Annotated in this window: 437 protein-coding genes, 6 tRNA genes, 1 other RNA gene, 3 pseudogenes and 1 riboswitch (2 of these 448 running past the window's edge); of the genes and pseudogenes, 242 read left to right on the top strand and 205 right to left on the bottom strand. The window is 67.1% G+C overall.

Annotated elements, in window-relative coordinates; all coding sequences use genetic code 11:
• Positions 1–462: the 3' portion of a hypothetical protein gene (locus K1T73_RS07220; RefSeq protein WP_220603254.1), read on the top strand. The gene continues 15 nt to the left of window position 1, outside the view; the window shows 462 of its 477 coding nt (coding positions 16–477); its start codon lies beyond the left edge, outside the window; it ends in the stop codon at positions 460–462.
• Between the two features lie 186 nt (positions 463–648).
• On the opposite strand, the gene K1T73_RS07225 is transcribed toward K1T73_RS07220, so the two are convergent.
• From K1T73_RS07225 to K1T73_RS07235, 3 genes are read right to left on the bottom strand one after another with little or no spacing between them, the layout of a single operon-like run.
• Positions 649–1,212: a TadE/TadG family type IV pilus assembly protein gene (locus tag K1T73_RS07225; protein WP_220603255.1), complete on the bottom strand. Its 564-nt coding sequence runs from the start codon at positions 1,210–1,212 to the stop codon at positions 649–651.
• Entirely contained in the window at positions 1,212–1,748 is a 537-nt protein-coding gene (locus K1T73_RS07230) for a TadE/TadG family type IV pilus assembly protein (protein WP_220603256.1), read from the bottom strand. Before K1T73_RS07230 ends, K1T73_RS07225 begins: the two co-directional genes overlap by 1 nt.
• Entirely contained in the window at positions 1,745–3,484 is a 1,740-nt protein-coding gene (locus K1T73_RS07235; protein WP_259400488.1) for a pilus assembly protein TadG-related protein, read from the bottom strand. The genes K1T73_RS07230 and K1T73_RS07235 overlap by 4 nt, the downstream gene beginning before the upstream one ends.
• A 306-nt stretch (positions 3,485–3,790) precedes the next feature.
• Here K1T73_RS07235 and K1T73_RS07240 point away from each other — a divergent pair, with 306 nt between their 5' ends.
• The 3 genes from K1T73_RS07240 to rpoD all read left to right on the top strand — a co-directional run bounded on the left by K1T73_RS07240 (position 3,791) and on the right by rpoD (position 9,473).
• Positions 3,791–5,221 (top strand): Glu/Leu/Phe/Val dehydrogenase, encoded by a 1,431-nt coding sequence (locus K1T73_RS07240; protein WP_220603257.1) that lies wholly within the window; start codon positions 3,791–3,793, stop codon positions 5,219–5,221.
• A 197-nt stretch (positions 5,222–5,418) separates the two neighbouring features.
• The gene (gene dnaG, locus K1T73_RS07245; protein WP_220603258.1) at positions 5,419–7,356 is read left to right on the top strand and encodes a DNA primase; all 1,938 of its coding nucleotides are present in this window, start codon (positions 5,419–5,421) and stop codon (positions 7,354–7,356) included.
• Between the two features lie 128 nt (positions 7,357–7,484).
• Positions 7,485–9,473 carry an RNA polymerase sigma factor RpoD gene (gene rpoD, locus K1T73_RS07250; RefSeq protein ID WP_220603259.1) on the top strand — a complete coding sequence of 663 codons (1,989 nt, stop codon included), beginning with the start codon at positions 7,485–7,487 and terminating at the stop codon, positions 9,471–9,473.
• 72 nt (positions 9,474–9,545) lie between these two features.
• On the opposite strand, the gene K1T73_RS07255 is transcribed toward rpoD, so the two are convergent.
• Together K1T73_RS07255 and K1T73_RS07260 are read right to left on the bottom strand one after the other, a co-directional pair.
• Complete coding sequence (locus tag K1T73_RS07255) at positions 9,546–9,749, bottom strand: dodecin family protein (RefSeq protein WP_220603260.1); 204 nt, start codon at positions 9,747–9,749, stop codon at positions 9,546–9,548.
• Between the two features lie 62 nt (positions 9,750–9,811).
• On the bottom strand, positions 9,812–10,723 hold the full coding sequence (locus K1T73_RS07260; protein ID WP_220603261.1) for an AEC family transporter: 912 nt from the start codon (positions 10,721–10,723) through the stop codon (positions 9,812–9,814).
• A 193-nt stretch (positions 10,724–10,916) separates the two neighbouring features.
• On the opposite strand from K1T73_RS07260, the gene K1T73_RS07265 reads away from it, so the two are divergent.
• On the top strand, positions 10,917–11,171 hold the full coding sequence (locus K1T73_RS07265; protein WP_259400489.1) for a hypothetical protein: 255 nt from the start codon (positions 10,917–10,919) through the stop codon (positions 11,169–11,171).
• A gap of 148 nt (positions 11,172–11,319) precedes the next feature.
• Here the strand turns inward: K1T73_RS07265 and K1T73_RS07270 are convergent, their stop codons facing one another.
• From K1T73_RS07270 to cobS (K1T73_RS07280), 3 genes are all read right to left on the bottom strand, one after another.
• Positions 11,320–11,982: a L,D-transpeptidase gene (locus K1T73_RS07270; protein WP_220603263.1), complete on the bottom strand. Its 663-nt coding sequence runs from the start codon at positions 11,980–11,982 to the stop codon at positions 11,320–11,322.
• A 200-nt stretch (positions 11,983–12,182) separates the two neighbouring features.
• The gene (cobT, locus tag K1T73_RS07275; RefSeq protein WP_220603264.1) at positions 12,183–14,057 is read right to left on the bottom strand and encodes a cobaltochelatase subunit CobT; all 1,875 of its coding nucleotides are present in this window, start codon (positions 14,055–14,057) and stop codon (positions 12,183–12,185) included.
• Between the two features lie 267 nt (positions 14,058–14,324).
• Positions 14,325–15,311, bottom strand: coding sequence for a cobaltochelatase subunit CobS (gene cobS, locus K1T73_RS07280; RefSeq protein WP_220603265.1), 987 nt, complete (start codon positions 15,309–15,311; stop codon positions 14,325–14,327).
• 134 nt (positions 15,312–15,445) lie between these two features.
• Here cobS (K1T73_RS07280) and K1T73_RS07285 point away from each other — a divergent pair, with 134 nt between their 5' ends.
• From K1T73_RS07285 to K1T73_RS07305, 5 genes are all read left to right on the top strand, one after another.
• Positions 15,446–15,994, top strand: a complete 549-nt coding sequence (locus tag K1T73_RS07285) for a sigma-70 family RNA polymerase sigma factor (protein ID WP_220603266.1) — start codon at positions 15,446–15,448, stop codon at positions 15,992–15,994.
• On the top strand, positions 15,991–16,677 hold the full coding sequence (locus K1T73_RS07290; RefSeq protein ID WP_220603267.1) for an anti-sigma factor domain-containing protein: 687 nt from the start codon (positions 15,991–15,993) through the stop codon (positions 16,675–16,677). The genes K1T73_RS07285 and K1T73_RS07290 overlap by 4 nt, the downstream gene beginning before the upstream one ends.
• A 198-nt stretch (positions 16,678–16,875) precedes the next feature.
• Complete coding sequence (locus K1T73_RS07295; RefSeq protein ID WP_220603268.1) at positions 16,876–17,421, top strand: fasciclin domain-containing protein; 546 nt, start codon at positions 16,876–16,878, stop codon at positions 17,419–17,421.
• 97 nt (positions 17,422–17,518) lie between these two features.
• A complete protein-coding gene (gene msrB, locus K1T73_RS07300) occupies positions 17,519–18,004 on the top strand; it encodes a peptide-methionine (R)-S-oxide reductase MsrB (RefSeq protein ID WP_220603269.1) in 486 nt (161 codons plus the stop codon).
• A 101-nt stretch (positions 18,005–18,105) separates the two neighbouring features.
• Positions 18,106–18,534, top strand: a complete 429-nt coding sequence (locus K1T73_RS07305; RefSeq protein ID WP_220603270.1) for an OsmC family protein — start codon at positions 18,106–18,108, stop codon at positions 18,532–18,534.
• Between the two features lie 69 nt (positions 18,535–18,603).
• Here the strand turns inward: K1T73_RS07305 and K1T73_RS07310 are convergent, their stop codons facing one another.
• Positions 18,604–19,227: a DnaJ domain-containing protein gene (locus K1T73_RS07310; RefSeq protein WP_220603271.1), complete on the bottom strand. Its 624-nt coding sequence runs from the start codon at positions 19,225–19,227 to the stop codon at positions 18,604–18,606.
• Positions 19,228–19,302: 75 nt separating this feature from the next.
• Here K1T73_RS07310 and K1T73_RS07315 point away from each other — a divergent pair, with 75 nt between their 5' ends.
• The gene (locus K1T73_RS07315) at positions 19,303–19,569 is read left to right on the top strand and encodes a BolA family transcriptional regulator (protein WP_220603272.1); all 267 of its coding nucleotides are present in this window, start codon (positions 19,303–19,305) and stop codon (positions 19,567–19,569) included.
• On the opposite strand, the gene K1T73_RS07320 is transcribed toward K1T73_RS07315, so the two are convergent.
• Positions 19,566–19,955: a DUF4177 domain-containing protein gene (locus K1T73_RS07320; RefSeq protein ID WP_220603273.1), complete on the bottom strand. Its 390-nt coding sequence runs from the start codon at positions 19,953–19,955 to the stop codon at positions 19,566–19,568. The genes K1T73_RS07315 and K1T73_RS07320 overlap by 4 nt on opposite strands.
• A gap of 18 nt (positions 19,956–19,973) precedes the next feature.
• A complete protein-coding gene (locus K1T73_RS07325; protein WP_220603274.1) occupies positions 19,974–20,459 on the bottom strand; it encodes a thioesterase family protein in 486 nt (161 codons plus the stop codon).
• A 333-nt stretch (positions 20,460–20,792) separates the two neighbouring features.
• Between K1T73_RS07325 and K1T73_RS07330 the strand changes: the two genes are divergently transcribed.
• The 10 genes from K1T73_RS07330 to K1T73_RS07375 all read left to right on the top strand — a co-directional run bounded on the left by K1T73_RS07330 (position 20,793) and on the right by K1T73_RS07375 (position 29,732).
• Positions 20,793–21,809, top strand: a complete 1,017-nt coding sequence (locus K1T73_RS07330; protein ID WP_220603275.1) for a GlxA family transcriptional regulator — start codon at positions 20,793–20,795, stop codon at positions 21,807–21,809.
• A 90-nt stretch (positions 21,810–21,899) separates the two neighbouring features.
• On the top strand, positions 21,900–23,048 hold the full coding sequence (locus tag K1T73_RS07335; protein ID WP_220603276.1) for an SRPBCC family protein: 1,149 nt from the start codon (positions 21,900–21,902) through the stop codon (positions 23,046–23,048).
• Positions 23,045–23,824 carry an SDR family NAD(P)-dependent oxidoreductase gene (locus K1T73_RS07340; protein WP_220603277.1) on the top strand — a complete coding sequence of 260 codons (780 nt, stop codon included), beginning with the start codon at positions 23,045–23,047 and terminating at the stop codon, positions 23,822–23,824. Before K1T73_RS07335 ends, K1T73_RS07340 begins: the two co-directional genes overlap by 4 nt.
• Positions 23,825–23,887: 63 nt before the next feature.
• Positions 23,888–24,820: a 3-keto-5-aminohexanoate cleavage protein gene (locus K1T73_RS07345; RefSeq protein ID WP_220603278.1), complete on the top strand. Its 933-nt coding sequence runs from the start codon at positions 23,888–23,890 to the stop codon at positions 24,818–24,820.
• Positions 24,821–24,838: 18 nt separating this feature from the next.
• Positions 24,839–26,257 (top strand): aminobutyraldehyde dehydrogenase, encoded by a 1,419-nt coding sequence (locus tag K1T73_RS07350; RefSeq protein WP_220603279.1) that lies wholly within the window; start codon positions 24,839–24,841, stop codon positions 26,255–26,257.
• A complete protein-coding gene (locus tag K1T73_RS07355) occupies positions 26,257–26,997 on the top strand; it encodes an SDR family NAD(P)-dependent oxidoreductase (protein ID WP_220603280.1) in 741 nt (246 codons plus the stop codon). Before K1T73_RS07350 ends, K1T73_RS07355 begins: the two co-directional genes overlap by 1 nt.
• Entirely contained in the window at positions 26,997–27,929 is a 933-nt protein-coding gene (locus K1T73_RS07360; RefSeq protein ID WP_220603281.1) for a 3-hydroxyacyl-CoA dehydrogenase NAD-binding domain-containing protein, read from the top strand. Before K1T73_RS07355 ends, K1T73_RS07360 begins: the two co-directional genes overlap by 1 nt.
• Entirely contained in the window at positions 27,926–29,101 is a 1,176-nt protein-coding gene (locus K1T73_RS07365; protein WP_220603282.1) for an iron-containing alcohol dehydrogenase, read from the top strand. Before K1T73_RS07360 ends, K1T73_RS07365 begins: the two co-directional genes overlap by 4 nt.
• A 74-nt stretch (positions 29,102–29,175) precedes the next feature.
• Positions 29,176–29,436, top strand: a complete 261-nt coding sequence (locus tag K1T73_RS07370) for a hypothetical protein (protein WP_220603283.1) — start codon at positions 29,176–29,178, stop codon at positions 29,434–29,436.
• Positions 29,436–29,732 carry a CcdB family protein gene (locus tag K1T73_RS07375; RefSeq protein ID WP_220603284.1) on the top strand — a complete coding sequence of 99 codons (297 nt, stop codon included), beginning with the start codon at positions 29,436–29,438 and terminating at the stop codon, positions 29,730–29,732. Before K1T73_RS07370 ends, K1T73_RS07375 begins: the two co-directional genes overlap by 1 nt.
• Positions 29,733–29,768: 36 nt before the next feature.
• On the opposite strand, the gene gatB is transcribed toward K1T73_RS07375, so the two are convergent.
• Positions 29,769–31,277, bottom strand: coding sequence for an Asp-tRNA(Asn)/Glu-tRNA(Gln) amidotransferase subunit GatB (gene gatB, locus K1T73_RS07380; protein WP_220603285.1), 1,509 nt, complete (start codon positions 31,275–31,277; stop codon positions 29,769–29,771).
• A gap of 318 nt (positions 31,278–31,595) precedes the next feature.
• On the opposite strand from gatB, the gene K1T73_RS07385 reads away from it, so the two are divergent.
• Entirely contained in the window at positions 31,596–32,309 is a 714-nt protein-coding gene (locus tag K1T73_RS07385; protein WP_220603286.1) for a transglycosylase SLT domain-containing protein, read from the top strand.
• Between the two features lie 16 nt (positions 32,310–32,325).
• On the opposite strand, the gene pepN is transcribed toward K1T73_RS07385, so the two are convergent.
• Positions 32,326–34,920, bottom strand: a complete 2,595-nt coding sequence (gene pepN, locus K1T73_RS07390) for an aminopeptidase N (protein WP_220603287.1) — start codon at positions 34,918–34,920, stop codon at positions 32,326–32,328.
• A gap of 117 nt (positions 34,921–35,037) precedes the next feature.
• Here pepN and K1T73_RS07395 point away from each other — a divergent pair, with 117 nt between their 5' ends.
• From K1T73_RS07395 to K1T73_RS07405, 3 genes are all read left to right on the top strand, one after another.
• Positions 35,038–35,247, top strand: coding sequence for a hypothetical protein (locus tag K1T73_RS07395; RefSeq protein WP_220603288.1), 210 nt, complete (start codon positions 35,038–35,040; stop codon positions 35,245–35,247).
• 115 nt (positions 35,248–35,362) lie between these two features.
• Positions 35,363–35,515, top strand: a complete 153-nt coding sequence (locus K1T73_RS07400; protein ID WP_310794413.1) for a DUF2256 domain-containing protein — start codon at positions 35,363–35,365, stop codon at positions 35,513–35,515.
• 94 nt (positions 35,516–35,609) lie between these two features.
• The gene (locus K1T73_RS07405) at positions 35,610–36,395 is read left to right on the top strand and encodes a gamma-glutamyl-gamma-aminobutyrate hydrolase family protein (protein ID WP_220603290.1); all 786 of its coding nucleotides are present in this window, start codon (positions 35,610–35,612) and stop codon (positions 36,393–36,395) included.
• 3 nt (positions 36,396–36,398) lie between these two features.
• Here the strand turns inward: K1T73_RS07405 and K1T73_RS17990 are convergent, their stop codons facing one another.
• On the bottom strand, positions 36,399–38,513 hold the full coding sequence (locus K1T73_RS17990; protein ID WP_220603291.1) for a Hint domain-containing protein: 2,115 nt from the start codon (positions 38,511–38,513) through the stop codon (positions 36,399–36,401).
• A gap of 188 nt (positions 38,514–38,701) precedes the next feature.
• Here K1T73_RS17990 and K1T73_RS07415 point away from each other — a divergent pair, with 188 nt between their 5' ends.
• From K1T73_RS07415 to K1T73_RS07425, 3 genes are all read left to right on the top strand, one after another.
• The gene (locus K1T73_RS07415; protein WP_220603292.1) at positions 38,702–39,154 is read left to right on the top strand and encodes an isoprenylcysteine carboxylmethyltransferase family protein; all 453 of its coding nucleotides are present in this window, start codon (positions 38,702–38,704) and stop codon (positions 39,152–39,154) included.
• A 109-nt stretch (positions 39,155–39,263) separates the two neighbouring features.
• Positions 39,264–40,841 (top strand): Re/Si-specific NAD(P)(+) transhydrogenase subunit alpha, encoded by a 1,578-nt coding sequence (locus K1T73_RS07420; RefSeq protein WP_220603293.1) that lies wholly within the window; start codon positions 39,264–39,266, stop codon positions 40,839–40,841.
• 13 nt (positions 40,842–40,854) lie between these two features.
• Complete coding sequence (locus K1T73_RS07425) at positions 40,855–42,297, top strand: NAD(P)(+) transhydrogenase (Re/Si-specific) subunit beta (protein ID WP_220603294.1); 1,443 nt, start codon at positions 40,855–40,857, stop codon at positions 42,295–42,297.
• Positions 42,298–42,322: 25 nt separating this feature from the next.
• On the opposite strand, the gene K1T73_RS07430 is transcribed toward K1T73_RS07425, so the two are convergent.
• From K1T73_RS07430 to K1T73_RS07440, 3 genes are read right to left on the bottom strand one after another with little or no spacing between them, the layout of a single operon-like run.
• Complete coding sequence (locus K1T73_RS07430) at positions 42,323–43,162, bottom strand: ABC transporter permease (RefSeq protein WP_220603295.1); 840 nt, start codon at positions 43,160–43,162, stop codon at positions 42,323–42,325.
• Entirely contained in the window at positions 43,159–44,163 is a 1,005-nt protein-coding gene (locus K1T73_RS07435; RefSeq protein ID WP_220603296.1) for an ABC transporter permease, read from the bottom strand. Before K1T73_RS07435 ends, K1T73_RS07430 begins: the two co-directional genes overlap by 4 nt.
• Complete coding sequence (locus K1T73_RS07440) at positions 44,160–45,893, bottom strand: peptide ABC transporter substrate-binding protein (protein WP_409077734.1); 1,734 nt, start codon at positions 45,891–45,893, stop codon at positions 44,160–44,162. The genes K1T73_RS07435 and K1T73_RS07440 overlap by 4 nt, the downstream gene beginning before the upstream one ends.
• 170 nt (positions 45,894–46,063) lie before the next feature.
• Between K1T73_RS07440 and K1T73_RS07445 the strand changes: the two genes are divergently transcribed.
• Entirely contained in the window at positions 46,064–47,662 is a 1,599-nt protein-coding gene (locus K1T73_RS07445) for an ABC transporter ATP-binding protein (protein ID WP_220603297.1), read from the top strand.
• 38 nt (positions 47,663–47,700) lie between these two features.
• Positions 47,701–48,861 (top strand): M20 aminoacylase family protein, encoded by a 1,161-nt coding sequence (locus K1T73_RS07450; protein ID WP_220603298.1) that lies wholly within the window; start codon positions 47,701–47,703, stop codon positions 48,859–48,861.
• Between the two features lie 8 nt (positions 48,862–48,869).
• On the opposite strand, the gene K1T73_RS07455 is transcribed toward K1T73_RS07450, so the two are convergent.
• Entirely contained in the window at positions 48,870–49,775 is a 906-nt protein-coding gene (locus K1T73_RS07455; RefSeq protein WP_220603299.1) for a GGDEF domain-containing protein, read from the bottom strand.
• 148 nt (positions 49,776–49,923) lie between these two features.
• Here K1T73_RS07455 and K1T73_RS07460 point away from each other — a divergent pair, with 148 nt between their 5' ends.
• The 3 genes from K1T73_RS07460 (at position 49,924) to K1T73_RS07470 (ending at position 52,228) form a co-directional block, all read left to right on the top strand.
• Positions 49,924–51,219 (top strand): adenylosuccinate synthase, encoded by a 1,296-nt coding sequence (locus K1T73_RS07460; protein ID WP_220603300.1) that lies wholly within the window; start codon positions 49,924–49,926, stop codon positions 51,217–51,219.
• Between the two features lie 25 nt (positions 51,220–51,244).
• Positions 51,245–51,478: a DUF2842 domain-containing protein gene (locus K1T73_RS07465; RefSeq protein ID WP_220603301.1), complete on the top strand. Its 234-nt coding sequence runs from the start codon at positions 51,245–51,247 to the stop codon at positions 51,476–51,478.
• Positions 51,479–51,556: 78 nt separating this feature from the next.
• Entirely contained in the window at positions 51,557–52,228 is a 672-nt protein-coding gene (locus K1T73_RS07470) for a 5-formyltetrahydrofolate cyclo-ligase (protein ID WP_310794414.1), read from the top strand.
• Between the two features lie 12 nt (positions 52,229–52,240).
• Here K1T73_RS07470 and K1T73_RS07475 read toward each other — a convergent pair whose 3' ends face one another.
• Positions 52,241–52,957 (bottom strand): FadR/GntR family transcriptional regulator, encoded by a 717-nt coding sequence (locus K1T73_RS07475; protein ID WP_259400490.1) that lies wholly within the window; start codon positions 52,955–52,957, stop codon positions 52,241–52,243.
• A 73-nt stretch (positions 52,958–53,030) separates the two neighbouring features.
• Here K1T73_RS07475 and K1T73_RS07480 point away from each other — a divergent pair, with 73 nt between their 5' ends.
• The 20 genes from K1T73_RS07480 to K1T73_RS07575 all read left to right on the top strand — a co-directional run bounded on the left by K1T73_RS07480 (position 53,031) and on the right by K1T73_RS07575 (position 71,868).
• Positions 53,031–53,834 carry a DUF2182 domain-containing protein gene (locus K1T73_RS07480; RefSeq protein ID WP_409077735.1) on the top strand — a complete coding sequence of 268 codons (804 nt, stop codon included), beginning with the start codon at positions 53,031–53,033 and terminating at the stop codon, positions 53,832–53,834.
• A 3-nt stretch (positions 53,835–53,837) separates the two neighbouring features.
• The gene (locus K1T73_RS07485; protein WP_220603304.1) at positions 53,838–54,464 is read left to right on the top strand and encodes a DUF1326 domain-containing protein; all 627 of its coding nucleotides are present in this window, start codon (positions 53,838–53,840) and stop codon (positions 54,462–54,464) included.
• Positions 54,461–54,970 carry a DinB family protein gene (locus tag K1T73_RS07490; RefSeq protein ID WP_310794415.1) on the top strand — a complete coding sequence of 170 codons (510 nt, stop codon included), beginning with the start codon at positions 54,461–54,463 and terminating at the stop codon, positions 54,968–54,970. Before K1T73_RS07485 ends, K1T73_RS07490 begins: the two co-directional genes overlap by 4 nt.
• 2 nt (positions 54,971–54,972) lie before the next feature.
• Entirely contained in the window at positions 54,973–56,082 is a 1,110-nt protein-coding gene (locus K1T73_RS07495) for a dimethylsulfoniopropionate demethylase (protein WP_220603305.1), read from the top strand.
• A gap of 78 nt (positions 56,083–56,160) precedes the next feature.
• A complete protein-coding gene (gene acuI / locus K1T73_RS07500; RefSeq protein ID WP_220603306.1) occupies positions 56,161–57,153 on the top strand; it encodes an acryloyl-CoA reductase in 993 nt (330 codons plus the stop codon).
• Between the two features lie 50 nt (positions 57,154–57,203).
• Positions 57,204–57,716, top strand: a complete 513-nt coding sequence (locus K1T73_RS07505) for a GNAT family N-acetyltransferase (protein ID WP_220603307.1) — start codon at positions 57,204–57,206, stop codon at positions 57,714–57,716.
• A 600-nt stretch (positions 57,717–58,316) separates the two neighbouring features.
• Positions 58,317–58,820, top strand: coding sequence for a division/cell wall cluster transcriptional repressor MraZ (mraZ, locus tag K1T73_RS07510; protein ID WP_220603308.1), 504 nt, complete (start codon positions 58,317–58,319; stop codon positions 58,818–58,820).
• 3 nt (positions 58,821–58,823) lie between these two features.
• Positions 58,824–59,819 (top strand): 16S rRNA (cytosine(1402)-N(4))-methyltransferase RsmH, encoded by a 996-nt coding sequence (rsmH, locus tag K1T73_RS07515; RefSeq protein WP_220603309.1) that lies wholly within the window; start codon positions 58,824–58,826, stop codon positions 59,817–59,819.
• Positions 59,819–60,175 (top strand): cell division protein FtsL, encoded by a 357-nt coding sequence (locus K1T73_RS07520; RefSeq protein WP_220603310.1) that lies wholly within the window; start codon positions 59,819–59,821, stop codon positions 60,173–60,175. Before rsmH ends, K1T73_RS07520 begins: the two co-directional genes overlap by 1 nt.
• Positions 60,172–61,953: a penicillin-binding protein 2 gene (locus K1T73_RS07525; RefSeq protein WP_220603311.1), complete on the top strand. Its 1,782-nt coding sequence runs from the start codon at positions 60,172–60,174 to the stop codon at positions 61,951–61,953. The genes K1T73_RS07520 and K1T73_RS07525 overlap by 4 nt, the downstream gene beginning before the upstream one ends.
• Positions 61,954–61,974: 21 nt before the next feature.
• Complete coding sequence (locus K1T73_RS07530; RefSeq protein WP_259400491.1) at positions 61,975–63,480, top strand: UDP-N-acetylmuramoyl-L-alanyl-D-glutamate--2,6-diaminopimelate ligase; 1,506 nt, start codon at positions 61,975–61,977, stop codon at positions 63,478–63,480.
• Positions 63,477–64,997, top strand: coding sequence for a UDP-N-acetylmuramoyl-tripeptide--D-alanyl-D-alanine ligase (gene murF / locus K1T73_RS07535; RefSeq protein ID WP_220603312.1), 1,521 nt, complete (start codon positions 63,477–63,479; stop codon positions 64,995–64,997). Before K1T73_RS07530 ends, murF begins: the two co-directional genes overlap by 4 nt.
• 4 nt (positions 64,998–65,001) lie before the next feature.
• Positions 65,002–66,084, top strand: coding sequence for a phospho-N-acetylmuramoyl-pentapeptide-transferase (gene mraY / locus K1T73_RS07540; protein ID WP_220603313.1), 1,083 nt, complete (start codon positions 65,002–65,004; stop codon positions 66,082–66,084).
• A 281-nt stretch (positions 66,085–66,365) separates the two neighbouring features.
• A complete protein-coding gene (gene rnk / locus K1T73_RS07545; protein WP_220603314.1) occupies positions 66,366–66,770 on the top strand; it encodes a nucleoside diphosphate kinase regulator in 405 nt (134 codons plus the stop codon).
• Between the two features lie 15 nt (positions 66,771–66,785).
• A complete protein-coding gene (locus K1T73_RS07550) occupies positions 66,786–67,745 on the top strand; it encodes a mechanosensitive ion channel family protein (protein WP_220603315.1) in 960 nt (319 codons plus the stop codon).
• A gap of 21 nt (positions 67,746–67,766) precedes the next feature.
• Positions 67,767–69,170 (top strand): UDP-N-acetylmuramoyl-L-alanine--D-glutamate ligase, encoded by a 1,404-nt coding sequence (gene murD, locus K1T73_RS07555; protein ID WP_220603316.1) that lies wholly within the window; start codon positions 67,767–67,769, stop codon positions 69,168–69,170.
• Between the two features lie 84 nt (positions 69,171–69,254).
• Positions 69,255–70,406: a 3,4-dihydroxy-2-butanone-4-phosphate synthase gene (gene ribB, locus K1T73_RS07560; RefSeq protein WP_220603317.1), complete on the top strand. Its 1,152-nt coding sequence runs from the start codon at positions 69,255–69,257 to the stop codon at positions 70,404–70,406.
• 3 nt (positions 70,407–70,409) lie between these two features.
• Complete coding sequence (locus K1T73_RS07565; protein WP_220603318.1) at positions 70,410–70,955, top strand: 6,7-dimethyl-8-ribityllumazine synthase; 546 nt, start codon at positions 70,410–70,412, stop codon at positions 70,953–70,955.
• Positions 70,952–71,434 carry a transcription antitermination factor NusB gene (gene nusB, locus K1T73_RS07570; RefSeq protein ID WP_220603319.1) on the top strand — a complete coding sequence of 161 codons (483 nt, stop codon included), beginning with the start codon at positions 70,952–70,954 and terminating at the stop codon, positions 71,432–71,434. Before K1T73_RS07565 ends, nusB begins: the two co-directional genes overlap by 4 nt.
• Before the next feature lie 98 nt (positions 71,435–71,532).
• Positions 71,533–71,868 (top strand): hypothetical protein, encoded by a 336-nt coding sequence (locus tag K1T73_RS07575; protein WP_220603320.1) that lies wholly within the window; start codon positions 71,533–71,535, stop codon positions 71,866–71,868.
• Positions 71,869–71,898: 30 nt separating this feature from the next.
• On the opposite strand, the gene ssrS is transcribed toward K1T73_RS07575, so the two are convergent.
• The 3 genes from ssrS to K1T73_RS07590 form a co-directional block, all read right to left on the bottom strand.
• A non-coding RNA gene (gene ssrS / locus K1T73_RS07580) (6S RNA) lies at positions 71,899–72,054 on the bottom strand.
• Positions 72,055–72,100: 46 nt separating this feature from the next.
• Positions 72,101–72,871: a hypothetical protein gene (locus tag K1T73_RS07585; RefSeq protein WP_220603321.1), complete on the bottom strand. Its 771-nt coding sequence runs from the start codon at positions 72,869–72,871 to the stop codon at positions 72,101–72,103.
• Complete coding sequence (locus K1T73_RS07590) at positions 72,868–74,199, bottom strand: hypothetical protein (protein WP_220603322.1); 1,332 nt, start codon at positions 74,197–74,199, stop codon at positions 72,868–72,870. Before K1T73_RS07590 ends, K1T73_RS07585 begins: the two co-directional genes overlap by 4 nt.
• Positions 74,200–74,334: 135 nt before the next feature.
• Between K1T73_RS07590 and K1T73_RS07595 the strand changes: the two genes are divergently transcribed.
• On the top strand, positions 74,335–74,784 hold the full coding sequence (locus K1T73_RS07595) for an MmcB family DNA repair protein (protein WP_220603323.1): 450 nt from the start codon (positions 74,335–74,337) through the stop codon (positions 74,782–74,784).
• 8 nt (positions 74,785–74,792) lie between these two features.
• Here K1T73_RS07595 and K1T73_RS07600 read toward each other — a convergent pair whose 3' ends face one another.
• Positions 74,793–74,978 (bottom strand): DUF6324 family protein, encoded by a 186-nt coding sequence (locus K1T73_RS07600; protein WP_220603324.1) that lies wholly within the window; start codon positions 74,976–74,978, stop codon positions 74,793–74,795.
• Between the two features lie 250 nt (positions 74,979–75,228).
• On the opposite strand from K1T73_RS07600, the gene K1T73_RS07605 reads away from it, so the two are divergent.
• The 4 genes from K1T73_RS07605 to K1T73_RS07620 all read left to right on the top strand — a co-directional run bounded on the left by K1T73_RS07605 (position 75,229) and on the right by K1T73_RS07620 (position 78,397).
• The gene (locus K1T73_RS07605) at positions 75,229–75,747 is read left to right on the top strand and encodes a TRAP transporter small permease subunit (RefSeq protein WP_220603325.1); all 519 of its coding nucleotides are present in this window, start codon (positions 75,229–75,231) and stop codon (positions 75,745–75,747) included.
• A gap of 29 nt (positions 75,748–75,776) precedes the next feature.
• Positions 75,777–77,075 (top strand): TRAP transporter large permease subunit, encoded by a 1,299-nt coding sequence (locus K1T73_RS07610; RefSeq protein ID WP_220603662.1) that lies wholly within the window; start codon positions 75,777–75,779, stop codon positions 77,073–77,075.
• A 27-nt stretch (positions 77,076–77,102) separates the two neighbouring features.
• Positions 77,103–78,185, top strand: a complete 1,083-nt coding sequence (gene dctP / locus K1T73_RS07615; RefSeq protein WP_220603326.1) for a TRAP transporter substrate-binding protein DctP — start codon at positions 77,103–77,105, stop codon at positions 78,183–78,185.
• Between the two features lie 135 nt (positions 78,186–78,320).
• Positions 78,321–78,397, top strand: a tRNA-His gene (locus K1T73_RS07620).
• A gap of 14 nt (positions 78,398–78,411) precedes the next feature.
• Here the strand turns inward: K1T73_RS07620 and K1T73_RS07625 are convergent.
• Positions 78,412–78,714: a DUF6476 family protein gene (locus tag K1T73_RS07625; protein WP_220603327.1), complete on the bottom strand. Its 303-nt coding sequence runs from the start codon at positions 78,712–78,714 to the stop codon at positions 78,412–78,414.
• Between K1T73_RS07625 and K1T73_RS07630 the strand changes: the two genes are divergently transcribed.
• From K1T73_RS07630 to K1T73_RS07645, 4 genes are all read left to right on the top strand, one after another.
• Entirely contained in the window at positions 78,713–79,738 is a 1,026-nt protein-coding gene (locus K1T73_RS07630) for an RluA family pseudouridine synthase (RefSeq protein ID WP_220603328.1), read from the top strand. The two genes, K1T73_RS07625 and K1T73_RS07630, sit on opposite strands and share 2 nt — an antisense overlap.
• A gap of 166 nt (positions 79,739–79,904) precedes the next feature.
• Positions 79,905–80,801 carry an RNA polymerase sigma factor RpoH gene (rpoH, locus tag K1T73_RS07635; RefSeq protein WP_220603329.1) on the top strand — a complete coding sequence of 299 codons (897 nt, stop codon included), beginning with the start codon at positions 79,905–79,907 and terminating at the stop codon, positions 80,799–80,801.
• A 90-nt stretch (positions 80,802–80,891) separates the two neighbouring features.
• Positions 80,892–81,899 carry an alpha/beta hydrolase gene (locus K1T73_RS07640; protein WP_220603330.1) on the top strand — a complete coding sequence of 336 codons (1,008 nt, stop codon included), beginning with the start codon at positions 80,892–80,894 and terminating at the stop codon, positions 81,897–81,899.
• 9 nt (positions 81,900–81,908) lie between these two features.
• Entirely contained in the window at positions 81,909–82,178 is a 270-nt protein-coding gene (locus K1T73_RS07645; protein WP_220603331.1) for a DksA/TraR family C4-type zinc finger protein, read from the top strand.
• Between the two features lie 12 nt (positions 82,179–82,190).
• Here K1T73_RS07645 and K1T73_RS07650 read toward each other — a convergent pair whose 3' ends face one another.
• The 5 genes from K1T73_RS07650 to K1T73_RS07670 form a co-directional block, all read right to left on the bottom strand.
• The gene (locus K1T73_RS07650; RefSeq protein WP_259400492.1) at positions 82,191–82,364 is read right to left on the bottom strand and encodes a hypothetical protein; all 174 of its coding nucleotides are present in this window, start codon (positions 82,362–82,364) and stop codon (positions 82,191–82,193) included.
• A gap of 134 nt (positions 82,365–82,498) precedes the next feature.
• Positions 82,499–84,322: a M3 family oligoendopeptidase gene (locus K1T73_RS07655; RefSeq protein ID WP_220603333.1), complete on the bottom strand. Its 1,824-nt coding sequence runs from the start codon at positions 84,320–84,322 to the stop codon at positions 82,499–82,501.
• 77 nt (positions 84,323–84,399) lie between these two features.
• Complete coding sequence (locus K1T73_RS07660; protein WP_220603334.1) at positions 84,400–85,119, bottom strand: phosphatase PAP2 family protein; 720 nt, start codon at positions 85,117–85,119, stop codon at positions 84,400–84,402.
• A gap of 33 nt (positions 85,120–85,152) precedes the next feature.
• The gene (locus K1T73_RS07665; RefSeq protein WP_220603335.1) at positions 85,153–86,748 is read right to left on the bottom strand and encodes an ATP-dependent DNA ligase; all 1,596 of its coding nucleotides are present in this window, start codon (positions 86,746–86,748) and stop codon (positions 85,153–85,155) included.
• A complete protein-coding gene (locus tag K1T73_RS07670; RefSeq protein WP_220603336.1) occupies positions 86,745–87,746 on the bottom strand; it encodes a ligase-associated DNA damage response exonuclease in 1,002 nt (333 codons plus the stop codon). Before K1T73_RS07670 ends, K1T73_RS07665 begins: the two co-directional genes overlap by 4 nt.
• An 85-nt stretch (positions 87,747–87,831) precedes the next feature.
• Here K1T73_RS07670 and K1T73_RS07675 point away from each other — a divergent pair, with 85 nt between their 5' ends.
• Positions 87,832–88,662 carry a fumarylacetoacetate hydrolase family protein gene (locus K1T73_RS07675; protein ID WP_220603337.1) on the top strand — a complete coding sequence of 277 codons (831 nt, stop codon included), beginning with the start codon at positions 87,832–87,834 and terminating at the stop codon, positions 88,660–88,662.
• Here the strand turns inward: K1T73_RS07675 and K1T73_RS07680 are convergent.
• Complete coding sequence (locus K1T73_RS07680) at positions 88,632–89,612, bottom strand: alpha/beta hydrolase (RefSeq protein ID WP_220603338.1); 981 nt, start codon at positions 89,610–89,612, stop codon at positions 88,632–88,634. The genes K1T73_RS07675 and K1T73_RS07680 overlap by 31 nt on opposite strands.
• Before the next feature lie 2 nt (positions 89,613–89,614).
• Positions 89,615–89,905: an SCP2 sterol-binding domain-containing protein gene (locus K1T73_RS07685; protein ID WP_220603339.1), complete on the bottom strand. Its 291-nt coding sequence runs from the start codon at positions 89,903–89,905 to the stop codon at positions 89,615–89,617.
• A gap of 127 nt (positions 89,906–90,032) precedes the next feature.
• Here K1T73_RS07685 and K1T73_RS07690 point away from each other — a divergent pair, with 127 nt between their 5' ends.
• The 5 genes from K1T73_RS07690 to K1T73_RS07710 all read left to right on the top strand — a co-directional run bounded on the left by K1T73_RS07690 (position 90,033) and on the right by K1T73_RS07710 (position 94,964).
• On the top strand, positions 90,033–90,539 hold the full coding sequence (locus tag K1T73_RS07690; RefSeq protein WP_220603340.1) for a tetratricopeptide repeat protein: 507 nt from the start codon (positions 90,033–90,035) through the stop codon (positions 90,537–90,539).
• Between the two features lie 29 nt (positions 90,540–90,568).
• Positions 90,569–93,412 (top strand): helicase-related protein, encoded by a 2,844-nt coding sequence (locus tag K1T73_RS07695; RefSeq protein ID WP_220603341.1) that lies wholly within the window; start codon positions 90,569–90,571, stop codon positions 93,410–93,412.
• 10 nt (positions 93,413–93,422) lie between these two features.
• Positions 93,423–93,698, top strand: coding sequence for an RNA-binding S4 domain-containing protein (locus tag K1T73_RS07700; RefSeq protein WP_220603342.1), 276 nt, complete (start codon positions 93,423–93,425; stop codon positions 93,696–93,698).
• Positions 93,699–93,821: 123 nt separating this feature from the next.
• Positions 93,822–94,160, top strand: coding sequence for a ferredoxin FdxA (gene fdxA / locus K1T73_RS07705; protein WP_220603343.1), 339 nt, complete (start codon positions 93,822–93,824; stop codon positions 94,158–94,160).
• Between the two features lie 294 nt (positions 94,161–94,454).
• A complete protein-coding gene (locus K1T73_RS07710; protein ID WP_220603344.1) occupies positions 94,455–94,964 on the top strand; it encodes a CarD family transcriptional regulator in 510 nt (169 codons plus the stop codon).
• A 53-nt stretch (positions 94,965–95,017) separates the two neighbouring features.
• Here K1T73_RS07710 and cobS (K1T73_RS07715) read toward each other — a convergent pair whose 3' ends face one another.
• On the bottom strand, positions 95,018–95,764 hold the full coding sequence (cobS, locus tag K1T73_RS07715; protein WP_220603345.1) for an adenosylcobinamide-GDP ribazoletransferase: 747 nt from the start codon (positions 95,762–95,764) through the stop codon (positions 95,018–95,020).
• A gap of 96 nt (positions 95,765–95,860) precedes the next feature.
• Between cobS (K1T73_RS07715) and cobT (K1T73_RS07720) the strand changes: the two genes are divergently transcribed.
• Complete coding sequence (gene cobT / locus K1T73_RS07720; RefSeq protein WP_220603346.1) at positions 95,861–96,889, top strand: nicotinate-nucleotide--dimethylbenzimidazole phosphoribosyltransferase; 1,029 nt, start codon at positions 95,861–95,863, stop codon at positions 96,887–96,889.
• Positions 96,890–97,087: 198 nt separating this feature from the next.
• Here the strand turns inward: cobT (K1T73_RS07720) and K1T73_RS07725 are convergent, their stop codons facing one another.
• The 8 genes from K1T73_RS07725 to K1T73_RS07760 form a co-directional block, all read right to left on the bottom strand.
• Positions 97,088–98,995, bottom strand: a complete 1,908-nt coding sequence (locus K1T73_RS07725; protein WP_220603347.1) for a monovalent cation:proton antiporter-2 (CPA2) family protein — start codon at positions 98,993–98,995, stop codon at positions 97,088–97,090.
• A 130-nt stretch (positions 98,996–99,125) separates the two neighbouring features.
• On the bottom strand, positions 99,126–101,804 hold the full coding sequence (locus K1T73_RS07730) for a hypothetical protein (protein ID WP_220603348.1): 2,679 nt from the start codon (positions 101,802–101,804) through the stop codon (positions 99,126–99,128).
• Positions 101,805–101,939: 135 nt separating this feature from the next.
• Entirely contained in the window at positions 101,940–103,232 is a 1,293-nt protein-coding gene (locus K1T73_RS07735; RefSeq protein WP_220603349.1) for an O-acetylhomoserine aminocarboxypropyltransferase/cysteine synthase family protein, read from the bottom strand.
• A gap of 96 nt (positions 103,233–103,328) precedes the next feature.
• The gene (locus K1T73_RS07740; RefSeq protein ID WP_220603350.1) at positions 103,329–103,868 is read right to left on the bottom strand and encodes a DUF421 domain-containing protein; all 540 of its coding nucleotides are present in this window, start codon (positions 103,866–103,868) and stop codon (positions 103,329–103,331) included.
• Between the two features lie 39 nt (positions 103,869–103,907).
• Positions 103,908–104,066 (bottom strand): hypothetical protein, encoded by a 159-nt coding sequence (locus tag K1T73_RS07745; protein ID WP_220603351.1) that lies wholly within the window; start codon positions 104,064–104,066, stop codon positions 103,908–103,910.
• A 49-nt stretch (positions 104,067–104,115) separates the two neighbouring features.
• Positions 104,116–105,120 carry a hypothetical protein gene (locus K1T73_RS07750; RefSeq protein ID WP_220603352.1) on the bottom strand — a complete coding sequence of 335 codons (1,005 nt, stop codon included), beginning with the start codon at positions 105,118–105,120 and terminating at the stop codon, positions 104,116–104,118.
• A gap of 97 nt (positions 105,121–105,217) precedes the next feature.
• Positions 105,218–105,799, bottom strand: a complete 582-nt coding sequence (locus K1T73_RS07755; RefSeq protein WP_220603353.1) for a dimethylsulfonioproprionate lyase family protein — start codon at positions 105,797–105,799, stop codon at positions 105,218–105,220.
• On the bottom strand, positions 105,796–106,881 hold the full coding sequence (locus K1T73_RS07760) for an alcohol dehydrogenase family protein (protein WP_259400493.1): 1,086 nt from the start codon (positions 106,879–106,881) through the stop codon (positions 105,796–105,798). Before K1T73_RS07760 ends, K1T73_RS07755 begins: the two co-directional genes overlap by 4 nt.
• Before the next feature lie 239 nt (positions 106,882–107,120).
• On the opposite strand from K1T73_RS07760, the gene lepB reads away from it, so the two are divergent.
• The 4 genes from lepB (at position 107,121) to K1T73_RS07780 (ending at position 110,158) form a co-directional block, all read left to right on the top strand.
• Positions 107,121–107,954, top strand: coding sequence for a signal peptidase I (gene lepB, locus K1T73_RS07765; protein WP_220603354.1), 834 nt, complete (start codon positions 107,121–107,123; stop codon positions 107,952–107,954).
• The gene (gene rnc, locus K1T73_RS07770; protein ID WP_220603355.1) at positions 107,951–108,640 is read left to right on the top strand and encodes a ribonuclease III; all 690 of its coding nucleotides are present in this window, start codon (positions 107,951–107,953) and stop codon (positions 108,638–108,640) included. The genes lepB and rnc overlap by 4 nt, the downstream gene beginning before the upstream one ends.
• A gap of 251 nt (positions 108,641–108,891) precedes the next feature.
• Positions 108,892–109,797, top strand: coding sequence for a GTPase Era (gene era / locus K1T73_RS07775; protein ID WP_220603356.1), 906 nt, complete (start codon positions 108,892–108,894; stop codon positions 109,795–109,797).
• Between the two features lie 31 nt (positions 109,798–109,828).
• A complete protein-coding gene (locus K1T73_RS07780; RefSeq protein ID WP_220603357.1) occupies positions 109,829–110,158 on the top strand; it encodes a DUF1491 family protein in 330 nt (109 codons plus the stop codon).
• A gap of 89 nt (positions 110,159–110,247) precedes the next feature.
• Here K1T73_RS07780 and K1T73_RS07785 read toward each other — a convergent pair whose 3' ends face one another.
• The gene (locus K1T73_RS07785) at positions 110,248–113,316 is read right to left on the bottom strand and encodes a VWA domain-containing protein (protein ID WP_220603358.1); all 3,069 of its coding nucleotides are present in this window, start codon (positions 113,314–113,316) and stop codon (positions 110,248–110,250) included.
• Positions 113,317–113,452: 136 nt separating this feature from the next.
• Here K1T73_RS07785 and recO point away from each other — a divergent pair, with 136 nt between their 5' ends.
• A complete protein-coding gene (gene recO, locus K1T73_RS07790) occupies positions 113,453–114,199 on the top strand; it encodes a DNA repair protein RecO (RefSeq protein ID WP_220603359.1) in 747 nt (248 codons plus the stop codon).
• A gap of 16 nt (positions 114,200–114,215) precedes the next feature.
• Here recO and K1T73_RS07795 read toward each other — a convergent pair whose 3' ends face one another.
• From K1T73_RS07795 to def (K1T73_RS07810), 4 genes are all read right to left on the bottom strand, one after another.
• Complete coding sequence (locus tag K1T73_RS07795) at positions 114,216–114,458, bottom strand: hypothetical protein (protein ID WP_220603360.1); 243 nt, start codon at positions 114,456–114,458, stop codon at positions 114,216–114,218.
• Positions 114,458–115,381 carry a methionyl-tRNA formyltransferase gene (gene fmt / locus K1T73_RS07800; protein WP_220603361.1) on the bottom strand — a complete coding sequence of 308 codons (924 nt, stop codon included), beginning with the start codon at positions 115,379–115,381 and terminating at the stop codon, positions 114,458–114,460. The genes K1T73_RS07795 and fmt overlap by 1 nt, the downstream gene beginning before the upstream one ends.
• Before the next feature lie 126 nt (positions 115,382–115,507).
• Entirely contained in the window at positions 115,508–116,002 is a 495-nt protein-coding gene (gene def / locus K1T73_RS07805; protein ID WP_220603362.1) for a peptide deformylase, read from the bottom strand.
• Positions 115,999–116,517, bottom strand: a complete 519-nt coding sequence (gene def / locus K1T73_RS07810) for a peptide deformylase (protein WP_220603363.1) — start codon at positions 116,515–116,517, stop codon at positions 115,999–116,001. Before def (K1T73_RS07810) ends, def (K1T73_RS07805) begins: the two co-directional genes overlap by 4 nt.
• A gap of 98 nt (positions 116,518–116,615) precedes the next feature.
• Here def (K1T73_RS07810) and K1T73_RS07815 point away from each other — a divergent pair, with 98 nt between their 5' ends.
• Together K1T73_RS07815 and K1T73_RS07820 are read left to right on the top strand one after the other, a co-directional pair.
• The gene (locus K1T73_RS07815; RefSeq protein ID WP_220603364.1) at positions 116,616–117,788 is read left to right on the top strand and encodes a MalY/PatB family protein; all 1,173 of its coding nucleotides are present in this window, start codon (positions 116,616–116,618) and stop codon (positions 117,786–117,788) included.
• Between the two features lie 119 nt (positions 117,789–117,907).
• Positions 117,908–118,450 carry a murein L,D-transpeptidase family protein gene (locus K1T73_RS07820; protein ID WP_259400494.1) on the top strand — a complete coding sequence of 181 codons (543 nt, stop codon included), beginning with the start codon at positions 117,908–117,910 and terminating at the stop codon, positions 118,448–118,450.
• Between the two features lie 48 nt (positions 118,451–118,498).
• Here K1T73_RS07820 and K1T73_RS07825 read toward each other — a convergent pair whose 3' ends face one another.
• Together K1T73_RS07825 and K1T73_RS07830 are read right to left on the bottom strand one after the other, a co-directional pair.
• Positions 118,499–119,173 carry a hypothetical protein gene (locus K1T73_RS07825; RefSeq protein WP_220603365.1) on the bottom strand — a complete coding sequence of 225 codons (675 nt, stop codon included), beginning with the start codon at positions 119,171–119,173 and terminating at the stop codon, positions 118,499–118,501.
• Positions 119,174–119,361: 188 nt separating this feature from the next.
• The gene (locus tag K1T73_RS07830) at positions 119,362–120,060 is read right to left on the bottom strand and encodes a fumarylacetoacetate hydrolase family protein (RefSeq protein WP_220603366.1); all 699 of its coding nucleotides are present in this window, start codon (positions 120,058–120,060) and stop codon (positions 119,362–119,364) included.
• An 80-nt stretch (positions 120,061–120,140) separates the two neighbouring features.
• Between K1T73_RS07830 and K1T73_RS07835 the strand changes: the two genes are divergently transcribed.
• Positions 120,141–120,842 (top strand): DUF1045 domain-containing protein, encoded by a 702-nt coding sequence (locus K1T73_RS07835; RefSeq protein WP_259400495.1) that lies wholly within the window; start codon positions 120,141–120,143, stop codon positions 120,840–120,842.
• 129 nt (positions 120,843–120,971) lie between these two features.
• Entirely contained in the window at positions 120,972–121,496 is a 525-nt protein-coding gene (locus K1T73_RS07840) for a TetR/AcrR family transcriptional regulator (protein WP_220603367.1), read from the top strand.
• A gap of 8 nt (positions 121,497–121,504) precedes the next feature.
• Here the strand turns inward: K1T73_RS07840 and K1T73_RS07845 are convergent, their stop codons facing one another.
• The 4 genes from K1T73_RS07845 to K1T73_RS07860 form a co-directional block, all read right to left on the bottom strand.
• Positions 121,505–122,125, bottom strand: coding sequence for a trimeric intracellular cation channel family protein (locus K1T73_RS07845; protein WP_220603368.1), 621 nt, complete (start codon positions 122,123–122,125; stop codon positions 121,505–121,507).
• Positions 122,122–122,586 carry a ribonuclease HI gene (gene rnhA / locus K1T73_RS07850; RefSeq protein WP_220603369.1) on the bottom strand — a complete coding sequence of 155 codons (465 nt, stop codon included), beginning with the start codon at positions 122,584–122,586 and terminating at the stop codon, positions 122,122–122,124. Before rnhA ends, K1T73_RS07845 begins: the two co-directional genes overlap by 4 nt.
• 63 nt (positions 122,587–122,649) lie before the next feature.
• Positions 122,650–123,243, bottom strand: coding sequence for a class I SAM-dependent methyltransferase (locus tag K1T73_RS07855; protein ID WP_220603370.1), 594 nt, complete (start codon positions 123,241–123,243; stop codon positions 122,650–122,652).
• Positions 123,240–123,716 carry a DUF3429 domain-containing protein gene (locus tag K1T73_RS07860; protein WP_220603371.1) on the bottom strand — a complete coding sequence of 159 codons (477 nt, stop codon included), beginning with the start codon at positions 123,714–123,716 and terminating at the stop codon, positions 123,240–123,242. Before K1T73_RS07860 ends, K1T73_RS07855 begins: the two co-directional genes overlap by 4 nt.
• Before the next feature lie 21 nt (positions 123,717–123,737).
• Between K1T73_RS07860 and K1T73_RS07865 the strand changes: the two genes are divergently transcribed.
• Together K1T73_RS07865 and K1T73_RS07870 are read left to right on the top strand one after the other, a co-directional pair.
• Complete coding sequence (locus tag K1T73_RS07865; protein WP_220603372.1) at positions 123,738–123,890, top strand: hypothetical protein; 153 nt, start codon at positions 123,738–123,740, stop codon at positions 123,888–123,890.
• Positions 123,887–124,246: a hypothetical protein gene (locus tag K1T73_RS07870; RefSeq protein WP_220603373.1), complete on the top strand. Its 360-nt coding sequence runs from the start codon at positions 123,887–123,889 to the stop codon at positions 124,244–124,246. The genes K1T73_RS07865 and K1T73_RS07870 overlap by 4 nt, the downstream gene beginning before the upstream one ends.
• A 22-nt stretch (positions 124,247–124,268) precedes the next feature.
• On the opposite strand, the gene ispH is transcribed toward K1T73_RS07870, so the two are convergent.
• Entirely contained in the window at positions 124,269–125,222 is a 954-nt protein-coding gene (gene ispH, locus K1T73_RS07875; protein ID WP_220603374.1) for a 4-hydroxy-3-methylbut-2-enyl diphosphate reductase, read from the bottom strand.
• A gap of 107 nt (positions 125,223–125,329) precedes the next feature.
• Between ispH and K1T73_RS07880 the strand changes: the two genes are divergently transcribed.
• Positions 125,330–126,454 carry a TIGR03364 family FAD-dependent oxidoreductase gene (locus K1T73_RS07880; protein ID WP_220603375.1) on the top strand — a complete coding sequence of 375 codons (1,125 nt, stop codon included), beginning with the start codon at positions 125,330–125,332 and terminating at the stop codon, positions 126,452–126,454.
• A 21-nt stretch (positions 126,455–126,475) separates the two neighbouring features.
• Here the strand turns inward: K1T73_RS07880 and K1T73_RS07885 are convergent, their stop codons facing one another.
• Positions 126,476–127,048 (bottom strand): NYN domain-containing protein, encoded by a 573-nt coding sequence (locus K1T73_RS07885; protein ID WP_220603376.1) that lies wholly within the window; start codon positions 127,046–127,048, stop codon positions 126,476–126,478.
• A 134-nt stretch (positions 127,049–127,182) separates the two neighbouring features.
• Here K1T73_RS07885 and folK point away from each other — a divergent pair, with 134 nt between their 5' ends.
• The 10 genes from folK (at position 127,183) to K1T73_RS07935 (ending at position 135,404) form a co-directional block, all read left to right on the top strand.
• Positions 127,183–127,755, top strand: coding sequence for a 2-amino-4-hydroxy-6-hydroxymethyldihydropteridine diphosphokinase (gene folK, locus K1T73_RS07890; protein WP_220603377.1), 573 nt, complete (start codon positions 127,183–127,185; stop codon positions 127,753–127,755).
• A gap of 72 nt (positions 127,756–127,827) precedes the next feature.
• A complete protein-coding gene (gene rpoZ, locus K1T73_RS07895) occupies positions 127,828–128,181 on the top strand; it encodes a DNA-directed RNA polymerase subunit omega (RefSeq protein ID WP_220603378.1) in 354 nt (117 codons plus the stop codon).
• A 30-nt stretch (positions 128,182–128,211) separates the two neighbouring features.
• Positions 128,212–130,395 carry a bifunctional (p)ppGpp synthetase/guanosine-3',5'-bis(diphosphate) 3'-pyrophosphohydrolase gene (locus K1T73_RS07900; protein ID WP_220603379.1) on the top strand — a complete coding sequence of 728 codons (2,184 nt, stop codon included), beginning with the start codon at positions 128,212–128,214 and terminating at the stop codon, positions 130,393–130,395.
• Entirely contained in the window at positions 130,373–131,026 is a 654-nt protein-coding gene (locus K1T73_RS07905) for a DUF2062 domain-containing protein (RefSeq protein ID WP_220603380.1), read from the top strand. Before K1T73_RS07900 ends, K1T73_RS07905 begins: the two co-directional genes overlap by 23 nt.
• Before the next feature lie 91 nt (positions 131,027–131,117).
• Positions 131,118–131,867: a pyridoxine 5'-phosphate synthase gene (locus K1T73_RS07910; RefSeq protein WP_220603381.1), complete on the top strand. Its 750-nt coding sequence runs from the start codon at positions 131,118–131,120 to the stop codon at positions 131,865–131,867.
• Positions 131,867–132,292, top strand: coding sequence for an ABZJ_00895 family protein (locus tag K1T73_RS07915; RefSeq protein ID WP_220603382.1), 426 nt, complete (start codon positions 131,867–131,869; stop codon positions 132,290–132,292). The genes K1T73_RS07910 and K1T73_RS07915 overlap by 1 nt, the downstream gene beginning before the upstream one ends.
• Positions 132,289–132,729 carry a hypothetical protein gene (locus K1T73_RS07920; RefSeq protein WP_220603383.1) on the top strand — a complete coding sequence of 147 codons (441 nt, stop codon included), beginning with the start codon at positions 132,289–132,291 and terminating at the stop codon, positions 132,727–132,729. Before K1T73_RS07915 ends, K1T73_RS07920 begins: the two co-directional genes overlap by 4 nt.
• A gap of 7 nt (positions 132,730–132,736) precedes the next feature.
• Entirely contained in the window at positions 132,737–133,162 is a 426-nt protein-coding gene (acpS, locus tag K1T73_RS07925; protein WP_220603384.1) for a holo-ACP synthase, read from the top strand.
• Between the two features lie 128 nt (positions 133,163–133,290).
• The gene (locus K1T73_RS07930; RefSeq protein ID WP_220603385.1) at positions 133,291–134,592 is read left to right on the top strand and encodes an aminotransferase class III-fold pyridoxal phosphate-dependent enzyme; all 1,302 of its coding nucleotides are present in this window, start codon (positions 133,291–133,293) and stop codon (positions 134,590–134,592) included.
• A gap of 50 nt (positions 134,593–134,642) precedes the next feature.
• The gene (locus tag K1T73_RS07935; protein WP_220603386.1) at positions 134,643–135,404 is read left to right on the top strand and encodes a class II aldolase and adducin N-terminal domain-containing protein; all 762 of its coding nucleotides are present in this window, start codon (positions 134,643–134,645) and stop codon (positions 135,402–135,404) included.
• A 12-nt stretch (positions 135,405–135,416) separates the two neighbouring features.
• Here the strand turns inward: K1T73_RS07935 and K1T73_RS07940 are convergent, their stop codons facing one another.
• The 3 genes from K1T73_RS07940 to K1T73_RS07950 all read right to left on the bottom strand — a co-directional run bounded on the left by K1T73_RS07940 (position 135,417) and on the right by K1T73_RS07950 (position 137,964).
• On the bottom strand, positions 135,417–136,328 hold the full coding sequence (locus tag K1T73_RS07940; protein ID WP_220603387.1) for an aminotransferase class IV: 912 nt from the start codon (positions 136,326–136,328) through the stop codon (positions 135,417–135,419).
• Between the two features lie 60 nt (positions 136,329–136,388).
• A complete protein-coding gene (locus K1T73_RS07945; RefSeq protein ID WP_220603388.1) occupies positions 136,389–137,600 on the bottom strand; it encodes a DegT/DnrJ/EryC1/StrS aminotransferase family protein in 1,212 nt (403 codons plus the stop codon).
• A 79-nt stretch (positions 137,601–137,679) separates the two neighbouring features.
• A complete protein-coding gene (locus K1T73_RS07950) occupies positions 137,680–137,964 on the bottom strand; it encodes a cupin domain-containing protein (RefSeq protein WP_220603389.1) in 285 nt (94 codons plus the stop codon).
• Between the two features lie 119 nt (positions 137,965–138,083).
• Between K1T73_RS07950 and dnaE the strand changes: the two genes are divergently transcribed.
• The gene (gene dnaE / locus K1T73_RS07955; RefSeq protein ID WP_220603390.1) at positions 138,084–141,587 is read left to right on the top strand and encodes a DNA polymerase III subunit alpha; all 3,504 of its coding nucleotides are present in this window, start codon (positions 138,084–138,086) and stop codon (positions 141,585–141,587) included.
• Between the two features lie 15 nt (positions 141,588–141,602).
• On the opposite strand, the gene K1T73_RS07960 is transcribed toward dnaE, so the two are convergent.
• The 8 genes from K1T73_RS07960 to hisS form a co-directional block, all read right to left on the bottom strand.
• Positions 141,603–142,547 carry a YihY/virulence factor BrkB family protein gene (locus tag K1T73_RS07960; RefSeq protein ID WP_220603391.1) on the bottom strand — a complete coding sequence of 315 codons (945 nt, stop codon included), beginning with the start codon at positions 142,545–142,547 and terminating at the stop codon, positions 141,603–141,605.
• Positions 142,548–142,620: 73 nt separating this feature from the next.
• Positions 142,621–143,883, bottom strand: a complete 1,263-nt coding sequence (locus K1T73_RS07965) for a DUF3618 domain-containing protein (protein ID WP_220603392.1) — start codon at positions 143,881–143,883, stop codon at positions 142,621–142,623.
• Entirely contained in the window at positions 143,873–144,274 is a 402-nt protein-coding gene (locus K1T73_RS07970) for a phage holin family protein (RefSeq protein WP_220603393.1), read from the bottom strand. Before K1T73_RS07970 ends, K1T73_RS07965 begins: the two co-directional genes overlap by 11 nt.
• Entirely contained in the window at positions 144,271–144,795 is a 525-nt protein-coding gene (locus K1T73_RS07975) for a hypothetical protein (RefSeq protein WP_220603394.1), read from the bottom strand. The genes K1T73_RS07970 and K1T73_RS07975 overlap by 4 nt, the downstream gene beginning before the upstream one ends.
• Positions 144,796–144,993: 198 nt before the next feature.
• Positions 144,994–145,890 carry an MBL fold metallo-hydrolase gene (locus K1T73_RS07980; RefSeq protein WP_220603395.1) on the bottom strand — a complete coding sequence of 299 codons (897 nt, stop codon included), beginning with the start codon at positions 145,888–145,890 and terminating at the stop codon, positions 144,994–144,996.
• 63 nt (positions 145,891–145,953) lie between these two features.
• Complete coding sequence (gene hisG / locus K1T73_RS07985) at positions 145,954–146,643, bottom strand: ATP phosphoribosyltransferase (RefSeq protein WP_220603396.1); 690 nt, start codon at positions 146,641–146,643, stop codon at positions 145,954–145,956.
• Positions 146,640–147,725, bottom strand: coding sequence for an ATP phosphoribosyltransferase regulatory subunit (locus K1T73_RS07990; RefSeq protein WP_220603397.1), 1,086 nt, complete (start codon positions 147,723–147,725; stop codon positions 146,640–146,642). Before K1T73_RS07990 ends, hisG begins: the two co-directional genes overlap by 4 nt.
• Entirely contained in the window at positions 147,725–149,209 is a 1,485-nt protein-coding gene (gene hisS / locus K1T73_RS07995) for a histidine--tRNA ligase (RefSeq protein WP_220603398.1), read from the bottom strand. The genes K1T73_RS07990 and hisS overlap by 1 nt, the downstream gene beginning before the upstream one ends.
• Positions 149,210–149,314: 105 nt before the next feature.
• On the opposite strand from hisS, the gene K1T73_RS08000 reads away from it, so the two are divergent.
• The gene (locus K1T73_RS08000) at positions 149,315–149,509 is read left to right on the top strand and encodes a SlyX family protein (RefSeq protein ID WP_220603399.1); all 195 of its coding nucleotides are present in this window, start codon (positions 149,315–149,317) and stop codon (positions 149,507–149,509) included.
• A gap of 194 nt (positions 149,510–149,703) precedes the next feature.
• On the opposite strand, the gene K1T73_RS08005 is transcribed toward K1T73_RS08000, so the two are convergent.
• Together K1T73_RS08005 and K1T73_RS08010 are read right to left on the bottom strand one after the other, a co-directional pair.
• A complete protein-coding gene (locus tag K1T73_RS08005) occupies positions 149,704–150,312 on the bottom strand; it encodes an outer membrane protein (RefSeq protein WP_220603400.1) in 609 nt (202 codons plus the stop codon).
• A gap of 229 nt (positions 150,313–150,541) precedes the next feature.
• The gene (locus K1T73_RS08010; protein ID WP_220603401.1) at positions 150,542–151,045 is read right to left on the bottom strand and encodes a DUF1489 family protein; all 504 of its coding nucleotides are present in this window, start codon (positions 151,043–151,045) and stop codon (positions 150,542–150,544) included.
• Positions 151,046–151,126: 81 nt separating this feature from the next.
• Between K1T73_RS08010 and K1T73_RS08015 the strand changes: the two genes are divergently transcribed.
• Positions 151,127–151,723 (top strand): dimethylsulfonioproprionate lyase family protein, encoded by a 597-nt coding sequence (locus K1T73_RS08015; RefSeq protein WP_220603402.1) that lies wholly within the window; start codon positions 151,127–151,129, stop codon positions 151,721–151,723.
• A gap of 93 nt (positions 151,724–151,816) precedes the next feature.
• On the opposite strand, the gene tkt is transcribed toward K1T73_RS08015, so the two are convergent.
• Positions 151,817–153,835 (bottom strand): transketolase, encoded by a 2,019-nt coding sequence (gene tkt, locus K1T73_RS08020; RefSeq protein ID WP_220603403.1) that lies wholly within the window; start codon positions 153,833–153,835, stop codon positions 151,817–151,819.
• A 213-nt stretch (positions 153,836–154,048) separates the two neighbouring features.
• Between tkt and K1T73_RS08025 the strand changes: the two genes are divergently transcribed.
• The 5 genes from K1T73_RS08025 (at position 154,049) to K1T73_RS08045 (ending at position 158,652) form a co-directional block, all read left to right on the top strand.
• Complete coding sequence (locus K1T73_RS08025) at positions 154,049–154,582, top strand: hypothetical protein (RefSeq protein WP_220603404.1); 534 nt, start codon at positions 154,049–154,051, stop codon at positions 154,580–154,582.
• Positions 154,582–154,977: a cell division protein ZapA gene (locus tag K1T73_RS08030; RefSeq protein WP_220603405.1), complete on the top strand. Its 396-nt coding sequence runs from the start codon at positions 154,582–154,584 to the stop codon at positions 154,975–154,977. The genes K1T73_RS08025 and K1T73_RS08030 overlap by 1 nt, the downstream gene beginning before the upstream one ends.
• Positions 154,978–155,195: 218 nt before the next feature.
• Positions 155,196–157,538: an ATP-dependent helicase gene (locus tag K1T73_RS08035; protein WP_220603406.1), complete on the top strand. Its 2,343-nt coding sequence runs from the start codon at positions 155,196–155,198 to the stop codon at positions 157,536–157,538.
• Positions 157,539–157,617: 79 nt separating this feature from the next.
• Positions 157,618–157,965 carry a hypothetical protein gene (locus K1T73_RS08040; protein WP_220603407.1) on the top strand — a complete coding sequence of 116 codons (348 nt, stop codon included), beginning with the start codon at positions 157,618–157,620 and terminating at the stop codon, positions 157,963–157,965.
• A gap of 109 nt (positions 157,966–158,074) precedes the next feature.
• A riboswitch (cobalamin riboswitch) is annotated at positions 158,075–158,278 on the top strand.
• 104 nt (positions 158,279–158,382) lie between these two features.
• The gene (locus tag K1T73_RS08045; RefSeq protein ID WP_220603408.1) at positions 158,383–158,652 is read left to right on the top strand and encodes a hypothetical protein; all 270 of its coding nucleotides are present in this window, start codon (positions 158,383–158,385) and stop codon (positions 158,650–158,652) included.
• A 107-nt stretch (positions 158,653–158,759) separates the two neighbouring features.
• On the opposite strand, the gene K1T73_RS08050 is transcribed toward K1T73_RS08045, so the two are convergent.
• Complete coding sequence (locus K1T73_RS08050) at positions 158,760–160,298, bottom strand: trimethylamine methyltransferase family protein (RefSeq protein ID WP_220603409.1); 1,539 nt, start codon at positions 160,296–160,298, stop codon at positions 158,760–158,762.
• Between the two features lie 116 nt (positions 160,299–160,414).
• On the opposite strand from K1T73_RS08050, the gene K1T73_RS08055 reads away from it, so the two are divergent.
• On the top strand, positions 160,415–160,834 hold the full coding sequence (locus tag K1T73_RS08055; RefSeq protein WP_259400496.1) for a cupin domain-containing protein: 420 nt from the start codon (positions 160,415–160,417) through the stop codon (positions 160,832–160,834).
• A gap of 160 nt (positions 160,835–160,994) precedes the next feature.
• Positions 160,995–161,891 carry a LysR family transcriptional regulator gene (locus K1T73_RS08060; RefSeq protein ID WP_220603410.1) on the top strand — a complete coding sequence of 299 codons (897 nt, stop codon included), beginning with the start codon at positions 160,995–160,997 and terminating at the stop codon, positions 161,889–161,891.
• On the opposite strand, the gene K1T73_RS08065 is transcribed toward K1T73_RS08060, so the two are convergent.
• The 13 genes from K1T73_RS08065 to K1T73_RS08125 all read right to left on the bottom strand — a co-directional run bounded on the left by K1T73_RS08065 (position 161,876) and on the right by K1T73_RS08125 (position 174,157).
• Positions 161,876–163,321 carry an amidohydrolase family protein gene (locus K1T73_RS08065; protein WP_220603411.1) on the bottom strand — a complete coding sequence of 482 codons (1,446 nt, stop codon included), beginning with the start codon at positions 163,319–163,321 and terminating at the stop codon, positions 161,876–161,878. The genes K1T73_RS08060 and K1T73_RS08065 overlap by 16 nt on opposite strands.
• Entirely contained in the window at positions 163,314–164,705 is a 1,392-nt protein-coding gene (locus K1T73_RS08070; protein ID WP_259400527.1) for an amidase, read from the bottom strand. Before K1T73_RS08070 ends, K1T73_RS08065 begins: the two co-directional genes overlap by 8 nt.
• Before the next feature lie 74 nt (positions 164,706–164,779).
• The gene (locus K1T73_RS08075) at positions 164,780–166,012 is read right to left on the bottom strand and encodes an amino acid ABC transporter substrate-binding protein (RefSeq protein ID WP_220603413.1); all 1,233 of its coding nucleotides are present in this window, start codon (positions 166,010–166,012) and stop codon (positions 164,780–164,782) included.
• A gap of 31 nt (positions 166,013–166,043) precedes the next feature.
• Positions 166,044–166,766 carry an ABC transporter ATP-binding protein gene (locus tag K1T73_RS08080; RefSeq protein ID WP_220603414.1) on the bottom strand — a complete coding sequence of 241 codons (723 nt, stop codon included), beginning with the start codon at positions 166,764–166,766 and terminating at the stop codon, positions 166,044–166,046.
• 24 nt (positions 166,767–166,790) lie between these two features.
• Positions 166,791–167,498 carry an ABC transporter ATP-binding protein gene (locus tag K1T73_RS08085; RefSeq protein ID WP_220603415.1) on the bottom strand — a complete coding sequence of 236 codons (708 nt, stop codon included), beginning with the start codon at positions 167,496–167,498 and terminating at the stop codon, positions 166,791–166,793.
• Between the two features lie 2 nt (positions 167,499–167,500).
• The gene (locus K1T73_RS08090) at positions 167,501–168,382 is read right to left on the bottom strand and encodes a branched-chain amino acid ABC transporter permease (RefSeq protein ID WP_220603416.1); all 882 of its coding nucleotides are present in this window, start codon (positions 168,380–168,382) and stop codon (positions 167,501–167,503) included.
• Between the two features lie 21 nt (positions 168,383–168,403).
• A complete protein-coding gene (locus tag K1T73_RS08095) occupies positions 168,404–169,351 on the bottom strand; it encodes a branched-chain amino acid ABC transporter permease (protein WP_220603417.1) in 948 nt (315 codons plus the stop codon).
• 681 nt (positions 169,352–170,032) lie between these two features.
• Complete coding sequence (locus tag K1T73_RS08100; RefSeq protein WP_220603418.1) at positions 170,033–171,379, bottom strand: NAD(P)/FAD-dependent oxidoreductase; 1,347 nt, start codon at positions 171,377–171,379, stop codon at positions 170,033–170,035.
• Between the two features lie 51 nt (positions 171,380–171,430).
• On the bottom strand, positions 171,431–171,793 hold the full coding sequence (locus K1T73_RS08105; protein ID WP_220603419.1) for a hypothetical protein: 363 nt from the start codon (positions 171,791–171,793) through the stop codon (positions 171,431–171,433).
• A gap of 3 nt (positions 171,794–171,796) precedes the next feature.
• Complete coding sequence (gene merA / locus K1T73_RS08110) at positions 171,797–173,212, bottom strand: mercury(II) reductase (RefSeq protein ID WP_220603420.1); 1,416 nt, start codon at positions 173,210–173,212, stop codon at positions 171,797–171,799.
• A 12-nt stretch (positions 173,213–173,224) separates the two neighbouring features.
• Complete coding sequence (merF, locus tag K1T73_RS08115; RefSeq protein WP_149755565.1) at positions 173,225–173,455, bottom strand: mercury resistance system transport protein MerF; 231 nt, start codon at positions 173,453–173,455, stop codon at positions 173,225–173,227.
• Positions 173,452–173,748, bottom strand: coding sequence for a heavy-metal-associated domain-containing protein (locus K1T73_RS08120; protein ID WP_220603421.1), 297 nt, complete (start codon positions 173,746–173,748; stop codon positions 173,452–173,454). Before K1T73_RS08120 ends, merF begins: the two co-directional genes overlap by 4 nt.
• 13 nt (positions 173,749–173,761) lie before the next feature.
• Complete coding sequence (locus K1T73_RS08125) at positions 173,762–174,157, bottom strand: mercuric transporter MerT family protein (RefSeq protein ID WP_149755567.1); 396 nt, start codon at positions 174,155–174,157, stop codon at positions 173,762–173,764.
• 74 nt (positions 174,158–174,231) lie between these two features.
• Between K1T73_RS08125 and K1T73_RS08130 the strand changes: the two genes are divergently transcribed.
• A complete protein-coding gene (locus K1T73_RS08130; protein WP_149755568.1) occupies positions 174,232–174,687 on the top strand; it encodes a helix-turn-helix domain-containing protein in 456 nt (151 codons plus the stop codon).
• Between the two features lie 153 nt (positions 174,688–174,840).
• On the opposite strand, the gene K1T73_RS08135 is transcribed toward K1T73_RS08130, so the two are convergent.
• From K1T73_RS08135 to K1T73_RS08150, 4 genes are read right to left on the bottom strand one after another with little or no spacing between them, the layout of a single operon-like run.
• Positions 174,841–175,086 (bottom strand): MoaD/ThiS family protein, encoded by a 246-nt coding sequence (locus K1T73_RS08135; RefSeq protein WP_220603422.1) that lies wholly within the window; start codon positions 175,084–175,086, stop codon positions 174,841–174,843.
• An 11-nt stretch (positions 175,087–175,097) separates the two neighbouring features.
• A complete protein-coding gene (locus K1T73_RS08140; RefSeq protein ID WP_220603423.1) occupies positions 175,098–177,341 on the bottom strand; it encodes a xanthine dehydrogenase family protein molybdopterin-binding subunit in 2,244 nt (747 codons plus the stop codon).
• Positions 177,313–177,819: a (2Fe-2S)-binding protein gene (locus K1T73_RS08145; protein WP_220603424.1), complete on the bottom strand. Its 507-nt coding sequence runs from the start codon at positions 177,817–177,819 to the stop codon at positions 177,313–177,315. The genes K1T73_RS08140 and K1T73_RS08145 overlap by 29 nt, the downstream gene beginning before the upstream one ends.
• Positions 177,816–178,691, bottom strand: coding sequence for a xanthine dehydrogenase family protein subunit M (locus K1T73_RS08150; RefSeq protein ID WP_220603425.1), 876 nt, complete (start codon positions 178,689–178,691; stop codon positions 177,816–177,818). The genes K1T73_RS08145 and K1T73_RS08150 overlap by 4 nt, the downstream gene beginning before the upstream one ends.
• Positions 178,692–178,852: 161 nt before the next feature.
• On the opposite strand from K1T73_RS08150, the gene mgtE reads away from it, so the two are divergent.
• The 6 genes and pseudogenes from mgtE (at position 178,853) to K1T73_RS08180 (ending at position 185,031) form a co-directional block, all read left to right on the top strand.
• Positions 178,853–180,022, top strand: coding sequence for a magnesium transporter (gene mgtE, locus K1T73_RS08155; protein WP_220603426.1), 1,170 nt, complete (start codon positions 178,853–178,855; stop codon positions 180,020–180,022).
• Positions 180,023–180,024: 2 nt separating this feature from the next.
• Entirely contained in the window at positions 180,025–180,195 is a 171-nt protein-coding gene (locus K1T73_RS08160; protein WP_259400528.1) for a magnesium transporter, read from the top strand.
• Between the two features lie 153 nt (positions 180,196–180,348).
• Positions 180,349–181,299, top strand: coding sequence for an ABC transporter substrate-binding protein (locus tag K1T73_RS08165; RefSeq protein ID WP_409077736.1), 951 nt, complete (start codon positions 180,349–180,351; stop codon positions 181,297–181,299).
• A gap of 114 nt (positions 181,300–181,413) precedes the next feature.
• Positions 181,414–182,481, top strand: coding sequence for a glycine betaine/L-proline ABC transporter ATP-binding protein (locus tag K1T73_RS08170; protein ID WP_220603429.1), 1,068 nt, complete (start codon positions 181,414–181,416; stop codon positions 182,479–182,481).
• Positions 182,482–182,531: 50 nt separating this feature from the next.
• Positions 182,532–184,554, top strand: a pseudogene (locus tag K1T73_RS18050) (ABC transporter permease).
• Positions 184,555–184,776: 222 nt separating this feature from the next.
• Entirely contained in the window at positions 184,777–185,031 is a 255-nt protein-coding gene (locus tag K1T73_RS08180) for an EF-hand domain-containing protein (RefSeq protein ID WP_220603430.1), read from the top strand.
• A 107-nt stretch (positions 185,032–185,138) separates the two neighbouring features.
• Here the strand turns inward: K1T73_RS08180 and K1T73_RS08185 are convergent.
• Both K1T73_RS08185 and rocF read right to left on the bottom strand, forming a co-directional pair.
• Positions 185,139–186,189 (bottom strand): annotated as a pseudogene (locus K1T73_RS08185) (ornithine cyclodeaminase).
• A gap of 11 nt (positions 186,190–186,200) precedes the next feature.
• Positions 186,201–187,124 carry an arginase gene (gene rocF, locus K1T73_RS08190; protein WP_220603431.1) on the bottom strand — a complete coding sequence of 308 codons (924 nt, stop codon included), beginning with the start codon at positions 187,122–187,124 and terminating at the stop codon, positions 186,201–186,203.
• 122 nt (positions 187,125–187,246) lie between these two features.
• Between rocF and K1T73_RS08195 the strand changes: the two genes are divergently transcribed.
• Positions 187,247–187,675 carry an Lrp/AsnC family transcriptional regulator gene (locus K1T73_RS08195; protein WP_220603432.1) on the top strand — a complete coding sequence of 143 codons (429 nt, stop codon included), beginning with the start codon at positions 187,247–187,249 and terminating at the stop codon, positions 187,673–187,675.
• 34 nt (positions 187,676–187,709) lie between these two features.
• Here the strand turns inward: K1T73_RS08195 and K1T73_RS08200 are convergent, their stop codons facing one another.
• The 3 genes from K1T73_RS08200 to K1T73_RS08210 are packed head-to-tail and all read right to left on the bottom strand — an operon-like array spanning position 187,710 to position 189,801.
• Positions 187,710–188,708 carry an aromatic ring-hydroxylating dioxygenase subunit alpha gene (locus tag K1T73_RS08200; protein WP_220603433.1) on the bottom strand — a complete coding sequence of 333 codons (999 nt, stop codon included), beginning with the start codon at positions 188,706–188,708 and terminating at the stop codon, positions 187,710–187,712.
• A 56-nt stretch (positions 188,709–188,764) separates the two neighbouring features.
• A complete protein-coding gene (locus tag K1T73_RS08205) occupies positions 188,765–189,223 on the bottom strand; it encodes a disulfide bond formation protein B (protein ID WP_220603434.1) in 459 nt (152 codons plus the stop codon).
• Positions 189,223–189,801 (bottom strand): YqaA family protein, encoded by a 579-nt coding sequence (locus tag K1T73_RS08210; RefSeq protein ID WP_220603435.1) that lies wholly within the window; start codon positions 189,799–189,801, stop codon positions 189,223–189,225. Before K1T73_RS08210 ends, K1T73_RS08205 begins: the two co-directional genes overlap by 1 nt.
• A gap of 100 nt (positions 189,802–189,901) precedes the next feature.
• Between K1T73_RS08210 and K1T73_RS08215 the strand changes: the two genes are divergently transcribed.
• From K1T73_RS08215 to K1T73_RS08235, 3 genes are all read left to right on the top strand, one after another.
• A tRNA-Leu gene (locus tag K1T73_RS08215) sits at positions 189,902–189,987 on the top strand.
• A gap of 740 nt (positions 189,988–190,727) precedes the next feature.
• Positions 190,728–193,859: a Hint domain-containing protein gene (locus tag K1T73_RS08230; RefSeq protein ID WP_259400497.1), complete on the top strand. Its 3,132-nt coding sequence runs from the start codon at positions 190,728–190,730 to the stop codon at positions 193,857–193,859.
• Positions 193,860–194,129: 270 nt separating this feature from the next.
• The gene (locus tag K1T73_RS08235) at positions 194,130–196,001 is read left to right on the top strand and encodes a Hint domain-containing protein (protein ID WP_220603436.1); all 1,872 of its coding nucleotides are present in this window, start codon (positions 194,130–194,132) and stop codon (positions 195,999–196,001) included.
• Here K1T73_RS08235 and K1T73_RS08240 read toward each other — a convergent pair.
• From K1T73_RS08240 to K1T73_RS08250, 3 genes are read right to left on the bottom strand one after another with little or no spacing between them, the layout of a single operon-like run.
• The gene (locus K1T73_RS08240; protein WP_220603437.1) at positions 195,989–196,579 is read right to left on the bottom strand and encodes an NTP transferase domain-containing protein; all 591 of its coding nucleotides are present in this window, start codon (positions 196,577–196,579) and stop codon (positions 195,989–195,991) included. The genes K1T73_RS08235 and K1T73_RS08240 overlap by 13 nt on opposite strands.
• 37 nt (positions 196,580–196,616) lie before the next feature.
• Positions 196,617–198,464, bottom strand: a complete 1,848-nt coding sequence (locus K1T73_RS08245) for an ABC-F family ATP-binding cassette domain-containing protein (RefSeq protein ID WP_220603438.1) — start codon at positions 198,462–198,464, stop codon at positions 196,617–196,619.
• A 44-nt stretch (positions 198,465–198,508) separates the two neighbouring features.
• Positions 198,509–198,796 carry a hypothetical protein gene (locus tag K1T73_RS08250; protein WP_220603439.1) on the bottom strand — a complete coding sequence of 96 codons (288 nt, stop codon included), beginning with the start codon at positions 198,794–198,796 and terminating at the stop codon, positions 198,509–198,511.
• A gap of 170 nt (positions 198,797–198,966) precedes the next feature.
• Between K1T73_RS08250 and ndk the strand changes: the two genes are divergently transcribed.
• Positions 198,967–199,389 (top strand): nucleoside-diphosphate kinase, encoded by a 423-nt coding sequence (gene ndk / locus K1T73_RS08255; RefSeq protein ID WP_220603440.1) that lies wholly within the window; start codon positions 198,967–198,969, stop codon positions 199,387–199,389.
• On the opposite strand, the gene K1T73_RS08260 is transcribed toward ndk, so the two are convergent.
• The 6 genes from K1T73_RS08260 to K1T73_RS08280 form a co-directional block, all read right to left on the bottom strand.
• Positions 199,386–199,775, bottom strand: a complete 390-nt coding sequence (locus K1T73_RS08260; protein ID WP_220603441.1) for a DUF4112 domain-containing protein — start codon at positions 199,773–199,775, stop codon at positions 199,386–199,388. The two genes, ndk and K1T73_RS08260, sit on opposite strands and share 4 nt — an antisense overlap.
• Positions 199,772–199,945: a YqaE/Pmp3 family membrane protein gene (locus tag K1T73_RS08265; RefSeq protein ID WP_220603442.1), complete on the bottom strand. Its 174-nt coding sequence runs from the start codon at positions 199,943–199,945 to the stop codon at positions 199,772–199,774. The genes K1T73_RS08260 and K1T73_RS08265 overlap by 4 nt, the downstream gene beginning before the upstream one ends.
• Positions 199,946–200,033: 88 nt before the next feature.
• Positions 200,034–200,159, bottom strand: coding sequence for a hypothetical protein (locus K1T73_RS17895; RefSeq protein WP_259400498.1), 126 nt, complete (start codon positions 200,157–200,159; stop codon positions 200,034–200,036).
• Positions 200,160–200,437: 278 nt separating this feature from the next.
• Entirely contained in the window at positions 200,438–201,322 is an 885-nt protein-coding gene (gene sucD, locus K1T73_RS08270) for a succinate--CoA ligase subunit alpha (protein ID WP_220603443.1), read from the bottom strand.
• On the bottom strand, positions 201,322–202,512 hold the full coding sequence (locus K1T73_RS08275; protein WP_220603444.1) for a malate--CoA ligase subunit beta: 1,191 nt from the start codon (positions 202,510–202,512) through the stop codon (positions 201,322–201,324). Before K1T73_RS08275 ends, sucD begins: the two co-directional genes overlap by 1 nt.
• A 14-nt stretch (positions 202,513–202,526) precedes the next feature.
• Positions 202,527–203,468, bottom strand: coding sequence for a CoA ester lyase (locus tag K1T73_RS08280; RefSeq protein WP_220603445.1), 942 nt, complete (start codon positions 203,466–203,468; stop codon positions 202,527–202,529).
• 34 nt (positions 203,469–203,502) lie between these two features.
• Here K1T73_RS08280 and K1T73_RS18005 point away from each other — a divergent pair, with 34 nt between their 5' ends.
• On the top strand, positions 203,503–203,874 hold the full coding sequence (locus K1T73_RS18005) for a hypothetical protein (protein WP_220603446.1): 372 nt from the start codon (positions 203,503–203,505) through the stop codon (positions 203,872–203,874).
• 92 nt (positions 203,875–203,966) lie between these two features.
• Here K1T73_RS18005 and K1T73_RS08290 read toward each other — a convergent pair whose 3' ends face one another.
• Together K1T73_RS08290 and K1T73_RS08295 are read right to left on the bottom strand one after the other, a co-directional pair.
• The gene (locus K1T73_RS08290; RefSeq protein ID WP_259400500.1) at positions 203,967–204,932 is read right to left on the bottom strand and encodes a D-glycerate dehydrogenase; all 966 of its coding nucleotides are present in this window, start codon (positions 204,930–204,932) and stop codon (positions 203,967–203,969) included.
• A 1-nt stretch (position 204,933) separates the two neighbouring features.
• The gene (locus K1T73_RS08295; protein WP_220603447.1) at positions 204,934–206,112 is read right to left on the bottom strand and encodes an alanine--glyoxylate aminotransferase family protein; all 1,179 of its coding nucleotides are present in this window, start codon (positions 206,110–206,112) and stop codon (positions 204,934–204,936) included.
• 238 nt (positions 206,113–206,350) lie between these two features.
• Here K1T73_RS08295 and K1T73_RS08300 point away from each other — a divergent pair, with 238 nt between their 5' ends.
• Positions 206,351–206,989 carry a response regulator transcription factor gene (locus tag K1T73_RS08300; protein WP_259400501.1) on the top strand — a complete coding sequence of 213 codons (639 nt, stop codon included), beginning with the start codon at positions 206,351–206,353 and terminating at the stop codon, positions 206,987–206,989.
• Here the strand turns inward: K1T73_RS08300 and mazG are convergent.
• Positions 206,986–207,789, bottom strand: coding sequence for a nucleoside triphosphate pyrophosphohydrolase (mazG, locus tag K1T73_RS08305; protein WP_220603448.1), 804 nt, complete (start codon positions 207,787–207,789; stop codon positions 206,986–206,988). The two genes, K1T73_RS08300 and mazG, sit on opposite strands and share 4 nt — an antisense overlap.
• Positions 207,790–207,853: 64 nt before the next feature.
• On the opposite strand from mazG, the gene K1T73_RS08310 reads away from it, so the two are divergent.
• The 3 genes from K1T73_RS08310 to K1T73_RS08320 are packed head-to-tail and all read left to right on the top strand — an operon-like array spanning position 207,854 to position 210,526.
• Positions 207,854–209,029, top strand: coding sequence for a M20 aminoacylase family protein (locus tag K1T73_RS08310; protein ID WP_220603449.1), 1,176 nt, complete (start codon positions 207,854–207,856; stop codon positions 209,027–209,029).
• 30 nt (positions 209,030–209,059) lie between these two features.
• Positions 209,060–210,043, top strand: a complete 984-nt coding sequence (speB, locus tag K1T73_RS08315) for an agmatinase (RefSeq protein ID WP_220603450.1) — start codon at positions 209,060–209,062, stop codon at positions 210,041–210,043.
• Between the two features lie 33 nt (positions 210,044–210,076).
• Complete coding sequence (locus K1T73_RS08320; protein ID WP_220603451.1) at positions 210,077–210,526, top strand: DUF1499 domain-containing protein; 450 nt, start codon at positions 210,077–210,079, stop codon at positions 210,524–210,526.
• Here the strand turns inward: K1T73_RS08320 and K1T73_RS08325 are convergent.
• Positions 210,467–210,706 (bottom strand): hypothetical protein, encoded by a 240-nt coding sequence (locus tag K1T73_RS08325; protein ID WP_310794418.1) that lies wholly within the window; start codon positions 210,704–210,706, stop codon positions 210,467–210,469. The genes K1T73_RS08320 and K1T73_RS08325 overlap by 60 nt on opposite strands.
• A gap of 111 nt (positions 210,707–210,817) precedes the next feature.
• Between K1T73_RS08325 and prfA the strand changes: the two genes are divergently transcribed.
• From prfA to K1T73_RS08340, 3 genes are all read left to right on the top strand, one after another.
• The gene (prfA, locus tag K1T73_RS08330; protein WP_220603453.1) at positions 210,818–211,867 is read left to right on the top strand and encodes a peptide chain release factor 1; all 1,050 of its coding nucleotides are present in this window, start codon (positions 210,818–210,820) and stop codon (positions 211,865–211,867) included.
• Entirely contained in the window at positions 211,867–212,700 is an 834-nt protein-coding gene (gene prmC / locus K1T73_RS08335) for a peptide chain release factor N(5)-glutamine methyltransferase (protein WP_220603670.1), read from the top strand. Before prfA ends, prmC begins: the two co-directional genes overlap by 1 nt.
• 220 nt (positions 212,701–212,920) lie before the next feature.
• Positions 212,921–213,487, top strand: a complete 567-nt coding sequence (locus K1T73_RS08340; protein WP_220603454.1) for a DUF4167 domain-containing protein — start codon at positions 212,921–212,923, stop codon at positions 213,485–213,487.
• Positions 213,488–213,743: 256 nt separating this feature from the next.
• Here K1T73_RS08340 and K1T73_RS08345 read toward each other — a convergent pair whose 3' ends face one another.
• Positions 213,744–214,658, bottom strand: a complete 915-nt coding sequence (locus K1T73_RS08345; RefSeq protein WP_220603455.1) for a LysR family transcriptional regulator — start codon at positions 214,656–214,658, stop codon at positions 213,744–213,746.
• Positions 214,659–214,827: 169 nt separating this feature from the next.
• Between K1T73_RS08345 and K1T73_RS08350 the strand changes: the two genes are divergently transcribed.
• The 9 genes from K1T73_RS08350 to K1T73_RS08390 all read left to right on the top strand — a co-directional run bounded on the left by K1T73_RS08350 (position 214,828) and on the right by K1T73_RS08390 (position 225,343).
• Positions 214,828–218,247 (top strand): indolepyruvate ferredoxin oxidoreductase family protein, encoded by a 3,420-nt coding sequence (locus tag K1T73_RS08350; RefSeq protein ID WP_220603456.1) that lies wholly within the window; start codon positions 214,828–214,830, stop codon positions 218,245–218,247.
• A gap of 120 nt (positions 218,248–218,367) precedes the next feature.
• A complete protein-coding gene (locus tag K1T73_RS08355; RefSeq protein ID WP_220603457.1) occupies positions 218,368–219,180 on the top strand; it encodes a glutamate racemase in 813 nt (270 codons plus the stop codon).
• A gap of 66 nt (positions 219,181–219,246) precedes the next feature.
• A complete protein-coding gene (gene argC, locus K1T73_RS08360) occupies positions 219,247–220,275 on the top strand; it encodes an N-acetyl-gamma-glutamyl-phosphate reductase (protein ID WP_220603458.1) in 1,029 nt (342 codons plus the stop codon).
• A gap of 18 nt (positions 220,276–220,293) precedes the next feature.
• Complete coding sequence (gene ccmE, locus K1T73_RS08365; RefSeq protein ID WP_220603459.1) at positions 220,294–220,743, top strand: cytochrome c maturation protein CcmE; 450 nt, start codon at positions 220,294–220,296, stop codon at positions 220,741–220,743.
• A gap of 63 nt (positions 220,744–220,806) precedes the next feature.
• Positions 220,807–221,418 (top strand): holin-associated N-acetylmuramidase, encoded by a 612-nt coding sequence (locus K1T73_RS08370; protein ID WP_220603460.1) that lies wholly within the window; start codon positions 220,807–220,809, stop codon positions 221,416–221,418.
• Positions 221,409–221,996, top strand: a complete 588-nt coding sequence (locus K1T73_RS08375; protein WP_220603461.1) for a holin family protein — start codon at positions 221,409–221,411, stop codon at positions 221,994–221,996. Before K1T73_RS08370 ends, K1T73_RS08375 begins: the two co-directional genes overlap by 10 nt.
• A gap of 76 nt (positions 221,997–222,072) precedes the next feature.
• Positions 222,073–224,046 (top strand): heme lyase CcmF/NrfE family subunit, encoded by a 1,974-nt coding sequence (locus K1T73_RS08380; protein ID WP_220603462.1) that lies wholly within the window; start codon positions 222,073–222,075, stop codon positions 224,044–224,046.
• Complete coding sequence (locus tag K1T73_RS08385; protein WP_220603463.1) at positions 224,043–224,495, top strand: cytochrome c-type biogenesis protein; 453 nt, start codon at positions 224,043–224,045, stop codon at positions 224,493–224,495. Before K1T73_RS08380 ends, K1T73_RS08385 begins: the two co-directional genes overlap by 4 nt.
• Positions 224,496–224,563: 68 nt before the next feature.
• Positions 224,564–225,343, top strand: coding sequence for an enoyl-CoA hydratase-related protein (locus K1T73_RS08390; protein WP_220603464.1), 780 nt, complete (start codon positions 224,564–224,566; stop codon positions 225,341–225,343).
• A gap of 88 nt (positions 225,344–225,431) precedes the next feature.
• Here K1T73_RS08390 and gltA read toward each other — a convergent pair whose 3' ends face one another.
• Together gltA and gltX are read right to left on the bottom strand one after the other, a co-directional pair.
• Positions 225,432–226,727, bottom strand: a complete 1,296-nt coding sequence (gltA, locus tag K1T73_RS08395; protein WP_220603465.1) for a citrate synthase — start codon at positions 226,725–226,727, stop codon at positions 225,432–225,434.
• Between the two features lie 82 nt (positions 226,728–226,809).
• Positions 226,810–228,219 carry a glutamate--tRNA ligase gene (gltX, locus tag K1T73_RS08400; RefSeq protein WP_220603466.1) on the bottom strand — a complete coding sequence of 470 codons (1,410 nt, stop codon included), beginning with the start codon at positions 228,217–228,219 and terminating at the stop codon, positions 226,810–226,812.
• Between the two features lie 99 nt (positions 228,220–228,318).
• On the opposite strand from gltX, the gene K1T73_RS08405 reads away from it, so the two are divergent.
• Positions 228,319–230,334: a ComEC/Rec2 family competence protein gene (locus K1T73_RS08405; RefSeq protein ID WP_409077737.1), complete on the top strand. Its 2,016-nt coding sequence runs from the start codon at positions 228,319–228,321 to the stop codon at positions 230,332–230,334.
• Here K1T73_RS08405 and lexA read toward each other — a convergent pair.
• From lexA to K1T73_RS08435, 6 genes are all read right to left on the bottom strand, one after another.
• Positions 230,328–231,026, bottom strand: coding sequence for a transcriptional repressor LexA (gene lexA, locus K1T73_RS08410; protein ID WP_220603467.1), 699 nt, complete (start codon positions 231,024–231,026; stop codon positions 230,328–230,330). The genes K1T73_RS08405 and lexA overlap by 7 nt on opposite strands.
• An 82-nt stretch (positions 231,027–231,108) precedes the next feature.
• Positions 231,109–232,281 (bottom strand): gephyrin-like molybdotransferase Glp, encoded by a 1,173-nt coding sequence (glp, locus tag K1T73_RS08415; RefSeq protein ID WP_220603468.1) that lies wholly within the window; start codon positions 232,279–232,281, stop codon positions 231,109–231,111.
• The gene (moaC, locus tag K1T73_RS08420; protein WP_220603469.1) at positions 232,278–232,754 is read right to left on the bottom strand and encodes a cyclic pyranopterin monophosphate synthase MoaC; all 477 of its coding nucleotides are present in this window, start codon (positions 232,752–232,754) and stop codon (positions 232,278–232,280) included. Before moaC ends, glp begins: the two co-directional genes overlap by 4 nt.
• Positions 232,754–233,569, bottom strand: a complete 816-nt coding sequence (gene trpC / locus K1T73_RS08425; RefSeq protein WP_220603470.1) for an indole-3-glycerol phosphate synthase TrpC — start codon at positions 233,567–233,569, stop codon at positions 232,754–232,756. Before trpC ends, moaC begins: the two co-directional genes overlap by 1 nt.
• Positions 233,566–234,588, bottom strand: coding sequence for an anthranilate phosphoribosyltransferase (gene trpD / locus K1T73_RS08430; protein ID WP_220603471.1), 1,023 nt, complete (start codon positions 234,586–234,588; stop codon positions 233,566–233,568). The genes trpC and trpD overlap by 4 nt, the downstream gene beginning before the upstream one ends.
• Complete coding sequence (locus K1T73_RS08435; RefSeq protein ID WP_220603472.1) at positions 234,585–235,166, bottom strand: aminodeoxychorismate/anthranilate synthase component II; 582 nt, start codon at positions 235,164–235,166, stop codon at positions 234,585–234,587. Before K1T73_RS08435 ends, trpD begins: the two co-directional genes overlap by 4 nt.
• A 125-nt stretch (positions 235,167–235,291) precedes the next feature.
• On the opposite strand from K1T73_RS08435, the gene K1T73_RS08440 reads away from it, so the two are divergent.
• The gene (locus K1T73_RS08440) at positions 235,292–236,743 is read left to right on the top strand and encodes a divergent polysaccharide deacetylase family protein (protein ID WP_259400502.1); all 1,452 of its coding nucleotides are present in this window, start codon (positions 235,292–235,294) and stop codon (positions 236,741–236,743) included.
• Positions 236,744–237,004: 261 nt separating this feature from the next.
• Here K1T73_RS08440 and K1T73_RS08445 read toward each other — a convergent pair whose 3' ends face one another.
• The 3 genes from K1T73_RS08445 to K1T73_RS08455 all read right to left on the bottom strand — a co-directional run bounded on the left by K1T73_RS08445 (position 237,005) and on the right by K1T73_RS08455 (position 239,205).
• Positions 237,005–237,541: a pseudouridine synthase gene (locus K1T73_RS08445; RefSeq protein ID WP_220603473.1), complete on the bottom strand. Its 537-nt coding sequence runs from the start codon at positions 237,539–237,541 to the stop codon at positions 237,005–237,007.
• A gap of 96 nt (positions 237,542–237,637) precedes the next feature.
• Complete coding sequence (locus tag K1T73_RS08450; protein WP_220603474.1) at positions 237,638–238,258, bottom strand: rhodanese-like domain-containing protein; 621 nt, start codon at positions 238,256–238,258, stop codon at positions 237,638–237,640.
• A gap of 137 nt (positions 238,259–238,395) precedes the next feature.
• Positions 238,396–239,205 carry a phytanoyl-CoA dioxygenase family protein gene (locus K1T73_RS08455; RefSeq protein ID WP_259400503.1) on the bottom strand — a complete coding sequence of 270 codons (810 nt, stop codon included), beginning with the start codon at positions 239,203–239,205 and terminating at the stop codon, positions 238,396–238,398.
• A 74-nt stretch (positions 239,206–239,279) separates the two neighbouring features.
• Here K1T73_RS08455 and K1T73_RS08460 point away from each other — a divergent pair, with 74 nt between their 5' ends.
• The gene (locus K1T73_RS08460; protein ID WP_220603475.1) at positions 239,280–240,209 is read left to right on the top strand and encodes a LysR family transcriptional regulator; all 930 of its coding nucleotides are present in this window, start codon (positions 239,280–239,282) and stop codon (positions 240,207–240,209) included.
• Positions 240,210–240,246: 37 nt separating this feature from the next.
• Here K1T73_RS08460 and trpE read toward each other — a convergent pair whose 3' ends face one another.
• From trpE to fabI, 7 genes are read right to left on the bottom strand one after another with little or no spacing between them, the layout of a single operon-like run.
• Positions 240,247–241,758: an anthranilate synthase component I gene (trpE, locus tag K1T73_RS08465; RefSeq protein ID WP_220603476.1), complete on the bottom strand. Its 1,512-nt coding sequence runs from the start codon at positions 241,756–241,758 to the stop codon at positions 240,247–240,249.
• Positions 241,759–241,768: 10 nt separating this feature from the next.
• Positions 241,769–243,616: a peptidylprolyl isomerase gene (locus K1T73_RS08470; RefSeq protein WP_220603477.1), complete on the bottom strand. Its 1,848-nt coding sequence runs from the start codon at positions 243,614–243,616 to the stop codon at positions 241,769–241,771.
• Between the two features lie 50 nt (positions 243,617–243,666).
• A complete protein-coding gene (locus K1T73_RS08475; RefSeq protein WP_220603478.1) occupies positions 243,667–244,869 on the bottom strand; it encodes an aminotransferase in 1,203 nt (400 codons plus the stop codon).
• A 23-nt stretch (positions 244,870–244,892) separates the two neighbouring features.
• Positions 244,893–245,873: a hypothetical protein gene (locus K1T73_RS08480; protein WP_220603479.1), complete on the bottom strand. Its 981-nt coding sequence runs from the start codon at positions 245,871–245,873 to the stop codon at positions 244,893–244,895.
• A 3-nt stretch (positions 245,874–245,876) separates the two neighbouring features.
• Positions 245,877–246,380, bottom strand: coding sequence for a xanthine phosphoribosyltransferase (gene gpt / locus K1T73_RS08485; protein ID WP_220603480.1), 504 nt, complete (start codon positions 246,378–246,380; stop codon positions 245,877–245,879).
• A gap of 9 nt (positions 246,381–246,389) precedes the next feature.
• Positions 246,390–247,001 carry a LysE family translocator gene (locus tag K1T73_RS08490; protein WP_220603481.1) on the bottom strand — a complete coding sequence of 204 codons (612 nt, stop codon included), beginning with the start codon at positions 246,999–247,001 and terminating at the stop codon, positions 246,390–246,392.
• A 7-nt stretch (positions 247,002–247,008) separates the two neighbouring features.
• Complete coding sequence (gene fabI, locus K1T73_RS08495) at positions 247,009–247,821, bottom strand: enoyl-ACP reductase FabI (protein WP_220603482.1); 813 nt, start codon at positions 247,819–247,821, stop codon at positions 247,009–247,011.
• A 160-nt stretch (positions 247,822–247,981) separates the two neighbouring features.
• Here fabI and pdxH point away from each other — a divergent pair, with 160 nt between their 5' ends.
• The 5 genes from pdxH (at position 247,982) to K1T73_RS08520 (ending at position 254,228) form a co-directional block, all read left to right on the top strand.
• Positions 247,982–248,587, top strand: coding sequence for a pyridoxamine 5'-phosphate oxidase (gene pdxH / locus K1T73_RS08500; protein WP_220603483.1), 606 nt, complete (start codon positions 247,982–247,984; stop codon positions 248,585–248,587).
• A gap of 133 nt (positions 248,588–248,720) precedes the next feature.
• Complete coding sequence (locus tag K1T73_RS08505) at positions 248,721–249,245, top strand: cold-shock protein (protein ID WP_220603484.1); 525 nt, start codon at positions 248,721–248,723, stop codon at positions 249,243–249,245.
• A 5-nt stretch (positions 249,246–249,250) separates the two neighbouring features.
• Positions 249,251–249,703, top strand: coding sequence for a DUF192 domain-containing protein (locus tag K1T73_RS08510; protein ID WP_259400504.1), 453 nt, complete (start codon positions 249,251–249,253; stop codon positions 249,701–249,703).
• 144 nt (positions 249,704–249,847) lie between these two features.
• Positions 249,848–249,924, top strand: a tRNA-Pro gene (locus tag K1T73_RS08515).
• 611 nt (positions 249,925–250,535) lie between these two features.
• A complete protein-coding gene (locus K1T73_RS08520) occupies positions 250,536–254,228 on the top strand; it encodes a vitamin B12-dependent ribonucleotide reductase (RefSeq protein WP_220603486.1) in 3,693 nt (1,230 codons plus the stop codon).
• A gap of 319 nt (positions 254,229–254,547) precedes the next feature.
• On the opposite strand, the gene K1T73_RS08525 is transcribed toward K1T73_RS08520, so the two are convergent.
• Both K1T73_RS08525 and K1T73_RS08530 read right to left on the bottom strand, forming a co-directional pair.
• Positions 254,548–255,204, bottom strand: coding sequence for an FkbM family methyltransferase (locus tag K1T73_RS08525; RefSeq protein ID WP_220603487.1), 657 nt, complete (start codon positions 255,202–255,204; stop codon positions 254,548–254,550).
• Positions 255,205–255,295: 91 nt separating this feature from the next.
• Complete coding sequence (locus K1T73_RS08530; protein WP_220603488.1) at positions 255,296–255,754, bottom strand: hypothetical protein; 459 nt, start codon at positions 255,752–255,754, stop codon at positions 255,296–255,298.
• A 222-nt stretch (positions 255,755–255,976) separates the two neighbouring features.
• Here K1T73_RS08530 and guaB point away from each other — a divergent pair, with 222 nt between their 5' ends.
• The 4 genes from guaB to K1T73_RS08550 all read left to right on the top strand — a co-directional run bounded on the left by guaB (position 255,977) and on the right by K1T73_RS08550 (position 261,162).
• On the top strand, positions 255,977–257,425 hold the full coding sequence (gene guaB / locus K1T73_RS08535) for an IMP dehydrogenase (RefSeq protein ID WP_220603489.1): 1,449 nt from the start codon (positions 255,977–255,979) through the stop codon (positions 257,423–257,425).
• On the top strand, positions 257,425–258,567 hold the full coding sequence (locus K1T73_RS08540; protein ID WP_220603490.1) for an RsmB/NOP family class I SAM-dependent RNA methyltransferase: 1,143 nt from the start codon (positions 257,425–257,427) through the stop codon (positions 258,565–258,567). The genes guaB and K1T73_RS08540 overlap by 1 nt, the downstream gene beginning before the upstream one ends.
• Positions 258,568–258,802: 235 nt before the next feature.
• Positions 258,803–260,995, top strand: a complete 2,193-nt coding sequence (locus tag K1T73_RS08545; protein WP_220603674.1) for a PAS domain-containing sensor histidine kinase — start codon at positions 258,803–258,805, stop codon at positions 260,993–260,995.
• Entirely contained in the window at positions 260,992–261,162 is a 171-nt protein-coding gene (locus K1T73_RS08550) for a hypothetical protein (RefSeq protein WP_220603491.1), read from the top strand. The genes K1T73_RS08545 and K1T73_RS08550 overlap by 4 nt, the downstream gene beginning before the upstream one ends.
• Here K1T73_RS08550 and K1T73_RS08555 read toward each other — a convergent pair.
• Positions 261,129–261,764, bottom strand: coding sequence for a gamma-glutamyl kinase (locus tag K1T73_RS08555; protein ID WP_220603492.1), 636 nt, complete (start codon positions 261,762–261,764; stop codon positions 261,129–261,131). The genes K1T73_RS08550 and K1T73_RS08555 overlap by 34 nt on opposite strands.
• Positions 261,765–261,958: 194 nt before the next feature.
• On the opposite strand from K1T73_RS08555, the gene recA reads away from it, so the two are divergent.
• The 5 genes from recA to K1T73_RS08580 all read left to right on the top strand — a co-directional run bounded on the left by recA (position 261,959) and on the right by K1T73_RS08580 (position 267,233).
• Positions 261,959–263,053, top strand: coding sequence for a recombinase RecA (gene recA / locus K1T73_RS08560; protein ID WP_220603493.1), 1,095 nt, complete (start codon positions 261,959–261,961; stop codon positions 263,051–263,053).
• 145 nt (positions 263,054–263,198) lie between these two features.
• A complete protein-coding gene (gene alaS / locus K1T73_RS08565; protein ID WP_220603494.1) occupies positions 263,199–265,865 on the top strand; it encodes an alanine--tRNA ligase in 2,667 nt (888 codons plus the stop codon).
• Position 265,866: 1 nt separating this feature from the next.
• Positions 265,867–266,154: a DUF1330 domain-containing protein gene (locus K1T73_RS08570; protein WP_220603495.1), complete on the top strand. Its 288-nt coding sequence runs from the start codon at positions 265,867–265,869 to the stop codon at positions 266,152–266,154.
• Positions 266,155–266,173: 19 nt separating this feature from the next.
• Entirely contained in the window at positions 266,174–266,668 is a 495-nt protein-coding gene (locus K1T73_RS08575; protein WP_220603496.1) for an MOSC domain-containing protein, read from the top strand.
• Between the two features lie 19 nt (positions 266,669–266,687).
• A complete protein-coding gene (locus K1T73_RS08580; RefSeq protein WP_220603497.1) occupies positions 266,688–267,233 on the top strand; it encodes a histidine phosphatase family protein in 546 nt (181 codons plus the stop codon).
• Between the two features lie 58 nt (positions 267,234–267,291).
• Here the strand turns inward: K1T73_RS08580 and typA are convergent, their stop codons facing one another.
• The 3 genes from typA to ssb form a co-directional block, all read right to left on the bottom strand.
• The gene (typA, locus tag K1T73_RS08585) at positions 267,292–269,112 is read right to left on the bottom strand and encodes a translational GTPase TypA (RefSeq protein WP_220603498.1); all 1,821 of its coding nucleotides are present in this window, start codon (positions 269,110–269,112) and stop codon (positions 267,292–267,294) included.
• Positions 269,113–269,191: 79 nt separating this feature from the next.
• Positions 269,192–270,055, bottom strand: coding sequence for a GNAT family N-acetyltransferase (locus tag K1T73_RS08590; RefSeq protein WP_220603499.1), 864 nt, complete (start codon positions 270,053–270,055; stop codon positions 269,192–269,194).
• 49 nt (positions 270,056–270,104) lie between these two features.
• Positions 270,105–270,626: a single-stranded DNA-binding protein gene (gene ssb, locus K1T73_RS08595; protein ID WP_220603500.1), complete on the bottom strand. Its 522-nt coding sequence runs from the start codon at positions 270,624–270,626 to the stop codon at positions 270,105–270,107.
• Between the two features lie 200 nt (positions 270,627–270,826).
• Between ssb and K1T73_RS08600 the strand changes: the two genes are divergently transcribed.
• Positions 270,827–271,426: a lytic transglycosylase domain-containing protein gene (locus tag K1T73_RS08600; RefSeq protein ID WP_220603501.1), complete on the top strand. Its 600-nt coding sequence runs from the start codon at positions 270,827–270,829 to the stop codon at positions 271,424–271,426.
• A gap of 8 nt (positions 271,427–271,434) precedes the next feature.
• Here K1T73_RS08600 and K1T73_RS08605 read toward each other — a convergent pair whose 3' ends face one another.
• Both K1T73_RS08605 and miaA read right to left on the bottom strand, forming a co-directional pair.
• Positions 271,435–272,235 (bottom strand): AraC family transcriptional regulator, encoded by an 801-nt coding sequence (locus K1T73_RS08605; protein ID WP_259400505.1) that lies wholly within the window; start codon positions 272,233–272,235, stop codon positions 271,435–271,437.
• Between the two features lie 88 nt (positions 272,236–272,323).
• Entirely contained in the window at positions 272,324–273,205 is an 882-nt protein-coding gene (gene miaA, locus K1T73_RS08610) for a tRNA (adenosine(37)-N6)-dimethylallyltransferase MiaA (RefSeq protein ID WP_220603502.1), read from the bottom strand.
• A 136-nt stretch (positions 273,206–273,341) separates the two neighbouring features.
• Between miaA and pyrH the strand changes: the two genes are divergently transcribed.
• Positions 273,342–274,073: a UMP kinase gene (gene pyrH / locus K1T73_RS08615; protein ID WP_220603503.1), complete on the top strand. Its 732-nt coding sequence runs from the start codon at positions 273,342–273,344 to the stop codon at positions 274,071–274,073.
• A 20-nt stretch (positions 274,074–274,093) separates the two neighbouring features.
• Here pyrH and K1T73_RS08620 read toward each other — a convergent pair whose 3' ends face one another.
• Positions 274,094–275,131: a sensor histidine kinase gene (locus K1T73_RS08620; RefSeq protein WP_220603504.1), complete on the bottom strand. Its 1,038-nt coding sequence runs from the start codon at positions 275,129–275,131 to the stop codon at positions 274,094–274,096.
• Between the two features lie 172 nt (positions 275,132–275,303).
• Here K1T73_RS08620 and frr point away from each other — a divergent pair, with 172 nt between their 5' ends.
• From frr to lpxB, 12 genes and pseudogenes are all read left to right on the top strand, one after another.
• Positions 275,304–275,867, top strand: a complete 564-nt coding sequence (gene frr, locus K1T73_RS08625; protein WP_220603505.1) for a ribosome recycling factor — start codon at positions 275,304–275,306, stop codon at positions 275,865–275,867.
• Positions 275,867–276,601, top strand: coding sequence for a polyprenyl diphosphate synthase (uppS, locus tag K1T73_RS08630; protein WP_220603506.1), 735 nt, complete (start codon positions 275,867–275,869; stop codon positions 276,599–276,601). Before frr ends, uppS begins: the two co-directional genes overlap by 1 nt.
• Entirely contained in the window at positions 276,598–277,383 is a 786-nt protein-coding gene (locus K1T73_RS08635; protein WP_220603507.1) for a phosphatidate cytidylyltransferase, read from the top strand. Before uppS ends, K1T73_RS08635 begins: the two co-directional genes overlap by 4 nt.
• The gene (gene dxr, locus K1T73_RS08640; RefSeq protein ID WP_220603508.1) at positions 277,383–278,555 is read left to right on the top strand and encodes a 1-deoxy-D-xylulose-5-phosphate reductoisomerase; all 1,173 of its coding nucleotides are present in this window, start codon (positions 277,383–277,385) and stop codon (positions 278,553–278,555) included. The genes K1T73_RS08635 and dxr overlap by 1 nt, the downstream gene beginning before the upstream one ends.
• Positions 278,556–278,564: 9 nt before the next feature.
• Positions 278,565–279,908 carry an RIP metalloprotease RseP gene (gene rseP, locus K1T73_RS08645; protein ID WP_409077738.1) on the top strand — a complete coding sequence of 448 codons (1,344 nt, stop codon included), beginning with the start codon at positions 278,565–278,567 and terminating at the stop codon, positions 279,906–279,908.
• A 97-nt stretch (positions 279,909–280,005) separates the two neighbouring features.
• Complete coding sequence (locus tag K1T73_RS17905) at positions 280,006–280,128, top strand: hypothetical protein (protein ID WP_259400506.1); 123 nt, start codon at positions 280,006–280,008, stop codon at positions 280,126–280,128.
• A gap of 158 nt (positions 280,129–280,286) precedes the next feature.
• Positions 280,287–282,610, top strand: a pseudogene (gene bamA / locus K1T73_RS18055) (outer membrane protein assembly factor BamA).
• Positions 282,611–282,612: 2 nt separating this feature from the next.
• Positions 282,613–283,224, top strand: coding sequence for an OmpH family outer membrane protein (locus tag K1T73_RS08655; protein ID WP_220603509.1), 612 nt, complete (start codon positions 282,613–282,615; stop codon positions 283,222–283,224).
• 112 nt (positions 283,225–283,336) lie between these two features.
• Positions 283,337–283,807 carry a 3-hydroxyacyl-ACP dehydratase FabZ gene (fabZ, locus tag K1T73_RS08660; protein WP_220603510.1) on the top strand — a complete coding sequence of 157 codons (471 nt, stop codon included), beginning with the start codon at positions 283,337–283,339 and terminating at the stop codon, positions 283,805–283,807.
• Positions 283,808–283,809: 2 nt separating this feature from the next.
• On the top strand, positions 283,810–284,604 hold the full coding sequence (gene lpxA, locus K1T73_RS08665) for an acyl-ACP--UDP-N-acetylglucosamine O-acyltransferase (RefSeq protein ID WP_220603511.1): 795 nt from the start codon (positions 283,810–283,812) through the stop codon (positions 284,602–284,604).
• 1 nt (position 284,605) lies between these two features.
• Positions 284,606–285,412, top strand: a complete 807-nt coding sequence (locus tag K1T73_RS08670; protein ID WP_220603512.1) for an LpxI family protein — start codon at positions 284,606–284,608, stop codon at positions 285,410–285,412.
• Positions 285,412–286,572 carry a lipid-A-disaccharide synthase gene (gene lpxB, locus K1T73_RS08675; protein ID WP_220603513.1) on the top strand — a complete coding sequence of 387 codons (1,161 nt, stop codon included), beginning with the start codon at positions 285,412–285,414 and terminating at the stop codon, positions 286,570–286,572. The genes K1T73_RS08670 and lpxB overlap by 1 nt, the downstream gene beginning before the upstream one ends.
• Positions 286,573–286,597: 25 nt before the next feature.
• Here the strand turns inward: lpxB and mnmA are convergent, their stop codons facing one another.
• Positions 286,598–287,734, bottom strand: coding sequence for a tRNA 2-thiouridine(34) synthase MnmA (gene mnmA, locus K1T73_RS08680; RefSeq protein WP_220603514.1), 1,137 nt, complete (start codon positions 287,732–287,734; stop codon positions 286,598–286,600).
• 178 nt (positions 287,735–287,912) lie between these two features.
• On the opposite strand from mnmA, the gene K1T73_RS08685 reads away from it, so the two are divergent.
• The 5 genes from K1T73_RS08685 (at position 287,913) to K1T73_RS08705 (ending at position 295,124) form a co-directional block, all read left to right on the top strand.
• A complete protein-coding gene (locus K1T73_RS08685; RefSeq protein ID WP_220603677.1) occupies positions 287,913–288,221 on the top strand; it encodes a DUF1153 domain-containing protein in 309 nt (102 codons plus the stop codon).
• A 92-nt stretch (positions 288,222–288,313) separates the two neighbouring features.
• Complete coding sequence (gene ctrA / locus K1T73_RS08690; protein WP_220603515.1) at positions 288,314–289,030, top strand: response regulator transcription factor CtrA; 717 nt, start codon at positions 288,314–288,316, stop codon at positions 289,028–289,030.
• 347 nt (positions 289,031–289,377) lie between these two features.
• Complete coding sequence (gene ligA / locus K1T73_RS08695) at positions 289,378–291,627, top strand: NAD-dependent DNA ligase LigA (RefSeq protein ID WP_220603516.1); 2,250 nt, start codon at positions 289,378–289,380, stop codon at positions 291,625–291,627.
• Positions 291,624–293,714, top strand: coding sequence for an ATP-dependent DNA helicase RecG (gene recG / locus K1T73_RS08700; protein ID WP_220603517.1), 2,091 nt, complete (start codon positions 291,624–291,626; stop codon positions 293,712–293,714). Before ligA ends, recG begins: the two co-directional genes overlap by 4 nt.
• 534 nt (positions 293,715–294,248) lie before the next feature.
• A complete protein-coding gene (locus K1T73_RS08705) occupies positions 294,249–295,124 on the top strand; it encodes a cation diffusion facilitator family transporter (RefSeq protein WP_220603518.1) in 876 nt (291 codons plus the stop codon).
• A gap of 16 nt (positions 295,125–295,140) precedes the next feature.
• Here K1T73_RS08705 and K1T73_RS08710 read toward each other — a convergent pair whose 3' ends face one another.
• Entirely contained in the window at positions 295,141–295,587 is a 447-nt protein-coding gene (locus K1T73_RS08710; protein WP_220603519.1) for an iron-sulfur cluster assembly scaffold protein, read from the bottom strand.
• A gap of 64 nt (positions 295,588–295,651) precedes the next feature.
• Between K1T73_RS08710 and hisI the strand changes: the two genes are divergently transcribed.
• Entirely contained in the window at positions 295,652–296,011 is a 360-nt protein-coding gene (gene hisI / locus K1T73_RS08715; RefSeq protein WP_220603520.1) for a phosphoribosyl-AMP cyclohydrolase, read from the top strand.
• Positions 296,012–296,055: 44 nt separating this feature from the next.
• Here hisI and K1T73_RS08720 read toward each other — a convergent pair whose 3' ends face one another.
• Genes K1T73_RS08720 through K1T73_RS08735 form a run of 4 tightly spaced genes read right to left on the bottom strand, consistent with a single transcriptional unit; the run spans position 296,056 to position 299,823 of the window.
• A complete protein-coding gene (locus K1T73_RS08720) occupies positions 296,056–296,964 on the bottom strand; it encodes an alpha/beta fold hydrolase (RefSeq protein WP_220603521.1) in 909 nt (302 codons plus the stop codon).
• Positions 296,964–297,980: a TRAP transporter substrate-binding protein gene (locus K1T73_RS08725; protein ID WP_220603522.1), complete on the bottom strand. Its 1,017-nt coding sequence runs from the start codon at positions 297,978–297,980 to the stop codon at positions 296,964–296,966. The genes K1T73_RS08720 and K1T73_RS08725 overlap by 1 nt, the downstream gene beginning before the upstream one ends.
• A 20-nt stretch (positions 297,981–298,000) precedes the next feature.
• Positions 298,001–299,308, bottom strand: coding sequence for a TRAP transporter large permease subunit (locus K1T73_RS08730; RefSeq protein ID WP_259400507.1), 1,308 nt, complete (start codon positions 299,306–299,308; stop codon positions 298,001–298,003).
• Positions 299,305–299,823 carry a TRAP transporter small permease subunit gene (locus tag K1T73_RS08735; RefSeq protein WP_220603523.1) on the bottom strand — a complete coding sequence of 173 codons (519 nt, stop codon included), beginning with the start codon at positions 299,821–299,823 and terminating at the stop codon, positions 299,305–299,307. The genes K1T73_RS08730 and K1T73_RS08735 overlap by 4 nt, the downstream gene beginning before the upstream one ends.
• A 139-nt stretch (positions 299,824–299,962) precedes the next feature.
• Between K1T73_RS08735 and K1T73_RS08740 the strand changes: the two genes are divergently transcribed.
• Positions 299,963–301,129 (top strand): aminotransferase class V-fold PLP-dependent enzyme, encoded by a 1,167-nt coding sequence (locus K1T73_RS08740; RefSeq protein WP_220603524.1) that lies wholly within the window; start codon positions 299,963–299,965, stop codon positions 301,127–301,129.
• 178 nt (positions 301,130–301,307) lie between these two features.
• Here the strand turns inward: K1T73_RS08740 and K1T73_RS08745 are convergent, their stop codons facing one another.
• The 3 genes from K1T73_RS08745 to K1T73_RS08755 all read right to left on the bottom strand — a co-directional run bounded on the left by K1T73_RS08745 (position 301,308) and on the right by K1T73_RS08755 (position 303,192).
• Positions 301,308–302,138, bottom strand: a complete 831-nt coding sequence (locus K1T73_RS08745) for an arginyltransferase (RefSeq protein ID WP_220603525.1) — start codon at positions 302,136–302,138, stop codon at positions 301,308–301,310.
• A 113-nt stretch (positions 302,139–302,251) separates the two neighbouring features.
• Complete coding sequence (locus K1T73_RS08750) at positions 302,252–302,719, bottom strand: RDD family protein (RefSeq protein WP_220603526.1); 468 nt, start codon at positions 302,717–302,719, stop codon at positions 302,252–302,254.
• A 44-nt stretch (positions 302,720–302,763) separates the two neighbouring features.
• Entirely contained in the window at positions 302,764–303,192 is a 429-nt protein-coding gene (locus K1T73_RS08755) for a DUF2852 domain-containing protein (RefSeq protein WP_220603527.1), read from the bottom strand.
• A 191-nt stretch (positions 303,193–303,383) separates the two neighbouring features.
• Here K1T73_RS08755 and K1T73_RS08760 point away from each other — a divergent pair, with 191 nt between their 5' ends.
• Together K1T73_RS08760 and K1T73_RS08765 are read left to right on the top strand one after the other, a co-directional pair.
• Complete coding sequence (locus K1T73_RS08760) at positions 303,384–306,176, top strand: glutamine-synthetase adenylyltransferase (protein WP_220603528.1); 2,793 nt, start codon at positions 303,384–303,386, stop codon at positions 306,174–306,176.
• Positions 306,173–306,445, top strand: coding sequence for a hypothetical protein (locus K1T73_RS08765; protein WP_220603529.1), 273 nt, complete (start codon positions 306,173–306,175; stop codon positions 306,443–306,445). Before K1T73_RS08760 ends, K1T73_RS08765 begins: the two co-directional genes overlap by 4 nt.
• Before the next feature lie 4 nt (positions 306,446–306,449).
• Here K1T73_RS08765 and K1T73_RS08770 read toward each other — a convergent pair whose 3' ends face one another.
• From K1T73_RS08770 to K1T73_RS08815, 10 genes are all read right to left on the bottom strand, one after another.
• Positions 306,450–306,710: an amidophosphoribosyltransferase gene (locus tag K1T73_RS08770; protein ID WP_259400508.1), complete on the bottom strand. Its 261-nt coding sequence runs from the start codon at positions 306,708–306,710 to the stop codon at positions 306,450–306,452.
• 201 nt (positions 306,711–306,911) lie between these two features.
• Positions 306,912–308,363 carry an amidophosphoribosyltransferase gene (gene purF, locus K1T73_RS08775; RefSeq protein WP_220603680.1) on the bottom strand — a complete coding sequence of 484 codons (1,452 nt, stop codon included), beginning with the start codon at positions 308,361–308,363 and terminating at the stop codon, positions 306,912–306,914.
• A gap of 140 nt (positions 308,364–308,503) precedes the next feature.
• Complete coding sequence (locus K1T73_RS08780) at positions 308,504–308,953, bottom strand: DMT family transporter (RefSeq protein WP_220603530.1); 450 nt, start codon at positions 308,951–308,953, stop codon at positions 308,504–308,506.
• Positions 308,950–309,570: a CvpA family protein gene (locus tag K1T73_RS08785; protein ID WP_220603531.1), complete on the bottom strand. Its 621-nt coding sequence runs from the start codon at positions 309,568–309,570 to the stop codon at positions 308,950–308,952. The genes K1T73_RS08780 and K1T73_RS08785 overlap by 4 nt, the downstream gene beginning before the upstream one ends.
• Positions 309,571–309,593: 23 nt before the next feature.
• Positions 309,594–310,955: a DNA repair protein RadA gene (gene radA, locus K1T73_RS08790; protein ID WP_220603532.1), complete on the bottom strand. Its 1,362-nt coding sequence runs from the start codon at positions 310,953–310,955 to the stop codon at positions 309,594–309,596.
• Between the two features lie 13 nt (positions 310,956–310,968).
• A complete protein-coding gene (locus tag K1T73_RS08795) occupies positions 310,969–311,418 on the bottom strand; it encodes a paraquat-inducible protein A (protein WP_220603533.1) in 450 nt (149 codons plus the stop codon).
• A gap of 188 nt (positions 311,419–311,606) precedes the next feature.
• Positions 311,607–312,791, bottom strand: coding sequence for a VWA domain-containing protein (locus tag K1T73_RS08800; protein WP_220603534.1), 1,185 nt, complete (start codon positions 312,789–312,791; stop codon positions 311,607–311,609).
• A gap of 6 nt (positions 312,792–312,797) precedes the next feature.
• A complete protein-coding gene (locus K1T73_RS08805) occupies positions 312,798–312,965 on the bottom strand; it encodes a hypothetical protein (RefSeq protein WP_220603535.1) in 168 nt (55 codons plus the stop codon).
• A 16-nt stretch (positions 312,966–312,981) separates the two neighbouring features.
• Positions 312,982–314,343, bottom strand: a complete 1,362-nt coding sequence (locus K1T73_RS08810) for a DUF2927 domain-containing protein (RefSeq protein ID WP_220603536.1) — start codon at positions 314,341–314,343, stop codon at positions 312,982–312,984.
• Positions 314,344–314,561: 218 nt separating this feature from the next.
• Complete coding sequence (locus tag K1T73_RS08815; RefSeq protein ID WP_220603537.1) at positions 314,562–315,401, bottom strand: MoxR family ATPase; 840 nt, start codon at positions 315,399–315,401, stop codon at positions 314,562–314,564.
• 199 nt (positions 315,402–315,600) lie between these two features.
• Here K1T73_RS08815 and dksA point away from each other — a divergent pair, with 199 nt between their 5' ends.
• Complete coding sequence (dksA, locus tag K1T73_RS08820) at positions 315,601–316,023, top strand: RNA polymerase-binding protein DksA (protein ID WP_220603681.1); 423 nt, start codon at positions 315,601–315,603, stop codon at positions 316,021–316,023.
• A gap of 65 nt (positions 316,024–316,088) precedes the next feature.
• Positions 316,089–317,264 carry an FAD-dependent monooxygenase gene (locus K1T73_RS08825; RefSeq protein WP_220603538.1) on the top strand — a complete coding sequence of 392 codons (1,176 nt, stop codon included), beginning with the start codon at positions 316,089–316,091 and terminating at the stop codon, positions 317,262–317,264.
• A gap of 63 nt (positions 317,265–317,327) precedes the next feature.
• Here K1T73_RS08825 and K1T73_RS08830 read toward each other — a convergent pair whose 3' ends face one another.
• From K1T73_RS08830 to K1T73_RS08845, 4 genes are all read right to left on the bottom strand, one after another.
• Entirely contained in the window at positions 317,328–318,503 is a 1,176-nt protein-coding gene (locus tag K1T73_RS08830) for a LysM peptidoglycan-binding domain-containing M23 family metallopeptidase (RefSeq protein ID WP_220603539.1), read from the bottom strand.
• 70 nt (positions 318,504–318,573) lie between these two features.
• Positions 318,574–319,230, bottom strand: a complete 657-nt coding sequence (locus K1T73_RS08835; protein ID WP_220603540.1) for a protein-L-isoaspartate(D-aspartate) O-methyltransferase — start codon at positions 319,228–319,230, stop codon at positions 318,574–318,576.
• Entirely contained in the window at positions 319,227–320,009 is a 783-nt protein-coding gene (gene surE, locus K1T73_RS08840; RefSeq protein WP_220603541.1) for a 5'/3'-nucleotidase SurE, read from the bottom strand. The genes K1T73_RS08835 and surE overlap by 4 nt, the downstream gene beginning before the upstream one ends.
• A 78-nt stretch (positions 320,010–320,087) precedes the next feature.
• Positions 320,088–320,738, bottom strand: coding sequence for an SDR family oxidoreductase (locus tag K1T73_RS08845; RefSeq protein WP_220603542.1), 651 nt, complete (start codon positions 320,736–320,738; stop codon positions 320,088–320,090).
• Between the two features lie 110 nt (positions 320,739–320,848).
• On the opposite strand from K1T73_RS08845, the gene K1T73_RS08850 reads away from it, so the two are divergent.
• The 5 genes from K1T73_RS08850 (at position 320,849) to K1T73_RS08870 (ending at position 324,604) form a co-directional block, all read left to right on the top strand.
• Complete coding sequence (locus K1T73_RS08850) at positions 320,849–321,415, top strand: biotin transporter BioY (protein WP_220603543.1); 567 nt, start codon at positions 320,849–320,851, stop codon at positions 321,413–321,415.
• A 164-nt stretch (positions 321,416–321,579) separates the two neighbouring features.
• Positions 321,580–322,206, top strand: a complete 627-nt coding sequence (locus tag K1T73_RS08855) for a DUF6778 family protein (RefSeq protein WP_220603544.1) — start codon at positions 321,580–321,582, stop codon at positions 322,204–322,206.
• A gap of 39 nt (positions 322,207–322,245) precedes the next feature.
• Positions 322,246–323,442, top strand: coding sequence for an RSP_2647 family RNA methyltransferase (locus tag K1T73_RS08860; protein ID WP_220603545.1), 1,197 nt, complete (start codon positions 322,246–322,248; stop codon positions 323,440–323,442).
• Positions 323,439–323,978: an RSP_2648 family PIN domain-containing protein gene (locus K1T73_RS08865; protein WP_220603546.1), complete on the top strand. Its 540-nt coding sequence runs from the start codon at positions 323,439–323,441 to the stop codon at positions 323,976–323,978. Before K1T73_RS08860 ends, K1T73_RS08865 begins: the two co-directional genes overlap by 4 nt.
• Positions 323,979–324,184: 206 nt before the next feature.
• Positions 324,185–324,604, top strand: coding sequence for a hypothetical protein (locus K1T73_RS08870; protein ID WP_220603547.1), 420 nt, complete (start codon positions 324,185–324,187; stop codon positions 324,602–324,604).
• A gap of 18 nt (positions 324,605–324,622) precedes the next feature.
• Here K1T73_RS08870 and K1T73_RS08875 read toward each other — a convergent pair whose 3' ends face one another.
• The 3 genes from K1T73_RS08875 to K1T73_RS08885 all read right to left on the bottom strand — a co-directional run bounded on the left by K1T73_RS08875 (position 324,623) and on the right by K1T73_RS08885 (position 327,667).
• A complete protein-coding gene (locus tag K1T73_RS08875; RefSeq protein ID WP_220603682.1) occupies positions 324,623–325,315 on the bottom strand; it encodes a M48 family metalloprotease in 693 nt (230 codons plus the stop codon).
• Positions 325,316–325,402: 87 nt separating this feature from the next.
• On the bottom strand, positions 325,403–326,590 hold the full coding sequence (locus K1T73_RS08880; protein WP_220600367.1) for a Hint domain-containing protein: 1,188 nt from the start codon (positions 326,588–326,590) through the stop codon (positions 325,403–325,405).
• 123 nt (positions 326,591–326,713) lie between these two features.
• Positions 326,714–327,667, bottom strand: a complete 954-nt coding sequence (locus tag K1T73_RS08885) for a radical SAM protein (protein WP_220600368.1) — start codon at positions 327,665–327,667, stop codon at positions 326,714–326,716.
• Positions 327,668–327,841: 174 nt separating this feature from the next.
• On the opposite strand from K1T73_RS08885, the gene zwf reads away from it, so the two are divergent.
• From zwf to K1T73_RS08905, 4 genes are all read left to right on the top strand, one after another.
• Positions 327,842–329,296, top strand: coding sequence for a glucose-6-phosphate dehydrogenase (gene zwf, locus K1T73_RS08890; protein WP_220600369.1), 1,455 nt, complete (start codon positions 327,842–327,844; stop codon positions 329,294–329,296).
• Entirely contained in the window at positions 329,293–329,967 is a 675-nt protein-coding gene (gene pgl / locus K1T73_RS08895) for a 6-phosphogluconolactonase (RefSeq protein ID WP_220600370.1), read from the top strand. The genes zwf and pgl overlap by 4 nt, the downstream gene beginning before the upstream one ends.
• Positions 329,968–329,972: 5 nt before the next feature.
• Positions 329,973–331,577 carry a glucose-6-phosphate isomerase gene (gene pgi, locus K1T73_RS08900; RefSeq protein ID WP_409077698.1) on the top strand — a complete coding sequence of 535 codons (1,605 nt, stop codon included), beginning with the start codon at positions 329,973–329,975 and terminating at the stop codon, positions 331,575–331,577.
• 151 nt (positions 331,578–331,728) lie between these two features.
• Entirely contained in the window at positions 331,729–332,004 is a 276-nt protein-coding gene (locus K1T73_RS08905; RefSeq protein WP_220600372.1) for a glycine zipper 2TM domain-containing protein, read from the top strand.
• 67 nt (positions 332,005–332,071) lie between these two features.
• Here the strand turns inward: K1T73_RS08905 and eno are convergent, their stop codons facing one another.
• The 3 genes from eno to xth form a co-directional block, all read right to left on the bottom strand.
• On the bottom strand, positions 332,072–333,349 hold the full coding sequence (gene eno, locus K1T73_RS08910; RefSeq protein WP_220600373.1) for a phosphopyruvate hydratase: 1,278 nt from the start codon (positions 333,347–333,349) through the stop codon (positions 332,072–332,074).
• 98 nt (positions 333,350–333,447) lie between these two features.
• Positions 333,448–334,350 carry a DMT family transporter gene (locus tag K1T73_RS08915; protein ID WP_220600374.1) on the bottom strand — a complete coding sequence of 301 codons (903 nt, stop codon included), beginning with the start codon at positions 334,348–334,350 and terminating at the stop codon, positions 333,448–333,450.
• Positions 334,351–334,362: 12 nt separating this feature from the next.
• Positions 334,363–335,145 (bottom strand): exodeoxyribonuclease III, encoded by a 783-nt coding sequence (gene xth, locus K1T73_RS08920; RefSeq protein ID WP_220600375.1) that lies wholly within the window; start codon positions 335,143–335,145, stop codon positions 334,363–334,365.
• 372 nt (positions 335,146–335,517) lie between these two features.
• Here xth and K1T73_RS08925 point away from each other — a divergent pair, with 372 nt between their 5' ends.
• From K1T73_RS08925 to K1T73_RS08935, 3 genes are all read left to right on the top strand, one after another.
• Positions 335,518–336,123, top strand: coding sequence for a DUF6749 family protein (locus K1T73_RS08925; RefSeq protein WP_220600376.1), 606 nt, complete (start codon positions 335,518–335,520; stop codon positions 336,121–336,123).
• 94 nt (positions 336,124–336,217) lie between these two features.
• Positions 336,218–337,294: a DUF6902 family protein gene (locus K1T73_RS08930; RefSeq protein ID WP_220600377.1), complete on the top strand. Its 1,077-nt coding sequence runs from the start codon at positions 336,218–336,220 to the stop codon at positions 337,292–337,294.
• Positions 337,291–338,196, top strand: coding sequence for a DMT family transporter (locus K1T73_RS08935; RefSeq protein ID WP_220600378.1), 906 nt, complete (start codon positions 337,291–337,293; stop codon positions 338,194–338,196). The genes K1T73_RS08930 and K1T73_RS08935 overlap by 4 nt, the downstream gene beginning before the upstream one ends.
• 12 nt (positions 338,197–338,208) lie before the next feature.
• Here K1T73_RS08935 and K1T73_RS08940 read toward each other — a convergent pair whose 3' ends face one another.
• Positions 338,209–338,532 carry an iron-sulfur cluster assembly accessory protein gene (locus K1T73_RS08940; protein ID WP_220600379.1) on the bottom strand — a complete coding sequence of 108 codons (324 nt, stop codon included), beginning with the start codon at positions 338,530–338,532 and terminating at the stop codon, positions 338,209–338,211.
• 77 nt (positions 338,533–338,609) lie between these two features.
• On the opposite strand from K1T73_RS08940, the gene K1T73_RS08945 reads away from it, so the two are divergent.
• The 9 genes from K1T73_RS08945 (at position 338,610) to K1T73_RS08985 (ending at position 348,171) form a co-directional block, all read left to right on the top strand.
• Positions 338,610–339,776 carry a deoxyguanosinetriphosphate triphosphohydrolase gene (locus tag K1T73_RS08945; RefSeq protein ID WP_220600380.1) on the top strand — a complete coding sequence of 389 codons (1,167 nt, stop codon included), beginning with the start codon at positions 338,610–338,612 and terminating at the stop codon, positions 339,774–339,776.
• Positions 339,767–341,671 (top strand): sodium:proton antiporter, encoded by a 1,905-nt coding sequence (locus K1T73_RS08950; RefSeq protein WP_220600381.1) that lies wholly within the window; start codon positions 339,767–339,769, stop codon positions 341,669–341,671. The genes K1T73_RS08945 and K1T73_RS08950 overlap by 10 nt, the downstream gene beginning before the upstream one ends.
• A 69-nt stretch (positions 341,672–341,740) precedes the next feature.
• Positions 341,741–343,486, top strand: a complete 1,746-nt coding sequence (gene argS, locus K1T73_RS08955) for an arginine--tRNA ligase (protein ID WP_220600382.1) — start codon at positions 341,741–341,743, stop codon at positions 343,484–343,486.
• An 89-nt stretch (positions 343,487–343,575) separates the two neighbouring features.
• Positions 343,576–344,490, top strand: coding sequence for an SPOR domain-containing protein (locus tag K1T73_RS08960; protein ID WP_220600383.1), 915 nt, complete (start codon positions 343,576–343,578; stop codon positions 344,488–344,490).
• The gene (gene nagZ / locus K1T73_RS08965; protein WP_259400205.1) at positions 344,490–345,479 is read left to right on the top strand and encodes a beta-N-acetylhexosaminidase; all 990 of its coding nucleotides are present in this window, start codon (positions 344,490–344,492) and stop codon (positions 345,477–345,479) included. The genes K1T73_RS08960 and nagZ overlap by 1 nt, the downstream gene beginning before the upstream one ends.
• Before the next feature lie 20 nt (positions 345,480–345,499).
• Positions 345,500–346,309 (top strand): ScpA family protein, encoded by an 810-nt coding sequence (locus K1T73_RS08970; RefSeq protein ID WP_220600385.1) that lies wholly within the window; start codon positions 345,500–345,502, stop codon positions 346,307–346,309.
• Between the two features lie 4 nt (positions 346,310–346,313).
• On the top strand, positions 346,314–346,988 hold the full coding sequence (gene scpB / locus K1T73_RS08975) for an SMC-Scp complex subunit ScpB (RefSeq protein ID WP_220600386.1): 675 nt from the start codon (positions 346,314–346,316) through the stop codon (positions 346,986–346,988).
• 106 nt (positions 346,989–347,094) lie between these two features.
• The gene (locus K1T73_RS08980; RefSeq protein WP_220603683.1) at positions 347,095–347,286 is read left to right on the top strand and encodes a hypothetical protein; all 192 of its coding nucleotides are present in this window, start codon (positions 347,095–347,097) and stop codon (positions 347,284–347,286) included.
• A gap of 165 nt (positions 347,287–347,451) precedes the next feature.
• Positions 347,452–348,171, top strand: coding sequence for a type 1 glutamine amidotransferase (locus tag K1T73_RS08985; protein ID WP_220600387.1), 720 nt, complete (start codon positions 347,452–347,454; stop codon positions 348,169–348,171).
• Positions 348,172–348,183: 12 nt separating this feature from the next.
• On the opposite strand, the gene K1T73_RS08990 is transcribed toward K1T73_RS08985, so the two are convergent.
• Complete coding sequence (locus K1T73_RS08990; RefSeq protein ID WP_220600388.1) at positions 348,184–348,858, bottom strand: FadR/GntR family transcriptional regulator; 675 nt, start codon at positions 348,856–348,858, stop codon at positions 348,184–348,186.
• 330 nt (positions 348,859–349,188) lie between these two features.
• Here K1T73_RS08990 and K1T73_RS08995 point away from each other — a divergent pair, with 330 nt between their 5' ends.
• The 9 genes from K1T73_RS08995 to K1T73_RS09035 all read left to right on the top strand — a co-directional run bounded on the left by K1T73_RS08995 (position 349,189) and on the right by K1T73_RS09035 (position 359,248).
• Positions 349,189–350,667: a glutamine synthetase family protein gene (locus tag K1T73_RS08995; RefSeq protein ID WP_220600389.1), complete on the top strand. Its 1,479-nt coding sequence runs from the start codon at positions 349,189–349,191 to the stop codon at positions 350,665–350,667.
• A gap of 86 nt (positions 350,668–350,753) precedes the next feature.
• Complete coding sequence (locus tag K1T73_RS09000; protein ID WP_220600390.1) at positions 350,754–351,689, top strand: glutamine amidotransferase; 936 nt, start codon at positions 350,754–350,756, stop codon at positions 351,687–351,689.
• The gene (locus K1T73_RS09005) at positions 351,677–352,546 is read left to right on the top strand and encodes a GXGXG motif-containing protein (RefSeq protein ID WP_220600391.1); all 870 of its coding nucleotides are present in this window, start codon (positions 351,677–351,679) and stop codon (positions 352,544–352,546) included. The genes K1T73_RS09000 and K1T73_RS09005 overlap by 13 nt, the downstream gene beginning before the upstream one ends.
• 52 nt (positions 352,547–352,598) lie before the next feature.
• Positions 352,599–353,963: an FMN-binding glutamate synthase family protein gene (locus tag K1T73_RS09010; RefSeq protein ID WP_220600392.1), complete on the top strand. Its 1,365-nt coding sequence runs from the start codon at positions 352,599–352,601 to the stop codon at positions 353,961–353,963.
• Between the two features lie 81 nt (positions 353,964–354,044).
• A complete protein-coding gene (locus K1T73_RS09015) occupies positions 354,045–354,458 on the top strand; it encodes a hypothetical protein (protein ID WP_220600393.1) in 414 nt (137 codons plus the stop codon).
• Between the two features lie 10 nt (positions 354,459–354,468).
• Positions 354,469–355,338: a carbon-nitrogen hydrolase family protein gene (locus K1T73_RS09020; protein WP_220600394.1), complete on the top strand. Its 870-nt coding sequence runs from the start codon at positions 354,469–354,471 to the stop codon at positions 355,336–355,338.
• Between the two features lie 103 nt (positions 355,339–355,441).
• Complete coding sequence (locus K1T73_RS09025; protein WP_259400206.1) at positions 355,442–357,064, top strand: APC family permease; 1,623 nt, start codon at positions 355,442–355,444, stop codon at positions 357,062–357,064.
• A gap of 76 nt (positions 357,065–357,140) precedes the next feature.
• Positions 357,141–357,731, top strand: a complete 591-nt coding sequence (locus K1T73_RS09030) for a hypothetical protein (RefSeq protein WP_220600395.1) — start codon at positions 357,141–357,143, stop codon at positions 357,729–357,731.
• A gap of 173 nt (positions 357,732–357,904) precedes the next feature.
• Positions 357,905–359,248 carry an NAD(P)-binding domain-containing protein gene (locus K1T73_RS09035; protein ID WP_220600396.1) on the top strand — a complete coding sequence of 448 codons (1,344 nt, stop codon included), beginning with the start codon at positions 357,905–357,907 and terminating at the stop codon, positions 359,246–359,248.
• Here the strand turns inward: K1T73_RS09035 and K1T73_RS09040 are convergent.
• Entirely contained in the window at positions 359,245–360,318 is a 1,074-nt protein-coding gene (locus tag K1T73_RS09040; protein WP_220600397.1) for a LysR substrate-binding domain-containing protein, read from the bottom strand. The two genes, K1T73_RS09035 and K1T73_RS09040, sit on opposite strands and share 4 nt — an antisense overlap.
• 199 nt (positions 360,319–360,517) lie before the next feature.
• Between K1T73_RS09040 and K1T73_RS09045 the strand changes: the two genes are divergently transcribed.
• The 4 genes from K1T73_RS09045 to K1T73_RS09060 all read left to right on the top strand — a co-directional run bounded on the left by K1T73_RS09045 (position 360,518) and on the right by K1T73_RS09060 (position 366,932).
• On the top strand, positions 360,518–361,468 hold the full coding sequence (locus K1T73_RS09045; RefSeq protein WP_220600398.1) for an ABC transporter substrate-binding protein: 951 nt from the start codon (positions 360,518–360,520) through the stop codon (positions 361,466–361,468).
• Positions 361,469–361,541: 73 nt separating this feature from the next.
• On the top strand, positions 361,542–362,573 hold the full coding sequence (locus K1T73_RS09050; RefSeq protein ID WP_220600399.1) for a glycine betaine/L-proline ABC transporter ATP-binding protein: 1,032 nt from the start codon (positions 361,542–361,544) through the stop codon (positions 362,571–362,573).
• The gene (locus K1T73_RS09055; RefSeq protein WP_220600400.1) at positions 362,573–364,552 is read left to right on the top strand and encodes a proline/glycine betaine ABC transporter permease; all 1,980 of its coding nucleotides are present in this window, start codon (positions 362,573–362,575) and stop codon (positions 364,550–364,552) included. Before K1T73_RS09050 ends, K1T73_RS09055 begins: the two co-directional genes overlap by 1 nt.
• A 4-nt stretch (positions 364,553–364,556) precedes the next feature.
• Complete coding sequence (locus K1T73_RS09060) at positions 364,557–366,932, top strand: DUF1989 domain-containing protein (protein WP_220600401.1); 2,376 nt, start codon at positions 364,557–364,559, stop codon at positions 366,930–366,932.
• A gap of 242 nt (positions 366,933–367,174) precedes the next feature.
• On the opposite strand, the gene K1T73_RS09065 is transcribed toward K1T73_RS09060, so the two are convergent.
• The 4 genes from K1T73_RS09065 to alr all read right to left on the bottom strand — a co-directional run bounded on the left by K1T73_RS09065 (position 367,175) and on the right by alr (position 370,338).
• Positions 367,175–367,636 carry an MOSC domain-containing protein gene (locus tag K1T73_RS09065; RefSeq protein WP_220600402.1) on the bottom strand — a complete coding sequence of 154 codons (462 nt, stop codon included), beginning with the start codon at positions 367,634–367,636 and terminating at the stop codon, positions 367,175–367,177.
• 17 nt (positions 367,637–367,653) lie between these two features.
• Complete coding sequence (locus K1T73_RS09070; RefSeq protein WP_220600403.1) at positions 367,654–368,400, bottom strand: ABC transporter ATP-binding protein; 747 nt, start codon at positions 368,398–368,400, stop codon at positions 367,654–367,656.
• A gap of 118 nt (positions 368,401–368,518) precedes the next feature.
• A complete protein-coding gene (locus K1T73_RS09075; protein WP_220600404.1) occupies positions 368,519–369,304 on the bottom strand; it encodes an ABC transporter permease in 786 nt (261 codons plus the stop codon).
• A complete protein-coding gene (gene alr / locus K1T73_RS09080) occupies positions 369,301–370,338 on the bottom strand; it encodes an alanine racemase (RefSeq protein WP_220600405.1) in 1,038 nt (345 codons plus the stop codon). Before alr ends, K1T73_RS09075 begins: the two co-directional genes overlap by 4 nt.
• A 136-nt stretch (positions 370,339–370,474) precedes the next feature.
• Between alr and K1T73_RS09085 the strand changes: the two genes are divergently transcribed.
• Positions 370,475–371,179 (top strand): helix-turn-helix transcriptional regulator, encoded by a 705-nt coding sequence (locus K1T73_RS09085; protein WP_220600406.1) that lies wholly within the window; start codon positions 370,475–370,477, stop codon positions 371,177–371,179.
• On the opposite strand, the gene K1T73_RS09090 is transcribed toward K1T73_RS09085, so the two are convergent.
• The 4 genes from K1T73_RS09090 to K1T73_RS09105 all read right to left on the bottom strand — a co-directional run bounded on the left by K1T73_RS09090 (position 371,176) and on the right by K1T73_RS09105 (position 375,714).
• Positions 371,176–372,663 carry a replicative DNA helicase gene (locus tag K1T73_RS09090; protein WP_220600407.1) on the bottom strand — a complete coding sequence of 496 codons (1,488 nt, stop codon included), beginning with the start codon at positions 372,661–372,663 and terminating at the stop codon, positions 371,176–371,178. The two genes, K1T73_RS09085 and K1T73_RS09090, sit on opposite strands and share 4 nt — an antisense overlap.
• A 242-nt stretch (positions 372,664–372,905) precedes the next feature.
• Positions 372,906–373,580: an orotate phosphoribosyltransferase gene (locus tag K1T73_RS09095; RefSeq protein ID WP_220600408.1), complete on the bottom strand. Its 675-nt coding sequence runs from the start codon at positions 373,578–373,580 to the stop codon at positions 372,906–372,908.
• Between the two features lie 73 nt (positions 373,581–373,653).
• Complete coding sequence (gene pyrC / locus K1T73_RS09100; RefSeq protein ID WP_220600409.1) at positions 373,654–374,688, bottom strand: dihydroorotase; 1,035 nt, start codon at positions 374,686–374,688, stop codon at positions 373,654–373,656.
• A 63-nt stretch (positions 374,689–374,751) separates the two neighbouring features.
• Positions 374,752–375,714 carry a phosphoadenosine phosphosulfate reductase gene (locus tag K1T73_RS09105; protein WP_220600410.1) on the bottom strand — a complete coding sequence of 321 codons (963 nt, stop codon included), beginning with the start codon at positions 375,712–375,714 and terminating at the stop codon, positions 374,752–374,754.
• 158 nt (positions 375,715–375,872) lie between these two features.
• Here K1T73_RS09105 and K1T73_RS09110 point away from each other — a divergent pair, with 158 nt between their 5' ends.
• The 9 genes from K1T73_RS09110 to K1T73_RS09150 all read left to right on the top strand — a co-directional run bounded on the left by K1T73_RS09110 (position 375,873) and on the right by K1T73_RS09150 (position 386,676).
• Complete coding sequence (locus tag K1T73_RS09110) at positions 375,873–376,778, top strand: MoxR family ATPase (protein WP_220600411.1); 906 nt, start codon at positions 375,873–375,875, stop codon at positions 376,776–376,778.
• 65 nt (positions 376,779–376,843) lie between these two features.
• Complete coding sequence (locus K1T73_RS09115; protein WP_220600412.1) at positions 376,844–378,100, top strand: VWA domain-containing protein; 1,257 nt, start codon at positions 376,844–376,846, stop codon at positions 378,098–378,100.
• A 96-nt stretch (positions 378,101–378,196) separates the two neighbouring features.
• Positions 378,197–380,281, top strand: coding sequence for an OmpA family protein (locus K1T73_RS09120; RefSeq protein ID WP_220600413.1), 2,085 nt, complete (start codon positions 378,197–378,199; stop codon positions 380,279–380,281).
• A 79-nt stretch (positions 380,282–380,360) separates the two neighbouring features.
• The gene (locus K1T73_RS09125; RefSeq protein ID WP_220600414.1) at positions 380,361–380,804 is read left to right on the top strand and encodes a hypothetical protein; all 444 of its coding nucleotides are present in this window, start codon (positions 380,361–380,363) and stop codon (positions 380,802–380,804) included.
• A 57-nt stretch (positions 380,805–380,861) separates the two neighbouring features.
• Positions 380,862–381,845 carry an XdhC family protein gene (locus tag K1T73_RS09130; protein WP_220600415.1) on the top strand — a complete coding sequence of 328 codons (984 nt, stop codon included), beginning with the start codon at positions 380,862–380,864 and terminating at the stop codon, positions 381,843–381,845.
• Positions 381,842–382,825 (top strand): molybdopterin-binding protein, encoded by a 984-nt coding sequence (locus K1T73_RS09135; protein WP_220600416.1) that lies wholly within the window; start codon positions 381,842–381,844, stop codon positions 382,823–382,825. The genes K1T73_RS09130 and K1T73_RS09135 overlap by 4 nt, the downstream gene beginning before the upstream one ends.
• A gap of 78 nt (positions 382,826–382,903) precedes the next feature.
• Positions 382,904–383,389: a (2Fe-2S)-binding protein gene (locus tag K1T73_RS09140; RefSeq protein WP_220600417.1), complete on the top strand. Its 486-nt coding sequence runs from the start codon at positions 382,904–382,906 to the stop codon at positions 383,387–383,389.
• Between the two features lie 42 nt (positions 383,390–383,431).
• Positions 383,432–385,792, top strand: coding sequence for a xanthine dehydrogenase family protein molybdopterin-binding subunit (locus tag K1T73_RS09145; RefSeq protein WP_220600418.1), 2,361 nt, complete (start codon positions 383,432–383,434; stop codon positions 385,790–385,792).
• A 92-nt stretch (positions 385,793–385,884) separates the two neighbouring features.
• Positions 385,885–386,676, top strand: coding sequence for a xanthine dehydrogenase family protein subunit M (locus K1T73_RS09150; RefSeq protein WP_220600419.1), 792 nt, complete (start codon positions 385,885–385,887; stop codon positions 386,674–386,676).
• Between the two features lie 53 nt (positions 386,677–386,729).
• On the opposite strand, the gene infC is transcribed toward K1T73_RS09150, so the two are convergent.
• Entirely contained in the window at positions 386,730–387,275 is a 546-nt protein-coding gene (infC, locus tag K1T73_RS09155; RefSeq protein ID WP_220603685.1) for a translation initiation factor IF-3, read from the bottom strand.
• 300 nt (positions 387,276–387,575) lie between these two features.
• Here infC and K1T73_RS09160 point away from each other — a divergent pair, with 300 nt between their 5' ends.
• The gene (locus K1T73_RS09160) at positions 387,576–388,364 is read left to right on the top strand and encodes a translation initiation factor 3 (protein WP_220600420.1); all 789 of its coding nucleotides are present in this window, start codon (positions 387,576–387,578) and stop codon (positions 388,362–388,364) included.
• 95 nt (positions 388,365–388,459) lie between these two features.
• Here the strand turns inward: K1T73_RS09160 and K1T73_RS09165 are convergent, their stop codons facing one another.
• On the bottom strand, positions 388,460–389,245 hold the full coding sequence (locus K1T73_RS09165; protein WP_220600421.1) for an enoyl-CoA hydratase: 786 nt from the start codon (positions 389,243–389,245) through the stop codon (positions 388,460–388,462).
• Between the two features lie 58 nt (positions 389,246–389,303).
• Between K1T73_RS09165 and K1T73_RS09170 the strand changes: the two genes are divergently transcribed.
• The 5 genes from K1T73_RS09170 to K1T73_RS09190 all read left to right on the top strand — a co-directional run bounded on the left by K1T73_RS09170 (position 389,304) and on the right by K1T73_RS09190 (position 392,566).
• Positions 389,304–389,729, top strand: a complete 426-nt coding sequence (locus tag K1T73_RS09170; protein ID WP_220600422.1) for a PaaI family thioesterase — start codon at positions 389,304–389,306, stop codon at positions 389,727–389,729.
• A 4-nt stretch (positions 389,730–389,733) separates the two neighbouring features.
• Entirely contained in the window at positions 389,734–390,699 is a 966-nt protein-coding gene (locus K1T73_RS09175) for a zinc transporter ZntB (RefSeq protein ID WP_220600423.1), read from the top strand.
• Positions 390,700–390,926: 227 nt separating this feature from the next.
• Positions 390,927–391,388 carry a 50S ribosomal protein L13 gene (gene rplM / locus K1T73_RS09180; protein ID WP_220600424.1) on the top strand — a complete coding sequence of 154 codons (462 nt, stop codon included), beginning with the start codon at positions 390,927–390,929 and terminating at the stop codon, positions 391,386–391,388.
• Complete coding sequence (rpsI, locus tag K1T73_RS09185) at positions 391,388–391,891, top strand: 30S ribosomal protein S9 (protein ID WP_220600425.1); 504 nt, start codon at positions 391,388–391,390, stop codon at positions 391,889–391,891. The genes rplM and rpsI overlap by 1 nt, the downstream gene beginning before the upstream one ends.
• A gap of 282 nt (positions 391,892–392,173) precedes the next feature.
• Positions 392,174–392,566 (top strand): hypothetical protein, encoded by a 393-nt coding sequence (locus tag K1T73_RS09190; protein WP_220600426.1) that lies wholly within the window; start codon positions 392,174–392,176, stop codon positions 392,564–392,566.
• Between the two features lie 15 nt (positions 392,567–392,581).
• On the opposite strand, the gene K1T73_RS09195 is transcribed toward K1T73_RS09190, so the two are convergent.
• Genes K1T73_RS09195 through K1T73_RS09215 form a run of 5 tightly spaced genes read right to left on the bottom strand, consistent with a single transcriptional unit; the run spans position 392,582 to position 396,943 of the window.
• On the bottom strand, positions 392,582–393,199 hold the full coding sequence (locus K1T73_RS09195; protein ID WP_220600427.1) for a TetR/AcrR family transcriptional regulator: 618 nt from the start codon (positions 393,197–393,199) through the stop codon (positions 392,582–392,584).
• A complete protein-coding gene (gene ppk2 / locus K1T73_RS09200; protein WP_220600428.1) occupies positions 393,192–394,061 on the bottom strand; it encodes a polyphosphate kinase 2 in 870 nt (289 codons plus the stop codon). The genes K1T73_RS09195 and ppk2 overlap by 8 nt, the downstream gene beginning before the upstream one ends.
• Positions 394,062–394,118: 57 nt before the next feature.
• Positions 394,119–395,084 carry an alpha/beta fold hydrolase gene (locus K1T73_RS09205; protein ID WP_220600429.1) on the bottom strand — a complete coding sequence of 322 codons (966 nt, stop codon included), beginning with the start codon at positions 395,082–395,084 and terminating at the stop codon, positions 394,119–394,121.
• Positions 395,085–395,108: 24 nt separating this feature from the next.
• Complete coding sequence (gene metA / locus K1T73_RS09210; RefSeq protein WP_220600430.1) at positions 395,109–396,038, bottom strand: homoserine O-succinyltransferase; 930 nt, start codon at positions 396,036–396,038, stop codon at positions 395,109–395,111.
• A gap of 35 nt (positions 396,039–396,073) precedes the next feature.
• Positions 396,074–396,943: an ATPase gene (locus tag K1T73_RS09215; RefSeq protein WP_220600431.1), complete on the bottom strand. Its 870-nt coding sequence runs from the start codon at positions 396,941–396,943 to the stop codon at positions 396,074–396,076.
• A gap of 95 nt (positions 396,944–397,038) precedes the next feature.
• Between K1T73_RS09215 and K1T73_RS09220 the strand changes: the two genes are divergently transcribed.
• From K1T73_RS09220 to K1T73_RS09230, 3 genes are read left to right on the top strand one after another with little or no spacing between them, the layout of a single operon-like run.
• Positions 397,039–397,338 carry a hypothetical protein gene (locus tag K1T73_RS09220; protein ID WP_220600432.1) on the top strand — a complete coding sequence of 100 codons (300 nt, stop codon included), beginning with the start codon at positions 397,039–397,041 and terminating at the stop codon, positions 397,336–397,338.
• 44 nt (positions 397,339–397,382) lie between these two features.
• A complete protein-coding gene (locus tag K1T73_RS09225) occupies positions 397,383–397,841 on the top strand; it encodes a DUF411 domain-containing protein (protein WP_220600433.1) in 459 nt (152 codons plus the stop codon).
• Positions 397,838–398,296 (top strand): cytochrome c, encoded by a 459-nt coding sequence (locus K1T73_RS09230; protein WP_220600434.1) that lies wholly within the window; start codon positions 397,838–397,840, stop codon positions 398,294–398,296. The genes K1T73_RS09225 and K1T73_RS09230 overlap by 4 nt, the downstream gene beginning before the upstream one ends.
• A gap of 62 nt (positions 398,297–398,358) precedes the next feature.
• On the opposite strand, the gene K1T73_RS09235 is transcribed toward K1T73_RS09230, so the two are convergent.
• The 4 genes from K1T73_RS09235 to guaA form a co-directional block, all read right to left on the bottom strand.
• Entirely contained in the window at positions 398,359–399,471 is a 1,113-nt protein-coding gene (locus K1T73_RS09235) for an OmpP1/FadL family transporter (RefSeq protein WP_220600435.1), read from the bottom strand.
• 128 nt (positions 399,472–399,599) lie between these two features.
• Positions 399,600–400,514, bottom strand: a complete 915-nt coding sequence (locus K1T73_RS09240; RefSeq protein WP_259400207.1) for a DMT family transporter — start codon at positions 400,512–400,514, stop codon at positions 399,600–399,602.
• A 53-nt stretch (positions 400,515–400,567) separates the two neighbouring features.
• Positions 400,568–401,179: a COG3650 family protein gene (locus K1T73_RS09245; protein ID WP_220600436.1), complete on the bottom strand. Its 612-nt coding sequence runs from the start codon at positions 401,177–401,179 to the stop codon at positions 400,568–400,570.
• Positions 401,180–401,253: 74 nt separating this feature from the next.
• Positions 401,254–402,834, bottom strand: coding sequence for a glutamine-hydrolyzing GMP synthase (gene guaA, locus K1T73_RS09250; RefSeq protein ID WP_409077699.1), 1,581 nt, complete (start codon positions 402,832–402,834; stop codon positions 401,254–401,256).
• Positions 402,835–403,040: 206 nt separating this feature from the next.
• On the opposite strand from guaA, the gene K1T73_RS09255 reads away from it, so the two are divergent.
• Positions 403,041–404,585 carry a trimethylamine methyltransferase family protein gene (locus tag K1T73_RS09255; RefSeq protein ID WP_220600437.1) on the top strand — a complete coding sequence of 515 codons (1,545 nt, stop codon included), beginning with the start codon at positions 403,041–403,043 and terminating at the stop codon, positions 404,583–404,585.
• 22 nt (positions 404,586–404,607) lie between these two features.
• On the opposite strand, the gene K1T73_RS09260 is transcribed toward K1T73_RS09255, so the two are convergent.
• Positions 404,608–404,955 carry a DUF6477 family protein gene (locus tag K1T73_RS09260; protein ID WP_220600438.1) on the bottom strand — a complete coding sequence of 116 codons (348 nt, stop codon included), beginning with the start codon at positions 404,953–404,955 and terminating at the stop codon, positions 404,608–404,610.
• Between the two features lie 287 nt (positions 404,956–405,242).
• Between K1T73_RS09260 and K1T73_RS09265 the strand changes: the two genes are divergently transcribed.
• A complete protein-coding gene (locus K1T73_RS09265) occupies positions 405,243–406,331 on the top strand; it encodes a DUF6456 domain-containing protein (RefSeq protein WP_259400208.1) in 1,089 nt (362 codons plus the stop codon).
• Positions 406,332–406,353: 22 nt separating this feature from the next.
• Here the strand turns inward: K1T73_RS09265 and K1T73_RS09270 are convergent, their stop codons facing one another.
• Together K1T73_RS09270 and katG are read right to left on the bottom strand one after the other, a co-directional pair.
• Positions 406,354–407,079, bottom strand: coding sequence for a VIT1/CCC1 transporter family protein (locus tag K1T73_RS09270; protein WP_220600440.1), 726 nt, complete (start codon positions 407,077–407,079; stop codon positions 406,354–406,356).
• Positions 407,080–407,204: 125 nt separating this feature from the next.
• Positions 407,205–409,394: a catalase/peroxidase HPI gene (gene katG / locus K1T73_RS09275; RefSeq protein WP_220600441.1), complete on the bottom strand. Its 2,190-nt coding sequence runs from the start codon at positions 409,392–409,394 to the stop codon at positions 407,205–407,207.
• A 113-nt stretch (positions 409,395–409,507) separates the two neighbouring features.
• On the opposite strand from katG, the gene K1T73_RS09280 reads away from it, so the two are divergent.
• The 3 genes from K1T73_RS09280 (at position 409,508) to K1T73_RS09290 (ending at position 411,878) form a co-directional block, all read left to right on the top strand.
• A complete protein-coding gene (locus K1T73_RS09280; RefSeq protein ID WP_220600442.1) occupies positions 409,508–410,467 on the top strand; it encodes a hydrogen peroxide-inducible genes activator in 960 nt (319 codons plus the stop codon).
• A gap of 189 nt (positions 410,468–410,656) precedes the next feature.
• On the top strand, positions 410,657–411,607 hold the full coding sequence (lipA, locus tag K1T73_RS09285) for a lipoyl synthase (protein ID WP_220600443.1): 951 nt from the start codon (positions 410,657–410,659) through the stop codon (positions 411,605–411,607).
• 103 nt (positions 411,608–411,710) lie between these two features.
• Positions 411,711–411,878 (top strand): hypothetical protein, encoded by a 168-nt coding sequence (locus K1T73_RS09290; protein WP_220600444.1) that lies wholly within the window; start codon positions 411,711–411,713, stop codon positions 411,876–411,878.
• A 30-nt stretch (positions 411,879–411,908) separates the two neighbouring features.
• On the opposite strand, the gene K1T73_RS09295 is transcribed toward K1T73_RS09290, so the two are convergent.
• From K1T73_RS09295 to K1T73_RS09310, 4 genes are all read right to left on the bottom strand, one after another.
• Positions 411,909–411,984, bottom strand: a tRNA-Val gene (locus K1T73_RS09295).
• A 52-nt stretch (positions 411,985–412,036) separates the two neighbouring features.
• The gene (locus tag K1T73_RS09300) at positions 412,037–412,588 is read right to left on the bottom strand and encodes a histidine phosphatase family protein (protein ID WP_310794421.1); all 552 of its coding nucleotides are present in this window, start codon (positions 412,586–412,588) and stop codon (positions 412,037–412,039) included.
• Positions 412,589–412,682: 94 nt separating this feature from the next.
• Positions 412,683–412,757, bottom strand: a tRNA-Val gene (locus tag K1T73_RS09305).
• A 19-nt stretch (positions 412,758–412,776) separates the two neighbouring features.
• Complete coding sequence (locus K1T73_RS09310; RefSeq protein WP_220600446.1) at positions 412,777–413,226, bottom strand: HU family DNA-binding protein; 450 nt, start codon at positions 413,224–413,226, stop codon at positions 412,777–412,779.
• Positions 413,227–413,352: 126 nt separating this feature from the next.
• On the opposite strand from K1T73_RS09310, the gene K1T73_RS09315 reads away from it, so the two are divergent.
• Complete coding sequence (locus K1T73_RS09315; protein WP_220600447.1) at positions 413,353–413,550, top strand: hypothetical protein; 198 nt, start codon at positions 413,353–413,355, stop codon at positions 413,548–413,550.
• Positions 413,551–413,562: 12 nt separating this feature from the next.
• On the opposite strand, the gene K1T73_RS09320 is transcribed toward K1T73_RS09315, so the two are convergent.
• The gene (locus tag K1T73_RS09320) at positions 413,563–415,116 is read right to left on the bottom strand and encodes a helicase HerA-like domain-containing protein (protein WP_220603688.1); all 1,554 of its coding nucleotides are present in this window, start codon (positions 415,114–415,116) and stop codon (positions 413,563–413,565) included.
• Between the two features lie 442 nt (positions 415,117–415,558).
• Between K1T73_RS09320 and K1T73_RS09325 the strand changes: the two genes are divergently transcribed.
• On the top strand, positions 415,559–416,329 hold the full coding sequence (locus K1T73_RS09325; protein ID WP_220600448.1) for an invasion associated locus B family protein: 771 nt from the start codon (positions 415,559–415,561) through the stop codon (positions 416,327–416,329).
• A 78-nt stretch (positions 416,330–416,407) separates the two neighbouring features.
• Here the strand turns inward: K1T73_RS09325 and K1T73_RS09330 are convergent, their stop codons facing one another.
• From K1T73_RS09330 to K1T73_RS09345, 4 genes are read right to left on the bottom strand one after another with little or no spacing between them, the layout of a single operon-like run.
• The gene (locus K1T73_RS09330) at positions 416,408–417,619 is read right to left on the bottom strand and encodes a beta-ketoacyl synthase (protein WP_220600449.1); all 1,212 of its coding nucleotides are present in this window, start codon (positions 417,617–417,619) and stop codon (positions 416,408–416,410) included.
• Positions 417,616–417,882, bottom strand: a complete 267-nt coding sequence (locus K1T73_RS09335) for an acyl carrier protein (RefSeq protein ID WP_220600450.1) — start codon at positions 417,880–417,882, stop codon at positions 417,616–417,618. The genes K1T73_RS09330 and K1T73_RS09335 overlap by 4 nt, the downstream gene beginning before the upstream one ends.
• A 54-nt stretch (positions 417,883–417,936) precedes the next feature.
• A complete protein-coding gene (lpxD, locus tag K1T73_RS09340) occupies positions 417,937–419,028 on the bottom strand; it encodes a UDP-3-O-(3-hydroxymyristoyl)glucosamine N-acyltransferase (protein WP_220600451.1) in 1,092 nt (363 codons plus the stop codon).
• Between the two features lie 28 nt (positions 419,029–419,056).
• Positions 419,057–420,670, bottom strand: a complete 1,614-nt coding sequence (locus K1T73_RS09345) for a murein L,D-transpeptidase (protein WP_220600452.1) — start codon at positions 420,668–420,670, stop codon at positions 419,057–419,059.
• 316 nt (positions 420,671–420,986) lie between these two features.
• Between K1T73_RS09345 and K1T73_RS09350 the strand changes: the two genes are divergently transcribed.
• Positions 420,987–421,556 (top strand): DUF882 domain-containing protein, encoded by a 570-nt coding sequence (locus tag K1T73_RS09350; RefSeq protein ID WP_220600453.1) that lies wholly within the window; start codon positions 420,987–420,989, stop codon positions 421,554–421,556.
• Positions 421,557–421,741: 185 nt separating this feature from the next.
• Here the strand turns inward: K1T73_RS09350 and K1T73_RS09355 are convergent, their stop codons facing one another.
• Positions 421,742–423,121 (bottom strand): dipeptidase, encoded by a 1,380-nt coding sequence (locus tag K1T73_RS09355; protein WP_220600454.1) that lies wholly within the window; start codon positions 423,119–423,121, stop codon positions 421,742–421,744.
• A 214-nt stretch (positions 423,122–423,335) separates the two neighbouring features.
• Between K1T73_RS09355 and hemA the strand changes: the two genes are divergently transcribed.
• The 3 genes from hemA (at position 423,336) to ispG (ending at position 427,144) form a co-directional block, all read left to right on the top strand.
• Entirely contained in the window at positions 423,336–424,559 is a 1,224-nt protein-coding gene (hemA, locus tag K1T73_RS09360) for a 5-aminolevulinate synthase (protein ID WP_220600455.1), read from the top strand.
• Between the two features lie 113 nt (positions 424,560–424,672).
• Positions 424,673–425,932 (top strand): RodZ domain-containing protein, encoded by a 1,260-nt coding sequence (locus tag K1T73_RS09365; protein WP_220600456.1) that lies wholly within the window; start codon positions 424,673–424,675, stop codon positions 425,930–425,932.
• A gap of 87 nt (positions 425,933–426,019) precedes the next feature.
• Complete coding sequence (gene ispG, locus K1T73_RS09370; protein ID WP_220600457.1) at positions 426,020–427,144, top strand: flavodoxin-dependent (E)-4-hydroxy-3-methylbut-2-enyl-diphosphate synthase; 1,125 nt, start codon at positions 426,020–426,022, stop codon at positions 427,142–427,144.
• Positions 427,145–427,152: 8 nt separating this feature from the next.
• Here ispG and K1T73_RS09375 read toward each other — a convergent pair whose 3' ends face one another.
• From K1T73_RS09375 to K1T73_RS09385, 3 genes are read right to left on the bottom strand one after another with little or no spacing between them, the layout of a single operon-like run.
• Positions 427,153–427,665: a thioredoxin family protein gene (locus K1T73_RS09375; RefSeq protein WP_220600458.1), complete on the bottom strand. Its 513-nt coding sequence runs from the start codon at positions 427,663–427,665 to the stop codon at positions 427,153–427,155.
• 5 nt (positions 427,666–427,670) lie between these two features.
• Positions 427,671–428,417: a DsbA family protein gene (locus K1T73_RS09380; RefSeq protein WP_220600459.1), complete on the bottom strand. Its 747-nt coding sequence runs from the start codon at positions 428,415–428,417 to the stop codon at positions 427,671–427,673.
• A gap of 13 nt (positions 428,418–428,430) precedes the next feature.
• The gene (locus tag K1T73_RS09385; RefSeq protein WP_220600460.1) at positions 428,431–429,750 is read right to left on the bottom strand and encodes a M48 family metalloprotease; all 1,320 of its coding nucleotides are present in this window, start codon (positions 429,748–429,750) and stop codon (positions 428,431–428,433) included.
• A 59-nt stretch (positions 429,751–429,809) separates the two neighbouring features.
• On the opposite strand from K1T73_RS09385, the gene K1T73_RS09390 reads away from it, so the two are divergent.
• From K1T73_RS09390 to K1T73_RS09410, 5 genes are all read left to right on the top strand, one after another.
• Positions 429,810–430,958, top strand: a complete 1,149-nt coding sequence (locus K1T73_RS09390) for a pyridoxal phosphate-dependent aminotransferase (protein WP_220600461.1) — start codon at positions 429,810–429,812, stop codon at positions 430,956–430,958.
• A gap of 162 nt (positions 430,959–431,120) precedes the next feature.
• A complete protein-coding gene (locus tag K1T73_RS09395; protein WP_220600462.1) occupies positions 431,121–432,353 on the top strand; it encodes an N-acetylmuramoyl-L-alanine amidase in 1,233 nt (410 codons plus the stop codon).
• Positions 432,354–432,451: 98 nt separating this feature from the next.
• A complete protein-coding gene (locus K1T73_RS09400) occupies positions 432,452–434,980 on the top strand; it encodes a penicillin-binding protein 1A (protein WP_220600463.1) in 2,529 nt (842 codons plus the stop codon).
• Positions 434,981–435,027: 47 nt separating this feature from the next.
• A complete protein-coding gene (locus K1T73_RS09405) occupies positions 435,028–435,453 on the top strand; it encodes a hypothetical protein (protein WP_220600464.1) in 426 nt (141 codons plus the stop codon).
• Between the two features lie 13 nt (positions 435,454–435,466).
• A complete protein-coding gene (locus tag K1T73_RS09410) occupies positions 435,467–435,862 on the top strand; it encodes a hypothetical protein (RefSeq protein ID WP_220600465.1) in 396 nt (131 codons plus the stop codon).
• Between the two features lie 69 nt (positions 435,863–435,931).
• Here the strand turns inward: K1T73_RS09410 and K1T73_RS09415 are convergent, their stop codons facing one another.
• From K1T73_RS09415 to K1T73_RS09425, 3 genes are all read right to left on the bottom strand, one after another.
• Positions 435,932–436,411, bottom strand: coding sequence for a hypothetical protein (locus tag K1T73_RS09415; RefSeq protein ID WP_220600466.1), 480 nt, complete (start codon positions 436,409–436,411; stop codon positions 435,932–435,934).
• A gap of 138 nt (positions 436,412–436,549) precedes the next feature.
• Positions 436,550–436,626 (bottom strand) — tRNA-Met (locus K1T73_RS09420).
• A gap of 113 nt (positions 436,627–436,739) precedes the next feature.
• Complete coding sequence (locus K1T73_RS09425) at positions 436,740–438,362, bottom strand: peptide chain release factor 3 (RefSeq protein ID WP_220600467.1); 1,623 nt, start codon at positions 438,360–438,362, stop codon at positions 436,740–436,742.
• A gap of 126 nt (positions 438,363–438,488) precedes the next feature.
• On the opposite strand from K1T73_RS09425, the gene K1T73_RS09430 reads away from it, so the two are divergent.
• Positions 438,489–438,857 (top strand): nuclear transport factor 2 family protein, encoded by a 369-nt coding sequence (locus K1T73_RS09430; protein WP_220600468.1) that lies wholly within the window; start codon positions 438,489–438,491, stop codon positions 438,855–438,857.
• 30 nt (positions 438,858–438,887) lie between these two features.
• Here K1T73_RS09430 and K1T73_RS09435 read toward each other — a convergent pair whose 3' ends face one another.
• From K1T73_RS09435 to K1T73_RS09450, 4 genes are all read right to left on the bottom strand, one after another.
• Positions 438,888–439,739 (bottom strand): ferredoxin--NADP reductase, encoded by an 852-nt coding sequence (locus tag K1T73_RS09435; RefSeq protein WP_220600469.1) that lies wholly within the window; start codon positions 439,737–439,739, stop codon positions 438,888–438,890.
• 76 nt (positions 439,740–439,815) lie between these two features.
• Positions 439,816–440,226 (bottom strand): DUF934 domain-containing protein, encoded by a 411-nt coding sequence (locus K1T73_RS09440; RefSeq protein ID WP_220600470.1) that lies wholly within the window; start codon positions 440,224–440,226, stop codon positions 439,816–439,818.
• Positions 440,223–440,963 carry a phosphoadenylyl-sulfate reductase gene (locus K1T73_RS09445; RefSeq protein WP_220600471.1) on the bottom strand — a complete coding sequence of 247 codons (741 nt, stop codon included), beginning with the start codon at positions 440,961–440,963 and terminating at the stop codon, positions 440,223–440,225. Before K1T73_RS09445 ends, K1T73_RS09440 begins: the two co-directional genes overlap by 4 nt.
• Positions 440,950–442,307, bottom strand: the 3' portion of a protein-coding gene (locus tag K1T73_RS09450) for a nitrite/sulfite reductase (protein WP_220600472.1). It continues 310 nt past the right edge of the window; the window shows 1,358 of its 1,668 coding nt (coding positions 311–1,668); its start codon lies off the right edge, out of view — the gene reads right to left on this strand; it ends in the stop codon at positions 440,950–440,952. Before K1T73_RS09450 ends, K1T73_RS09445 begins: the two co-directional genes overlap by 14 nt.

The raw sequence follows: 442,307 nt of genomic DNA on the forward strand, positions 1-442,307 counted from the left end.
CTGATGCGGATCGAAGCATCGCCGCCGCGGCGTGTCTTCGCGCTCGTGGTGCTGCTTTCCCTGGCTTTCCTACTGGTTTACCTGGGGATGAAGGGCGCGGGGCAACCCCTTGTCGTGCAGGCGTTTCTCGTGGTCTTGGCGCTTGGTGCGCTGTACCTGGCGCAGCGGCTCTGGCGCGCGACGGGCGAGGCGATCGAGCTTGTCGCGGGCGGCTTGCGCACCGGCGGGGGCGAATGGATCGCCGAGATGGACGAGATCGAGCGGCTCGACCGGGGCACCTTCGCGTTCAAGCCGTCGAACGGGTTCATCGTCATCCTGCTGACATCGCGGCCGGCACGCTGGCGGCCCGGCATGTGGTGGCGCCTGGGCCGCCGGGTGGGCGTGGGCGGTGTCACCTCGGCGGGTCAGTCGAAGGCCATGGCCGAGATCATCGCGGCGCGGATCGCGGCGCGCGAGGGTTAACGCGGCGCGCGGCGCGTCGGTGGGGCGGGTGCCGCGACTCGGCCGGCGCGGCGTTGGTTAACAGGGAAAAGAGGCCGATTTCCGACGTCGGTATCCACGTCGGTATCCACGTCGGTATCGTGTCGGTGCGAAACGCGCGAACGCCCCGCGTTAACGGGGCGTTCGGTGCAGATCGGGGTGGAAAGGTTAACTGTCCCAGACGATCTGGGGCGCGAAGCGGGGGCTCGTGAAGATGCCGCTTGCGACCTCGAAGCCGCCGTCGAAGCCCACGTCGAACATCGGCTGGTAATCCGCGCCCCACTCGACGAGGATGAGCTCCTCCCCGTCGGCCATGCCGGGCAGGGAGGCGTGATCGCTTGCCACGTCCTCGGTCTTGAGCGCGGTCATGTTGCCGGTGCCGCGCACCTCGGACCACACGATGGAATACTTGTCGCTGTCCTCGTCGAACTTGATGATCGAGACACGAAGCTGCGTGGGCGCGTTGTCGTTCACGATCGTGTCGAAAAGGGTCTTGGTGTTGTCGATGTAGTTGTCATCCACCGGCGCCATTTCGCGCGAGATCATGTCGGCGATGGTGTAGCTCGCCTTGTCACGCGCGCTCTTGTAGCGGTGGACCTCGAAGAATTCGTAGGTCACGCCGATCACCAGGAAGAGGATCGGCAGGGTCAACACGGCCTCGACCGTGACGGTGCCGGATTGATCGCGCGAGAAGGCACGAAGGCGGGTCCTGAGCGTTTCAAACAGAGACATCAGAGCGGCTCCTGCACGAAGGCGGTTGTGGACTGGATCGCGATCTGACCCGAGCTGTCGCGGTCAAGCGCCCGCGCGAGATCCCACTTGGGGAAGATCGGGTCGTACTTGAGGCAGGCCCGGAGCATCATCAGCTCGTTCTGCTGACCGGGCACGAAGGCCTTGACCGGCTTGCTGGGCGCGGCCTTGTCGGAACAATCGACATTGCCGTCGAGCGTGACGAAGGCGCGGATGTCCTTGGGCACCATCTCGAGCTTGAGGCTGTTGCTGCAATCCGAGATCAGGAGCGCGTTGTCGCAGATGATCTGCTTGATCTGGCTGTGCTGCGGCGCGGTGCCGGTCCCGAGGCGCAATTCGCGCACGGCGATGTCGAGACCGCGTTCGAGCATGGTGTGCCGCAGGGTGATCATGCTGAGTTCGAGCGACATGATCAGCAGCGCGAAATAGACCGGGAAGAGGATCATGAACTCGACGGAGGAGTTGCCGTCTTCGTCGCGCCGGAAGCGGGTGAGAAATGTGCGGAGACCGGTCATCATTCTGTCAACCTCAGGTTCACCACGTTCGAGGCAATCGAGCTGAACGCGTCGTTGATGTTCACGCCCTCGGCCCGGTAGTAGTGGGCGAGCGACGAGGCGCAGTCCTTCAGGCCCGCCTCGGCGGTGCCGCCCTTGGAGATCTCGAAGCCGATCGTGTAGACGACGACGCCGTTGTCCTTGGTGGCCTTGCAGATGTTGGACATGCGGCTGTCCTTCTCCGACCCGCTCACGCGGCCCGTGCCTTCGAATTCCACGTCCTCGGGGACACCGAATCCGGTCTCGTCGTTGAGGAAATCCGGGCTCATCAGGCCCCAGGCCTCTTCCCAGGAGTAGTTGTAGGTCGAGACGTAGCCGGGGAGCCAGCTGTCGAGGTTCTCGAACTGCCAGACGGTCAGTTCGTCGTCGGTGGTCGTGCTGTCATACTCGTGGTCGTCGTCATCGTAGACATAAAACGCTTCCTTGGTCTCGGACGAGTAGACGCATTCCCAGTTCTTCTTGCTGCACTTGCTTTCGCTGTCAGAATACCAGTGGCGATACTTGTGGTAGGCGTACTGGAACTCCTCGACCGTGTAGACGATCTTGTGCAGGTAGGAATTCGGCCCGCGGAAGGTGCTGTCGAAGGGGAATTCGTTGGAATAGGTGTTCTTGCCGTCGCCCATCATCACGATGACCTTCAGGGTCTCGGCCTCGTTGTACTGGGCGGGAACGGCCGACGTGTAGGTGTCGTCGTCCTTCTTGCCGTCCAGTGCTTTCTTCACGCTCTTGAACTTCGGATCGAGCAGCGCCGCGCCCCATTTCATGCCGGTGTTGCCCGAGGTGTTGCCGCTGGCGACGAGGGTGTCGATCTTGGTGTGAAGCGCGGTCTCGTTGGACGAGTAGGCCAGGATCTCGGCGTATTCGTCGGTGTAGCAGGTCCGGTTGGAATATTGCAGGTTGTTGAACCCGTAATGGTCCTGGGCGGTGTAGATGAGTTGCGTCTGCTGCACCTCCGGGTCGATGGCGGCGCTGTTGAAGTCGCTTGCGCGGAATTGCAGGCAGGTCGAGTAGTTCTGACGCACGTCCACATTGAGCGACTCGAAGATCTCCGGGCCGGGCGCCACGTCCCAGCTGAACGGGATGATCGAAACGGTGGTGTTGCCGGGTTCGGACGAGTTCAGGATCGTGGTCACGAATTTCTTGGCCGCGGCCTGGAGGTTCGAGAGCTTGTTGTTGTTGCCCATGGAGCCCGAGACGTCGAGCACCAGCGCGACCTCGAGCTTGGGCACCCGGCGCTCGGCGGTCGATGTGCCCTTGGCCTCGAGCTTCTTCACGCCCGAGAGCTTCATCAGGTAGGTGTCGAGCGTCATCGACGCGTTCGCGGTGACCTTCGACGCGTTGGCGGAGGAGGCGATGTCGCCCTCGACCTCGTCGTCGAGATACTGGCGCATGCCGGCGGTCTCGAAGTAATCCTCGACGATCTTGCGTCCGTCGGAGCCGAAGGGAGAGCCCGCCGCGGCCAGCACGGCGGCGTCGAGCGTCTGCTGGATGCGCGCGCGCTCCATCTCGTAGCGCATCATGTCGATGGCGAGACCGGCGGCGGCGATCATGATCAGGAAGAAGAAGAGCGACATGACGGTCACGGTCCCGTCCTCGTCCCGTCCGAAGGCGCGGGCGCGGTCGAACACGCGCTGGAACGCGCTTGGCCGGGGCGGCGCGAAGGGATCGCGATCCGGGGAAATGAGTGTACGCAATGTCATTTTCGATACCTCGCAAGACCGGAACTGGTCAGCCCGAATCGGAATTCGGCAAAGCGGTTTTTCGCCGATATATGTGGCGGAAATAGGGCCAAAACCCCCAATATTTTAAGGAAAACAGGGTGATTAGGGGACAGTCAGCAGTGCCGGGCGGAGATTGTCGACGGGGGGTTGACAATGAGACGCCGAGCGCGGGGCGCGGGCGTGCGGCCGGCAATTACTGGACAAAAGATCGCCGACCATTAACGATGCGCAAAGGGATCGGGGCGTCGCACGGGCGGCGCCCCGGCGAAACTTGGGAGGACCCTCATGACCACAGCCAAAGAGCCGACTTTTCGCGAGAGCGTGGACCTCATGTTCAACCGGGCGGTGTCGCTCATGGACCTCCCGCCGGGGCTTGAGGAGAAGATCCGCGTCTGCAACGCGACCTACACGGTTCGGTTCGGCGTGCGGCTGAGGGGGCAGATCCATACCTTCACCGGCTATCGCAGCGTCCATTCGGAACACATGGAGCCCGTGAAGGGCGGAATCCGCTATGCCATGGGCGTGAACCAGGACGAGGTGGAGGCGCTTGCGGCGCTGATGACCTACAAATGCGCGCTGGTCGAGGCGCCGTTCGGCGGCTCGAAAGGCGGGCTCAGGATCGACCCGCGGGAGTGGGACGAGCACGAGCTGGAGCGGATCACGCGGCGGTTCACGCATGAACTGGTCAAGCGCGACCTCATCCACCCGTCCCAGAACGTGCCCGCGCCCGACATGGGCACGGGCGAGCGCGAGATGGCGTGGATCGCCGACCAGTACAAGCGGATGCACACCACGGACATCAACGCGCGCGCCTGCGTCACCGGCAAGCCGATCAACGCGGGCGGCATCCAGGGCCGCACCGAGGCGACGGGGCGCGGGGTGCAATACGCGCTCCAGGAGTTCTTCCGCCATCCCGAGGACGTGAAGGCGGCCCGGCTCGATGGCAAGCTCGACGGCAAGCGCGTCATCGTGCAGGGCCTGGGCAACGTGGGCTACCACGCCGCGAAGTTCCTGAGCGAGGAGGATGGCTGCAAGATCATCGCGGTGATCGAACGTGACGGCGCGCTCATCGACGAGAACGGTTTCGACATCGAGGCGTTGCGCAACTGGATCAGCAAGCATGGCGGTGTCGACGGATACCCAAGGGGGAAATACGTCAGGGACGGCGCCAAGGTGCTCGAGCATGACTGCGACATCCTGATCCCGGCGGCGCTGGAGGGGGTGATCAACCTCTCGAACGCGGCCCGCATCAAGGCCCCGCTCGTCATCGAGGCCGCGAACGGGCCGGTGACGGCGGGTGCCGACGAGATCCTGCGCGAAAAGGGCTGCGTGATCATCCCCGACATGTATGCCAACGCGGGCGGTGTGACGGTCAGCTATTTCGAGTGGGTCAAGAACCTCAGCCATATCCGCTTCGGCCGCATGGGGCGCAGGCAGGAGGAATCGCGCCACCAGCTCATCGTGGACGAGCTGGAGCGACTGAGCGCGGATCAGAACCTCGGCTGGACCCTGACGCCGGGCTTCAAGCAGCAATATCTGAAGGGTGCCGGCGAACTCGAACTCGTGCGCTCGGGCCTCGACGACACGATGCGCGCGGCCTACCAGTCGATGCGCGAGGTCTGGCACGCGCGCGAGGACGTGACCGACCTGCGCACCGCGGCCTATCTCGTCTCGATCGACAAGGTCGCGGCGAGCTATCGCGCGGCGGGTCTGTAAGGCGGGCGCGAGCCGGGGCGATGGGCTTACCTTCCGCGCGGCCGCAGCGCGCGGAAGGGGGCGGCGCGGGGGACGCGGTCGAGAGAAAATTCGTGCGAACCTTCCCGTGCCTCCGCCGGGGATATTTGCGGCAAGATAAAGGCGCCGTGCGCGCGAAAGCCTTGGCCTTGGGGCGATCGTCGCCCATATAGTGACGCATGAGTCTGCCACCCGGGTTCCTTGACGAATTGCGCACCCGCACCTCGATCGCGCAGGTGGTCGGGCGCAAGGTCTCGTGGGACGCGCGCAAGTCGAACCAGGGCAAGGGCGACATGTGGGCGCCGTGCCCCTTCCACCAGGAAAAGACCGCGAGCTTTCACGTCGACGACAAGAAGGGCTATTACTACTGCTTCGGCTGTCACGCGAAGGGCGATGCGATCAGCTTCGTGCGCGAGACCGAGAACGTGGAATTCATGGAGGCGGTGCGCATTCTCGCCCAGGAGGTCGGGATGCCGATCCCCGAGCGCGATCCGCGCGCGCAGGAGAAGGCCGACCGGATCTCGGACCTGACCGAGGTCATGGAGGCCGCCGTCCGGTTTTTCCGCATGAGTCTGCGCGCGGCGGCGGGGGCGGAAGCACGGGCCTATCTCGAGCGGCGGGGTCTGAGCGAGGCGACGCAGGACACGTTCGAGATCGGCTTCGCACCCCCCGGCTGGCAGGGGCTGTGGGATCATCTTTCGGAGAAGGGCGTGGCGCCTGACAGGATCCTGGATTGCGGATTGGCGCGGGAAAGCCAGAAGGGCGGGAAACCCTACGACGTCTTTCGCAACCGCATCATGTTTCCCATCCGGGACCCGAGGGGACGGTGCATCGCCTTCGGCGGGCGCGCGATGGACCCCGAGGACAACGCGAAATATCTCAACTCGCCGGAGACCGCGCTCTTCGACAAGAGCCGGGTGCTTTACAACCTGGGCCGTGCGCGGGAGGCCGCGGGCAGGGGCGAGGCGCTGGTGGTGGCCGAGGGCTACATGGATGTGATCGCCATGGCGCAGGCCGGGATCGGCGCGGCAGTGGCACCCCTCGGGACGGCGGTGACCGGGGAGCAGCTTGGCCTGCTCTGGCGCGTGGCGGACGAGCCGGTGATGGCGCTCGACGGGGATCGCGCGGGCGTGCAGGCGGCCTATCGCGTGATCGACACGGCGCTGCCGATGATCGAGGCCGGCAAGTCCTTGCGCTTCGCGCTCATGCCCGAGGGGCAGGACCCCGACGACCTGATCCGCGCCTCGGGTGTGGCGGCGCTGCGCGAGCGCATCGAGGGGGCGTTGCCGATGGTCGAGCTTTTGTGGCAGCGCGAGACCGAGGGGCGCAGTTTCGACAGCCCCGAGCGGAAGGCCGCGCTGGACCAGGCGTTGCGCGAGGTGATCGGCCGTATCCGCGACCCGTCGATCCGGGGCCATTACGGGCAGGCGATCCGGGAATTGCGCTGGCAGCTGTTCGCGCCGAAACGCGCGGCGCGGAGCGGCGGCGGCAGGTGGCAGCCGCCGCAGGCGCCGCGACCGGGAACCAAGGCCTCGGCGCTGGCCGCTGCGGACACGGCGACGCAGGAGCGCCTGCGCGAGGCGGTGATCCTCGCGGCGCTGGCCGCGACGCCCGAGGTGGCGGTGGAATTCGACGGCGCGCTCGAACGGCTCGACTGTCGCGACGGGCTGCATGCGCGGTTGCGCGACGTGATCCTGCGCCATGCGGGTGACGGGCCGGATGCCCTGCGCGAGAAGGCGGAGGCGGCGATCGGACGGGAGGCCCTTGAAAACCTCATGCGCCTGCCCCATGTCGCGCTCAACCCCGCCATCAGACGGCCCGGCGATCCCGATCTCGCCCGCATGACGGTGGCCGAGGAACTGGCCAAGATCAGCGCGCTGAAGGGGATCGCCGAAGAGATTTCGGACGCGATAGAGGACCTGGGAGGCGTGGCCGACGAGGCGCTGACATGGCGGCTGGGACAGGCGGCGGAGGCGCGCAACCGGGCGCTGCGCAGCCAGCAGGAGGACAAGACGGAATACGATACCGCCGACAACGGGGCGCGAATCAACCGTGACGAGCGCCACGCGTTTGACGCGCTTCTGGACAGGATTACTTTCTCCAAACCCCGCAGGTAGAGACTCATCTGCCGCTCTGGTGAGGAAATGGTAAACGAATCAAGGTAAACGGGTTGCGAATCACTCACTCACAAGGATGATTCGCCTTTACGCGAATCACGCGACGCGCCCCAGCTGAGGAGCTTTACATGGCCGCCAAGGACACCGACGAGCACAAGTCCGACGACCAGGATGCCGAAATCTCGCTCGACATGAGCCAGGCCGCGATCAAGAAGATGATCGGGGAGGCGCGCGAAAAGGGATACATCACCTACGATCAGCTCAACCAGGTGCTGCCTCCCGACCAGGTCTCGTCCGAACAGATCGAGGACGTGATGTCGATGCTTTCGGAAATGGGCATCAACATCATCGAGGCCGAGGACGTCGAGGAGGAGGAGCAGAAGGTCACCGCCGTTGCCGAGATCGGCAAGAAGGGCGAGGTGGCGCTCGGTTCGGGCAAGGAAGAGAAACTCGACCGCACCGACGACCCGGTGCGCATGTACCTGCGCGAGATGGGATCGGTCGAACTTCTGAGCCGCGAGGGCGAGATCGCCATCGCGAAGCGGATCGAGGCCGGGCGCAACACGATGATCGCGGGCCTGTGCGAGAGCCCGCTGACCTTCCAGGCGATCACCATCTGGCGCGACGAATTGCTGGGCGAGGATATCCTGCTGCGCGACGTGATCGACCTCGAGACCACCTTCGGCAACCAGATGGGCGAAGGCGAGGACGGCGTGGATCCGTCGGTCGTCGCGGCCAACGTGTCGGAGGCGCCGGCGCCCAAGAAGGGCGATGACGGCCAGGAGCTTGACGCGGACGGCAACCCGATCAGCACCGACGATGACGACGACGAGGACGAGCAGGCCAACATGAGCCTCGCGGCGATGGAAGCCGCGCTGAAGCCGCGCGTGCTCGAGACGCTGGACCGGATCGCCGCGGATTACGAGAAGCTGAGCGCGATGCAGGACAGCCGCATCTCGGCCACGCTCAACGAGGACGGGTCGTTTTCGGAGAAGCAGGAGGCGACCTACCAGAAGCTCCGCTCCGAGATCGTGGAACTGGTGAACGAGTTGCACCTGCACAACAACCGGATCGAGGCGTTGATCGACCAGCTTTACGGCATCAACCAGCGGATCATGGCCATCGACAGCGCGATGGTGAAGCTCGCCGACCAGGCCCGGATCAACCGGCGCGAGTTCATCGACGCCTATCGCGGGCGCGAGCTTGATCCCAACTGGCTCGAGGACATGGGCGAGAAGGCCGGGCGCGGTTGGCAGATGTTCATGGAGCGCAGCCCCGAGAAAGTGGCCGAGCTTCGTGCCGACATGGCGCAGGTCGGGCAATATGTGGGGCTCGATATCAGCGAGTTCCGCCGCATCGTGGGCCAGGTCCAGAAGGGCGAGCAGGAGGCGCGGCTTGCCAAGAAGGAAATGGTCGAGGCGAACCTGCGGCTCGTGATCTCGATCGCCAAGAAATACACCAACCGCGGCCTGCAGTTCCTCGACCTGATCCAGGAGGGCAATATCGGCCTGATGAAGGCGGTGGACAAGTTCGAGTATCGCCGCGGCTACAAGTTCTCGACCTACGCGACGTGGTGGATCCGGCAGGCGATCACGCGCTCGATCGCGGATCAGGCGCGGACGATCCGCATCCCGGTCCACATGATCGAGACGATCAACAAGCTGGTGCGCACGGGTCGCCAGATGCTGCACGAGATCGGTCGCGAACCGACGCCCGAGGAACTGGCCGAGAAGTTGCAGATGCCGCTCGAGAAGGTGCGCAAGGTGATGAAGATCGCCAAGGAGCCCATCAGCCTCGAGACGCCCATCGGCGACGAAGAGGACAGCCAGCTTGGCGATTTCATCGAGGACAAGAACGCGGTCCTGCCGCTCGATTCAGCCATTCAGGACAACCTGAAGGAAACCACCACGCGGGTGCTTTCGAGCCTCACGCCGCGCGAGGAGCGGGTGTTGAGGATGCGGTTCGGGATCGGGATGAACACCGACCACACGCTCGAGGAAGTGGGCCAGCAGTTCAGCGTGACGCGCGAGCGTATCCGGCAGATCGAAGCGAAGGCGCTGCGGAAGCTCAAGCATCCGTCGCGGTCGCGCAAGCTGCGGAGTTTCCTGGATCAGTGAGAGGTGCCGGGTTGATGCCCGGCCTTTGGAAAGCGAGACGCCGGGCGCGAGGCCCGGCGTTTTTCGTTCTGGTCAGTCGTCCAGGACGAAGGTGACGGCGAGGTTGACGCGATAGTGTTTCACCTTTCCGTCCGCGACATCGACATTCTGGTCCTTGACCCACGCGCTGGTCATGCCGCGCAGCGTCTTGGACGCGCGTTCGATGCCTTGTTTCACCGCGTCGTCGAAGCTTTTTTCCGACGTGGCGGAAATCTCGGTCACTCGTGCAACTGTCATCGTGTCCTCCTTTCGGGTTGGAACGGAAGACCAACGGGCGGCGGGCCGGGTCTGTTCCGAGGTCAGGGCATGAAGCGGGCCGCCACGAGCATCCAGAGGGGCAGGGTCGCCGCGCTGAGGAGCGTGGACTGCGCGATGAGCGTGGCCACCAGCCGCCGGTCGGCGCCGAAACCGGCGGCAAGGACATGCGCGGCCGAGGCGGTGGGCAGGGCCGCGAAGGCGATGAGGATCGGGACGAGCGGGTCGTGCAGGCCGAAGGTCCAGGCCACGAGCGCCACGAGGAGCGGCAGCGCGATGAGCTTGGTGGCGACGATATGGCCAGAGAAAAGGTCGAGCCGCCCGAGCGCGCGCCAGTCGAGCGTCGCGCCGATGGAGATGAGCGCGACGGGGATCGCGGCGGCGGCCAGCATCTCGACCGGCGCGAGGATGGGCGCGGGGATGGTGAGGCCCGAAAGCCCCACCGCGACGCCCGAGAGCGAGGCGAGCAGGAACGGGTTGAGGGCGATGCGCCCCAGGGCCGCGCCGAGTGTGAGACCCGTGCCGCGCGAGAGGGCCGCCACGGCAAACACGTTGGCCATGGGAATGGCAAGGCCGATGGTCACGGAAAAGAGCGAGATATCCGCACCGGGCAGCGCGCCGACGACCACGAATCCCAGCGCCGTGTTGAAGCGCCACGCGGTCTGCCAGCCGCCGGCGAAATCGAGGAAGCGCGCGGGCCCGCGTGGCCGGGCGAGCCAGCCGAGGAGGAGCCCCGCGAGCAGGATCGACCAGACGAGCGGCCCGACGATCAGGAGGTCGGCGGGATCAATGGGCCGGCTGGCCGCCGCGGTGAAGATGAGCGCCGGGAAGAGGATCTCGAAATTGAGCCGGTCCAGCCCCTGCCACGCGGTCTCGGAGAGGCGCCCGCTCAGCGCGCCACCGAGGATCACGAGAAGGAAGCTGGGCAGGAGGCCCGTGAGGATCGGCTCGATCATGGCCTCTGTCTTGGGCGAACCGGCGGAGGGGGGCAAGTCCGAATCGCGGCTGGCAGATCGGGGGAAGTGTGGCGCGATGCAGACAGCGCGCGGGCCCAACGCGCGTGGGGGCTGGACGCGCGGCGGCGTTAGGGTATGGTCCGTTTCGATAATCAACGACGGGGGACCAGCCATGTTCAAGGCTCGGACAGGAATGATTTTGGCGGCGGTGTTGGCGGTAGGTGCCTGCGCGGAGCCGATGAACGGCGCGAGCGACACCGGTGTGATCCAGCCGCTGCCCGAAGAGGTGGCCCGGATCGCAGCGCCGAACCAGGACCTGGCCTCGGCCCGGCTTCTCGACGACGGATGCTACTGGTACAGCTACTCGGGCCCGGTGGAGACCACGCTCCTGCCGCTGCGCGCGCGGGGTGGCGGCCAGATCTGCGGCGGCACGCGGGCCGCGATCTGACACGTAGCCGTCGCTGGAACCCGGCCGGCGTCGTGGGCTGCCGGGCGTTCGTGCTGGGCATCGAGGGCGGAGAAAAGAAAAACCCCCGGTCCGCGAGATGGCGGGCCGGGGGTTTCCTTTCGTCTCATGCGCGGTTCCGCGCGCGGCGTCAGCTCGTGTAGGTGACGCGCTTGGGATAGAGCGTGGCGGTCGAGCCGGTCGCCACATGCGGGTAGAGGCCGTTGATATGGGCCATGACCATCCGCACGCATCCCGAGCTTGCCTGACTGCCGATCGAGCCGGGGTTGGGCGTGCCGTGGATGCGAAGATAGGTGTCGCGGCTTCCCTTGTAGAGATAGAAGGCGCGTGAGCCGAGCGGGTTCTGCGGCCCCGGCGCCATGCCGTTTTCGTGCTGCTTGTACTTGTGCGGCTCGCGCTTGATCATCGCCTTGGTGGGCGTCCAGCTTGGCCACTTCTTCTTGACGCGGATCGTGTAGGTGCCGGGGATGTAGAGATCGCCCTTGCCGATCGCCACGCCATAGCGCATGGCCGTGCCGTCAGGCTGGATGTGGTAGATGTAGCGCGCCACCGCATCCACATGGATGCTGCCGGGCGTGAGGCCCGGATTGGCCTCGACTCGCGCGGGCAGGAAGCGGGGGTGCAGACCCCAGGGGTTCGATGTGGCCGGATCATAGTCCAGCGGAGTGACTTGCGCGTCCCATGCGGCCCATTTCTGGGATTGAGTGGCCGCCTCGGCGGAGGTGGGCAGCGAAATGGCCTGAGACGAGAAGAGCGCAGCGCTCGTCACGATGAAATGGCGTCGTGTCAACATGATGTCGGGCTCCTTGCAGCTTTGGAACCGGAACGCGCGTGCAGCCTGTTCCGTTCCATCCCGGTCTTGTGTCGCGGCAGCGCGACCCGATGACATTTACGCGAGGAAAAGCGCGTTGCCTAGCGCGAGTGCCGTGCCGCGCGATGAAGATCGCGTGAGGTGGGCGCCGGTGCCACACCCCGCGCGCCGGGTGCGCGGTCTCAGCTTGCGCGACGGATGCCCATGACGCGCGCGCGGGCGCGCGGATCGCTGTCGAAGAGCGCGGCGAGCTGTTCGGTCATGGCGCCTGCCAGTTGCTCGACATCCGTGATCGTCACCGCACGGTCATAGTAGCGCGTCACGTCATGGCCGATGCCGATGGCCAGAAGCTCGACCTGCTTGCGGCGCTCGACCATGGCGATCACGTCGCGCAGGTGTTTCTCGAGGTAGTTGGCGGGGTTGACCGAGAGGGTGCTGTCATCGACGGGGGCGCCATCGGAGATCACCATGAGGATCTTGCGCGCCTCGCGGCGGGCGACCATGCGGCGATGCGCCCATTCCAGCGCCTCGCCGTCGATATTCTCCTTGAGCAGCCCTTCCTTCATCATCAGCCCGAGATTGGTGCGGGTCCGCCGCATCGGCGCATCGGCGGCCTTGTAGATGATGTGGCGCAGGTCGTTGAGGCGGCCCGGAAGCTGTGGCCGGCCATCGTTGAGCCATGCCTCGCGCGATTGTCCGCCCTTCCAGGCGCGGGTCGTGAAGCCCAGCACCTCGACCTTCACGTCGCAGCGCTCGAGCGTGCGGGCCAGGACGTCGGCGCAGATCGCGGCGATCGAGATGGGGCGCCCGCGCATCGAGCCGGAATTGTCGAGAAGCAGCGTCACCACGGTATCGCGGAACTCCATGTCCTTCTCGACCTTGAAGCTGAGCGGGGTCGTGGGGTTGGCCACCACCCGCGCAAGGCGGCCCGCGTCGAGCACGCCTTCCTCCTTGTCGAACTCCCAGGAGCGGTTCTGCTGTGCCTGGAGCCTGCGCTGAAGCTTGTTGGCGAGGCGCGAGACGGCCCCCTTGAGCGGCTCGAGCTGCTGGTCCAGATAGGCGCGGAGCCGTTCGAGCTCGGCCGGCTCGGCCAGGTCCTCGGCGGCGACTTCCTCGTCGAAGCGGGTGGTGTAGACCGCGTAGGTCGGGTCGGCCTCCGACGGCGGCGGCGGGGGCGGTGGCTCCATCGCGGCCTCGTCATGGGGCAGGTCGGTCTCGTTCTCGGAGTCCTCGTCGGGCATCTCCTCCATCGAGACCTGCGCCTGGGACTCGTCCTGCGTGTCCTCCTGGCTTTGTTCGGGGTCCGCGTCGGCGTCGTCGCTCTGGTCCTGGTCGCCCTGGCTGTCGGGCTCTTCCTGGTCCTCGTCGTTCTGCTCGGCCTGGTCCTCCTGCTCGTCGTCCTCGGCGTCGGGATCGTCGCCCAACTGGTCGCCGTAGCCCAGGTCGTCGATGACCTGCCGCGCGAAGCGGGCGAAGGCGGATTGGTCGGCGAGCTTGGCCTGCAGATCCTCGAGCGTGCCGCCCGCCTCGGTCTCGATGAAGGGGCGCCAGAGGTTCATCACGTTGGCCGCAGACTCGGGGAGGTCGCGCCCGGTGGCGAGGTGGCGGATGAGGTATCCGGCGGCGGCGGGGAGGGGCGCCTCGGAGGCGTCGGTGATCTGGTCGAAACCGCGGCGCCGCGCCTCGGTGTCGATCTTGACGTCGATATTCGACGCGGTGCCGGGCATGGTGCGGGCGCCCACGGCCTCGCAGCGGGCGGTTTCCATCGCCTCGTAGAGCTCGAGCGCCATCTGGCCGGGAGGGGCGTATTTCGCGTGCGTGCCGGCGTCGTGATACTTGTGCCGCAGCGCCAGCGCGTCCGCGGTGCCGCGCGCCATCAGAACCTCGTCGCGGCTCATGCGGCGCGACACCTGCGGCAGGCGCACGCTGTCGCCCGAGATGCCGGAGGGATCGACCGAGTAGCTGACCGTCAGGTCGGTGTCGTCGGCCATGACCTTGGTGGCTTCGGCGAGGGCCTTCTTGAACGGGTCGGCGGGGTTGTCGTCGCGTTTCTTCATGGCAGTGAATGTGGGTCAGGGGGCAGGGGGAGGCAAGCGGTTAATGAGCTATTGAGATGCGAGAGGTGGGCGCGCGGTCGCCGGTCCGCGGGGTGGCGGTCCGACGGCCGTGCCATGGCGTTTCATCGTGGCAAAGCTACTCCGACATTCTGGCGGAGTGTTCCCGTCAACCAGATCGCCAGTCCGTCCGGGCGGCCCGGCGATCGCGCGGCGGCCTGCGGCCTTGCTTCCGCGCGGGGTGAACAACTCCGCGCGAGGGGAGCTGACTCACCCCAAGCTCAGGCTCGCAGCACTTTCCGGCAGTTCCTCGTCGAAGCAGCGCTGGTAGAACTCGGCCACGGTCTGCCGCTCGAGTTCGTCGCACTTGTTGAGGAACGTCAGGCGGAAGGCATAGCCCACGTCGCGGAAGATATGGGCGTTCTGCGCCCAGTTGATCACGGTGCGGGGGCTCATGACGGTGGACAGCTCGCCATTCATGAAGGCGGTGCGCGTGAGATCGGCGACGGTGACCATCTGGCTCACGATCTGGCGGCCCTTGGCGGTGTTGAAAAGCGGGTTCTTGGCCAGCACGATATTGGTCTCGGCATCGTGGCTGAGATAGTTGAGCGTCGCCACGAGGCTCCAGCGGTCCATCTGCGCCTGGTTGATCTGTTGCGTGCCGTGATAGAGGCCCGTCGTGTCGCCGAGGCCCACCGTGTTCGCCGTGGCGAAGAGACGGAAATAGGGGTGGGGCGTGATGATCTCGTTCTGGTCGAGCAGCGTGAGCTTGCCGTCATGCTCGAGCACGCGCTGGATGACGAACATCACGTCCGCGCGGCCGGCGTCATACTCGTCGAAGACGATGGCCACGGGGTTGCGCAGCGCCCAGGGCAGGATGCCCTCGTGGAACTCGGTCACCTGGACCCCGTCGCGCAGCTTGATCGCGTCCTTGCCGATCAGGTCGATGCGGCTGATGTGGCTGTCGAGGTTGACGCGCACGCAAGGCCAGTTGAGCCGCGCGGCCACCTGTTCGATATGCGTCGATTTGCCCGTGCCGTGATAGCCCTGCACCATCACGCGGCGGTTGTGCGAGAAACCCGCGAGGATGGCGAGGGTCGTGTCGGGGTCGAACTTGTAGGTCGAGTCGATCTCCGGCACCCGCTCGGTGCGGTCGGCGAAGGCCTTCACTTCCATGTCGGTGTCGATGCCGAACACGTCGCGCACCGAAAGCTCTTCGGTCGGTTTCGCGTTCATGTCGGTGTGTCCGTCGGCCATGGTCGTATCCTCTGATCGCGCGTCGCTCAATTCGGGCTTCGTGGTGCAACATATAGCGAACAAGGGCAAGGGGACAAATCGCTGGCGTTTTTCGCGGCGCCAGCTACGGTTCGAACCATGACGAGAAACCCCGAATGAACGAGCGCGCGGAGATCGAGGCGCTTCTGGCCCGTGCCGCGCTCGGCGAGCGCGCGGCGTTCTCGGAGCTCTATGCGCGCACGTCGGCGAAACTATTCGGGGTCATCCTGCGTGTCTTGAAGGACAGGGCGGCGGCCGAGGACGCGTTGCAGGAAAGCTACGTGAAGATCTGGCGCAACGCCGCGCGCTACCGTGCCAACGGGCTGAGCCCGATGACGTGGCTCATTACCGTGGCGCGCAACACCGCCATCGACCGGGTGCGGCGCGGCAAGACGCAGCCCGGCGGCGATGTGAGCGTCGAGGACGCGGCGCTCGCTGATCCGGCGCCCACGCCCGAGGCCGCGGCGCTGAAAAGCGACGAGCAGGCGCAGCTTCTCACCTGTTTCGAGGAGCTTGAACCCGACCGCGCGCAAGCGGTGCGCCGCGCCTACCTGGAGGGGGAGAGCTACGCCGATCTGGCCACGCGGTTCGGCGTGCCGATCAACACGATGCGGACATGGCTGCGCCGCAGCCTCTTGAAGCTGAGGGAGTGCCTGACGCGATGAGCGCGACACCGGAGAGAGACGACGACACGATCCTCGCGGGTGAATACGCGCTGGGTCTGATGTCGCCCGAGGAGGCCCGCGCCTTCGAGGCGCGTCTCGCCGCCGAACCGGGGTTGCGGGTGCTCTACGCGGCATGGTCCGAGGATTTCGCGCGCCTGGCCGAGGAGATCCCGCCAGAGACACCCCCGGCGCGCGTCCAGGCGCGGCTGGAGGAAGAGCTTTTCGGAGGGCGCCAGGGCCGGCGGCGCATGATGCCCGGCTGGTGGCCCCTGGGCGGGGCGCTGGCAGCGGTCGCGCTGGCGCTTGCGGTCGTGTTCGGCACGGACCTGTCCGAGCCCGAGCCCGCAACACCCGATTACATCGCGGAGATCGCGGCCGAGGATGGCAGCCTCGTGATCGAGGCGGGCTATCACGCGCAGGAGGCGCGGCTCGTGCTCGAGCGGCATGCGGGCGAGGCGCGGCCGGGTCGCGCGCTCGAACTGTGGTTGCTGGACGGCGACGCGCCGCCCGCATCCCTGGGCGTGCTGCCCGAGGGGCCGCAGGCGGAGTTCACCGTCGCCGAGGGCCACCGTCAGGCCCTGCCCAACGCGCGGCTTGCCATCTCGGACGAGCCACGGGGCGGATCCCCCACCGGGCTTCCGACCGGAGATGTGCTGGCCGTTGGCCGGGTCTCGTCGCTCTAGGCAGGGTGCCGCCGTGGCCAAGCGGCTGATATCTCGCGATTTATCCCGACCGCGCCCGACATGACGTTTTCGTGATGACGCCGTGATGAAACCAATGGCGCGGCGCTGCGTGTCTTCTCACAGACCGGGCAGGAAACGACCCGGCGCCGGGGGGCTATCCTGTCCCGCGGTCACGACTGACACACAGGAGAGACACACATGTTCAAGACAACACTCAGCATCATCGCCCTGACCGCAGGCAGCGCCGCAATGGCGGCCGACAATCCGATGGTCGGCGGCGCGGAAATGTATGCCGACAAGAACATCGTCGAAAACGCCGTCAATTCCGAGGACCACACGACGCTCGTTAAGCTCGTCAAGTCGGCCGGCCTCGTGGAGACGCTGTCGGGCGAAGGTCCGTTCACCGTATTCGCGCCCACGAACGAAGCCTTCACGAAGCTTCCCGCGGGCACCGTCGAGACGGTGACGCAGCCCGAGAACAAGGAAATGCTCACCCAGGTCCTGACGTGTCACGTGGTCGCGGCCAACGCGATGTCGGATGCGATTGCCGGCATGATCGCGGATGATGGTGGCGATCATCCGGTCGAGACCGTGGGCGGCTGTGTCCTTTCGGCCAAGATGGACGGCGACACGATCACGCTGACCGACGAGAACGGCCGGACGGCGAACGTGACGATCGCGGATGTCAAACAGTCCAACGGTGTGATCCACGTCATCGACGGCGTGATCCTGCCCAAGCAGTAACGAGTAATCACGCGATTGTGGGGGGCCGTCGGCTTGTCCGGCGGCCCTTCGTGTTCCATTTTTTGCACAAGTCATTCGAGGAGAGGGGAGTTACGACATGAAACGGCGACAATTCATCCTATCGGGCCTGTTGGCGGGCACCGCGATGACGCGCGGCACCGGCGCAACGGCCGCGGCCGAGGGAAAGTTCGAGGTCACGCGCAGCGAAGAAGAATGGCGCGAGATGCTGAGCGAGCGCGAATATCACGTCATGCGCGAGGAAGGCACCGAGCCGGCCGGAAGCTCGCCGCTCGACAAGATCTACGAGCCGGGCATCTATCACTGCCGGGGCTGCGACCAGGCGCTCTATTCGAGCGAGACGAAATTCGACAGCGGCACCGGCTGGCCCAGCTTCTGGGAGGCGCTGCCGGACGCGGTGGGCACGAAGGAGGATCGCAAGCTGCTGTTCTACGTGCGGACCGAATGCCATTGCGACCGCTGCGGAAGTCATCTTGGCCATATCTTCGATGATGGTCCCGAACCGACGGGCAAGCGGCATTGCATCAACGGCGTGAGCCTCGTCTTCAAGCCGGCGGAGGCGTGATCGGGGCGGTCCCCGCGTGCAACCTTTTGCCCCGGGCCGCGTTGAGCGCCTGAACCGGGTCGCGCCGCGGCCCGAACGAGGATCAACGAAAGGAGCATATCATGCCAGTGAGCAAAGCATCCGCCGTCTGGAAGGGCGATCTGAAAAGCGGCAAGGGCCATATCAGCACCGGGAGTGGCGCGCTCGACGATCAGCCCTATGGTTTCAACACGCGCTTCGAGGGCGCGCCGGGCACCAACCCCGAGGAACTGGTCGGCGCGGCCCACGCGGGGTGCTACGCGATGGCCATGTCGTTGGGGCTGGGCGAGCGTGACCTCAAGGCCGAGGAGATCGACACGCGGGCGAAGGTGACGCTCGAGGAGAAGGATGGTGGCTTTGCCGTGACCAAAGTGCATCTCGACGTCGAGGCGAAGATATCGGGCATCAGCGAGTCGGATTTCCAGGAGGTGGCGGAGGCCACCAAGAAGAACTGCCCGATTTCGAAACTGCTGACCGCCGAGATCACGCTCGACGCGAAGCTGAAGTCGTAAGCGCGACAGGTCGCGCGAGGACGGGGCGGGCCGGAACGGCCCGCCTTTTCCGATTCCAAGCCACGGAAATCATTTGAAATTCCGGCTCTGCTTGATCTGTTCCCAGGCCCACATGACCTCTTGCAACTGCTCTTCCTGGCTGCGGTCGCCGCCGTTGATGTCGGGATGCAGCACCTTGATGAGCTTCTTGTAGGACTTGCGGATATCGGCCTTGGTCCAGTCGTCCTTGGCCTCGAGTATCTCGACGGCGCGACGCTCGGTCGGGGGCAGCTTGCGCCCGCCGCCCTTCTGCTTGCCGGGGTTGCGGGTGGCATTGACGCCCAGAACCTGATGCGGATCCTCGATCCCCAGCCGCGCCCAGGCGCGCGCCTCGGGGTCGGTGAAGGACTTGGTCTGGCGTTCCCAGACCTTGTCCTTGGACATCTGGGCGTTCATCTCGGCCTCGGTGGTGCCGTTGAAGAAGTTCCACTTGAGATTGTATTCGCGCACGTGCTGCTGGCAGAACCAGAAGTAATCGTCGAGCACGTCGGGGGCCTTGGGTGCGCGGTACTTGCCGGGTTCCTGGCAGCCCTCGTGATCGCAGATGCGGGTCGAGGTTTCGGACGCACCGGACATGCCGCGGCGACCGCGGGGGTTCTTCTTCTTGGCGGACGACACGGACATGTCGAAGCCGAAGGGATCGGATTTGGCCATGATGCTCCCCTTTGCGACTCGGAGCGGAGAGAATAGGCTATTGGCCGGTGAATTGAAGGGGGTGGGGTGAAAAAGATGACGAGGTCGGAGGAGATACGCGCACGGCTCGACGCCCGGTTCGGCGCGGGTGCGGCGGAGGTGGTGGACGAAAGCGAAGCGCATCGCGGCCACGCGGGATACCAGGAGGGGGGCGAGAGCCACTTCCGGGTGCGGATCCGGGCGCCGGAACTGGAGAAAAGCTCAAGGATTTCAAGGCACCGGGCCGTTCACGCGGCCATCGGCCCCGACCTCATGGGGCGCATTCACGCGCTGGCGATCGAGATCGAGACCGCGGAATCCTAACCCTTGGGGCGGTTGCTGTTGGCAGGCGTGGCAGTGTCCGGCTCGGGCGATGTGTCGCGGGGGGTCTCGTCCTCGGTGGCGGGCTCGGGTGCCGCATCGGGCTCGGACTCGGCGCTCTCGGGAGGGGTCGGCGCGGGGCCGGTATGGGCCTCGGGGACCGGGCGCTGGAAGACGAGAAGCGTGCGGTAGACGGTCGTCGTCGAGGTGAGGCCCTGGCGCTCCTCGGAGGGCAGGATGTCGGCGCGCAGGTAGCTCCAGCCTTTGGCGCCCATCTCGTTCATGAGGGTCTCGACCGCGTGGGCGAAGCGCGCCTCGGGGCCCTTCACCCCCTTGTCCTTCAACCCCTTGTTCGGGGCAGGAATAACTTTGTATTCAACGCGTTGCATGGGTTTCTTGATCCTGTTTCAGGCGGATTTGCGGGGGATGCCGACGCGGCGGCCGACGCCGTCGGGGCGCGGCCAGGCGGCGTGTTCGCGCGCCATGGCGGCGACGCGGGCCTCGATCTCGGGCGGCATCGGTGTGACCCTGGGGCCGTCGAGATCGACGTGGAGCGTCAGCCCCTCGCCGGTGGCCGAGATCCAGCCATCCTCGTGGTAGAGTTGCTGGAACGTGTGAAAGCGCTTCGCGTCGTGGTCGATGAGCCAGAAGGACGCGCGCAACCGATCCCCGAGCTTGACCTCGCGCAGGTAGCGCAGGTGGAATTCGCCCGAGAAAGTCGTGTGATTGCGGGTCTTTACGTAGTCGGGACCGAAGCCGAACCGCTCGAACACCTCGTCGGCGGCCCGGTCGAAGAGAACCGTGTAGTAGCCCATGTTGAGATGGTTGTTGTGGTCGATCCAACCGGGCTCGATCTCGAGCCAGGAAGAGAGGATGGGGGCGGGTTGGGTCATCGAGGGCTGAACTCTGCTTGCGCGGCGCCCCCGGATTAGTGACCCACGTCGCGGAATGCAAAGGGAAAGGGTTGCCGGAGTGTTGACGGGGCGCGCGGCGTTTCGGTGCCGCCACGCGGTGCATGGCGGCGAATCGGCTGGTTAACAAGGGAAAAGGCGCCGAATCCCGACGTCGGTATCCATGTCGGTATCCACGTCGGTATCGCGTCGGTGCAAATCGGGCCGAGGGGCGGGATTAAGCCTGCGAACGGTGGGTAGCGCGATCCTTGCAGGTGCGCGCGGTCGGATCGCGGGGCTTGGTTCCGGGCGGCGGGACGGGATAGGGTCGGCGGCATGGAACCCCTGCCGAGCCGCCCCGTCGACCTGGTGCTTCTGCTGACGCCGCATTTCAACATCGCGGCGACGATGGCGTTTCTCGATCCGTTCCGGGTGGCGAACTATCTCGGCGGACGGCAGCGGTTCCGCTGGCGGCTGGTGAGCGAGGCGGGGGGCATGGTCGTGGCGAGCAACGGCACGCGGCTCGAGACCGAGGCGTTGGAGGCGCTGGGGGACACCCGGCCCGAGATCGTGATCGTCACGAGCAGCTGGACGCCCGAGCGGTTCGCGAGCCGCGCCGTTCTGACCGCGATCCGGCGTTTCGCGCGGGCGGGTGCCTATCTCGGCGCGCTCGACACGGGCGCGATGATCCTCGCGGAGGCGGGGCTTCTGACCGGGCGGCGGGCGACGGTGCATTACGAGCATATCGACGCCATGGCCGAGCGGTTTCCCGATGTGGAGGTGGTCGAGGACCTTTTCGTGCACGAGGGCCGCACCGGGAGCGCCTGCGGCGGGGTGGCGGCCGGGGAATACGCGCTCACGCTGCTGCGGGGGCTGGTGGGCGACGCGCTGACCAATGATTGCGCGAAATACCTGTTCGTGGGCGAGGTGCGCGGCCCCGGCACGCGGCAGACCGACGCGCGGCGCGAGCCGCTGGGCAACACCGCGCCGCCCAAGGTGCGCCGGGCCATCGACATCATGGAGCGGCATCTCGAGGAGCCGGTCACGATCGCCGAGATCGCGCACGCGGCGGGCCTGTCGCAGCGCCAGCTCGACCGGCTGTTCCGGCGCTATGTCCGGGTGAGCCCGCAGGTCTATTACCGCGACATACGGCTTGACCGGGCGCGCGGCCTCGTCACGCAGACCGAGATGCCGATCGCCGAGGTGGCGCTTGCCTCGGGTTTCGCGAGCCCGGTCTATTTCGGGCGGGCCTACAAGGCGCGGTTCGGCCTTGCTCCGTCGCGGGACCGGATCGAGGGGCGGGTGCCGTTCGAGTTTCGCGCCTGGCCGATGCAACGGGCGGGTGGCGAATGAGGGTGAATCGATGGCGAATGAGATATGGCTCAGATGGCGGGTTCCGCGCCATGATGGGCGCGTCGAATGCGTTGCTGGGAGGGCGGAGCCATGACGGAATTGCCATCGAAATCGGAGTTCAGGGAAATCGGGCGCGGCTGGAGCGCGGACGAGGGGCGGTCGATGTCGCTTCGTGCCGACGCCTATACGCGGGCCGAGTGGTTCGAGGCGGACCGCCGCGCGATCCTCGCCCGGTCGTGGCAGTGGGTGTGCCACGTGGAGAAGCTGCGCACTCCCGGCAGCTATGTCACGGTGGATATCGCGGGCTATCCGATCGCCGTGGTGCGTGACCGCGAGGGCGTGTTGCGTGCCTTCTGGAACGTGTGCAAGCACCGGGCGCATCACCTGCTTTCGGGCGAGGGAGAGACGACGCGGATCATGTGCCCCTATCATGCCTGGGTCTACAAGCTGGACGGGCAACTGGTGCGCGCGCCCGAGACCGAGCACCTGGAGGATTTCAACACGGGCGACATCTGCCTCGACGCCGTGCAGGTCGAGGAGTTCGCGGGGTTCGTCTATGTGAACCTCGATCCCGACGCCAAGCCGCTGCGCGAGCAGTCGGGCAACCTCGAGACCGAGATCCGGCATTGGGCGCCCGATATCGACAAGCTGACCTTCGGGCACAGGCTCACCTACGACATCCGGTCCAACTGGAAGAACGTGGTGGACAACTTCCTCGAGTGCTACCACTGCCCGACGGCGCACAAGGATTTCTGCGACCTCGTGGACATGGACACCTACAAGGTCACGACCCATGGCATCTATTCGAGCCACATGGCCGAGGCCGGGAAGAGCGAGAACAGCGCCTATGACGTGTCGAACGCGACGGTGCGGACGCATGCGGTCTGGTGGCTCTGGCCCACGACCTGCCTCATGCGCTATCCGGGGCGGTCGTCGATGATCGTGCTGAACGTCATCCCCGTGGGGCCGGACCGCACGCTCGAGACCTATGATTTCTTCCTCGAGACGCCCGAGCCGGACCCGATGGAACTGGACGCGATGCGCTATCTCGACGAGGTGTTGCAGGTCGAGGATATCGCCCTTGTCGAGAGCGTGCAGCGCGGCATGGAGACGCCCGCCTTCACGCAGGGCCGCATCGTCAACGACCCGACCGGATCGGGCAAGTCCGAGCACGCGGTGCATCATTTCCACGGGCTTGTGCTTGATGCCTATGCCCGCGCGGCGGGTGCGGCGGCGTGAGGCTGGACGGCAAGGTCGCGCTCGTCACCGGCGGGCGCGGGGGGATCGGGCGGGCGATTTGCGCCCGTTTCGAGCGCGAGGGCGCGACGGTCTACGCGGCTGACCTGAGTGAAAGCGGATCGCTGGACGAGGCGGGGGGCGCCGCGCGCTTCCTGCGCCTCGACGTGGCGAGCGAGGACGAGGCGCGCGCGGCGATGGCGCGGGTGGACGCGGAGGAAGGGCGGCTCGACATCCTAGTGAATGCGGCCGGCATCGAGATCGAGAAGACCATCGAGGAGACGAGCCTCGAGGAGTGGAACCGCTCCTTCGCGGTCAACGTGACGGGCACGTTCCTGTGCTCGAAACACGCGCTGCCGCTTCTGCGGAAGGGGGCGGGCGCGAACATCGTCAATTTCGGCAGCTATGACGGGTTCATCGCCGATCCGGGCCTCGCCGCCTATTGCGCCACGAAGGGCGCGGTGCATGCGCTGACCCGCGCGATGGCCTGCGATCACGGGCCGGAGGGCATCCGCGTGAACGCGATCTGCCCGGGCTATATCGACACGCCGATGTTGCAGAGCTTCTTCGGCGGCGAGGGGTCGGGCGCAGGCGGCAAGTCGATCGACGAGTTGCAACAGGCGGTGCGCGACGTGCACCCGACCCGGACCTATGGCACGCCCGAGGATATCGCGAACCTCGTCACGTGGCTTGCCTCGGACGAGGCGCGCTATGCGAGCGGGCAGCTCTGGGTGCTGGACGGGGGCCTTTCGGCGCAGGTGCAGCAGATGCGCCTGTGAGGGCGCGCGCGGGGAGCGGTCTGACGGGATGAAATGGCGGGCGGTCGCCCGGGGAGGAACGACATGGGGAAATCGGTCATCATCACCTGCGCGCCGACGGGGGGCATCCACACCCCGTCGATGAGCCCGCACCTGCCGGTGACGCCCGCCGAGATCGCCACCGCGAGCATCGAGGCGGCGGAGGCGGGCGCGTCGATCATCCACCTGCACGCGCGCGATCCCGAGACGGGCCGGCCGGACCACCGCTACGAGACGTTCTCGCAGTTCCTGCCGGTCATCAAGCAGGCGACGGATGCGGTGATCAACGTCTCGACGGGCGCGGGGCTGGGCATGAGCATGGAGGAGCGGCTTCTGGCCGCGACGACCGCCAGCCCGGAGATGGCGAGCCTCAACATGGGGTCGATGAATTTCGGGATCTTCCCGCTTCTGCAGAAATACTCGGAGTTCGAGCATGACTGGGAGCGGCCGTTCCTGGAGATGACCGAGGATTTCATTTTCCCGAACACGTTCAAGACGATACGATACGCTCTTGAGAACCTGGGTGAAGTGCATGGCACGCGGTTCGAGTTCGAGTGCTACGACCTGGGCCATCTCTACAACGTGAAATGGTTCGTGGACCAGGGCCTCATCAAGCCGCCCTTTTTCATCCAGATGGTTTTCGGCATCCTGGGGGGCATGGGGGCGGAGCTCGATCACCTGGTGCACCTGCACCGCACCGCCGATCGCCTGTTCGGGGCGGAGAATTACGAGTGGTCGGTGCTGGCCGCCGGGCGCCACCAGATGCCGTTCGCCACGCAGAGCGCGATGCTCGGCGGAAACCTGCGGGTGGGGCTGGAGGACAGCCTCTATATCGGCAAGGGCGAGCTTGCCACGTCGAACGCGGAACAGGTGGAGCGGATACGCGGCATCGTCGAGGCGCTGGGCCTCAGCGTGGCCACGCCCGACGAGGCGCGCGAGCGGCTGGCGCTCAAGGGCGCGGACCGGGTGGCGTTCTGAGACGGAAAGGACAGGGATATGCAGACGAAGATGTTGATCAATGGCGAGATGACCGAGGGCACGGGCGCGGCGCTGCCGGTGCTCGACCCCGCGACCGGGGCCGAGGTGGCGCGCATCGCGGAGGCGGGTGCCGAGCAGGTGGAGGCGGCGGCGCGTGCCGCGCATGAGGCTTTCGAGACCTATCGCCTGACCACGCCGGGCGAGCGCGCGGCGCATCTCCTGGCCATCGCGGACGTGATCGAGGCCAATGTCGAGGAGCTTGCCGAGCTGGAGACGCTCGACGTGGGCAAGCCCTGGCCGATGGCGCGCGACGAGGAGATGCCGCTTGTCATCGACACGTTCCGCTTCATGGCGGGGGCCGCGCGGACGATGGGCGGCTCGGCGACGGCGGAATACGTGGCGGGCCACACCTCGATGATCCGCCGCGATCCGATCGGGCCGGTGGCGTCGATCGCGCCGTGGAACTATCCGCTGATGATGGCCTCGTGGAAGATCGCCGCGCCGCTGGCGGCGGGCTGCACGATGGTGCTGAAGCCTTCGGAGATCACGCCGCTCGCCACGCTGCGGCTGGCCGAGCTTCTGGCCGACGTGCTGCCGAAGGGCGTCTTCAACGTCATCCACGGGCGCGGGCCGAGCGTGGGCGACCAGCTTATCAACGACGCGCGGATGGAAGGCATTTCGATCACCGGCTCGCCCGCCACCGGCAAGGCCGCGATGCGCGCGGCGAGCGAGAAGATCCGTCACGTGCACCTGGAGCTTGGCGGCAAGGCGCCGGTCATCGTGCTCGATGACGCCGACGTGGGCGCGCTGGCCGAAACGATCCGCTTCGGCGCGTTCTTCAACGCGGGGCAGGACTGTGCGCAGCCCTGCCGGATCATGGTGCAGGCGGGCATCTATGACGAGGTGCTGAAGGCGGTGAGCGACCAGGTGGGCCAGATCCGCATCGGCGGACCAAGGGCGGAGGGCACCGAGATGGGCCCCATCGTCTCGGCCGAGCAGCGCGACCGCGTCGCGGGCTTCGTGGAACGCGCGCGCGACGGCGCGGAGGTGGCCGTGGGCGGCGGCACGGGCGAGGGCGACGGGTTCTTCTACCAGCCGACGGTCGTGGCCAACGTGGACAACGACGCGGAAATCGCGCGCTCGGAGGTGTTCGGCCCGGTGGTGACGCTGTCGCGGATCAAGGATGCCGATGAGGCGTTGCGGATCGCCAACGCGGGCGATTACGGCCTCGCTTCGTCGGTCTGGACGCGCGACCTGTCGAGCGCGATGACGCTCAGCGCGCGGTTGCGCTATGGCATGACCTGGGTGAACACGCACGGCGTGCCGACGCCCGAGATGCCCTGGGCCGCGATGAAGGGGTCGGGCACCGGCTGTGACATGAGCGTTTACGCGCTCGACGCCTACACGGCGGTCCGGCACGTCATGGTCGCGTATTGATGCGGCTGGCGGGGAAGCGCGCGCTCGTCACCGGCGGCCGGCAGGGGATCGGGCGCGGCATCGTCGAGGCGTTCATGGCCGAAGGCGCGGAGGTCGTGACCTGCGGGCGCGGCGCGCGGCCCGACGGGTTGCCCGACGCTTGCGGCTGGGTCGCGGTGGACGTGGCCGACCCCGCGCAGGTGGCCGAGATGGCGCGCGAGGTGGGCGAGATCGACATCCTCGTCAACAATGCGGGCGTGCAGGTGGAAAAAACCGTGGCCGAGAGCACCGATGCGGACTGGGATGCGGTCGTCGGGGTGAATTGCCGGGGCGTGTTCAACTGCGCGCGCGCCTTCCTGCCGCAGATGCGCGCGGGCGGTTCGATCATCAATATCGGGTCCATTTCAGGGCGCGTGGCCGATCCGGGGATGGCGCTTTACAATGCGTCCAAAGCCTTCGTGCACGGGCTGACGCGCTCGATCGCCGTCGATCACGGGCCGCGCGTGCGGTGCAACGCGATCTGTCCGGGCTGGATCGAGACGGGGATGCTCGAGGCCGGGTTCGCGCAGGCCGGCGACCCGGAGGCGGCGCGCGAGGATGCGCTGGCACGGCACGCGGTGCGCAGGTTCGGGCAACCGCGCGACATCGCGGCGATGGCCGTGTGGCTGGCAAGCGACGAGGCGGCGTTCGCGACGGGGCAGATGTTCACCGTCGATGGTGGCATGACGGCGGCATCGCCGATCAACACGGGGGTTTTCTGATGGCGATCACGCACACGGCGGTCCTGGGGGCCGGCACCATCGGCGCGAGCTGGACCGCGCTTTTCCTCGCGTCGGGGCGCTCGGTCGCGGTGTTCGATCCCGATGCCGGGGCCGAGGCGAGGGTGCGGGCCTACGTGGCGCGGGCGTGGGAGACGATGGAGGCGCTGGGCCTGACCGGGCGCGGCGATCCCGAGCGCGTGAGCTTTCATGCGAGCGCGGCAGAGGCCGTGGCGGGCGCGGGGTTCGTGCAGGAGAACGTGCCCGAGCGCGTGGCGATCAAGCACGCGACATTCGCCGAGATCGAACCGGCGCTGGCCACCGGCGCGGTGGTGGCGAGCTCGGCCTCGGGGCTGACGCTGGGGCAGATGCAGGAGGGGTGGCGCGATCCGGCGCCGCTGATCCTCGGGCATCCGTTCAACCCGCCGCACCTGATCCCGCTGGTCGAGGTGATGGGCAACGCCCGCACCGGCGCAGGCGTCGTCGAGGCGGCGGAGGCGTTCTATGCCGACCTGGGCAAGGTCACGATCCGGGTGCGCAAGGAGGTGCCGGGGCACGTGGCGAACCGGCTTCAGGCCGCCGTGTGGCGGGAGGCCATCCACCTCGTGCAGGAGGGCGTGGCGAGCGTGGGCGACGTGGACCGCGCCATGTCGGCGGGGCCGGGGCTGCGCTGGGCCGCGATGGGACCGACGACGCTTTTCGGCCTGGGCGCGGGAGAGCAGGGATTGGGTGCGTTCTGTGCGCATTTCGCCGACACGTTCAACGGGTGGTGGGATGACCTTGGCACGCCGCGCCTGACGCCGGAGGTGGCGGATATGCTCGAGCGGGGCCTGCGCGAGGAGACCGGGGACGAGAGCGTCGCGGAGCGGGCGGCGCGGCGCGACGCGATGATCGTGGCCATGATGCGCGCCCTGCGCGAGGTCGAGACCCGATGACCGGGGACGCGATGCTGGAGCCGCAGGACTGGAGCTTTCCGGTGCCGATCGCCTATGGGCCGGGGCGGCTGTCCGAGCTGGGTGCGCGGCTGGCCGGGATGGGCGTCGCGCGGGTGCTGATCGTGACCGACCGGGGGAGCCGCGACCTGCCTTTCATCGGCCGGCTGGCGGACGTGCTGGGCGCGGCGGGCCTCGAGAGCGATCTCTACGCCGGGTTCTCGCCCAATCCGCGCGATGACGAGGTGGGCGCGGGTGCCGCGATGGTGCGCGAGGGTGGCCATGACGCGGTGATCGGCATCGGCGGCGGGAGCGCGATGGACGGGGCGAAGGCCATCTGCCTGACCGCGCGGAGTGGTGTCGATCTCTGGGATTTCGAGTTCGAGAGCGCGGTGCCGGAGGTGGGCGACGCGTTCCCGGTGCTCGTCACCGTGCCGACGACCGCGGGAACGGGCGCCGAGACCGAGAGCACGGCGATGATCACCCACGTGGACAGGGGCATGAAGTTCTGCGTCTGGCACCCCGCGCTCAAGCCCGCGCTGGCGGTGCTGGATCCGGAATTGACCGTTGGATTGCCCGGGACGCTGACCGCGTGGACGGGGGCGGATGCGCTGACCCACGCGATCGAGGCCTATCTCGTGCCGGGGTTCCATCCGCTTTGCGACGGGCTGGCGCTCGAGGGGTTGCGGCTTGTCGCGCGGTGGCTGCCGGTGGCGGTGGCCGAGCCCGGCAACATGGCCGCGCGGGGCGGGATGCTGGTGGGGTCGTGCCTTGCGGGGATCGCGTTCCTGAAGGGGCTGGGGCTTGTCCATGCCATCTCGCACATGGTGGGGGCGGAGTATGACACGCAGCATGGGCTCACGAACGCGGTGATCCTGCCGGTGGTGCTGCGCTACAACCTCGCGGAAGGGCGCGAGGCCGGGAAGGTCGCGCGGATGGCCGAGGCGATGGGGCTTTCGGGGCGCGACGAGGGGGCATTGATCGCGGGGGTGGAGCGGATGCTGGACGGGATCGGCATTCCGCGCAGCCTGGCCGAGATCGGTGTGCCCGAGGACTGCGCCGCGCGGATCGCCGCGAAGGCGGTGCAGGACAGCGCCGCCGGGACCAACCCGCGCGAGGCGGGGGTGGCCGAGGTCGAGGCGCTGGTGCGGGAGGCCATTCGCGGCGCCCGGTAGGGACCAGCGAGTTGCGCTGCATCATGTGTTGCGCTATGTGTTGCAGGAAGTGGCGACCGTGGCGAGAGGACCTGATGCCAGCCCCCCTGCATATCCGCGACATCGGTGAGGACCGGAAGGCGGCCCTCGAAACCGAGGCCAAGGCCGCGGGCAAGTCGATTGCCGATGTGGTTCGGGACTGGATCGATGCGGGCATCGCGAAATCGCGCGCGGAGCGGGAGCAGGCCGCCTGGATCGCCGCCGCGAGGGAAGGCATCGCGGATGAGGCGCGTCACCTCGAGCGGAACGGCCCGAGCCTGGCCCGGTTTCGGCAGGTGGGTGCCGGAAAGCCCTGATGCAAGGTGCCATTCACCGACTTCGGGACGGCGATGAACTGGTCTGTCGTGTCCAGACCGACCTGGGTGTCGAGACCCCATACGTCCTGTGCGCCCCGGTGCTGCCCCGGTCGGACTGGGGGGCGTTGACGCCGAAGCTGCATGTTCCGATCACCCTGAACGCGGAGGCCCATGTCGTCCTCATGTCGCAGATGGTCGCGATACCCGGTGCGGCCATGGGGCCGGTGGTGGGGGACGTCTGGGCGTGGCGCGACGACATCGTCGCGGCGGTCGACCTTCTGGTTTGGGGATTCTGACCGCGTGCGCCGGGCCGAAGCCCGGCCTTCGATGCCTCAAAGCCCGAGCTTCGCGCTCACGATCTGGTTGACGGCCTTGGGGTTGGCGGTGCCGCCGGTGGCCTTCATCACCTGGCCCACGAACCAGCCGGCGAGCTTGGGGTTCTGTTTGGCCTTCTCGACCTGGGCGGGGTTCTCGGCGATGATGCGATCCACGGCTTCTTCGATGGCGCCGGTGTCCGTCACCTGCTTCATGCCGCGATCCTCGACGATCTTGGCGGGCGCATTTCCGGTTTCGATATGGATTTCAAGCACATCCTTGGCGATCTTCGTGCTGATCTCGTCGGCGGCGACCATGGCGAGGATGGCGGCGTTCACCTCCGGCCTGGCGATCTCGGCCGGGCTGATCTCGGCCTTGTTGGCGCGGCCCAGAACCTCGTTGATGACCCAGTTCGCGGTCTTCTTGCCATCGCCGCCACCCACCGAGGCCTCGAAGTAGTCGGCAAGGTCGCGGTCGGCGGTCAGGACCGAGGCATCGTATTCGGTGACGCCGAAATCCTTGACGAAACGGGCCTTCTTCTCGTCGGGCAGTTCGGGGAGGGAGGCCCGGATGCCATCGACCCAGTCCGGCTCGATCTCGAGCGGGAGGAGGTCGGGATCGGGGAAGTAGCGGTAGTCATGCGCCTCTTCCTTCGAGCGCATCGAGCGCGTCTCGCCGCGGTCGGGGTCGTAGAGGCGGGTTTCCTGCACCACCTCGCCGCCGCCCTCGAGGATGCCGATCTGGCGACGCGCTTCGAAATCAATGGCTTGCTGGATGAACCTCATGGAGTTCATGTTCTTGATCTCGCACCGCGTGCCCAGGTGCGAGAAGTCCTGCGTGTCCTGGTATTTCTCATAGGCGCCGGGGCGGCAGACCGAGACGTTGACGTCGGCGCGCAGGTTGCCGTTCTGCATGTTGCCGTCGCAGGTGCCCAGGTAGCGCAGGATCTGGCGCAGCTTGGTGACATAGGCCGCCGCCTCCTCGGGGCCGCGGATGTCGGGGCGCGAGACGATTTCCATCAGGCAGACGCCCGTGCGGTTGAGATCGACGAAGGACATGGCCGGGTCCATGTCGTGAATCGATTTGCCGGCGTCCTGCTCCATGTGGATGCGCTCGATGCGCACGCGGCGGGCGATGCCGGGCTCCATGTCCACGAGGATTTCGCCCTCGCCCACGATGGGGTGGTAGAGCTGTGAAATCTGGTAGCCCTGCGGCAGGTCGGGGTAGAAATAGTTCTTGCGGTCGAAGGCGGAGCGGAGGTTGATCTCGGCCTTGAGGCCCAGCCCGGTGCGCACCGTCTGTTCGACGCAGAATTCGTTGATGACCGGCAGCATTCCGGGCATGGCCGCGTCCACGAAGCTCACGTTCGAGTTGGGCTCGGCGCCGAATTCGGTCGAAGCGCCCGAGAAGAGCTTGGCGGCGCTTGCGACCTGGGCATGGACCTCCATGCCGATCACCAGTTCCCAGTCGTGTTTCGCGCCGGAAATCACCTTGGGTTTCGGCGGCTCAAAGGTCAGGTCAAGCATGAAGGCATCCCGCAATCGACTAACGCCTGTGTTCTAGTGGAGCGCGCGGGGCGGGGCAAGGTCAGGTGGACATCCGGGGAAGCCGAGACATGCCGGCGGCCGAGAGGGCGATGGCCGGTGGAGCGCCTGCGTCCAGACAAGCGGGTGCAGCTCGCGCAGGTGATGGGCCAGCACCCTTTCCAGCAGGCGGTGCAGATCGGCCCGGATGGCCGTGGGCGCGCGGTCATGGCGGATTGTCGCCGGGGGCGCGGCGGCGGCAGGCGGAGGCCCGCGCAGCGGGAGATTGCCTTTGGCCGCGTTTCGAGGAATCATCGCGCGATGATCCGGCTGCCACTGTTCCTTGTCCTGTGCCTGGGCCTTCTGCCCGTCCTGCCGCCGCCGGCGGCGGCGGAGATCACCATGCGTGCCGCCGGGCTCGAGACATCGTTGCGGCCGGTCGCGCGGCCGGTGAGCCTTCCCCGGATGCGCTGGGCGAAGAAGCGGGAGGCGACGCTCTGGACCCACAGCGCGATGGCCGCGCTCGGGGCGCATGGCGCGCCGCTGGTTCGCACCGTGCCGCAGGATATCGACAGCTGGTGCCCGGCCTATCGCGGCGCGGATGCGCGGGTGCGCAAGGCGTTCTGGGTGGGGCTTCTGTCGGCGCTGGCCAAGCACGAGAGCACCTATCGCGCCGACGCGGTGGGCGGCGGGGGCCGGTGGTTCGGCCTGTTGCAGATCCTCCCGGCGACGGCGCGCAGCTATGGCTGTGCCGCGCGGACGGGGCGGGAGCTCACGCATGGACCCGCGAACCTCGCCTGCGCGATCCGCATCATGGCCCGGACGGTGCCGCGCGATCGCGCGATCGCGGTGCATTCGGGACGCTGGCGCGGGGTGGCGGCGGATTGGGGGCCGATGACCTCGAAGGAGAAGCGGCGCGACATGAAGGCGTGGCTGCGCAGCCAGCCCTACTGTCAGGGGTTGGGACAGGTGCGGCCGCAGGCGCGGCCCGACAGCGCCTGGCCCGTCACCGTGGTGCAGGCCGGGACGGAATAGGCCGCAACGCCCGGCGTCAGGCGCGGGCGCCGAGGATGCGCGTGACCATCTCGGTCGTGTCGCGGCTGAGATTCGGCAGGTCGAGGATGCGCTCCAGTTGCGCCTCGATGAGTGCCTGGCGGTTCTCGTCGAAGCGCCGCCATGTCTCGAAGGCCGCGCACATCCGCGCGGTGGTCTGCGGGTTGAGCGGGTCGAGGCGCATCAGCCAGTCTGCCAAGAGCCGGTAGCCCGCCCCGTCGGCGCGGTGGAACCCCGCCTGCGACATGGTGAGCGCGCCCAGCACGGACCGGAAGCGGTTGGGGTTCTTCAGGGTGAAGTCCGGGTGGTCGGTCAGCCGGGCGGCCACGTCGGGCGTGTCGGCCGGATCGGCGTTGAGGATCTGCAGGGAAAACCACTTGTCGAGGACGAGCCGGTCGTGGCGCCACTGGTCGTAGAAGGCCGAGACCGCCGCGTCGCCACGGCCGGCGCGGATGAGGTTGCCGAGCGCGGCCAGTTGCTGCGTCATGTTGTCGGCGGCGTCGTATTGCGCCTGCGCCTGCGTGCCGCCGTCCTGCCGGGTGATCATCGCGAGCGCGGCGTTGGTGAGGGCGCGCGCACCGGACTGGACCGCGTCGGGGCGGTAGGGTCCGGTGACCTGGTGGCGGTCGTAGAGGGTGCGGGCGGTGGTCTCCATCGCGCTGGCCCGCGCGTCGCGCAGCGCTTCCAGCGCCTGCCAGATGGCGAGGGGGTCGGGGGTGTGGCCGGCGTCGTGGAGCGCCTGGGCCAGGTCCTCCTCGGAGGGAAGGCCCAGGGCAAGCGCGCGAAAGGCCGGATCGAGGCTTTCGTCCCGAGCCATGGTTTCGACCGCGTCGAGGTAGAGCGGGTCGGGCGCGGCCCCCTCGCGCAGCGTGGCGAGCAGCCCGTCCCGCGCCAGCGCGCGCCCGGCTTCCCACTTGTTGAACGGGTCGGTGTCGTGGGCCAGCAGGAAGGCGCGTTCGCGGTTCGTCGTCTCGCGGTTCAGGATCACGGGGGCGGAGAAGCCGCGCAGGATCGACGGGACGGGGCGCGAGGAGAGCCCTTCGAAGGTGAAGCTCTGCCGTGTCTCGGTCATCTCGAGCACCGTGGTCTCGCGCACCTCGTCGCCGTTCTCGTTGAGCAACCCCACCGCGATCGGAATGACGCGCGGGGGCTTTTCGTCCTGCCCCGGCGTGGGCGGCGTGTCCTGTTCGAAAGTGAGGGTATAGGTGCCGCCCGCGGGCTCGCCCGGTGCGGCGGTGTCCCGGCCCGGTGTCCAGGTTTCCGTGACGGTCAGCCGGGGGGTGCCGGCGTCGGTATACCAGCGCTTGAATTGCGAGAGGTCGCGGCCCGTCGCATCCTCGAACACCTTGAGCCAATCCTCGATCGTGCAGGCCTGTCCGTCGTGACGGTCGAAATAGAGGTCGAGCGCCTTGTAATAGGCATCGTCGCCCACGAGGGTCTTGAGCATTCCGATCAGCTCGGCGCCCTTTTCGTAGACGGTCGCGGTGTAGAAATTGTTGATCTCGACGAAGGAGGCGGGCCGCACCGGGTGCGCGAGCGGGCCGTTATCCTCGCGGAACTGGCGGGCGCGGAGGGCGATCACGTCCTCGATCCGCTTGACGGGTGCGCTGCGCATGTCGGCGGTGAACTGCGCGTCGCGGAAGACGGTGAGCCCTTCCTTGAGGCAAAGCTGGAACCAGTCGCGGCAGGTGATGCGGTTGCCGGTCCAGTTGTGGAAATACTCGTGCGCAATGATCGCCTCGATCCGTTCGAAATTGGAATCGGTCGAGGTCTCGGGCGAGGCCAAGACACAGGACGAGTTGAAGATGTTCAACCCCTTGTTTTCCATCGCGCCCATGTTGAAGTCATCCACGGCCACGATGTTGAATATGTCCAGGTCATATTCGCGGCCATAGACGTTTTCGTCCCATTGCATCGACCGCTTCAGCGCCTCCATCCCGAAGGCGCACTTGTCCTCGTCGCCGGGGCGCACCCAGATGTTGAGCTCGACCTCGCGGCCCGATTTCGTGGTGAAGCTGTCGGCGTGGTTCACCAGGTCGCCCGCGACGAGCGCGAAGAGATAGGCGGGCTTGGGCCAGGGATCGTGCCATTCGGCCCAGCCATCGCCCGACCCGGCGGGGTTGCCGTTCGACAGCTTCACGGGCTCGGGCCCCTCGATGCGGACGGTGAAGACCGACATGACATCGGGGCGGTCGGGATAGTAGGTGATCTTGCGGAAGCCCTCGGCCTCGCATTGCGTGCAATACATGCCGTTCGAGAGATAGAGACCTTCGAGCGCGGTATTCGCGGCGGGGTCGATTTCGACCTCGGCCTCCCACACGAAGGGCGCGTCGGGCACCTCGCAGGTGAGGCCGGTGTCGGTGAGCGTGGGGGTCACAGGCGCACCGTCGATGCGCGCCCAGACGAGATCGAGTCCTTCACCGTCGAGCGTGAAGGGTCCCGGCGGCGCGTCGGGATCGGGCCGGAAGGCGATCCGGCTTGTCACGCGGGTGGCCGAGGGCGAGAGGCGGAAGGTCAGATGCACGCTGTCGACGATGTAGGGGAAGGGGGCGTAATCCGTCAGATAGATCGTCGCGGGCGCGGCATCTTTCATCTTGTCGATCTCCGGTTTCGGAACAAATGGGACGGTGAAACGTTAGTGCGCCGAGTTGAGGGCCGCAATGCCCCGCGAGGCCGCGGCACCGGGACAGCAAATGAATGGAGAGATGCGATGTCAGCACCCGATACCAACGTCAAGAAGCAGGAAAAACGGCACAAGGGGCCACTGGCCGGGATGTTGGCGGTTGTCATCTTCGCGGGCGTCCTCCTGATCGCCCTCGGTGCCTATATCGTCTACCAGGGCAACGAGCCGCGTGACGCCGAGGAGGCGGATATTCCCGCGCCGGTGGTGGACGAGCTTTCCGATACGGATGGCGGCTGAGCGCGGGCTGTCGCGTGAGAGCCGCAAGGAACAAGGGCGCACCGGGCGGAAGCTCGGGCGCCTTTTCGCGCCGTGCCGCCCGGCCGTGTGAGAGCGGGTTGCCGCGATGAGCCGGATGCGGCGCAAGGGAGACCTTCCGCAGAAGCCCTGCGCCATGTGCGGGCGGCCTTTCGCATGGCGCCGGAAATGGGCGAGGGTCTGGGACGAGGTGCGCCATTGCAGCGAGCGGTGCCGGCGCGCCGCCAAAAGAGGCGGCCACAGTGCATGAGAGCACAACGGCCTGATCGCAGCGGCCGCTTTTCACCGTGGACGCGCGCGTTTATGTAGGGGAGGAGACCGTTTCCGAAGGATCTGCGCCGCTCATGACCGACCATCGCCCCGTCATAGGTGTCATCTGCAACCATTACCTGGTCGACGACCGCTACCCGGTTCATGCGGGCGGGACGATGAATTCGGCCGCGATCGCCGAGGCGGCGGGGTGCATGCCCCTGCTGGTTCCGACCGACCCGCGATTCGTGACGGTCGGTGAACTTCTCGATCGCTGTGACGGGTTCCTTCTGACCGGGGGGCGGCCCAACGTCCACCCGAGCGAGTATGGCGAGGAGCCGACCGAGGCGCATGGCGCCTTCGACCAGGCGCGCGATGCGATCGCGCTGCCGCTGGTGCGGGCCTGTGTGGAGCGGGGACAGCCGATCCTGGGGCTCTGCCGGGGCTTCCAGGAGATGAACGTCGCGCTGGGCGGAAGCCTGCACCCGGAAATCCGCGATCTGCCGGGCCGCGACAATCACCGGATGCCGCCCGATGGCACGCTCGAGGAGCAGTTCGCGCTGCGCCACATGGTGACGTTCACGGAGGGTGGCGTCTTTCATCGGTTGCTGGGCGCGCGCGAGGTGATGACCAACACGCTGCACGGGCAGGGCATCGTGCGGGCGGGCAAGCGGGTGGTGATCGACGGACACGCCCCCGACGGGACGCCCGAGGCGATCTACGTGAAGGATGCGCCCGGTTTCGCGCTGGGGGTCCAGTGGCATCCCGAGTGGAAGGCGGCGACGGACCCGGTGTCGCGGCCGCTTTTCGATGCCTTCGGGGAGGCGGCGCGCGCATGGAGCGCCGGGATGCGCGGCGAGGGCGCGCGGCGGAGCGCCTGACGGTCAGGCGGCGCGCGCGGTCCGCAGGGCGTGGGCCGCGGTCGCGGCGGGGGCCGGTGCGACGAGAAGCTGCGTCTCGTGCTTCTTGAGACAGCGCCGCGCGGTGGGGCCATGCGCGCCGGGATCGCTGCGCAGGGCCGGGAAACGGTCGAAGAGCGCGGCGCGCGCCGTCTCGGAAAGGGCCGACATGCCGCCGGGGCCCGCGTGAAAGCTCTCGGTCGCGGCGCCTTCGGCATAGATGACCTCGTGCCGGTCGAGCATCAGGTGGATGTAGGTGACGGCGGCGCAGGGGGCGGGACGGATGGCGTCGCCCTCCACGAGGTGCAGCGCGGAGGCCAGCACCTCGGCCTCGCCGAAAAGAAGCTCGGTCTGCCAGCCGCCGAGAAGGACGCGGTGCTGGGGCGAGACGAGCAGCGGGCGGCGCGCGCCGGGCAGGGCGCCGGCCTCGAGGCGGATCGGGGCGAAACGGCCTTCGCCGCGCACCGTGCTTGTCCCGATCCAGCGCAGCGGACAGATGCCGTGGTCGCGCGTGACGATCCCGTCGCCGGGGCGCAGCGTCTCGATCGGGCGGTCACCGCGATCGGTCAGGATGAGCGTGCCGGGGGTGAAGCAGATGATGTTCTCGATCTCGGTGAAGTTGACGACCGTGCCGTCGGCCATGGTGAAGCTGCCCGAGAGCCCGCCCGCCGTATCGTCGGTGTTCGAGAAGGTGATGTCGCCATAGGTGACGTCGGGGGTGAGGACGAGCGTGTCGCCCGCCGTCTCGTCGCCCTCGCCGCCGGTGATGCTGATGGCCGAACTGCCGGGCTCGCCCAGGTCGGTGAGGTAGAAGGTGTCGTCGCCGTCGCCGCCGAGCGCCGTATCGCCCTGGGCCACGTGGATGGCATCGTTGCCCGCGCCACCCTCGAGCGTGTCCGCGCCGGTGCCGCCGAAGAGCGTGTCGTCACCGCCTTCGCCGTAGATCGCGTCATTGCCCGCGCCGCCCAGCAGGCGGTCGTCGCCATCGGGCGGCACCACGGTGTCGAAATGGATGTCGCTGACATTGATGGCCTGGGTGCCGTTCAGGCCGTTGGAATAGGAGATGTCGATGCGCGCGACGGGACCGGCGATCTCGATCAGGACCGACCCGGCTTCGTCATTGTTGCCGGTCGCCACGTTGCCCGAGGTGATGGTGTTGCCGGAGACGGTCTGGGTGCCGCCCGGCGTGATGGTGACGGCGACGGCGTTTCCGTCGGCGTCGAAGGCGTTGACGGTGACGATGTCGCGGTGATTGCCGCTGCCCCAGTCGACGTCCGAAAGGCGGAACGAGACGTTCTGCACCTCGTCCGACATGGCGCTGCCCGACCGCGCCGCGAAGTCGATGCGCGTGGTCGAGGAGGCCCCGTCGCCATTGGCATAGAGCCGCAATGCCGAGTTGCGGTCGAAGGGTTCGCCCGTGTCGGCCCAGATCGTCGCGGTGTCGATCTCGAAGGTGGGGTTGTTGTTGCCGTTGTCGGTGAAGCCGACGGTCACGTCCATTTCGCCGGTCGAGAAGGTGAAGCCGCCCGAGAGGTCTTCGCCATCCGCGCCTAGGGTTTCCCAGGTGAGCGCCTCGGCAACCGATGTGGCGCCGTTGCTGTCGCCGTGGATCACGTCGCTGCCGCCGCCCGCGACGACCGTGTCGTTCCCGCCGCCCGCCGTGACGGTATCCGCGCCCGCGCCGCTTGCGATCGAATCGTCGCCCGCTCCGCTTCTTATGTCGTCATTGGCGTCGGGACTGCCGATCTGGTCGCCGTCGCTGTCGGTGTAGCTGCCGTCGATGACGTCGTCGCCGGTGGTTCCCCCGACGATGCCGTCGGCATCGCTGTGGGAGGTGGGAGGAAGGGTCTGGACCGCGCCGCCGCTCGGAGTGCCGAACGGAGCATTGTCCGGCACGAAGTAGACATTGCCGTTCGTCGCCTCGTAATAGGTGCCCGGCTGATTGTTGACCGGGAAGGTGAAGCCCCAGATCGTCGTCGTGTAGTTGTATTGGCCGGCGCCGAGATCCTCCTGGATGAGGAAATCGGTCAGGCTCATCACGATCGTGTCCGAGACATCGAGCGTGCCGTTTCCGAGCTGGACGAGATATCCCTGGGGCATGGGGCCTTCCGGTGACTGTTTCCAAAGTGGATACAGAGCGTCCAAGGCTGATTTTCGATGAGATTTCGACAAATTCGCGACGACTGCGGCGGGATTGCGGCGTCGGGGCTGGTGCCGGGCGGTGTTTTCCGGCACGGGAAACGGGATGGAGACCGTGTCATTCTCCGCATCGCCGAAGGAGGCCGCGCATGACAAAATGGATCGACCTGCCGCCCGTCTGGCTGGCCGCCTTCGCCGCGCTGGCCTGGATGCAGGCGCGGTATTTCGATTTCGGGCTGGATTTCGGCGGGGCGTGGGCCGACCTGGCGGGCGGGATCCTGGTGGGCGGTGGGCTCCTGCTCATCGCGCTGGCGATCGTGGAGTTTCGCCGCGCCCGCACCACCGTCATGCCCCATGCCGAGGCCGAACGCCTGATCCGGTCGGGCATATTCAAGCGTTCGCGCAACCCGATCTACCTGGGCGACGTGATGATCCTCGCGGGGCTTGTCCTGCGCTGGGACGCGGTGCTGGCGCTGCCGCTTGTCCCGATCCTGCTCTGGGTGCTGGAGCGGCGGTTCGTCATTCCCGAGGAAAACCGCCTGCGCCGGAAGTTCCGCGCCGATTTCGCCCGGTATTGCCAGACGACGCGACGTTGGATTTGACAGCGGCACATTCTTCATCTCGCATCCGCGGCATGAATATGGAATAACGACGCCCACGCGGAGGATTGCCACGCGCGGAGCGAATGGCGACAGCGAAGGGGGACAGACAGTGAAGATCGGAACACCCAAGGAGGTGATCGAGGGCGAGGCGCGGGTGGCCATGACGCCCGCCTCGGCGCGCGAATTGCAGAAGCTGGGCCACGAATGCCTGATCGAGGCGGGGGCGGGCGCGCAGGCCGGCTTTTCGGATGCCGACTACAAGGCGGCCGGCGTCGAGGTGATGAAGAGCGCCGCCGCGCTGTGGAAGGCTGCCGACGTGGTGGCCAAGGTGCGCGTGCCGACCGACACCGAGCTGAAGCGGCTCAGGAAGGGGCAGACGCTCATCTCGTTCTTCAACCCCTCGGGCAATGACGCGCAGATGGAGGCCGCCGCCGAGAAGGGCGCCACGGTCATCGCCATGGAGATGGTGCCGCGCATCAGCCGCGCGCAGAAGATGGACGCGCTGTCGTCCATGGCCAATATCGCGGGTTATCGCGCCGTCATCGAGGCGGCGAGCAACTTCCCGCGCCTGATGACCGGCCAGGTGACCGCCGCGGGCAAGGTGCCGCCGGCGAAGGTTCTGGTGGTGGGGGCGGGCGTGGCCGGGCTGGCCGCGATCGGGGCCTCGACGAGCCTCGGCGCGATCACCTATGCCTTCGACGTGCGCCCGGAAGTGGCCGAGCAGATCGAGAGCATGGGCGCCGAGTTCGTGTTCCTCGAGTTCGACGAGGAGGACGCGCAGGACGGGGCCGCGACGGGCGGCTATGCCGCGCCGTCCTCCCCTGAGTTCCGCGAGGCGCAGCTTGCCAAGTTCCGCGAGCTGGCGCCCGAGATGGACATCGTGATCACCACCGCGCTGATCCCCGGCCGCGATGCGCCGGTCCTCTGGACCGCCGACATGGTCGAGGCGATGAAGCCCGGAAGCGTCATCGTGGACCTGGCCGCCGAGCGGGGCGGCAACTGCGAATTGACCGAGCCCGACGAGAAGATCGTCACCAAGAACGGTGTGACCATCGTGGGCTACACCGACTTCCCGAGCCGCATGGCGGCGCAATCCTCGACCCTCTACGCCACGAACATACGGCACATGCTGACCGATCTGACACCGGCGAAGGATGGCAAGATCGCGCATGACATGGAGGATGACGTGATCCGCGGCGCGACCGTCACGCATGGCGGAGAGATCACGTGGCCGCCGCCACCGCCCAAGGTGCAGGCCATCGCCGCGAAGCCCAAGGCGCAGCCGCCGCGCGAGCTCACTGCAGACGAGCGGCGGGCGCAGGAGGTGGCCGCGTTCAAGGAGCAGACGAAGCGCCAGGTGACGCTCATCGGTGTCGGCGCGGTGCTTCTGCTGGCGGTTGGCCTCGTGGCCCCGGCGAGCTTCATGCAGCATTTCATCGTCTTCGTGCTCGCGGTCTTCGTGGGCTTCCAGGTGATCTGGGGCGTGAGCCACAGCCTGCACACGCCGCTCATGGCGGTGACGAACGCGATCTCGTCGATCATCATCCTGGGCGCGCTCATGCAGATGGGATCGGGGTCGTTTCTCGTGATCCTGCTGGCGGCGCTGAGTGTCTTCATGGCCGGGATCAACATCTTCGGCGGCTTCCTCGTCACGCGGCGCATGCTCGCCATGTTCCAGAAATCCTGAAGGGGGCTGCGTCATGGATTACGGATTCACCACGGCGGCCTATGTGGTCGCGGCTGTTCTCTTCATCCTCTCGCTGGGGGGCCTCTCGGGGCAGGAAAGCGCGAAACGCGCGGTCTGGTACGGGATCGCGGGCATGGCGCTGGCCGTGCTGGCAACGCTCATCGGGCCGGGGTCGGGGCTGTGGCTGCTGTCGCTGCTGCTGATCGCGGGCGGTGGCGTGATCGGCTACCAGCTTGCGACCCGCGTGGGCATGACGCAGATGCCCGAGCTTGTGGCGGGGATGCACGCGCTGGTGGGCCTCGCCGCCGTCTTCGTGGGCTTCAACGCGCATTTCGAGATCGGCAACGCTGCCCGCGCGGTGGCGGAAGGCCCGGTGGCCGTGGCCGAGCTTGGCGCCTTCGCAACGCTCGTGGCCAAGAAAACGGCGGTCGAGATCAATATCCTGCGGGTCGAGCTGTTCCTCGGCATCCTGATCGGAGCGATCACCTTCACCGGGTCGGTCATCGCCTATGGCAAGCTTGCCGGGCGCGTGTCGTCGGCGGCGAAGAAGCTGCCGGGGGGCCATGCGCTCAACGCCGCGGCGGGTGTCGTGGCGGTGCTCTGCCTCTTCTGGTACCTGGGCTCGGGCGGGTTCCTGCCCTTGTTCCTGATGACGCTGGCCGCGCTTTTCGTGGGCTATCACCTGATCATGGGCATCGGCGGCGCGGACATGCCGGTCGTGGTCTCGATGCTCAACAGCTATTCCGGCTGGGCGGCGGCGGCGATCGGGTTCAGCCTCGGCAATGACCTCCTGATCGTGGTGGGCGCACTCGTGGGCTCTTCGGGTGCGATCCTGAGCTACATCATGTGCAAGGCGATGAACCGGCATTTCGTGAGCGTGATCCTCGGTGGCTTCGGCGGTCCGGGCGGCGAGCAGATGGCCGTCGAAGGCGAGCAGGTGGCGATCGAGGTCGACGGCGTGGCCGCCGCGCTGAACGAGGCCGACAGCGTGATCATCGTTCCCGGCTACGGCATGGCCGTGGCGCAGGCGCAGCAGGCGGTGAGCGAGTTGACCAGCAAGCTGCGCGCCAAGGGCAAGAAGGTACGGTTCGCGATTCATCCCGTGGCAGGCCGGCTTCCGGGGCATATGAACGTGCTTCTGGCCGAGGCGAAGGTGCCTTACGACATCGTGCTCGAGATGGACGAGATCAACGACGATTTCCCCGCGACCGACGTGGCGATCGTCATCGGCTCGAACGACATCGTGAACCCCGCCGCGCAGGACGACCCGAACAGCCCGATCGCCGGGATGCCGGTGCTCGAGGTGTGGAAGGCGAAACAGGTCTTCGTCAGCAAGCGCGGGCAGGGCACCGGGTATTCCGGCATCGAGAACCCGCTCTTCTACAAGGAGAACACGCGGATGTTCTACGGCGATGCGAAGGAGAGCGTGACGAAGCTGCTGGCGTTGATCGAGTGAGGTGAGGCGCGCGGCTTCGCGGCACTCATGCGCGCCGGTCGAGCCGGTCGCGCAGCCCGTCGCCCAGGTAGGTCACGCAAAGCACGGTGAGCGAGATCATCGCGCCGGGCCAGATCACCTGCGCGGGCCGGTCGGCGAGCTGTGCGGCGCCGTCGGCCAGCATCCGGCCCCAGCTTGCCGTGTCGGGCGGGAAGCCCACGCCGAGGAAGCTGAGCGCGCTTTCGGTGACGATGGCATTGGCCACGCCGAGTGCGCCGGAGACGAGGATCGCCGAGGCGCAATGCGGCAGGATGTGGCGCAGGACGAGCGCGCCGCGCGTGGCCCCGCCCGCGATCGCCGCGGTGATGAAGTCGCGCTGCATCAGCCCCAGCACGAGCGCGCGCACGACGCGGGCGGTGGGCATCCAGCTTGTCGCGCCGATGGCGACGACGATCAGCAGGAAAAGCCCCGAGACATCGCCCAGCCCCCGCGTGAGCGCGTCGCGGAAGAGCATGACCGCCACCAGCAGCAGCGGCAGGACCGGGAGCGACAGGAAGAGGTCGGTGAGGCGCATGAGCCAGCCGTCGAGCGCGCGCCAGAGGCCGGCCAGGCCCCCTATCGCCGTGCCGAGCGCCACCGAGAGCGCCATCGCCGCGAGCCCCACCGAGAGCGTCAGCCTGCCGCCCGCCATGAGCCGCGCGAGCATGTCCCGGCCCAGCCGGTCGGTGCCGAGCGGATGGGCCGCGCCGGGGGGCGCGTTGCGGGCGGTGAGGTCCATCGCCTCGGGCGGGACGGGCCAGACGAGCGGGCCCAGCGCCACGCCGAGGATGAGCGCGAGGAGCGTTCCCCCCGGCAGCCAGAGTGCAAGCGGCGCGCGGCGCCTCATGGCCGCACCCGCGGGTCGAGCCAGCCGTGCAGCAGGTCGGCCAGAATGTTGAAGAGGACGATCAGCGCGGCCATGAGGAAGGTCACGGTGCGCACAACCGGCCAGTCGGCGGCCTGGAGCGCCGAGATGAGAAGCTGCCCGATGCCGTTCACCCGGAAGATCTGTTCGGTGATGACGGCGCCGCCGAAGACCTGCGGCAGACCCAGCGCCGCGATGGTGACGACCGGCACGAGCGCGTTGCGCGCGGCGTGGGCGGTGAGGACCGTGACCTCGGGCAGGCCGCGGGCGCGGGCCGCCTGCACGTAGAGCGCGCCCATCTCGTCGAGCATCGCCGCGCGCATGTAGCGCGCGAGAAGCGCCGTCGTCTGGAGCGACAGGACCGCGACCGGGAGCACCATCTGCCATATCTGCGTCCCGAGGGAGCGAAGCCCCGTCACCTGGTGCGTGGTGTCGTAGACGGACGGGAACCAGCCCAGCCAGACCGCGAAGACGAGGATGAGCAGGAGACCCGAGAAGAAGGGCGGGATCGCGTAGCCCAGCATCATCGCGCCGGTGCCCAGATGATCGAGGAGCGAGTATTGCCGCCAGGCCGAGACCGCCCCGATGGGCAGCGCGAGCGCGAGGCCGACCGCGTAGGCAAGGCCCACCATCCAGAGGGTCTGGGGCAGGCGCTCGGCCACGATCTCCATCACCGGAGCCCGCGACTGCCACGACAGGATGCGCGGCGCGTCGCCGGCGAGGTCGGTCCCGAAAGCCGCGTCGAGCGCGATGCGCGGCTCGACCCAGAGAAGCTGTTTCAGCCAGAGAAGAAAGCGCAGCGACGGCGGATCGCCAAGGCCCAGCGCCGCGCGCATCTCGGCGCGCACGGCATCCGAGACGGTGAGCGGCACCTGCGCCATGGGATCGCCCGGCGCCGCTTCGAGAAGCGCGAAGATGACGAGCGCGATCACCAGGAGCGTGGGGATCGCGAGGAGAAGCCGCCGGATCACGAAGCGTGTCATTCGGGGGGCAGGCGGTGCCAGTCGGCGATGTTCCAGAGCTCTCCGTCCCAGGCGTTCATCACGACGCCGCCCAGATCGCGCGCATGGGCCGAGACGCGGCCGCGATCCACGAGCGGGATCACCACCCGGTTCATCACCAGCATGTCGTTCATGCGCCGCACCAGCGCGGCACGCGCCTCGAGCCCCGCCGTCTGCGACAGCTCGGCCGCCAGCGCGTCATAGCCGGGATCGCACCAGCGGCTCACGTTGGCGCCTTGCCAGCCGTTCGCGGGGGTGGGCGCGGCGTCACAGGTCCAGCCCTCGAGATAGGCTTCGGGATCGGTGCCGGCGTAGTTGCCCGCGAACATCTGGAGGTCGGCGAAGAACTTTTGGAACGTGTCGGGGCTGCCGGCGTCGCCGCCGAAGAAGACCGAGGGCTCGATGTTGCGCAGTTCGGTCGCGATGCCGATCTGCGCCCACCATTGCTTGAGGATGGCCTGGAAATCCTGGCGCACCGCGTTGGTCGAGGTCTGCAGAAGGAGGCGCAGTTCACGTCCCTCCTTCTCGCGCACGCCGTCGCCGTCGCTGTCGATCCAGCCCGCGGCGTCGAGCGTGGCGCGCGCGGCGTCGAGATCCTGCGTGCGGCACGCGGCATTCGTGTCGGAGGCGTAGAACTCGGGCGCGGGGATGATGTTGCAGGTCACGCGCCCCGTCTCGCCATAGCCCACCGCGACGAGCGCGGCGCGGTCGATTGCAAGGCTCAGCGCATCGCGCACGGCCGGATCGGTCAGGATCGGGTGGGGATGCGCGCGGGTCGCGCGCAGGGGACCGAGCGCCGGGTCGGGATCGGTGAAGTTGACCGCGATCCGCTCGACCAGGGTGCCGAAGGCTACGACCGCCTCACCATGGCCGCGCGCCAGCATTGCCGCGAGGATCTCGGGCGAAAGCTGAAGGTTCCAGGCATAGTCGAACTCTTGCGTCTCGAGCACGCTGCGCGCGGCCTCGACCGCGCTGCCACCGCCCTTGAGGATCACCTCGGCGAAGGCGGGCTTGCCGGGTGTGCGATAGTTGGGGTTCGCCGTGAGCCGCGCCACGTCGCCGGTGCGGAACTCGGCCACCGTGAACGGGCCGGTGCCGATCGGGGCGAAATTGGCCTCGGTGCAGCCCGCCGCCGCGGGGCCGAGGCAATCGGCGAATTGCGCGGCCTGGAGGATGGGGGTCTGGGCGCCGACGAAGGGCGCGTAGGGGAAGGGCTTGGGCGCGTCGAAGGTGATCTCGACCGTGTGATCGTCGAGCGCCTCGACCTTCGCCACGTCGGCGAAGGCGTCACGCTGCGCGCAGCCCGCGCCCTCGGCGGTGCAGTAGCGCCAGGTGAAGACCACGTCGCGCGCCGTGAGAGGGGTGCCGTCGGACCATGTCACGCCCTGTTTCAGCGACCAGGTGATGCGCGTCAGATCGGCGCTGATCCCGCCATTGGTGCGGCTTGGCACGACGCGGGCGAGCCAAGGGACGAGGCGGCCGTTCTCGTCATAGCGCGCGAGCGGTTCGAGGACGGAGGACGCGGCCTCGATGTCCTTGGTGCCGCCGGTGAGATATGGGTTGAGCGTCGAGGGTGCCTGCCAAAAGAGCACCCGCACCGTGCCGTCGCGGCCGCGCGATTCGACCGAAGGGTCCGGCGCCACCTGGGCGCCGGCGGGTGCGGCGAGCGCGAGGGCCCAGACGAGCCCGGCTACCAGTCGGAATCCTGTCACTGTCCTGTCCGCCCTCCCAGAGATTTCCCGGATCGTCCCCCGGTCTTCTCGCCCATATTCGCCGCTTTGACCATGGCGGATTTTGCATCGACCTTGCCCCGCGCGCGTGCGAGTTTGCACCGCGATCCGATCCGTTGCCGCGAAAAGGCGAGAAATGCGTGTGCGTCGTCATGTCTGAGCCGGGAAAGCCCGTTCTGAGCGTCGAGGGGCTGTCGGTCGCCTTCGACGGTGCGCCGGTGGTGCGCGACGTGACGCTCGACCTCGTGGCCGGTGAGATCCTGTGCCTGGTGGGTCCGTCGGGAACGGGGAAATCCGTGATGGCGCGCGCGGTGCTGCGCCTTGACGAGGCGGCACGGGTGACCGGCGGGCGCGTCGCGGTGGACGGGCGCGACGTCACGCGCGCCGGGGGTCGCACCCTGCGACGATTGCGCGGGGCCGAGATCGGGATGATCTTCCAGGAGCCTGTCGCCGCACTCGACCCGGTGCGCCGGATCGGCGCGCAACTGCGCGAGACGCTGGCGCTTGACGGGCGGAACGGGCGGGCGGAGGCGGAAGGGTGGCTTGTGCGGGTGGGGCTGGGGCGCGAGGTGATGGCGGCCTATCCGCACGAGCTTTCGGGCGGGATGTGCCAGCGGGTGATGATCGCGCTGGCGCTGGCGCGGCGGCCCAGGGTGCTGATCGCGGACGAGCCCACGACCGCCCTCGACGCCGTGACGCAGGCGGGGATCCTCGCGCTTCTCGACCGGCTGAAGCGGGAGGAGGGGCTGGCGATCCTGCTCATCACGCATGATGCGCAGGTGGCCCGCGCCGTGGGCGACCGGGTGGCACATATGCGGAACGGACGGATCGAGCGCATCGTGCCGGTGGCGGATGACGCGGGGCCCGACCCGGCGCGCGGGCCTTTCCGCCGACCCGCGCGCGACCGCGAGGCGGTGCTCGAGCTGCGGGGCCTCGGGGTGAGCCATGGCGCCGGGCCGCCCGCGCTGCACGACGTCACGCTGACGGTGCGCAGGGGCGAGATGCTGGCGCTGGTGGGACAGTCGGGATCGGGAAAGACGACGCTCGGACGCGCGGCGCTGCGCCTCGAGGGGCGGGCCGGAATGGCCGGGCAGATCGCGCTCGAGGGACGGGACATCACGCATCTGGAGGGTGGCGCGTTGCGTGCCGTGCGCGCCCGGATGCAGATGGTGTTCCAGGACCCGATGCAGAGCCTCGATGCGCGGCGAAGCGTCGGGCGCCAGATCGGTGACAGCCTGCGCAATTTCGGCGTGCCGCGTGCCGAGGTGGCGCACCGCGTTACCGCCATCGCGGAGCAGATGGGGCTTGATCCGGCCCTTCTGTCGCGACGGCCGGGCGGGTTGTCGGGCGGTCAGCGGCAGCGCGCGGCGCTGGCGCGGGCGCTGGTGCTCGACCCCGCGCTCCTTGTCGCGGACGAGGCGTTCGCGGCGCTCGACCCGGAGATGCGTGAGCGTATGGCGGGTCTGCTGATCGAGGCGCAGGAGGTGCGCGACCTGGCCTGTCTCTTCATCAGCCACGACATAGCGCAAGTGGCGCGGATCGCGCATCGCATCGCGGTGCTGTGGCGGGGCCGCGTGGTCGAAATCGGCCCCGCCGAGGCGGTGATGACCCGGCCCGCGCATCCCTATACCCGCGCGCTCATCGCCGCGAGCCGGGGAAAGGTCATGGCGCTGCCGCACGCGCCGGAAGAGGGCGCCGCCCTGGGTGAAATCGCGCCGGGCCACTATGTTCTGGCGCGCGAATCTGCTTAGGTCATCCGCGAGCATCCCCGAACCGCCGGAGCCCCGCCATGCCCGTCAAGAACCGCTTTGCCGAGTTGCACGACACGATCACCGAGTGGCGCCGTGACATCCACGCGCATCCCGAACTCCTGTTCGACACGCACCGCACCAGCGCGCTGGTCGAGGAGAAGCTGCGCGCGTTCGGTTGTGACGAGGTGGTCACGGGGATCGGGCGCACGGGAGTCGTCGGGGTCATCAGGGGGCGCAAGGACGGATCCGGCAAGGTGGTGGGCCTGCGCGCCGACATGGACGCGCTGCCCATCCACGAGGCGACGGGCGCGGAATACGCCTCGAAGACGCCGGGGGTGATGCATGCCTGCGGTCATGACGGGCATACGGCGATGCTCTTGGGTGCCGCGCAATACCTGGCCGAGACGCGCAATTTCGACGGCACCGCCGTGGTGATCTTCCAACCCGCCGAGGAGGGTGGCGGCGGGGGCCGCGAGATGTGCGAGGACGGGCTGATGGCGCGCTTCGGCATCCAGGAGGTCTATGGGATGCACAACTGGCCCGGCCTGCCCAAGGGGCGATTCGCGATCCGGCCCGGTGCGTTCTTTGCCGCGACCGCGAAGATCGAGATCGAGATCACGGGGCAGGGCGGACATGCGGCGAAACCGCACGAGACCGTCGATCCCACCGTGATCGCGAGCCACCTCGTGACGGCGCTTCAGACGATCGCGTCGCGCAACGCCGATCCGACCGGGCAGATCGTCGTCTCGGTCACGTCCTTCGAGACCTCGTCCACCGCTTTCAACGTGATTCCGGGCAAGGTGCTGCTCAAGGGCACGGTGCGCACGCTCGACCCGGCGATGAGCGATCTGGCGGAGGCGCGCATCACCGCGCTCGCCAAGGGCATCGCCGGGGGGTTCGGTGCCACGGTCGAGGTGACCTACGAGCGGCAGTATCCGGTGATGGCGAATCATCCCGACCAGACGGATTTCGTCGCCGACGTGGCGCGGGCCGTCGCGGGCGCGTGCGATGACGCGCCGCTGGTCATGGGGGGCGAGGATTTCGCCTTCATGCTCGAAGAGCGGCCGGGGGCCTACATCCTGCTGGGCAACGGCGATACGGCGGCGGTTCACAGCGCCGGTTACGATTTCGATGACGGGATCGTCCCGACGGGATGCAGCTGGTGGGCGGAGGTCGTGGAACGGCGGATGCCGATCTGAGCCGCGTCTCACCCGCTGACCCGGACCTTCGGCAGGGCGCGGCGGGTGCGTTTGCAGGCATACATCGCATGATCGGCGTGGCGCAGCAGGTCCGAGACGGTCGTGCCATGCACGCAGAAGACCGCCCGCCCGAGGCTCGCCCCGAGTGTCACCTCACCCGCGCGGTCGATGCGGAAGGGCGTGTCGAAAGCCGCCATGAGACGCGCCTCGCGCCGGTCGAGGGTGGCGGGATCCCCGGCATCGCGGAAGATGAAGGCGAATTCGTCGCCGCCGAGGCGCCCGGCGAGGTCGGGCCGCTCGAGTGCGCCGCGCAGGCGGTCCGCCACCTGCCGCAGGAGCGCATCGCCGGTGTCGTGGCCGTGGCTGTCGTTGATCGCCTTGAACCCGTCGAGGTCGAGGATGGCGAGCGCGAAGGACACGCCGGTCCGCCGCGTGCGATGCAGCGAGGTTTCGAGCTGATCGAGAAGGGTGGTGCGGTTCAGCAGGCGCGTCAGGGGATCGTGAAGCACCTGGTCATGCAGGAGGTTCAACGTCGAATCGCGCACCGTGGTCGGCCGGATCTGGGCAACGATATGGGAGGCGGCGCCCGACGGATCGCTCACCAACGTGACGTCAAGCTCGCACCAGATGTAATCGCCCCGTGCGCGGCGATAGCGTTTCAGGAGCGAGTAGCTTCCGGTTCCGGCGGCGACGAGGCGTTCGAAATGGGCGTCGTCGCGCAGCAGGTCCTCGGGATGGGTCACGTCGCGGAAGCTTTTGCGCAGGAGGTCGCGGCGGGGCATCTGGAAGATGCGCTCGAGCTCGGGGGAGGCATCGACGAGCCGCCCGTCCATCCCGACGATGGCCACGCCGCCCGCTTCCTCGGAACTGACGAGGCGCGGCAGGTCGCGGAGGAGATCGGTGGCGAATTTCATGCGCGCAGGATGCCATCGGAAAGGTTAACGCGCGGTTAATGCCCGCCCCCGTCCTGCCTGCGATTGCGGGCGATTTTGCGGTTTCCCTGTTCCCGCCGGACCGATATGAGGGGCGCGGTGAAAACACCTGCCGCCGGAAAGGAACGCTATGGCCAATGTCGTTGTCGTGGGCGCCCAGTGGGGCGACGAGGGAAAAGGCAAGATCGTCGATTGGCTGAGCGAGCGCGCGGACGTGATCGCGCGGTTCCAGGGTGGCCACAACGCGGGTCACACGCTCGTCGTCGATGGCGAGGTCTACAAGCTGAACGCGCTGCCCTCGGGGGTGGTGCGGGGCGGCAAGCTGTCGGTCATCGGCAACGGCGTGGTGCTGGACCCCTGGCACCTTGTGAACGAGATCGCGTCGATCCGCGAGCAGGGCGTGGAGATCACGCCCGAGACACTGATGATCGCCGAGAACACGCCGCTCATCCTGCCCATTCACGGCGAGCTGGACCGTGCGCGCGAGGAAGCCGCGAGCAAGGGCACGAAGATCGGCACGACGGGGCGCGGCATCGGCCCGGCCTACGAGGACAAGGTCGGCCGCCGGTCGGTCCGGGTGGCGGACCTGGCCGATGCGGCGACGCTCGAGGCGCGGGTGGACCGGGCGCTTCAGCACCACGATCCGCTGCGCCGGGGCCTCGGCATCGAGCCCGTCGACCGCGACGGCCTGATCGCGCGGCTGAGGGAGATCGCGCCCGAGATCCTGCCCTATGCCGCGCCGGTCTGGAAGGTCCTGAACGAGCGCAAGAAGCGCGGCCAGCGTATCCTCTTCGAAGGGGCGCAGGGCGCGCTTCTCGACATAGATTTCGGCACCTATCCCTTCGTCACCTCCTCGAACGTGATCGCGGGCCAGGCGGCGACGGGCGTGGGCGTGGGGCCCGGTTCGATCGACTACGTCCTGGGAATCGTGAAGGCCTATACCACCCGCGTGGGCGAGGGGCCGTTTCCCACCGAGCTCGACGATGATGACGGGCAGCGGCTGGGCGAGCGCGGACGCGAGTTCGGGACGGTCACGGGACGCAAGCGGCGCTGCGGATGGTTCGATGCCGCGCTCGTGCGTCAGACCTGCGCGACGAGCGGGGTCACGGGCATCTCGCTCACCAAGCTCGACGTTCTGGACGGGTTCGAGACGTTGAAGATCTGCGTGGGTTACGAGCTTGACGGTGAGCGGCTCGACTACCTGCCAACGGCGACGGAGCAGCAATGGCGCTGCACCCCCGTCTACGAGGAATTGCCCGGCTGGAGCGAGACGACGGAGGGCGCGCGAAGCTGGGCGGACCTGCCCGCGAACGCGATCAAATACGTGCGCCGCGTCGAGGAGTTGATCGAATGTCCCGTGGCGCTACTCTCCACCTCACCCGAGCGGGAGGACACGATCCTCGTCACCGACCCGTTCGCGGACTGAGAGGCGACAGGCGGGAAGGATTGGCATGGCACTGAGTTACAAGGCGCGCAGGCGCTGGTCCCTGATCATCCTCCTGATCGGTCTGCCGCTCTATATCGTGGTGGCGGTGACGCTGACCGACTGGCTGCGCCGGACATGGCCGGATATTCCCGGCTTCGTCGAGTTCGTGGTTTTCGTCGTGCTCGGCATCGTCTGGGCGCTGCCGCTGCGCGCGGTCTTTCTCGGCGTGGGGCAGGAAGACCCCGACGCCCGGGACTGAGCGGGGGCGCGCCGGCGGCGGGAACAGGCCGCGGCGGTTCGATGTTCGGCTGTCGGGGCTGCGGAAGGAGACATGACCATGCAGGACGAGGACACACCCGGCGACACACCCTGCCACGCGCACCTGATGATCGGCGGACACGCCGTCGATCCCGAGACGGCGCGCGACGTGGCGCGGTTCCGCAAGGGCGAGCGCGCGCGGCTCTACGAGGCGCGCGAGGCGTGGAGCGTCGCCGAGCGACAGGAGATGGGCGAGGTTATCGGCCGCACGCTCGATGCGGAGCTGGGCGACGTTTCGGGCCGCAAGGTCGCCGTCTATTGGCCCATCCGCTGCGAGCCGAACTTGCGCGACTGGATGACGCGCGCGCATGAGGCGGGCGCGCATGTGCTGCTGCCGGTGGTGGTGGAAAAGGACGCGCCCTTGATCTTTCGCCGCTGGGCGCCCGGTTGCGCGATGGAGCGCGGCATCTGGAACATCCCGGTGCCGACGGAGGGGGCGGAAGAAGCGCCCGACCTGGTGATCTCGCCGCTTCTGGGGCTCGACCGGGAGGGGTATCGGCTGGGCAATGGCGGGGGGTATTACGACCGCACCCTCGCGGCCCTGCGCGAGAGGCCCGAGGTGGTGGGCGTGGGCTGGCCCGATTGCGGGATCGACACGATCTTTCCGATGCCCTGGGATGTGCCGATGGACAAGGCTGTGCTGGGCGACGGAGATGTCCGCGCCTTTGATCGCGACGTGCCGGAAGCGTGAGACCGGACCTGGTCAGGCGCCGGAGCGCGCCGCGATGAGATCATGCGCGAGACCTTGGGTATAGCTTTCCAGCCGGTGCAGCGCATCGTCCACCGCGCCCGCGTCCCCCGCCTCGAGCGCGTCGGCGATGGCGGTGTGCAGGCGCACGATTTCCTCGCGCGAGCGGGCGGTGAAGGTGATCATGTTCATGAGCGGCTGCATCGCCTCGACCGCACCGGCAAGCTGGTAGCTCAGCACCGGGTTTCCCGCCGCGTCCACGAGCGCACGGTGAAAGGTCACGTCCGAGGCGCAGAAGCTTTCGTCGGAGAGGGCCGGTTGGGCCTGCCGCTCCATCTCGGCGCGCATCGTGGCCAGGTGGTCGGGCGTGCGCCGCCGCGCGGCCAGCGGCGCACAGGCGCGCTCGAGCGCGAAGCGGGCTTCGCAGGCGACGTCGAAGCTGATCTCGTTCATCGACAAGAGCAGCGTCGAGGTCGTGACCTGCTGGCCGTAGGCCTCCTCGTAGCTCAGCCGGCGCACGAAGGCGCCGCCCGCCTTGCCGCGCTGTGTGCGGATGAGGGATTGCGCCGCGAGCCGCTTGAGCGCTTCGCGCACGGTGGGGCGCGAGACGCGGAACCGCTCGGCCAGTTCGGCCTCGGACGGCAGGCGCGCGTCGACGAGGATCCGGCCCTCGACGATGGCATCGCGCAGCGCCTCGGCGATCTGGGCCGAAAGATCGGCGGTTCTGTCCACGGGTTTTTCCATTTGTCTTGCATTTTAATGTCTGACATTTTGGCGGCAAGCCGACGAGTCGAAAAAAGGTGACATGATGCTCGCGCGTCCCGATCCCTACCTGCGCACGATCCTCTGGCTGGGGTTCTTCGCGCTCATCCTCGCCGCGTGGTGGGTGATGTACGCGATGGCGATGGAGATGGACCTCGACCTTCTGGGCCGGCCGGGCGAGATGGGCGCGCGGATGGCGGCGATGGATCCGCGGATGCCCATGGACATGCCCATGGCGCGCTTCGGCCCGCTGTTCGCGATGTGGGCGATCATGATGGCGGCCATGATGCTGCCGACGCTGGTGCCGACCTTGCGGTCCTACGAGGATCTGATCGGTTCGGCCAACGGCACATGGGCCGGGTGGCTCGGGGTCCTGGGCGGATATGGGCTTGTCTGGGTGGGGTTCGCCGCGCTCATCGCGGGCGCGCAACTGGCGCTTCTCTACGGCGGGGCGGTGGACATGCTGGGCATCGCGACCTCGCCCTGGCTTGCCGGGGGGCTGCTGATCGCGGTGGGCGCGTTCCAGTTCACCCGCACCAAGGAGACGTGCCACGGCGTCTGTCACAGCCCGATGACCTATTTCCTGGGCCACTGGCGCACCGGATTCGCGGGCGGGGTTCGCATGGGGCTCGGCCTCGGCGCGTTCTGCGTCGGCTGCTGCTGGGGCTTCATGGCGCTGGGCTTCGCGGGCGGGGTGATGAACCTGGCGTGGATGGGCCTTGCGACGCTTTTCATGGTGCTCGAGAAACTGCCCCAGGTCGGCCACGTGGTGACGCGGCCGATGGGCGCAATCCTGATACTTGGCGGGGTCGTCGTGCTCACCCTGCCGCAACTGACCGGAGGATGAAACATGGCGGACCGGAAACCCGAGTGGAAGATCGACGGAGAGCTTTTCCTCAACTGTTCGTGCGAGGTCTTCTGTCCTTGCGTCGTGAGCCTTGGCGCGCACCCGCCGACCGAGGGGCATTGCCATGCCTGGATGGCGATCGCGATCGACAAGGGACATTACGACGGCGAGGACCTCTCGGGTCTCAATGTCGGCATCCTGGCCGATATTCCGGGCCGGATGGGCGAGGGGAACTGGAAGGTGGCGCTCTACGTGGACGAGAAGGCCAGCGACGCGGCCTTTGACGGCATCTGCCAGATCTTCTCGGGCAAGGCGGGGGGCACCACGGGGCTTTTCACCATGCTGGTCTCGGAGATCATCGGCGTGGAGCGCGAGCCCGTGGTGATCCACCGCGAGGGGCGCAACCGCTCGATCCAGATCGGTCGCAAGATCCAGGGCGAGATCGAGATGATCGAGGGCAAGGATCCGGGCGAGCCGGTGACGATCACCAACTCGAAATACTGGATGGGCCCCGACATTCACGCCGCCGTGGGCAAGAAGAGCCGCGTGCGCGACTACGGCCGGGTCTGGGATTTCGGAGGCAAGTCCGCCGAGATCTGCCCGATCGCGTGGTCGGGTCCGGGCAAGTGATCGCGACGCCGGATTACGCGCGGCTCATGGCGCGTTACAACGCGTGGCAGAACGATAGCCTGCTCGCCGCGGCCAAGACGCTCGACCCGGTGGACCGGACGGCCGAGCGCGGCGCGTTCTTCGGCTCGATCACCGGGACGCTCAGCCATTTGCTGTGGGCCGACCTGCTATGGATGTCGCGGTTCGACGGTGGCGAGACGCCCGAGGGCGGAATCGGCGAAAGTGCGGCGCTTTTCGACGACTGGCAGGACTACCTCGCCCGGCGCGAGGCCGCGGACCGGCGGATCGTGGACTGGGCCGAGGGGCTGGACGAGGCGGCGCTCGGGGGCGATCTGACCTGGCATTCGGGCGCTCTGGGCCGGGAGGTGACGAAGCCGCGCGCCGTCTGCGTGGTGCATTTCTTCAATCACCAGACCCATCACCGGGGCCAGGTGCACGCGATGCTGACCGCAGCCGGGGCGCGCCCCGGTGATACCGACCTCGCCTTCATGCCCGGGGAGGGATGACGATGTCCGCGCCGCTGATTTCACCGTCGCGCCGGTTGCGGCGCACGCCCTTCTCGGAAGGGGTCGAGGCCGCCGGGGTCAAGGCCTACACGGTCTATAACCGGATGCTGCTGCCCACGGTCTTCGAGAGCGTCGAGGCGGATTATCACCATCTGAAGCGCCATGTGCAGGTCTGGGACGTGGCGTGCGAGCGACAGGTGGAGCTGCGCGGCCCCGAGGCGGGGCGATTGATGCAGATGCTGACCCCGCGCGATCTGCGCGGAATGACGGCGGGGCAGTGCTTCTACGTGCCCATCGTGGACGAAACCGGCGGGATGCTGAACGATCCGGTGGCCGTGAAGCTCTCGGAGGATCGCTGGTGGATCTCGATCGCCGACAGCGACCTGCTCCTTTGGGTCAAGGGGATCGCCTATGGCTGGCGCATGGATGTGCTGGTGGACGAACCGGATGTCTCGCCCCTGGCGGTGCAGGGTCCGAAGGCGGACGACCTCATGGCGCGCGTTTTCGGCGAGAGCATCCGCGACCTGCGGTTCTTCCGCTTCAGCGTCTACGATTTCGACGGGCATGACGTGGTGATCGCGCGGTCGGGCTATTCGAAGCAGGGCGGGTTCGAGATTTATGTCGAGGGCACGGACCTCGGGATGCCGATCTGGAACGCGCTGTTCGCGGCGGGCGAGGATCTGCAGGTCCGCGCGGGCTGTCCCAACGGGATCGAGCGGATCGAGGCGGGCTTGCTGAGCTATGGCAACGACATGACCGACGACAACACGCCGCATGAATGCGGGCTGGGCCGGTTCTGCAATACGCAGACGGCGATCGGCTGCATCGGGCGGGACGCGCTGTTGCGGGTGGCCAAGGAAGGCCCGGTGCAGCAGATCCGGCCCATCGCCATCGACGGCGATCCGGTGCCGCGCTGCGACCGCGCCTGGCCGCTCTTCGCCGGTGGCGAGCGGGTGGGGCAGGTGACATCGGCGGCATGGTCGCCGGATTTCGAGACGAACGTGGCCATCGGCATGGTGCGCATGACCCATTGGGACGCGGGCACACGCCTGCGCGTCGATATGAACGGCACCGACCGCGCCGCCGAGGTGCAGGCGGGCTTCTGGCTCTGATCGGGGCGGGAAAATTCTGCGAATTTTCCTTGCCTCCGGCGGGAGTATTTTTGGCAAGATGAAAAGAGGAGAGTGACGATGGCATTCAACGCGCTTTTGGTCGAGAAGGACGAGGAAAGCGGCAAGACCTCCGCATCCGTGCAGCAGATCGGCGAGGATCGCCTGCCCGACGGCGAGGTGACTGTCGCGGTCGAGTATTCGACGGTGAACTACAAGGACGGGCTCTGCATCGGGCCGGGTGGGGGCCTCGTGCGCAACTACCCGCATGTGCCGGGGATCGACTTCGCGGGCACCGTCGAGGCGTCGGACGATGATCGCTACAAGCCCGGCGACAAGGTGGTGCTGACCGGCTGGCGCGTGGGCGAGGCGCATTGGGGCGGCTATGCCCAGAAGGCGCGGGTCAGGGCCGATTGGCTGGTGCCGCTGCCCGAGGGGCTCGACACGCGGGCCGCGATGGCCGTGGGCACCGCCGGGTTCACCGCGATGCTGGCGGTCATGGCGCTCGAGGATCACGGGTTGAAGAAGGGTCCGGTGCTCGTGACCGGGGCCGCTGGCGGCGTGGGGTCGGTGGCGACCGCGATCCTGGCCAACCTGGGCCACGAGGTCGCGGCGGTGACCGGGCGGCCCGAGCAGGAGGACTACCTGAAGGGCCTGGGCGCGCGCGAGATCGTCCCGCGCGAGGAGCTGACCGAGGTGACGAAGAAGCCGCTCGAGAGCGAGAAATGGGGCGGCTGCGTCGATGCGGTGGCGGGCGCGATGCTGGGCCGGGTCCTCAAGCAGATGGAATACGGCGCATCGGTCGCGGCGATCGGCCTTGCCGGAGGGCCGGCCATCGAGGGCGCGCTGATCACGCCTTTCATCCTGCGCGGGGTCAACCTCCTGGGTATCGACTCGGTGATGCAGCCTTATGACAACCGCATCCGCGCCTGGAAGCGGATCGCGCGGGACCTGCCCATGGAGAAGCTCGAGAGCATGGTGCAGACCGCGACGCTGGCGGATTTGCCGAAGCTCGGGGGCGATATCCTCAAGGGCCAGGTCAAGGGGCGCGTTGTCGTCGACGTGAACGGCTGAGGCTTGCAAGGCCGCGCTCTCTCCCGCATGAAGGCGCGGGGGAGAGAGCGATGGGCGACCACGACGAGCTGACGATCCGGCCGGCCCGCGAGGGCGATTTCGAAGCGCTATGGCCCATCCTGCGCGACGTCATCCGCGCGGGCGAGACCTATGCCATCGACCCCCACCTGTCGCAGGACCGTATCCGCGCGTTCTGGATGGAGACGCCGCGCGCGACCTACGTGGCCGAGCGGGCGGGCGAGATACTCGGCACCTATTACATCAAGACCAACGCCCAGGGCGGCGGCGCGCATGTCTGCAACTGCGGCTACATGACCTCCGCCGCGGCGCGCGGCCGAGGCGTGGCGCGTGCCATGTGCCGGCACAGCCAGGACGAGGCGCGGCGGCTGGGTTATCTCGCCATGCAGTTCAACTGCGTGGTCGAGACCAATGCGGGCGCGATCCGGCTCTGGGAGAGCGAGGGGTTCGAAACGGTGGGACGCCTGCCAGACACCTTCCAGCATCCCGAGCAGGGCTTCGTTTCGGCCCGCGTCATGTTCAAGTGGCTGGGCGAGCGGGGCTGAGGCGGCCGCCCGCGGGGAGTTTTACGGGAAATGGTGGGATGGATCGTCTCGCGACACGAATCGTGGGGCGAATCCTGCCGGGATTCGCGGGTTATCGTGGGTGATCCTGTGGTGTGATCGGCTGTGGATCGCAAAAATCCGAAAAAAATCCGGGAAATCGTGGGAGAAATTCAGGACCATGTTTCTGCGCTATATATAGCGTCACTCCGACAAGTTGTTACAAGGTGATGCGTTGAAATGGCCAAACTTGGCACATAATCTTGTTTTCCGGCCGTGTCGAAAACAACATCGAGTATCCTGTTCCCGTAAAAAACTGTTGCGCCCCATGAATTCCCATGTCATCCCTATAACCACGATGAGGACGGGAAAACAGAGGGTCGCCAAGAACCCCACCAAACTCCCAAAGTCAGGTTTCATACAGGCACCCGCTTTCATCGAAACGAAGAGATCCGGCGCGCGGGCGAGCAGACATCCCCCCAGGTGGCGCGCGCAGTCGGACACCCCGCAATAGCGGGACGAGGGCGGCGGATAGGGCAGTGGCAGCAGCTCTATCCGTCGTTTTCGGTTTCAGGGGGCGAGTTGTGAGGGACCGAAAGGACAGTGGGTCGCAGGTTCAGAGGTGAAAGCCACCACAAGGTGGACGCGAAGGGCAGGGTGTCGATCCCGGCCTCGTTTCGCCGTGTGCTTGAAGCCTCCGATCCAAACTGGCGCGACGGCGACAATCCCGAACTGGTCATCGTCTATGGCGACCATCGCCGCAACTTCCTTGAATGCTATACCATCGAGGCGATCGAGGAGGTCGACGCCAAGATCGACAGCCTCCCGCGCGGCTCGATGGAGCGGAAGATGCTTCAGCGGCTGTTTCACGGCCAATCCTTTCCGACGAACGTGGACGAGACCGGGCGGCTTGTGCTGCCCGCGAAGCTGCGTGCCAAGATCGGCCTCGAGAACGAGGCGTTCTTCATCGCCGCGGGCGACACGTTCCAGATCTGGAAGCCCGAGACCTACGAGGCCGAGGAACTGGCCCGCACCGAGGAGTGGCTCGACGAGTTGCCCGAGGATTTCGATCCGCTCATCTTCCTGGACAGCGCGAAGGAGGAGTGAGGGATGTCCCCGGCTGCCGCATCACTCCCCGACCAAGACCCGCATATCCCCGTCCTGATCCGCCCGCTCATCGCGGCGGTGTCCCCGGTACGGGGCACGTGGCTTGACGGGACGCTCGGCGCAGGCGGCTACGCGCGCGCGCTTCTGGAGGCGGGGGCGCGGAAGGTCATCGGCGTGGATCGCGACCCGCTGGCGCATGAACTGGCGGCGGTGTGGGGCGAGGATTACGGCGACCGGCTGGAACTGGTCCAGGGGGTTTTCTCGCGGATGGACACCTATGCGCAGGATCTCGACGGCGTGGTGCTCGACCTCGGCGTGTCGTCCATGCAGCTCGACCAGGCGCAGCGCGGCTTCTCGTTCCAGAAGGACGGCCCGCTCGACATGCGGATGAGCCAGGAGGGTCCGACGGCGGCCGAGATCGTCAATACCGCGGAGGAAGGCGCGCTGGCCGACATCCTTTTCCACTATGGCGAGGAACGCGCGAGCCGGCGCATCGCGCGGGCCATCGTCAAGGCGCGGCAGGTGGCGCCCATCGTCACGACCGGACAGTTGACCGAGATCGTCGAGTCCTGTCTGCCGCGTGCCAAGCCTGGACAGGCGCATCCCGCCACCCGCAGCTTCCAGGCGCTGCGCATCGCGGTGAATGACGAATACGGCGAACTCGCCGAGGGGCTTGCCGCGGCGGAACGTGCGCTTGCGCCCGGCGGGGCGCTGGCGGTCGTGACCTTTCATTCGATCGAGGACCGCATGGTCAAGCGCTTCATCCAGTCGCGCCTTGGCGGGGCCGGGCGGGGAAGCCGCCATGCGCCGGCGACCGAGGAGACCGCGCCGCAATTCACGCAGGAGCAGCGCAAGGCCATCGCCGCCGACGAGACGGAGATCTCCGAGAACCCGCGCGCCCGGAGTGCCCGGCTTCGTGTCGCGTTTCGCACCGATGCGCCGCCCGCGCCACTCGACCGGCGGGCCATCGGCATGCCCCAACCAGGAAAGTCGTTCTGATGCGCAGTTTCCTCTATATCCTCAGTGCCCTCGCGGTGATCGGCCTGGCCTTCTGGGCGTATCGCGAGAATTACGAGACGAAGGCCGCGCAGGATCGTGCCGAGCGGCTGGAGCGCCAGATCTCCTACCAGCGGGAGCGCCTGCGCATCCTGCGGGCGGAGTGGGCCTATCTCAACCGTCCCGACCGGCTTAGGGAGCTGGCGGAGATCAACTTCGACCGCCTGGGCCTCGTGCCGCTGCAATCGCATCAGTTCGGACGCATCGAGCAGGTCGCCTATCCGCCCACGGGGATCGACGCGCTCGACATAGATTTCGACGCCTCGGTAGAGGTGTCCAGCACGGGAGATGAGCCATGATCCGCACGCCGCTGCGCCCGCTTGCGCGCATTCTCAAGGTTCGCCGCGAGGGCGGCAATCCCGACGCCATCGAGCGCGAGAACATCCGGCTGCGCCACGAGGAGATGCGCGACCGGGAGCGGCGCCGCGCCGAGGGGCGGCTGCTGGTGATGGGCGTGGCGTTCTTCCTGGCGTTCTGCACGGTGGGCGGGCGCATGGCGGTCCTGGCGCAGTCCGAGCCCGAGGAGCGCCGCGCGAGCGCCGCGGGATCGGCGATCTACGCGCAGCGCGCGGATATCGTGGACCGCAAGGGCCGCATCCTGGCCACGAATTTCGATACCCACAGCCTCTATGCCCAGCCGCAGCAGATGATCGAGCCCGAACGCGCCGCTGCCGAGCTCGTGGCGATCTTTCCCGATCTGAATCACGACCGCCTTGTCCGGGACTTCACCGGGAAGCGCAAGTTCCTGTGGGTGAAGAAGAAAATCAGTCCTGAGCAACGCCAGGCGGTGCATGACATCGGCGAGCCCGGTCTTCTGTTCGGGCCGCGCGAGATGCGGCTTTATCCCAACGGCAGGCTTGCGGCGCACGTGTTGGGCGGCGCGACCTTCGGGCGCGAGGGGGTCCACGCGGCCGAGGTGATCGGGGTGGCGGGGATCGAGAAATATCTCGACGACCGGCTGCGCGATCCGGCGCAGGGGCACAAGCCGCTGCAACTTTCGCTCGACCTCACGGTGCAGGCGGCGGTGGAGCGCGTGCTTTACGGCGGGATGCGGCTGATGAACGCCAAGGGTGCCGCGGCGGTGCTGATGGACGCGCATACGGGCGAGATCGTCTCGATCGCGTCGCTGCCGGATTTCGACCCGAACGACCGTCCGCGCCCGCTGACCAAGGGCGACGCGAGCGACAGTCCGCTATTCAATCGCTCGGTGCAGGGTGTCTACGAGCTTGGCTCCACCTTCAAGATCTTCGCGGTGGCGCAGGCGATGGAGCTTGGCCTCGTCAATCCCTCGACGGAGATCGACACGCAGGGTCCGCTTCGGCAGGACGGGTTCAACATCCGCGATTTCCGCAATTACGGCCCGAAGCTCAGCACGACGAAGGTCATCGTGAAATCCTCGAATATCGGCACGGCACGGATCGCAAAGATGATCGGCGCCGAGCGGCAGCAGGATTTCCTGAAGAGTCTCGGCTTCTTCGAGGCGACGCCGCTGGAGATCATCGAGGCGGCGGGGGGGCGGCCGCTCCTGCCGCAGCGCTGGACCGAGCTTTCGACGATGACGATCTCCTACGGGCACGGGCTTTCGTCCTCGCCGCTGCACCTGGCCGTGGGCTATGCCGCGATTGCCAATGGCGGGCGGCGCGTGACGCCCACGATCCTGCACAACCCGAACCCCGCGCCCGGCCCGCGCGTCATGAGCCAGGCCACGGCCGAGGCGGCCCGCGTCATGCTGCGCAAGGTGGTGAGCGAGGGAACGGCCAGCATGGGCGAGGTGCCGGGCTATGCCGTGGCCGGGAAAACCGGCACGGCCGACAAGCCGCGCCCGCAGGGGGGGTATTACGAGGACAAGGTCATCGCCACCTTCGCGAGCTTTTTCCCCGCGCATGATCCGAAATACGTGCTGATCGTCACGCTCGACGAGCCGGTCGAGACCTCGGGCAGCGAGCCGCGCCGCACGGCGGGCTGGACCGCCGTTCCCGTGGCCGCCGAGATCATCGCGCGGGTGGCCCCGCTGCTGGGACTGCGGCCCGAGATTGAACCCGGTCGATTGGCTGATATAACGCTGACATCCAACTGACGCGGGGCCGGGGGCAACGCGATGAGCGCCGGGGGGCAGATGCAGACGGGCCAGCAGAAGACACTGACCGAACTTGGCCTCACGGCGCAGGGCGGCGCGCAGGCGTTCGTGACCGGCCTCGCGGTCGACAGCCGCGAGGTGCGCGAGGGTTATCTGTTCGCGGCGCTGCCCGGCACGCGGGTGCATGGGGGCGAATTCATCCAGTACGCGCTGAGGCAGGGGGCGGGCGCGATCCTGACCGATGCCGAGGGGGCGATGATCGCGCGGGATGTGCTTGACGGGTCGCCCGTCGCTCTGGTGCTGGCCGAGGATCCGCGGCAGACGCTGGCCTATGCCGCCGCGCTCTGGTTCGGAGCGCAGCCCGAGGTGATGGTTGCCGTGACGGGCACCAACGGCAAGACGTCGGTGGCGAGCTTCACGCGCCAGATCTGGCACGAATTGGGCTACGAGGCTGCCAATCTCGGGACCACGGGCGTGGAAGGGGCCTATCAGCGCCCGCTGGCTCACACCACGCCGGAACCCATCACGCTTCACCGCGTCCTGTGGGAGGTGCAGGCGGCCGGTGTGACCCATGCCGCGATGGAGGCGTCGAGCCACGGTCTTGCGCAGCGCCGGCTGGACGGCGTGCAGCTCGCGGCGGCGGCCTTCACCAATTTCACGCAGGATCACCTCGATTACCACGCGACGTTCGAGGAGTATTTCGAGGCCAAGGCGGGCCTTTTCGACCGCGTGCTGCCCGAGGACGGCACGGCGGTTGTCAATATCGACGACCCGCGGGGCGCGGACATGGCGCTTATCGCCCATGACCGGGGACAGCAGGTGATCACGGTGGGCCGGGACGAGGCCGCCGACCTGATCCTGCGCGCGCAGCGATTCGAGGCGACGGGCCAGACGATGCGCTTCGACTGGGAGGGGCGCCCGTTCCAGGCGGAGGTGCCGCTCATCGGCGGGTTCCAGGGCGAGAACCTGCTGATCGCGGCGGGTCTTGCCATCGCCACCGGGTCGGATCCGGCACGGGTCTTCGAGACGTTGCCGCAGATGCGCACCGTGCGCGGGCGCATGGAGCTGGCCGCGACGCGTGAGAACGGTGCGGCGGTCTTCGTGGATTACGCGCATACGCCCGACGCGGTGAAGACGGCGCTCAGGGCTCTGCGCCCGCACGTGATGGGCCGGCTCGTCGCGATCGTGGGCGCGGGCGGCGACCGGGACACGGCGAAACGTCCGCTGATGGGGCAGGCGGCGCGGGAGAACGCGGACGTGGTGATCGTGACCGACGACAACCCGCGCACCGAGGACCCCGCCAGCATCCGGGCCGCCGTGATGAAGGGCTGTCCCGAGGCGAGCGAGGTGGGCGACCGGGCCGAGGCGATCCTGCGCGGGGTCGATGCGCTCGGCCCCGGCGACGCGCTGCTGATCCTCGGGAAGGGCCACGAGACGGGGCAGACCGTCGGCGACGACGTGCTGCCCTTCGACGATTGCGAGCAGGCAAGCGTCGCGGTCGCCGCGCTTGACGGGGCGCGGCCATGAGCGTGCTCTGGACCGCTGCCGAGGCCGCCGAGGCCACGGGCGGCGAGGCGCGGGGGAACTGGTCGGTCACGGGCGTTTCGATCGACACGCGCAGCTTGGCCTCGGGCGATCTGTTCGTGGCGCTGAAGGCGGCGCGGGACGGGCATGATTTCGTGCCACAGGCGCTGGAAAAGGGTGCGGGGGCCGCGCTCGTCTCGCGGGTGCCGGACGGGGTGGCCGGGGCCGCGCTCGTCTCGCGGGTGCCGGACGGGGTGGCCGGGGCCGCGCTCGTCTCGCGGGTGCCGGACGGGGTGGCCGGGGATGCGCCGCTCTTGCTGGTCGAGGACGTGCAGGCCGCGCTCGAGGCGCTGGGACGGGCGGCGCGGGCGCGAAGTGCCGCGCGGGTGGTGGCCGTGACGGGGTCGGTGGGCAAGACGTCGACCAAGGAGATGCTGCGCACGGTCCTTGCGCGGCAGGGTCGGACCCATGCCGCCGAAGCCAGCTACAACAATCACTGGGGCGTGCCGTTGACCCTCGCGCGGATGCCGCGCGAGACCGAGTTCGCGGTGCTTGAACTGGGCATGAACGCGCCGGGCGAGATCGCGCCGCTGAGCCGGCTCGCGCGGCCCGACGTGGCGCTTGTCACCACGATCGCACCCGCGCATCTCGAGGCCTTCGGTCATATCGACGGAATCGCGCGCGAGAAGGCGTCGATCTTCGAGGGGCTGGCCGAGGACGGTACGGCGATCGTCAATGTCGATCTGCCCACGTCGCCGATCCTTCTCGATGCCGCGCGCGCCGCCGGGGCGCGGATCGTGACCTTCGGAACGACGGCCGAGGATTTCCGGCTCGAGACCGCCGAGATCGCCGGTGACAGCACGGTGGTCCAAGCCCGCATCGCGGGCGAGGTCGCGCGCTTCAAGCTGGCGAGTGCCGGGCGCCATTTCGCGATGAACGGGCTCGCCACGCTGGCGGCGGTAGAGGCCCTGGGGGGCGATCCGGGGCGTGCCGCGCCGGACCTGGGCCTCTGGGAGCCGCCCGCCGGGCGGGGCACGCGCGAGGAGGTCGTCCTCGACCCCGCGCGGCGCGGCTGGACGCTCGAGCTGATCGACGATGCCTTCAACGCCAATCCCGCCTCGCTCGAGGCCGCGCTCGAGGTGCTGGCCGCCGCAACGCCGCGCGACGGCGTGGGCCGCATCGCGCATGGGCGGCGGATCGCGATCCTGGGTGACATGCTGGAACTGGGAGAGGACGAGATCGCGCTGCATCGCGGGGCGGCCGGAATGGCGCCAATCGGCGGCCTCGACACCGTGCATTGCGTCGGGCCGCGCATGTATCACCTCTGGGAGGCGCTGTCGCGCGACAAGCGTGGCACATGGGCCGATACGGCCGAGGAAATGGTGGCCGAACTGCCGGACCTGGTGGATGCGGGCGACGTGGTGCTGGTAAAGGGATCCAAGGTGAGCCGCGTCTCACTCGTGGCCGAGGCGCTGCGCAATACCGGGCGCCGGTCGCGCCCCAGATCCGAGGACGACTGAACACATGCTCTACTGGCTGGCCGCGCTTTCCGATGGCGGTGACTTCTTCAACCTCTTCCGCTACATCACCTTCCGCGCGGGCGGTGCCTTTCTCACGGCGCTGTTCTTCGGCTTCATCTTCGGCAAGCCGCTCATCAACGTGCTGCGCAGGCGCCAGGGCAAGGGGCAGCCCATCCGCGATGACGGCCCCGAGACGCACCTCGCCAAGGCGGGCACGCCCACGATGGGCGGGCTTCTCATCCTCTGCGCGGTCCTCACGGCGACGCTGGTCTGGGCGCGGCTCGACAATCCGTTCGTGTGGCTTGTCCTCTTCGTGACGATGGCCTTCGGCCTGATCGGGTTCGCCGACGACTATGCCAAGGTGTCGAAGGGCAATCACAATGGCGTCTCGGGCAAGCTGCGCCTCGGGATCGGTTTCCTGATCTCGGCCGCCGCGGCCTACTGGGCCACGATGTATCACCCCGCGGAGTTGCAGAACCAGCTTGCCCTGCCGGTCTTCAAGGACGTGCTCATCAACCTCGGCTATTTCTTCGTGCCGTTCGCCACGATCGTCATCGTGGGCTCGGCCAACGCGGTGAACCTGACCGACGGGCTCGACGGGCTGGCGATCATGCCGGTGATGATCGCGTCGGTGACGCTGGGAATCATCGCCTACGCGGTGGGGCGGGTCGACGTGACCGAGTATCTCGACGTCCATTACGTGCCGGGAACGGGCGAAATCCTCGTCTTCGTGGCGGGACTCGTGGGCGGGGGGCTCGGGTTCCTGTGGTACAACGCGCCGCCCGCGGCGGTCTTCATGGGCGATACCGGCTCGCTGGCGCTGGGCGGGTCGCTCGGGGCCATCGCGGTCGCGACCAAGCACGAGATCGTGCTGGCCATCGTCGGCGGCCTCTTCGTCGTCGAGGCGCTTTCGGTCATCATCCAGGTCTTCTATTTCAAGCGGACCGGAAAGCGCGTCTTCCTGATGGCGCCCATCCATCACCACTACGAGAAGAAGGGCTGGTCGGAGCCGCAGATCGTCATCCGTTTCTGGATCATCGCGATCATTCTCGCGATGATCGGACTGGCGACGCTCAAGGTGCGCTGAGCCGTCGGTGCGATCCTGCCACAGGGTGCCACGGGCCGTGCGTCGTGGCGTTGCAAACCCCGCGGGCGGGCTTATATTGATCGCATGATCAGGATGCTTCATATCAAGCCGATGCCGCTTCTCTTCCGCCCGCTTGCCCGGGCGGGTGACGCGGCGTTCTGAAGCGCCGTCCGGGTTTCGAGGTCCGCGACCTCATCTTCCACATCCTATCACCACGCCGCCGCCCCGCAGATCGTTCGAGGCGGTTCGCGCGCGACCGTCACCCCAGATCGGAGGTCTCCATGAACCAGTCCACCAGTATTCCCGCCGTGATCGTCGATGCGGCCGAGCTCGACCATCTCGAAAGCCTCGCCGCGAACGCCATGCAGCGACAGCCGGCGGTGGCCGACAAGCTGCTCGACGAGCTGGGCCGTGCCGAGATTGTCGAGACGGACCGGATGCCGCGCGATGTCGTCACAATCGGGAGCCGGGTGACGTTCCGCAACGAATCGACGCGCGCGGAGCAGACGATCACGCTCGTCTATCCCGAAGATGCGGACATATCGCGCGGTTGCGTGTCCATCGTGACGCCGATCGGTGCCGCCCTGCTGGGTCTTGCCGAGGGGGCGCAATTCGCGTGGGACGCGCGTGACAGCACGCGCCACCAGTTGACCGTCCTGAAGGTCGAGCCGCCGGTGCGCGACTAGGCCGGAGGGCGCATCATGAACAGGTGGAGCGATCTCAGGCGGCTTCTCTGGCCCGCGCTGGCGGTGATCGTCGCGCTCGCCATCGCGACGGGTAACGGGACGCTTCTGGGCTGGGTGGGCCTTGCAGATCGCCGCGAGGCGTTCGAGCCGGTGGCCGGATCGCTTGTCTATTTCAGCGTGGCCTGGCTTGCCGCGCGGCTCATCGGGTTCGCGCTCGACCGGGCCGCGCGCAGACGCCGGCAGGTGCCGCGCCTTCTGAAGGAACTGGTTGCCGTGGCGCTCTTCGCGGCGGCGCTGGTGGCGTCGATCATGCTGTTCCTGGGGCAGAGCATGGCCGGCGCACTTGCCGGGTCGGGTATCCTGCTGGCGGTGATCGGTTTTGCGATCCGCAACGTGGTGGCCGATACCCTCTCGGGCATCGCGCTCGGGCTCGAGGGGCCGTTCAGGATCGGCGACTGGGTCGATATCGACGGCATGGGCAGTGGCAAGGTGATCGAGATCGGCTGGCGCACGACGCGCATCCTTACCCGCGATTCGACCTACATGGTATTGCCGAACAGCCAGATCGCGCGCCAGAAGCTCACGAACTTCAGCGCGCCGCGCCGCAATTTCCGCGCGCGGATCGAGGTGGTGTTGAGCTACGAGCTTCCGATCGCCGAGGCGCGCGATCTCCTGCGCGAGGCGGCCGCGGGGGCGCAGACCGTCCAGCAGGACCCGGCGCCGGATGTGCGCGTGCTTCGGCAGGATGGCGAAGGGATCCATTACGCCGTCCGCTACTGGGTGCGCCGCTATGACGACGAGATCGACTGCCGGGACGAGCTCCACGGCCTGATCGACGCGGCCTTGCGCGCCCGTGATGTACCGCCGCCGCGCCGGGAGTTGCGCATCGTGAAGGACGATCTTGCAACCTGGGCCATCCCCTCGCGAGAGGCTGGCATAGAAAGAGCCGATCGGATACCTCTCTCGGGCGAATGACGGCAGGCAGGGATCGGCGCCATGATACCGGTAAGAGGCATGGACGGTGCGCGCGTGGGCGTGCTTGGGTTGGGCCGCTCGGGGCTTGCGGCGGCCCGTGCGCTTGCCGCGGGCGGGGCGGTTCCGGTCTGCTGGGACGATACGGAACCCGCACGGGCGCGCGCGGAAGAGGAAGGGTTCGAGATCCGGGACCTCGGGCGGGAAGATGCGCTTGCCGACATCGCCCGTCTCGTGGTGAGCCCGGGTATCCCGCATCTCTATCCCGAGCCGAACCGCGTCGTGGCCGCCGCGCTTGTGGCCGGGGTGCCGGTCGATAACGACATCGGCCTTTTTTTCCGCTCCTTCGCAACGCCCTCCTGGGACGAGATGGACACCGTGCCGCGTGTCGTCGCGGTCACGGGAAGCAACGGGAAATCGACGACCTCGGCGCTGATCCATCATGTGCTGACCGAAGCCGGGCGGCCGGCGCAGCTCGGCGGGAATATCGGGCGCGGGGTGCTCGATCTCGACCCGCCCGGCGACGGCGGCGTCGTGGTGCTGGAACTCAGCAGTTACCAGACCGAGCTTGCCCGCGCGCTCACGCCGGATGTGGCGGTCTTTACCAATCTCAGCCCCGATCACCTGGACCGGCATGGCGGCATGGGCGGCTATTTCGCGGCCAAGCGGCGGCTCTTCGCGGAGGGCGGCCCCGACAGGGCGGTGATCGGCGTGGACGAGGCCGAGGGCCGCTTCCTGGCCGACCAGCTTTCCGAGGGGCCGGAAGATGACCGGGTGATCCGCGTCTCGGTGGCGCGGAAGCTTTCGGGCCCCGGTTGGCAGGTGTTCGCGAGGAAGGGGTTTCTCAGCGAGTATCGCAAGGGGCGGCAGGCCGGGTCCATCGACCTGCGACGGATCAGGGGGCTGCCGGGGGCGCATAACCATCAGAATGCCTGCGCGGCCTACGGGGCCTGCCGGAGCCTCGGGCTTGCCCCGCGCCAGATCGAGGCCGGATTCGCGAGTTTCGCGGGGCTGCCGCATCGGAGCCAGGTGATCGCGGAGGCGAAGGGCGTGACCTTCGTGAACGATTCGAAGGCCACCAATGTCGACAGCGCGGCCAAGGCGCTGATGGCCTTCGACCGTATCCGCTGGATCTGCGGCGGGTTGCAGAAAGAGGGCGGGCTCGCCGGGCTGACGCCGGGGTTGCGCAACGTGACCAAGGCCTACGTGATCGGACGGGAGGCGCAGAATTTCGCGCTCGGGCTCGACGGGGTGGAGGCGGAAATCTGCACAACGATGGAGGTCGCCGTGGCGCGGGCCCTTGAGGAGGCCGAGGCGGGCGAGACGGTGCTCCTGGCACCGGCGGCGGCGAGCTTCGACCAGTATGACAATTTCGAGCAGCGCGGCGACGATTTCACGCGGCAGGTGAGGGCCCGGCTTGGTGGTTGACGCGGGACCGGCGGGCGACTCTGCTCTGGTAACTCGGGCGCGGCTCTTGTATCCGGGCGCGGTCTGATCGCGAGGGGGCTGCCCATGTCCGATACCGTACCGTTCGAGAAGCCCGGACCCGTCGAGGCGGGCCTCAAGGATGCCATCGCGCCCACCGAGGAGATCATCGCCGAGGCGCGGGCGGGCCGGATGTTCATACTCGTGGATCACGAGGATCGCGAGAACGAGGGCGACCTGGTGATCGCGGCCGAATTCGCGGATGCGGCGGCGATCAATTTCATGGCGATGCACGGGCGGGGCCTCATTTGCCTGCCGATGACCGCGGCGCGGATCGAAGCGCTCGGCCTGCCGATGATGGCAGTCAACAACTCGTCGCGGCACGAGACCGCCTTCACGGTTTCGATCGAGGCGCGCGAGGGGGTGAGTACCGGCATTTCCGCCGCCGACCGCGCGCTCACGATCAAGACGGCGATCAACGAGCAGAACACTGCCGCGTCCATCGCCACGCCCGGCCATGTCTTTCCGCTGCGGGCGCGCAATGGCGGCGTGCTGGTCCGGGCGGGCCATACCGAGGCGGCGGTCGACATCGCGCGGCTGGCGGGGCTGAACCCGGCGGGCGTGATCTGCGAGATCATGAAGGAAGACGGCACCATGGCGCGGCTTCCCGACCTCGTGGAGTTCGCGCGGAAATTCGACCTCAAGATCGGCACGATCTCGGATCTCATCGCCTATCGGCACAAGCACGACAACCTGATCTACGAGGTGCGGCGCGAGAAGGTCACGTCGTCGCATGGCGGGGCGTGGGACATGACGATCTATGCCGATCAGATCTCGGGGACCGAGCACGTGGTCCTGTCGAAGGGTGATATCACCGACGGCAGGCCGGTCCTCGCGCGCGCGCACGCGCTCAACGCGCTCGAGGATGTGCTGGGCATCGGGCTCGAGGGGCGTGCGCATGGACCGACCGGCAAGCTGCCGCGTGCCATGGAGATCGTTGCCAAGGAAGGGCGCGGGGTCATCTTCCTGTTCCGCCAGCCGCGCCCGAAACTCGCGCAGGAGATCGACGACGACGATGCGCCCCGGACGATCAAGCAGACGGGTCTCGGTGCGCAGATCATGTCGACCATGGGGCTCACCGACCTTATCCTTCTGACCGACAGCCCGGATACGCGATATCTCGGCCTCGATGCCTATGGTATCCGCATCGTCGGCACCCGACCCATCAGCGGAGACTAGAGCATGGCCGGAACCGAATACACCCTGCCGCGTGCCCGTTTCGACGCGCCCGTGAAGCTCCTGGTCGTGGTGGCGCCTTTCTATCGCGACATCGCCGATCAGCTCATCGCGGGCGCGCGCGCCGAGATCGAAGCGTCGGGCGCCACCTGCGAGGTCGAGGAGGTGCCGGGCGCGCTGGAACTGCCTACGGCGATCGGCATCGCGGAGCGGCTCTCGAATTTCGACGGCTACGTGGCGCTTGGCTGCGTCATACGCGGCGAGACCACGCATTACGAGACGGTCTGCAACGACAGCTCGCGCGGGCTGACCCTTCTGGGGCTCCAGGGGCTTTGCATCGGCAACGGCATCCTCACGGTCGAAAATCGCGAGCAGGCCGAGGTGCGGGCCGACCCGGCACGGATGAACAAGGGTGCGGGCGCCGCCGCCGCCGCGCTGCACCTCGTCGCGCTCACCCGCAAGTGGGGTGCGCCGCGCAAGGGCGTGGGGTTCAAGCCCGCGATGGACGAATACCAACTGGCGGGCACGCCGAAGGACACACCGAAAGCATGACGGACGCACCACGGATATCCGGCAACCAGCGGCGCAAGATGCGCTCGGCCGCGCGGCTTTATGCCGTGCAGGCGCTGTTCCAGATGGAGCATTCGGGCCAATCGAGCGACACGGTGCGCCGCGAGTTCCTCGACCACCGGTTCGGTGCCGAGGTCGATGAGGGCGTCGAGATGATCGACGGCGATATCGACCATTTCCGCAAGGTTCTGGATGACGCGGTCAACTGGCAGGCGCGAATCGACAAGATGACCGATCGCGCACTGGTGGCGAAATGGCCGATCGACCGCATCGACCCGACGCTGCGCGCGCTTTTCCGCGCCGCGGGGGCCGAACTGACGCAGGGCGAGGCGCCGCCGAAGGTGGTGATCGTCGAATATGTGGATATCGCCAAGAGTTTCTACCCCGAGGGGCGCGAGCCGAAATTCGTGAACGCCGTTCTCGACTTCATGGCGCGCGAGGCGAAGCCCGAAGCGTTCTGAGCGGCGTGCCGCGCATGGCCGGTATTCTCACCGATCCGCTTGAGGTGCTCCGCTTTTGTGCTAGCTTTTATGGTGCTGCTACAGGGAGATCTCGGGTCATGCCGAAACTCGTCCGCCTCTATATCGTCAATGTCGCCATCGGATTTGCTGCTGCCGCGGTCTTCGTGGGGATGCTTCTGTGGTTCGACATTGCCAATCTCGCCCACCTCATCAGCCATTCCGACAAAGGCTGGCTTGCGCTTCTGGTGCTGTGGCTGGCCAACGGGATCGTCTTTGCCGGTGTTCAGTTCGGTATCGCCGTGATGGCGATGAAGGACGACGACGATGACGATGATCATGGCGGCCACCGCAGCCGCGCGCGCCGGCGTGACCGGATGCAGCATGATCACGTCGCCGTTCCGGTGCGCGTCGATGCAGGGCGCACCCGCCGCTAAGCCGATCCCGAGCTGTCGGAGGGGGTGAGTGGCGGGCCCACCGCGACCGTTTGGTTATCTCATTCCCGAGGACCTGTTCATACAGGTGGGCGCCGGGTAACCGGACCAGGGCCCGGACAGAGCCAGCTCCCTCGGAATTGCTTAAGGCCACCGGAATGCAACCGTTCACGAGAAGGGCAGAACCCGCCTGACCCGAGAGGTAAGCCGCCGATGCCGTGCCGACAAGGGGGCGTCAGTCGTCTGCGGAAATAAATCCGTAGCGGCGCAGTTCCTCGGGCAGCAGGACGTAGATTTCATCGGGCGGTGTGGTCAGCGCGTGCTGCATGACGAGAGGGTCGATTCCCATCGCGTCGAGATAGGCCATGACCTCTCCCTGGCCGGCCTGCACGTCCTCGACCGCGAAGGCGGCGGGCAGGACGAGGTTCTGGTCGAAATAATGTTGATGCACGCCCACCTGGGCATTCTCGTCGATCTCGCGCGTCAAACCGGCGGCGAGAACGTAGGGGCAGGCGGAGAAGCAGTATTCGCCAGCCAGCATTTCGGTGGTCACGCCGAGGCCGCGCAACCTGCGTCCGAGGGCGAGCGCGTCGCTCACCGATCCACCGGGGCTTTGCAGGACGAGGCGTTCGGGCGCGGGGACGGTCTCGGCCAGTTGACGCGTGATGCGCTCGGCGTCGCCCGGTGCGATGGCTCCTTCGAGCCGGTAGGTCGTGCCGTCGATCTCGCTCAGGGTCAGGCGGTCGGGCAGGACGCCCGGATCGCGCGCGGGCGCGGTGGCCGGGCGGTCGCGGTCCGGCGCGAAGCGGCGACGCTGGTCTCCGGGGCTGACGGGCTGCGTGAGGCGGGGGGCATCGGGGCCGAAGCCCGGCAGCGACAGCCCGGAAAAATCCACGTCGCCCAGCACGAGAAGGGCGCCGAGCCCGATCTGGAAGATCAGGATCCCGCTCAGAATGCGCGCGACGAGGGGGCCGCGACCGGGCTGCGGATCGCTGGTGTCGCTCATCCGCTCGCTCCGGTGATCGGCTTGACCTTGTCATCGCCGCCAGAAGGTGGGCCGTGCCGCTCGGTCTCGGCGGGCGCGGTCTGCGCGGCGTGGGCGTCGAGCTTGGCATCGACCTCGCGGGCGGCGGCGAGCGCCGCGCGCAATTCGGTCAATGTCATGCTGTCCTCGAGCGCGATTCCGTCGCGCCCGGCGCGGATGGCCGATTGGGTGATCGCGAGGATCATCACGAGCACGGCGGGAAGCAGGTCGATGGCGATGGCCCCCGCCCAGGACGGGATGAAATTTCGCGCATAGAGGATGACCGCGTCGGCCGAGGAGACCGGCGTGTAGGTGACTTCGGGGGCCGGGGTGAGGTTGATGACCTCCCGGGCCGCCCCCTCGAGCGTGGCGGCGCGCTGCCCCAGAACCTCGAGCACCGAGGTGATCGTGGCTTGCTGATCGTTGCGGCCCGATTCGGTGCGACTGTCGAGCTCGGGCAGGACGACGGAGGCGGCGAGGTCCTGTGCCGCACGCTCCACGAGGGGGGCCACGGTCAGTTGCCGCATCTGCGTGATGAGCCCCTGAAGGCGCACGGCGGCCTCGGAGAACTCGACCGAGCGCGCCTCGACCGGGCCTTGCTCGACCGTGAGGGCGCGCATTCGGCTGAGGATCGCGTTGCCCTCGGCGAAGGCTTCGTTGACGAGCGGCGTCTGGGTGGCGATCTGCGCCTCGAGCGCGGCCAGTTCCGCCGATTTCTGGCGCAGCACGCGGAAGACCGCGCCGCGCCCCGCAAGACCCGAGAGATTGCCGGTGGCCTCCTGTTCGCTCAGGTCCTCGAAGGACTGCCGGACACGCGCCACGTCCCGCTCGAGGGCTTGGCCGGTGAGCGCGATTTCATGGGCGCGCTCGAGGCTGGCCTGGTAGTCCTGCACCGTCTTCGCGAGGTGTTGTTCCACCGCCGCCGACCCGGCGAGCGCCGCGGCGTTGAGCCAACTCGACATCGCCACGATGGCCACCGACCCGAGCCCCATGGCGCCCAGAAGCGCCACGCGCGATTGAGCGGTGCGGACGGCCGGGAAAAGCCGCAGCAGATAGGACCAGAAGACGAAGATGCCCACCGATACCGCGACCGAATAGGCGATGGCCGCGAAGGTGGACATGACGCCGGTATCGTCGAGGAGCGAGGAGACACCGAGATAGGTGTAGATGCCCGAGGCCACCGCCAGGACGCCGAGCGCGGTTCCCGAGAACGTGCCGAGCCAGGTGACGTGCCCCTCGAGTTCGCGCGCGTAGCGGATGTCGCGGGTGCGCGTGGTCTCTCGCGAGGGCGGGGTGAGGCGATCGGTCATCTGGGGTCCTTTCGGGGACGCGACTGGCGGCTCAGCGTGGTTTGTCACGGTGCCGAGGTCAAGATATGCGTCATCGCCGCCGTGTCAAAGCACCGGGCTTGCCATCGTTCCCGATTTGTTCGTAATGTGCGGCGCATGACAGGTGATATCGTCCCCGACGCGCGTCTCATGCCGGGCCAGAAACTGGCCCGCGGGGTGGCGCGATATCTGCGCGAAATGGATTTCGTGTCGGTCGAGGAATTCGTGCCCGAACGGGGCAAGCGCGTCGATGTCATGGCGCTTGGTCCGCGGGGCGAGATCTGGATCGTGGAATGCAAGTCGAGCCGCGCGGATTTCCAGGCGGATGCGAAGTGGCACGGCTACCTGGAGTGGTGCGACCGGTTCTTCTGGGCCGTGGACGAGACCTTTCCGACCGATCTGCTGCCGCAGGAGACGGGGCTCATCCTGGCCGATTCCTACCAGGCGGAGATGGTGCGGATGGCGCCGCTCGACAAGCTTCCGGGCGCGCGGCGCGGGTCACTGACCCGCAGGATCGCGCGTCATGCGGCGCTGAGGCTTCAGGCGTTGCGCGACCCTTTCGCGTGACCCGCGGCCTATCTGCGCGCCTCGGCGGCACGGGCGGCCGCCTGTATCTCGGATGCGATCTCCTGCGCCTCCTCGGGGGAGAAATCCATCGGGATCTCGATGCCGTCCGCCTCGATGAAGAGGCGCACCATGCCCTTGTCGGTCGGCCCGATTTGCAGGTTCGCCTCGATGTCGCGCTCGGTGTTGATGCCCATGGGAGCCTCCGGTGATGCCGCGATCCGACCTAGACATTTACCCGAGAATTGGCAAGCATCGGTCAGACGCGACGTGGGACCCGCGTCGGAAATGAGGTCTTGCATTCGTCGCCGGGAAACATGATTGTCGGGCCGGACGCGCTGCATACCGTTGCATACGATCTGGCGACCGGGGCGAGGAGCGGGGGCACCGGGGCGATCGCGGCCGGGATCGGTATCAAGAGGGAGTGACTATGAAGGGCGATCTTTCATGATCATACGCGCGATAGACGGCCTGAACGAGGTGGTCGGGCGCATCGTGTCGGTGGTGGCGATCATCTTCGCGGTCATCATCATCTATGACGTCATCATGCGGTATGCCTTCGGCAACCCGACGCGGTGGGCCTTCGACATATCGAAGCAGCTCTACGGGTTCTATTTCGTCATGCTGGGTGGCTACGCGCTGCGTCACAAGGCGCATGTGCGGGTCGACCTCGTGACCGAGAAGCTGGGCCCGATCACGCATCGCATCGTCGATCTTCTCGGCTATGCGGTCTTCTTCTTTCCCTTCGCGGTGGTCTTCGTCATGCGCTCCTATGATTTCGCGATGACCTCGTGGAACCAGGGCGAGGTCACCTATGGCGCGATCCAGACCCCGGTCTACCCGCTCAAGATCGCGATGTGCGTCGCCGCCGTCCTGCTTCTGCTGCAGGGGGTGGCAGAAGTGCTGAAGATCATTCTTGGCGTGGATACCACGACGCCCGAGGACCGGCAGGAGTTGCACCAATGAACCTTGCGCCCGAACTTATCGCGCTTCTGATGTTCAGCCTCCTGGTGGCGGGTCTTTTCATGGGGCACCCGCTGGCCTTCGTGCTGGGCGGCACCGCGGTTCTCACCACGATCATCCTGGGCAAGACGATGCTTCTGGGGATCGTCATCAACCGCATCTTCGGCGAGGTGCTGGACAATTACGTCCTCATCGCCATTCCCCTTTTCGTCCTGATGGCGAGATTCCTATCGGATTCAGGTGTCACGGACCGGATGTTCGAGGCGCTGCGCCTGCTGATGAGCAACGTCCGCGGCGGGCTCGCGCTGGCCGTGGTCTTCATCTCGATCCTCTTGGCGGCCACCACCGGCATCATCGGAGCGTCGATCACCGTGATGGGCGTGATGGCGCTGCGCCCGATGCTGCAATACGGCTATGCGCCGACGCTGACCACGGGCGTGATCGCGGCCTCCGGCTGTCTCGGCATCCTCATTCCGCCGTCGATCATGCTGATCCTCATGGCCAGCTATTCGCCGCTTTCGGTGGGCGAGCTTTTCGCGGGGTCGATGATACCCGGCGTCCTTCTGGGGCTGAGCTACGCGGTCTACGTCTACCTGATCTCGGTGATGCGGCCCGATCTTGCGCCGGCGGTCGAGCCCGACGAGAAGATCGAGAGATCCGAGCTTGTCCGCATGCTTCTGATCGAGGCGCTGCCGCCGCTGGTCCTGATCTTCGGAATTCTCGGCACGCTCCTGGCCGGTGTCGCCACGGCGACCGAGGCGTCGGCGATCGGGGCGGGGCTTGCGCTTCTGATCGTGATCGCGCGGGGCAAGTTCACCTGGCCGACCTTCTACGGCGCGATGCTCGAGACCGGGCGGACCTCGGCGATGATCCTCTTCATCGTGGTGGGTGCCACGGCCTTTACCGGGGTCTTCAACATCACCGGCGGGCTGCGCGCCACGCAGGAGATCATCCGCGCGCTCGAGATGGAGCCCTGGATGCTCATCGCGATGATGATGGCGATCGTCTTCATCCTGGGTGCCTTCCTCGACTGGACGGGCATCGTGCTGCTGTCCTTCCCGATCTTTCTTCCGATCATCCAGGAGATGCCCGATGTGAGCCTCCTGTGGTTCGTGGTGCTGATGGCCGTGGTCCTGCAGACTTCGTTCCTGACACCACCTTTCGGATATGCGCTCTTCTACCTGCGGGCGATCGCGCCCAAGGAAGTGCGCACCGGTCACATCATTCGGGGCGTGATGCCGTTCATCGGCCTCATCGTCGTCATGTGCCTCATGGTCGCCGTCTTCCCGGCGCTGGTCACGTGGCTGCCCGAAGCGCTTTACACCAAGTAACGATCACCAACGAAAGGACGTTGACTCATGACACTGAAAACCAAGATCGTCGCCGCCGCGGCGGCCGTGACCCTGGCGGGCCCGGCGCTCGCGCAGGAAAGCTGGACCATGACGACGACATGGCCTTCGTCGCTCGAACTGATCGAGACGGACCGGCATTTCGTCGACCTGGCCAACAAGCTCACCGAGGGCGAGCTGACCATCGAGTTCTTCGAAGGTGGTGCCCTGGTGCCGTCGGGCGAAGTGTTCGGCGCGGTCGAATCGGGCACCATCCAGGCCGGTGCCGACTGGCCGGGCTACTGGGCCGGGCGCGATTCGGCCTTCTCGCCACTGGCCACTACGCCGTCGCTCTTCAACGCGGTGGATTACGTCAACTGGATCCAGCAATGGGGCGGCGCCGATCTCTATAACGAGATCTATGGGCAGTTCGGCATGGTCTATCTGCCCTATGGCGTGACCAACAACGAATCCGGCTTCCGTACCAACGAGCCGATCAAGAACCTCGCCGACCTCCAGGGCAAGCGCCTGCGCCTGTCGGGTCTCGAGCAGGGCAAGCTGCTGGAACAACTGGGCGGCAACCAGGTCTCGATGGCCGGGGGCGAGATCTACCAGTCGCTGGAACGTGGCGTGATCGACGGTGCCGAGTTCTCGACGCCGAACGTCGACTGGTCGGCGGGCTTCCAGCAGGTCACGAAATACTGGGCGACGCCGGGCTGGCACCAGTCGGCCTCGGTCTTCGGCGTGATGATCAACAAGTCCGCCTGGGACGCGCTCAGCCCCGAGACCCAGGAGAAGCTGCAGATCGCGGCGGATGCGACGCTGCTGTGGTCGCTGGCCTTCACCGAGAAACGCGCGACCGAAGCCTACGCCAAGTTCGACGAGGCGGTCGAGATCAACCGCTATGACGACGAGACCCTCGAAAAGGTTCAGGAAATGGCCAACGAGGTGATCATCGAGACCGCCTGCGAGAACCCGAACTCGGCCAAGGTCTATGCGAGCATGATGGATTACATCAACGATTACGCCCAGTGGCGTGATGCGTCGGCGCCCTTCAACCTCGGCCGCACCCCGAACGGCCCGGACGTGCAGGCGATCAAGGACTGCATGTAATCGCGCCTTCGAAAGCATTTGGAAAGCTCCCGCTTCGGCGGGGGCTTTTTTCGTGAGAGGGCCGCGCGGCACGCGCAAAATTGGTGACGAGGGCGTTGACCCTGTCGGGCGGCTTCTCTAAAGAATGCGCTGCGTGCCGCCTTAGCTCAGTTGGTTAGAGCGCTGGATTGTGGATCCAGAGGTCCCCCGTTCAAACCGGGGAGGCGGTACCATCATCCGACCTGCTTCAATCGACCTGGATTTCTCGGCGCGGTTCGCCGCCGGCGGGATCGAAGATCAGGATGCGCCCGTCCTCGGTCACGACGGCAAGCCAGTCGGGCCCTTGCGTGAAGGACAGCGCGCGCGCTCCCTCGGGCAGGGTGACGCGATCGGGAAGGACGAGGGGCGTGGTGCCCATCTGCGAGAAGCGGATGACAAAGAGCGCCACGATCACTAGAAGGCCCGCAATCATCGTCACCGTCAGCACCGTCACCAAGCGGCGCAGGCTGGTGAGCATGGCCGGGTCGACCGGTCGGGGAGTATCATCCATGGCGCATACGCAAGTCACGTTCCAGATCGCGGCCGATCCGCCGCCGCGCCTTGATAAGGCGCTTTCGCGCGATGTGCCAGAGGCGTGCCACCTGTCGCGGACGCGCCTCGCGCGGCTTCTGGCGGAGGGGGCGGTGCGGGTGAATGGCGACCTCGTCACCGACGCGAAGGGCCGCGTGGCCGAGGGCGACACGATCACCGTCATGCTCCCGGAGGTGGAGGAGAGCGATATCTCGCCCGAAGCGATCCCGCTCGAGATCGTGCACGAGGATGCGCATCTCCTCGTGGTGAACAAGCCCGCCGGCATGGTCGTCCATCCAGCGCCGGGAAGCCCGAGCGGCACGCTCGTGAACGCGCTTCTGCATCATTGCGGGGCCGCGCTTTCGGGCGTGGGCGGGGTTCGGCGGCCCGGTATCGTGCACCGGATCGACAAGGACACGAGCGGTCTTCTGGTGGTCGCCAAGACGGATCAGGCACATCACGGGCTGGCCGAGCAATTCGCGACCCATAGCGTTACGCGCAGCTATCTCGCCGTGGTGCATGGCTGTCCCGATGGCGCCGACCCGCGTCTGCGAGGGCTGCGCGGTGTGGCGTTCGAGGGAAGCGGAGTGCTCAGGATCACGACCAACATCGCGCGGCACAAGACGGACCGGCAACGGCAGGCGGTGACGTTCGACGGCGGAAAGCACGCCGTGACGCGGGCGCGGGTGATCGAGAGCTTCGGGCACCCGGTCGCCGCCGCGCTGGTCGAATGCCGGCTCGAGACGGGCCGCACGCACCAGATCCGTGTCCATATGGGGTATGTGGGTCATGCGCTCCTGGGTGATCCGACCTATGGCGGGCGTCGCGTTCTGGCGCGCCGGAGCTTCGGAGCGGGCGCGCTCGAGGTCGCGGCGGAATTCGGCCGGCAGGCGCTTCATGCGGCGGAATTGGGCTTCGTTCACCCCGCGACGGAGGAACCCATGCGCTTTGCGACGGGTTTGCCTGATGACATGAGCACGCTGGTGAGTGCGCTGCGCGGGTGAGGCTTTCGCAAGTTTGCGTGAGAAACTGACACAAGTCGCGCCTTCGGCGTGCAGACATCTTCATAGTCCGCTAGGAATTAGGTGCTAGGCACTTGAAATTCAGACCGAGCGGTCCCAAATCCATGTTACGCCAGTTAACATGGCGATCGAGTGAGGGAACAGACCCATGAGCAACTACGCAAATCTTCCGGCGCCGACGCCCGAGGGCGGGCTGAACCGCTACATGCAGGAAATCCGCAAGTTTCCGCTTCTTGAGCCGGAAGAGGAATACATGCTGGCCAAGCGCTGGGTCGAGGAGCAGGACACCGAGGCCGCGCACAAGATGGTGACGTCGCACCTGCGCCTCGCGGCGAAGATCGCGATGGGTTATCGCGGCTATGGCCTTCCGCAGGCCGAGGTCATCTCGGAGGCCAATGTCGGCCTCATGCAGGCGGTCAAGCGCTTCGATCCCGAGAAGGGCTTCCGCCTGGCCACCTACGCGATGTGGTGGATCCGGGCGAGCATCCAGGAATACATCCTGCGCAGCTGGTCCATGGTCAAGCTGGGGACGACGAGCGCCCAGAAGAAGCTTTTCTTCAACCTGCGCAAGGCTAAGGCCCGCATCGGTGCGCTGGAGGAGGGCGACCTGCGCCCCGAGAACGTCAAGCGGATCGCGCATGACCTGGGCGTGACCGAGGACGAGGTGATCTCGATGAACCGCCGCATGTCGGGGGGCGATGCGTCGCTCAACGCCACCGTGGGCGCCGAGGGCGAAGGCACGATGCAATGGCAGGATTGGCTCGAGGACGAGGATGCCGACCAGGCGGCCGATTACGAGAAGCGCGATGAACTCGAGACGCGGCTGGAACTGCTGACCGAGGCGATGGACGTGCTCAACGACCGTGAGAAGGATATCCTGACGCAGCGGAGGCTCAACGAAGAGACAGTGACGCTCGAGGAGTTGAGCACGCAATACGATGTGAGCCGCGAGCGCATTCGCCAGATCGAGGTCCGCGCCTTCGAAAAATTGCAGAAGCGCATGCGCACCTTGGCGCAGGAGAAGGGGATGTTGACCCCCGCCTAACACTTGGCCTTGGCGCGAAACCGGATTAGCCTCGCGACGGACTGCCGCGGGGCTCGTTTCTTGGGGGGAAAGTTGCGATTCGGTTTGGTGATGGCGTGTGTCGTCCTGCTGGGCGGGTGCGGGGAGCGGAACATCGTGCGGACCGGGCCCCCGATCCCGGAGGCGAAATCGCAGACGATCTACGTAGCGGCGCAGCGGGATTTCGACGATCCCGGCCCGTCCTTCGGCGGGCGACGGCCGACGGAGTTGAGCTATGCGCGGATTACGGTCGGCATTCCACCGTCGCACAAGACCGGAAACGTGGAATGGCCGGACGAGACGCCTGATCCCTCGACGGACTTCGTGGTCACGTCCTCGCGCCGCTTCCCCAGCGGCGAGGCGATGCGGCGCGATCTGCGCGCGCACCAAGGCCAGCGCGAGACGGTGCTTTTCATTCACGGTTACAACAACACGATGGGCCAGGCCCTCTTTCGCTTTGCGCAGATCAAGGAGGATTTCGGTGTCGATGCGCCCTCGGTTCTCTTCTCGTGGGCCTCGGCCGGCGTGCCGAGCGGTTATGCCTACGATCGCGACAGCGTGCTCTATGCCCGTGACGATCTTGAAGCCACGCTGCGCGGGTTGAGCCGTGACGGCGAAAAGGTGTTCATCCTCGCGCATCCCATGGGTGCGCAACTGGCCATGGAGACGATGCGGCAGGCGGCAATCCGTGGGGATCGGCAACTTCTGTCGCGGATCTCGGGGGTCGCGCTCATGTCGCCGGATATCGACCCGCAGCTTTTCCGCCGCCAGGCTCGCGCGATCGGCCAGCTGCCGCAGCCGTTCTTCATCTTCATCTCGCGCGAGGATCGCGCGCTCGACATCGCGAGCCTCATCACCGGGCGCAAGCCGCGCCTCGGCGGGATCCGCGATCCGCGCGAGGTGGCCGGCCTCGACGTGCACGTGGTCGACTTCACCGCGCTCAGCAACGGCGAGGGTCTGAACCATTCGATCCCCGTCTCATCCGCTTCGGCGGTGGGCGTGGTGCGTGGTATGATCGAGAAGGCGGAAAGTGGCGTCGCGGCGTTCGAACGCTATCTTGTATTGCCGGCACAACCTTAGGAGGGGGACATGGCAGGTGGATGGACCCGCGACGGTGCGGTGAGCGAACAGATCGAAGCCTCGATCGAGGATGAACTGGCGCGCATGAAGGCCCGCCGCGCACCGCAAGGCGAAAGCCGCACCCATTGCGCGGAATGCGACGAGCCGATACCCGAGCCGCGTCGCGAGGCGATTCCCGGCGTGAAGCTCTGCGTCGACTGCGCGTCGGACCGCGACACGCGCGCGGAGCCGCATGGCGGGATCAACAGGCGCGGATCGAAAGACAGCCAGTTGAAGTGAGTTGCGAGGTGCTCAACGCTTGTTTCGATAGCGCCGCAACCGACGCATCACCGGCTTCACGTCGAGCGCGGCCACCGCTACCCCGAGCGGGAGCATCCAGAGGCCCAGGACCGGCAGGAAGCTCAGGATGCCTCCGATGATCAGAAGCACCCCCATAAGGAAGCGAAGCCCGAAGGGAACCCGCATCCGTATCCAGGCAAGGCAGCGGCGGATCCTGTAACGCCACGCCGGGCGGCGTGAGCTCGGCCCAGATCCCAAGGCCCGCGTCAACCTTCGGCCCCCATCGTGACGTGGAGTGCCGGCGGGGGTGGGTGTCCGGGTCACTCCCGTTCCATTGCCTCGAGCTCGTCGATGAAGCCCGAGATCATGCTGAGGCCCTTGTCCCAGAATTTCGGATCGGATGCATCGAGCCCGAACGGGGCCAGCAGGTCCTTGTGATGTTTCGAACCGCCCGCGCGAAGCATCTCGAAATACTTGTCCTGGAAGCCGTCGGGGTTTTCCTCGTAGACCGCGTAGAGCGCGTTCACCAGCCCGTCGCCGAAGGCATAGGCGTAGACGTAGAAGGGCGAATGGACGAAATGGGGGATGTAGGCCCAGAAATGTTCGTAGCCCTTCATGAAGTCGAAGGCGGGGCCGAGGCTTTCGCCCTGCACCGACATCCAGAGCGCGCCGATGGCGTCGGGAGTGAGTTCACCCTCGCGGCGTGCGGCGTGCAGCTTGCATTCGAAATCGTAGAAGGCGATCTGCCGCACCACGGTGTTGATCATGTCCTCGACCTTGCCGGCGAGGAGCACCTTGCGCTCTTCCTGGGTGCGGGCGGCGTCGAGCATCTTGCGGAAGGTGAGCATTTCGCCGAACACCGAGGCGGTTTCCGCGAGGGTGAGGGGCGTCGATGACAGAAGCTCCCCCTGGTCTGCGGCGAGAACCTGGTGGACGCCGTGGCCCAGTTCATGCGCGAGGGTCATGACGTCGCGCGGTTTGCCGAGATAATTCAGCAGGATGTAGGGATGCACGTCGGTCACGGTGGGGTGGGCGAAGGCGCCGGGCGCCTTGCCGGGCTTCACGCCCGCGTCGATCCAGCCCTTGTCGAAGAAAGGTATCGCAAGCTCGCCCATGCGGGAGTCGAAGGCGCTGTAGGCGTCCATCACCATGCCGCGCGCGGTGGGCCAGTCGATGATACGCGTCTCCTCGATGGGAAGGGGCGCGTTGCGGTCCCAGACCTGCATCCGGTCGAGCCCGAGCCATTTGCGCTTCAACTCGTAATAGCGATGGCTGAGCTTGGGATAGGCCGCGACCACGGCGTCGCGCAGCGCCTCGACCACCTCGGGTTCGACGTGGTTGGCGATGTGGCGGTCCGTCTGCGGGGTCGGCATCTTGCGCCAGCGATCCAGCACCTCCTTCTCCTTGGCGGTTGTGTTGTGGACGCGGGCGAAGGTGCGGATGTTCTCGCCGAAGACGCGCGCCAGTTCGCGGGCCGCGGCCTCGCGCAGCTCCCGATCCTGTTCGGTGAGCTTCGTGAGCGTGGATTCGATACCCAGCGTCTCGCCGTTCACCTCGAAGACGAGACCCGCGATGGTCTCGTCGAAAAGCCTTTCCCACGCATCGCCGACGACGCCCATGTCGTGCAGGAATCGCTCCATCTCGTCGCTGAGCTGATGGTCCTTCATCGCGCGGATGCGGTCGAGGACGGGCTTGTAGCGTTTGAGCCCCGCGTTCTCGGCATAGAGCGCGGCAAGGTGATCCTCGTCGAGCCGGTTGAGTTCGAGCGAGAAGAAGACGAGCGGCGTGGTGTAGGCGGTGACTTTCTCCTGGCAGTCCGAAAGGAACTTGGTGCGTTCGGGGTCGGTCGTCTGCTGGTGATAGCGCAGGCCCGCGTAGGACATGATCCTGCCGGCGATGGCCGAGATTTCCTCGTCGCGGCGGATGCACTTGAGAAGGCCTGCCGCGTCAAGCGATGCGAGCTTGCCCTCGTAATCGGCGGCGAAGTCCGCGCAGGCGGTCTCGAGCCAGTCGAGATCCCGCTTGAGCTCGGGCGCATCGGGCGCGGTGTAGAGATCGCTCAGATCCCACTCGGGCAGATCGCCGAGATCCTTCGCCCCGGTTTCGGTGGTCAGATCGCGTAGCGGAGTGGGAAGTTTGAGCATCAAGGCAGCCTTTCTGTCTGGTCTGCGACCACATCTAGGGTGAGTGAGGGGCGATCTCAAGCGAGAGCGGAGCGTGCCTACTCGGATCGTTCACGCTCGACATGGCCGCGCCGGGCGAGAAGACGCGCCCCGAGCAGGCAGGCCATCGCCCAGCCCGCCCCGCCAAGCCAACCGGCGAGCACATCGGTGGGCCAGTGGACGCCGAGGTAGACGCGGCTGATGCCCACCAGCACGGTGATGAGCGCCGCGACGATCAGAACGTAGACCTTGAGCCTGCGCTGCGGCAGGGCGCGGGCGATCATGACGCCCAGGGTGAGATAGGTCACCGCCGCCATCATCGAATGGCCGGAGGGAAAGCTTGCGGTGTAGACGATGGACTCGTGCGGCACGAGGTCGGGTCGCGGGCGGTCGAACCCGCTCTTGGCGAGGGAGGAAACGAGGATGCCGCCGCCGGTGGCGATAAGCAGGTAGAGCATGGTGCCGTATTGGCGGCGCAGGAGGAAGAATCCGGCCGCCGCGAGAATCGCGAGCGTGAGTACCACGACGCCTCCAAGGGCGGTGAGATCGCGCCCGATCTCCTGAAGATAGTGAGGCCCGATGGGGGTCGCGGGATCGTCGCTGTTGCGCAGGAGCAGGAGGAGGTCGCGGTCGAGATCGCGGGTGGCGCCCTCGACCACCTCGTCGGCAAGCTCGGCGAAGGCCCAGACCGCGCCCACGACCGCCGCGAGAACGATGAGCGAGGTCAGTTCCACATTGCGGCGAAGCCAGGCGAGGGGAGCGGTGGTCGGATTGGTCATGGTGGAAAAACACCCCATGTGGCCGGCGGTTCCTCAGCCATATTGGGCCAGCATCTCCTTGAGATCGTCAAGCGTGTTCGCCTCCTGCACCGGCTTGTCGTGCCGCCAGCGCTTCATCCTCGGAAAGCGCAGGGCCACGCCGGACTTGTGGCGGGGGCTTTCGAATATGCCTTCGAAGGCGATCTCGAACACGTGCTCGGGCCGCACCTGCCGAACGGGGCCGAAGCGTTGCAGCGTGTTCTTGCGCACCCAGGCGGTGATCTTGCGGAATTCGGCGTCGGTGAGGCCGGAATAGGCCTTGGTGAAGGGCACGAGATCGTTGCCGGACCAGACGGCGAAGGTGAAGTCCGTGAAGAGATTGGCGCGGCGTCCGTGACCTTGCTGTGCGTAGATCATCACGGCGTCGATGGTGAGCGGGTCGAGCTTCCATTTCCACCAGTCGCCCTTCTTGCGGCCGGCGTGGTAGGGGCTGTCGCTACGTTTGAGCATGAGGCCCTCGGCGCGGTTTTCGCGCGCGGTGGCGCGGACGCGGCGCAGGTCATCCCACGAGGTGAAGTCGATGAGCGGAGACGGGCGCAGCGGGGCGTCGGCGGGCAGGTCCGTGAGCAGCGTATCGAGACGCGCGCGACGCTCGGTGAAGGGCATGTCGCGCAAGTCGGCGCCATTTTCCTCGAGCAGGTCGTAGGCAAGCACGATGACCGGGGCCTTCTTCAGGAGCGTTTTCGGGACGCTCTTGCGGCCGATCCGCTTTTGCAGATCGTTGAAGGGCAGGGGCGCGGCGCCGTCCCACGCGACGATCTCGCCGTCGATCACGATGCCGTCGGGCACGAAATCGCGCGCGCGGGCAAGCTCGGGGAAACGGTCGGTCATGAGTTCCTCGCCGCGTGACCAGACGAAATGCTCGCCGCCGCGCAGGATGAGTTGCCCGCGGATGCCGTCCCACTTCCATTCCGCGCGCCAGTCCCCGGGCGGGCCCAGCTCCTCGGGCGGGGTTTCGTCGAGCCCGTAAGCGAGGCAGAACGGGTAGGGACGCGAGAGCGGGGCGGTGTCGTCGGGCGCCTCGATCAGCCGGGCATAGGTCGTGCTGTCGGGTGTCCAGTCGCCCATCAGGCGATGCGCAAGCTCGGCCTCGTCGCGATCCGTGGCCTGGGCCAAGGCGCGGGTCATGAGCTTGCGACTGACGCCCACGCGGAAGCCGCCGGTCAGGAGCTTGTTGAACACCAGCCGTTCGCGCGCGCCCATCCGGTCCCACGCGTCGAGGACAGCGGATTTGCGGGCCGCCTCGTCGGCATCGTCGAGGGCGCGCAGGCGGGCGATCCAATCGGCAAGGCCACGGTCGTGATCCTTGGTGTTGGGCGGCAGGACAAGCGCGATGGTTTCGGCGAGGTCGCCGACGATCGGATAGCTCTCCTCGAAAAGCCAGAGGGGGATGCCGGCGCGCTCGGCCGCCCATTCACGCAGTTTCGCCGTGGTGATCGCACGGCGCGGGCGGCGGCCTGAGAAAAGCGCGATGGTCCAGAGGCGGTCTTCCTCGGGCGCGGCGCGGAAATACTCTGCCAAAGCCGCGACCTTGACCGTGGTCTTGGTGGTCTGGTCGATGGTCGTGTAAAGGTTGGTGAAACGCTTCATTCGCCCGCATCCTCGTCCAGTGCCTCGCCGGTGAATTCGGTCGGCACGACCTGCGCGTTGTAGCCTTGGGAGTTAAGCCAGCGCGCGAAGATGTCGGTGTAACCATGCGTCGCATATATGTTTTCTGCGCCGGTCTCCTCGATTGCCGTGTTCAGCCCCTCCCAATCCGCGTGATCGGAAACCACGAAGCCGCGATCGACCGCGCGGCGGCGGCGCACGCCGCGCAGGCGCATCCACCCCGACGCGAAGCCGGTCGAGGCGGGGCGAAAGCGGCGCGACCACTGGCTGCCGATGGCCGAGGGCGGCGCGAGGACGAGCGCGCCGGGGTGATCGGCGGGCTTGAGATCGGGTGTGACATGCAGTGTTTCGGGCAGATCGAATCCCTGGTCACGCAAGACGGCGTTCGTGTTCTCGACCGCGCCATGGGTCAGTATGGGACCGATCGAAGGATCGAGAAGCGACAGCACGCGCTGCGCCTTGCCGAGAGAGTAGGCGCCGAGAAGGGAGTACCGCCCGTCGCTCGCATTTGCTGCCCACCAGGAATTGATCTCGCGCGCGGCCTCGTCATCGTTGCCCCAGGTGAAGACGGGCAAGCCGAAGGTGCATTCGGTGATGAAGCTGTGGCATTTCACCGGCTCGAACGGGGTGGAGAGCCTGTCCGGCGTCGTCTTGTAGTCGCCCGAGACGACCCAGACCTCGCCGCCCACCTCGATTCGCACCTGCGCCGAGCCGGGGATGTGGCCGGCGGGATGGAACGAGACCCGTGCGTCGCCGATCGTGCGCGTCTCGCCGTAGCGTATGGTGTCGAGCGCGATATCGCCCAGACGATGACGCATGACCGGCGCGGCGATGTCGGTCGCGAGATAGCGCGCATGTCCGGGCCGCGCGTGATCGGCGTGCCCATGGGTGATGAGCGCCCGGTCGACCGGGCGCCACGGATCGACGTAGAAATTGCCGGCGGGGCAATAGATGCCCTGGGGTCGGAATTCGATAACCATGGGCAGAGAGTAGGCGCGGCGAGGGCGATTGCCAGTGAGCGGATGCCGTTCTACGTTGCCGCACGGATAGAGCGGGAGGGACGCGATGCGATTTGCGAGATATGGAAACCCCGGGGCGGAACGGCCTGCCATGCTTGACGGCGAGGGAAGGCTTCGCGATCTCTCGGGCGTCGTGCCGGACCTTGCGGGCGAGGTGCTGGGCCAGTTGCCGCAAGTCAACCCCGACGCGCTCCCGCTTGTCGAGGGCTCGCCGCGCCTGGGGCCGCCGGTCGGGGGCACGGGCAAGTTCATCGGGATCGGTCTCAATTTTTCGGACCACGCCGCCGAGGCGGGAATGGAGCCGCCGCCGGAACCCATCGTCTTCATGAAGGCCACGTCGTCCATCTGCGGGCCGAATGACACGGTGAGCCTGCCGCGCGGGTCGGAGAAATCGGACTGGGAGGTCGAGCTTGGCATCGTCATCGGGCGGCGGGCCAAATACGTGAACGAGGCGGACGCCCTGGGCCACGTGGCGGGCTACACCATTGTCAACGATGTGTCGGAGCGGCATTTCCAGACCGAGCGGAAGGGGCAATGGACCAAGGGGAAAAGCTGTGACACGTTCGGGCCGATCGGCCCGTGGCTCGTCACGCCGGACGAGGTGGGCGATCCGCAGGCGCTTGCCATGGCGCTCGACCTGAACGGCGAGCGGATGCAAAGCGGGAGCACGAGCGCGATGATCTTCGGCGTGGCGCATCTCGTCTCGTATCTGAGCCAGATGATGACGCTGCATCCCGGTGACGTGATCGCGACCGGCACGCCGCCGGGTGTGGGGATGGGCATGAAACCGCCGCGCTTCCTGCGGCCTGGCGACGTGATGGAGCTTGAGATCGAGGGGCTGGGCCGTCAGCGACAGGAGGTCGCCATGGACGACTGAGCCGGTTCGGGTCGATCCGGCAGCGCCGCCATGAATTCGGCCATGCGGTCGAAGACGAGCTGTCGGGTTTCGGGCGTTTCCATCATTACCTCGTGCCGTGCGCCATCGAGCATCTTGAGCGTGCCGCCGGGCCAGGCGTTCATCCGCGCATGTATGCTGCCGGGGTCGACGATGTCCTCATCCGTTCCGAGAAAGGTGAGACAGGGCAGGTCGGGCGACGGCATCCGCGCGAGCCTGCGGCATTCGATCAACGCCTCATGGAGCCAGCGCAGGCTGGGACCGCCCAGGCCGAGCGCAGGACAGGCGTTGGTCTGGTCGATCATGTAGCGATACATCTCTTCGTCGCGGGTGAGCTTGTTCGTGGCGAAGGGTTCGCTCAGGACGTAGGGGTTTGCCTGTGTCCCCGGCGCGTATAGGTGATCCATGCCCACCCGGCGACTGCCCCAGCCGAGCGACCAGGCGACGGGGCGGAGCAGCTCGGCCATGCGGATACCCCACATGGGCGCCGAAAAGAGCGATCCCGCCACCGGCACGCCGTTGTGCAGCGCGCGCAGCCCTATGCAGCCGCCCATGGAGTGCCCGAGCAATACCCAGGGCCGCGGCAGGTCAAGCCGCCCGAGCGCCGCGAAGACGGCGCGGACATCGCGCTGATAATCGTCGAAATAGTGGACATGTCCCGACAGCACGTCATCGGCGAGGCGGTCGGCAAGGCCCTGACCGCGCCAGTCGACCGCCACGAGGCCATAGCCGCGCAGGGCGAGATCGCGCGCCGCGCGGCCGTATTTCTCGATGTATTCCGTGCGGCCCGGAAAAAGCACGATCGTGCCGCGTGCCCCCGCGTGGCTCCAGGCGCCGAGCCGGATGCGCACCCCGTCCTCGGCCTCGAGCCACCACGCGCGCCCGCCATCCGGGCCATCCGCGATATCATGGTGGAGAGGCGCGTCCCGCATTCTCAGGACAGCGCGCTGCCGAGTTGCATCGCCATGCCCATGTCACCATCGACCGAGAGCTTGCCGGTCATGAAAGCCGCGGTCGGGTCCAGATCACCCTCCAGGATCGACTGAAACGTCTCGGCGTCGGCCGTCAGGGTCACGTCGGCCTCGTCATCGCCCGCACGGGCACCCGCATCGTCCACCATGATGGCGCCTTCGCCTTCGATCACGAACTTGGCGGTGCCGTTGAAATCCTTGCCATCCAGCTTCTCGTTGAGGCTCTTGACGGCTGCGTCGATGGTGTCGCTCATGGGGGTCTCCCTTTGTTTTGAACGGCCGGGGGTTTGCATTCCAGCCGCGCACGCTAAACTCAGGTCCGTTATGAGTGCTCATCGACCCAAGCTCAAGAATACCGTTGCGGCAGTCGCCGCGACAGTCATGTTTTCCCTACCTGCCCCGGCGGAAGAGAACGCGCGACTCGACCGGCTTTTCCAGCAGTTGCAGCAGGCGGATGAAGCGTCGGCGCAGTCCATCGCGGAGGAGGTGGCGCTCGAACTGTCGAAGTCGGGATCGCCGGCGATGGATTTCCTGCTCCGCCGCGGTCGGTCGGCGTTGGAGGCCGGGGATCTCGCGGCGGCGCGCGATCATTTCGGCGCGCTGGTCGATCATGCGCCGGAATTCGCCGAAGGCTGGCACATGCGGGCGGTGGCGCGGGCGCGGGCGGGGCTCCTGGGGCCGGCGCTTTCGGATCTGGAGCGGGCGCTGGCGCTCGAGCCGCGGCATTTCCCGGCGCTCTACAGCCTCGGGTCGCTGCTCGAGGAGACGGGGCAGGACGCGCTTGCCTACGAGGCCTATGATGCGGCGCGCGCGATCAACCCGCATGATCCCGACACCCTTGCCGCGCTCGAGCGGCTGGGGCATGTGACGCACGGAACGCCGCTCTGATCCACCCGCAATCGCGCCAGGAGGTGCCCATGGCCGAGCCGTCCCGCATCATCGCGGTTCTCGGACCCACGAACACCGGCAAGACACATTACGCGATCGAGCGGATGCTGGGCTATCCTTCCGGCGTGATCGGCTTGCCGCTGCGTCTTCTGGCGCGCGAGGTTTATGACCGGATCGTCGCGGCGCGCGGTCCCTCGGTCGTGGCGCTTGTCACCGGCGAGGAGCGGATCGTGCCGCCGCGAACGAAATACTGGGTGGCGACCGTCGAGGCGATGCCCGAGGGAATCGGCGCCGATTTCGTGGCGGTGGACGAGATACAGCTTTGCGCCGACCCCGAACGCGGGCACGTCTTCACCGACCGCCTGCTGCATATGCGCGGCCAGAAAGAGACGCAGTTCCTGGGTGCCGCGACGATGCGGGGCGCCATCGCGGCGCTCGTGCCCGGCGTGCAGTTCCAGAGCCGGGAACGGATGTCGCAACTGAGCTATACGGGCGCGCGGAAGCTCTCGAAGATGCCGGGGCGCAGCGCGATCGTGGGCTTCTCGGTCGATAACGTCTATGCCATGGCCGAGCTTCTGCGCCGCCAGAAAGGCGGTGCGGCGGTGGTGATGGGCGCGCTGAGCCCCCGGACGCGGAACGCGCAGGTCGATCTCTACCAGAATGGCGACGTGGATTACCTCGTGGCCACGGATGCGATCGGCATGGGGCTCAACCTCGATGTGGATCACGTCGCCTTCTCGGCGCTCTCGAAGTTCGACGGGCGGCGGATGCGCGCGTTGCACCCGAACGAACTTGCGCAGATCGCGGGGCGCGCGGGGCGCGGGATGCGGCATGGCACGTTCGGGGTGACGGGCGAGGCGCCCGAGTTGCATGACGAGGTGGTGACGGCCATCACCGAGCACCGTTTCGCGCCCGTCACGCGGCTTGAATGGCGCAATTCGGACCTGCGTTTCGGCTCGGTCGAGGCGCTTCTCGCGTCGCTCGAACAGAAGCCCGAGCAGCCGATCCTGGGCCGGAGCCGGGACTCCGACGACCTGCTGGCGCTTCGCGCGCTTTCGCAGCTGCCGGACGTCATCGACCGGGTCGGCGATGCACGGCGCGTCAAGCTTCTGTGGGATGTCTGCCGCATTCCCGACTTCCGCGGCATCAGCCCGGCGGAACACGCGGGCCTTCTCGAGCGTATCTTCACTGACCTCTCGTCGCTGGGGCGCATCCCCGACGACTGGCTGGCGCGTCAGGTCAAGCGGCTCGACCGGACGGATGGCGACATCGACACGTTGTCGAAACGTCTCGCGTTTATCCGCACGTGGACCTATGTTGCCCAGCGCACGGGGTGGGTCGACGACGAGGCGCATTGGCGCGGCGTCACCCGCGTCGTGGAGGACCGGCTGTCGGATGCCCTGCACGGGGCGCTGACGCAAAGATTTGTGGACCGGCGCACGAGCGTGCTTTTGCGCCGGTTGAAACAGAAGGAGGCCGTTGTGGCCGAAGTGAACGACAAGGGCGAAGTGACGGTCGAGGGCGAGTATGCCGGCCGTCTGGAAGGTTTCAGATTCCTGCGCGACAAGGCGGCGAGCGGGCCGGAGGCGAAGGCGCTCGACCAGGCGAGCCTCCAGGCCCTGGGGCCTCATTTCCACCTGCGGGCCGATCGCTTCTACAACGCGCCCGACACCGAGATCGACTTCACCGAACAGGGTGGGCTCATGTGGGGCTCGGACGCGGTGGGCAAGCTCGTCAAGGGGTCCGATCCGCTCAAGCCCGGCATCAAGGCTTTCGTGGACGACGAGGCAGGCGAGGACGTGCGCCAGAAGGTCGAGCGCCGTTTGCAGCATTTCGTCGATCGCAAGATCGCCACGCTCTTCGAGCCGCTTCTGGCCGTGCAGAAAGACGAGGCGCTGACCGGGCTGGCGCGCGGCTTCGGATACCGTCTTGTCGAGGCGATGGGCATCCTGCCGCGTGGCGACGTCGCCGAGGAGGTGAAGGAACTCGACCAGGAGGCACGCGGTGCGTTGCGCAAGCATGGCGTGCGTTTCGGGCAGTTCACGATCTTCATGCCGCTTCTGCTCAAACCCGCGCCGACGCGGCTCAGGCTGGTCCTCTGGTCGCTCGATCGCGGGCTCGAGGAATTCCCCGAGGCGCCGCCGCCCGGCCTCGTCACCGTGCCGGCCAACGCCGTGTCCACGCCGCCGGGGTACTTCTCGATGGCGGGCTACCGTGCGGCGGGCGAGCGCGCGATCCGGATCGACATGCTTGAAAGACTGGCCGACCTGCTGCGCGCCGCCGACAGCCGCGCGGGCTTCGAGGCGACGCCCGACATGCTCTCGATCACGGGCATGACGCTCGAGCAGTTCGCCGATCTCATGCAGGGCCTGGGCTACAAGGCCGAGCGTGGCGAGCGCGAGAAGGTCAAGCCGGTCGATCAGAAGATGGAAGAGACGCCGGCGCCGCAGGGCGATCTGCCCGATGGCGTGACCACCGCCGCCGAGGAGGTCGAGGAAATCCCTGCCGAGGGCGAGGCGCCTATCGCGGCGGATCCTGCGCCCGAGGGCGAGGTAGAGCCCGACATTCCCGAGATGAGCGAGACCGAGGTGGCCCCCGGCGAGACGCCCTATGACCAGCCGCCCGAGATCGAGGTCTACTACACCTTCACCTGGGCCGGTCGCGGAAACCGGCAGGCGCACGGGCCTCGGAGTGCCGGCAACAAGGGTGGCAAGGGCGGCGCCAGGCCCAAGGGCAAGGGGCGGCCCCGGAGCGGCGGCAAACCCGCCGAGAAAGGCGCGAAGACCTACGCGTCGAAACCGGCCAAGTCCGACAGGATCGACCCCGACAACCCGTTCGCTGCTGCCCTGATGGGACTGCGCGACAAGAAGTGATCCCCGCCGCGTGACCGATCCCGCCGCCCCGCAAACGCTGCGTGCCGACAAGTGGCTCTGGCACGCGCGGTTCTTCAAGACGCGGGCGCTCTCGGCGCGGATGATCGAGGGCGGGAAGCTGCGGGTCAATTCCGGCAAGGTCTCGAAGGCCGGCCGCGCGATCAGGCCGGGTGACGTGCTCACCATCACGCTGCCGGGCGGGGTTCGCGTGGTGCGTGTTCTCGCACTCGGCACACGGCGGGGACCGGCGTCGGAGGCACAGGCGCTCTACGAGGAAATGACGTGATGGAACACTGTTCCGACCGGGACCGCGGTTGGCGAACGGGACATTTCATCGCGTTCCGCGCGCTTGAATGATCCCGCCCGCTGGATTACGTAGCGCGTGACCCGAAACTGCGCGGACGCGGCCATGACCTATATCGTCACCGACAACTGCATTGCATGCAAATACACCGATTGCGTCGAGGTCTGCCCCGTCGATTGCTTCTACGAGGGTGAGAACATGCTCGTCATTCACCCCGACGAGTGCATCGACTGCGGTGTGTGCGAGCCCGAGTGCCCCGCCGACGCGATCCGTCCCGACACCGAGCCGGACATGGAGAAATGGGTCGAGTTCAATCGCAAGTATTCCGAGATGTGGCCGGTCATCATCACGAAGAAGGATCCGCTGCCCGAGGCCGAGGAGCGCGATGGCGAGGATGGCAAGCTCGAGAAATACTTCTCCGAGGCGCCGGGCGAAGGCGGGTGAAGCGCAGGTGATTCGAACAGTGTGGTCCTGAAAGCTTGCGCGTGGCGTGAAGCAGGACGTTCAGCCGATTGAAATAAAAGCATAAAGCACTATCTTGATGTCATGCTGCTTCCGGTGGGGCGTATTTTGTGGTATGGTGCAGACTGCATGTAGACATATGCCTGATATCCGCCGGCCCGACCTGACATTCGGGGGCGGATCGTTTTGTGCCGAAACCAAGCTGCGACGTGTCGTCCCGACGACCAAGCAGCGGCATTTCGGGAAACGATTTCAGGCAGTTGCGAGGAAAACTGAATGAGCAAGTCGAAGAAATCCGAATTCCGCCCCAACGAATACGTGGTCTATCCCGCGCATGGCGTCGGCCAGATCGTGTCGATCGAGAAGCAGGAGGTGGCCGGGTTCGAATTGGAGCTTTTCGTCATCTCCTTCGAGAAGGACAAGATGACGCTGCGTGTGCCCACGCACAAGGCCACCGAGATCGGCATGCGCTCGCTCTCGTCGCCCGACGTGGTGACGCAGGCGATGAAGACCCTGAAAGGCAAGGCCAAGGCCAAGCGCGCCATGTGGTCGCGCCGGGCGCAGGAATACGAACAGAAGATCAACTCGGGCGATCTCATCGCGATCGCGGAAGTGGTTCGCGACCTGCATCGCACCGACGACCAGCGCGAGCAGAGCTATTCCGAGCGTCAGCTTTACGAAGCCGCGCTTGAGCGGCTCACCCGCGAAGTGGCCGCGGTCAACGGCAATGACGAGGCCGCTGCCGCGAAACAGGTGGATGACGTGCTGGTGTCGCGCGCCGCGTGAGCCGGGCCCGTTCTTGAAATCGACCGCCGGTCCGTGAAGGGCCGGCGGTTTTTCTATGTGGCGAGCACCATCAGGAGCGTGATCTCCACTGCCTGCTGGATGCTGCCCAGCACGTCTCCCGTCTGCCCCCCGAGCTTGCGACGGGCGAGGAGCGCCATCCCGATCGCCGCGACGCTTCCCCAGATGAGAAGCCCGAAGATCTGCCAACCCGTGCAGAGCAGCGCCGCCGCGAACGCGATCGCGAGCGCGGTCCACGCCGTGCCGGGTGTGACCGGGCCGACCCGCCGGGCGAGCCCTTCGTCGCGGGCATGGGGCATGAGCGCCATGGCGAAGGGCAAGGCCGCCCGCGACAACGCGCCGATGGCGACAAGGGCGGCCATGGCCTGTGCCACCGAGCCCTCCAGAAGCGCCGCAACGCCTGCGATCCTGAGCCCCAGCGCAAGAACGAGTGCGATAACGCCATAGGTGCCGATCCGGCTGTCGCGCATGATCTCGAGCCGCGCCGCACGGTCCCAGCCGCCCCAGATCCCGTCGGCCAGGTCGGCGAGGCCATCCTCGTGCATGGCGCCGCAGAGAAGCACGAGAGTCGCGACCGCGCAGATCGCCGCGACGAGCACCGGCAGGCCGAGCGCCGTGGCGAGCCAGGCCACGGCGCCGGCGATCACGCCGTGGAGTATCCCGACCAGCGGATAGGCCCAGGCGGCGCCGGCATTCCGTTCGGGGTCCACGCGGGCCGAAGGCAGGGGCAGGCGGCTCAGCAGGCTGAACGCGGTCGCGATCTCCGAGACCTTTGAATTCATGGCGGGATGTCCCTTTGGCATGGCGGAATTGCGTTGCCCCGCATGGGCTTCGATGGGATACACAAGCGCCAAGGGCCGCGCAACTGGAGGTGCCTCATGCCCCCGACCATCGAGACCGTGGACGATATCCGCGCCTGCCTCGGTGCGCTTCCCGCGCCGGACGGGGCCGCGCGGCGGCGGGCCGGGGAGCGGAACGCGCAGTTGACCAAGCCGCCGGGATCGCTGGGACGGCTCGAGGAGCTGGCGGTCTGGTATGCCGGGTGGCGGGGCGAGGCGCGGCCGCTGGTCGAGCGACCGCAAGTCATCGTGTTTGCCGGCAACCACGGCGTGACGCAGCAGGGGGTCTCGGCCTTCCCGGCGGATGTCACGGCACAGATGGTCGCGAATTTCGAGGCCGGAGGTGCCGCGATCAACCAGTTGAGCCAAGCGGCGGGCGCGCGTCTTGATGTGGTGGCGCTCGATCTCGACCAGCCTACGCGGGATTTCACGCAAGCCGCGGCGATGGATGTGGACAAGTTTGTAAAATACATGAGGGTTGGATGGGAAAGCATTGATAATAAATGTGATTTACTGGTAGCGGGAGAAATGGGGATCGGCAACACGACGAGCGCGGCGGCGATGGCATGCGCGCTTTTCGGGGGAACGGCGCAGGATTGGACGGGGCGGGGCACTGGCGTGGAGGATAGCGCACTCGACCATAAGATCGCGGTGGTGGAGCGTGCGGTGGCCCGTCATGCGCAGGCAGGGGGACGCGGTCTCGACGTTCTGCGATGCCTGGGCGGGCACGAGCTGGCGGCGCTGGCGGGGGCGATCCTGCGCGCCCGGATGGAGCGTATCCCCGTCATCCTCGACGGGTTCATCTGCACCGCCGCCGCGGCCTGCCTGGCCCAGGAAAACAAGGCCGCGCTCGATCATTGCGTGGCGGGCCACCTGAGTGCCGAAGGGGCGCATGGCGCGCTTCTCGAGAAGCTGGGCAAGGCGCCGATCCTCGACCTTCACATGCGGCTTGGCGAGGGGTCGGGCGCGACGCTGGCCATCGCGATCCTGAAGGCCGCGGTGGCCTGTCACAGCGGCATGGCGAGCTTCTCCGAAGCGGGCATTTCGGGCAGCGAACGGTCGGGTTAACGGGATCTGAGCGCGGCGAACGGGACGTCGGTATCCATGTCGGTATCCACGTCGGTATCGTGTCGGTGCGCCTCTTGCGGGTGCGCAGACGCGTAAACGCAACGCGCGCCGCTTCACTGCTTCCCTTCTTCTTGCCAGAAATATCCATTCGACGGCGCCGCCCGCGCGGACCGGGCGGAACCGGCGCGCGCCGGCGGATCAGCCGGTGCCGGTGCGCGGCTCGCCGCTTTCCTCGAGCTGCGACAGGAGCATGGTCTCGAGCTCGCTTTCGAGTTCCTTGGCGCGCGCGATATAGGCGGCGTTCTCGACCGTGGGGACGGTCGGATCCCAGAGCGCGGCGAGTTCGCGGACGGAATCGCGGTCGTGCTGGTAGAAGGTGCGCTCGGCCTCGGCGGCCTCGAACTCGGAAAGGCCCACGTTCTCGAGCACGTAGCGGCCGGCGCGGAGCGAGGCGTCGAAAAGCTCGCGCACGATGTCGTCCGCGCCGGCCTGGTAGAGGCGGAAGACATGCGTGCGGTCGCGGGCGCGGGCGACGATGTGCAGGTCGGGCCTTTCGCGGCGCGCGAAGGAGACGAGGCGGACCGAGGCGTCGGGGTCGTCGATCGCCACGACGAGCACCCGGGCATCCTTGAGCCCCGCCGCGTTGAGCATGTCGGGGCGCGTCGGATCGCCGAAGAAGCTCTTCACCCCGAAGCGGCGCATCCGCTGGATCGCGGAGAGATCGCGGTCGAGCACCACGGTGCTGAAGCCGCTGGAGCGCACGAGCCGGTTGACGATCTGGCCGAAGCGGCCGATGCCGACGATGATCACCTGGCCCTCCTCGTCGACGTGGTCGGGTTCCTGCGCGTCGCCCGTCTCGGCCATGCGGTTCGACATCCATTCATGCAGCAAGAAGAGCAGCGGCGTGATGAGCATCGTCATCGTCACGACGAGGAGCATCACCTCGGACAGTTCGGGCGGCACGACGTTCGACTGGCTCGAGAACGAGATCAGCACGAAGCCGAATTCGCCGGCCTGGGCGAGGGAGAGGGTGAAGAGCCAGAGGTCGCGGCGGCGCATCCCGAAGGCCCGGCCCAGCCCGTAGAGGATGACCCCCTTGATCACGATCACCGCGCCCGTGAGCCCGAGGATGAGGAAAGGGACCGCGAAGAGGATGTCGAAGTTGATGCCGGCGCCCACGGTGATGAAGAACAGCCCCAGCAGCAGCCCCTTGAAGGGCTCGATATCGCTTTCGAGTTCGTGGCGGAATTCGCTGTTGGCCAGCACCACGCCCGCGAGAAACGCCCCCAGCGCCGGAGAGAGACCGATGAGGTTCATCACGTAGGAGATGCCCACGACGATGAGCAGGGCGAGCGCCGTATACATCTCGCGCAGGCGGGCGGTGTGGATGAAGCGGAAGACCGGGCGGGTGAGATAGACGCCGAAGAGGATGATCCCCGCGACCACGCCCAGCGTGACGAGCGTGACCCCCCATGCGGGCAGGCCCTCGATGAAGGAGACGGCCATCTCGTGCGCGGGCGCCGCGTCCTCCGCCTCGGAGGCGCTCGAGAGCTTCTCGAGCGTCTCGCCCAGGATCATGTCGGGCGTCTTGGGCAGCGCGAGAAGCGGGATGAGCGCCAGCATCGGGATGACCGCGATGTCCTGGGTAAGCAGGACCGAGAAGGCCGAGCGCCCGCCGCCCGTACGCATCAACCCCTTCTCGGTGAGCGTCTGGAGCACGATCGCGGTAGAGGAGAGCGCGAAGATGAGGCCGATGGCGAGGGCCACGCTCCAGACCTGGCCGAGCCAGATGGCCGCGCCCATGATGGCGACGGTCGTGAGCAGGATCTGCATCCCCCCCAGCCCGAGAAGCCGATGGCGCATGTTCCAAAGCGCGCGGGGGTCGAGCTCGAGCCCGATGATGAAGAGCATCATCACTACGCCGAATTCGCCCACATGCTGAAGCTCGTGCGTGTTCTCGTGGCCGACGAGGCCGAGGGCCGGGCCGATGATGATGCCGGCCGCAAGATAGCCCAGCACCGATCCCAGCCCCAGCCGCGCGGCGATGGGCACGGCGATCACCGCCGCCACAAGATAGATCGTGGCCTGAAAGAGAATGGAGTCCATGCCGTCCTGTCCGCGCTCGGATCGTAACCTTGCGGTCAGTCTAGCGAAGGCCGCGGGGGATGGCTATCGCCGAGGGGGCGGCCACGCGCTTGTGATCGGCGAAATCGGGGTGGTCGTGCCGGGCGCGGGATCAGCCGCGCGGCATCCGGAGCACGAGGTTCTTTCCGCGCTTGGTGTAGCGCAATTCCGAGTCGCCGATGGCGCTGACGCGGCCACCGTCGAGCCGGTCGCCCACCTTCACCTTCTTGTAGCGGCCATTCGAGAGCCGGACGAGCGCGCGGCGGTTGCTGGGCGAGCCGTAGACGCCGATGAGATTGACCTCGCGGAGGTTGATCGCGTTCTTCTCGGTCGCGGTGCGCGAGACCGAGGCGGAGCTGGGCACCGAGACCGAAACCGCCTGTTCGGTCGAGACCGGGCGGCTGGCCGCGGCCTTGCGGGTGGCGGCGACCTTGGCGGAGAAGCCCTCGGGGCGTTTCCGGGGCGCGAGCGAGGACGCGACGGCCTGCGGGGTCGGGTTCTCGAAGGCGCTGTCGTCGGGCTGGGCGGTGTCCGTGATGCCGAGATCGGCGGTCGAGGCCGCGGCGACGGCGGCGGCGATGGCCTCGCTGTCGGTGCTGGCGACGGCCGGGGCGTCGGTGTCGTCGGTGGCTTCGGGTACGAGGTCGGCGGGGCGCAGGCGCGGACGCGGCGTGGCGAGCACCGCTGCGGCCACCGCTTGGGCGTCCTCCGCCTCCTGCGCGCTGTCCTCGGCCTCGGCCTCGGTCTCGTCGTCGGCTGCGGCCTCGGGGCGGGTCATGTCGCGCGGCGGCTCCACCTCGGGGCGGCCCGCGAAGACGCGGATGCCCTCGGGGGTGAGCGCGCCCTCGGGCGTGGCCTCCACCAGCGCCTCGCCGGTGTCCGGCGTGTCGCCCGGGTCGACCTCGAGGTCGATGGCGGGGCTGTCGGTGCCGGTCTCGCCGGGGGTGGTGGGCCGCGTCACGGTCTCGAGCGAGGCGAGGCGGGGCAGGGTGCTGGGACCGGGGCGCGACAGCGGCGCATCGGTGCCGGCCGTGTCGAGCGTGCCGAGGACGCCCGTGGCCGGCGCGTCGGGCAGGTCGGGCGACAGCTGCCAGATGCCGGTCGCCGCGTAGCGCGCGCGCGCCTCGTCGGGCGAGAGCGCGGCGGGCAGCGCGTCGGTGGGCGTGAGCGGCAGGGTGTCGGCATCGCGGGCCGCGCGCCCGGTGTCCGAAAGATCGGGCGTGACCACGCGGTCGGGTGTCGGCGGCTCGGTCGTGGCGAGGGTGACGGGATCGTCGGGATCGGGTTTCGGCGCGGCGATGGTCGTGTCGTCGTCGCGCCCCAAGAGACCGGCGAGCCCGTCATCGAGGAAGATCGACGCCCAGGCGGCGACAGCCACTAGGAAAAGGAGCAGCGCGGCGGTGAGAATGAGGCCCAGGAAGCGGGGCTTGCCGCCCACCTCGGGTTCGCGCGCGCCGAAGACGGTCATGCGCTGCTTCTCGTCCTCGGCGCGGCCGCGGGCGGTGCCGTTGCCTGCGGAGGATCGTCCGGGGCGGGCCGCGGCGGGTGTGGCTGCGGCCGCGGCAGGCTTGGCACCGGGGCGGCGGACGCTGAAGAACGCGCTCGGGGGGGCGGGGGGCGTGTCGTCGGACGGGGCGGCGGGTGCGGCGGCGGGCGTCTCGGTGGTCTTGGGCGTGGCCTTGACGCTTGCCTCGGGCGCGACGGGGTTGGGGGCCTTGCGCGCGGACGCGCCGAAGGCGGTGAGTCGCGAGACGCCTTCGAGGCGCGGGGGGTCGGCTACGGCGTCGGCGTCGCGGCGCGCGCGGATGGAGGTGAAGCCGGCGGAGGCGGCGGGCGAGGGTGAGGGCGTCGTGGTGTCGCCCTCGTCGCTCTCGGTCCCGGATTCGGGATCGGGAGTGAGGCTGCTGAGAAGATCGGACTGGATCTCGTCGAAGCTTCGCGGAGCCTCGGGCGGTTCGGCGGGGGCGGCCTCCTCGGGCGGCGTGGCCGTTTCGAGGGCGGCGCCGACCGGCTCGGGGGCGGGGGTGTCGTCGGCCGGCGTGGGGTCGGCATCATCCGTGGCCCCGGCGGGCGGGGTGTCGTCCGCGGGTGAGGTCGGAGCCTTGGCGGGCGTGTCCTTCTGCGGGGTGGTCGCCGGGGGGGCGACGGGTTCCTCCGGCGCGGGCGGGGTCGCCGTGTCCTCGGACGGGGATGCCTCGGCGGCTGTCGCGGTTTCGGGCTCGGCATCCTCGGGCGCGGCGGTCGGCACGGGGATGACATGGAGGCGGGTCATGTCGCGCTCGACGCTTTCGCCCGGTGCGAGATGCTCGGACGCGACGGAGGTTTCGCCGAAGAACGGTTCACCGGCAAAGAGGTCGTCGGCGGGTTGCGCGACGAAGGAGACGGGGCCGAATTCATGCTCGGCGGCGAAGCTCTCGGCCTCGGCCAGCGTCTCGCGCGCGACGGCGGCGATCTTGACCCGGTCGCCATCGACCGACCAGTCATAGGCCAGTTCCGAGATGTCGTAGGGCGTGGCGTCGGCAAGCGCCGCGCGCACGAAGCCCGCCCTGTCCTCGGCCCATGCGTCATCCGTGGGCAGATCGAGATACTTGATCTGGTCGTCGGGGATGATGAGCTTGGTCGTGATGCCCCGCGGAGCGAATTTCGCGGCCTGCGCGCGCAGCTCCGCGAGGGCCGCGTTGAGGTCGGGCGCGTCGAGCGAGACCTCGCCAACCGGATGCCAGCCGAGATAGGCGCGGCGCAGCAGGCGGATACCATCGAAGGAAAGCGAGAGGGCGAAATTCGGTTTCATCGGCACGCGTCATACCATCGGACCGGCCAGGGGGCGAGTCCCGTTACATGAGGAGGGAGTCTATCGCGGCTTCGTGCCGTTTCAAAGGGATGGCCCGCGATATTCGATGATCGCGGGCCGATCCCTGCCGATGGATCAGCTATGCGCCTTGGCCAGCGCCTGGTCGAGGTCGGCGATGAGGTCGTCGGCGTTCTCGCATCCGATCGAGATCCGCACCACGTTGGGCGCGGCGCCTGCGGCTTCCTGTTGCTCGGGGGTGAGCTGTCGGTGGGTGGTGGAGGCCGAGTGGATCACGAGGCTGCGCGTGTCGCCGAGATTGGCCACGTGGCTGAAGAGCTCGAGACTGTCGACGAACTTCACGCAGGCGTCGTAGCCGCCCTTGAGCGTCACGGTGAAGAGCCCGCCCGCGCCCTTGGGGCAGACCTTGGCGACGCGGTCGTGATAGGGCGAGGATTGAAGGCCCGCGTAGGTCACGGCCTCGACATTGTCGTGGCCCTCGAGCCAGCCCGCGACCTTGGTCGCGTTCTCGACATGCCGCTCCATCCGCAGCGAGAGGGTTTCGATCCCCAGCAGCGTGTAATGCGCGGCCTGCGGGTTGAGCGTCATGCCGAGGTCGCGCAGACCCACGGCGATGCCGTGGAAGGTGAAGGCCAGCGGGCCGAAGGTCTCGTGGAACTTGAGGCCGTGATAGGCGGGCTCGGGTTCGCTGAGCGAGGGGAACTTGTCGGAGGCGGACCAGTCGAAATTGCCCGAGTCGACCACCACGCCGCCGGTGACGGTGCCGTTGCCGGTGAGATACTTGGTCATCGAATGGACCACGAGGGTCGCGCCATGCTCGATGGGCCGGCAGAGATAGGGTGTGGCGGAGGTGTTGTCGACGATGAGCGGGATACCCGCCGCGTCGGCCACGTCGGCCACCGCGCGCAGGTCGGCGATGTGCCCGCCGGGGTTGGCGATGGATTCGCAGAAGACCGCGCGGGTGTCGTCGTCGATGGCCTCGCGGATCGCGTCCATGTCGTCGATGTCCACGAACTTGGCCGACCAGCCGAAGCGCCTGATCGTCTGGCTGAACTGGGTGATCGAGCCGCCGTAGAGCCGGGTCGAGACCACCACGTTGCAGCCCGGTCCCATCAGCGGGAAGAGCGCCATGATCTGGGCCGCATGCCCCGAGGAGCAGCAGACCGCGCCCGCGCCGCCCTCGAGCGTCGCGACGCGTTCCTGCAACGCGGCAACGGTGGGGTTGGTGAGGCGGGAATAGATGTAGCCCACTTCCTGCAGGTTGAAGAGCGCCGCCGCGTGCTCGGCATCGCGGAAGACATAGGCGGTCGTCTGGTAGATCGGCGTCTGGCGTGCGCCGGTGGCCGGGTCGGGCCGGGCGCCTGCGTGGATCTGCAGGGTCTCGAAGCCGTAATTCGGGGCGTCGGTCATGGGTTGTCTCTCCTGTCGCGTTGGTTGCGCGCAGGTTAGGGTATCCGCGGGGGTGCCACAACTGCGATTGCGGGCCTCGGCGGGGGGACGCGCCGCTCAGTCCTTGCGCGGCCCTTGCCCCAGGTCCTCGAAGCCCGCGACGGAGCGCTCGGTGGGCGGCGCGTCGGTCGAGGTCACGCTGAAGGAGCCGTCGCCCTCGAGGATGACGGCGCGCGCCGCCTCGGGCCCGCCGAGCCCCGCGCGGCGCAGAACCGCGCGCACTTCCTCGGGCGTGACGCGCTCGCGGCGCATCGCGTCCTCGCAGAACTCGCCATTGCGCAGGAGCAGCGTGGGCTCCGCGCGGACGAGCCGGGCGATGCGCCGCGACCGGACCGACGAGAAGGTCACGATCCATTGCAACCCGATGAGCAGGACGAGGGCGAGCAGCCCCTCGGCCAGCGCCACCTTCTCGGAGAGGATGATCGTGGCGAGCGTCGAGCCGAAGGCGACGGTGACCACGAGGTCGAAGGCGTTGAGCTGTGCCAGCGTGCGCTTGCCCGACACGCGCAACGCCGCGACGAGCGCCGCATAGGCGAGCGTGCCCACGAGCATCACGCGCAGAAGGCCCATCCAGTCCTGGAAGAACATGTCGTCCATACCCCCCGGAACCCCCGATCCGGCCCGCGGGTTCCCCGCTCAGGCGCGGAAGATGCCGCGCAGGGTGGGGGCGACGCCGGTCTTGTAGAAGACGATGAACATGACGACGCGCCAGAAGCCGGGCCGGGGCGGCCGCACCTCGTTCAGCGCGGTGCTGTCCATGAGGGCGCGGGCATCGCCGGCGTCTTCGGAGGGCACGCAGACGCATCGGTGGTGTTGAGGGCCGTCGCGACCCGCGTGAAGCCCTTCATCGCATCCAGAAGCCTTCGCGCTTGATCCGGTTGCGGATCGCCTGTTCGCGGCGGGGCAGGTTCTGCTGGTCGAACATCTCGCGCACCTTGCGGCCGCGACCCTGGAAGACCATGCGCTTGATGGGATCGTATTGCTTGACCACCTTCTTGATCCGGTTCGGTGCGAGCGCCTCCTCGATCTCGTTGACGGCCGCGTCGGATTCGCGGGCGTAGAGCATCGGCAGCACGCGGTAGTGACAGGTGACAGCCCCGTCGATGAGCCCCTCGGGGAGCGTGTCGCGCCCGCCGCCGAGCTTGTGGATGACGAGCGGCAGCGCGATCTGGTCGAGCCAGGGATCGAAGCTCTGGCAGGCGAGTTCCTCGGGCGGGTCGTCGCGGATCGCGAGCGCGTAGTCGAGGAAGGTCTGGCCGAAGACGCGGGGACATTCGTAGAAGAAGAAGCCCGCGTTGAAGTAAAGGTAGCGTTTCCAGTATTCGTCGGGCTCGTCGAGGTCGAGCGAGCTTTGGAAATCGAGGCCGAACTTGTCGTAGAGCGATTTCCATAGCCCGGTGTAGCCCGGCCCGTAAAGCTCGGGCTGGGGCCATGTGCCCTCGCGCCGGAGCGACGCGGTGGGGCGCGCGAAATCGAAGGGCACCGCGTCCAGATCGCCGGTCACCAGCGTGTCCGTGTCGAAGAAGACGAAAGGTTCGCCCTCGGGCAGCGCGAATAACGCCTCGATCTTGTTGCCGTAGGGGTAGGCCTGGCCGAAATGGCGGGTCTCGAAGGGCACGATCTCGGCCCCGAGTTCGGTCAGCAGGTCGCGCGTGTCCTCGCCGCGGATGGTGGGGTCGTTCTTCCAGAGCGGTCCCGGCTGTGGTTCGGCCACGATGAGGCGGCCCGCGAAATCGGGATTGTGACGCCGGAAGGAGGCGCAGAAGATCACCGCCTCGTATTGCAGCCGCCCGCCCTGGCCCACGATCATGATGTTGAATTTGCGGGATGTCTTCGCCGTCGCGACCATGCCTGCCCCTGATCTCCGGTCTGCCTCCGCGCCAGTATAGGAGGGTATGGCGCAAGTCAGAAGGGGGCAGGTGGAAAGATTGCGGGAAAGTGGCGGCTCAGGTGAAGACCGGGGGCGTCGTCATCTCGCCGCGCCAGAGCACGTAGGCCAGGACCGCGCTTCGATGCGTGGTGAGCGCATGGGGCGCGTTCGAGGGGTGATAGATCGTCTCGCCCGCGCGGAGGATCCGGGACGGCCGACCGTCGAGGTGAAACTCGGCCTCGCCCGCCACGACGAGATAGAGTTCCTCGGCGGGGTGGCGGTGCAGCGGGTAGTGGTAGCCGGGCAGCTGGTAGACCAGGAAACCGCGCATCTCGTCGGTGGCGAAAGGCGCGTCCCGGCCCAGTATCTCGAAACAGCCGAAATGGCGGTGAAGCTCGGCGCCGATGGGCGTGTGGCGGTAGGTGTCGCGCCACTGCGCCAGCGGGGCGGCGGCGATGAGCGCGTCGCGGAAGGCCTCGCAGCCGGGGGCGGGCAGGGTGCCCGCGCTCTGCATCGCGTCGCAGAGCGGGTCGTGGTGCGGCTCGAGGGCGCGGGGCACGGGCGCATCGGGAAAGCGACAGAACCGCGCGAGCGCCGCGCTGCGGGCATGCAACTCGCGCGCCTCCGAAAGGAGCGTCTGCCAGCGCGGGTCGGTCACGGGATCACCACGATGTTGCCGGTGTGCTTCTTGGCGAGAAACGCCTCCTGCGCCGCGCGCAACTCGCGCAGTGGGTAGGTCGCGGCGAGCGCGGGGCGCAGTTCGCCGCGTTCGATATAGGTGACGATATCGGCGAGGATATGGGTGGGGATCACGGTCGAGCCGAGGAAGGTCAGGTCGCGCAGGTAGAAGCGCCGGAGGTCGAACGCGACGACCGGTCCCGCGATCGCGCCCGAGCAGGCGTATCGGCCGCCGCGCTCGAGCACGTCGATCAGGTCGGGCCAGAGAGGGCCGCCCACCACATCGGCGACCACGGTGATCTTCTCGTCCGCGAGGGCGCCGCGCAGATCGTCGGGCGTGCGCGGAAGGAGGCGGTCGGCGCCGAGCGCGCGGACCGCGTCGTGCTTGTCCTCGCCCGCCATGGCGATCACCCGCGCGCCGCGCCGCTTGGCCAGTTGCACGAGCGCGCCGCCCACGCCGCCCGAGGCGCCGGGCACGAGCACCGTGTCGCCCAGGGCCACGGCGGCGCGGGCGAGCATCCCCTCGGCGGTGGTGAAGCTGCACTGGAAGGTGGCGAGCTCGGCATCCGAGAGCGGGCTGTCGACCACGAGAAGGCCGCGCGGATCGGCGGTGACGTATTGCGCGAAACCGCCATCGCGCTCGGAGCCGAGATAGCCGATGACCTCGGGGGTCGCGGAGGCGGACCAGTCGCGGAGCCAGGCGTCGAGCATCACGCGCTTGCCGATGAAGGACGGATCGGTGCGTTCCCCCACCGCGACCACGCGGCCCACGACGTCGGCGCCCTGGATGCGGGGGAAGTCGATCGGCGCACCGCCCCAGCCCGGATCGGTCGCCTCGGGATCGCCGGAGGCCGTGCCGTCGGTCGCGCCGGTGACCGAACTCGAATACCAGCCGGTGCGGGTGTTCACGTCCGTGTTGTTGAGCCCGCAGGCCCCCACACGGATCAGAAGCTCGCGATCGCCGGGGATGGGCACCGGCCAGTCCTCGTGCCACTCATAGGCGTCGAGCCCGCCATGGCGGGTCAGGACCATCGCCTGCATCGTCGTGGGTATCTCCGGCATCCTGCGGCTCCGAACGGGTATCTCCTGCGCGCAGGGTGGCACCGCGGGCTTCTTCGGGCAAGATCGCACTGAACCCGGGCGCGCGTCTGCTGCCGGTAATTTCCCGGGCGAACGCCCGGAACCCCGGCGGGGTCCGGTCCGGGGGCGCCACACGCGCGCCCCCGCGGACCCTGCGCGCGGCTTGACACGCTGGGTTCGCGCCCGCATGTAGCACGCACCAAATCGGGGCGGAGCGACAGATGGCAGAGGCCAAGAAGAAGAACGGCGTGATCGAGGCGCTGAAAACCGTGTTCTGGGCGCTGCTGATCGCGGGGATCTTCCGCACGATCTTCTTCCAGCCGTTCTGGATTCCCTCGGGGTCCATGAAGGACACGATGCTGGTGGGGGATTTCCTCTTCGTCAACAAGATGGCCTATGGCTATTCCTATGCGTCCTGTCCCACCATTCGCATCGCGCGGCTGGGCATCAACATCGACGCGAAGGATATCTGCGGGTTTCTCGATGGCGACAACACGCGGCTCTGGGGCGACGAGCCCGAGCGCGGCGACATCGTGGTCTTTCGCCATCCCGTGACCGGCACGGATTTCATCAAGCGGGTGATCGGCCTGCCGGGCGACAAGGTGCAGATGAAGGACGGCGTTCTGCATATCAACGGCGAGGCCGCCAAGGTGGAGCCGGCGGGCACCTTCGAGGAGGTCTACGAGCCGCAGGGCCCGATGGCGTCGCGGCCGCGCTGCGAGAACGGCGTGGTGGGGCAGGGGGCGATCTGCGTCAAGTCGCGCTATCGCGAGACGCTGCCGGGCGGGCACGAGCACAACATCCTCGACATCACGACGCAGCGGTCGGACAACACCAACGTCTTCACCGTGCCCGAGGGGCATTACTTCTTTATGGGCGACAACCGCGACAACTCGACCGACTCGCGCTTTCCGCAGGCAGTGGGGGGCGTCGGGTTCGTGCCTTACGAGAACCTCATCGGGCGCGCGGACCGGGTGATCTTCTCCTCGGCCGGCCGGTCGATGCTGGCCTTCTGGACATGGCGGGGGGATCGGTTCTTCGAGGCGCTGGAGTGAAGCTCTCGGCCGAGCTCCGCGCCTTCTGCGCACGGCTGGGCCACGAGTTCGCGCAGCCCGCGCTTCTGGTGCGGGCGGTCACGCATCCGTCCATGTCCTCGCCCAATCGCTGCGACAACCAGCGGCTCGAGTTCCTGGGCGACCGGGTGCTGGGCCTCGTGATGGCCGAGGCGCTTCTGGCGCAGGATCCCGACGCCGCCGAGGGGCTGCTCGCGCCGCGTTACAACGCGCTGGTGCGCAAGGAAACCTGCGCGGACGTGGCGCGCGAGATCGACCTCGGCGCGGTGCTGAAGCTCGGGCGGTCCGAGATGATCTCGGGCGGGCGGCGCAAGCAGGCGCTTCTGGGCGACGCGATGGAGGCGGTGATCGCGGCGGTCTATCTCGACGCGGGGTTCGAGGCGGCGCGCGACATGGTGCTGCGGCTCTGGGGGGACCGGGTGCGCCGCGTGGACGAGGATGCGCGCGACCCGAAGACCGCCCTGCAGGAATGGGCGCAGGCGCGCGGAATGCCGCCGCCGTCCTACGTGGAGACGGCGCGGAGCGGGCCGGACCACGCCCCGCTATTCACCATCGCCGCGCGGCTGGCCACCGGCGCCGAGGCCGAGGCGCAGGCGGGATCGAAGCGCCAGGCCGAGCAGGCCGCCGCGCGTGCGCTTCTCGCCAAGGTCGAGACCGGGCGGGACTGAGACCGCCCGGCCCCTGTCGTCAGATCGCCGCGAGGATCGCGGCGGGCAACCCGACCATCCCCGCCATGATCAGCGATACGGCAAGTCCCAGACCCTTGAACATGTGTGGCTCCCTTTTTCGTCATCATGTCATGTGACATGATAATTGGGTCGCACGGTGGTCGGGGCGATGCGACCGCGCGCCGCAGGTTCGGCTGGCATCGCGCGCGGGCATGGGGTAGGGGCATGGGCATCGACATACGGGGTTCGTCATGACCACACGCGCAGGCTTCGTCGCCCTTATCGGAGAGCCCAACGCGGGCAAGTCCACGCTGCTCAACCGGATGGTGGGCGCGAAGGTGAGCATCGTCACGCACAAGGTGCAGACGACGCGGGCGCGCATCAGAGGCGTCGCGCTCGAGGGCGAGAGCCAGCTTGTCTTCGTCGACACGCCCGGCCTTTTCAAACCGCGCCGCAGGCTCGACCGGGCGATGGTGGCGGCGGCCTGGGGCGGGGCGGCGGATGCGGACGTGATCGTGCTGATGGTGGAGGCGCATCGCGGCGTCACCGACGGCGTGGCGCGCATCCTCGACACGCTGGCCGACGTGGCGGGCAAGACGCCCGTGGCGCTTGCCATCAACAAGATCGACCGGGTGAAATCCGACGCGCTGCTGGGCCTGACCGAGACGCTCAACGCGCGTTTCCCCTTCGCGGCCACGTTCATGATCTCGGCCGAGCGCGGTCACGGGGTGGAGGACCTGCGCGCCTGGCTGGCCGAGCGGATGCCGGAGGGGCCGTGGCTCTATCCCGAGGACCAGATCGCGGACTTGCCGCTGCGGATGATCGCCGCCGAGATCACGCGCGAGAAGCTGACGCTCAGGCTGCACCAGGAACTGCCCTACCAGTTGACCGTCGAGACCGAGAACTGGGAGGAGCGGGAGGACGGATCGGCGCGGATCGACCAGGTGATCTATGTCACGCGGGACGGGCACAAGGGCATCGTGCTGGGCCGCAAGGGCGAGACGATGAAGGCCGTGGGCCGCGCCGCGCGCGAGGAGCTGGAGGAGTTCCTGGGGCGGCGTGTCCATCTTTTCACGCAGGTCAAGGTACGGCCCGGATGGCTCGACGAGGCGGAGCGGTATTCGGAGATGGGTCTCGAGTTCAAGGACGGCTCGTGATGGCACGCCCTCTCGGGGCCCGGCGCCGGTCATGACGCGGCTCACGGCGAGATTCTGGGTCGATGCCTATCTCACGCGGCTGCGGCTCGAGGGTATTCCCGCCTTCGTCACCGCGCATGGCGACGACACGAGCGGCGCGGTGATCGTGAAGCTCAACACGCTCGACGGGCGGGCGGTGGCCTTCACGCGGATGTTCGACCTGATGACCGGTGCGCGCGCGTGGGAGGAACTGGTCCGGGGCACCGACGCGGAGGTCGAGGAGACCATCGCCCGGCAGAAGGGGTTCGACCCCGACCTCTGGGTCATCGAGGTCGAGGACCGGCAGGGGCGGCACCTGCTGGACACCCCCGGCCTGGCCTGACCGGGGCTTCTTCCGTTGCCGGGTCCGGGAGGGGGGCAGCCCCCGGTCCCGGAAAATTTGCAACAGAAGAAGGGCCGGGTGCTGCGTGCCTACTCGACCCGGATCACCTTGCGGGCCAGCACCTCCTGTTCGGTCACGTCGAGGAAGCGGATCTCGTAGGTGCCCGGTTCGTCGGGTAGCGGGAGCGCCACGGGCACCTCGCCGTCGATCCTGACCGCGTTGACCCATGTGAAGATCGCCTGGTCGGCCTTCGCGATGGTGATCCGGCGGTCGGGCGACGTGCTGCCGGTGGTGAAGCCCACGTCGATCGTCGTGCCCGCCGCGGCGGCCTCGGGCGCCTCGAGCGTCGCGCCGCTTTGCAGTTGCGCATCGGCGGCGAGCACTTCCATCACCTGCGTCGCGAGGATGCGCCGGCCCTCGCTGAGCACGTAGCGCAGCTCGTAGAGGCCGGGCGTTTCGGGCGCGGTGAGCTTGCCCTCGGTCCGCGCCTGCGCGCGCAGGTAGCTGTCATAGGTCGCGGCGTCGGAACCCGCGGGGGCGATGGCGATGTAGTCGCGCGGGTTGATCGTGGCCGACCAGCCGATAGCGACCTCGTCGCCCGCGCGGATCTCGGCGGGGCCGGTGATCGTGACCTCGGGCTCGGTGATCTCGATGGGCTGGCGCGCCATGTCGCGGCGCCCCTCGCGCAGAACATAGCGCAATTCGTAAAGGCCCGGTTCGGAGGGCGCGACGATCTGGCCTTCTCCCTGCGCGCCCTTGCCCGCGCGGACATAGCTCGTGTAGCTGCCTTCCTCGGCGCCCATCGGCACGATGGTGATGTAGTCCTGGGGCGAGACGGCGCCTGTCCAGGATACCGCCAGGGGCGACCCGGCGAGCGCCGTTTCCGGGCCGCTGACCGTGACCTCGGCAAGCGTCACCTCGACGGTCTTGCGTGCCAGGGGTTTGCGCCCTTCGCGCAGCACGTAGCGGAGTTCGTAGAGGCCGGGCTCGGAGGGGATGGTCAGCATTCCCTCGGTGCCGCCGCCGACGCGGACGTAGTTGTCGTAGGCCTTGTCCTCGGCCCCCATGGGCACGATGGTCACGTAATCCTGCGGATGCACCGCACCGGTCCAGCCGACCTTGACCTTGGCGCCAGCGACGACGCTGTCGGGAGCGGTGAGCGACACCTCGGCATCCGAGAGCGTGATCGGTCGGCTTGCGAGGACGCGGCGGCCCTCGCGCAGGACATAGCGGATCTCGTACTGACCCGGCTCGGAGGGCATCTGGAGCTTGCCCTCGGTCGCATCGTCGGTGCGCCGGTAGCTCAGATAGACATCCTCGTCCGCGCCGACGGGCACCACGGTGATGTAATCACGCGGATGCACCGTGCCGGTCCAGGAAACATCGATCTCGGCGCCGGTGAGGGCGGTGTCGGGCGCGCTGACGGTGACGGAGGGCGCCGTGATCTCGATCGGGCGCGTGGCGAGTGTGCGCCGCCCTTCCTGCAGCACGTAGCGAAGCTCGTAGAGCCCCACCTCGGCCGGAGCCTGGATCGTGCCGGACGTCGCGTCCTGCACCCTGATGTAGTTGTCATAGGTGCCGTCCTCGGCGCCTGCGGGCACGATGGTGATGTAGTCGCGCGGATGGACCGCGCCGGTCCAGGAAACCGGGACCTGGGCGCCGCGCTGCGCCTCGTCGGGCGCGTCGAGGGTGATCTCGGGTTCGGTCAGTTCGATGGGAACGCTGGCGATGGTGCGCCTGCCTTCGTTCAGGATGTAGCGGATCTCGTAGAGGCCGGGTTCGGGAAGCATGGTGAGCTTGCCTTCGCGGGCGGATTGCACGCGGGTGTAGTTGGTATAGCTGCCCTCGTCGGCGCCGGCGGCCACGATGGTGACATAGTCGCGTTCGTCGATCGGATCGCTCCAGCCGACGGTGATTTCCTGCCCGACCAGCGCGGTGGCCGGCGCGTCGAGCGTGACGCTCACATCCGTGACCTCGATCGGGCGCGCGACCGCGGTGGTGTCGTCGATGTTGAACAGGTAGCGGACCTCGTAGAGGCCGGGCTCGGACGGGGCGAGAAGCGAGCCCGTCTCGTTCTCCTGCACGGTGAGGTAGTCGCCGTAGCTGCCTTCCTCGGCGCCCTGGGGGACGATCGTGACGTAATCGGAATAGTGCGAAGCGTTGGTCCAGGCCACGTCGAAGCGCGCGCCGGTGGCGGTGCTGTCGGGCGCGGTGAGCGTGATGGCATGGGGCACGACCTCGATGGCGCGGGTGCCGAGGATGTCGCCGGTCGCGGCGTGGATGTAGCGCAGCTCGTACATGCCGGGGCGGGTGGCCGCGCGCAGCTCGGCCTCGTCCCGGTCATCGGTCGAGTTGAAGCTGATGTAATCCTCGCTCTCCATCTCCGGCGCGGCGAAGGTGACGTAGTCGCCTTGCGCGACAACCTCGCTCCAGCCGACCTGAAGGGCGGCGCCCGCGACCACGGTGTCGGGTGCGGTGAGCGTGACCTGCGGCAGCTCCGGCTCGGGCTCTTCGACCACGGCGACGGCGCTTCCGATGTCGCTCAGGGCGTCGCCCAGCTCGGAGGCGTTCGAGGCCTGGATGTAGCGCCCGCCCGTCTCTTCGGCGATGCAGGCGAGCGAGGCGGCGTCGTCGTCACTGGCGAGGCCGAAGCCCACCACATGCGCGGTGAAGCCCACGCCACCCTTCTCGAGCGTGCGCGCGAGTTCGCAAGGATCGCGCTCGCAGCTTTCGAGCCCGTCGGAGATGAGCACCACGGTCGCGGGCCGGTCGGTATAGGAGAGCGCCATCGCGGCCTGTTCGACCGCGTCGGTGAGGGGGGTCTTGCCCGTTGGGGTGATCGTGCCGATCCGCTCGAGGATCGCCGGTGCGGTGCCGGGGGCAGGGGCGATCAGCGTCTCGATATCCGTGCAATCCCCGCGCCGCCGGTGACCGTAGGCCATCAGGCCCACCTGCCGGTCGGCCGTCCAGTCGCCCAGGAGGTTGCCCATGACCGAGCGTGCGATCTCGATCTTGGCGGTGCCGTCGATCTGGCCCCACATGGAATTCGAGCCGTCGAAGACGACCATCACGTCATCGGAGGCGCCCGATTGGGCGGTGGCGACGCCGGGGGCGGCCACGAGGGCGAGGCAGGCGGCGAGGTTGCGGAGAATGGACATGAAAAAGCTCCCTGAATCTATACTATGACGCGGAGTTAAGCACAGAGCGCGGGAGCTGTCCAAGTGCGCTTTCCCCGACCTCGGGTGCGACATGGCCCCTTGGCATCCGGCGCCGCTTGGGCCTTTACTCAGCCGCATGGATTGGCGCGATCAGGGCATACTCTTGTCGGTGCGGCCGCATGGCGAGACCTCGGCCATCATCGAGGTGCTGACGCGCGAGCATGGCTTGCACGCGGGCGTGGTCCGGGGCGGGGTGTCGCGCCGGATGACGCCGATCCTCCAGCCCGGCGCGGAGCTCGACCTGGCGTGGCGCGCGCGGCTCGAGGCGCATATCGGGGCGTTCACCGTCGAGCCGCTTTCGACCAGCGCCGCCGTCGCGATGGGCGACCGTCTCGCGCTGGCCGGGTTGAACGCGGTGACGGCGCTCCTGCGGTTTTCGCTGCCCGAGCGGGAGGCGCATCCGCGTCTCTACGAGAAGAGCCGCGCGCTGCTCGACATGCTGGGCGAGCCGGAGCACTGGCCGCTGGCATATCTGCACTGGGAACTGGCTTTGCTGGACGAGCTGGGGTTCGGCCTCGATCTCACGCAATGCGCGGTGCTGGGGCGGGAGGCCAACGACCTGAGCTTCGTCTCACCAAAGAGCGGGCGCGCGGTGTCGCGCAAGGGTGCGGGGGAGTGGGCCGACAGGCTTCTGCCGCTGCCACGCTGCCTGATCGAGATCGGCGCGGCGGAGGCGGGTGAGCTTGTGCAGGGATTCGCCGTGACGGGGCATTTCCTCGCGCATCACATGGCACCCGAGATCGTGGGCCGTCCGCTTCCAGACGCGCGACAGCGATTCGTCGATCTCGTGGCGCGGCGGGGCGGGGACACGAGGCAGGGTTGAGGGCCGGGCCGCTTGCCTACCGGCGCCCGCGCCAGTGGGTCGGCACGATGATGAGAGCGCCCACCGAGGAGAGTATCGCATCGAGCCCCGGCGCGCCGAAGCGGATGCCGAACATGATCCGCACGAAGTAGAAAAGGAAGGCGCCGCCCACGCAGATGATGATGGATTGCAGGTAGCCGTTATGCGTGAAGCCTGACTTCTCGCTGACATATCCCACGATGCCCGCGATGACGACCGTTCCGATCAGCACTGGAAACATCAGGTCTCCCCTCGTCCGAGGCGGGTGCCGGGCGGCATCGGCCTGCCCCGCAGGAACTCCTCGGCATCCTGCGCGCCGCGCCCCTCGCGTTGCAAGCGCAAAAGCGCGACGGCATCCTCGCCGCAGGCCACGACGAGACCCGGCCGGTCGAGGACCTCGCCCGGTGCGCTCCGGCCCTCGGCGCGGCGGGAGGCCAGCAGCTTGATCCGCTGGCCGTCATGGGAAATCCACGCGCCCGGAAACGGGCTGAGCCCCCGGATCAGCGCGTCCACCTCCCGCGCGGGGCGGGCCCAGTCGACCCGCGCCTCGGCCTTGTCGATCTTCGCGGCATAGGTGACGCCCTCGTCGGGCTGGGGCGTGGCGGCGAGGTCGTCGAGCCGGGCGAGCGCCTCGACGATCAGGCGCGCGCCCATCCGCGACAGGCGGTCGTGCAACTGGCCGGTCGTCTCCTCCGCGCCGATCGCCGTCGCCTCGCGCAGAAGCACCGGCCCGGTATCGAGCCCTTCCTCCATCCGCATGATGCAGACGCCCGTCTCGGCGTCGCCCGCCATGATCGCGCGGTGGATGGGCGCGGCGCCGCGCCAGCGCGGCAGAAGGCTCGCGTGAATGTTCAGGCACCCCCGCGCCGGCGCCTCGAGTATCGCGGGCGGCAGGATGAGGCCGTAGGCCACGACGACCGCCACGTCGGCCCCGAGCGCGGCAAAAGCCTCCTGCTCGGCCGCCTCCTTCAGGCTGCGCGGATGGCGCAGCTCGAGGCCCAGCGTCTCGGCGCGCGCATGGACGGCGCTTGGCCGCGCCTTCTTGCCCCGCCCGGCGGGGCGGGGCGGTTGCGTGTAGACGGCCGCGATCTCGTGCCCGGCCGCAACCAGCGCGTCGAGCGCGGGCACCGAGAACTCCGGGGTTCCCATGAAGATCACCCGCATGAAACATCCTTTCGGACTGCAATGGTCGCCGGGACGAGACTATCATATCTCATGCAATGAGAAGCGCCTGATGGCGTTACTTCCCGGTAGAAATATCCGAAAACCGACATTTCCGTCATCGCGCCCTCATTTCATCTTGCGTGCGCGGCGCAGCAGCATGTCGCGCTTCACCCGGCCCAGCCGGTCGAAATACATCCGCCCGTCCAGGTGATCGACCTGGTGTTGCACGCTCGTGGCCCAGAGTCCGACGAAATCGCGTTCCTCGGTCTCACCCGCAGCGTTCACGAAGCGCACCATGACGGCGCGCGGGCGGCTGATCCGGGCGCTGACGCCGGGCAGGCAGGGGCTCGCCTCCTCGTGCTCGCGAAGCTGGACGCTTGCATGGAGGATTTCGGGATTGGCCATCCGCACCGCCTGACCGCGCGCCTCGCTCGCGTCGACGACCGCGAGGCGTTGCATGACGCCCAGTTGCGGCGCGGCGAGGCCGACGCCCGGCATCGCCTCCATCACCGCGATCATCTCGTCCCAGAGCGCGCGGGTCGCGTCGGTGATCTCGGAGACCTCGCCGGCGCGCGTCCTGAGCCGCCGATCGGGCCAGCGCAGCACCGTGCGCGGGGTCACGCGCGCGCCTGTTCGCGCTTGAGCTTGACCATCTTGCGCGTGATGAGCTGGCGTTTCATGGCGCCGAGGTAATCAATGAAGAGCTTGCCGTCGAGGTGGTCGATCTCGTGCTGGACGCAGGTGGCCCAGAGTCCGTCGAATCCGGCGCGATGTTCCTCACCGTCAAGACCCATCCACCGCACCTCGACCTCGGCGGGGCGCGTCACCTCGGCGAATTGCTCGGGGATCGAGAGGCACCCTTCCTCGTAGACGTTCGTCTCGTCCGAGGAGGCCAGTATCTCGGGGTTGACCATCACCTGCGGCGCGGGCTCGGCATCCTCGTCCTTCTCGCAATCCATCACGATGAGCCGGCTCAGCACGCCCACCTGCGGCGCGGCGAGGCCGATGCCGGGCGCGTCATACATCGTCTCGAGCATGTCCGCGGCGAGCGTCCGCAGCTCGTCCGTGATGTCCGGCACCGGCGCGCAGACCTTCTTGAGGCGCGGGTCGGGATGGATGAGAATGGGGCGTTTCATGGCGCCTCATTTAGGCCATCGACCCAGCCCGCGCAACGCCCCTTGCACCCGCGCGCGCATGGGATAGCTTGCGGCGCGCAAGGAAACGGAGCCATCCCATGAATTTCGACGAGATCATCGACCGACGCCACACCCATTCCGCCAAGTGGGACAGCATGGAGGGGATCTACGGCGTCTCGTCCTCGGACGGTCTGGCCATGTGGGTGGCGGACATGGATTTCCGTCCCCCGGCCTGCGTTCAGGAGGCGGTGGAGCGCATGGCGGCGCATGGCATCTACGGCTATTACGGCGAGGATGCGAGCTATCGCGACGCGATCCGCTGGTGGATGCGCGAACGCCACGGCTGGGACGTGGCGCGCGACGAGATCTTCTCGACCCACGGCCTCGTCAACGGCACCGGGCTTTGTGTCGATACCTATACCGAACCGGGCGACGGGGTGGTGCTCATGACACCCGTCTATCACGCCTTCGCGCGCGTCATCAAAGCCGCGGGACGCCGGGTGATCGAATGCCCGCTCGCCCTTGCGGGCGACCGATACGAGATGGATTTCGACGCGTGGGACGCGCAGATGGACGGCTCGGCGCGGATGCTCATCCTCTGCTCGCCGCACAATCCCGGCGGCCGCGTCTGGACACGTGACGAGCTTCGCGGCGTCGCCGAGTTCTGCCGCCGCCACGACCTGATCCTCGTCTCGGACGAGATCCACCATGACCTCGTGATGCCGGGGCGCACGCATGTTCCCATGCCGCTTGCCGACGAGACGATCCTCGACCGGCTGGTCATGATGACGGCGACCACCAAGACCTTCAACATCGCCGGAAGCCATGTCGGGAACGTCATCATCCACGACGAGACCCTGAGAAAACGCTTCGCCGCGCGCATGGCGGGCCTGGGCATCTCGCCCAATTCATTCGGGATCTTCATGGCCGAGGCCGCCTATTCGCCCGAGGGGGCGGAGTGGGTGGATGCGCTCGTCCCCTATCTCGACGGCAACCGGCAGGCGTTCGAGGCGGGCATGAACGCCATTCCCGGCGTCCGGGCCATGCCGCTCGAGGCCACCTATCTCACCTGGGTCGATTTCTCCGGCACCGGGATGGAGAGGGCCGAGGTGATCCGCCGGGTGCAGGACGAGGCGCGCATCGCGCCGAACCACGGACCGACCTTCGGCAAGGGCGGCAAGAGCTTCCTGCGGTTCAACGTGGCCATGCCGCGTGCGCGGGTGAACGAAGCGGTCGAGCGGTTGCAGGAGGCGTTCTCGGACCTGCAATGACCGTGCCGTCGCGCCCGCGATCTTCACTTGCCGCGCCCGAGACCCCATCTTGGGGCGATGATGGCGAGACCTGACACCTTGCGACCCACGCGCCGCGCCGGCCGGATGGAGGGCTGCGCATGATGCGCTGGCTCATCCGCGCCATGGCGCTCACGCTGCTCCTGCTGGTCGCGGTGGCGGTGGGGCGGCACCTTCTGGCGCCGGTACCGCCGGCGCCGCCCGTCCCGCTGCCGCCGCTTACCGGCACGATCGACCTCATCGAACTCGACAAGTCCGAACGCCGCCTCACCGTCTATCGCGATGGCGAGGCGCTGCGCAGCTACGAGGTCGCGCTTGGCCCGGAGCCCGAGGGCCACAAGCGCCGCCAAGGTGACGGGCGCACGCCCGAGGGGGAATACCGCATCGACCGCCGCAACCCGCAAAGCGCCTTTCACCTGTCGCTCGGGATCGACTATCCGCGGCCACAGGACCGCGCCCGCGCCGCCGAAGCGGGCGTCTCGCCGGGCGGTGACATCTTCTTTCACGGTCAGCCGAACCTCCTGCCGCATATCGAGCGGCGTGCGGGCGACTGGACAGAAGGGTGCATCGCGCTCACCAATGCCGAGATCGAGGAGCTCTGGCGCGTCACCCCCATCGGCACGCGCGTCGTGATCCGCCCCTGAGCAGGAAAGCGCGCAGTCCTTCCTGCTCAGCGGAAAAGCCGGGACGCCTCAGCGGGCCAGGTTGATCTGATAGCCGACGCTGATTTCCACGTGATTGGTCTGGACCTTGAAATTCCCCGCGGGGGCGCCGCTTCTGAGTGGGACATCGATGTCGTCACTGAAGAGATAGCTGGTGCCGAGTGACAGCGTTCCCCGGTCGCCCATCTTGCGGAGAAACCGCAGGCCGAACTGACCATAGGGGGCATAATCACTCTTCGATCCCCGAACGACGGTGTCGTTGGTCGAAACGTCGCGATACATCATGCCGAGGCCTGCGCCGGCTTCGGCACGCCAGACGCCGTCATCGTGAAACGGCGTCCATGCATTCACCCCGAGCCTGGCGGTGTCGATCGAGGTATTGTAGAAGAACGTCGGCGCCGGGAGGCCCGGAAAGCTTGCCGAACGGGTGCTGTAGTCGTCATACCACGCGAACTCGAGCTCGGGCGTGATCGACCTGCCACCGATCGTCCATTGGTCGCGCATTCCGAATTTCAAAGCGAGGCCCGCGGTATACGCTTGCTGGTTGTCATCATTCGAAAAGCCGCCCGCCGTATTGAAACCGCCAAAGTCCACCAGCGATCGCGCGCCGATCAGATCGAAACCGATATAGGCATCGCCGGCTTGCGCAGCCGTGGTGGTGCCGAACGAGAGTGCCGCCACGGCGGTCAAGAGAAATTTTTTCATCGACTCAAACTCCTTCCCCAACTGACCGTTGGATAGCGCGGCCGTTTTGAGAAACCATCATTTTCCGGCCCGCCCGCGTCGGAATTTTTTCGCCTATCGTCATAATTGCAACGTGCTTGTCGCGGCAGGGGCGCGCCTGCCCGAATGCCTCGCTTCGGCATGCATGGTCCATCCGCACGCGAGCCCGATCACCCGCGCTTGATGGCAAGCTCCACGGGTGCAAGTCCGTCGATGCGGCCGGTGAGCTTTGCGCCCGGTGTGACCGGCCCGACACCCGCGGGCGTGCCGGTCATGATGACGTCGCCGGGCATCAGGCGATAGTATTGCGAAAGGTGCGCCAGGATCTCGGGCACGGACCAGACCATGTCCGACAGATGCGCATCCTGCACCGTGCGGCCGTCCATCTCGAGCGTGATGCGCTGCTCGCCGATCTCTCCGAAGGCGGCGCGCGGCGTCAGCGCGCCGAGAATGGCGGCATTCTCGAAATCCTTGCCGAGATCCCAGGGTCGGCGCTTCTCCTTCGCCTGGCCCTGCAAGTCACGCCGCGTGAGGTCGATGCCGCTGCCATATCCCCAGACCGCCTCCATGACAGCGTCGCCCGCGACCCCGAAGAGCTCCGCGCCAAGCGCCACGACGAATTCCATCTCGTAGTGGCAGTCTTGCGTGCCCGGCGGGTAGGCGATCTCGGATCCGGAAGGGCAGAACGCATGCGCGGACTTGGTGAAGTAGAAGGGCGCCTCGCGATCGACCTCGTTGCCCATTTCCGCGGCATGGGCGGCATAGTTGCGCCCGACGCAGAAGATGCGGCGCAGCGGGAATTGCTCGGGCCGGTCGGTGATCGCGACGCTCGGAACGGCGGGCGGGTCGAACAGATAGGCTTCGGTCATGCGTCATCTCCCTGCATTTCGCCGGATTTATGCGCGCCGTGCGGCCCGAGGTCAAAGGGATTGGCGGGCGGAGACGATCCGTGGCATCAGGCGCCATGCAGTTCTCGCGCGTCGCCATCTACCACAGCTTTGCCCCGGCCCCCTGGTCCGACTGGGCGACGCGCTGGCTGGGCCATGATCTCGCGACCGGGGCGCCGGTCGGTCCGCCCCCGAACCTTGCCGCCGCCCCGGCAGCCTGGACCGAGGCGCCTCGCCGCTACGGGCTTCACGCGACGTTGAAGCCGCCATTCGTGCTCGGGGGAGGGTCAAGAGACCTGCGCGCGGAGTTCCGCCAATTCTGCGACGGGCGGGCCCCCGTGACCGTGGGCGCGTTGCGCCTTGCACCCCTGGGCCGATTCCTGGCCCTCGTGCCCGAGAGGCAGCCGGCCGCGTTGTCCGAGCTTGCCGCGCGGGTCGTGCGCGACTTCGACCGTTTTCGCGCGCCGCCGTCCGACGCGGAGCTCGACCGGCGCCGCGGCGCGGGGCTTGCGCCGCCGCTCGAGGAGAACCTGCGCCGCTGGGGCTATCCGCACGTGATGGAGGCCTTTCGCTATCACGTCACGTTGACCGGGAAGTTGCCGCGCGCCGCACGGGACGACGCGCGGGCCATCCTAGAGACCCATCTCGCGCCGCTCCTGCCGCAAAGCCTCACGCTCGACGCGCTGAGCCTCGTGGGCGAAGACGCAGAGGGCCGCTTTCATCTCGTGGAGCGGCGGGCGCTCTCGGGATCCGGTGGCGGTTAGCCGGGCTGCCTCGGCGGGTTTTCTCCCGTATCAAACGGCGTGCGGTTGGGGTATCGTGCCGCGATACGACGCGCCGCCCCGCTTTTCCCGAACTTGCCGTCTTCCGAGGCCACCGCTATGACCCGAGCCATGACCGATGCCCCCCGACGCTCACTCACCCGTGCCGACTGGCTTGCCGCCGGGCGCGCCGCGCTGGCGGCGAGCGGCCCCTCCGCGCTGGCCGCCGAACCGCTCGCGCGGGCGCTTGGCACCACGAAGGGTTCGTTCTACTGGCATTTCCGCGATCTGCCGGCGTTCCAGGACGCGCTCATCTCGCATTGGGAGGCGGGGGCGCTCACGGCATTGACCGAACCCTCCGGCGACACCGCGCCCGAGCGGCTTCGCGCGCTCGCGGCGATCATTGCCACGCCCGACGCGACCGAGACGGCGATGCGCAGCTGGGCGCTGGGGCGGCCCGCCGCCGCGGAGGCGCTGGCGCGCGTGGATGGCGCGCGGCTCGATCTTCTGCACGCTCATTTGCGCGCCATCGGGATCGGCAACCGGGGCCTTGCGCGCATCCTGCGCGGGGCCGCGACCGGCATCGCCGCGCTCGGGGACGAAAGCGACGGGGACGATATCGTGTCGCTCGTCGATCTCATCCTCGCGCTGCGTTAGGCCAAGGCCTAGCGGGGCGGGCGGGTTCGGTAGACGGGCAGGCGCCAGCCGAAGGCGAGCGAGCCCGCACGGAGCGCGAAGGTGATCACGCCGCAGGCGCCAAGGGCCAGGACCGGGTCATCCATCAGATCGGCCACGATGACGGCCGCGAGCGACCCGGCGAAGGCGGCGGTCACGTAGAGTTCGCCCTCGCGCAGGACGAGCGGCACCTGTCGCACCACAACGTCGCGCATGAGCCCTCCCAGGCAGCCCGTCGCCATTCCCATCAACACCACGATCACCGCGGGCTTGCCCATCTGGAGCGCGAAGCCCGCGCCGGCGGGCGCCGCCACCGCGAGCGCGAGCGCGTCGAGCCAGCGCAGCCAGCGATAGCGGCTCTCGACCAGGTGGGCGGTGAAGAAGATGAACACGGCCGCCGCGACGGCGATGAAGATGTAGTCGGGGTTGTCGACCCAGAAGATCGGGTAGCGGTCGAGCAGCACGTCGCGCACCGTGCCCCCGCCGACGCCGGTGAGCGCCGCGAGGAAGGCGAAGCCCACGATGTCGAGCTGTGCGCGGCTCGCCACCAGGGCGCCGGTCAGCGCGAAGACCGCGACCGCGCCGTAGTCGAGCAGCGCCAGCGGGGTCATTTTCCCGCTCCCGTCTTGAAGGGTGCCATCCCGGCGCGGGCGAGCGCGTCGGCGCGCTCGTTCTCGGGGTGGCCCGCGTGGCCCTTGACCCATTCCCATGTCACGTCGTGGCGTGCCGCGGCGGCGTCGAGGCGCTGCCACAGTTCGACATTCTTCACGGGTTTCTTCGCCGAGGTCTTCCAGCCGTTGCGCTTCCAGCCGTGGATCCAGCCGGTGACGCCGTTCTTCACGTATTGGCTGTCGGTCACGATGGTCACGGTCGAGGGTTTGCTCAGCGTCTCGAGCGCGGTGATGGCGGCCATGAGTTCCATCTGGTTGTTGGTGGTGACGGCCGCGCCGCCCGAAAGCTCGCGCTCCTTGACGACGGTGTCGCCCTCGCGCGCCTGCATCAGCACGCCCCAGCCGCCGGGGCCGGGATTGCCGGAACAGGCGCCGTCGGTATAGGCGATGAGGTCAGGCATGGCGGGGGCGGGACTTGGTCATCATGGGGCGTGCTGTGCCGGGAATCGCGGTGCGATGCAAGCCTAGCCCCTGCTGGTGATCGTGATCCACGGGGCGGGCGTGCCGTCGAGCCCGGTCTCGACCCCGCTGCGGGAGGTGAAGGGCACGAGGCCCGCGTCGCGCAGGAGCGATGTCAGTTCGGGTTCGGTAACGTAGGTGTAGAGCCGGCCGATGGCGTCGCGCGCCTCGCCCGTGCCCGTCTTCATGCCGATGTGGAAGAGCCCGCCGGGTTTCAGCGCGCGCCGGAGCGCCGAGAGGTGGCGGGGCAGATCGGCGCGCGGGGCGTGGAGGAGCGAGAAGTTGGCCCAGATCCCGTCGTAGAGGTCTTGGCCGTCGATGTCGTCGAAGCTGGCCTGACGCGCGGTCACGCCGGGATGGGCGCCGGCGAGGCGCACCATCTCGGCGCTGGCATCCGTGGCGGTGACGCAGAGGCCCGCATCGGCCATCGCCGCCGCCGCGCGCCCCGGCCCGCACCCCAGATCGAGAACCGTCGCGCCCTCGGGGAGCGCCGCGATGAAGGCCGCGAGGGCGGTGTCCTGCGCGCCGGTGGAGAAGCGTTGCGCGTAGTCGGCGGCGCGGGCGTCATAGACGGCGACGGTTTCGCGGTCGATGCTCATGCGGTGATGGTGACGAAGAGGCAGGCGAGGACCACGCCGGTGAGCAGGAGGCGGAGCGGCATCCACCAGTTCGGCGCGGCGCCCCAGCGGGCGAAGAGCCAGTCGAGGGGAAGAATGGCCAGGAACCCGACCATGAGCGCAAGCCCCGCCCTGTCCGGCCCGCCGCCCGTGGTGAAGAACACCCAGAGCGCGGGCAGAACCGAAAGCCCGTAGCCTAGCACGGCGCGGCGGCCATCGAGCCTCGTGGCGAAGCCCCAGAGCACGCCCGACATGAAGGAAAGGATCACCGCGCCGTAGAAGAGCGCCACGTAGGGGCCGACGAAGCGCGGGCCGATCGTGGCGGTGGTCCAGTTGCCGAGCGGCTCGGAATAGAGCGTGGCGACGCCCCACAGGAAGGGCAGAAGGCCCGCGAGCCCGAGGAGCAGGGGTGCTCGGGGGAGGGTCGTTGCGGGAGGGGTCGGGTCGGGTGTCATGAGTGAAGGGATAGGGCAATCTTGACGGAAATCACCATCCGCGCGGTGGCGCGGGTCGGCGGGGGCGTTTTCTTGCAGGAAAACGGGGCAAAAAATCGCAGTTTTGCCGGGGCGGGATTGACCGTGGGGGCCTGGCTGGTGTGGATTCGGACGAAAGAAGGAGATCTTGAATGAAACATCGTCTTGCGACTTTTGCAATTCTCGCCTGGGCCGGCTCGGCCGCGGCCCAGCCGGTGGCGGATCCGAATGGCCATGTGTCGGGTCAGTTCGGCGGCACGGAACTCGATATGCCCGCCCTGTGCGAGAAGGCGCCCATCGCCGTGGTGCGCACGCATGACGGTGCGGATGCGCCGGGGGTCGAGATCGCGTTGCCCGGCAGGGTGGCCAGCATCGAGGTCAGGACAGGCGATGCGACCCATCAATTCGGGAAGACCGTCGAGGTGGAGGAATTTCCCGTGACGCTCGAGGGCACGGTCGACGGGGTCGACTACGCGCTCACGCTCGACTGTCCGGCGGACTTCGCGGACTGAAGGGGCCTGTTTCGGGGTGGGCTCAGGCGGTTTCGCGCAGGACGCGGGGCACCTTGAAATGCACGTTCTCGGTCGCGGTCTCGACCTCTTCGACGGTCACGTCGAACCGGGCGCGCAACGCGTCGATCACCTCGTCCACCAGCACCTCGGGCGCGGAGGCGCCGGCGGTGACGCCGATGGAGCGCACCCCGTCGAGCGCGCGCCAGTCGATGTCGGCGGCGCGCTGGACAAGCTGGGAATAGCTGCATCCGGCCTTGGCGCCCACCTCGACCAGGCGGCGGGAGTTGGACGAGTTGGGTGCCCCCACGACAAGCATGGCCTGGGCCTTGGCGCCGATGGCCTTGACGGCCTCCTGCCGGTTGGTGGTGGCGTAGCAGATGTCTTCCTTGTGCGGGCCGACGATGGACGGAAAGCGCGCCTTGAGCGCGGCGACGATATCCGCCGTATCGTCGATGGAGAGCGTGGTCTGGGTCACGTAAGCGAGCCGCGCCGGATCATCGACTGAGACCCGCGCCACGTCGTCCACGGTTTCCACCAGCAGGACGGCGCCGTCGGGCAACTGGCCCATGGTGCCTACCGTCTCGGGGTGGCCGGCGTGGCCGATCATGATGATCTGGAGGCCCGCGGCATTGTGGCGCTCGGCCTCGATATGAACCTTCGAGACGAGCGGGCAGGTGGCGTCGACGAAGATCATCTCGCGCCGCGCGGCCTCGGCGGGGACGGATTTCGGCACGCCATGGGCGGAAAAGATGACGGGGCGGTCGGCGGGACAGTCGTCGAGTTCCTCGACGAAGACGGCGCCCTTGGCGCGCAGATCGTCGACCACGTACTTGTTGTGCACGATCTCGTGGCGCACGTAGACCGGCGCGCCCCATTTCTCGAGCGCGATCTCGACGATCTTGATGGCGCGATCGACGCCCGCGCAGAAGCCGCGCGGCGCGGCGAGGTAGAGGGTGAGGGGGGGCTTCGTGCTCATGAGGTTGCAGATAATGCCTGGCCGCGGTCGCGTCCACCCGTGCCGGGGCATTGACCTTGGCGCGCGACCCCGCGCAGGGTTGCGAGGCACGGGCGCGGAGGGAGCTCATGGAGAAATTCGACCTGGTCGTCGTGGGGGCGGGGATGCTGGGGCTCGCGCATGCGTGGCAGGCCGCACGCCGGGGGCTGCGCGTGGCGGTGCTGGAACGTTCGGCGCGGGCCGGTGGCGCGTCGGTGCGGAATTTCGGAATGCTCGCGCTCGTGGCGCAGGCGCCCGGCCCCGAGCGGGAACGCGCCGTCCGGACACTCGACCTGTGGCGCGAGATCGCGGCCGAGGCGGATATTCCGCTCAGGCAGGCAGGGGCTCTTTTCCTCGCGCGGACGCCTGAGGAGATGGACGTGCTGGACGAGGCGGCGGCGGATGCGCGGCTGAATGTCGCGCCCGTGGCGCGGGACGCGCTAGAGCGGCGCGCGGGCGTGCCGGTTGCCGAAGGGATCCTGGGGGGCGGGTGGAGCCCGGACGCGTGGAAGCTCGACCAGCGCGAGGCGATGGCGCGGATGGCCGATTGGCTCACCCGGCGTCACGGCGTGACCTTCCGTTTCGGCGCCGAGGTGCTTGGCGTGAACGGGGGCGAGGTCGAGACCGCCGGGGGCGCATGGCGCGCGGAGCGGGTGATCCTGTGCGGCGGCGACGAGTTCGCGACGCTTTTCCCCGAGGCGTTCGCTCGCACCGGCGTGAGCCGCTGCCGGTTGCAGATGATGCGCACGGCGCCGCAGCCCGCCGGATGGCGGCTTGCGCCCTTCGTCCTGGGTGGGCTGAGCCTGACGCGCTACGCCGCCTTCGCGCATCTGCCGTCGCTGGCCGCGTTGAAGGCGCAGCAAGCCGCGCATCAGGCGGAGTTGATCGCCGACGGGATACACCTGATCGCGGTGCAGGAGGATGATGGCAGCGTCACCCTGGGCGATTCGCACCATTACGGCACGGGGCCGGAGGTGCGGGACGAGGATGTGGACCGGCGGATGCTGGAGGTGCTGAAGGGTCTGGTGCCCTTGCCCGAACCGCGCATCGCGGAGCGGTGGATGGGCGCATACGCGGTCCTGGACGGGCGGGATGTGCTGACCCTCGAGCCAGCGGAGGGTGTCACCGCGGTGACGATGACGAACGGTCAGGGCATGACCCACGGCCTCGGCGTGGCCGGGCGGATCGTGGAAGAGGTGTTCGGAGCGGCGTGACGGGCTGGCCCGGCCTGCGGATCAGCCCTCTTCGGCGTAGTTGCGCGACGTGTCGGAGCCGGTATCGCGGGGCGGGCGGCCGATCACTTCCTTGAGGTCGTCGAGTTCGATGAAATTGTCGGCCTGCCGGCGCAGGTCATCGGAGATCATCGGCGGCTGGCTCCGGATGGTGGAGACCACCGAGACGCGCACGCCCTGCCTCTGGAGCGATTCGACGAGCGGGCGAAAATCGCCATCGCCGGAGAAGAGCACGATGTGGTCCACGCGCGGCGCAAGCTCCATGGCGTCCACCGCGAGCTCGATGTCCATGTTGCCCTTGACCTTCCGGCGTCCCTGGCTGTCGGTGTATTCCTTGGCCGGCTTTGTAACCATGGAAAACCCGTTGTAGTGCAGCCAGTCGACGAGTGGGCGGATCGGTGAGTATTCCTCGTTCTCGAGCAGCGCGGTGTAGTAGAAGGCGCGCAGAAGCTTGCCGCGACGCATGAATTCGCTTCGCAACAGCTTGTAATCAATGTCGAATCCAAGCGCCTTGCCCGCCGCGTAAAGATTCGATCCGTCGATGAACAGCGCGAGCCGTTCGTCCTTGTAAAACATCAAAATGTCCTTTCGAATGCGGCAAAACCGTAAAACTGCCCCGGGGGAAGATGAGTGGATTTGAGGCACGGTTTGCACCTAGGTAGATTTTCGGATCGAAAACGACAAGTGTTCCGGCGGGAAACAGCCCAAAGATGCACGTGACGTCACAGCACCCGGTCCTGATCGCACTCGGGGCGAACCTGCGATCCGCGGCGGGACCACCGGAGGCGACGCTGCGCGCGGCCCTGGAGCGGCTGGGCGCGCGGGCCGTGGATGTGGAGGCGGTGAGCGGGTTCTATGACACGCCCTGTTTCCCGCCCGGAGCCGGGCCGGATTACGTGAACGCCGCCGCAAGGGTCACGTTCGGGGGCGGGCCCGAAGCGCTTCTGGCGGTGCTGCACGAGATCGAGGATGTATTCGGCCGCAAACGCGAGACGCGCTGGGGGCGCAGGACGCTCGATCTCGACCTGATCGCGATGGGTGACCTGGTCTTGCCCGATGCGGAGACGCATGCTGCGTGGCGCGCGCTTCCGGCCGAGAGGCAGCGTGAGGTCGCGCCCGAGCGTCTCGTCCTTCCGCATCCGAGGCTCGAGGAGCGCGCCTTCGTCCTCGTCCCGCTTCGCGACGTGGCGCCGCGCTGGCGGCATCCGGTCACCGGGCGCAGCGTCGAGGAGATGATTGCGGCCCTCCCGGCCAGCGCGCTGGAAGAGGTTGTTTTACGCTGATTCGGCGCTTGTAAATCCCTTTTCGGGGGCGTAGATACGGGGCTTCTGATACATGCCCATACCGGAGGTCACATGGCCCGCGTAACGACAGAAGATTGCGTCGACAAGGTTCCGAACCGTTTCGAGCTGGTGATGCTGGCCGCCCATCGCGCGCGAGAGATCGCGGCCGGGTCCCCGCTGACCGTGGATCGCGACAACGACAAGAACCCCGTCGTCGCCCTGCGCGAGATCGCCGAGGAGACCCAGAGCGCCGAGGATCTGCGTGAGCGCCTGATCGAGTCGAACCAGACCGAGATCGAGGTGGACGAGCCGGAAGAGGATTCCATGGCCCTGCTCATGGGCGGCGAGAGCGACAAGCCGCAGGATGACGACATGTCCGAGGAAAAACTGCTTCGGGCACTGATGGAGGCACAGGGCCAGGGCTGACCCGGCCCCGTCGGCGCGGGGTGAGCACGCATGATTCCCATTCCGGTCGAAGACCTGATCACGCTCGTCCGCGCCTATAATCCCAAGACCGACGAAAAGCTCATCCGTGCGGCCTATGAGTATGGCCGGGAGATGCACAAGGGGCAGTCGCGGTATTCCGGCGAGCCCTATTTCAGCCATCCCGTCGCCGTGGCCGCCATCCTCGCGAGCCAGCGGCTTGACGATGCGACGATCATCACCGCGCTTCTGCATGACACGATCGAGGACACGCGCGCGTCCTACGCGACGATAGAAGAGCGGTTCGGGCGCCAGGTCGCCGATCTCGTGGACGGGGTGACGAAGCTCACGAACCTCCAGCTGTCCAGCAGCGAAACCAAGCAGGCCGAGAATTTCCGCAAGCTTTTCATGGCGATGTCGAAGGATCTTCGCGTGATTCTCGTGAAGCTCGCCGACCGGCTCCACAACATGCGCACCATCAAGGCGATGCAGCCCGAGAAGCAGGTGCAGAAGGCGCGCGAGACGATGGACATCTTCGCGCCGCTGGCCGGGCGGATGGGGATGCAATGGATGCGCGAGGAGCTCGAGGACCTGGCGTTTCGCGTCATCAACCCCGAGGCGCGCGCGTCGATCATGCGTCGCTTCGTCACGCTGAGCAAGGAATCGGGCGACGTGATCGAGCGGATCACCAGCGACATGCGCCATGAGCTCGACACCAAGGGGATCGAGGCCGAGGTCTATGGCCGCGCGAAGAAGCCCTATTCGATCTGGCGCAAGATGCAGGAAAAGCAGATGGGCTTCTCGCGCCTGTCGGACATCTACGGGTTCCGCATCATCACCGGAAGCGAGGCCGACTGCTATGCAGTGCTGGGTGCGATCCACCAAAGGTGGCGCGCGGTGCCGGGGCGATTCAAGGATTACATCAGCCAGCCCAAGTCGAACGGATACCGCTCGATCCACACGACCGTGTCGGGGCGGGACGGCAAGCGCGTCGAGGTGCAGATCCGCACGCAGGCGATGCATGACGTGGCCGAAAGCGGCGTGGCGGCCCATTGGTCCTATCGCGACGGCGAGCGCGTCGAGAACCCGTTCGCGGTCGATCCCGCGAAGTGGATCAGCTCGCTTACCGAGCAGTTCGACGCGGAGGAGGATCACGAGGATTTCCTCGAGGCCGTGAAGCTCGAGATGTATGCCGACAAGGTGTTTTGCTTCACGCCCAAGGGCGATGTGGTGAAGCTTCCGCGGGGGGCGACGCCCATCGATTTCGCCTACGCGATCCATACCCGGATCGGCAATGCCACCGTCGGGGCCAAGGTCGACGGCATGCGCGTGCCGCTCTGGACCCGGATCAAGAACGGGCAGTCGGTCGACATCATCACGGCCGACGGCCAGATGCCGCAGGCCACATGGCTCGAGATCGCGACGACGGGGAAGGCCAAGTCGGCCATTCGCCGCGCCCTTCGGGAACAGGATCGCGACCGGTTCATCAAGCTGGGCCGCGAGCTGGCGCGGGCGGCGTTCGAGCATGTGGGCAAGAAGGCCACCGACAAGGCGCTGGAGACCGCGGCGCGCACGCTGCGCCTTGGCGGGGCGGATTCGATCCTCGCGCGGCTGGGAAGCGCGGAACTGACCGCGCGCGAGGTGGTGAACGCGGTCTATCCCGACCTCGTCAAGGAGGAGACGGACGACATCCGCTCGGACGCCGCGGTGATCGGTCTTGGCCCGGATCAGCATTTCGACCGGGCGCCGTGCTGCCAGCCCTTGCCGGGCGAGCGGATCGTGGGGATCACCTATCGCGGGCAGGGGGTCGTCGTGCACGCGATCGACTGCGAGGCGCTGGCCGCCTTCGAGGAACAGCCCGGACGGTGGCTCGACCTGCGGTGGCATTCGGGCTCGCACCCGCCGATCTACAACGTCTCGCTCGATGTCACGATCGGCAACGACGCCGGGGTCCTGGGCCGGATTTGCACCTTGATAGGCGAGCGGAAGGCCAATATCTCGAACCTGACCATTTTCGACCGAAAGCCCGATTTCTACCGGATGATGGTCGACGTGGAGCTGCGCGACGTCGAGCAGTTGCACAGCGTGATCTCGACGCTGGAGGCGGATAGCGACGTGGCGGCGGTCGAGCGGTATCGCGATCCGGCCCGCGCGGCGGGGAGCGCGGCGGCAATGGAACGGCAGGAGCCCAAGGGTGGTTTTCAAGCGGCGCAATAAGCAGGGCTGGCTCGAATGGCTGGGCTCGCTTGTCTGGCCGAAGGGGGGCTGGGGCCGCGCGATCCGTTACCTCAACCACCGGCTTTTTCGCCTGCCCGACCCGCCGCATCGTATCGCGCGCGGCATCTTCGTGGGCGTTTTCATCACCTTCACGCCCTTCTTCGGCTTGCATTTCGTGCTGTCGGCGATCCTTGCGTGGATCCTGCGGGGCAATATCGTTGCGGCGCTCCTGGCCACATTCGTGGGCAACCCGCCCACCTTCGTGTTGATCGCGGCGGTGTCGCTCGAGACCGGGCACTGGCTTCTGGGACGGCCGCCGCCGGGCGAGGTGGACGAGGGCATGTTCGAGCTTTTCTGGCACGCGATCCAGAGTTTCTTCTGGAACATCTACGCCGTCTTCACGGGCCAGCCGGTCGAGTGGGGGCCGCTCGTGCAGTTCTGGCACGAGGTTTTCTTTCCCTACATGATCGGCGGGCTGATCCCGGGCGTGATCTGCGGGCTGGCGGCCTACTATTTCTCGCTTCCGTTCATCCAGGCCTATCAGAACCGCCGCAGCGGGCGGATCAAGGCCAAGCTGGCCGAGATGAAGGAAAAGGCGGCGGCCAAGAAAGCGGCGAAGAAGCCCGAGTGAGGCGCCGTGCCCGGCAAAAAAGGGGGGATGCCAAGCGCGGGACAAACCCGCTAGGCTGCGCCGAGAGTCGGGACCAGGAAGGGGATGCGCCATGACGTTTGTCGGAAAGCTGAGGCTGGGAGTGAATATCGACCACGTCGCCACGGTGCGCAATGCGCGCGGCGGCGATGTGCCGGACCCGGTGCGCGCCGCGGTGCTGGCCGAGGAGGCCGGCGCGGATGGGATCACCGCGCATCTGCGCGAGGATCGGCGCCATATCCGGGACGAGGATATCGACGCGCTGATGGCGCGGCTGACCGTGCCGCTCAACTTCGAGATGGCGGCGACCGAGGAGATGCAGGAAATCGCGCTGCGTCACAAGCCGCACGCGGTCTGCATCGTGCCGGAAAAGCGCGAGGAGCGGACGACGGAAGGCGGCCTCGAGGTCGCGGGTGACGAGAAGCGGCTTGCGGACTACATCGCGCCGCTGCGCGAGGCCGGGTGCCGCGTGTCGATCTTCATCGGGGCAGAGCGTGCCCAGATCGAGGCGGCCGCGCGGATCGGTGCGGAGGTGATCGAGCTGCATACGGGGGCGTATTGCGACGCCCATGCCGAGGGCGACATCGCGACGCGCGACCGCGAATTCGAGGCGCTGCGCGAGATGGCCACGGTGGCGCACGATCTCGGTCTCGAGGTTCATGCCGGCCATGGCCTGACCTACGACACGGTGATGCCCATCGCGGCGCTGCCCGAGGTGATGGAGCTCAATATCGGGCATTTCCTGATCGGGGAGGCCATCTTTACCGGGCTCAAGCCCGCCATCGCCGAGATGCGCGCGTTGATGGAGAAGGCGCGCGCGTGATGGCCTGGCCGCTGCGATACGCGCTGGTCTTCCTGGCGGCGGCGCTGGTGATCGGGCTTTCGGTAAGGGCGATGGGCAGCGAGGTGGTGGGCCTCATGGTCACGCTGCACCTGATGGTCCCGGCGATGATCGCCGCACTTGTCGAGGGCAGGCAGGCGGCGCGGATTTTGGGCGCCGTGCCGCCGCGCGCCGCGCTCTGGCGGTTCGCGCTGGTGGCCTCGGTGATCGCCCTGGCGCTGGCGCTATCGCTGGGCCACCTGGCGGGTCGGGCGGCGCCGGCCTTCGCGACGCTGGTCGGAAGCCCCGACGCCGCGCGGCTGCTCGCGGGGTGCATCATCGGCTACCTGCTGTGCAACCGGTTCCTTTTCGCGTTGGGTGCGAAGAACCACCTCGACAGGATGAAACAGGACGGAGAGGGCGAATGAAGAGATTGCTGGGCGCTTGCGCGCTGGTGCTCGGCGCCGGAGCGGGATGGGCGCAGACGGTCGGCGAGTGCGACTGGCGCGCGGGGGCCGACGCGCTGGTCGAGCCGTGGGACGAGAACACGGCGCTTTTCTCGCAAGGCAAGGTGCGGATCGCGCTGCTGGACAGGGTAGAGCCGGCCGCGGCAGCCTTTTATGTCCTGATCCTGTCGCCGCCCTACAACGAGCTGGGCGAGCGGCAGTGCCGCATTCTGAGCCGTCGAGAAGGGATGGGGTTCGCCGGGCTGTCCTTCGACACGCTCGAGGCGGACTACGATCCGGCGGTGGGGCTGATCTTCACGATGCAGGCGAAGGAATTCGACGGGCTCGATTATCACCCCGCGACCCTGCGCTTCACGGTCAACCAGGCGACGGGCGAGATCGCGGGGCGGATCGAGTGAGGCGCGCATGATCCTCGGCATCGGCACGGACCTTGCCAATATAGAGCGGATCGAGCGGACGCTGGCGCGTTTCGGCGACCGGTTCCGCAACCGTGTCTTCACCGAGGTGGAGCAGCGCAAGGCCGAGCGGCGGCGCGACGTGGCGGGCACCTATGCGAAACGCTGGGCCGCGAAAGAGGCGTGTTCCAAGGCGCTGGGCACCGGCCTGCGGATGGGGATCGCGTGGAAGGACATGGCGGTGAGCAACCTCGTCACCGGCCAACCCGTCATGGCCGTGACCGGCTGGGCCGCCGAGCGGCTGGCCGAAATGACGCCCGAGGGGCACGAGGCGATCATCCATGTCACGCTCACCGACGATCACCCGTGGGCGCAGGCCTTCGTGGTGATCGAGGCGCGGCCGCTGCGGCCCGAGGAAGACGACGCGGCGTCCTGATCGACCAACGCGGGCAGGTCCGTCCAAACCCTGCCGCGCGGAGCGGTCCCGCCGCGCTCTCTTGAAACCTTGCCTCCGTTGGCTCAAGCTGCCGAGCGAATCCCCCCTTTTCGCAGGAGCGCACGGCCATGAACGATCAAAGCCCCATTCCGAACGATCTCGACAGCTACTGGATGCCGTTCACCGCGTCGCGCACCTTCAAGAAGGCGCCGAAGCTGGTGAGCAAGGCGAAGGGACTCTTTTATTCGACGCCGGAGGGCCGCGAGATCTTCGACGGGACCGGGGGACTGTGGTGCTCGAACGCGGGACACAATCATCCGCATATCATCGAGGCGATCCAGAAGCAGGCCGCCGAGATGGATTTCGCCCATTCCTTCAACCAGGGCCACCCGATCGCCTTCCAGGCGGCGAGCCGCATGGTGGCGCTGGCGCCGGGATACGACCATGTGTTCTTCACCAACTCCGGGTCGGAGGCGGTGGATACGGCGCTCAAGATCGCGCTGGCCTATCACACGCACCGGGGCGAGGGGCAGCGGCGTATCCTTGTCGGACGTCAGAAAGCCTATCACGGGATCAATTTCGGCGGTCTGTCGGTGGGCGGTATCGGCCTCAACAAGGGGCAGTTCGGCACGCTTTATCCCAACGCGCTGCACATGCGGCACACGCTTCTGCCCGAGAACCGTTTCTCGCGCGGGCAACCGGAGAAGGGCGCGCACCTGGCGGACGACCTGCAAGCCATTTGCGAGACCCATGGCGGCCACAATGTCGCCGCCGTGATCGTGGAGCCGGTCGCGGGCGCGGGTGGCGTGTTCCCGCCGCCCAAGGGCTACCTGCAACGTCTGCGTGAAATCTGCGACGAGCATGGCATCCTGCTGATCTTCGACGAGGTGATTACCGGCTTCGGGCGCATGGGGACGGCCTTTGCCAGCCAGTATTTCGACGTGAAGCCCGATCTTTTCACCGCTGCCAAGGGGATGAGCAACGCGACCGTGCCGATGGGAGGCGTGTTCACGACCTCGAAGGTGCGCGAGGCGTTCCTCAAGGGCCCCGAGGCGATGCCGGACCTGTTCCATGGCTACACCTATTCGGGCCATCCGCTCGCCTGCGCCGCGGCCATCGCGACGCTCGACGTCTATCGCGACGAGGAGATTTTCGAGAACGCGGGCAAGATGATGCCGGTGTGGGAGGACATGCTGCATTCGCTCAAGGGCGGCACGGACGTCATCGACATCCGCAACATGGGCATCCTGGGTGCGATCGAGTTCGACCCCAAAGCGGAGCGCACCGCGCCGCAGATCGCGCAGGCCGCATGGGAGAAGGGCCTCGGCATCCGGCCCATCGGCAACTCGGTGGCCATGTCGCCGCCGCTCACCATCGACGAGCCGCATATCGGCATGGTCCACGACATCCTGAAGGACGTGATCGGATAACCCCCGAGGGCGCCCCGGCGGGCGCCCTCGTCGCAGAAGGAGGATGAGCCATGGACGGCACCGCCGCGCGGAATGCCGCGAACATCACGCATTGGACCGAACGCTGCGACCTTGCCGCGGCGTTTCGCTGGACCGCGCGGCTCGACCTGCACGAGGCGGTGGCCAATCACTTCAGCCTCGCAGTGAGCGAGGATGGCAGCGAATTCCTGATGAACCCCAACCAGCGGCATTTCTCGCGCATCCGGGCCTCGGAACTGCTGCATCTCGATGCGAACGACCCGGAGGCGATGGAGAAGCCCGGCGCGCCGGATCCGACTGCGTGGGGGCTGCACGGCGCGATCCACCGGCATTGTCCGCACGCGCGATGCGTCATGCATGTCCATTCGATCTTTGCCACGGTGCTGGCCAGCCTCGAGGACAGCCGCCTGCCGCCCATCGACCAGAACTGTGCGACCTTCTTCGACCGCTACGTGATCGACGAGGGCTATGGCGGGCTGGCGTTCGAGAGCGAGGGAGAGCGCTGTGCGGCGCTTCTGAGCGATCCGAAGGTCAAGGTGATGATCATGGGCAACCACGGCGTCCTCGTGATCGGCGACACGGTGGCGGACACGTTCAACCGGCTCTACTATTTCGAGCGGGCCGCCGAGACCTATATCCGCGCGCTTCAGACCGGTCAGCCGCTGCGCGTTCTGTCGGACGAGGTGGCAGAGAAGACGGCGCGCGAGCTCGAGGATTATCCCGGCCAGGCGGACGCGCATTTCGGCGAATTGCGTGCGGTCCTCGATCACGAGGGATCGGATTACGCGAGTTAGGCCGACCTTCGATCAGTCGGTGTCGGGATAGTCGATATCGCTGCGATAGGCGGGATCGTCCAGAAGCTCGAAGTAGCGGCTGCGAAGGGCGAGCGCCACGGGTCCGGCTGCGCCGTTCGAGAAATGGCGGTCGTCGATCCGGACGACGGGCACGACGCCGCCGCCGGAGGTCGAGAGAAACACCTCGTCCGCGTCAAGAAGCTCGGTTACAGGCAGCGCGCGTTCCTCGACCTCGTAGCCCATGTCGCGGGCCATGCGGATGACGGTGTCGCGGGTGATGCCGTGCAAAGCGCCCTCGCGTGGGGTTGCGACGCGGCCGTCCTTGAGCGCGAAAACGTTGAAGCCCGGCCCTTCGGTCACGTTGCCCGCGCCGTCGGGCAGGAGCACCGTTTCGAAGCGCGCGTCCTTGGCCTCGAAAAGGCCGGCGGTGAAATCGCCCCAGTGGTAGTTCTTCACTCGGGGATCGACGCTTGCCGGCGGTATCCGCTGGAGCGTCTTCGACAGGTGGACGGCCACACCGGCCTCGGCCTGTTCGGGGCGCACTACATGGATATAGGGCACGCACCAGGCGTAGAAGTGATTGGCGCAATCGCGTGGATCGCGGCTGCCTGGGATGAGGGGCGTGCCGCGTGCCGCCACCATGGCGACGTAGGCCCGGCGCAGGCCCGAGCGGGCGACCATCCCGTCGAGCGCGCGAACGATGGCGTCGCGGTCCATTCCCACATCCATGCGCAGCGCGGACATCGACGCCTCGAACCGCGCGAGATAGGCGTCGCGGCGGAAAAAGGCGCCGTTCCAGACCGGCACCACGTCATAGGTCACGTCCGAATGGGTGACGGCCCAGTCGGTCACGCTGATCGTGGCCTCGGAGATCGGGACGATCTGGCCGCGTATCCACGCGGCGCCCTTGGAGAAATCGCTCATGGTCGCGACCGTGGCCCAGCCTCTCGCGCCCGGCAAGCGAAAATTCGGCGGGCCGGGTCGTCAGGTTCCGAAGGCGCGCGCGGTCTGGGTTGTTTCCGCCATTGCGGCCAGGAGCGCATCGGCAATGGCCGCGCAATCGTCGGGCGTGAGGCGGACGGGCAGGCGCACGTCGCAGGCCCGCATCAGCATGGCGCGCGTGCGGGGCAGTTCGGGTATCCCGCCGGGAAGGAATTGCCAGTTCCAGAAGGCGCGGGCGTTGTCGGTGCTTTGCCCGAAGACCTGAACCTTGACCCCGTGCCGGGCCGCGCTCTCGGCGAAATCGCGGGTTTCGTCGTCGGTGAGGTCCACGAGGTTGAACTGGATCGAATCGGGCGCGCGGCGCTCGGGCGCGAGCGGAGCGGGCACCGAGATATGGGGTGAGGCCGATATCCGTTCGGCCACGAAGTCGTGGTTGGCCCGGCCCTTGCGCACGCGCGAGGCAAGCTCGGGGAGCTGGGGCCGGATGACCGCCGCCGAGAGATTAGAGATCCGCAGGTTGTAGAGCGGCAGGCGATTCTGCCAGCGGGCGAAGGCGGCGGAGAGCTCGGCATCCTCGTCGAGCCCCATGTGCTTGGCCCAGTTGTGCTCGTAGGCGCCAGACATGATGACCGCGCGGGCCACGAGATCGGGATCGTCCGAAACCATGATCCCGCCTTCGCCGGCATTCACCATCTTGTAGGACTGGAACGAGAAGCACCCCACGCGGCCCAGCGTGCCGATATTGCGCCCGTGCCAGGTGGTTCCGAGCGAATGGGCAGCGTCCTCGATCACCGGGATGCCGCGCGCGTCGCAGGCCGCCATGATCGCGTCCATGTCGGAGGTGTGGCCGCGCATGTGGCTGATGATGACCGCCGACACGTCCTCGAGACGCGCGGTGAAATCCGCGATGTCGATGCGGTAGTCCTCGCCCACCTCGCAGAGGACCGGCACGCAGTCGGCATGGACGACAGAGGAGGGCACGGCGGCGAAGGTGAAGCCCGGCATGATCACGCGGGCGTCGCGAGGCAGGCCAAGCGCCTTGAGCGACAGGAACAGTGCGGCCGAGCAACTTGAGACGGCCAGGGCGTAGCGGCTCCCGAGGAGGGCCGCGAATTCGCGTTCCAGAAGCGTCACCGGTGCGTCCGAGGGGGCGGTGTAACGGAAGAGATCGCCCGACTGGAGCAGGCGATCTATCTCGGCACGGGCCGCCTCGGGAATGGGTTCGGCGTCGTGGACGTTGGGCATCTGGGGCATGTTCGCAAAATCCGAAAGTGACTTTCGGGATTTCTAAACGAGTTTACGAGTCGAGAAAACCCCGCGATGCCCGGCCACGCTATTTCAATTCGACCTCGACGAAGGACATCGGCGCATCGCCGCCGTTGATCACGTTGTGCTCGATCCCCTCGTCGCGGGCATAGGCCGAGCCCGCGGTGACATGGCGTTCCTCGACCTCGCCGCCGGGAAGTTCGAGGCGCATGTGGCAATCGGTCACGGCGGTGATCACGTAGTTCATCCCGTGGCGGTGCCAGCCGGTCTGTTCGCCCGGCTTGAAGTCGAAGCGGGTGACGCGGGTGCGGTCGTCATCGATGAGGGTGGTGGCGGTGCAGGTCATGGTCATGGCGATGTCCTTTCGATGAGAGAAGCCAGGGGCAGCTTGCCCTTGCGGCGGGCGATTGCAAGAGGTGGTTTGGCGCGCGGGGTCTGGCGCGGCGCGGAGGGGTTGCGTAAGCTCGCCCCATGAGTGCCGAGCCCCGATTCATCCACCTGCGCGTCCATACCGAGTATTCGCTTCTGGAGGGGGCGGTGCGGCTCAAGGGACTGCCCGGCCTTTGCGAGAAGATGGGAATGCCCGCCGTTGCCGTGACCGACACCAACAACATGTTCGGCGCGCTGGAGTTCTCGGTGAGCGCGCAAGCGGCGGGGGTGCAGCCCATCATGGGCTGCCAGCTTGACCTCGCCTACGGTGCGAGTGGCAGGGCGGAGGCCACCGCGCCCGTGGTGCTGCTGGCGCAGGACGAGACGGGCTACGAGAACCTGATGAAGCTCAACTCGTGCCTCTACCTGCGGGGCGACGGCGCCCTGCCGCACGTCCTGCCCGAAGAGATCGAGCGGCACGCGGAGGGCCTGATCTGCCTCACGGGCGGGCCGGAGGGGCCCGTGGGCCTGCTGTTGCAAGCGGGGCAGCGGCCCGCGGCGGAGGCGCTCTTGCAGCGGTTGGCGCGGGCATTTCCCGACCGGCTCTATGTCGAGTTGCAGCGCCATCCGGGCGAGAACGGCCAGCCCGAGGGCGAGAAGCTGAGCGAGCGGGGGCATGTGGAGATGGCCTATGCCATGGACCTGCCGCTTGTCGCGACGAATGACGTCTATTTCCCCGACAAGGACATGTTCGAGGCGCATGATGCGCTCTTGTGCGTGGCGGAAGGGGCCTATGTGGACCAGAGCGGGCCGCGCCGCAGGCTGACGCCCGAGCATTACTTCAAGTCGCCGCAGGAAATGGCGACGCTCTTCGCGGACCTGCCCGAGGCGCTCGAGAACACGGTCGAGATCGCGCGGCGCTGTGCCTTCGGAGCCTATCGGCGCGATCCGATCCTGCCGCGCTTTGCCGATGACGAGGTGGACGAGCTGCGCCGGCAGGCGAAGGCGGGGCTGGCCGCGCGGCTCGCCGTCATTCCGCACGCGGCGCCGGTCGAGGAATACGAAAAGCGGCTCGATTTCGAATTGGGAATCATCGAGGGGATGGGGTTCCCGGGTTATTTCCTCATCGTCGCGGACTTCATCAAATGGGCCAAGGAGCGTGACATCCCGGTGGGGCCGGGGCGCGGCTCGGGCGCGGGCAGCCTCGTGGCCTATGCGCTGACGATCACCGACCTCGATCCGCTGCGTTACAGCCTCCTGTTCGAGCGGTTCCTGAACCCCGAGCGCGTGTCCATGCCCGACTTCGATATCGACTTCTGCATGGAGCGGCGCGAGGAGGTCATCCAGTACGTGCAGGAGAAATACGGCCGCGACCGGGTGGGGCAGATCATCACCTTCGGCGCGCTTCTGTCGAAGGCCGCCGTGCGCGACCTTGGGCGCGTGCTGCAGATGCCTTACGGTCAGGTGGATCGCCTCTCGAAGATGATCCCCGTCGAGGGGGTGAAGCCCGTAAGCATCAGCCAGGCGCTTGTCCAGGAGGACCGGCTTCGCGAGGAAGCCAAGCGCGAGGAGGTCGTGGACCGGCTGCTGCAATACGGGATGAAGGTGGAAGGTCTGCTCAGGAACGCCTCGACCCATGCCGCAGGCGTGGTCATCGGGGATCGTCCGCTCGACGAGCTCGTGCCGCTCTACCAGGATCCGCGCTCGGACATGCCGGCGACGCAGTTCAACATGAAATGGGTCGAGCAGGCGGGTCTCGTGAAGTTCGACTTCCTGGGCCTCAAGACGCTGACCGTCATTCAGAACGCGATCGAGCAGATCCACGGCGAGGGGCGCGACCTGCATGTCGCGCAGGACGGCAGCACGATCTACGAGCCCTTCGAGGGCGCCGAGAACGATATCGGGCAGATCCCGCTCGATGACGAGAAGACCTATGCGCTTTACGCCAAGGCGCGCACCGTGGCGGTGTTCCAGGTGGAAAGTTCGGGCATGATGGACGCGCTCAAGCGCATGAAGCCCGACTGCATCGAGGACATCATCGCGCTGGTCGCGCTCTACCGGCCCGGACCGATGGAGAACATCCCGAAGTTCTGTGAGGTCAAGAACGGGATCTCGGAACGCGACACGCTGCACGAGAGCATCGACCATATCCTCGACGAAACGCAGGGCATCATCGTCTACCAGGAGCAGGTGATGCAGATCGCGCAGGAAATGGCGGGCTACAGCCTTGGCGGCGCCGACCTGCTGCGCCGCGCGATGGGCAAGAAGATCAAGGAGGCGATGGACGCGGAGCGCCCCAAGTTCATTGCCGGGGCGAAGAAGAACGGCGTGGACGACGCCAAGGCGCTCGAGGTCTGGAACCTTCTCGAGAAGTTCGCGAATTACGGCTTCAACAAGTCTCATGCCGCAGCTTACGCGGTGGTGAGCTACCAGACCGCGTGGCTCAAGGCGAACCACCCGGTCGAGTTCATGGCGGGCGTCATGAATTGCGACATCCATCTGACCGACAAGCTCGCCGTCTATTTCGAGGAGGTGAAGAAGGGCCTCGACCTGCCCTGGGTGCCGCCTTGCGTGAACCGTTCGGATGCGCGGTTCATGGTGAAGGGTGGTGTGCTGCATTACGGGCTGGGCGCGCTCAAGAACGTGGGTGTGGAGGCCATGAAGCTCATCGTCGAGGGGCGGCACGAGGGCGGCGTCGAGAGGCCCTTCGCGACGCTCTTCGATTTCGCCCGGCGCGTCGACCTGAAGCGCATCGGGAAGCGACCGCTGGAGATGCTGGCGCGGGCGGGGGCGTTCGACGAGCTTGACCGCAACCGCGCGCGGGTCTTCGGAAGCGTCGAAGCGCTGATGAATTACTCGGCCGCCGTGCACGAGCAGCGCAATTCCGACCAGGTGTCGCTCTTTGGCGAGGCGGGCGACGACCTGCCCGAGCCGCGGATCGTGCCGGTCGATGACTGGCTGCCCGCCGAGCGGCTGACCGAGGAGTTCAAGGCGGTGGGGTTCTACCTTTCCGGGCATCCGCTCGACGATTACATGGGCGCGCTCAGGCGGAGCGAGGTGAAGACGCTCGACGAGGTGACCGAGCTTGTGCGCCACGCGCCGCAAGTGGTGAAGATGGCCGGTGTCGTGGCCGGCCGGCAGGAGCGCAAGTCGGCGCGGGGCAACCGCTTTGCCTTCGTCCAGATGAGCGACGTGACGGGTGGGTTCGAGGTGACGATGTTCTCCGAGACGCTCGAGAATGCGCGGGAATACCTGGAAACGGGGATGCAGATCGTCGTGACGGTCGAGGCAGTGAACGAGGCGGATCAGCTCAAGCTCCTTGCCCGGTCGGTGCAGCCCATCGACATCGTGGTCGCCGGAGCGGGGGCCATGGGCCTGCGCATCTATATCGAGACTCCGCACGCGATCGCGACCGTGGCAAGCGTGCTGGACCGCGCGCAGGAGGCCGCGCGGAACGCGGCGCGCGGACCGGTGCATTTCTGCCTGATGGATGACGGCCTGCCCGGCGAGGTGGAGATGGACGCGGGCCGCGAATTCGCGGTCAATCCCCAGATCAAGGGCGCGATCAAGAGCCTCGACGGCGTGTGGGACGTGCAGGATTACTGAGCCGGACGCGGGCCTTCAACCGGCCGTTTCGCCGAGATTGTCGGCCTTCTCGGCGTCGCGTTCACCCATCGGCTCATCGGGTCCCACGGTCGTGTCATAGCGTGTCTGCGCCTCGAGTTCGGCATTGAATTCGGCGCCCATGAGGACCACGAAGGCCGAGAGCCACAGCCACATGAGCAGCACGATCACCCCGGCGAGAGAGCCGAAGCTCTCGTTATACGAGCCGAAATTCGAGACGTAGAGCGCGAAGCCGATGGAGGCGACAAGCCAGAGCACGCAAGCCAGAACCGAGCCGAGCGAGAGCCAGGACCATTCGGGCTGATCGCGGTCGGGGCCGAAGCGATAGAGAAGCGCAAGGGCCACCGCCACGAGAACGAGCATCAGGAGCCAGCTTGCGCCCGTGACCAGCATCTCGACACGCGAGCCAAGCTCGACGAAGGACAGGGCCGCGGGCACCGCCACCATGAGAATGATGGCCAGAACGACGCCGAGGATGAGCGCGAGTGTCAGGCCGAAGGTGATGACCTTGAGCCAGATGAAATTGCGTGTCTCCTCTTCGTCGTAAGCGACGTTGAGACCTTCGATGAGACTGCCGACGCCCTTGGACGCCGAGTAGAGCGCAAGCACGATGCCGAGGACCGCGGCGAGGCCGAGCCCGCCTTCGCGGGAGCCGGCTACCTTCTCGGCCTGGTCGAGGATGATCGAGGCCACGTCCTCGGGCATGATCGCGGTCAGCTCGTCTAGCACGGTGACGATCTGCGAAGGTTCGACGATCAGCCCACCGATGGCCAGAAGGGCCGTGATCGCCGGGAAAAGTGCGAGAAGCGCGTAGAACGCTACCCCGGCGGCAATGAGGCTTACGCGGTCGGCGGCGATCTCGTCCTTGACGCGGAAGGCGATGTCCTTCCAGCCGGCGGCGGGAATGTCGGTGGGGGTTTCAGCGTGGCGGCCACGTGCCATCAGGCGATCCTGTATGTTCGGGAAGGGTCGGGGCGCGGGCGAACCCCCTGAGAGAGGTCCGCCCGCGCGAAGGTCAGCTTTTCTTGACGTCGTCCTTCACGTCGCCGAGCTTCTCGTCTTCGGCCTTGGACTTCGCCGCATCCGCGACGCGGCCCGCGGCGGACTTGGCCTTGTCGGCGGCAGCCTTGGTGGCGGTCTTGTCGCCAGGGGCCGCGTCATCGGCGTTTTCCTTCATCTCGGAGGCCACGTTGCGGGCCTCGTCGACGCCGGCCTGCACAACCTTCCTGGCCTTTTCGACTTCCTCTTCGTAGATACGCTCGGCCTCGTCGTAGAGATCGTCGCTATACCGGCCGATATTCTCGTCCTCGAAGCGGGTTCGGGGCAGAACGCCCGCGATGGCCGCACCGACCGCGAAAGCCAGCGCTCCGGCAACGAGCGGATGCTCGTCGTAGAAATCCGCCACTTGGTCGGCGCCGCGATTGAGGCGGCGCGCGGCCTCTTCCTTGGCTTCGAGGGCGCGGAGGCGGGCAGAGGCGATGCGCTTGCGCGCTTCGTCGGAAAGATCTTCCGTGCCTTCAAGCACGCGGCGTTTCATCGCTTCGGTACGATGCGCGGCGCTGCGCCAGACGTTACCGGCGCTGTCGCGCACGGATTGCGCCGTGTCTGCCACCCGGTCGCGCGCATCCTCGGCCGTAGACGCGACGCTGTCGCGTGCCGAGGCGGCGCTGGACGAAACGCTGTCGGCGGCCGATTCAACGCCCTTCTTCGCGGAGTGCGCGGTGTCCTTCACCGCGTCGCCCGCATCGGACAGGCGCTGACCGACCGAGCTGCCATCATCGTCGCTTCCCAACTCGTCGCGGTCCCAGTCGCGTGCCCATGAAGGCGCGGAGCGCGACGCGGTGCCACGGGAGGTGCCGGTGGTCGCGACGGTGCCGGGGCCGCCTTGCGCGCTTCCCCTCGTTTCGAGCCGGGAAGGCGTGCTGGAGCGCTGGTGGTCGCGATCGGGAACTGGCCTACGGGTATCGCCGGGCGTGCCGCGCGTGCCGTAGTCGGGCGCATAGGTCTGCGACCGGCTTGATCCGCTGTCGCGGTTGCCGAGGATAAGCCAGGCGAGGCCCACGCCCGTCAGCGTGAGGGCGAGGGGGTTCTCGCGCACCGAGCGGGCGATGGAACGGCCCACGTCGCCGCCATGTTCGCGGACCTGGTCGCCCACCTGCCGCACGATGCCGTTAAAGGAGAGGCGATCCTGCAACCCGTCGATGGAGTCGCGAAGCCCTTCGCGCTCGCGTTCGATTTCGCGTTCGATTTCCGCTGCTGATCTCGTGTCACTTGTCATTGTAGGACTCCTTGACTGCCTGCGCGTCGCGCTTGATGTTCTCGGTCGTGCGCGTCGGGGCGAGGCTGCTCAGCTTGAGGTCATTGAGACCCTTGCCGACCATCACCAGCGCGATCACCGCCAGTACCACGCCCACGATGAGCGAACTCCACCCGGCATCCAGACCTGCGTTGGTCAGGGCCGCGACGAGCGCCGCCGCGAGGACGTTGAGCGAGACGAGCGCCACGATGAGCGCGCCCGCGATGAGGCCCACGGCGACGCCGGCCTTGTTCAGGTTTTCCGAAATCTCGGCCCGCGCGAGGTCCACTTCCTTGCGGACGAGGGCGCTCACGTGGTTGAGCGCGTCGCTCAGGATTTCGGTTGTCGATTTGTTATGTGTCGGATCGCTCATGAACGGCCTCCCGGCTGCTGGCCTTGTGTGGTGGGGGTGGCCGGCGTGCGGGGCGCGGCCGGGGCGGTGTGACGGGCCTCGCCCGCGGTATGGCTTGTGCCGTCGCCGTCATCGCGGCGTGCCGAGGCCGTCGCGAAGCGTGTGGCCACGAAACCGGCGAGGGCCGCGCCGCCAAGGAAAAGAAGCGGATTGCGCTTGGCGAAGGCGCCGAGTTCATTGGCGGCCTGGCCCAGATCCTTGTCGCGGATCGCGTCCGAGATGTCGGCGAGCCCGCTGGCAAGCTGGCCGATGGTGCGCTCCTGCGGGGAGCCGTCGCGCATGTCGTCGGCGGCCTTGCGCAGGCCCGAGGCCACGTCTTGGACCTCGTCCGCGACGCCTTCCTTGGCGCCCTCGGCACGTCGCCGGGCCTCTTCCTGGATACCGTGCTTGGCGTCTTTCGCCGCGTCGCGCGCGGCTTTCGTGAGATCGTCCTTGGCCGATTTCGCCTCGGCCTTCACGTCTTCTGCTGTTGATTTGCTCATGATCCTCTCCCGCTGATTCAAGCCACCAGATTGAGAATGGCGAGTATCACCACGATCAATCCGATCAGATAAAAGATGTTGTACATTTGGTCCTCGATCTCTCGTGGTTCTCACGATTGCGTTACTGGGGTCCAACCTCGCGTGAGTGCTCCTGGTTCCGCCGGCCGGGGATTTTTCGCCCGACCGGCGCGGGAACCATCAGAAGCGGTTGAGCGGGACCTTGAGGTAGCTGTTGCCATCATCCTCGGGGGCGGGCGCCTGGCCGGCGCGGAGGTTCATCTGGAGGACGTGCAGCATCCGGTCGGGCAGGGCCAGCGTGCGGTCGCGGGCCTCGCGCAGCGAGATGTAGTCCTCGCGCGAGGTGCCGCCACCGATATGGGCGTTGTGGCGGCGCTGCTCCTTCACGGTCGATTCCCACGCCGGGCCGCGCCCGTCACCGCCGTAGTCGTGCCCGATGAAGAGGCGGGTGTGGTCCGGAAGCTCGAGGATTTCCATGAGCGACGTGTAGAGGTCGTCGGCCGTACCACCCGGGAAGTCGGCGCGCGAGGTGCCGATGTCGGGCTGCATGAACGTATCGTGCACGAAGGCCGCGTCGTCGCCCACCACGTAGGTGATCGAGCCGAGCGTGTGCCCGTCCGACAACATCACCCGCACGGGCAGGTTGCCGATCTTGAACGTGTCGCCATCTTCGAAAAGATGGGTGAAATCGCCTGAAGGTTCGAACGCGTCGGGCAGGTTGTAGTAGTCGCGCCAGAGCTCGGCGATGTCGGGCAGCTTGGCGCCGATGGCGTTCGGCACCCCGAGCTTCCGGGCAAGGTAATGGGACGCCATGAGGTGATCGGCATGGGGGTGCGTGTCGAGCACATGCGTGATGGTGAAGCCTTCGGACTGCGCCAGATCGACGATGGCGTCGGCGCCCGAGGCGTCGGTGCTGGCAGATTGCGGGTCGAAGCCCATCACCACGTCGATGAGCGCGGCCTCGCGCGTTTCGGGGCAGGCGGCGATATACTGGATGCTGCCCGTGTCCTCGTCGTAGATACCGATGACCTCGGGCGAGCCGGGGCCGTTGGAAACGCTGGTGCGTGAAAGAGCCATGATATCCTCCGTCGTAGCCTTTCGGGGCAAACAACGAGGGCGGGGCGCAGGTTCCTCGATCGCTCAGCCGACGCGGCGGACGATTTCGGAAAGCGTCGCGCGGTCGGCATCGTCGAGGTCGGCACCGCGTGCGCGGAAAAGCGTGGCCTGGCTGCGCAGGATGAGCCCGTCATCGAGCAGCTTGAGGTGATTGGCCCGCAGCGTGTCGCCGGTGGACGTGATGTCGGCGATGGCCTCGGCGGTCTCGTTCTTGATCGTGCCCTCGGTCGCGCCCTGGCTGTCGACGAGGCGGTAATCGGCCACGCCGCCCGCGCGCAGGAAATCGCGGGTCAGGCGATGATACTTGGTCGCGATGCGCAGGCGGTGGCCATGTTCCGCGCGGAAGGCGGCGGCGACCGCGTCGAGATCGTCGAGCGTCGAGACGTCGACCCATGCGCGCGGCACGGCGAGCACGAGGTCGGCATGGCCGAAGCCCAGTTCGGCCAGCGTCTCGACCCGGCTGTCCCACGCCGCGAGTTTCTCCTGCACGAGATCGGTGCCGGTCACGCCCAGGTGGATGCGCCCCGCGGCAAGCTCGCGCGGGATCTCGCCCGCCGAGAGGAGGACGAGTTCGAGGTTGCAGATCCCCTCGACCCGGCCCGCGTATTCGCGCTCCGACCCTGCCCGTGCGAGGTGGATGCCGCGCTCGGCGAACCAGTGGAAGGTTTTTTCCATGAGCCGGCCCTTCGAGGGCACGCCGAGTTTCACCGTCATGCGCCACCCCCCAGTTCGAGCGAGAGTCCCGGCCGGATCACGCCGCCTACCGCCGGGATCTCGCGTCCGCCCCCAAGCTGACGGGTGAGCGCGTCATAGCGGCCGCCGGTGGCGACCGGGGGCAGATCGGGGCGCGCGCGGGCGGTGAATCCGAAGACGAAGCCGTCGTAATACTCCATCTGGCTCCGCCCGAAGGACGCCTCGAAGGACAGGGTGGCGGTATCGATCCCATGCGCCGCGAGCGCGTCGAGCCGCTGGGCCAGACGCTCGACGGCGGGCGCTATGGCGGGCAGGTCGACCGCGATGTCGCGAAGCCGTTCGAGCGCATCGGTGGACGAGCCGCGCACGGCGAGAAGCGCCTCGAGCAGGGCGAGGTCGTTCTCGGAGATGGGCGCCGCCTCGGCATCCTCGCGCAGCGCCTCGATGCGGGCCTCGATCTCGGCCCGGCTGCGCAAGCCGATGAGGGTGCCGGCCTTCGCGAAGGGGTCAGCGGCAGCAAGAAGCGCCGCGCGCGCGGCCGGCAACGGCGCGCGACCCGAGAAGCGGTCCAGAAGCGCGCGGAACCGGCGGGGCCGCCAGATGTGACGCCGAAGGGCTGCCTTGCGGCGTTCGGTGGTGTCGATCCCCTCGACGGCGGCCATGAGGATGCCGATATCGCCCGTGGCGGGCGTGAGCGCGAGGGGCGCCAGGATCTCGTGAATGGCGGCGAAGACCTGGGCATCGGCCTCGGCGGGTCGTTCGCGGGCGAAGATCTCGAAGCCCACCTGGATATATTCGTTGGCGCGGTCGGCGTCGTTTTCCTGCCGGCGGAAGACCTCGCCCGCGTAGGTATAGCGCGCGGGCTCCGCGCCATGCTCCATGTGCATCTGCACCACCGGGACGGTGAAATCCGGCCGCAACATCTGTTCGCCGCGGAGCGCGTCGGAGGTGACATAGGCGCGCGCGCGGATGTCCTCGCCATAGAGATCGAGCAACGTCTCGGCGGGCTGCAAGACGGTCGTCTCGACCGGCTGCGCGCCGAGTGCCTCGAAATGCGCGCGCAGGCGCGCGGCCTCGGCCAGGATGGCGGCGCGGGTGGGCATCAGCCGTGGCTTTCGAGGATCTCGCGGGTCTTCGCGACCAGATCCGCGCGCGCGACCTCGAACTGTGAGGGGCGCTCCTTCCACTCCTCGAGGGTCGCGTCGCGCGCGATCTCGGCCCCGAGGATCAGGTCCTTGATTTGCACGACGCCGCGCTCGTGCTCTTCGGTGCCTTCGATGATGGCGACGGGAGAGGCGCGGCGATCGGCATATTTGAGCTGGTTGCCGAAATTCTTCGGATTGCCCAGGTAGACCTCGGCGCGGATTCCCGCCTGCCGCAACTCGGCGACCATGGCCTGGTAGTCGGCCATGCGTGAGCGGTCCATCACGGTGACGACGACGGGGCCGCGCTCGACTGTCTCGGTGCGGCCCTTCGCGGCCAGCGCGGCCAGCAGACGGTCGACGCCGATCGAGACTCCGGTGGCCGGGACGGCCTGACCGGTGAAGCGTTTCACCAGGTCGTCATAGCGTCCGCCGCCTGCAACAGAGCCGAATTGCCGTGTGCGGCCCTTCTCGTCGAGAATCTCGAAGGTGAGTTCTGCCTCGTAGACGGGGCCGGTGTAGTAGCCGAGGCCGCGCACGACGGAGGGGTCGATGACGATGCGGTCGGGGCCGTAGCCCTGTGCATCGAGGAGGGCGGCGATCTGTTCGAGTTCCTGCACGCCCTCGGCACCGGTCACGGAGGCGCCGATTGCCCCGCGCAGGTTGTCGAGGGTTTCCGTCGCGCTTTCACCGCGCGAGGTGAGGAAGGCAATGACCGGGCCGGCCTGATCGTCGGTGAGGCCCACGCCGTCGATGAAGGCACCCGAGGCGTCCTTGCGTCCCTTGCCCAGAAGTTGGCGCACCCCGTCCTCGCCGACCTTGTCGAACTTGTCGATGGTGCGCAGGACCGCGTCGCGCTGCGCGTCGTTGGTGAGGTCCATCGCCTCGAGCACCCCGTTCAGCACCTTGCGGTTGTTCACGCGCACCACGTAGTCGCCGCGCTCGATCCCCACGGCTTCGAGTGTGTCGGCGAGCATGGCGCAGATCTCGGCGTCCGCGGCCATGGAGGCGCTCCCCACAGTATCGGCATCACATTGGTAGAACTGCCGAAAGCGGCCTGGCCCAGGCTTCTCGTTGCGCCAGACGGGGCCCATCGCATAGCGGCGGTAGGGCGTCGGCAGGTCGTTGCGGTGCTGCGCATAGACGCGCGCCAGCGGTGCCGTCAGGTCGTAGCGCAGCGCGAGCCAGTCACCCTGGCCGTCCTCGTCTGCCTCCTGCCAGGCGAAGACGCCCTCGTTGGGGCGGTCCACGTCGGGAAGGAACTTGCCCAGCGCTTCGACCGTCTCGACAGCGCTGCTCTCGAGCGCGTCGAAGCCGTAGCGATGATAGACCTCCGCGATCCGCGCGAGCATTCGCTGGCGGCCCGTGACCTCGGCGCCGAAATAGTCGCGGAAGCCCTTGGGCGTCGCGGCCTTGGGGCGGGGGGCTTTCTTGTCTTTGGCCATGGTGGCGGTCCTCGGGGGTTCCGGTCGGATGCGGGATAGCGGATGGGCGCAGGGGGGGCAAGGCGCCGCTTGCCGCGCAGAGGCGATGGGCGTAAAGGCGGTGCCATGACCGAGATCGAGGAAAAGATCGCGCATCTTACGCGGCAGGTGGACGACCTGTCGGACGAGGTGGCGCGCCAGCAGTGTGAGCTGGACCGGCTGCGCCTTTTCGTCGACCGCCTGATGGTGCGCGAACGCGAGCGCGCGGCAGAGGGGTCGGGAGGCGTGGTGCTGGGTGACGAGCGGCCGCCGCACTACTGAGTCGGGTCGTGCGCCGACCCGAAAACCGCGATGGCGACGAAGAGCCTGTCATGCGCACCAACGACGCAGGGCCGCAGGTTCACGATGCCGGTGGGGCGAGAACCGGTGCTGCACCGTGCTGACAGCATGAAAAAACCGGCCCGCGCATAAGCGGGCCGGTTCTCGTCAGATCAATAGCTCGGGTCTATCCGCTATCAGAAGCGGAAGGCCGCGCGCATTTGAACGGTCGTCGCGTCGACATCGTTGGTCGTGCCGGTGACGTTCTCGAACTCGTGATACAGGACTTCGCCGCCGAGGCTGATGTTGTCGGTGATCATGTGCTCGTAGCCCGCGCCGACCACATAGCCGTCTTCGTCGCCACCGGGAGTGTCGACTTGAGCCCAGCCGCCGGTTGCATAGAGCAGGCCGTTACCGATCTTGTAACCACCGCGCAGCTTGACGCGGAGGATGCTGTCGACGTCGGCGGTGACACCGCCGGCAGTCAGACCCATGTCGGTCCAGTCATAGTCGACACCGCCACCCAGCACGAAGCCGTTGTTGAAGTCGTAATCGTAACCGGCGATCAGACCGCCGACGACGCCGTCATTGCCGCTGACGCCGGGTGCATTGGTGTCGATGTTGCCGTAGCCCAGTTCAGCACCGCCGTAGAAGCCGGTCCAGTTGGGCGAAACGGGTGCGACGGGTGCCGGTGCGACGATAACGGGCGCCTCTGCAACGGGTTCGTCGAGATTGCCGGCGAGAGCCGGTGCGGAAAAAGCGAGACCCGCGGCGAGGGCGGGAAGTGCTGTCAGTGTTCTCAACATTGGAGATGTCCTCCGTTCAATCGTTTCTCTGTCGCCCGATCCTTATGGCCGGGCATTTGGCCCCTCGCGGAAATTCCGCGCGGAACCGCTATCCTTCGGCGATTACCGATACCCGATCAACTGGGTGTTTTTCACGCAAGTTCCAAGCGAAAAAATGATAATGCGCGGAGTGTTGCCTGCATACATCACCCGGACGCGCGGTTTTCGGCACGTGATCCGGGCAAGATCTTCAGATCACGCCGATATCGGCCAGCGCGGCGGAGAGCGCGGGCGGCAGCGAGTCGTCTCCGTCGCCAACTCCCGACAGGTCGGCAGGCGCATCGGCCGCGTCGAGATAGCGCCATCCCTGGAAGGGGCGCTTGCGCGCGGCCGTGGTGCGGGTGATTGCCGGATCGAGAACGATGCCGCAGCGCCGGATACCGTCCTGCCCCGTGACCTCGTCAAGACGCAGAATCCGCTGACGGCATTGGACGAACCCCTGGATGACCCAGTAGATCGAGCCGCCCGCAAGCACTTCGGCGTCGCGCCGGGGCCACATGCGGGTGACGTGGCGCGGCAGGCCGTCCTCGCGTTCGGCCGCGCGGGAGGTCTGCCATCGGATCAGGTCGTCGACGGTCTCGGTGCCGACGCTGAGCTTGATGAGATTGACGAAGTCTTGCGGCACCGGCCACCCCCGGAGATCATATCCCTCTTTGCATTTATGGCGCAGGCGGGCGAAAGTCCAATAGCGCATGACATACGTCATTCAATGAGGACGCGGCACGCGGAGAAGATCGCGGGCCCGGCCGGCGCGACGACAGGGGAGAAAGCGCGGATGAACACGCAGGAGAAGGCCGAAAAACTGCTCGATGCGGCACAGGTCGCTTATGCACGGCACGTGGAAGATCCGCGCGCGGAACGCTCGCTGGAGCGGATTTTCGCGGCCATCGACCGCCCCCCGGCGATGCGCGAGCGACCGGGCACGCGGCTTCCGGTGTGCGGACAGCTTTCCGAGGTGCCGCAAGGCGAACGATTCGAGGAGGAAAGCCTGCGAGAGCTCGTCGCCGCCTTTCTCGCCCTCGAGCCGGCGCTTGCGTGGTACAAGCGCACGGGGGACACCACGAATGCCAACGCGGCCTATCACGAGGGCCACGCGAACGCGATGATCGTGGGGCCCGGCGGGCTGGTTCCGAATGAGCGGGTTTCGCTTGGTGTATCGCTTCTCGCTCCGGGCGTGCGCTACCCGGATCACACCCATCCGCCGGAAGAGACCTACCTCGTGCTGAGCGAGGGAGAGTTCAGCCAGGACGGGGTGACGTGGTTCACGCCGGGCATCGGCGGAACCTTCTACAACCCGCCGGGTATCCTGCATGCGATGCGGTCGGGCGACACGCCGCTCTTCGCGATGTGGGCGCTCTGGGCCGACGCCTGAGCGCCCTAGAGATTCCTGCCCGGGACTCCGGAGAGAACGCAAGGACGAAAAGATGATTGGAGCGCGTGCCTGTGGCGGGCGCCCCATAGGGTATCACAGCAGTGACTTGACCTTTCCGGCCACGGCCTCGGGCGTGATGCCGAACTTTTCGAAGAGCGTTTCCGCGGGAGCTGATGCGCCGAAGCTCTCCATACCCACGAAGCCGGCGCGCGCCTCGCGTCCACGTTCGCCGCAGAGCCAGCGGTCCCACCCCTGGCGCACCGCGGCCTCGACGCCCACGCGCACCGCAGAGCCACCCGGCAGCACGCGCTTGCGATAGCTCTCGTCCTGCTGCTCGAAGAGTTCCCAGCAGGGCATCGAAACGACGCGGGTGCCGATCCCCTCGGCCTGAAGCATGTCGCGGGCGGCCATGGCGATCTCGACCTCGGAGCCGGTGGCAAGCAGAATGGCCTGCCGCTTGCCCTCGGCCTCGGCCAGCACATAGGCGCCCTGCGCGGTGAGATTCTTGGTCTTGTGCTGCGTCCGAAGCGTCTTGAGCCCCTGCCGGGTCAGCGACAGGACCGAGGGCGTCTCCTTGGACGTGAGCGCGATTTCCCAAGCCTCTGCCGTTTCAACCGTGTCGCAGGGGCGGAACACCATGGTGTTGGGCGTCGCGCGCGAGATCGCCAGGTGTTCGACCGGCTGGTGCGTCGGGCCGTCCTCGCCGAGGCCGATGCTGTCATGGGTCATGACGAAGACCGTGGGCACCTTCATCAGCGCCGCGAGGCGCATGGCGGGGCGAGCGTAGTCGGTGAAGCACATGAAGGTGCCGCCATAGGGCCGGATGCCGCCATGAAGCGCCATGCCGTTCATCGCCGCCGCCATGCCGTGCTCGCGGATCCCGTAATGGATGTAGCGGCCTTTCCGGCTGCCGATGTCGAAGATGCCCAGGTCGCCGGTCTTGGTGTTGTTCGAGCCGGTGAGATCGGCCGAGCCGCCCAGCGTCTCGGGCATCACCGGGTTCACCACCTCGAGGACCATTTCCGACGACTTGCGCGTGGCGACCTTGGGGGCCTCCTCGCTCACCTGTTTCTTGAGAGCCTTGATCCGCGCCGAAAGCTGCTTGGGCGCGTCGCCCGCCATGATGCGGGCGAATTCGGCCTGGCGGCGCTCGGACGCTTCCGACAGCCGACCTTCCCACGCCTCGCGCTCGGAACGGCCGCGGCGGCCGATCTCTTCCCATTGCGATTTCACCTCCCCGGGAACCTCGAAGGGGCCATAGTTCCAGCCATAGGCCTCCTTGGCCGCCACGAGCTGATCGTCGTCGGTCAGCGCGCCGTGGCCCTTGGACGTGTCCTGCGCCGCGTGGCCCAGGGCGATGTGCGTCTTGCAGGCGATCATCGAGGGTTTCGAGGATTTCTTCGCCGCCGTGATGGCCGCGTCGATCGCATCGGGATCGTGGCCGTCGATCTCCTGCACGTGCCATCCGGCGGACTTGAACCGCTTGACCTGGTCGGTGTCGTCGGCGAGCGAGACCTTGCCGTCGATGGTGATGTCGTTGTTGTCCCAGAACACCACGAGCTTGCCCAGCCGCAGGCGGCCGGCGAGGGTGATGGCCTCCTGGCTCACGCCCTCCATCAGACAGCCGTCGCCGGCGATCACGTATGTATGGTGATCCACGAGCTTGGCCCCGTGGCGGGCGCGCAGGTGTTCCTCGGCGATGGCGAAGCCCACGGAGTTGGCGATGCCCTGTCCCAGGGGGCCCGTCGTGGTCTCGATCGCGGGGTGAAGGAAGTTCTCGGGATGGCCCGCCGTGGGTGCGCCCCATTGGCGGAAGGCCTTGATCTTGTCGATCTCCATTCCTTCGTGGCCCGTGAGATGCAGCAGCGAGTAGAGCAGCATCGAGCCGTGCCCGGCGGAAAGGATGAAGCGGTCCCGGTCGGGCCACTGGGGCGCGCCGGCGTCGAATTTCAGGTGCTTCTCGTAGAGCACGGTCGCCACGTCGGCCATGCCCATCGGCATTCCGGAATGGCCCGAATTGGCTGCGTTCACCGCATCCAGCGTGAGCGCGCGGATGGCGGCGGCGCGCATCCAGTGATCGGGGTTGGCGGAGCGGAGGGCAGCGATATCCACGGGCAGGCATCCTCTGGCAGGGTGGGATCAGATGGAGCGTGAATACCAGCACCCGGCCAAAGTTCAACCTCTGCCGTCGCGGCGCGGCGCCCGCTTTGCATAAGGCGCGCAATTTTGGCAGGCTTTGGGTAGAGTTGACCCATACGGGTGCCGGGCGCGATTCGCGCCCGGAAGTGTCAAGAGACAGAATAATGATCGAGGGGACGAGGAGAGATGAGCGAGACGGACGCGCTACAGGGGCGCATCATGGCCGCACTCGACCGGATCGGGCAGGGGCTCGAGAAGATGCAGGCCGCGCCGGCGGAGGACGCGCCCGAGACGGGCGAGACGGAACAGCTTCGCCGTGATCTCGAGGAGGAGCGGCTGGCCAATGCTCAGCTCGAGGAACGGGTGAAGGCACTGAGCGCGAAGCTGCGCAAGCTCGAGGAAGAGGGCGCCGCGTCGAGCGGGGCGCGGGAGAAATCCGAGACCGAACGCCGCGACGCGATGCGGCGCATGGACACCGAGCTCCAGGCGCTGAGGCTCGCCAACCAGCAACTGCGCGACAACAACGCCGCGCTGCGCGAGGCCAATGAAACGGGCGTGGTCGAGCCGCATCTGATCAACAAGGCGATGATGGCCGAGCTCGAGGGTCTGCGCGCCGCTCGGGCCGCGGACCGCGCCGAGATGGACCTGGTGCTGGCCGAGCTCGACCGCACGCTCGACACCGGCGGCGAGACCGGTGATGCCGAAACGGAGGATGCCTGATGCCCGAAGTCGAGATCGAGATCGGAGGCCGCAAGTTCGAGGTGTCCTGCCAGGAGGGCGAGGAGCATTACCTGCACACCGCCGCGAAGATGCTGGACGAGGAGGCGACGGTTCTTGCCGCGCAGATCGGCCGGATTCCCGAGGCGCGGATGCTTCTGATGGCGGGGCTGATGCTGGCCGACAAGACCGCGGGCATGCAGGACAAGCTGCGCGAGGCCGAGGACAAGCTGGCCGAACGGGATGCCGAGCTGGCGCGGCTGCGCGACGCGCCGCCGCCCGAGGCGCAGCGGATCGAGGTGCCGGTCCTGCCCGACGGCGTGAGCGATGCGCTGGCCGAGATCGCGGCCCGCGCCGAGGCCCTGGCCGAAGAGGTGGAGGCGAAAGCCGGCGCCTGAGAAGGTTTTCTCGAAACATCTCGCGCGTGATGCGCCGGGGTCCGCGCCAGTGGCAACCGGGGAAGGAGGGGCGTTGCCCCTCACCGTGAAAGCCCGAGGGCTTTCACGGCTCACCCCAGGATATTTCGGGCAAGAAGAAGCGCGGGCGGCGTCCAGGGCGGGAACAATAGCGGAACATTTTCTTTAACTCGCCGCACGGCGCGGGTAGGATGGCGGCCATGAGCGATTTCAGCGATTCAGATGCCTTCGAGGGGGCCTCCCTCTCTGCGCGGGCGATGGCCGCGCGTCCGATGCCCTATCTCGACGATCTCAACCCCGCGCAGCGCGAGGCGGTGGAGCGGCTCGATGGGCCGGTCCTCATGCTTGCGGGGGCGGGGACGGGCAAGACCAAGGCGCTGACCAGCCGGATCGCGCATCTTCTGAACACCGGGGCCGCGCGCCCCAACGAGATCCTGGCGGTGACATTCACCAACAAGGCCGCACGCGAGATGAAGACGCGGGTGGGCCGGCACCTGGGCGAGGCGGTCGAGGGGATGCCGTGGCTGGGGACGTTTCATTCGATCTGCGTGAAACTCCTGCGGCGTCACGCCGAGCTTGTGGGGCTCAAGTCGAACTTCACCATTCTCGACACCGACGATCAGCTTCGGCTTCTGAAACAACTGGTGCAGGCCGCGGGCATCGACGACAAGCGGTGGCCCGCGCGGCAACTGGCGGGCATCATCGACCACTGGAAGAACCGCGCCTGGACACCCGACAAGGTGCCTGCGAGCGAAGCCAGCGCCTATGACGGCAAGGCGGTCGCGCTCTACACGCTTTACCAGACCCGCCTGCGCGAGCTGAACGCGGTCGATTTCGGTGACCTGCTCTTGCACATGGTCGTGATCTTCCAGACCCACGAGGACGTGCTCGCGCAGTATCAACGGTGGTTCCGCTACATCCTCGTGGACGAATACCAGGACACGAACGTCGCGCAATACATGTGGCTGCGCCTTCTGGCCGCCGCGCATCGCAACATCTGCTGCGTGGGCGACGACGACCAGTCGATCTATGGCTGGCGAGGGGCCGAGGTGGGCAACATCCTGCGATTCGAGAAGGACTTTCCGGGCGCGCATGTGGTGCGGCTCGAACAGAACTACCGCTCGACCGAGCATATCCTGGCTGCCGCCGGGGGCGTGATCTCCGCCAACAAGGGGCGGCTCGGCAAGGAACTTTGGACCGATGCGCAGGGCGGCGAGAAAGTGCGCCTGATCGGCCATTGGGACGGCGAGGAGGAGGCGCGCTGGATCGGTGAGGAGATCGAGGCGATGCAGGCGGGCACGCGCGGGATGCGGGCCTTCGGGCTGGACGAGATCGCGATCCTCGTGCGCGCTTCGCACCAGATGCGCGCCTTCGAGGATCGGTTCCTGACGATCGGGATGGCCTATCGCGTGATCGGGGGGCCGCGCTTCTACGAGCGGATGGAGATCCGCGATGCCATGGCCTATTTCCGGCTGGTGGTCAGCCCCGCCGACGACCTGGCCTTCGAGCGGATCGTGAACACGCCCAAGCGCGGGCTGGGTGACAAGGCGCAGCAGACCATCCAGCGCATCGCGCGCGAGAACGGCGTGAGCCTCGTCGATGGCGCGGCTCTCGCGGTCGAACAGGGCGCGATCAAGGGCAAGGGTGCGCAAGAGCTTGGCAAGCTGGTCGTCGACCTGAGCCGCTGGGGTCGGATGACGGGCGACAAGAGCCTGAGCCACATGGAACTGGCCGAGATCATCCTGGACGAATCGGGCTACACCGAGATGTGGCAGAACGACAAGACGCCCGAGGCGCCGGGCCGACTCGAGAACCTTAAGGAACTGGTGAAGGCGCTGGAGGGGTTCGAGAACCTGCAAGGCTTCCTCGAGCATGTCAGCCTCATCATGGACAACGAGAGCGACGAGGCGGGCGAGAAGGTCAGCATCATGACGCTGCACGCCGCGAAGGGGCTGGAGTTTCCGGCCGTCTTCCTGCCGGGCTGGGAGGACGGGCTTTTCCCGTCGCAACGCAGCATGGACGAGAACGGTCTCAAGGGCGTGGAGGAAGAGCGGCGGCTCGCCTACGTCGGAATCACGCGGGCCGAGGAGCTTTGCACCATTTCCTTCGCGGGCAACCGTCGGGTGTTCGGGCAATGGCAGTCCTCGCTGCCCTCGCGCTTCATCGACGAGTTGCCGGAGGAGCATGTGGAGGTGTTGACGCCGCCCGGTCTCTACGGTGGTGGCTATGGCGCGGCGGGCATGACGAGCGGGATCGAGGAGCGTGCAGCGCGGGCCGATGCCTACAACTCGCCCGGTTGGCGAAGGCTTCAGGCGCGGGCAGGCGAGCGGCCCCTGAGCCAGCCCCGCGAGAGCAAGTCGAGCGTCATCGACATGCAGGCCGTGAGCGCGCACACGGTCGGCGAAAGCGTGTTCCACCAGAAGTTCGGCTATGGCCGGATCGAGGGGATCGAGGGCGACAAGCTCGAGATCGCGTTCGAGAAGGCCGGCGTGAAGAAGGTGGTCGCGCGGTTCGTCACCGGGGCGGACGATGTGCCGTTCTGAACGCGCCGGGCCGGGGATGGCTTGATCCGGGCCCGGCTTCTCCTAGCTTCTGCAGGGTAGCGGAAAAGGAGATGTTCACATGATACGAGTTTGTCTGGCCGCAGGAATTTTCGCCCTGGCAACGCCTCTGGCCGCCGCCGACTTGGCGGATGCCGAGTTGATCAACGAGACGATCATCGGCAACACCGTCGAGGGCGAGATGGAAAGCGGCGGTCCCTATGCCGAATTCTATGACGAGGACGGCACGATTCGGGCGCTCGATTACACTGGCGAATGGTCGGTCGAGGAAAACCAGCTCTGCTTCGATTACGGCGAGGAGTCAGCGTGCTGGGATGTGATGATCGACGGCGACGAGGTGACGTGGATGGTGGACGGCAAGGCCGGGGGCACCGGCATCGTTCTCAAAGGAAATCCCAAGGGTTACTGAGCGCGGCGCGTGTTCGCGAAACCTGTCGGGGCGGGGCTGCGGGATGCGCAGCCCCGCCTTTTTCATGCGCGAGTGCAGAGAAGTCTTGATCCGGTTTAGCGCCCGCGGCACAGTCATCGCATCCTAGGGTGCCGCCCCCGAAAGGGGTCGGAGAATTGGGAAGCCGGTTGAAGTCCGGCGCTGCCCCCGCAACGGTAAGGAGGGGCGACAGGGCGTTATGCCACTGGATCGGGATCGATCCGGGAAGGTGCCCGTCGCAGGCCATGCGGCCAACCTCTCAGCCCGGAAACCAGCCTTGGGATCACGTCAAACCGCGGGGGGCGGTGGCGGCGGAGAATGCCCGACTTGTCAAGGCATTGGTCCCCGAAGCTCATCCCCGCCCCAGCCGGCCCGGGGTGTGGTCGGGGAGAAAAACACATGACGATGACACGCATCCTGAGCGGTCTCGAGGAGAGCGAGACGTTGGGCGCCGAGGCGGAGGCCATGGCGCGTTTGGGGTTCCTCGAATGGGCGCTCGCCGCCGAGGGCCAGGTCACGCCGGATACGGTACGCGATGCGCTCGCACACCCGGCAGCGCGGCACGCCGAAAGCGCGGCGGCGCAGGCCTTCGTGGGATATCTGCGCGAGGCCGTGCAGGCGGCGAGCGCACCGCGCGGACGGCGGGGACGGGCGCGTCTGGTGCATTAGCTTGGCAGAAGGCGGTTAACGCCTCCTTCACGTGGTGCCCCGCATGGGGGGCGCGGCGTTCAGGTCGGCCCGCGATGGATGCCACGTCGGTGCATCGAGCCGATGCGTCAGCTTTCCGGAGCCGCGCCTCCCGCCTCCGAAAGCCGGGCCACGCGCTCGCGAAAGGTCGCGAGCCGGTCGGGATCGCCGATGGGATCGGGCGCATCGCGAAGGATGTCCTGCCAGAGCCCGGTCGCACGGGCCGAGGCGTCGATGCCGCCATGCTCGGACCAGGTGCCGAAATTCGACCAGTCGCCCACGAGGGGCTCGTAGAACTCGGTCCGGTAGCGCTCCATCGTGTGTCCGGTGCCGAAGAAATGCCCGCCCGGCGGCACCTCGGCCAGCGCGTCGAGCGCGATCTCGGCGTCATCGGCTGGCGACGGGGTGCAGAGCTCGGCCATCATCTGAAGCACCTCGAGATCGGTGATGAGCTTTTCGTAGGACACGGTCAGCCCGCCTTCGAGCCAACCGGCGGAATGCACGATGACCGTGGCCCCGGCCAGAAGGCAGCCCCAGTTCGCGAACTGCGTCTCGTTCGCCGCCTGCGCGTCGGCGATGTTGGCCGCCGATCCCGAGGCGCAGCGCCAGGGCAGGCCGAGCCGGCGTGCCAGTTGGCCCGCGGCCAGCGAGGCGCGGAAGTGTTCGGGCGTGCCGAAGGCCGGTGCGCCAGTCTTCATGTCCACGTTCGAGGTGAAGGTGCCGTAGCAGACAGGCGCGCCGGGGCGCGCAAGCTGGGTGAGGGTGATCGCGGCCAGCGCCTCGGCGTGGCTGAGCGTGATCGCGCCCGCCACGGTGATGGGCGCCATGGCCCCCATGAGCGTGAAGGGTGTCACGATCGAGACCTGGCCCGCGCGCGCGAAGTCGATTAGCCCCTGCGCCATGGGGATGTCGAGGGTGCGCGGGCTGTTGGTGTTGATGATCGTGTAGCAATGCGGGTTGGCGGCGAACTCGGCGTCCGAGAGGCCGCGGAATTCCTGCAAGAGCTCGAAGCTCTGCCGGACCTGGGGCGTGCCGCGGGCGAAGACGAAGGGCAGCTTGTCGGTCAGCGCGAATTGCGCGTCGAGCGTGGCGTAGTGGCGCAGGTGCATCGGCACGTCCTGCGGCTCGACCAGGGGCGGAACCATGTGGAGCACGTCGAAATGCTGGGTCAGGGTCACGAGCTCGCGGAAGTCGCGTTCGCAGCCTGGCCTGCGCCCGCGCGCAAGGTCGGTGGCATGGGGCGCCCCCGCGCCCGGCTGGAACACCAGCCGGCCCAGTTCGAGCGTCACGTCGCGGTCGCGCGTGGCGGCGCGGCAATGGATCGCGCGGGGGGCGCGGGCCACGGCCGCCTCGACGATATCGCGGCCCAGGCGGACCATCTCGCCCGCCTGGTCGACACGCGCGCCCGCTTTCGAGAAAAGCGCGCGGGCCTCGGGGAGAAGCACCTTGATCCCCAGTCGTTCCAGCACCTCGAGCGCCGCCTCGTGCATCGCCTCGATCCTGTCGTCCGGGAAGGCGCTCATGGTGGGAAAGGGATTGCGCAGGTTGCGGTAATCGGTCCGGCGCGAGGGGGCCGTCCCGGTCTCCTGTCGGGCCTTGCGGCCGCGTCTGCGGGGGGCGGGCGTCATGGCGGGCCTCGCGGACTTCTGTCGGGCCAACTCTAGACAGGTATGTCCGGAGTCGCGAAGGGAATTCGGGGTCCGCCCTTCTTCTTGCCGGGAAATATCCCCGCCGGAGGCTTGAAATGACCTGTCGCGCCCGCTGCGGATTGCGTATTGAGGGCGAGATCGGCGTGAAAGGACAGATCATGGTTAATCTCGAGACATTCGGCGATCTTGCGAAAGTCGATACGGGCGAATTCGCCCCGAAACCCACGACCCTGACCGAGGGGCAGACGGAGGCGGCCGTGACCCTCTGGAGCTCCGGGGACGGCCGCACCAACATCGGTGTCTGGGAATGCACGCCGGGCCATTTCACCGCCGACCGCACCGGGGCGGGGGAGTATTGCCACATCATCCACGGCCGCGCGACGGTACGCGATTCCGACGGTTCGAGAGCGCGCGAGATCGGGCCCGGCGATCTTCTGGTGTTGCCGCAGGGCTGGACGGGCGAATGGATCATCCACGAGCACATGCGCAAGCTCTTCATCATCAGCGCGACGTAGATACCGGCGCGACGTGGATGTCCGAGCCGCCTCGAGATGGACGCGAAGCATGCTTAAGAGACAATGTTGCTCTCGATCTTGAAAGTGCTCGGCTCAGCCGGAAGATGAACGGCGTTCCATGGCTCATGACGGAGTCGGTCACCGGAAAGACGATTGCCAGATGAATTTTCGACAGATCGAGATATTCTACGCGATTTACCGCAGCGGCTCGATCAGTGCGGCCGCGCGCCAGTTGCACACGTCCCAACCAGCGCTCAGCAAGGCGCTCAAACATACGGAATCGCAACTCGGGTTCAAGCTTTTCGATCGGATAAAACAGAGGCTGGTTCCGACCCACGAAGCAAATCTGATCTTCGCCGAGTGTCATCAACTGCAAAAGTCGCTCGATAGCGTGAATGCACTCGGTGAGAAGCTCGCAAATCAATCGCAAAGGACATTGCGCATCGGCTTCCTGCCCAGCCTTGGCGTCGGATTCGCGCCCCGTCTGCTGGCGCGGATGGGTGATGACGCGCTGTCCTTTTCCTGCGAGATCTACACCCATCACTACGACCAGATCCTCGAACGTCTGTTGTCGCACCGACTGGATATCGGCGTGGCATTTTCGCTGCCGCAGCCGCCGGGGCTGCGCAGCGTTCCGGTGGGCAGGATGCGGCTGGTCTATGTCGAGGCCGCGGGCCGTCCCGGCAGTGCCGCACGCGGTCCGATGCAGCTGTCGGACGTGGACAGCACCGGTCTCATCGGCCTCGAGCGCGAGTCGCCCGTGGGCCGCGCGCTCGAAGCCGAGTTCCACCGGCAGGGACGCGACTATACGCCGCGGATCTCGGTGCATACCTACTCGGTCGCCGCTGCCTGCGCCGCCGAAGGGGTCGGTCCCGCCATCGTGGACGAATTCTCGGCCAAATCGACGCCGGGGCTGCATGTGCGCCCGCTCGAGCCGGCCTGCTCATTCGACATCGTGGCCCTGCTCCACGAGCGGCACGCGACCTCACGCGCCGAGGCCGAACTGATCGAGCGCATGATCCGTGTCTGCAAGGTCGAGGGTCACGCCCTGGCGTGAGAGGCGCGGCGCAGGACGCGGCCGGGCCGCGCCTCAGTGCCGGCCTTCAGTACCGGGCGGCCGTTGACATAGACGTCGATGATACCTTCCGAGGGCAGGGCCGGATCGGCATAGCCCGCACGATCCGCGATCCGGTCCGGATCGAAGAGTACCAGATCGGCAAAGAAGCCTTGCTGCAGCCGTCCGCGCCGCGCGAGGCCAAAGACCTGCGCGGGCAGCGAGGTCATGCGACGCACCGCCTCGGGCAGGCTCAGCATCTTCTGCTCGCGCACGTAGCGGCCCAGCACCCTCGGGAACGCGCCCCAGAGGCGGGGATGGGCGTTCGGTCCGGGAATGCCGTCAGAGCCGATCATCACGCGCGGATGGCGCAGGATGCGCGTGATGTCCTCTTCGCTCATCTGGAAATAGATCGCCACGCCGGGCATCAGGCGGCGGGCGGCCTCTTCGGCATCGCAGCCCATCTCGGTGGCGATCTCGTCCAGATAGCGGCCCGCGGCCCCCGGATGAGGGTCCGATGCGGCGATGAGGATGCGGTCGGCATCCTTGACCTTGTGCGGCAAAAGCACGGTGGAGCTTGCGTCGTATGGATATTGATCCAGTGCCACATCCTGCTCGCGCAGCGCGGTGTCGATCATCGCCAGCGTCTCGCGCGACCGGCCGAAATTGGCGCGCCCGATGCATTTGTGATGCGAGATGACGACCGGAACGCCCGCCTCGCGTCCGATCTGCAGCGTCTCGGCCACCGATTGCGCGACCTGATCGCGCTCGTCGCGCATATGGGTGACGTAGCGCGCGCCGGGATGGGCCGCGAGGCGGCGGGCGATGGCGGTAACCTCGGCGGTGGGGGCATGGGTGGCGACCGGGTAGGCGAGACCCGTGCTGAGGCCAAGAACGCCGGCCTCCAGCGCCTCGTCCAATAGGGCGCACATGGCCGCGACCTCACCGGTCGTCGCGGGCCGCGCGACATCATCCATAACGCGGGTCCGCATCACGCCATGACCCGCCAGCACACCGACATTGACCCGGGGCTGGGCCGCCTCAAGCGCCGCGAAGTAGGCTGCAAAATTGTCAAACCGATAGACCTCGCGCCCGCCGAGGAGAGCCAGCGGCTCGGGCAGCGCAGAGGGCGCATCAAGTGGCGCCAGCGAGATGCCGCAATTGCCGACGATAATGCTGGTCACACCCTGCGACACGACGAAAGGCAGGTCGGGCTGATCAAGCGCCGCGCGGTCGTGATGGGTATGCACGTCGATGAAGCCCGGCGCGAGGCATTGACCGCCCGCGTCGATCCGCTGCGTCGGCTGCCATTCCGATAGATCCCCCACAGCGGCGATAGTATCGCCGCGCACTGCGACGCCGCCGCGAATCTCGGGACCACCCAGCCCATCGAGAAGCCGGGCATTCTCGATGATGAGATCGCACTCAGGCACGGGTCTGGGCTCGCGGCTTCGCGGCCGTCAGGTCTGGCCGCGGCATCGGTGCGAGGCGCTCTTCCAGCGCACGGCCGAGCGCGAGGATCGTCTCTTCGCCGAAGGGCGCGCCCATCAACTGTACGCCATGCGGGAGGCCCGCTGCCGTCAGCCCGGTTGGGATCGCCAGCGCGCAGGTCGCCAGATAATTGGCCGGGCGGGTGAACTGCGCCAATGGCGCGGCGGATTCGTCCACGTCGTCCAACGGCGGCGCGGCAAACGGAATGCCTGGCGTCAGGATCGCGTCAAAGCGCTGCATATAGTCCCGATAGCGCGCGATATGGGCCTGCCGTGTCTCGAGCGCGGCGAGGTAATCCGAGGCGCTGACCGATGCGCCGCCCAGCACCCGCGCCCGCACAGGATCATTGATCGGTACGGATGTGTCATGGATATAGGCGCGGTGGACGTGATAGGCCTCGGCGGCGATCAGAATGCCGTTTAGCTCGGTCAATTCGGCAAAGTCGAAGGGTAGTTCGGTCTCAATGAGGCGCACGCCGGCGGCGCGTAGCGCCTCCTGCGCGCCCATATAGGCGGCTTCGATCTCGGTCGTGACGGCGATGGGAAAACTCTGCGGCGCCATCACGGCGACGCAGCGGCCCTCGGCGCGCTGCCTGTTATAGCCAAGCGCGGCGGAACGCCCATCTTCGCGCATCGCGTGGTAGAGCAGCGCGGCATCCTCGACGCACAGCGTCATCGGCCCCAGCGAATCCAGCGTTCGCGACAGCGTCAGGCAGCCCTCGAGGCTGATCCGGCCATGGGTCACCTTCAGCCCCACGAGCCCCGTCAGGCTGGCCGGAATGCGTACCGATCCGCCCGTGTCGCTGCCGATGGCCGCGGGGCAAAGACCGGCAGCCACGGCGACGCCCGAGCCGCTGGACGAGCCGCCCGGAATGCGGTGCGTGTTCATGTCATAGGGATTGCGCGGCGTGCCGCGCGCGGCGTTCGTGCCCCAACCACCAAAGGCGAATTCGACCATCTCGGTGCGCCCCAGCGGAATCATGCCTGCCCGCAGCAGGCGCTGCAGCGCGGGTGCCGTCGCCTCGGCCTTGCGGCCAGCCATGGAGAGACTGCCGAACTCGCAGCCGTGGCCCGCCCAGCCGATCAGATCCTTGAGCGCGACGGGCAGGCCGTGCAGCGGTCCGAGGCAGATGCCGGCCGCGCGCAGGCGGTCCAGACCTTCGGCAGCGGCCCGCGCCTCGGCTTCGTAGACCTCGCAAAAGGCGCGCAGCGTGCCGTCATGGGCGCGGATGCGGTCGAGGCAGCCCGACACGATTTCCACGGAGGTGGTCTGTCCGGCAGTCAGCGCGCGCGAAAGATCGGTGAGGGTCGTATAAGGTGAGATCATCTCGCGCACTCGCCTATGGAGGTCGATTAGGGGCGCCGGAGCATGGGATACATGCTCCGGCGCAGGGTCAGGGCTTAGCGTTCGTCCCAGGCGGGGATGGGATAGATAGGCTCGGCCACCGCGACCTCGGGAGGCCAAACGGTCTCCATGCCGCCACCGGGCTGAAGTTGGACCACCGGGAACGGCATTTTCAGTTGTTTGCCGGTTTCATCAATGGCGTAGGGACCCGCCAAAACGGTCAGCTCGCCCGACAATTCCATTGCCGCCGCCTTGAGCGCGTCTGCATCGAGGCTCTCGGCATTCTCGAGGATCTCGCCCGCTATCACGCCTGCGCCATATGCCAGAACGGTCTGGAAGTCGGGCTCATAGCTCACATCGGGAAAGAGCCGCTCATAGGCCGCGAGAAACCCGTCGCGCCCCATTCCGGCGGTGATGTCCCAGTTGATCGTCGGGTGGAAATTGGTGTGGCTGTAGATGTAGTTGGCATCCTCGCCGATGTCCTGGAATTGCGGCGTTGAGGCATAGACCATGAAGGTCATCGGGAACGACACGTTCATCTGCCGCATCTGACGGACCATCGAGATCAGATCCCCCTCGTAGGAGGTCGGATAGAAGAGCTCTGCCCCTGACGCCTTGGCCTTCTGCAGCAGGAGGCTGAAATCCTTGGCGCCCTTGGGATAGGTTTCCTGCATCACGACCTCGATGCCACGCTCTTCGGCGAGAGCGCGTGCGCCATCGGCCAAGCCCGCCGGGAACGGCTCGTCCACCGAGATGATGGCGACGGATTTGACGCCCAGATCGGCGGCCAGGTCCATGCTGGCCAGCGGCATCCGCGACACCGGCATCTGCGTGGCCGAGACGATATTCTCGAATCCTTGCGCATAGAGCGCATCCGAGGCGGCGGACCAGATCACCAGAAACTTGTCCAGCCGTTCGGCGGTGGTCGCGGCGGCGGCCGACAGGGTCGAGCCGAAGGGCGCCATCAACAGATCGACATCTTCGTTGACGATCAGATCCTCGTAGACGCGGGCGACCATCTGCTTGTCGCTCCGATCATCGCGCTTGACCAGCTCGACCATGCGCTTTTCGCCGCCCACGTCGAGACCGCCGGCGGCATTGACTTCGTCCACCCAGATCTCGACGCCGCGCACGCCCGATTGCGAGGCGAGCGCGTAATTGCCCGCCGACGAGACGGTCATGCCGATGCGGATGGGATCGGCCTCGGCCGCGGCGCCGGTGCCCAGCATCGCGGCGGCGGCGGTAAAGACCGCCCCCTTGAGCAGCGTGCGCTTGTTCATCTTGATCATTTTCCTTCTCCTCCTCTGCTAGGTCGACGCGTCAGGCGTCGACTTTGTAATTCATCCATTCCGAGACCATGTCCCGCAGCTTGTCGTCGCTGGCAAAATCCTCGCGCGTGCCCTCGGCCTTGTTGCGGCCCAGCTCGAGGATATAGAGGCGGTCCGCGATCTCGGCGCAGGAACGCACGTTTTGATCCACCAGCAGGATTGTCGCGCCCCGGTCCGCGAGAGTGCGGGTAAGTGCGTAGATCTCCTTGGAAATCTTGGGCGCGATCATTGCCGTCGGCTCGTCCAGCAGGATCACCTTTGGGTCGATCACCAGCGCGCGTGCGATCTCGAGAAAGCGTTGCTGTCCCCCGCTGAGAGACGAGGCGGCGTTGCCGGCGCGCTCGGCGAGGATCGGAAATTCGTCAAATACCCGGTCGATCGCGGCATTGACGCGCTTCTTGTCGCGGCGGAACGGCCAGCAGCCCAGAAGCAGGTTGTCGCGCACCGACAGATCCGCAAAGACGCTGCGATGCTGCGGCACGAACGCGATCCCTTCGAGCGCGCGTTCAAAGGCCTTTTGCCGGGTGATGTCCTGATCGCCGAAGCGGATCGTGCCGCTTATCGGGCGCAGAAGACCGAAGAATGTTTTGAGCACCGTCGACTTGCCGGCGCCGTTCGGGCCGATGATGCCGGTGACCTCGCCGGGGCGCCCCGTCACGGCCACATCGTCCAGAACGATGATGTCCCTGTTATAGGCGACCTGGATCCCTTCCATGGATAGTGTCTGTCCTTCCATATCTCAGGCTCCCAGATAGGCTTCGATGACGTCGGGATTGGCTTGCACCGTGGCGGCGTCACCTCGAGCGAGAATGCGGCCCTCGTGCATCACAATGATGTCGTGGGACAGCTCATAGATCGAAGTCAGGTCGTGGCTCACCAGGATGACGCTGCACCCGGTGTCCTCGGGCATCTCGCGGATCACGTCGATGAGCAGGCGCGAGAGCGTGGGATTGACCCCTGCAAAGGGCTCGTCCAGCAGCACCAGCTTGGGACGGGCGACCATGATGCGCGCCAGTTCCAGCAGCTTTTGCTGGCCGCCCGACAGTTCTTCGGCGTAGTTGTGGCGCAAATCATAGAGCTGCACCTTTTTCAGCCATGTGATGCGGATCTCGTCGCGCTCGGCGCGGTTCAGGCTGCGCGACAGCAGCGGCACCGCCAGATTGTCCCACAGCGTCATGCGCGGAAATACCCTTGGTACCTGGAACGTGCGCCCGACACCGTGCTCGAACACCTGCGCGGGCTTGAGGCCGATCAACTCCGTGCCCTCCAGCCGGATCGAACCACTTGATGCAATGTAGATGCCGTTGATGCAGTTGAGCATCGTTGTCTTGCCCGAGCCGTTCATTCCCAGCACACCGAGAATGCTACGCTCGGGCACCTCGAAGTCCAGTCCTGCGAGCGCTCGCAGACCGCCGAAATCCTTTACGAGTCCCTCGATGCGCAACATCGCTATTTCAGTGCCTCCCGTCCAAATAGGCCGGTCGGCCGAACCAGGATGACACCGATAAGCAGCAGGAAGCCCAATAGTGTCGCGGTCGTTCCGCTGGTATAGACCAGCGCCGTCTGCTCGGTCAGACCAAAGATGATGCCGCCCACCACTGCGCCCACCGGATGGCCCAGCCCGCCCAGCACGATCACGATGAACCCGATCAGCGTGTAGTCCTGCCCGATAAAGGGAGAGAACGAGGGAAAGATCAGCGCCACCAGAACGCCGGTGATCCCCGCCAGCCCCAGCCCGAGGCCGAATGTCATGGCCGACATCCGCTCGAGATCGACACCGACTATCTGCACCGCGTCACGGTTCATGATGATGGCGCGCAGCGCCTTGCCCGGCAGCGTACGGTAGAGGAACCAGGCCAGGATGGCCGTGATCACCACGATGATTCCGAGGGCCAGCAGCTTGGACGTGGGCACGATGATCGAGCCGAACATGAAGAACGGCGGGTCGATCGAATAGGCCAGCGAGCGCGAATCCGCCTCGAAAAAGATCAGCATCAGCGCGCCAAGGGCGATGGCCACGCCGAACATCACCAGGAGGGACGCGTGTTCGGGATCGTCCGATTTTGCAAGCCGCCGGATCAACAGGAAATAGAGCCCGTATCCCGTCGCGCCAAAGACCGCAAAGATCAGCGGCATCGCCACGAATGGCGACAGGCCCATCCATTGCTGTGCGAAATAGGCGCCGTAGGCTCCGAGGATGATGAACTCGCCATGGGCGAAGTTGACGACCCTGAGCACGCCGAAGATGACGTTGAGGCTGAGCCCGATCAGCGCGTAGATCGTGCCGAGGATGATCCCGTTCACGAGACCTTGGAGGAGGAGTTCATTCATGGCGTCAGTCCTTGCTCGGGGTCACGGGATGTATTTGCGAAGTTTGGAGAACCGCTGCGCGAAGGCGCCGACGATTCCGCGCGGCAGCATCAGCATCAGCACGACGATGATCACGCCCAGAAGCAAGAGGTTGAGCGTCGGAAACTGGCGCCAGATCAGCTGGTCCACGCCATAGAGCAGGCCGCTGCCGAGGATCGGACCGACGAGATATCCCAGACCGCCCGCCATGGCGTAGACGATGCTCTTGGCGGTGATGAGCAGGTTGAACGACGACTCCAGATCTATCGCGTTTGTGTACCACGCCTCGACCCCGCCGACGAGCGCGGGAAAGAGTGCTGCCGAGATCCACGCCTTCATGCGGGTGCCGACCACGTTGACGCCGACCACCGCCGCCGCCTCCTGATCGTCGCGGATCGCACGCAGTGCCGTGCCGGTGCGCGACATCGACAGCCATGTGCCGCAGGCCAACAGCATCAGCAGGACGATGAACATCGCGTAATAGGCCGCGAGCGGGTTGTTCGCGCTCGACAGGATCAGGCCCAGGCTGCCGCCGGTGATTTCGGCCGGCATCAGCGCGATGGTCAGTTTCGCCGCCATCGCCAGGGCAAGGCTGACGATGCCGAAATAGACCCCCCGAAGCCGCAAGGTCGGCGCCAGCAGCAGGCCCACGGCGACCCCCATCAGCCCCGCGCCGATGAGGGCCACGGGGATGGGAAGACCGAATGTCTTGTAGAGGATGCCGGTGGCATAGGCACCGACGCCGTAGAAGGCGACATAGCCGAAGGGCATGTATCCCGCGAGACCGGCGACGAAGTTGAACGCGCTGGCCATGATGATCCAGAGCATCATGTAGAACATGAAGGACAGGTTGTCGGTGAAGAGGGGAACGGCCGCGAAGCACACCGTCAGTAGCGTCACGACACCGATCCAGATCAATATCTTGATCTTGCTGTCCAGTTTATCTTCCATCGGAGAATGGGATCCTCGAAGCGGCGTGGATGTCCATAAGAGCAAAACGACACGGTCTTGTCCTATACATAGTCGAGGCGGACCCATAACCTGCGGATATGACCCCGGGCTTCTGGCTCGGCCCTGGTAGGGAGGTGCGCCGGGCGCGGATCCTTTCGTGCTGGGCCGGATGTGGGCCGGGGTGGGGGGACCGCCGGAGTGTCGCGGGGATTCGGTTAACCGGGGGCGGGCGGTTTCGCGAGGATGGGGGAATTGTACGCAGGCCGTTCGCCGGCCGGGGCGCGAATCGGAGCGGGCGGGCCAGTTAACGCGAGGAAATGCGGCGATTCGGGACGTCGGTATCCATGTCGGTATCCACGTCGGTATCGCGTCGGTGTTTCGGGGCCGGAACCCCGGGTTTAACGGAGCGCGCGGTGGGGTCACGTTAACCCTTGGGAAAGGGGGTGAAAAACGGGGCTTGATCTTCATGAAAGACGGCCGGGGTTTTTCACGGTGAGGGGCGGGTGCCCCGCAGCGGTGGGCCGGAGTGCCAACCCTGCGGGTCAGCGGCTAAGGGGTGTTCTGGGTCAAGGGTGACGGCTAGCGCAAATGCGGCATTCTGCAGACGCGGCGGAAAGGCGGCGGAGAAGTCGGCCCTTAGCTGCCGTTGAAAGATCGCGCAGCGAAAGGCTGCTGCTCGTTTCAGAACATCGAGCCGATATCGGAGGCTCCCGTCGGATAGGCCGCGGGCATCGACTTCACCTGTGCCGCCGTCAGCCCCAACTTGATCGCCAATGAGAAGACATTGATCAGCTCGGCGTAGTCTGGGCCGAACATGTGCGCGCCGAGCACCTTGCCATCCTTGCCGGTAATGACCTTCGCGCCCGCATGGCTTTCGCCAAGCCGCTTCTGCGAGAACCAGCCCGAGGTGTCGGTAAAGCTGACATCGACTTCGCCCCTTTCTCGCGCCTCCTCCTCGAGGAGACCAACCCGGGCCAACTCGGGGATGGTAAACACGACGCTCGGCACGCCGGTGTAGTCGGGCTCGGTCCGCTTGTCCTTCAGCATGTTCGAGGCTGCGATCTTGCCCTCGAAGACCGCCACGGGGGTTAACGGCTTGCCGGGGGAAGCGGCGGCGTCGCCAGCCGCGAAGATGCGTCGGTTCGACTGCGATTGGAGCCAAGGGGTGACCTTCACGCCGCCGCGCTCAGTCTCGATGCCTCCGGCGGCGAGGTCGAGGTGGTCGATGGCGGGCACCCTTCCTGCGCCGTGGACAAGGAGGTCGGCCTCGATGGCATGGTTCTCGTCCCCCCTCCGGTAGACCACGCGGTGCGCACCATCCTTATCCTCGGCCTGCTCGATCGCCGCCTCGGCCACGATCTCGATCCCTACCGCGCGGCTGCGCTCGATCAGCATGTCGACAAGATCGGGGTCGAACATCTTCAGCTGCCGCGCGCCACGGTCGAGGATCGTCACCTCCGCCCCCGCCCGCGCCGCGATATGGGCGAACTCGAATGAGATGTAGCCGCCGCCGACGAAGACGATCCGGCGGGGCAACTCGGCGAGGTTCAGAAAGTCGGTGCTGTCGATCAGTTTTTCGACGCCGGAGAACTCCAGCACCCGCGGCTTAGCCCCCGTGGCGATAAGCGCGTGGCGGAAGCCGATCTCGCCATGACCTTCGATCCCGATCCGGTCTTCAGCGGTGAAGCGCGCGCGGCCATGCAGCGTTTGCACCCCGGCCTCCTTCAGCCCGCTTTCCATGTTCTCGGGCACCGGGTCGGTGAAGCTTTCCTTGTGCTTCATCAGCGCGGGCCAGTCGATCTGGGTCTGGCCCGTGACGCCCTTGCCTTTGAGCCGCCGAGCGGCCTCGACCGCTTCGGCACCGGCACGCAACATCTTCTTCGGATCGCAACCCCTGAGCGCGCAGGTGCCGCCGTAAGGCAGTTCATCGACAATGGCGACCGACCAGCCGGCCTTGCTGCATTTCTTCGCAGCGTTGATCCCGGCCATGCCGGCACCAATGACGATCAGGTCGAGTGTTTCGGTCATACATGTTCCTCGTTTCTCACATGTTGGGCTGGGGGGGGGACTTTGGGCTTTTCAGCGGTATCTGCTCATGAAGCGCTCGCTCAGCCCCCAGATCGCCGCGGTGCCCCCGCCGACCGCGAGGCCGAGCCAGAGCCATCCCTCATCGCCCAGCGGCATCAGCCCGGTGCCGTGGCCAAGCACTGGCAACGTCATTGCCAGCAGATAGGGCCCGGTGTAGCGGCAATGGACACGCCCGCAGCGCCGGGCGTTGAGCAAGCAAGCCCCGCCCATCCAGACAAGCGCCAAAAGCCAGATCACCGTCTTGGGGCTATCGGACAACGGGATCGCCAGGAGCATAGCCCCGATGGGCAGCCACCAGGCGATGACTGAGCCGATGGCGGAGCCGAGGAGATCTTGCGAAGACTTGTCACTCATGAGTCACCCTGCGCAGCAGCTGAGCGCGGCCACGTCCTTCTCGAAAGTCTGAGCGGCGAGTTTCAACCCCTCGACGGTCGTTAGATAAGGCATGATCGTATCGCCCAACTCCTCGTAAGTGAGCCCCGCCTTCAGCGCCATCGCCGCCGTCTGGATACTGTCAGCCCCCTCGGGGGCGAGGATCTGCGCGCCCAAGAGCTGTTTACTGCCCGCTTCTGCCACCAGCTTGATCAGCCCACGCGTGTCACGGGCGGCGAGCGCGCGCGGCACAGCGTTGAGCGGCAGAACCGAGGTCACGACCTCGTGCCCGGCAGCCCGTGCCTTTGCTTCGCTCGAGCCCACACCCGCCACCTGCGGGTCGGAGAAGACCACCCAGGGCATCGTGGCGTTGTCGTAGCTGCGCGCCTCGCCCGCCACCGCATTCCGCGCGGCGAGTTTTGCGCCATAGGCCGCCATGTAGACGAATTGGTCTCGCCCGGTGACGTCGCCCGCGGCCCAGACCTTCGGGTTGACGGTGCGCATATGCGCGTCGACGACGATCCCGCCCCGCGGGTCAGTTTCGATCCCGGCGGCGCCGAGGTTCAAGCGATCGCTGTTGGGCACCCGGCCGGTAGCGAGCAGCAGCCGTTCGGCGTCGAAGCTCTCTCCGCCCTTTCCGGTCAGGCGGACACTGCCGCCGTCGCGCGCCACGCTCTCGTAGCCACTGACCCGCGCCAGGCGGATACCTTCCTCGGACAGGTAACCCTCCAAAGCATCGGAGACCTCGGGTTCGGCTTCCGGCAGCACGCCGCGGCGGCTGATCAGCGTCACTTCGACACCCGCACGAGCAAAGAGCTGCGCCAGTTCCACCCCGATATAGCCCGCGCCAAGAACCAGCATCGAGGCTGGCAGTTCGTCCATCTCCAGTGCCGAGGTGCTGTCGAGCGCGTCGACCGCCTCGATACCCGGGATCGCTGGCACATGTGGACGGGAACCGGTCGCAATGACGATCTTCGTTGCTGGAAAGGCCGTGCCGTCGACAGCGAGTTGGCCCTCGCCGTTGAAGCGGGCGCGGCCCTCTATGTAGTCGATGTTCTCGTGCTGCGGCAGAACGTCGGCATATTTCGCAGCGCGCAACTCCTCCACCAGCGCCTGTTTCTGCGCCACTGTCGCGGCCCAATCGGTCACGCGGGCCTCGGCTCCGATGCCGTCGAAGCGGCTCGCGGCGCGGGCGTGATGCAAGCTTTCCACCGCGCGGATCAACGCCTTAGAAGGCACGCAGCCCACGTTGACGCATGTGCCGCCGATGGTTCCGTTGCCGATCAAGGCGACCCGCGCCCCGGCTTCGGCGGCGGTGATCGCGGCCGAGAATCCCGCCGATCCGGCGCCGATCACGGCGAGGTCGTAGGCGCCGCCCTTGGGGGTGCAGCAATCTCTCATGTCAGTCTCTCTTCAGTTGATGCGTTGGCGCCGCCAAAGCGCGTAGAGGGTGATGCCGAGGAACAGCGCAAGCGCAGGCAGGAGCACGAAGTCGAGCCAGCCAAGCACGGCCGACAGCCCGACCGCGCCCAGCAGGATCACGAGGATCGGCGTGAAGCAGCACAGCGCCGCGATGACAGTGCCGATCAGCCCGTATTTCAGAAGGCGGTCGTTTTTGCCCGAGGGTGTCTGGGGTTGGGTCACGATCCGCCCCCGGCGACGAGAGACGCTCCGTAACCGACGCCGGTCACAGCCGCGATCAAGGCTTCGGGATCAATGACGGCGTCGTCATATTGCAGCAGGTAAGTGCCGTCCTTGGCCTCGCCCTCGGTGAACTCGGCGATCTTGACGGTTTCTACTTTTTTTAGAGCGCTGGCGACGATGTAGCTACATGAAGGGCAGGTTAGCCCGGTGACGTGCAGCCTGGTCTCGGCCTCGTCCGCCAGCGACATCGCAGGGGCCAGCATCAGAGCTGTGGCAAGAAGGGTTTTTTTCATCGGAATCTCCGTATCAGAAGGTCAAAATGCGCGGGGCGACGTGGGGGAAGACCAAGGCCAGCAGCACGACGGCCAATGCGCTCCAAAGAAGCGTCCGCATCACCCCGCGGTCCACCGGACGGGCGCAGGCACCAGTGCCGCATTCGACTGTGGACATCGGGCGATAGGCCTTCCAGAAGCCGTAGCCGAGTGCGGCGGCAGCGAGGGAGAAGGTGACCCATTTGTAGGCGTAAAGCGCCGTGAGCTGGCCGATGAACACGCCGGTGACGCCGAGGCTGACAAGCACCAGCGGCAGGATGCAACAGGAGGTCATTGCCAATGCGCCAAGCACACCTGCGCCCGTGGCGGCCCATCCAGCCCTGTCCGGTTGGTCTCCGGCCTGTCGCTCGGTCTCAGTCATCTCGCTCATCGCTTCACCGTGGTTGCCGCTTGATGACAGGCAAGATAGGGTCTGTAGCGACTACAGGATCAAGAGGTTTTCTCATGTCCGACGATCACGCCATCGCGAGCGAGCTGAAGCGCTCCGACCTTGCGCGCCTGACCGGCTGCAATCTCGAGACGATCCGCTACTACGAGAACGTGGGCCTGATGCCCGATCCGCCGCGCACGGAGTCGGGCCATCGCCGCTACGGCGCACCTCATGTGGAACGGCTGAACTTCGTAATGCGCGCCCGGGATCTTGGCTTCACCATGGAGGAGATCCGCGGCCTGCTGTCCCTCGTCGATCGCGGTAGCCATACCTGCGCCGAGGTCGAACGAATGGGACGTCACCACCTCGACGTGGTCCGCGCGAAGATCCGCGACCTCCAGACGATCGAAGCCATTCTCGCCGGAACGATCGCACGCTGCACCGGCACCGACACCCCTGACTGCCCGTTGCTCGATGTTCTCAGCGAGGGCCAGGCCGTTCCAGAACGGGTAGTGAGGGCGTCCGAATAGCTGCCGTTCATGGGAGGTGCAGCGAAGGTCGGCTCTCCGCCCTCCTCACCACATGCCGCGTCGACAAAGCCGCGGATCATGCACTTGCAGCGAAAGCCCGCTCCGTCCCGCGTACTAACGAACCGTCGCGCGGCGGCGTGCGACGATGCCGCCTCACCCGCCCTTCATGTAGGGCATGAGGACGACCTCGCTGTCGGGGCCGATCTCGGTGAACCATGCCTCGCGGTAGATGCGGCCGTCGAGCGCGAGGGAGACGCCGCGCTCGATCTGGGGTTTGAGGCCGGGGTAGCGTTCGGAGAGGCGGTCGAGGAGCTGCTTGAAGTTGCGCGCCTCGACCTCGACGGTCTCCTCCCCTTCGGCGGCGTCGCGGAGGCTGCCCCAGAGCTGGACCTGAACCATCTGTTCCCCGCCTATCCCCTGGCCATGATCGCCTTGAGCACCTTGGGCGGCGACATCGGCAGTTCGTGAAGCCGGACGCCCGCCGCGCGGCTGACCGCGTTCGACAGCGCCGCGAGGGGCGGCACGATCGAGGTCTCGCCCACGCCGCGCACGCCGTAGGGATGGCCCGGGTTCGGGATCTCGAGGATCTGCGTGTCGATGGGCGGCAGGTCGGAGGCCACGGGAATACGGTAGTCGAGGAAGCCCGCATTCAGCAGGTGCCCCTCGTCGTCGTAGATGTATTCCTCGTTGAGGGCCCAGCCGATGCCCTGCACCGAGCCGCCCTGCATCTGCCCCTCGACATAGTCGGGGTGGATGGCCTTGCCGGCATCCTGGAAGGCGGTGTAGCGCAGCACCTTGGTGGCGCCGGTCTCGGGGTCCACTTCCACATCGGCGAGGTGGACGCCGAAGGACACGCCCGCGCCGTCGGCATTGACCTCGTAATGGCCGGCGATGGGGCCGCCCGTCTCGGAGGAAAGCGCCGCGATCTCGGCCAGGCTCATCGGGTCGAAATCGCCCGCGTTGGGGCCTGACGGATGCGCCGCGCCGTCCTTCCAGACGACGGCCTCGGCGTCGATGTCCCAGATCTTGGCGACGCGGCTGCACATCTTGCGGATGGCGTCGCGCGCGGCCTCGATGGTGGCAAGCCCCACGGCGAAGGTCACGCGGGAGCCGTCGGTCACGTCGTTGTAGCCCAGCGACGAGGTGTCGGCGACGATGGTGCGGACCCGATCGTAAGGCACGCCCAGTTCCTCGGCGGCCATCATCGAGATGGACGCGCGGCTGCCGCCGATATCGGGGTTGCCCTCGGTGATGCCGACGGTGCCGTCCTCGTTGATGTTGAGCGAGACGCAGGTGTTGCCGCCGAAGTTGAACCAGAACCCGCAGGAGACGCCGCGGCCCTGGTTCTCGCCCAGCGGGGCGGAGTAGTGCGGATGGGCCTTTGCCGCCTCGAGCGTGGCCTTGAGGCCGATCGCCTCGAAGGTGACGCCGTAGGAGGATTTCGTGCCCTTGTCGGCGGCGTTGAGAAGCCGCACCTCGAGCGGGTCGAGCTCGAAATGCTGGGTCAGTTCATCGACGACGCTTTCCACCGCGTAGACCGCCATGGGCGCGCCGGGGGCGCGGTAGGCGGCTTCCTTGGGGCGGTTGGTGAGCGCGTTCCAGCCCTGGGTGCGCACATGCTCGAGGTCGTAGGCCGCGAAGGCCGCCTGGGCGCCCATCGACACGGTCTCGCACGGGAAGGCGCCGCCCTGGTAGCGGAGGTTCGCGGTGCCCGCGGTGATGCGGCCGTCCTTCGTCATCCCGATCTTGACGTCGATCGAGGAGGAGCAGGTGGGGCCGGTGGCGCGGAAGACGTCATCGCGGCTCATCACCAGTTTCACCGGGCGGCCCGCCTTGCGCGAGAGCGCCAGCGCGACGGGTTCGATGAAGCAGGTGGTCTTGCCGCCGAAGCCGCCGCCGATCTCGGACGCGGTGACGCGCAGCTGGCTCGCCTCCATCCCGAGGATGCCGGCGCAGAGCGTGCGGACGAAATACTGCCCCTGCGTGCAGCACCAGAGGTCGCCCTTGCCGTCCGAGGTCATCGAGGCGAGGCAGGCGTGGGGCTCGATATAGCCCTGGTGGGTGGCGGCGGTCTTGAAGCTGCGTTCGATGACGTGATCGGCCTTGGCGAACCCCGCCTCGGGATCGCCGTGGCCGAATTCGCAGTAGCTCGTCACGTTCTGCGACCAGTCGCCGGTCACGTTTTCCTGCTGGCGGCCTTCCTGCACCACGGGGGCGCCGGGTTTCATGGCCTCGTCCACGTCGGTGACATGGGGCAGCTTCTCGTAATCCACCTCGATGAGATCGAGCGCGGCGCGGGCCGTCTGCGCGTCCTTGGCGGCGACGGCGGCGACGGCGTGGCCGTGGTAGAGCGCCTTGTCCTTCGCGAGGCAGTTGATCGCCACGTCGCGCACGCCCTCGTCCTCGATCTCGGCGAAATCGGCATGGGTGACGATGGCCTTGACGCCCGGAAGCGCCATGGCCTTCGACGTGTCGATCCCCCTGATCCGGGCATGGGCATGCGGGCTGCGCAGGGTCGCGCCGATGAGCATGCCGGGGACGGTGAGGTCGGCGCCATACTGGGCGCGGCCCGTCACCTTGTCGACGCCATCGGGGCGCTTGACGCGCGTGCCGATGATCTTGAAATCACGGGTTCCTGGCGACATCTCGTTCATGCGGCTTCTCCCTGAGGTCTGCGGCGGCGATCTGGACCGCCTTGATGATCTTGTCATAGCCCGTGCAGCGGCAGAGATTGCCGGCGAGCCAGTAGCGGATTTCGGTCTCGGTCGGGTCGGGATTGCGTTCGAGCAGGTCCTTGGCCGCGACGAGGATGCCGGGCGTGCAGATGCCGCATTGCAGGGCGGCGTGCTCGATGAAGGCGCTTTGCAGCGTGTGCAGCGTGTCGCCCGTGGCCATGCCCTCGATCGTTTCGATCTCGGCGCCCTCGGCCTCGGGGGCGAGGACGAGGCAGGAACAGACCAGGCGGCCATCCATGCGCACGGTGCAGGCGCCGCAATCGCCGGTGCCGCAGCCTTCCTTGGAGCCCGAGAGCCCCAGCCGCCCGCGCAGCGCGTCGAGCAGCGATTCCTCGGGCGGGCAGACGAAATCCATCTCGTCGCCGTTGACGGTGGTGGTGACGTGTATCTTGGTCATGAGCGGTCTCCTGCCTTCTTCTCGGCGCGGTCCTTGGCGATGCGGGCGGCGCGGGAGGCCAGCACACCCGCCACCTGGGTTCGGAATTCGACGGTGCCGCGCTTGTCGTCGATGGGTTGGGCGGCGTCGCGGCAGGCAGCGGCCATCTTGTCCAGCGCGGCGTCGTCGAGCGTGGTGCCGATGATCGCCTTCGCGGCGGCGTCCACCACGTTGATCTTGGGTCCGACCGCGCCCAGCACGACGCGCGCGTCGGAGATCGTGCCATCCTGGGCCAGTTCGAGCGAGACCGCGGCAGAGGCGACGGCGATGTCCATCTCGGTGCGCGGCGTAAAGCGCAGGTAGGCGTCCGCGGCGCGGCCGGGCCGCGCGGGCAGGAACACCGAGGCCACGAACTCGCCATCCTCGAGCGCGAGCTTGCCGGGGCCTTGCGGCAGTTCGGCCACGGGCACGTCGCGCTCGCCCTTCGGTCCGACCACGCGGGCCACGGCATTTGCGGCGGCCATGGCGGGCACGCTGTCGGCGGCGGGTGAGCCGTTGCAGAGATTGCCGACCATGGTGCAGCGCCCCTGGATCTGGGTCGAGCCGATCAGGTCGCACGCCTCGACCACGCCGGGCCAGAGCGCCTTGACGCCTTCGTGTTCGTTGAGTTGCTGGCCGGGCACGCCGGCCCCCACGCGAAAGCCGCCGTCTTCCGCGGTGATGTCGCGCATGCCGGGGATACGCTTGATGTCGATGACGGTCTCGGGCGAGATCATGCCCGATTTCATCTGCACGAGAAGGTCGGTGCCGCCGGCGAGGATGCGGGCCTTGCCGCCCCCCTCCGCCAGGTGGCGCGCGGCCTCGTCCAAGGATTGCGGTGACACGAAGTGCATGGCTGTCCTCCCAGGGTGCGGACCGGCGGGCGGGTCCGGTTGAACGATCATTCAAATGGAAAATGCAGGGGATGGGCAGGGATTGCAAGCGCAGGCTTGGCAAAGCGCGCCGCCGGGTGCAGTCATGGAAAAGGGGAATCCTCGGAACGGGAGCGGCGGCGATGAACGGGTTTGCGAACGGAAGCCACGAAAGCGCGCCCGGCGCGGGGGCCACGCCGGGCGAGATCGCCGCGTTTCTCACCACGGCCCCGGCGATGGACGTGGCGACGTGGCTCGACCTGCGGGCGCGGGCGGACGCGTGGTCCTACCTGCGCCGGCTCGACGCGGCGCGGCGCGGCGCGGTCTTTTCCAACATGTCCGAGAGCAGGCAGGACGAGATCGCCCAGGCCCTCGGCACGGACGAGCTGGCCGGGCTGGTGGCCGAGATGGACGCGGATGACCGGGTGGACCTGTTCAACCGGTTGCCCGACGACCTCCAGGCACGGCTGAGGGATGCGCTCGATCCCGCGATCCGCGAGGACATCCTGCGCCTGTCGGTCCACGACGACGAGACCGCCGGGGCGCTGATGACCTCGGACTACGCCGTGCTTGGCCGGGACATGACGGCGGGCGAGGCGCTGGATGCGCTCCGCCGCGAGGCGGCGGATGCGGAGACGATCTATCGCTCCTACGTGCTCGATGAGGCGGGGCGCCTCGTGGGGGCGATCCGGTTGCACGAGCTCATCCTCGCCGCCGGGGAAACGCCGATCACCGAGCTGATGGAGCCCGCGCCCGTCTCGGTCAGGCCCGAGACCGACCGCGAGGACGTGGCGCGGATGATCGCGCATTACGATATCCTCGCGCTGCCGGTGATCGACGCGGAGGGCCGTCTCGTGGGGATCGTCACCCATGACGACGCGGCGGACGCGATGCAGGCCGAGACGACCGAGGATTTCCAGAAGATCTCGACCGTGCTGCCGTTCTCGCAGAGCCTGAGGGACGCGAGCGTGCGCGTGCTCTATTCGCGGCGCATCGTGTGGCTGGCGCTGCTGGTGGTCGGCAACCTCTTTTCCGGGGCGGGGATCGCCTATTTCGAGGAGACGATCCTCGCCTATGTCTCGCTCGTCTTTTTCCTGCCGCTCCTGATCGACAGCAGCGGCAACGCGGGATCGCAATCCGCGACGCTGATGGTGCGGGCGCTGGCGACGGGCGACGTGCGGCCGGGTGACTGGGGCGCGCTCATCCTGCGCGAGGCGGTGGTCGCGGCCGCGCTCGGCGCGACGATGGCGGCGGTGGTCTTTCCGCTCGGGCGGTGCGCGGCGGGCCGGAGGTGGCGGCGGTGGTCGGCGTGACGATGTTCGTCGTGGTGATGGCGGGCAGCCTCGTGGGGATGTCGCTGCCCTTCCTGCTTCAGCGCCTGAAGCTCGACCCGGCGACGGCGAGCGGGCCGCTGGTGACGACGGTGTCGGACGCGCTGGGCGTGGTGGTCTACTTCTCGATCGCGACGTGGATCCTGGGCATCTGAAGGGAAAGGGGGGGCGGGTTGCACAGGTTTATTGCCGCGGCAATCCCGGTTTTCCGTTTGCCGGCGCGATCAAGACGCCTAGGATGGTTGTCGGATCGCCGGTGGGCGGTTACTGATTGGTCAGTCAAACAAATCATCAGGGAGCGAATGAAGATGAAAAGAACCTTGACCTGTGTGGCGGCGCTTTGCGTTGCGGGCACGGCACATGCCGCCGAGATGGGTGCGGTGGATGAACCCATCAGGCTGGCCGTCAACGAATGGACGGGCCAGCATGTCACCACGCATATCGCGGGCTCCATGCTCGAGGAAGCGGGATACGAGGTGGAATACGTCACCGCGGGCTACATGAACATGTACCAGGCCATGTCGGACGGCGAGCTTCACGCCGCGGTCGAGATCTGGTCGTCGAACGTGAGCGACGACTATGCGAAGCAGGTCGAGGCGGGTGGCATCACCGAGATCGGCGAACTGGGCCTCGATGCCAAGGAAGGCCTGGCCTATCCCGCGCATGTGGAGGAGATCTGCCCCGGTCTGCCGGACTGGCAGGCGCTAAAGGACTGCGCGCAGGCCTTCGCCACCGCCGAGACGCTGCCGCAGGGCCGGCTCGTCGATTATCCCGCCGACTGGGGCACGCCGGGGGCCGAGCGCCTGACGGGCTTCGACCTGCCGTTCAAGGCGGTTCCGGCGGGATCGGAAGGCGCGCTCATCGCCGAGCTGCGTGCCTCGACCGAGCGCAAGAGCCCGCTTCTCATCACCTTCTGGCAGCCGCATTGGGCCATGTCGAAATACGACATGAAGTTCGTGGACGTGCCGGACGGGAACGAGGAATGTTTCACCGATCCGGCCTGGGGGCCGAACCCCGACGCCACGCATGATTGCGGCTTTGCGCCCACGCGCGTCTTCAAGGCGACGTGGTCGGGCTTTGACGAGAAATGGCCGGCGGCGGCGGAAATCCTCGAGAACTTCACGCTCGACGTGGCCGATCAGCAGCCGCTGATGGGCAAGGTGGACGTCGATGGCGAGCCCGTCGAAGAGGTCGTCGACGCGTGGATGGCCGAGAACGAGGAGAAGTGGAAGCCGATCGTCGAGGCGGCGGTGAACTGATCCAGGAAGGCGCGTCCCGGCCCGGGCAGGGCCGGGACGACGCCAGGGTGCGACGTGCGAGGCCCCGGACCAGGTCCGGGGCGCGTCTCTTGCAAGGGGCGACCGGGGGAGCAGATGAGTGACGAGACGAGCGGGGACAAGCCCGCCATAAGCTGCCGGAACGTGTGGCAGGTGTTCGGCGCGAGGGCCGCGGAGCGGCTGGAGGCCGCGCTGGACGAGACGGGAGGCGACCGCGATGCCGCCGCCGAGCGGCTGATCGAGGAGGGTCTCATCCCCGCGGTGCGCGACGCGAGCTTCGATGTCGCGCGCGGCGAGCTATTCGTGATCATGGGTCTTTCGGGATCGGGGAAGTCGACCATCGTGCGCTGCATCTCGCGCCTGATCGAGGCGACGGCGGGCGAGATCGAGATCGACGGCGAGAACATCCTTGCCGCGAAGAAGACCCGGATGACCGAGCTTCGGCGCGACAAGCTGGGCATGGTGTTCCAGCATTTCGGGCTGTTTCCGCATATGAGCGTGGCCGACAACGTGGCCTTTCCGCTCAAGATGCAGGGCAAGGGACGTCGCGAGCGGCTGGACCGCGCGCACGAGGTGATCGAGCTGGTGGGGCTCGAGGGCCGCGAGGATGCCTTCCCGCGCGAGCTTTCGGGGGGGCAGCGCCAGCGCGTCGGCATCGCGCGCAGCCTCGCCGTGAACCCGGACGTGTGGTTCCTCGACGAGCCGTTCAGCGCGCTCGACCCGCTCATCCGGCGCCAGCTTCAGGACGAGTTCATCAACATCCAGGCGAGGTTGCAGAAATCCATCGTCTTCATCACCCACGATATCGCCGAGGCGCTCAAGATCGCGGACCGGATTGCGATCATGCGCGACGGGCGGATCGTGCAGATCGGCACGCCCACCGAGATCGTGCTGAACCCGGTGGACGACTACGTGCGCGAGTTCTCGAAGGACGTGGTGAAGGGGCGGCACGCGAAGATCGCCTCGGTGATCCGGCCGGTCGAGGAGGGCACGGAGGACATGATGACCGATTCGGGCATCCGCGTGGACATGACGCTCGAGGCGGCGCTGGCGAAGTGCATCTCGCGCTACGAGCCGGTGCCGGTGCATGACGGGACGGGCAAGATGGTGGGCGTGGTGCATCCCAGCGACCTTGCCGCCGCGTTGCAGGTGGACGAGCCATGAGCGCACCCGACATCGGCGCCGACGGTCTTCGCCTGCCGGGAAAGCCTGCGATGAGCGTGGGCACCTGGGCCGCGATCGTGACGCTGGCCACCGGCGCGCTTTGCATGGCGCTGACGCCCTATGCGCCGTGGCTCGTGAAATACCCGGCGGCCTGGGCGCTGCCGATGACCGAGTGGATCGGCGTGACGCTGGGCTGGTTCCTCGAGGCTATCAAGCCCGCGATGCGGGTGGTATCGGGCGCGTTGGGCTGGGCGATGCGGGGGTCGAACTGGCTTTTCAACACCGTGCCCTATCCGGTGCTGATCGCGCTCGTCACCGGCTTCGGCTGGTGGGTGGGCGGGCTGCGGCACGCGGCGCTGGGCCTGCTCGGGATGGGGTTCGTGCTGGCCTCGGGCTACTGGGTCGAGAGCATGAACACGCTCTCGCTGGTGGCGGTGTCGGTGCCGCTCGCGCTGTTTCTCGGGAGCGCGACGGGAGTTCTGGCCAACGAGTTCCCGCGCGTGAAAAGCGCGGTGCAGACGGTGATGGACGTGATGCAGACCGTGCCGACCTTCGCCTATCTCACGCCGCTCCTGCTTCTTTTCGGGTTCGGGCCGGTGGTGGGCCTGATCGCGAGCGCGATCTATGCCGCGCCGCCCATGGCGCGCAACGTGATCCTCGGGCTGGAACGGGTCGAGACCGATATCAAGGAAGCCGCCGTCATGTCGGGCGGCACGCGGCTGCAACAGCTTTTCCTGATCGAGATCCCCTCGGCCAAGACACAGATCATGGTGGGCGTGAACCAGTGTCTGATGGCCGCGCTGAGCATGGTGATCATCGCCGCCGTGATCGGCGGATACGAGGATATCGGCTGGGAGGTGCTGCTCACGATGCGCAAGGCGCAGCTTGGGCCGAGCCTCATGGCCGGGCTGGTGATCGTGGTCTTCGCGATCGTGATCGACCGGATGAGCCTGCACATGGCGACCGAGCGCGAACGCCACAGCCTGCGCGTGACCGGCGCGATCGTGGCGGTGGGGGTCGCGGTGTCGCTCCTGCTGTGGGAGCGGGCGACGGCGCCGGGGGCGATCACGCTGCTCGACCCGGCGAAGGACTGGCTCGACGACAGCCTGAGCCGGATCCTCGTGGCGCATGGGCGACGCTCGACGCGATCAAGAACGGCGCGATGTTCTATGGTCTTCTGCCGGTGAGGATCGGGCTTGACGGGCGGTTCTGCCCTTCACCTGGGGCTTCCAGTGGACGGGCACGATGAGCCTTGTCTTCTATACTGCGGCCGCGGCGCTGGCGCTGCCGCTCATCCTGCGGGGCCGGGTGGTCGGGGGGCTGGTGCTGGTGATCCTGGCGGGCGTGCTCGAGACCGGCGTGGCCGAGCTTCCCTGGCCCTTCGTCCTGGTGGCGGCGGGCGCGATCGGGTGGAGCGCGGGAGGCCCGCGGCTGGCGGCCTTCGCGAGCCTGATGATGGGCGCGATCCTGGTCAGCGGATTGTGGGACAAGGCGCTTCTGTCGCTCTACCTCTCGGGTGTCTCGGTCGTGGCCTGTGCCGTGGTGGGCGGGCTTATCGGCCTTCTCTGCGCGGTGAGCGGCGTGGCCTGGCGGATCGTGCGGCCGATCTGCGACATGCTTCAGACCATCCCGCTTTTCGTCTTCCTGATCCCCGTCCTGATGTTCTTCGGCATCGGCGAGTTCCCGGCCTTCCTCGCGATCTGCATGTACGCGATCGTGCCGATGATCCGCTACACGCGCCACGGTCTCGTGATGACGCCCGACGAGCTGATCGAGGCGGCGGTGTCCTCGGGGGCCACGCCCGCGCAGATCATGCGCGAGGTGCGTCTTCCCTACGCGGTGCCGACGATCCTCCTGGGGCTCAACCAGACGATCCTCTATGCCTTCGCGATGCTGGTCATCGCGGCGCTGGTGGGGACCACCGGGCTCGGGCAGTCGATCTACCTGGCGCTCGGCCAGGCGGATGTGGGGCTCGGCATCGCGTCGGGCGCGGCGATGGCGATGCTGGCGCTGGTGGCGGACCGGCTGGTGCAGGGATTCGCGAGCGAGCGGCGGCGGGCGCTGGGTCTCTGAGCCACGCCGCGGCGGCCCGCGGCGGGGGTTTCCGCCGATGGCGCGGCAGGCCGGGTTTTCGGCAAGGCTTGGCCCATGGCGCGGGCGGGTTTGGGCAAGGCGCCGCCCGGAAAGACAGGGTCGCGACGCGAAAGCAGCATCGGGGTCTCCTCATGTCGTATGGACCGTGCCACCGAGGGCGCAGGCCCGCACCGGCATCGGCAGGACGAGGAGACCGCAGCCATGATCAAATACCTTGCACTCATCATCGCGATGGGGCTCATCGCGAACTCGGCCTTCGCGCTCAGCGAGGGCGTGACCGAGATCGACGCCAATGGCGACGGGGTGATGACCATCGAGGAACTTCGCGCCGTCTACGAGGAGATGGATGTCGAGACATTCAGCGAGATCGACCTGAACAACGATGGCGTCATCGACGATGACGAGATGGTCGCCGCGCAGGAGCGTGGGCTCGTGCCGGCGACGACGGACGGCTAGCGCCGCACCCGTCCCCCCGGCGCATCGCGTCTTTCCTCCAGACGGTCAGGTGCGCCGGGGGCATGGTCCCGTGACGGGGCGCTGGACCCACGTGGAGCCGGTGCGGCTCAGGGGGCCGCGCGTTGCAGCATCCCGAAGAGGTCGCGCGGGTCGTCGGGGTCGGCCAGGAGATCGAGATCCATGTAGAGCTCCGTCCCCTCGATGTGATCGCGGACGTAGCGGAGCGCGCTGAAATCCTCGATCGCGAAGCCCACGCTGTCGAAGAGCGTGATCTGGCCGTCTGAGGTGCGGCCTTTGGCCTTGCCGGTCAGCACTTCCCACATCTCGGTGACGGGATGGTCGGGGTCCATCTGCTGGATCTCGCCCTCGATCCGGGTCTGGGGCGGGTATTCCACGAATGTCCGAGCGGGTCAGGATCGCGGGCGCAAGCTCGGTCTTGCCGGGGCAGTCGCCGCCGATCGCGTTGATGTGCACGCCCGAGCCCACCATGTTGTCGGTGAGGATCGTGGCGTATTGCTTGTCGGCCGTGCAGGTGGTGATGATCTGCGCGCCTTCCATGCTCTCCTCGGCGGTCTTGCAGCCGGTGACGGTGAGGCCCATGCCGGTGAGGTTGCGCACCGCCTTCTCGGTGGCAGCCGGGTCGATGTCGTAAAGACGGATGTTCTTCACGCCGCAGATGGCCTTCATGGCGAGGCTCTGGAATTCGCTCTGGGCGCCGGCGCCGATCATGGCCATCGTGTCGGCTCCCTTGGGCGCGAGGTGGCGCGCGACCATGGCCGAGGTCGCGGCGGTCCTGAGCGCGGTCAGCACGGTCATCTCGGACAAGAGCACCGGGTAGCCGTTGCCGACATTGGCCAGAAGGCCGAAGGCGGTGACGGTCTGGTAGCCTTCGCGCGTGTTCTTGGGGTGGCCGTTCACGTATTTGAAGCCATAGACCTCGCCATCGGAGGTGGGCATGAGCTCGATCACGCCTTCCTCGGAATGCGACGCCACGCGGGGGGTCTTGTCGAAGAGTTCCCATCGCTTGAAATCGGCCTCGATGTAGTCGGCGAGGCCGCGCAGCATCGGCTCGATCCCGATGTGGTGAACGAGCTTCATCATGTTGTCGACGGAGACGAAGGGCACGAGGGCCTTGTCGGACGGGGTGGGTTTGGTCATGGAAACGGTCCTCAGCTGTAGGCGCGGGTCGGTCGGTCGAAGATGCGGCGCCCGAAGGCGGAGGCGGCCAGATCGACCATCACCTGCGCCGTGCGGCCGCGTTCATCGAGGAAGGGGTTGAGCTCGACGAGATCGAGCGAGGTCATCAGGCCGCTGTCGCAGATCATCTCCATCATCAGGTGCGCCTCGCGCATGGTGGCGCCGCCGGGCACGGTGGTGCCGACGGCGGGCGCGAAGGACGGGTCGAGGAAATCGACATCGAGCGAGACATGGAGCATCCCGTTCGCGCGGGCGACCACCTCGAGGAAATCGGCCAGGGGCCGGGCGATGCCGGTCTCGTCGATCGAGCGCATGTCGTGGTAGCGGATCGAGGTCCGCTGAAGCTCGTCGCGTTCCTCGGGATCGACGGAGCGCAGGCCGAGCAGGCAGATATTCTCGTGCGGGACGGGGTGATCGACCTCGGGGAAGCCGTGAAAGCCCGTGCGCCCCGTGACGTAGCCCAGGGGCGCGCCGTGAAGGTTGCCCGAGCCGGTGCTCTGCGGCGTGTGAAAATCGGTATGCGCGTCGGGCCAGAGCACGAAGAGCGGGCGCCCCTCATGCGCGGCGTGGCGCGCCGCGCCGAGGATGGTGCCGAGCGCCAGCCCGTGATCGCCGCCCATGAATATGGGCAGACCGCGCGGCAATGCCTCTTCGGCGGTGCGCGCCAGCGCGGAGGTCCAGCCGATCATCTGCGCGGGGGCATGGAGATGCGAGGGCAGGGTATCGGGCGCTTCGGCGCGGTCGGGCTCGACATTGCCGATGTCCTCGACCGTGTGGCCCAGGTCGGTGAGGGCGCGCTCGATCTCGGCCACGCGGTAGGCGTCGGGCCCCATGCGGCAGCCCTGGCGGCGCTTGCCGCTGTCCATGGGCACGCCGACGAGAATGCAATGTGTCATGTGAACCTCCGGCAACATCTCGGATGACAGGTGCAGAATGCTGCGCAGAAGGGTTGAAGTGAAGCGGCTATTTCGGACTTATGGGAAGCGGCTTGATCGAATCGGACGGTGGAGATTTCGAAATGGACAAGATCGACCAGCGCCTGATCTCGGCCTTGCGCCACAATGCGCGCGCGTCGCTGTCGGAACTGGCGCTCGAACTCGGCGTGTCACGGACGACGGTGCGCAGCCGGATCGAACGGTTGCAGCGAAGCGGCGATATCGTGGGCTTCACGGTGGTTCTCAAGTCCGAGACGGCGCGCGACCCGGTGCGCGCGCTCATGATGCTGGGGATCGAGGGGCGCGGCACGGATCGCATCCTGCGCCAGCTCAACGGCCTGAGCGCGGTGCGCGCGACGCACAGCACGAACGGGCGGTGGGACCTGATCGTGGAACTGGGAACCACCTCGCTCGAGGAGATCGACGGGGTGATCAGCCAGATCCGCCGGTTCGACGGGGTGGTGTCGAGCGAGACGAACCTGCTTCTGAGCACGCGCAAGGCGTCCGCGTGAGATAGCATTCTCTATCTTCCGCGTGCCAGGGCCATCAGTCCGAGACAGCCCGCAACCTGTCCTGAAAATACTTCACGCCCTGTTCGTGACGCGGCGAGAGGGGGCCGGGGCGGTATCCGCCGCTTTCGTAGTTTTTCTGCGTTTCGAGACAGACCTCGAAATCCTCGCGCACGACCTGGAGGTTGTCCGCGATGGTTTTCGCCCGGGCCTCGGACGTCTCGGGCGAGGTATCCGCGAAGTAGAAATTGTAGATCAGCTCGGTGCGCCGGTGGTCGATGGGGTTGATGCGGCTCGTGTTCATGCCGCCTTCGAAGAGCGAGAGGGTCCAGTTGGGCCACATCCAGAGCCATTTGCCACGATAGAAAAGACCTTGCTTCGGCGGGGCGGTCATCCGCACGAGGCCGTCATGGGCGGTGGTGCTGAAGGCGTCGAAGTCGATCGCGGCATGGAATTCGGGATGGATGCCGGGGATGTGATACCCTTCGACGAAATTGTCCGTGTAGATTTTCCAGTTCGCGTCGAAGGTCAACACTTCCTCGCAGGTCCACTGGAAGGTTTCGAGCGGCTCGTCGGCAAGCTCGGGAATGGTGTCACCGAGTTGAGCCTCGAGGCTCTGCGCGGGGTCGATGGCCACGAAGAGGAGACCGCGCCAGATGTCCCATTCGACGGTATCGAGCGCCCAGTCGGACATCTCGAAATCCGGGTCGTCGCCCCACCACGGCACGTTGAGGAGCGATCCGTCCTCGCCCCAGACCCATTGATGATAGGGGCAGCGGATGGTGTTGCAACGCCCCGTTCCCTCGGGCAGAAGGCGCGCGCCGCGGTGGCGACAGACATTGCGGAACGCACGTATGCCGTCGCGGGTCTGCCGTACGAAAACCTTCTGGCCCGCGATCTCGGTTGCGATGTAGTCGCCACGCTGACGCAGGCGCGAGGCCGGACCGATCAGCTGCCAGCTACGCGCGAAGATGCTGTCGATATCCGCGCGGTGGATGTCGGGCGATGTGTAGTGAACGGGATCGAGATTGCGCATGGCGGGGTCTCCTTTCGCGGTGACGATAGGAGGCGGGTTCTGCATGGGTCAAGCGCTCAGCTCTTGCGCAGGGCGAGATACCAGAGCAGGGCGAGCCCGAGGGCTGCGAGCGCGTTCCAGCTTGCCATCGACAGGCCGAGGAGGTCCCACGCGACCTCGTCGCAACGGACCACCGGGGCGGTGACGATCCTGTCGAAGAAATCCGCGTCGCTCAGCCCCTCGCCGCCGGTCGCCGAGCAGGTGGCGGGCCCTTCCCACCAGCCGCGCTCGACCCCGGTATGATAGAACCCGAGCGCCGCGGTCGAGAGCGCCGCGAGGAGGCCGAGCGCCGGGAAGAGCCGCCCGCGCACCGCCACGGCCGCACAGGCGATGACGAGCGCGGCGGCATGGGGCCAGCGCTGCCAGAGACACAGCTTGCAGGGGGCGAGGCCGCCCAGGTGCTGGAACGCGAAGGCGCCCAGGAGAAGCGCGAGGGAGCCGAAGGCGGCGAGGCCGATGAGAAGGTTGCGCTGCATCACAGGAATTTCACCACGTAGAAGCCGAGGGCGAGGATCACCACGAACAGCGTGAACATAAGGCCGAGGCGGCGCTCGATGAAGTCCCGCACCGGCGCGCCGAATTTCCACAGAAGCGCCGCCACGAGAAAGAACCGCAGGCCGCGGGCCAGGATCGAGGTGGCCACGAAGGTAAAGAACGGCATCCCCGTCCAGCCCGACATGATGGTGATGACCTTGTAGGGAAAGGGCGTCACCCCGGCGGTCAGCACCGCCCAGAAGCCCATGTCGTTGAAACGGGTCGAGAACGCCTCCATCGCGTCGCCCTTGCCGAGCGCGGCGAGGATGGGTTGCCCGATCGTCTCGTAGGCGAAGGCGCCGATGGCGTAGCCCAGAAGCCCGCCCAGCACCGACGACACGAGCGCCACGATGGCCACGAGCCACGCGCGGGACGGCCGGGCGAGGATCATGGGGATCATCAGGACATCGGGTGGGATCGGAAAGACCGAGCTTTCGATGAAGGAGACGAGCGCGAGAACCCAGAGCGCGCGGGGATGATCGGCAAGCGAGATCGTCCAGTCATAGAGGCGTCTGAGCATGCATTGTCCCTTCGTGGTGGACGCGGTTGACCACGCGGCGCGCAGGGGGTCAAGAGGTCTGGACGGAGCGCGAGCCATTCGCTAAATACCGGACGCAGCGGCCCAAGTGGCGGAATGGTAGACGCAGGGGATTCAAAATCCCCCGCCTTCACGGGCGTGTCGGTTCGAGTCCGACCTTGGGCACCACTCCGATCTTTCCCAAGTCTTTCCCAAGCGGAATTTGCGCGATGACGGGGCGGGTGCCGCGCCGCGGCGCTGGCGAATCATGGAGAGTGTTTCCGGGGACGGGCCAAAGATCAGGAATCCGCCGGATTGGGGGCGATTCCAAGTCGGCGGAGAGGGGGTCGGTCGGTAAGTCGGCCCGTCGCAAAGATTTTGAATCGTTTCCGAAACAGAAACCATCATTCCCGCATGGGTTGCGTGCGGTGAATCGCGCGGTTGACTGAGCGGTCAGGAAAAGAATGGCGATCACGGATCGCCTCACATCTCATGCGTGAAAATCGCGCCTGGGAGGCCGCGTGGGATTGGGTGCGTGCCCGGCGATAATGCGACGATTTTCGACACAATCTGGACATGTCTGCATCAAATTTTCCTTTGTGGCCCGCAGGCTGTGCCATAAAACGGTCAAGCCCGGCTGGGGGGCGATGAAGATAGGTCACGGGGGCGACCGCACAGGGCACGTATCGGCTTGATACGGGAGATGTGTAATCGCGATGCTGCCGAAGGTTTGGCGCGTGATACATATGACGACCATGGCGCGAGCCTTGGTCAATCGGCGACGCAACGACGCGCCGGTTATCTCCCCTCCAACAGCATGATGACGAGGTCCGTGCAGGTCGCTCTTGTCGCCGCTCTATTGTCGGCGGGGTATTTTGGTTTTCCGTATTTTGCGGACGGTCTGGGGGCCGTAAGTTAGGAGAAGGGTCATGGGGATTGACAGAACGGACACCGGTGCCGGTGTCGTCGACGGGGATGCATCGGACAACGAGATCAATGCGCTGACCCCGGCGGATGCCGAGGGCGACCGGATCGACGGGGGCGACGCGTTGCTTCCGGGCGAGACGGGCGATGACGATATCGTCAATGCGGGCGACGGTGACGACACCGTGCTGGCGGGCGCGGGCGACGACGAGGTTTTCGGGGGCGCGGGCGATGACAGTCTCAACGGCGGCGAGGGCGACGACCTGCTGATCGGGGACCGTGACATCAGGGACAATATCGCGAGCCGCGAGGTCCTGCGCTGGAGCAAGGCGCCCGACCCGGACGGTCATGACGGCACACGGGGCATCGACGACGGCGACCACCTTCGCGATTTCACGATGAGCACCGGCAGCGTCGATGTGAGCTTTTCCAAGACCGGCCGCGGACCGACGGAATTCAGCACCGATCGTCAGCAGGTGAAGGACATCGAGACCGACGGCGGGTCCATCAACGCCTGCTCCTCGATGGCCAACGAGCTTCGCGGCGAGGGACAATCGGCGCAATTCGCGCTGGACTTCTCGCGCCCCGTGGAAAACGTGTCCTTCCGCATCAACGATATCGACGGTGATGGCCTGGTGAAGGTCACGGCGTATGACGCCGACGGAAACCCGATCGAGGTCGATCTCGATGGCGGTTCGCGGCTTTCGCTGAAGGACACGGATTCGGTGCCGGGGGCGGATACCGCCGACAGCAAGGGTGGCTACAAGCCGGACTATTCCGAGGAGTATTCGGTGCTCGTGGACATTCCCGGCCCGGTCTCGCGGATCGAGATCGAGCACAGCCAGGATGGCGACAACAATTCTGGCATCAACATCACCGATGTCTACTTCGACACCTATCCCGAGATCGACGAGGGCGATGACACGCTGATCGGCGGCGAGGGCGACGACACGCTCCTGGGCGAGGGTGGCGACGACGCCCTGACCGGCGGCGCGGGCGCGGACCAGATCATGGGCGGCGACGGCGCCGACACGATCACCGGCGGCACGGTGGGGGACGTCGTGGACGGCGGCAGCGGCGGCGATGACAACGACACGCTCGACCTGAGCGGAAGCGGGCCGCTGCGCGTGCTGAGCCAGACCGACGACCCGGACGGCAACTCGACGAGCGGCGTGATCGAGTTCCTCGATGCGGAGGGCAACCCGACCGGAACGATGGAGTTCTCGGAGATCGAGACGCTGATCCTGCCCGAGCCGGACGGGATCGTCTCGGGCACGCCCGGAGATGACGTGATCGACCTGCCCTACACGGGCGATCCGGACGGGGACCGCATCGACAACAACGACGCCATCCTGGGCAATGTCGGCTCGAACGACGACATCGTGGAGGCCGGCGACGGTGACGACACGGTGCGCGGTCGCGAGGGGGACGACACGCTCATGGGCGAGGCGGGAGACGATTCCATGCGCGGGGATGCCGGCGAGGACAGTCTCGACGGTGGCGAGGGCGACGACACCCTGCGCGGTGACGCGGGCGAGGACACGCTCGACGGCGGCAAGGGCGACGATTCGCTCGACGGCGGCGACGGCGACGACACGATCCTCGGCGGGCTGGGCAACGATACCGCGATCGGCGGAGACGGAGATGACGTGATCGACACGTCGAACCCCGTACTCAATCCGAAAGACCCGGATTTCCCGTTGCCCGACAGGGGCTTTGGCAAGGTCGTCCCGGAGGACCCGAACCCCGACAACGATCGCGACCTGGTGTATGGCGGTGCCGGTGACGACACCATCACCACGGGAGACGACGCGGACACGATCTCGGGCGGTGACGGCGACGACGTGATCGACGCCGGGCTGGACGATGACGAGGTCAGCGGCGACGCCGGGGACGATTTCATCATCGCCGGTGAAGGCAGCGATACCGTTCACGGCGGTGACGGGGATGACACGATCTATGGCGGGATCAACAACGACTCGGTCAACATTCCCGACGACCGCGACCCCGAGCCCGACAATGGCGACGACCTGCTGAGCGGCGGGGCCGGTGACGACCTCATCTTCGGCGAGGATGACGACGACACGATCCTGGGCGGAACGGGCGATGACACGCTCGATGGCGGTATCGACAACGACTTCATCCGCGGCCAGGACGGCGACGACAGCATCCTCGGTGGTGACGGCGACGACACGCTTCAGGGCGGCAATGGCGACGACGTGATCGAGGGCGGCGACGGCGACGACGTGATCGAGGGCCGGGCCGATGATGACACGATCATCGGCGGGGCCGGGGCCGACGACATGTCGGGCGACACGGGCCGTGACACGTTCATCATCTCGAGCGCGGAAGATGCCGATGGCGACAATGCCGACGGCGGCGCCGGCGGAGACGATTTCGACACGCTCGACCTGACCGGGGCGGGGGATTTCGAGATCGTGGACCGGACGGTCGATCCCGACGGCAACTCGATCTCGGGGCGGATCAACTTCCTGGACGGGGATGGCAACACCACGAGCACGATGACCTTCCAGGAGATCGAGCGGATCATCCCGTGCTTCACGCCGGGCACGCTCATCGCCACGCCGAAGGGCGAGCGGAAGGTCGAGGACCTCGAGATCGGCGACCGGGTGATCACCCGCGACAACGGCTTGCAGGAAATCCGCTGGGTCGGACGGCGCGACCTGAAGGGCGCCGAGCTTCTGCAGGCGCCGCAGCTCAGGCCGGTGCTTATCCGTGCGGGTGCGCTGGGCCGTGGTTTGCCGGAGACCGACCTGCTGGTCAGTCCGAACCACAGGGTGCTGATCAACAACGAGAAATCGGCACTCTATTTCGAGGACCGCGAGGTGCTGGTCGCGGCCAAGCATCTGACCGGGCTCGAGGGTGTGGACCCGGTCGATACCGACGAGGTGAGCTATATCCACTTCATGTTCGATCAGCACGAAGTCGTGCTTTCGAACGGGGCGTGGACCGAGAGCTTCCAGCCCGGTGAGCAGACGCTTGGCGACATGGATGATGCAAGCCGCGAGGAGATCTACACGCTCTTCCCGGAACTGCGCCATGCCGAGGGTGTGAACGCCTACCAGGCGGCGCGCCGGTCGCTCAGGAAGCACGAGGCGCAGCTTCTCACGACGTGATCCCTTGCAGCCGGGCCGGCCCGCATCCCCGCGGGCCGGTCTTCGGAATCGGTTGCGGGGGCCAGTCCGGTTCTGGACGGAACAATCCCGGTGATCCGTCGGGATTGTTTCTTCCGTTGCGTCAATCGTGGCGAAATACCGCCATTCTCCCCGGTCCCGGTCCTCTGTGCGGGATAGGTAGGTGGGCGTTCTCGTGCTATGAGAAACTCGATTATGGCATTCCCGTGTCCGTATTGAGGCGGAAGGGGGACATTTTACGAGGACCTCAAGATGGCTTATCTTCCCGGCACTCCCGGTAACGACACGATCAAGGGAACGAACGAAGACGACACCATCGAGGGGTTCGGCGGAAACGACCTTCTTTCCGGGGAAGGGGCGGATGACAGCATCTCGGGCGGCGACGGCAACGACACGATTTTCGGCGATCGGGGCGAGGGCACCAGTCTCGGCAATGACGCGTCGCCGCTGACGGTTGCGCGCGACAACCTCGTCTCCGACAGTTCAAGGGGGGACAACAACGCGAGGGTGGGCGACGAGGCCATCTATCGGAACGTGGCCCAGCTCGAGGACGGCACGCAGGTCTGGGGCCGGCTTATCCTGACGGGGGTGAGCGATTCGCGTCTCAACGTGGATCTGAGCGGACCCGAAGGCGCGGAGATCCTGCTCAACAGCGGAAGAGGCTCCGGCGAGCGCTACGGCGGCGAGACGGCGAGTTTCCGGCTGGAGTTCTTCGATCCGGCGACGGGCAATCCGGTCGCCCTCAATTCCACCGCGACGGTCAACGACCTCGATCGCAACAGCGTGGGCGACCAGGAGTCGGTGACGATCGACGCGTCGAGCTTCACGAGCTATGCCACCTCGGCGGACACGTCGCTCAACGTGGTGGACGCAGGCGGCACGATCACGGCGTCGGGCACCGAGAGCAACGATCCTTCGGATCAGGACGCATGGTTCTCGGCGGCGTTCGAGAACCGCGAATTCATCGAATTCACGCTCGAGACGCGCAGCACGCAATCGGGTTTCAGTTTCAGCGGCGATCTTATCGACGACCCGGTGATCACCCCCTTCGAGGAGGGGAACGACACCCTCGAGGGTGGCGCGGGCAATGACGTGATCCTGGGCCAGGGCGGCAATGACAGCCTGTCGGGCGGATCGGGCAACGACACGCTGATGGGTGGTGAGGGCGCCGACACGCTGGAGGCCGGGGACGGGTCGGACCGTGTCGAAGGTGGCGCGGGCAATGACCAGATCTTCGGCGGCGGCGACAATGATGTGCTCTCGGGCGGCGATGATGCCGATACGGTGACGGTCGCCGGTTTCGGCAGTTCCGGCGTCAACAACACGACGGTTCAGGGCGGATCGGGCGGCGATGACAACGACACGCTCGACATCAGCGCGCTGGTGGCCGATGGCTGGCGCGTCACGAATTTCGTCCAGAATCCCGAGAGCAACGGGAACCCCGGTTTCGATGGCCAGATCCAGTTGCAGCGGGGCGGCGAGACCGCGAATATCAATTATTCGGATATCGAGAACCTCGTGATCTGTTTCACGCCGGGCACGGTGATCGCGACCCCGCGGGGCGTGCGCCCGGTCGAGGATCTGCGCCCCGGCGACCAGGTGATCACGCGCGACAGTGGCATCAGGGAACTGTGCTGGACCGGGCGGAAGGGCCTGTCGGCGGCGGCGCTTGCGCGGGAGCCGAAACTCGCGCCCGTCCTCATCCGCAAGGGCGCGCTGGGCGAGGACATGCCCAACCGCGACATGCTGGTCAGTCCCAATCACCGGATGCTGATCGTGAACGAGCTGGCCGAGATGATGTTCGGCGAGCGCGAGGTGCTGATCCCGGCCAAGCATCTGACCGGCCTCGACGGCGTGGACCGGGTGCGGGGCGCAGAGGGTGTGACCTATGTCCACGTGATGTGTGACCGGCACGAGGTGGTGCTGGCCGATGGGGCGTGGACCGAGAGCTTCCAGCCCGGCGACGAGGCGCTGCGGGCGGTGGAGAAGGCGCAGCGCGACGAACTGCTGACGCTCTTCCCCGAACTTCGGACGCAGGCGGGGCGCGAGGCGTTCACCACGGCGCGGCTCACGCTCAAGTCCCACGAGGCGCAGGTGCTGATGGGCGAGGCTCAGCCCGCCTGACGGGCGCGCCAGCGCGCCCAGGCCTCGGGCGTATCGAGATCGGTGGTGGCGCGGTTGCCCGGAAGCGCCAGCCGCGCCACTTTCTCGTTCGCGATGAGGGACCTCGCTCCGGTATCGCCGCGAAGGGCCGGAATGCGGGCGCGCTGGCGGGCGGGCAGGATCACCGGATGGCCATCGACCCCGTCTTCGGAGGTGGCGCGCAGCACGGTGTCGGGGTGCGTGGAGAAGCGCGCGATCATCCGGGCAAGATCGTCGGTGGTCAGATCCGGCATGTCGGGCAGGAGTACCATGAGCGCGTGGCCCGCATCCGCCGCCGCATGGCCCGCACGCAGGGAGGCCGCCATGCCCTCGGCCGGATCGCCGACCGTCACGCGCGTGCAGTCGAGACCGGCCAGCGCCCGCGCGCGGGCACCGTCTTCGGCGGGCAGGGTGACGAGAACCGGAGTGCCGGTTCCGAGCGCGACAATGACCTGCCGGCGCAGGAGCGGCTGCCCCCCGATCTCTTCGACGAGCTTGTCGCGGCCACGCATCCGGCGCGAGGCACCGGCGGCGGGGAGGAGGATCGTGAGCTGGGTCATGATATGGCGCCAGGTGAGGGGGTGGACAGATGCCGCGCTATGTTTCGGCCTTTTCGAGTTTCTCGAGGGCGCGCATCCAGAGTGTCTCGGCGCGCTCGAGCCCGTCCATCACCTCGGCGTATTTGCGTTGCCAGACGGCGGCTTCGTCCTTGCGCGCGTCGTCATACATGGCCGGATCGGCGAGCTTCCGGGCGAGGCGCTCGGACATGTCCTGAAGCTTTTCCACGCGCTCCTCGCATTTGCGCACGTCTTGGCGCAGCGCGAGGATGGCGTCGCGCGAGGGGCGCCTGTCGCGTTTCTCGGGCCTGGGTTTGCCCTCGGGTTTCTCGGGGGCGATGAGACTCTGGCGGTAGCTTTCGAGGTCGCCATCGTAGGGCGCGACGCGACCGTCCTTCACGAGCCAGAGCCGGTCGGCCACGAGGCTGAGCAGGTGCATGTCGTGGCTGACGAGGATGACGGCGCCGGAATAGGCGGTCAGCGCCTCGACCAGGCCCTCGCGGCTTTCGATGTCGAGATGGTTCGTGGGCTCGTCGAGGATGAGCATGTGCGGCGCGTCGATGGTGGCGAGCATCAGCGAGAGGCGTGCCTTCTGACCGCCCGACAGGCGCGCGACGATGGTGTCGGCCTGCTCCGCGCCGATGCCGAAGCCACCGAGCCGCGCGCGCAGGCGGGCGGGTGTCTCCTCGGGGCGCAGGCGGCGGATGTGGTCGAGCGGTGTCTCGTCCACGTGAAGCTCGTCGACCTGGTGTTGCGCGAAGTAGCCGACGCGCAGCTTGGCCGAGGTGGTCATGCGGCCCGACATCGGGGCAAGGCGACCCGAGAGAAGCTTCGAGAGGGTCGATTTCCCCTCGCCGTTGCGGCCCAGAAGCGCGATGCGGTCGTCCTGGTCGATGCGCAGGTCGAGGCGCGACAGGACCGGCGTGCCGTCATAGCCGACCGAGCCACCCTCAAGCGAGATGATGGGCGGGGAAAGCTCCTCGGGTTCGGGGAAGGCGAAGGCGCGCAGCGCGGCCTCCTGCGGGCGGGTGATGGGCTGCATCCGGGCGAGCGCCTTCAGGCGGGACTGCGCCTGTTTCGCCTTGTCGGCCTTGTAGCGGAAACGGTCCACGTAGGATTGCAGGTGGGCGCGGCGTGCCTCCTGCTTCTTGGCTTCGGCCTCGGCGGCGGCGAGGCGGGCCATGCGGGTTTGCGCGAAGGTGTCGTAGTTGCCCTGGTAGAGCGTGAGCTTGCGGTCCTCGAGATGCAGGATCGCGCCGACCGCGCGGTTCAGGAGGCCGCGATCATGGCTGATGATGAGGACGGTGTGCGGATAGCGCGTGAGATAGCTTTCGAGCCAGAGAGCGCCCTCGAGGTCGAGATAGTTGGTGGGCTCGTCGAGCAGCAGGAGGTCGGGCGCCGAGAAAAGCACGGCGGCGAGCGCCACGCGCATCCGCCAGCCGCCCGAGAAGGCGCTGCACGGCATTTCCTGTTCGGCGGGGGTGAAGCCGAGACCGCGCAGGATGGTGGCCGCGCGGGCGGGGGCCCCCCATGCGTCGATGTCGGCAAGACGGGTCTGCACCTCGGCGATGCGGGCGGGGTCGGTGGCGGTCTCGGCCTCCGACAGGAGCCGCGCGCGCTCGGTATCGGCGGCGAGCACCGTGTCGATCAGCGAGACCTCGTTGCCCGGCACCTCCTGCGCGACGCCGCCGATGCGGGCGCGGGCCGGCAGGGTGATGCTTCCCTGTTCGAGCGCGAGCTCGCCGCGGATGAGGCGGAAAAGGGTGGTCTTGCCCGTGCCGTTCCGACCCACGATGCCGACCTTGTGGCCGTCGGGGATCGTAACGGAACTGTCGACGATCAGCGGGCGTCCGGCGACGGAATAGGAGATGTCGGATATGCGCAACATGCGCCGAGCGATGGCGTTTCGCCCGGCGCTTGTCAACGGCGGGTTCACTTCAGTAGCGCATCGAGCCCCTCGGCGGGAAACGAGCCGAAACCGACGAGGGCATTGTCGCCGCCGCGTTCGAAGACGAAGACGTGGATTTCGTCGTGATTGAGCGTGGCGCGGCAGAACACGTCTTCGGCCGCAAGGGCATCGGGGCAGGTCTCGAGATCGAGATGCGGCACGGCGACCTCGAACTGGTCATAGGTCAACGCCATGGGAGCCGCCACCGCCGAGAGCGGTGCGATGGCGAGGAGGAACGCGGGGCCGAGGCTGCTGCGGATGAATGAGGTCATGTCGGTCCTTCGATGAGATGTGGTGGTTTGCCGGACTAAATCTGATAGAAATTATCAGAATTGGGAAGTCGCGCGGTCATGCCATGTTGTCGCAGGCCGAAAGGGTCTTTCACCCGTGACGGCCGCGTGATACTGCCCGCGCCAATCGAAATCCCATCAGCGAGGCGACCATGGCCAAAGAACGCACACTCAGCATCATCAAACCCGACGCGACCAAGCGCAATCTCACCGGCAAGATCAACGCCAAGTTCGAGGAGGCGGGCCTGCGCATCGTGGCGCAGAAGCGCATCCAGCTTTCGAAGGCACAGGCGGGCGAGTTCTACAAGGTCCACGCGGAACGCCCGTTCTATGACGAGCTGTGCGAGTTCATGGCCTCGGAGCCGGTCGTGGTGCAGGTTCTCGAAGGCGAGAGCGCGATCGCGAAGAACCGGGAAGTGATGGGCGCAACCAACCCCGCGGACGCCGCCCCCGGCACGATCCGCGCCGAGTTCGCCGAGTCGGTCGGCGAGAACTCGGTCCATGGCTCGGACGCGCCCGAGACCGCCAGGGAAGAGATCGCGTTTTTCTTCTCGGGTCTCGAGATCGTCGGCTAGGCCGATCTGTCCCGAATGTCGCGGGAGGGCGGTGCATCATGCGCCGCCCTTTCCATGTGGGCGCGCAGAAGCTGCACGTTGCGCATGTTGGACTTGATCCCCACGTCGAGCAGATCGCCGAAAAGCGGGATGAGACCGACCAGCCAGTCGATGCCGATATTCGACACCATCCGCATGACGAGCGGCTTGCTGGCGCCGAGACGATGCGCCTCGTAGACGATGTAGAAGGCCGGGGCGGTGGTCAGGGTGTCGCCGATCCCCGGCACGATCCCGAGAATCGAGTCCCAGCCGAGCCGGATGCCGGTGAACGGGACGCGAAACGCCTTGTCCATGCGGCGCGCGATGCGTTCGAGCCGCTCGAGGCGGGCGCGTTCATGCTCGGTCATGGGGCGGCGGGGGACCGGCGGGCGATGATCCAGACGGCGTGGACGATGCCGGGGATGTAGCCCAGGATCGTGAGAAGGATGTTGATCCAGAAATGCTTGCCCAGGCCTTCCTGGAGAAAGACGCCCAGCGGCGGCAGGAGAATGGCGGCGATGATACGGATGATGTCCATGCGGATTGCTCCCGGTAAAGTTTGCGTTCGAAAATGAACGCCGCCGGGAGCGGCCTTGTTCCGCGATCTCGCCTTATGCGGCGGGTGTTCAGATACTCGCGAAGTCGGTGAAGACCTGGCGCGAGATGACCTGGGGCTTGCGGGGAAGGGCCGGTTTCGCGGGCTGTGGGCGGACCGGCTTGGGATCGGCGGGACGTTGGAGTGACTGGGCCATGGGCTCATCCTTTGAGATGGATCAACCGACAGGGCCAGCGCCCTGACGGCGCATATCCTGACAATTTGATCCAAGATCGGGGCGTGGAGGTGGTTAAATTGGGGCGAGAATGTGGCAATTTTTCCGGAACGGTGACGAACACCTGATATCGCGCCGATTAATGCCGGTTCGTGGCCAAGGGAAGGCCCAAAATGCAGGTGTGAGCGGGAGGTCGCGCAAAGGTGATCGCCATGAAAAAGGGGCGGCGCCGAGCGCCGCCCGAGGGGACCGGCCCGACCTCAGGCCGCCAGCATCTCTTCCACCGTTTCGCCGAAGGCCGAGGGGGTCGGCACGATGGTGACGCCGCACTCCTTCAGGATATCGACCTTCTCCTGCGCGCTTTCGCCGAAAGCCTGCACGATCGCCCCCGCGTGGCCCATGCGCCGCCCCTTGGGTGCCGAGAGCCCGGCGATATAGGCCGCGACGGGCTTGGTCATGTGGTCGCGGATGTATTCCGCCGCCGCGGCCTCCTGCGGGCCGCCGATCTCGCCCACCATGACGACCGCGTCGGTGTCGGGATCTTCTTCGAAAAGTTCCAGGATGTCGCGGAAGCTCGATCCGTTGATCGGGTCGCCGCCGATGCCGATGGAGGAACTGACGCCGATGCCGCGCGCCTTCATCTGGCTTGCCGCCTCGTAGCCGAGAGTGCCGGAGCGCCCGATGATCCCGACGCGCCCCTCGAGATAGATATGGGGCGGCATGAGACCCGCGAAGGCCTGGCCCGGGGTGATGATGCCCGCGCAGTTGGGCCCGATGAGGCGCATCCGCCGGGCCTCCTTGTAGCGACGCATGTAGCGTTTGACGCGGATCATGTCCTGCGTCGGGATACCGTCGGCGATGCAGACGCAGGTGCCGATGCCCGCATCCGCCGCTTCCATGATCGAATCGGCCGCGAAGGGAGGCGGGACGAAGGCGATGACCGTATCGGCCCCGGTCTCGGCCACGGCGCCCTTGACGGTATTGAAGACCGGAAGGCCGTTATGTGTGCTGCCCCCCTTGCCGGGGGTCACGCCACCGACGACGTTGGTGCCGTAGTCGGCCATTTCCTGTGCGTGGAAGCTGCCGATGCGGCCGGTGAGGCCGGTAACGAGCACCTTGGAGTCGCGGTCGATCAGAATGGCCATTACGCAGCCTCCCCCTTGTTCATGTTGCCCTGTTTCCATGCCTTGACGACCTTCTCGGCGGCCTCGGCCAGGGTTTCGGCGGTGGTGATGTCGAGTCCGCTTTCGGCAAGGATCTGGCGGCCTTCCTCCACGTTGGTGCCCGAGAGGCGCACGACGAGCGGGAGCTTCAGATCGAGTTCGCGCACCGCGCGCACGACGCCCTCGGCGATCCAGTCGCAGCGGTTGATGCCGGCGAAGATGTTGACGAGCACCGCCTCGACATTCGGGTCGTTGAGCACGGCCTTGAAGGACATGAGAACCCGTTCGGGCGACGCGCCGCCGCCCACGTCGAGAAAGTTCGCGGGCTCACCACCGGCCATCTTGATCATGTCGAGCGTGGCCATGGCGAGGCCGGCGCCGTTGACGATGCAGCCGATCTCGCCCTCGAGCCCGATGTAGTTGAGGCCGCGGTCGCCTGCGTAGGTCTCGCGCGGGTCTTCCTGGCTCTTGTCTCGCAACTCCGAGATCTCGGGGTGCCGGAAAAGGGCGTTCTCGTCGAAGCTGAGCTTGCAGTCGAGCGCGACGATCTCGCCCGCGCCGGTGACGACGAGGGGGTTGATCTCGAGCATGGCGGCGTCGAGCTCGTCCATCATGCGGTAGGCGCCGGTGATGGCCTTGACCGCCTGCGGAATGAGCGGCGGTGCGAGGTCGAGCGCGAAGGCGATCTCACGCGCCTGGAAGGCCTGCATGCCGACCGCCGGATCGACGACCGAGCGGATGATGCTGTCGGGCTCGCTTTCGGAGATCTCCTCGATCTCCATGCCGCCTTGGGCGGAGGCCACGACGACCACGCGCTCCTCGGTGCGGTCCATGACGAAGCCGAGATAGATTTCCTGCGCGATGTCGGTGGCTTCCTCGACATAGAGGCGGCCCACCAGCTTGCCCTGCGGGCCGGTCTGGTGCGTCACGAGCTTGCGGCCCAGCATCCAGGCGGCGGCGTCGGCGATCTCGTCATCGGTGGAGCAGACGCGCACGCCGCCGGCCTTGCCGCGGGCGCCGGAGTGGATCTGCGCCTTGACCACGCAGCGCTCGCCCGAAAGCTCCTGCGCGCGGTAGACGGCCTGCTCGGGGCTGTAGGCGATGCCGCCGCGCGGCACGTTGACGCCGTAGCGCCTGAGCAATTCCTTGGCCTGGTATTCGTGAATGTCCATCTCTCGGGCCTCCCTTATCCCTTGGCGGCGATGGCGTCGGCCACCTGCAACACGTTGTTGGCCATCCTTTCGGAGGCCGCGTCGATCATCTTGCCATCGAGGCTGGCCGCGCCCTTGCCCTCGGCTTCGGCCTTGCGCAGTTCCTCGATGATGCGCCGGGCGCGGGTCACTTCGGCCTCGGGCGGTGAGAAGACGTCGTTGGCAAGGGCGATCTGGCCGGGGTGGATGGCCCATTTGCCCTCGATCCCGAGAGCGGCGGCGCGCTTGGCGGAGGCGGTGTAGGCGTCGGGGTCGGAGAAATCGCCGAACGGGCCGTCGATGGCGCGCAGGCCGTAGGCGCGGCAGGCCACGGTCATGCGACTGAGGGCGAAGTGCCACTGGTCGCCGGGATAGTCGGGGTTGAGCCCGCCGATCACCACGGTGCGCGCGCGGTTCGACGCGGCATAGTCGGCCACGCCGAAATGCAGCGCCTCGAGCCGGCCCGGGGTGGCGGCGATCGCCTCGACATTGGCCATGCCGAGCGCGGTCTCGATGAGCGCCTCGAGCCCGATTTCATGGTCGAACCCCATGGCCTCCTCGATCTGGCTCACCATCGTCTCGACCGCGTAGAGATCGGCGGGCACGCCCACTTTCGGCACGAGGATCGTATCGAGATGCTGACCCGCCTGTTCGACGATCTCGACCACGTCGCGATACATGTAATGAGTGTCGAGCCCGTTGATGCGGATCGACATCGTCTTGCCCTTGGCGCGCCAGTCGATGTCGTTGAGCGCCTCGATGATGTTCTTTCGCGCGCCCACCTTGTCGGGCGGGGCCACGGCGTCCTCGAGGTCGAGAAAGATGTAATCCACGTCCGAGTCGGCGGCCTTCTCGATCATCGAGGGGTTCGAGCCGGGCACGGCCAGTTCGGATCGCTGGAGGCGCTGTTTCTTGAGCGGGTGAAGCGTGTAGCTCATCGGGTGTCCTCGGGTTTGAGTGTTCACCCCGAGGATGCCCGGCTTCGCGACCGTGGATAACGTGCCGTCGGGTAAGTTCCTGCGCGCGGGGTTGGGATCGGTGGCGGAACGGGTAGGGCGGACTACCCGGCGCCGTCGGACCGGGATGCAACGGGATGCCGGAAGCGGCATCTTGCGAGATTTCGGATTGGAAAATTGCAATTTTCCAGGCTGTTTTCTTTCAAGAAAACAGTCAGGCGATGCGGCGAAGTGGTTCCTGATTGCAGAAAACGATAATCTGTCCGGCGTTTTCAATCGCGTGGAAGCCGCGGCGTTCGAGCTCTGCTATGAATCGGTCGAGACCGACGTATCGCTCAGCGTCACGCAGTTTTCGCCGAACCACACGCCCCTCACTGGCTGCCTGTGAGCGGAAAACATCATTCATCCACATTTCTGGTGTGATCTGACCGTTCATTGCCGGGGTTTGCATCGGACACGGTTAACACTCGGTAAATCGCGTCATGCCACCCGGTCGGGCGGTTCGGCGCCCGCGAGCCATGCCTCGAGATTGTCGAGCGCGCGGTCGCCCATCGCGTTGCGCGTGGCCTGGGTTGCGCTCCCGAGGTGGGGTGCGAGGACGATGTTGTCGTGGCGAAGGAAGCGTGGGTCGAGCGCGGGTTCTCCGCGATAGACGTCGAGGCCCGCGCCGCCGAGATGGCCGCTCTCGAGCGCGGCGAAGAGCGCGTCCTCGTCCACCACGTCGCCGCGCGCGGTGTTGACGAGGATGGCGCCGGGTTTCATCGCGTCGAACACGGTGGTGTCGATGAGCCCGGCGGTCTCGGTCCCGCCGGGACAGTGGAGGGAAAGGAAATCGGCTTCGGCGGCGACCGCGCGGATCGTGTCGAGTTGGCGGGCGCCGGTCCGTGCAGCGATCTCGGGCGCGATGCGGCTTCGGTTCTGGAACACGATGCGCATCCCGAAGCCGTGATGCGCGCGATGCGCCACGGCCTGACCGATGCGGCCGAACCCGATGATGCCGAGCGTCGCGCCGCTCACCTTCTTGCCGATCAGGTGCGTGGGCCGCCAGCCGTCCCAGTTGCCCGCGCGCAGTTCCCGCTCGCCCTCGCCGAGGCGGCGCGCGGCGGCGATGAGCAGTCCCATGGCGAGGTCGGCAGTGCAGTCGGTCAGCACGCCGGGCGTGTTGGTGACGGCGATGCCGTTCGCCTTCGCGGCGTCGGTGGCGATGTGGTTGTAGCCCACGCCGTAGCTGGCCAGCAGCTTCACCTTGCCGTGCGCCGCCTCGTAGAACCCCGGCGGGATCGTGTCCGAGACGGTGGGCATGATGACGTCGAAGTCCCGTGCGGCCTCCATCCACTCGGGGGCCGTCATGGGCGTGTCGGGCCAACGGAGCGTCACGTCTCCGAGGCTTGTCGCTCGGGCCTCTGCGGCGTCGGGCCAGGCGCGGGTGAGCAGGATTCGCGTCACGTCATGCGCTCGCGGTGCGGTAATGTTCCTGCGCCGCGGCCACGCCGGAGCCCGGCTCGACCCTGGCGCCCGCGTCCCGTAGCGCCATCTCGGCCGCGGAGATCGCGCCGCAAAGCATCACGGGGTTGAGCGAGCCCAGATGCCCGATGCGGAAGGCGCGGCCCGCGAGCTTGTTGAGACCGGTGCCGAGGGATGTCCGGTACTTGGCGTAGGCGGTCGAGATCACGTCGCGGGCATCAACGCCCTCGGGCGTGTAGATGGCCGAGACCGTGTCGGAGGCCCATTCCGGTCCCTGCGCCACGAGTTCGCACCCATCCCATGCCGCGACGGCGCGGCGCACGCCCTCGGCGTGGTAGTGGTGACGCGCCCAGACCGCCTCCATCCCCGCCTCGAGCAGCATGTCGAGCGAGGTGCGCAGGCCGCGCAGGAGTTGGGTCGCGGGGGTATAGGGAAAATAGCCGGTATCGTTGAGCTTGATCATGTCTTCGAAGCTGAAATAGCAACGGTTCATCCCGGTATTGGAGCTGCGATTGACCTCGAGCGCCTTGTCCGAGACGCCGAGGATGCCGAGCCCGGCGGGGAGCATGAAACCCTTCTGCGAGCCCGACACGGCGAGATCGACGCCCCATTTCTCCATCTCGAAGGGGATCGAGGCGATGGAGCTGACCCCGTCGACGAAAAGCAGCGCGGGGTGGTCGGTCTCATCGAGCACCCGGCGCACGCCCTCGATATCCGAGGTCACGCCGGTGGCCGTCTCGTTCTGGGTCGCGAAGACGGCCTTGATCGCGTGGTCGCGATCGGCGGCGAGCGCATCGCGATAGGCCTCGAGCGGAACACCCTTGCCCCACTCGACCTCGCAGAGCTCGACCTCGAGGCCCAGCCGTTCGGCCATGTCGGCCCAGAGAAGCGAGAACTGGCCGAAGCGCGACATGAGCACGCGGTCGCCGGTGGAAAGCGTGTTCTGGATGGCGCTTTCCCATGCGCCCGTGCCCGAGGAGGGGAACACGAAGACGCGACCGCCCTTCATGCGATAGACCTTCTTCAGGTCGGTGAGAAGGCCCGAGACGAATTCGGCGAAGTCGGGCGCGCGCATGTCCTCCATGGGGATGTTCATGGATTGACGGATCTTTTCCGGCACGTTGGTGGGGCCGGGGATGAAGAGATGCTGGTAGCCGTGCATGGAAGCCTCCGCGGTTTTGTCCCTTATCGACGGTGGGCCGTCGGTGTCACAACGCCCGTGCGAATGGCCGGGGCGACCGATTGCGGGGCGGGCTTATCGAACGGGTAGGAGGATCTACCCGATGGGCCCGAATGCCGGGCGACCGGGGCGGTATACAAAGGCATGCCTAAAAATCCTTTGATTTCAGGTGGTTCATCGGGGCAGACTGAACCTCGCAAGCAAGGAGCGGGGGCATCTCGTGCTCAGGTCGATGAACAGGACGGATCAGGACACATCTCGCGTCATCGTGGCGGACCGGCAGGTGATCGTCTGCCAGGGGATCGGCTCGCTCGTGGCGCAGATGGACGGGATCGCGCTTGGTCCCTTCGCGACGGACCTGCGCAGCCTGCGCCGAACGCTGGGGCAGGAGGACGGGAAGGTCATCGTGATCCTGGGGGTCAGGCTCGCCGATGCCGATCTCGCGCAATCGCTCGCGACGCTCGGGAAGGAGTTTCCGCACGTGCTCGTCGTCGTGGTGGCCGAGGATTCGGAATTCGCCTTCATTCGCGCCGCGATCAAGGCCGGGGCCAATTCGGTCTGCATGATGGGTCGGATCATCGAGACCCTGCCGCTCATCCTCACGAAGCTGGTGGAGGGGCACAGCCTCGTGCCGACGGACATCCTGCGGCGCCTCGCGAATGACACGCAGGATGCGCTGACGCGGCGGGAGCACGAGATACTGGGGCTTCTGGGCGACGGGCTCACCAACTTCCAGATTTCCGCGCGGCTGGGGTTGAGCGAGAACACGGTCAAGTATTACCTCAAGGCGATCTACCAGAAGCTCGAGGTCAATTCGCGGGGGGGCGCGATCGCGAAATACGTGGCGGGGAACTACTAAAGCCCTTCGGCCTTCGCGGCGTTCCAGAGCGTGTCCATTTCCTCGAGGTCGCTTTCCTCGGGACGGCGGCCATCGCGGGCGAGGGCGGCCTCGATCCATTCGAAGCGGCGGGTGAACTTGGCGTTGGCGCGCCGCAGCGCGGTCTCGGGATCGACCTCGAGATGCCGCGCGAGATTGGCCATGACGAAGAGCAGATCGCCCATTTCCTCCTCGATCTTCTCCTGCGGCAGGCTGCCCGCGGCTTCGCGCAGCTCGGCCGCCTCCTCGGCGATCTTGTCGACGACCTGCGCCGTTTCGGGCCAGTCGAAGCCGATGCGCGCGGCGCGTTTCTGGAGCTTCATCGCGCGCAGGAGTGCGGGCAGGCCCACGGCGACGCCGTCCAGCGTGCCGGTCTGGGCCTTCGCCGCGCGTTCGGCGGCCTTGATGGCTTCCCAGTCCCGCGTCTGCTGTTCGGCGGACTTGTCGCGGCTTTCGTTGCCGAAGACATGCGGGTGACGGTCGAGCATCTTCTGGCCCACGTCGCGGGCGACATCGTCGAAATCGAAAAGACCGCGGTCGGCGGCGATCTGGGCGTGGAACACGACCTGCAACAGCAGATCGCCCAGTTCGCCCCGCAAGTCATCCCAAGCTTCGCGTTCGATGGCGTCGGCCACCTCGTAGGCCTCTTCTATCGTATAGGGGGCGATGGTGGCGAAATCCTGTTCGATATCCCAGGGGCAGCCGCTCTCGGGGTCGCGCAGGGCGCGCATGATCGCGAGAAGGCGCTCGGTCGGGCTGTCGTGATCGGGGGCGTGGGGCATTGCGTCACCGGCGCGATTGGGATTGAGTGGGAACCTGACGAATAGGCCCAGAGGAGTCCAGAGCATGCCGGTCATCAACCGGATCGCGGGGTTCGCCGACGACATGGCCGCATGGCGGCGCCATCTTCACCGAAACCCGGAGCTCGGCTTCGACTGTCACGAGACCGCGCGGTTCGTGGTCGAACAACTGCGTGGCTTCGGTATCACCCAGATCGAGACGGGCATCGCCGAAAGCGGTGTCGTCGCGGTGATCGAGGGGCAGGGCGCGGGGCCGGTCACGGGCCTGCGCGCGGATATGGACGCGCTGCCCATGCCGGATCAGAGCGGCGCGGAATGGACCTCGGAGCGTGCGGGGGTGACGCATGCCTGCGGACATGACGGGCACACCGCGATGCTTCTGGGCGCGGCGCGATACCTGGCGGAAACACGGAATTTCGCGGGCAAGGTGGCGCTCATCTTCCAGCCGGCCGAAGAGGGACCCGGGGGCGCCAAGGTGATGGTCGACGAAGGCGTGCTCGACCGCTACGGGATCGGGGAGGTCTTCGCGCTTCACACGATGCCGGGGCAGGAGGCGGGGACCTTCGCGACCTGTGCTGGCCCGGTCATGGCGGCGGTCGATACGCTGCATGTGGAGATCACCGGGCTCGGCGGGCACGGTGCACTGCCGCACGAGACGCGCGACCCGGTGGTCGCCGCCTGCGGCATCGTGCAGGCGATCCAGACCATCGTGAGCCGCAACAATCGCGCGGGCGACGCGCTTGTCGTGTCGGTGACGCAGATCCATACCGGAAGCGCCGACAACGTCATCCCGCAGAGTGCCTATGTGAATGGCACGATCCGCACCTTCGACAGGGACGTGCAGGAGATGGTTCATCGTCGCCTGCAGGAGATCGTGGCGGGCCAGGCCGCGAGCTATGGCGTCGAGGCGACGCTGCGGATCGAGGTGGGATACCCGGCCACGGTGAACGACGCGGCGGCGGTCGATTTTGCCGCCGAGGTGGCGCGCGGGGTGGTGAGGCCGGAGGGCGTGCGCACGGACCGTCCGCGCGACATGGGCGCCGAAGATTTCGCCTTCATGCTCGAGGCGCGGCGCGGGGCCTACCTGTTCCTGGGACAGGGCGAGGGGCCGGGGCTGCATAACCCGGCCTTCGATTTCAACGACGCGGTGGCGCCGGTGGGCGCGTCGTTCCTGGCGCGGCTGGTGGAGCGGGCGCAGCCGGTCGCCCAGGCCGCCGAATAGACCACGAAAGAGGGAAAGAGGGAAGGTATCATGTCGCTCGAAGACGCCAAGAACCAGGTCGACCAGGCCTTCACCCGCGAGAGCCTGCGCGGGCTGTCAAGCGAGAACGCCTTCGGCGGCGCCACCTCGTTCCTGCGGCGGCGCTATACCAAGGATCTGGACGGGGTGGATATCGCCATCACGGGTGTGCCCTTCGACCAGGCGGTCACGAACCGCCCCGGCACGCGGCTCGGCCCCCGCGCGGTGCGCGAGGCGAGCACGCTTCAGGCCTTCGACGCGCCCTACGGATGGGACGGGTTCGATCCGATGAACGATCTCGACGTGGTGGATTACGGCGACCTGGCCTTCGATTATGCCAATATCCCCGAGTTCCCCAAGGCGCTGACCGCGCATATCAAGAAGATCCTCGACGCGGGCGCGGCCAGTATCGCGATCGGCGGAGATCACTATATCTCGTTCCCGATCCTGCGCGCCTATGCCGAGAAGTTCGGGCCCCTGTCGCTCGTGCAGTTCGACGCGCATACCGATACCTGGCCCGACGACAACATGGACCGGATCGATCACGGCACGATGTTCTACAAGGCCGTGAAGGAAGGGCTCGTGGATCCGAAGCGCAGCGTGCAGGTGGGTATCCGCACGGTGAACGAGGATCCGCTCGGCGTCACGATCATCGACGCGCGGGAGGTGCACGAGAAGGGGCCCGCGGCGGCGGCAAAGCGTGTCCGCGAGATCGTGGGCGACCATCCGACCTACGTGACATTCGATATCGACGCGCTCGATCCCGGTTTCGCGCCCGGCACCGGCACGCCGGTTTGGGGTGGCCTCACGAGCGGGCAGGCGGCGATCCTGCTGCGCGATATCGCGGGGATCAACATGGTGGGCGGCGACGTGGTGGAGGTCTCGCCCCCCTTCGATGCGGGCGGTGCAACGGCGGTGGCGGGCGCGCATGTGGTGACGGAGCTTCTGTGTCTCTGGGGCTGGACGCGGCGTGGCCGGGGTCGGGACGATGAGTGATGTCGCCGGCAGGCACCCGGCCGGCGTGCGGAGATGAAATGGGTCGTGGGCCTTGGGGTCGTCGTGGGGGCGCTGGTGCTGGGGGGCGCGCTTTACGTGCGGCTTGCCCCGAGCGATCCGGCGCGCTGGCACAGGCCGGCCGACCTGTCGGGGTTTGGTCATTTCGAAGGCTCCAACTGGCATGTGTGGCGCGGGAGCGGAGATCGCGCCCTGTTCGAGCGGTTGGACGGGATCATCCGCGAGGAGCCGCGCACCAAGGTGCTGGCCGGATCGGTCGAGGAGGGGATGATAACCTACGTGACGCGCTCGAAAGTGTGGGGCTTTCCGGATTACGCGACGCTCCGGCTTTACGGGGACGCGGGCGATGAAGACGGCCCGCGCCACATCGAGATCAACAGCCGCGCGCGTTTCGGCAAGAGCGATCTAGGAGTCAACCGCGCCCGGGTCGAGAGATGGCTCGCCGCTGCCGGGCAAGGCGGATGACAGGCAGCCGTCGGAGATCTTGCGCCACATCGGCACGTTGAGCGACATCTGGCATTGCGCCATGAACATCTTGCCATCGACGTGAAGGCAGATCATGTCGCCCAGTTCCTGCCGCCCGCCGGTGCTGTCGGTGCAATAGCAGTCGATGGTCTTGCCGTTCTGGCCTTTCACGTCGGCCATGGTCGGGGTCGCGGCAAGGCAGAGACATATGAGAGTCGTGAGGCGCATGAGGTCAATATAGCATGGCGCAGACCCTTGACCAAATCCCGCGAATGAAGGACGAGAAGCGCCATGTTGCCCCAGGACCGCCTGATCCAGATCCGAGAGCGTTTCGAGTATCTCGAGGCCGCGATGGCCGAGGGATCGAACGATATCGCGCGGCTGGGCCGGGAATATGCCGAGCTTCGGCCCGTGGTCGAGGAAATCCGCGCCTACGAGGCGGCGCGGCGGGCGCTCGACGAGGCGCGGGCGATGCTGGACGACCCCGAGATGGGGGCGCTTGCGCGCGAGGAAGTCGAGACGCTTGAGGCCGAACTGCCCGAGCGGGAGGCGGCGCTGCAATTGGCGCTTCTTCCGCGCGACGAGGCCGATGCGCGTTCGGCCATCCTCGAGATCCGGCCGGGCACGGGCGGCGAGGAGGCGGCGCTTTTCGCGGGCGACCTGCTCAGGATGTATGCGCGTTACGCCGAGAGCCGTGGCTGGACCTTTGACGTGGTCGAGGAGAATGCCACCGAGCTGGGCGGCGTGCGCGAAGCGGTGGTGCATGTGAAGGGCGAGGGGGTGTTCGCCCGGCTCAAGTTCGAAAGCGGGGTGCATCGCGTGCAGCGCGTGCCCGAGACCGAAAGCGGCGGGCGCATCCACACCAGCGCCGCGACGGTGGCCGTGCTGCCCGAGGCGCAGGAGGTCGACGTGAGCATCGACCCGGGCGATATCCGCATCGACACGATGCGCGCGAGCGGCGCGGGAGGACAGCACGTCAATACCACCGATTCGGCGGTGCGGATCACCCACTTGCCGACCGGTATCGTCGTCACGAGCTCGGAGAAATCGCAGCATCGCAACCGCGAAATCGCGATGCAGGTTCTGCGCACGCGGCTATTCGACCTCGAGCGGCAGAAGGCGCATGACGCGCGTAGCGCCTCGCGTGCCGCGCAGGTCGGGTCGGGCGACCGGAGCGAGCGTATACGCACCTACAACTTCCCCCAGGGCCGCATGACGGATCACCGCATCAACCTCACGCTCTACAAGCTCGACCAGGTGATGCAGGGCGATCTGGACGAGGTGATCGACGCGCTGACGGCGGACGCGCAGGCGGCGATGCTGGCGGAGATGGGGGCGTGATGGTGCGTGCGGCGCTGCGTCTTGCGACGGGGATTCTGGAGCGCGAGGGGATCGACGGGGCCGCGCGGGATGCCCGCAGGATGATGGCCCATGCGCTCGGGGTCGGGGCGGATCGCGTCACGCTGCATTTGGGAGACGAGATGACCGTGGCGCAGGAGGCGCTCTTCCGCGCGTTCGTCGAGCGCAGGCTCGACCGTCAGCCGGTGTCGCAGATCGTGGGGGCCCGCCTGTTTCACGGGCGCGAGTTTCTCGTGACGCCCGATGTGCTGGACCCCAGGCCCGAGACCGAGACGCTGGTGCATGAGGCGTTGTCGAAGCCGTTTGCGTCGGTTCTGGATCTCGGGACGGGGACGGGCTGCATCCTGCTCAGCCTGCTGTCGGACCGGCCGGAGGCCAGGGGCGTCGGCGTGGACCGCAGCGCGGCGGCGCTTGGCGTCGCGGAGCGCAACGCGGAGCGTCTCGGTGTTGCCGGGCGGTGCAAGCTCATTCAGTCGGACTGGTTCGAGGCTGTGGAGGGGCGTTTCGACCTGATCGTGTCGAACCCGCCCTATATCGCGGCGGAGGAGATGGCCGCGCTGGCCCCGGAACTGGCGCATGAGCCGCGCATGGCGTTGACCGACGAAGGCGACGGGCTTGGGGCCTATCGCGCCATCGCGCGGGGGGCAGCGGCACATTTGGCGCCAGCGGGCCGGATCCTGCTCGAGATCGGGCCGACGCAGGGGGAAAGTGTCGCCTCGCTCCTGTCAGGCGCGGGTTTCGGAGAGGTCCGGATCGTGCCCGATCTTGACGATCGTGACCGCGTTGTCGTGGCAAAAGCGCCCGAATCCGCCTGAAACGATCGAAATCCGGGCTGGAATCCGCTTTTTTCGTCATTTTCACTTGTGCCGGGTCCGGTGTCGTGATTACTGAAAAACCATCAGCGCGGTGGAACCTCGGTCCCGAGGGTGTCCCGCCTGAAACCAGCCGACAATCGCCTTGATCCAGCGCCCCGAAGGGCCCGCGATATTAGCAAGGCCGGGCAGAGCAACAGCACGAAGGCTTAGCTGCAACACGATGAGATCACAAAAGTCACGTTCGCGTAACAAATCGAACCGCAACAGCAACCGGTCGATGGGCAATGTCACGAACCGGGTGTTCGACAGTTCGGGACCCGAGGGCAAGGTGCGCGGCACGCCACAGCAGGTCATCGAGAAATACAACCAGCTTGCCCGCGATGCGCAACTTTCGGGGGACCGGGTCGCGACCGAGAATTTCCAGCAGCATGCGGAGCATTACCTGCGCCTGCTGGGAGCCGCCCAGAAGGAACAGGACGCCCGCCGCGAGGAGCAGGAGCGCCAGAACCGCGAACGCCAGGCCGAGCGTGATCGCGAACGTTCCGACCGCCAGGAGCGCGACGGCAACCCGGCCGACGATGGCAATGCCGACCAGCCGCAGGGCGGATCGGAGCCGAAGGACGGCGACAGCAATCTCGTCGAGACGCCCGAGAACAAGGCTGACGCGCCGAAGCGCGCGCGCAAGCCGCGCCGCAAGCCCAAGCAGGACGGGGACCCGGACGCCTCCGACGAAAACGGACAGGACAAACAGGACGACAAGGGAGCCTCGCCCGAAGCGGCGGAATGATGGTTTCCCCATCGGACGGATAAGCGCGCCCGAGACCCGATGGTCTCGTGGCGCGTTTTGCGTTTCGCGCGCCGCCGCCAAGGGCTTCGCCAAAAAAAAGGCCGAGCACTAAGCTCGGCCAAAGTCCAACAGGGAGGTATGACGATGAGGCTCATGCGCTGCATCGTCATGACCCGCATCTAGTGCTTGGAATTTGACCAATCAAGAAAAATAATGTCGCACCTGCAGCATTCCTGCTATGCGTGTCCCGCATACCTCACCCGGTCTGGGGCAATTCGCTGGTTTTCTGGGTCTTCCGGTAGTCGAAAATCTCTTCCTGCACGAAGTCTCGGAAGATCGCGATGCGTTGCGAATGACGCAATTCCTCGGGATAGGCGAGGAAGACGGGCACCTCGACGGACTCCACCTCCGGAAGAACGCGCACGAGATTCGGGAAGTCGAGCGTGAGGTAATCGGGAAGCACGCCGATGCCGACGTCGTAGAGCACCCCCTGGAGCACGCCGAAGTAGTTGTTGACCGTCAGTTTGGACGGCACGCCCGCCGCCATGAGTTCCGCCACGAGCATCGCGCCCGCGCCCACCTGCGCCGCGCTCGGGTTCTGACAGATGAGGCGGTGGCCCTCGAGATCGTCCATGCTCTTCGGCTCGCCATGTGCCTCGAGATAGGTCGAAGACGCATAGAGACGCATGCGGATGCTCATGAGCCGCTTGCGGATGAGATCGGCCTGGCTCGGCTCTTTCATGCGGATGGCGACGTCGGCTTCGCGCATCGGCAGGTCGAGGACGGATTCCTCGAGCATGAGGTCGATGTTGAGATCGGGGTACTTGGCGAAGAGCTTGGGCAGCCGCGGGGCGAGCCATAGCGTCCCGAAACCGACGGTGGTCGTGACGCGCAATTCGCCGAACACCTCTTCCTCGCTGTCGCGGATGCGCGCGGTGGCCGCCTCGAGCCGCTTCATCATGGCGCGGGTCGCGTCGAAGAGAAGCTCGCCCTGTTCGGTGAGAATCAGTCCCCGCGCGTGGCGGTGAAAGAGCGTGGCGTTGAGCGATTCCTCGAGGCCGCGAATCTGCCGGGACACCGCCGATTGCGACAGGTGGAGCTGATCACCCGCGTGGGTCAAGCTGCCGGCGTCGGCGACCGCGTGAAATATTCTGAGCTTGTCCCAATCCATTCCGGCAACTTTCCGTTCTTGAAAATGTCTTTTCACGCAATAGCAAATAAGACCCGGCCGTGCACGGGGCAAGCCTTGCTCATTCGGAAGAAAACGCTTTGTAGGTCAGCCAATATGACCTAAAATCGCCCTATATCTTTACGTGCCAGCATCAAGGGGGGTGTGTGCCATGAGCAAGCATGAGATTTCACTGAGCGACCGTTTCGACCTCGAGAAGGGCGAGATCCTTCTCAACGGGACGCAGGCTCTCGTCCGATTGATGCTGATGCAGGCCTGGCGCGATAGGAAAGCGGGACTCGACACGGCCGGATACGTCACCGGCTATCGCGGCTCGCCCCTGGGCGCGGTCGATCTTCAGATGCGGCGGGCCGAGAAGCTTCTGGCGGAAAGCAACGTCAAGTTCGAGGAGGGCCTGAACGAGGACCTGGCCGCCACGGCGCTCTGGGGCACGCAGCAGGCCGAGCTGCGCGGCGAGGGCAAGTATGATGGTGTCTTCGGCCTCTGGTACGGCAAGGGACCGGGAGTGGACCGGTCGGGCGACGTGATGCGGCACGCCAACATGGCGGGCACGTCGAAACATGGCGGCGTCCTCATGGCGATGGGCGACGACCACACCGGAGAAAGTTCGACGGTTTGCCACCAGTCGGACTGGGCGCTCGTGGATGCCTACATGCCGGTCCTGTCGCCCGCGGGAGTGCAGGAGATCCTCGATTACGGGCTCTATGGCTTCGCGATGAGCCGTTTCGCGGGCGTGTGGTGCGGGCTCAAGACCATGAAGGACACGGTCGAGGTGACGAGCGTGGTGGATGGCCGTCCCGACCGGATGCAGTTCGTCACGCCCGAATTCGACATGCCCGAGGACGGCCTCAACATCCGCCTCGGGGATCACTGGATCCCGCAGGAGGCGCGGATGATCGATTACAAGCGCTATGCCGCCGAGGAGTTCGCCCACGCCAACCAGATCGACAAGCGGATGTGGGGCAAGCCCGGTGCCAAGATCGGGTTCGTCGCGGCCGGCAAGAACTGGCTCGATCTCGTGCATGCGCTCGACCTGCTGGGTATCGACGCGGACGAGGCCGAGCGGCTGGGCATCACCACCTACAAGATCGGGCAAACCTTCCCGATGGACATGAAGGGCTTCTACGAGTGGGCCGACGGGCTCGACCTCATCGTCGTGGTCGAGGAGAAGCGCAAGCTGATCGAGGTGCAGATCAAGGAGGCGATCTTCGACTATCGCAAGGGCCGGCGCGTCTATGGTTGGTACAAGGGCGGAGCGGGTGGCATGCACCAGGAGGAGCTGTTTCCGACGCGCATGGCGCTCGATCCGGTCATGGTGGCCGACAAGATCGGACATATCCTGATCGAGGAGGGACGCGGCACCGACGCGGTGAAGGCGGGACTTGCCCGGATCGAGGAGGCGCGGAAATCCGACAATGCCGAGGATATCGCGAACCGGTTGCCGTATTTCTGTTCGGGTTGCCCGCACAATACCTCTACCAAGGTGCCGGAAGGAAGCCGCGCGGGTGCGGGTATCGGCTGTCATATCATGGCGCTCTGGATGGACCGCGAGACCAGCGGTTACACGCATATGGGCGGCGAGGGGGCCAACTGGATCGGGGAGGCGCCGTTCTCGACCCGCGAGCACGTGTTCCAGAACCTCGGAGACGGCACCTACAACCACTCGGGGATCCTCGCCATTCGTGCGGCGCTCGCGGCCGGGGTGAACATCACCTACAAGATCCTCTACAACGACGCGGTCGCGATGACGGGCGGGCAGACCAACGAAGGCGGGCTCGACGCGCCGCGCATCGTGAACGAGCTGCGGGCCATGGGAGTGAAGCACGTGGCCGTCGTCTATGACGAGAAGGAGGACGTGGACCCGGGCGCCTTCCCGCGCGATGTGAAGCTGCACGAGCGCGACGAGATGATGCAGGTGCAGGAGGATTTCACCAAGATCGAGGGTGTGAGCGCGATCGTCTACATCCAGACCTGCGCGGCCGAGAAGCGCCGCCGCCGCAAGCGCGGCACCTTCCCCGATCCCGACAAGCGCGTCTTCATCAACACCGATGTCTGCGAGGGGTGCGGCGATTGCGGGGTTCAGTCGAACTGCGTGAGCATCGTGCCGGTCGAGACGGAACTCGGCCGGAAGCGCGCGATCGACCAGTCGAGCTGCAACAAGGATTACAGTTGTCTCAAGGGGTTCTGCCCCTCCTTCGTGACGCTCGAGGGCGCGAAGATCAGGAAGGAGGCGGCGACCGACCTGGACCTGCCGGACCTGCCCGAGCCCGAGTTGCCGAAGATCGACGGCACCCACAACGTGGTCATCACCGGCGTGGGCGGCACGGGTGTCGTGACCATCGGGGCCGTCATGGCGCAGGCCGCGCAGATCGACGGCAAGGGTGCGGGGATGATGGAGATGGCCGGCCTGGCCCAGAAGGGCGGCGCGGTGCATATCCATTGCCGCATCGCCGACAAGCCGTCCGATATCCACGCGATCCGCGTTGCCACCGGCGAGGCGCACGCGCTGATCGGGGGCGACCTCGTGGTGAGCGCGGGTGCCAAGACGCTGGGCCTCACGCGGCGCGGGCAAACCGGGGCGGTGGTCAACAACCACGAGATCATCACCGGCGATTTCACGCGGGATGCGAATTTCCAACTGCCCTTCGACCGGCTGGGTGTGGCGATCAAGGCGCGGCTCGGCGATGCGGTGCAGATGTTCGACGCGACCGAGCTGGCGCGTGTGACGATGGGCGATTCGATTTATTCCAACATGATGGTCTTCGGCGCCGCGTGGCAGAAGGGGCTTGTCCCGCTCACCCGTGACGCGATTGCCGAGGCGATCCGGTTGAACGGTGCCGCCGTCGAGCGGAACCTGCGTGCCTTCGAGATCGGCCGCTGGGCCGCGCTCCATCCGCAGGAGGCGGAGCGCATGAGCAAGCCGAATGTCGTGGAGATGCCAAAAAGCGTGGAGGATCGGATTGCCTATCGCGTCGATCACCTGGAGGCGTACCAGGGCAAACGGCTGGCGAAACGCTATCGCAAGCTCGTGGACTCGATCGAGGACGAGACGCTGCGCGAGGCCGTGGCGAAAGGATATCACAAGTTGCTGGCCTACAAGGACGAATACGAGGTCGCCCGCCTGCTTCTCACAAGCGAGGACAAGGCGCGCGAGGAGTTCGGCGGGGATTTCCGCATGACCTATCACCTGGCGCCGCCGCTTCTGGCCCGGCGGGGGCCGGACGGGCGGCCGCAGAAACGGGCCTTCGGCGCGTGGATGCGGCGGCCGATGAAGGTGCTGGCGGCGATGAAGGGCCTGCGCGGGACGCCGTTCGATCCGTTCGGCTACACCGCCGAGCGCAAGATGGAGCGCGCGCTCATCAGGCAATACGAGGCCGACATGGCCGAGGTTCTGCCCGAGCTCGGCCCCGAAACGCACGACATGATCGTGGCGCTGGCCGAACTGCCGCTCGAGATCCGAGGTTTCGGGCCAGTGAAACAGGCCGCCGAGGCCAAGGCCGCCAAGCGGCGCGAAAGCCTGCTGGCCGGAATCCGGCAAGGCGGGGCGCCGGCGGAGGAGGCCGCGCAGTAAACGGGGCACGCGCCAATTCTCGCATGGCGTTCAGCACGCGAAGCGCCTATGAGGGGCCAGCGGCCGGCGGGTCACATGCTCCCGGCCCGTGATGCATCGGGCGAGAGGCGAGGCAGGGCAATGGCGGTTGGGATTTTCGATTCAGGGCTTGGGGGACTGACGGTTCTGGGCGCGATCGAGGCGCGATTGCCCGATCTGCCGGTCGTCTACCTGGGAGACAATGCCAACGCGCCCTATGGCGTGCGGACGGCGGACGACATTCACGCGCTGACGAAGCGGCACGTGGAATATCTCTGGGCGAATGGCTGCGATCTCGTGATCCTTGCATGCAATACGGCAAGCGCCGCTGCGCTCAGACGAATGCAGGAGGCGGGCGTGCCGAAGGGCAAACGTGTCCTGGGTGTCTTCGTGCCGCTCATCGAGGCGCTGACCGAGCGGCAATGGGGCGACAACAGCCCACCCCGCGAGGTGGCGATCAAGCACGTGGCGCTTTTCGCGACGCCCACGACGGTCTCGAGCCGCGCGTTCCAGCGCGAGCTGGCCTTTCGCGCGATCGGTGTCGATGTCGAGGCGCAGTCCTGCGGCGGCGTGGTGGACGCCATCGAGGAGGGCGACATGATCCTTGCCGAGGCGCTGGTGCGCAGCCACGTGGACGCGCTCAGGCGCAAGATGCCCGAACCGCAGGCCGCGGTGCTGGGCTGCACGCATTATCCGCTTCTGGAGGAGGCGTTTCGCGCGGCCCTCGGTCCCGAAGTCACGGTTTTCTCGCAACCCGCGCTCGTCGCCGACAGCCTGGCCGACTATGTGGCACGGCGCCCCGAAATGGTAGGCGAAGGCGCGGAGCGGCGCACCCTGACGACGGGCGACGCGGCGCGGGTATCGGACCGCGCGACGCAGTTCCTGCGCCGCCCGATCCGGTTTGAAAAGGTCTGATCTGTCGCATTGCGGGGCTGGCCCTGATCCCCTAAATCCGACCCGAATCGCTCAGGAGGCCCGGAAATGGCCCACAAGATCGCAATTCTCGGCGCGTCCGGATATACCGGCGCGGAACTGGTCCGCCTGATCTCGACCCATCCGGGCATGGAGATCGTGGCGCTCGCGGCCAATTCCAAGGCCGGACAACCGATGGCCTCGGTCTTTCCGCATCTGCGCCATCTCGACCTGCCGGACCTCGTGACCATCGAGGAGATCGACTTCGCGGGCATCGATCTATGTTTCTGTGCGTTGCCGCATGCGACGAGCCAAGAGGTGATCCGCGATCTGCCGAAAACGCTCAGGATCGTGGACCTGAGTGCCGATTTCCGCCTGCGCGATCCCGAAGCCTATGCGAAATGGTATGGCGGGCCACATGCCGCGCTCGAATGCCAGGAAGAGGCCGTCTATGGCCTGACCGAGTTCTACCGCGACGAGATCCGCGCCGCGCGCCTCGTGGCCGGGACCGGCTGCAACGCGGCGACGGGGCAGTATGCGCTGCGTCCGCTCGTGGCGAAGGGCGTGATCGACCTCGACGACATAATCCTCGATCTGAAATGCGCGGTTTCCGGGGCCGGGCGGAGCCTCAAGGAGAACCTGCTTCATGCCGAGTTGAGCGAAGGGTATCACGCCTATGCGGTGGGTGGCACGCATCGCCACCTGGGGGAGTTCGACCAGGAGTTGTCGCGGATCGCGGGGCGCGAGGTGCGGGTTCAGTTCACGCCGCACCTGATTCCCGCCAATAGGGGGATACTGGCCACCGTTTACGTGAAGGGCGACCCGCGCGAGGTGCATGAAACGCTGGCCGGCGCCTACGAGGGCGAGCCATTCGTGCATGTGCTGCCCTTCGGAGATCATCCCAGCACGCGGCACGTGCGCGGTTCGAACTTCTGCCACCTGGGTGTGAGCGGCGACCGTCTCGAAGGCCGGGCCATCGTGATCGCCGCGCTCGACAACCTGACCAAGGGCTCGAGTGGCCAGGCGCTTCAGAACGCCAACCTGATGCTGGGCGAGGCCGAGACCGAGGGGCTGATGATGGCCCCGGTCTTTCCATGAGGAACGGAGCGTAGAGCCATGAAATCCCTCAAGAAGAAGCGCCGCATACAGGTTGTTCTGATGACGTTCGTCGCGCTTGTCCTCGCGACCGTCATGATCGGCTACGCCATGCGCGGCGGGATCAACTATTTCCGCTCGCCGAGCGAGGTCATGGCCGAGCCGCCGCAGCCGGGCGAGGTGTTTCGTATCGGCGGGCTGGTCGAGGATGGCAGCCTCAAGCGCGGCGAGGGCACGCGGGTCGCGTTTCGCGTGACCGACGGCGGCGCGAGCGTGCCGGTGACCTATGACGGCGTCCTGCCCGATCTCTTCGAGGAGGGGCAGGGCATGGTCGGCCTCGGGTCATTCGACGGCGATACGTTCCGCGCGACCGAGATCCTCGCCAAGCATGACGAGGAATACATGCCCAAGGAGGTGGTGGACGCGCTGAAGGAGCAGGGCGTCTACAAGGAAACAGCGCCCGGTAGCTGAGGGCGGCATTAACCAATTCGGGGGCAGGCTTTCGCGGAGCAGATCAGCGGAGGAGCCGCCCCGATGCCCAGCGTGAGAGATATCGCCCGTGAGATCGTGGCCCGCGAGGGCGGGTTCGTGAACGATTCCGATGACCCCGGGGGCGCCACCAAATTCGGCGTGACCATCCACACGATGCGCCGCCTCGGTCTCGATCTCGACGGTGATGGCGTGGTGTCGGTGGCCGATGTGCGCAGGCTGACCCGCGCCGATGCCGAGCGCATCTTCATCGAGCATTACTACACGCGAACAGGAATTGCCGACTTGCCCGAGCCGCTGCGCGCGTCGGTCTTCGACATGTACGTGAACGCCGGCGCCAACGCGGTGCGCATCCTGCAACGTCTTCTCCGGCAGATGGGGCAGGACGTGACCGTGGACGGGGTGATCGGGCCGCGCACCGCCGCCGCCGCCCACGCCGCCGCGCGCGCCGCGCCGGATCACATCGCCGACGCCTACGGAATCGCGCGGCGGAACTACTATTTCCGGCTTGCCGATCGTCGGCCCGCGTCGCGCAAATACGCACGGCGCCGGGACGGCGGCAAAGGTGGCTGGATCCGGCGGGCCGAGGCGTTCATCTCGGCCAGGTATCACATGACGGAGGCGGAATTCGCGGAAAGGGTGGCGACATGGGGCTGATCGGGGATGTGCTGCGGATGCTGTTCGGCGGGGGGCGCAATATCGTGCGCGAGACTGCCGAGGTGTTCCGCGCGAACAGTGAGGCGGCATCGGCGCGCGATCATGCGGAGCGCGAAGCGGTGCTTCGGCAGTTTGCCAAGGAATTCGCGCGGACGGAACGCGGTCTTTTCGACCGGGTGATGGATGGCGTGAACCGGGTGCCGCGACCGGCCCTGGCGCTTGGCACGCTGGGGCTGTTCGTCGCGGCGATGGTCGATCCGGTGTGGTTTGCCGCGCGGATGCAGGGCATCGCGCTTGTCCCCGAACCGCTCTGGTGGCTTCTCGGGGTCATCGTGTCCTTCTATTTCGGTGCGCGGCATCAGCAGAAGACCCAGCAGTTCCAGAACAGCATGGCCGCGACCATGGCGCGCGTGCCCGAGGTCGCCGCGAATATCGAGGCGCTCGGCCGCATGGGGCCGCGAAGCCCCGGCATCGCGCGGACCGGACCCGATGCGGAGCTAGCAATCGAGGCGGTGCGGCCCGAGGCGAATCCGGCGCTCGACCATTGGCGGCTGGACGCGCGGCAGGGCGGGCGATGACGCCGCGACACTATGCACCGACCCGCCGCGCGAGAATCCCGTGGCGGCGGCCCGGCGAGAAGCCTATATTCCGCGCATGATTACCGAAGTCGGCCATTTCGCCCTGATCCTCGCCTTTTGCGTGGCAGCCGTGCAGGCGGTCGTGCCGCTGGTCGGCGCGGGCAAGAGATGGCCCGGCTGGATGGCGCTGGCGCTTCCGGCCGCGCAGGTGCAGTTTCTCCTGATCGCGGTGTCCTTCGCGGCGCTTACCTGGGCCTTCGTGACCTCGGATTTCTCGCTGCGGCTGGTGACGCTCAACTCCCACACCGCGAAGCCGATGCTTTACAAGATCACCGGGGTCTGGGGGAACCACGAGGGCTCGATGCTCCTGTGGGTGCTGATCGTGGCGCTCTTCGGGGCGACCGTCGCCTGGTTCGGCTCGGCCCTGCCGCCGACGCTCAGGGCACGCATCCTCGCCGTGCAGGGAATGATCGGCTTCGCCTTCATCGCCTTCATCCTCTTCACCTCGAACCCGTTCCTGCGCCTCCAGGTACCGCCGATGAACGGCAACGACCTGAACCCGCTTCTGCAGGATCCGGGCCTCGCCTTTCACCCGCCGTTTCTCTACCTCGGCTATGTCGGGCTTTCGATGACCTTCTCGTTCGCCTTCGCCGCCCTGATCGAGGGGCGGATCGACGCGGCCTGGGGGCGGTGGGTCAGGCCCTACACGCTGGCCGCCTGGGTGTTCCTGACCATCGGGATCGCGCTCGGAAGCTGGTGGGCCTATTACGAGCTGGGCTGGGGCGGGTTCTGGTTCTGGGACCCGGTCGAGAACGCGAGCTTCATGCCCTGGCTCCTGTCGGTCGCGCTGCTGCACTCGGCCATCGTGGTCGAGAAGCGCGAGAGCCTGAAGAGCTGGACCATCCTGCTTGCCATTCTGGCCTTCGGATTCTCCATGATCGGGGCGTTCATCACGCGCTCGGGCGTGCTGACCTCGGTGCATGCCTTCGCCAACGACCCCGAGCGGGGCGTCGTTCTACTGTTCATCCTGGCGATCTTCATGCTGGCCGCGCTCGTTCTCTTCGCGGTACGCGGGCACGTGATGCAGGCGCGGGGTGTCTTCGCCGTGTCGAGCCGCGAGACCCTGCTGATCGTCAACAACGTGCTGCTGACCGTGGCAGCCTTCATCGTCTTCGTGGGCACGGTCTGGCCGCTGGTGGCCGAGATGATGTTCGACCGCAAGCTTTCGGTGGGCGCGCCGTTCTTCGACAAGGCCTTCACGCCATTCATGGTGCTTCTGGGCCTCGTCCTGCCCGTGGGTGCGATGCTGCCGTGGAAGCGGGGAAACATCGGCGCCGTCCTTCGCAAGCTCGGCCCCGCCCTCGTGCTGGCGGTTGCGGTCGGGCTCCTGGTCTGGGTGCTCCAGACCGGGCAAAGCGCGCTGGGGCCCATCGGTCTGTTCCTCGGTGCGTGGCTTGTTTCGGGGGCGGCCGTCGATCTCTGGAGCCGCACGGGGCGGTCCGGGTTCCGGCCGCGACTCGGACGGCTCAAGCGGCTTCCGCGGGCCGACTGGGGCAAGAGCGTGGCCCATGCGGGGCTGGGCGTGACCATGGCGGGCATCGCGGGTCTGCTGGCCTGGGAGGTCGAGGATATCCGCGTGGCGCAGGTGGGCGATACGTTCGACGTCGCGGGCTATTCGGTCACGCTGCGCGACGTGCAGGAGGTCGAGGGGCCGAACTACCGCGCCACGCGGGCCGAGATCGCGCTTGGCCGGGGCGACCGGGCCATCGGCACGGTCCATCCCGAGAAACGGGTCTATCCGGTGGCCGGAATGCCCACGACCGAGGCGGGCATCGACAACGGCTTCCTCCGTGACCTCTACGTGGTCATCGGCGATGCGCAGGCCGGCGGCGGCTGGACCGTGAGGACCTTCATCAAGCCGCTTGCCAACTGGATCTGGGGAGGGGCGATCCTCATGGCCCTGGGCGGTGCGCTGTCGCTCAGTGACAGGCGCTATCGCGCGGCGGCGGGCGCCGCGAAGCCCGCGGCGGCGGGGGTGCCGGCGCAATGAGATGGCTCGTGCTGATCCTCGCGCTCTGGTCCGGTCCGCTCTGGGCGGTGGAGGCCGACGAGATGCTGGACGACCCGCTTCTGGAACGGCGCGCGCAGGCGCTTGACGACGCGATCCGCTGCGTGCGCTGCCAGTCGGAATCCATCGCCTCGTCGAACGCCGAATGGGCGTCGGACGCGCGTATCCGCGTGCGCGAACTGCTGGTGGACGGGGCAAGCGATACCGAGGTACTGGATTTCTTCGTCGCGCGGTATGGCGAGGTCGTGCTCATGGAGCCGCGCCTCGGCGGCAGCAACCTCGTGCTGTGGCTCGCCGGTCCCTTGATGCTCCTGCTGGCGGCGGGCGGCGCGGTCTACTACGTGCGCCAACGCGGACGCGCGACCGAGACGCGCGCGGACGAGCTCAGCGCCGAAGAACAGGCGCGGCTGCGCGACATTCTCGATCGCTGACGCACCGTTTCGCTTTCGCGCCGGTAGCGATGGCAGTAGACCAAGGTCACGCATCGAGGGGAGCCGCCATGCCGCGTTACGAGACGATTACCTACGATCTTGGCGATGATGTCGCGATCATCACGCTCGACCGCCCCGACAGGATGAACGCGCTCAACGGACCCATGCGGGCCGAGTTGACCGATGCCGTCGGTCGTGCGGGCAAGGATGCGCGCGCGGTGGTCCTGACCGGGAATGGTAAGGCTTTCTGTTCGGGGCAGGATCTCGGGGATGGGGCGAGCGTTGCGTCGCTCGACCTCGAAGGTGTGCTCCGCGAGGAGTACGTGCCGCTTCTTCACGCCATCGGCACATGTCCCGTGCCCACGATCAGCGCGGTGAACGGTCCTGCGGCCGGGGCGGGGGCCAACCTCGCGCTGGCCGCCGACGTGGTGATCGCGTGCGAAAGCGCCTATTTTCTCCAGGCCTTCACCCGGATCGGCCTCATCCCGGATGCGGGCGGCACCTATTGGCTGCCGCGGCAGATGGGGGCGGCGAAGGCGATGGGGGCGGCGCTGTTCGCCGAGCCGATCAGCGCGCGGCAGGCGAGCGACTGGGGCATGATCTGGGAGGCGGTCCCCGACGAGAGGTTCGACGAGACTTGGCGCCGGCGCGCCGCGCAGCTCGCGAAGGGGCCGACAGCGGCCTATGCCGAGCTCAAGACCGCGATCCGCGCCACGTGGGAAAACGACCTGTCCGCGCAGCTCGAGCTGGAGGCGCGGCTGCAGGGAAAATGCGGCAAGACCCGCGATTTCCAGGAGGGGGTCGTCGCGTTCCTCGAAAAGCGCGAGGCGAGATACGAGGGGCGCTGAAAGCAGGTTTTCATGCCTCCGGCGGGGATATTTGGAGCAAGAAGAAGGGCGCCCGCGAGGAGCGCCCCTTGTTGTTTCGCGTGATCGTTCAGCGGTTCTCGACGTCCACGTAGTCGCGCTTGGTCTCGCCCAGGTAGAGCTGGCGCGGGCGGCCGATCTTGAGTTGCGGATCGGCGATCATCTCTTTCCACTGCGAGATCCAGCCGATCGTGCGGCTCACGGCGAAGATGGGCGTGAACATCGAGGTCGGGAAGCCCATCGCCTCGAGAATGATGCCCGAGTAGAAATCGACGTTCGGGAAGAGCTTCTTCTCGACGAAATACTCGTCGGCAAGCGCCTGTTTCTCGAGCTCCTTGGCGACCTGGAGCGTCGGGTTGTCCTCGATGCCGAGGAGTTCGAGCACCTCGTCGGCGCTTTGCTTGAGCACTTTCGCGCGCGGGTCGAAATTCTTGTAGACGCGATGGCCGAAGCCCATGAGGCGGAACGGGTCGTTCTTGTCCTTGGCGCGGGCGATGTATTCTGGGATCTGGTCGACCGTCCCGATCTCCTGCAGCATCTCGAGACAGGCCTGGTTCGCACCGCCATGCGCGGGCCCCCAGAGACAGGCGATCCCGGCCGCGATGCAGGCGAAGGGATTCGCGCCCGAGGAGGAGGCGAGCCGCACCGTCGAAGTCGAGGCGTTCTGTTCGTGATCGGCGTGGAGCGTGAAGATGCGGTCCATCGCGCGGCTCAGGATCGGGTTGACCTCGTAATCCTCGGCGGGCACGGCAAAGCACATGCGCAGGAAATTCGAGGCATAGTCGATATCGTTGCGCGGATAGACGAAGGGCTGACCGATCGTGTATTTGTAGGCCATCGACGCGATGGTGGGCATCTTGGCGATCATGCGGATCGAGGCAACTTCGCGTTGCCACGGGTCGTTGATGTCGGTCGAGTCGTGGTAGAAGGCCGAGAGCGCGCCGACCACGCCCACCATGATCGCCATCGGGTGCGCGTCGCGGCGGAAGCCCCGGAACAGGAAGTGCATCTGTTCGTGCAGCATCGTGTGCTTGGTCACGCGCTCTTCGAAATCCTCGAGCTGGGCGGCCGAGGGCAGGTCGCCGTAGAGAAGCAGGTAGCAGACTTCGAGAAAATGCGATTTCTCGGCAAGCTGGTCGATCGGGTAGCCGCGATGCAGAAGTTCGCCCTTTTCGCCGTCGATGAAGGTGATGGTACTGTCGCAGCTGGCGGTCGACGTGAAGCCCGGGTCGTAGGTGAACACGCCCGCGGTCGAGTAGAGCTTGCGGATGTCGATCACGTTGGGCCCGGCCGTGGGTGCGAAGATGGGCAGATCATATGTCTCGCCCTCGATCTCGAGCTTTGCCGTCTTGCCTGTGTCTGCCATCTTGTCTCCTCCGTGTGGGTCGATGCGCCGCCGCGAAAAGGGGCTCATCCGAATGTTTTTCGGGCGGTCAGGGTTCCCGGTATCAGCCGGCCCCGGTCGCCGCGTCATCGAGACGCGCGATGGTTTCGTCGCGCCCCAGAACGAGCATCATGTCGAATACACTTGGTGTCGCGGTTCGGCCCGCGAGAGCCGCCCGCAGGGGGCCGGCCAGCTTGCCGAATTTCATGTCTCGTGCTTCGGCGGCGCCCTGACAGACAGCCTCGAGCGCCTCACGCGACCACGTAGCATTTCGCAACTGCGGCGTCAATTCCGAGAGTATGCCACGGGATACCGAATCGAGCTGTGCAGCGGCTTTCTCGTCCGGCAGGACAGGGCGTGACGTGAGGACGAAGTGCGCCTTTTCAATGAGTTCCGGGTAGGTCTTGGCGCGTTCCTTGAGGTGCGGCATCGCGGCCTCGAGACGCTCCAGCGTCACCTCGTCGGCGGGCGCTGTTTCCCTGCGGTCCATGAATTCGAGCAGATCACGCAGCAGTGCGGCATCGTCTGTCGCCGCGATGTGCTGACCGCAGATATTCTCGAGCTTCTTGAAGTCGAAGCGCGCGGGCGACTTGCCGATGCCGTCGAGCCCGAACCATTCCATTGCCTGCGCGTCGGTGAAGAACTCGTCGTCCCCGTGGCTCCAGCCCAGCCGCGCCAGGTAGTTGCGCATTCCAGCCGCCGGATAGCCCATGTCGCGATACTCCTCGACGCCGAGCGCGCCGTGCCGCTTGCTGAGCTTCTTGCCGTCGGGGCCATGGATGAGGGGAATGTGGGCATAGACGGGCAAAGGCCAGCCCATCGCTCGGTAGATCAGCATCTGTCGCGCGGCGTTGTTGAGATGGTCGTCGCCCCGGATCACGTGCGTGACGCCCATGTCGTGATCGTCAACGGCCACGGCCAGCATGTAGACCGGCGAGCCGTCCGAGCGCAGAAGCACCATGTCGTCGAGCTGATCATTGCGGATGGTCACGTCGCCCTGCACCTTGTCGGCGATGGTGGTTGCGCCGTCGCGCGGGGCCTTGATGCGGATGACATGCGGCGCGTCGGGATGCGTTGCGGGATCGGCATCGCGCCAGGGGCTCTGAAAGAGGGTCGAGCGACCCTCGGCGCGGGCGGCCTCGCGAAACGCCTCGATCTCCTCCTGGGTGGAGAAGCACTTGTAGGCCTCTCCCCGGGCCAGGAGCTCCTGCGCCACCTCGGCGTGGCGCTCTGCGCGGAGGGCCTGGCTCACGGCCTCGCCGTCATGGTCGAGCCCCATCCACGCAAGCCCGTCGAGGATGGCCTGCGTCGCCTCGGGAGTCGAGCGGGCGCGGTCGGTATCCTCGATCCGCAGTAGGAACCGCCCGCCGCGTCCGCGCGCGAAGAGCCAGTTGAAGAGCGCCGTGCGCGCGCCGCCGATATGCAGAAACCCGGTGGGCGACGGGGCGAAACGGGTGACGACTTGGTCGGACATGGTCGGCCATTAACCTTTCGGTAACGATGGGGAGGATAGCGTTTCATCCTGTCTATCTGGCCTCCCGAGGGGTGACAAGTCGTGGGCGCGGTAAGGGCCTTGCAGGACAATCTGGCGGCACAGCGCGGGCATATGTTCGGCTGGGTGCCGGTATGCCTCGCGGCGGGGATCGGGATCTACTTCTCGGTCCCGCAGGAAGTGCCGCAGGGTCTTCTGCTGGCTCTTTTCGGCGGCGGCCTGGGCGGGCTCGCGCTTGCCTTGCGGTTCCACCCGAGAGGTGCGCCGCTGGTGATCGGGGCAAGCCTCGTGGCGCTCGGGATCGCGCTTGCGGGACTGCGCGCGCATCACGTGGCCGAGCCGGTGCTGGGTTTTCGCTATTACGGGCCGGTCGAGGGGCGGATCGTGGCGATGGATCGTTCGGGCTCGGACGCGCTGCGGCTGACACTCGACCGGGTGGTCCTGTTCAACCTGCCGCCCGAGCGGACGCCGGCGCGCGTGCGCATCTCTCTGCATGGCGAGGGGGGCGGCACCGATCCGCGGCCCGGCTTGCGGATCCTGGCGACGGCACATCTGTCGCCGCCCGGCGGGCCGGTGGAGCCGGGCGGCTTCGACTTCCAGCGCCATGCCTGGTTCCAGCGGCTGGGCGCCGTGGGCTACACCCGCGTGCCGGTCCTGGCGCTCGAGCCGCCCGCGCGACGATGGAGCGCGTTCGGTGCGCGCGTGGCGCTTTCGAAACACGTGCAGGCGCGGCTTCCGGGCGAGGCGGGGGCCTTCGCGGCCGCGATCATGACCGGGGACCGGGCCGGAATGGGGCAGGAGACGCTGCGTGCGCTTCGCGTGTCGAACCTCGCGCATCTGCTGGCGATTTCCGGGCTTCACATGGGGCTTCTGGCGGGGTTCGTCTTTGCGCTGGTGCGCCTCTGTCTCGTCGCGAGCTCCTGGGTGTCCCTGCGCGTGCCGGCCAAGAAGATCGCGGCCGGCGTGGCGCTTGGCGTCGCGGCGTTCTACCTGGCGCTGTCAGGCGGCAACGTGGCGACCGAGCGGGCCTTCATCATGGTGGCGGTGGTGCTTCTGGCCGTGATCTTCGACCGGCGCGCGCTCAGCCTGCGGGCGGTGGCGCTGGCGGCCGTGATCGTGCTTGTCCTTCGGCCCGAGGCGCTTCTGGGTCCGGGGTTCCAGATGTCCTTCGCGGCGACCACGGCGCTCATCGCGGTCTTCGCGTGGCTGCGGGACCGGGACGCGTGGCTGGGGCCGCGATGGGTGCGCCCGGTGACGACGGTCTTCGTGTCGTCCTTGGTGGCCGGGGTGGCGACGGCGCCTTTCGCGGCGGCGCATTTCAACCAGATCGCGCATTTCGGCCTCGTGGCGAACCTGCTGAGCGTGCCGCTCATGGGGGCGCTGGTGATGCCGGCGGCGGTGATGAGCGTGTGCCTCATGCCGCTGGGCCTCGACTGGATCGCGCTCTGGGTCATGGGACAGGGGCTGGGCTGGATCCTCGGGGTGGCGCATTGGGTCGCGGGGCTCGACGGCGCGCGTGGCGTGGTGGTGAGCCCGGGCCCGCTGGTGCTCCCGATGCTGGCGGTGGGCGGGATGGTCCTGCTCCTTTGGCAGGGGCGCTCGCGCGTCATGGGGTTGGTGCCGATCCTCGCGGCCTTCTGGCTCTGGAGCGGGGCGGAACGGCCCGATGTGCTGATATCGGAGGACGGAAGTCTCGTCGGCGTCTTGACCGGGGACGGCCGCGCGCTGAGCAAGGCGCGGGGCGCGGGATTCGTGGCGCTGAACTGGCTCGAGAACGATGGGGACAGGGCCGATCAGGCCACGGCCTCGGCTCGGTGGACGGGGCGCGGGACGTTCGGGGGCATCGCGATCACCGCCCTTGCGGGCAAGCGCGACGTCGCGGCGTTCGCGGGTTGTGACGCGGGGGAGATCGTGGTGATGGGGCACGAACCCGACCCGCCGCTCGGGCCGGTGGCGTGCCGCGTGATCGCACCTTCGGAATTACGCGCCACGGGTGCGGTCTCGCTCGCCTTCAAGGCGGGGGAGGTCCGAATAACGACCGCGCGCCAAAGATCTGGCGCGCGGCTCTGGAATAGCAAAGCGCTCCGGGCTCAGTAGGTGCGGATGAGACCCACGAGACGGCCCTGCACCTTGACCTTGTCATCGGGCAGGACGCGGGTTTCGTAGGCCGGGTTCGCGGCTTCGAGCGCGATGGCGTTGCCACGGCGGAAGAAGCGCTTGAGTGTCGCCTCCTGATCCTCGACCAGTGCCACGACGATGTCGCCGTTGTCGGCGGTCGAGGTTTCGCGGATGACCACCACGTCGCCATCGTTGATACCCGCGTCGATCATCGAATCGCCCTTCACCTCGAGCGCGTAATGATTGCCCTGGCCGCTGACCATCGCGCCGGGCACGGCCACGTTGCGCGAGGCATGGGCGATTGCCTCGATCGGGACACCGGCGGCGATACGGCCCATGAGCGGAAGCTCGAGCGCGTGGACCTCGACCGGCTGGGCATTGGCGGGTTGCGGCGCGTCGGGGCGGTCCCCGTCGATCACGCGGGGCTGAAAGCCGTGGGCGGCGGCGCCACCGAGGCTCTCGGGGAGTTTGACGATCTCGAGCGCACGCGCGCGATGCGCGAGGCGGCGGATGAAGCCCCGCTCCTCGAGCGCGGTGATGAGGCGATGGATGCCCGATTTGGAGCGCAGATCGAGCGCTTCCTTCATCTCGTCGAAACTGGGCGGGACGCCGTCACGCTGCACGCGCTTGTTGATGTATTCCAGCAAATCCAGCTGTTTTCTCGTCAGCATCCGCCCCTCCGTCGGAAATGTAATTTGCGGTTTGTTCTACGCATGTTCTCGTTTTGTGTCAACACTTGCGCACCTGGCGCGGTCAGAGCGGCAGATACTCGACCTCGGCCCCGGCATCGCGGGCCGGGTCCTGCGGGGGGCGAACAAGGAGCGCGTTGGCGTCGGCGAGCACGGTCAGGAGCGCGCTGTCCTGGTGGTCATGGGCGCGGATGCGTCCGTCCTCGACGCGGGCGCGCATGTAGTGCTCGCGCGGGCCGTTTTGGGCGAGCGGCGCGGCGAGGGTTGCGCGCTGGCGGGGTGCGGGCGCGGCCGGGAGGCCCTGCATCGCGCGGATCACCGGGGCGAGGAAAACGTGACCGCAGACCATGGCCGAGACGGGATTGCCGGGCAGGCCGATCATCGCGGCTTCTCCCATCCGGCCCGCCATGAGCGGCTTTCCGGGGCGCATGGCGATCTTGTAGAAGCTGCGATCGAGCCCGAGGCTTTGAGCCACCGGGCCGACAAGGTCGTGATCGCCCACGGAGGCACCGCCGATGGTGACCACAAGGTCAGCGCCCCGCGCAAGATCGAAGGCCATCCGCAGCGAAGCCTCGCTGTCGCGCGCGATCGGAAGAAGCCGCGGTTCCGCACCAAGTTCGGCCAGTAAGGCCTTGAGCCCGAAGGAGTTCGAGGCGATGATCTGATCGGGGCCGGGGCTCTCGCCGGGCATGACAAGCTCGTCGCCGGTGGCCATGATCGCGACGGTGGGCCGCGCGTGGACCGGCACCTCGGCCACGTTCATCGCCGCGAGAAGCGCCACCTCCGACGGACCGAGCCTGCGGGGCGCGTCCATCGTGGCACCGGCCGCGAAATCGGCGCCCGCGGGGCGGACATGGGTCTTGTCGTCGAGGGTCTGGCCCAGCGCCACCATCTCGCCGTCGCGCGTCACGTCCTCCTGGATCACCACGCGATCGGTGCCCTCGGGCATGGGGGCGCCGGTGAAGATGCGCACGCATTCGCCATCGCCCACGCGCCCCTCGAAACGCCGACCTGCCGCCGCTTCGCCGATCACCCGAAGGTGCGCGCCGGGGCGGGCGGCGGACGCGGCGAGGGCGTAGCCGTCCATCGCGGAACAGGAAAAGGGGGGCTGAGCGCGGCTGGCCGAGACCGGGCGGGCAAGCACGCGGCCCGACGCCTTGCGCAGGTCGACGAGTTCCGCCGCGGTCGGGGAGACGAGCGCGAAAAGTTCGGACAGCGCTTGCTCGACCGGTATCATTTCGCCTCGTAACGGCCTGATTTTCCGCCGTCTTTCAGCACGACCCGGATGCCGCCGAGTTCCATCGCGCGATCGACCGCCTTGAGCATGTCGTAGACCGTCAGCGCGGCGGTGCTCACCGCGGTCAGCGCCTCCATCTCGACGCCGGTCTGGCCGGAGGTCTTGACCGTCGCCTCGATCCGCACGCCGGGCATCTCGGCGTCGAGGGTGAGGTCGAGCGCGACCTTGGTGATGGGCAACGGGTGACAGAGCGGCACGAGATCCGCCGTGCGCTTGGCGCCCATGATCCCGGCCAGCCGGGCAACGCCCAGAACGTCGCCTTTCTTCGCGCGGCCTTCGGCAAGGATTTCAAAGGTTTCGCGCGCCATCTTCACGTGGCCGCGCGCGCTGGCCACGCGGGCCGTCACCGGCTTGTCGGACACGTCGACCATGTGGGCATGGCCCTCGGCGTCGAAATGGGTGAGCCCCGCCATCAGAACCCGCCGGCGCGAAGCGGATCGGCCAGGATGGCGCGGGTGGCGGCGGTCACGTCGGGCTGACGCATGAGAGATTCCCCGATGAGGAAGCAACGGGCGCCATACATCGCCATCTCGGCCAGTTCCTTGGGGCTGTTGAGGCCGCTTTCGCAGACGATGATCTTGCCGGCGGGCACCTGCTTGGCGAGCTTGCGGGTCACGTCGAGCGAGGTTTCGAAGGTGTGAAGGTCGCGGTTGTTGATGCCCAGAAGCTTCGACTCGAGCAGCGCGGCGCGATCCAGTTCCTCCTGGTTGTGAACCTCGACGAGAACGTCCATGTCGTGCGTCATGGCGGTCTCCTCGAGGGCCGCCGCCTCGTCGTCGGTGACGCTTGCCATGACGATCAGGATGGCGTCGGCGCCGAGCGCGCGGGCCTCGATCACCTGGTAGGGGTCATACATGAAATCCTTGCGCAGCACGGGCAGGTCGCAGGCGTCGCGGGCCTCGGTCAGGTACTTCTTGGCGCCCTGGAAACTGGGGGTATCGGTCAGCACCGAGAGGCAGGCCGCGCCACCGTCCTCGTAGGCCCGGGCAAGGGTGGCGGGGTCGAAATCCTCGCGGATGAGGCCCTTGGAGGGGCTCGCCTTCTTGATCTCGGCGATGAGCCCGTAGCCCTCCTTGGAGGCGGCGAGGAGCGCGTCGGCGAAGCCGCGCGGCGGCGAGGCCGCGGCGGCGGCGGACAGGAGCGCCTCAACGGGTCTCTCGGCCTTGTCGGCCTCGATCTCCCGGAGCTTGTAGGCCTTGATCTTCTCGAGGATGGTCGGGGTGCTCATGGGGCCTCCGATGTGATCTGTGCAAGCTCCGCCACCTTTCGGCGCGCGGTGCCGCTGTCGATGCTTTCTCGCGCGATTTCAACACCTTCGGAGAGGGTCTTCGCGTGGTCTGCAACAAGAAGCGCGGCGGCGGAATTGAGGAGAACGGCGTCGCGATAGGCGCCTGCCTCGCCGTCGAGAAGGGCGCGGAAGGCATGGGCGTTCTCGGAGGGCGTGCCGCCGAGAATGTCCTCGAAAGGATGCACGGGCAGGCCCGCCTCCTCGGGGTGGGTCTCGATGTCGCGGATCGTGCCGTCGCGGTCGAGCGCGGAGACCCAGCTCTTGCCGGTGATGGTCAACTCGTCGGTGCCGTCGCTGCCATGGACGAGCCACGCGGCCTCGGATCCGAGCCGCGCGAGGGTTTCGGCCATGGGGCGGATGAGATCGCGGGAGAAGGCGCCGGTGAGCTGGCGCTTGGCGCCGGCGGGATTGGTGAGCGGGCCGAGGATGTTGAAGATCGTGCGGACGCCGAGCTCGGCGCGGACGGGGCCGACATGGGCCATAGCCGGGTGGTGCATGGGCGCCATCATGAAGGCGATGCCGGTCTTTTCCAGAGCCTTTTCAACCACATCCGGGCCGATCATCACGTTGATCCCCATCTCGGTCAGGGCGTCCGCCGCGCCGGATTTCGAGCTGAGGTTGCGGTTGCCGTGCTTGGCCACGCAGACGCCCGCGCCCGCCACGACGAAGGCCGCGGCGGTCGAGATGTTGAGCGTCCCCTTGCCGTCGCCGCCGGTGCCGACGATGTCCATCGCACCTTCGGGCGCGCGGACGTGGCGACACTTGGCGCGCATGACGGCAGCGGCGGCGGCGTATTCGTCGACCGTTTCGCCGCGCGTGCGCAGCGCCATCAGGAAGCCGCCCATCTGGGCCGGCGTCGCCTCGCCCTCGAAGAGGATCTGGAACGCCCTCTCGGCCTCGGCGCGCGAAAGCGGGCGGTCGGCGGCGGCGCCGATGAGCGTTTTCAGCGCGTCGCTCATGCTTCTACCGGAAGAAGGTTAAGGAAATTCTGCAAGAGCGCGTGGCCATGCTGCGAGGCGATCGATTCGGGGTGGAACTGCACGCCCTCGATGGGAAGCTCGCGGTGCCGCAGCCCCATGATCGTCCCGTCCTCGAGCGCGGCGGTCACTTCGAGCGCGGCGGGCAGGCTGTCACGCTCCACCACGAGCGAATGATAGCGCGTCGCCTCGAAGGGCGAGGGAAGGCCCGCGAAGACGCCGGCACCCTCGTGATGGACGTGGCCCATCTTGCCATGCACGATCTCGGAATGGCGCACGACACGCCCGCCGAAGGCCTGGCCGATGGTCTGATGCCCGAGGCAGACCCCGAGCAGCGGCACGCGCGCCTCGGCCGCGGCGAGGGTCAGCGGGAGGCAGATGCCGGCCTGGTCGGGATCGCAGGGACCGGGCGAGAGGAGGATGCCGGCGGGCCGCATCGCCATCGCCTCGTCGACGGTGAGCGCATCGTTGCGGCGCACGACGACCTCGGCCCCCAACTCGCCCACGTAATGCACGAGGTTGTAGGTGAAGCTGTCGTAATTGTCGATGAGAAGCAGCATCTCGGAACTCTTCGGGTTTTGGGGGCTGGAGGCCGCGCCCCCCGTCGCGGTATAGTTGTTCAGGCTTGCGGAAGGGCGTCAAGGGGCGCACCTTCGCTTGCGGGACATAAAGAAGCGGGGCGAGGATGGCGAGCAAATTCATAGCCGGTGTGCTGGCGGGAACCGTGGTGTCGGCCCTGGGCCTGGGCGCGGCGTCGCTGATGACCGATCTGCCGGGGCAGGAGGCGCCGCAGGCGGGGCAGGCGGTGGTGCCGGCCGGGTCGGAGTTCAACCAGTCGCGGGACGACGAGGCGGCGGCGCTTCCGGCGCCGGAAGACACGACGGAGCCCGCCGAGGCGCCGGAGCTCGCGGCGCCCGCGCCCGATGACCTGAGCGGCCTCGAGGGGGCCGACACGGCGCCCGGCGCGCGGCCCGAGACGGGGCTGGCCGAGGGCGGGTTGCGCGCGCCCGAGGCGGCGCCCTCCGAGAGCGGGCTGGGGGCGTCCCTGGATGCGCCGGTTCAGCCCAGCCTCCAGGGAGAGGCGCCGGATGCGCCCGCGGGCGAGGACGACCTGTCGATCTCGACCGAGCCCGCGCAGCCCGCCGCGCCGGACGCGGGCGGAGAGGCGTCGGCCTTCCCCGGTGGTGGCGCGGACGGAGAGGAGACGGGTATCGCCGAGACGCAACCGGAGGCCGACCCGGCACCGGCGCCCGAGGTCGAAACGGAGGCGCCGCGCTTTCCCGATGCGGAGGCCGGCGATGAGGAGCTTGCGCTTCTGCCCGAGCCGGAGCCGGAGGAGGCCGAAAAGCCGTCGGGGACCATCGGGAACATGGCGGAGAATGTCGAGACCGGGCGCCTTCCGGCGGTCGGCGTCGATCCCGAGCCGGAGCCCGAGGAGGTGATGGATGCCGAGACGGACCTGCGCGCGATCAAGGCCCATGCGGAGCCTTTCGACAACGCCCAGGGCAAGCCCGTCATGGCGGTCGTGCTCATCGACGACGGCACGTCGCCCATCGGGCTCGACGCGCTGTCGGCCTTTCCCTATCCGCTGAGCTTTGCGGTCGATCCCACGAGCGACGGTGCCGTCGAGGCGATGCGGCGCTATCGAGAGGCGGGGTTCGAAGTGCTTGTGATGGTGGACCTGCCCGAGACGGCCTCGGCTGCGGATACCGAGACCGCGATGCAGGCGATCCTGACCGAGCTGCCCGAGGCCGTTGCCGTCATGGAAGGCACGCGCGCCGGGCTGCAATCGAGCCGGGAGGCCGCCGAACAGCTCGCGCCCATCCTGCTCGAGAGCGGGCACGGGCTGGTGCTCTTTTCCAAGGGGCTCGACACGGCGGGCAAGCTCATCGCGCGCGAAGGGGTGCCGGTGGCGACGGTGTTCCGGGATTTCGACGCGAAGGGCCAGGATGCCACGGTCATCCGGCGCTTCCTCGACCAGGCGGCGTTCAAGGCCGGGCGCGACGATGACGGCGTGATCATGCTGGGTCGGCTGCGCGCCGAAACGGTGAGCGCGCTGCTGATCTGGGGTTTGCAGGACCGGGCGAACCAGGTGGCGCTGGCGCCGGTGTCGGCGGTGCTCGACCCCGAAAAGTGAACCCGATCCTGACGGCGCGCGCGGTGTGTCGGTGGCAGGTGCGGTGGGGCCGGGCCGAATCGGTGCGACTCGCCCAGTTAATCACGGGTTTCGAGCGGCGAACGCAACGTCGGTATCCATGTCGGTATCGCGTCGGTGCATTCGGGGCCGAAGGGCGTGTTTAACGCTGCGCGCGGTGGGGTTCGGTGAAAAACGTCGGGTGAATTTCATGGGAGGCGGCGAGGCCCCGGCTCGGGGGCCGGGGCGTGCCGGGGGGCCGTATCAGGCCTCGCGCCAGGTGCCCGGCGCGAGGCCGTCCAGCGTCCAGTCGCCGACCGACCAGCGGACGAGGCGCAGGGTGGGGTGGCCCACATGCGCGGTCATGCGCCTCACCTGCCGGTTGCGCCCCTCGGTGATCGTCAGGCGGAGCCAGGTGTCGGGCACCGTCTTGCGGACACGCACGGGCGGGGTGCGCGGCCAGAGGTCGGGCGGGGCGATGCGCGCGACCTTCGCGGGACGGGTCGGGCCGTCCTTGAGCGGGACGCCCGCGCGGAGCGCCGCGAGGGCCTCGTCGGAGGGGATGCCCTCGACCTGCACGAGATATGTCTTGGGCTGCTTGTGTTTCGGGTCGCTGATCCGGGCCTGGAGGCGGCCATCGTCGGTGAGGATCACCAGCCCCTCGCTGTCGCGGTCGAGACGGCCCGCCGGATAGACGCCGGGGATATCGACATAGCGCGCGAGCGTCGGGTGGCCCGTGCCCTCGTCGGTGAATTGCGTGAGCACGCCCATGGGCTTGTTGAAAAGGATGAGGCTGGCCATGCGGAGCTTTGTGGCGCAAGCGGGCGCGCGGGACAAGGCCCGGCCGGCGCGGAGAGAGAGCGGATCATGCGCCGGCCGGGAGATGCGGGGGCGGTGTCAGTCCGCCCCGCGCAACAGTCCGGCGGGCACCTCGTAGGTCCAGTCCGCGCCGGCGTTCTTCCAGCCATTCACGCTCCGGTGGCCGGTATCCTTGTCCTTGTCGCCCTCGAACCCGTCGATGACCGAGTAGAGCGGCACCTCGATCCCGGCAGAGGCGAGCGCGTTGACGGCGGCCGCGCTGCGCGTGCCGGAGCGGCACATGACCAGCACCGCCGCCGGGTCTTCCTCCTCGATGAGCGCACGGGTGGCGGGGACGAAGGCGGGGTTGGCGGTCATGGCGTAGCTTCCCTTTTCCTCGTCGAGGCGGTGGGCGGGATCGACCGTCTTGAGAGGGATATTGGCATCGGCGGCGGTGGGCACGCCCACGAACATGGTTTCCTCGGGCGTGCGGACGTCGATCAGCAGGATGTCGTCGCGGGCGTCGAGAAGGGCCGCGGCCTCGGCCGCGGTGACGTAGAGGCCGGGCGTGGTCCGCTTCTTCTGGGGGACCGTGTCGGCGGCGACGCTGCTCGTGATGGCCGGGGCGTCGTCGGCGGCGAGAAGCGGCGCGGGGGCCGCGAGAAGCGAAAGGCCGAGCGCCAGGGCGGCGAGCGGGGCGGGGTGGAACGGGACGCGCATGATGGTCACTCCGGTAGAGGAATGGCGGTGTTATCGGCTCTGCGCGATGCGGGGGCCTTGATCGAGGTCAAGACGCGGCGGGATCGGGTCCGGATTTCGAGGGTGGGCGGTCGGCCCACCCTCGCGGGGCGGCGGGGTCAGCTTCGGAGCAGGGGAAACTCGGCGCCGGAAAGCGGATCGCCATGCGCTAGGGTCACGCCGGGGAAAGGGGGCGAGGTCACGATGCCCTCGCGGCGCACGAAGCGCGTGTCATCCCCCACGAGGCGCAGCGAGAACGCGCGGCGCTGCGATGTCTTGCTGCTGTTGGCGGGCGCGCCGTGAATGGTGCGGTAGTCGAAGGCCACCGCGTCGCCGAGGCTCATGGCCCAGCCGATCACGTCATAGCCCTCGCGGTCGCCGTTGATGTCGGGGATTTCCTCGAGCCCGTCATTCTCGTTGAGCGCCGAGCCGTCGAACCGCTGCGGGCGATAGAACTTGTCCCACTTGTGCGAGCCGGGGACGAATTCGAGCGTGGTCTCGCGCGGAACTTCGTCGAGGGGGACCCAGAGGCTGACGGTCTTGGGGCCATCGACGCAGTAATAGGGCGCGTCCTGGTGCCAGGGGGTGGGGACGCCGGTGGCGGCTTCCTTGACGAGGACGTGTTCGTGGAAAAGCTGCACCTGCCGGCTGTCCATGAGTTGCGCCGCGATCTCGGCGGCGCCGGAATTGAAGATGAAATCCTCGTATTGGGGAATCCGGTTCCAGTTGCAGTAGTCGACGAAGAACCGCCCGCCGCCGTTCTCGCCCTTGTAGATGCGCGCGTTGGGGTCGGGATCGTCCATGTTGGCGGCAACGCCCGCGCGGAGCGTCTCGACCCAGTCGGAGAAAACCCCGCGCAGGATGGTCACGCCGTTCTCGCGGAAATCGTCGATGGTGTCGCTGTCGAGCCTGGTGGTCATGGTGGTCATGGTGGGCATCCTCCCGTTGATCTGTTGGCCGTGACAGGTTTACAGCGGGCTACGCATCAGGGAAAATAATAACTATGGATAGCGACAATCAGTATTTCAAATCCCTGACGCTCCGGCAGATGGCCTATGCGGTGGCGGCGGCGGATCATGGCAACGTGACCCGCGCGGCCCAGCGGCTCAACGTCTCGCAGCCCGCGATCTCGGCGGCGATCGCCGCGCTCGAGGCGCATTACGGGGCGAGGCTTTTCTCGCGCGCGGCGGGCCAGGGCGTGACGCTGACGCCCTTCGGGATGCGGGCCGTGGCCGAGATGCGCCTGATGTGCGACGGCGCGCGGCGCGTGGCGGGATTGGGGCGCACGGACGGGGCCATCGCGGGCGAGGTTTCGCTTTGCTGTTACGACGCCATCGCGCCGCATGTCCTGCCGCCGATCCTGCGACGGATCGAGGCGCGCTTGCCGGGGGTATCGGTGCGGTTCCTCGAGGTTGATCTCGACGGCGCGGTGGGGGCGCTGACGCGCGGGCAGGCGGACCTCGCGATCACGTATGACCTGGGGCTGGGCGAGGGGCACGAGGCGCGGACGCTCTACGCGGTGCAGCCCGTTGTGATCTGTGGCGCGGGGCATCCCCTCGCGGCGCGCGCGGCGCCATCGCTGGCCGATCTCGACGGGGAGCGGATGATCCTGCTCGATCAACCCCTGAGCGCGCAATATGTCATCGGCCTCCTGCGGGCGCGCGGCGCGGTGCCGCGGATCGTGGCGCAGGTGCGCGGGCCGGAGTTGCAGCGCGCGCTGGTGGCGCAGGGATTCGGCGTGGCGCTGGTCCACACGCCGCCACCCGAGGGGGCGGTCTATGGCGGCGAGGCGCTGGTCTCGGTGGCGCTTGCCGACGAGTTGGTGCCGCAGCGCGTGCTGGTTGCGTGCCGGGCCGAGAGTGCGCGGCGTCCGATCCTCGCGGCGGTGCGCGAGGAGATGGTGGCAGCGTTCCGGGAGGATGCGGCGGGGTGACGGCGGGGGCCGCGCGCGAAACGGGGCGAATTTTCCCTTACGTGTTGCCCGAGCCGGTGAAGCGCGCGGCGTCGGCGGCGGCGCGGCGGATGGCGTTCGACTTGTGGACGGTCTCCATATACTCGGCCTCGGGGTCGCTGTCGTAGACCACGCCGCCGCCGGCCTGGATGTAGAGGTTCTCGTCCTTCACCACCGCGGTGCGCAGCGCGATGCAGACATCCATGTCGCCTCCCGCCGAGAAATACCCCACGCCGCCGCCATAGACGCCGCGTTTCTCCGGCTCGAGCTCGTCGATGATCTCCATCGCGCGGACCTTGGGCGCCCCGGAGACCGTGCCTGCGGGCAGCCCGGCCAGAAGCGCGTCGAGCGCGTCGTGTTCCGGCGAAAGCTCACCCACCACGTTCGAGACGATGTGCATGACGTGGGAATACCGCTCGACGATGAATTCCTCGGTAGGGCGCACGGTGCCGATCTTCGAGACCTTGCCGGTGTCGTTGCGCCCGAGATCGAGCAGCATCAGGTGCTCGGCCAGTTCCTTCTTGTCGGCCATGAGATCGGCCTCGTTCGCGCGATCCTCCTCGGGGGTGGCGCCGCGGGGCCTCGTGCCGGCGATGGGACGGATCGTCACTTCGTTTCCGAAGACGCGCACGAGGATCTCGGGGCTGGCGCCGATGACCTGGAAGCCGCCGAAATTGAAGTAGAACATGAAGGGCGACGGGTTGGTGCGGCGCAAGCTGCGGTAGAGCGCGAAGGGGGGCAGACGGAAGGGCTGCGTCCAGCGCTGGCTCGGAACCACCTGGAAGATGTCGCCCGCGCGGATGTAGTCCTTGGCGCGTTCGACGGCCTTCTTGTAGGCGTCGCGCGTGAAGTTCGAGACGGGCTCGGGGTCGTCGGCGGCGGCGCCGAGGTCGCGCGCCTGCTGGGGAAGGGCGCGTTCGAGATCGCGCACGGCGTCCATCACGCGCTCGGCGGCCTGGGCGTAGGCCGCGCGGGCGGACATGCCCGAGGCGGCCCAGGCGGGAGAGACGACGATCACCTCGCCCTTGACCCCGTCGAGCACGGCCACGACCGAGGGACGCAGCATCACCGCGTCGGGCAGGCCCAGCGGATCGGGATTCACGTCCGGAAGGTGTTCCACGAGCCGGATCATGTCGTAGCCGAGATACCCGAAGAGCCCGGCGGAGGCGGCGGGCAGGTCGTCGGGCAGGTCGATCCGGCTTTCGGCGATGAGCGCGCGGAGCGAGGCGAGCGGATCGGCGCCCTCGTCCTCCCATGCGCCTTCGTCGAAACGGGCGGCGCGGTTGATGCGCGCGCTGTCGCCGTGGCATTGCCAGACGAGATCGGGTTTCATCCCGATGATCGAATAGCGCCCGCGCACCTCGCCGCCGGTCACGGATTCGAGCAGGAAGGCGTCACGCGCGGCGCCCGTCAGCTTGAGCATGAGCGAGACGGGCGTGTCGAGATCGGCGGCGAGGCGGGTATAGACCACCTGGTTGCGCCCCGAGTCGAAGCCGGGGGCGAACGCGTCGAAGGAGGGGGTCAGGTCCACGGGGCACCGCCTATTGGAAATTGGCGTGGACGGCGTTGAGCGCCGACTGGTCGATCGTCACGCCCGCGCGCATCCGGATGTCGGTGGTGAGCGCCTGAAAGAGATCCTGCGACAGGCTGTTGGCCGCCTGGTTCGCGAGGAGGCGCCGGAGCGTCGCCAGATCGTCGGACGAGGTGTCGGGGGGCGACACCTTGTCGAGGCGGATGAGGAACACCCGGCCCTCGCCGTCGAGCAGCCGCGCGTCGCCCTCGGTCATGCCGAAAACGGCGTCGATGAATTGCGGCGGGGTGGCTGCGTCGAAGCCCTGGCGGGTGATGTCCTGCGCGGTCTCGACATCGGAATATCCCAGCTCGGCGAAATCCGTGCCGGAGGCCAGTTCATCGACCTGGGGCTCCACCTCGGCCCGCAGCGCGCGGGTCACGGCATCGTCGCGCCACGCGGCGGTGAGGCGGTCCCGCACCTCCTCGACCGGCTGGATGCGGGGTTCGTTCACGCCGTCGAGGCGCATGGCGAAGATGCCGCCATCCTCGAGCGTCTCGATCTCGGGGTAATCGCCTTCGGAGAGCGTGCGGGCGGCGGCGCGGAAATCCTCGTAGGCGCCGATACCGTCGCTCACGCCCTCGTGCCAGTCGATCTGGCCGAGCTCCATATCGGTGTCGCGGGCGAGATCCTCGAGCGTGGCGCCGCCGGCGAGCAGGTCGTCGATGGTCTCGATACGGTCGTCGATGACGCGCCGGGCACGGTCCTGCGCAAGCTCGTCGCGCAGCATCGGCTCGGCCTCCTCGAAAGGGGTCTGCTGGGCCGTGAGCACGCCGTTCACGCGGTAGAGCGCCGGGCCGACCGGGCTGGGCGCGGGACCCGCGATCTCGCCGGGCTCGGTCGAGAACACCGCTTCGCCTGCGTCGCCCAGTTCGGAGCGGCTCACGTCGCCGATGTCGATGTCCGAGAGCGTCAGGCCGCGCGCCTCGACCAGATCCTCGAAGGTGGTTTCACCGGCCTCGAGGGCGGCGCGCGCCTCCTCGGCGGCGGCCTCGTCGGGGAAGACGAGGCGCTCGACCAGGCGGCGCTCGGGCTGGTTGAACTCGGCCTCGCGCGCCTCGTAGGCGTCGCGCAGGCTCTCCTCGCTCACCTCGACCGTGTCGAGGATCATCTCGGGCGTGAGAAGCGCGTAGGTGATCGACTTGGTTTCCGGCGTGGTGAAATCAGGCAGGTGCGACTGATGATAGGTGCGGAGATCATCCTCGGTCGGGTCGGGAAGGCCGGTCGAGAGATCGCCGCGGTCGAGCACGACCCAGCTTATGTCGCGGCGTTCGCCGAGGTAGTTCAGCACCGTGTCGGCGTAGGCGTCGGGCGCGCGCACGCCCGCCAGAACGGCGCCCTGGAGGAGGGTGCGGGCGGTCTCGGTGCGCACGTCCTCCTCGAACTGGGCCTCGTTGAGGCCGGCCTGTTCGAGGGCGAAGCGGTAGGCGTCGCGGTTGAATTCGCCGCCCGGCCCCTGGAAGGCGCGGATGTTGAGGATTTCCTCGCGCAGGTTGGCGTCGCCCACCGAGATGCCGATGCGGTCGGTCTCGTCCTCGAGCGCGGCGACGGCGATGAGCTGTGCCAGCACCCGGTCGGGAAGGCCGTCGGCCTGGGCCTGCGTGAAGGACATGCGTCCGCCATCCTCGGCCTCGGTCGCGGCAAGCTCGTCGCGCAGCGCGCGGGCGTAGTCCTCGACCGTGATCTCGGTGTCGCCGACGCTGCCGACGGTGCGGACGGTTCCCGAGAGGTTGGTGATGCCGAACCCGCCAAGCCCGAGGATGAGAAGGCCCATCAATATCCAGACGGCGGTTTTAGACAGGGAGTTTCCAGACGCCATGCGACCTCGCTCGGGGGTGTTTCGTGACTGCGTGCACTTCGGGCGACTGTCTACGCGGTGGCAGGAGCCGGGGCAAGGGGCAGGGAGACGCGGGCCAGCCGCTCGAAAAGCTCGGCGATGCCGGCGCGGTCCACGTTGGCGAAGGCGATCCGAAGCTGGCGCGCGCCGGACGGGTCGGAGGCGGGCATGAACATGGTGCCGGGCAGCAGCAGCACGCCCGCCTCGCGCACGAGCGCGGGCGCGAGCGCGTCGGAGGGCAGCGAGAACGGGTGCTCCACATAGGCGAAATACGCGCCGCATCCGAGGAGCCGCCACCCCTTCGCGGCGAGGCGGGGGAACGCCTCGGCGATGGCGGCGCGGCGGTCGAGGATCTCGGCCCGTTCGCCCGCCACCCATTGCGACAGGTTGCGCATCCCCCAGAGCGCACCGATCTGGCCAAGCTGCGCGGGGCAGATCGCCACCGTGTCGAGGAATTTCTCGGCCTCGGCCAGCCGCTCGGGCGAGGTCACGAGCGCGCCGACCCGGTGGCCGGTGAGGCGATAGGCCTTGGAGAAGGAGTAGAGGTGGACGAAGTGATCGCCCCAGTCGGGATCGGTGAAGAGATCGTGCGGGCGCCCGTCGCGCGCGTCGAAATCGCGGTAGGTTTCATCGACGACGAGCACGAGCCCCCGCTCACGCGCGAGATCGCGCATCGCATGGAGGGTCTCGGCAGGATACTCGACGCCGCCGGGATTGTTGGGGCTGACGAGGACGATGGCGCGGGTGCGCGGCGTGATGCGCGCCGCCGCGGCCTCGGGGTCGGGCAGGAGACCGTCGCCGGCGGGCAGCGGCACCGCGGTCACGCCGGTCATGTCGAGCCACATCTTGTGATTGAAATACCAAGGGGTTGGAAGGAGAACCTCATCTCCTTCCGCGCAAAGGGTCGAGAGCGCGGCGCAGAAGGCCTGGTTGCAGCCCGAAGTGATGCCGACATTCGCGGCCGCGATCTCTCCGCCATAGGACGCGGACCATTGCGCGGCCAGTTCCGCGCGCAGGTCCGGCAGGCCGAGGACGGGGCCATAGAGATGCGCCTCGGGCGTGTGGAGCGCCGCCTCGGCCATGGCGCGGCGCAACCCCTCGGGGGGCGGATCGACCGGGGCGGCCTGGCTCACGTTGATGAGCGGGCGGTGGGTGAAATCCACGCCGTCGAGCCAGCGCCGGGCCTCCATCACGGGGGGCGAGAAGGTGGTCGCGGTTCGGGGAAGGCGGGTCATGGCAGTATCCGGTCAGGTCGGAATCAGGCGAGCAGGCGGTCGAGCACCGCGAAGCCCGCGAGGTAGGTCCGGCGCGCGGCGCGCATGGCGCCCAGGCGGGCAAGCGTCGCGGTGGGCAGGACAGCGAGCGCCCAGAAGGCGAGGATGGCGGCGCGGCGCCCCCTTGTCATCGGTCGCGAGAGAATGCGGTGGCTGGTTCTGACATAGTGATCGAGCACCCGTGGCTCGGCCGCGCCGAAGCGGGCGCGCAGGCGGCGCATCTGGGTGAGTTCGAAGCAATCGTCGGCGCGGCCCATGAGGCCCACGGCGGCGGTGGTCATGACGCAGGGCGAAACGGCATGAGGCATGCATCCGGCCGAGGCGCGGATATCGGCGACCATTTCGTTCAACCCCGGCACGAAGCCCGTCGCGACCGCGTCGCGTGTGCCGGTCACGTCGAAATACACGGTGGCGAACGTCGTGTCGCTGATGGAGATCTCGGCCTTCATCTCGGAGCCGTCGAGAAGCGCGCGATAGACCGGATCGGAAATCGCGTCGAGGCTCAACCCCATCTGGTTCGTCACGGACGCGCTGCCCATGTCGCGGCCATCGACGTGGATGCGGACCGTGGGCGAAGTGCTCAGGATTTCGCCGCGTGTGCGCGACGAGCCGTCGTCAAGGGTCGCATAGGGGATCGCGATGATCACCTCGGGAATGTTCTTGTTCGGAGGATAGTGGAATTGAAGCCGGAAGTTCCCGTCGAACGAGGTCACGTCGCGGAAGACGAATCGCCCCGGTATGGCCGCCGAGCGGTCGAGTTCGGCCACGAGGCGGCTTGACTGCATGAGCTGATGGTCGGTGAAGTTCTGGGGCGTATCGCGCGCGTCGCCCGTCAGGCTGGCGCGAAAGGTCCAGTCGCCGTCCTCGCGCCGGGTTCCGCAGTCTGAGAGTTCCTGCGCGCGGGAGGCGCGCGGCAGAGGCAGCGTGGCGGCGGCGGCCGAGAGGAGGAGGGCGCGTCGGTGCATGGGTCAGTCTCCGCGATAGGGTTTGACGTATTGTAGCGCCAGATCCCAGGGAAAGAAGATCCATGTGTCCTGGCTCACCTCGGTCACGTAAGTCTGCACGAGATCGCGGCTTTTGGGCTTGGCGTAGACCGTGGCGATATGGGCGCGGGGCAGGAGCGCGCGCACCACCTCGAGCGTGCGGCCCGTGTCCACGAGATCGTCGATCACCAGAACGCCGTGGCCGTCGCCGATGAGGTCCATGTCGGGGCGCTTGGTGATCCTGGGCGCGGCGCTCTGGGTCTGGTGGTCGTAGCTCTTGACCGAGATCGTGTCGATGGTGCGGATGTCGAGTTCGCGCGCGACGATCATGGCCGGGGCCATGCCGCCGCGGGTGATCGCCACGATGGCGCGCCACGTGCCGTCGTCCGGTCCCTTGCCGGAGAGCCGCCACGCCAGCGCGCGGGCGTCGCGGTGCAACTGGTCCCAGCTGACGTGGAAGCCTTTTTCATGGGGAAGGGGATCTGTCATGGGCGCGTCCTAGCGGGTGAAGAGGAGCCTGAGCCCGAGCCCGCCAAGCACGAGCGCCGCGCCGCGGTCGATGACGGGCTTGAGCGCGATATAGCGGCGGCTGATCGCGGCGGTGGTCATCATGAGGGCGAGGGCGGACTGGGCCACGATCTCGAGCGCGAGATGGTTGAGCACGATGATCGCCTTGTCGAGCCCGGTGAGGTCGGGGGGAAACACCACGACGATCATCGCCGCCGAGAAGGCGATGGACTTGGGGTTGCCGAGATTGACGAGAAAGCCCGAGAGGAAGGCGCGTCCTCGCCTGAGCGGCACCGGAGCGCCCGGCGTTACCGGGTCGCGCGCACCGCGCCAGGTGCCGATGGCGAGCCAGACGAGATAGGCCGCGCCGAAGATCCTGAGCCCCAGGTAGGCCCAGGGAAAGAGCGCGAAGACCGCGTTGAGCCCGAGAAGCGCGGCCAGCGTCCAGAGCGAGGCCATGACCGAGAGCCCGAGCGCCGTCAGCACCCCCGCGCCGCGCCCCTGCGAGAGCGAGACGCGCAGGAGGTAGATGAGCGAGGGGCCGGGGCTGATGATCGCGAGCCCCAGCGCGAGGTTGAACGCGATGAGATGTCCCGCGTCCATCGCGGTCTCAGCCTTCGGTGGCGTCGATATCGGGCGCGTCGACGGCCTTCATGCCGACGATGTGATAGCCCGCGTCCACGTGAAGGTTCTCGCCCGTGGTGCCGGAGCCCAGGTCCGACAGCAGGAAGAGCGCGGCCTTGCCCACGTCGTCGATGGTCACGTTGCGGCGCAGGGGCGAGTTCAGCTCGTTCCACTTGAGGATGTAGCGGAAATCGCCGATGCCGGAGGCCGCGAGCGTCTTGATCGGCCCCGCCGAGATGGCGTTCACGCGGATGCCGTCGCGGCCCAGGTCCTCGGCGAGATACTTGACCGACGCCTCGAGCGCGGCCTTGGCGATGCCCATGACGTTGTAATGCGGCATGACCTGCTCGGCGCCGTAATAGGTGAGCGTGAGCATCGCGCCGCCGTCGCCCATCAGCTTCTCGGCGCGCTTGGCGACCGCGGTGAAGCTGTAGCAGGAGATGTCCATCGTGTTGAGGAAGTTCTCGCGGCTAGTGTCGATGTAGCGGCCCCGAAGCTCGTTCTTGTCGGAGAAACCGATGGCGTGGACGAGAAAGTCGATCTTGCCCCAGACGCGCTCGATCTCGGCGAAGGCCGCGTCGATGGAGGCGGGATCGGAGACGTTGCAATCGAACAGGTGCTCGGCCCCGAGCGAGGCGGCAAGCGGTTCGACACGTTTCTTGAACGCGTCGCCCATGTAGGTGAAGGCCAGCTCCGCGCCCGCGTCGGCGCAGGCGCGCGCGATGCCCCAGGCGATGGACTTGTCATTGGCGAGCCCCATGATGACGCCGCGCTTGCCCGCCATGAGTTGATTTGACATGTCCTGTCCCCGGCCCATTTCTCGTTCGTCGTTTTTCCCGTTTAGGCCAATGCCCCAGAGGCATCAAGCCTCGGTCCCGGGAAAACGCGGCTTGTGGCCGGCGCGCCGTGGGGCGATGGTGGCGATGACAGAGGATGATCGGGACAGGAGACGAAAGACCATGGCGGACCGAGGCGGAATCTTTGCCGGAGACGACCCGTTCGAGATCGCGCGGACCTGGCTGGCCGAGGCCGAGGGCACGGAACCCAACGATCCCAACGCCATGGCGCTGGCCACGGTGGACGAAACGGGGCTTCCCAACGTGCGCATGGTGCTGTGCAAGACGATCGCCGAGAACAGCATCGTCTTCTATACCAATTACACGAGCGCCAAGGGCCGCGAGATCGAGGGCCAGGGGAAGGCGGCGATGGTCATGCACTGGAAGAGCCTGCGCCGCCAGATTCGCATGCGCGGAACCGTGACGCGCGAGGAGGGCGAGGAGGCCGATGCCTATTACGCCTCGCGCTCGCTCCAGAGCCGGCTGGGCGCCTGGGCCTCGCGGCAATCCGAGCCGCTGCGGTCGCGGCAGAGCCTGATGGCGGAGGTGGCGAAGGTGACGGCGCAGAAGGGCGCCAACCCGCCGCGCCCGCCCTTCTGGGGCGGCTACCGGATCACGCCGGTGGAGATCGAGTTCTGGGCCGATGGCCGGTTTCGCCTGCACGATCGCTTCCGGTGGACGCGCGCGGATGCGTCCTCCCCGTGGGAGGTGGCGCGGCTCAACCCGTGAAATCGACGTCTTTTCGTTCAAAATGCTATGTCATGTGACGCCCCGCGCTTGCATATGAGCCCCGATTGACGCGAAGTCACCGCCACGAGACGCAAGAGGCGCCCGTCGCGGCGCCCAGTTACCGGGACGCAGGATGGACGAGGAAATCCGCAGGGTGTGGGGCCGCGTGAAGTGGTTCGATCCCGTCAAAGGCTTCGGCTTCGTCGTGGTGGACGATGCCGAGCGTGACATCCTGCTTCATGCGAACGTGCTGCGCAATTACGGACAGAGCTCGGTGGCCGACGAGGCCGGGATCGAGATCGACGTGGCCCGCACCGAGCGCGGCGAGCAGGCCGTCGCCGTCCACGAGATCACCCCGCCGGCGAGCGCCACGGGCTCGGGTCTTGCCGATCTCGACGATATCGACCCCGACGTGATCGAGGCCGCCCCGCTCGAGCCCGCGCGGATCAAGTGGTTCGACAAGGGCAAGGGCTTCGGCTTTGCCAACACCTTCGGACGGGACGAGGATGTCTTCGTGCATATCGAGGTGCTGCGCCGGTCCGGCCTGGCCGATCTGCAACCCGGAGAGGCACTGGCGATTCGCGTGATAGATGGTAAACGTGGTCGCATGGCCACGGAGGTGCGCGGATGGGAAAGTGCGGTAAATTCGTCCGATTGACGTTCATGGCGGCGATCCTTGCCGCGGCAGCCGGACATGCGCAGGCCGAACCGGCCTGCCGCGAGGACCGGGTGCAGCTTCGCGGGGAGGGCGGACAGGCAGCCTTTACCGTCGAGGTGGCCGATGACCGGAGCGAGCGCAATCGCGGCCTGATGAATCGCGAGACGCTGCCCAGGGGGGCGGGCATGCTCTTCGTCTACGAGACGCCCCGCCCGGTGAGCTTCTGGATGAAGAACACGCTCATCCCGCTCGACATGATCTTTCTCGACAGCGCGGGCCGGGTGGTGAAGGTGCATGAGATGGCCCGTCCGCTCAGCACCGAGCGGATCGTGGGCGGCGACGCGGTGCAATACGTGCTCGAGATCAATGGCGGGCTCGCGGGGCCGCTGGGGATCGGCGAGGGCAGCGTGCTGCGTCATCCGGCAGTGGACCAGGAGGCGGCGGCCTGGCCCTGCTGAGGGGGCGCTGCCCCCGTCGCGAAAGCCTGCGGCTTGCGCGACTCCCCCGGGATATTTTTCGCAAGAAGAAGGGCGCGGGCGCACGCGGGGTGCCCTGACGGGGCTTTTCAAGCGGGGGATTCGCCGCTAGACCCTGCGCACGGTCGGGGCGTGGCGCAGTCTGGTAGCGCACCTGTTTTGGGTACAGGGGGTCGTGAGTTCGAATCTCGCCGCCCCGACCACACCTTCCCTAGACGGATTTTCATTGCGGCCACCAGATATGGTGTGTCGATTGCGCATCGCCTGGGTGACGCGGCGGCAGGTTTCCGGCGCGACGGGACGGGGTGCGACGATTTTTTTCGCGCGGCCGACTTATCCGGCGCCGCGCTCGGCGGGTCTGGGGATAACCGGCGCGCAACTTTCGGACGAGCACGGGCCGGCGGCGCTAAACCAGCCGAATGTCATGGCTTTTGCACAGGCCGGGCGCGGGCGCCGCGTGGGGGTTCATGCACAGGGCGCTGGGTGTGAATCGTCGGGCCGGACGGGCGGGACGAAGGATGCCCCTCGGGTCAAGCGCAAATTCCGCGAAATGGGCTAAAAATGTCGTTGACCATGAGGGGGTGAATACGTCAGTTTGTGCGGGCCGGCCGCCAAGCCACAACATATAGTGTGGAAGCCGGAGAGGGACACGATACCCAACTTGCCGTCGGGCCCGCGCCCGCAGCCTGATTTCCGCGTCGCGACGCCTGGTCGCGCGGCGCAGGGTGACGTGTTGCCTTCCGCCGGCAACGAGAGGTCCTTGCCGTGGTGGTCGGGGTCGAGGTTTCAACACGCTGAGGACAGAGGCAGCCGAATGAAAATCGAAAGAAAGTTCACCAAGGCAGGGCAGGACGCATACGCGGAGATCGATTTCGTCAAGACGAGCTCGGAGATCCGCAACCCCGACGGCACGACCGTCTTCAAGCTCGACGAGGTGGAAGTTCCCACGTCGTGGAGCCAGGTCGCCTCGGACGTGATCGCGCAGAAGTATTTCCGCAAGGCGGGCGTGCCGGTGCGGCTGAAGAAGGTCAAGGAAAAGGGCGTGCCCGAGTTCCTGTGGCGCTCGGTCCCCGATGGCGACTGCGAGCGCGTGGGCGAGACGAGCGCGAAGCAGGTCTTCGACCGGCTGGCGGGCGCCTGGACCTACTGGGGCTGGAAGGGCGGCTATTTCACCGCCGAGTCGGACGCGCGCGCCTATTACGACGAGATGCGCTTCATGCTGGCGCGGCAGATGGCGGCGCCGAACAGCCCGCAATGGTTCAACACCGGGCTGCACTGGGCCTACGGGATCGACGGGCCGAGCCAGGGTCACTACTACGTGGATCACGAAACGGGCGAGCTGACCAAGTCGACGAGCGCCTACGAGCACCCGCAGCCGCATGCCTGCTTCATCCAGTCGGTCGCCGACGACCTGGTGGGCGATGGCGGCATCATGGATCTCTGGGTCCGCGAGGCGCGGCTTTTCAAATACGGCTCGGGAACGGGCACCAACTTTTCATCGCTCCGTGCAGAGGGCGAGAAGCTGTCGGGCGGCGGCAAGAGCTCCGGCCTCATGGGTTTCCTCAAGATCGGGGACCGTGCGGCCGGAGCCATCAAGTCGGGCGGCACGACGCGGCGCGCGGCGAAGATGGTCATCTGTGACGCCGATCACCCCGATATCCAGGAGTTCATCAACTGGAAGGTGAAGGAAGAGCAGAAGGTCGCGAGCATCGTCGCGGGGAGCAAGATGCACGAGCAGAAGCTCAACGAGATCTTCGCCGCGATCCGCGCCTGGGACGGATCGGCCGAGGATTCGGTCGACCCCAAGAAGAACGCGCAGCTCAAGGGGGCCATTCGCAGCGCCAAGCAGGTGCAGATCCCCGAAACCTACGTCAAGCGCGTGCTGGACTACGCGCGGCAGGGGTATGACAGCATCGAGTTCCCGACCTACGACACCGACTGGGACAGCGAAGCCTATGCGAGCGTGTCGGGGCAGAACTCCAACAACTCGATCCGCGTGACCGACGCCTTCCTCAAGGCGGTGGAGAATGACGAGGACTGGGCGCTTCTCAACCGCACCGATGGCAGCGTCGCCAAGACGATCAAGGCACGGGACCTCTGGGAGGACGTGGGGCACGCGGCCTGGGCCTGCGCCGATCCCGGTATCCAGTATCACGACACGGTCAACGCGTGGCACACCTGTCCCGAGGACGGCGAGATCCGCGGCTCGAACCCGTGCTCGGAATACATGTTCCTCGATGACACGGCCTGCAACCTGGCGTCGATGAACCTGCTGACCTTCTACAAGGACGCCAAGTTCGACGCCGAGGCCTATGTCCACGCCTCGCGGCTCTGGACCGTGACGCTCGAGATCAGCGTGCTGATGGCGCAGTTCCCCTCGAAGGAGATCGCGCAGCGGTCCTATGACTTCCGCACGCTGGGGCTCGGCTATGCCAATATCGGCGGGCTGCTGATGAACATGGGCTATGGCTACGACTCGGAGGAGGGCCGCGCGCTTTGCGGCGCGCTGACGGCGATCATGACGGGCGTGGCCTATGCCACGAGCGCCGAGATGGCGGGCGAGCTGGGCGCGTTCCCGGGCTTCGAGAAGAACCGCGAGCACATGCTGCGGGTCATCCGCAACCATCGCAACGCGGCCTATGGCGCGACCGAGGGCTACGAGGGGCTGGCGGTCAAGCCGGTGCCGCTCGACCTGGCCAACTGCCCCGATCCGAAGCTCGTCGACCTGGCGATGGCGAGCTGGGACGAGGCGCTGAAGCTGGGCGAGCAGCACGGGTACCGCAACGCGCAGGCCACGGTGATCGCGCCCACCGGCACGATCGGGCTGGTGATGGATTGCGACACCACGGGCATCGAGCCGGATTTCGCGCTGGTCAAGTTCAAAAAGCTCGCGGGGGGTGGATATTTCAAGATCATCAACCGCTCGGTTCCCGCCGCGCTCGAGACGCTGGGCTATGGACCGGCGCAGATCGAGGAGATCGTGAGCTATGCCGTGGGGCACGGCACCATCGGCAACGCGCCGGGGGTCAACCACACCTCGCTGGTCGGTCACGGCTTCGGGCCGAACGAGCTCGAGAAGGTCGACCAGGCGCTGGGCAGCGCCTTCGATATCCGCTTCGTCTTCAACCAGTGGACGCTGGGCGAGGAGTTCTGCACCGGCGTGCTGGGCATCCCCAAGGAGAAGCTGGCCGATCCGACTTTCGACATGCTGGCGCACCTGGGGTATTCGAGAGCCGATATCGAGGCCGCGAACGACCATGTGTGCGGGACCATGACGCTCGAGGGGGCGCCGCATCTCAAGGAAGAGCATTACCCGGTGTTCGATTGTGCCAATGCCTGCGGCAAGAAGGGCAAGCGCTATCTCTCGGTCAATGCGCATATCGACATCATGGCGGCGGCGCAGAGCTTCATCTCGGGGGCGATCTCGAAGACGATCAACATGCCCAACACCGCCACCATCGCGGATTGCCAGGCCGCCTACGAGCGGAGCTGGAAGATGGGGGTGAAGGCCAACGCGCTCTACCGCGACGGATCGAAGCTGAGCCAGCCGCTGGCATCGGCGCTGGTGGAGGACGATGACGAGGCGGCGGAGGTGCTCGAGAGCGGCAGCCCGCAGGAGAAGGCCGCCGTGCTGGCCGAGAAGATCGTCGAGAAGGTGATCGTCAAGGAGATCGTGAAATCCCACCGCGAGAAGATGCCCGAGCGGCGCAAGGGCTATACCCAGAAGGCGATCGTGGGCGGCCACAAGGTCTATCTCCGGACCGGCGAATACCAGGACGGTTCGCTGGGCGAGATCTTCATCGACATGCACAAGGAAGGTGCGGGCTTCCGGGCGATGATGAACAATTTCGCCATCGCGGTCTCGGTCGGGTTGCAATACGGGGTGCCGCTCGAGGAGTTCGTGGATGCCTTCACCTTCACCAAGTTCGAACCCGCCGGCATGGTGCAGGGCAACGACTCGATCAAGAACGCAACCTCGATCCTCGACTACATCTTCCGCGAACTGGCGGTGAGCTATCTCGACCGCACGGACCTCGCGCATGTGAAGCCCGAAGGGGCGAGCTTCGACGATCTGGGCCGTGGCGAGGAGGAAGGCGTGCGCAACATCTCGGAGATGAGCGAGGATGCCGCGAACCGCTCGCTGGAGGTGCTCAAGCAGATCAGCTCGACGGGCTACCTGCGCAAGCGGCTTCCGCAGGAGCTTGTCGTGCTGAACGGCGGGCAGTCGATGGGCGGCGTGGCGTTCGACAGCGCCACCGACCCGGTGAGCGCGCTCCAGACGCTGGTGCCCGAGACGGGCGGCGGCACGGCCACGGCCACGGCGGCGATGGTGTCGAGCACCTCGACCACGGCAGTGGCGGCCGCGACCGGCATGGATGCGCGCGCCAAGGCGCGGATGCAGGGCTACGAGGGCGAGGCCTGCGGCGATTGCGGCAACTACACGCTGGTCAGGAACGGGACGTGCATGAAGTGCAACACCTGCGGTGCGACGAGCGGGTGTAGCTGACAACGGAACAGGGCCGGGGCGGGCACGTGCAGCCGCCTGCCACGGTCCATCGGGGCGGGTGCGCTCGCCCTGACGACACTCGGGCCGCAGGCAAAAACCGGGCGGTATCAAATAGTGAGCCCGAGTGGCGAAACTTGATCGGGGGGTCTCAGGGCCCCCCGTTTTTCATTGGTGGCCAAGATGTGCGGGGAGGGGCGCTGCCCCTCGCCGCGAAAGCGGGCTTTCGCGGCTCACCCCGGGATATTTGAGGCAAGATGAAGGGGCGCGGTTGGCCGGATGCCGGCGCGTGTCGTCCGATGGCGCGGAGGATGACTTCCGGTCAGGTCCGCCGGCGCCATTCCTCCCAGACGAAGGGATAGCACCAGGCACAGTCATGCGTTTCGGAAAGGCGTGTGCGGATCGCGTCACGGGCCTCGGCGAAGGCCGGGTCGAAGAGATGGAACTGCACCTGGAGCCGGGCGATGCGGTCCATGACGCCCGCGTCGAGGAGGGCTGGCAGCAGGTCGTATTCGCCGCCCTCGATGTTGATCTTCACCAGGTCGATCGCGGGCAGGGGGTGCGCGTCGAAGAACTGCGATACGGCCTTGACGGGGGCTTCGAGGCTTTTCTCGAGGTCGGCCACCGCCGAGGAGGCATCGCCCGTGTCCGAAAGCGAGAGCGTGCCGTCGGTCCGGCCGAGCGCGAAGGCGTGGACGTGGACATTCTCCCGCTCCGCGAATTTCTGGGTCAGGTGGGCGGCGAAGACGGGGTGCGGCTCGAACACGTGGATGTCGGCGGAGGGCTGCGCGGCGAGGATCCGGTCGGCCCAGGTGCCTTCGAAGCCGCCGAAGTCGAGCACGGTCGCGCCCTCGGGCAGCGTGTCGTAGGCATAGAGCCGCGCGGGGCCGTTCTCGGCCTTCCAGAGCTTGAACGCGTCGTAGAAAACCCCTTTCCAGGGGTTGCGGCGGCGGTCGAGCCATTTCTTGAGCGATGCCATGGAAGCCCCCCGGGGTTACGGCGCTGTCCCGCTTTCCTCTAGGCGGTCGGCGCGGCGCGTGCAAGCGCGGGCGGGCGCCTTTCGGGGCCGGTCAGTCGGCGGGGGCCCAGGGGGCGAGGTCGGCGGGGGTGACGAGCGGTCTTGCGCAATGCAGCGCGTCGGTGGCGAGATCGCGCAGGCAATGCGCGCCGTCCGCGCGGGCGGGACGCCCCGCGATCTCGCCCGTGCCGGTTTCGGTGAAGAGGAGACGCTCGGGCGTCTCGCCCAGTGGCGAGACGGTGACGAGGTGGCCGCCCTCGACCGTCTGGCGGTCGGTGAGGCAGGGGCGGGGCTTGGCCTCGTCCACGCTGCAAAGAGAGATGCCGGTGGTGCAGTCCTCGGGTCCCGGTCCGCACTCGGCGAGCAGGGTGAGGCAACCCTCGTCCCCGTCGCAGGCGCCCTCGGCAAGCGCGATGGGCCAGCCGGAGGCGAAGTAGCCTTCGGGCGTGGACTGGGCCCGGGCGGAGGTCGCCGCGGTCGCGAGCAGGATCATGAGGAGAAGCGTGCGCATGAGGGACCTCGGACGAGGGGACGGGAGGAGATCGTTGGGCGGAAGGATAGTCTCGCGCGCCGATGCGGGGCAAGTCCGTGCCCGTCTTGCCATCCGCCCGGTTTCGCGTCCCCGGAGGCCCCGGCCGGTCGGGGTCCGTCGCCGCGGCCCAAGCCCCTTTCCTTTCCCCGCGCCCCATGCGATAGGGAAGCGCCAAACGACCCCATCCATGGAGACCGCCCAATGGAGATTCGTGAGGCCCTGACCTTCGACGATGTCCTGCTTGTTCCCGCCGCGTCGAACGTCCTTCCCAGCACGGCCGATACCCGCACCCATGTGACGCGCTCGATCGCGCTCAACATCCCGCTCCTGAGTTCGGCCATGGACACCGTGACCGAGGGCCGCATGGCGATTTGCATGGCGCAGGCGGGCGGCATGGGCGTCATCCACCGCAACCTCACGGTGGATGAGCAGGCCGAGGAAGTCCGGCGCGTCAAGCGTTTCGAGAGCGGGATTGTCGACAACCCGATCACGCTCAGCCCCGACCAGACGCTGCGCGACGCCCGCGAGCTGATGGAGCGCTACGGGTTCTCGGGCTTTCCGGTGGTCGATGGGAAGGGCCGTGTGGTGGGCATCGTCACCAACCGCGACATGCGCTTCGCGCAGCATGACGACACGCCGGTCAAGGCGATGATGACCGCCGACGACCTCGCCATCCTGCACGAGCCCGCCGACCGCGACGAGGCGATCAGCCTGATGAAGGCGCGGCGCATCGAGAAACTGCTCGTCACGGATGACGAGGGCAAGCTCACCGGGCTTCTGACGCTGAAGGACACCGAAAAGGCGGTTCTGAACCCCACGGCCTGCAAGGACCCGCTTGGCCGCCTGCGGGTGGCCGCGGCCTCGACCGTGGGCGACGCGGGCTTCGAGCGCAGCGAGGCGCTGGTCGATGCGGGGGTCGACATGGTGGTGATCGACACGGCGCATGGCCATTCCGAGGGCGTGGCCGAGGCCGTGCGGCGGGTGAAGCGGCTCGGCAACGAGGTGCAGGTCGTCGCCGGCAACGTGGCCACCGCCGAGGCCACCCGCGCGCTGATCGACGCGGGCGCGGACGCGGTGAAGGTGGGGATCGGGCCGGGCTCGATCTGTACCACGCGGATGGTGGCGGGCGTCGGTGTGCCGCAATTGACCGCGATCATGGATTGTGCCGGCGCGGCAGGCGACGTGCCGGTGATCGCCGATGGCGGCATCAAGTTCTCGGGCGATTTCGCCAAGGCGATCGCGGCGGGCGCCTCCTGTGCCATGGTGGGCAGCATGATCGCCGGCACGGACGAGAGCCCCGGCGAGGTGATCCTCTACCAGGGCCGCAGCTTCAAGGCCTATCGCGGGATGGGCTCCCTCGGCGCGATGGCGCGGGGCTCGGCCGACCGGTATTTCCAGAAGGATGCCGCCAGCGACAAGCTCGTGCCCGAGGGGATCGAGGGGCAGGTGCCCTACAAGGGCCCGGCGGGCGCGGTGGTGCACCAGTTGGTGGGCGGGCTGCGGGCCGCGATGGGCTATACCGGCTGTGCCACGGTGCCGGACATGCGCGAGAAGGCGCAGTTCGTGAGGATCACCGGCGCGGGCCTGCGCGAGAGCCACGTGCATGACGTGCAGATCACGCGCGAGAGCCCGAACTATCGGATCGGCTGATGACCCCGGCCGCGCGCGTCGCGGCGAGCGCCGGGATCCTCGACGAGATCCTCGCCGGTGCGCCCGCGGAGAAAGCCCTCACGGCCTGGGCGCGGCGCTCGCGGTTCGCGGGCTCGAAGGATCGCGCGGCGGTGCGCGATCACGTCTTCGACGTGCTGCGGCGGCGGAAGAGCTGTGCCGCCATGGGGGGTGGCGGCGGGCGCGGGCTCATGCTGGGGCTGTTGCGCCTGCAGGGGGTTGATCCTGAGGAGATTTTCACCGGCGAGGGCCATGCGCCCGCGCCGCTCGACGGGGCCGAGCGCGAGGTGCCCGCACCGGGGCCGGTGATCGACCTGCCGGACTGGATCGTGCCGCGGCTCCGGGCCGACCTGGGCGCCGATTTCGCACGGACCGAGGCGATGCTGAAGGAGCGCGCGCCCGTGATGTTGCGCGTGAACCTCGCGCGGATCTCGCGGGAGGCGGCATGCGAGAGGCTGGTTGCCGACGGGATCGCGGCCAGGCCGGACGGGATCGCGCCGACCGCGCTTCGCGTGGAGGCCGGCGCGCGCCGGATCAGGTCGGCGGCTGCTTATCTCGGCGGCGAGGTGGAGCTTCAGGACGGGTCGAGCCAGGCGGCCGTCGCCGCGATTGACATGGCGGGCGTCGCACGTGTGCTCGATTACTGCGCGGGCGGCGGCGGCAAGAGCCTCGCGCTCGCCGCGCGGTCGGAGGCGACGATCCTCGCGCATGATGCGCATCCGGCCCGGATGTCGGACCTGCCCGCGCGGGCCGCGCGCGCGGGCGTGCGGATCGCGACGGTGAACGGCCCGGCGGCGCGGGCGGGCGCGCCCTATGACCTCGTGCTCTGCGACGTGCCCTGTTCGGGAAGCGGGACATGGCGGCGCACGCCGGATGCGAAGTGGCGGTTTTCCGAGGAGGATCTGAGCGCGCTGATCGAGGTGCAGGATGGCATCCTCGACGAGGCGGCACACCTTGCCGGACGCGGCGGGCGCATCGCCTACATGACCTGTTCGCTGCTCGTGGACGAGAACGAGGCGCGCGCAGAAGCCTTCAGCGCGCGGCATCCCGACTGGCGGGCTGTCTCGGCCCGGCGCTGGCCGGTCACCGAAAGCGGGGACGGATTTTTTTCTGGCGCAGTTTAAGCGGGATTGCTAGGGTTCACTCACTATCTATGCGTGTTTCTCGCGCGGATTAAGCGGGCCTTAACGTTTTCGGGCGACATCTTGAGGCACCTGAGTCGAAACGGAATGATGCGTCTTGGCAGCCTCGAGCGACCCCAGTTTTGCCGCAAGCACCGCCAGGGCGCGGTTGCGCCCGCGCACGGGGTTCGTGGCGCTTGCGGCGTGCCTTTTCGCGGTCGCGGCGCTTGTCGTGCCGATGACGCAGGCGCGGCTGGCGCTGGGGCTCGTGTCGCTGGCGCTCGGTGGTGTCGCGCTCTGGCTGGGGCTTGGCATGATCGCCGCGCGCAGGCGGGGCCTGCGGACCCGTGCGCTCATCGCCGAGACGACCGAGCATGACCCGACGCCTTGCGTGCTGACCGATGCCGAGGGCGCGATCCTTCACCGCAACACCGCCGCGCGCCGCGACTTTCCCGTCAGCGGTGCCGACACGCTGGCCGGGCTTCTGCAATCGCGCCTGGCCAGCCCCGGCACGCTTCTCATGCGGCTCGAAACCCGCGCGGCGCGTGCGGGGGCGGCGGTCGAGGACGTGGTCACGCGCGAGGGACATATCCGCCTTGGCGTCCACCGCGCGGGCGAGGACGCGTATCTCTGGCGCATCGAGCGGGCGGGGGACATGGTGCCGCGCCGCGCCGACCCGGTGCCGCTTCCGATGATCACCGTTGGGCGCAACAACGCGGTGCTCTTCATGAACCAGGCGGCGCGCGACCTCGTGGGCGAGCGTGCGCGCACGCTTGACCGCATCTGCCCCGATCTGCCGCTGCGGTCCGGCGCGGTGAACGACGTGAGCACGCGCGACGGCCTGCAGCCCTGCCTGGTGGTGGAACTCGAGGGCACGGCGGGCCGGCGCGAGATCTTCCTACTGCCCGGCGTCGCGGCCCCCGAGCGGCAGCCCGATGGCTGGGCCTTCTTCGACGAACTGCCGGTGCCGCTCCTGAAGCTTTCGGCGGATGGCACGGTGACGCTGACGAATCGCCCTGCGCGCGACCTGCTGGGCTGCGAGGAGTGCGTGGACCAGCCGCTTTCGGAGATGCTCGAGGGGCTGGGCCGGCCGCTGGTGGACTGGATCGCGGATGCCGCGGCGGGCCGCGGCACCGTCCATTCGGAATTCCTGCGCGTGAAGCGGAAGGAGGGCGAGACCTTCGCACAGGTCACGCTCAACCGCGCGCGCGAGGGGGGCGAGACAGTCCTCATCGCGGTCATGCACGACGCGACCGAGCTCAAGTCGCTCGAGGCGCAATTCGTGCAGAGCCAGAAGATGCAGGCGATCGGGCAGCTCGCCGGGGGTGTCGCGCATGATTTCAACAACCTGCTGACCGCGATCACTGGTCATTGCGACCTGCTTCTGCTGCGTCACGACCAGATGGATGCGGACTACAACGACCTGGTGCAGATCAACCAGAACGCCAATCGCGCCGCCGCGCTGGTGAGCCAGCTTCTCGCCTATTCGCGCAAGCAGACGCTCAGGCCCGAGATCATGGACCTGCGCGATGCGCTTGCGGATCTCACGCATCTTCTCGACCGGCTGGTGGGGGAGAAGGTCGAGATGTCGCTGAGCCACGATCCCGCCCTGTGGTCCATCCGCGCCGACCGGCGGCAACTCGAACAGGTGCTCATGAACCTCGTGGTGAACGCGCGCGACGCCATGCCCGGGGGCGGAGCGGTGCGCATCGTGACCGAGAACCTGGAGCTCGAGGCGCCGCTTGTCCGCGACCGCGCCACGGTGGCGCCGGGCCGCTACGTGAAGGTCTCGGTCGAGGATGACGGCACCGGGATCGCGCCCGACAAGCTGCGCAAGGTCTTCGAGCCCTTCTTCACCACCAAGCGGGTGGGTGAGGGGACGGGACTCGGCCTCTCGACCGCCTATGGCATCGTCAAGCAGACCGGCGGCTTCATCTTCGCCGACAGCGAAGAGGGCAGGGGCACGACCTTCTTCCTGCTCTTTCCGGCCTTCGACCGCCCGGTCCCGGCCGAGGCCGCGCCCGCCACGCCCGAGGCGTCGACCGGCTCCGCCGAGGGCGTGGTGCTCCTGGTCGAGGATGAGGCGCCGGTGCGTGCCTTCGCCTCGCGCGCGCTGCAACTGCGCGGCTTCACGGTCGTCGAGGCGGATTCGGCCGAGGACGCGCTCGACATCCTGGCCGACGAGACGCTGCGGATCGATGTCTTCGTCACCGACGTGGTGATGCCCGGCCTCGACGGTCCGACCTGGGTGCAGGAGGCGCTCAGGACGCGCCCCGACGTGCGCACGGTCTTCATGTCGGGCTATGCCGAGGACGATTTCGCCGATGCCCAGGCCCGCATCGCCCATTCCGTCTTCCTGTCGAAGCCTTTCTCGCTGACCGACCTGACCGACACGGTTCAGCGGCAACTGGCCGGCGCGGGCGGCGGATGAGCGAAGCCCTCGCAAGCCCCGCACTCGCCCGCTCTGGCGGGGGCGCAGGCCGGCAGGACGAGAGCGAGGCGGGGCAGGTGGCCAGGGGAAAGGTGCGGGATGGGGACCGGGCGCGCGGCGCGCTCACGGTCCTTCAGCCGACCGAGCCGATCTCGGGCGGCGTGTAGCGACCGTCATCGTGGATGCTGTCATGAAGCGCGAATTCGGCCGCGCATTTGCGGCGAAGACGGGTCTCGACCCCGCGCGACAGCTCGAGCGCCGCGCGGGGGGAGGCGTTGAGCACCGGCGTCTCGACACGGCATCCGAGCCGATCCTCGAGGAAGGCCGTGAGCGCGCGCTGATCCTCGTAACGGAACAGGCGCGTGACGGCGGTGCCGTTCTTCTGCGGCTCCATGAACTTGGCCTGCGAGCCCACATTGGCGAAGCCCGGCCGCTTGCCCTGGAGATAGCCCTCGACGAACGCGTCGAAGGACATCCCGGCGGTCGAGTTGGGATGGTTTCGCATCGCCGGGCGCTGGCGGTAGCGGTACCAGCTCCCAAGCCAGCTCACGGGCTCGCGCATGACGGCGATGACCTCGAGATCGGGGCCGATGAACTTCTCGAGCGCGGGGCGGAAGAAGCGGTTGTAGCGAAAGACCGGCGCATGTTTCAGCTCGGGCGGATCGCTCACCACCATCGACGCATGCGGGCCGAGCGCCGCCTGGTAGGCGGTCGTGCCGGTCTTGGGGACCGAAAGAAAGACCAGTTTCGCCTTGGAAAACACCAGCATGCGCCCCGATCCCCCGATTTCCCGCCCGCATCCGCGCGGCTGTAAACGACTTCTTAACCCTCATAGGCAAGTCTGGGAGCGCGCACAATTTAACTTGAAATGTTCTCCTTTTGTCTCCATAAGATGTGAGAACAAGAGGTGAACGAAGCAGCGATTGCCGCCCGGGACAGGGTGTGGAATAAGGAAGCGAACCAATGGCAACGGCAGATCTACTTACCATGGACAGCAAACGAAGCCCCGAGAAGCAGAAGGCGCTCGACAGCGCGCTGGCGCAGATCGAACGGCAGTTCGGCAAGGGCTCGATCATGAAGCTCGGGGCCGACAACCCGGTGCAGGAGATCGAGGCGACCTCGACCGGTTCGCTGGGACTCGACATCGCGCTCGGCATCGGCGGGCTGCCCAAGGGGCGCATCATCGAGATCTATGGCCCCGAAAGCTCGGGCAAGACGACGCTCACGCTGCATTGCGTGGCCGAGGAGCAGAAGAAGGGCGGCGTTTGCGCCTTCGTCGACGCCGAACACGCGCTCGATCCGCAATATGCGAGGAAGCTGGGCGTCGACCTCGACGAGCTTCTGATCTCGCAGCCCGACACGGGCGAACAGGCGCTCGAGATCGTGGACACGCTCGTGCGGTCGGGCGCGGTGAGCATGGTGGTGGTCGATTCGGTCGCCGCCCTCACGCCCAAGTCCGAGCTCGAGGGCGACATGGGCGACAGCAACGTGGGCGTGCAGGCCCGGCTCATGAGCCAGGCGATGCGCAAGCTCACCGGCTCGATCAGCCGGTCGAAATGCACCGTGGTCTTCATCAACCAGATCCGCATGAAGATCGGCGTCATGTTCGGCAGCCCCGAGACCACGACCGGGGGCAACGCGCTCAAGTTCTACAGCTCGGTCCGGCTCGACATCCGGCGGATCGGCGCGCTCAAGGACCGCGACGAGGTGGTGGGCAACGCCACGCGCGTGAAGGTGGTCAAGAACAAGGTCGCCCCGCCCTTCAAGCAGGTGGAGTTCGACATCATGTATGGCGAGGGCATCAGCAAGATGGGCGAGCTTCTGGACCTCGGCGTCAAGGCCGGCGTGGTCGAGAAATCGGGCTCGTGGTTCAGCTACGGCGACGAGCGCATCGGCCAGGGGCGCGAGAACGCGAAGGCGTTCCTGAAGGAGAACAGCCAGATCGCGCTGGCCATCGAGGACAAGATCCGCGCGGCCCACGGGCTTGATTTCGACATGCCCGAAAGCGAGGCCAAGGCCGAGAGCGCGTCCGAGGGCGACGACATTCTCGAAGCCTGACAGGCCCGCGCCACCCGGCGCGACACGAAAAGCGGCCCGGCGCCCCGAGGGGCAGTCGGGCTTTTTCTTGCGGTGGACAGTGCGGAAAGGGGCGGCTACACCATGCGCCACGCCGATCCCACGCAAGACGCCCGAGTGACCCCCCATGCCCACGCTGAACGAAATCCGCTCCACCTTCCTTGGCTTCTTCGAGCGCAACGATCACGCGGTCGTCGAAAGCTCGCCGCTGGTGCCGCGCAACGATCCGACGCTGATGTTCACCAACTCGGGCATGGTGCAGTTCAAGAACGTCTTCACCGGGGTCGAGCAACGTCCCTACAGCCGCGCCACCACGAGCCAGAAATGCGTCCGCGCGGGCGGCAAGCACAATGACCTCGACAATGTCGGTTATACCGCGCGGCATCATACCTTCTTTGAAATGCTGGGGAATTTCAGCTTCGGCGATTACTTCAAGGAGCAGGCGATCCCCTATGCCTGGGATCTTCTGACCAAGGATTTCGGGCTCGACAAGTCGAAGCTCCTGGTCACGGTCTATCACACGGATGACGAGGCCGCGGAGATCTGGAAGAAATACGCCGGGCTGAGCGACGACAGGATCATCCGCATCGCCTCGGACGACAATTTCTGGTCGATGGGACCCACCGGGCCGTGCGGACCTTGCTCGGAAATCTTCTACGATCACGGGCCGGAGATCTGGGGCGGCCCGCCGGGGAGCGCCGAGGAGGATGGCGACCGGTTCATCGAGATCTGGAACCTCGTCTTCATGCAGAACGAACGGTTCGAGGACGGCACGCAGCGCGATCTCGACATGCAGTCGATCGACACGGGCATGGGCCTCGAGCGGATCGGCGCGCTCCTGCAGGGCAATCACGACAATTACGACACCGACCTCATGCGGAGCCTCATCGAGGCCAGCGCGAATGTCACCGATGGCGCGCCGGACGGGCCGGGCAACGTGCATCACCGGGTGATCGCGGATCACCTGCGCTCGACCTCGTTCCTGATCGCGGACGGCGTGATGCCGTCGAACGAGGGGCGGGGCTACGTGCTGCGGCGGATCATGCGGCGCGCGATGCGGCATGCGCATCTGCTGGGCGCGAACGATCCGGTGATGTACCGGCTCGTGCCCGCGCTCGTCGCGCAGATGGGACAGGCCTTTCCCGAGCTTGGCCGCGCGCAGGGCATGATCGAGGAGACCCTGAACCTCGAGGAGACGCGGTTCAAGCAGACGCTCGAGCGGGGCCTGCGGCTGCTCGACGAGGAACTCGAGAAGCTGCCCGAGGGCAAGCCGCTTCCCGGCGAGGCGGCATTCAAGCTCTACGATACGTTCGGCTTCCCGCTCGACCTCACACAGGACGCGCTGCGCGAACGCGGACGGCAGGTGGACCTGCCGGGCTTCAACGCCGCGATGGACGCGCAGAAGGCCAAGGCGCGCGCGGCCTGGGCCGGGTCGGGCGAGGCGGCGGATGCCGGGGTCTGGTTCGACATCGCCGAGGCCGAGGGGGCGACGGATTTCCTGGGCTACGATACCGAGACGGCCGAGGGACAGATCGCCGCGCTTGTCCGCGATGGCAAGACGGTGGACGCGGCGAAGGCCGGGGAGACGGTGCAGGTCGTGGTGAACCAGACGCCTTTCTACGCGGAGGCCGGGGGGCAGGTGGGCGATGCCGGCACGCTGCGCACGGCCGAGGGGGCCGCGCGGATCACCGACTGCCGCAAGGTGGCCGGCGTCTTCATCCATTTCGCAGAGGTCACCGAGGGGCGGCTCGTGCCGGGCGAGGCCGCGCAGCTCGAGGTGGATCACGCGCGGCGCACGGCCATCCGCGCGAACCACTCGGCCACGCATCTGCTTCACGAGGCATTGAGGCGGGCGCTTGGCGACCACGTGGCGCAACGCGGCTCGCTCAACGCGCCGGATCGGCTGCGGTTCGACTTCAGCCACCAGAAGGCACTTGGCCGCGACGAACTGACCCGGGTGGAGCGCGAGGTGAACGCCTATATCCGCCGCAACGAGCCGGTGACGACGAGGATCATGCCGCCCGACGATGCGCGCGAACTGGGCGCGCAGGCGCTTTTCGGCGAGAAATACGGCGACGAGGTGCGCGTCGTGTCGATGGGCACGCTCGACGGGTCGGGCAAGGGGACGGATGGGCGGACCTACTCGATCGAGCTTTGCGGCGGGACGCATGTGCGGCGCACGGGCGATATCGGTCTTTTCGCGATCACCTCCGAGACGGCCTCGTCCGCGGGGGTGCGGCGCATCGAGGCGCTGACCGGGGAGGCGGCGCTCGACCTCCTGCGGTCGCGGGATGCGGCGCTGGCGGCGGTCGAGGGCGAGTTGAAGGCGCAGGGCGACGATGTCGGCGCCCGCGTGTCGCAGCTTCTTTCCGAACGCAGGCGGCTCGAGAACGAGGTGGCACAATTGCGCCGCGACCTCGCGATGGCGGGTGGCGCGAGCGACGGCCGGAGTGCCGAGCCGCGCGACGTGGGCGGCGTGCCGTTCCTCGCGCAGGTGCTTTCGGGTGTCTCGGGGCGGGACCTGCCGTCGCTCATCGACGAGATGAAATCGCGGCTGGGCTCGGGCGCGGTGCTTCTGATCGCGGATACGGGCGGCAAGGCCGCCGTGGCCGCGGGCGTGACCGGCGACCTGGTGGAGCGCGTTTCGGCCGTCGACATGGTGCGCGCGGCGGTGCCGGCGCTTGGCGGCAAGGGCGGCGGCGGACGGCCCGACATGGCGCAGGGCGGCGGCGCGGATGCGGCGGGGGCCGATGAGGCCATCGCGAATGTCGAGAAACTGATCGAAGGAGCCTGAGATGCCAGCCTTGTGGATTGCCCATGTGACCGTGACAGACGCCGATGCCTACGGCAAATACGCCGAGCTTGCGGGCCCGGCCATCGCCAAGCACGGCGGCCGGTTCATCGCGCGGGGCGGGCGGTTCGTGCAGCTCGAGGGTCGCGAGCGGCCGCGCAACGTGGTGGCGAAGTTTCCGTCGGTCGAGGCCGCCGAAACCTGCTACCACTCGCCTGAATACCAGGAGGCGCTGAGCCACGCGCGGGACGCCTCCGAGCGCGAATTGCTGATCGTCGAGACGGACGAGTAGAACGGCGCGCGCTTCGGCCATGAGCGAGATGCAGGCGCTTCTGCGCCGCCACGCGAGCGCCGGCCGGGTCGAGTGGGTCGGTGTCCGGCCCGAGCGGCTCGCGCCGATGCGCGAGGTCGAGCACGCGTTGCTGGGCGCGGCGGGGCTCGAGGGTGATCATGCGCGGCCGGGGCCGCGGGCCGTGACGCTGATCCAGGCCGAGCACCTGCCGGTGATCGCGGCATTGTCCGGCGGGGCCGAGGTGACGCCGGAGCTGCTGCGGCGCAACATCGTGATCTCGGGGATCAACCTCGTCGCGCTGCGCCACGTGACGCTTCGGATCGGCGCGGCGGTGGTGCGGATCGGCAAGCCGTGCGCGCCCTGTTCGCGGATGGAGCGTGCCCTGGGGCCGGGAGGTTACAACGCGATGCGCGGGCATGGCGGCTGGTGCGCCGAGGTGATGGAGCCGGGCGCCGTGACGGTGGGCGACGCGGTCACGCCGGATCACCGCGAGGGGCCCTCGCCTCGGGCGTGACGCGCGCTAGATCTGCGCCATGCGCCTTGTCCTTCTCTGCCTCGTCCTGGTTCTGCCCGCGCTTGCGTCCGCACAGGATTGGTCGCTGCTCGAACGGCCGGGCGCGATTGCGCTCATGCGGCATGCGCTTGCACCCGGCACGGGCGACCCGGCGGGGTTCCGGCGGGAGGATTGCGCCACGCAACGCAATCTCGATGCGGCGGGTCGGGCGCAGGCGCGACGGATCGGCACCGCGATGCGCGACGCCGGGATCACCGTCGACGTGATATGGTCAAGCGGGTGGTGCCGCTGCCGCGAGACCGCGCGGTTGCTGGGCCTGGGCGAGGTGACGCACCTTCCCGCGCTCGATTCCCATTTCGCGGGGCGCGGCGATGCGGTCGCCCAAGCGGAGGCGGTGATCGGCGCGCTGGCGGCGCTCCCCGACGGGGCGCGGCCGCTTCTGGTGACACACCAGGTGAATGTCAGTGCCCTGACGGGGCGGTTCGCACGCTCGGGCGAGATCGTCGTGGTGCGCCGCGACGGGCGCGCCCTGACGGTTCTGGGCACGATCCTGATCGCTCCCTGAGAGGGACGCGGAAGATTGCAGGCTTGCGGCCTGGGATCGTGCAAGATTCCAGAGGCCGTCAGGCCGATTTCGCCGCCCTCTTGCGCTCGTGCGGATCGAGATGGCGCTTGCGCAGGCGGAGCGCGTTGGGCGTGACCTCGACCAGTTCGTCGTCGTCGATATAGGCGATGGCCTCCTCGAGCGAGAACTGGATATGGGGCGTGAGGCGCACGGCCTCGTCGGTGCCGGATGCGCGCACGTTGGTGAGCTTCTTCCCCTTGAGCGGATTGACCTCGAGATCATTGTCGCGGCTGTGCTCGCCGATGATCATGCCGGTATAGACCTTCTCCTGCGGACCCACGAACATGCGCCCGCGCTCCTCGAGGTTCCACAGCGCATAGGCCACCGCCTCGCCGTTCTCCATCGAGATGAGGACGCCCGCGCGGCGGCCGGGGATCGTGCCCTTGTGCGGTGCCCAGCCGTGAAAGACGCGGTTGAGCACGCCGGTGCCGCGCGTGTCGGTGAGAAATTCGCCGTGATAGCCGATGAGGCCGCGCGAGGGGACCAGTGCGATGATGCGCGTCTTGCCGGCGCCGGCGGGTTTCATCTCGGTCATCTCGCCGCGGCGCGCACCGGTCAGCTTCTCGATGACGGCGCCGGAATGTTCGTCGTCCACGTCGATCGTCACTTCCTCGATGGGTTCGAGCATCTCGCCGTTCTCGCCCTCGCGCATGATGACCTGCGGGCGCGAGATCGAAAGCTCGAAACCCTCGCGGCGCATGTTCTCGATGAGCACGCCCATCTGCAATTCGCCCCGACCGGAGACCTCGAAGGCCTCGCCGCCCGGCGTGTCCTTGATGCGGATGGCGACGTTCGATTCGGCCTCTTTCATGAGGCGCTCGCGGATGACGCGGGATTGCACCTTCTTGCCGTCGCGGCCCGCGAGGGGGCTGTCGTTGATGCCGAAGGTGACGGTGATGGTGGGCGGGTCGATGGGCTGCGCGGCGAGCGGTTCGTCCACCGCGAGCGCGCAGATCGTGTCGGCCACGGTGGCCTTGGACATGCCGGCGAGGGTCACGATATCGCCTGCCTGCGCTTCCTCGATATCCTGCGTCTGAAGTCCGCGGAAGGCCTGGATGCGGGTGACGCGGAACTGTTCGATCTTCTGACCCACGCGGGAGAGCGCCTGCACCGTCGCGCCGACCTTGAGCTTGCCGCTTTCGACGCGGCCGGTGAGCTGGCGGCCGACGAAGGGGTCGGCGCCGAGCGTGGTGGCGAGCATGCGGAAATCCTCGCCCTGGCGCTTGATCTGGGTCGGCGCGGGAACGTGGTTGACGATGAGGTCGAAGAGCGCCGAAAGGTCACGGCGCGGCCCGTCGAGATCATGATCCGCCCAGCCCGAACGGCCGCTGGCATACATATGCGGGAAATCGAGCTGATCGTCGTCGGCGCCGAGATTGGCGAAGAGGTCGAAGCATTCATCGAGCGCGCGGTCGGGCTCGGCATCGGGCTTGTCGACCTTGTTGAGCACCACGATGGGGCGCAGGCCGAGCGCGAGCGCCTTGGACGTGACGAACTTGGTCTGCGGCATCGGGCCTTCGGCGGCATCGACCAGCAGCACGACGCCGTCGACCATCGACAGGATGCGCTCGACCTCACCGCCGAAATCGGCGTGGCCGGGGGTGTCGACGATGTTGATCCGCGTGCCTTTCCAGACGACCGAGGTTGGCTTGGCGAAGATGGTGATGCCGCGCTCGCGCTCGATATCGTTGCTGTCCATGGCGCGTTCGTCCACGGCCTCATTGGCGCGGAAGGCGCCGGATTGCTTGAGGAGTTCGTCGACGAGGGTGGTCTTGCCATGATCGACATGGGCGATGATCGCGATGTTGCGCAGATCCATGCGGAGGGGCCTCTCTATTCCAGGGTAGGCTGCGCCCTATACGGGGTTGCAGCGAAACACCAGAGGCAAAAGGCCGAGGTCAGGGCAGAAGGCAGGTGGGGCCGGTGCGATGGAGCCGGGCGCCCGCGCCGCGCTTGAACCGCGCGAGGCCGGGGGCGCGCGCGGCATCGTGATGACCGAGGTCGAGCCGGGTGAACCCCTGCGCCCGAAGCCAGAGCATCGCGCGCCACAGGATGAGCGCGTGGGCCGAGGCGGCGCGGCCCTCGGCGCCGCTCCAGCCGGCGTGATAGGTGGCGGCGGTGCCGTGGAGGAGAAAGAGCATGAAGGCGGTGATCTCGCCCCGGTTCTGCGCGAGAAAAAGGCAGGTGCCGTGTGGATTGGCGCGGGCCCAGGCAAGGGTGAAGGACGAAGGCAGCGCGCGGTAGCCGCGCACGCGGCGCTGCGCCGCCTCGCGGTCGATGAGGGGGGCGTCGCGGAGCGGGTCGAGGGGCCGGTGCGTCACGGCGCAGTCCGCCCGTTCGGCGCGGCGGAGCCGGTTGCGCCATTTGCCGTGGAGGGCGGCGCGGAGCGCGGCGGGATCGGACCGCAGGTCGATCCGTGCCATCTCGCGCGGGGCGGCGAGACGGAGGCCGCGCGCGTCGTTTCCATCCTCAAAGGTGGCGAGGAGCGGCCGGGCCACGGTGCGGCGCAGGCGGATCAGCGCGTCGCGCCGGGTGCCGGGGCAGATGCCGGGCGTCCAGACCGGCCCGCGCGGAAGCCAGGCGATGCGTATCGGGCCCAAGCGCCGCAGGACCACGAGTGCGGTGCCGACGGGTGCGCGGAAGGGATCGGTGAGGTCATGTCGGGCGCTGTCGATACCCATCGCGGCGAGGGTGCGCGCGAAGCTGTCATGCTGTTGTAGCGGGACGGGCCATTCAGGGCGGGAGGGGCAGGCATCAAGCATGCCCCATTGAGCCCCGACGGGATGAAGGACGCGTTAACGCCGGACGGGATCAGAACGGAATTTCGTCGTCCATGTCGGAAGGGCCGCGCGATCCACCGCCGCCGGAAGAGCCGCCGCCCTGCGAGCCGCCGCCGCCGTAATCGCCGCCATAGCCACCGCCGCCGCTGCCATAGCCGCCACCGGCGTCACCATAGCCGCCGCCACCGCCGCCGCCTTCGCCACGACCGTCGAGCATCGTGAGTTCGCTGCGGTAGGGACGCAGAACGACCTCGGTCGAATAGCGGTCCTGGCCCGACTGGTCCTGCCATTTGCGGGTTTCGAGCTGCCCCTCGATATAGACCTTGGAGCCTTTCTTCAGGTATCGCTCAGCGACGTTGGCCAGCGGTTCGGAGAAGATCGCGACCGAGTGCCATTCGGTGCGTTCCTTGCGTTCGCCGGTGTTGCGGTCCTTCCACGTCTCGGACGTGGCGATGCGCAGGTTGCACACCTTTCCGCCGTTCTGGAATGTCCGCACCTCGGGGTCGCGCCCGAGATTGCCGATTAGTATCACCTTGTTCACCGAGCCGGCCATGTCCCGCGTCCCTTTCGAATCCGTTGGTTCAATCCTCGCGCAGGTTACATCACCGCGAAAACGTGAAGGAAAGCCTAAAATGCGGGACGAATTTTGGCAACCGCGCGATGGGCGGCGGCGATGCGGCGCGAGGGGCTGGAAATCGTGGGCCGAAAACCGTATGCTGCCGCCATACTGGGGAATGGGACGGTTTTCGATCAATGCTCAGGATTTTGACGCTCGCGATGGCGGGAAGCCTTTTGTTCACGACGCAGGCGCCTGCGGAAATTCTCTCGACGAAGTCGCGCAAGAAAATCTTCAGCACGCAGACGCGTGTTCTCGATACGCGCGCGGCATCGCAATACAAGGCGTCGGTGCGGCTCAAGCCCGACCGGGTGCAGACGCCGACCAAGTGGGGCACCGGCAAGGCCTTCTCGGGGGTCTATTCCGGCGCCTACAAGGGGCAATACCTGAGCATGGCGAAGTCCGCGGCGGCCCGGCACGGTGTGCCGGAACACCTCTTCCTGCGGCTCGTCCAGCAGGAATCGGGATGGCGGCCGACGGCCCTGTCGCACAAGGGGGCGATCGGGCTGGCACAGCTGATGCCCGGCACGGCGGCGAAGCTCAGGGTCGATCCGCATGATCCGGCGCAGAATCTCGACGGCGGCGCGCGATATCTCGCGCAGCAATACCGCGCTTTCGGGTCCTGGCGGCTTGCGCTTGCGGCCTATAACGCGGGGCCGGGCGCCGTGATCAAGTATGGCGGCGTGCCGCCCTACCAGGAGACGCAGAACTATGTCCGGGTGATCTGGGGCAGCTGACGGCGGTTTCAGAGGCCGATCCGTGGCGCGCGGGCGGCCTTGCGCAGCGCAGTCGGGGTCTTGCCGGTGTGGTGCTGAATGAAGCGTGAGAAATAGGCCGCGCTTCCGAATCCCAGCGATGCCGCGACATGGGCGACGGGCATCTCGCCATCTTCGAGCGCGAGCCGCGCCGCGTGAAGCGTGCGGCGCACCAAGAGCTCACCGGCGGTGAGCCCGGCCGATTGCCGGCAGGCCCGGGTGAGATGGGTGGGGGTGACGCCGAGCTCGGCCGCATAGTCGGCCATCACCCTGGGCAGGCGGAAATCGCGTTCGACAAGGGCAGAGTAGGCCGCCACCAGCCGGGCCGCCGCCGAGGGGCGCGTGGGCATCGGATGGTCGATCATCATGCGCCGGAGCCAGACCGTCACGAGCGCGGCATGGGCCGCCAATGCCTCGTCGGCGAAGGGCAGACCGCGGTTCGTCTCGCGCTGCATGGCCTCGAGAAGGCCGGTCAGTTCGGCCTGGTTGTGGGCTTCGAGGATGCGCAGCACCTGGGCAGTGTCGGGCATCATGATCGGCCCGCGCGGCGCGATCGTCGCGACCCATCCGAAACAATGCGGCCCCGGTGTGAGGCCGAAGACGCTGCCCGCCGGGATCGCCACGGCGTTGTGCACGCCGAGCCCTCGCTGCACCCCGTCGAGAAGGATGCGGGCCTGCCCCCTGGTGATCCAGACGAGCGCGTGCTCGGCCTCGGCATGGGGCAGGGCAAGGCGCCAGTCGGCGCCCCTGGACCATTGCGCGAGCGTGCGGATCGAAACGGGTTGAGCCATGCGGAGATCACTGCCTTCATGTGGCATATGATAAAGCGTAGGCACGGGAGCGTGCCGTTGTCACGCGGAAAGGTCGCGGATTGTAAATTCAGGCGGAGGGCGGCCTGATCCAGGTCCAGTCGCGCATGTGCTTGCGGAACCATGTGCGCTGACGCTTGGCATATTGGCGGGTGATGATCGTGGCGCGGTCGCGGGCGTCCTCGAGCGTCATCTCGCCGCGCAGATGGGCCACCAGTTCGGGGCCGCCATGGGCGCGCGCGGAGGGATGCGCGGGATCCCAGCCATCGAGATTGGCGCGCGCCTCCTCAAGGGCGCCGGCGGCGAGCATGGCGTCGAACCGCGTCTCGATCCGGGGCGTCAGCCAGTCCTTCGGCGCGTCGAGCACGATGGCGTGGGCGCGGCCCGCCGGCAGGAGCGGGGGCTTCGTGGCGGCCTGCCACGCCGCGAGGCCGCGGCCTGTGGCGGTGAGCACTTCCCAAGCGCGCTGCACCCGCATGGGGTTGGCGGTGTCGATCCGCCCGCGCGTTTCGGCGTCGAGGTCACGCAGGAGCGCGTCGAGCCCATGCTCGACCAGGATGGCATCGGCACGGGCGCGGATCGCGGGATCCGTGGGCGGGATCTCGGCCAGGCCCTCGGTGAGGGCGCGGAAATAGAGGCCGGTGCCGCCGACGATGATGGGTCGCGTCCCGCCCTCGAGAATTTTGGCCACCTCGCGCAGCCAGTGGCCGGCGGAATAGTCGGCGAAGCGCGGAACGTGACCGTAAAGGAGATGCGGTGCGCGGGCCTCGTCCTGGGGCGAGGGGCGGGCCGAGAGGATGCGCCAGTTGTCATAGACCTGCATGCTGTCGGCGTTGACGATGACGCCGCCCGACTGCTCCGCGATTTCGAGCGCGAGCGCCGACTTGCCGCTGGCCGTGGGGCCGGCGATCAGCACGGGGCGCGCGGGGTCGATCTCGAAGGGCGGGGTCATGGGCGGTGACATAGGACAGATCGGCGCGGCACGCGAGGCGCTTTCGATCCGCCCGCCGCACAAGGCGATTGAACTTGTCCCCGCTTTGCGACATTTTCCGCGCCAGCATATCCCGGCAACGAAAAGGACCGCGCCCATGCCCGCCAGCGACACCCCGGAGACGACCTTTCGCCGCGTGATGCTCAAGATTTCCGGCGAGGCGCTGATGGGGGACGCGGCCTACGGGCTCAACCCGCCCACTGTCGAGCGCATCGCCCGCGAGGTGAAATCGGTGCATGACCTCGGGGTCGAGATCTGCATGGTGATCGGCGGGGGCAACATCTTTCGCGGGCTCCAGGGAAGCGCGCAGGGGATGGAGCGCACCACGGCCGATTACATGGGCATGCTGGCCACGGTGATGAACGCGCTTGCCATGCAGTCGGCGCTGGAGAAGCTGGGCGTGTTCTGCCGGGTCATTTCCGCGATCCGCATGGACGAGGTGGCCGAGCCCTATATCCGGCGCCGCGCGGTGCGCCACCTCGAGAAGAAGCGCGTGTGCATCTTCGCCGCCGGGACGGGCAACCCCTATTTCACCACCGACACCGCCGCCACGCTGCGCGCCAACGAGATGGCCTGCGAGGCGATCTTCAAGGGCACCAAGGTGGACGGGGTCTATGACAAGGACCCGGTGACCAACCCCGATGCCAAGCGGTTCGACGAGGTGAGCTATGACGAGGTGTTGGCCAAGCACCTGGGCGTGATGGATGCGAGTGCCATCGCGCTGGCGCGGGACAACAACCTGCCGATCATCGTCTTTTCGCTAGACGAGCCGGGCGGGTTCAAGGGAATCCTGGCCGGGCGCGGCACCTATACGAAGGTGCATGGCTGAACCGCCGAGGCGGGGGGTCGTCAGCGAAGGCTTGACGAGGGGATGTCGATCGTGACCGTCGTGCCGGTGATCTGACGCTCGACCGAGAGCTGGGCGTCGAGGCCGGTGACGAGCTGTGTCACGATGCGCCCGCCGAGATTGCCGTCGCCGGGCCATTCCACATCTTCGGGCATGCCGGTGCCGTCATCGGCGACCTGGAGGCGCAGGACGCCCTTGCTCAACTCCTTGATGCGCACATCGACGAGACCGGAGTCGCGGTCGTCGAACGCGTGCTGCATGGCGTTGGTCATCACCTCGGACAGGATGAGGCCCAGCTGCGTCGCGGCCTGCATGGGCACGGTGAGCGCGTCGGCATCGAGATTGACCCGCACGCCGGAGCGGCCGTCGATATGCGCGATGGCGTTGGCCACCCGCGTGAGATAGGCGCCGAGCGCGACCGGCTGGGAGTCGTCGCTGGCGTTCGAAGAGCTTGCGTTCAGTTCCTCGTAGAGCAGTTGCAGCGTCTTGACCCGGCGGGCGAGCGTGGAGAAGTCGTGACCGGCGCCGTCCTCGGCGCCGCGCGCCTGCATTCGTATCATCCCCACGATCATCGAGAGGTGATTCTTGACCCGGTGCTGGATCTCTTCGAGCATCTCTAGCAATTCGCCGCGTTCGCTGTCCTTGACGACGGTCTGGACGCCCAGGAAGAAGGGCGTCTCGCCCGGTTCGGTGCGCAGCGGGGCGACCATCAGGCGATTGAGGAACGGCGTGCCATCGGCGCGGTAGTTGCGCAGGGTGACGGTGGCTTCCTTCTTCTCGGCGATCGCGTCGCGCAGCCGGTCGAGAGCTTTCTGGTCGCGGTCGTCGCGTTGCAGGAAGCGGCAATTTCGGCCGATGACGCCCTGGCTGCTGTAGCCCGTCATTTCCTCGAAGGCGCGGTTCACGTAGACGATGGGGTTGTCGTCGAGCGTGGGATTGGTGATGACGATGGCGAACGGCGCGCGTCTGAGCGCCTGAGCGCTCACGGCCCGGGGCAACCCCTCGGGTGTTGCCGATACGTCGTTGTCGTCGTCGCGCATGGAATCCCGATCTCTTGTCCGCCCGTCACGGGCGTGTCCCATCAGCAGCATGTTTTTAGCAGATCGGACAGGCCTGTCCAGAAGCCAGCGCGCCGTTTCGACGGGTATACAACCGCCCGCGATTGGCGTTATAGGAAGGATCAACCGAAACAGGCACCACGACAGGCACATCATGTCAGACGATTTCATGCTCGATACGGACGATCTCGAACGCCGGATGGAGGGCGCGATGGCCTCGCTTCGCACCGAGTTCGCCTCGCTCAGGACCGGGCGCGCCTCGGCCTCGATGCTCGAACCCGTGATGGTCGAGGCCTATGGCCAGCTGACGCCGATCAACCAGGTCGGCACGGTCAACGTGCCGGAGCCGCGCATGGTCACGATCAACGTGTGGGACAAGGGCCTTGTCAACAAGGTCGAGAAGGCCATCCGCGAGAGCGGCCTCGGCATCAACCCGCAGATGAATGGCACGATCATCATGCTGCCCATCCCGGAGCTCAACGAGGAGCGGCGCAAGGAACTGACGAAGGTGGCCTCGCAATATGCCGAGCATGCGCGCGTCGCCATCCGCAACATCCGGCGCGACGGGATGGACCAGATCAAGAAGGCCAAGGCCGAGGGCATGTCCGAGGATGACCAGAAGTTCTGGGAAACCGCCGTGCAGGACCTGACGAACGAGCATATCGCGAAGGTCGACGAGGCGCTGGAGCACAAGCAAGCGGAGATCATGCAGGTCTGATGTCCGGCGATGCCCTGAGCCCTGAGGTTGCGGGCGGCCCGCGGCATGTGGCGATCATCATGGACGGCAACGGCCGCTGGGCGCAGATGCGCGGGCGGCCGCGTCTTTTCGGCCACCACGCGGGCGCCCGGCGCGTGCGCGAGATCGTCGAGACCTGTCCTGACCTGGGCGTGGAATACCTGACCGTCTTCGCCTTCTCGACCGAGAACTGGAAGCGCACGCAAACCGAGGTGGCGGGTCTCATGAGCCTCTTTCGCCGCTACATCACCAGGGAGGCGCGCGCGCTGCGCGACGAAGGTGTGCGGGTGCGGTTCATCGGCGATCGCGTGCGGCTGGACCGGAAGCTCACCGCGCTGATGGACGAGCTGGAGGAGATGACCGCGGAGAACAGCCGCGTCAACCTGACCATCGCGATCAACTACGGGTCGCGCGACGAGGTGGCGCGGGCGATCAAGCACATGGCGCGGGACGTGGCCGCCGGCAAGCTCGATCCCGAGGGCGTGGACGAGGGCACGCTCACCCGCTATCTCGACACCCGCGTCCTGCCGGACCCGGACCTCGTGATCCGGACGAGCGGGGAGGCGCGCATCTCAAACTTCCTGCTGTGGCAGTCGGCTTATGCGGAATACGAGTTCATCGATACGCTCTGGCCCGATTTCTCGGCCGAGATCTTTGCCGGCCTGGTGCGCGGCTATGCCGCGCGTGACCGGCGTTTCGGGGCGGTGAAGGCATGAGCGGGGAGCCGAGATGGGCCGATCTCGCGCCGCGCTTCACCACCGCCGCGCTGATGATCTTCGTGGGCGTGGGCGAGATCTGGCTCGGCGGATGGCTTTTCGCGCTTGGGATATGGCTCCTGGCCGGCGTCATGATGTGGGAGCTCTCGCGACTCCTGGCGCCCACCGCGCATGGCACGGCGATGGCACTGGGTGTCGGCGCCTCGGTCGTGATGGCGGTGGTGTGGTTCATGCCGGGCTTTGCCGCGCTGCCGCTCATGGGGGCGCTGGCCATCGTGGGGGCGGGCCGGTTCGAGGGGCGGCAGGGGATGTTCCTTGGAAGCGCGCTGGCGATCCTCGTGGCGTGCTACGTGATGGAGCTTCTGCGCAATTACGGCGGGGTGTCGTGGCTGCTCTGGGTGATCGGCATCGTCATCATGTCGGATATCGCGGGCTATTTCGCGGGCAAGATGCTGGGCGGGCCGAAATTCTGGCCGGCGGTCAGCCCGAAGAAGACCTGGTCGGGCACCATCGCCGGCTGGATCGGTGCCGCGCTTGTCGGGCTGGGTTTCGCCGGGGCCACCGATGCGGGCGGGTGGCTCATCCCCCTGTCGGTGCTGGTCTGTTTCGCCGGACAGATGGGCGACATTGGCGAGAGCGCGGTCAAGCGGCAGGTGGGCGCGAAGGACAGTTCGGGGTTGTTGCCGGGCCATGGCGGGTTTCTCGACCGGTTCGACGCGATGATCGGGGCGGCCCTGGCGGTCGGGATCCTCTGGCTTCTGGGGCTGGTGCCGGGGCTTTGATGAAACGGATCAGCATCCTGGGTGCCACCGGCTCGATCGGGCAGAGCACCATCGACCTTGTCGCGCGCGCGCCCGAAAGCTACGCCGTCGAGGCGCTGACTGGCGGGCGCAATGTCGCGCGTCTGGCCGAGGACGCGCGACGGCTCGGCGCGAGGATCGCGGTGACGGCGCATGACGACCTTCTCGGCGATCTGCGCGCGGCGCTGGAAGGATCGGGCGTGGAGGCCGCGGCGGGCACGACCGCGCTGATCGAGGCGGCGGCGCGGCCCGCGGACTGGGTGATGTCGGCCATCGTGGGCGCCGCGGGGCTCGCGCCCGGATTGGCCGCGGTGGAGACCGGGACGACGCTGGCGCTGGCCAACAAGGAGACGCTCGTCACCGCCGGACCGCTTCTGATGGCGCGGGCGCAGGCGTCGGGAGCGACGGTCCTGCCGGTCGACAGCGAACATTCGGCCATCTTCCAGTCGCTCAGGGGCGAGGATATGGCGACGGTCGAGCGCATCATCCTCACCGCGAGCGGCGGGGCCTTCCGCGACCGCCCGCTGGAGGAGCTGCACGAGGTTACGGTGGCGGAGGCCTCGACGCATCCCAACTGGGCCATGGGGCAGCGCATCACCATCGACAGCGCGTCGATGTTCAACAAGGCGCTGGAGGTCATCGAGACGCGGGAATTCTTCGGCGTGGAGCCCGAGCGGATCGAGGTCGTCATCCATCCCGAATCCATCGTTCATGCGCTGGTCGGACATCGCGATGGCGGGGTGATGGCGCATATGGGGGCGCCGGACATGCGCCACGCGATCGGCTATGCGCTCAACTGGCCCGGGCGCGCGACGCTGCCGGTCGAGCGGCTCGATCTCGTGCGGTTGGGACAACTGACTTTCCGCGAGGCCGATCCGGCCCGCTACAAGGCGCTGGCGCTTGCCCGGAGGGTGATGGCGGAAGGCGGGCTTGCGGGCGCCGTGTTCAACGCCGCGAAGGAACGCGCGCTCGATCATTTCATCGCCGGGCGCATCGGGTTCCTGCGGATGGCCGACCTCGTGGAACGCGCGATGGACGAGGACGCGGCGGGCGCGGACGGGGCCGGGGCGGAGATCACGCTTGAAACCGTCACCCATGCGGACCAAGTTACGCGGCAGGCGGTCGACCGCATGATCGGCGCGCGGGCAGAATAAGGATCAGGCGTGGATTTCGGCACACTCTTAACGCAGCTTGGCGACTTCGCCATGATCATCGTCGCCTTCGTGGTGGCCCTGTCGATCATCGTCGCCATCCACGAATACGGCCATTACATCGTCGGGCGCTGGTGCGGGATCAAGGCGGACGTATTCTCGCTCGGCTTCGGCAAGGTACTGTTCGCGCGCACCGACCGGCATGGGACGCAGTGGCAGGTGGCCGCGCTGCCCTTCGGCGGGTTCGTGAAGTTTCGCGGCGACAGCGATCCGGCAAGCGGCAAGGACGGCGCGGCGATCGAGGAACTCAGCCCCGAGGACCGGCGCGCGACCATGCACGGCGCGCCGCTCTGGGCGCGGGTGGCCACCGTTTCGGCGGGGCCGGTCTTCAACTTCATCCTGTCGATCCTGATCTTCGCGGGCGTGGGGATGTACCAGGGCAAGCCGGTCGAGCCGCTGACGGTGGGCGAGATCAAGCCGCTGCCCTATGACGGCATCACGCTCGAGCCCGGCGACCGGATCGAGGCGATCGCAGGCGTGGAGATGCCGGACCGTGGCGAGGAGGACGCGTTCGAGGAGTTCGTCGATGCCCTTCCGCAGGAGCGGTTGCTCAGCTACCGGGTGATCCGCGACGGTGTCCCGGTCGAGGTCGAGGGGCCGCATCCCATCCCGCCGTTGATCAGCCAGCTTGCCCCGAAGTCGGCGGCCTATGACATCGACATGCGCGCGGGTGACGTGATCCTGTCGGTGGAGGGGCGAGAGATCGCCGCCTTCGAGGAATTGCGGGAGGTGGTCGAGGGGTCGGACGGACGGCCCATCGCGCTCGAGGTGTGGCGCGAGGGTGAGATCCTCGACTTCGTGCTGGTGCCGCGGTCGCGCGACGAGCAGCGAGACGAGGGCGGGTTCGAGAGCAAGTGGCGCATCGGTATCGCGGGCGGCTTCGCCTTCGAGCCGGCAACCGAGCCGCTGGGGCCGGTGGCGGCGGTCGGACGCGGCGTCGAGTTGACCGGGGACGTGATCGCGACATCGCTTTCGGGGCTCTGGCACATGGTGACGGGCGCGATCAGCAGCTGCAACATGTCGGGCCCCATCGGGATCGCGCAGGTCTCGGGCGCCATGGCGAGCCAGGGGCCGGACAACTTCATCTGGTTCATCGCGGTGCTGTCGACGGCGGTCGGGCTTCTGAACCTCTTTCCGATCCCCGTGCTCGATGGCGGGCATCTCATGTTCTATGCCTACGAGGCGGTGCGCGGCAAACCCCCGAGCGACGCGGCGCTGCGGGTGATGATGGCGGTGGGGCTGAGCCTCATCCTGGGGCTGATGCTCTTCGCGCTTCTCAACGACATCCTCTGCTGACGCGCCCGCTCCGCCCCATTTCCGCCACAATCGCGGGCCAATTCGGCCATCTTGGCGCGGCATAACCCCGACCGGAACCGAACCGGACGAGGATACCATGCAGACGATCATTGGCGGATATCGCGGACTTACGGTCATCGTCGATCTCAACCGTGACCGCATGCTGTCGCTTGCGGCGATCGCGGGCGCGCTTTTCATCGCGTCATGGATCGCCGGCTGAGCCGGCTTCCAGGCTGACTACCCCGGCGCGTGCATCGCCGCGCGCGAACTGTCCAAAAACTTCCTGCACTGGCATTTTGACAAGGCCATTCATACCCGCTAGTCAAAGATACGAGTGGGCAGTTGGACAGGAATTTTATCATGCAAGACGCAAGGGGGATGCGCATTGCTGACGTTGCGCGGAAACATTTTTTTCCCGCCTTCATTCTACTAGCGCTTTTCATTGGCTTTACCGGGTCTTGGACGGAACAGGCTTCGGCCCAGACCTATCGCTTCACGTCGGTGGATGTGGACGGAAACCAGCGGATCGAGACCGGAACGATCCTGACCTACGCGGGAATCGCGCGGGGACAGACGGTTTCGGCGGGCGAGTTGAACGCCGCCTACCAGCGCATCGTGGCGAGCGGTCTTTTCGAATCTGTGTCAATCGAGCCACGCGGAAACCTTCTCAGGATCACCGTGAAGGAGTACCCAACCATCTCGAAGATCGCCTTCGAGGGGAACCGCAAGCTCAAAGACGAGGACCTTGCCGGGTTCATCGAGAGCAGCCCGCGGCAGGTTTTCAACCCCGCCAAGGCCGAGCGCGACGCGCAGATCATCGTCGAGGCCTATGAGCAGAACGGACGGCTGGCCGCGCGGGTCACGCCGCGGATCATCCGGCGCAGCGACAACCGCGTCGATCTGGTCTACGAGATCTTCGAGGGCGGCGCCATCGAGGTGCAGCGCATCGGGTTCGTGGGCAACCGTGCCTATTCCGATCGCCGGCTGCGCCGCGTCGTGGAAAGCAAGCAGGCCGGCCTGCTGCGCGCCTTCATCGCGCGCGACACCTTCGTCGAGGACCGGCTCGAGTTCGACAAGCAGGTGCTGTCGGATTTCTATGCCGAGCGCGGCTATGTCGATTTCCGCGTGACCGGCGTGAACGCCGAGCTTGCACGCGAGCGCGACACCTATTTCATCACCTTCAACGTCCAGGAAGGGCAGCAATTCCGCTTTGGCCGGATCACCACGGTGAGCGAGATCCCCGGCGTCGACGCGGACGACTACCAGTCGGTTCTGAAGATCCGCCCCGGCGTGATCTATTCCCCACGAAGGTCGAGAATTCGATCGCGCGGATGGAGCGGCTGGGCGTGCGGCAGGGGGTGGATTTCCTGCGGGTCGAGCCGCGCATCTCGCGCAACGACCGCGACCTCACGCTTGACGTGGAGTTCGCGCTGGTGCGCGGTCCCCGCGTCTTTGTCGAACGGATCGATATCGAGGGCAACACCACGACGCTTGACCGCGTCATCCGGCGCCAGTTCGACACGGTCGAGGGCGACCCGTTCAACCCGCGCGAGATCCGGCAGGCGGCCGAGCGCATCCGCGCGCTGAGATACTTCGAGACCGCCGAGGTGGAAGCACGCGAGGGATCGCGCCCCGACCAGGTCGTGATCGACGTCGACGTGGAGGAGCAGCCGACCGGCACGTTGAGCTTCGGTGCGTCCTATTCGACGTCGGGCGGGTTCGGCATCTCGGTCGGCCTCAGCGAGCGGAACTTCCTGGGGCGGGGACAGCGCCTGGCGGCGAGCATCGCCGCGGGCGCGGACACGATCAACTACAACCTCGACTTCGCGGAGCCCGCCTTCCTTGGCCGGGACGTGGAGTTCGGCCTCAACTTCGCCTATATCGAGACCGATGACGCCAACGCGCTCTACGACACCACGATCGGGACTTTCCGGCCGCGCCTGAGCTTCCCGGTCAGCGAGAACGGCCGGTTCACGGTGCTCTACAGCGCGCGCTACACGGACATGGACGACTACACCCCGCCCGCCGGCGGCGCGTCGGGCATCCTCACGCGCGAGACCAACGAGGGCGGGCGGTTCGCAAGCGGGATCGGCTACGAATACACCTATGACACGCGGCGCACGGGCCTCAATCCGAATGCCGGCGTGCTGCTGTCCTTCGGGCAGGAGTTCTATGGCCTCGGCGGCGATCTCGAATACATCAAGTCAAGCGCGCGGGCCATCGCACAAACCCGTGTTCTCAACGAGGAAGTGGTGCTGCGGGCCACGCTCGAGGCGGGTGCGCTGAGCTTCTTCGGGAGCGAGAACAGCCGTGCGGTCGATCGCTATACCGGCCAGATCGTCCGGGGGTTCGAGCCGAACGGTATCGGGCCGACCGAGACGAACGGCACGAATGTCGAACATCTGGGCGGCGATTACTTCGCCGTTCTCAAGCTCGATGCGGAGTTTCCGCTGGGCCTGCCGGATGAATACGGCCTGACCGGGGGAGCCTTCTACGACGTCGGTGCCATCTGGGACGTGAACACCGCCGGCGCGACCGGCGTCATCGCCTCGAACGGGTTCGAGGCCCGGCATTCGGTCGGTGTCTCGCTCATCTGGCAATCGCCGTTCGGGCCGCTCCGCTTCAACTACGCGATTCCGATCGAGAAGGAAGCGACGGACCGCACGCAGGAATTCGACATCTCGATCGCGACGGAGTTCTGAGCATGGGCCGGACCTTGCGTCTGGCCCTTGTCCTCGCCGCGGGGCTTGCCGGTGCTGCGCCGGTGGCGGCGCAGGACACGGGCGTGGTGCGAAGCCCGATCCTCGTCCTCGACACCGAGCGGCTTTTCACCGAATCCGAGCCGGGCCAGCAATTCATCCGCCGGTATACCGAGCAACGGGAGGCCCTGATCGCGCGCAATCGCGAGGTCGAGGCGGAGTTGCGCGAGGAAGAGCAGGAGCTGACCGAAAAGCGCGAGTCGCTGTCGCCCGAGGCCTTCCGCGACCTGGCCGACGATTTCGACGATAAGGTGCGCCGCATCCGGGAGGAAAGCGAGCGCGCGTCCCGCGATCTCGAACGCACGCGCGAGCAGGCGCCGTTCATGTTGCTCCGGCAGGCCGAGGGCGTGCTGTTCGAACTGATGCGCGAGACCGGCGGCGCGGTCATCCTCGACGCGCGGCAGGTGCTGATCCGGTCGGACGCCGTGGACATCACCGACACCGCGATCGCGCGCATCGACGAGGCGATGGCGGAAGCGGAAGCGGCGGATCCGGGCAATGGCGCGACGGGCGAAGAGGCGCCGGCCGAGCCGTCGGAGGCGCCACCCGAGGAGTGACCCCCTCGCTTGCCCCGGAAGGGCCGAATTGCTAAAGCGAGCGGATATGGGCGCGGATGCCACGAGGCCGCGCCGGGAGATGGGCGAGGCCGCCCGCGCGAGAGGAGCAAGGATGACCGAAGCCCAGACGACCGCCGATATCCAGATGATCAAGCGGTTGATTCCGCACAGGTATCCGTTTCTCCTCGTGGACAGGGTGATCAACATAGACGGCTGCAAATCGGCCTGCGGCATCAAGAACGTCACGATGAACGAGCCGCATTTCCAGGGGCATTTCCCCGAGAAACCCATCATGCCCGGCGTCACCATCGTGGAGGCGATGGCACAGACCGCGGCCGTCATGGTGGGCATGGCGCTCGGGATGCAGGACAAGAACCTGCTGGTCTATTTCATGTCGATCGACAAGGGCAAGTTCCGCCGCATGGTCGTGCCGGGCGACGTGCTTCGGATGGAGGTCGAGACGCTGCGCGGCAAGCCCGGCGGCAAGGTCTGGAAATTCGCCGGAGAGGCCACCGTCGACGGCGAGATGGCTTGCGAGGTCGAGTTCACCGCGATGATCGACCTGGGCGGAGCCGGAGCCTGAGCATGGGCGACAGCGTCATTCATCCCAGCGCCATCGTCGAGGAGGGAGCCGAGATCGGCGCCGGCTGCGAGATCGGCCCGTTCTGCCATGTCGGGCCCGAGGTCAGGCTGGGCCGTGGCGTGCGCCTCATGTCGCACGTGGTGGTGAAGGGAGAGACGGTGATCGGGGACGATTGCGTGATCTTCTCCTTCGCCTGCGTGGGAGAGATTCCGCAGGATCTGAAATTCAGGGGTGAGAAGACGCGGCTCGAGATCGGGGCGCGCAACCGTATCCGCGAGCATGTGACGATCAATACTGGCACCGAGGGCGGAGGCGGCGTCACGCGGATCGGCGATGACTGCCTCTTCATGGCGGGGTGCCACGTCGCGCATGACGTCATCATCGGCGACCGGGTGATCGTCGTGAACAGCGCCGCGTTGGCCGGGCACTGCATCATCGAGGACGACGTCATCATCGGGGGCCTCGCCGGTGTGCATCAGTTCGTGCGGATCGGGCAGGGTGCGATCATCGGGGCAGTGACGATGGTCACGAATGATGTGATACCCTATGGCCTTGTCCAGGCGCCGCGCGGTGTGCTCGACGGGCTCAACCTCGTCGGGCTCAAGCGGCGGGGCGTGGGCCGTCAGGACATCACCGCCCTGCGCGCCGCGTTCCAGATGCTGGCCCAGGGCGAGGGCGCGTTCCAGGACCGTGCGCGGCGGCTTGGCCAGGAAACCGAAAGCGCCTACGTGCGCCAGATCGTCGATTTCGTGACCGGCGCGAGCGACCGCTCGTTCCTCACTCCGGGGGCGCAATGACATGGCCGGGCGGCTTGCGATACTGGCCTGCGGCGGCGCATTGCCCGTGCGGATCTCCGATGAGCGTCCCGACGCGCTGATCTATACGCTGCGCGGTATCCCTTCGGCGATACCGCAGGGGGCCGAGGAACATCAGCTCGAGAAGATCGGGACGCTTTTCGGCGCGATGAAGGATGCAGGCGTGACGCGGCTCGTCTTTGCCGGGCACCTGACGCGGCCAGCGATCAACCCGGCGGAGTGCGACGCCGAGATGCTGCGCCTTGCGCCGCGGGTGATGCAGGCATTGCCCAGGGGCGACGACGCGCTTCTGCGCGAGGTGATCGCGATCTTCGAGGAGCAGGGATTCGAGGTCGTGGGCGCGCATGAGCTCCTTCCGGACCTGGCGATCGAGGACGGGGTCGCGGTGGGCGTGCCGCCGGACAAGCAGGATGAGGCCGACATGCTGCGCGGTTTCGAAGTGCTGCGGCACCTGTCGCCGCTCGACATCGGGCAGGGCTGCGTGGTGGCGGGCGGCCAGTGCCTGGGGATCGAAACGGTGCAGGGAACGGACGCGATGCTGCGTTTCGTGGCGGAAACGCCCGAGACGCTGCGGCGGGGGCGCAAGGGGATCTATGCGAAGGCCGCGAAGCTGGGCCAGGACCTGCGGGTCGACATGCCTGCGATCGGTCCCGAAACCGTGGCGGGCGTGGCAGAGGCGGGTCTTGCCGGGATCGTCGTGGGTGCGGGTTCCGTCATGGTGCTCGACCGCGAGGGCACCTTCGACGCGGTCGAGAAGGCGGGTCTCTTCCTGCTGTCCCGACCTTTCTGATGCGGGTTTTCCTCATCGCGGGCGAGGCGTCGGGCGACCGGCTGGGCGCCGCGCTGATGGCCGGGTTGAAGAGCCTCGGCCCCATGGAGTTCCACGGCGTCGGCGGCCCGCTCATGGAGGACGAAGGGCTGGAAAGCCTGTTCGAGATGTCCGAGCTGAGCGTCATGGGCATTGTCGAGGTTCTGCCGAAATACCGCCACCTCAAGCGCCGCATCGCCGAGACCGCGCGCGCCGCGCTCGATTTCCGGCCCGACGTGATCATCAGCATCGACAGTCCCGATTTCTGCCTCCGGGTCGCCAAGCTCGTGAAGGCCGAGAGTGACGTGCGCACGGTGCATTACGTGGCGCCGTCGGTCTGGGCCTGGCGGGCGGGACGGGCGGCCAAGATGGCGCGGGTCATAGATCACGTGCTGGCCATCCTGCCCTTCGAGCCACCGCTCATGCGCGCCGCGGGAATGGAGTGCGATTTCGTCGGCCATCCGGTGGTGAGCGAGCCGCAGGCCGATGCGGCGCAGATGGCGGCTTTCCGCGTGCGTCACGGGCTGGGGGAGGCGCCGGTGCTTCTGGTCCTGCCGGGTTCGCGCCGGGGCGAGGTGGCGCGCCTGGCGCCGATCTTCGGGCGCGCTTTGGAGCCCGTTCTGGCGCGGCAACCCGACCTTCGTATCGTCGTGCCGACGACCGCGAACGTGTCGGATACGCTCCGCGATGCGGTCGCGGATTGGCCGCAGGTGCCTGTGATCCTCGATCCGCGCGGGATGAAGAGCGCCGATTACAGGATTGAAAAGGCGGCGGCTTTCGGTATCGCAAAAGCCGCGCTCGCCGCGTCGGGCACCGTGTCGCTGGAGCTCGCCGCGGCCGACACCCCGATGGTGATCGCCTATGACGTGAACTGGATCAGCCGCCAGATCATCGCCGCGCTTCTGAAGGTGGATACCCTGACGCTCGTCAATCTGGTGAGCGAGACGCGCGACGTGCCCGAATGCAACGGCCGGTTCTGCACACCCGAGCGGATCGCGCCCGCGCTCATGGACGTTCTCGACCACCCCGACCGCCAACGCGAGGCGATGCGCCTGACCATGGAGCGGTTGGGGCGCGGAGGCGAGGCGCCGGGGCTGAGGGCGGCGAAGGCGGTATTGGCAGGGTTGGACGCGCAAGACTGACGGTCCGCGCGAGGCCGGTGCTGGTTCAGCCGCGCCAGATCCAGCCGCCGCCGAGGATACGCGTCCCGCCGGTTTCGTAGAAGACACAGGCCTGTCCCGGTGAGACACCTTCCTCTGGCGTCAGCAACTCGACCTCGGCCTCGGTGGGTGAGAGCGGGCGGATGACCGCCTCGCGCGGGGGACGGGTGGAGCGGACCTTGACCGAGACATGCCATTCGCTCTGGCCGTCGAAGGCTGAATCGCCCAGCCAGTTGATCTCGCGCACCGGGATGGTGCGGGTGGAGAGCATGGATTTCGGCCCGACGATCACGCGCTTGGCGTCCACGTTGAGCTTGACCACGTAGAGCGGCTCCTCGAGGCCGCCGATCCCGAGCCCCCGGCGTTGGCCTACGGTGTAGTGAATGACGCCCTCATGCGTGCCGAGAATCCGCCCGTCGGCATGGACGATCTCGCCCGGTTCGGCCGCGCCGGGGCGCAGTTTCTCGATCACGCTGGCGTAATTGCCGTTCGGCACGAAGCAGATGTCCTGGCTGTCGGGTTTGTCGGCAACCGCGAGGCCGTAACGCGCGGCGAGCGCGCGGGTTGCGTCCTTCGACGGCAGGTGACCGAGGGGAAAACGCAGGAAATCAAGCTGTTCGGGCGTCGTGGAGAACAGGAAATAGCTCTGGTCGCGATTGGCGTCGGTGGCGCAGTGAAGCTCGGGGCCATGCGCGCCGATCTTGCGCTGGATGTAGTGGCCGGTTGCCATGCAATCGGCGTCGAGGTCGCGCGCGGTCTCGAGCAGATCCTTGAACTTCACCCGTTCGTTGCAACGGATGCAAGGCACGGGCGTGGCGCCGGCAAGATAGCTGTCGGCAAACTCGTCGATCACCGCGTCCTTGAAGATGTTTTCGTAATCAAGGACGTAGTGGGGAAAGTTCATCTCTTCAGCCACCCGGCGCGCATCGTGGATATCGATTCCCGCACAGCACGCCCCCTTCTTGGCGAGCGCCGCGCCGTGGTCGTAAAGCTGAAGCGTGACGCCCACCACGTCATAGCCCTCCTCGGCCAGTTGCGCGGCCACGACCGAGCTGTCGACGCCACCCGACATGGCGACGACGACACGGGTGTCGGCGGGGGGCTTGGGCAGGCCCAGCGAGTTGAGAGGCTGATCGAGCGGCATGGCGGCGTCCTTGGGTGTCGGGGCGCTATATATACCTTTCCGGCCCGAGTTAAACCATGTGCGGATGCGCGGTTTCGGCGCAGCTTTAGCTAAATCCGAAAAAGAAAGCCGGTGCCGTTTCAACCCGCGTTAAGCGCCGCGCGTCATGATCATCGCCGAGGTTATTCGGGATGAAGCGATGTATCTGAAGAAAGTGGAAGGGCCGCGCACGGTGACCCTGCCGGATGGCAGCGTCCTGTGCCAGGCCGACCTTCCCCCTGCCGACACGACCCGCTGGGTCGCCTCGCGCAAGCTCGCGGTCGTGCGGGGGGTGCTCTATGGCCTGATCTCCGAGGCCGATGCGTTAACGAAATACGAACTGAGCCCGGAAGAGTTTCAGGAATGGGTTCGCGCGGTCGGGCGTCACGGCGAGGAGGGACTGAAGGTCACGGCATTGAAATCCTTAAGGGATTCGGAAGGTGAGGCGCTGAACAGGGAGCAACTTTAGGTTGTATTCGCGAAATGTTCGATTATGGTAACTTGTGGTTAACCAATTTTCGCCAGTGTCGGTGCCATCAAGATCATCGGAGAACCTGAAACATGCGTGTGCTGCTGGTGGAAGACGACCCCACGACCTCGAAAAGCATCGAGCTGATGCTGACCCATGCCAACCTGAATGTCTACACGACCGACCTGGGCGAAGAGGGGCTCGACCTCGCGAAGCTCTATGATTACGACCTCATTCTCCTCGATCTCGGCTTGCCGGACATGACCGGCCACGAGGTGCTGCGCCAGCTTCGGCTCGCGCGGATCGAGACGCCGATCCTCATCCTGAGCGGGGCGGACGATACCGAGAGCAAGATCAAGGGGTTCGGCTTCGGCGCGGATGACTACCTGACGAAGCCTTTCCACCGCGATGAACTGGTCGCCCGCATCCACGCGATCATCCGGCGATCCAAGGGGCATTCGCAATCGGTGATTCGCACGGGCGCGATAAACGTGAACCTCGACGCCAAGACCGTGGATGTGGGCGGCAAGACGGTGCACCTGACCGGCAAGGAATACCAGATGCTCGAGCTTCTGAGCCTTCGGAAGGGCACGACGCTCACCAAGGAGATGTTCCTCAACCACCTCTACGGCGGCATGGACGAGCCGGAGCTCAAGATCATCGACGTGTTCATCTGCAAGCTGCGCAAGAAGCTGAGCGAGGCCACGGGCGGCGTGAACCATATCGAGACGGTCTGGGGCCGCGGCTATGTCCTGCGCGATCCCGAACCTTCGGAGATGGGCGGCGGACGGTTGGCGATCGGCGCGTGACAAGGCGTCGTGCGGGAAGCGGCGCGGAAGGTGTCGGCTCTGCGGGCAGGGAGCCGATGCGACGAAAATGGCGTCGAGAGCAGTTTGCCCGTAGTTTCAGGAGCCCGCGCCCTGTCGGTTAACTCGTCGACCCTTTGACGGTGACGACATGACCCGAGCCTAATGTGGCTGACGTGTCCACCTGCGGGCGGACCGCGAGGCAGCCGTAGAATGGGCGAACCGGGGGGCCAGGCAGGAAGTGCACTGCGGCGCGGATGCCCGGTCGGACCCGCTGGACCTGACCCGGCGCGCGCACTATCCCTGTCACAAGGGCCGCCCGTAGGGCGGAGGAGTGCGCGGGGGACGACATGGCCGACGATCTTCGGGTCGACCGGATGACAGAAAAACAGGCGCGCGAGGAATTGGCACGCCTGGCCGAGCTTCTGGGCGAGGCGAACGCGGCCTATCACCGCGACGATGCGCCGGTGATGAGCGATGCCGAGTACGACCGGCTGAGGCAGCGCAACGCGGCGATCGAGGCGGCCTTTCCCGCGCTCAAGCGCGCGGACAGCCCGAGCGAGCAGGTGGGCGCGGCCCCCGCCGAAGGATTCGGCAAGATCAGCCATTCGGAGCGGATGCTCAGCCTCGGCAACGCGTTCGAGGCCGACGAGGTGAGGGAGTTCGACGCCCGCGTGCGGCGCTATCTCAATCTCGGGCCGGACGCGGCGCTCGACTACACGGCCGAGCCCAAGATCGACGGGCTGAGCCTGAGCCTGCGCTACGAGGAGGGCCGGTTCGTGCAGGCGGCGACGCGCGGCGACGGGCAGGTGGGCGAGAACGTGACGGCCAACGCGCGCACCATCGGGGACATCCCCGACCGGATCGAAGGGGCGCCCGACATCCTCGAGGTGCGCGGCGAAGTCTACATGAGCCACGCGGATTTCGAGGCGCTGAACGCGCGCCAGGCCGAGCGCGGCGACAAGACCTTTGCCAACCCGCGCAACGCCGCCGCCGGGTCGCTGCGCCAGCTTGACGCCGAGATCACCCGCGCGCGTCCGCTGCGGTTCTTCGCCTATGCCTGGGGCGCGCTGTCGGAGCCGCTGGCCGAAACGCAGATGGGCGCGATCGAGCGACTCTCGGAGCTTGGTTTCGTCACGAACGATCTCACGCGGCTATGCGACGGCGCCGAGGAGATGCTCGCCCATTACGAGACGATCGAACAGATGCGCGCCACGCTGGGCTATGACATCGACGGCGTGGTCTACAAGGTGAACGCCCTCGCGCTGCAGGCGCGCCTGGGCTATCGTTCGACCACGCCGCGATGGGCGATCGCGCATAAATTCCCCGCCGAGCTGGCCTGGACCCGGCTCGAGGCGATTGACATCCAGGTCGGCCGCACCGGCGCGCTGAGCCCCGTGGCACGGCTGTCACCGGTAACGGTGGGGGGTGTCGTGGTCTCGAACGCGACGCTGCACAACGAGGATTACATCGCCGGCCGCGCGGCCTCGGGCGAGGCGATCCGCGGCGGCAAGGATATCCGCGTCGGCGACTGGGTGCAGGTCTATCGCGCGGGCGACGTGATCCCCAAGATCGCGGACGTGGATCTCGAGCGGCGACCCGAGGATGCCGAGCCCTATCGCTTCCCCGAGACCTGCCCGGAATGCGGATCGGAAGCCGTGCGCGAGGAGGGCGACGCCGTGCGCCGGTGCACCGGGGGTCTCATATGCCCCGCGCAGGCGGTCGAGAAGCTGCGCCATTTCGTCAGCCGCGCGGCCTTCGACATCGAGGGTCTGGGTGCCAAGCAGGTGGAACAGTTCTTCGCCGATGGCTGGATCGCCGAGCCGGCCGACATCTTTACCCTCGAATCGCGGTTCGGCAGCGGCATGAAGCAGCTCAAGAACCGCGAAGGATGGGGGGAGAAGAGCGCCGAGAACCTTTTTGCGGCCATCGAGGCGCGGCGCGAGGTCGCGCTCTCGCGGCTTCTATACTCGCTGGGCATCCGGCACCTGGGCGAGGTGGCGGCGCAGGATCTCGCGCGGCACTACCAGTCGTGGGAGGCGCTGGTCGAGGCGGTGGACCTCGCCCGGCCGGCGGCGCAGGCGCATCGCGCGGGCGAGGAGGCGGCCGAGGCCGAGCGGGCGGCGGCAGCCGCCGAGGGGCGAGGCGCGCGCGTGTCCGAGGCGCGGGCCAGGGCACGGTCGGAGCGAGACGTGCCCGAGGACGCGCAGGCGGCGTGGGACGATCTCGTGGCGGTCGATGGCATCGGCCCCGTCCTGGCCCTGTCGCTGTCGGAGGCGCTGGCCAACCCCGAGGAGCGCGCGGCGATCGACCGGCTTGTCGGGAAGCTCGCGCGGATCGTCCCGCCAGAGGCGCGGGCCGAGGACAGCCCCGTCGCGGGCAAGACGGTGGTGTTCACCGGCACGCTCGAGAAAATGACGCGCGACGAGGCCAAGGCGCGGGCCGAAGCCCTGGGCGCCAAGGTGTCGGGTAGCGTCAGCAGCAAGACCGACCTTGTCGTCGCGGGGCCGGGCGCGGGATCGAAGGCGAAGAAAGCCCGCGATCTCGGCATCGAGATGATCGACGAGGATGCGTGGCTCGCCCTTATCGGTGATGCATGAGCACGCGGCCCGAAGCCCTTTTTCCACTCTTCGCGGCGCTCGAGACATTGCCGGGAGTGGGGCCGAAATCCGAGAAGGCGTTCGAGGCACTGGGCGTGACGCGGCCGCGCGACCTGCTCTTCACGCTGCCGCAGTCCGGCGTGGACCGCCGGCGGCGCGAGACGGTGCAGGGCGCGGAGCTGCCCGGTGTCGTGACGGTCGAGGTCACGGTGGGCCGCCACGTGCCGCCGCAGGGCCGCGGCCGCCCCTATCGCGTAACGGTCGAGGATGCGAAGGTCGCGTTCCAACTGGTTTTCTTTCACGCGCGGGGCGATTACCTGTCGCGGATCCTGCCCACCGGCGCGCGGCGCGTGGTATCCGGGCGGGTCGAGCTTTTCGACGGGATCGCACAGATGGTGCATCCCGATCACGTCCTGCCACCCGAGGAGGCCGGCGAGATCCCCGAGTTCGAGCCGGTCTATCCGCTGGCCCAGGGGATCACTCAACGCATGATGGCCAAGGCCGTCGCAGGCGCGCTCACCCGTGCGCCGGACCTGGCCGAATGGGTTGATCCGGGTCAGAAGGCGCGTGCGGGATGGCCGGGCTGGCGCGAGGCGGTGACGGCGGCGCATAACCCTGCGTCGGTGGCCGATCTATCGCCTGCGCATCCGGCGCGCGAACGGCTGGCCTACGACGAATTCTTTGCCCATCAACTGACCCTTGCGCTGGCGCGGGCGCATCGCAGGCGCGGCAAGGGCCGCGAGAGCCGGGGCGACGGGACATTGCGCGCACGCGTTCTGGCCGCGCTGCCCTATGACCCCACGGGCGCGCAGACCCGCGCGGTCGAGGAGATCGCCGCCGACATGGCCGCGCCCGAGCGGATGAACCGCCTGCTTCAGGGGGATGTGGGCGCGGGCAAGACGCTGGTGGCGTTCCTCGCCTTGCTGATCGCGGTCGAGGCGGGCGGACAGGGGGTGATGATGGCCCCCACCGAAATCCTCGCGCGTCAGCATCTCATGGGACTCGGTCCCATGGCCGAAGCCGCGGGTGTGCGGGTCGAGCTTCTGACAGGTCGGGACAAGGGGCGCGTGCGGGAGGCGAAGCTCGCGGCCCTCGCGGCGGGGGAGATCGACATCCTCGTCGGCACCCACGCGGTGTTCCAGAAGGACGTGGAATTCGCCGACCTGCGGCTTGCCGTGGTGGACGAACAGCACCGTTTCGGCGTCCGGCAACGGCTGGAACTGGGGGCCAAGGGGGTGCGGGCCGACGTGCTCGTGATGACCGCCACGCCCATTCCGCGCAGCCTCGCGCTGGCACAATACGGCGACATGGAGGTCAGCGTGCTGGATGAGAAACCGCCCGGCCGCAAGCCCGTCAGGACGGCGCTCGTCAACATGGCGCGGATGGGCGAGGTGGTGGAGCACCTGCGCCGCGCGGTAGCCGAGGGGCGGCAGGCCTACTGGGTCTGTCCGCTGGTGGACGAGAGCGAGGTGAGCGACCTGTCGAGCGCCGAGGAGCGGTTCCGATCTCTGCGCGCGCAACTGGGCGAGGGGCGCGTCGGGCTGGTGCACGGCCAGATGCCACCCGAGGAGAAGGACGCCGCGATGGCCGCGTTCCAGGCGGGCGAGACGAGCGTCCTCGTCGCCACGACGGTGATCGAGGTGGGGGTCGATGTGCCCAATGCCTCGATCATGGTGATCGAGCGGGCCGAGCATTTCGGGCTGGCGCAGCTTCACCAGTTGCGCGGTAGGGTCGGGCGTGGCAGCGCCGAGAGCACCTGCCTTCTGCTCTACCAGGCGCCGCTGAGCGAGGGGGGCGAGCGGCGGCTTGCCACGATGCGCGAAACGGAAGACGGGTTTCGCATCGCGGAGGTGGACCTCGAGATGCGGGGTGCGGGCGACGTGATCGGCACCGCGCAGTCGGGCGTGCCGAGGTTCCGCGTGGCGGACATGGAGGCGCAGGCCGCGTTGATGGCCGTGGCACAGACGGATGCGCGCAAGCTTCTGTCGGACGATGCCGGCCTGACCACGGGACGGGGCGAGGCGGCGCGCGTTCTGCTGTGGCTGATGGAGCAGGACCAGGCGATCCGGCTCATCAAGGTCGGATGAGGCGTGGAAATCCCTGTTGAAAATCAGTGCGTTCGGCTGGGTGTTCCGAAAAGTTCGCGAATGTTCCCAGAAAGTTCTTTACAAATCGTTTCCAAAATGAGAACAAATAGGCAACACGAGAATGACGAGGAGACCCGTGATGTTCAGCCAGATCAAGATCACCGCCGCACGGTCCGAGACCCTGTTGGGCGATGCCGTCGGCGCCGCGTCCCTTGTCGTCATGCTGGTCGGGGGGCTCTACCTGCCCGGTCTTTTCTGAAGGTTTCTGCCTGCGATAGATCCGACATGCCCATGGTCCCGCATCTCCTGTCCCCAACTTCGATGCGCTGTGACTGACACTGCCTGTCCCAAGTCCCCGGTGGGTTTGCCTCAACTCTCTCCGCCGATCCCATGGGCCCATTCGGATATCGCACTTGACTGCCGCCGCCATGCCTTGTGCATGTGCGGCGGTTTTTTTTGATCCCGCCGAGGGGTTGTGAAACCGGACCGCCTCGGGAAGGTTGGTCCAGGGCGGCACCGAAGGGAAGGCGCGGGATGCGAGATCACGCACATGACCATGGCGGCGGACATGACCACCTGCCGAAGAACGAGCGCGCGATCGGGATCGCCGCCATCCTCACGGGCACATTCATGCTGGCCGAGGTGGCGGGCGGGCTGATCTCGGGGTCGCTCGCGCTTCTGGCGGATGCGGGGCATATGCTCACGGATTTCGCGTCGCTCATGCTCGCGTGGCTGGCGTTCCGGCTGGCGCGAAGACCCGCGGATGCCGCCCGCACCTATGGGTATGACCGGTTCTCGGTGCTGGCGGCCTTCGTGAACGGGATGACGCTATTCGTCATCGCGGCCTGGATCTGCTGGGAGGCGGTTCAGCGCCTGCGTGAGCCGGTCGAGGTGATGGGCGGGCTGATGCTGGGCGTGGCGGTCGCGGGGCTGTTGGTGAACATCGCCGCTTTCTACGTGCTGACCCGTGACGAAAGCGAGAACCTCAACGTGCGCGCCGCCGCATTGCATGTGGCAGGCGATCTGCTGGGATCGGTGGCGGCAATCGTGGCGTCGCTCGTGATCCTCTGGACGGGATGGATGCCCATCGACCCGATCCTGTCGGTTCTGGTCGCGCTCATCATCCTCCGCAGCGCCTGGGCCGTGGTCCGCGAGAGCGGGCATATCCTCCTGGAAGGTGCGCCCCGGGGATTCGACCAGGAGGAAGTCGTGCGCGCGTTGCGGGAGGACGTCGCCGGCGTGACCGGGATCGAGCATCTTCATGCCTGGCAGGTCACGCAGGAGCGGCCCATGGTGACGCTCGAGGTCGAGACGGAAGCGGGATGCGACCGCGACCGGGTGCGCGACGAGGTGAAGGCGCTTCTGAACGAGCGGTTCGGCTTGGGGCACGCGACGGTCGAGATACGCTGAGTCCGTTCGAGCGGAGCTAGGCGGTCTGGGCAATCTGCTCGAGCGCCTCGACGGCGGCATCGAGCGAGAGGCAGATCGAGGCGTGACGGTTCTTGTAGCTGGCGGCCGGGCGCAGAACCTCGAGCCCGTCGAAAGGGGCCGGCGGTGTGGGGCCGTCTTCCTTCAGCATGGCATGGAGGGCGTCGCGGGCCGCGCGGACCTCATCGAAGCTGCATCCGATGATATTGCCGCCCACCACGCTTGCCGCCGCCTGGCCCAGCGCGCAGGCCTTCACGTCCTGTGCGTAATCGGTGACGCATCCGTCCTCGGCGGTGATGTCCACGGTGATCGTGGAGCCGCAGAGGGGCGAGCGTCGCTTCACCGTGGCCGAGGGCGCGTCGAGCCGGCCGAGCCGGGGGATGTCGGCGGCCAGTTCGAGAATGCGGCCGGAATAGAGCTTTATCAGGTCGGTCTCGCCGCTCATGGCTTTCCCTTCTGTGACGTGCGGCTTAGATAGAGCGGCGGGCCGGACATGGAAAGGGGGGCGCATGACATTCGATCCCGAGACGCTTCGCTACAATGCGGCAGGCTTGATCCCCGCGATCGCGCAGGAGGCCGAGACCGGCGAGGTCCTGATGATGGCGTGGATGAACGCCGAGGCCGTGGCGCGCACGCTCGAGACCGGGCGCGTGACCTACTGGAGCCGGTCGCGGGCCGCCTTCTGGGTGAAGGGCGAGACGAGTGGGCATGTGCAGGACCTCGTGGAGATGCGCGTCGATTGCGACCGCGATTGCCTCCTGCTGCTGATCCGACAGGAGGGTCCGGCATGTCATACGAACCGCCGGAGCTGTTTCTATCATGCGGTGCGGGACGGGGACGAGGTGGAGATCATGGCGCCCCTGGCCTGAGAGGCTCAAATCGCGCGCCGCTGGCCCAAGCGATGCGCCCTGCCTCAGAGCCTTGCGAATGTGTCGAGCGCGGCGGCGAGCGCGGTGTCGGAGCCCCGGTCGCACATGGGTTGGTGCGAGTGACCCGGGGCGAGACCGGAGCGTGACGTGAGATAGGCGGCACGGGGCAGGGCGTCGACGAGCGTGGGCCAAGCGGCGATGCGATGCGTCCAGAGACCGGAGCGGTCGAGATAGTCGCCCGCGACAAGGACGAACGGCGTATCGCCGAGATCGTCGGCGCTGACGGGATCGGCCGAAGGCTCGATCGCGATCACGCCGGAGACGCCCGCGCCTGCACCGAGCGCACCGTAGAGCGCGTCTGAGCCTTGCGAATGACAGATCACGATGGCCTGTCCCAGCCGATCGAGAAGCGCGTGGAGGGCGGCGACCTGCAAGTGCGTGGTCGAGAACCAGCGCGGCACGAAATGGCGCGCGAAGTCCTCAAGCCGTGCCACGGGGAAACGCGCGCCGGGGAAGGGGCGGCGGCGGGCGAAATCCTCGGGCGCGCCGATACGGAAAAGCTCCCATGCTTCCTCCATCGTGCGCAGGACCGGATCACCCGGCCAGAGCCCCGGCGCGAAACCGGCGCGGCCGCGTTCGACATTGTCGATCACATGCACCTCGTAGCCGCGGGCAAGAAGCCCGTGGAGCCAGCCGGGGCGGCCGTCGGGCGTGCGCTCCCATATCGTGCCGGTCAGGCCGCCGCCATGCACCAGAACGACCGGGGGTGCGGTGTTGCGCGGCTCGGGGACGAAGAACTGCACGTAGGCATGTTCGACCGCGTAGTGGCCGCGCGGATCGCGGGTCATGCTGAACTGGGGTGTGAAGCGGATGGTCTCGGGCGCACCACGGGTCTCGCGGTGGACGCGGCCACCCACCGTGTAGGAGCAAAAATCCGCAAGCGGCGTCGCCATCAGTCGAGCGCGGAAAGATCGCGATATTCGCGGTAATCCTCGTCATAGGCGCGGTAGCTGTCGATCACGCGGGCGAACATCTCGTCCTCGGCGGACTTCTCGGCATAGACCTCGTTCGCGGCCTTGCGCAGCGCGTCGAGAACCGGGTCGGGGAAACGTTCGACGGTGACGCCATTCGCGCGGAATTCCTCGAGGATCGCGGCCTGCGCCCCCGCGGCGGTGCCAAGCGCAAAGAGATTAGCGTCGTTGCAGGCGGTTTCGATGGCGGTGCGGTGCGCGGGTTCGAGCGCGTCCCACTTGTCCTTGTTCATGTAGAACTCGATGAAGCCCGCCGGTTGGTGCCAGCCGGGGAAGTAGTAATGCTTGGCCACCTGGTCGAAGCCCATGAGCCTGTCGACGAGCGGGAAGCTGAGCTCGGTCGCGTCGAGCCGCCCGGTTTCGAGCGAGGTCGAGATTTCGCCGGTGGGGAGCGACATGGCGTTCGCGCCGAGCTTGCCCAGGATGTCGCCCCCGAGGCCGCCGATGCGGATGTTGAGCCCCTTGAGGTCCTCGGGCGTCTCGATGGGTTTCGTGTACCAGCCGCCGGCCTCGGAGAGGATGACGCCGCAGGCCATGGGCACGAGGTTGTAGGGTTCGTAGATCTCGCGCCAGAGCTCGAGCCCACCGCCGTGGTTGAGCCAGCCGATATAGGAGAGCGGATCGCCGCCGAACGGGACCGAGCCGAAAAGAGCCGCCGCGGGTTCCTTGCCGCTGGCATAGGCGGCGAAGGACCAGCCCGCGTCTATGGCGCCGACGCTCGCGTTGTCGAAGATTTCGAAGGCGGGGGACAGTTCGCCCGCGAGCAGGTAGTCGAACTCGACCGCGCCGCCGGTGAGGGCCGAGACGTTCGCGACGAACCGCTCGGCCGTGGGATGAAGGACGGGAAGCTGGCCGAAGGCTGATTGCAGCGTGTAGCTTTCGGCGCCGGCGGTGGTTGCCGCGACGGTGAGGGCGGTGGCGAGAAGGGTCTTGCGCATAGGGTGTCCTTTCGATGGGGTCAGATCAGGCCGGTGACGAGCACTGGGAAGGCGATGAGCAGGGCGAGCACCAGCAGTTGAAGCGCCACGAAAGGCGCCACTCCGCGATAGATCTGCCGCGTCGTGAGCCGATCGCCCGCGGCGCCGCGGAGGTAGAAGAGCGAAAAGCCGAAGGGCGGAGTGAGGAAGGAGGTTTGCAGGTTGACCGCCACCAGCACCCCGAACCACACGAGCAGCGCCTGACCGGTGAGCCCGCTCCCGAAGTCGAGCCCCGCCACGATGGGCGCGAAGATCGGCATGAGGATGAGCGTGATCTCGAGCCAGTCGAGCACGAAGCCGAGGAGGAAGATCGCGCCCATGACGGTGGCGAGGACCGCGTAGGGAGAGCTGCCGAAGAGCGTGACGCCCGCCTCGACGAGGTCGTCACCACCCAGCCCCTTGAACACCGCCGAGAAGCAGGTCGCGCCGATCATCACGAAAAGCACCATGGAGGTGGTCGTCACCGTCCGGCGTGCGGCTGCGAGGATCGTGGTGACGTCGAAGCGGCGGTAGAGCGCGGTGACGATGACCGCGCCGAAGGCCCCCAGACCCGATGCCTCGGTCGGCGTGGCGAGCCCGGCGATGATCGAACCCAGCACCGCGATGATCAGCAGTAGGAGCGGGCCGAGATCGAGCAGCAGGCGCAAAGGGTGGACGCGCGCCGCCCGGTCGAGCCGGGGCAGGCCGCGTGCCCGCCAGACAACGAAGGCGCCGTAGACCGCGACAAGCACGAGACCCGGCCCGATGGCGCCTGCGAACATCGCCGGGACCGGCGCGCCGAGTTGATCGCCCAGCACGATCAGCATCACCGAGGGCGGGATGAGGATGGCGAGTGTGCCGGAGGACGCGACAAGCCCCGCCGCGGTGGGCTTGTCGAAGCCCGCCTCTTCGAGCCGCGGGAGCGCGAGGAGCGCCAGAAGCACGACCGACGCGCCGACGATCCCCGATGACGCTGCGAGAAGGACGCCGATCACGAGCACCGAAAGCCCCATGCCCGCGGCGCTTCCGCCCAGGGCGCGTTGCGCTGCGCGCAAACTGCGCTCGGCCACGCCAGACATTTCCAGCACGAGGCCCATGAAGATGAACATCGGGATTGCCACCAGAAGCCAGTTCGACAGGACGTTTGCATAGATGCGGCTAGTCAGGAGCGAGAAGTAGGCAATGGGCAGGTCCGAGATCAGCACGAAGAGCGCCGCCGCGCCGCCCAGCACCATGCCCACGCGGTAGCCTGCGAGGATGCCCGCGAGGGTCAGTCCGGCCATGGCGAGGGGGAGGGCGGCGTCGGTCATCGGGCGCGGCGCAGTAGGCGCCAGGTCTCGACCAGGATCGCCGCGGCGAGAAGGGCAAGGCCGAGTGGCAGGAGCGACTTGACGAGCCAGAGATCGTCGAGCCCGCCATTGCGCCCGCCCTCGTCGGAGGACCAGGCGCGGAGCATGAAGGCCGAGGATGCGGGAACCATCAGTGCAAAGAACGGCACCGCGAAGAGCGCGTGACCGATGAGGTCGGTGCGGGCCTGCCAGCGCGGGCTGCGGGCCTGATAAAGGAAGTCGACCCGCACATGACCTTCACCGAGCCAGACGATGCCCGCCGGCAAAAGGCCGATGAGCACGAGGAGATGCCATTGCAGGTCGAGCAGGGAATTGAGCGTGATCCCCCGTCCGAGAAGGGGCAGCGCGCGGTCGAAACTCGCCACCGGGTTGATGTCGAGCGCCGAAAGCGCGACCTGCGCCACGATGGCCAGCATGAGCACGATGACCGCCCAGTCGAGGATGCCGAGACCGATTGCCGTAAACCGCGCGCGCATGATGCCCCCTCCCGCTCGGGGTTCATGGAAGGCCAAGGCGGGTGCGGGCGCAACACTTTTCTGGCGCGCTGGTCGTCGCTTGCTGGACAAGGGCGGCCGGCGCGTGGAGAGATGGCGCGCGGATCGGAAGGGGAGCGGAATGGATATCGAGACGGTGAGGGCCGAGACGCCTGCCTGCGAGCACGTGCTGCATTTCAACAATGCGGGCGCATCGCTCATGCCTCTGCCGGTGGTGGCGGCGTTGCAGGGCGTGCTCGACGACGAAGTCGCCCTGGGCGGCTATGAGGCCGAGCGCCGGGCGGCGGCCGATCTGACCGCGTTCTACGACGAGTTCGCGGCGCTGCTGAACGGGCGTTCCGAGGAAATCGCCTATGTCGAGAACGCGACGCGCGCCTGGGACATGGCGTTCTACGGGTTGGAGCTTGGGCCCGGCGACCGGGTCATCACGCATGGGTCGGAATATGTCTCGAACTACCTCGCGCTCTTGCAGCAGGCGGAGCGGCGGGGCTTCGAGATCGACGTGGTAGGGTCGGACGAGACGGGGCAGATCGACGTGGCGGCGCTCGAACGGGCGATCCGACCGGAGACGAAGCTCATCGCGATCACGCATGTGCCGACGCAGGGCGGCCTCGTGAATCCCGCCGAGGACGTGGGACGGATCGCGCGGGCGCATGGCGTGCTCTACATGCTCGATGCCTGCCAGTCGGTGGGCCAGATCGACGTGGACGTGGCGCGGATCGGGTGCGACATCCTGTCGGGCACGGGGCGCAAGTTCCTGCGCGGGCCGCGCGGGACCGGGTTCCTGTGGGTGCGGTGCGAGGTGGTGGAACGGATCGACCCGCCCTTCCTCGATTTGCGCGCGGCCAACTGGACCGGCCCCGACAGCTACGAAATGGCGCCGGGCGCGCGGCGCTTCGAGACCTGGGAGAGTTTCGTCGCGGGGCGCGTGGGATTGATGGCGGCGGTGCGTTACGCGCGCGGGATCGGGATGGCGGCGATCGAGGCGCGGGTCGAGACGCTTGGCCAGCAACTGCGCGAGGCGCTGGACGGGCTGCGGGGCGTCAGCGTGCATGATCGTGGCGCGCGCAAATGCGGAATCGTGACCCTGCGCAAGGAGGGTATCGCGCCCGCCGAGATGGCCGCGCGGCTGCGCGAGGAAGGTATCAACGTGTCGGTGTCGCAGGTGAGTTCCGCGCGGCTCGACCTCGGGCCGCGGGGAATCGACGCGCTGCTGCGCGCCTCGGTGCATTACTTCAACACCGAAGCCGAGGTCGTGCGGTTCGCGGAGGCGGTGGACCGGCTGTGAGGTCGGAAGGTCGCCGCGTGACGTTCCGTCCATATCGCCGCGATGACCCGGGCTGGGTGGTGTGGACGAACCTGCGATTCTATCGGACGGCCCACGGCTTTGACGCGGGCTTCGGCCGCCGCGCGCGAGCGCCGCGAGGATAAGCCGGGCCGGCGTGTCACGAGCCCGGGACCGGTGCTCAGCCTCGCTGGACGTGGCGGGCCATGTTGTCGGGCAGGGTGATGTCGGCCACCTGTTCGGCGATTGGATCGTTGCGCAGGGGGTGCGCCTTCGTATCGTAATCGGCCGGATCGCGCATCTTCTCCCACTTGCCGCCGACATGAACCTCGAGCCCCGAGAAGCGCGCCTTGTAACCCATCTTGGGACTGCCGGGCACCCAGTAGCCGAGATAGACGTAAGGCAGGCCCATCTCGCGCGCGAGGTGGATGTGATCGAGGATGAGGTAGGTGCCGGGGCTGCGTTTCTGCAAGCCGGGCTCGAAGAAGGAATAGACCATGCTCACCCCGTCCTCGAGCACGTCGGTGAGCGAGGTCGCCATCAAGTCGCCGGTCTCGTCGTCGGTGTATTCGATGACGCGCGTGCGCACCGGGGTCTCTTCGACCATCGCGGCGAATTCGAACGCGTCCATATCGGCCATGCCGCCTGCCGCGTGGCGTTCCTCGAGATAGCTGCGGAACAACGCGAACTGTTCCTCGGTGGCCCAGGGAGAGCTTGTCCGGCGCGAGAGGTTGGCATTGCGCCGAAGCGCGCGTTTCTGGGATTTCGACGGGGTGAAGGCCGCGACGTCGATCCGCGCCGAGAGGCAGGCCGCGCAATCGGCGCAGGCGGGGCGATAGAGCACGTTCTGCGAGCGGCGGAACCCCTGCTGCGAGAGCGTATCGTTGAGGCGCTGTGCCTCGGGGCCTTGCAGCGCGGTGAAGAGCTTGCGCTCCATCCGGCCCGCCAGGTAGGGGCAGGGCTGGGGCGCGGTCACGTAGAATTGGGGCGCGATGGGCAGCGTGTGGCGCATGGTCTCTCGTCGTCGGGTCCGGTCGGTGCGGGCACGGTAGCAATGAAGCGCGGGCGCGCCAAGTCATTCGTGCCAACCGCAGAGATAGGCCGGGCGCGCCCGCGGAAAAGACCTCAGCCCCGTGCGCGACAGTTGAGCGCGGTCGTGTCGAGCATGATGTCGGGCAGGCCCTGGCCGCGCGGGTGGAAGGCCATGAAGCCCATCGACACGAGCTGTATGACCGGCATCGCGCAAGCGAGCGTGAAGAGCCCGGTGTGCAGTGCCGCCGTCATCCCGTCGAGCCGCGTGCCGTCGGCGCGGCGGAACTCGATCCCCATGAGCCGCATCCCCCAGGTCGCGAAGGCGCGCGAAATCGTGACCCAGCGATAGACGAAGCCGAGGCAGAGAAAGAGAAACGGGAAGAAGAAAAGCCCGATAAAGGCCGTGAGGACCACCGCGAAGAGGCTCAGCGCGAAGATGACCGCGCTGTCGATGACGAAGGCCAGAAGCCGCTTGAGCGGCACATCGGCGTAGAATTCGGGCGCGCGCTCGGGGTCGGGCAGGTGCCAGTCCACGAGCGCGGTGCGAGGGGGGTCGGACATCTCCGGCCCCGGGTGGGGGCCGGTCGAGGAAATATCGGGTCGCATCATGCCTCGCGCGGGGTATCGTCTTCGGCGCGGGCATTGGCGGCGCGGGCACGTTCGTCCATGAACTGGTCGAATTCCGACTTGTCCTTGGCCTGGCGGAGCCGGTCGAGGAAGTCTTCGAAGGCCTTCTGTTCCTCCTCGAGGCGGCGCAGCGTGTCGGCGCGGTAGGCGTCGAAGGCGCTGTTGCCAGAGGAGGGGGCGGCGAAGCCGGTGGACATCGGGGAGGTCATCGAGGATTTCGAGCAGGTCATTTTACCCTTCCAGATCATGTAGCCCAGGAGCGCGAGGCCGACGGGCCAGAAGAAGATGAAGCCCAGAACCATCGCGGCGATCCAGGCGGCGCGGCCCTTGGAATCGAGCCAGCCTTCGGCGCGTCCAAGTGCCGCCATCGGGCCGCGGCAATGGCCTTGGGAGGCGAATGTCGTCATGGGAAAGTCCCTTTTCGTCAGGTTGCATCTTATGTGAAGGCGTTTCACATCCTGCATCGGAAATGGGAATTGGCCGAGTCAGCTGCAAGGGTTTATGTGAATCTTTTTCACATCGGGTGCGGCGCGCCGTCCGCCCATCGGCGCATTTCAGCCGTTGACCTTGGCGCGTAGGGCGGGGAAGGTTCCGCGTCATGAGCTTCGATCGACGTCTCACGCGCCATCCGGCGCCCCATGATCCGGACGCGGCGGAGGAGGTGCGCGCGGCGCTGCCTGACCTTTCAAAGCCGGTGGAGGCGCTCGTCGCCGGGGCCGGGGGGTGCAGCCCCTACCTGCACGGGCTCATCCTGCGCGAGGCCGCGTGGCTGCCGGACGCGCTGGAGGAACCCGAGGCGAGTTTCGACGCGGTCATGGAGGAAGTGCGCAGGCTCGAACCTACCGAGCTTGGCCGGGGGTTGCGACGTGCGAAGGGGCGCGTGGCGCTTCTGATCGGGCTCGCTGACCTTGGCGGTGTCTGGCCCTTGGAGGAGGTGACGGCGCGGCTTTCGGATTTCGCCGATCTCGCGGTGCAGATGGCCCTGCGCGAGGCCGTGGGCCGCGAGATCGCTCGGGGCAAGCTGCCGGGGCAGGAGGAGGCAGATCTCGACACGGCCGGCGGGATGGTCGTGCTGGCCATGGGAAAGATGGGCGCGCGCGAGCTGAATTACAGCTCGGATATCGACCTCATCTGCCTCTTCGACGAGACCCGGTTCGAACCGGGCGACATACCGGAGGCGCGCGCGTCGTTCGTGCGGGCCACGCGGCGGATGTGTGCCACGCTGAGCGACCGGACCGCGGAGGGCTATGTCTTTCGCACGGACCTGCGGCTCAGGCCGGATCCGAGCGTGACCCCGGTCTGCATGTCGATGGCCGCCGCCGAGACCTATTACGAAAGCCTGGGCCGGACCTGGGAGCGTGCCTCCTATATCAAGGCGCGGCCGGCGGCCGGCGACATCGAGGCGGGCCAGCGGTTCCTCGCAACGCTGAAGCCTTTCGTGTGGCGTCGGCACCTCGATTTCGCGGCGATCGAGGACGCGCACAACATGCGGCTCAGGATCCGGCAGGCGAAGGGGTTCGGGCGCGGTCTGCGCCTCTCGGGACACAACATGAAGCTGGGCCGGGGCGGCATCCGCGAGATCGAGTTCTTCACCCAGACGCGCCAGATCATCGCAGGCGGACGGGACCGCTCCTTGCGCGTGCGCGGCACGGTCGAGGGTTTGGCGCGGCTGGCCGAGGGCGGATGGGTGCCGGGCGAGGTGGCCGAGGAGTTGACCGAGCATTACAGGTTCCACCGCGAGGTGGAGCACCGCCTGCAAATGCTGCGCGATGCGCAGACGCATGATCTTCCGTCCTCCGATGACGAGTTCGAGCGGCTGGCCGACTTCATGGGGCGCGAACGCGCGGAGTTCGAGGGGGAGCTTCTCGACCGGCTGAAGCGGGTGGACGCGATCATCGAGCGGTTCTTCGCGCCGGAAGGTGCCGACGAAGAACCGCCCGCGCAGGGCGTAGACCTCGACCGCACGATCATCGCGCGCTGGCCCGGCTACCCGGCGTTGCGCTCGGCGCGGGCCACCGAGATCTTCAACCGCATCAGACCCACCATCCTCAACCGCCTTGCTGCGGCCACGCGACCGCAGGAGGCGCTGGTGGCGCTGGACGGTTTCCTGGCGGGGCTTCCGGCCGGGGTGCAGCTTCTGTCGCTTTTCGAGGCCAATCCGCAGCTCATCGACCTTCTTCTCGACATCGCGGGCACGGCGCCGGCGCTGGCGAGCTACCTGTCGCGCAATCCCGGCGTGTTCGACGCGGTGATCGCGGGGGACTTCTTTGCGCCCTGGCCGGGCCTCGACGGCCTCAGGGCGGACGCGGAGGATGCGCTGGCGCAGGAAGGCGATTACGAGCGCAAGCTCGATGCCGCGCGGCGCTGGCGGCGGGAATGGCTGTTCCGGGTGGGGGTGCATCACCTGCGGGGTCTCATCGACGGTGCGCGTGCGGGGGAGCAATACGGCGAATTGGCCGAAGCGGTGGTCGCGGCGCTTTTTCCCGACGTGGTGGCCCAGTTCGCGCGCCGGCATGGTCCGCCGCCGGGGCGGGGCGCGGCGGTGGTGGCCATGGGCTCGCTCGGGGCGGGGCGGCTCAACGCGGGGTCGGATCTCGATCTTATCGTGATCTACGACGCGGAAGGGGTGGAAGCCTCGGACGGCCGCAAACCGCTGGCCACGCGGACCTACTACGCGCGGCTTACGCAGGCGCTCATCACCGCGATCACGGCGCAGACCGCCGAGGGGCGGCTTTACGAGGTGGACATGCGGCTGCGTCCGTCGGGCAACCAGGGGCCGGTCGCGACGGCCTGGCCCGCGTTCAAGACCTACCAGCAGGAGGAGGCCTGGGTGTGGGAGCACCTCGCGCTGACCCGTGCGCGGCCCATCGCGGGCGACGCGGCGCTCTGCGAGGACATCGCAGCCTTCCGCCGTGAGCTTCTGTCGCGGCCGGTGGAGGCGGCGAAGGTGCTGGAGGAGGTGGCCGAGATGCGCGCGCGCATTCGCGCGGCGAAGCCGCCCGAAGGGCCGCTTGACGTGAAGCTTGGGCCGGGACGGCTTCAGGATATCGAGCTGGTAGCGCAGGCGGCGGTGCTTCTGGCGCGCGGCGATGCGCGGAAAGTGGAAGCGGCGCTCGACCTCGGTGTCGCGATCGGCTGGCTGAGCGACGCGGAGAGAGATGCGCTTGGCGCCTCCTACGCGCTGTGCTGGGAGGTGATGATGGCCGCGCGGCTTCTGAGCGAGCGCGCGCCTGATCCCGACCGGGTGAGCGGGAGCGCGGAGAGCTATCTCCTGCGGGTCTCGGACACCGAAAGCATGGACAGTCTCGTCGCGCGGCTGGCAGAGTGTGCCGAGGCCGCCGAGGGGGCCATCGACGCGGCGCTGGCCCGCGTGCCGGAGGAGAGGACATGAGAGAGCGCGATCCGCTGGACCCCAAGGGGCTCATCCGCGAAAGCTACAGGATCGAGGGGATCGGGCCGGGCGAATGCCGGTCGATCTTTCTTGACTGGGCGCTGTCGATGGACACAGGCCGCGACACGCAGGCCGACATCGCGGCGCTTCTGGAGCGCTATGCCGGTGAGCATGGCGATCATCCGATGACGCAGGTGCTGCGCGAGGGGCAGAAGGGCGCGGACCGCCCGCGACGGCGGGGCGGCTGGAAATCGCGCCCCCGCGAGTAGCGGTTCAGCCGGTGGGCATGGTGAGGCGCGAGACCTTGCCATTGCGCATGAGAACCAGGAGGCCGTCATTGATCGCGACGACCGTCTGACGGGCGACCGTGTCGCCCAGCGTCACCTTCTCGATCTGGCCCGAGCGATGACGGATGAGCGCCTCGGGACGGGTCTTGACGAAGGTGCCCACGAGGGTGAGCGCATTGGTCGGGAGAGCGCCGCGACGGGTGGCAGCGGCGCCCACGTTGTCGGGGGTCGGGGTGGCTTCGGCCATGTGTCTGTCTCTCCTGAATGTCTGTCCAGGGCCGGTCGGGCCCGTGCCGCGCGAAGCGGCCGATGCCGCGCATCTAGGACAGGCAGGCGGAGAGGTGAACCGGGGTTGCGCGCGGTCGGCAACATGATGCCGCGCCGCGGCGCGCGCTGCGCTTGAAACCGCCGGTCGGTGCCGGGTGACGTTGCGTCGCAGGGCGTGGGGTTATTCAGCCGCCTTCAGTTCGAAACCGTTCTCGATCTGGTCGGAGGGGGCCACCGGGTATTCGCCCGAGAAGCATGCATCGCAATACTGGGGGCATTCGGAATTGCGGCCTTCGGCCTCGCCCACGGCGCGGTAGAGCCCGTCGAGCGAGATGAACTTGAGGCTGTCCACCGCGAGATGTTCGCGCATCTCGTCCTCCGACATGGTCGCCGCCAGAAGCTTGTCGCGCTCGGGCGTGTCCACGCCGTAGAAGCACGGCCAGGCGGTCGGGGGCGAGGCGATGCGGAAATGCACCTCGGCGGCGCCGGCATCAAGGATCATGTCCTTGATCTTGCGGCTGGTGGTGCCGCGCACGACCGAATCGTCGACGAGGATCACGCGCTTGCCCTCGATGAGGGCGCGGTTGACGTTCAGCTTGAGCCGCACGCCCATGTTGCGGATCTGCTCGGTCGGCTCGATGAAGGTGCGGCCCATATACTGGTTGCGGGTGATCCCCATCCCGTAGGGGATGCCGCTTTCCTGGCTGTAGCCGATGGCCGCGGGCGTGCCGCCGTCGGGAACCGGGCAGACGAGATCGGCCTCGACCGGCGCTTCGCGCGCGAGCTCCACGCCGATCTGGCGGCGGGTCTCGTAAACGGAGCGACCGCCATAGATCGAATCGGGGCGCGAGAAATAGACGTGTTCGAAGATGCAGAAACGCGAACTGGCCTGGCGGAAGGGGCGGCGGCTTTCGACGCCCTCGTCGGTGATGACGACCATCTCGCCCGGTTCGATCTCGCGCACGTAACGGGCGCCGATGATGTCGAGCGCGCAGGTCTCGGAGGAGAGCACCCAGCCGTCGCCGATCTGGCCCAGCACCAGCGGACGCACCCCCAGCGGATCGCGCACGCCGATGAGCTTGGTGCGGGTCATGGCGACCACGGAGAACGCCCCCTCGACCCGGCGCAGCGCATCCTCCATCCGGTCGGGGATCGTCTTTTGCAGCGAGCGCGCCATGAGGTGGATGATGCATTCGCTGTCGGAATTGGACTGGAAGATCGAGCCGCGCTCGATCAGTTCCCGCCGCAGCGCGTTGGCATTGGTGATGTTGCCGTTATGCGCGATGGCGGCGCCGCCCATGGCGAATTCGCCGAAGAAGGGCTGCACGTCGCGGATGACCGGCGCCTTGCCCCCGGCGGTGGAGTAGCGCACATGCCCGATGGCGAGCGCGCCGGGCAGGGTCTCCATGAGAGATTGCTTGGTGAAATTGTCGCGCACGTAGCCGAAGCGGCGCGCATTGTTGAAGCCCTCGTCGGGATGGTAGCTGACGATCCCGCCCGCCTCCTGCCCGCGGTGCTGTAGCGCGTGAAGGCCGAGGGCCACGAAATTGGCGGCGTCGGCAACGCCGATCACGCCGTAGACGCCGCATTCCTCCTTGAGCTTGTCGTCATCGAAGGGATGGGCGGGAGGCATCTGGCGGGACAAGGGCAGCTCCGAATCCGTTGCGCGATATGGGGCCCGGTTTACGCGGGATCACCCGTGCTGTCACGAAACTATCACAGAATGTGGCGTGGCGTCAGTCAGTAGGTCATGCGGTATGACCGGGATATGGGTCAGTAGCGCGACAATACAACCCCCGCCAGGAGGCAGCAGGCCGCGAGGATGCGGGGGATGGAGATGGGGCGCGCGGTGAGGCCGAAGGCGCCGAGATAGTCGATGACCATCGCCGCCGCCACCTGGCCCAGCACCACCATGATCGTGAGCGTGAGCAAGCCGAGGATCGACACGCTCCAGAGCGAGGACCACACGAAGAGAGCGCCGAAAAGCCCGCCCACCAGGAGCCAGGGCGGCACCGATGTCACGCGCGGCAGGCTCGGCCCGTCACCCACGGCGAGCGTGAGGATCAGAAGCGCCACGAATCCCACGAAGAAGGAGACCGTGGCGGCGGCGAGCGAGCTTTCGATGATGCGGCCCATCGCGGCGTTGATCGGGCTTTGCACCGCCACGGCGACGCCGGTGACGATCATGAGGGCCGAGGCGATGAGAACGGTGTGGGTGCTCATTCCGTGGCGGTCGCGGGCGCGATCTCATCGGTGCCGGTTCCGGTGCCGGTCTCGGCCGGTTCGGGCGCGTCACAGGCGCCCACGAGTTCCTCGTATTGGCGGGTGATCCAGCCCAGGGCCTGCTCGGGGTTGCCGTCCTCGATCTTGCCGGTCATGCGCGCGAAGACGCGGGCCGAGCGGCTGTCGTCGATCATGCGGATTTCCTGGCTGGCCGCCACGGTCTCGTAGACGAAATAGGCGATCGCCACGAGAAGGATGCCACGCGCCACGCCGAAGACGAAGCCGATCCCCTGGTCGAGCCCGCCCAGCACCGAACGCTGCACCAGAGACGAGAAGAGCGGCGTGATCAGTGACGCGATGATGAGAGCCACGGCAAAGACGACAGCGAAGGCCGCGATCATCGAAAGTTCGCAATTGTCGCCGAGGAAGTCGCCTACCATGGGGATTTCCTTCACCAGCGGTTCGACCTGCGGAGCGAAGATGAAGGCCAGAAGACCCGCCACGATCCAGCCGCCGATGGCCAGCGCCTCGCGCACGAAGCCGCGGCTGTAGGCCAGCAGGGCCGAGAGCACGATGACGAGCGCGACCACGCCGTCGATGATGGTGAAGCCTTCCATGGCGGTCCTGTCCCTTTTGTGCGCTACCCGGCGCCGAAAATGTCACCCACGAAACCCGTCAGATCGTCCACTGTCGTCAAGGTCATGCCAGCCCCGCCCGCGTCTTTGCCGCCGGACGGAAGGATGGCCGAGGTGAAACCAAGTTTTTGCGCTTCTTTCAACCTGTTTTCGCGCTGGCTTACCGGGCGGAGGGCGCCGGAGAGGCTGATTTCGCCGAAAACGACCGTGTCGGGCGGAAGTGCGCTGTCCTCGCGGGCGGAGAGCAGGGCGGCGGCGACGGCGAGGTCGGCGGCGGGTTCGGAGATCTTCATCCCGCCCGCCACGTTGAGATAGACGTCGAGCCCCGCGAAGGGGATGCCGCAACGTGCCTCGAGCACGGCGAGGATCATGGCGAGGCGCGCACCGTCCCAGCCCACGACCGCGCGGCGCGGCTGCGCGTGGGGGGTGGGCGCGACGAGCGCCTGCAATTCGACCAGCACGGGGCGCGTGCCCTCGATGCCGGAAAAGACAACCGATCCGGGCGCGGGTGCGCCACGTTCGGACAAGAATAGCGCAGAAGGGTTAACGACTTCTGCAAGGCCGCGCCCGGTCATCTCGAACACGCCGATCTCGTCCGCGGGTCCGAAGCGATTCTTGACCGCGCGCAGGATGCGGAACTGGTGGCCGCGCTCGCCCTCGAAATAGAGCACCGTGTCGACCATGTGCTCGACCACGCGGGGGCCGGCGATCTGGCCGTCCTTGGTGACGTGGCCCACCAGCACGACCGACACGCCGCGCCGCTTGGCGAAGGAGGTCAGTTCATGCGCCGCTGCGCGCACCTGGCTGACCGAGCCGGGGGCGGAGCCGACCGTGTCGGACCACATGGTCTGGATCGAATCGATGATGACGAGCCTCGGTTTCTCGGCCTCGATCGTGGTGAGGATGTCGCGCAGGTTGGTCTCGGCGGCAAGCTGCACGGGCGCGTCCGAAAGGCCCAGACGCTCGGCGCGCATCCGCACCTGTGCGCTGGCTTCCTCGCCCGATACGTAGATCGTCTTGAGCCCCTGGCGGGCGAAGGCGGCGGCGGCCTGGAGGAGAAGGGTGGACTTGCCGATGCCCGGATCGCCGCCCACCAGAAGCGCAGAGGCCGGGACGAGACCGCCGCCCAGCACGCGGTCGAGTTCCGCGATGCCCGAGCAGGTGCGCGGCGACGCGGATTCCTCGGTGGTGAGATCCGTGAGGGGGACGCGGTTGCCCTTGGCGTTTCCGAGGCTCGCCTTGGCCGGACCAGAGGAAAGCCGCGCATCCTCGGTGATCGTGTTCCACTCGCCGCAGGCTTCGCACCGGCCCGACCACTTGGTCGTCACGGCGCCGCAGGCATTGCAGGAATAGGTGGTCTTGGCCATGGCGCCTCATGCCTCACGGGCCGGGTTTCGTCAAACCCCGTTTGCGTGTCATGTGGCCCACGAGAAGCGAGGCGAGGATGCAGCCGGTGAAGAGATGGAGGCCCCAGGCGGTCTCGATCCGGCCCACGCCAATTCCCCTGGCGATGGTGATGTAGAGCGCGATGAGGAAGATGTCGGCCATCGCGAGCTTGCCCAGGATGGCGAGCACGGGCAGGACGCGGCGGCGCAGGAGACCGTAGTGGATGAGGGCGAGGCCGATCGTCTTGAGATAGGGTGCGAAGAGCGCGAAGGCGGTCACCACGAGCGCGAGGAACACGTCCGTTTGCCAAAGCGATTGCAGCCCCGAAATGACGCTGATCTCGGAGAGGCCGAAAAGCGGCAGCAGCCCCGCGCGCAGGAGCGGTGCGAACCACGCCACGGGAAAGAGGACGAGCAGCGAAAGATTGGCGAGGCGCAGGAGCATGGGCGGTCTCCGAGGGTCGCAGGAATGGTTAACGGAGCGTGCGCGGCGCACAAGACCCGCATGGTGGCGGTTGCACGATGGCCATGAAACACAGGGCGATGCGCCGAGAAGCCACGTCGGTATCCATGTCGGTATCCACGTCGGTATCACGTCGGTGCAAAGGTTAACGCCAGATTAACCCGCGCAGGTCAGCGGACCAGCATCTTCATGCCGCGATCGAGCCCTTCGAGCGTCATGGGGACCATCTGCCCGTCGAAGATCTGCGAGATCATCTGGATCGACTGGGTATAGCCCCAATGCGCTTCGGGCACCGGGTTGATCCAGAGATTCGCGGGCCACTGGTCGCGCGCGCGCCTGAGCCAGGTTTCGCCCGCTTCCTCGTTCCAGTGCTCGTTGGCGCCGCCGGGATAGGCCACCTCGTAGGGCGACATGGAGGCGTCGCCCACGAAGATGCACTTGTAGTCGGAGCCGTAGGTGTTGAGCACCTCCCAGGTGGGCGTGACCGCGTCCCAACGGCGGCGGTTGTCGCGCCAGACGCCTTCGTAAAGGCAGTTGTGGAAATAGTAGTATTCGAGATGCTTGAACTCGGCCCGGGCTGCCGAGAACAGCTCCTCGACGATGCGGATATGCGGGTCCATCGAGCCGCCCACGTCGAGAAAGAGCAGGAGCTTGACCGCGTTGCGCCGTTCGGGGCGCGTGACCACGTCGAGATAGCCATGATCGGCGGTGGCACGGATCGTGCCGTCGAGGTCGAGTTCCTCGTGCGCGCCGTCGCGAACCCAGTTGCGCAAGCGCTTGAGGGCCACCTTGATGTTGCGTGTGCCGAGCTCGATGCTGTCGTCGAGATTGCGGAACTCGCGCTTGTCCCAGACCTTCACCGCGCGCTGGTGGCGGGATTCATCCTGGCCGATGCGGATGCCTTCGGGGTTGTAGCCGTACGCGCCGAAAGGCGAGGTGCCCGCCGTTCCGATCCACTTGTTGCCGCCCTGGTGGCGGCCCTGCTGCTCCTTGAGCCGTTCCTTCAGCGTCTCCATCAGCTTGTCGAAGCCGCCGAGCGCCTCGATCTCGGCTTTCTCCTCGGGGGTCAGATGTTTCTCGGCCATCTTGCGCAGCCAGTCGGCGGGCAGGTCCACGGCCTTCATCACCTCGTCCATCGTGATGCTCTCGAGGCCCGAGAAGCTGGCCGCGAAGGCGCGGTCGAAGCGGTCGATGTGGCGTTCGTCCTTCACCAGCGACGTGCGCGCGAGATAGTAGAACCCGTCCGGGTCATAGGTCACGAGCCCGGCGCGCAGGCCCGACAGGAAGGTGAGGAATTCGCGCAGGGAGACCGGCACGCCGGTCTTTCGCAGTTCTTCGAAGAAGGGCAGGAACATGCCGGGTCAGGTCGACATGCGCGCCATCACGATCGACGCGAAGAGAGCCGCGAGCGAAAAGAGGAGCGCGTAGACGAGGGCGTATTGCGCCATGTCGGCACCCGCCCCCTTGCGGCGACGGGCCTGGTAGGCGCCGAGTGCGGCGCCGATGAATGCGGAAACTGCGACAACCATTGACACTTGCACTCCGTCAGAAGCCCTTGAAGGGGTTGAGCGACGCGATCTCGCGCTGTTTGGCGCGCACCGCCCAATCGGCCCCGTATCCGTAGCGCGCCCAGCCCAGGCTGTCCAGCCGCACGGCGCGGGCGTCGGAGGCGCGGCCCGTGAGATCGAGCGCCTCGGCGCGCAGGAGCATGAGCGTGGCGAGAAGGGCGGCGTTCTCGTGCCGCTCGGCCACGGGGATCTGCGCGTTCACGAGGGCCAGCGCGGCCTCGCCCTTGCCTTGCGTGATGGCGTAGGCGGCCAGTTGCGAGGCCGCGTGGGCGCGGTGGATCGCGGTGGCGGGCGCGCGGCGGTAGTAGGCGTCGGCGGCGGCGAAATGGTTCTGGGCGAAGACCGGCGCGGAGGATTGCGTGATCCGGCCCAGCGCGTAATGCGAGAATCCGCGTCGGTGATCGGTCCAGTTCATCGTCTCGGCGATCCGCACGGCCTCCTGCGCGGCGGCCTGACGCTGTGCCTGCCGGGTGCCGGGGCCGAGCGCGGTCTGGATGGCGTTGATCCAGGCGCGCGGGGTCGCGCTCACCGGGCGCGGCGGGATCGTGTCACCGCGCGGGTTGAGCCGCGAGAGGATCGCGGGCAGGCGGTTCGCGACCTCGTTGTAGCCCATGCCCGAGCGCAGCGCCGGGTCGTAGAAGGCGCGCAGGATCAGCATGTCGAAGCCCGTCAGAACGGTATGCACGTTGTCGTCGTTGAAGACGCTGTCGCTCAGCCGATAGAGATCGTTGAGCGGGCCGATGGCCTGGGCCAGTTCCTCGTGCAGGCAGTCGCGCACCTCCTGCGGGCTGGCGTCGGAAGGCAGGAAGATCGCGATCTTCTCGCGGCGCACGAGGTCCGACCAGTTCGTCCGGCCCGCGCGGCGCGCGGACCCGTATTGAGAGATGTCGTCGATATTGGGAACGACGAAACAGGCGGCCTGCGGCAGTTCGCGGCGGATCGCGGCGCGCGAGATGGCCTGGATGGTGATGTTGGCGCCGGTTCGGCCGGCCAGGTCGATGTCTATGCCGGCCTCGCGGCGCAGGCGGTGCAGCACGCGCACCAGATCGGGCATGAGCGTCGCGGGTGGCGCGCCGGTCACGCGGACGCGGATCGGCCCCTCGAATCGCGAGAAGGTGCGGAGCTGACGACCGGATTCGAGCTGCATCGCGAGGTCGAGGAAATCGCGGCGGATGTCGGCGTTGGAGCGCGCGGGCGGCTCGGGGCGGGCGTGGGCGAAGACCTTGATCGAGGCGAGTTGCTCGGGCGCGGGCATGGCCGCGCGTGAGGGCACATCGCCCGGCGTGCCCGGCGTGCAGGCCCCGAGGGTCAGGAGAACGGGAAGAAGGATACGGCGCATGAACCCTCGGGGACTGTTGATGTCGGACGGATCCCGAGGGCCGCAAGGTCCCCGGGCACAATTCCCTCCGAAGCCGCGCCGCCCACGGGGAAAGGCGCCGCGCCGGCGGGATGACGGCGTGATCTACTGTCATCCCGCCCATGGTATGAAGCATTTGAGGCGAAATTGTGTCGGATGCCGTGCGACGGCGGGGGGGACGCCGGTCCCGGCGCGTGCCGTCACCGGGCGCGGCGGGCCATGAAGGCGAGACGTTCGAAGAGGTGGACGTCCTGCTCGTTCTTCAGAAGTGCGCCGTGCAGGCGGGGGAGCGCCTCGCTCGCGTCGCGCTTGAGGTCCTCTGGCGAGAGATCCTCGGCGAGGATGAGCTTGAGCCAGTCGAGCACCTCGGAGGTCGAGGGTTTCTTCTTGAGCCCCTGCTGATCGCGGATCTCGTAGAACTGGGTGAGGGCGGTGGTCAGGAGGGCGGGCTTGATGCCGGGATGGTGCACCTCGACGATCTTCTTCAGCGTCTCCATGTCGGGGAAACGGATGTAGTGGAAGAAGCAGCGCCGCAGGAAGGCGTCGGGCAGCTCCTTCTCGTTGTTGGAGGTGATGATGATGACCGGGCGATGACGCGCGGTGATCGTCTCGCCCGTCTCGTAGACGTGAAATTCCATCCGGTCGAGTTCCTGCAGAAGGTCGTTCGGGAACTCGATGTCGGCCTTGTCGATCTCGTCGATGAGCAGCACGACGCGCTTCTCGCTCGCGAAGGCCTGCCAGAGCTTGCCGCGGCGGATGTAGTTCGAGACGTCATGCACGCGCTCCTCGCCGAGCTGGCTGTCGCGCAGGCGGCTCACGGCGTCGTATTCGTAGAGGCCCTGGGCCGCGCGGGTCGTGGACTTGATGTTCCATTCGATCATCTCGAGCCCGAGGCTCTGCGCGACCTGGCGGGCGAGTTCGGTCTTGCCGGTGCCCGGCTCGCCCTTGACGAGGAGCGGACGCTCGAGCGTGATGGCCGCGTTGACGGCGACGGTCAGGTCCTCGGTGGCCACATAGGCATCGGTGCCGGTGAATTTCATGCGATTTCAACCTTTTTCTGGCAGTTATTCAGGCGCGTGAACCGGGAAGCTACCCTGTCTGGCCCGGCACATCAATCAGGTGTGATTGAGTAGTGACAATCCCCGATGATCGGAGTAAACGCGGGCCGAGAGAGGGCCAGTAGTCTGGAGAGAAATCATCATGATGACAACGGACACGGCGGTTGAGGAGGAGACCAAGATGAAGTCCGAGGTGTTTCTGCCGGAGGATTACCAGCCTGTCGAGGACGAACCGTTCATGAACGAGCGGCAGACCGAGTATTTCCGCCGGAAACTGCTGACCTGGAAGGCCGAGATCCTCGAGGGCAGCCGGGACACGATCGAAGGACTTCAGGACGGCACCCGCGCCATTCCCGACGTGGCCGACCGCGCGAGCGAGGAGACCGATCGCGCGCTGGAGCTGCGCACGCGGGACCGGCAGCGCAAGCTCGTCGCCAAGATCGACCAGGCGCTGCGCCGGATCGAGGACGGGGAATACGGATATTGCGAGGTGACGGGCGAGCCCATCAGCCTCAAGCGGCTCGATGCGCGTCCGATCGCCACGATGAGCCTCGAGGCGCAGGAGCGTCACGAGCGCCGCGAGAAGGTGCACCGCGACGACTGATCGCGCGGCACGCGAGAATCGGGAGCGCCGGGGCGGAAATGCCCCGGCGTTTTCATGAGGAGGCCATGACGGAAGCGACGGGTGCGATAAGGGGACGGCGGATCATCGTCGTGGGCGCCGGGATCGGCGGACTTGCCGCGGCGGCCGCGCTGGCGCGGCGGGGAGCCGATGTGACGGTTCTCGAGCAGGCGGAGGCGATCCGCGAGGTGGGCGCGGGCCTTCAGATCAGCCCCAACGGCGCCGCGGTGCTGCGCGCGCTCGGGCTGGCCGAGGACGTGGCGGCGCAATCTGTCAGGGCCTCGGGCGTCACGCTCTGCGACCATCGCGGGGGCGAGGTCACCACGGTCGACATGCGGGGCCGGGACTTTCACCTTTTCCACCGCGCCGACCTGATCGACCTGCTGCGTCGTGCCGCGCTGGCCGAGGGTGCGCGTGTGCTTCTGCTTCAGAAGGTGCGGGAGGTGCGGCCGGGATGCGCGCCGCGTATCGTGCTGGCCTCGGGCGCCGAGATGGGCGCCGACGTGGTGATCGGGGCGGACGGGCTCAACTCGGTCACGCGCGCGGCGCTCAACGGTGTGGTGGCGCCCTTCTTCACCGGGCAGGTGGCATGGCGGGCGACGATCCCCAACGAGACCGGGCGGCGCGATGACGTGCGCCTGCACATGGGGCCGCATCGCCACCTCGTCAGCTATCCGCTGCGGCAGGGGCGGCTTCTCAACCTCGTGGCGGTGCAGGAACGCGCTGCCTGGGCCGCCGCAAGCTGGAGCCAGACGGACGATCCGATGGTGTTGCGCGCCGCCTTCGCCGATTTCGGCGCGGATGTGCGCGGGATGCTGGAGCGGGTCGAGACGGTCAATCTCTGGGGGCTGTTCCGGCATCCGGTGGCGCCGTTCTGGCACGCCGAGGGCGTGACGCTTCTGGGCGACGCGCTGCACCCGACGCTTCCCTTCATGGCGCAGGGGGCCAACATGGCGCTGGAGGATGCGTGGGTCCTGGCGCGCGCGCTGGCCGAGGCCGGGACGCCAAAGGCGGCTTTCGCGCGGTACCGGACCGAGCGCGAGACGCGCGTGCGCCGGATCGTGGATGCGGCGACGGGGAACGCGCGCAAGTACCACCTGGCCCTGCCGCCGGTCCGGTGGGCCGCACATGCGGGGCTGCGTCTTGCCGGCCGGTTGGCGCCGGGCGCGATGATGCGGAGCCTCGAGTGGATTTACGGCACGGACGTGACGCGCGACGGGTGAACGGGCCGCGACAGGAGATGCCGCGAGGCGGGGCCGGGCCGTGCCGCGGCCCGCGCGCGTGGCTCAGTTCGTGAGGTAGGGCATCGGGTCGAGGCTGTCGAAGCCGTCGCGCACCTCGAAATGCACCGCCGAGGCGCCGGAGCTGCGCGCCTTGGCCAGGGCCTGCCCACGCGAGACCTTCTGGCCGGTTTTCACGCTCACGTTGTCCACGTTGGAATAGACCGTCAGCAGGTTGTTGGCGTGTTTCACGACGACGATGGGCGTGCCGTTCGTATCCTCGGTGATCGCCGCGACGACGCCGCTGTCGGCGGCCTTGACGGATGCGCCGGGGCTTGCGGCGATGTCGATGCCGTCATTCTTGCCCTTGGCGTATTCGCGCACGATGTCGCCCTGCACGGGCATCGCCATGCGCGTGGCCCTGGGTGTGGCCTTGGTCTGTTCCTTCGAGAGGTCCGGGGCGTCGGCGGCCTGGGTGCCGGCTTTCGGCTTGTCGAGGGTGGCGACGGCGACGGTATCCTCCTTGGGCAAGGGCTTGGCGGCGCTTGGCGGCTCGGGCGTGGGAGAACCCGCCCCGGGCGCCTCGGAGGCATCGAAGGAGGCGCGCGTCTCGCCGGGGAGGGCGACGGGGATCAGGAGATACTGTCCCTCGCGCACCGAGAAGTCGGGGCCGAGACCGTTCCATTCGGCGAGGCTGCGGATGGAGACGTTGTAGAGCCGTGCGATGGTGTAGGCCGTTTCGCCGCGCGCGACCTTGTGGCGCGTGGGCTCGACCCCGCTGGTTCCCGAGGGCAGGGGGGTGGTGGTCACGGGTGCGGAGGAGGCGTCGGCGCGCGCGATGGCGCCGCCCGCGACGCTTTCGATGTCCACGCCGCCCGGCTTGATCGGGCCGCCGGAGGGTTCGGCCACCCGTCCGGGCAGCGCGATCACCTCGCCCTCGCGGAGGGTGTCGCCGGTCTTGATGCCGTTGTAGCGCGCAAGCTCGGCCGGGTCCGCGCCGATGCGGGCGGCGAGGCTGCCCAGCGTGTCGCCGCGCCGCGCGACCGCGACCTGGTAACCCGGATAGGAGATGATGCCGCGCGCATCGGGGTCGGGCCGGTCGGCGGTGGCCTGCCGGACGGCCTCGGACGTGCCGCCGCTGGAGCCGCCGCGCAGGTCGAGATCGAAGGGTTCGCTACAGGCCGTGAGGGCCATCCCGGCCACGCCGGCCAGAAGAAGGCCCCGTTTCGCTTTGAAAGTCATCGCTCGTATCCTCATTCACGTGCCCTCCTGTCCCGAGGGTCAAATCCGTCCTTCTTCGCAACGCGCGGCGTCACGTGTCGCGCCCCAACCCCTCGAGCAGGGGCACGAAGCGCACCGGCATCAATTCGTCATAGTCGAGGCCTGTCTCGGTGCGCGTGACCCTGATGAGACGTTGCACCGCGTCCGACTGACCCACCGGAAGCACCATGATACCGCCGATTTTCAATTGCGCCAATAGGGGGCCGGGCGGATCCTCGGCGGCGGCGGTCACGAGGATGCGGTCGAAGGGCGCCTGTTCGGGCAGGCCGTGGCTTCCGTCGACGGTCCGGCTGGTGATGTTGGTGAGGTCGAGTTCTCGGAAGAGCTCGCTCGCCTCGCGCACGAGGCGGCTGTGGCGGTCCACCGTGTAGACCCGCCGTGCCAGCACGCTGAGGATCGCGGCCTGGTAGCCCGAGCCGGTCCCGATCTCGAGCACGGTGTCGCGCGCGCCGACCCTGAGCGCCTGCGTCATGAGCCCCACCACCGAAGGCTGCGAGATGGTCTGGCCGCAGGCGATGGGCAGGGGCGTGTCGTCATAGGCGCGGGTGGCGAAGTATCCACGCACGAAGGGCGCGCGGTCGATCTTTTCCATGGCCGCCAGCACGCGCTTGTCCGTCACGCCGCGCGAGCGCAGCGCGAAGAGGAACTGCATCTTGCGTTCGGCGGTATCGGGGTCCGGTTCGTTCATTCGATCGTCTTGAGCGCCTCGAGCGCGTCATGGGCGGTGAGATCGGCCCGCATCGGCGTGACCGAGATATAGCCCGCGAGGTTCACGTCGGCGTCCGAGCCGGGCGCGGTGGGCTGCTGCTGCGGCGCGCCGGTGACCCAGAGGAAGCGGCGCCCCGAGGGCGAGAGCTGTGGCTTGACGCCGAAGCCCATGTCGCGGCGGAAGCCTTGCCGTGCCGCGCGCATCCCCCTGACCTCGCCGCCCGGCACGGGGGGGAAGTTGACGTTGAAGAAGATGCCGTAATCGTCGTTGCCCCAGAGCGCCGCGTCGAGGATGCTGCGGCAGGTGGCGAGCCCGTGCTGGCGCGCGGCCTCCCAGACGTCATCGAGATCGCGGTTGCCGGGACCGAAGAACTGGCTGAGCGCGATGGCGTTAACGCCCTGGAGCGCGGCCTCCATCGCGGCGCCCACGGTGCCGGAATAGACCGCGTTCTCGGCCGCGTTGTTGCCCCGGTTCACCCCGGAGAGCACGAGGTCGGGCGGCGTGTCCTTCATCACGTCATGGATCGCCGCGATCACGCAGTCGGCCGGGCTGCCCTGCGCTGCGAAGCGGCGTGGCCCCAGCTCGGAGATCATCATGGGCTGCGTGTAGGAGATGCAATGCCCGACGCCTGATTGCTCGAACGCGGGCGCCACGCACCACACCTCGCCATCCGGCCCCGCGAGGCCGGAGGCGATGTCCTGAAGGACATCGAGCCCCGGCGCGTTGATGCCGTCGTCGTTGGTGATCAGGATGCGCATGATGGGCCTTCCGCCAGAACCGTCTTCATCTGTCTATCGCCCCGGCAGGCGCGCGACAAGCGGGGCGCGCGCGTGCGATCAGACCAGCCCCTGCAACAGGCGCGCGGCCTCGTCGGCGGGTGGCGTGAGGGCATCGCGATCCTCGCCGGGGTGGAAACGGGCGCGGATGGCGGTGGGCATCGGCCTGGGTTCGAGGATGTGGACATGCGGCCCGGTCCGCGGCGTCTCGGCCTGCCACGAGCGGGCGAGGGCGATCTGCGCGGCCTTGGTCGCGCCGTAGGCCCCGAAGAATTTCTCGCCGCCCCTGGGATCGTCGAGAAAGACCGCGTGGCCCGTCTCGCCCAGAAGCGGCGACAGGAACGGGATGAGCGTTGCCGTCGCCGTCACGTTCGTCGCGACGGATTTCTCCATGTCGCGGGCATCGAGATGCGCAGTGGGCGCGAGAGGCGCGGCATGGATCGCCGCGTGGATCCAGAGATCGAGCTTGCCCCAACGGTCGTAGATCGACCGGCAGAGCTGTGCCATGGCGTCGGTATTGGTCACGTCCATGGGCGCGAGCGTCGCCGCGCCGCCCTTGGCCTTGATGCGGTCGTCAAGCTCCTCGAGCGCGCCCACGGTGCGGGCCACCGCGACGATGTGGTGGCTGGTGCAAAGCCGTTCGGCCATGGCCGCCCCGAGACCGCGGGAGGCGCCGGTGACGAGGGCTATCTTCGTGTCATTCTGGGTCATGGCCGGCAAATCCCATCCGGCGGAGGAATAATCAAGCGCGTTCCTTGACAAATTCGCGGCTGCGGCAAAAAACCGTCACGGACACACTCAACATGAGGAGAGCGGAGAACATGACCATCGAAACGACGCAGCGGCGCATCGCGCGCCAGGGGGGAGCGGTCCGCGCCGCGGGGCTCGTCCTCGGCGGGTCGCTCCTGATCGCGGCCGCGGCACAGGTGAGCGTGGGCTGGCCGGTGCCGATGAGCCTTCAGACACTGGCGGTCCTGGTGGTGGGGATGAGCCTCGGCGCGCGGCTAGGCGCGCTGGCGGTCGTGGCCTACCTCGCCGAGGGGGCGATGGGCCTGCCGGTCTTTGCCAACGGCATGTCCGCGCCCGCGCTGGCCGGCCCGACGGCGGGGTTCCTCTTCGGCTTCGTGGGCATGGCGTATCTCGCCGGGCTGGCGGCGGACATGGGCCTTGCGCGGCGGCTGGTTCCGGCGGCGCTTTGCGCGGCGGCGATCTCGCTTCTTCTCTACGGGCCTGGCCTTGCGTGGCCCGCGCTCGTCATGGGAAAGACCCTGCCCGAGCTGTGGGGCGGCTGGATGGCGCCGTTCCTGCTGGGTGACGCGATCAAGGCGGTACTCGCGGCGATGATCGTCTGCGGCGGCTCCGCGCTTCTGGGCCGGCTCCGCGGCTGACGCGGGGACCGGGGCGGCCCCTGCTGGCCCGCCCCGGCCTTGCCCGGCGGGCCGTGGCCCCCGAAAGACCATTGCAATATCCCCAATTCGTCTAAAACGCGCCGCATTTCGCGGGCAATCCTGTCTTCGATCAAAAGGGCGTGAAAAGCCCAAGGAGGACAGTGATGAAACCCGTTCGTATCTTTGCCGCGCTTCTGCTGGGCCTCGGCCTGAGCGCATGTGCCGCGACCGAGACCGCGACCCGCAACGCGTCGCTCATCGCCGATGCACCCGCACCCGCGGCCGCGTCGATCCGCGTCGAGGAGGTGACGGTGAGCGTGCCGCGCAGCCTCAAGGTGTCGGAAGCCAACCGTTACTTCCCCGGCGGCGACATCGTCTGGCGCGAGGACGGCCCGGGCGATCGCCATGTGCAGGTGCAGAAGATCGTCGAGGAGGCGATCGGTGCCGGCGTCACGGGGCTCGACGGGGCGACACCGGTCGACCTGCATATCGAGATCACCCGCTTTCACGCGCTGACCGAGAAGGCGCGCTATACCACCGGCGGCGTGCATGACATCGAGTTCATGGTGACGCTTCTGCATCCCGAGACGCATCAGCCGCTCGGTCCGTCGCATCACGTGGATGCGGGGTTCAAGGCCTATGGCGGACAGAAGGCCATCGCGGCCGAGGCGAAGGGCCTCACGCAGAAGGTGCGCATCAACCGTCATCTCCAGGGAGTCATCCGCGACGAACTGACCAAGGCCGGCGGACACAAGCAGGCAAGCCTCGGGGTCTACAAAGTCTTCGACTGACCCTTCCGCACGGGCGCGAAACGAATTAAGGGGACGGCCATGACGCCGTCCCCTCTGCCCGTGATCCGCCTGAAACCCAAGACCGACCCGCGCCGTATCCGGCACGGGTTTCCGTGGGTCTACGACAACGAGATCGTGACGGACCGTCGCACGAAGGCCATCCCGTCCGGGGCGCTGGCCGTGCTCGAGGATGCCGAGCGCGGGACCCTGGGCCTGGTCGCGGTCAATCCACGCTCGCGCATCTTCGCGCGAATGCTTGACCGCGACACGGGCGCCGAGATCGGCGAGGACTGGTTTCGGGTGCGGCTCGCGCGGGCGTTGGACCTGCGGATGCGGCTCTTCGATGCGCCCTTCTACCGGCTGGTCCATGCGGAGGCGGATGGTCTGCCCGGCGTGATCATCGATCGTTTCGGCGACGTGGCCGTCATTCAGCCCAACACGGCCTGGGCCGAGGCGCATCTGGGGGCGCTGGCCGCGGCGCTGGCCGGGGTGACCGGTATCGGAACGATCCTGAAGAACGCAGGCGGATGGGCGCGGGGCCTCGAAGGGCTCGACGACCAGAGCGCGGTGTTGCACGGCGTGGCGCCCGACGGGCCGGTCGAGGTGCCGATGAACGGCGCGGTCTACATGGCGGACCTGCTGGAAGGCCAGAAGACCGGGCTGTTCTTCGACCAGCGGCCCAACCATGCCTTCGCCAAGGGGCTGAGCGAGGGCGCGCGGGTGCTTGACGTCTTTTCGCATGTGGGCGGCTTCGGTCTGGCGGCACTTGCGGGCGGTGCTGCGCGGGTGCTGGCGGTGGACAGTTCGGCCCCCGCGCTGGCGCTGGCCCGCGAGGGTGCCGCGCGGATGGGGGCCGAAGGGCGGTTCGAGACCCGCCAGGGGGATGCGTTCGACACATTGGCGGCGCTGGCCGATGAGGGCGCGGCATTCGACGTGGTGATCTGCGACCCGCCCGCCTTCGCGCCGACGAAGAAGGCGTTCGACCGCGGGTTGCGGGCATATGAGCGGATCGCGCGGCTGGCCGCGCCGCTGGTCGCCGAGGGCGGGATCCTGGGCCTGTGCTCGTGCTCGCACGCGGCCGACCTCGGGGCGTTCCGGCAGGCAAGCGTGCGGGGCATCGGGCGCGCGGGGCGCGAGGGGCGGCTCTTGCACACGGGCTTTGCCGGGCCGGACCACCCGATGCATCCGCAACTTGCCGAGAGCGGGTATCTCAAGGTGCTGTTCTTCGCGCTATGAGGGCGCTTCTGGATACTTGCGTGATCTATCCCACGGTGATGCGGCAGGTCCTGCTGCGCGTGGCGGCGCGGGGCGCGTTCACGCCGCTATGGTCGGCGCGGATCATTGCCGAATGGCAGCGCGCGGCGGCGAAGCTGGGCCCCGAGGGCGTGGCGCAGGCCGAGGCGGAGGCGGCGCTGCTGAGGGCCGAGTGGCCCGATGCGGAGGTGTGCTATCCGCCCGCGCTCGAGGCGCGGCTGTGGTTGCCGGATGCGGCGGATACGCATGTGCTGGCCGCGGCGATCGCGGGATCGGCGGACGTGATCGTGACGCTCAACGCACGCGATTTTCCGCGAAACATCCTGGCCGAGGAAGGGGTGAGCCGGGCGGATCCCGATGCGTTCCTGATGGGGTTCCACGAGGCGCGGCCGGCGCTGGTGGCCGAGGCGGCGGCCGAGGTGCTGGCCGAGGCGCGCCGGATGACGGGCGAGGCGTGGGAGATGCGCGCGCTGCTCAAGAAGGCGCGGCTGCCGCGGCTGGGCAAGGCGCTGGGATAGGCGCCGGGTAGGGGATGCGGTGCGACGCATGTTTTCCCGAAACCCGACACAATCCCGCCGGGATCGCTTGCCAGTTTGTCGTGACATGCAGCTTGCGGAGTTCCATGGCGTGCGGGATTTCTTCCTTTCCATTCATGTATTCGCCTTGCGGAGCCTGGGCGTCCTCGGCCTTGGCCTTGCGCTGAGTCTCGCGCTCGGCTTGCCCGGTGCCGTCGCGCGGTGATCACCTGCTCTTTCCGACGCTTGTCTGCCTTCCAGCGATCCTCGCGGCGCTGGTCGGCGTTTGGCCGCGCCTCACGCCCGCCTGGGTCGCGCGGCCGAACCGCGTGGGGCCGGCGCTCGGCCTCTTCTTCCTCGCCGGGATCATGATGATACCGCTGGTCATGCTGGCCTTTTCGGCCGTGATCGCCTGGAACATCGAGGAGCCGTTTTCGAGGGGATTGGCCATGTTGGCGGCGGCGTCACTCGCGCTTCCCGCGCTGGTGGTTCAGTGGCTGGGCCTTGTCCTGGGATGCTGGCCCGATGATGACGCGCCGCGCGCCGCCGTGCCGCCGGCCACGCCGAGGGTGCCGGCGGCCAGCACGGAGGATCTGCGCGCGCTGCGGCTGTCGCGGATGGGTGGCTGAGCCCGCGACGGGGCGGCGTCAGGGGCCCTCGACGCCCCAGCGCTGCTCCATCTTCTCGATGGCCGCGATGCGCTCGTCGGTCTTGGGATGACTCATGAGCCAGGCGGGCATGGCCCCGCCGCGGGACTGGGTGAGCGCCTCGAGCTTCCTGAAGAGCGATTTCTGCGGGGCGGTGCCGATCCCGGCCCGGGTGAGGAGCGCGGCGGCGTAGGCGTCGGCCTCGTACTCGTCCGAGCGCGACAGGCGCGCGGCGAGAAGCGAGGTGAGGCCGTTCGCGATCCAGATGCCGATCCCCGGGAGGAAGCGCGACAGCAGCATGGCGAGCGCGGCGCGCATGGCGTTCTGGCCCGAGAAGTCGATCATGCGTTTGCGGGTATGGCCGAGGGCGACGTGCCCCAACTCGTGCGCGATCACCGAGGCGAGCTCGTCGGCGCTGACCTCGCCTTGCTGGAACTTGCGGTAGAAGCCGCGCGTGATGAAGATGCGCCCGTCGGGCGCAGCGAGGCCGTTCACGGGGTCGATCTCGTAGATGTGGACGCGGATGCGGGGCAGGTCGAGCGCGCGGGCCAGCCGATCGGTCATGCGCTTGAGCAGGGGGTCCGCCAGCTCGGTCGAACGCGCGTCAAGCTCGCGCCGGGTGCGCCAGACGGAGAAGCGATACATCGCGACCGCGTAGGCGATGGCGAGGATGATCGGCATGAACTTGAGCATGGACCAGATATGGGATGCGCGGGGCGTGGCGGCAAGCATGATCCGGGAACACGCGGCATTTCCGTTGCACGCATCGGAGCGTGATGGTCAGGCCGCGGGTTCGAGCAATGCGCGGCCGTTTCGCAGGTGGCGCGCGGCCAGGTTCCTGGCGCGCCGCCCCTCGGCCAAGGGGCGGGCGGGGGGCATCCTGTGGGAGCCGGACAAGAGGTCGGGGAAAAGCGCCGCGATCTCGCGCAGCGTGTCGGGATCGAAGACATACGCGGCCTCGGTGCCGAGATAGAGGCTTTCACAGGGGCTTTGCTCGGCCGACAGGACGTGGTGGGCGTCGAGCAGGAGATGGTGATAGCTCAGGCCCGGGAGCGCCACTTGCGAGATGCCGGGGCATCCGGCGAGCTTCTTGACCGCGATCAGCACCTCGGGCGTCCCGAACATGCGGCCCGCGATGCGCGAGCGCACGAGGACGCGGTGCTGGGGCGAGAGCCAGAGGTCACGTGCGGGCAGGCCCCGTCCGAGCGCGCCGGCCTCGATGCGAAAAGGGTGCAGATGCGGCGCCGCGAGAAGTGTCGCGGTGTCGAGACGCACGCCGCCGGCCCAGCGGACGGGTTGTGCCCCCGCATCGCGGGTGAGAACGAGATCGCCCGCGCGCAGGGTTTCGACGGGGCGGGGGCCGTGATCCGTGTCGATCAGGGTGCCGGAGACGAAGCAGGGCGCGGCGCGCTGGCCCGGTTGCGGCCGCGTGGTCTCCCGGAAATCGCCATTGGAGTCGCGACGGAAGGCCGTCCCGTTCGGGGCATCGGAGGACAGGCTTTCATTGCCGAGATTGGTCGTGCCGCCGAAACCGGAGGGCGGCGGGAGAACGGTGAGCGGATCGCCGTAGGAGAAGCTGAGATATTCGCCTGTATTGGTGTCGAGAAGGTAGAGCGTGTCGTTCTTGCCGTGCTCGCCATCCTCGAGAAGCCCGGCATTGGTATTGTCGTCTGGCAGACCCGCGTCGAAGAACCCCGGCGGCGGGGTGCCGTCATACTGGCCGACGACGGTGGCGGTGCCGTTGGGGCCCAGCGCATCGCCCGGAGCGAAGTCATGGAGAAGTCCGCGTTTCGCACTCCAGATCTCGATCCCGTCGAGATCGAGCGGGCCGCCCCTGGCGGACTGGATCGTGATGAACTCGTCGGCCTTGTTCGCGCCCCCGTCACCATCGGTGTCGAACGCGTTGCTGCCGGCGTTGTCGGCGAGAAACTCGGTAAAGAGCAGCCCATTGGAGAGTTTGATGGCCATGTCGGCGAAATCCTTTCTCGTTCCTCGAGCCGTAGCGGAGAAAGGTGAAAGAACCCTTGAGGGCCGGCGCAACGACAGGGCGTGCGGTGAAGAAAATTCCTGCGAATTCCCTCTTGTCCCGTGTCAGCCCGAGCAGGAGGCGCCACCCAGGACGCAGAACTTGGCGCAGTGAGGATGGTTGAGCGACACGTCACGCTCGGCATCGGCCAACGTGGTGCCAAGTTCGAATTCGGGGTCATAGGGCAAAAGCGTGCAGGCCAGGACCGTGGGCGCCTCCGCGCCGCGGCGTTTCACGACCATGCGCGAGGAGGCGCACATCACGTCCGAGGGTGATTTTCCAAGAATGTCCCAGCAGGCGGTCGTGATCTCGGGCACTTCGACGGTGTCGTCTATTTCGGGAAAGAGGACGGTCATGCCGGGGTCCTGCGCGTCGATCTCGAAGCCGTGCGCCGCGAAGAGCGCCGCGAAGCCCGCGCGGGCCTCGGCCTCGCTCTCGTTCCAGATGGTGCGTCCCGCGACGGCCATGCGCGCGCCCGCGTCGCGCAGCCAGATCATCCCGTCGAGGGTGCGCCGGAAGGTTCCGGGTCCGCGCATTTCCTCGTGCATGGCGGGCGACCAATGGTCGAGCGAGACCCGCAGGGTGAGCCGGTCGCCGAACTCGTCGATCAGCCGGGCGAGGGGCCTTGCGACCGATTTGCGCTGCATCGGGCGCATGGCGTTGGTTAGGATGAGCACCTCGAACCCGCGCAAGAGGGCGGTGCGGGCCATGGCGCACATGTCGGGGTTCATGAAGGGCTCTCCGCCGGTAAAGGCGATTTCGCGCACGGGCCAGCGCCGTTCGGCGATCTGGTCGAGATATTCGCTCACCTCGGCCTCGGTGATGTAGACCAACCGGTCATTCGAGGGCGAGCTTTCGATATAGCAGTTCACGCAGGTGATGTTGCAGAGCGTGCCGGTGTTGAACCAGAGCGTCCGTGGGGTGACGAGCGAGACATGCGCGCGCGGCTGGCCATCGGCGGTGATGTGCGGGTCTAGGAACTTGCCGCCGTTGGCGCAGTTGGTCGGGGTGTCTTTCATCGTTGCTCCGGCCTTCCAGTCGGTTTCGCGCTCTGCTGCTGCCATACGGACCTAGATCCCCCGCCTGCACAAGAAAAGTCCGCACGGCGAGGGCTGACGCCATTGTGAACGCAAGAGGGCGTGCTAGTCTCGCCCCCAGAGGGGTGCGGAGCCGCGCCCGGTGAAGGGGAGCCCATGGTCTCACGCGTCATCCCGGTCGAACCGTTCGACCTTGTCATCATCGGGGGTACCGGCGACCTGGCGCGGCGCAAGATCCTGCCGGCGCTATACCGGCGATTCGTGGCGGGGCAGATCGAGAAGACGAGCCGGATCATCGGCGCCGCGCGCTCGGAATTCGACGTGGAAGGCTATCGCGACTTCGCGGCGGAAGCGATCGGCGAGTTCACCGACGAGGACGAGGTGCAGCCCCGCAAGCTCGCGGCTTTCCTGAAACTCGTGGATTACGTGACGCTCGACGCGAAGGGTGAGACCGGCTGGGCGGACCTGGCCGGGAAGGTGCATGAGGACCGCATCCGCGCCTTCTATTTCTCGGTCGGTCCCAGCCTTTTCGGGGACCTGGCCAAGCGGCTCCACAAGCACGGGATGGCCGATGCCGAAAGCCGCATCGTCGTGGAGAAGCCGTTCGGGCACGACCTCGCCTCGGCGCGTGAGCTCAACCGGACGCTGGCGCGGCATTTCGACGAGCGGCAGATCTACCGGATCGACCATTACCTCGGGAAGGAGACAGTGCAGAACCTGATGGCGATCCGGTTCGGCAACATGCTGTTTGAGCCGCTGTGGAACAGCCAATACGTGGATCACATCCAGATCACCGTGGCCGAGCGCGTGGGTGTGGGCACGCGGGGCGGGTATTACGACCGCGCGGGCGCCATGCGGGACATGGTCCAGAACCACCTGATGCAGCTTCTGTGCCTCATCGCGATGGAACCGCCAGCGAAATTCGATCCCGACGCGGTGCGTGACGAGAAGCTGAAGGTCATCCGCGCGCTGGAGCACGTCAAGCCCGAGAACCTGGTGCGCGGCCAGTATGACGGGGATGGCACGCATCCCGGCTATCGCAACGAGGTGGAGAACCGCGACAGCACGACCGAGACCTTCGTGGCGCTCAAGGCGCATGTGAGCAACTGGCGGTGGGCGGGCACGCCCTTCTACCTGCGCACCGGGAAGCGGCTGCGCGAGCGGACGAGCGAGATCGCCGTGGTCTTCAAGGACGCGCCGCATTCGATCTTCGACGCGGATGCGGGACGGCATCACAACATCCTCACGATCCGGCTTCAGCCCAACGAGGGGATCGAGCTTGGCGTCACGATCAAGGAGCCGGGGCCGGGAGGGATGCGCCTTGTCGACGTGCCGCTCGACATGAGCTTCGCCGAAGTTCTGGGACCGGACGAAGCGGATTTTCCCGACGCCTACGAGCGGCTCATCATGGACGTCATCCGGGGCAACCAGACGCTCTTCATGCGCGGGGACGAGGTCGAGGCGGCCTGGGCCTGGACCGACCCGATCATCGCGGAGTGGCAGGCGGCGGGCGAGGCGCCCCAACCCTACGATCCCGGTGGATCGGGACCGGAGGAGGCGCTGTTCCTCATGCACAGGGATGGCCGGCGTTGGCGGGAGATCAAGCCATGAACCTGATAGAACATACCGATTCCGAGATGATGGCGCTGGCGGTCGCGAACCGGCTGGCGGGCGATCTCAACACCGCGCTCGAGACGCGGGACCGCGCGCTTCTGGTGGTGCCGGGCGGGAGCACGCCGGGGCCGATCTTCGACGTGCTCTGTGCGGCGCGACTCGACTGGGGGCGGGTGGTCGTGACGCTCAGCGACGAACGCTGGCGGCCCGAGGCGCATATCCGGTCGAACACGCGGCTCATCCGCGAGCGGCTTCTGGTGGAGCGCGCGGCAGAGGCCGAGTTCGTGCCGCTCTACAAGCGGACCGAGACACCCGAGGAGGCGATCGAGGAACTGGCTGCCGGGCTTGAGCCGCACCTCCCGGTGTCGGTGCTGTTGCTCGGGATGGGGGCCGACATGCACACCGCGTCGCTTTTCCCCAAGGGCGACCGGATCGAGGAGGCGATGGGGCGGGATGCGCCGATCCTCGTGCCGATGCGGGTGGAAGGAGAGCCGGAACCGCGCGTCACGCTGAGCGCGCGGGTGCTGAACGACGCGATGTGCAAGCATCTCGTCATCACGGGGGATGCGAAGCGCGGGGCGCTGATGCGCGCGCAGGCGTCGTCGCCCCTCCAGGCGCCGATCGCGGCTTTCCTCGAGGACATGGACGTGCATTGGGCGGCGGAATGAGCGGCGTGCCCGACAACGTTCGCGCGCTGGCCGAGGCGGCGCGGGCCCGCGGCATCCGGCCGCTCTTTGACGACAAGGACCGCGCCGAGACCTTTTCGGTGCGTTTCGACGGGATGGTCTTCGATTATTCGAAGACGCATCTCGACGCGAAGGCGCGGACCGCGATGACGGGCTGGGCAACCGCGGCCGGTGTCGAAGACCGGCGCGCGGCGATGTTCGCGGGCGCGCCCATCAACGAGACGGAGGGCCGCGCGGTGCTGCATACCGCGTTGCGGAACCTCTCGGGCGGGCCGGTCGAGGTGGAGGGGCGCGACGTCATGCCCGGCGTGCGCGACACGCTGACGCGGATGCAGGCCTTCGCCGAGGAAGTGCGTGCGGGCCGGTTCGAGGGGGCGGGCGGGACGATCACGGACGTGGTCAATATCGGGATCGGCGGATCGCACCTGGGCCCGGAGATGGCGGTGCGTGCCTTGTCGCCATACCACGACGGACCGCGATGCCATTTCATCGCGAACGTGGACGGCGCGGATGCGGCGGACGTGCTGAAGGGACTCGATCCGGGCCGGACGCTGGTCATCGTGGCGTCGAAGAGCTTCACCACCATCGAGACCATGACCAACGCGGCGACGGTGCGCGATTGGATGGCGGACACCGTGACCGAGCCCGTGGCGCAGTTCGTGGCGCTCTCCTCGGCGCTGGAGAGAACGGCGGAGTTCGGCATTCCCGAGGCGCGGGTCTTTGGGTTCGAGGATTGGGTCGGGGGGCGCTATTCGATCTGGGGGCCGATCGGGCTGTCGCTGATGCTGGCGATCGGACCGGAGCGCTTCACCGAGCTTCTGCAGGGCGGGGAGGCGATGGACCGGCATTTCCGCGCGGCGCCGATGGCCGAGAACATGCCGGTGATGCTGGCGCTGACGGGGCTCTGGCATCACCAGGTGTTGGGCTTTCCGACGCGCGCGGTGCTGCCCTACGACCAGAGGCTCGCGCGGCTGCCGGCCTATCTTCAGCAACTCGAGATGGAGAGCAACGGCAAGAGGGTGACGATGGAGGGCGAGGCGCTCGCCGTGGCTTCGGGGCCGGTCGTCTGGGGCGCGCCGGGGACGAACGGGCAACATGCGTTCTACCAGTTGATCCACCAGGGCACGCAGGTCGTGCCGTGCGAGTTCATGGTCGCGGCGCAAGGCCACGAGCCGGAGCTTGCGCATCATCACCGGCTTCTGGTGGCCAATTGCCTGGCCCAGTCCGAGGCGCTGATGCGCGGGCGCACGCCCGATGAGGCGCGGGCGCTGATGGCCGAGGCCGGATACGAGGGCGCGGAGCTTGAGCGTCAGGCGGCGCATCGGGTCTTTCCCGGCGACCGGCCCTCGGTCACGCTGGCCTATGATCGGCTCACCCCGCGCAGGCTGGGCCAGATCGTGGCGCTCTACGAGCACCGGGTCTTTGTCGAGGGGGTGATTCTCGGGATCAACTCGTTCGACCAGTGGGGGGTGGAACTGGGCAAGAAGCTCGCGGACGACATGGCGGAGCTTCTCGCGGGTGCTGCCCCGGTCGAGGGCAAGGACGGCTCGACCCGCGCGCTCCTGGAATTCATGCGCAAGACGGCCCGCTGAGAGCGGCCGATCGCGTCCGTGGGCGGGTTGTCGCCGTCTTGTCCCGCGTCATCCGCCGAATTCCGCGCATTTTACAAAATTGCTGGAACTTCGCGCTATCCGCTGCGTTTCTGACGTCGACACCGAAACGCAATGCGAAAGGATGGATGTCATGAAAAACTGGATTATCGGAGCAGCAGGGGCGGCAGTCATGACGCTCGGGGCATGTGAGAACATGACGACCAACCAGCGCACCGTCGCTGGCGCAGCGGGCGGGGCCGCGGCAGGCCTCATTACCGCCGAGGCGCTTGGAGCCGACAGTGACTGGAAACTGATTTCCGCGCTTGGCGGGGCCGCAGCGGGCACCGTGGTCGCGCAGAACAACCAGCGCAAGATCTGTGCCTATGCCCGCGGCGACGGCACCTATTACGAGGCGCCGTGCCCGTAAGACGTTCCCTCGCAGGGGGTTTCATGATGGAAGGGCGTGCGGGATCCCCGCACGCCCTTTTTCACTTTCACGCGCGCAGTATCGAGTTGCCTGCGTAGACGGCGCTTTCGCCGAGTGTTTCCTCGATGCGGATGAGCTGATTGTATTTCGCGAGGCGGTCGGACCGCGCGAGCGAGCCGGTCTTGATCTGGCCGCAATTGGTGGCGACGGCGAGGTCGGCGATGGTGGCATCCTCGGTCTCGCCAGAGCGGTGGGACATGACGTTGGTCATGCGCGCGCGGTGGGCCATCTCGACGGCGCGCAGGGTTTCCGTCAGGCTGCCGATCTGGTTGACCTTGACGAGCATCGAGTTGGCCGCGCCGTTGGCGACGCCTTCGGCCAGGCGGGTGGGGTTCGTGACGAAGAGGTCGTCGCCCACGAGTTGCACCTTGTCGCCGATCTCGCGCGTGAGGGCGATCCAGCCGTCCCAGTCGTCCTCGGCCATGCCGTCCTCGATCGAGATGATCGGGTAATCGGCGACGAGCGCCTTGAGATAGGCGACGTTCTCGTCCGATGAAAGCGTCTTGCCTTCGCCCGAGAGGTGATACCTGCCCTCGCGGAAATACTCGGTCGCGGCGCAATCGAGCGCGAGGTGGATGTCCTCGCCCGGCTTGTAGCCCGCCTTCTCGATGGATTTGAGGATGAAATCGAGCGCCTCGCGGGTCGAGGCGATGTTGGGGGCGAAGCCGCCCTCATCGCCCACGCCAGTGGCGAGGCCGGCGGTCGAGAGTTCCTTCTTGAGGGTGTGAAAGACCTCGGCGCCCATGCGGATCGCGTCGCGAATATTGTCCGCGGCGGTGGGCATGATCATGAATTCCTGGATGTCGATCGGATTGTCGGCATGCTCGCCGCCGTTGATGATGTTCATCATCGGCACGGGCAGGACGCGGGCCGAGGTGCCACCCACGTAGCGAAAGAGCGGCTGGGTACAGAAGTCGGCCGCGGCCTTGGCGGTGGCGAGGCTGACCCCGAGGATCGCGTTGGCGCCGAGGCGGGCCTTGTTGTCGGTACCGTCGAGCTCGATCATCGCCTCGTCGATGGCGACCTGTTCGGTCGCGTCGAAGCCCAGGAGCGTCTCGGCGATCTCGCCGTTCACCGAGGCCACGGCCTCGAGCACCCCCTTGCCCATGTAGCGTGCCTTGTCGCCGTCGCGCCGCTCGACGGCCTCGTAGGCACCTGTCGAGGCGCCCGAGGGCACGGCGGCGCGGCCCATCGTGCCGTCCTCGAGGATCACGTCCACCTCGACCGTGGGATTGCCGCGGCTGTCGAGGATTTCGCGGGCGTGGATGTCGATGATGATGCTCATGGGGTCCTGTCCTGAAAAATGCCTTTGGGTGCGCGCGTCCATAGCAAGGAACGGCGGAAAAGGGAACGCGGGCTGGTCGCGCTAACAGGGGCGGATGTTCACGATAACGGGGCCGTTCCGCCCGCGATCCGCGTCCGTCCGCGCCGGGCGAGGCGGCGTTCGCGGAGAATCGTGTAGATGCCCGAGCCGATGATCAGTGCCGATCCGAGATAGGTGAAGAGGTCAGGACGCTCGGCGAAAACGACGATGCCGAGGATGAGCGCGAAGAGCAGGCGGGAATAGCGGAAGGGCGACACGAATGAGACCTCGCCCACGCGCATCGCCGCCACCACGCCGTAATAGCCCGCGCAGCCGAAGCCGATCCCGAGGACGAACGCCCAGAGCGGAAAGTCCGGCGGCATGAGGGGCTCGCCCGTCACGAGGCAGAGGCCGACCCCCGCCGGAACGAGCGTTGCGAAACCGTAGGCCGAGATGATGCGCGACGTTACGGTCGCCGGAGTGAAGCGGGTGGCGAGGTCGCGCAGGGCGAGTGCGAAGACCGCGATCACCGGCAGGAGGGAGACCGGCGTGAACCCCGAGAGACCGGGGCGGATGATGAGCAGGACACCCGCGAAGCCGATGGCAATGGCGCTCCAGCGTCGCCAGCCGACGGTCTCGCCGAGGAAAAGCGCGGCGGCCAGCGTGATGGCGAGTGGCTGGGCCTGGAGGATGGCCGAGACCACCGAGAGGTCGGCGAGCGAGAGCGCGGTCACGAAGCTGAGCGCCGCGAGCAGTTCGCCCAGGTTGCGCAGCAGGAGCGGGGCACGCAGCGCGTCGCGCGGAAAGAGCCTGTCGCGACTGACCAAGGCGATGGTGGCGAAGACCGCCGTGCCACCGAGGCCGAAGAGCATGAGGATATGCCCCACCGAGAGCGTGAGGGAGAGATACTTGACGAAACTGTCCTCGATGGCGAAGCCCGCCATGGCCAGCACCATGAGAAGCGCACCGCGCAAATTGTCCATGCCGGGCCCTCCTCAGGCGTCGAGGGTCACCCAGATGGGCACGTGGTCCGACGGTTTCTCGCCGCCGCGGACGTGGCGGTCGATCTGGCAGTCTGTGAGCAGGTCGGCGCAGGCCGGACCCAGCAGGAAATGGTCGATGCGGATTCCGTGATCGCGGTTCCAGGCGCCGGCCTGGTAGTCCCAGAACGTGTAATGGCCGGGACCACGGGTGCGGGCGCGGAACGCGTCGGTGAGCCCAAGATTCACGATCCGGCGAAAGGCGGCGCGGGTTTGCGGCAGGGCGAGCGCGTCCTCGCGCCATGCCTCGGGGTTCTTCGCATCCTCATCCTGCGGAATGACGTTATAGTCGCCCGCCATGAGAAACGGCTCCTCGAGCGCGAGGAGTTCGCGCGCGCGGTCCTCGAGACGTTTCATCCATGCGAGCTTGTAGTCGTATTTCGGACCCGGTGCGGGATTGCCGTTGGGCAGGTAGAGGCCGCAGACGCGCACGGGCCGCGTGTCGCCCATGACGGTGGCCTCGATCCAGCGGGCCTGGTCGTCCGCGTCGTCGCCCGGAAGGCCGCGCGTCACGTCTTCGAGCGGGAGTTTCGACAGGATGGCAACCCCGTTGAAGCTTTTCTGGCCGTGGGTTTCAACGACGTAGCCGCGATCCTCGAAGGGTTCGCGCGGGAAGCCCTCGTCGACGGACTTGATCTCCTGCAGGAGGACGACGTCGGGCTGCGCCTCGTCGAGCCAGTCGCCAAGGGCGGAGAGGCGTGCCTTGATGCCGTTGATGTTGAAACTGGCGATCTTCATGAGACGTCCCCCTCCGGCCCGTTGCTTTCGTCTATCGCGCAGACGGATCGCGGGGGCAAGGGCGGGCGAATCGTGGAGCCGGTCGGGCCGTGCATTAACCATTCGCTAACCCTTTGTGCAAATACCCGCACAAGTTGTAACGGGGTTCCGTGCTGCTCGTCGCGGTATTTATCCACAGGTCAAAATTTTTTCCGCTCGAGTAGTGATGGCGAATGATCGGAGAAACTCAAGATACTGCAGCGTGATACCCGGCGAAGTTGAACGATTAAACTCGATGTGGATAAAATCAAAGGTGGAAATTCTTTCTAGACAAACACGCATAACGTGCAACCGTTTCAGGGTCTGCAACGCATAAATCTGGGGAGATAAACAATGCTGACGCAACTTAAAGACGAGTTCACGATCGACACTTCCGAAGCACGCGGGGAGGCGGTTTCAACGAGCCTGCACGATGGCGGCGCGGTCGAGGCCTTCACTTCGTCGCTGGCACCGAGCATGAGCGCGGACGTGACCTCGGGCGATGCCACGGGCCTCTTCACCTCGTCGCTGGGTCCGGTCGCGGCGCGCGGCATGACGGCGGGTGAGGGCGTGGAGATGTTCACGTCGAGCCTCGCGCCCACGGCAACCGAAGCCAAGTCGGGCGACGCGGTCGAGATGTTCACGTCGAGCCTGGCGCCCTCGGGCAATGTCGTCGCGCTCAGCGGGGACGCGACGGGTCTCTTCACCTCGAGCCTCGCACCCGCCGGGACACAGGCGGCGTCCGGTGACGCGGTGGAGATGTTCACCTCGAGCCTCGCGCCGACGGCGACCGAGGCGCAGTCGGGCGATGCGGTGGAGATGTTCACGTCGAGCCTGGCGCCCACCGGCACGCAAGCGCGCTCGGGCGACGCCGTCGAGATGTTCACCTCGAGCCTCGCGCCGCGCGCCACGGAAGCCGCTGACGGTGACGCGGTCGAGATGTTCACGTCGAGCCTCTGATCCGACGAAACGCGGGAAGCCGGCGCGCCGGCTTCCCGCGACGCGGGGCCGCGCAAGGCCGCCGGACCCCTGCAGAACGTGACAGGAGTATCCCATGGAAAACGTCGTCCGTCTGAATGTTCCCTACAGGCAAAACGGTCCGGCCGCACGGCAAGCGGTGCTCTTGGAGGGGTTCGCGCATCATCGGCGGAGCGAGGACGATGTCTTCTGGCTGAAGGAGAACGCGGAGCTTCTCAACATCCTGGAATGCACCGGCGCGCAGCCCGACCGGGGGGCACTTGCCACGCATGAGCGATTCCATGACGAGATCGAAATGCGGATGGGCTTCTTTCCGCAATACTACCGTTTCCTGCTTTCGCTCTGCCTCGACCTTGAGGATCTGGGCATGGAGGGCGAGAAGGGGGCGCGACTGGTCGAATGGGTCGCGCGACAGGGCCTCGTCGAGGCGGAACTGTCGGATCTGCAACGTGCCGAGGCCCGGCGGCTGTGTCTGCGCCGGGGTGTCGATCCGGTGGGGGATGGCGCGGCGCTCGAGGCGCGGCTGCGGCGGTTCGCAGGACGCTCCGAGACCTTCGCGATGCCCAACAAGAAAGCCGCCTACGAGCTGACCCACATCATTTTCTACCTTTCGGAATACGGCCGTCGCGATCCGGGGATCGACGAGGCGATGCGCGAGAGCCTGCTTTTCGCGGGAACGCTCGCGTTTCTCGATTTCAACGCGGATCTGCTGGCCGAAATCTGCATCGCGCTGCGCTTTGCCGGTGAAACGCCGCCCGAGGTCTGGGACATCTGGCTCCGCCAGCAGCTCACGCAGTTCTCGGTGGAGGGTGACGAGGCCGGATCGGTCGCGGATGACTATCACGAGTTCCTGATGCTCAACTGGTACATGGAAACGACCGATGAGGGCGGGTTCGCCGGGCAGATGCCCGAAGGGCGCATCGTGTTCCGCCGGGCGCGACCGCAATCGGGGCCTCTGCGCGAATTGTCGGAATGCATATATGCGCTCGGCGCGGCGCGGAGCGGTGACTGGGACAAGATGCGCGAGCGGGTTTCCGACCGGCTGTCGGACGAGGCACAGGCCGCATTGGCGGCCGCGGAAGCGGCGACGGGACGGTTCGACCGTTTCTTCCACGGCTTCGCGCGCGTGGGCCTGACGGGGATCGGCGCATGAGACCGCATGCGGGCGGGGCCGCGATCACGATGGGCGTCGCGCTCACGGCGCTCTATACCGCGCTCATCGCGGGTGCCGACGCGATCACCAAGCTCTTCGGACAAGCCTATGCCGCGCCGCAGCTTTTCGCGGTATCGGGCTTCATCGTGGCGGCGCTCGCGCTTGCCGCCAATGCCCGGGGGCCGCGCCGGCGGGGGATGCGCACCGCCTGTCCGGGGGCGATGGCGGTGCGGGTGGTGGCGACGGTGGCCGGGTCGGTCGCGTTCTACCACGCTTTTCGCCTGCTGCCCTTCGCCGAGGTGTTCCTGTTCATCGCGCTCATCCCGCTGATGACCGCGCTCGTCTCGGGCCCGGTCCTCGGCGAGGAGGTGCGCTCGCAGGCCTGGGCCGCGCTGATGCTGGGGTTGCTGGGGGTGTGGTGCCTCTTTCCCGGCGGGCTGAGCGATATGGGAGCGGGGCATCTCGTGGCCCTTCTCGCGGTGGCGCTTGGGACCGTGTCGATGGTCGCGTCGCGCTATATCGGGCGCCGCGACGACAACCTGCTGGCGCAGGTCTTCTATCCCAACCTGGGCCTCGCGGTCGCGATGCTGGCCGCGCTTCCCTTCGTGTGGCGGCCGATGGGCCTTGCCGACCTGGGCTGGGCCGCGGGTTACGCGACGCTTCTTTTCGGCGCGCGGTGGGTGCTGGTGGCGGCGTTGCGCGCGCTCCCGGCCTACGTGGTGACGCCGCTCATGAACCTGCAATTCGTCTGGATGGTCGCCCTGGGCGCGCTGGCTTTCGGAGAGGTGCCGGGAGTCATGGTCTTCGCGGGCGCAGCGATCATGGTGGCGGCGGGCGCCTGGCTCATCCTCGACCAGACGCTCGAGACCCGCCGGGCCACGCGGGTCGTGCCGGCGGAGTGACGGCTTTCAGGGCTACATGGAGAAGGACGTGCCGCAGCCGCAGGAGCTTGACGCGTTGGGGTTGTCGATGGTGAAGCGCGCGCCGATCAGTTCCTCGGTGAAGTCGATGGTGGCGCCTGCGAGGAACGGCAGCGAGATCGAATCGACCACGACCCGCTCGCCGTGACCTTCGAGGACGACGTCGTCCTCGGCAGGCGCGTCGAGCTTGATCTCGTACTGGAACCCCGAGCATCCGCCGCCTTCAACCGCGACGCGCAGCGCCTGGCCTTGTGCGCCCGCCCCGATCTCGGCCAGGCGTTCGAAGGCGCGGGGGGTGACCTTGGGAGGGAGTTGCATGGGTCCTAATTCCGCTTGGGATTGATGCGTTTAGGTGCAATATAAGCGCCGCAGGGACAGGCGACAAGGAACGAGGCATGACGGCACGCTTTGCCGCGCGGCCCGACAGCACGCGCGGCCGGCTCATCGCGGAGGAGGAGAGCGCGTTCCGCTCGTGCTTCCAGAGGGACCGCGACCGGATCATCCATTCGAGCGCGTTTCGCAGGCTCAAGCACAAGACCCAGGTTTTCGTGGAGCACGAGGGCGACTATTTCCGCACGCGCCTCACCCATTCGATCGAGGTGGCGCAGGTGGCGCGGACGATCGCAGGTGCGCTCGGGCTCAATTCCGAGTTGACCGAGACGGTGGCGTTGGCGCATGACCTGGGCCACACGCCCTTCGGGCACACGGGCGAGGATGCGCTCGACGCGCTGATGGCGCCGCATGGCGGGTTCGACCACAACGCGCAGGCGGTGCGCATCGTGACCACGCTCGAGCGGCATTACGCCGAGTTCGACGGGCTCAATCTCACGTGGGAGACGCTGGAGGGGCTGGCCAAGCATAACGGGCCGGTGGCGCGGCCCTTGCCCTACGCGCTGGCCGAATACGACGCGCGTCACGATCTCGAATTGCACACCTATGCGAGTGCCGAGGCGCAGGTGGCGGCGCTTTCGGACGATATCGCCTACAACAACCATGATCTGCATGACGGGCTGCGCGCGGAACTATTCGCCGAGGAAGAGCTTTATGACCTGCCCATCGTCGGTGCGTGCTATGCCGAGGTGGATGCGGCCTATCCCGGTCTGGCGCCGGTGCGGCGCAGGCACGAGGCGCTCAGGAGGGTTTTCGGCACGATGGTAGGCGATGTGATCGACCGCTCGCGGGAGGTGCTGGGCGCGAGCGGGGCGGGGTCGGCCGATGACATCCGTCACCTTGGCCGGCCGGCGATCCTTTTCTCGGACGCGCTCTGGCGCGATCTGAGGGTCATCCGGGAGTTCCTGTTCACGCGCATGTACCGCGCACCGCGTATCATGGAGATGCGCGAGGGGGTGACGAAGGTGGTCCGCGATCTCTTCGCGTTCTACATGGATCGGCCGGAGCACCTGCCGCGTGAATGGCAGCCGGATATAGACGAGGCCGGGGACGAGACCGCGCGGGCGCGGCTCGTGGCGGATTACATCGCGGGAATGACGGACCGGTTCGCCTATCAGAGCCACGCCCGTTTCCTGGGCGATCGAAACAGCGGGGAGAGGGCATGGCGGTAGAAGCGGCAGCGGACGGGGCCCTGTCCCCGGTCATGGCCTTCGCGCTGGTGGGAGCGATCGGCGTCGGGTCGCAATGGATCGCGTGGCGGCTCAGGATGCCCGCCATCGTGCTGATGCTGCTGGGCGGGCTGCTGGTGGGTCCGGTGCTGGGTATCTTCGACCCGGCCCGCGACATAGGCGAACTGGTCGGCCCGATGATCTCGGTCGCGGTGGCGATCATCCTCTTCGAGGGCGGCCTCACGCTCAACCTCCATGGTCTGCGGGGCGCGGCAGAGGGGGTGCGACGCCTCGTGATCATCGGCGCGCCGCTGGGGTGGTTCCTGTCGACGATGGCGCTGCATTTCGTCGCGGGCCTCAGCTGGGAGTCCTCGGTCGTCTTCGGCGGCATCATGATCGTGACCGGCCCCACGGTCATCGCGCCGCTTCTGCGGCAGGCGCGCCTGCCGCGGCGACCTGCGCAGCTTCTCCATTGGGAAGCGATCGTCAACGATCCGATAGGGGCGCTGGCCGCGGTGATCGCCTTCGAGCTGGTCCTCGTCCTGCGCGCGGCCGAAACCATCGGCGACGCGATCTGGGACATGACAATCGGGATTTCCGTGGCCGTCGTGCTTGGCGTCGTGGCCGGATGGAGCGTGGTGCGGGCGTTCCGCCGCGAACTGGTGCCGCAATTCATGAAGGTTCCGCTTCTCTTTGCCTTCGTGCTGGGTACCTTCGCCCTGTCGGACGCGCTTCTGCACGAAAGCGGGCTGCTGGCGGTGACGGTGATGGGTCTCTGGATCGCGAATGCGGACCTGCCCAGTTATGACGAGCTGCGCCGGTTCAAGGAACATGCCACGATCCTGCTCGTTTCGGGGGTCTTCGTGCTGCTGGCCGCGTCGATGACACCCGAGACGCTTTTCGCGCTCGACTGGCGCGCCCTTGCCTTCGTGACCGTGGTGATCCTGCTGGTGCGGCCCGCGACGGTGCTTCTGTCGTTCATCGGCACGCATATCCCGTGGAAAGAGCGGATCCTCGTTGGCTTCACCGGGCCGCGCGGCGTGGTGCTGGTCGCGGTCGCGGGGCTGTTCGCGCAGCGGCTCGTGGAAGGCGGTGTGGAAGACGCGGTGCGCCTCACGCCGCTGGCCTTCGGTCTTGTCGGCGCGACGGTGATCCTGCACGGCTTCACGATGTCTCCGCTCGCGCGGGCGCTGGGTCTCAGCGCGGCGCAGGTGCCCGGGGTCATCTTCGCGGGTGGCTCGCGCTTCTCGGCGGCCTTCGCGGAGGCGCTCAAGCGGCTTGACGTGCCCGTCCTGCTGGCCGATGCGAACCGCACGCGGCTGCGCAGCGCGCGCGAGGCGGGCCTGCCGATCTTCGTGGGCAACATCCTCTCGGAAGCCGCCGAACACGGGGTCGAGTTCATCAGCTACGGCCGCATCGTGGCGCTGAGCGACAATGACGCGCTCAACACGCTTGTCACCACCGATCTGGCGCCCGAGTTCGGGCACGAGAACGTGTACCAGCTTCAGCCCGCCAAGCAGGAGCACCGTCGCTATGCCATGCCGGCCACGCTGGGCGGCCGGACGATCTGCGACGGGCTTGGCTATCTCGATATCGGGCGGCGCATGACCGAGGGGTGGGAAGTCCAGGCCGTGGAATGGACCGGGGCGGAGGATGAGCTCGACCTTTGGCGCGAGGCCAACCCGGAGGCTGTGCCGCTGGCCGAAGTCGAAGCGGGCAAGTCGCTGCGCCTCATTGCGAAGGACACGGAGTTGAAAGGCTGGGAGGGATGGCATCTCGTCTATTTCGCGCCGCCCGTCGAGGAGGGCTCGGCAGAGGCGAAAGAAGCCGCTGAAGCCGCGGAGGGCGCCGCCGAGGAGGTGGCGCGCGCCGGATCGGAGGATGCAGGGCAGGGTTGAAGGCTAGCCCGTTGACGCGGCCCGTGGCGGTGGTAAACCCGGCCCAACCCCAAGCGAGGCGCGAGAGACATGAACCTGTTTACCGAAATCCGTGGCGCCGTGATCGCCGCGCTCGAGACGATGATGGACGAGGACACGCTTCCGGCGGGCCTCGCGCTCGATAACGTCACGGTCGAGCCGCCGCGTGATCCTTTGCATGGCGACATGGCGACCAATGCCGCGATGGTGCTGGCCAAGCCCGCGGGCCTCAAGCCGCGCGACATCGCCGAGGTGCTGGCCGCCAAGCTTGCCGATGATCCGCGGATCGAGAGCGCCGAGGTGGCGGGACCGGGATTTCTCAACCTGCGGCTGGCGGATGGAGAATGGCACGGGGTGCTGCGCGCCGCGTTGAAGGCGGGTGCCGATTTCGGACGCTCGGAGATGGGGCAGGGGCGCCGGGTCAACGTCGAATACGTGAGCGCGAACCCCACCGGCCCGCTGCATGTGGGCCACACGCGGGGCGCGGTGTTCGGAGATGCGCTGGCAAGCCTGCTTGATTTCACCGGCCACGAGGTGACGCGCGAATACTACATCAACGACGGTGGCGCGCAGGTCGATGTGCTCGCCCGGTCGGTCTATCTCCGTTACCTCGAGGCGCATGGGCAGAAGGTGGCCTTCGAGGACGGCACCTATCCGGGCGACTACCTGATCGCGGTGGGGGCGGCACTCAAGGACAAGGTGGGCGACGCCTATGTGGACCAGCCCGAGGACGTCTGGCTCGTTGAGGTGCGGGATTTCGCGACGGACGCGATGATGGACCTGATCCGCGCGGACCTGAAGGCGCTCGGGGTCGAGATGGATGTGTTCTATTCCGAGAAATCGCTCTACGGCACCGGCCGGATCGAGGCGGCGCTCGAGGTGCTGGAGGAGAAGGGCCTCATCTACGAGGGTGTTCTCGAGCCGCCCAAGGGCAAGGTGCCCGACGACTGGGAGCCGCGCGAGCAGACCCTGTTCCGGTCGACCGCACATGGCGACGACGTGGACCGGCCAGTGAAGAAATCCGACGGGTCCTGGACCTATTTCGCGCCGGACATAGCCTATCACTACGACAAGATCTCCCGTGGTTTCGATGCGCTCATCGATGTGTTCGGCGCCGATCACGGCGGGTATGTGAAGCGGATGAAGGCGGCGGTCTCGGCGCTCTCGGACGGGCGCGTGCCGCTCGACATCAAGCTCACGCAACTGGTGAAGCTCTATCGCAACGGCAAGCCCTTCAAGATGTCGAAGCGCGCGGGGACTTTCGAGACGTTGCGCGACGTCGTAGACATGGTGGGCGCCGACGTGACGCGGTTCCACATGCTTACCCGCAAGAACGACGCGCCGCTCGACTTCGATTTCGACAAGGTCGTCGAGCAATCGAAGGAGAACCCGGTCTTCTACGTGCAATACGCCCATGCGCGGGTCGCGTCGGTGATGCGAAAGGCCGAAGCGGCCGGCATCGACGTGGACGAGGCGACGCTGGCGGGCGCCGACCTGTCGATCCTCGGCCACGAGGCGGAGTTGTCGCTTGCGCGCAAGATCGCGGAATGGCCGCGCCTCGTGGAGATCGCCGGGCGCACGCATGAACCGCACAGGGTGGCCTTCTACCTCTACGACCTGGCGAGCGAGCTGCACGCGCTCTGGAACCGGGGCCATGACGATCCGGCCTTGCGCTTCCTCCAGGAGGGTGACGCAGCTACAACACAGGCGAAAATCGCGCTGGTCCGGGCCGCAACCGTTGTCATTTCGGCAGGTCTTGGTATCTTGGGCGTCACACCGGCCCAGGAGATGCGGTAGGAAAACCGCGCGCGACACGTGGCCGGACAACCGAGGCGGAGACGGCCCGGACCCCACAGGCAGGGGGTACGTGCCGCAAGGGGCAGAACATGGCACAGATACACGCGTCGCGGCCCGGAGCCGCGTCCGAGAACGGCCAGCAGGGCGGTGGCCTTCAAAGAGCGACATATCTCGTGGGCGCGATCTCGTCGCTTGCGCTCGTGATCGGGATGACGGTCTGGGGCGTGCGCACGATGACGCGCGACGTGAGCGGCGTGCCGGTGGTCAAGGCCGCCGCCGGGCCGATGCGGATCGCGCCGGAGGAGCCGGGTGGCCAGCAGGCCCAGCACCAGGGTTTCTCGGTCAACGACGTGGCCGCCGCCGGCACCGCCGCCGATCCGGCGGACAGGCTGATCCTTGCGCCCGAGCCGCTCGACCTCAGTTTCGAGGAGGCGCCGGTGGTCGCGGAGGCCGAGGCAATGCAGGATGACACAGAGGAGGGCGCGGAAGCCGTGGCCGCGGTCGAGACAGATGACGCGGCGACGATGAACGCGCTGGCCGATGCGCTGGCCGAGGGAGTGGAGCCGCTTGAGACGGTTCAGCCCGCGGCCATGGAGGTCGAGGCCCCGGTGCGCGCGGATGGAAGCCTTGCCCGATCGCTCAGGCCGAAGGTGCGCCCCGCCTCGCTTGGCGCCGGGACACGGCCCACAGAAGTGATCGAGACCGCCGCGCAGGCTGGCGAAGCCGAGGAAGTGGATGCCGAGAGCATTCCCGTCGGCACGCGCCTTGCGCAACTGGGCGCGTTCACCAGCGAGGAGATCGCGCGCGAGGAATGGACGCGGCTTGCCGCGCGGTTCGGCGATTACCTCGACGGGAAATCCCGCGTGATCCAGCGCGCCCAGAGCGGCGGGCGCACCTTCTATCGCCTGCGCGCCATGGGCTTCGACGACCTGGCCGATGCGCGGCGTTTCTGCTCGGCGCTCGTCTCCGAGCGGGCCGAATGTATCCCGGTGGTCACCCGGTAATGGCCGCCTTCGGCGCGACGATCCTCGATGCATCGGGGCTCCGCCTCGACGACGAGGAGAAGGCGTTCTTCCGCGATGCCGATCCGTTCGGCTTCATCCTGTTCGGGCGCAACATCGAGAGCCCCGACCAGGTGCGCGCCCTTTGCGACGAGATGCGCGAGGCGGTGGGGCGCGACGCCGTCATCACCATCGACCAGGAGGGAGGCCGCGTGCAGCGGTTGCGCCCACCGGAATGGTCCGAGTGGCGACCGCCGCTCGAGGAAATCCGCCGCGCGGGCGAGCAGGCCGCCGAGGTCATGCATCTGCGATCGCGGATCATGGCGGCGGAGCTGCGTGCGCTCGGCATCGACAGCAATTGCGCGCCGCTCGTCGACGTGATTACGCCTCATACTCACGATTTCCTGACCGACCGCTGCTATGGCGACGATCCGGCGGAGGTGGCGCGGATCGGAAGGGCGGTGGCCGACGGGCTGCTGGAGGGTGGCGTCTTGCCGGTCATGAAGCACATCCCCGGTCATGGCCGCGCGACCTCTGACAGCCATCTCGACCTGCCGCGCGTCGAGGCGCCGCTTGACGCGCTCACGGACGTGGATTTCGCGCCTTTCGCGGCGTTGGCCGACCTGCCCATGGCGATGACGGCGCACGTGGTCTACGAGGCCTGTGACGACCGGCCCGCGACGCTGTCGCGCGAGATGGTGCGGCTCATGCGCGAGGTGATCGGCTTCGATGGGCTTCTGATGACCGACGACATCTCGATGAAGGCGCTGAGCGGGACGCCCGACGCGCTGGCGCGGGCCTCGCTTGACGCAGGCTGCGACGTGGTCCTCTTGTGCAATGCGCCGCTGGAGACGCGGCGCGCGGTGGCCGGGGCGGCGGGACGGATGACCGCTGCGGCGCATGCGCGGGCCGAGTCGGCGCTGGCCCGGCGGATCGACCCCGGCGAGGTTGACATTTCGGCGCTGAAGGCCAAGCTTGCGCAATTGCAATGAGGCCGGGGGCCGGCGCAGGCATGTCCGACACCTTTACCGACGACAGCGAAGCGCAGGGCGCGCAGCTCGATCCCGCGCAGAGCGTGGCCGAACGGATGGCCGCCGAGGCGCTGATCATCGACGTGGATGGCTACGAGGGGCCGCTCGACCTTCTGCTGACGCTGGGGCGCACGCAGAAGGTGGATCTGCGCAGGATTTCGATCCTGCAACTGGCCGAGCAATACCTGCATTTCGTCGAGAAGGCGCGCGCGCTCAGGATCGAGCTGGCGGCGGATTACCTGGTGATGGCCGCCTGGCTCGCCTTCCTCAAGTCGCGCCTGCTGTTGCCGCCGGACCCGGCCGAGGAGGGGCCGAGCGGCGAGGAGATGGCCGCGCATCTGGCCTTTCAACTGGAGCGGTTGCAGGCGATGCGCGAGGTGGCCGCGCGGCTCATGGCGCGCGACAGGCTGGGGCGGGACTTCTTCGCGCGCGGGCTGCCCGAGGACGTGGCCCGGGTGCGCAAGGTGACGTATACCGCGACGCTTCTCGACCTCACGCAAGGCTATGCGCGTATCCGCACGAAAGACGAGTTTCGGCCCTACGCGCTCGACCGCGACTCGATCTTCTCGCTCGAGGCCGCGCTCGACCGGATGCGCGGCCTGATCGGTTATGCAGGCGAGTGGACGGACATAGCCTCATGGCTGCCCGAAGGGTTCACCAGCGATCCGGCGCGGCGACGCTCGGCCACGGCCTCGACCTTCGCGGCGGCGCTGGAACTGGCCAAGGAGGGGCGTCTGGAGATACGCCAAAGCGAGACATTCGCGCCGATCTCGGTGCGGCGTCGGGATTAGGAACGTGACGGAAGAGACGGAAAACACGAAGGAAAGCCTGTTCGAGGCCCCGCCGATCGGTGAGCAGGAGCGCATGGTCGAGGCCATCCTCTTCGCCAGCGCCGAGCCGGTTTCGGTCTCCGAATTGAACGCGCGGATGCCCCATGGCAGCGACGCGGCCGAAGCGCTGGTGCATCTGCGAAAGCGCTACGAGGGGCGGGGCGTGACCTTGAACCGCGTGGGCGATGCGTGGGTGATGCGCACCGCGCCGGATCTCGGGTTTCTCATGCAACGCGAAACGGTGGAAACCCGCAAGCTCAGCCGGGCCGCGATCGAGACGCTGGCGATCATCGCCTATCATCAGCCCGTGACGCGTGCCGAGATCGAGGAGATCCGCGGCGTGTCGGTGAGCCGTGGCACTGTCGATCAACTTCTCGAGATGGAGTGGATCCGCTTCGGCCGACGCAAGATGACACCGGGGCGGCCCGTGACTTTCGTGGTGACGCAGGAGTTCCTCGCGCATTTCGGGCTCGAGAGCGCGCGTGACCTGCCGGGATTGAAGGAGCTGCGCGCGGCAGGGCTTCTGGACAACCGTCTGCCGCCCGGCGCGCTGCCCGGGATGCCCGAAGATGCGGACGATGACGAGGACGACGCGGAAGGCGTGGCCGCCGACGACCAGGGCGAGATGTTCGAGGGGTAGAGGCCGGGTATCGGGCTGCCGCGAATCCGGGTAGGCTGCGCGCCGATGCCCTGAAATCGCCATGATGCGGTCCTATATGGTGCATCCGAGGCAGAGGAGAGTGACGATGAACGCCAATCAGATCATCAATATGGTTGTCCGCCAGGTCATGCGCCGCGTGATCGGACGCGGCGTGAATGCCGGCATCGACGCCGTCGGACGCCAGATGGGAAGCCGCGAAGGCGGACCCGACACCGGCGAGACGACGAAGCGCGCCAAGCAGACGATGCGCATGGCGCGCCGTATCGGACGCATGTGACACGGCCCCACCCCGCCACGTGATGGCGCGTTGCCCGACGGGGTCGCAGACGCGCACCGGATTTCGTCTATCGGAAACGTGCCGGCCGCCACCTGGGCGATGTCTTGGTCTTGCGCGCGGTCGCGAAGCGCGCTTAGGGTCGCGGTTGCGAAGGGGAGGACCGCGATGAGAATACTTGTCCTGCAACATGAGAAGGTCGAGCATCCGGGTATCTTCCGGAAATTCCTGGCCGAGGACGGGCATGAATGGATCCCCGTCGAACTGGACGAAGGCGAGAAGCTGCCCGGTCTCGAGGGGTTCGACGCGCTTTGGGTCATGGGTGGGCCGCAGGATGTCTGGCAGGAGGATCGGCATCCCTGGCTGCGCGACGAGAAGGATTTCATCCGCGAGGCGGTGGAAGAGCGGGGGCTGCCGTTCCTTGGACTCTGCCTCGGTCATCAGCTTCTGGCCGAAGCGCTTGGAGGCGAGGTGACGCGTTCGGAGACGCCCGAGATCGGTATCATGGACGTGCAATTGACCGAGGCGGGCGCGTCGGGCGTCTTCTTCGACGGGGTGCCGGAACGGTTCCAATGTCTGCAATGGCACTCGGCCGAGGTCACGAAGATGCCGCCGGGGGCGCAATGCCTGGCCACCTCGCCCGATTGCGCGGTGCAGGCGATGAAATGGGGCACGCGGGCCTATTCGGCGCAGTTCCATGTCGAGATCGAGCATGACACGGTGATGAACTGGGCCGAGATCCCGGAGTATCGCGACGCGCTGATCGAGGCGCTCGGCAAGGACGGCGCGGCCCGGATGAAGGAGCGCGCCGAGGCCGGCATGGCCGGCTTCAACGAGATCGCCGAGCGGATCTACATCAACTGGCTCCAGACGGCGGCGCAGGCCTGACCCCATCTCCGCTCAGGCATTGGCCGCGCGGGTGAGCGACAGGCGCGCCGTTTCGAGATGTTCCTTCATGCGCGTTGCGGCCTCCTCGGGGGTGCGCGCGCGAATCGCGTCGAGGATGGCGCGATGCTGGATGTTGTACTGGCGGATGATGTCGGGGTTGAGCGTCAGGTGCCGCATCCGCGTCCATTCGTCCATCGCGCGCACGGAGTTGATCTGCCCGATGACCCAGATCAGCAGATTGTTGTTGGTCGAGGTCGCGAGCGCGCGGTGAAAATCGGTATCCGCCTCCGCGAAGGCCCGGGGGTCCTCGACCGCCTCTTCCATCTGGTCGCAAAGCGCCTCGAGCTCCTCGAAATCGGCTTGCCGCCCATGCAGGACGCAGAGCCGGCAGATATGCGGCTCGAGCGCGAAGCGCGCGTCGATGAGTTCGAGCGGGTTGGCGTTCTGGACCGCCTCGATGGTCTGGGTGCCGGGCTCGTGCGTGACGTAGGTGCCGCTTCCGGGGCGTGTGGTGATCAGCCCCTCGCGTTCGAGCTGGATCAGCGCCTCGCGCAGGGTGTTGCGCGCCACACCGTAGGTTTCGGCCATCTGCCGCGACGCCGGGAGACGCTCGTGCTGTCGGAAAGTTCCCCTGGCGATCTCGCGCCGAAGGAGGGACGCGATGTCGGCAGACCCAAGCTTACTCATGCAATTTCCTTCCAAGTATGATCCAATTTTGATCCAATGATAGGGCAATGTCCAGAAACTTCGCGATATTGGCTCAAAAAAGGTTGCGTATTGGATTGATTCTTTTCTAACGTCAGGTCAGGTCGCGCAGTCCGACCTCCGCATCGAACGGTCTGGCGAACTGCGCGAACCGGATTGCGTATTTCACCGAGTGACGCCGGTCACAAGACGTGATCCCGAAATGATCGGAGGGCCGTGGGAGGGGCCGGGCTTTACCGCAACGATAACCAAGCAATCCAGACCGTGCGGCCCGGAGAAGGCCCGCGACGAGACCAGCAAGGAGTGAAGACAGTGGCCGAAACCGACCTCGAAAGATTTGTAGACGCCGAAGGGCGCGACGAGAAGATCAAGGAAGTCCGCAAGATGATCGATGACAAGGGCATCGAGTATCTGTATCTGCAGTTCGTGTCGGTCACCGGCAAGATCATGGGCAAGGGGATCCCTGCCGATCACTGGGAGAACATCGCCAAGAAGGGCTTCCAGCTTGTCTACGGCGCGACGGTCAACCTGTTCACAAACCGCGCGGGCGAATACCTGGGCTATGGTCCCGAGGCCGCCGAGCTGATCGGGATTCCCGAGCCCGAAACCTTCATGCAGCTTCCCTGGGCGCCGCAGATCGGGCGGTTCTACTGCACGCTGTTCCGCAACCGCGAGGAGAAGGAAAATCCGGGCGGATACCTGACCGCCGATTGCCGCGGCAACCTGCGCCGGATGCACGAGGAATTCGAGAAGAAGCACGGTCGCAAGCTGCGCATCGGGACCGAACCCGAGATGATGTGGCTCAAGTTCGACGAGAACGGCAAGCCCAAGGACGGATATTCCAAGCCCTTCTGCTATCACATCGACCAGTTCGAAAGCCTGCGGCCCGTGTCGATGCAGGTGATCCGCTACGCGCGGAAGATGGGTCTCGACATGATCCAGGGCGACCATGAGGACGCGCCGGGGCAGCTCGAGCTGAACTGGATGTTCGACGACGTGCTGCGCAATGCCGACCGTCTGACCACCTACCGCCAGATCTGTGCGCAGGTCGCACGCGAGAACGGTATCTTCGCCTGTTTCATGACGAAACCTTTCATGGGCGTTTCGGCGAGCGGGTGTCACCACAACATGAGCCTGTGGCGTGGCGGCGAGGACGAGTTCGTGAAATGCGGCAACGACCCCGACGACCTGCCGGGGATGCGCGACAATTACATGTATGTGAAGGGTGGTGAGAACACCTTCATGCCCGACGATGACGACCCGCAGATGCCCGGCAAGGAGGGCCTCGAGGCGATCGGGGGCGTGGTCCATCACCTTCAGGCGCTGACCGCCGTGGGTTGCTCGACCGTCAACAGCTATCGCCGGCTCTGGGATACGGGTTTCTGGGCGCCGGTCTTTGCCGACTGGGGATTCCAGAACCGGACGACGGGTCTGCGCGTCTCGGCGCCGGGGCGGTTCGAATACCGGTCGGTCGATTCGATGGTGAACCCCTATCTCATGGGCACCACGCTTCTGGCCGCGATGGATGACGGGATCGACAACAAGCTCGACCCCGGCAAGCCGGAGGAGCGCAACATCTACCAGGCGATCAAGGATGGCAAGGACGTCAAGAAGCTGCCCATGAGCCTTGGGGAGGCGCTCGAGTTCCTGAAGAACGATGAGGTGGTGCAGCGCGGGATGCCGGGCGAGATGTATCGCCTGTTCCACGAGTACAAATACGATGAGTATGCGCGTTTCATGTCCACCGTGACGGATTGGGACTCGGATACTTACATGGAGTGTCTTCCCTGACGACACTTCGAGAGGATCGGCGGCGGCGGGCCCGGGCTCGCCGTCACGACAGCAACGCAACCTGAAACGTGAGGAGGCGCATCCAGATGTGCGGAATTGCAGGACTGATTCACAGGGGCAAGAGCAGCTCGGTCGGCTCGGAAATGACCGCCATGCTGCAAGCTCTGAAACACCGGGGGCCGGACAGCACGGGCTATGCCGTCTATGGCGAACCGACCGAGGGCGAGCTCATCATGCGCCTGAAAGTGGCCGAGGCCGAGGACATGGATCGCGGCCGGGGCATCCACAAGGTGATCGAGGACCGGATCGAGGAAGTCGAGCGCATCCTCGAGGAGCATGGCGCCAAGATCAAATCGAAGGAGGCGCCGCGCGAATACTCGCTGCGCTATGTCATCACCCATCCCGATGACACCGGCGAGATGGCCGCCCATATGGAGGAGACCGAAGGTGTCGAGATCCTGTCGATGGGCAACGGTCTCGAGCTCATCAAGGATCTGGGCGACGCCAAGGTCGTGTCGGAGGCCTACGGGCTCAACGATTTCCAGGGCACGCATGGCATCGGCCATACGCGGATGGCGACCGAGTCGGATGTCGACATCAAATCTGCGCACCCTTACTGGGCCTTTCCCTACAATGACGTGAGCGTGGTCCATAACGGCCAGATCACGAACTACTGGATCATGCGCCGCGAGATGGAGCGCAAGGGCCACCGTTTCATGTCGAATTGCGACAGCGAGCTTCTGGCGGTCTATACGGCGCACAACCTCGCCAACGGCATCAGCCTCGAGGAGAGCCTGCGCAAGTCGATCGACGAGATCGACGGCGTGTTCACCTACCTGGTGGCCACCAAGGATCAGCTCGGCATGGCCAAGGACACGATGGCCGCGAAACCGCTCGTCCTCTACGAGAGCGACGACTTGATCGCGATGGCGAGCGAAGAGGTGGCGATCCGCGCGATCCTGCCGCAGGAAATCGACACGTATGATCCCTACGACGAGGAGGTCCGGGTATGGCAAGCGTAAGCGACGCAGAACTCAAGAAAATGACGCAGGACGAGCGCGCCAAGGCGCTCGGCATGACGACGGAGCAACTGACGGGCAAGTCCCTCTATGTCGAGTTCGATCCCGACGCGGAAGAGCGGTTCACCTACCCTTGGGCGCCGGATGTCGATTTCAACAAGCGGACCGAGTTCGACTGCGACGGCAAGACCACGACCGAGGTGAACTCGCAGATCCGGGAGCTGATGAGGGAGGGCTACGGCACGATCGTGCTCAAGAACCCGCGCGGCATGCACTCGCTGGGTGTGGGTATCCTGTCGCGGCTCAACCTCATCATCGAGGGATCGACCGGGTACTTCACGGTCGGGCTGATCGACGGGCCGAACGTGCGCATCACCGGGCGCGTGGGCTGGTCCTGCGGCGAGAACATGATGTCCGGCACGATCATGATCGAGAAGAACGCGGGCTCCACCTTCGGCGCGGCGATCCGGGGCGGTGACCTTGTCTGTCGCGGCTCGGTCGGGTCGCGGACGGGCATCGACCAGAAGGGCGGCACGATCATCGTGGGTGGCGACACCGGCGCGCTGTCGGGCTTCATGATGCAGCGGGGCCGGATGGTTGTCTGCGGCAATGCCGGCAAGAACCTGGGCGACTCGATGTATGACGGCACGATCTTCGTCGGAGGCGAGATCAAGTCGCTCGGCGTCGACGCGGTGGAGGCCGAGCTGACCGATCTCGACAAGAAGTGGCTGACCCGGAAGCTGACCCAATATGGCCTGATGCCCGACAAGGGGGTGGATCACTTCACCAAGGTCGTCGCGGGCAAGCAGCTCTGGAACTACGACAACCTCGAGCCGTCCGAGAAGAAACTCATTCTGTAAGGTCTGCGGCCCGCGCAGGCGGGCGGCACGACCCAGCTAAGGAGACAACAACATGGCTGATGGTGATCTGCCGAAGAAACCAGCGCTGGCACGCGATGTGAACCGCATCGGTGACAGCTTCATCTTTCCCCCGCATGTCATGGACGACATCCATATCAAGTCCGAACTGGGCCGGTATCGGATGCGGGGTTTCTCGCTTTTCAAGAAGATCCCGCATTGGGACGACCTGACCTTCCTTCCCGGCACGCTGACGCGGTTCGTGATCGAGGGATACCGCGAGAAATGCGAGACCAAGACCGTGATCGGTCCGCGCGCCAAGAAACCGCTGGAACTCGATATCCCGGTCTACATCACCGGCATGAGCTTCGGCGCGCTGAGTTACGAGGCCAAGACCGCGTTGGCGCGCGGTGCGACGATGGCCGGCACGGCGACCTGTTCGGGCGAGGGGGGGATGATCCCCGACGAGCGGCGTTACAGTTCGAAATGGTTCTACCAGTGCATCCAGTCGCGCTATGGCTTCAACCCCAACCACCTCGTGCTGGCGGACGGGTGCGAGTTCTTCATCGGCCAAGGCTGCAAGGTCGGTCTCGGCGGGCACCTCATGGGTCAGAAAGTGACCGACCAAGTGGCCGAGATGCGCTCGCTTCCGGCGGGTATCGACCAGCGGAGCCCGGCGCGGCATCCCGACTGGCTCGGGCCCGACGACCTGGCGCTCAAGATCCAGGAGATCCGCGAGGCGACGGACTGGCAGATTCCGATCCAGCTCAAGCTGGGCGCGTCCCGTGTCTATGACGATGTGCGGATGGCCGTGAAATGCGATCCCGACTCGATCTATATCGACGGCATGGAAGGTGGCACGGGCGCAGGTCCGCATCTTGCGACCGAGGATACCGGCGTGCCAGGCATGGCCGCGATCCGTCAGGCCCGCAAGGCCATCGACGACCTGGGCAAGCGGGGCGAGATCAGCCTTGTTTACGCAGGTGGTATCCGCAACGGCGCGGACGTGGCCAAGGCGATTGCCCTGGGTGCGGACGCGATTGCCATCGGTCATTCGGCGATGATGGCGCTCAACTGCAACAAGGACATCCCCGAGGCGAACTATCCCGAGGAAATCGGCGCGGAGCCGGGATATTGCTACCACTGCCACACAGGGCGCTGTCCCGTGGGCGTGGCCACGCAGGATCCAAAGCTGCGCGAGCGGCTCGACCCCGATGCCGCGGCCGAGCGTGTCTACAACTTCCTGCACACCCTCACCATCGAGGCGCAGCTTTTCGCGCGTGCTTGCGGCAAGACCTATCTTCACTCCCTGGAGCCCGAGGACCTGGCCGCGCTCACGATGGAGGCTTCGGCCATGGCGGGCGTGCCGCTGGCGGGGACGAACCACACCGTCGGCGTCGAGGATTATCACCACCTGTAAGGGAGCGCCGGGCCAAGGGCCCGGCCCTTCCCACACCGAAGGCCGGGCGGATCGCCCGGCGCCCCGGAAAGGAGAGAACACATGGCTGGAACGCAATACCGCGGCTCGGAAATCACCGATGTCGATCAGTTTCTCAAGGACGCCGACGGCCTTGCCTCGGAACGCGAAAAGGAGATCGGGCAACATATCGGGTATCGCTATGACGTGAACCTGGTGCCTGATTACGATCGGATCACGCCCTTCCTCGAGAAATACATCGAGACGATGGGATGGGACGACCTGAACTGGCTCGAGGATGTGCACATGGGCTACGAGGAAGGCATGCCCGCCGTCTTCGACCGCAACAACAACGGCTGGGTGCGGGTGCCCGACACGATCGACCTGCCCGACAACCAGCAGGACCGCGACATGATCGCGCGCGAGCTTCTCATCAAGTTCCAGATGTCGGACCGTCATCCGCTCGTGAACTTGCGGAAGGCCTACATGAAGTTCTGAAGGAACGCCGATGGCACGCCATCTGCATATCGCCTGTCTGCAAACCCCTCCGGTGCCGGATTTCGATGCGGCGCTGGAGGTCGCTACATCATTGGCCGAGACGGCAGCGGGGCAGGGGGCGGAAATGCTTTTCCTGCCCGAATATTGTGGCGGGCTGAGAACCGCGAACGGCCGCCTCGCGCCACCCGTCGCCGCGGAAGAAGATCATCCGGTCCTCGCGGGCCTGAGCGAATTGGCCGCGCGGCTCGGCGTCTGGATCAACGTGGGCTCAATCGCCATCGAGGGGCCGGGGGACAAGTTCCTGAACCGCGGCTACATGATCGACGACGCGGGGCGCATCCGGGGACGGTATGACAAGATCCACCTTTTCGACGTGACGCTCTCGGAGGATGAAATCTATCGCGAGAGCGACAGCGTCGCGCCGGGGTGCAAAGCCATCATCCACGATACCCCCAAGGCCCGGATCGGCCATACGATCTGCTACGATCTGCGCTTTCCCGAGCTTTTTCGCCGGCTCGCACAGGGCGGGGCGGAGATACTCGTCTGTCCCGCGGCCTTCACCCGTCTCACGGGCGCGGCCCATTGGCACGTGTTGAACCGCGCGCGCGCCATCGAGACGACGCGTTTCGTCGTTTCGGCCTGCGCGGCGGGTGACATCGCGGGCGGGGGCGGCAGCTATGGCCATTCGCTCATCGTCTCGCCCTGGGGCGAGATGCTAGCGGAGGGGGGCGATGCGCCGGGCGTGGTGAGTGCGGTCATCGACCTCGAGCAGGTGCGCGCGACCGAGGCGCGAATCCCGAGCCTTGCAAACGGACGCGATTTCGCGCCGGCCGAGACTACGAAGACGACCAAGACCATCAGGGAGCTGGAAGAGGGCTGAGATCCTCGCGGGCCGCAACAGGCCACGCCGCATGATCGGCGAACAACGAAGCGAACACGAAAACAACAACAAGCGTGTCATTCAACAGAGAGGGACCAAGACAATGTCTGTATCGGATGGAAACCAGGGGAATGCGCCCATTCAGGGCGAAAGCAACCTGCACAGGGCGATCAGTTGGCCACAGGCCTTCTGGCTGGCGAGCGGGGTTCCCGCGCTGGTCCTGTTCTCGATCGGCGGGATCGCCGCGACGATCGGCAACCCTTCGTGGGTGATCTGGATACTGTCGGTATCGTTCGGCTTTCTCCAGGCCTTCATCTATGCCGAGATCGCCGGGCTCTTCCCGTCGAAAAGCGGCGGGGCCTCGGTCTACGGCGCGGCGGCCTGGGTGCGCTACAGCAAGTTCCTGGCGCCGCTATCGGTCTGGTGCAACTGGCTCGCCTGGACGCCGGTCCTTGCCATCGGCGGCGGGCTGGCGGCGGGGTATATCCTCAACGTCTTCTTCGACCCTGACAGCGCGATCCGATCGTGGCAGATCACGCTGGTCAATCTCGACTTCCTCAAGGAAGGCATCAGCCTACGGATCGACGCGACCTTCCTGATCGGCGCGGTGATCCTCTTCGTCGTCTTCGGCATCCAGCACGGGGGCGTCCTGCGCGCCGCGCGGTTCCAGACGATCATGGGCCTCGCCGTGGTGATCCCACTTCTGATCGTGGGCATCGTGCCGCTGTTGACGGGCGACGTGCTGGCCGAGAACCTCACGCCTCTGAAGCCGCTGGCTTTCGACGGCGACGGCAACGTGACGGAAGGAAACTGGGACAGGGCCGGATGGACGTTGTTCCTTGGCGGGCTCTTCATCGCGGCTTGGTCGGCCTACGCCTTCGAGACGGCGATCTGCTACACCTCCGAGTTCAAGAACCCTGCCTATGACACGCCGCGCGCGATCCTCTTTGCCGGTGGCCTCTGCATCGTGGTCTACACGCTCGTGCCGCTGTCGTTCCAGGGGGTCCTGGGCGTCGATGGCATGTTGCAGGAGGGGATCGTCGACGGCTCGGCCGTGGCGGGTGCGATGGCCGGAATGGTGGGCGGCGGATCCTTCGTCTTCTCGCTTATGGTCATCATGCTGATCCTCGCGCTGCTGTTGGCGGTGATGACCTCGATGGCCGGCTCGTCGAGGACGCTCTACCAGGGTGGTGTCGATGGGTGGCTGCCGCGCTACCTTGGTCGCGCGAACGAGCACGGAGCACCCACGCCCGCGATGTGGACGGATCTGGGCTTCAACCTGATCCTGCTTCTCATGTCGGATTATCTGTTCGTGCTCGCCGTCTCGAACTGCTGCTACCTGATCTTCAACTTTCTCAACCTCAACGCCGGCTGGATCCACCGTATCGACAGCGCCGAGACGCCGCGCCCCTGGCGCTGCCCGACGCCGCTCATGGTCGTGGGCGTGATCCTCAGCTTCGTCAACGCGGTCCTTCTGGGCGCGGGTGCGAATGTCTGGGGCGAGGGGACGCTGATGTCGGGGATCATCGCGGCGCTGCTGATCCTTCCGGTCTTCGCCTTCCGGCATTACGTGCAGGACAAGGGGAAGTTTCCCAAGGAGATGCTCGACGATCTGCATCTGAGTTCACGCGACCTCAACGTTCGCAAGGCGGGGATGAAACCCTACATCGCCCTTGCGGCGGGGATCGTGGTCGCGATCGTCGCGAACCAGATCTTCTATCTCTGACCGGGTTCCGGCCAGACCAATGAAAACGCGGCGCCCCATGTTCGGGGCGCCGCATCCACGAAGGAAAGGTTGCGAAATGTCGTTACTGCAGGAAAAACTGGGCGTGGCCCGCGATCCGCATCCCTTGCGCATGGCCTTCCTGCGCTGGCAGTGCCGCGTGCGGCAGCTTGCCATGCGCGACAATGACGGCCGCCCCGACGACGCGATCATGCCCGAGGTCATTCCAGAGGGCGCCGACGCGCCGATGGGTCACATCATCACCGTGATGAACAAGGCGCCGGGCTATTCGGTCACGGCCGAGCTTGTGCACATGGCGGCCAAGACCAACGATCCCGCGCAGCGGCGCGAGCAGGCGCTGACCTTCCTGTCGGCGAGCTATTACCAGAAGGCGGACGAGTTCAGCGACATCCTGACCGCGACCTTCCCGCCCGGCTCGGAAGGGGCAGCGGCGCTTCATGCCGCGGGGCATGTCCGCCTGGTCTTCGACGCCTATCGGCAGCGATTCGATTTGCGGTGCAAGGTCTGGCGACTGGCCGAGCACAATCCGCTTCACGCGGCGACGGTGGCGCATAACCGGCTGTTCAACCCCGGCCTGCCGCCCGCGACGGAGGTGCTGGGGTTCGAGCCCGACTGGGCGGCATCGAGCTCCGATCCGCCCTTTACCTGAGCGTGCGCCCGACAGGCGCCGCCAAACCCGGACTTCAAGAGCCTGCCCGCGCGGATTCACACCCTGCGCGGGCAGGTTTGCATTGACAGATTGGTTTAGTGACTGGTTTACTCACCTATACCAATAGAACCGGCATCATGAACCGGTTTGGACCAATTCAGGGAGAGAGCCATATGGCGAAGAAACGCATTGCCATCATCGGGGCCGGACCGTCGGGCCTGGCGCAGTTGAGAGCCTTCAAGTCTGCGCAGGAGAAGGGCGAGGAGATCCCCGAGATCGTATGCTACGAAAAGCAGTCGGACTGGGGCGGCCTATGGAATTATACGTGGCGCACCGGCGTCGATGAATACGGCAATCCCTGCCACGGCTCGATGTATCGCTACCTTTGGTCGAACGGCCCGAAAGAGGGGCTCGAGTTCGCGGACTACTATTTCGAGGATCATTTCGGAAAGCCGATCGCCAGCTATCCGCCCCGCGCCGTCCTTTTCGACTATATCGAGGGCCGGGTGAAGAAGGCGGGCGTCCGGGACTTGATCCGGTTCAACACGGTCGTGCGCGACGTGCGCGCGCTTGACGACGGCGGGTTCGAGGTGACGGCCCGCGACTGCGAGGCCGACAAGGAAAGCCGCGAGACCTTCGATCACGTGATCGTCGCGTCGGGCCACTTCTCGTTCCCGAACGTGCCCTATTACCCGGGGTTCGAATCGTTCAACGGCCGCATCCTGCACGCCCATGATTTCCGCGACGCGCGCGAGTTCGAGGGCAAGGACCTGCTGATCCTCGGCACGTCCTATTCCGCCGAGGACATTGGCAGCCAGTGCTGGAAATACGGCTGCAAGTCGATCACGGTCGCGCATCGCACCGCGCCCATGGGCTATGACTGGCCCGAGAACTGGAAAGAGGTGCCCGCGCTTGAAAAGGTCGAAGGGCGCACCGCGCATTTCATCGACGGCACGAGCGTCGAGGTGGATGCGATCATCCTCTGCACCGGCTACAAGCACCATTTCCCGTTCCTGCCCGACGATCTGCGGCTGAAAACAGCCAACCGGCTGGCGGCGAATGATCTCTACAAGGGCGTGGTCTACGTGGACAACCCGGACCTCTTCTATCTCGGGATGCAGGACCAGTGGTACACGTTCAACATGTTCGACGCGCAGGCCTGGTGGGTGCGCGATTGCATCATGGGCAAGATCGAGCTGCCCGACCGGGCCACGATGGAGGCCGACTGGAAGAAGCGGCAGGAGGAAGAAGATGCGCTCGAGGACGATTACGCCTGCATCGCCTACCAGGGCGCCTATGTGCAGGAACTGATCGACGAAACGGATTACCCGAGCTTCGACGTGGAGGCCGCGAACCAGGCGTTCTACGAATGGAAGAAGCACAAGAAGAAGAACATCATGGAGTTCCGCAACCACGGCTATACCTCGCCGATGACAGGAACCAAGGCGCCGCCGCACCACACCCCGTGGAAGGATGCGCTCGATGACAGTTTGGAGAGTTATCTCCAGACGAGCTAGGTCTCTCTCTCCCGTTTAGACCTAGACGGCCCCGGGCCGGTCGGCGATCCGCCACCGGTCCGGGGCGACTGCGAGGCGGTAACGTCTCGATCCCTGATCGCTTCGTCCGAACCCTGAGACGGGACGGAGCTGTCCCCGACTGGCCGCGCGCCATATCTCTGGCGCGCGGCACTTTCGGCGAGCAGCCAGTCGGCGACGATGCGAAGCTCGGGGAAGCTCTCGCGATCCTCGCGCCTGAGCAGGTAATAGCCGAAATGGGTGCGCGCGTTCACGTCGCCCACGGGGCGAACCAGTTCGCCGTTTTCGAGCATCCGGTCAACGAGATGGCCCCAGCCGAGCGCGATGCCAAGGCCGTCGGCCGCCGCCTGGATCGCGAGCGGGTAGGTGTTGAAGACCGTGGCGCCGCCCACCGGGCCGGCCGCGGCATCCTGTGCCTCGAGCCAGCCGCGCCAGTTCATCCATTCGGTGTGCTGGTTGGCGATTTCGATCAGGTCGAGCTTGCGCAACCCCTCGAGCGTGGCCGCCTCGGGATGGCGGCGCAGGTAGTCGGGGGAGCAGACCGGAAAGACGGTTTCCCCGAAGAGCATCCGCGCCGAATAGCCGGGCCAGTCGCCGTCTCCGCGCAGGATCGCGAGGTCGATCCCGTCGCCCAAGCACTCGGCATCGTTGTCGGAGGCCGTGAGCCGGATCCGCACGCGCGGGTTGGCGCGGGTGAAGCGGCGCAGGCGCGGCATGAGCCAGAGCGAGGCGACCGAGTTCGTGGCCGCGAGGTTGACGACATCGTCGCGGCCCGCCTGGGCGAGCATGCCGCGCGACGCCTCGCGAAGGTGGTCGAGCGCGTTGCGGACGGGGGCGAGCAGGCGTTCGCCCTGTGGCGTGAGGGTGATCGAGCGATGACCGCGCACGAAGAGCGGCACATCGTAATGCAGTTCGAGCAGGCGGACCTTGCGGCTGATCGAGGTCTCGGAAATGCTGAGGGAACGGGCCGCGCCCGCGAAACTGCCGTGGATCGCCGCCGCCTCGAAGGCGCGCAGGTAATCGAGCGGGGGCAGCAGTTTCTTCTGTTTCATGGCATCAGGTCGGTCTCGGCCCCGTCCCGGCGAGGGCGGGCCACCCGATTAGAACAGGTTTCGCGCCGTTTGCCCACAAAAACCGCAGGCTCAGCCTCTCAAAATTGTCTTTCGGGATCGAGGTCCGGATGGGCCAATATGGCAGAACGTCCGGGACGGGAGACTCGGGCCTAACCACATAAAATCTCAGGGAGAGACCATGCGACTTACATCCATCTTGTCCGTTGCCGCGATCGGTATCGGCGCGACCGCCGTGCAGGCCGAGGACAGCAGCGACCCCATCATCATTCCAATCCACAACTGGTCGAGCCAGATCGTCATGTCGAACGCGGTCGGCCAGATGTTGGAGGAGGCGGGGCTCAATGTCGAATACGTGACGACCGATAGCCAGGCGGTCTACGAATCCATCCGGCTCGGTGACGTGACGCTCGAGATGGAGGTCTGGGAAGGCGCGTTCGGGGCCTCGTTCCGGGCGGCCATGGAGAAGGGCGGGATCGTCGACGTGGGGGACCATGATGCGGTCACGCGCGAGGACTGGTGGTACCCGATGTGGACCAAGGAGGCCTGCCCGGGCCTGCCCGACTGGAAGGCGCTCAACGAATGCGCGGAGGTCTTCGCCACCGCCGAGACGGGTGACAAGGGCCGCTATCTCGACGGGCCGGTCGACTGGCTCAAGCACGGCAAGGAACGGGTCGAGGCGCTCGACATGGATTTCGTCGTGATCAACGCGGGCAGCGCCGCGGCGCTCTGGGCCGAGATCGGGGCCGCGGAGGCCGACAAGAAACCCGTGGTGGTGTTCAACTGGACGCCCAACTTCGCCGAGGCCGTGTGGCCGGGCGAGTTCGTGGAGTTCCCCGAGTGGGAGGACGGCTGCGATACCGATCCGTCCGTGGGACCGAATCCCGACGCGCTCTACGATTGCGGCAACCCCGCCAACGGCTACCTGAAAAAGGCCGCGTGGGAGGGCATGGAAGAGAAATGGCCCACCGCCTACTGCATCCTCGAGAATATCAGCTTCACCAACCCGCAGATCGCGCAGATGGCGAAGCTCGTCGATACCGACGATCTCGAGCCCGAGGAGGCGGCGTCCGAGTGGTTGGACAACAACGCCGATGTCTGGGAGCCCTGGGTCAACAGCTGCACGAGCTGAGCCCGAAACACATGGACCGGTCGCCGTCTCGTGCCCTGACGCACGGGGCGGCGCGTTGCCCTGAGGGGAACAGATGTCAGATAACAAACCCGTCATATCCGCCCGGAATGTCTGGAAAATCTTCGGTCGCGATCCCGAAGGTTACCTGGCGCGGATGCCCGAGGACCACTCCTACGACGCGATCCGCGCGGATGGCTACATCGCCGGTGTGAAGAATGTCTCGATCGAGGTGGATCGCGGCGAAATGCTTGTCATCATGGGGCTGTCCGGCTCGGGCAAGTCAACGCTCGTGCGGTGCTTCTCGCGGTTGCACGAGATCACCGGCGGCACGATCGAGGTCGACGGCGAGGATATCATGGCCATGAAGGAGCAGGATCTCATCGAGATGCGCCGCTCGAAGATGGGCATGGTGTTCCAGTCCTTCGGCCTTCTGCCGCATCGCACGGTTCTCGAGAACGTGGCCTTCCCGCTCGAGATGCGGGGGCAGGACCGCCATGCGCGCCGTGAGCGCGCGCTCGAGGTCATCAAGCTCGTCGGTCTCGAGGGGCGCGAGGAGTATTTCCCGCGCGAGCTCTCGGGCGGGCAGCAACAGCGCGTCGGCATCGCCCGAAGCCTCGCCATCGAGCCGGATATCTGGTTCCTCGACGAGCCTTTCAGCGCGCTCGACCCGCTCATCCGGCGCGAGATGCAGGACGAGTTCCTGCGCCTGCAGGACATGCTGGGCAAGACCATCGTCTTCATCACCCACGATTTCGACGAGGCGCTGCGCCTTGCCGACCGGATCGCGATCATGAAGGACGGCGCGGTCGAGCAATGCGACACGCCCGACCGGATCGTCATGAACCCCGCCACGGAATACGTGCGGAAATTCACCGAAGACATCGACAAGGCACGGGTGGTGCATGCCGGCGTCCTCGCGACGCCCGTGAACGGAAGCGGTGTGCCCGCCGGAGACGCGGTCAGTTCAGGAGCCACCATACACGCGCTTGCCCGACAATTGGTTAACGATACGCGCGCCTCGATGCCGGTGACGGACAAGAGCGGCAAGGTCGTGGGCGTGCTCGACCGGCAGGTGGCGCTTGACGTGCTTCTGGGGGCGGACTGATGGCGGATATCACCATCGGTCAGCAACCGGCCGAGGCCGGGACACCTGCGCGGACGCGCGTGCTCTGGGCGCTTCTGGGCGTGGCGCTGCTCCTGGTGGCGGCGAAGGCCACCGGGGCGCTGCCCTACTGGCTCGACCGGGTGCCGGAATGGGCGGTGCCGCCGCTTGCCAAGTGGCTCGATGCGATCTTCAACTTCGTGAAGGATGACCTGGGCCTGCTGGCGCTGACACGGTTCCTGACGCAGGGGCTGGAGTTCATACTCGATGCCACCGCGAACCTGCTCTACGGCAAGCGGCGCTGGCCCTATCTCGGCCCGATCCCCTGGACGGCCATCGCCGCCGCGGCGGCGGTCGTGGGCTACTACCTGGGCGGCTGGCGGTTCGCGCTGCTGGCCGGGGGCACCTTCGTCTGGACGGCGCTGATCGGGCAGTGGAAGATCGCGATGGAGACCATGTCGGTCCTCGTCGTGGCGGCGCCCTTCGCCTTCCTGATCGGGCTGGGTCTCGGCATTCTCGGGTGGAAATACCGCTGGGTCGAGAAGGCGCTGAAACCGATCCTGAGCGTGTTGCAGACGCTGCCCTTCTTCACCTACCTGCTGCCGGCGGTGATCTTCTTCAAGGTGGGGCCGACGGCGGGGGCGGTGGCGACCATCGTCTACGCGATCCCGCCGATGATCCTGATGACGACGCTGGGCCTGCGCAAGGTCAGCCCGGAGATCGTGGAGGCCGGCAAGATGTCCGGCTGCACGCGCTGGCAGATGTTGAGCCGGGTCTACCTGCCATCGGCGCGCACCGAGATCCTCGTGGGCGTGAACCAGGTGATCATGCTCTGTCTCGCGATGGTGGTCCTGACCGCCTTCATCGGGATGCCGGGCCTGGGTGCGAAACTGCTGGCGATGATGGGGAGCTTCAAGCTGGGCCGGTCCTTCGAGATTGGCGTGACCATCGTGCTTCTGGCGGTCATGCTCGACCGGTTGTCGAAAGCGTGGGTCGTCAAGCAACCCGAGCATTTCGAGCGCGGCACGCCGTGGTGGCGGCGGCATGCCTATCTGCTGGCCTGCGCCTGGGCCTTCGTGGCCTTCTGCATCATCGCGCAGTTCATCGACGTCTTTGCCGAGATCGGGCGGCGGCAACATTTCAGCCAGGGCCGCGAGATCGACGTGCTGATCAAGAGCTTTCTCGAGATCGACGCGATCCAGGCGGTGACGGAATGGCTGCGCTGGTTCCTGAACGTCAAGATCCTGATCCCGTTCCGCGATGCGCTTCTGTGGATCCCGACGCCGGCCTTCGTGCTGGGGATCGTGGCGTTCGCCTACGGGATCGGCGGGCGCAAATCCGGCATCTATGCCGCGATCTTCTTCGCCATCGTGGCCTTCTCGGGCTGGTGGGACCGGTCGGTCATCACGCTCTACACGGTCATCTCGGCGGTGATCCTCGCCACGCTGATCGGCCTGCCGGTAGCGATGGCGGCGGCGCAATCGAAAAAATGGTCCGAGCGCATCCTGCTGATCTGCGACACGGCGCAGACCTTCCCGAGCTTCATCTACCTCATCCCGGCGATCATGCTTTTCGGCGTGAACGACGTGGCGGTGGTCTTCTCGATCCTCATCTTCGCGACCGTGCCGCTCATGCGCTACACGATCGAGGGGTTGCGGACGGTACCACCCGAGATGACGGAGGCCGCCGACATGTCCGGCGCGACCCGGCGGCAGAAGATGCGGACCGTGCAGCTTCCGGTGGCGCTGCCGACGATGGCGGTCGGGTTCAACCAGGCGATCATCTTCGCGTTCTTCATGGTGATCATCGCGGCGTTCATCGGAACGCAGGATCTCGGACAGGAACTCCAGCGGACCCTCGCGGGCACCGAACTGGGAAAAAACTTCGTGCTGGGCATGAATGTGTCGCTCATGGCGCTTACATTCGACATGGCGATCAATGCCTGGGCGGAGAAACGCAAGGCAGCTTTAGGACTGGATTAGTGAGATGACGATTCAACAGCGTTTGGAAGTGCCATGGGAGCGCAAGGGCGTGGTGGCGCCGGGGCTCCCGATCCTGCCGCACGGGGTGGAGCGTTATCCCGTTCCCGGTGGCGGGAGCCGCGCGGTGGCGATCTTCGCGGGCGACGAGATCATGGTGCTGGACCGCGAGGGGTTGCAGCCGGTCGAACTTGTCTTTTTCGCGCCCGACAAGACGTCGGATGCGGGCTATCTCGGTGCGCAGGGCCACGGACGCCCCGAGGGCATCATCGCGACGCTGTCGGGTGGATCGAAATCGGGCGCCAAGGTCCTGAAGTCACTCGACAAGGCGGGCTTCCAGATCGGCAAGGGTGACGCCATCCGCTGTCATGGCGAAGGCTCGCGCGCGGGCGACATGGCCAACTTCACGGCCGAGCGCGATGGCCTTCTGATCCTCGCCGCACCGGGCGGGCCGATGGACCCTGCGAAGGGCGATACACCTTCGGAGATCATCCTCTATGTCCGCCGCAAGGATCCCAACGCGGGCAAGGAGGATGTGGGCCCGCCCGACCCGCTGGCGAACCCGATCCACGACATCAACGTGCAGCCCGGCAATGCCGTGCCCTACGAGGTGAAAAAGGGCCAGTTCATCCAGATCCTCGACATCAAGGGGCGCGAATGCTCGGACTTCCAGGCCTTCTCGGTGCGTGCGCTCGACAAGGGGCTGGAACGCGACATCGACCCCACGACGACCCGCGCGCTGATGGGGAGCCTCTATCCGCAGCCGGGTATCTTCTCGAAATACTGGTCGGTGGACCAGGAGCCGCTGGTGGAGATCGTGCAGGACACCTGCGGGCGTCACGACACGTTCGGGCTTGCCTGCACGGCGCGGTATTACGAGGATCTGGGCTATCCGGGTCACGTGAACTGTTCGGACAACATGAACCGCGAGCTGGCAAGCTACGGCATCCGTCCGAGGGGTGGCTGGCCGGCGATCAACTTCTTCTTCAACACGATGCTGGACGAGGAGAACAACATCGGCATGGACGACCCGTGGTCGCGGCCGGGGGACTATGTCCTGTTGCGCGCGCTGACGGACCTGGTCTGCGTGAGCACGGCCTGTCCATGTGACGTGGACCCGGCAAACGGTTGGAATCCCACCGATATTCAGGTGCGCACCTATGGCGCGAACGAGGACTTTGAGCGAAGCGTAGGCTATCGCAAATCAGCGGAGGCAGATGTGGAAGAAACCAAGAAGACGGGGTTCCACGAGTGTTTCGCGCGGCACACGCGCGATTTCACCGAGTATAACGGGTATTGGCTTCCCAACACGATGGCCAACCACGGGGCGATCGCCGAATACTGGGGCTGCCGCGAGGGCGTGGCGGTCATGGACCTGAGCCCGTTGCGCAAATACGAGGTGACGGGGCCCGATGCCGAGGAGCTGATGCAGCTTTGCGTCACGCGGAACATGAAGAAGCTGAGCGTGGGGCAGGTGGTCTATACCGCGATGTGCTACGAACATGGGGGCATGATCGACGACGGCACGGTCTATCGGCTGGGCGAAACAAACTTCCGCTGGATCGGCGGCAACGACACGAGCGGGTTGTGGCTGCGCGAGCAGGCCGAAAAGCGCGGGCTCAATGCCTGGGTGCGATCGTCGACGGATCAGCTGCACAACATCGCGGTGCAGGGGCGGCACAGCCGGGATATTCTCAAGGCGCTGTTCTGGACCCCGCCGCAGCAGACCCCGGTGGAGGACCTGGGCTGGTTCCGCCTGACCATCGCGCGGCTCGACGACGTGAGCGGCACGAGCGTCGTCATCTCGCGCACGGGTTATTCCGGCGAGCTCGGCTACGAGATCTTCTGCCATCCGAAGGACGCGCCGGAGATCTTCGACCGGGTCTGGGCCGAGGGGGAGAAATACGGGATCGTGCCGCTGGGCCTTGCCGCGCTCGACATGCTGCGCATCGAGGGCGGGCTGATCTTTGCCGGCTCCGAGTTCGACGACACGACCGATCCCTTCGAGGCCGGCATCGGGTTCACCGTGCCGCTCAAGTCAATGGAGGACGACTTCATCGGGCGCGCCGCCATCGAGGAGCGCAAGGCGCATCCGCATCGCAAGCTCGTGGGGTTCGAGATCGAGGGCGGTGTCGTGCCGTCGGCCGGGGACTGCATCCGCGTGGGCAAGGCGCAGGTGGGCGAGATCACGAGCGCGATGAAATCGCCCATCCTGGGCAAGGTTATCGCGCTTGGTCGCGTCACGCCGCAATATGCCGAGCCGGGAACCGATATCGAGATCGGCCAGCTTGACGGGCAGCAGAAACGCCTGAAGGCGAAGGTGACGGCGTTCCCGCATTTCGACCCGACGAAGGAGCGGGTGAAGGGGAATTATGACGCCTGAGCCTTAACCGGCCGTGAAGGTGCCGGCGCGACGTATAAAATCGCGTGGAAACAAGGCGCAAGACTGCGTAGTTGAAGTAACCGCCGCCGGGATCCCGGCGGCGGTTTCGCGTTGTCGCGCCTCAGCCCAGGGCGGGATGTTACCGGATGTTTCAACGTCGGTATCCATGTCGGTATCCACGTCGGTATCACGTCGGTGCAAAGGTTAACGAGATGTGAAGACGGGCGGTGGTCCGGGACGGGTCAGGCGGGTGAAATCCGGTCGCCCGGCCGGATCACGCCACCCTCGACGATCCGCGCGTTGAGACCCGAGCGATGGATGAGCAGGTCGTTGACCGACTTCCCGGTCACGAGGTCGAGATAGCGGCAGGGCGTGTTGAGCCGGCCGCCCTCGAGCATGGTCTCGCCCACGCGGAAGCGCCGACCGACGAGATGGTTGAGCGGCACGCCGCGCGTCGTGAGGTTGCGGCGGTGTTCGTCCGTCGAGAGCGACGTTTCGTGATCGCGGGCCAGGGCGATGAGCGTCTCCTCCTCGATCAGGGTGATCTCGCGGATGTCGGGAAAGTCGGAGTAGTGGCCGCGCCCCGTGGCATAGCGGTCGCCCTCGATGCCCACGCCCGCGATGAGCGTGGCCTGCTCGAGCGGTTGCATGGGCGCGCGGCCCTTTTCCGCGATGTGAATGGCGACAAGTTCTCCGTGCCACATGGTCGTCTCCCCCTTGCTCAGCGCACCGCCGCGATGGGGCCTTCGGCGCGGCCGTGGATGAACTGGTCGAGATAGGGGTCGCCGGACGCGTCCAGCCGCGAAACCGGGCCTGTCCACTGGATCACCCCGTCATGAAGCATCGCCACGTTGTCGGCGATGGCGCGCACGCTCGTCATGTCGTGGGTGATGGTCATGGCGGTGACGCCCATCTCGGTCACGATCTCGCGGATGAGGTCGTTGATGACGCCCGACATGATCGGGTCGAGCCCCGATGTAGGCTCGTCGAAGAAGATGATCTCGGGCTCGGCGGCGATGGCGCGGGCGAGCCCCACGCGCTTCTGCATGCCGCCCGAAAGCTCGGCGGGGAACTTGTCGGCCTGCTCGGGGGTGAGGCCCACGCGGCGCAGCTTCTCGATGGCGATGGCGCGCGCCTCGTCGCGGGGTTTCTTCAGCGCGCCGCGCAGGAGACGGAAGGAGACGTTCTGCCAGACGGGCAGCGAATCGAAGAGCGCGCCGCCCTGGAAGAGCATCCCGAACCGCGCGAGGAAGGCGTCGCGATCGGCCCTGGTGACGTCCTCGCCGTCGAGCAGGATCGTGCCGCTGTCGGGCTTGATGAGACCCAGCACGCATTTGAGCGCGACGGATTTTCCGGTGCCCGAACCGCCGATGATGACCATGGAGGTGCCGGTCGGGATCGTCAGGTCGACACCGCGCAGGACACGGTTCGCACCGAAAGCCTTGTGGACGTCGCGAAGCTCGATCATCGGGGGGCATCCCCGGCATGGCAGGAGGGGCGTTGCCCCTCGCGTGGAAACTGCGTTTCCACGCTCACCCCAGGATATTTGGAGCAAGAAGAAGGAACGGGTCTGGCGGCTGGGAGGGTCATGCGGAGAAGAAGAGCTCGGTCAGGAGGTAGTTGGAAGCGAGGATGAGAACCGACGCCGCGACCACCGCCGACTTGGTGGCGCGGCCGACGCCCTGGGCGCCGCGGCCGGAATTCATGCCGAAATAGCACCCCATCAGCGCCACGATGAAGCCGAAGGCCGCGCCCTTGAGCAGGCCCGAGATCACGTCCCAGGCGGTGAGGAAGTCCACCGTGTTGCCGAGGTAGGTGGAGCCGCCGAAACCGAGCCGCCCCACGCCCACGAGATAGCCGCCCATGATCCCCAGCACGTCGCCCACCCCGACGAGCACCGGGACCGCGAGCGTCGCCGCGAGAACCCGGGGCAGGGTGAGATACTTCATCGGGTTGGTGGAGAGCGTGGTGAGCGCGTCGAGCTGCTCGGTCACCTTCATCGTGCCGATCTCGGCGGCGATCGAGGAGGCGACGCGCGCGGCTACCATGAGCCCGCCAAGGACGGGGCCGAGCTCGCGCGTGAGGCCGATGGCGACGATCGAGGGCACCACCTGTTCGGCGTTGAACCGCGCGCCGCCGGCGTAGATCTGAAGTGCGAGCGCGCCGCCGGTGAAGAGCGCGGTCATGCCCACGACGGGCAGCGAGAGCCAGCCGATCTGCACCAGCGCCGCGCCGAACTCGCGGGCGTAGAAGGGGGGGCGCAGCATGTGGCTCAGCGTGTCGAGCGCGAAGAGCGTGACCCGGCCGGCCGTGGCCAGCGCCGAGAGAACCGCGGCGCCGATCGCGGCAAGGAAACGGGCGACGAGGCTCATGGCGTGAGATACCGCCTCGTGTAGCGCCCGCCGAGCGAGGTCAGGATCTCGTAGCCGATGGTGCCGGCGGCATGGGCCAGCGTGTCGACGCCCTGGTCGGGGCCGAGGAGCTGAAGCGATTTCGGGTCGTGGCCGAGGCCGGTCACGTCGACGCCGATCAGGTCCATCGAGATGCGCCCGGCGATCGGCACCGCGCGGCCTTCGGACCAGAGCGAGGTGCGCGGCCCCATGGCGCGCAGGATGCCGTCGGCATAGCCCGCGCTGATCGTGGCGATGCGCGAGGGGCGGTTGACCACGTGGCTCGCGCCGTAGCCCACCGCTTCGCCCGCGGCGACATCGCGACACTGGATGACGGGGATGTCGAGCGTGACCACGGGGCGTGCGCTGTCGTAGGGATGGCCACCATAGGTGCCGATGCCCGGACGGGTAAGGTCGAAGTGATAGTCCGACCCCATCAGCACGCCGCCGGTATTGGCCAGGCTGCGCGCCACGTCGAGACCCGCGGTCATCTCGCGGAAGTTGCGGAGCTGCTGCGCGTTCATCGGGTGATCGGGCGTGTCGGCACAGGCGAGGTGGCTCATCACCAGGACCGGGTTCTGGGCAAGGGCGACCTCGCGGACCGCGCGCCATTCGTCGGGTTCGAGTCCAAGGCGGTTCATGCCGGTGTCGAGCTGGATGCCGAACGGGTGACCGGGGAGCGCCTCGACATGGCGGATCATCTGGTCGAGCGAGTTGACGAGCGGAATCAGGTCGAGATCGCCGATCATCTCGGCATCGCCCGCCATGTGTCCGGAGAAGACAAGGATCGCGGGGCCGGGCCCGAGCGCCTGGCGGAGGGCCGCGCCTTCCTCGGCGACGGCCACGAAGAAGGTGCGCGCGCCGGCGCGGGCGAAGGCGCGGCCGACCTTTTCGGCGCCGAGGCCATAGGCGTCGGCCTTGACCACGGCGGCCGTTTCGCAGCCGGTCATGGCGTCGAGCGTGCGCCAGTTGGCGACGGCGGCGTTGAGGTCGATGGTGAGGGTCGCGGTGCTCATGGTGCGGGATAGATGCCATGGCCGGCGGGCAGGTCAAGCGGAAAGGGGTCGCGGGCCCGCTTTCGCGCGGGAGTGTTCGGTAAGGGCCGAAGCGTGGGGGCTGTCGCGCGAGGCGCGGGGCGGGTAGGATCGGGCCATGACGCAGGATCCGAAGCTTCACCACGTCGCCGCCGCGATGGCCGATGCGCGCCGGGCGCGGATGCTCTGCACGCTGATGGACGGGCGGGCCTTCACCGCCAAGGAACTGGCCGCGGATGCGGGTATCACGCCGCAGACGGCGAGCGCGCATCTGGCGCATCTGCGCGACGCGGGGCTGATCGTGGCGCGGCGGAGCGGGCGGTGCATCTATCACCGGCTGGCGGGTACGGCAGTGGCCGAGATGCTGGAAAGCGTGGGGCGGCTGGCGCCGCTCGACCATCTACAGCGCGCGCGGCGGAGGCGGGGTGCCCGGCGCGACGGGGCGGCGGCGCTCCATGCGCGGTGCTGCTACGATCACCTGGCCGGGGCCCTGGGCGTCGCGGTGCATGACGCGATGTGCGCGGCGGGCCACCTGGAGCGGCAGGGCGCGGCATACGCGCTGAGCGGGAGCGGGCAGGCTTGGGCTCTGCGGGCGGGGTTCACGCTGCGCGGCGAGGCGCGACCCTGTCTTGACTGGAGCGAGCGGCGGGAGCATCTGGCGGGTCCGCTGGCGCGCGACCTGCTGGCGCAGATGCTGGAGCGCGGATGGCTCGGACGGGAGCGCACGGGCCGGGCGCTGATCGTGTCGGACGCCGGGCGCGTGGCGTTGGCGCGGGTCTTTGGAATGGATGAAGAGTGGGTTGTAACGGTCGGAACGGGCTAGAAATCCTGCTCGACCCCCTGTTGCCACGGTTTCACGAGATTGCCGAACCGGGTGAATTGCGATTCGAAGCTCAACTCGACCGTGCCGATCGGGCCGTGGCGCTGCTTGCCGATGATGACCTCGGCCTTGCCATGGAGGCGCGACATGCGGTCCTGCCAGGCGGCGATCTCGTCGAGCTTGTCGTCGGAAGGTTTCTCGCGCTCGACGTAGTACTCTTCGCGGAAGACGAACATGACGACATCGGCATCCTGTTCGATCGAGCCCGATTCGCGCAGGTCGGAGAGTTGCGGGCGCTTGTCCTCGCGGCTTTCGACCTGGCGCGAGAGCTGCGAGAGGGCCAGCACGGGGATGTTAAGTTCCTTCGCTATGGCCTTGAGACCCATGGATATTTCGCCGATCTCCTGCACCCTGTTGTCGGAGGTGCCGCGCACCAGTTGCAGGTAGTCGACGATCAGCAGGTCGAGCCCGTGGGTCCGCTTGAGCCGCCGCGCGCGGGCCGCGAGCTGGGCGATGGGGATGGCCGCGGTGTCGTCGATGAAGAGCGGGCAGCTTTCGAGCTCCTTCGCGGCTTCGACGAAGCGGCGGAACTCCTCCTCGGTCATGTCGCCCTGCCGGATCTTGTGAGAGGAGATCTCGGAGGCTTCGGCCAGGATGCGGCCGGCGAGTTGCTCGGCGCTCATCTCGAGCGAGAAGAAGCCCACGACGCCGCCATCGACCGCGCCTTCGGAGCCGTCGGGCAGGGTGCCGCGCTTGTAGGTCTTGGCGACGTTGTAGGCGATGTTGGTGGCGAGCGAGGTCTTGCCCATCGAGGGGCGGCCCGCGAGAATCAGGAGATCGGACTTGTGCAGTCCGCCGAGCTTGCGGTCCATGTCGCTGAGCCCGGTGGAGACCCCGGCGAGACCGCCCTCGCGTTGATAGGCGGCGTTGGCGACATTAACGGCGTCGGTTACCGCCCTGAGAAAGCTCTGGAATCCGGTATCGGTCTGGCCCTGTTCGGAAAGCTGGTAGAGCGCCTGTTCGGCCTCGACAATCTGGTCCTTCGGCTCGGACGTCACCTCGGCGCGCGCGGCCTTGCCGGCGATGTCGTGTCCGAGCGTGATGAGCTCGCGCCGGATCGCCATGTCATAGATCATCTGGGCATAGTCGCGCACCGCGAAGCTGGAGATCGCGGCGCCGGCGAGTTGCACGAGATAGGCCGGACCCCCCAGTTCCTTGAGGCCCTCGTCCTCTTCGAGGAAGGCCTTGAGCGTGACCGGCGAGGCGAGGTTGTTGCGTGCAATCCGCGCCGCGGCGGTCTCGAAGATGCGGGCGTGGACCGGGTCGTAGAAATGCTGCGGCTTGATGATCGCCGCGATGCGGTCATAGACGTCGTTGTTGGTCAGGATCGCGCCGAGAAGCTGCTGTTCGGCCTCGATGGAATGCGGCATCGCGTCCGTGGCTTCGGGTTCGGCCCCGGTCGGATTGAAAGCAGCGATTTTCGTCATGACATCCCCCGATTCTCCGACGCTCGAATGTCTTAGCGGGCGGCCCGCGGCGCGGGCAATTGGATAAGCCTGTGTATAAGCGCGGTATAAGTCCGGGCCGCAGGATGTTGCGGGTGCCCCGAGTATGGCCGCAAGATGTCGTGCGCGCAAGGGGCGGGTGTGGCCCGAAGGTGACGGCGGCGAACTCCCGCGCCAAGGTGACGCCACGTCAGTTTCGGGAGGTGCAGGCCCGGTGTCGGGGTCTAGGTGCGCGCGGCCTGCCAGGCGCGGGGGTCGCGCAGGAACTCCTCGACCGTGTCGAGCGTGCCGGCGTCGAAGGCGCCCTGCGCGCGCGCCTCGGCCAGCACGTCCCACCAGGTGCAGAGGTGGTGAAGGGCGACGCCGTGATCGCCGAGGGTCTTTTCCGTCTCGGGGAAGATGCCGTAGTAGAAGATCACGGCCGTGTGGCCGCAGGTGGCGCCGGTCTCGCGAATCGCGTCGACGAAGGAGAGCTTGGAGCCGCCATCGGTGGTCAGGTCCTCGACCAGCAGCACGCGCTGCCCCTCGGACATCGCGCCCTCGATCCGCGCATTGCGGCCGTAGCCCTTGGGCTTCTTGCGCACGTAGGTCATCGGGAGCGCCATGCGTTCGGCCACGAAGGCGGCGAAGGGGATACCCGCCGTTTCGCCGCCCGCGATGTTGTCGAAGGCTTCGAACCCCGCCTCGCGCATCACGGTGACGGCGAGGAAATCCATGAGCGTGGATCGGATGCGCGGGAAGCTGATGAGCTTGCGGCAATCTATATAGGTGGGGCCGGGCAGGCCCGAGGCATAGATGTAAGGTGTCTCGGCGTTGAAATGCACCGCCCCGATCTCGAGCAGCATGCGCGCGGTGAGCCGGGCGATTTCGTCTTTGGGCGGAAAGCTCGAGGGGATCATGGTCAGTGTCCTTTGGCGGGCGGCGCGCCGGGTTCTCACGCCTCTGGCGGGGATATTTGGAGCAAGAAGAAGGTCAGGTCACGCTCCAGTGGAGCGGCATCTGCGGGTCGAAGACGGTGACGGGGCCATCCCCGGTCTCGATCCGGTCGGGATAGGTGACGGGTTCGCCCCGGGTGAGGGTGAGCGTCCCCTCGTTGGGCGGCAGGCCATAGAAGGCCGGTCCGTGGAGCGAGGTGAACCCCTCGAGCCGGTCGAGCGCATCCTCCTGTTCGAACACCTCGGCCAGGATCGAGAGCGTGTTGGGCGCCGTGAAGCAGCCCGCGCAGCCGCAGGGTTGCAGCTTGGCCGGGTCGGTATGGGGCGCGCTGTCGGTGCCGAGAAAATAGGTGGGATCGCCCGAGGTGGCGGCGGCGCGCAGGGCGAGGCGGTGCTCCTCGCGCTTGGCGACTGGCAGGCAGTAGTAATGCGGCTTGATGCCGCCTGCGAGGATGTGGTTGCGGTTGATCACGAGGTGATGGGTGGTGATCGTCGCACCGAGATCCGGCGCGGAACGGGCATAGTCGGCGCCCTGGCGGGTGGTGATATGCTCCATCACCACGCGCAGACCCGGCGTGGCGCGGCGCAGAGGGTCGAGGACGCGGTCGATGAACACCGCCTCGCGGTCGAAGATGTCGATGTCGTCGTCGGTGACTTCGCCATGCACGCAGAGCGGCAGGCCGATCTCGGCCATGCGCTCGAGCACGGGGCGGACGCGGTCGAAATCGCGCACGCCCGAGGCGGAGTTCGTGGTGGCGCCAGCCGGGTAGAGCTTGACCGCCGTGACGAGGCCGGACGCGTGGGCCGTGGCCACGTCGTCGGGATCGGTGTCCTCGGTCAGATAGAGCGTCATGAGCGGCGTGAACGCGGCGCCGTCGGGCAGGGCCGCGAGGATGCGGTCGCGATAGCGGACCGCATCGGCGGCGGTGACGACGGGCGGCACGAGGTTGGGCATGACGATGGCGCGGGCGAAATGGCGTGTCGTCTCGGGCAGGACCGCGCGCAGCATGGCGCCGTCGCGCAGGTGCAGGTGCCAGTCGTCGGGACGGCGGATGGTCAGGGATCGTGTCATGCCGCGTGGCTTACACAAAGCGCCGCGCGAGGGCTAGGTTGAAAACCGCGGGGGCCGGGGGCCTCAGTCGCTCTTCGCCTCGGTGCCGTCGCTGGCCGCGTCGAGGCGCGCCCGGGCAGCGGTCAGCGCCTTGCGGAAGGGCGGCGCGTTGCGGCGCGCCAGCACGAAGCGCGCCAGCCGCACGGTGAGCCCGTCGCGCCTGTCCTCGGTCAGCCGCGTGAGGAGCCGGAACTGGTAGCCGGGATGGTTGCGACGGTGGCGATACAGGAGCGAGAGGCTTCGGACATCGAGCTTGTCGGCGCTGAACTGCGCGAAGATCCGGTAGAGGATCTGCATGCGCATGAGGCTTGTCTCGAGGTCGCCGCCCAGGAACCGCATGCGGTAGCGCGTCACGTTGGACCGGGTGAAGAGCGCGGCGTGCATGGCGTCGAGCTCGATCTCGGGATCGTAGAGCAGGAAGGCGTGGCTGGCCGCGTCGATCATGTCGGGCGCATAGCCGTAGCGGTCGTCGAAGGAGGTGCGGCGCATCTCGAGGAAGCGATCGTCCCATTCGGCGATTCGCGGGTCGAGCGTGGCCTGCGGTTGCAGCAGCACCACCTTGGCGCCGGGCGCCGCCACCGAGAAGGCCGCCGCGGCATAGCCGCAGGGACCGGCGCCGTAGAAGAGCACCTGGTCGAATTCCTCGAAGAAGCCGTCATCGACGAGCCGGTCGAAATATCCGTAGACGCGCGGCGAGCGGAACCACGTGTTGCCGTCCGAGACGAGGCAGAGGCTCGACCAGCCGAGGGCCTTGACCATGTCCCAGCCCATGGGCTGTGCGTCCTCGGACAGGCGCGCGATGCTGTCATGCGTCTCGAAGGTGACGAGAAGCGTCTTGCCTTCCTCGACGAAGATCGCCGCGTGCCGGTCGCCCAGCCGTTCGGCGTAGCCGTCTTCATCCACGACCTCGGTCACCTTGTCGAGCCATGCCTCGCGCGACCCGAGGCCGGATAGGGGCATGTCGAAGGTGTTCGGCGCGTCCTGCATCGTGAAATGTCCTCGATCCTCAAGGGGCCTCAACCGGGTTGGCCCCGGTATTTGGATTTGGGTCTATGTGTCAATCCTGTCAGAATTGCGGAAATTCCATGGGGTTTGCTGGACAAGCCGGACCCTGCCATGTGGAGTGGCGGACGGGGAGGACGGGAATGACCGAACTGACATCCATCGACGCGGTTCAGGACATGCTGGCCGAAGAGGGATACGTCTGCGGGCGTGATCTCGGGACGGTGATCTTTCTCGGGCTGCGTCTCGGGCGGCCGATCTTCCTTGAGGGAGAGGCCGGGGTGGGCAAGACCGAGATCGCAAAGGCCCTGGCCAGCGGCCTGGGGCGGCGGCTCATCCGGTTGCAGTGCTACGAGGGGCTCGATGCCGCGAGCGCGGTCTACGAGTGGAATTTCGCGGCCCAGATGATCGCGATCCGCACTGCCGAGGCGGCGGGCGGGGCCGACCGCGCGGCGCTTCGGGAGGAGCTTTTCTCGGAGGAATTCCTGATCGAGCGTCCGCTGCTTCGGGCGATGCGGCCCGACGCGGCCGGACCGCCCGTGCTTCTCATCGACGAGATCGACCGCACCGACGCGCCCTTCGAGGCATTCCTGCTCGAGGCGCTGAGCGATTTCCAGGTGACGATTCCCGAGCTTGGTCCCATTCGAGCCCCCGAGCCGCCCATCGTCATCGTGACGTCGAACCGCACGCGCGAGGTGCATGACGCGCTCAAGCGGCGGTGCCTCTATCACTGGGTCGATTATCCCGACGCGGCGCGCGAGATGGCGATCCTGCGCGCCCGCGCGCCCGAGGCGTCGGAGGCGCTGAGCCGCGAGATCGTGGGTTTCGTGCAGCGGTTGCGGACCGAGGACCTGTTCAAGCGGCCGGGCGTGGCCGAGACGATCGACTGGGCCAAGTGCCTGCTCGCGCTCGACGTAATCGAACTGAGCCCCGAGGTGATCGCCGACACGCTGGGCGCGGTGCTGAAATACCAGGACGATATCGCGAAGCTGCAGGGTTCGGAGGCGCGGCGCATCCTCGAGAGCGTGCGCGAGGAGTTGCAGGCGTGATGAGCCGTGCCGTCGCGCGCAGGGATTCTCCGGGGGCAGGGGTGCGGCGCCCCCGGGAGGGATAGATGCCCGAGCAACCGGTCTTCGAGCTGCCTGAAAATCCCCGGCTCATGCGCAACATCGCGCATTTCGCCCGCGCGCTGCGCAAGGCGGGGCTGCGGGTGGGGCCGGGGCGGGTGGTCGATGCGGTGCGCGCGGTCGAGGCGGTGGGCTTCACCTCGAGAACCGATTTCTATCACACGCTGCGGGCCGTCTTCGTTTCGCGCCCCGAGGAGCGGACGGTCTTCGCGCAGGTTTTCCGCCTTTACTGGCGCGATCCACGGTTCATGGAGCACATGATGGCGATGATGCTGCCCGCGATCCGGGGGGTGCAGGAGGAGCGGCCCGCGCAACCCGCCGAGAAACGCGCGGCGGAGGCGCTGCTGGACGGGCAGGCGCCGGACCTGCCGGGGCAGGATTCGGGCGGACCCGACGAGGAGGTGCTGATCGAGGTCGATGCGCGCGCGACCATGTCACGGGACGAGCGGCTCAGGACGCTCGATTTCGAGCAGATGAGCACGGATGAGATCGCGCAGGCCAAGCGGATGCTGGCGCGGTTGCGCCTGCCGGTGGCGCCGCTCGTCTCGCGGCGCGGCATTGCCTCCGCGCGGGGTGCGCGGCTCGACCCGGCGCGGACGCTGCGGGCCGCGATGCGGCGTGGCGGCGACCTCGGGGTGCTGCACCGCAAGGCACCGCGCCCGCGATGGCCGAACCTCGTGGTGCTGTGCGATATCTCGGGCTCGATGAGCGCCTATAGCCGCATGGTGCTGCATTTCCTTCACGCGGTGGCCAATCACCAGGGGCCGGGCTGGGCCGAGCTTCACGCGTTTACCTTCGGCACGCGGCTGACCAACATCACGCGCCACCTGCAGAGACGCGACGTCGATGCCGCGCTGGCCGCGGCGGGGCGCGAGGCGCAGGACTGGGAGGGCGGCACGCGGATCGGCGAGTGCCTGCACGCCTTCAACCGCGACTGGTCGCGGCGCGTGATGGGGCAGGGGGCGGTTGTGCTGCTGATCACCGACGGGCTCGACCGCGGGGCGCCCGAAGTCCTGGCGAAGGAGGCGGAGCGGCTTCAGCTGACCGCGCGGCGGCTCGTCTGGCTCAACCCGCTTCTGCGGTGGGAGGCCTTCGCGCCCAAGGCGGAGGGCATCCGCGCGTTGCTGCCGCATGTGGACGCGTTTCGCGCCGCGCATTCGGTGGCGAGCCTCGAGGCGCTGGCGGAGGCCATCGGGCGGCCCGATGACGTCGGCGAAAAATCGCGCCTGCTGGCGGCGCTTTGAGCGGCGACGCGGAACAATCACGACGAGGGGGACGTTTCGTGCAGTGACGGGCGCGCGCTGCGCCCTTTCGTGATATGCGATGAAAGGACATCTGTGATGAAACGTCCCACCCTGAGAAATTCCACCGCGCTGGTGCTGTCGCTCTCGTTGGCCGCACCGGGGCCGATCATGGCCCAGACGATGCCCGAATGCACCGCCGACGGCGAACTCCCTTGCGTCGTGCCGGGGCTCGATACCGTTGTCGAGACGGAGGCGCAGCTTGATGAGCTGATCGCGTCGGGTGACCTTCTCGAAGCGGCCGAGGACGGCCTTGCAGCGGAGATCGCCGGCGACGCGGAGACCGAAGCGGAGGTAGAGGCCACGGACGACACCGCGCAGGCCGAGGCCGAAGCGCAGGCGGAGGCTGACGCCCAGGCAGCCGAAGACGCGGCGGAAGCCGAGGCGCAGGCTGCCGAGGACGCTGCGCAGGCCGAGGCCGAGGCAGCAGAAGAAGCCGCGCAGGCGGAAGCCGAGGCCGCGGAGGAGGCGGCCCAGGCAGAGGCCGAGGCCGCCGAGGCTGAGGCGCAAGCGGCGGAAGAGGCTGCGCAGGCGGACGCAGAGGCGGAAGCGCAGGCTGAAGCCGAGGCGCAGGCCGCCGAAGAGGCGGCGCAGGCGGAGGCCGACGCACAGGCGGAACTCGAAGCTGAACTTGCCGAGGAAGCGGAAGCCGCCGACGCCGAAGCCGACGCTGCGGAGGCCGATGCCGCGCAGAATGGCACGGTTGCCGATGACGAGGCGCAAGCGGGCGCCGCGGCCGAGGCGGACACCGCCGCGACGGCAGATGATATCGAGGCCGAACTGGCCGAGGACCAGGCGGATATCGACGCCGAGGCGGAGACCGAAGCGGAGGCAGAGGTCGAAGCCGACGCGGCTCAGGAGGAAGATGCAACCGCCGAAGACGGGGCTACCGAGGAGCAAGCCGCCGAGGACGCCGCCAGCGATGCCGACGCGACGGATGCGGCCGACACCGCCGATGGCGAAGCCGTGACGGTCGATGCGCCCGAGCCGGAGATCGCCGTAACGGAGGAAGAGCAGGCCGCGCGCTCCGAAGCGCAGGCCGAGGCAGCGGCAGAGGCGGAGGAATCCGCGCAAGCGGCCGCCGCGGCCACCGAGGAAGGCGAGGTGGTCGAGACCGAGGAGACGACGATCACCGAGGAAAACACCCGGTCCTCGGACGAGGAGTTCGCCACCGAGGTCAACAGCGCCGCCGCCGCGACGGCTGCTGCCGCGCCGCAAGGTGACGACGACGATGACAAGCTGCTGAAGGCGATCGGCGCCGCCGCGGCGCTCGGGCTCGGGGCCTATGCCGTGGGCCAGGTGCTGGGCGACAACAGCCGGGTCGTGTCGAACAGCGGCGACCGGGTGGTGGTCGAGCGTGACGGGCAGTATCGCATCATCAAGGATGACGACACGCTACTGCGCCGACCGGGCAGCACGGTCGAGACGCAGACCTATTCGGACGGCTCCACCCGCACGGTCGTGACCGCCGAGGACGGGACCCAGACAGTGACCGTGCGCGCCGACGATGGCCGCGTGCTGCGCCGGGTGCGGGTTCTGCCCGACGGCCAGCAGATCGAGCTTTTCGACGACACGCAGCAATTCGCGCGGGTCGACGTGAACGAGTTGAGCCGCAACCAGGCGCAGGAGTACAACTTCTCGAGCGTCGAGGCCGACGAGCTGCGCGCCGCGTTGCAGGCCGACCAGGCGCTTGACGTGGGACGGGCCTATTCGCTCAACCAGGTGCGTTACATCGATGCGGTGCGCCACCAGGTGCCGGTGATCGCGCTCGACGCGATCAACTTCGAAACCGGTTCGGCGGTCATCAGGCCCGAGGAGGCCCAGGCGCTGACGGCCGTGGGGCGCGCGATGCGCGAGGCGATCGAGCGCGATCCGAGCCAGGTGTTCCTCATCGAGGGGCACACCGACACGGTGGGGGCGGCGAGCTACAACCTCACCCTTTCGGACCGGCGCGCGGAGTCGGTGGCCTTGGCGCTGACCGAGTATTTCGACGTGCCGCCCGCCAACATGATCGTGCAGGGCTATGGCGAGAGCGACCTCAAGGTACGTCGCGCGGGTGATATCCGCGAGAACCGTCGCGCCGCCGTGCGCAACATCACGCCGCTTCTGAGGGGCGGCCGGTAACGCAGGACGCGTGACCGCCCGCCGCTCGTTGTGCGGCGGGCGGTCGCATCCGCACCGATACCCGATGAAAGGATATGTCATGACGGATCGAAACCTGATGCAGGCCCTGGCATGCGGCGCGGCCATGACACTGGCCTTAGGGGCACCCGCCGTCGCCCAGGATATGCCCGTTTGCACCGAAACGTCCGAGTTGCCCTGCACGCTGGCAACGGATGGAAGGGTCGTGACCACCGAAGCCGAGCGCGGCGATCTCGTTCTGGAAGGGCTTATCAGCCCCGCAGCCGGAACGCCGGCGTCCGATGTGCTTTCCGAGCCCGAGCTGGCCGAGCCCGGCGCAGATCCCGAGGTTCCGGGTGACGTCGAGGAGGGCGCGCTTGAGGCGGCGGAAGAGGCGCAAGGTTATGACGACGAGCCCGCCATCGAGGTGCTCGACGAAGAATTGGACGCCGCGGGCGATACCGGGGCGGTCGAGATCGAGGAACCTGAAGGTCAGGTCGAGCCGGACCTCGAGATCGGCGACTGAAGAGACGTTCCGGCTTTTCCGTTTGTCTGCCAAACGCCGGCGGCCCATAGTGCCGACATGGCAGCCGACCCTCATACCGCACGCTTTGACGACATACCCGAAACCGCCCTGCGCTGGCACCGCGAGGGCAAGCGCGCCGCGCTTGCCACGGTGGTCGAGACATGGGGCAGCGCGCCGCGCCGGGTGGGTGCGCAGCTTGCTGTTTCGGGCACGGGCGAGATCGCGGGAAGCGTCTCGGGCGGGTGTGTCGAGGGCGCGGTCGTGGCCGAGGCGCTCGACGCGATGGAGGCCGGGAAGCCGGTGATGCTGGAATACGGGGTCAGCGACGGGGACGCCTTTGCCGTGGGTCTCGCCTGTGGCGGAACCATCCGCATCCTCGTGGAGCCGGTGGGCGCGAGCTTGCCCGAAGGCCTGCTTGCGCAACTCGTCGCCGCGCGGGCCGCGCGCGAGCCGGTGGCTTACGTGACCGGGGTGGATGTGGCGCCGCGCCTCGAGCGGGAGGGACATGCCGAGAGGTTTCGCATGGACCGTTCGGGTTTCGAGCAGGACGGGCGGAAGTTCGTGGCGATCCATAATCCGCCCCTGCGGCTCATCGTGGTGGGTGCGGTGCATATCGCGCAGGCGCTGGTGCCGATGGCGCGGATCGCCGGGTTTGATCCGGTCATCGTGGACCCGCGCGAGGCCTTCGGCAATGTCGCGCGGTTTCCGGGCGAGCGGGTCGTGCATGACTGGCCGGACGAGGCGCTGGCCGAGATCGGCCTCGATGCACGCACGGCCGTGGTGCTGCTGACCCATGATCCGAAGCTCGACGATCCGGCGCTCGTGGCGGCGCTGGGGTCCGACGTGTTCTACATCGGCGCGCTCGGCTCGACCCGGACGCATGGGAAACGGGTGGCGCGGCTCGCGGAAGCCGGGTTCGACGACACGGCGATCGCGCGCATCCATGGTCCCGTCGGTCTCGATATCGGGGCGGCGGGGCCGGCGGAGATCGCCGTGGCGATCCTTGCGCAGATGATCGACGTGCTGAGGCGCGGGGCATGAGGTTCGGACCCGTGCCCCTGGCCGAGGCCGAGGGCGCGATCCTTGCCCATTCGGAGCGCGTGGCGGAGGGGCGTCTGCGCAAGGGCGTGACCTTGGAGCGTGCGCATCTGGACGCGCTTGCCGCCGCCGGGCTGCGCGAGGTCACGGTCGCGCGGCTGGAGGCCGGGGACGTGCACGAGGACGCGGCGGCGCGGCGTCTGGCCTTGGCGCTTCGCGAGGGTGCCGAGGGGCTTGAGGCTACGCGCGCGCGGATGGGGCGCGTCAACCTGCTGGCCGAGCGTGCGGGACTGGTGGTGATCGACCGCGCGGCCGTCGACGCCGCGAACGCGGTCGACCCGGTCATCACCGTCGCCACGGTTGCGCCGTTCCACGGGCTGCGCGCGGGCGGGATGGCGGCCACGGTCAAGATCATCGCCTACGCCGTGCCCGAAACGGCGCTGGCGCGTGCCGAGGCAGCGGCGCGGGGGGCGATGCGCTTTGCTACCCCGCGCTACGGCACCGCGACTCTCATCGTGACCGACAGCGTGGGCGGCCCGGGGCTCAAGGGAGTGGACGCGATCGCCCAGCGGCTCGACGGGTTCGACATGACCTTGACCGAGACGCGCCGCACCGCGCACGAGATCGACGCGCTTGCCGAGGCGATCGCGGCGGCAGAGGGGGATGTTGTGCTGATCCTCACCGGTTCGGCCACCTCGGACATCCGCGATACAGCGCCCGAGGCGCTGCGCCGGGCGGGGGGCGAGGTGACGCGCTTCGGCATCCCGGTCGATCCCGGCAACCTGTCTTTCACCGGCCGGCTGGGCACGCGGCCCGTCGTGGGCCTTCCGGGCAGCGCGCGCTCGCCTGTGCTGCATGGCGCGGACTGGGTTCTGGGCCGGGTGATCTGCGACGTCGGTTTGAGCGATTCCGAGATGGCCGCGATGGGCGTGGGAGGATTGCTCAAGGAGATGCCGTCGCGGCCGAGCCCGCGGCGCGGCTGAGAAACAGGGTTCTCAAGTCCCATGCCGCGTGCTTTACTCCCGATCAGCCAACGAAGAACAGCCAACTGGGAGGAGCCGATGTCGCAGGTCAGCATGACCGTGAACGGCAAGCGTGTCACCGGCGAGATCGAGGGCCGGACGCTGCTTGTCGATTTTCTGAGAGAGGACCTTGGCCTGACCGGCACGCATGTGGGATGCGACACGAGCCAGTGCGGCGCGTGTGTCGTCCATGTGGACGGGGAGGCGGTGAAGGCCTGTTCGGTCTTTGCGGGTGAACTCGAGGGCGCCGAGGTCAAGACCATCGAGGGGATGGCGGAGGCGGACGGCACGCTCGACCATGTGCAGCAGGCGTTCCAGGACCACCACGGGTTGCAATGCGGGTTCTGTACGCCGGGGATGGTGATGAGCGCGCACGCGCTTCTCAAGGACAATCCCAAGCCGAGCGAGGCGGAGATCCGCGACTATCTCCAGGGCAATATCTGCCGCTGCACGGGCTATCACAACATCGTCAAGGCGATCATGGCCGCGAGCGGACAGGACGTGAGCGGGATCGCGGCGGAATAGACGGCTGCCCGCAAGGGCGTGCGCACCAAGGGAGGACGAGACATGCCGGATGGAGGCATCGGCGCCAGCACCAAGCGGCGCGAGGACGTGCGGTTTCTGACCGGCACGGGGAATTACACCGACGACATCAACCTGCATGGCCAGGCCTATGTGCATTTCCTGCGTTCGGACGTGGCGCACGGGACGTTGAAGGGCGTGGATACGAGCGCGGCCGAGGGGATGCCGGGCGTCATCCGCGTCTTCACCGGCGCCGATTTCGCCGAGGTGGGCGGACTTCCCTGCGGCTGGCAGGTGACGGACCGCGAGGGCAACCCGATGCAGGAGCCCGTCCATCCCGTCATCGCCCGCGACAAGGTGCGCCATGTGGGCGAGATCGTGGCCGCCGTGGTGGCGGAGACGCGCGAGCAGGCCCGCGACGCGGCCGAGGCGATCGTGCCCGATATCGAGGACCTCCCGGCGGTCATCGACATGAAGAAGGCCCTGGAGGACGGCGCGACCAAGGTGCATGACGACCTGACCTCGAACCTCTGTTACGACTGGGGCTTCGTGGAGGAGAACCGCGAGGCGGTGGAGAAGGCCATCAGGGAGGCCGCGCATGTCACCACGCTGGAGCTGGTCAACAACAGGCTCATTCCGAACGCGATGGAGCCGCGCGTGGCGGTGGGCGACTATGCCCGCGCGACGGGGGATTCCACCCTCTACACGACCTCGCAGAACCCGCATGTGATCCGCCTGCTGATGGGGGCCTTCGTGCTGGGCATCCCCGAGCACAAGCTGCGCGTGGTGGCGCCCGATGTGGGAGGTGGGTTCGGCTCGAAGATCTTCCACTATGCCGAGGAAGCGTTCTGCACCTTCGCGGCCAAGGCGCTCAACCGGCCGGTCAAGTGGACGAGCACGCGCGCCGAGGCGTTCATGTCGGACGCGCATGGCCGCGATCACGTGACGAAGATCGAACTCGCGCTGGACAAGGACAACAACTTCACCGCGATCCGCACCGAGACCTACGCCAACATGGGCGCGTATCTGAGCACCTTCGCGCCGAGCGTGCCCACCTGGCTGCACGGCACGCTGATGGCCGGGAACTACAAGACGCCGGTGATCTACGTGAACGTGAAGGCGGTCTTCACCAACACGGTGCCGGTCGATGCCTATCGCGGTGCGGGGCGGCCCGAGGCGACCTTCCAACTCGAGCGCGTGATCGACAAGGCCGCGCGCGAGCTGGGCGTCGATCCCATCGCGCTGCGCCGGCAGAATTTCGTGACCGAGTTTCCCTATGCCACGCCGGTCGCGGTGGAATACGACACCGGCGACTACCACGCGACGATGGACAAGCTCGAGGAGATCGCCGACCTCAAGGGGTTCGAGGCGAGGCGCAAGGAAAGCGAGAAGAAGGGGATGCTCCGGGGCCTTGGCATCAACAGCTATATCGAGGCCTGCGGCATCGCGCCCTCGAACCTGGTGGGGCAGCTGGGTGCGCGTGCGGGACTTTACGAGAGCGCCACGGTGCGCGTGAACGCCACGGGCGGGATCACCGTCATGACCGGCAGCCACAGCCACGGGCAGGGGCACGAGACCTCCTTCGCGCAGGTGGTCTCGGACATGATCGGCATTCCCGCCGACATGATCGAGATCGAGCATGGCGACACCGCGAACTCGCCGATGGGCATGGGCACCTACGGCTCGCGCTCGATCGCCGTGGGTGGCAGTGCCATGGTGCGCGCGACCGAGAAGATCATCGCCAAGGCCCGCAAGATCGCGGCGCATCTGATGGAAGCCGCCGAGGGCGATATCGAGTTGAAGGACGGCCAGTTCACCGTGGCGGGCACCGACAAGTCGGTGGCCTGGGGCGACGTGACGCTGGCGGCCTACGTGCCGCACAACTACCCGTTGGACGAGATCGAGCCGGGGCTCGAGGAGACGGCCTTCTACGATCCCGCGAACTTCACCTATCCGGCGGGCGCCTATGCCTGCGAGGTGGAGGTCGATCCCGAGACGGGGCGCGTGACCATCGAGCGCTTCTCGGCCACGGATGATTTCGGCAATGTCATCAACCCGATGATCGTGGACGGGCAGGTTCATGGCGGGCTGGCGCAGGGGATCGGCCAAGCGCTGCTCGAAGCCTGCGCCTATGACGAGGACGGCCAGCTTCTGACCGGCTCCTACATGGATTACGCCATGCCGAGGGCGGGCGACGTGCCGTTCTACCGCGTGGATCATTCCTGCCAGACACCCTGCACGCACAATCCGTTGGGGGTGAAGGGCTGTGGCGAGGCCGGGGCCATCGGCAGCCCGCCCTCGGTCGTCAATGCCGTCATCGACGCGTTGCAGTCGGGCGGGCACAAGGTGGATCATATCGACATGCCGCTCACGCCGAACCGCGTCTGGGCGGCGATGCAAGGGTAGTACGGGGCAGGACCGGGGCTCTGCCCCGGACCCCGGGATATTTGAAGCAAGATGAAGGGCGGACGCGCTCTTTTTCGAGGGAGGTTCGCAAGATGTATGCATTTGACCTGAAACGGCCCGGGACGCTCGACGAGGCGGTGAAGGCCCTGGGCGAGGGTGAGGCGCAGGCGCTCGGGGGTGGGCAGACGCTCATCCCGTCGCTGAAGGCGCGGCTCGCGGCGCCCGAGGTGCTGGTGGCGCTCTCGGGGATCAAGGAGATCAAGGGCGTGTGCACCGACGACGAGGGCCGCATCTGCGTGGGCGGCGGCACGACACATGCACAGGTGGCGCGGGAGGCGGGCGGCTATCCGGCGCTGGCCTCGCTCGCGGCGCGGATCGGCGACCCGGCGGTGCGCAACCGTGGCACGATCGGCGGGAGCCTCGCGAACAACGACCCGTCGGCGTGTTATCCGGCGGCGGTGCTGGCCTCGGGGGCCACCGTGGTGACGACCGCGCGCGAGATCGCGGCGGACGAGTTCTTCGACGGGATGTTCGCCACTGCGCTCGACGAGGGCGAGATCATCACGGAAGTGCGGTTCCCGGTGCCGGAGGCGGCGGCCTACGAGAAATTCCTGCAACCGGCCTCGCATTTCCCGCTCGTCGCGGTCTTCGTGGCGAAGTTCGCTGAAGGCGTGCGGGTCGCCGTTACCGGCGCCTCGGAGGAGGGTGTTTTCCGGTGGGGCGAGGCCGAAGCGGCGCTGTCGGAGAATTTCTCGGCGGATGCGGTCAAGGAGCTGCGGGTGGAGGCCGAGGGGATGATCGGCGATCTGCACGGCACGCCGGACTACCGCGCGCACCTGGTGGGCGTCATGACGCGTCGGGCGGTCGAGGCGGCGGCGGGCTGACATGAAGACGGCGCCGCGAGGGCGCCGTCGGGATCCGCGATCGGAACGCGCGATCAGCGCGCGGCGGGCGCGATCACCATGATCATCTGGCGGCCTTCCATCTTGGGCATGTTCTCGACCTTGCCGATGCCCTCGATATCGCTTGCCACCCTTTGCAGCAGTTCGCGCCCGATATCCTGGTGCGCCATCTCGCGGCCGCGGAAGCGCAGCGTGATCTTGACCTTGTCGCCGCCTTCGAGAAACTTCACCACGTTGCGCATCTTGACGTCGTAGTCATGCGTGTCGGTGTTGGGCCGGAACTTGATCTCCTTGACGTCGATCACCTTCTGCTTCTTGCGCGCTTCGGATTCCCGTTTCTGCTGTTCGTACTTGTACTTGCCGTAATCCATGATCTTGCAGACCGGCGGGTTCGCGTTGGGCGAGATCTCGACCAGATCGAGCCCGGCCTCCTCGGCCATCTCCATCGCGCGGACGGGAGTGACGACGCCGACATTGTCGCCATCTGCGCCAATCAGTCGGATTTCGTCTGCTCGGATGCGGTCGTTGACGCGGGGGCCGGTGTCGCGCGTTGGGGGCGCGTTGTGGGGTCTGCGGGCTATGGCTTTGATCCTTCGATTATGAACAGGGTTTCCGGGGTGGCAAGGTAGACGGCGCACCGGGGTGATTCAAGCGGGAAAATCGGGAGCGCGGCGCCCCGGACGGTGCGTGTTCGAGAGTGGTGCGCGTGGTGTGCGGTGGCCGGCGCGACAGGCGGCCGAATCCGTCATTGCACGCGGTTTCCAGCCGGCAAGACCGTGTGAATTCGTCGTTTTGCCCTTGCCGCTTGCGTTTTCATGCGCCATTTGAAACGCTTGCGAGAAGGGCGGCGTGCTCCGCCCGTACATTATGGGGATAGTTAGATGAGAACTCTGCTCTGGATAATTCTGGCCGCGATCGTGCTGATCGGCGGGTATTTCCTGTTTACCGGCAAGTCGCCGCAAGAGGTGATGGAAGACACCGGTGTCACCGAAGCCACGGTCGAGACCGAGGCCGAGGAGGCCGCCGAAGCGACCGAGGAAGCTGCGGAAGATGCCGCGGCGGCCACCGAGGAAGCGGCTGAAGACGCGGCCGCAGCGACGGAGGAGGCCGCCGAGGATGCCGCCGCCGCGACCGAGGAAGCGGCCGATGACGCCGCCGCCGCGACCGAGGAGATGGGCGAAGACGCCATGAACCTCGCCGAAGAGGGCGCCGATGATGCCGCCGCCGCAGTCGACGAGGCTGCCGACGAGGCGGGCGAAGCGGCATCGGACGCCGCCAACGCGACGGAAGAGGCCGCCGAGGACGCCGCCGCCGCGACGGAAAACGCGGCCGAGGAAGCCACGGATGCCGCTGGTGACGCGGCCGAGGCCACGGAAGAGGCGGCGGACGACGCCGCTGCCGCGACGGAGAGCGCCGCCGAGGACGCGGGCGATGCCGCCGCGGATACCGCGAACGACGCGGCCGAGATGGTGGATGGCGTGAAGGTGCCGGACGCGCTGACGGTCGACGGTTTCGACTATGACCGCGCGGTCGAGATGATCGACGAGTCCAATCTCAGCGCCGCCGTGAAGATGTCGACGAAAGCCGCGCTCGAGAAGGCCCGGGACAACCCCGAGACGCTCGAGCAGGTGCTGGCGCAGCTTCGCGACAACCTGGGTATCCAGGAGTAAGGGTTCGCCCGAGCGAGACCGGAAAACCCCGCGCCGGGAGATCGGAGCGGGGTTTTTCATTGGCTGGGCGGGGCGGACCGGCTACCGGACGCCGATCATTGATCCCAGTCGGGCGAGCGTTTCTCGAGAAAGGCGCTGATCCCTTCCTCGGTGTCGCGCCAGAGCATGTTCTCGACCATCACGTCGCCGGTATAGGCATAGGCCTGATCGAGCGGCATCTCGATCTGGTCGTAGAAGGCGCGCTTGCCGATGCGGACCGCCGCGCCGAGCTTGCCGGCGACCTGGCGGGCGAGGGCCATCGCGGTGTCGAGACGCTCCTCCTCGGGGACGGCGCGGTTGACGAGGCCCAGTTCCAGCGCGCGATCGGTGTCGATGAAATCGCCCGTTGTCAGCATCTCGAAGGCCTGTTTGCGCGGGATATTGCGCGAGAGCGCCACCATGGGGGTGGAACAGAAGAGCCCGATATTGACCCCGTTCACGCCGAAGCGCGTACCATGCGCCGCGACGGCCATGTCGCAGGTCGCGACCAGTTGACAGCCCGCCGCCGTGGCGATGCCGTGGGGCGCCGCGATCACCGGCTGGGGCAGGGCGCGGATCGCCATCATGACGCGCGCACAGCGGCCGAAAAGGTCGGTGAAATAGGCCGCGCCGCCATCCTCGGCCTGCCGTCCCGCCGTCATCTCGCGCAGGTCGTGACCCGCGCAGAATGCCTTGCCCGCCCCCGAGATCACCACGGCGCGGATCGCCCGATCGCCCGCGAGCGAATCGAACTCGGCTTGGAACGCCGCGAGCATGGCATCGCTCAGCGCGTTGAGCCGGTCGGGCGCGTTCATGTGGAGATGGGCGACGGCGCCATCGTCGGTCCGCTCGAGCAGTGTCATCTTGTGCAGCCTCCCGCGTTATGCGTTGATTATGGCGAAGAGCGACGGGAGGTAAAGCATGGCGCTGAAGATGAGCAAGGGCGAGCTCATGGAATTTCTCGATGCCGAGTTTCCGCAGGTGACGGGGGAATTCGCGATCGAGGAGCTGGGCGAGATGCGCATCCGCACGCGGCTCAACGTGGGCGAGCGTCACTTGCGACCCGGCGGCACGGTCTCGGGGCCGTCGATCTTTGCGCTGGCGGACGTGTCGGTCTACCTGGCGGTCTTGGCGATGATCGGCCCGCAGGGGCTTGCCGTGACGACGAATTGCTCGATCGACTTCATGCGCAAGCCGGTGGCGGCCACGGATCTCATCGCCGAGTGCCGCCTGCTCAAGCTGGGGCGTGTTCTGGCGGTGGGGGAGGTGCTGATCTTCTCGGACGGGGGCGAGGCGCCGGTGGCCCGGGCGAGCCTCACCTACTCGATCCCGCCGGTGCGGACATAACGCGATGGTTGCGCGCCCCGAGCCGATCTGCGCCTTCGATGTAACTGCCGAGGGACGCACACGCCCCGTGGAGGATGAAGGTGTCGTGGCGGCGGAGGGTGCCGCCTATCGCTGGCTGCATTTCGACGTGGGGGTCGCGGGGCTCGAGCCGTGGCTGCGCGCGCACCTGCCGGAAACCGCGGTGGACGCGCTTCTGGCGCCCGAGACGCGGCCGCGCTGCGATCCGCATGGAACCGGCGCGATGGTCAACCTGCGGGGCGTCAACCTCAACCCCGGAGCCGATCCCGAAGACATGGTGAGCCTGCGCCTCTGGGTCACGCCCGGGCTCTTGGTGACGGCGCGGGTGCGGCGGATCTGGGCGGTGGACGCGGTGCGCGAGGACGCCGCCACGGGTCGCGCACCCGGCAGCAGCGGCGAGCTGGTGGCGCGGATCGCCGAGGGGCTCGTGCGGCGCATCGAGGCGGTGGTCAGCGAGAGCGAGGCGGAGGCCGATGCGCTCGAGGACATGATGCTCGAAGGCCGCGCCTTGCCGCTCGAGCGCCTGGCCGAGGCGCGCCACGAGGCGATCAAGCTACGCCGCTTCATCCGCCCGCAGAGCGAGGCGCTGGACGCGCTGGCCGACGGGGTGGCGGGCGAGGTGACGAACCCCGACGCGCTGATCCTGCTGCGCGAGGTCGAGGACCGCTCGGCACGCGGCCTCGAAGCGCTGGACGCGCTGCGCGACCGCTATGCCGCGATGCAGGATCACCTTGATGCGCAGCGCGCGCTGGAGATGGGGCGCAACGGCTACATCCTGTCGGTTGTCGCCGCGATCTTCCTTCCGCTGGGATTCCTGACCGGGCTTTTCGGTGTCAACGTGGCGGGGATGCCGGGGGTGGGCGAGGAGAACGCCTTCTGGATCCTCTGCGCGGCCTCGGCGGGGCTCGGCGTGGTGCTTTTCCTGGCGTTCAAGCTCGGGCGGTGGTTGTGAGCGGAGTCCCGGTGAAAGGATCGGGGCGAACGGTGGCGCGAAATAGGCGAGAAAAGCAACCCGCAATGGGGTAAAATAATACCGTAATTGCAAGCAATTGTTTTCGCGTGTATTTTAGGCGCTGATCCGTGTTGACGGCGCGGCTGGCGGCTGTATAACCCGCCCATCCGGCCAAGGCTTTGCAAAAGGCCGCTGGCGTTATCCAAGCAACTGAGGGCTGCCTCGTCATGAAGACCTTTTCTGCAACTCCGGCAGATATCGAGAAGAAGTGGATCCTGATCGACGCCGAAGGCATCGTTCTGGGCCGTCTTGCCTCGATCATCGCCACGCGCCTGCGCGGCAAGCACAAGCCGTCGTTCACACCCAACATGGACATGGGCGACAACGTCATCGTCATCAACGCCGACAAGGTGCAGCTGACGGGCAACAAGCGCGAGAAACCGAACTACTGGCACACCGGCTATCCGGGCGGCATCAAGAGCCGCACGACGGGCGAGATCCTCGAGGGTCAACACCCCGAGCGCGTGGTCATGCAGGCCGTCAAGCGCATGCTGCCGGGCAACCGCCTGAGCCGCAAGGTGATGACCAACCTGCGCGTCTATGCAGGTGAGCAGCATCCGCACGAGGCGCAAAGCCCCGAAGTGCTGGATGTGAAATCCATGAACAAGAAAAACACGCGGGTGGCATGATGGCCGAAGAAATCAAAACACTCGAGGGCCTCGAGGCTGCCGTGGCCGACAACATCGCCGGCGTCCAGGGTGTCGAGGAAGACAGCGCCGTGGCGCGCGAGCCGGTTCGCGACGAACTGGGCCGGGCCTATGCCACGGGCAAGCGGAAGGACGCGGTCGCCCGCGTCTGGATCAAGCCCGGGTCGGGCAAGGTCGTCGTGAACGGCCGCGAGATGAACACGTATTTCGCGCGTCCCGTGCTTCAGATGATCCTGCGTCAGCCGTTCAGCGTGGCCGGCGTCGAGGACCAGTTCGACGTCATGGCGACCGTCAAGGGCGGTGGCCTCTCGGGTCAGGCCGGTGCGGTCAAGCACGGCATCTCGAAGGCGCTTCAGCTTTTTGATCCGAGCCTGCGCGCATCGCTCAAGGCCGCCGGGTTCCTCACCCGCGACAGCCGCGTCGTGGAGCGGAAAAAATACGGCAAGGCCAAGGCGCGCAAGAGCTTCCAGTTCTCGAAGCGCTGAGTCGGCTCGCGAAGACAGGAGTTCGGAAGGCGTGGCGCCATATGCGCCGCGCCTTTTGCATTTAGCGCCCGGCCGCCGCGTCGGCCTGTCCCGAGATACCATGAAGGATCGCCCCGAAATCGACCGCGGCGCGGGAAGGCGCGATATTCATCGCCTGTGCGCGACGCAACCTCTGTCACGGCGCCTGCGCGGGAAGTCGCGGGTGGGCGGGACGGTTCTCCCGGGTGGCTGGCAAGGCGGGCGTGGTGCGCTAGTCTTGGAGGGAGAAGCGGGAGAGATGCGATGTGGAAAGTGGGTTTTGCGGGTGGCTTGACGGCGGCGTTCGTGGCGGGAGCCGCGATGGCGGAAAGCGACGCGGCCGTGCGGGCGCGGCTGGCCGGTCACGCGGTCGTCTACGCGGGGCCGGAGGAACGGGCGCCGACGCAGCGCTGGAGCGAGGACGGCACGACCGTCTATGACACGCAGGTGCCGGTGCTCGGGAAGCGGCGCGGGCTGTGGAAGATCGATGACGGGGAGTATTGCTCGTATTTCGGGCCGACCGAGGACATGCGCCAGCGCAACCGTGACTGGACCTGTTGGCGGGTTTCCTTTCCCGATGCGCGCACCGTCGTCTTTACCGCGCCGCCGGGGCCGTGGATCGGCCCGCGACGGAGCGTGGGACGGTTCACGCGATGACGGCAGACGCTCGCATCAGCTGTCCGGCGGGATGAGACCCAGGCCGCGCAGGTAGATTCCGACGCCGGTCTCGAGCAGGTCCTCGGGCGGGAAGGGAGAGGCGCGGCCGGGGGAGTTGCGCGCGAAGAGCTCCACCACCCCGTGGCTGAGCGCCCAGATATGCGAGGAGAACATCGCCGGCGGCGGGCGTTTCTCGGGCGGGATGTGCTGGCTCAGTGCCTCGGCGGCGCGTTCGAACCCCGCACGGGCGCGGGCGGCGACGGTGGCGAGTTCGGGGGTGCGGTTGACCGAGATGCCGCTTTCGAACATGGCGATATAGTGGCCCGGAAACTTGCGTGCGAAGGCGAGATAGGCGCGGCCCGTCGCCTCGAAGCTCGCGAGCGCCGAGGGCTGCCCCTGCTCGAAGGCACGTTCCATGAGGTCGGCGAAGATCACGTAGCCCTGGCGTGCGGCTTCGGCGATGAGGTCGTCGCGGCCCGCGAAATGGCGGTAGACGGCGGCCGGCGTCACGCCCGCCTGCTTGGCGGCCTCCGACAGGGTGAAGCCCGCGGGTCCGCGGGTCTCGATCAGGTCGAGCGCGGCCTCGACAAGGGCCTGGCGCAGGTTGCCGTGATGATAGCCGCGCTTAGCCATGCCAGAGATCGGGCCCGCCGATGACGCCCGGATCGGTATGGCCGAGCGCGCGGAGGTCCTTGCCCGCGTAGTCGAGATGCGACAGCACATGGCGGATCGACTCGAGCCGGGCGCGGCGCTTGTCGTCGGAGCGGATGATCGTCCAGGGGGCGACGTGGGTATGGGTCCGCTCGAGCGTCTCGTCGATCGCGTCGGTATAGGCCTCCCAGCGGGCAAGCCCTTCGACGTCGATGCGCGAGAGTTTCCATTGCTTGAGCGGGCTCTGTTCGCGCTTGAGAACGCGGCGGAGCTGTTCGGCGCGGCCGACGTTGAGCCAGAATTTCACCAGGGTGATGCCGTCCTCGACGAGCATTCGCTCGAACTCGGGGACCTGTGCGAAGAAACGCGCGCGTTCGTCGGCGGTGCAGAAGCCGAACACATGCTCGACCACGCCGCGATTGTACCAGCTTCGGTCGAAGAAAACGAGTTCGCCACCGGCGGGCAGATGCGCGACGTAGCGCTGGAAGTACCATTGCGATTGTTCTCGCTCGGTAGGCTTGGAGAGCGCCACCACATGGGCGCCGCGCGGGTTGAGATTCTCGCGGAAGCGCTTGATCGTGCCGCCCTTGCCTGCGGCGTCGCGCCCCTCGAAAAGCACGGCCACGCGCGCTCCGGTATCCTTCACCCAGGCCTGCGCCTTGACGAGTTCGATCTGGAGCCGCTCCATCTGCTGCTCGTAGACCTTGCGGGCGAGGCGATCCGAATGCGGATAGGACGGGTCGAGGATGTCGCCCTTTTCGGCGCGGCGGATGGCGTCGCGGACCTCGCGCGGGGCGTCTTCGGTGAAATAGCGGCTGATCGCGCCGTCAAAGGGCAGCGGCATGGGGCCTCTCCGGTCCTCTTGTGCTCGTCTCGGGCGGAGTATGGCCCGCGGGCCGCGTCAGCGCAATCCGGCGCGGGAGGCGGCACGGTCGATGGCAGCGACGACGGCGCCGGGCCTCGCGTGATGCGGCATGTGGCCCACGCCCTCGAGCCGGGTGAGCCGGGCCCGGGGTGCCTGTTTCACGAGGCGTTCGGAGTGGATCTCGATCGGCACGGTTTCGTCCGCCGTCCCGTGGACGATCTCGACCGGCATGGTGAGCGTCGTGGCGTAGTGCTTGGACATCTCGACGATATGCGGCCGCAGGCTCGTCACCTGCTGCCCGTTGGCACGGAGCGACTGGCGGCGCAGGGCAAGCTCCGCGCCGATATAGTCGGCATAGCCCTCGGGCGGGGATTGCGGCGCGAATGTGGAGGTAACGGCGCTTTCGATCCGCGCGTCGGGCGCGAGCGCGGTGATGAGCGGGACGGCGGTCGCGCCGCCCACCGACGAGCCAGTGATCTTGTAGAGGGCGCCAAGCTCTCCGGGCCAGGGGTTCGACACGCCCGCGAGGATCACCAGCGCGCCCGTGTCGCGTGGCGCAGAGAGGCCCCAGGCCAGCGCGACCGCGCCACCGTAGGAATGGCCCAGCACGATCGGCTGCCGCACGCCAAGCTGCGCCGCGGCCTTCTGCAGGAGCGCGGCCTGTTCGAGGGGGCTTTCGCCCTCGGAGCTTCCGGCGCCGCCATAGCCCGGAAGCCGCTCGGTCCAGCCTAGGCCGGGACGGTCGAAAGCGATGACGCGGTAATCATCGGTGAGGCGGTCGGCCAGAGCGAAGGTGAAGTCACGCAGGTTGCCCGAGGCCCCGTGGATCAAAACGAGGTCGGGACCGGATCCCTTGACCCAGGCATGCACGCGGGTGCCGTCCACGTCGAGAAGGCGACCGATGGGCGGATACTCGGCCCGCGCCGCGGCCTCGCGCTTGGTCGCCAGCGCCGAACAGCCGGCGACGAGCGTGGTCGCGACGGCGAGCGAGAGCCAGATCATGCGGGGCCTCATGCCGTGACCCGATCAGGCCGGCGCACCGATCCGGTCGATGTCGAAGGGCGTGGTCTGGTAGATCTCGTTGATCCAGTTGCCATAGAGCAGGTGTGCGTGACTGCGCCAGCGGTTCGACGGCGGGCGGGCCGGGTCGTCGTCGGGATAATAGTTGCAGGGCACGTTGATGGGCGTGCCGTTCGCGATGTCACGGTCATATTCCTGTTTTAGCGTGTCACTGTCGTATTCAAGGTGATTGAAGATATAAATCGCGCGATGGGCCGGGTCCTCGACGAGGCAGGGGCCGACCTCATCGCTGTGCAGCAGCGTGACGAGACCGGGCACGGCGTCGATCTCGGCCTTCTTCATCTCGGTCCAGCGGCTTACGGGTATGACGCAATCGTCGGAAAAGCCCCGCAGATAGGGCGAGGACGGCACCATGTTGCGATGCCGGAAACATCCGAAGGCCTTCTGATCGAGCATGTGTTTCCTGATGCCGTGGAAATGGTGGATCATCGCCATGCCGCCCCAGCAGACGCCGAAGGTGGAATGAACGTGGGTCTGCGTCCAGTCGAAGACCTCGCGCAGCTCGTCCCAGTAGGTGACGGCGTCGAAGTCGAGGTGTTCGATGGGGGCACCGGTGATGATGAGCCCGTCGAACTTCTCGCCCGTCGCCGCGACGTCGGAGAAGGGCCGGTAGAAACTTTCCATGTGGTCGGCGGCGGTGTTGCGCGCCTGATGTTCGGACATGCGGATGAGGCTCAGCTCGATCTGAAGGGGCGTCGCGCCGATGAGGCGGGCGAACTGGTTCTCGGTCTGGATCTTCTTGGGCATCAGGTTCAGCAGGCCGATCCTGAGCGGACGGATGTCCTGCCGGTCCGCCGCGTCCGGGTCCATGACCATGACGCCCTCGCGCGTGAGCACGTCGAATGCGGGCAGGTCGGAGGGAATCTTGATGGGCATTGGGGCGGGTCCGGTCCTGTTCGGAAAGGGTCGATCTAGGTGGCGCGAGCGTCATTGTCGAGGGCACGGGCGACGAGATCCTCGAAATCCGCAGCGTCGCGGATCCCGGCCACGTCGGCGGCGGGCAGGGTGATGCCCCATTTGCGCATCGCCTCGTAGCGTGGTTCGCGATGGGCGAGGGCGCGCGCGTAGGTCCAGCGGATGAAGGCGTCGGGATCCACGTCGGTGGGCGCGATGTCATGCGTGGAGAGATATTCCTCCCACGCCGCCGCCAGGAACTCGGGCTGGTAGGCCATCGGCTTCGGTGCGCGGTCGAAGCGGCGGATGAGCGCCTCGGTATGCGCCTCGGTGCCTTGCAGGTAGATGAGCAGACAATGGTTCGACAGCTCTGTCAGGAGCGGATCGTCGGGGTCGTCGCCATCCACCCATTCGCAGATCGACCCGCCCGTGTCGCAGATGAAATGCGGATAGCCATAGAGCGCCTCGGCGCGCGCGATGAAATGCGCCGTGTCGCGCAGGGCGGCGATCTCGGCCACGCGGAACTGCTCCTGCCGGCGGGTGTACTCGGCGATCGGAAGCCCGCCCTTGGCCGGATCGCCCGGCTTGCCGAGATAGGTCGAGACGGGGGCGAGATTGTCGAAGGTGATGTTGGAGCCGATATAGATGGAATCGGTCAGCAGCAGGTCGCGCAGGAACGGAACCTGCATGGCGTGCGCCTTGGCGTTGTCGGCGATGAGCTCGCCCATGTAGCGGGTGCCGATGCGGTAATCGATGGAGTAGTGGAACCATCCGCCCGCCTCGCGGAGCATGTTGGACAGGTAGGTCTTGCCGAGACCCGACATGCCGTAGAAGAGCACCCGCTTGCGGGGTGCCTCGCGCCAGTCCTGTGCGGTGTCGTAGAGCATCGGCCGATCCTTTCGCGTCTCGTGGTAGCGGCGGGCGCGAGGTGCGTCAATCGCGGGGGTTGCGCCCGAAGGGGTAGCGGGCATAGATGCCTCTCATGCGACGACTTCTCGCCATCTGTTTCCTGGTTCTTCCGCTGCTCGGCCATGCGCAGGCGATGGCGGCGATGGAGCCGGCACCACGCGCGGGGATCGAGATGCCCGCCGATGACGGGATGGCCTGCTGTGACGAGGCGCGCGACGGGCATGTCACGGCAGGATGCGGGGCGATCCTTCTGCCCGCGACGGGCCACGGGATGACCGGGCCCATCTTCGCCGGTGCGCGGATCTTCCGGATCGGCGGCTGGCCCGAGGGCGGCCGTGCCACGGCGCCGCCGGTGCCGCCGCCGTGGTGTTGATGGGAATTTCCATCTCATCAACATCAAGAACGAAGGATAACATCATGACTTACCTTAACAGACGCACCGCTCTGGCGGGCCTTGGCGCCATGTTTCTACCGAGCGTGACCTTGGCCGGTGACGAGGAACACCGGATGGTCGTTACCAAGACGCCGAGTTGCGGCTGCTGCACCGCCTGGGCCGAGATCGCGCGCGCCGAGGGGTTCGCGGTCGAGATCGTCGAGAACGCCGATTACGTGGGCACGAAGCGGGCGCACGGGGTGCCCGACGATCTCTGGTCGTGCCATTCGACCCGCGTGGGCGGCTACGTGGTCGAGGGGCATGTGCCGATCGAAGCCGTGCGGCGTTTGCTGGCCGAGCGGCCTGACGTGGCCGGGATCGCGGTGCCCGGAATGCCTGCCGGATCGCCCGGCATGGGCGACGACCCGACCGCGCGGTTCGACGTGCTGAGCTTCGGCGGAGCGGCCGAGGCGGGCGAGGTGTTCTACAAGGCCGGCGAATGAGGCGCGGCCTGATCGTGACGGGGGCGGCGGCCGGTATGGCCGGCGCCCTGGGTCTCGCGCTCCGGGCGAGCGACGCTGGGGACAGTGTGGCACTTCGCGACGATCCCGCGACACTGGCGCAGGGGCGCGAGGTCTATGCCGAGCATTGCGCGTCCTGCCACGGTGTCGACCTCGAGGGCGCGCCGAACTGGCGGGTGCGCAACGCCGATGGCCGCTTGCCCGCCCCGCCGCATGACGCGAGCGGTCACACATGGCACCACGACAGCGCGGCGCTTTTCGCGATCACGAAACACGGTGTCGGGGCGATGATCGGCGATCCGGACTACGCGTCGGACATGCCGGTCTATGCGGGTGTGCTGAGCGACGAGGAGATCGTCGCGGTTCTGAGCTTCATCCGTTCCACGTGGCCGGCGGAGATTCGGGAAATGCACGAACAACGCGATGCAAATCGCTGAGCTAAAAGAAAAACCCCGCCCTCGAAGGGGCGGGGTTTGCCGTGATCATGAAAGGCAGGCGATCAGAACTGGACGCCGACCTTGAAGCCAACGCTCACGACGCTGTTGTCGCTGAAGTTGCCGCGCGCGACGTCGGGCGTGCCGGTCTCGGGCTGTGCATCACCAAGCCATGTGTAGCGGACGCCTGCCGAAACATCGACATTGTCCGTCACCTGGTATTTGCCGCCAACCGTGAGGGAGGTCGAGCCATTGGTGGGCGAAAGCGGCGAGACGAGATCGTCGGAGCCACCCGGTTCGTAGATGATCGACGCGGAACCCGAGAAGCGATCGTTGAAGCGGCGGCCGACGCCGAGCTCGTAGGTCCAGACATCGTCGAACTCGGCGAGGTTCGGCGTCGGGCCGAAGGGGTCGAGCGAGAATTTGCTCCACTCCGACCAGCGCACCGATCCGAAGACCAGCGTGCCGGGCGCGACGCCGGATTGGACCGCGAGTTTCACGGATTGCGGCAGCGTCACCTTGGTATCGGGGGTGACTGCGAAGCCCGGCGCACCCGGAGGCTGCTGTGCCGTGCCCATGGAGAGATCGACCTCGGAATGGTAGGTCAACGCGGCGCGCAGGGCCATTTCCGGGATCTCGTAGGCCGCACCCAGCACGTAGCCATAGCCTGTGTCGGAGTTGAAGCGCACGTTGTAGCCGTTGAGCGGACCGTAAGCCTGGCCCGAGAGCGAGATCGCGCCGTCGGCGTCCACCATGCGCGGACCGCCATAGACCGAGAAGCGATCCGAGAACTTGTAGCGCAGAAGCGCGGTGAGCCCGATGCTGTCGGCCTCCGCCGAGGTGCCGCCCAAGAGCGTTGTCGTGGGGTCGCCCCCATATTCCACATCGGCGCCGTAAGGCTGATCCATGATGATGGCGAAGGACAGCTTGTCGTTGTATTCGTATTTGACCGCCGCGCCCCATTGGGAGAACCGGTCGGCCACGTCACCGGGATCGTTGCCCAGCAGGTCGGTGCCCGTGACGCTCGGCATGATGGTGCCGAAGGTCAGTTCGGCCCGGTTGCCCTTCTCGAAGATGATTTCGATCGGCGTGCCGCTGCGGTCGAGACCGCCGGCATGGGCCGACCCTGCTGCCGTGATCGTGACCGCCGAGATGGCCGTCAGTAAAGTGGATTTCATGGTTACGCTCCTCCCAAACCAATTGGAAGTGACACTACATAGGGCCGGACCGGGCACAAATAATTACGCGACGTCATCACGCATGGACCGGGGTCCGGGTGTCAGAAATGACACAAATTTGCCGCAGTTCAGGGGGTTGGCGGGGCCCGGCGTCGCGTCTCGGACCAGATGTTCGCGTAGTTGGCCGCGAAGATGATGCCTGCGCCGAGGAAGACGAAGATGTCGAGCGACTCGCCGTAAAAGAGCATCCCGATCATCGCGATGAGCGGCAGGCGCGCGAAATCGACGGGCATGACCACCGTTGCGGGTGCGAGCGAGAGCGCCTTGGTCAGGCAGGTATGCGCAACAAGACCGCCGAGCGCGATCACCACGAGCCAGGGCAGCGTCGCCAGACGGGGCAGCGCGATGTCGCCGTCGATACCGGCGCAGAGGAGACCCATGACGCTTTGCAACGCGGTCATCCAGAAGAGGATGCAGGTCAGCGTCTCGGTCCGGGTGAGCTTGCGCGTAAAGATTGCGGTGATCGCGAAACCCACCGCCGCCGTCGCGGCGGCGCCGATCCCCCAGTCGAGGGTCTCGGGGCTGGGTCGGGTGACGACGAGGATGCCCGCGAAGCCCACGCAGGCCAGCACCACCCGCCGCGTGGTGAGCCGTTCGCCCAGGACGAGCGGCGCGAGCAGGAGCGCCCAGAGCGGCGAAGTGAACTCGAGCGCGAAGACCTGGGCGAGGGGGATCACGGTGATCGCGTAGAACCAGAGGTTCTGGCCGGTGAAATGGGCGACGTTTCGGACGAGGTGCAACCCGGGCTTGCGCCGCGTGATCTGACCGCGCGTGCCCGCGAGGGAGGCCACCGCGAGCACGATCACGAGGCCGATGAGACTGCGATACATCATGATCTCGAACGTGTCGAAGGCGAAGCTCACCTCGCGGCCGGCCACGGCCATAGCCGAGAAGGCGCAGACCGACCCGATCATCCAGAGCGCGGCGCGCGCCGTGTCGTCGAGCCCGGCCGAGGCCGGGGCGGGGGAGCGTGTGCGTGTCATGCCGAAGCGTTAGCCGCGCCGCGCGGGGCTGGCAAGCCGCGCAAGGAGCGGGGTCATGGAAGAGGCAGGTTGCAGCAGCCCGAGAGGAATTGCGTCTCGCCCGAGCGGGTCAGCAGAAGCTCGACCTGCCAGGGGTAGTCGCGATCGCTCATCCCGTCGGAGCAAAGGCGCGCCTCGACGATGACATCGGCGCTGCTGTCGGGGGCGGTGAGGGCGACGTAAGCGGGCCATGCGAGGCGCCCCTCGGCCACCTGCGTGCCGGCCATGTCGAGATCGAGCTCGGTCCCGCCGGGATCGCTGAAATGCGCGGTGGCGGTGCCGAGGGTCAGCGACCAGAAAGGTTCGGTTCCGCCGCAGTCGAGCCCCTCGGGCAGGCCGCTGTCGCCCAGGGTGGGTTGCAGGTAGGGTTCGAGAAAGCGCATCGAGATCCAGCCGTTGCCATCCTGCCAGAGGATGCGGCCCCATTCGCCCGTCGCGTCGGTTCCCGTCAGTTCGATCCCGTGGGCGTCATGAGCGATGTCGCCCAGATCGACGCTCGTGGCATCCGGCGCCGACCGGACGTTGAGCGTGTCGCCCGCCGCGACGCCGGTCACGCGATGGTAGCTGGGTTCGGCGAGCGCGAGCGTGGGCGTCAGGACACAAAGGGCGGGGATGAGGGCGCGCATGGAAGTCTCCGGTGCCGGGGTCGGTCATCCGTTATCATAGCGCCACGCGACGCGGTGGGAAGGGGCGGCGAGCCTCACTCCCACTCGATCGTGCCCGGCGGTTTGGAGGTGATGTCGTAGGTCACGCGGTTGATGCCGCGCACCTCGTTGATGATACGGGTGGCGGTTTCGCCCAGGAACTCGTGGCTGAACGGGTAGTAGTCCGCGGTCATCCCGTCGACCGAGGTCACGGCACGCAGCGCGCAGGCGTAGTCGTAGGTGCGTCCGTCGCCCATGACGCCCACGGTGCGGACGGGAAGGATCGCGACGAAGGCCTGCCAGATCTCGTCATAGAGGCCGTGCTTGCGGATCTGGTCGATATAGACGGCATCGGCCTTGCGCAGGATCTCGAGCTTCTCGCGCGTGATCTCGCCCGGGCAGCGGATGGCGAGGCCGGGGCCGGGAAAGGGATGGCGGCCGATGAAGGCGTCGGGCAGGCCGAGCTCGCGGCCCAGTGCGCGCACCTCGTCCTTGAAGAGTTCGCGCAGCGGCTCGACCAGTTTCAGGCCCATCTTCTCGGGGAGGCCGCCCACGTTGTGATGCGACTTGATCGTGACCGACGGGCCGCCGGAGAAGGAAACCGATTCGATGACGTCGGGGTAGAGCGTGCCCTGAGCGAGGAAGGTCGCGCCCTCGATGCTGTCGGCGTGCTTCTGGAAGACGTCGATGAAAAGACGTCCGATGGTTTTTCTCTTTTCTTCCGGGTCGCTTATTCCCTCAAGCTCACCCAGGAAAAGCTCGGATTCGTCGGCATGGATGAGCGGGATGTTGTAGTGGTCGCGGAACATCGTGACCACTTCCTCCGCCTCGTTGAGGCGCAGAAGGCCGTGATCGACGAAGACGCAGGTGAGCTGATCGCCGATCGCCTCGTGGATGAGGACGGCCGCGACGGAACTGTCGACACCGCCCGAGAGGCCGCAGATGACGCGGGCGTCGCCCACCTCCTCGCGGATCTTGCGGATGGCCTCGTCGCGGTAGGCGTCCATGGTCCAGTCGCCCTTGAACCCCGCGGCGCGCACGAAATTCTCGTAAAGCGTCCGCCCGTTCGGCGTGTGGTGCACCTCGGGGTGGAACTGCACGGCATAGAAGTGCCGGTCGGGATCGGCGGTGATCGCGAAAGGCGCGCCGGGGGAGGTGCCGTAGACGGCGAAGCCGGGCGCGATCTCGGAGACGTGATCGCCATGGCTCATCCAGACCTGTTCGCGCCCCGACGGATCCATGAACCAGCCCGTGAGAAGATCGAGCCGTTCGGGGCCGGGCGTCACGAAGGCGCGGCCGAACTCGGCGGTTCCCTCGGTCGCCTCGACCCGTCCGCCGAGGTCGTGCATCATCACCTGCTGGCCGTAGCAGATCCCGAGGATCGGCACGCCCAGCTCGTAGACCGAGCGCGGCGGGCGCGGAGAACCTTCGCGCGTCACCGAATCCGGCCCGCCCGAGAAGATCACGGCCTTGGGCGCGAATTCGGCCAGGAAGGCGTCGGTGACGTTCTGGTAGGGATGGATCTCGCAGTAGACATTCAGCTCGCGCAGGCGCCGCGCGATGAGTTGCGTGACCTGACTGCCGAAGTCGATGATGAGAAGGCGGTCGTGGTTCTGGGTGATGGCATCTGTGATCATGGCAAGCGTCCTAAGCGCAACCTTGCGCCGGTGCAAGATGCGAGCGCGCGGCGCGGGTGGACCCGTCATGCCGCCGCCAGACATCGCGCGATGTCGCTTTCGGGCGTGAAATGGCGAATATCGCCGCCGCCGGCGCGATCACCTGCGATAGACCGGGCGCCAGCCGGGCCGGAACGGGCCCACACACGGATCAAGGGATGTCGGACATGGCAGAAGCAGCAGCACGCAGGCGCGCACGGGGTGGCGGAGGCGCCGCGCGACGCGCGGAACGCACGTCGGTCAAGATCGAGACGGCGAAATACATCCAGCGGAACATCCCCAATTTCGAGGTGCTGAACGAGGAGACGCTCGAGATCATCGAGACGAATGCCGAGACCATCCTCGAGGAGGTGGGCGTCAATTTCGTCGACAATCCCGGGGCGCTCGCGCTCTGGAAGGAGGCCGGTGCGGATATCGACGGGGAGCGGGTGCGGATCCCGCGCGGCCTTGCGCGGAAATTGTGCGAGACGGCGCCCTCGGAGTTCATCCAGCACGCGCGCGATCCCGAGAAATCGGTGGTGATCGGCGGGCGCAACCTTGTCCTCGCACCCGTCTACGGACCGCCCTTCGTGCGCGACGTGGCGGGCGGGCGGCGCTATGCCACCATGGCCGATTTCGAGAAGTTCGTGAAGCTCGCCTACATGTCGAAATGGCTGCACCATTCGGGCGGGACCATCTGCGAGCCGACCGACGTGCCCGTCAACAAGCGTCACCTCGACATGCTGATGGCGCATATCACGCTGTCGGACAAGCCGTTCATGGGTTCCGTCACCGATCCCGACCGCGCGCAGGACAGCGTGGACATGTGCGGCATCCTCTTCGGCGAGGACTTCGTGCAGCAGAACACGGTGATGACGTCGCTCACCAACATCAACTCGCCCATGACCTTCGACGACGTGATGATGGGATCGCTCGAGGTCTATGCAAAGAACAACCAGGCCTGCATCATCTCGCCCTTCATCGTGGGCGGCGCGATGGCGCCGGTGACGGTGGCGGGCACGCTCACGCAGGTGCTGGCCGAGGTGCTGGCGGGCGTGGCATACAGCCAGCTCGTCCGGCCCGGTGCGCCCGCGATCTTCGGCGCCTTCGTGAGTTCGATCGACATGAACAGCGGCGCGCCCACCTTCGGGACGCCCGAAGCGTCGCTCATCACCTACGGCGCGGGACAATTGGCGCGGCGTCTGGGGCTGCCGTTCCGGTCCGCGGGATCGTTCTGCGGCTCGAAGCTGCCGGATGCGCAGGCGGCCTACGAGACGGCCAACAGCCTCAACATGGGGCTTCTGTCGGGCGTGAACTTCATGCTGCATGCCTGCGGATGGCTCGAGGGCGGGCTGGTCGCGGATTTCGAGAAATTCGTGATGGACGCCGATCAACTCGGTGCGATGCACGGTCTGGCGAAGGGGGTCTGGGCCGATGAGACAGGGCAGGCGATGGACGCGATCCGCGAGGTCGGGCCGGGGGGCCATTACCTCGGCTGCGCGCATACGCAGGCGAATTTCAAGGACGCGTTCTGGAAAAGCCAGCTTCTCGACTACAAGCCTTTCGAGCAATGGGAAGACGAGGGCGGACGAGATACGCGCACGCTGGCTTCGGCGCGGGTGGATTACCTGCTTGCGAATTACCAGCAGCCCGCGCTTGACGAAGGGGTCGCGGACGGGCTGCGGGAGTTCGTGGCGCGCAAGAAGGACTCGATGCCCGACGCCTTCACCTGATCGAGGCGATGCGCGAGGACGCTCAGTCCTCGTGCAGCGGATCCAGTTGATGCGCGCCCGCCGGTTCGGGCTGCGGCGCCCGGCTCTCGGCCGCGGCGCGCAGGAGCCGCGCCTCGCCCATCATCGCGATGAGCACGTCGACGTGGCGCGCGACCGAATAGGCCGTGTCGTCGTCGCGGCGCTGTTCCTCGAGCGCGGCTTCGACATCCAGCAGGCGTCGCAGCGCCTCGGGACCGCGCAAGCTCCGCCCGAAGCCCAGGATCCGCGGCAGATGTGCCTTGCGGGTGTATCCGCTGACCCCGATCCGGGCCGCGCGAATCAGCAGGCGCGGGCGGCGCAGGGCGGAAAACTCGGCGAGTGTGGCGTGCATTTCTGATCCTCCGACTGGTTTGGCCGGTTCAGGATATTCAACCTGGGCGGGTGTTGCGCCTGGCCGCGATCACCGTTCGCTGCGGTTCCCTGTTGTTTACCATCCGTCAACAATTGTTCTCGGGTGGGAGACAATTAACGAACCGGTAACGAATGCCCTTCTAGGTTGTGCGCTGCTGCCTGTGGACAAGTCTGTGGAAAATGGACGGCCGCGGGACCGGGGGCACGAAGGGAAACGGAGGATCTACGATGCGGAACGCAGCAGGCTGCGCGAAGACGGATGCAATCTTGCCCAGTTGGGTGCCCGAGCAGGCACGTCTTTACTTGGAACATACGGAGACGGGGGCGCCCATCCGGGCGCTGGCTCGGGCACGGGGTTATCATGCCTCCACGGTGCTCCGGCGGATCCGTGTCTACGAGGCCCGCCGCGACGATCTTCTGGTGGACCAGGCACTGACGCGCCTGGGCCGCGACCTTGGCCTCAGGGGCCTGGCCGGTTCTCCAGCCAAGGAGACAAGCATGATGGTGATGAGCGGAGAGCACACGGAAAAGGACGAAGGGCTCAGCAAGGCGCAGCTCGAGCGCGAGGGCCTGCGTCTGTTGCGGAGGCTCATGGAGCCGGGCGCGGTCCTGGCCGTCGCCGCCGGGATGGAGAAGGCCGTCGTCGTGCGCGAGACCGAGGCCGGCACGCAGGCGCGCAAGGCGGTCGCCGAACGGACGGTGGCCGAGGCAATGGCGCTGAGCGGGTGGATCGCCTGCGACGCGCCGGGCCGGATCTCGCGTTATCGGATCACGCGGGAGGGACGCGCCGAGCTTGGTCGTCTCATGGCGCGGGTCGAGAGCGCGGCAATGGGGGCCTGCCCGTCGGATGGAGAGCCGGACTGGACCGGTGACGCGGAGGAGACGGCACGCGGTGCGGTGCAGGCAGGCCGCAGCGCGGCGGGCGAGACGCCGCTGGTCGCGCTGGCCCGGCGACGCGACAAGGCCGGGCGCCCGTTCCTGTCGCCCGACCTCGTGCAGGCCGGGGAACGGCTGCGCGAGGATTTCGAGCTGGCGCATCTGGGGCCGCAGGGAGTCACGATGGACTGGACCCGCCTGATGACCGGACGCATTGACGGCACGGCGGAGCGCGGTGCGGGCGGGTGCGGATACACTTCGGACGGTGCGCGTGCGCGGGTGGAGGCGGCGCTCGCGGACCTGGGGCCGGGTCTCGGCGACATCGCGCTTGGCTGTTGCTGCCGGCAGGAGGGGTTGGAGACCGCCGAGAAACGGATGGGTTGGTCGGCCCGGTCGGGCAAGATCGTGCTGCGCATCGCGCTGCAACGGCTGCGGCGCTTCTACGACGCGTTGGGCGACGAGGCGGGCCTGATCGGCTGACGGCAGGGGCGGGTGGCGGGCATCATCCCGCCACCATGTGCCCCACGCCATAGGCCACGACCGCGCAGACCGTGCCGACGAGGACGGTCTCGCCGACGCTGCGGGCGATGGGCTCGTCCGTGGCGTTCCAGCGCAGAAGCCCCAGCGCCACGAGCGCGATGAAGGTGGTCAGAACCGAGAGCCAGAAAGTGCTGCGCCCCGGATCGAGGAAGAAATAGGGCAGGATCGGGATCGCGCCGAAAACCACGAAGGAGAAGAACGTGAAAAGCCCGCTGACCGCGGGGCTTTCATCCTCGGGATTGGCCATTCCGAATTCATAGGTCATCATCAGGTCGGCCATGATCTCGGGGTGGCGCGCGAGGAGGCCGGTCACGGTGTCGGCCTCACCGGGTGGCACGCCGCGTTGGCGCAAAATCTCGAAAAGCTCGGTGCGTTCCTGGCTGGGATTCTCGGCGATCTCGCGCAGCTCGCTGCGGCGCCGCTTGCGGTAAAGATCATGTTGCGAGCGCAGCGACAGGAATTCGCCGAGGCCCATGCTGACCGCGTCGGCAAAGAGGTTCGCGAGACCGAAAACCAGTACCGCCAGACCGCCGATCTGCACCACGCCCTGCGCCTGCGCCCCGGCGAAGCCCGCGACGATGGCGAAGGTGGTGACGATGCCGTCATTGCCCCCGTAGATGATCTGCTTGAGAAACTCCTGCGTGCGGCCCAGCCCGTGCGCGTCGCGTCTGTGGTCCTGCCAGTCCATCTTGGTCCTGCCTGTCGTCCGGTGGGGTCGTGTGGGTGCATCATGCGGGCTCGGAGCCCGAAAGAGAAGGGGCGCCCCGCGAAACGGAGCGCCCCCATGTGTCGGGCCGGTCTCGGCGCAGCCGATCAGGCCAGGTCGAAGCGGTCGGCGTTCATCACCTTGGTCCACGCCGCGACGAAGTCCCGCTGGAACCGGGGGCCCGCGTCGTCCTGGCCATAGACCTCGGCCACCGCGCGGAGCTGCGCGTTGGAACCGAAGACCAGATCATAGCGCGTGCCGGTCCATTTCTCTTGGCCGGTCTCGCGGTCGCGCGCGACGAACTCGGACTGGTCATCCTTCGTCGCTTCCCACTTGATGTCCATGTCGAGCAGGTTGACGAAGAAATCATTGGTGAGCTGGCCCGGGCGGTCGGTCAGCACGCCGTGCTTGCTGTCGCCGTGATTGGCGCCCAGTGCACGCATCCCGCCCACGAGCACGGTCATCTCGGGGGCGGTGAGACCCATGAGCTGCGCGCGATCGACCATCAGCTTCTCGACCGGGATGCCGAAATCCGTCTTCGCATAGTTGCGGAAGCCGTCGGCCACGGGTTCGAGATAGGCGAAGCTCTCCTCGTCGGTCTGCTCGGCGGTGGCATCGACGCGGCCGGGCGTGAACGGCACCTCGCAGGGCGTGCCGGCATCCGCCGCGGCCTTCTCGATCGCGGCCACGCCGCCCAGGACGATCACATCGGCCAGCGAAACGCGCTTGTTGCCCGACTGCTTGTCGTTGAACGCGCTCTGCACCTCCTCGAGCTTGCCCAGGATGTGGTCGAGTTTCTGCGGCTCGTTCACCTCCCAGTCCTTCTGGGGCGCGAGGCGGATGCGTGCACCGTTGGCGCCGCCGCGGTAATCCGACCCGCGATAGGTCGCCGCCGAGGCCCAAGCGGTGCGCACGAGATCCGCAACCGAAAGGCCGGTGTCCAGAAGCTCCTTCTTGAGCGCCTTGACGTCGGCGTCGTCGATCAGATCGAAGTCACGCTCGGGCAGCGGATCCTGCCAGATGAAATCCTCGTCCGGCACATCGGGGCCGAGATAGCGCGATTTCGGACCCATGTCGCGATGGGTGAGCTTGAACCACGCCCGCGCGAAGGCATCGGCGAACTTCTCGGGGTTGGCGTGGAAATCGCGCGAGATCTTCTCGAAGCCCGGATCCATGCGCATCGACATGTCCGCCGTGGTCATCATGGGCGGGTGTTTCTTGTCGGGATCGTGGGCGTCCTGAACCATGTGCTCGGGGCGCACATCCTTGGGCGTCCACTGATACGCGCCCGCGGGGCTTTTCGTCAGCTCCCACTCATAGCCGAAGAGCACGTCGAAATACCCCATGTCCCATGTCGTCGGATTGGGTTTCCACGCGCCCTCGATGCCCGAGGTGATGGCGTGTTCCGCAAGGCCGCTTTCGTAGGTGCTTTGCCAGCCGAGGCCCATCGCCTCGAGCCCGCCCGCCTCGGGTTCCGGTCCCACGTAGATCGGATCGCCGGCGCCATGCGCCTTGCCGAAGGTGTGGCCGCCCGCGACGAGGGCGACGGTCTCGTCGTCCTCCATGCCCATGCGGGTAAAGGTCTCGCGCACGTCCTGACCAGACGCCACCGGGTCGGGATTGCCGTCGGGGCCTTCGGGGTTGACGTAGATGAGACCCATCTGCACGGCCGCCAGCGGGTTCTCGAGCACGCGTTCGCCGGAATAGCGGCTGTTCTCGGTATCGGACGTGGCGAGCCATTCGGTCTCGGCACCCCAATGGACGTCCTCTTCGGGTGCATAGATGTCGGCGCGGCCGCCGCCGAAGCCGATGATCTTGCCGCCCATGGATTCGATCGCGACGTTGCCCGCGAGGATCAGCAGATCCGCCCAGCTGAGCTTGTCGCCGTATTTCTTCTTGATCGGCCAGAGCAGACGGCGGGCCTTGTCGAGGTTGCCGTTGTCGGGCCACGAGTTCAGCGGCGCGAAGCGCTGGTTGCCGGTGTTGCCGCCGCCGCGGCCGTCCTGGCTCCGGTAGGTGCCGGCGGAATGCCACGCCATGCGGATGAAGAGCGGACCGTAATGGCCGTAATCGGCGGGCCACCAGTCCTTGCTGTCGGTCATGAGGGCCGTGAGGTCCTGCTTGACCGCCTCGAGGTCGAGCTTCTTGAACTCCTCGGCATAGTCGAAGTCGTCACCCATGGGATTCGGGCTGCGCCCGTGTTGGTGCAGCACGCCCAGGTCGAGCGCGTCGGGCCACCAGTCGCGGTTGGTGACGGGTTTCTGTTTCGAGAAGGGACATTTCATCGAGCCGTCCATGAGAGACCTCCGGGATGTTGATGCATGGGTTTGGAATTGTTCTAAGGCGAATGTGACGCCGGGGCGCAATAAAATCCAATTGCCATTTCTTCTGCGGGCGATAGGAAAGAGTTATGAATGTCACCTTGCGTCAACTGGCTTATTTCCGCGCACTGGCCGAGCAGCGGCATTTCGGGCGCGCGGCCGAGACGGTCAACATCTCGCAGCCCGCGCTTTCGGTGCAGATCCGCGAGATGGAGGCACAGCTTGGCCAGCCGCTTGTCGAGCGGCGGGCACGTGACGTGGTGCTGACGCCGTTCGGGCGCACGGTCCTGCGCCATGCGGAGCGCATCGCGGCCGAAATGCGCGCGCTGGAGGAAGCGGCGCGCTGGCACGGCGGATTGGCGGGGCGGCTCCGGCTGGGCATGATCCCGACGATCGCGCCCTATATCCTGCCCGCCACGCTCGAGGCGTTGCGCAGTCACGACATCGCGCTCGACGTCGAGATCGAGGAGGGGCGGACCGAACGGCTCTTGGGTGAATTGCAGGCCGGGCGCCTTGACGCGGCGGTGATGGCCGAGCCGGTGGGCGAGGAAGGGATGCATGCCGAGCCGCTCTTCGAGGATCGTTTCCTGCTGGCCGGCACGGCGGCGCGCCTCGCCTCGCTCGACGCCGATGCCGCGGCGCTGCGCCCCGAGACGCTGGCCACGGCGCAACTTCTTCTCCTGGAGGATGGGCATTGCCTCACCGACCAGGCGCTCGAGCTTTGCAACCGCGACCGGGGGCAGCGGCGCATCGACATGGGTGCCTCGTCGATGGCGACGCTTTCGCGGCTGGTGGCAGCGGGGTTCGGTCTGACGCTCATGCCAGAGATCGCGGCCCCGACCGAGCGCCGCGCCGCCCCCGGCATGACGCTGCGCCGGTTCGCCGCCCCCGAGCCGGGGCGCCGGATCGTGCTGGTTCGGCGCAAGGGCACCGACGGGGGCGGGTGGTTCTCGGACCTGGCGGCGCTTCTGAGCCGCGTGGGCGAGGCCCTCGTCGCAACCGCGCGGGAGATGCCGTTCGAGGCGTCCGAGACTGGCCGGTCTGGATGAGCGGTGAGGGGAGAGAAGTGCTCAACCGACGACCGACCTACTTGATCCAGGTGGATGGGATACTCGTTACGCGAGGACCGCGATCAACACCTCGGAGGGAGGTGACGAGACGCGCGGCCCGACTGGCAAAACCCATCTTCGACCCTTATAGTGACCAGGACTTACCAAAAGATGTGCGGGGAACATTTCGTGCGTGATCTCAAGATACCTCAGCAACGCCACCCGGAAAAGGCGCGACGCCCCGACAATCCCCAGCCGAAGAAGCCCGCGTGGATCCGGGTGAAAGCCCCCGTGGGCAAGGGCTACATGGAGACGAAACGCACGATGCGCGAGCATGGCCTCGTCACCGTGTGCGAGGAGGCCGGGTGCCCCAACGTGGGCGAATGCTGGAACCAGGGGCACGCCACGATGATGATCATGGGCGAGGTTTGTACCCGCGCCTGCACCTTCTGCAACATCGCCACCGGCAAGCCGCCCGAGGATCTCGACCCCTTCGAGCCGGGACGCGTGGCCGACGCGGTGCAGAAACTGGGCCTCAACCACGTGGTCGTAACCAGCGTGGACCGGGACGATGTGGAGGATGGCGGCGCCGAGCATTTCGCGCAGACCATCCGCGCCATCCGCCATCGCAGCCCCGGCACCACGATCGAGATCCTGACGCCCGATTTCCTGCATTGCGACCCGGGCGTGCTCGAGGTTGTCGTCGCGGCGAAACCGGACGTGTTCAACCACAACCTCGAGACGGTGCCGGGCCTCTATCCCGGCGTGCGCCCCGGCGCGCGGTATTTCCACTCCTTGCGCCTCTTGCAGCGGGTGAAGGAGCTCGATCCGTCGATCTTCACCAAGTCGGGGATCATGGTGGGCCTCGGCGAGACCCGCACGCAGGTGCACCAGGTGATGGATGACATGCGCGCGGCAGACATAGATTTCCTGACCATCGGACAGTATCTGCAACCGACGCCGAAGCATCACGCGCTTGAGCGGTTCGTGACCCCAGAGGAGTTCGCCGGCTACGAGAAAGCGGCCTATGGCAAGGGATTCCTGATGGTCTCGGCCACGCCGCTCACGCGGTCCAGTTATCACGCGGGCGATGATTTCGCACGGCTGCGCGAGGCACGCGAGAAGGCGCTGGCGTCGTGAGGGCGCCGGCGGGCGGCTGTCCGCTTGCCCTGCTGCGGACCGGTGCGTGGGCCGAGCGCCCCGCGGATGTCGGCGACTGGTCGATCTTCCATGAGAGCGTGCGTTGAACGCGCCGGGCCATTTTCGGTTCGGCGACCTGTTGCAGGGCCAGACGGTCATCTACCCCAAGCTGCGCGATGCCGCGGGCAAGCTGACGACGGTGGGCGCGGTTTATGTCGAGAACGCGGATACGGCCTGGCGGAGGCCGATCGGCTGCATCGCCGAGATTTGACGGCGTCACCCCACTCCCTGAGAACGGGGATGGTGGGTGATGAGAGACTCGAACTCCCGACATCTTCGGTGTAAACGAAGCGCTCTACCAACTGAGCTAATCACCCGATTGCCCGCCTCTTACCCGGTCGGCGCGGCGGATGGCAAGAGGCCATGGTTTCACGATGCGTCCAACCGTGATTCCACGCCGTCTTTCAGGTGATAGACGCAACCCTGACCGTTCTCGAGCGCCGCGAGCCGGGGCCGTTCGAGGCCTAGGACGGTGCCACGCAACACCTTGCCCAGTATCCCGTGCGCGATGAGCACCGTCGGCCCGTCGAGGGATCCGAGAAGGCTGTTCACGCGGGCGGCAAGACCGTCGAACCCCTCGCCGTTGGGCGCGGCGCAATATGCTTCGAACCCGTCGAGCCCGCGGGCCACCTCGGTGCGCAATCGGCCTTCCCAGTCGCCGCAATGTATCTCGGCCAGGTTCGGATCGGTCGTGAACGGCATCGCCCCGCAGACGACGCGCGCGGTTTCGACCGCGCGACCGAGCGGCGAGACGCGGATCGCGGGCCGTTCCCGTGTCAGGATGGGCGCCATGATCCTCGCCTGCGATGCCGCGTGCGCATGGCCACGGGCGGTGAGCGGGGAATCGCGCCGACCCTGAATGCGCCCCTCGAGGTTCCACTCGGTCTCGCCGTGGCGCAGGAACCAGATTTCGGGAAGCATCGTCACGATACCGCGTACTGGGTGATTTTCTCGAGATCGCCCGTTACTTCATGCCGGTCGAAACGCTGCTCGCCATTCGCCGCGCGAATGGGGGTGGTGGGTGATAAGAGATTCGAACTCCTGACATCTTCGATGTGAACGAAGCGCTCTACCACTGAGCTAATCACCCTTCCCGGCGGTCTTTAGCGTCACTCGGCGGCGTCTGCAACCGTGTCTTTGACGGTTTCCGCGCCTTCCTTGGGCTGGCGTATCTTGGCGACGATCACGCGCGCGTTCGGGTTGTCCTTCACACGGTTCTGCTTGATCTTGCCGAGCGGCGGCAGGTTCAGGTCGCGGCCCTGAGCGAGCGCTTCGCCCAGCACTTCCATCGCGGCCTCGACGATGGGCTTCACCTGGTTCTTCTTGGCGCCCGACCTGTCGGCAACCTTCTTGAACAACTCCTGCTTCTTCAGCGTCGGCGCACCGGGGGCGGTATCGGTTGCGTCACCGCGCGTATCCGCGCCGGGAGCGGCATCCGCGTTCATCCGTGGTGGCGCGATCTTGGGCTTGGGCGCGGGCACGCGGGCGGCGCGGGTGTCCGATGCCGATGCGCCGGGGGCCTTCTTCGCCTTCGAGGAGGTGGTTTTGCGGGCTGCCATGTTAGGCCTCCATTGTTTCTGCTCTGGAAACACTGATACCGCCAAACCGCTTTGAAAACCACTGTTATATTGACGTTGACCCAAGGGAATGGCAATCAGGTTAACATAACACTCTTGGGGGCCATCGTGAAAAAACACCTTATGTATCTGACGTTCGCCGTCGGGCTGGGCGCGACATCCGCACATGCCGGGAACCTGAGCGCGCCGGTCATGGAAAAGCAGGTCATCGTTCAGGACGCCACTGACAACAGTGACCATGATACGCAGATGGTCTTGGCGATCGTGACGCTCGGCCTGCTCATCACGCTGGGCATCGCGAACTGATCCGGCGGGGCGTCAGCGGCCCTTGAAGAGACCGCCCAAAATGCCGCGCACGATGCGGCGTCCGGTCGTGCCGTTCAACTCCTTGAGCACGGCGCCGGAAATGGCCTTGCCGAAGCTCGCCCCGAAGCCTTCGTCGCGCGTCGCCGGGCGCGAGGAGGAGCGGCCCACGCGGTTGCCGGAATACCTGCGGCCGGCGTTGAATTCACGCTCGGCCATGGATTGCTCCTCGGCCGCCGCCTCGGCCTTTTCCGCGGCGCGGGCCGCCTTGGCGGCGCGGTCGCGCAGCATCTCGAAGGCGCTTTCTCGGTCCACGAGCCTGTCGTATTTCCCTGCCACGGGAGAGGCGGCCATCACCTCGGCGCGGCGAGCGTCGTTCACCGGACCCAGCCGCGAGGAGGGGGGGCGTATCAGCGTGCGTTCCACGATCCCCGGCACGCCCTTCTCCTCGAGCATCGAGGTCACGGCTTCGCCCACGCCCACGTCGCGGATCGCATCCACCGTTTCGAACCGGGGGTTCGGACGATAGGTTTCCGCGGCGCGCTTGAGCGCCTTGCGGTCTCGCGCGGTGAAGGCGCGCAGCGCATGCTGGAAGCGGTTGCCGAGCTGGCCCAGGATATCCTCGGGCACGTCGTCGGGGTTCTGGGTGATGAAATAGACGCCCACGCCTTTCGAGCGAATGAGCCGCGCCACCTGCTCGACCTTGTCCACGAGCGCCTTGGGCGCGTCCTCGAAAAGAAGGTGCGCCTCGTCGAAGAAGAAGACGAGCTTTGGTTTCTCGGGGTCGCCCACCTCGGGGAGCGTCTCGAAGAGTTCGGAGAGCAGCCACAGCAGGAATGTGGCGTAAAGCCGGGGCGCGCCCATGAGCTTGTCGGCGGCGAGGATGTTGATACGGCCGCGCCCGTCCGGGTCGGTTCGCATGAGATCGGATAGCTCGAGCGCGGGCTCGCCGAAGAGCCGGTCGCCGCCCTGGTTCTCGAGGACGAGAAGCTGCCGCTGGATGGCGCCGACCGATTGCGGCGATACATTGCCGTAGCGCATCCCGATCTCGTCGCGGTTCTCGCCCACCCAGACGAGCAGCGCCTGCAGATCCTTGAGATCGAGAAGCGGCATTCCCTCCTCGTCGGCGATGCGGAAGGCGATGTTGAGAATGCCTTCCTGTGCCTCGCTGAGCTCCATCAGGCGACTGAGCAGGAGCGGCCCCATCTCGGCCACCGTGGTGCGGACGGGATGGCCCTGCTCTCCGAAGAGATCCCAGAAGGTGACGGGAAAGGCCTCGTAGCGGTAATCCTCGAAGCCGATCGTCGCCGCGCGTTTCATGAAGGCGTCGTGCAGCTTGAAATCGCTGCGTCCCGCCTCGCAAAGCCCCGAGAGATCGCCCTTCACGTCCGACAGGAAGACCGGCACGCCTGCCGCCGAGAAGCCCTCGGCGAGGATCTGGAGGGTCACGGTCTTGCCGGTTCCGGTGGCACCGGCGATCAGGCCGTGCCGGTTTGCATAGCGAAGCGAGAGCGCCTGATGCGTCGCATATTCCGGCCCGCCGCCGCCGATGAAAACCCGATCCGCCATGCCGCCCGCACCCCCGTCGCGAAGTTCGTCCGTTCCGAACATACAAACTTAACCTTTGCCTGCCAGTATGAATCGCATTCCGGGCGCCGCATGTCCTCTGGCACCCGGAATTACTTCCTCCCTGTCAGACTGGGCCGCATCTTCGGATGCGGTCTTTTTTGGTCCCGGATCGCGACCTTATTGCCTGTTGACGGAGGTTTGGTTCTGTCGTAGCGTCCGGGTCAATACTAAGTCGGCCAGTCCGGCAGGGAGAGAGAACAGGGGAAGGGGCCGTCGTGGTCCCTTTTCTTTTGCCGCTGCGGCCGCCGGACCCTCAAGTGCGGAAATCCGCCTTGCATGCGGCGTCTCTCTCCAATTAACTCCTGACACCGGCGCACGCGCATGTTACTGCGCCGCCAACAGGATACGAGAGACACCCGAAACCATATTCGATGGGGATGATATGCTGAAAACGCTTTCTTTCACGACGCTTGCGACGGTGCTGCTGCTGGCCGCCGGACCCGGCACCGCGCAGGATACGACGACCGAGGAGACCGCGGGCGATGAACCCGTCGCGACGGAGACCGACGCGACCGCGGAGACGGCGTCTGACGCCGAGACCAAGGAAGGCGCGGAGACGAACGCCGACACCGAGGAGGGCGCCGATACGGCTGCCGACGCGGAGGCGACGGACGAGGCAACGGAGACCGACGCGACCGCGGGTGACACGGATGCCCAGGAAGGCGAAGACGGGGAGTTCGATCTTGGCCGCGAGGTGCAGCAGGATCCCACCTACATCAAGGAGGAATACGGCGACTGGCAGATGCGCTGCTTCCGCACGCAGGCCGAGGAAGATCCTTGCCAGATGTTCCAGCTTCTGAAAGACGAGAACGGCAATCCGACCGCCGAGTTCACCATCTTCCGCCTCAAGGAAGGTGGCCCCGCCGTGGCGGGCGCGACGGTGACCGCGCCGCTCTTCACGCTGCTGACCGCCGAGGTCAAGATCACCGTCGACGGCGGCGCCTCCAAGAGCTATCCGTTCCGCTTTTGCAGCCAGGCGGGCTGCGTCGCGCAGATCGGCCTGACCGAGGCGGACGTGAACGCGTTCAAGCGCGGCGTCAAAGCCACCGTCACGATCGTTCCCGCGCAGGCGCCCGATCAGAACGTGGCCATCCCGGCCTCGCTCTCGGGCTTCACGGCAGCCTATGACAACGTGTCGGTGATCGAGAACTGAGCCGGCGCAACAGCGCCGAGATGGAAAACCCCGCTTCGAGGAGCGGGGTTTTTTCATGTTTGGCCGTTTGCGTCGAGATCAGGCCGCGCGGCGCAGGGCCAGCACCGCGTTGAACCCGCCGAAGGCGAAGGCGTTGGAGAGGGCCACATCCACCTGCGCCTCGCGGGCCTCGTTCGGCACACAGTCCAGAGCGCATTCCGGGTCCGGCTCCTCGTAGCCGATGGTGGGCGCGATCACGCCGTCGCGCACGGCCATGATGCAGGCCAGGAGCTCGACCGCGCCGGTGCCGCCGATAAGGTGGCCGTGCATGGATTTCGTGGACGACATCATGAGCTTGTCCGCGTGTGGGCCGAAGACCTCGGATACGGCGGCGCTCTCGGTCTTGTCGTTGGCGGCGGTGCCCGTGCCGTGGGCGTTGATGTAGCCCACCTCCTCGGGGTTGATCCGCGCGTCGCGCAGCGCGCCCGAGATCGCGCGCGCCGCGCCGGCGCGGGACGGCATCACGATGTCGGCGGCATCCGAACTCATGGCGAAGCCGATCACTTCGGCCAGGATCTCGGCACCGCGTGCGCGGGCATGTTCAAGCTCCTCGAAGACGAAGATGCCGGCGCCTTCGCCCTGGACCATGCCGTTGCGATTGGCCGAGAAGGGGCGGCAGGCATCGCGCGACATGACACGCAGCCCTTCCCACGCCTTGACGCCGCCAAAGCAGAGGATCGTCTCGGATCCGCCCGTCACCATCACCGGGCTCACCCCGCCATGCACCATCTGGAACGCCTGGGCCATCGCGTGATTGGAGGACGCACAGGCAGTCGAGACCACGAAGCTCGGCCCCATCAGCCCGAACTCCATGGCCACGTGGCTTGCCGCGGCGTTGTTCATGAAGCGCGGCACGACGAAGGGATGGATACGGTTCTTGCCCTCCTCGTAGAGCACGCGGTAATTCTCGTCGATGGTACACATGCCGCCGCCCGAATTTCCGAGGACGATACCGGCGCGCATCCCGAGGTCGCCCTCGAAGGAAAGGCCCGATTGCGCAATGGCTTCGCGCGCGGCGACCATGGTGAACTGCGTGAACTTGTCATAGAGCGCGAGTTGCTGGCGGTTGAAGACGGTCTCCGGCTCGAACCCCTTGATCTGACCGCCGATGCGGATGCCCAGGCGCTCGACGTCGCGCATCTCGAGCTGACCGATGCCGCAGCGCCCCTCGCGCATGGCCTCGAGAGTAGAGGGCACGTCATGGCCAAGCGCGTTGATCGTGCCCGCCCCGGTGATGACGACGCGTTTCACCCCTTCTGTTCCGCGACCAGTCTTTCGATCCCGGCCACTATGGTGGCGACGCTCGAGATGTCGAAATCGCTTTCGGCGGGTTCGTTTGCATTGAACGGGATCGAGATGTCGAATTCCTCCTCGATGGCGAAGATGCTTTCGACCAGGCCCAGGCTGTCGATACCGAGATCCTCGAGCGTGCTGTCCATCGTCACGTCCGACGGCTCCAGAACCGCCTGTTCGGCGATGATCTCGATCACTCTGTCCTGAATGCTTTTGGTCATGCGTCTCGCTCTTTCGGGGCGTGCGGGGTCCCTCGGGACCCCGTTTGCGCTGATTTAGTCGCTCTCGCCGGTGTTTGAAACCGCTTTCTTGAGCGCCGCCACGTCATCGAAGAGGCGCCCCAGCCGGCGCAGGTTGCGGTTGATCTCCATCTGCGTCTCCATCTTCACGGCCGGATTGCCGAGGATGACGCGCCCCGCGGGCGTCTTGGTGAAGATCTTCGTGCCGCCGCCGGCAATCACCCGGTCGCCCACGAAGATATTGTCGCTCACCCCGACCTGGCCGCCCAGCACCACGTTGTTGCCGATCCGGGTCGATCCCGAGATGCCGACCATGCCGCAGAGGAGCGTATCGGTGCCGATCACGACGTTATGGCCGATCATGACGAGGTTGTCGATCTTGGTGCGGTCGCCCACGACCGTGTCGCGGATCGTGCCCCGGTCGATGGTGGAATTGGCCCCGATCTCCACGTCATCGCCGATCCGCACCGAGCCGAGGCTGTGGATGCGCGCGTAGCTCTGCGCCTCGGTGTCGGCCTGATCTCCCAGCGTCTTGCGCGCGGCCTCGACCGCCGACACCTCGGGGGTGACGAAGGAGAAGCCGTCGCCGCCCAGCGCGCAGCCGGGGTTGAGCACGACGCGATCCCCGATCCGCACCCGAGCGGCGACACGCACCCCTTCGCGAAGAAGGCCGTCGGCTCCGATCACCGCGTCGGCGCCGATGCTCACCTGGGGGCCGATCCGCGTCCCCGGGCCGATCCGTGCCCGGGGGCCGATCACCGTGAGGGGGCCGACCGAGACGCCTTCGCCCAATTCGGCACTTTCGTCGATGATCGCGCTCGGATGAATGCCGTCGCCCCAGCCTTCGCCCCGGTCCATCATCGCGGTAAGGCCCGACATGGCAAAGCGCGGACGGGGCGCGATCAGGGCCGCGGCAAGGCCCAGCGCCTCCCAGTCGGCACCATCCCAGACCATCGCCGCGCGGGCGCGCCCCTTGGGCAGCGCTTCGGCATATTCGGGCTTGGTGGCCAGCGCGAGTTCATCTTCGCCTGCGTCCCCGGGTTCGGCAACGCCGGTGATACGGATCGCGCTATCGCCGACCGCATGCGCGCCGATCGCCTCGGCGATTTCCCCGATTGTGTAACTCATGATCACTCCGCTCATTACGCGGAACCGTTTACCCCCGAACGGCGTGCAGCGAAACCCCCGCACGTCGCAACGCGTCCCAGATGCGCGCGTCCCGGCCGTAAACGTCGTTGCGATAGTTCGTATGCCCACGTGCCTGGGTGAAGGCGGTGCGGTAGATGATATGCACCGGCACCTTCTTCTCGAGCCGGACCTGCGTCTGCTGTCCGGTATTCAGGATGCGGTGAAAATATCCCTTGGGGTCGGTTTCTTGCCGCGCGAGGAGCGCGTAGGCGAAATCGAAGGGCTCCTGAAGGCGGATGCAGCCGTGGCTGTAGTCGCGCTTGTTCCTGGCGAAGAGGTTCTTGGCGGGCGTGTCGTGAAGATAGATGTTGTATCGGTTGGGGAACATGAACTTCACGAGGCCGAGCGCGTTGCGCGACGAGGGTGGCTGCTTGAGATTGAAGGGGAAGTTGCGCGCGTTGTAGGCGTTGAAGTTCACATGCGCGCGGCTGACCTGCTGACCGCGGGCATTGTAGAGCTTCAGGTGACCGGCCGCACCGCGGTTCCGCTGCATCTGGGGCAGGTATTCCTTGACCGCGATCGAGCGCGGCACGTTCCAGACCGGGTTGATCTCCATGTACTCCATCTCGTCCGAGAATTCGGGGCTGCGCCGGTCGGGAACGTCCTTGCCAATGACCGAGCGGGTCTGGAACGTGACCTTGTCGTTGTCGACGATCCGGGCGCTGAAATCCGTGAGATTGACGAGGATATGGCGTTCGCCCCGCGGCTGATTGTTCCAGCGTTCGCGCTCCATGGCGACCATGATGGATTGTATCCGTTCCGAGACCGGGGTGTTGATCTCGGCAATGGTTGAGGCGCCCGCGACCCCGTCGGGTTCGAGCCCGTGCGCCACCTGGAAGTCCTGCACGGCGTCGCGGAGCCGGTCATCGTATACGGCCGAAGCCGAGCGCGCCATGAAGCCCATCGCGATGAGCCGGTCGCGCAGCGCGACCACGCCCGGTCCGCTTTCGCCGGGTTCGAGCGCGGCGGCGGGCACCGTCGGGCCCCAGCCGCCCCGCGCCATGAGCGCCCCGAGCCGGCGCTTTTCCCTCATCAGGCGGCTGTACTCGGCGGATTGTGGCGGGAGGGCACGGAAGAAGGCGCGCGGGTTGGCGCGCGAGAAATTCAAGAGAAGCTCGGAGCGGCTGCGATAGGGCACTTCGCGCACGATGCCGCGGTCGATCTCGCGCGGGACCAGGAGGCCGGTCTGCATGTCGCGGGCGAGTTGCAGGAAGGTCCTGCTCAGTTCGACCTCGATGCGCCCGAGGTCGCGCGGCGTGCGGGCGTCGCGCATCATCGACTTGAGGGACTCCGGGCGGTAGCGGGCCGGCGGCAGGCCATGATGCTCGGCATCCTCGATCGCCTCGAGGAGCGCGCGCCGTCGCGCCCGGTCCTCGCCCTCGTTCGCGGTCCAGATGCCGCGATAGCCGTTCGCGCGGTAGAAGGCCGCGAGATCGTCGTCGCGGGCCGCGGACTCGGCCACTGCCTGTTTGAACGCGGTCACCCCGGCGCGCGTCTCGGGCGCCGTGGCCACGAGACCGCAGATGGCGAGCGCCAGCGCGGGCAGGAGAGACGTCAGAAATCGGACTGCGGTCGCAGGCATGCGGATCCCCCAAGAAATTACAGTGCAAGCCTCACCATCTTCGAACGCGTTGGCTCGGTGTCCATTGAATTCCGCGTGATAGGACGAAATCGGGGCCCTTCTGCGGCACAGACGCATCGCTTCGCGCGAAATCGACAAGAGAGGGGCAAAATGCGCGGAAATATGCTCATTTCCCCTTGCACATGGAACCGGAACCAAAAGCAGGGTTGGTTACCGATTCTTTATATGTCATGACTATGCCTGCATCTGGGGAGAGATGAACGCTCCCGCGTCAAGCGGGACACAATTAGGCAAGCGACGGACAGGCGCAGACTACATGACTGATGACAAAACCACAGGCGTGACTCGGCGCGCCCTCTTGGGTGCTTTTGCGGCAACAACCCTCACGGCCGCTCCCACATTCTCAAACGCGGCGGGCTTCCTTCGGGGGGCTGGCGACATCCGGCGGCTCAAGATGTATTCGGCCCGCACGGGTGAGAAGATCGACACGATCTACTGGATCGAAGGCGAATACATCCGCGACGCGATCAACGAGATCTCGGTGTTCATGCGGGACTGGCGGACCAACGAGGTCAAGCCGGTCGACCTTCGCACGGTCGACATCATGGCGGCCTCGCATGCGCTGGTCGACACGAACGAGCCCTACAATCTGCTTTCCGGCTACCGCAGCCCCAAGACCAACGCGATGCTGCGGTCGCGGTCGCGCAACGTGGCGCGCAACTCGCTCCACATGCGGGGGCAGGCGGCCGACCTTCGTCTCGCCTCGCGCTCGGTGAATCAGCTGGGCAAGGCCGCGCAGGCATGCCGCGCGGGCGGTGTCGGGCGCTACTACCGCTCGAACTTCGTCCACATGGATTGCGGCGACTATCGCACCTGGAACGGCTGAGCAGCCGAGCTAACGCCTGCGCAGGATGGAAAAACCGGCCCTGTCCTGGGCCGGGTTTACGCGTTGCGGGCAAGGTCGATCATGCGTCGCTTGGGGTCGACGTGGCCCGGTGAACGACCGGGCGGACGCGCGGAACGAGCCGAGGCGGCGCGGCGAGACGTCCGAACAGCAATGTGTCTTCCTGATCATCCTCCGAGGGCGTCGAGCACACGCGCCCAGCTTCGCATCCCCTTGTGGAAGCTTTCGACGTTGTATTTCTCGTTCGGGCTGTGGATCGCGTCATCGTCCTGGGCGAAGCCGATCAGCATGGAATCAAGTCCCAGGATGTCCTTGAAATAGCCCGCGATGGGGATCGAGCCGCCCATTCCGGTGAACACCGCCTCGTTCGGCCATTCACCGGAAAGTGCCTGGCGCGCCTTCTCGAACTCGGGGCGGTCGATGTTCATCACGGCGGCCTTGTTCCCCTCGAGATCGGTATCCCACGTGACCCGCGCATCGGGCGAGAGGCGTTCCTCAACATGCGCGCGGATACGGGTGCGCAAGACGTCGGGGTCCATGTCGCCCACGAGTCGGCAGGTGAGCTTGCAATGCGCTTCCGCCGGGATCACCGTTTTCGAGCCCGCCCCCTGGTATCCGCCCCAGAGCCCGTTGATCTCGAGCGTGGGGCGCGCCCATTGCTGAACGAGGGTGGAATAGCCCTTTTCACCATGCGGCTGCGTATAGCCGACGGAGTTGAGATAGCTTTCCTCGTCGAAGCCGCAGTTTTCCCACTGGCGCAGCAGCTCGTCGGGAACCTCGTGCACCCCTTCGTAGAAACCTTCGACCGCAACGCGACCGGTTTCGGGATCGTGGAAGGACGCGATGATGCGGGCGATCTCGCGCAGCGGGTTGAGGCCGGGGCCACCGTAGTGGCCGGAATGCAGGTCGATGCGCGGGCCGTGGACGGTGAATTCGTCCTTGAGCATCCCGCGAAGCTGGCTCGCGATCGAGGGAACGCCGGGCGATACCATGGAGGTGTCGCAGATGAGCGCGAGATCGGCCGAGAGTTCCTCGGCATTCTCCTTCATGAAAGGGATAAGCGAGGGCGAGCCCGATTCCTCTTCGCCCTCGAAGAAGAAGGTGATCTTGCAGGGCAGGGCACCGGTCACCTGCTTGTAGGCGCGGCAGGCTTCGACGAACGTCATGAGCTGGCCCTTGTCGTCCGACGCGCCGCGGGCGCGTATAACCCGGCCCTGCGGGGTTTCCTCGACCTGCGGGTCGAACGGATCGGAGTTCCAGAGGTGGAGCGGATCGACCGGCTGCACGTCGTAATGCCCATAGAACAGCAGGTGCGGACCGGGTCCGTCGACGTGGCCCACGACCATGGGATGACCCGGCGTCTTGCGCTTTTGTGCCTCGATACCAATGCTTTGCAGATCGGAGACGAGCCAGTCCGCGGCCTCTTCGCAATGCGTCTTGTAGGCCGGATCGGTCGAGATGGAGGGGATGCGCAGCACCTCCTGAAGCCGCTCGATGGCGGCCGGAAGCTGATCGTCCAGGCGGGTGAGAACGGCGTCGAGCGACATGGAAAACCTCCGGGGGCTGGGTCGGATTTGGCCGCGACGTTACCAGCCCGCGCCGCACTGTCCAGCCATTGATCCAGATCAATGCGGGCAGGGAGCGACAAAGTGTAGCTGTTGCGCCGCGAACAGGTGCGATATATCAGCCCCGTATAAACATTTTCTGGTCCTGCCAGTTTCGCCCCGCCATCAGGGGCCGCGAGCCGAGGAGACGCCCGAAGTGGATTACACAGCCAGACTTGATGAGGCGCTTGGCCGGTTGCACGAGGAAGGCCGCTACCGGACCTTCATCGACATCGAGCGGCGGAAAGGTCAGTTTCCGCACGCGACCTGGACCCGCCCCGATGGTGAAACGCGCGATATCACGGTCTGGTGCGGGAACGACTATCTTGGGATGGGTCAGCATCCGGCGGTCCTGAGCGCGATGCACGAGGCAATCGACGCGACCGGCGCGGGGTCGGGTGGCACCCGCAACATTTCGGGGACCACGGTCTTTCACAAGCGGCTCGAGGCGGAGCTTTCGGATCTGCACGGCAAGGAAGCGGCGCTTCTCTTCACCTCCGCCTATATCGCGAACGACGCGACGCTCAGTACGCTGCCGAAGCTCTTTCCCGGGCTCATCATCTATTCCGACGCGCTCAACCACGCCTCGATGATCGAAGGCGTCCGGCGCAACGGCGGGGCGAAACGGATCTTCCGCCACAATGACCTCGCTCATCTGCGCGAACTTCTGGAAGCCGACGATCCGGCGGCACCCAAGCTCATCGCTTTCGAGAGCATCTATTCCATGGACGGTGACTTCGGACCCATCGAGGCGATTTGCGACCTCGCCGACGAGTTCGGCGCGCTGACTTATATCGACGAGGTGCATGCGGTGGGCATGTATGGTCCGCGCGGGGCCGGGGTGGCCGAGCGCGATCGCCTGATGCACCGGCTCGACATCATCAACGGCACGCTGGCCAAGGCCTATGGCGTGATGGGTGGTTATATCGCGGCGAGCGCGAAAATGGTCGATGCCATAAGATCTTATGCGCCGGGGTTCATCTTCACGACCTCGCTTGCGCCGGCGGTGGCGGCCGGCGCCGCGGCCTCGGTCAGGCATCTCAAGCAGGACCGTGCGCTGCGCGCGGCACACCAGGAGAAGGCCGCTATCCTCAAGACGCGGCTCAAGGGTCTCGGCCTTCCGGTCATCGACCATGGCAGCCATATTGTCCCCGTGATGGTGGGCGATCCGAAACATACCAAGATCATCTCGGACATGCTGCTCGACCGCTACGGCATTTACGTCCAGCCCATCAACTTCCCCACCGTGCCACGCGGGACCGAGCGACTGCGTTTCACGCCGTCGCCGGTGCATGGGCGCGAGGAGATGGACCGGCTCGTTGAAGCGATGGATGAGCTCTGGGCGCATTGCGCGCTGAATCGCGCGCAGATTTCCGCCTGAGCCACGTTTTGATGCAAAGTTCCTTGCACTGTGGTATGGTTCCGTAAAAGAACGAGAGCGGGGTCGAATCGGGGACATTCGACCACAGGCTTCGGAAGCAGAGGGCAGGCTGAATGATCTTGCGTCGCAGTTCACGCGATAGACAGACCGCAGATGATACATCCAACGGGTTCGACTCGTTCGAATTGAAGCTGGGCGATGTGATGCGGGGTGAACGCGCCACCCTCGGAAAATCCCTTCTCGATGTCGAGCGCGAGTTGCGCATCAAGGCGAGTTTCGTCGCCGCGATCGAGAACGCCGATCCCGACGCTTTCGACACCCCGGGTTTCATCCCCGGCTATGTCCGGTCCTATGCGCGCTATCTCGGGATGGATCCGGACGAAGCCTTTGCGGGTTTCTGCGCGGAAAGCGGGTTTTCCACCGCGCATGGCATGTCGGCCGCCGCTTCGTCGGTGCGTCGCGATGCGCCGGTGATCAGGAAGTCGCCGCGGCGTGACCAGGATCCGCTCGTCGCGCCCTCGACACCCTTCATCCCGGCGAACGAAAGCATGTTCTCCCGGATCGAACCGGGCGCCATCGGCTCGCTGATCGTTCTGGTCGCGCTGGTGGGGGCCATCGGATATGGCGGCTGGAAGGTGCTGGACCAGGTGCAGCAGGTTCGCGTGGCACCGGTCGAGAACACGCCCGACGTGCTGGCCGAGCTCGATCCGCTCGATTCGGCGGTCGCGCGGGAAACGGATGAAAGCGCGGGTCAGGCCGGTGATACCGTCGCTGGCGTCTTTGCCTCGCCGCAGGAGGATGCGCTCGACCGGCTCTACCGCCCCGAGGCGCTGGACGTGCCGGTGCTGGTCGCGCGCGATGCGCCGATCTCGACCCTGAGCCCGGCGCAGGTCGGCACGCTGAGACCGATGCCGCAGGATGACAGTATCGCGACCGCGCAGGCCGAGGCCGACGAAGGTTTGACGCATCCCGGCCTCTCGGGGATCGACGCGGCGCTGGCCGCCGCCCAGGGCACGACGCCGCAGGTTCTGGCCGAGCCGGAGCCGGGTGTGCAGATGGTCGCCGTACGGCCTGCCTGGGTCCGCGTGCGCGCGGCGGATGGCACCGTGATTTACGAGACGATCATGAACGCGGGCGATACCTATGACGTCCCGGTGACGGAAACCCCTCCGAGCCTGCGCGTGGGCGAAAGCGGTGCGATCTATTTCCGCGTGAACGGTCAGCACTATGGCCCGGTGGGTCCGCGCGGGTCGGTCACCGCCAACCTCGCCCTCGACGCCGGAACGCTGGCCGAGACCTACGAGGTCGCGGACCTCACCCAGGACGCCGATCTCGAACGCTACGTCGCCGAGCTCGAACAGCCCCGGAACTGATCCCCATGATCCGCAGGCGAACGGTTTGCCTGCGCGCGCCCGGACCCCTATGTAGGGGCAGAGGCCGCAACGCACCGGGATATCCAGATGAGCCACAATCCGATCCGCCCCTGGCGCAATATCGAGCGCCGCAAGTCGCGCCAGATCCATGTCGGGCCGGTGCCCGTGGGCGGCGATGCGCCGATTTCCGTGCAGACGATGACCAACACCGCCACGACCGATGTGGCCGGGACCGTCGCGCAGGTGCAGGCAGCGGCGGATGCCGGTGCCGATATCGTCCGCGTTTCGGTTCCCGACGAGGCGTCGGCGAAAGCGCTCAAGGAGATCGTGCGCGAAAGCCCGGTTCCGATCGTGGCCGACATCCATTTCCACTACAAGCGCGGGATCGAGGCGGCCGAGGCGGGCGCCGCCTGTCTTCGGATCAACCCCGGCAATATCGGATCGCCCGAGCGGGTGCGCGACGTGATCCAGGCGGCGCGCGATCATGGCTGCTCGATGCGGATCGGCGTCAATGCCGGAAGCCTCGAGCGACATCTCCTGGAGAAGTACGGAGAGCCGTGCCCCGAGGCGATGGTGGAGTCGGGGCTCGAGCATATCCGCATCCTTGAAGATAACGATTTCCACGAGTTCAAGATCAGCGTGAAGGCCTCGGACGTCTTCCTCGCCGCCGCGGCCTATCAGCAATTGGCCGACGCAACCGATGCGCCCATCCACCTCGGCATCACCGAGGCGGGTGGGCTCATGTCCGGCACGATCAAGAGCGCGATCGGCATGGGCAACCTGCTGTGGATGGGCATCGGCGACACGATCCGCGTGAGCCTCAGCGCCGACCCGGTCGAGGAGGTGCGCGTGGGCTACGAGATCCTCAAATCGCTGGGGTTGCGCCACCGGGGGGTGAACATCATCTCGTGCCCGAGCTGCGCGCGGCAGGGTTTCGACGTGATCAAGACGGTGGAGGCTCTCGAGCAGCGGCTGGAGCACATCAAGACACCGATGAGCCTATCGATCATCGGCTGCGTGGTGAACGGGCCGGGCGAGGCGCTTCTGACCGATGTAGGCTTTACCGGCGGCGGCGCCGGGTCGGGCATGGTCTATCTTGCCGGCAAGCAAAGCCACAAGATGAGCAACGAGCGGATGATCGACCACATCGTGGAGGAGGTCGAGAAACGCGCGGCGCAGATCGAGGCCGAAGAGGTGAAGGCCGCCGAGTGACGCGGGCTTCAGTCGAGATATTTGCGCAGCACGATCGCGGGAAGTTCGCCGCGTAACATCTTGTCCTTGAAAACATAAGTTGGCGCGAGGTCGATACCCAGCCGGTCGGTCAGCGCCCGGTGCGCCTCCATCTCAACCAGCGTGACCCGCAGATCATATTCCTGCGCAAGCTCACGCAGACCGGCCTCGGCGCGGGCGCAGTCGGGGCAGTCGGGTGCGATCATGAGCGCGATGGTGGTGCCGGCCTCCTCGGGGCCGAAGCCCGGTAGGTTGGAATCGGTCAGCACCGACCACGCCGCCGCGATCCGGTCGAGGTCGTTCGCGGCCTCGTCTGCGTAAAGATCGATCGGGGGAGCCGGCGCGTCGGGCAGGGCCTCGCGCGGCAGGCCAAGCAGTGCCGCGCGAATCTCGGCGTGAAAGATCGCGCGCTCGGCGGGGGTGAGGCGGGTGAAATCCGTCTCGGACCATGCGGGCAGGGCCGGCAGCCCCGCCAGAAGCAGGATCAACGCCACGCGCGCCATGGAAATCAGTCCTGACGTTCCGCCGCGACGATCTGTTGCATCGCCTCGAGCGGGACGTAGCCGCGCACCATCTGGTCGCCCATGACGAAGGTCGGCGTGCCGGAGATGTCCATTTCCCGGCCGAGTGCGTAGTTCGCGTCGATGACGTCGCTCACCTCGTCGCTCGCCATGTGGGCGATGATCGCGTCGGCGTCGAGGTCAAGCGACGTGGCGAGGCGCGTGAGGGCGGCTTCGCTGTAATCGCCCTCGAAGGTGATGAGCGCGTCATGCACGTTCTTGTAGGCATCCTCGCCCTCTGTCTGGAGCGTCGCGATGGCGAAGCGCGAGGCGAGCACCGCCTCTTCGCCGCGGATGGGGAATTCCTTGATGATCAGGCGGATGTTGCCGTCGCCCTCGACCAGTTCGGTCAGTTCGGGGAAGGCATGGCGGCAGTAGCCGCAGGTGTAGTCGAGAAACTCCACCACGGTCACGTCGCCCTCCGGGTTGCCGCCAACCCAGGAATGATCGTCGGCGAAGAGTGCGTCGGCATTGGACTTGACGAGGTCCACATCGGCCTGGGCCTGGGCCTCCTGCTGGCGCTGTTCCAGAAGCGCCACGGCCTCCATGATGACCTGCGGGTTGTCGAGGAGATAGTCGCGGATCTCGGTGCGGAACGCCTCGCGTTCGGCGTCGGACATCTGCGTGAGGTCGAGCGCATGGGCCGGAAGGGCGAGGGCTGCGGCAAGCGCGGTAGAGGCGAGAAGGCGGAGCATGGGAGAGGTTCCTTTAGCGTGAGACGGATTTGGCGGCAGAAAGCACATCCTGCGCGCGATGCCAACCGCCCGACCCGCGCGGCAGCATGTCGGAGGCGCGCGTGGCATGGACGGTGGCGTCGCCGAGACGTCCCTGAAGCGCGTAGCGTTCGGCGGTCACGAGCGAGGCCATGCCGCGATTGCCGGTCTTGGCATAGGCGACGCCCAGGTCCCGCATCACGCGGCTGTCCCGGCCGTCACGGTCGCGCGCCTGGCTCAACACGCGCAGCGCCTTGTCATACTGCCCCTGGGCCAGGAGCGCGCGACCATAGGAGCCGAGGATCAGCGCGTCGCGCGGGGCGGCATTGACCGCGCGGCCATAGGAGGCGGCCGCCTGGCCGAAATGGCGGTTCTCCATGAGGATCTGGCCCCGCAATTCGTAGAAATAGGGGTCATCGGGCCGGAGCGCGATAGCCTGATCGAGGGCGCGAAGTGCGCGGCCCATCTGCGACTGCCGGTGATGGGCGATGGCCTCGCGCATCAGCGCCACGTCCCGGAACCCGCTTTCACCGGCGCGGGTGAGTGTCCATTTCGGCGCGCGCTGGAAGGCCGAAAGCTTGCCCTTGGCGCGCGCGAACCAGTAATCCGCGCTGCGGTTCCCGGACGCCTTGCCGGCATTGGCGTCCGCAAGGCGCTTGATCACGCGGTAGCGGTCCGCCGAAAGCGGGTGCGAACGCGCGTAGGGATCCTGCCGTCCGACGCTCAGCGCCTCCTGTCCGCGGAAGATATCCATCACCGCGACGGCCCCCTGCGGATCGACGCCCGCACGCACGAGGTAGCGCACGGAAGATGCGTCGGCGGAGCTTTCCTCGGCGCGGGTATGCGCGAAGAAAAGCCGCTGCGCGGTCGAACTGGCCCCGAGCGCGAGCGCGCCCGCCGCCTGTGCGTTGCCGCCCGCGACACCCGCCGCCGCGGCAAGGGCCACGCCGATCCCCGCCGCCGTCCGCGCGTTGCGCATCGCCACGGGGCGGCGCACGAGATGACCGTTGGCGATATGCGCGGCCTCGTGCGCGATCACCGCCTGAAGCATTTCCGGGCTGTCCATCTTGAGCAGGAGACCCGAGTGAATGAAAATATTGTCCCGATCGACTACGAAAGCGTTAAGACGCCGGTCGTCGATCACCAGAATGTTGGTCCGCGTGGGGCTGAGCCCCGCGGCCTTGAGCACCGGCGCGGCCAGTTGCCGCAGCGCGTTCTCGATATCGGGATCGCGCAGGAGCGTGAGCGCGCGCGCAGGCTGCGCGATGACGAGGCCCAGGACGAGGGCGGGGGCAAGGACGCGGAAAAGCTGCATTGACGATCGACCTCGATCAGGGTGAATGGGCGTCGTAGGCGCCAATGTGAGAGAGAAGCATGCGGAACTCAACCCGATCCGAGGTCGATCCCTTCATTGTGATGGACGTCATGGAGGCCGCGCGGCGGGCCGAGGCCCAAGGGCGGCACATCATCCATATGGAGGTGGGCCAGCCCGGGACGCCCGCGCCCGAGGGCGCGCGCGATGCGCTCTCGGAGGCGCTTGGCAAGGACGCGATGGGCTACACCGTGGCGCTTGGTCTGCCTGCGCTGCGCGAGGCGATCTCGGCGCATTACAAGCGGCGGTATTCACTGGATATTTCGCCCGACAGGATCGTCGTCACGTCGGGGTCGTCGGCGGGGTTCATCCTTGCCTTCACGGCGCTTTTCGACGCGGGCGAGCGGGTGGCGCTTGGTGCGCCGGGCTATCCGTCCTATCGCCAGATATTGCGCGCGCTCGACCTCGAGCCGGTGGAGATCGCGACTACGGCGGAGAACCGCCTGCAACCCGTGCCCGCCGATCTGGAGGGTGTGGCATTCGAGGGGATGCTCGTGGCGTCGCCGGCGAATCCGTCGGGCACCATGCTGGGACGGGAGGAGATGGGCGCCTTGATCGACGCCGTGCAAAGGCGCGGGGCTGCGTTCATCAGCGACGAGATCTACCACGGTATCGAATACGACAAGAAGGCGGTCTCGGCGCTCGAGCTGAGCGACGATGTCTATCTCATCAACTCGTTCTCGAAATACTTCTCGATGACGGGATGGCGCGTGGGCTGGATGGTGGTGCCCGAAGATCACGTCCGCCGGATCGAGCGGCTGGCGCAGAACCTTTTCATCTGCCCGCCGCATGCAAGCCAGATCGCCGCGTTGGCGGCGATGGGGTGTGACGCGGAATTGCAAGCGAATCTGGAGGTTTACAAGGCGAACCGCGCGCTCATGCTGGAGGGGTTGCCCAAGGCCGGGTTCGACCGTATCGCACCGCCCGATGGCGCGTTCTACGTCTACGCGGATGTCTCGGACCTGACCGACGATTCCCGCGGTTTCGCGGACGAGATCCTGCGCGAGGCGGGGGTGGCGGTGACGCCCGGGCTCGACTTCGATCCCGAGCGGGGACATGGCACGATCCGCTTTTCCTATGCCCGGTCGACGGAGGATATCCGCGAGGGGCTGCGCCGGCTCGAAGCGTTCATGGCGGCGCGGAAAGGGTGATTTTCGACGTCGGTATCCATGTCGGTATCACGTCGGTGCGCGGGGGCGTTGCGGCAGGGAAATGTTAACGAAATTCTCGCCCCGCAGCCGCGGCTTTGATATAGTGAGGGCAACAAGAACGCGGGGGCGACGGCAGCCCCCGAGAGCGGTGACACGAGCAGCATGATCCGAAACCTCTTGATGAGCCTGGCCCTTTTCGTGGCCGCGGGCCCCCTCTTGGCGCAGGGCGCGGGCGGTGGGCAGGATGCGCTGAGCGGCCTGGCGCGTTTCGACGCGGAGCAAAGCCGCGTGAGGGACACGCATGGCGGGCTGTCGGTCGATCTGCACCTGAGCCAGGGCGTGCCCTATCGGGTCTACACGCTTGACGACCCGCGGCGCCTTGTCCTCGACTTTCGCGAGGTGGACTGGCGCGCGATGAGCGCGACGCGGCTTGTCCAGGGCGAGAAGGTCCTGACGGCGCGGGCCGGCAAGATCAGGCCGGGATGGAGCCGGATGGTACTCGACCTGGCGGAGCCGGTGGTGCTCGAGAGCGCCGATCTGCGGATCGCGCCCGAGACCGGCCGGGCGCATCTGGCGCTCTGGCTGCGGGATGCGGACGAGGCCGAGTTCGCCGCCGCGGCCGGCACGCCGGACGTGGCGGGCTGGGCCGTGCCCGAGCGCGAGATCGTGCCACCTGCGGACGATCCGTTCGGGCCGCTGGTCGTCGTGCTCGACCCCGGACATGGCGGGATCGACCCCGGCGCCGAAAGCGAGGGGGTGGTCGAGAAGGACCTGATGCTGAGCTTCGCGCGGGAAGTGAAGGAGGCGCTGCTGCGCGGCGGCGACGTCGAGGTGATCCTGACGCGCGAGGATGACAGTTTCGTCTCGCTCGAGCGGCGGGTGGCGGTGGCCCACGAGGCGCGGGCCGACATCTTCATCTCGCTTCATGCCGATTCGCTGAGCGAGGGGCGTGCCAAGGGCGCGACGGCCTACACGCTGGACGACGAGGCGTCGGACGCGGCAAGCGCGGCACTGGCCGAGCGGCACGAGCGCGATGACCTGCTGGCCGGCGTGGACCTGAGCCATTCGGACGACGTGGTGGCCGACGTCCTGATGGACCTCGCGCGGCTCGAGACGAGCCCGCGGGCCGAGTTGTTGGCGCGGGCGGTCATACTCGGCCTGCGCGAAAGCGATCTGCCGGTCAATTCGCGTCCGCTGCGCGCCGCCGGGTTCTCGGTCCTCAAGTCGCCGGACATTCCCTCTGTCCTGCTGGAGTTGGGATTCCTTTCGAGCGGCCGGGACCGCGATAACCTGAGCGATCCCGAGTGGCGCGAGCACATGGCCGTCGCCGTGGCCGACGCGGTGCGCGCCTGGGCCATCGCGGACGAGGCCGCGCGGGAGTTGGTGCGGCAATGAACGATGGGCGAAAAACGGCGCAGGTTCCGCGGCGTGGCCTTTTGACGGCAGGCGGCGGAGTGCCTATATGGGCAAGGCCAAGCGGACGGGGGGCGGGCGTGCTGAGAGCCATACTATCCTTTTTCGGGTCTATCTTCACGCTCATCACCATGAGCGCGATGTTCGTTGCGCTGAGCATCGGGGCGATCCTCTGGGTTTACAGCCGCGACCTGCCGAGCCACGAGAGCCTTGCCACCTACACGCCGCCGACGATCAGCCGCATCTTCTCGGGCGAGGGCCGGATCATCGACGAGTTCAGCCGCGAGCGCCGCCTGTTCACCCCCGCCGAGGAAATTCCCGACCTGGTGAAGCAGGCTTTCATCTCGGCCGAGGACAAGAATTTCTATCAGCATTCGGGTTATGACGCGCGCGGCATCGCGGCGGCGGGGATCGAGGCGATCCGCACGCGCGGCAAGACGGTGCGCGGCGCCTCGACCATCACGCAGCAGGTGATGAAGAACTTCCTGCTCTCCGGCGACCGGCGGATCGAGCGCAAGATCAAGGAGATCATCCTGGCCACGCGGATCGAGGAGACGCTCGACAAGGAGGAGATCCTCGAACTTTATCTCAACGAGATCTTCCTCGGCCAGAACAGCTATGGCGTGACTGCGGCCGCGCAGACCTATTTCAACAAGCCGCTGGCCGAGCTTGCCCCGCACGAGGCGGCGTTCCTGGCGTCGCTGCCCAAGGCGCCATCGGACTACCACCCCGTGCGCGAGAAGGAACGCCTGCTTGGGCGCCGGAACTTCGTCCTGCGCGAGATGAAGGAGAACGGCTATATCACCGAGGCCGTCTACCAGAGCGAGAAGGCCATGCCGCTCAAGTCCGTGCAGAACGGTGACTATTCGCCGTTCTCGGCCGAGCTTCCGCCGCGCGACTATTTCACCGACGAGATCCGCCGCCAGTTGAGCCGGGATTTCGGCGAGGGCGAGTTCTTCACCGGCGGGCTCAACGTACGCGCGACGATCGACCCGGAGATGCAGGTCGAGGCGGCCGATGCGCTGCAACGCAAGCTTGAGGAATATGACCGGGGCACGGGCCGCTGGCGGGGGACGCGCAAGAGCATCGACCCCGCGCTTCTGGACGACGAGGCAGCGTGGCGCGCGGCGCTGGCCGATGTGAAGGTGGCGCGCGACATCGACCTTCAGGGCAAGTGGCACGTGGCTGTCGTGCGCAAGATCGAGGATCAGCAGATGACCCTCGGGATCGAGGGGGTCGAGCCCTCGGAGGCCGAGCCGCCGATCGTTCCGCGCAATGACATCGAGTGGATCCGGGGCGATTTCCAGTCGAATTTCGACGTGGGCGACGTGGTGCATGTGCGCCGGATGACCACCGAGGATGACGGGCAGGGCGACTTCATCCGCTGGACGCTCAGGCAGGTGCCCGAGGTGCAGGGCGGTTTCATGGCGATGGACGTCAACACCGGCCGGGTCATCGCCATGCAGGGCGGGTTTTCCTACCAGGCGTCGGTCTTCAACCGCGCGACGCAGGCCAAGCGGCAACCGGGGTCGAGCTTCAAGCCCTTCGTCTATGCCGCCGCGCTCGACAGCGGCTATACCCCTGCGACGATCATCGTGGACGCGCCCATCGAGATCAACACGCCGCAGGGCCTCTGGCGCCCGCGCAACTCGTCCAACAAGTTCTACGGGCCGACCCCGCTCAGGACCGGGATCGAGCAGAGCCGGAACCTGATGACCATCCGCCTCGCGCAGGAGGTGGGGATGGAGACCGTGGCCTCCTATGCCGAACGGTTCGGCGTCTATGACGACATGGGGCCCTACCTCGCCAACAGTCTCGGCTCGGAAGAGACGACGCTTTACCAGATGGTCGCGGCCTATGCCATGTTCGCCAATGGCGGCGAGCGGGTGGAGCCGACGCTGGTCGACCGGGTGCAGGACCGCTACGGGCGGACCGTCTATCGCCACGATCAGCGTACATGCGTGGATTGCGACGATCCGGGCATCCCGCCCTCGCGCGGGCCACGGATCGTGTCGGACCGCGAGCAGGTGATGGACCCGATCACCGCCTACCAGCTCACTTCGATGATGCGCGGCGTGGTCGAGCGCGGCACGGCGCGGGGCAACGTGAACCTGAGCGTGCCCGTGGCGGGCAAGACCGGCACGACGAACGACGCGCGTGACGTGTGGTTCGTGGGCTTCACGAGCAACATCGTCGCGGGTTGCTACATCGGCTTCGACCAGCCGCGCAGCCTGGGCCGCGGGGCCTATGGCGCAGGGATGTGCGGGCCGGTCTTCACGCAGTTCATGCAGAAGGCGACCGCCAAGTATGGCGGCGGCGAATTCGAGGTGCCGCCGGGCGGGTTCTTCATGAAGATCGACCGCTATTCCGGCGCGCGCCTGCCCGACAACGCGAGCGGCCCGAACGTGGTCGCCGAGTATTTCCGCGAGGGCGAGGAGCCGATCTTCGGCCTGGCGGTCGATGGCGGGTTCGCGATGGGCAACGATCTGGAGCTTTACGCGCGGGGCGAAAGCGACTCGGTGCGCGAGGTCACGACCTCGTCGGGCGGCACAGGCAAGGTGGGCAAGAAGGCGACCTTCGGCACGATCTCCTCGGGCGGGCTTTACTGACGGGGGTCGCTGTGCTTTGCTGCTCCCGACAAGGGGAGGGGTAAGGCATGGGGAGCCGATTACTCTCGGGCGCGCTGGCTTGTGTGATCGCGTGGGTCGCGGGGCCGGTCGCGGCACAGGACGATAGCGTCGAGATCAAGGTCCACAACACCTGTGACGCGGAGATGTATATGATGGTGCGCTACATGCCGCGCCCAGGTGACTGGCGCAATGCGGGCTGGTACACGTTCGCGCCCGGTGAGACGGCGTTCCTGAGCCACGACGGCGCGCGCATCCGGCACGAGTTCAGCAAATACCTCTATGCTTATGCGGATACGGCCGACGGGCGAGGGTATTTCGACACGAACCACGATCCGCAGACGCGGTTCAGCGTCATCCCGATCAGCGACAGGGGCTATGTGTTGTCCACGCCCGCCTTCGGTGATTTCGAGGATGGGGCCTTTCTGTTCGAGATGACCTGTCGGCTGTTCTGAGGAGTATGCGATCATGAGATACCTGGTCAGCATCCTCGCGCTTTGCCTTCTGACCACGGCGGCGCAAGCGGAGCGGAACAAGGACCGTCCGCGTATCCTCGTCCTCGTGAACGCCTGCGAGACCGAAACATTCCAGTTCATCGTGCAGCATTCGCCGGCACCGGAGAAGTGGAACACGGCGGGCTGGTTCACGCTGTCTCCGGGAGAGCGGATCGCACCGCAGAAGAACGGCCGCGACCTGCTGCATCGGGACAATGCCACGCTTGCCGTCTACGCCGAGAACCCGTCGGGAACGCAGGGGATACGGGGCGATCACAGGATCACCTACAAGGGTGATACGGTGAAGGCGCGGTTCGTGACGCGGTTCATCCGCGGGAAATACGTGGAGTTCTGGCTGCGCTGCGATTGAACCCGCTTGGCCGCGTCGCGACAGGTCATTTTTGGACAGGATGCGCGCGGCCGCGTCGGGAGGAGGCGGTCAGGGCGAAATCTGGGCCGTGTCGATCATGTCGATCAGCGCGGGCAGATCGCCGGTGACGGAGCCCGGATCGCAGGTAAGCCGCGCGATTTCCGCACCGTCGCGGGCGACGTTGATGCCGCCTTCGACCTCGCCGTCGGGCACCCGCTCGGAAGCCATCCAGACCCCGTAGAGGTGGTCGCCCGACGGGAAGATGACCGAGCCGGTGGCCGAACCGCCCACGCCGGACCAGGGGATGTAGGGCAGCGACGCTTTGTCGAGGACGGTCTCCTTCTCGACGGTTCCTCGTGCATCGAGGAAGCCGTAGGAGACCATGTCGCCGGCGAGCCATGCGGCATCGCAGACCTCGATCCGTTTCGCGCCGTTCTTGAACGTGCAGGCGAACATCTCGGTCCCGTCGAGGACGCAATAGTCGCCGGCGTGGGCGGGGATGAGGTGCAGGGCGGCAAGCAGGGCCGCGAGGAGCGGGGGCCGGAACATGGGCAGGTCCTTGGACAGGGAAGTCGACGCGACCGGAGCGGACGGCGCGGGTGTTTGTGGCCTGCGAGATTTCACCATGCAATCAAAAACGCGCGATGCCTGTCGGGCGCGTCGTGAAGTGGTCGGGTCTTGGGAAAATGGTAGCGGAGGAGGGACTTGAACCCCCGACACGCGGATTATGATTCCGCTGCTCTAACCAACTGAGCTACTCCGCCGAAGATGGGCTGCTGATATGCCGGGGTCGGGCAGGGGTCAAGAGGGTTTGCGCGAGAAAATCGGACGGTCTGCGTGGGGGTCGGAAATTTGCCGGGTTCCGCAGCCGCCGCGATCAGCCCGCCATCATTTCCTTGGTGTTCGACAGCGTGATCTCGGGCCAGTCGCGCGCGACACGGTCGATATCCCATTGCAGCCGGGTGAGATAGACAACGTCGCCGTCATTGTCATGCGCGATGTGCTGCTTGTTCGCCTCGGTGAATTTCTCGACCGCCTCGGTCGGTCCCTTGACCCACCGGGCGGAGGTGAATTGCGAGCCCTCGAACCGCACCGGCAGGCCGTATTCCAGCTCGATCCGGCTGGCCAGCACCTCGAATTGCAGCGCGCCGACGACACCCACGATGAAGCCCGAGCCGAAGGCGGGCTTGAAGACCTTGGCCGCGCCCTCCTCGGCGAATTGCATGAGCGCCTTTTCCAGGTGCTTGGCCTTCATCGGGTCGCCCGCGCGGGCGGTTTGCAGCAGCTCCGGTGCGAAGCTCGGGATGCCGGTGACGCGCAGGGCCTCGCCCTCGGTAAGGGTATCGCCGATGCGAAGCTGGCCGTGGTTCGGGATGCCGATGATGTCGCCCGCCCAGGCTTCCTCGGCCAGTTCACGATCGGAGGCGAGGAAGAGGACCGGGTTCGAGACCGCCATGGGTTTCTTCGTGCGCACATGGGTGAGTTTCATGCCGCGCTTGAAATGACCGCTCGCCATGCGCAGGAACGCCACGCGGTCACGGTGCTTGGGGTCCATGTTGGCCTGCACCTTGAACACGAAGCCCGTGACCTTGTCCTCGTCGGGCGCGATCTGGCGCGGTTCGGCGGATTGGGGTTGCGGCTCGGGACCGTAGCGGCCGATGCCGTTCATCAACTCCTTGACGCCGAAGGAATTGATCGCGGAGCCGAACCAGATCGGGGTCATGTGCCCCTCGAGAACGGATTTCGGGTCGAGTTCTGGAAGAAGCTCGCGCGCCATCTCGAGCTCTTCGCGGAGTTGGTCGATGAGGTTGGCAGGGACGTGCTGGGCGAGTTTCGGGTGATCGAGCCCTTCGATCCTGATCGATTCGGCCACCTTGTTGCGGTCGGCGCGGTCCATGAGCTCGAGCCGGTCGCGCAGGATGTCGTAGCAGCCGATGAAGTCGCGGCCCTGTCCGATGGGCCAGCTTGCCGGCGTCACGTCGATGGCGAGCATCTCCTGGATCTCGTCGATGATCTCGAACGTGTCGCGGCTCTCGCGGTCCATCTTGTTGCAGAAGGTGAGGATCGGCAGGTCACGCAGGCGGCAGACCTCGAAGAGCTTCTGCGTCTGGCTCTCGACGCCCTTGGCCCCGTCGATCACCATGACGGCCGCATCCACCGCCGTGAGGGTGCGGTAGGTGTCCTCGGAAAAGTCCGAGTGGCCGGGCGTGTCGACGAGGTTGAAGCGGAAATTGCGATCGCCGCTCTGGAAATCGAAGGACATGGCCGAGGCGCTGACCGAAATGCCGCGATCCTTCTCCATCTGCATGAAATCCGAGCGTGTGCGCCGTGCCTCGCCCTTGGCGCGGACCTGGCCCGCCATCTGGATCGCGCCGCCGAACAGCAGGAATTTCTCGGTCAGCGTCGTCTTGCCCGCATCCGGGTGCGAGATGATCGCGAAGGTGCGGCGCCGCGCGATTTCGGGCGGCAGATCGGGGCGATTGGGGGTCTGGTCCAGCATGAGCGCCGTATAGGCGCGGGCGTGGCGTTAGGCAAGGTGCCGCGCAGGGAAACCGGGGCGCTGGACAGGGACGGACGGCGCGTCATAGGGTCGGAACATAAGTAGAACACATCGGGAGAACGAAGGATGTCGATGATGGACACGGCGAAGGCCCTTGTCGCGGGGTGCCGCGAAGGGCGGGAGGCGGAGAATCTCGAACGCCTCTATGCGCCCGACGCGATTTCGGTCGAGGCCGCCGACATGGGGCGGGGGCGCGAAGTGCGGGGCCTCGACGCGATCCGCGCCAAGCACGACTGGTGGGAGGCCTCGATGGAGGTGCTGGAGGCGGAGACCTCGGACCCGCTGCCGCATGGTGACGACCGGTTCGCGGTGATCTTCCGCGTCACGGCGCGTGAAAAGGAGACCGGCAAGACATGGGACATGGAAGAGGTGGGCGTCTATACCGTCGCGGATGACAGGATCGTCCGCGAGGAGTTCTTCTATGCCATGTCCTGATGGCGTGCGTGCCGGAAGCCTCGACGGGTCCTAGTCGAGGAAGGCCTTCTCGACGACATAGGTCTTGGGGTCGGAGTTCGCCCCTTCCTCGAGACCGTAGCTTTCGAGCAATTCCTTCAGTTCGAGGTTGAATGCCAGGTTGCCGCAGATCATCGCCCGGTCGGTTTCCGGCGAGATCGGCGCGATGCCCAGGTCCTCGAACACCTCGCCCGAGCGCAGAAGGTCGGTGATGCGCCCCATCTTGGCCGAGGTTTCGCGCGTGGTGGTCGGATAGTAGCGGATCTTGTCCGAGAAGCCCTCGCCGATCAGTTCCTCGAGCATGTCGTCGTGGCGGATGTTGTTGATGATCTCGGCGCCATAGGCCAGCTCGCCCGCCTCGCGGCAGGTGTGGGCAATGATGACCTCGTCGTAATCGTGGTAGGTCTGCGGATCGCGCAGCAGCGAGGCGAAGGGCGCGAAACCCGTTCCGGTCGCGAAGAACCAGATCCGCTTGCCGGGCAGGAGCGCGTCGTGGACGAGCGTGCCCACCGGCTTCGGACGCAGGATGATCTGGTCTCCGGGCTGGATATGCTGAAGCCGCGAGGTGAGCGGGCCGTCGGGCACCTTGATCGAGTAGAATTCAAGCTCGTCATCCCAGGAAGGCGAGGCGATGGAATAGGCGCGCAGGAGCGGCTTCTGCTTGCCCGTCTTGGGATCGGGATCGCCCATGAGGCCCAGCATCACGAATTCGCCCGAGCGGAAGCGCAGTGAGGCGGGGCGCGTCACGCGAAAGGAAAAGAGCCGGTCGGTCCAGTGCGTGACCTCGGTCACGGTCTGGGCGTCGGGAAGGGTGGGCGTCGCTTTGACGGGGGCGGCGTCGGTCACTTTGGTAATCTCGTTCATGGTTTCATTGCCGGCACGATTAGGCCGACACCCTCTGATAGTCGTTGATCCATGTCAGGTGAAGGGTCTTGGCCGGTCAGCCCTGACCTCTGAGCCGCGCCTGGTAGTCGTGGTTGCGCCAATCGGCGCGGGCGAGCCATTGGGCCTCGGGCTGGCGCGCGGCAAGCTCCTCGTCGATCTCGACCTCGTCGAAACCGGCGCGGCGGGCCATCGCGTATTGGTCGGCGATCACGTGGCCGCGGGCGCGCAGCCGCCCCGTGTAGCCCATGAGCCGCAACTGCCGCGCGATGGTGAAGCCGCGGCCATCGGCGAAGGACGGGAAATCGACCCGGATCATCGTGATGCCCGAGAGCCGACCCGAAAGCTCGACCGGATCGGTCGAGGAGGGAAGGTCGATGCCGTGGCCCGCACGCGCGTCTTCGAGCGCCGTGATGGGGGCGGTGAAATCATCGGGGCCGAAGCCCTGGTCGGTAACGAGGATGCTCATGCGCTTTCTCCTGTTCTGACGAGTTTTCCATCGACAAGATGGATGCCGCATTCGGTTTTTTCCGTGTTGCGCCAACGGCCTGCGCGGGGGTCTTCATCCGGGGAGCTGATCGGCGTCGTGCAAGGCATGCACCCGATCGAGGGATAGCCGCGCGCCACGAGCGGATGCCGGGGCAGACGGTTTTCCTCCATGTAGGTCTGCATGTCCTCGCGCCGCCAGAAGGCCAGCGGGTTGATCTTCATCCGGCCCGTGCCCTCTTCGGTTTCGAAGAAGTCGAGCGCGGCGCGCGCGCCGCCGTGATAGCGCTTGCGCCCGGTGATCCAGCCGTCGAACCCGTCGAGCGCGCGGGCAAGCGGGCGCGTCTTGCGCAGGGCGCAGCAGGCGTCGGTATCGTGTCGGTGCAGCGTCTGTTCGGGGTCGGTGCGGGCCACCTCGGCGCGGTCGGCACGCACGATGCGCACGTCGCGCAAGCCCAGGCGCTCGGCCACCTCCTGCTGGTAGACGAGGGTTTCGGCGAAGAGCAATTCGGTGTCCAGAAAGATCACCGGGGTGGTCCGGTCGATGACCGAGACCATGTGCAGGAGCACCACCGCCTCGGCTCCGAAGCTCGAGACGAGGGCAAGCCGCCCGGTCTCGGGCGAGGTGAGCGCATGGCGCAGCACGCTGGTGGCCGAGTTGAGGCGATACCAGTCGTTGAGCCCGCCCACGCGAGCGGGGAGATCGTCACTCGGCGGCATGGACCTGGGCCTCCTCGTAGAGCGCGGCCTTGAACGGCGCGAGACCGAGGCGGCGATAGGCCTCGAGGAAGGTTTCGTCGCGGCTCTCGCGATGCGCGAGATAGGCGCGGATGATCCGTTCGATGGCGGGCACGATCTCGTCATAGGCGAAGCCCGGCCCGGTGCGATCGCCCAGCGTCGCGTCCTCGGCGCCCGAGCCACCCAGCGTGATCTGGTAGTTCTCGACGCCCGCACGGTCGAGCCCGAGGATGCCGATATGACCCACGTGGTGATGCCCGCAGGCGTTGATGCAGCCCGAGATCTTGATCTTGAGCGGTCCCACGTCATGCTCGAGCTTCAATTCCTCGAAGCGGGTGGCGATCCCCTGCGCCACCGGGATCGAGCGGGCGGTGGCAAGCGCGCAATAGTCCATGCCGGGGCAGGCGATGATGTCGGAGACGAGCCCGATATTCGCGGTGGCGAGCCCGTGCTTCTTCAGGCTCGCGTGGATGGCGGGCAGGTCGGATTTGTGCACATGCGGCAGGATGACGTTCTGCTCGTGGCTGATGCGCAGCTCGTCATGGCCATAGCGTTCCGCGAGGTCGGCCATGACCCGCATCTGTTCGGCCGTGGCGTCGCCCGGCGTGGCGCCGTGGGCCTTGAGACTGATCTGCACGATGGCGTAACCCGGCGCGCGGTGCGGGGCGAGGTTCGTGTCGCTCCAGGCGCGGAAGATCGGATCGGTGCGGCGCGCGGTTTCGAAGACCCCGGTGCTTGCCTCGCGGAAGGCGGGCGGCGCGAAGGCCGCCTTGATCCGTTCGAAAAGCGCGGTGTCGATGCCGGAGAATGTCGGCCGGATACGCGCGAAATGGGCATCGACGCGGCGCGAAATCTCTTCGATACCATGCTCGTGCACGGTGATCTTGATGCGCGATTTGAACTTGTTGTCGCGCCGTCCCAGGAGGTTCCACACGCTCACGACGGATTCGATGTAGGGCAGCAGGTCTTCCTGGCGCACGAAGTCGTTCAGCACCTTGCCGATCATCGGCGTCCGACCAAGCCCGCCGCCCACGAGCACGCGGTAGCCGATCTGGCCCGCACGCTCGACAACCTGGAGGCCGATGTCATGCGCCTTGATGACGGCGCGGTCGGTCTCGGAGCCGGTGACGGCTATCTTGAACTTGCGCGGCAGGAACTGGAACTCGGGGTGGTCGGTGGACCATTGACGCAGAAGCTCGGCGACCGGGCGGGGATCGGCCACCTCGTCGGCGGCGGCCCCGGCGAAATGGTCGGCGGTCACGTTGCGAATCGTGTTGCCGGAGGTCTGGATCGCGTGCATCCCCACCTCGGCCAGCGCGTCGAGCA

The organism is Roseovarius sp. SCSIO 43702 (assembly GCF_019599045.1).
Classification (GTDB): Bacteria; Pseudomonadota; Alphaproteobacteria; order Rhodobacterales; family Rhodobacteraceae; genus Roseovarius.

Excerpts from the sequence above, each read along its gene's own strand:
- rpsI (WP_220600425.1), top strand. The coding sequence starts at position 391,388 with ATGGCCGAAGAAATCAAAACACTCGAGGGCCTCGAGGCTGCCGTGGCC.
- K1T73_RS07780 (WP_220603357.1), top strand. The coding sequence starts at position 109,829 with ATGACGCGGCTCACGGCGAGATTCTGGGTCGATGCCTATCTCACGCGG.
- K1T73_RS08200 (WP_220603433.1), bottom strand. The coding sequence starts at position 188,708 with ATGCGCAATCTCGATCCCGTTCACTACACATCGCCCGACATCCACCGC.
- K1T73_RS07965 (WP_220603392.1), bottom strand. The coding sequence starts at position 143,883 with ATGACAAGTGACACGAGATCAGCAGCGGAAATCGAACGCGAAATCGAA.
- K1T73_RS08575 (WP_220603496.1), top strand. The coding sequence starts at position 266,174 with ATGAGCGAGATGCAGGCGCTTCTGCGCCGCCACGCGAGCGCCGGCCGG.
- ppk2 (WP_220600428.1), bottom strand. The coding sequence starts at position 394,061 with ATGCCGCTGCCCTTTGACGGCGCGATCAGCCGCTATTTCACCGAAGAC.
- K1T73_RS07320 (WP_220603273.1), bottom strand. The coding sequence starts at position 19,955 with ATGCAACGCGTTGAATACAAAGTTATTCCTGCCCCGAACAAGGGGTTG.
- K1T73_RS08250 (WP_220603439.1), bottom strand. The coding sequence starts at position 198,796 with ATGACCTCATTCATCCGCAGCAGCCTCGGCCCCGCGTTCCTCCTCGCC.
- K1T73_RS09095 (WP_220600408.1), bottom strand. The coding sequence starts at position 373,580 with ATGATCCCCTCGAGCTTTCCGCCCAAAGACGAAATCGCCCGGCTCACC.
- K1T73_RS08765 (WP_220603529.1), top strand. The coding sequence starts at position 306,173 with ATGAGAGAGCGCGATCCGCTGGACCCCAAGGGGCTCATCCGCGAAAGC.
- era (WP_220603356.1), top strand. The coding sequence starts at position 108,892 with ATGACCACACGCGCAGGCTTCGTCGCCCTTATCGGAGAGCCCAACGCG.
- K1T73_RS08750 (WP_220603526.1), bottom strand. The coding sequence starts at position 302,719 with ATGTCCGACCCCCCTCGCACCGCGCTCGTGGACTGGCACCTGCCCGAC.
- K1T73_RS07435 (WP_220603296.1), bottom strand. The coding sequence starts at position 44,163 with ATGACACGCTTCGTGATCCGGCGGCTTCTCCTCGCGATCCCCACGCTC.
- K1T73_RS07680 (WP_220603338.1), bottom strand. The coding sequence starts at position 89,612 with ATGCGGGACGCGCCTCTCCACCATGATATCGCGGATGGCCCGGATGGC.
- K1T73_RS09380 (WP_220600459.1), bottom strand. The coding sequence starts at position 428,417 with ATGCTCCGCCTTCTCGCCTCTACCGCGCTTGCCGCAGCCCTCGCCCTT.
- ligA (WP_220603516.1), top strand. The coding sequence starts at position 289,378 with ATGGCCGACGATCTTCGGGTCGACCGGATGACAGAAAAACAGGCGCGC.
- K1T73_RS08245 (WP_220603438.1), bottom strand. The coding sequence starts at position 198,464 with ATGTTGCGCATATCCGACATCTCCTATTCCGTCGCCGGACGCCCGCTG.
- K1T73_RS07670 (WP_220603336.1), bottom strand. The coding sequence starts at position 87,746 with ATGGTTATCGAATTCCGACCCCAGGGCATCTATTGCCCCGCCGGCAAT.
- K1T73_RS08835 (WP_220603540.1), bottom strand. The coding sequence starts at position 319,230 with ATGAACGAACCGGACCCCGATACCGCCGAACGCAAGATGCAGTTCCTC.
- K1T73_RS08705 (WP_220603518.1), top strand. The coding sequence starts at position 294,249 with ATGCGAGATCACGCACATGACCATGGCGGCGGACATGACCACCTGCCG.
- acpS (WP_220603384.1), top strand. The coding sequence starts at position 132,737 with ATGATCCTCGGCATCGGCACGGACCTTGCCAATATAGAGCGGATCGAG.
- K1T73_RS07400 (WP_310794413.1), top strand. The coding sequence starts at position 35,363 with ATGCGGCGCAAGGGAGACCTTCCGCAGAAGCCCTGCGCCATGTGCGGG.
- K1T73_RS07735 (WP_220603349.1), bottom strand. The coding sequence starts at position 103,232 with ATGACCGACGCCCCGAATTACGGCTTCGAGACCCTGCAGATCCACGCA.
- rpoZ (WP_220603378.1), top strand. The coding sequence starts at position 127,828 with ATGGCCCGCGTAACGACAGAAGATTGCGTCGACAAGGTTCCGAACCGT.
- zwf (WP_220600369.1), top strand. The coding sequence starts at position 327,842 with ATGGTCTCACGCGTCATCCCGGTCGAACCGTTCGACCTTGTCATCATC.
- K1T73_RS07725 (WP_220603347.1), bottom strand. The coding sequence starts at position 98,995 with ATGGACTCCATTCTCTTTCAGGCCACGATCTATCTTGTGGCGGCGGTG.
- K1T73_RS07295 (WP_220603268.1), top strand. The coding sequence starts at position 16,876 with ATGTTCAAGACAACACTCAGCATCATCGCCCTGACCGCAGGCAGCGCC.
- K1T73_RS09430 (WP_220600468.1), top strand. The coding sequence starts at position 438,489 with ATGTCGATGATGGACACGGCGAAGGCCCTTGTCGCGGGGTGCCGCGAA.
- K1T73_RS07365 (WP_220603282.1), top strand. The coding sequence starts at position 27,926 with ATGACCGGGGACGCGATGCTGGAGCCGCAGGACTGGAGCTTTCCGGTG.
- K1T73_RS08980 (WP_220603683.1), top strand. The coding sequence starts at position 347,095 with ATGAACGCCAATCAGATCATCAATATGGTTGTCCGCCAGGTCATGCGC.
- K1T73_RS07825 (WP_220603365.1), bottom strand. The coding sequence starts at position 119,173 with ATGAAAAAATTTCTCTTGACCGCCGTGGCGGCACTCTCGTTCGGCACC.
- K1T73_RS07830 (WP_220603366.1), bottom strand. The coding sequence starts at position 120,060 with ATGACCGAAGCCTATCTGTTCGACCCGCCCGCCGTTCCGAGCGTCGCG.
- K1T73_RS09035 (WP_220600396.1), top strand. The coding sequence starts at position 357,905 with ATGGCGAAGAAACGCATTGCCATCATCGGGGCCGGACCGTCGGGCCTG.
- mazG (WP_220603448.1), bottom strand. The coding sequence starts at position 207,789 with ATGCCCCACGCCCCCGATCACGACAGCCCGACCGAGCGCCTTCTCGCG.
- K1T73_RS09335 (WP_220600450.1), bottom strand. The coding sequence starts at position 417,882 with ATGACCAAAAGCATTCAGGACAGAGTGATCGAGATCATCGCCGAACAG.
- trpC (WP_220603470.1), bottom strand. The coding sequence starts at position 233,569 with ATGAGCACCCCGACCATCCTCGAGAAGATCAAGGCCTACAAGCTCCGG.
- argS (WP_220600382.1), top strand. The coding sequence starts at position 341,741 with ATGAACCTGTTTACCGAAATCCGTGGCGCCGTGATCGCCGCGCTCGAG.
- K1T73_RS07675 (WP_220603337.1), top strand. The coding sequence starts at position 87,832 with ATGCGATTTGCGAGATATGGAAACCCCGGGGCGGAACGGCCTGCCATG.
- K1T73_RS08120 (WP_220603421.1), bottom strand. The coding sequence starts at position 173,748 with ATGAAAAAAACCCTTCTTGCCACAGCTCTGATGCTGGCCCCTGCGATG.
- K1T73_RS08670 (WP_220603512.1), top strand. The coding sequence starts at position 284,606 with ATGGCCGGGCGGCTTGCGATACTGGCCTGCGGCGGCGCATTGCCCGTG.
- K1T73_RS07310 (WP_220603271.1), bottom strand. The coding sequence starts at position 19,227 with ATGGCCAAATCCGATCCCTTCGGCTTCGACATGTCCGTGTCGTCCGCC.
- ispG (WP_220600457.1), top strand. The coding sequence starts at position 426,020 with ATGAGCCACAATCCGATCCGCCCCTGGCGCAATATCGAGCGCCGCAAG.
- rocF (WP_220603431.1), bottom strand. The coding sequence starts at position 187,124 with ATGACACATTGCATTCTCGTCGGCGTGCCCATGGACAGCGGCAAGCGC.
- K1T73_RS09065 (WP_220600402.1), bottom strand. The coding sequence starts at position 367,636 with ATGTGGCACGGAGAACTTGTCGCCATTCACATCGCGGAAAAGGGCCGC.
- K1T73_RS08985 (WP_220600387.1), top strand. The coding sequence starts at position 347,452 with ATGAGAATACTTGTCCTGCAACATGAGAAGGTCGAGCATCCGGGTATC.
- guaA (WP_409077699.1), bottom strand. The coding sequence starts at position 402,834 with ATGATCACAGATGCCATCACCCAGAACCACGACCGCCTTCTCATCATC.
- K1T73_RS08350 (WP_220603456.1), top strand. The coding sequence starts at position 214,828 with ATGAGCAAGCATGAGATTTCACTGAGCGACCGTTTCGACCTCGAGAAG.
- trpD (WP_220603471.1), bottom strand. The coding sequence starts at position 234,588 with ATGAGCGACGCGCTGAAAACGCTCATCGGCGCCGCCGCCGACCGCCCG.
- K1T73_RS09310 (WP_220600446.1), bottom strand. The coding sequence starts at position 413,226 with ATGGCAGCCCGCAAAACCACCTCCTCGAAGGCGAAGAAGGCCCCCGGC.
- K1T73_RS07885 (WP_220603376.1), bottom strand. The coding sequence starts at position 127,048 with ATGTTTTACAAGGACGAACGGCTCGCGCTGTTCATCGACGGATCGAAT.
- K1T73_RS09195 (WP_220600427.1), bottom strand. The coding sequence starts at position 393,199 with ATGGCTAAGCGCGGCTATCATCACGGCAACCTGCGCCAGGCCCTTGTC.
- sucD (WP_220603443.1), bottom strand. The coding sequence starts at position 201,322 with ATGGCCATTCTGATCGACCGCGACTCCAAGGTGCTCGTTACCGGCCTC.
- K1T73_RS08580 (WP_220603497.1), top strand. The coding sequence starts at position 266,688 with ATGCGCCTTGTCCTTCTCTGCCTCGTCCTGGTTCTGCCCGCGCTTGCG.
- K1T73_RS09235 (WP_220600435.1), bottom strand. The coding sequence starts at position 399,471 with ATGAAATCCACTTTACTGACGGCCATCTCGGCGGTCACGATCACGGCA.
- K1T73_RS08710 (WP_220603519.1), bottom strand. The coding sequence starts at position 295,587 with ATGAGCGGCGAGACCGACCTGATAAAGCTCTATTCCGGCCGCATTCTC.
- K1T73_RS08605 (WP_259400505.1), bottom strand. The coding sequence starts at position 272,235 with ATGGCTCAACCCGTTTCGATCCGCACGCTCGCGCAATGGTCCAGGGGC.
- K1T73_RS08295 (WP_220603447.1), bottom strand. The coding sequence starts at position 206,112 with ATGCACGGCTACCAGCATCTCTTCATCCCCGGCCCCACCAACGTGCCG.
- K1T73_RS08875 (WP_220603682.1), bottom strand. The coding sequence starts at position 325,315 with ATGCTCAAGTTCATGCCGATCATCCTCGCCATCGCCTACGCGGTCGCG.
- K1T73_RS08370 (WP_220603460.1), top strand. The coding sequence starts at position 220,807 with ATGCCCAGCGTGAGAGATATCGCCCGTGAGATCGTGGCCCGCGAGGGC.
- K1T73_RS08925 (WP_220600376.1), top strand. The coding sequence starts at position 335,518 with ATGCTGACGCAACTTAAAGACGAGTTCACGATCGACACTTCCGAAGCA.
- K1T73_RS07485 (WP_220603304.1), top strand. The coding sequence starts at position 53,838 with ATGGCGGACCGGAAACCCGAGTGGAAGATCGACGGAGAGCTTTTCCTC.
- K1T73_RS08435 (WP_220603472.1), bottom strand. The coding sequence starts at position 235,166 with ATGCTGCTTCTCATCGACAATTACGACAGCTTCACCTACAACCTCGTG.
- K1T73_RS07505 (WP_220603307.1), top strand. The coding sequence starts at position 57,204 with ATGGGCGACCACGACGAGCTGACGATCCGGCCGGCCCGCGAGGGCGAT.
- argC (WP_220603458.1), top strand. The coding sequence starts at position 219,247 with ATGGCCCACAAGATCGCAATTCTCGGCGCGTCCGGATATACCGGCGCG.
- K1T73_RS08345 (WP_220603455.1), bottom strand. The coding sequence starts at position 214,658 with ATGGATTGGGACAAGCTCAGAATATTTCACGCGGTCGCCGACGCCGGC.
- K1T73_RS09435 (WP_220600469.1), bottom strand. The coding sequence starts at position 439,739 with ATGAACGAGATTACCAAAGTGACCGACGCCGCCCCCGTCAAAGCGACG.
- hisI (WP_220603520.1), top strand. The coding sequence starts at position 295,652 with ATGACATTCGATCCCGAGACGCTTCGCTACAATGCGGCAGGCTTGATC.
- K1T73_RS08240 (WP_220603437.1), bottom strand. The coding sequence starts at position 196,579 with ATGACCCAGCTCACGATCCTCCTCCCCGCCGCCGGTGCCTCGCGCCGG.
- K1T73_RS08930 (WP_220600377.1), top strand. The coding sequence starts at position 336,218 with ATGGAAAACGTCGTCCGTCTGAATGTTCCCTACAGGCAAAACGGTCCG.
- K1T73_RS08620 (WP_220603504.1), bottom strand. The coding sequence starts at position 275,131 with ATGCGCGACGACGACAACGACGTATCGGCAACACCCGAGGGGTTGCCC.
- K1T73_RS08525 (WP_220603487.1), bottom strand. The coding sequence starts at position 255,204 with ATGGCATCGCTCAAGAAATGGCTCGACCGCCGCCGCAACCCCTGGAAA.
- K1T73_RS08865 (WP_220603546.1), top strand. The coding sequence starts at position 323,439 with ATGAGGGCGCTTCTGGATACTTGCGTGATCTATCCCACGGTGATGCGG.
- K1T73_RS08805 (WP_220603535.1), bottom strand. The coding sequence starts at position 312,965 with ATGGTTGTCGCAGTTTCCGCATTCATCGGCGCCGCACTCGGCGCCTAC.
- K1T73_RS09390 (WP_220600461.1), top strand. The coding sequence starts at position 429,810 with ATGCGGAACTCAACCCGATCCGAGGTCGATCCCTTCATTGTGATGGAC.
- lepB (WP_220603354.1), top strand. The coding sequence starts at position 107,121 with ATGGCAGAGGCCAAGAAGAAGAACGGCGTGATCGAGGCGCTGAAAACC.
- K1T73_RS08145 (WP_220603424.1), bottom strand. The coding sequence starts at position 177,819 with ATGACCAAGATACACGTCACCACCACCGTCAACGGCGACGAGATGGAT.
- K1T73_RS07600 (WP_220603324.1), bottom strand. The coding sequence starts at position 74,978 with ATGGGCATCAACACCGAGCGCGACATCGAGGCGAACCTGCAAATCGGG.
- K1T73_RS08375 (WP_220603461.1), top strand. The coding sequence starts at position 221,409 with ATGGGGCTGATCGGGGATGTGCTGCGGATGCTGTTCGGCGGGGGGCGC.
- K1T73_RS07460 (WP_220603300.1), top strand. The coding sequence starts at position 49,924 with ATGGCCAATGTCGTTGTCGTGGGCGCCCAGTGGGGCGACGAGGGAAAA.
- folK (WP_220603377.1), top strand. The coding sequence starts at position 127,183 with ATGCACGTGACGTCACAGCACCCGGTCCTGATCGCACTCGGGGCGAAC.
- K1T73_RS09125 (WP_220600414.1), top strand. The coding sequence starts at position 380,361 with ATGACGGATCGAAACCTGATGCAGGCCCTGGCATGCGGCGCGGCCATG.
- K1T73_RS09140 (WP_220600417.1), top strand. The coding sequence starts at position 382,904 with ATGTCGCAGGTCAGCATGACCGTGAACGGCAAGCGTGTCACCGGCGAG.
- K1T73_RS08810 (WP_220603536.1), bottom strand. The coding sequence starts at position 314,343 with ATGCGCCGTATCCTTCTTCCCGTTCTCCTGACCCTCGGGGCCTGCACG.
- K1T73_RS07840 (WP_220603367.1), top strand. The coding sequence starts at position 120,972 with ATGACCGATGCCCCCCGACGCTCACTCACCCGTGCCGACTGGCTTGCC.
- K1T73_RS08795 (WP_220603533.1), bottom strand. The coding sequence starts at position 311,418 with ATGCTCCTGCGCCTCGCCAATCTTTCGCTGCTCGTCCTCTTTCCCGTG.
- K1T73_RS09270 (WP_220600440.1), bottom strand. The coding sequence starts at position 407,079 with ATGGACTGGCAGGACCACAGACGCGACGCGCACGGGCTGGGCCGCACG.
- K1T73_RS07950 (WP_220603389.1), bottom strand. The coding sequence starts at position 137,964 with ATGACCATGACCTGCACCGCCACCACCCTCATCGATGACGACCGCACC.
- K1T73_RS08195 (WP_220603432.1), top strand. The coding sequence starts at position 187,247 with ATGGACAAGATCGACCAGCGCCTGATCTCGGCCTTGCGCCACAATGCG.
- K1T73_RS08325 (WP_310794418.1), bottom strand. The coding sequence starts at position 210,706 with ATGGCCGACGTGAAAGGCCAGAACGGCAAGACCATCGACTGCTATTGC.
- K1T73_RS08035 (WP_220603406.1), top strand. The coding sequence starts at position 155,196 with ATGAGCGATTTCAGCGATTCAGATGCCTTCGAGGGGGCCTCCCTCTCT.
- K1T73_RS08505 (WP_220603484.1), top strand. The coding sequence starts at position 248,721 with ATGGACGAGGAAATCCGCAGGGTGTGGGGCCGCGTGAAGTGGTTCGAT.
- K1T73_RS07385 (WP_220603286.1), top strand. The coding sequence starts at position 31,596 with ATGATCCGGCTGCCACTGTTCCTTGTCCTGTGCCTGGGCCTTCTGCCC.
- gltA (WP_220603465.1), bottom strand. The coding sequence starts at position 226,727 with ATGGCAGACACAGGCAAGACGGCAAAGCTCGAGATCGAGGGCGAGACA.
- K1T73_RS08785 (WP_220603531.1), bottom strand. The coding sequence starts at position 309,570 with ATGGAAGGCTTCACCATCATCGACGGCGTGGTCGCGCTCGTCATCGTG.
- K1T73_RS07710 (WP_220603344.1), top strand. The coding sequence starts at position 94,455 with ATGAGCAAGTCGAAGAAATCCGAATTCCGCCCCAACGAATACGTGGTC.
- K1T73_RS09135 (WP_220600416.1), top strand. The coding sequence starts at position 381,842 with ATGAGGTTCGGACCCGTGCCCCTGGCCGAGGCCGAGGGCGCGATCCTT.
- K1T73_RS08105 (WP_220603419.1), bottom strand. The coding sequence starts at position 171,793 with ATGAGTGACAAGTCTTCGCAAGATCTCCTCGGCTCCGCCATCGGCTCA.
- typA (WP_220603498.1), bottom strand. The coding sequence starts at position 269,112 with ATGGATCTGCGCAACATCGCGATCATCGCCCATGTCGATCATGGCAAG.
- gltX (WP_220603466.1), bottom strand. The coding sequence starts at position 228,219 with ATGTCCGACCAAGTCGTCACCCGTTTCGCCCCGTCGCCCACCGGGTTT.
- K1T73_RS07360 (WP_220603281.1), top strand. The coding sequence starts at position 26,997 with ATGGCGATCACGCACACGGCGGTCCTGGGGGCCGGCACCATCGGCGCG.
- K1T73_RS07760 (WP_259400493.1), bottom strand. The coding sequence starts at position 106,881 with ATGCCGGAGATACCCACGACGATGCAGGCGATGGTCCTGACCCGCCAT.
- rsmH (WP_220603309.1), top strand. The coding sequence starts at position 58,824 with ATGTCCCCGGCTGCCGCATCACTCCCCGACCAAGACCCGCATATCCCC.
- fabZ (WP_220603510.1), top strand. The coding sequence starts at position 283,337 with ATGACCGAAGCCCAGACGACCGCCGATATCCAGATGATCAAGCGGTTG.
- K1T73_RS08850 (WP_220603543.1), top strand. The coding sequence starts at position 320,849 with ATGACCATCGAAACGACGCAGCGGCGCATCGCGCGCCAGGGGGGAGCG.
- K1T73_RS08970 (WP_220600385.1), top strand. The coding sequence starts at position 345,500 with ATGTCCGACACCTTTACCGACGACAGCGAAGCGCAGGGCGCGCAGCTC.
- K1T73_RS08450 (WP_220603474.1), bottom strand. The coding sequence starts at position 238,258 with ATGCGCGTCCCGTTCCACCCCGCCCCGCTCGCCGCCCTGGCGCTCGGC.
- K1T73_RS08385 (WP_220603463.1), top strand. The coding sequence starts at position 224,043 with ATGAGATGGCTCGTGCTGATCCTCGCGCTCTGGTCCGGTCCGCTCTGG.
- lpxA (WP_220603511.1), top strand. The coding sequence starts at position 283,810 with ATGGGCGACAGCGTCATTCATCCCAGCGCCATCGTCGAGGAGGGAGCC.
- pyrH (WP_220603503.1), top strand. The coding sequence starts at position 273,342 with ATGCCCGCCAGCGACACCCCGGAGACGACCTTTCGCCGCGTGATGCTC.
- K1T73_RS08390 (WP_220603464.1), top strand. The coding sequence starts at position 224,564 with ATGCCGCGTTACGAGACGATTACCTACGATCTTGGCGATGATGTCGCG.
- K1T73_RS08045 (WP_220603408.1), top strand. The coding sequence starts at position 158,383 with ATGACGATGACACGCATCCTGAGCGGTCTCGAGGAGAGCGAGACGTTG.
- K1T73_RS08440 (WP_259400502.1), top strand. The coding sequence starts at position 235,292 with ATGGCGAGCAAATTCATAGCCGGTGTGCTGGCGGGAACCGTGGTGTCG.
- K1T73_RS08040 (WP_220603407.1), top strand. The coding sequence starts at position 157,618 with ATGATACGAGTTTGTCTGGCCGCAGGAATTTTCGCCCTGGCAACGCCT.
- K1T73_RS09150 (WP_220600419.1), top strand. The coding sequence starts at position 385,885 with ATGTATGCATTTGACCTGAAACGGCCCGGGACGCTCGACGAGGCGGTG.
- alr (WP_220600405.1), bottom strand. The coding sequence starts at position 370,338 with ATGAGCACCGCGACCCTCACCATCGACCTCAACGCCGCCGTCGCCAAC.
- mnmA (WP_220603514.1), bottom strand. The coding sequence starts at position 287,734 with ATGCCGCTCGATCAGCCTCTCAACTCGCTGGGCCTGCCCAAGCCCCCC.
- K1T73_RS08080 (WP_220603414.1), bottom strand. The coding sequence starts at position 166,766 with ATGGAAGGGATCCAGGTCGCCTATAACAGGGACATCATCGTTCTGGAC.
- msrB (WP_220603269.1), top strand. The coding sequence starts at position 17,519 with ATGAAACGGCGACAATTCATCCTATCGGGCCTGTTGGCGGGCACCGCG.
- K1T73_RS09220 (WP_220600432.1), top strand. The coding sequence starts at position 397,039 with ATGCGACGACTTCTCGCCATCTGTTTCCTGGTTCTTCCGCTGCTCGGC.
- dxr (WP_220603508.1), top strand. The coding sequence starts at position 277,383 with ATGAAACGGATCAGCATCCTGGGTGCCACCGGCTCGATCGGGCAGAGC.
- K1T73_RS09005 (WP_220600391.1), top strand. The coding sequence starts at position 351,677 with ATGGCAAGCGTAAGCGACGCAGAACTCAAGAAAATGACGCAGGACGAG.
- K1T73_RS09110 (WP_220600411.1), top strand. The coding sequence starts at position 375,873 with ATGACCGAACTGACATCCATCGACGCGGTTCAGGACATGCTGGCCGAA.
- K1T73_RS08075 (WP_220603413.1), bottom strand. The coding sequence starts at position 166,012 with ATGATCAAGATGAACAAGCGCACGCTGCTCAAGGGGGCGGTCTTTACC.
- K1T73_RS08720 (WP_220603521.1), bottom strand. The coding sequence starts at position 296,964 with ATGGCGACGCCGCTTGCGGATTTTTGCTCCTACACGGTGGGTGGCCGC.
- K1T73_RS09215 (WP_220600431.1), bottom strand. The coding sequence starts at position 396,943 with ATGCTCTACGACACCGCACAGGACTGGCGCGAGGCACCCCGCAAGCGG.
- mgtE (WP_220603426.1), top strand. The coding sequence starts at position 178,853 with ATGAACGGGTTTGCGAACGGAAGCCACGAAAGCGCGCCCGGCGCGGGG.
- K1T73_RS09415 (WP_220600466.1), bottom strand. The coding sequence starts at position 436,411 with ATGTTCCGGCCCCCGCTCCTCGCGGCCCTGCTTGCCGCCCTGCACCTC.
- K1T73_RS07315 (WP_220603272.1), top strand. The coding sequence starts at position 19,303 with ATGACGAGGTCGGAGGAGATACGCGCACGGCTCGACGCCCGGTTCGGC.
- K1T73_RS08635 (WP_220603507.1), top strand. The coding sequence starts at position 276,598 with ATGAGCGGGGAGCCGAGATGGGCCGATCTCGCGCCGCGCTTCACCACC.
- K1T73_RS09015 (WP_220600393.1), top strand. The coding sequence starts at position 354,045 with ATGGCTGGAACGCAATACCGCGGCTCGGAAATCACCGATGTCGATCAG.
- K1T73_RS08125 (WP_149755567.1), bottom strand. The coding sequence starts at position 174,157 with ATGAGCGAGATGACTGAGACCGAGCGACAGGCCGGAGACCAACCGGAC.
- K1T73_RS09165 (WP_220600421.1), bottom strand. The coding sequence starts at position 389,245 with ATGACACTGCTCGAGCGGACCGACGATGGCGCCGTCGCCCATCTCCAC.
- gpt (WP_220603480.1), bottom strand. The coding sequence starts at position 246,380 with ATGACAGATCCCCTTCCCCATGAAAAAGGCTTCCACGTCAGCTGGGAC.
- K1T73_RS07355 (WP_220603280.1), top strand. The coding sequence starts at position 26,257 with ATGCGGCTGGCGGGGAAGCGCGCGCTCGTCACCGGCGGCCGGCAGGGG.
- K1T73_RS08355 (WP_220603457.1), top strand. The coding sequence starts at position 218,368 with ATGGCGGTTGGGATTTTCGATTCAGGGCTTGGGGGACTGACGGTTCTG.
- recA (WP_220603493.1), top strand. The coding sequence starts at position 261,959 with ATGGCAACGGCAGATCTACTTACCATGGACAGCAAACGAAGCCCCGAG.
- recG (WP_220603517.1), top strand. The coding sequence starts at position 291,624 with ATGAGCACGCGGCCCGAAGCCCTTTTTCCACTCTTCGCGGCGCTCGAG.
- K1T73_RS07945 (WP_220603388.1), bottom strand. The coding sequence starts at position 137,600 with ATGCCCCAGATGCCCAACGTCCACGACGCCGAACCCATTCCCGAGGCG.
- xth (WP_220600375.1), bottom strand. The coding sequence starts at position 335,145 with ATGAAGATCGCCAGTTTCAACATCAACGGCATCAAGGCACGCCTCTCC.
- K1T73_RS09085 (WP_220600406.1), top strand. The coding sequence starts at position 370,475 with ATGACGCAGGATCCGAAGCTTCACCACGTCGCCGCCGCGATGGCCGAT.
- K1T73_RS08915 (WP_220600374.1), bottom strand. The coding sequence starts at position 334,350 with ATGGACAATTTGCGCGGTGCGCTTCTCATGGTGCTGGCCATGGCGGGC.
- K1T73_RS08235 (WP_220603436.1), top strand. The coding sequence starts at position 194,130 with ATGGCTTATCTTCCCGGCACTCCCGGTAACGACACGATCAAGGGAACG.
- K1T73_RS07645 (WP_220603331.1), top strand. The coding sequence starts at position 81,909 with ATGGCAGGTGGATGGACCCGCGACGGTGCGGTGAGCGAACAGATCGAA.
- dnaE (WP_220603390.1), top strand. The coding sequence starts at position 138,084 with ATGAGTGCCGAGCCCCGATTCATCCACCTGCGCGTCCATACCGAGTAT.
- K1T73_RS07685 (WP_220603339.1), bottom strand. The coding sequence starts at position 89,905 with ATGAGCGACACCATCGACGCAGCCGTCAAGAGCCTCAACGAGAAGCTG.
- K1T73_RS07230 (WP_220603256.1), bottom strand. The coding sequence starts at position 1,748 with ATGATGACCGGTCTCCGCACATTTCTCACCCGCTTCCGGCGCGACGAA.
- ctrA (WP_220603515.1), top strand. The coding sequence starts at position 288,314 with ATGCGTGTGCTGCTGGTGGAAGACGACCCCACGACCTCGAAAAGCATC.
- fdxA (WP_220603343.1), top strand. The coding sequence starts at position 93,822 with ATGACCTATATCGTCACCGACAACTGCATTGCATGCAAATACACCGAT.
- K1T73_RS07240 (WP_220603257.1), top strand. The coding sequence starts at position 3,791 with ATGACCACAGCCAAAGAGCCGACTTTTCGCGAGAGCGTGGACCTCATG.
- K1T73_RS09440 (WP_220600470.1), bottom strand. The coding sequence starts at position 440,226 with ATGAGCATCCTCGTTACCGACCAGGGCTTCGGCCCCGATGATTTCACC.
- K1T73_RS07975 (WP_220603394.1), bottom strand. The coding sequence starts at position 144,795 with ATGAGCAAATCAACAGCAGAAGACGTGAAGGCCGAGGCGAAATCGGCC.
- K1T73_RS08025 (WP_220603404.1), top strand. The coding sequence starts at position 154,049 with ATGAGCGAGACGGACGCGCTACAGGGGCGCATCATGGCCGCACTCGAC.
- K1T73_RS08730 (WP_259400507.1), bottom strand. The coding sequence starts at position 299,308 with ATGACCGACGCCGCCCTCCCCCTCGCCATGGCCGGACTGACCCTCGCG.
- K1T73_RS09020 (WP_220600394.1), top strand. The coding sequence starts at position 354,469 with ATGGCACGCCATCTGCATATCGCCTGTCTGCAAACCCCTCCGGTGCCG.
- cobS (WP_220603265.1), bottom strand. The coding sequence starts at position 15,311 with ATGGCCGACGGACACACCGACATGAACGCGAAACCGACCGAAGAGCTT.
- K1T73_RS07350 (WP_220603279.1), top strand. The coding sequence starts at position 24,839 with ATGCAGACGAAGATGTTGATCAATGGCGAGATGACCGAGGGCACGGGC.
- K1T73_RS09395 (WP_220600462.1), top strand. The coding sequence starts at position 431,121 with ATGATCCGAAACCTCTTGATGAGCCTGGCCCTTTTCGTGGCCGCGGGC.
- hisS (WP_220603398.1), bottom strand. The coding sequence starts at position 149,209 with ATGGCCAAAGACAAGAAAGCCCCCCGCCCCAAGGCCGCGACGCCCAAG.
- K1T73_RS17905 (WP_259400506.1), top strand. The coding sequence starts at position 280,006 with ATGCAGACGATCATTGGCGGATATCGCGGACTTACGGTCATCGTCGAT.
- K1T73_RS09280 (WP_220600442.1), top strand. The coding sequence starts at position 409,508 with ATGAATGTCACCTTGCGTCAACTGGCTTATTTCCGCGCACTGGCCGAG.
- K1T73_RS08860 (WP_220603545.1), top strand. The coding sequence starts at position 322,246 with ATGACGCCGTCCCCTCTGCCCGTGATCCGCCTGAAACCCAAGACCGAC.
- K1T73_RS07465 (WP_220603301.1), top strand. The coding sequence starts at position 51,245 with ATGGCACTGAGTTACAAGGCGCGCAGGCGCTGGTCCCTGATCATCCTC.
- gatB (WP_220603285.1), bottom strand. The coding sequence starts at position 31,277 with ATGCTTGACCTGACCTTTGAGCCGCCGAAACCCAAGGTGATTTCCGGC.
- K1T73_RS07690 (WP_220603340.1), top strand. The coding sequence starts at position 90,033 with ATGTTTTCCCTACCTGCCCCGGCGGAAGAGAACGCGCGACTCGACCGG.
- K1T73_RS09070 (WP_220600403.1), bottom strand. The coding sequence starts at position 368,400 with ATGATCGAGCTTCGCGACGTCCACAAGGCTTTCGGTGCGAACCGTGTC.
- murF (WP_220603312.1), top strand. The coding sequence starts at position 63,477 with ATGAGCGTGCTCTGGACCGCTGCCGAGGCCGCCGAGGCCACGGGCGGC.
- K1T73_RS08280 (WP_220603445.1), bottom strand. The coding sequence starts at position 203,468 with ATGAGCTACACGCTTCACCCGCTCAAGAAACAGCGCCTCCAGCGATCC.
- K1T73_RS07655 (WP_220603333.1), bottom strand. The coding sequence starts at position 84,322 with ATGCTCAAACTTCCCACTCCGCTACGCGATCTGACCACCGAAACCGGG.
- K1T73_RS07325 (WP_220603274.1), bottom strand. The coding sequence starts at position 20,459 with ATGACCCAACCCGCCCCCATCCTCTCTTCCTGGCTCGAGATCGAGCCC.
- glp (WP_220603468.1), bottom strand. The coding sequence starts at position 232,281 with ATGATACCGGTCGAGCAAGCGCTGTCCGAACTTTTCGCGCTCGTCTCC.
- K1T73_RS09000 (WP_220600390.1), top strand. The coding sequence starts at position 350,754 with ATGTGCGGAATTGCAGGACTGATTCACAGGGGCAAGAGCAGCTCGGTC.
- K1T73_RS09230 (WP_220600434.1), top strand. The coding sequence starts at position 397,838 with ATGAGGCGCGGCCTGATCGTGACGGGGGCGGCGGCCGGTATGGCCGGC.
- K1T73_RS09205 (WP_220600429.1), bottom strand. The coding sequence starts at position 395,084 with ATGATCTGGCTCTCGCTCGCCGTCGCGACCACGCTCGTCGCCGGCTGT.
- K1T73_RS08320 (WP_220603451.1), top strand. The coding sequence starts at position 210,077 with ATGAAATGGGTCGTGGGCCTTGGGGTCGTCGTGGGGGCGCTGGTGCTG.
- metA (WP_220600430.1), bottom strand. The coding sequence starts at position 396,038 with ATGCCCATCAAGATTCCCTCCGACCTGCCCGCATTCGACGTGCTCACG.
- K1T73_RS08540 (WP_220603490.1), top strand. The coding sequence starts at position 257,425 with ATGACCCCGGCCGCGCGCGTCGCGGCGAGCGCCGGGATCCTCGACGAG.
- K1T73_RS08170 (WP_220603429.1), top strand. The coding sequence starts at position 181,414 with ATGAGTGACGAGACGAGCGGGGACAAGCCCGCCATAAGCTGCCGGAAC.
- K1T73_RS07595 (WP_220603323.1), top strand. The coding sequence starts at position 74,335 with ATGACAGGTGATATCGTCCCCGACGCGCGTCTCATGCCGGGCCAGAAA.
- K1T73_RS09225 (WP_220600433.1), top strand. The coding sequence starts at position 397,383 with ATGACTTACCTTAACAGACGCACCGCTCTGGCGGGCCTTGGCGCCATG.
- K1T73_RS09145 (WP_220600418.1), top strand. The coding sequence starts at position 383,432 with ATGCCGGATGGAGGCATCGGCGCCAGCACCAAGCGGCGCGAGGACGTG.
- K1T73_RS08310 (WP_220603449.1), top strand. The coding sequence starts at position 207,854 with ATGCCGGTCATCAACCGGATCGCGGGGTTCGCCGACGACATGGCCGCA.
- K1T73_RS09175 (WP_220600423.1), top strand. The coding sequence starts at position 389,734 with ATGGTTGCGCGCCCCGAGCCGATCTGCGCCTTCGATGTAACTGCCGAG.
- K1T73_RS07860 (WP_220603371.1), bottom strand. The coding sequence starts at position 123,716 with ATGACACCCGACCCGACCCCTCCCGCAACGACCCTCCCCCGAGCACCC.
- K1T73_RS07900 (WP_220603379.1), top strand. The coding sequence starts at position 128,212 with ATGATTCCCATTCCGGTCGAAGACCTGATCACGCTCGTCCGCGCCTAT.
- K1T73_RS07940 (WP_220603387.1), bottom strand. The coding sequence starts at position 136,328 with ATGAGCGATTTCTCCAAGGGCGCCGCGTGGATACGCGGCCAGATCGTC.
- K1T73_RS08550 (WP_220603491.1), top strand. The coding sequence starts at position 260,992 with ATGAGCGAAGCCCTCGCAAGCCCCGCACTCGCCCGCTCTGGCGGGGGC.
- K1T73_RS07815 (WP_220603364.1), top strand. The coding sequence starts at position 116,616 with ATGAATTTCGACGAGATCATCGACCGACGCCACACCCATTCCGCCAAG.
- K1T73_RS07930 (WP_220603385.1), top strand. The coding sequence starts at position 133,291 with ATGAACGATCAAAGCCCCATTCCGAACGATCTCGACAGCTACTGGATG.
- K1T73_RS09045 (WP_220600398.1), top strand. The coding sequence starts at position 360,518 with ATGCGACTTACATCCATCTTGTCCGTTGCCGCGATCGGTATCGGCGCG.
- K1T73_RS09375 (WP_220600458.1), bottom strand. The coding sequence starts at position 427,665 with ATGGCGCGCGTGGCGTTGATCCTGCTTCTGGCGGGGCTGCCGGCCCTG.
- K1T73_RS07470 (WP_310794414.1), top strand. The coding sequence starts at position 51,557 with ATGCAGGACGAGGACACACCCGGCGACACACCCTGCCACGCGCACCTG.
- K1T73_RS08530 (WP_220603488.1), bottom strand. The coding sequence starts at position 255,754 with ATGCGCACGCTTCTCCTCATGATCCTGCTCGCGACCGCGGCGACCTCC.
- K1T73_RS07455 (WP_220603299.1), bottom strand. The coding sequence starts at position 49,775 with ATGAAATTCGCCACCGATCTCCTCCGCGACCTGCCGCGCCTCGTCAGT.
- K1T73_RS08510 (WP_259400504.1), top strand. The coding sequence starts at position 249,251 with ATGGCGGCGATCCTTGCCGCGGCAGCCGGACATGCGCAGGCCGAACCG.
- katG (WP_220600441.1), bottom strand. The coding sequence starts at position 409,394 with ATGGACGGCTCGATGAAATGTCCCTTCTCGAAACAGAAACCCGTCACC.
- K1T73_RS08180 (WP_220603430.1), top strand. The coding sequence starts at position 184,777 with ATGATCAAATACCTTGCACTCATCATCGCGATGGGGCTCATCGCGAAC.
- K1T73_RS07495 (WP_220603305.1), top strand. The coding sequence starts at position 54,973 with ATGTCCGCGCCGCTGATTTCACCGTCGCGCCGGTTGCGGCGCACGCCC.
- K1T73_RS08340 (WP_220603454.1), top strand. The coding sequence starts at position 212,921 with ATGAGATCACAAAAGTCACGTTCGCGTAACAAATCGAACCGCAACAGC.
- cobS (WP_220603345.1), bottom strand. The coding sequence starts at position 95,764 with ATGAATTCAAAGGTCTCGGAGATCGCGACCGCGTTCAGCCTGCTGAGC.
- K1T73_RS08570 (WP_220603495.1), top strand. The coding sequence starts at position 265,867 with ATGCCAGCCTTGTGGATTGCCCATGTGACCGTGACAGACGCCGATGCC.
- K1T73_RS08380 (WP_220603462.1), top strand. The coding sequence starts at position 222,073 with ATGATTACCGAAGTCGGCCATTTCGCCCTGATCCTCGCCTTTTGCGTG.
- pgl (WP_220600370.1), top strand. The coding sequence starts at position 329,293 with ATGAACCTGATAGAACATACCGATTCCGAGATGATGGCGCTGGCGGTC.
- lexA (WP_220603467.1), bottom strand. The coding sequence starts at position 231,026 with ATGCTGACGAGAAAACAGCTGGATTTGCTGGAATACATCAACAAGCGC.
- moaC (WP_220603469.1), bottom strand. The coding sequence starts at position 232,754 with ATGGCGGGGCTCACCCATTTCGACGCCGAGGGCCATGCCCACATGGTC.
- K1T73_RS08165 (WP_409077736.1), top strand. The coding sequence starts at position 180,349 with ATGAAAAGAACCTTGACCTGTGTGGCGGCGCTTTGCGTTGCGGGCACG.
- K1T73_RS08950 (WP_220600381.1), top strand. The coding sequence starts at position 339,767 with ATGGCGGTAGAAGCGGCAGCGGACGGGGCCCTGTCCCCGGTCATGGCC.
- cobT (WP_220603346.1), top strand. The coding sequence starts at position 95,861 with ATGCCCCCGACCATCGAGACCGTGGACGATATCCGCGCCTGCCTCGGT.
- K1T73_RS07370 (WP_220603283.1), top strand. The coding sequence starts at position 29,176 with ATGCCAGCCCCCCTGCATATCCGCGACATCGGTGAGGACCGGAAGGCG.
- K1T73_RS08010 (WP_220603401.1), bottom strand. The coding sequence starts at position 151,045 with ATGCGCTATTGGACTTTCGCCCGCCTGCGCCATAAATGCAAAGAGGGA.
- K1T73_RS09055 (WP_220600400.1), top strand. The coding sequence starts at position 362,573 with ATGGCGGATATCACCATCGGTCAGCAACCGGCCGAGGCCGGGACACCT.
- K1T73_RS07375 (WP_220603284.1), top strand. The coding sequence starts at position 29,436 with ATGCAAGGTGCCATTCACCGACTTCGGGACGGCGATGAACTGGTCTGT.
- K1T73_RS08050 (WP_220603409.1), bottom strand. The coding sequence starts at position 160,298 with ATGACGCCCGCCCCCCGCAGACGCGGCCGCAAGGCCCGACAGGAGACC.
- K1T73_RS07285 (WP_220603266.1), top strand. The coding sequence starts at position 15,446 with ATGAACGAGCGCGCGGAGATCGAGGCGCTTCTGGCCCGTGCCGCGCTC.
- K1T73_RS07525 (WP_220603311.1), top strand. The coding sequence starts at position 60,172 with ATGATCCGCACGCCGCTGCGCCCGCTTGCGCGCATTCTCAAGGTTCGC.
- K1T73_RS09160 (WP_220600420.1), top strand. The coding sequence starts at position 387,576 with ATGAGAACTCTGCTCTGGATAATTCTGGCCGCGATCGTGCTGATCGGC.
- recO (WP_220603359.1), top strand. The coding sequence starts at position 113,453 with ATGGATTGGCGCGATCAGGGCATACTCTTGTCGGTGCGGCCGCATGGC.
- ndk (WP_220603440.1), top strand. The coding sequence starts at position 198,967 with ATGGCCAAAGAACGCACACTCAGCATCATCAAACCCGACGCGACCAAG.
- K1T73_RS07290 (WP_220603267.1), top strand. The coding sequence starts at position 15,991 with ATGAGCGCGACACCGGAGAGAGACGACGACACGATCCTCGCGGGTGAA.
- pdxH (WP_220603483.1), top strand. The coding sequence starts at position 247,982 with ATGGCGGACCGAGGCGGAATCTTTGCCGGAGACGACCCGTTCGAGATC.
- K1T73_RS09050 (WP_220600399.1), top strand. The coding sequence starts at position 361,542 with ATGTCAGATAACAAACCCGTCATATCCGCCCGGAATGTCTGGAAAATC.
- K1T73_RS08940 (WP_220600379.1), bottom strand. The coding sequence starts at position 338,532 with ATGCAACTCCCTCCCAAGGTCACCCCCCGCGCCTTCGAACGCCTGGCC.
- K1T73_RS08455 (WP_259400503.1), bottom strand. The coding sequence starts at position 239,205 with ATGACCACCATGACCACCAGGCTCGACAGCGACACCATCGACGATTTC.
- K1T73_RS08770 (WP_259400508.1), bottom strand. The coding sequence starts at position 306,710 with ATGGCCGAAGCCACCCCGACCCCCGACAACGTGGGCGCCGCTGCCACC.
- K1T73_RS08880 (WP_220600367.1), bottom strand. The coding sequence starts at position 326,590 with ATGGCCATCAAACTCTCCAATGGGCTGCTCTTTACCGAGTTTCTCGCC.
- K1T73_RS08055 (WP_259400496.1), top strand. The coding sequence starts at position 160,415 with ATGACCTGTCGCGCCCGCTGCGGATTGCGTATTGAGGGCGAGATCGGC.
- K1T73_RS08830 (WP_220603539.1), bottom strand. The coding sequence starts at position 318,503 with ATGACTTTCAAAGCGAAACGGGGCCTTCTTCTGGCCGGCGTGGCCGGG.
- K1T73_RS08160 (WP_259400528.1), top strand. The coding sequence starts at position 180,025 with ATGTTCGTCGTGGTGATGGCGGGCAGCCTCGTGGGGATGTCGCTGCCC.
- K1T73_RS17895 (WP_259400498.1), bottom strand. The coding sequence starts at position 200,159 with ATGGCCCAGTCACTCCAACGTCCCGCCGATCCCAAGCCGGTCCGCCCA.
- K1T73_RS07225 (WP_220603255.1), bottom strand. The coding sequence starts at position 1,212 with ATGTCTCTGTTTGAAACGCTCAGGACCCGCCTTCGTGCCTTCTCGCGC.
- surE (WP_220603541.1), bottom strand. The coding sequence starts at position 320,009 with ATGCGCATCCTGATCACCAACGACGACGGCATCAACGCGCCGGGGCTC.
- K1T73_RS08825 (WP_220603538.1), top strand. The coding sequence starts at position 316,089 with ATGACGGAAGCGACGGGTGCGATAAGGGGACGGCGGATCATCGTCGTG.
- K1T73_RS07640 (WP_220603330.1), top strand. The coding sequence starts at position 80,892 with ATGGCGTGTGTCGTCCTGCTGGGCGGGTGCGGGGAGCGGAACATCGTG.
- K1T73_RS08015 (WP_220603402.1), top strand. The coding sequence starts at position 151,127 with ATGAACACGCAGGAGAAGGCCGAAAAACTGCTCGATGCGGCACAGGTC.
- K1T73_RS07855 (WP_220603370.1), bottom strand. The coding sequence starts at position 123,243 with ATGAGCATCGACCGCGAAACCGTCGCCGTCTATGACGCCCGCGCCGCC.
- K1T73_RS09120 (WP_220600413.1), top strand. The coding sequence starts at position 378,197 with ATGAAACGTCCCACCCTGAGAAATTCCACCGCGCTGGTGCTGTCGCTC.
- K1T73_RS07915 (WP_220603382.1), top strand. The coding sequence starts at position 131,867 with ATGGCCTGGCCGCTGCGATACGCGCTGGTCTTCCTGGCGGCGGCGCTG.
- K1T73_RS09170 (WP_220600422.1), top strand. The coding sequence starts at position 389,304 with ATGGCGCTGAAGATGAGCAAGGGCGAGCTCATGGAATTTCTCGATGCC.
- K1T73_RS09115 (WP_220600412.1), top strand. The coding sequence starts at position 376,844 with ATGCCCGAGCAACCGGTCTTCGAGCTGCCTGAAAATCCCCGGCTCATG.
- K1T73_RS07395 (WP_220603288.1), top strand. The coding sequence starts at position 35,038 with ATGTCAGCACCCGATACCAACGTCAAGAAGCAGGAAAAACGGCACAAG.
- K1T73_RS08100 (WP_220603418.1), bottom strand. The coding sequence starts at position 171,379 with ATGACCGAAACACTCGACCTGATCGTCATTGGTGCCGGCATGGCCGGG.
- K1T73_RS07910 (WP_220603381.1), top strand. The coding sequence starts at position 131,118 with ATGACGTTTGTCGGAAAGCTGAGGCTGGGAGTGAATATCGACCACGTC.
- K1T73_RS07425 (WP_220603294.1), top strand. The coding sequence starts at position 40,855 with ATGGATTACGGATTCACCACGGCGGCCTATGTGGTCGCGGCTGTTCTC.
- K1T73_RS09350 (WP_220600453.1), top strand. The coding sequence starts at position 420,987 with ATGACTGATGACAAAACCACAGGCGTGACTCGGCGCGCCCTCTTGGGT.
- K1T73_RS08935 (WP_220600378.1), top strand. The coding sequence starts at position 337,291 with ATGAGACCGCATGCGGGCGGGGCCGCGATCACGATGGGCGTCGCGCTC.
- K1T73_RS09130 (WP_220600415.1), top strand. The coding sequence starts at position 380,862 with ATGGCAGCCGACCCTCATACCGCACGCTTTGACGACATACCCGAAACC.
- K1T73_RS08755 (WP_220603527.1), bottom strand. The coding sequence starts at position 303,192 with ATGACGACATTCGCCTCCCAAGGCCATTGCCGCGGCCCGATGGCGGCA.
- fmt (WP_220603361.1), bottom strand. The coding sequence starts at position 115,381 with ATGCGGGTGATCTTCATGGGAACCCCGGAGTTCTCGGTGCCCGCGCTC.
- K1T73_RS08960 (WP_220600383.1), top strand. The coding sequence starts at position 343,576 with ATGGCACAGATACACGCGTCGCGGCCCGGAGCCGCGTCCGAGAACGGC.
- K1T73_RS08725 (WP_220603522.1), bottom strand. The coding sequence starts at position 297,980 with ATGCGCAAGACCCTTCTCGCCACCGCCCTCACCGTCGCGGCAACCACC.
- radA (WP_220603532.1), bottom strand. The coding sequence starts at position 310,955 with ATGGCCAAGACCACCTATTCCTGCAATGCCTGCGGCGCCGTGACGACC.
- K1T73_RS09425 (WP_220600467.1), bottom strand. The coding sequence starts at position 438,362 with ATGCTGGACCAGACCCCCAATCGCCCCGATCTGCCGCCCGAAATCGCG.
- pepN (WP_220603287.1), bottom strand. The coding sequence starts at position 34,920 with ATGAAAGATGCCGCGCCCGCGACGATCTATCTGACGGATTACGCCCCC.
- K1T73_RS08945 (WP_220600380.1), top strand. The coding sequence starts at position 338,610 with ATGACGGCACGCTTTGCCGCGCGGCCCGACAGCACGCGCGGCCGGCTC.
- K1T73_RS08520 (WP_220603486.1), top strand. The coding sequence starts at position 250,536 with ATGAAAATCGAAAGAAAGTTCACCAAGGCAGGGCAGGACGCATACGCG.
- K1T73_RS07575 (WP_220603320.1), top strand. The coding sequence starts at position 71,533 with ATGCCGAAACTCGTCCGCCTCTATATCGTCAATGTCGCCATCGGATTT.
- K1T73_RS07845 (WP_220603368.1), bottom strand. The coding sequence starts at position 122,125 with ATGACCCCGCTGGCGCTGCTCGACTACGGCGCGGTCGCGGTCTTCGCG.
- K1T73_RS09300 (WP_310794421.1), bottom strand. The coding sequence starts at position 412,588 with ATGCTTCCCGAAATCTGGTTCCTGCGCCACGGCGAGACCGAGTGGAAC.
- fabI (WP_220603482.1), bottom strand. The coding sequence starts at position 247,821 with ATGTCAAATCAACTCATGGCGGGCAAGCGCGGCGTCATCATGGGGCTC.
- K1T73_RS07785 (WP_220603358.1), bottom strand. The coding sequence starts at position 113,316 with ATGTCCATTCTCCGCAACCTCGCCGCCTGCCTCGCCCTCGTGGCCGCC.
- K1T73_RS07740 (WP_220603350.1), bottom strand. The coding sequence starts at position 103,868 with ATGGACGACATGTTCTTCCAGGACTGGATGGGCCTTCTGCGCGTGATG.
- K1T73_RS08475 (WP_220603478.1), bottom strand. The coding sequence starts at position 244,869 with ATGACCCGCCTTCCCCGAACCGCGACCACCTTCTCGCCCCCCGTGATG.
- prmC (WP_220603670.1), top strand. The coding sequence starts at position 211,867 with ATGGTGCGTGCGGCGCTGCGTCTTGCGACGGGGATTCTGGAGCGCGAG.
- K1T73_RS09060 (WP_220600401.1), top strand. The coding sequence starts at position 364,557 with ATGACGATTCAACAGCGTTTGGAAGTGCCATGGGAGCGCAAGGGCGTG.
- K1T73_RS09445 (WP_220600471.1), bottom strand. The coding sequence starts at position 440,963 with ATGCCGCCGAGTGACGATCTCCCCGCTCGCGTGGGCGGGCTCAACGAC.
- K1T73_RS07665 (WP_220603335.1), bottom strand. The coding sequence starts at position 86,748 with ATGAAGCGTTTCACCAACCTTTACACGACCATCGACCAGACCACCAAG.
- K1T73_RS09075 (WP_220600404.1), bottom strand. The coding sequence starts at position 369,304 with ATGAGCCTCGTCGCCCGTTTCCTTGCCGCGATCGGCGCCGCGGTTCTC.
- K1T73_RS08855 (WP_220603544.1), top strand. The coding sequence starts at position 321,580 with ATGAAACCCGTTCGTATCTTTGCCGCGCTTCTGCTGGGCCTCGGCCTG.
- rplM (WP_220600424.1), top strand. The coding sequence starts at position 390,927 with ATGAAGACCTTTTCTGCAACTCCGGCAGATATCGAGAAGAAGTGGATC.
- K1T73_RS08740 (WP_220603524.1), top strand. The coding sequence starts at position 299,963 with ATGGATATCGAGACGGTGAGGGCCGAGACGCCTGCCTGCGAGCACGTG.
- dnaG (WP_220603258.1), top strand. The coding sequence starts at position 5,419 with ATGAGTCTGCCACCCGGGTTCCTTGACGAATTGCGCACCCGCACCTCG.
- K1T73_RS07550 (WP_220603315.1), top strand. The coding sequence starts at position 66,786 with ATGAACAGGTGGAGCGATCTCAGGCGGCTTCTCTGGCCCGCGCTGGCG.
- K1T73_RS08490 (WP_220603481.1), bottom strand. The coding sequence starts at position 247,001 with ATGGACGCGGGACATCTCATCGCGTTCAACCTCGCGCTGGGGCTCGCG.
- K1T73_RS07650 (WP_259400492.1), bottom strand. The coding sequence starts at position 82,364 with ATGCGGGTTCCCTTCGGGCTTCGCTTCCTTATGGGGGTGCTTCTGATC.
- K1T73_RS08545 (WP_220603674.1), top strand. The coding sequence starts at position 258,803 with ATGACGCAGGCGCGGCTGGCGCTGGGGCTCGTGTCGCTGGCGCTCGGT.
- K1T73_RS07695 (WP_220603341.1), top strand. The coding sequence starts at position 90,569 with ATGGCCGAGCCGTCCCGCATCATCGCGGTTCTCGGACCCACGAACACC.
- eno (WP_220600373.1), bottom strand. The coding sequence starts at position 333,349 with ATGAGCATCATCATCGACATCCACGCCCGCGAAATCCTCGACAGCCGC.
- K1T73_RS07610 (WP_220603662.1), top strand. The coding sequence starts at position 75,777 with ATGTTCAGCCTCCTGGTGGCGGGTCTTTTCATGGGGCACCCGCTGGCC.
- K1T73_RS08685 (WP_220603677.1), top strand. The coding sequence starts at position 287,913 with ATGTATCTGAAGAAAGTGGAAGGGCCGCGCACGGTGACCCTGCCGGAT.
- K1T73_RS07660 (WP_220603334.1), bottom strand. The coding sequence starts at position 85,119 with ATGACCAATCCGACCACCGCTCCCCTCGCCTGGCTTCGCCGCAATGTG.
- K1T73_RS08060 (WP_220603410.1), top strand. The coding sequence starts at position 160,995 with ATGAATTTTCGACAGATCGAGATATTCTACGCGATTTACCGCAGCGGC.
- prfA (WP_220603453.1), top strand. The coding sequence starts at position 210,818 with ATGTTGCCCCAGGACCGCCTGATCCAGATCCGAGAGCGTTTCGAGTAT.
- purF (WP_220603680.1), bottom strand. The coding sequence starts at position 308,363 with ATGCCTCCCGCCCATCCCTTCGATGACGACAAGCTCAAGGAGGAATGC.
- lpxB (WP_220603513.1), top strand. The coding sequence starts at position 285,412 with ATGCGGGTTTTCCTCATCGCGGGCGAGGCGTCGGGCGACCGGCTGGGC.
- K1T73_RS08990 (WP_220600388.1), bottom strand. The coding sequence starts at position 348,858 with ATGAGTAAGCTTGGGTCTGCCGACATCGCGTCCCTCCTTCGGCGCGAG.
- K1T73_RS08905 (WP_220600372.1), top strand. The coding sequence starts at position 331,729 with ATGAAAAACTGGATTATCGGAGCAGCAGGGGCGGCAGTCATGACGCTC.
- K1T73_RS08780 (WP_220603530.1), bottom strand. The coding sequence starts at position 308,953 with ATGAGCACCCACACCGTTCTCATCGCCTCGGCCCTCATGATCGTCACC.
- K1T73_RS07870 (WP_220603373.1), top strand. The coding sequence starts at position 123,887 with ATGAAACATCGTCTTGCGACTTTTGCAATTCTCGCCTGGGCCGGCTCG.
- ccmE (WP_220603459.1), top strand. The coding sequence starts at position 220,294 with ATGAAATCCCTCAAGAAGAAGCGCCGCATACAGGTTGTTCTGATGACG.
- rnhA (WP_220603369.1), bottom strand. The coding sequence starts at position 122,586 with ATGCCTGACCTCATCGCCTATACCGACGGCGCCTGTTCCGGCAATCCC.
- miaA (WP_220603502.1), bottom strand. The coding sequence starts at position 273,205 with ATGACCCCGCCCTTCGAGATCGACCCCGCGCGCCCCGTGCTGATCGCC.
- K1T73_RS08885 (WP_220600368.1), bottom strand. The coding sequence starts at position 327,667 with ATGAAAGACACCCCGACCAACTGCGCCAACGGCGGCAAGTTCCTAGAC.
- K1T73_RS08460 (WP_220603475.1), top strand. The coding sequence starts at position 239,280 with ATGGATAGCGACAATCAGTATTTCAAATCCCTGACGCTCCGGCAGATG.
- K1T73_RS07415 (WP_220603292.1), top strand. The coding sequence starts at position 38,702 with ATGACAAAATGGATCGACCTGCCGCCCGTCTGGCTGGCCGCCTTCGCC.
- K1T73_RS08745 (WP_220603525.1), bottom strand. The coding sequence starts at position 302,138 with ATGCGCCACACGCTGCCCATCGCGCCCCAATTCTACGTGACCGCGCCC.
- K1T73_RS08150 (WP_220603425.1), bottom strand. The coding sequence starts at position 178,691 with ATGCACTTCGTGTCACCGCAATCCTTGGACGAGGCCGCGCGCCACCTG.
- K1T73_RS09030 (WP_220600395.1), top strand. The coding sequence starts at position 357,141 with ATGTCGTTACTGCAGGAAAAACTGGGCGTGGCCCGCGATCCGCATCCC.
- K1T73_RS08265 (WP_220603442.1), bottom strand. The coding sequence starts at position 199,945 with ATGGACATCATCCGTATCATCGCCGCCATTCTCCTGCCGCCGCTGGGC.
- K1T73_RS08600 (WP_220603501.1), top strand. The coding sequence starts at position 270,827 with ATGCTCAGGATTTTGACGCTCGCGATGGCGGGAAGCCTTTTGTTCACG.
- K1T73_RS09410 (WP_220600465.1), top strand. The coding sequence starts at position 435,467 with ATGAGATACCTGGTCAGCATCCTCGCGCTTTGCCTTCTGACCACGGCG.
- K1T73_RS08800 (WP_220603534.1), bottom strand. The coding sequence starts at position 312,791 with ATGTTCCTGCCCTTCTTCGAAGAACTGCGAAAGACCGGCGTGCCGGTC.
- K1T73_RS09190 (WP_220600426.1), top strand. The coding sequence starts at position 392,174 with ATGTGGAAAGTGGGTTTTGCGGGTGGCTTGACGGCGGCGTTCGTGGCG.
- K1T73_RS07970 (WP_220603393.1), bottom strand. The coding sequence starts at position 144,274 with ATGAGCGATCCGACACATAACAAATCGACAACCGAAATCCTGAGCGAC.
- K1T73_RS07750 (WP_220603352.1), bottom strand. The coding sequence starts at position 105,120 with ATGGTCGCGACGGCGAAGACATCCCGCAAATTCAACATCATGATCGTG.
- K1T73_RS09255 (WP_220600437.1), top strand. The coding sequence starts at position 403,041 with ATGGCAGAAGCAGCAGCACGCAGGCGCGCACGGGGTGGCGGAGGCGCC.
- K1T73_RS08815 (WP_220603537.1), bottom strand. The coding sequence starts at position 315,401 with ATGAAATTCACCGGCACCGATGCCTATGTGGCCACCGAGGACCTGACC.
- K1T73_RS08260 (WP_220603441.1), bottom strand. The coding sequence starts at position 199,775 with ATGACCGAGCATGAACGCGCCCGCCTCGAGCGGCTCGAACGCATCGCG.
- K1T73_RS08085 (WP_220603415.1), bottom strand. The coding sequence starts at position 167,498 with ATGTTGCGCATCGAGGGACTCGTAAAGGATTTCGGCGGTCTGCGAGCG.
- K1T73_RS08090 (WP_220603416.1), bottom strand. The coding sequence starts at position 168,382 with ATGAATGAACTCCTCCTCCAAGGTCTCGTGAACGGGATCATCCTCGGC.
- ribB (WP_220603317.1), top strand. The coding sequence starts at position 69,255 with ATGTCCGATACCGTACCGTTCGAGAAGCCCGGACCCGTCGAGGCGGGC.
- K1T73_RS07935 (WP_220603386.1), top strand. The coding sequence starts at position 134,643 with ATGGACGGCACCGCCGCGCGGAATGCCGCGAACATCACGCATTGGACC.
- K1T73_RS07450 (WP_220603298.1), top strand. The coding sequence starts at position 47,701 with ATGCCCGTCAAGAACCGCTTTGCCGAGTTGCACGACACGATCACCGAG.
- hisG (WP_220603396.1), bottom strand. The coding sequence starts at position 146,643 with ATGACGGTGAAACTCGGCGTGCCCTCGAAGGGCCGGCTCATGGAAAAA.
- K1T73_RS09245 (WP_220600436.1), bottom strand. The coding sequence starts at position 401,179 with ATGCGCGCCCTCATCCCCGCCCTTTGTGTCCTGACGCCCACGCTCGCG.
- K1T73_RS07920 (WP_220603383.1), top strand. The coding sequence starts at position 132,289 with ATGAAGAGATTGCTGGGCGCTTGCGCGCTGGTGCTCGGCGCCGGAGCG.
- K1T73_RS08135 (WP_220603422.1), bottom strand. The coding sequence starts at position 175,086 with ATGGTTCAGGTCCAGCTCTGGGGCAGCCTCCGCGACGCCGCCGAAGGG.
- K1T73_RS07605 (WP_220603325.1), top strand. The coding sequence starts at position 75,229 with ATGATCATACGCGCGATAGACGGCCTGAACGAGGTGGTCGGGCGCATC.
- K1T73_RS09345 (WP_220600452.1), bottom strand. The coding sequence starts at position 420,670 with ATGCCTGCGACCGCAGTCCGATTTCTGACGTCTCTCCTGCCCGCGCTG.
- K1T73_RS07345 (WP_220603278.1), top strand. The coding sequence starts at position 23,888 with ATGGGGAAATCGGTCATCATCACCTGCGCGCCGACGGGGGGCATCCAC.
- K1T73_RS07405 (WP_220603290.1), top strand. The coding sequence starts at position 35,610 with ATGACCGACCATCGCCCCGTCATAGGTGTCATCTGCAACCATTACCTG.
- K1T73_RS07565 (WP_220603318.1), top strand. The coding sequence starts at position 70,410 with ATGGCCGGAACCGAATACACCCTGCCGCGTGCCCGTTTCGACGCGCCC.
- def (WP_220603363.1), bottom strand. The coding sequence starts at position 116,517 with ATGAAACGCCCCATTCTCATCCATCCCGACCCGCGCCTCAAGAAGGTC.
- K1T73_RS07335 (WP_220603276.1), top strand. The coding sequence starts at position 21,900 with ATGACGGAATTGCCATCGAAATCGGAGTTCAGGGAAATCGGGCGCGGC.
- K1T73_RS07625 (WP_220603327.1), bottom strand. The coding sequence starts at position 78,714 with ATGGATGATACTCCCCGACCGGTCGACCCGGCCATGCTCACCAGCCTG.
- K1T73_RS07260 (WP_220603261.1), bottom strand. The coding sequence starts at position 10,723 with ATGATCGAGCCGATCCTCACGGGCCTCCTGCCCAGCTTCCTTCTCGTG.
- K1T73_RS07590 (WP_220603322.1), bottom strand. The coding sequence starts at position 74,199 with ATGACCGATCGCCTCACCCCGCCCTCGCGAGAGACCACGCGCACCCGC.
- K1T73_RS08005 (WP_220603400.1), bottom strand. The coding sequence starts at position 150,312 with ATGTTGAGAACACTGACAGCACTTCCCGCCCTCGCCGCGGGTCTCGCT.
- rpoH (WP_220603329.1), top strand. The coding sequence starts at position 79,905 with ATGAGCAACTACGCAAATCTTCCGGCGCCGACGCCCGAGGGCGGGCTG.
- alaS (WP_220603494.1), top strand. The coding sequence starts at position 263,199 with ATGCCCACGCTGAACGAAATCCGCTCCACCTTCCTTGGCTTCTTCGAG.
- K1T73_RS07330 (WP_220603275.1), top strand. The coding sequence starts at position 20,793 with ATGGAACCCCTGCCGAGCCGCCCCGTCGACCTGGTGCTTCTGCTGACG.
- frr (WP_220603505.1), top strand. The coding sequence starts at position 275,304 with ATGTCAGACGATTTCATGCTCGATACGGACGATCTCGAACGCCGGATG.
- K1T73_RS07270 (WP_220603263.1), bottom strand. The coding sequence starts at position 11,982 with ATGTTGACACGACGCCATTTCATCGTGACGAGCGCTGCGCTCTTCTCG.
- K1T73_RS09405 (WP_220600464.1), top strand. The coding sequence starts at position 435,028 with ATGGGGAGCCGATTACTCTCGGGCGCGCTGGCTTGTGTGATCGCGTGG.
- K1T73_RS09105 (WP_220600410.1), bottom strand. The coding sequence starts at position 375,714 with ATGCAGGACGCGCCGAACACCTTCGACATGCCCCTATCCGGCCTCGGG.
- speB (WP_220603450.1), top strand. The coding sequence starts at position 209,060 with ATGTCGCTCGAAGACGCCAAGAACCAGGTCGACCAGGCCTTCACCCGC.
- K1T73_RS08470 (WP_220603477.1), bottom strand. The coding sequence starts at position 243,616 with ATGGCGTCTGGAAACTCCCTGTCTAAAACCGCCGTCTGGATATTGATG.
- K1T73_RS09365 (WP_220600456.1), top strand. The coding sequence starts at position 424,673 with ATGATCTTGCGTCGCAGTTCACGCGATAGACAGACCGCAGATGATACA.
- K1T73_RS08760 (WP_220603528.1), top strand. The coding sequence starts at position 303,384 with ATGAGCTTCGATCGACGTCTCACGCGCCATCCGGCGCCCCATGATCCG.
- K1T73_RS08230 (WP_259400497.1), top strand. The coding sequence starts at position 190,728 with ATGGGGATTGACAGAACGGACACCGGTGCCGGTGTCGTCGACGGGGAT.
- K1T73_RS08205 (WP_220603434.1), bottom strand. The coding sequence starts at position 189,223 with ATGCAGCGCAACCTTCTCATCGGCCTCGCCGCCTTCGGCTCCCTCGCG.
- K1T73_RS09320 (WP_220603688.1), bottom strand. The coding sequence starts at position 415,116 with ATGGCGGATCGGGTTTTCATCGGCGGCGGCGGGCCGGAATATGCGACG.
- guaB (WP_220603489.1), top strand. The coding sequence starts at position 255,977 with ATGGAGATTCGTGAGGCCCTGACCTTCGACGATGTCCTGCTTGTTCCC.
- K1T73_RS07730 (WP_220603348.1), bottom strand. The coding sequence starts at position 101,804 with ATGAAACCGAATTTCGCCCTCTCGCTTTCCTTCGATGGTATCCGCCTG.
- K1T73_RS07820 (WP_259400494.1), top strand. The coding sequence starts at position 117,908 with ATGATGCGCTGGCTCATCCGCGCCATGGCGCTCACGCTGCTCCTGCTG.
- ispH (WP_220603374.1), bottom strand. The coding sequence starts at position 125,222 with ATGAGCACGAAGCCCCCCCTCACCCTCTACCTCGCCGCGCCGCGCGGC.
- K1T73_RS07980 (WP_220603395.1), bottom strand. The coding sequence starts at position 145,890 with ATGGCTCTTTCACGCACCAGCGTTTCCAACGGCCCCGGCTCGCCCGAG.
- K1T73_RS07235 (WP_259400488.1), bottom strand. The coding sequence starts at position 3,484 with ATGACATTGCGTACACTCATTTCCCCGGATCGCGATCCCTTCGCGCCG.
- K1T73_RS07305 (WP_220603270.1), top strand. The coding sequence starts at position 18,106 with ATGCCAGTGAGCAAAGCATCCGCCGTCTGGAAGGGCGATCTGAAAAGC.
- K1T73_RS07990 (WP_220603397.1), bottom strand. The coding sequence starts at position 147,725 with ATGCCCACCCGCGCCGCCATCCTGGCCGAGGCCGCGCGCCTGCGCGCG.
- dksA (WP_220603681.1), top strand. The coding sequence starts at position 315,601 with ATGAAGTCCGAGGTGTTTCTGCCGGAGGATTACCAGCCTGTCGAGGAC.
- merA (WP_220603420.1), bottom strand. The coding sequence starts at position 173,212 with ATGAGAGATTGCTGCACCCCCAAGGGCGGCGCCTACGACCTCGCCGTG.
- K1T73_RS09355 (WP_220600454.1), bottom strand. The coding sequence starts at position 423,121 with ATGTCGCTCGACGCCGTTCTCACCCGCCTGGACGATCAGCTTCCGGCC.
- K1T73_RS09090 (WP_220600407.1), bottom strand. The coding sequence starts at position 372,663 with ATGACGAAAATCGCTGCTTTCAATCCGACCGGGGCCGAACCCGAAGCC.
- lpxD (WP_220600451.1), bottom strand. The coding sequence starts at position 419,028 with ATGAGTTACACAATCGGGGAAATCGCCGAGGCGATCGGCGCGCATGCG.
- K1T73_RS09260 (WP_220600438.1), bottom strand. The coding sequence starts at position 404,955 with ATGCACGCCACACTCGCCGAGTTTTCCGCCCTGCGCCGCCCGCGCCTG.
- K1T73_RS07520 (WP_220603310.1), top strand. The coding sequence starts at position 59,819 with ATGCGCAGTTTCCTCTATATCCTCAGTGCCCTCGCGGTGATCGGCCTG.
- K1T73_RS08210 (WP_220603435.1), bottom strand. The coding sequence starts at position 189,801 with ATGCTCAGACGCCTCTATGACTGGACGATCTCGCTTGCCGATCATCCC.
- K1T73_RS18005 (WP_220603446.1), top strand. The coding sequence starts at position 203,503 with ATGCCCGGCTTCGCGACCGTGGATAACGTGCCGTCGGGTAAGTTCCTG.
- mraY (WP_220603313.1), top strand. The coding sequence starts at position 65,002 with ATGCTCTACTGGCTGGCCGCGCTTTCCGATGGCGGTGACTTCTTCAAC.
- K1T73_RS08445 (WP_220603473.1), bottom strand. The coding sequence starts at position 237,541 with ATGGCCAGCCTCATCCTTTTCAACAAGCCCATGGGCGTGCTCACGCAA.
- K1T73_RS08655 (WP_220603509.1), top strand. The coding sequence starts at position 282,613 with ATGGGCCGGACCTTGCGTCTGGCCCTTGTCCTCGCCGCGGGGCTTGCC.
- K1T73_RS08275 (WP_220603444.1), bottom strand. The coding sequence starts at position 202,512 with ATGGACATTCACGAATACCAGGCCAAGGAATTGCTCAGGCGCTACGGC.
- K1T73_RS07960 (WP_220603391.1), bottom strand. The coding sequence starts at position 142,547 with ATGGCACGTGGCCGCCACGCTGAAACCCCCACCGACATTCCCGCCGCC.
- dctP (WP_220603326.1), top strand. The coding sequence starts at position 77,103 with ATGACACTGAAAACCAAGATCGTCGCCGCCGCGGCGGCCGTGACCCTG.
- K1T73_RS07880 (WP_220603375.1), top strand. The coding sequence starts at position 125,330 with ATGGAGAAATTCGACCTGGTCGTCGTGGGGGCGGGGATGCTGGGGCTC.
- K1T73_RS08130 (WP_149755568.1), top strand. The coding sequence starts at position 174,232 with ATGTCCGACGATCACGCCATCGCGAGCGAGCTGAAGCGCTCCGACCTT.
- K1T73_RS08000 (WP_220603399.1), top strand. The coding sequence starts at position 149,315 with ATGACCGAGATCGAGGAAAAGATCGCGCATCTTACGCGGCAGGTGGAC.
- K1T73_RS07265 (WP_259400489.1), top strand. The coding sequence starts at position 10,917 with ATGATTTTGGCGGCGGTGTTGGCGGTAGGTGCCTGCGCGGAGCCGATG.
- rpoD (WP_220603259.1), top strand. The coding sequence starts at position 7,485 with ATGGCCGCCAAGGACACCGACGAGCACAAGTCCGACGACCAGGATGCC.
- K1T73_RS08140 (WP_220603423.1), bottom strand. The coding sequence starts at position 177,341 with ATGAACGAGATGTCGCCAGGAACCCGTGATTTCAAGATCATCGGCACG.
- K1T73_RS07430 (WP_220603295.1), bottom strand. The coding sequence starts at position 43,162 with ATGAGGCGCCGCGCGCCGCTTGCACTCTGGCTGCCGGGGGGAACGCTC.
- K1T73_RS07530 (WP_259400491.1), top strand. The coding sequence starts at position 61,975 with ATGAGCGCCGGGGGGCAGATGCAGACGGGCCAGCAGAAGACACTGACC.
- acuI (WP_220603306.1), top strand. The coding sequence starts at position 56,161 with ATGGCATTCAACGCGCTTTTGGTCGAGAAGGACGAGGAAAGCGGCAAG.
- K1T73_RS07630 (WP_220603328.1), top strand. The coding sequence starts at position 78,713 with ATGGCGCATACGCAAGTCACGTTCCAGATCGCGGCCGATCCGCCGCCG.
- K1T73_RS08480 (WP_220603479.1), bottom strand. The coding sequence starts at position 245,873 with ATGCACCGACGCGCCCTCCTCCTCTCGGCCGCCGCCGCCACGCTGCCT.
- K1T73_RS09010 (WP_220600392.1), top strand. The coding sequence starts at position 352,599 with ATGGCTGATGGTGATCTGCCGAAGAAACCAGCGCTGGCACGCGATGTG.
- K1T73_RS08030 (WP_220603405.1), top strand. The coding sequence starts at position 154,582 with ATGCCCGAAGTCGAGATCGAGATCGGAGGCCGCAAGTTCGAGGTGTCC.
- K1T73_RS08735 (WP_220603523.1), bottom strand. The coding sequence starts at position 299,823 with ATGCGCGCGCGGTTTACGGCAATCGGTCTCGGCATCCTCGACTGGGCG.
- K1T73_RS08845 (WP_220603542.1), bottom strand. The coding sequence starts at position 320,738 with ATGACCCAGAATGACACGAAGATAGCCCTCGTCACCGGCGCCTCCCGC.
- cobT (WP_220603264.1), bottom strand. The coding sequence starts at position 14,057 with ATGAAGAAACGCGACGACAACCCCGCCGACCCGTTCAAGAAGGCCCTC.
- pyrC (WP_220600409.1), bottom strand. The coding sequence starts at position 374,688 with ATGACACGATCCCTGACCATCCGCCGTCCCGACGACTGGCACCTGCAC.
- K1T73_RS09240 (WP_259400207.1), bottom strand. The coding sequence starts at position 400,514 with ATGACACGCACACGCTCCCCCGCCCCGGCCTCGGCCGGGCTCGACGAC.
- K1T73_RS07585 (WP_220603321.1), bottom strand. The coding sequence starts at position 72,871 with ATGAGCGACACCAGCGATCCGCAGCCCGGTCGCGGCCCCCTCGTCGCG.
- K1T73_RS09385 (WP_220600460.1), bottom strand. The coding sequence starts at position 429,750 with ATGCAGCTTTTCCGCGTCCTTGCCCCCGCCCTCGTCCTGGGCCTCGTC.
- K1T73_RS07255 (WP_220603260.1), bottom strand. The coding sequence starts at position 9,749 with ATGACAGTTGCACGAGTGACCGAGATTTCCGCCACGTCGGAAAAAAGC.
- K1T73_RS08070 (WP_259400527.1), bottom strand. The coding sequence starts at position 164,705 with ATGATCTCACCTTATACGACCCTCACCGATCTTTCGCGCGCGCTGACT.
- rnk (WP_220603314.1), top strand. The coding sequence starts at position 66,366 with ATGAACCAGTCCACCAGTATTCCCGCCGTGATCGTCGATGCGGCCGAG.
- nagZ (WP_259400205.1), top strand. The coding sequence starts at position 344,490 with ATGGCCGCCTTCGGCGCGACGATCCTCGATGCATCGGGGCTCCGCCTC.
- K1T73_RS07445 (WP_220603297.1), top strand. The coding sequence starts at position 46,064 with ATGTCTGAGCCGGGAAAGCCCGTTCTGAGCGTCGAGGGGCTGTCGGTC.
- K1T73_RS17990 (WP_220603291.1), bottom strand. The coding sequence starts at position 38,513 with ATGCCCCAGGGATATCTCGTCCAGCTCGGAAACGGCACGCTCGATGTC.
- ssb (WP_220603500.1), bottom strand. The coding sequence starts at position 270,626 with ATGGCCGGCTCGGTGAACAAGGTGATACTAATCGGCAATCTCGGGCGC.
- K1T73_RS08095 (WP_220603417.1), bottom strand. The coding sequence starts at position 169,351 with ATGGAAGATAAACTGGACAGCAAGATCAAGATATTGATCTGGATCGGT.
- K1T73_RS09325 (WP_220600448.1), top strand. The coding sequence starts at position 415,559 with ATGCTGAAAACGCTTTCTTTCACGACGCTTGCGACGGTGCTGCTGCTG.
- murD (WP_220603316.1), top strand. The coding sequence starts at position 67,767 with ATGATACCGGTAAGAGGCATGGACGGTGCGCGCGTGGGCGTGCTTGGG.
- K1T73_RS07795 (WP_220603360.1), bottom strand. The coding sequence starts at position 114,458 with ATGTTTCCAGTGCTGATCGGAACGGTCGTCATCGCGGGCATCGTGGGA.
- K1T73_RS08555 (WP_220603492.1), bottom strand. The coding sequence starts at position 261,764 with ATGCTGGTGTTTTCCAAGGCGAAACTGGTCTTTCTTTCGGTCCCCAAG.
- K1T73_RS09040 (WP_220600397.1), bottom strand. The coding sequence starts at position 360,318 with ATGAAACAGAAGAAACTGCTGCCCCCGCTCGATTACCTGCGCGCCTTC.
- uppS (WP_220603506.1), top strand. The coding sequence starts at position 275,867 with ATGTCCGGCGATGCCCTGAGCCCTGAGGTTGCGGGCGGCCCGCGGCAT.
- K1T73_RS07480 (WP_409077735.1), top strand. The coding sequence starts at position 53,031 with ATGATGCTCGCGCGTCCCGATCCCTACCTGCGCACGATCCTCTGGCTG.
- K1T73_RS09025 (WP_259400206.1), top strand. The coding sequence starts at position 355,442 with ATGTCTGTATCGGATGGAAACCAGGGGAATGCGCCCATTCAGGGCGAA.
- nusB (WP_220603319.1), top strand. The coding sequence starts at position 70,952 with ATGACGGACGCACCACGGATATCCGGCAACCAGCGGCGCAAGATGCGC.
- K1T73_RS08590 (WP_220603499.1), bottom strand. The coding sequence starts at position 270,055 with ATGCTTGATGCCTGCCCCTCCCGCCCTGAATGGCCCGTCCCGCTACAA.